General features: G+C 66.6%; 417 protein-coding genes, 1 tRNA gene and 3 pseudogenes (2 of these 421 only partly in view). 233 read left to right on the top strand and 188 right to left on the bottom strand.

All coding sequences use genetic code 11. The features are described from left to right. The 3 genes from ACJJV6_RS04775 to ACJJV6_RS04765 all read left to right on the top strand — a co-directional run. On the top strand, positions 1-1,062 hold the 3' portion of the coding sequence (locus tag ACJJV6_RS04775) for a glycoside hydrolase family 15 protein (protein WP_133348150.1). Its footprint begins 792 nt before the window's first position; 1,062 of the gene's 1,854 nt are visible here — the last part of the coding sequence; its start codon lies off the left edge, out of view; it ends in the stop codon at positions 1,060-1,062. Between the two features lie 72 nt (positions 1,063-1,134). Beyond that, positions 1,135-1,425, top strand: a complete 291-nt coding sequence (locus tag ACJJV6_RS04770) for a DUF1508 domain-containing protein (RefSeq protein ID WP_133348152.1) — start codon at positions 1,135-1,137, stop codon at positions 1,423-1,425. Continuing rightward, positions 1,425-2,135 carry an HAD family hydrolase gene (locus ACJJV6_RS04765; RefSeq protein WP_407710069.1) on the top strand — a complete coding sequence of 237 codons (711 nt, stop codon included), beginning with the start codon at positions 1,425-1,427 and terminating at the stop codon, positions 2,133-2,135. Before ACJJV6_RS04770 ends, ACJJV6_RS04765 begins: the two co-directional genes overlap by 1 nt. Positions 2,136-2,140: 5 nt before the next feature. On the opposite strand, the gene ACJJV6_RS04760 is transcribed toward ACJJV6_RS04765, so the two are convergent. Further along, a complete protein-coding gene (locus tag ACJJV6_RS04760; protein ID WP_133348155.1) occupies positions 2,141-2,389 on the bottom strand; it encodes a hypothetical protein in 249 nt (82 codons plus the stop codon). A gap of 168 nt (positions 2,390-2,557) precedes the next feature. On the opposite strand from ACJJV6_RS04760, the gene ACJJV6_RS04755 reads away from it, so the two are divergent. After that, positions 2,558-3,739 (top strand): zinc-dependent alcohol dehydrogenase, encoded by a 1,182-nt coding sequence (locus tag ACJJV6_RS04755; RefSeq protein WP_407710068.1) that lies wholly within the window; start codon positions 2,558-2,560, stop codon positions 3,737-3,739. Here the strand turns inward: ACJJV6_RS04755 and ACJJV6_RS04750 are convergent. Genes ACJJV6_RS04750 through ACJJV6_RS04730 form a run of 5 tightly spaced genes read right to left on the bottom strand, consistent with a single transcriptional unit; the run spans position 3,736 to position 10,112 of the window. Beyond that, on the bottom strand, positions 3,736-4,884 hold the full coding sequence (locus ACJJV6_RS04750) for a serine hydrolase domain-containing protein (protein ID WP_407710067.1): 1,149 nt from the start codon (positions 4,882-4,884) through the stop codon (positions 3,736-3,738). The genes ACJJV6_RS04755 and ACJJV6_RS04750 overlap by 4 nt on opposite strands. Positions 4,885-4,924: 40 nt before the next feature. Beyond that, complete coding sequence (locus tag ACJJV6_RS04745) at positions 4,925-5,737, bottom strand: bifunctional allantoicase/(S)-ureidoglycine aminohydrolase (protein ID WP_407710066.1); 813 nt, start codon at positions 5,735-5,737, stop codon at positions 4,925-4,927. A 15-nt stretch (positions 5,738-5,752) separates the two neighbouring features. Then, positions 5,753-7,030 carry a DUF6986 family protein gene (locus tag ACJJV6_RS04740; protein WP_407710065.1) on the bottom strand — a complete coding sequence of 426 codons (1,278 nt, stop codon included), beginning with the start codon at positions 7,028-7,030 and terminating at the stop codon, positions 5,753-5,755. A gap of 3 nt (positions 7,031-7,033) precedes the next feature. After that, the gene (gene aceB / locus ACJJV6_RS04735; protein ID WP_407710064.1) at positions 7,034-8,632 is read right to left on the bottom strand and encodes a malate synthase A; all 1,599 of its coding nucleotides are present in this window, start codon (positions 8,630-8,632) and stop codon (positions 7,034-7,036) included. 34 nt (positions 8,633-8,666) lie between these two features. Continuing rightward, positions 8,667-10,112: an NAD-dependent malic enzyme gene (locus ACJJV6_RS04730; RefSeq protein WP_407710063.1), complete on the bottom strand. Its 1,446-nt coding sequence runs from the start codon at positions 10,110-10,112 to the stop codon at positions 8,667-8,669. A gap of 210 nt (positions 10,113-10,322) precedes the next feature. Between ACJJV6_RS04730 and ACJJV6_RS04725 the strand changes: the two genes are divergently transcribed. Continuing rightward, a complete protein-coding gene (locus ACJJV6_RS04725) occupies positions 10,323-11,078 on the top strand; it encodes an IclR family transcriptional regulator (RefSeq protein WP_407710062.1) in 756 nt (251 codons plus the stop codon). A gap of 130 nt (positions 11,079-11,208) precedes the next feature. On the opposite strand, the gene ACJJV6_RS04720 is transcribed toward ACJJV6_RS04725, so the two are convergent. Both ACJJV6_RS04720 and pucL read right to left on the bottom strand, forming a co-directional pair. Continuing rightward, a complete protein-coding gene (locus ACJJV6_RS04720) occupies positions 11,209-12,714 on the bottom strand; it encodes a nucleobase:cation symporter-2 family protein (RefSeq protein ID WP_407710061.1) in 1,506 nt (501 codons plus the stop codon). Positions 12,715-12,867: 153 nt separating this feature from the next. Further along, positions 12,868-13,782, bottom strand: a complete 915-nt coding sequence (gene pucL / locus ACJJV6_RS04715) for a factor-independent urate hydroxylase (RefSeq protein ID WP_205753942.1) — start codon at positions 13,780-13,782, stop codon at positions 12,868-12,870. Between the two features lie 343 nt (positions 13,783-14,125). Between pucL and ACJJV6_RS04710 the strand changes: the two genes are divergently transcribed. After that, positions 14,126-14,308 (top strand): hypothetical protein, encoded by a 183-nt coding sequence (locus ACJJV6_RS04710; RefSeq protein WP_009358496.1) that lies wholly within the window; start codon positions 14,126-14,128, stop codon positions 14,306-14,308. 5 nt (positions 14,309-14,313) lie between these two features. Here the strand turns inward: ACJJV6_RS04710 and ligD are convergent, their stop codons facing one another. Both ligD and ACJJV6_RS04700 read right to left on the bottom strand, forming a co-directional pair. Further along, on the bottom strand, positions 14,314-15,558 hold the full coding sequence (gene ligD / locus ACJJV6_RS04705) for a non-homologous end-joining DNA ligase (protein WP_009358495.1): 1,245 nt from the start codon (positions 15,556-15,558) through the stop codon (positions 14,314-14,316). A gap of 116 nt (positions 15,559-15,674) precedes the next feature. Next, positions 15,675-17,042 (bottom strand): 8-oxoguanine deaminase, encoded by a 1,368-nt coding sequence (locus tag ACJJV6_RS04700; protein WP_407710060.1) that lies wholly within the window; start codon positions 17,040-17,042, stop codon positions 15,675-15,677. Between the two features lie 412 nt (positions 17,043-17,454). Between ACJJV6_RS04700 and ACJJV6_RS04695 the strand changes: the two genes are divergently transcribed. From ACJJV6_RS04695 to ACJJV6_RS04665, 7 genes are all read left to right on the top strand, one after another. Beyond that, on the top strand, positions 17,455-17,949 hold the full coding sequence (locus tag ACJJV6_RS04695) for a nucleoside deaminase (protein ID WP_009358494.1): 495 nt from the start codon (positions 17,455-17,457) through the stop codon (positions 17,947-17,949). Between the two features lie 15 nt (positions 17,950-17,964). Next, positions 17,965-19,485, top strand: coding sequence for an NCS2 family permease (locus tag ACJJV6_RS04690; protein ID WP_407710059.1), 1,521 nt, complete (start codon positions 17,965-17,967; stop codon positions 19,483-19,485). A gap of 149 nt (positions 19,486-19,634) precedes the next feature. Beyond that, entirely contained in the window at positions 19,635-20,843 is a 1,209-nt protein-coding gene (locus ACJJV6_RS04685; protein WP_407710058.1) for an XdhC family protein, read from the top strand. Next, positions 20,834-21,766 carry an FAD binding domain-containing protein gene (locus ACJJV6_RS04680; protein ID WP_407710057.1) on the top strand — a complete coding sequence of 311 codons (933 nt, stop codon included), beginning with the start codon at positions 20,834-20,836 and terminating at the stop codon, positions 21,764-21,766. Before ACJJV6_RS04685 ends, ACJJV6_RS04680 begins: the two co-directional genes overlap by 10 nt. Before the next feature lie 2 nt (positions 21,767-21,768). Next, a complete protein-coding gene (locus ACJJV6_RS04675; protein WP_407710056.1) occupies positions 21,769-24,591 on the top strand; it encodes a molybdopterin-dependent oxidoreductase in 2,823 nt (940 codons plus the stop codon). Between the two features lie 79 nt (positions 24,592-24,670). After that, entirely contained in the window at positions 24,671-25,651 is a 981-nt protein-coding gene (locus ACJJV6_RS04670; RefSeq protein ID WP_407710055.1) for an aldo/keto reductase, read from the top strand. Between the two features lie 10 nt (positions 25,652-25,661). After that, a complete protein-coding gene (locus tag ACJJV6_RS04665) occupies positions 25,662-26,303 on the top strand; it encodes a uracil-DNA glycosylase (protein WP_407710054.1) in 642 nt (213 codons plus the stop codon). On the opposite strand, the gene nboR is transcribed toward ACJJV6_RS04665, so the two are convergent. Both nboR and aceE read right to left on the bottom strand, forming a co-directional pair. Next, positions 26,292-26,936 carry a nicotine blue oxidoreductase gene (nboR, locus tag ACJJV6_RS04660; protein WP_407710053.1) on the bottom strand — a complete coding sequence of 215 codons (645 nt, stop codon included), beginning with the start codon at positions 26,934-26,936 and terminating at the stop codon, positions 26,292-26,294. The two genes, ACJJV6_RS04665 and nboR, sit on opposite strands and share 12 nt — an antisense overlap. Before the next feature lie 77 nt (positions 26,937-27,013). After that, positions 27,014-29,755 (bottom strand): pyruvate dehydrogenase (acetyl-transferring), homodimeric type, encoded by a 2,742-nt coding sequence (gene aceE, locus ACJJV6_RS04655; protein WP_407710052.1) that lies wholly within the window; start codon positions 29,753-29,755, stop codon positions 27,014-27,016. A gap of 298 nt (positions 29,756-30,053) precedes the next feature. On the opposite strand from aceE, the gene ACJJV6_RS04650 reads away from it, so the two are divergent. The 3 genes from ACJJV6_RS04650 to ACJJV6_RS04640 are packed head-to-tail and all read left to right on the top strand — an operon-like array spanning position 30,054 to position 33,156. Continuing rightward, on the top strand, positions 30,054-31,622 hold the full coding sequence (locus tag ACJJV6_RS04650) for an NCS1 family nucleobase:cation symporter-1 (protein ID WP_407710051.1): 1,569 nt from the start codon (positions 30,054-30,056) through the stop codon (positions 31,620-31,622). Between the two features lie 8 nt (positions 31,623-31,630). Then, positions 31,631-32,374 (top strand): aspartate/glutamate racemase family protein, encoded by a 744-nt coding sequence (locus ACJJV6_RS04645; protein WP_407710050.1) that lies wholly within the window; start codon positions 31,631-31,633, stop codon positions 32,372-32,374. A gap of 20 nt (positions 32,375-32,394) precedes the next feature. Then, entirely contained in the window at positions 32,395-33,156 is a 762-nt protein-coding gene (locus ACJJV6_RS04640) for an SDR family oxidoreductase (RefSeq protein WP_407710049.1), read from the top strand. Positions 33,157-33,165: 9 nt separating this feature from the next. On the opposite strand, the gene ACJJV6_RS04635 is transcribed toward ACJJV6_RS04640, so the two are convergent. Genes ACJJV6_RS04635 through ACJJV6_RS04625 form a run of 3 tightly spaced genes read right to left on the bottom strand, consistent with a single transcriptional unit; the run spans position 33,166 to position 36,201 of the window. After that, entirely contained in the window at positions 33,166-33,543 is a 378-nt protein-coding gene (locus ACJJV6_RS04635) for a sterol carrier family protein (RefSeq protein ID WP_407710048.1), read from the bottom strand. Positions 33,544-33,572: 29 nt separating this feature from the next. Further along, a complete protein-coding gene (locus tag ACJJV6_RS04630; protein ID WP_009359206.1) occupies positions 33,573-34,589 on the bottom strand; it encodes an asparaginase in 1,017 nt (338 codons plus the stop codon). 43 nt (positions 34,590-34,632) lie between these two features. Beyond that, positions 34,633-36,201, bottom strand: coding sequence for a molybdopterin-dependent oxidoreductase (locus ACJJV6_RS04625; RefSeq protein ID WP_009359205.1), 1,569 nt, complete (start codon positions 36,199-36,201; stop codon positions 34,633-34,635). A gap of 100 nt (positions 36,202-36,301) precedes the next feature. On the opposite strand from ACJJV6_RS04625, the gene purD reads away from it, so the two are divergent. Both purD and ACJJV6_RS04615 read left to right on the top strand, forming a co-directional pair. After that, on the top strand, positions 36,302-37,618 hold the full coding sequence (purD, locus tag ACJJV6_RS04620) for a phosphoribosylamine--glycine ligase (RefSeq protein WP_133349260.1): 1,317 nt from the start codon (positions 36,302-36,304) through the stop codon (positions 37,616-37,618). Position 37,619: 1 nt separating this feature from the next. Further along, positions 37,620-38,558, top strand: a complete 939-nt coding sequence (locus ACJJV6_RS04615) for a phosphoribosylaminoimidazolesuccinocarboxamide synthase (protein ID WP_009359202.1) — start codon at positions 37,620-37,622, stop codon at positions 38,556-38,558. A gap of 32 nt (positions 38,559-38,590) precedes the next feature. Here ACJJV6_RS04615 and ACJJV6_RS04610 read toward each other — a convergent pair whose 3' ends face one another. Continuing rightward, positions 38,591-39,868, bottom strand: coding sequence for a helix-turn-helix transcriptional regulator (locus tag ACJJV6_RS04610; RefSeq protein WP_133348811.1), 1,278 nt, complete (start codon positions 39,866-39,868; stop codon positions 38,591-38,593). A gap of 130 nt (positions 39,869-39,998) precedes the next feature. Between ACJJV6_RS04610 and ACJJV6_RS04605 the strand changes: the two genes are divergently transcribed. Then, positions 39,999-40,241 (top strand): hypothetical protein, encoded by a 243-nt coding sequence (locus ACJJV6_RS04605; RefSeq protein WP_009359201.1) that lies wholly within the window; start codon positions 39,999-40,001, stop codon positions 40,239-40,241. Positions 40,242-40,426: 185 nt separating this feature from the next. Here the strand turns inward: ACJJV6_RS04605 and ACJJV6_RS04600 are convergent. From ACJJV6_RS04600 to ACJJV6_RS04580, 5 genes are all read right to left on the bottom strand, one after another. Next, positions 40,427-40,503, bottom strand: a tRNA-Pro gene (locus tag ACJJV6_RS04600). Positions 40,504-40,582: 79 nt separating this feature from the next. After that, entirely contained in the window at positions 40,583-42,409 is a 1,827-nt protein-coding gene (locus ACJJV6_RS04595) for an ABC transporter ATP-binding protein (protein ID WP_407710047.1), read from the bottom strand. Further along, positions 42,406-44,214, bottom strand: coding sequence for an ABC transporter ATP-binding protein (locus ACJJV6_RS04590; protein ID WP_407710046.1), 1,809 nt, complete (start codon positions 44,212-44,214; stop codon positions 42,406-42,408). Before ACJJV6_RS04590 ends, ACJJV6_RS04595 begins: the two co-directional genes overlap by 4 nt. Before the next feature lie 159 nt (positions 44,215-44,373). Next, entirely contained in the window at positions 44,374-45,318 is a 945-nt protein-coding gene (locus tag ACJJV6_RS04585) for a metallophosphoesterase (protein ID WP_009359198.1), read from the bottom strand. Continuing rightward, the gene (locus ACJJV6_RS04580) at positions 45,315-47,633 is read right to left on the bottom strand and encodes a transglycosylase domain-containing protein (RefSeq protein ID WP_407710045.1); all 2,319 of its coding nucleotides are present in this window, start codon (positions 47,631-47,633) and stop codon (positions 45,315-45,317) included. Before ACJJV6_RS04580 ends, ACJJV6_RS04585 begins: the two co-directional genes overlap by 4 nt. A 37-nt stretch (positions 47,634-47,670) precedes the next feature. On the opposite strand from ACJJV6_RS04580, the gene ACJJV6_RS04575 reads away from it, so the two are divergent. The 3 genes from ACJJV6_RS04575 to ACJJV6_RS04565 are packed head-to-tail and all read left to right on the top strand — an operon-like array spanning position 47,671 to position 49,288. Further along, a complete protein-coding gene (locus ACJJV6_RS04575; RefSeq protein ID WP_009359196.1) occupies positions 47,671-47,826 on the top strand; it encodes a DUF4177 domain-containing protein in 156 nt (51 codons plus the stop codon). A 1-nt stretch (position 47,827) separates the two neighbouring features. Beyond that, complete coding sequence (locus tag ACJJV6_RS04570; RefSeq protein WP_407710044.1) at positions 47,828-48,361, top strand: RidA family protein; 534 nt, start codon at positions 47,828-47,830, stop codon at positions 48,359-48,361. A gap of 15 nt (positions 48,362-48,376) precedes the next feature. After that, on the top strand, positions 48,377-49,288 hold the full coding sequence (locus ACJJV6_RS04565) for an NUDIX hydrolase (protein ID WP_407710043.1): 912 nt from the start codon (positions 48,377-48,379) through the stop codon (positions 49,286-49,288). A 389-nt stretch (positions 49,289-49,677) separates the two neighbouring features. Here ACJJV6_RS04565 and ACJJV6_RS04560 read toward each other — a convergent pair whose 3' ends face one another. Together ACJJV6_RS04560 and ACJJV6_RS04555 are read right to left on the bottom strand one after the other, a co-directional pair. Further along, the gene (locus ACJJV6_RS04560; RefSeq protein ID WP_407710467.1) at positions 49,678-49,956 is read right to left on the bottom strand and encodes a GIY-YIG nuclease family protein; all 279 of its coding nucleotides are present in this window, start codon (positions 49,954-49,956) and stop codon (positions 49,678-49,680) included. A gap of 209 nt (positions 49,957-50,165) precedes the next feature. Then, positions 50,166-50,843 carry a Crp/Fnr family transcriptional regulator gene (locus ACJJV6_RS04555; protein WP_009359192.1) on the bottom strand — a complete coding sequence of 226 codons (678 nt, stop codon included), beginning with the start codon at positions 50,841-50,843 and terminating at the stop codon, positions 50,166-50,168. 186 nt (positions 50,844-51,029) lie between these two features. Between ACJJV6_RS04555 and ACJJV6_RS04550 the strand changes: the two genes are divergently transcribed. Beyond that, the gene (locus ACJJV6_RS04550) at positions 51,030-52,214 is read left to right on the top strand and encodes a MarP family serine protease (RefSeq protein WP_407710042.1); all 1,185 of its coding nucleotides are present in this window, start codon (positions 51,030-51,032) and stop codon (positions 52,212-52,214) included. A 21-nt stretch (positions 52,215-52,235) separates the two neighbouring features. On the opposite strand, the gene aroQ is transcribed toward ACJJV6_RS04550, so the two are convergent. From aroQ to ACJJV6_RS04520, 6 genes are all read right to left on the bottom strand, one after another. Further along, positions 52,236-52,697: a type II 3-dehydroquinate dehydratase gene (gene aroQ / locus ACJJV6_RS04545; protein ID WP_407710041.1), complete on the bottom strand. Its 462-nt coding sequence runs from the start codon at positions 52,695-52,697 to the stop codon at positions 52,236-52,238. 86 nt (positions 52,698-52,783) lie between these two features. Next, the gene (gene galE / locus ACJJV6_RS04540; protein ID WP_407710040.1) at positions 52,784-53,797 is read right to left on the bottom strand and encodes a UDP-glucose 4-epimerase GalE; all 1,014 of its coding nucleotides are present in this window, start codon (positions 53,795-53,797) and stop codon (positions 52,784-52,786) included. Positions 53,798-53,876: 79 nt separating this feature from the next. Next, on the bottom strand, positions 53,877-56,069 hold the full coding sequence (locus tag ACJJV6_RS04535; protein WP_407710039.1) for an alpha-galactosidase: 2,193 nt from the start codon (positions 56,067-56,069) through the stop codon (positions 53,877-53,879). Positions 56,070-56,220: 151 nt separating this feature from the next. After that, positions 56,221-57,561, bottom strand: a complete 1,341-nt coding sequence (locus ACJJV6_RS04530; RefSeq protein ID WP_009359345.1) for a sugar ABC transporter substrate-binding protein — start codon at positions 57,559-57,561, stop codon at positions 56,221-56,223. A 74-nt stretch (positions 57,562-57,635) separates the two neighbouring features. Continuing rightward, a complete protein-coding gene (locus ACJJV6_RS04525; protein ID WP_009359346.1) occupies positions 57,636-58,562 on the bottom strand; it encodes a carbohydrate ABC transporter permease in 927 nt (308 codons plus the stop codon). 10 nt (positions 58,563-58,572) lie between these two features. Beyond that, positions 58,573-59,508: a carbohydrate ABC transporter permease gene (locus ACJJV6_RS04520; protein WP_009359347.1), complete on the bottom strand. Its 936-nt coding sequence runs from the start codon at positions 59,506-59,508 to the stop codon at positions 58,573-58,575. Positions 59,509-59,751: 243 nt separating this feature from the next. Here ACJJV6_RS04520 and ACJJV6_RS04515 point away from each other — a divergent pair, with 243 nt between their 5' ends. Together ACJJV6_RS04515 and ACJJV6_RS04510 are read left to right on the top strand one after the other, a co-directional pair. After that, positions 59,752-60,957 carry a Gfo/Idh/MocA family protein gene (locus tag ACJJV6_RS04515; protein WP_407710038.1) on the top strand — a complete coding sequence of 402 codons (1,206 nt, stop codon included), beginning with the start codon at positions 59,752-59,754 and terminating at the stop codon, positions 60,955-60,957. A gap of 10 nt (positions 60,958-60,967) precedes the next feature. Beyond that, positions 60,968-61,990, top strand: coding sequence for a LacI family DNA-binding transcriptional regulator (locus ACJJV6_RS04510; RefSeq protein ID WP_009359349.1), 1,023 nt, complete (start codon positions 60,968-60,970; stop codon positions 61,988-61,990). Positions 61,991-62,084: 94 nt separating this feature from the next. Here ACJJV6_RS04510 and ACJJV6_RS04505 read toward each other — a convergent pair whose 3' ends face one another. The 4 genes from ACJJV6_RS04505 to ACJJV6_RS04490 form a co-directional block, all read right to left on the bottom strand. Continuing rightward, positions 62,085-63,416, bottom strand: a complete 1,332-nt coding sequence (locus ACJJV6_RS04505; protein ID WP_009359350.1) for an ABC transporter substrate-binding protein — start codon at positions 63,414-63,416, stop codon at positions 62,085-62,087. A 68-nt stretch (positions 63,417-63,484) separates the two neighbouring features. Further along, on the bottom strand, positions 63,485-64,318 hold the full coding sequence (locus ACJJV6_RS04500; RefSeq protein WP_009359351.1) for a carbohydrate ABC transporter permease: 834 nt from the start codon (positions 64,316-64,318) through the stop codon (positions 63,485-63,487). A gap of 77 nt (positions 64,319-64,395) precedes the next feature. Further along, positions 64,396-65,331, bottom strand: coding sequence for a carbohydrate ABC transporter permease (locus ACJJV6_RS04495; RefSeq protein WP_133348839.1), 936 nt, complete (start codon positions 65,329-65,331; stop codon positions 64,396-64,398). After that, positions 65,328-67,379 carry a beta-galactosidase gene (locus ACJJV6_RS04490; protein ID WP_009359352.1) on the bottom strand — a complete coding sequence of 684 codons (2,052 nt, stop codon included), beginning with the start codon at positions 67,377-67,379 and terminating at the stop codon, positions 65,328-65,330. The genes ACJJV6_RS04495 and ACJJV6_RS04490 overlap by 4 nt, the downstream gene beginning before the upstream one ends. A 212-nt stretch (positions 67,380-67,591) precedes the next feature. Here ACJJV6_RS04490 and ACJJV6_RS04485 point away from each other — a divergent pair, with 212 nt between their 5' ends. Next, on the top strand, positions 67,592-68,608 hold the full coding sequence (locus tag ACJJV6_RS04485; RefSeq protein ID WP_035753784.1) for a LacI family DNA-binding transcriptional regulator: 1,017 nt from the start codon (positions 67,592-67,594) through the stop codon (positions 68,606-68,608). Between the two features lie 35 nt (positions 68,609-68,643). On the opposite strand, the gene ACJJV6_RS04480 is transcribed toward ACJJV6_RS04485, so the two are convergent. Beyond that, complete coding sequence (locus ACJJV6_RS04480) at positions 68,644-69,432, bottom strand: DeoR/GlpR family DNA-binding transcription regulator (protein WP_009359354.1); 789 nt, start codon at positions 69,430-69,432, stop codon at positions 68,644-68,646. A 93-nt stretch (positions 69,433-69,525) separates the two neighbouring features. Then, positions 69,526-71,538 (bottom strand): acetate--CoA ligase, encoded by a 2,013-nt coding sequence (gene acs, locus ACJJV6_RS04475; protein WP_407710037.1) that lies wholly within the window; start codon positions 71,536-71,538, stop codon positions 69,526-69,528. A 402-nt stretch (positions 71,539-71,940) separates the two neighbouring features. On the opposite strand from acs, the gene ACJJV6_RS04470 reads away from it, so the two are divergent. From ACJJV6_RS04470 to ACJJV6_RS04460, 3 genes are all read left to right on the top strand, one after another. Beyond that, entirely contained in the window at positions 71,941-73,338 is a 1,398-nt protein-coding gene (locus ACJJV6_RS04470; RefSeq protein WP_407710036.1) for a hypothetical protein, read from the top strand. Positions 73,339-73,406: 68 nt separating this feature from the next. After that, positions 73,407-74,201, top strand: a complete 795-nt coding sequence (nth, locus tag ACJJV6_RS04465; protein WP_407710466.1) for an endonuclease III — start codon at positions 73,407-73,409, stop codon at positions 74,199-74,201. Next, positions 74,198-74,875, top strand: coding sequence for an NUDIX hydrolase (locus ACJJV6_RS04460; protein ID WP_407710035.1), 678 nt, complete (start codon positions 74,198-74,200; stop codon positions 74,873-74,875). Before nth ends, ACJJV6_RS04460 begins: the two co-directional genes overlap by 4 nt. Before the next feature lie 101 nt (positions 74,876-74,976). Here ACJJV6_RS04460 and ACJJV6_RS04455 read toward each other — a convergent pair whose 3' ends face one another. After that, positions 74,977-75,168, bottom strand: a complete 192-nt coding sequence (locus tag ACJJV6_RS04455; RefSeq protein ID WP_133348851.1) for a DUF1508 domain-containing protein — start codon at positions 75,166-75,168, stop codon at positions 74,977-74,979. A gap of 151 nt (positions 75,169-75,319) precedes the next feature. After that, entirely contained in the window at positions 75,320-77,038 is a 1,719-nt protein-coding gene (locus ACJJV6_RS04450) for a bifunctional 3'-5' exonuclease/DNA polymerase (RefSeq protein ID WP_407710034.1), read from the bottom strand. A gap of 117 nt (positions 77,039-77,155) precedes the next feature. On the opposite strand from ACJJV6_RS04450, the gene ssd reads away from it, so the two are divergent. The 7 genes from ssd (at position 77,156) to ACJJV6_RS04415 (ending at position 82,602) form a co-directional block, all read left to right on the top strand. Next, positions 77,156-78,355: a septum site-determining protein Ssd gene (gene ssd / locus ACJJV6_RS04445; RefSeq protein WP_407710033.1), complete on the top strand. Its 1,200-nt coding sequence runs from the start codon at positions 77,156-77,158 to the stop codon at positions 78,353-78,355. Then, entirely contained in the window at positions 78,352-79,632 is a 1,281-nt protein-coding gene (locus tag ACJJV6_RS04440; protein WP_407710032.1) for a TadA family conjugal transfer-associated ATPase, read from the top strand. Before ssd ends, ACJJV6_RS04440 begins: the two co-directional genes overlap by 4 nt. Further along, complete coding sequence (locus ACJJV6_RS04435) at positions 79,632-80,537, top strand: hypothetical protein (RefSeq protein ID WP_407710465.1); 906 nt, start codon at positions 79,632-79,634, stop codon at positions 80,535-80,537. Before ACJJV6_RS04440 ends, ACJJV6_RS04435 begins: the two co-directional genes overlap by 1 nt. Beyond that, a complete protein-coding gene (locus tag ACJJV6_RS04430; protein ID WP_407710031.1) occupies positions 80,534-81,148 on the top strand; it encodes a type II secretion system F family protein in 615 nt (204 codons plus the stop codon). The genes ACJJV6_RS04435 and ACJJV6_RS04430 overlap by 4 nt, the downstream gene beginning before the upstream one ends. Positions 81,149-81,284: 136 nt before the next feature. Further along, positions 81,285-81,647, top strand: a complete 363-nt coding sequence (locus tag ACJJV6_RS04425; protein ID WP_407710030.1) for a DUF4244 domain-containing protein — start codon at positions 81,285-81,287, stop codon at positions 81,645-81,647. Beyond that, entirely contained in the window at positions 81,644-82,153 is a 510-nt protein-coding gene (locus ACJJV6_RS04420; protein ID WP_407710029.1) for a TadE family type IV pilus minor pilin, read from the top strand. The genes ACJJV6_RS04425 and ACJJV6_RS04420 overlap by 4 nt, the downstream gene beginning before the upstream one ends. Then, positions 82,150-82,602: an Rv3654c family TadE-like protein gene (locus ACJJV6_RS04415; protein ID WP_407710028.1), complete on the top strand. Its 453-nt coding sequence runs from the start codon at positions 82,150-82,152 to the stop codon at positions 82,600-82,602. Before ACJJV6_RS04420 ends, ACJJV6_RS04415 begins: the two co-directional genes overlap by 4 nt. Here ACJJV6_RS04415 and ACJJV6_RS04410 read toward each other — a convergent pair. Both ACJJV6_RS04410 and ACJJV6_RS04405 read right to left on the bottom strand, forming a co-directional pair. Then, complete coding sequence (locus ACJJV6_RS04410) at positions 82,599-85,076, bottom strand: DEAD/DEAH box helicase (RefSeq protein ID WP_407710027.1); 2,478 nt, start codon at positions 85,074-85,076, stop codon at positions 82,599-82,601. The two genes, ACJJV6_RS04415 and ACJJV6_RS04410, sit on opposite strands and share 4 nt — an antisense overlap. Before the next feature lie 84 nt (positions 85,077-85,160). Then, a complete protein-coding gene (locus ACJJV6_RS04405) occupies positions 85,161-85,853 on the bottom strand; it encodes a GNAT family N-acetyltransferase (protein WP_407710026.1) in 693 nt (230 codons plus the stop codon). A 128-nt stretch (positions 85,854-85,981) separates the two neighbouring features. Between ACJJV6_RS04405 and ACJJV6_RS04400 the strand changes: the two genes are divergently transcribed. Further along, on the top strand, positions 85,982-86,875 hold the full coding sequence (locus tag ACJJV6_RS04400) for a rhodanese-related sulfurtransferase (protein ID WP_035753137.1): 894 nt from the start codon (positions 85,982-85,984) through the stop codon (positions 86,873-86,875). A 31-nt stretch (positions 86,876-86,906) separates the two neighbouring features. Here the strand turns inward: ACJJV6_RS04400 and ACJJV6_RS04395 are convergent, their stop codons facing one another. Both ACJJV6_RS04395 and ACJJV6_RS04390 read right to left on the bottom strand, forming a co-directional pair. Next, positions 86,907-87,476 carry a hypothetical protein gene (locus ACJJV6_RS04395; protein ID WP_009358547.1) on the bottom strand — a complete coding sequence of 190 codons (570 nt, stop codon included), beginning with the start codon at positions 87,474-87,476 and terminating at the stop codon, positions 86,907-86,909. A 49-nt stretch (positions 87,477-87,525) separates the two neighbouring features. Then, complete coding sequence (locus ACJJV6_RS04390; protein WP_009358546.1) at positions 87,526-88,014, bottom strand: hypothetical protein; 489 nt, start codon at positions 88,012-88,014, stop codon at positions 87,526-87,528. A gap of 74 nt (positions 88,015-88,088) precedes the next feature. Here ACJJV6_RS04390 and ACJJV6_RS04385 point away from each other — a divergent pair, with 74 nt between their 5' ends. The 5 genes from ACJJV6_RS04385 to proC all read left to right on the top strand — a co-directional run bounded on the left by ACJJV6_RS04385 (position 88,089) and on the right by proC (position 95,296). Beyond that, positions 88,089-89,741 (top strand): methyltransferase, encoded by a 1,653-nt coding sequence (locus ACJJV6_RS04385; protein WP_407710025.1) that lies wholly within the window; start codon positions 88,089-88,091, stop codon positions 89,739-89,741. Positions 89,742-89,864: 123 nt separating this feature from the next. Further along, positions 89,865-92,591, top strand: coding sequence for a type I DNA topoisomerase (topA, locus tag ACJJV6_RS04380; protein WP_133348874.1), 2,727 nt, complete (start codon positions 89,865-89,867; stop codon positions 92,589-92,591). 78 nt (positions 92,592-92,669) lie between these two features. Next, complete coding sequence (locus tag ACJJV6_RS04375) at positions 92,670-93,122, top strand: SseB family protein (RefSeq protein ID WP_407710024.1); 453 nt, start codon at positions 92,670-92,672, stop codon at positions 93,120-93,122. A 62-nt stretch (positions 93,123-93,184) separates the two neighbouring features. Then, positions 93,185-94,180, top strand: a complete 996-nt coding sequence (locus ACJJV6_RS04370) for a Ppx/GppA phosphatase family protein (protein ID WP_407710023.1) — start codon at positions 93,185-93,187, stop codon at positions 94,178-94,180. A 282-nt stretch (positions 94,181-94,462) separates the two neighbouring features. Continuing rightward, positions 94,463-95,296 carry a pyrroline-5-carboxylate reductase gene (gene proC / locus ACJJV6_RS04365; protein WP_407710022.1) on the top strand — a complete coding sequence of 278 codons (834 nt, stop codon included), beginning with the start codon at positions 94,463-94,465 and terminating at the stop codon, positions 95,294-95,296. A gap of 76 nt (positions 95,297-95,372) precedes the next feature. Here the strand turns inward: proC and ACJJV6_RS04360 are convergent, their stop codons facing one another. After that, a complete protein-coding gene (locus tag ACJJV6_RS04360) occupies positions 95,373-96,011 on the bottom strand; it encodes a TrkA family potassium uptake protein (protein WP_009358540.1) in 639 nt (212 codons plus the stop codon). A gap of 40 nt (positions 96,012-96,051) precedes the next feature. Beyond that, a complete protein-coding gene (locus ACJJV6_RS04355; RefSeq protein ID WP_133348882.1) occupies positions 96,052-97,482 on the bottom strand; it encodes a TrkH family potassium uptake protein in 1,431 nt (476 codons plus the stop codon). 104 nt (positions 97,483-97,586) lie between these two features. Here ACJJV6_RS04355 and ACJJV6_RS04350 point away from each other — a divergent pair, with 104 nt between their 5' ends. After that, on the top strand, positions 97,587-98,798 hold the full coding sequence (locus ACJJV6_RS04350; protein WP_407710021.1) for an acetoin utilization protein AcuC: 1,212 nt from the start codon (positions 97,587-97,589) through the stop codon (positions 98,796-98,798). Positions 98,799-98,805: 7 nt separating this feature from the next. Here the strand turns inward: ACJJV6_RS04350 and ACJJV6_RS04345 are convergent, their stop codons facing one another. Continuing rightward, positions 98,806-99,396, bottom strand: coding sequence for a hypothetical protein (locus ACJJV6_RS04345; protein ID WP_407710020.1), 591 nt, complete (start codon positions 99,394-99,396; stop codon positions 98,806-98,808). Here ACJJV6_RS04345 and ACJJV6_RS04340 point away from each other — a divergent pair. Then, entirely contained in the window at positions 99,395-99,949 is a 555-nt protein-coding gene (locus ACJJV6_RS04340; RefSeq protein ID WP_407710019.1) for an ArsR/SmtB family transcription factor, read from the top strand. The genes ACJJV6_RS04345 and ACJJV6_RS04340 overlap by 2 nt on opposite strands. Positions 99,950-100,011: 62 nt before the next feature. Here ACJJV6_RS04340 and ACJJV6_RS04335 read toward each other — a convergent pair whose 3' ends face one another. After that, positions 100,012-101,349 carry an alpha-hydroxy acid oxidase gene (locus tag ACJJV6_RS04335; RefSeq protein ID WP_009358535.1) on the bottom strand — a complete coding sequence of 446 codons (1,338 nt, stop codon included), beginning with the start codon at positions 101,347-101,349 and terminating at the stop codon, positions 100,012-100,014. Positions 101,350-101,448: 99 nt separating this feature from the next. Here ACJJV6_RS04335 and ACJJV6_RS04330 point away from each other — a divergent pair, with 99 nt between their 5' ends. Further along, complete coding sequence (locus tag ACJJV6_RS04330) at positions 101,449-102,135, top strand: FadR/GntR family transcriptional regulator (protein WP_035753132.1); 687 nt, start codon at positions 101,449-101,451, stop codon at positions 102,133-102,135. Between the two features lie 6 nt (positions 102,136-102,141). Here the strand turns inward: ACJJV6_RS04330 and ACJJV6_RS04325 are convergent, their stop codons facing one another. Then, positions 102,142-103,176: a LacI family DNA-binding transcriptional regulator gene (locus tag ACJJV6_RS04325; RefSeq protein ID WP_009358533.1), complete on the bottom strand. Its 1,035-nt coding sequence runs from the start codon at positions 103,174-103,176 to the stop codon at positions 102,142-102,144. A 366-nt stretch (positions 103,177-103,542) separates the two neighbouring features. On the opposite strand from ACJJV6_RS04325, the gene ACJJV6_RS04320 reads away from it, so the two are divergent. From ACJJV6_RS04320 to ACJJV6_RS04300, 5 genes are read left to right on the top strand one after another with little or no spacing between them, the layout of a single operon-like run. After that, positions 103,543-104,997, top strand: coding sequence for a Gfo/Idh/MocA family oxidoreductase (locus tag ACJJV6_RS04320; RefSeq protein WP_354177113.1), 1,455 nt, complete (start codon positions 103,543-103,545; stop codon positions 104,995-104,997). 28 nt (positions 104,998-105,025) lie between these two features. Continuing rightward, positions 105,026-105,991 carry an NAD(P)-dependent oxidoreductase gene (locus ACJJV6_RS04315; RefSeq protein WP_009358532.1) on the top strand — a complete coding sequence of 322 codons (966 nt, stop codon included), beginning with the start codon at positions 105,026-105,028 and terminating at the stop codon, positions 105,989-105,991. Then, the gene (locus ACJJV6_RS04310; RefSeq protein WP_407710018.1) at positions 105,988-106,896 is read left to right on the top strand and encodes a 5-dehydro-4-deoxyglucarate dehydratase; all 909 of its coding nucleotides are present in this window, start codon (positions 105,988-105,990) and stop codon (positions 106,894-106,896) included. Before ACJJV6_RS04315 ends, ACJJV6_RS04310 begins: the two co-directional genes overlap by 4 nt. Then, on the top strand, positions 106,893-107,996 hold the full coding sequence (locus ACJJV6_RS04305) for a mandelate racemase/muconate lactonizing enzyme family protein (RefSeq protein ID WP_407710017.1): 1,104 nt from the start codon (positions 106,893-106,895) through the stop codon (positions 107,994-107,996). The genes ACJJV6_RS04310 and ACJJV6_RS04305 overlap by 4 nt, the downstream gene beginning before the upstream one ends. A 31-nt stretch (positions 107,997-108,027) precedes the next feature. Next, positions 108,028-109,479: an aldehyde dehydrogenase (NADP(+)) gene (locus ACJJV6_RS04300; protein WP_407710016.1), complete on the top strand. Its 1,452-nt coding sequence runs from the start codon at positions 108,028-108,030 to the stop codon at positions 109,477-109,479. Positions 109,480-109,737: 258 nt separating this feature from the next. Here ACJJV6_RS04300 and ACJJV6_RS04295 read toward each other — a convergent pair whose 3' ends face one another. Genes ACJJV6_RS04295 through ACJJV6_RS04280 form a run of 4 tightly spaced genes read right to left on the bottom strand, consistent with a single transcriptional unit; the run spans position 109,738 to position 115,488 of the window. After that, positions 109,738-110,907 carry a M24 family metallopeptidase gene (locus ACJJV6_RS04295; RefSeq protein WP_407710015.1) on the bottom strand — a complete coding sequence of 390 codons (1,170 nt, stop codon included), beginning with the start codon at positions 110,905-110,907 and terminating at the stop codon, positions 109,738-109,740. Continuing rightward, complete coding sequence (locus ACJJV6_RS04290; RefSeq protein WP_407710014.1) at positions 110,904-112,976, bottom strand: DUF6807 family protein; 2,073 nt, start codon at positions 112,974-112,976, stop codon at positions 110,904-110,906. The genes ACJJV6_RS04295 and ACJJV6_RS04290 overlap by 4 nt, the downstream gene beginning before the upstream one ends. A gap of 31 nt (positions 112,977-113,007) precedes the next feature. Beyond that, positions 113,008-114,150, bottom strand: a complete 1,143-nt coding sequence (locus tag ACJJV6_RS04285) for an acetylxylan esterase (RefSeq protein ID WP_407710013.1) — start codon at positions 114,148-114,150, stop codon at positions 113,008-113,010. Positions 114,151-114,192: 42 nt separating this feature from the next. Further along, positions 114,193-115,488 carry a sugar ABC transporter substrate-binding protein gene (locus tag ACJJV6_RS04280; RefSeq protein ID WP_035753123.1) on the bottom strand — a complete coding sequence of 432 codons (1,296 nt, stop codon included), beginning with the start codon at positions 115,486-115,488 and terminating at the stop codon, positions 114,193-114,195. A gap of 363 nt (positions 115,489-115,851) precedes the next feature. Between ACJJV6_RS04280 and ACJJV6_RS04275 the strand changes: the two genes are divergently transcribed. From ACJJV6_RS04275 to ACJJV6_RS04265, 3 genes are all read left to right on the top strand, one after another. Continuing rightward, a complete protein-coding gene (locus ACJJV6_RS04275) occupies positions 115,852-116,796 on the top strand; it encodes a carbohydrate ABC transporter permease (protein ID WP_009358526.1) in 945 nt (314 codons plus the stop codon). Then, on the top strand, positions 116,786-117,727 hold the full coding sequence (locus tag ACJJV6_RS04270; protein ID WP_009358525.1) for a carbohydrate ABC transporter permease: 942 nt from the start codon (positions 116,786-116,788) through the stop codon (positions 117,725-117,727). The genes ACJJV6_RS04275 and ACJJV6_RS04270 overlap by 11 nt, the downstream gene beginning before the upstream one ends. A 275-nt stretch (positions 117,728-118,002) precedes the next feature. Then, positions 118,003-119,358 (top strand): ABC transporter substrate-binding protein, encoded by a 1,356-nt coding sequence (locus ACJJV6_RS04265; protein WP_009358524.1) that lies wholly within the window; start codon positions 118,003-118,005, stop codon positions 119,356-119,358. Between the two features lie 168 nt (positions 119,359-119,526). Here the strand turns inward: ACJJV6_RS04265 and ACJJV6_RS04260 are convergent. From ACJJV6_RS04260 to ACJJV6_RS04245, 4 genes and pseudogenes are all read right to left on the bottom strand, one after another. After that, positions 119,527-120,561 (bottom strand): annotated as a pseudogene (locus ACJJV6_RS04260) (HNH endonuclease); the annotation flags it as partial. A gap of 30 nt (positions 120,562-120,591) precedes the next feature. After that, positions 120,592-121,898: pseudogene (locus tag ACJJV6_RS04255) on the bottom strand (IS256 family transposase). A 128-nt stretch (positions 121,899-122,026) separates the two neighbouring features. Next, positions 122,027-122,314: pseudogene (locus ACJJV6_RS04250) on the bottom strand (HNH endonuclease); the annotation flags it as partial. A gap of 255 nt (positions 122,315-122,569) precedes the next feature. Next, positions 122,570-124,588 carry a beta-galactosidase gene (locus ACJJV6_RS04245; protein ID WP_009356693.1) on the bottom strand — a complete coding sequence of 673 codons (2,019 nt, stop codon included), beginning with the start codon at positions 124,586-124,588 and terminating at the stop codon, positions 122,570-122,572. Between the two features lie 175 nt (positions 124,589-124,763). On the opposite strand from ACJJV6_RS04245, the gene ACJJV6_RS04240 reads away from it, so the two are divergent. The 5 genes from ACJJV6_RS04240 (at position 124,764) to ACJJV6_RS04220 (ending at position 129,962) form a co-directional block, all read left to right on the top strand. Further along, on the top strand, positions 124,764-126,053 hold the full coding sequence (locus tag ACJJV6_RS04240; RefSeq protein WP_009356692.1) for an ABC transporter substrate-binding protein: 1,290 nt from the start codon (positions 124,764-124,766) through the stop codon (positions 126,051-126,053). Between the two features lie 47 nt (positions 126,054-126,100). Then, positions 126,101-127,054 (top strand): carbohydrate ABC transporter permease, encoded by a 954-nt coding sequence (locus tag ACJJV6_RS04235; RefSeq protein ID WP_009356691.1) that lies wholly within the window; start codon positions 126,101-126,103, stop codon positions 127,052-127,054. Continuing rightward, entirely contained in the window at positions 127,051-127,968 is a 918-nt protein-coding gene (locus ACJJV6_RS04230; RefSeq protein WP_009356690.1) for a carbohydrate ABC transporter permease, read from the top strand. Before ACJJV6_RS04235 ends, ACJJV6_RS04230 begins: the two co-directional genes overlap by 4 nt. Before the next feature lie 11 nt (positions 127,969-127,979). Continuing rightward, the gene (locus ACJJV6_RS04225; protein ID WP_009356689.1) at positions 127,980-128,609 is read left to right on the top strand and encodes a hypothetical protein; all 630 of its coding nucleotides are present in this window, start codon (positions 127,980-127,982) and stop codon (positions 128,607-128,609) included. Positions 128,610-128,699: 90 nt separating this feature from the next. Beyond that, the gene (locus ACJJV6_RS04220; protein ID WP_009356688.1) at positions 128,700-129,962 is read left to right on the top strand and encodes an MFS transporter; all 1,263 of its coding nucleotides are present in this window, start codon (positions 128,700-128,702) and stop codon (positions 129,960-129,962) included. Positions 129,963-130,060: 98 nt separating this feature from the next. Here ACJJV6_RS04220 and ACJJV6_RS04215 read toward each other — a convergent pair whose 3' ends face one another. After that, positions 130,061-131,311 (bottom strand): Gfo/Idh/MocA family oxidoreductase, encoded by a 1,251-nt coding sequence (locus ACJJV6_RS04215; protein WP_354175936.1) that lies wholly within the window; start codon positions 131,309-131,311, stop codon positions 130,061-130,063. Positions 131,312-131,587: 276 nt separating this feature from the next. Here ACJJV6_RS04215 and ACJJV6_RS04210 point away from each other — a divergent pair, with 276 nt between their 5' ends. Further along, positions 131,588-131,974, top strand: coding sequence for a GDSL-type esterase/lipase family protein (locus ACJJV6_RS04210; RefSeq protein WP_407710012.1), 387 nt, complete (start codon positions 131,588-131,590; stop codon positions 131,972-131,974). After that, positions 131,910-132,299: a hypothetical protein gene (locus ACJJV6_RS04205; protein ID WP_407710011.1), complete on the top strand. Its 390-nt coding sequence runs from the start codon at positions 131,910-131,912 to the stop codon at positions 132,297-132,299. The genes ACJJV6_RS04210 and ACJJV6_RS04205 overlap by 65 nt, the downstream gene beginning before the upstream one ends. A gap of 62 nt (positions 132,300-132,361) precedes the next feature. Here the strand turns inward: ACJJV6_RS04205 and ACJJV6_RS04200 are convergent, their stop codons facing one another. Continuing rightward, the gene (locus ACJJV6_RS04200) at positions 132,362-133,384 is read right to left on the bottom strand and encodes a LacI family DNA-binding transcriptional regulator (RefSeq protein ID WP_009356686.1); all 1,023 of its coding nucleotides are present in this window, start codon (positions 133,382-133,384) and stop codon (positions 132,362-132,364) included. Positions 133,385-133,530: 146 nt separating this feature from the next. Here ACJJV6_RS04200 and ACJJV6_RS04195 point away from each other — a divergent pair, with 146 nt between their 5' ends. From ACJJV6_RS04195 to ACJJV6_RS04160, 8 genes are all read left to right on the top strand, one after another. Beyond that, positions 133,531-133,878: an L-rhamnose mutarotase gene (locus tag ACJJV6_RS04195; protein WP_009356685.1), complete on the top strand. Its 348-nt coding sequence runs from the start codon at positions 133,531-133,533 to the stop codon at positions 133,876-133,878. Between the two features lie 70 nt (positions 133,879-133,948). Continuing rightward, the gene (rhaI, locus tag ACJJV6_RS04190; protein WP_354175934.1) at positions 133,949-135,115 is read left to right on the top strand and encodes an L-rhamnose isomerase; all 1,167 of its coding nucleotides are present in this window, start codon (positions 133,949-133,951) and stop codon (positions 135,113-135,115) included. A 5-nt stretch (positions 135,116-135,120) separates the two neighbouring features. Next, the gene (locus ACJJV6_RS04185; protein ID WP_354175933.1) at positions 135,121-137,154 is read left to right on the top strand and encodes a bifunctional aldolase/short-chain dehydrogenase; all 2,034 of its coding nucleotides are present in this window, start codon (positions 135,121-135,123) and stop codon (positions 137,152-137,154) included. Continuing rightward, a complete protein-coding gene (locus tag ACJJV6_RS04180; RefSeq protein WP_009356684.1) occupies positions 137,151-138,605 on the top strand; it encodes a rhamnulokinase family protein in 1,455 nt (484 codons plus the stop codon). The genes ACJJV6_RS04185 and ACJJV6_RS04180 overlap by 4 nt, the downstream gene beginning before the upstream one ends. 119 nt (positions 138,606-138,724) lie before the next feature. Next, positions 138,725-140,050, top strand: coding sequence for a glycoside-pentoside-hexuronide (GPH):cation symporter (locus tag ACJJV6_RS04175; protein ID WP_009356683.1), 1,326 nt, complete (start codon positions 138,725-138,727; stop codon positions 140,048-140,050). Between the two features lie 235 nt (positions 140,051-140,285). Beyond that, positions 140,286-141,395 carry a 3-deoxy-7-phosphoheptulonate synthase gene (locus tag ACJJV6_RS04170; RefSeq protein WP_009356682.1) on the top strand — a complete coding sequence of 370 codons (1,110 nt, stop codon included), beginning with the start codon at positions 140,286-140,288 and terminating at the stop codon, positions 141,393-141,395. Positions 141,396-141,536: 141 nt separating this feature from the next. Then, positions 141,537-141,746, top strand: a complete 210-nt coding sequence (locus tag ACJJV6_RS04165) for a helix-turn-helix domain-containing protein (RefSeq protein ID WP_009356681.1) — start codon at positions 141,537-141,539, stop codon at positions 141,744-141,746. Between the two features lie 151 nt (positions 141,747-141,897). After that, positions 141,898-141,996, top strand: coding sequence for a 30S ribosomal protein bS22 (locus tag ACJJV6_RS04160; protein WP_003792170.1), 99 nt, complete (start codon positions 141,898-141,900; stop codon positions 141,994-141,996). A 123-nt stretch (positions 141,997-142,119) separates the two neighbouring features. Here the strand turns inward: ACJJV6_RS04160 and ACJJV6_RS04155 are convergent, their stop codons facing one another. Then, positions 142,120-142,938: an HAD family phosphatase gene (locus ACJJV6_RS04155; protein ID WP_009356680.1), complete on the bottom strand. Its 819-nt coding sequence runs from the start codon at positions 142,936-142,938 to the stop codon at positions 142,120-142,122. Between the two features lie 76 nt (positions 142,939-143,014). On the opposite strand from ACJJV6_RS04155, the gene ACJJV6_RS04150 reads away from it, so the two are divergent. Further along, positions 143,015-143,269, top strand: a complete 255-nt coding sequence (locus ACJJV6_RS04150) for a glutaredoxin family protein (protein WP_009356679.1) — start codon at positions 143,015-143,017, stop codon at positions 143,267-143,269. A 92-nt stretch (positions 143,270-143,361) separates the two neighbouring features. After that, positions 143,362-144,066, top strand: a complete 705-nt coding sequence (locus ACJJV6_RS04145) for a redox-sensing transcriptional repressor Rex (RefSeq protein WP_009356678.1) — start codon at positions 143,362-143,364, stop codon at positions 144,064-144,066. Between the two features lie 233 nt (positions 144,067-144,299). Here the strand turns inward: ACJJV6_RS04145 and ACJJV6_RS04140 are convergent, their stop codons facing one another. The 3 genes from ACJJV6_RS04140 to ACJJV6_RS04130 form a co-directional block, all read right to left on the bottom strand. Then, the gene (locus ACJJV6_RS04140) at positions 144,300-145,088 is read right to left on the bottom strand and encodes a hypothetical protein (protein ID WP_009356677.1); all 789 of its coding nucleotides are present in this window, start codon (positions 145,086-145,088) and stop codon (positions 144,300-144,302) included. 109 nt (positions 145,089-145,197) lie between these two features. After that, positions 145,198-145,665, bottom strand: a complete 468-nt coding sequence (locus tag ACJJV6_RS04135; protein WP_009356676.1) for a hypothetical protein — start codon at positions 145,663-145,665, stop codon at positions 145,198-145,200. 172 nt (positions 145,666-145,837) lie between these two features. Beyond that, complete coding sequence (locus ACJJV6_RS04130) at positions 145,838-146,386, bottom strand: YceI family protein (RefSeq protein ID WP_009356675.1); 549 nt, start codon at positions 146,384-146,386, stop codon at positions 145,838-145,840. Positions 146,387-146,601: 215 nt separating this feature from the next. On the opposite strand from ACJJV6_RS04130, the gene ACJJV6_RS04125 reads away from it, so the two are divergent. From ACJJV6_RS04125 to ACJJV6_RS04080, 10 genes are all read left to right on the top strand, one after another. Further along, on the top strand, positions 146,602-147,282 hold the full coding sequence (locus ACJJV6_RS04125; protein ID WP_035751897.1) for a histidine phosphatase family protein: 681 nt from the start codon (positions 146,602-146,604) through the stop codon (positions 147,280-147,282). Between the two features lie 2 nt (positions 147,283-147,284). Further along, the gene (locus ACJJV6_RS04120) at positions 147,285-147,926 is read left to right on the top strand and encodes a TlpA disulfide reductase family protein (RefSeq protein ID WP_009356673.1); all 642 of its coding nucleotides are present in this window, start codon (positions 147,285-147,287) and stop codon (positions 147,924-147,926) included. A gap of 7 nt (positions 147,927-147,933) precedes the next feature. Next, on the top strand, positions 147,934-148,689 hold the full coding sequence (locus ACJJV6_RS04115; protein WP_009356672.1) for a cytochrome c biogenesis CcdA family protein: 756 nt from the start codon (positions 147,934-147,936) through the stop codon (positions 148,687-148,689). Continuing rightward, complete coding sequence (locus ACJJV6_RS04110; protein WP_009356671.1) at positions 148,689-150,410, top strand: cytochrome c biogenesis protein ResB; 1,722 nt, start codon at positions 148,689-148,691, stop codon at positions 150,408-150,410. Before ACJJV6_RS04115 ends, ACJJV6_RS04110 begins: the two co-directional genes overlap by 1 nt. Further along, positions 150,410-151,507, top strand: coding sequence for a c-type cytochrome biogenesis protein CcsB (gene ccsB, locus ACJJV6_RS04105; protein ID WP_009356670.1), 1,098 nt, complete (start codon positions 150,410-150,412; stop codon positions 151,505-151,507). Before ACJJV6_RS04110 ends, ccsB begins: the two co-directional genes overlap by 1 nt. A gap of 153 nt (positions 151,508-151,660) precedes the next feature. Beyond that, a complete protein-coding gene (locus tag ACJJV6_RS04100; protein ID WP_407710010.1) occupies positions 151,661-153,700 on the top strand; it encodes an Hsp70 family protein in 2,040 nt (679 codons plus the stop codon). Between the two features lies 1 nt (position 153,701). Beyond that, a complete protein-coding gene (locus ACJJV6_RS04095; protein WP_009356668.1) occupies positions 153,702-155,771 on the top strand; it encodes a LuxR C-terminal-related transcriptional regulator in 2,070 nt (689 codons plus the stop codon). Between the two features lie 164 nt (positions 155,772-155,935). Continuing rightward, a complete protein-coding gene (locus tag ACJJV6_RS04090) occupies positions 155,936-157,123 on the top strand; it encodes an IniB N-terminal domain-containing protein (protein WP_009356667.1) in 1,188 nt (395 codons plus the stop codon). Positions 157,124-157,241: 118 nt separating this feature from the next. Further along, positions 157,242-159,128: a dynamin family protein gene (locus ACJJV6_RS04085; protein WP_354175929.1), complete on the top strand. Its 1,887-nt coding sequence runs from the start codon at positions 157,242-157,244 to the stop codon at positions 159,126-159,128. After that, the gene (locus ACJJV6_RS04080; protein ID WP_009356665.1) at positions 159,125-160,624 is read left to right on the top strand and encodes a dynamin family protein; all 1,500 of its coding nucleotides are present in this window, start codon (positions 159,125-159,127) and stop codon (positions 160,622-160,624) included. The genes ACJJV6_RS04085 and ACJJV6_RS04080 overlap by 4 nt, the downstream gene beginning before the upstream one ends. Before the next feature lie 51 nt (positions 160,625-160,675). Here ACJJV6_RS04080 and ACJJV6_RS04075 read toward each other — a convergent pair whose 3' ends face one another. Both ACJJV6_RS04075 and ACJJV6_RS04070 read right to left on the bottom strand, forming a co-directional pair. Further along, complete coding sequence (locus ACJJV6_RS04075) at positions 160,676-161,338, bottom strand: hypothetical protein (protein WP_354175927.1); 663 nt, start codon at positions 161,336-161,338, stop codon at positions 160,676-160,678. A 5-nt stretch (positions 161,339-161,343) separates the two neighbouring features. Beyond that, positions 161,344-161,733 (bottom strand): PLD nuclease N-terminal domain-containing protein, encoded by a 390-nt coding sequence (locus tag ACJJV6_RS04070; protein ID WP_009356663.1) that lies wholly within the window; start codon positions 161,731-161,733, stop codon positions 161,344-161,346. 62 nt (positions 161,734-161,795) lie between these two features. Here ACJJV6_RS04070 and ACJJV6_RS04065 point away from each other — a divergent pair, with 62 nt between their 5' ends. After that, positions 161,796-162,116, top strand: a complete 321-nt coding sequence (locus ACJJV6_RS04065; protein ID WP_009356662.1) for a DUF4229 domain-containing protein — start codon at positions 161,796-161,798, stop codon at positions 162,114-162,116. Here ACJJV6_RS04065 and ACJJV6_RS04060 read toward each other — a convergent pair. The 4 genes from ACJJV6_RS04060 to ACJJV6_RS04045 all read right to left on the bottom strand — a co-directional run bounded on the left by ACJJV6_RS04060 (position 162,113) and on the right by ACJJV6_RS04045 (position 166,080). Further along, entirely contained in the window at positions 162,113-162,994 is an 882-nt protein-coding gene (locus ACJJV6_RS04060) for a 1,4-dihydroxy-2-naphthoate polyprenyltransferase (protein WP_354175925.1), read from the bottom strand. The two genes, ACJJV6_RS04065 and ACJJV6_RS04060, sit on opposite strands and share 4 nt — an antisense overlap. 75 nt (positions 162,995-163,069) lie before the next feature. Beyond that, positions 163,070-164,245, bottom strand: coding sequence for an AMP-binding protein (locus ACJJV6_RS04055; protein ID WP_407710009.1), 1,176 nt, complete (start codon positions 164,243-164,245; stop codon positions 163,070-163,072). A 14-nt stretch (positions 164,246-164,259) separates the two neighbouring features. Continuing rightward, positions 164,260-165,213 carry a 1,4-dihydroxy-2-naphthoyl-CoA synthase gene (locus ACJJV6_RS04050; protein ID WP_407710008.1) on the bottom strand — a complete coding sequence of 318 codons (954 nt, stop codon included), beginning with the start codon at positions 165,211-165,213 and terminating at the stop codon, positions 164,260-164,262. 102 nt (positions 165,214-165,315) lie between these two features. Continuing rightward, a complete protein-coding gene (locus tag ACJJV6_RS04045) occupies positions 165,316-166,080 on the bottom strand; it encodes a lysostaphin resistance A-like protein (protein ID WP_407710007.1) in 765 nt (254 codons plus the stop codon). Positions 166,081-166,151: 71 nt separating this feature from the next. Between ACJJV6_RS04045 and ACJJV6_RS04040 the strand changes: the two genes are divergently transcribed. From ACJJV6_RS04040 to ACJJV6_RS04005, 8 genes are all read left to right on the top strand, one after another. Continuing rightward, positions 166,152-167,126 carry a metal ABC transporter substrate-binding protein gene (locus tag ACJJV6_RS04040; protein ID WP_407710006.1) on the top strand — a complete coding sequence of 325 codons (975 nt, stop codon included), beginning with the start codon at positions 166,152-166,154 and terminating at the stop codon, positions 167,124-167,126. Next, on the top strand, positions 167,123-167,899 hold the full coding sequence (locus tag ACJJV6_RS04035; protein WP_407710005.1) for a metal ABC transporter ATP-binding protein: 777 nt from the start codon (positions 167,123-167,125) through the stop codon (positions 167,897-167,899). The genes ACJJV6_RS04040 and ACJJV6_RS04035 overlap by 4 nt, the downstream gene beginning before the upstream one ends. After that, on the top strand, positions 167,899-168,765 hold the full coding sequence (locus ACJJV6_RS04030; protein WP_009356656.1) for a metal ABC transporter permease: 867 nt from the start codon (positions 167,899-167,901) through the stop codon (positions 168,763-168,765). The genes ACJJV6_RS04035 and ACJJV6_RS04030 overlap by 1 nt, the downstream gene beginning before the upstream one ends. Positions 168,766-169,059: 294 nt before the next feature. Further along, positions 169,060-169,407 (top strand): molybdopterin oxidoreductase, encoded by a 348-nt coding sequence (locus ACJJV6_RS04025; RefSeq protein WP_407710004.1) that lies wholly within the window; start codon positions 169,060-169,062, stop codon positions 169,405-169,407. Further along, positions 169,407-171,923, top strand: a complete 2,517-nt coding sequence (gene nirB / locus ACJJV6_RS04020) for a nitrite reductase large subunit NirB (protein WP_407710003.1) — start codon at positions 169,407-169,409, stop codon at positions 171,921-171,923. The genes ACJJV6_RS04025 and nirB overlap by 1 nt, the downstream gene beginning before the upstream one ends. Then, positions 171,920-172,249 (top strand): Rieske (2Fe-2S) protein, encoded by a 330-nt coding sequence (locus ACJJV6_RS04015; RefSeq protein ID WP_407710002.1) that lies wholly within the window; start codon positions 171,920-171,922, stop codon positions 172,247-172,249. The genes nirB and ACJJV6_RS04015 overlap by 4 nt, the downstream gene beginning before the upstream one ends. Positions 172,250-172,423: 174 nt before the next feature. Next, positions 172,424-173,884, top strand: a complete 1,461-nt coding sequence (locus ACJJV6_RS04010) for an amino acid permease (protein ID WP_407710001.1) — start codon at positions 172,424-172,426, stop codon at positions 173,882-173,884. Between the two features lie 139 nt (positions 173,885-174,023). After that, the gene (locus tag ACJJV6_RS04005) at positions 174,024-175,079 is read left to right on the top strand and encodes a DNA polymerase IV (RefSeq protein WP_407710464.1); all 1,056 of its coding nucleotides are present in this window, start codon (positions 174,024-174,026) and stop codon (positions 175,077-175,079) included. A gap of 106 nt (positions 175,080-175,185) precedes the next feature. Here the strand turns inward: ACJJV6_RS04005 and ACJJV6_RS04000 are convergent, their stop codons facing one another. Beyond that, complete coding sequence (locus ACJJV6_RS04000; RefSeq protein ID WP_009356651.1) at positions 175,186-175,362, bottom strand: CsbD family protein; 177 nt, start codon at positions 175,360-175,362, stop codon at positions 175,186-175,188. 131 nt (positions 175,363-175,493) lie between these two features. Here ACJJV6_RS04000 and ACJJV6_RS03995 point away from each other — a divergent pair, with 131 nt between their 5' ends. The 5 genes from ACJJV6_RS03995 (at position 175,494) to ACJJV6_RS03975 (ending at position 179,747) form a co-directional block, all read left to right on the top strand. Then, complete coding sequence (locus ACJJV6_RS03995) at positions 175,494-175,952, top strand: SRPBCC family protein (RefSeq protein WP_009356650.1); 459 nt, start codon at positions 175,494-175,496, stop codon at positions 175,950-175,952. Continuing rightward, a complete protein-coding gene (locus tag ACJJV6_RS03990; RefSeq protein ID WP_009356649.1) occupies positions 175,952-176,638 on the top strand; it encodes a pentapeptide repeat-containing protein in 687 nt (228 codons plus the stop codon). Before ACJJV6_RS03995 ends, ACJJV6_RS03990 begins: the two co-directional genes overlap by 1 nt. A gap of 186 nt (positions 176,639-176,824) precedes the next feature. Beyond that, positions 176,825-178,051 carry a thiolase family protein gene (locus tag ACJJV6_RS03985; RefSeq protein ID WP_035751888.1) on the top strand — a complete coding sequence of 409 codons (1,227 nt, stop codon included), beginning with the start codon at positions 176,825-176,827 and terminating at the stop codon, positions 178,049-178,051. After that, positions 178,051-178,878 (top strand): enoyl-CoA hydratase/isomerase family protein, encoded by an 828-nt coding sequence (locus ACJJV6_RS03980; protein WP_009356647.1) that lies wholly within the window; start codon positions 178,051-178,053, stop codon positions 178,876-178,878. Before ACJJV6_RS03985 ends, ACJJV6_RS03980 begins: the two co-directional genes overlap by 1 nt. After that, the gene (locus tag ACJJV6_RS03975; protein WP_133349021.1) at positions 178,875-179,747 is read left to right on the top strand and encodes a 3-hydroxyacyl-CoA dehydrogenase family protein; all 873 of its coding nucleotides are present in this window, start codon (positions 178,875-178,877) and stop codon (positions 179,745-179,747) included. Before ACJJV6_RS03980 ends, ACJJV6_RS03975 begins: the two co-directional genes overlap by 4 nt. Before the next feature lie 21 nt (positions 179,748-179,768). Here the strand turns inward: ACJJV6_RS03975 and ACJJV6_RS03970 are convergent, their stop codons facing one another. After that, a complete protein-coding gene (locus ACJJV6_RS03970; RefSeq protein ID WP_009356646.1) occupies positions 179,769-180,002 on the bottom strand; it encodes a DUF6480 family protein in 234 nt (77 codons plus the stop codon). Between the two features lie 74 nt (positions 180,003-180,076). On the opposite strand from ACJJV6_RS03970, the gene ACJJV6_RS03965 reads away from it, so the two are divergent. The 5 genes from ACJJV6_RS03965 (at position 180,077) to ACJJV6_RS03945 (ending at position 185,978) form a co-directional block, all read left to right on the top strand. Further along, positions 180,077-180,685, top strand: coding sequence for a GNAT family N-acetyltransferase (locus ACJJV6_RS03965; RefSeq protein WP_009356645.1), 609 nt, complete (start codon positions 180,077-180,079; stop codon positions 180,683-180,685). A gap of 140 nt (positions 180,686-180,825) precedes the next feature. After that, positions 180,826-182,244 (top strand): MFS transporter, encoded by a 1,419-nt coding sequence (locus ACJJV6_RS03960; protein WP_009356644.1) that lies wholly within the window; start codon positions 180,826-180,828, stop codon positions 182,242-182,244. A gap of 1 nt (position 182,245) precedes the next feature. Then, the gene (locus tag ACJJV6_RS03955) at positions 182,246-183,343 is read left to right on the top strand and encodes a LacI family DNA-binding transcriptional regulator (protein ID WP_133349029.1); all 1,098 of its coding nucleotides are present in this window, start codon (positions 182,246-182,248) and stop codon (positions 183,341-183,343) included. Positions 183,344-183,362: 19 nt separating this feature from the next. Continuing rightward, the gene (locus ACJJV6_RS03950) at positions 183,363-184,871 is read left to right on the top strand and encodes a sulfatase (protein ID WP_035751882.1); all 1,509 of its coding nucleotides are present in this window, start codon (positions 183,363-183,365) and stop codon (positions 184,869-184,871) included. A gap of 135 nt (positions 184,872-185,006) precedes the next feature. Next, entirely contained in the window at positions 185,007-185,978 is a 972-nt protein-coding gene (locus tag ACJJV6_RS03945) for a formylglycine-generating enzyme family protein (RefSeq protein ID WP_354175913.1), read from the top strand. Between the two features lie 55 nt (positions 185,979-186,033). Here the strand turns inward: ACJJV6_RS03945 and ACJJV6_RS03940 are convergent, their stop codons facing one another. Continuing rightward, positions 186,034-186,939: an SGNH/GDSL hydrolase family protein gene (locus ACJJV6_RS03940; RefSeq protein WP_009356642.1), complete on the bottom strand. Its 906-nt coding sequence runs from the start codon at positions 186,937-186,939 to the stop codon at positions 186,034-186,036. Positions 186,940-187,113: 174 nt separating this feature from the next. Between ACJJV6_RS03940 and ACJJV6_RS03935 the strand changes: the two genes are divergently transcribed. Continuing rightward, positions 187,114-187,812, top strand: a complete 699-nt coding sequence (locus ACJJV6_RS03935; RefSeq protein ID WP_009356641.1) for a tyrosine-protein phosphatase — start codon at positions 187,114-187,116, stop codon at positions 187,810-187,812. Beyond that, positions 187,809-189,962 carry a S1 family peptidase gene (locus tag ACJJV6_RS03930; protein ID WP_009356640.1) on the top strand — a complete coding sequence of 718 codons (2,154 nt, stop codon included), beginning with the start codon at positions 187,809-187,811 and terminating at the stop codon, positions 189,960-189,962. The genes ACJJV6_RS03935 and ACJJV6_RS03930 overlap by 4 nt, the downstream gene beginning before the upstream one ends. Here the strand turns inward: ACJJV6_RS03930 and ACJJV6_RS03925 are convergent, their stop codons facing one another. Both ACJJV6_RS03925 and ACJJV6_RS03920 read right to left on the bottom strand, forming a co-directional pair. Continuing rightward, on the bottom strand, positions 189,963-190,655 hold the full coding sequence (locus ACJJV6_RS03925; protein ID WP_354175910.1) for a DUF4397 domain-containing protein: 693 nt from the start codon (positions 190,653-190,655) through the stop codon (positions 189,963-189,965). It abuts the gene before it with no gap. 104 nt (positions 190,656-190,759) lie between these two features. After that, a complete protein-coding gene (locus ACJJV6_RS03920) occupies positions 190,760-191,212 on the bottom strand; it encodes a PaaI family thioesterase (RefSeq protein ID WP_009356638.1) in 453 nt (150 codons plus the stop codon). Positions 191,213-191,330: 118 nt separating this feature from the next. Here ACJJV6_RS03920 and paaZ point away from each other — a divergent pair, with 118 nt between their 5' ends. Both paaZ and ACJJV6_RS03910 read left to right on the top strand, forming a co-directional pair. Then, positions 191,331-193,442: a phenylacetic acid degradation bifunctional protein PaaZ gene (paaZ, locus tag ACJJV6_RS03915; RefSeq protein ID WP_009356637.1), complete on the top strand. Its 2,112-nt coding sequence runs from the start codon at positions 191,331-191,333 to the stop codon at positions 193,440-193,442. 120 nt (positions 193,443-193,562) lie between these two features. Continuing rightward, positions 193,563-193,970, top strand: a complete 408-nt coding sequence (locus tag ACJJV6_RS03910) for a VOC family protein (RefSeq protein ID WP_052014008.1) — start codon at positions 193,563-193,565, stop codon at positions 193,968-193,970. 75 nt (positions 193,971-194,045) lie between these two features. Here ACJJV6_RS03910 and ACJJV6_RS03905 read toward each other — a convergent pair whose 3' ends face one another. The 5 genes from ACJJV6_RS03905 to ACJJV6_RS03885 all read right to left on the bottom strand — a co-directional run bounded on the left by ACJJV6_RS03905 (position 194,046) and on the right by ACJJV6_RS03885 (position 198,154). After that, a complete protein-coding gene (locus ACJJV6_RS03905) occupies positions 194,046-194,351 on the bottom strand; it encodes a hypothetical protein (RefSeq protein ID WP_009356635.1) in 306 nt (101 codons plus the stop codon). 12 nt (positions 194,352-194,363) lie between these two features. Continuing rightward, positions 194,364-195,497, bottom strand: a complete 1,134-nt coding sequence (locus ACJJV6_RS03900) for a S1C family serine protease (RefSeq protein ID WP_009356634.1) — start codon at positions 195,495-195,497, stop codon at positions 194,364-194,366. Between the two features lie 113 nt (positions 195,498-195,610). Continuing rightward, entirely contained in the window at positions 195,611-196,243 is a 633-nt protein-coding gene (locus tag ACJJV6_RS03895; protein WP_009356633.1) for a TetR/AcrR family transcriptional regulator, read from the bottom strand. A 75-nt stretch (positions 196,244-196,318) separates the two neighbouring features. Next, a complete protein-coding gene (gene paaK / locus ACJJV6_RS03890) occupies positions 196,319-197,680 on the bottom strand; it encodes a phenylacetate--CoA ligase PaaK (protein ID WP_354175908.1) in 1,362 nt (453 codons plus the stop codon). A 6-nt stretch (positions 197,681-197,686) separates the two neighbouring features. Next, positions 197,687-198,154, bottom strand: coding sequence for a hotdog fold thioesterase (locus ACJJV6_RS03885; RefSeq protein ID WP_009356632.1), 468 nt, complete (start codon positions 198,152-198,154; stop codon positions 197,687-197,689). A gap of 166 nt (positions 198,155-198,320) precedes the next feature. On the opposite strand from ACJJV6_RS03885, the gene pta reads away from it, so the two are divergent. Continuing rightward, a complete protein-coding gene (gene pta / locus ACJJV6_RS03880; protein ID WP_354175906.1) occupies positions 198,321-200,423 on the top strand; it encodes a phosphate acetyltransferase in 2,103 nt (700 codons plus the stop codon). 119 nt (positions 200,424-200,542) lie between these two features. On the opposite strand, the gene ACJJV6_RS03875 is transcribed toward pta, so the two are convergent. Beyond that, the gene (locus ACJJV6_RS03875; protein WP_354175904.1) at positions 200,543-201,874 is read right to left on the bottom strand and encodes an MFS transporter; all 1,332 of its coding nucleotides are present in this window, start codon (positions 201,872-201,874) and stop codon (positions 200,543-200,545) included. 266 nt (positions 201,875-202,140) lie between these two features. Here ACJJV6_RS03875 and ACJJV6_RS03870 point away from each other — a divergent pair, with 266 nt between their 5' ends. From ACJJV6_RS03870 to ACJJV6_RS03855, 4 genes are all read left to right on the top strand, one after another. Next, positions 202,141-202,839 carry a GntR family transcriptional regulator gene (locus tag ACJJV6_RS03870; RefSeq protein WP_009356631.1) on the top strand — a complete coding sequence of 233 codons (699 nt, stop codon included), beginning with the start codon at positions 202,141-202,143 and terminating at the stop codon, positions 202,837-202,839. A gap of 166 nt (positions 202,840-203,005) precedes the next feature. Continuing rightward, positions 203,006-204,352, top strand: coding sequence for an L-fuconate dehydratase (locus ACJJV6_RS03865; RefSeq protein ID WP_009356630.1), 1,347 nt, complete (start codon positions 203,006-203,008; stop codon positions 204,350-204,352). Next, positions 204,349-205,878 carry an aldehyde dehydrogenase (NADP(+)) gene (locus ACJJV6_RS03860; protein ID WP_009356629.1) on the top strand — a complete coding sequence of 510 codons (1,530 nt, stop codon included), beginning with the start codon at positions 204,349-204,351 and terminating at the stop codon, positions 205,876-205,878. The genes ACJJV6_RS03865 and ACJJV6_RS03860 overlap by 4 nt, the downstream gene beginning before the upstream one ends. Next, positions 205,875-207,062, top strand: coding sequence for a fumarylacetoacetate hydrolase family protein (locus ACJJV6_RS03855; RefSeq protein WP_009356628.1), 1,188 nt, complete (start codon positions 205,875-205,877; stop codon positions 207,060-207,062). The genes ACJJV6_RS03860 and ACJJV6_RS03855 overlap by 4 nt, the downstream gene beginning before the upstream one ends. Before the next feature lie 66 nt (positions 207,063-207,128). Here the strand turns inward: ACJJV6_RS03855 and ACJJV6_RS03850 are convergent, their stop codons facing one another. Then, positions 207,129-207,416, bottom strand: coding sequence for a hypothetical protein (locus tag ACJJV6_RS03850; protein WP_009356627.1), 288 nt, complete (start codon positions 207,414-207,416; stop codon positions 207,129-207,131). Positions 207,417-207,556: 140 nt separating this feature from the next. Between ACJJV6_RS03850 and ACJJV6_RS03845 the strand changes: the two genes are divergently transcribed. Then, on the top strand, positions 207,557-208,723 hold the full coding sequence (locus ACJJV6_RS03845; RefSeq protein ID WP_009356626.1) for an acetate kinase: 1,167 nt from the start codon (positions 207,557-207,559) through the stop codon (positions 208,721-208,723). Positions 208,724-208,823: 100 nt separating this feature from the next. Here ACJJV6_RS03845 and ACJJV6_RS03840 read toward each other — a convergent pair whose 3' ends face one another. Both ACJJV6_RS03840 and ACJJV6_RS03835 read right to left on the bottom strand, forming a co-directional pair. Further along, positions 208,824-210,020, bottom strand: a complete 1,197-nt coding sequence (locus tag ACJJV6_RS03840; protein ID WP_354175901.1) for an FAD/NAD(P)-binding oxidoreductase — start codon at positions 210,018-210,020, stop codon at positions 208,824-208,826. A gap of 4 nt (positions 210,021-210,024) precedes the next feature. Beyond that, on the bottom strand, positions 210,025-210,231 hold the full coding sequence (locus ACJJV6_RS03835; RefSeq protein ID WP_009356625.1) for a DUF2945 domain-containing protein: 207 nt from the start codon (positions 210,229-210,231) through the stop codon (positions 210,025-210,027). A gap of 250 nt (positions 210,232-210,481) precedes the next feature. Between ACJJV6_RS03835 and ACJJV6_RS03830 the strand changes: the two genes are divergently transcribed. After that, a complete protein-coding gene (locus tag ACJJV6_RS03830; protein ID WP_152419505.1) occupies positions 210,482-210,931 on the top strand; it encodes an SRPBCC family protein in 450 nt (149 codons plus the stop codon). 71 nt (positions 210,932-211,002) lie between these two features. Here the strand turns inward: ACJJV6_RS03830 and ACJJV6_RS03825 are convergent, their stop codons facing one another. After that, positions 211,003-213,240 carry a S9 family peptidase gene (locus ACJJV6_RS03825; protein WP_009356623.1) on the bottom strand — a complete coding sequence of 746 codons (2,238 nt, stop codon included), beginning with the start codon at positions 213,238-213,240 and terminating at the stop codon, positions 211,003-211,005. 170 nt (positions 213,241-213,410) lie between these two features. Between ACJJV6_RS03825 and ACJJV6_RS03820 the strand changes: the two genes are divergently transcribed. The 3 genes from ACJJV6_RS03820 to ACJJV6_RS03810 all read left to right on the top strand — a co-directional run bounded on the left by ACJJV6_RS03820 (position 213,411) and on the right by ACJJV6_RS03810 (position 216,550). Continuing rightward, complete coding sequence (locus ACJJV6_RS03820; RefSeq protein WP_009356622.1) at positions 213,411-213,974, top strand: hypothetical protein; 564 nt, start codon at positions 213,411-213,413, stop codon at positions 213,972-213,974. Next, positions 213,950-215,563, top strand: a complete 1,614-nt coding sequence (locus ACJJV6_RS03815) for an FAD-dependent monooxygenase (RefSeq protein WP_407710000.1) — start codon at positions 213,950-213,952, stop codon at positions 215,561-215,563. The genes ACJJV6_RS03820 and ACJJV6_RS03815 overlap by 25 nt, the downstream gene beginning before the upstream one ends. Positions 215,564-216,127: 564 nt before the next feature. Further along, positions 216,128-216,550: an Hsp20/alpha crystallin family protein gene (locus tag ACJJV6_RS03810; protein ID WP_009356620.1), complete on the top strand. Its 423-nt coding sequence runs from the start codon at positions 216,128-216,130 to the stop codon at positions 216,548-216,550. Positions 216,551-216,983: 433 nt separating this feature from the next. Here ACJJV6_RS03810 and ACJJV6_RS03805 read toward each other — a convergent pair whose 3' ends face one another. Together ACJJV6_RS03805 and ACJJV6_RS03800 are read right to left on the bottom strand one after the other, a co-directional pair. Continuing rightward, the gene (locus ACJJV6_RS03805) at positions 216,984-217,925 is read right to left on the bottom strand and encodes an NAD(P)H-hydrate dehydratase (RefSeq protein ID WP_052014006.1); all 942 of its coding nucleotides are present in this window, start codon (positions 217,923-217,925) and stop codon (positions 216,984-216,986) included. Next, the gene (locus ACJJV6_RS03800) at positions 217,894-218,679 is read right to left on the bottom strand and encodes a histidine phosphatase family protein (RefSeq protein WP_035751843.1); all 786 of its coding nucleotides are present in this window, start codon (positions 218,677-218,679) and stop codon (positions 217,894-217,896) included. Before ACJJV6_RS03800 ends, ACJJV6_RS03805 begins: the two co-directional genes overlap by 32 nt. 149 nt (positions 218,680-218,828) lie before the next feature. Between ACJJV6_RS03800 and ACJJV6_RS03795 the strand changes: the two genes are divergently transcribed. Beyond that, positions 218,829-219,176: a PadR family transcriptional regulator gene (locus ACJJV6_RS03795; protein WP_009356617.1), complete on the top strand. Its 348-nt coding sequence runs from the start codon at positions 218,829-218,831 to the stop codon at positions 219,174-219,176. Beyond that, positions 219,177-219,563: a hypothetical protein gene (locus ACJJV6_RS03790; RefSeq protein ID WP_354175896.1), complete on the top strand. Its 387-nt coding sequence runs from the start codon at positions 219,177-219,179 to the stop codon at positions 219,561-219,563. A gap of 78 nt (positions 219,564-219,641) precedes the next feature. Here the strand turns inward: ACJJV6_RS03790 and ACJJV6_RS03785 are convergent, their stop codons facing one another. The 3 genes from ACJJV6_RS03785 to ACJJV6_RS03775 form a co-directional block, all read right to left on the bottom strand. Next, positions 219,642-221,324 carry an alkaline phosphatase D family protein gene (locus ACJJV6_RS03785; protein ID WP_407709999.1) on the bottom strand — a complete coding sequence of 561 codons (1,683 nt, stop codon included), beginning with the start codon at positions 221,322-221,324 and terminating at the stop codon, positions 219,642-219,644. Positions 221,325-221,499: 175 nt separating this feature from the next. Beyond that, positions 221,500-222,615 (bottom strand): LCP family protein, encoded by a 1,116-nt coding sequence (locus tag ACJJV6_RS03780; RefSeq protein ID WP_407709998.1) that lies wholly within the window; start codon positions 222,613-222,615, stop codon positions 221,500-221,502. Positions 222,616-222,833: 218 nt separating this feature from the next. After that, complete coding sequence (locus ACJJV6_RS03775) at positions 222,834-223,496, bottom strand: low molecular weight phosphatase family protein (RefSeq protein WP_009356613.1); 663 nt, start codon at positions 223,494-223,496, stop codon at positions 222,834-222,836. A 143-nt stretch (positions 223,497-223,639) separates the two neighbouring features. Between ACJJV6_RS03775 and ACJJV6_RS03770 the strand changes: the two genes are divergently transcribed. Continuing rightward, positions 223,640-224,896, top strand: a complete 1,257-nt coding sequence (locus ACJJV6_RS03770; RefSeq protein ID WP_268743655.1) for an FAD-dependent oxidoreductase — start codon at positions 223,640-223,642, stop codon at positions 224,894-224,896. A 97-nt stretch (positions 224,897-224,993) separates the two neighbouring features. On the opposite strand, the gene ACJJV6_RS03765 is transcribed toward ACJJV6_RS03770, so the two are convergent. The 4 genes from ACJJV6_RS03765 to ACJJV6_RS03750 all read right to left on the bottom strand — a co-directional run bounded on the left by ACJJV6_RS03765 (position 224,994) and on the right by ACJJV6_RS03750 (position 228,745). Then, on the bottom strand, positions 224,994-225,614 hold the full coding sequence (locus ACJJV6_RS03765; protein ID WP_009356611.1) for a DUF305 domain-containing protein: 621 nt from the start codon (positions 225,612-225,614) through the stop codon (positions 224,994-224,996). Between the two features lie 73 nt (positions 225,615-225,687). Continuing rightward, a complete protein-coding gene (locus ACJJV6_RS03760; protein ID WP_009356610.1) occupies positions 225,688-226,176 on the bottom strand; it encodes a hypothetical protein in 489 nt (162 codons plus the stop codon). 49 nt (positions 226,177-226,225) lie between these two features. After that, entirely contained in the window at positions 226,226-228,358 is a 2,133-nt protein-coding gene (locus ACJJV6_RS03755) for a heavy metal translocating P-type ATPase (RefSeq protein WP_354175894.1), read from the bottom strand. Positions 228,359-228,415: 57 nt separating this feature from the next. After that, positions 228,416-228,745 (bottom strand): heavy-metal-associated domain-containing protein, encoded by a 330-nt coding sequence (locus ACJJV6_RS03750; protein ID WP_407709997.1) that lies wholly within the window; start codon positions 228,743-228,745, stop codon positions 228,416-228,418. 275 nt (positions 228,746-229,020) lie between these two features. Here ACJJV6_RS03750 and ACJJV6_RS03745 point away from each other — a divergent pair, with 275 nt between their 5' ends. Further along, a complete protein-coding gene (locus ACJJV6_RS03745) occupies positions 229,021-229,710 on the top strand; it encodes a PAS and ANTAR domain-containing protein (protein ID WP_009356609.1) in 690 nt (229 codons plus the stop codon). Between the two features lie 117 nt (positions 229,711-229,827). Further along, positions 229,828-231,183: a Na+/H+ antiporter NhaA gene (nhaA, locus tag ACJJV6_RS03740; protein WP_009356608.1), complete on the top strand. Its 1,356-nt coding sequence runs from the start codon at positions 229,828-229,830 to the stop codon at positions 231,181-231,183. Between the two features lie 16 nt (positions 231,184-231,199). On the opposite strand, the gene ACJJV6_RS03735 is transcribed toward nhaA, so the two are convergent. From ACJJV6_RS03735 to ACJJV6_RS03700, 8 genes are all read right to left on the bottom strand, one after another. Next, positions 231,200-231,442: a hypothetical protein gene (locus tag ACJJV6_RS03735; RefSeq protein ID WP_009356607.1), complete on the bottom strand. Its 243-nt coding sequence runs from the start codon at positions 231,440-231,442 to the stop codon at positions 231,200-231,202. An 89-nt stretch (positions 231,443-231,531) separates the two neighbouring features. Next, on the bottom strand, positions 231,532-231,756 hold the full coding sequence (locus ACJJV6_RS03730) for a hypothetical protein (RefSeq protein WP_009356606.1): 225 nt from the start codon (positions 231,754-231,756) through the stop codon (positions 231,532-231,534). A 143-nt stretch (positions 231,757-231,899) separates the two neighbouring features. After that, on the bottom strand, positions 231,900-232,391 hold the full coding sequence (locus ACJJV6_RS03725; RefSeq protein WP_354175889.1) for a universal stress protein: 492 nt from the start codon (positions 232,389-232,391) through the stop codon (positions 231,900-231,902). 12 nt (positions 232,392-232,403) lie between these two features. Beyond that, positions 232,404-232,844, bottom strand: a complete 441-nt coding sequence (locus ACJJV6_RS03720; RefSeq protein WP_009356604.1) for a low molecular weight phosphatase family protein — start codon at positions 232,842-232,844, stop codon at positions 232,404-232,406. 25 nt (positions 232,845-232,869) lie between these two features. Beyond that, positions 232,870-234,258 (bottom strand): FAD-dependent oxidoreductase, encoded by a 1,389-nt coding sequence (locus ACJJV6_RS03715; RefSeq protein ID WP_354175887.1) that lies wholly within the window; start codon positions 234,256-234,258, stop codon positions 232,870-232,872. 130 nt (positions 234,259-234,388) lie between these two features. Continuing rightward, positions 234,389-235,366 carry a thioredoxin-disulfide reductase gene (gene trxB / locus ACJJV6_RS03710; RefSeq protein WP_009356602.1) on the bottom strand — a complete coding sequence of 326 codons (978 nt, stop codon included), beginning with the start codon at positions 235,364-235,366 and terminating at the stop codon, positions 234,389-234,391. 15 nt (positions 235,367-235,381) lie between these two features. Further along, positions 235,382-235,816, bottom strand: a complete 435-nt coding sequence (locus ACJJV6_RS03705) for an arsenate reductase ArsC (RefSeq protein WP_009356601.1) — start codon at positions 235,814-235,816, stop codon at positions 235,382-235,384. A 143-nt stretch (positions 235,817-235,959) separates the two neighbouring features. Beyond that, the gene (locus tag ACJJV6_RS03700) at positions 235,960-236,634 is read right to left on the bottom strand and encodes an ArsR family transcriptional regulator (RefSeq protein ID WP_009356600.1); all 675 of its coding nucleotides are present in this window, start codon (positions 236,632-236,634) and stop codon (positions 235,960-235,962) included. A 46-nt stretch (positions 236,635-236,680) separates the two neighbouring features. On the opposite strand from ACJJV6_RS03700, the gene ACJJV6_RS03695 reads away from it, so the two are divergent. From ACJJV6_RS03695 to chrA, 3 genes are all read left to right on the top strand, one after another. Then, entirely contained in the window at positions 236,681-237,421 is a 741-nt protein-coding gene (locus ACJJV6_RS03695; protein WP_407709996.1) for an aquaporin, read from the top strand. A gap of 79 nt (positions 237,422-237,500) precedes the next feature. Further along, entirely contained in the window at positions 237,501-237,860 is a 360-nt protein-coding gene (locus ACJJV6_RS03690) for a helix-turn-helix transcriptional regulator (RefSeq protein ID WP_035751871.1), read from the top strand. After that, the gene (chrA, locus tag ACJJV6_RS03685) at positions 237,857-239,065 is read left to right on the top strand and encodes a chromate efflux transporter (RefSeq protein ID WP_407709995.1); all 1,209 of its coding nucleotides are present in this window, start codon (positions 237,857-237,859) and stop codon (positions 239,063-239,065) included. The genes ACJJV6_RS03690 and chrA overlap by 4 nt, the downstream gene beginning before the upstream one ends. 231 nt (positions 239,066-239,296) lie before the next feature. On the opposite strand, the gene ACJJV6_RS03680 is transcribed toward chrA, so the two are convergent. Further along, positions 239,297-239,581: a DUF1540 domain-containing protein gene (locus ACJJV6_RS03680; RefSeq protein WP_009356596.1), complete on the bottom strand. Its 285-nt coding sequence runs from the start codon at positions 239,579-239,581 to the stop codon at positions 239,297-239,299. A gap of 300 nt (positions 239,582-239,881) precedes the next feature. Between ACJJV6_RS03680 and ACJJV6_RS03675 the strand changes: the two genes are divergently transcribed. The 3 genes from ACJJV6_RS03675 to ACJJV6_RS03665 are packed head-to-tail and all read left to right on the top strand — an operon-like array spanning position 239,882 to position 242,809. After that, positions 239,882-240,094 (top strand): hypothetical protein, encoded by a 213-nt coding sequence (locus ACJJV6_RS03675; RefSeq protein ID WP_009356595.1) that lies wholly within the window; start codon positions 239,882-239,884, stop codon positions 240,092-240,094. A gap of 14 nt (positions 240,095-240,108) precedes the next feature. Next, positions 240,109-241,659 (top strand): M20/M25/M40 family metallo-hydrolase, encoded by a 1,551-nt coding sequence (locus tag ACJJV6_RS03670; protein WP_407709994.1) that lies wholly within the window; start codon positions 240,109-240,111, stop codon positions 241,657-241,659. Beyond that, positions 241,640-242,809 carry a glutamate--cysteine ligase gene (locus ACJJV6_RS03665; RefSeq protein ID WP_009356594.1) on the top strand — a complete coding sequence of 390 codons (1,170 nt, stop codon included), beginning with the start codon at positions 241,640-241,642 and terminating at the stop codon, positions 242,807-242,809. Before ACJJV6_RS03670 ends, ACJJV6_RS03665 begins: the two co-directional genes overlap by 20 nt. On the opposite strand, the gene lepB is transcribed toward ACJJV6_RS03665, so the two are convergent. Next, positions 242,806-243,288: a signal peptidase I gene (gene lepB / locus ACJJV6_RS03660; protein ID WP_407709993.1), complete on the bottom strand. Its 483-nt coding sequence runs from the start codon at positions 243,286-243,288 to the stop codon at positions 242,806-242,808. The genes ACJJV6_RS03665 and lepB overlap by 4 nt on opposite strands. A gap of 348 nt (positions 243,289-243,636) precedes the next feature. On the opposite strand from lepB, the gene ACJJV6_RS03655 reads away from it, so the two are divergent. Genes ACJJV6_RS03655 through ACJJV6_RS03640 form a run of 4 tightly spaced genes read left to right on the top strand, consistent with a single transcriptional unit; the run spans position 243,637 to position 247,930 of the window. Further along, positions 243,637-244,887, top strand: coding sequence for a VIT1/CCC1 transporter family protein (locus tag ACJJV6_RS03655; protein ID WP_407709992.1), 1,251 nt, complete (start codon positions 243,637-243,639; stop codon positions 244,885-244,887). A 17-nt stretch (positions 244,888-244,904) separates the two neighbouring features. After that, positions 244,905-245,243, top strand: a complete 339-nt coding sequence (locus ACJJV6_RS03650; protein ID WP_407709991.1) for a CU044_2847 family protein — start codon at positions 244,905-244,907, stop codon at positions 245,241-245,243. A gap of 12 nt (positions 245,244-245,255) precedes the next feature. Beyond that, complete coding sequence (locus tag ACJJV6_RS03645) at positions 245,256-246,614, top strand: phosphoribosyltransferase family protein (protein ID WP_407709990.1); 1,359 nt, start codon at positions 245,256-245,258, stop codon at positions 246,612-246,614. Next, positions 246,611-247,930: an erythromycin esterase family protein gene (locus ACJJV6_RS03640; protein ID WP_407709989.1), complete on the top strand. Its 1,320-nt coding sequence runs from the start codon at positions 246,611-246,613 to the stop codon at positions 247,928-247,930. Before ACJJV6_RS03645 ends, ACJJV6_RS03640 begins: the two co-directional genes overlap by 4 nt. Positions 247,931-247,958: 28 nt before the next feature. Here ACJJV6_RS03640 and ACJJV6_RS03635 read toward each other — a convergent pair whose 3' ends face one another. From ACJJV6_RS03635 to ACJJV6_RS03590, 10 genes are all read right to left on the bottom strand, one after another. Continuing rightward, the gene (locus ACJJV6_RS03635) at positions 247,959-249,149 is read right to left on the bottom strand and encodes an FAD-dependent oxidoreductase (RefSeq protein WP_407709988.1); all 1,191 of its coding nucleotides are present in this window, start codon (positions 249,147-249,149) and stop codon (positions 247,959-247,961) included. Positions 249,150-249,173: 24 nt separating this feature from the next. Then, positions 249,174-250,640 (bottom strand): multicopper oxidase family protein, encoded by a 1,467-nt coding sequence (locus ACJJV6_RS03630; protein WP_407709987.1) that lies wholly within the window; start codon positions 250,638-250,640, stop codon positions 249,174-249,176. Then, complete coding sequence (locus ACJJV6_RS03625; protein ID WP_009356585.1) at positions 250,640-250,906, bottom strand: SHOCT domain-containing protein; 267 nt, start codon at positions 250,904-250,906, stop codon at positions 250,640-250,642. The genes ACJJV6_RS03630 and ACJJV6_RS03625 overlap by 1 nt, the downstream gene beginning before the upstream one ends. Positions 250,907-251,026: 120 nt before the next feature. Beyond that, complete coding sequence (locus tag ACJJV6_RS03620) at positions 251,027-251,791, bottom strand: ABC transporter permease (protein WP_407709986.1); 765 nt, start codon at positions 251,789-251,791, stop codon at positions 251,027-251,029. Further along, the gene (locus ACJJV6_RS03615) at positions 251,788-252,570 is read right to left on the bottom strand and encodes an ABC transporter ATP-binding protein (RefSeq protein WP_407709985.1); all 783 of its coding nucleotides are present in this window, start codon (positions 252,568-252,570) and stop codon (positions 251,788-251,790) included. Before ACJJV6_RS03615 ends, ACJJV6_RS03620 begins: the two co-directional genes overlap by 4 nt. Further along, complete coding sequence (locus tag ACJJV6_RS03610; protein WP_407709984.1) at positions 252,567-252,938, bottom strand: DUF1048 domain-containing protein; 372 nt, start codon at positions 252,936-252,938, stop codon at positions 252,567-252,569. The genes ACJJV6_RS03615 and ACJJV6_RS03610 overlap by 4 nt, the downstream gene beginning before the upstream one ends. A 1-nt stretch (position 252,939) precedes the next feature. Next, complete coding sequence (locus ACJJV6_RS03605) at positions 252,940-253,269, bottom strand: PadR family transcriptional regulator (RefSeq protein WP_407709983.1); 330 nt, start codon at positions 253,267-253,269, stop codon at positions 252,940-252,942. 105 nt (positions 253,270-253,374) lie between these two features. After that, a complete protein-coding gene (locus tag ACJJV6_RS03600; RefSeq protein ID WP_407709982.1) occupies positions 253,375-254,124 on the bottom strand; it encodes an ABC transporter permease in 750 nt (249 codons plus the stop codon). 22 nt (positions 254,125-254,146) lie between these two features. Continuing rightward, a complete protein-coding gene (locus ACJJV6_RS03595; protein ID WP_052014004.1) occupies positions 254,147-254,827 on the bottom strand; it encodes a TrkA family potassium uptake protein in 681 nt (226 codons plus the stop codon). Positions 254,828-254,831: 4 nt separating this feature from the next. Beyond that, positions 254,832-256,298 carry a TrkH family potassium uptake protein gene (locus ACJJV6_RS03590; RefSeq protein WP_407709981.1) on the bottom strand — a complete coding sequence of 489 codons (1,467 nt, stop codon included), beginning with the start codon at positions 256,296-256,298 and terminating at the stop codon, positions 254,832-254,834. Between the two features lie 204 nt (positions 256,299-256,502). Here ACJJV6_RS03590 and ACJJV6_RS03585 point away from each other — a divergent pair, with 204 nt between their 5' ends. Together ACJJV6_RS03585 and ACJJV6_RS03580 are read left to right on the top strand one after the other, a co-directional pair. Next, a complete protein-coding gene (locus tag ACJJV6_RS03585; RefSeq protein ID WP_354175876.1) occupies positions 256,503-257,501 on the top strand; it encodes an ABC transporter ATP-binding protein in 999 nt (332 codons plus the stop codon). Next, complete coding sequence (locus tag ACJJV6_RS03580; protein WP_354175875.1) at positions 257,501-259,123, top strand: polyketide antibiotic transporter; 1,623 nt, start codon at positions 257,501-257,503, stop codon at positions 259,121-259,123. Before ACJJV6_RS03585 ends, ACJJV6_RS03580 begins: the two co-directional genes overlap by 1 nt. 24 nt (positions 259,124-259,147) lie before the next feature. Here the strand turns inward: ACJJV6_RS03580 and ACJJV6_RS03575 are convergent, their stop codons facing one another. Continuing rightward, positions 259,148-259,462 (bottom strand): DUF3040 domain-containing protein, encoded by a 315-nt coding sequence (locus ACJJV6_RS03575; protein ID WP_083875102.1) that lies wholly within the window; start codon positions 259,460-259,462, stop codon positions 259,148-259,150. Positions 259,463-259,752: 290 nt separating this feature from the next. On the opposite strand from ACJJV6_RS03575, the gene ACJJV6_RS03570 reads away from it, so the two are divergent. The 3 genes from ACJJV6_RS03570 to ACJJV6_RS03560 are packed head-to-tail and all read left to right on the top strand — an operon-like array spanning position 259,753 to position 260,950. After that, positions 259,753-260,268 carry a hypothetical protein gene (locus tag ACJJV6_RS03570; RefSeq protein ID WP_009359213.1) on the top strand — a complete coding sequence of 172 codons (516 nt, stop codon included), beginning with the start codon at positions 259,753-259,755 and terminating at the stop codon, positions 260,266-260,268. Between the two features lie 55 nt (positions 260,269-260,323). Beyond that, on the top strand, positions 260,324-260,731 hold the full coding sequence (locus ACJJV6_RS03565; protein WP_009359214.1) for a four-helix bundle copper-binding protein: 408 nt from the start codon (positions 260,324-260,326) through the stop codon (positions 260,729-260,731). 12 nt (positions 260,732-260,743) lie between these two features. Further along, positions 260,744-260,950: a hypothetical protein gene (locus ACJJV6_RS03560; protein WP_009359215.1), complete on the top strand. Its 207-nt coding sequence runs from the start codon at positions 260,744-260,746 to the stop codon at positions 260,948-260,950. A gap of 92 nt (positions 260,951-261,042) precedes the next feature. Here ACJJV6_RS03560 and ACJJV6_RS03555 read toward each other — a convergent pair whose 3' ends face one another. Beyond that, entirely contained in the window at positions 261,043-262,428 is a 1,386-nt protein-coding gene (locus tag ACJJV6_RS03555) for an MBL fold metallo-hydrolase (protein WP_354175873.1), read from the bottom strand. A gap of 276 nt (positions 262,429-262,704) precedes the next feature. On the opposite strand from ACJJV6_RS03555, the gene ACJJV6_RS03550 reads away from it, so the two are divergent. Next, complete coding sequence (locus ACJJV6_RS03550; protein WP_035753678.1) at positions 262,705-263,172, top strand: DUF4383 domain-containing protein; 468 nt, start codon at positions 262,705-262,707, stop codon at positions 263,170-263,172. Positions 263,173-263,310: 138 nt separating this feature from the next. On the opposite strand, the gene ACJJV6_RS03545 is transcribed toward ACJJV6_RS03550, so the two are convergent. Both ACJJV6_RS03545 and ACJJV6_RS03540 read right to left on the bottom strand, forming a co-directional pair. Further along, entirely contained in the window at positions 263,311-263,463 is a 153-nt protein-coding gene (locus ACJJV6_RS03545) for a hypothetical protein (RefSeq protein ID WP_009359217.1), read from the bottom strand. A 506-nt stretch (positions 263,464-263,969) separates the two neighbouring features. Beyond that, positions 263,970-264,752: an ANTAR domain-containing response regulator gene (locus tag ACJJV6_RS03540; protein WP_407709980.1), complete on the bottom strand. Its 783-nt coding sequence runs from the start codon at positions 264,750-264,752 to the stop codon at positions 263,970-263,972. A gap of 209 nt (positions 264,753-264,961) precedes the next feature. Here ACJJV6_RS03540 and ACJJV6_RS03535 point away from each other — a divergent pair, with 209 nt between their 5' ends. Then, positions 264,962-265,213 carry a hypothetical protein gene (locus ACJJV6_RS03535; RefSeq protein WP_407709979.1) on the top strand — a complete coding sequence of 84 codons (252 nt, stop codon included), beginning with the start codon at positions 264,962-264,964 and terminating at the stop codon, positions 265,211-265,213. Between the two features lie 16 nt (positions 265,214-265,229). Here ACJJV6_RS03535 and ACJJV6_RS03530 read toward each other — a convergent pair whose 3' ends face one another. The 6 genes from ACJJV6_RS03530 to ACJJV6_RS03505 all read right to left on the bottom strand — a co-directional run bounded on the left by ACJJV6_RS03530 (position 265,230) and on the right by ACJJV6_RS03505 (position 271,893). After that, positions 265,230-266,690 (bottom strand): SLC13 family permease, encoded by a 1,461-nt coding sequence (locus tag ACJJV6_RS03530; protein WP_407709978.1) that lies wholly within the window; start codon positions 266,688-266,690, stop codon positions 265,230-265,232. Next, complete coding sequence (locus ACJJV6_RS03525) at positions 266,687-266,956, bottom strand: hypothetical protein (RefSeq protein ID WP_407709977.1); 270 nt, start codon at positions 266,954-266,956, stop codon at positions 266,687-266,689. The genes ACJJV6_RS03530 and ACJJV6_RS03525 overlap by 4 nt, the downstream gene beginning before the upstream one ends. Positions 266,957-267,160: 204 nt before the next feature. Then, on the bottom strand, positions 267,161-267,544 hold the full coding sequence (locus ACJJV6_RS03520) for a universal stress protein (RefSeq protein ID WP_133349179.1): 384 nt from the start codon (positions 267,542-267,544) through the stop codon (positions 267,161-267,163). A 40-nt stretch (positions 267,545-267,584) separates the two neighbouring features. Then, a complete protein-coding gene (locus ACJJV6_RS03515) occupies positions 267,585-269,555 on the bottom strand; it encodes a tripartite tricarboxylate transporter permease (RefSeq protein ID WP_407709976.1) in 1,971 nt (656 codons plus the stop codon). Positions 269,556-269,563: 8 nt separating this feature from the next. Further along, entirely contained in the window at positions 269,564-270,757 is a 1,194-nt protein-coding gene (locus tag ACJJV6_RS03510; RefSeq protein ID WP_407709975.1) for a Bug family tripartite tricarboxylate transporter substrate binding protein, read from the bottom strand. Positions 270,758-270,813: 56 nt separating this feature from the next. After that, positions 270,814-271,893 carry a PrpF domain-containing protein gene (locus ACJJV6_RS03505; protein ID WP_407709974.1) on the bottom strand — a complete coding sequence of 360 codons (1,080 nt, stop codon included), beginning with the start codon at positions 271,891-271,893 and terminating at the stop codon, positions 270,814-270,816. Positions 271,894-272,170: 277 nt separating this feature from the next. Here ACJJV6_RS03505 and ACJJV6_RS03500 point away from each other — a divergent pair, with 277 nt between their 5' ends. Beyond that, entirely contained in the window at positions 272,171-273,085 is a 915-nt protein-coding gene (locus tag ACJJV6_RS03500; protein ID WP_009359226.1) for a LysR family transcriptional regulator, read from the top strand. A 15-nt stretch (positions 273,086-273,100) separates the two neighbouring features. Here the strand turns inward: ACJJV6_RS03500 and ACJJV6_RS03495 are convergent, their stop codons facing one another. Next, positions 273,101-274,297: a type II toxin-antitoxin system HipA family toxin gene (locus ACJJV6_RS03495; RefSeq protein WP_009359227.1), complete on the bottom strand. Its 1,197-nt coding sequence runs from the start codon at positions 274,295-274,297 to the stop codon at positions 273,101-273,103. Next, complete coding sequence (locus tag ACJJV6_RS03490) at positions 274,290-274,493, bottom strand: helix-turn-helix transcriptional regulator (protein WP_009359228.1); 204 nt, start codon at positions 274,491-274,493, stop codon at positions 274,290-274,292. Before ACJJV6_RS03490 ends, ACJJV6_RS03495 begins: the two co-directional genes overlap by 8 nt. A 273-nt stretch (positions 274,494-274,766) precedes the next feature. On the opposite strand from ACJJV6_RS03490, the gene ACJJV6_RS03485 reads away from it, so the two are divergent. After that, positions 274,767-276,104 (top strand): sigma-54-dependent transcriptional regulator, encoded by a 1,338-nt coding sequence (locus ACJJV6_RS03485; protein WP_407709973.1) that lies wholly within the window; start codon positions 274,767-274,769, stop codon positions 276,102-276,104. On the opposite strand, the gene ACJJV6_RS03480 is transcribed toward ACJJV6_RS03485, so the two are convergent. The 8 genes from ACJJV6_RS03480 to ACJJV6_RS03445 all read right to left on the bottom strand — a co-directional run bounded on the left by ACJJV6_RS03480 (position 276,101) and on the right by ACJJV6_RS03445 (position 284,484). Beyond that, a complete protein-coding gene (locus ACJJV6_RS03480) occupies positions 276,101-276,715 on the bottom strand; it encodes a hypothetical protein (RefSeq protein ID WP_407709972.1) in 615 nt (204 codons plus the stop codon). The two genes, ACJJV6_RS03485 and ACJJV6_RS03480, sit on opposite strands and share 4 nt — an antisense overlap. Continuing rightward, positions 276,706-277,488, bottom strand: a complete 783-nt coding sequence (locus tag ACJJV6_RS03475; RefSeq protein WP_354175869.1) for an amidohydrolase family protein — start codon at positions 277,486-277,488, stop codon at positions 276,706-276,708. The genes ACJJV6_RS03480 and ACJJV6_RS03475 overlap by 10 nt, the downstream gene beginning before the upstream one ends. Further along, positions 277,488-278,561: a hypothetical protein gene (locus ACJJV6_RS03470; RefSeq protein ID WP_407709971.1), complete on the bottom strand. Its 1,074-nt coding sequence runs from the start codon at positions 278,559-278,561 to the stop codon at positions 277,488-277,490. Before ACJJV6_RS03470 ends, ACJJV6_RS03475 begins: the two co-directional genes overlap by 1 nt. 2 nt (positions 278,562-278,563) lie before the next feature. Then, positions 278,564-280,144, bottom strand: coding sequence for a hypothetical protein (locus ACJJV6_RS03465; RefSeq protein WP_354175867.1), 1,581 nt, complete (start codon positions 280,142-280,144; stop codon positions 278,564-278,566). Positions 280,145-280,146: 2 nt separating this feature from the next. Continuing rightward, a complete protein-coding gene (locus ACJJV6_RS03460) occupies positions 280,147-281,469 on the bottom strand; it encodes a hypothetical protein (RefSeq protein WP_407709970.1) in 1,323 nt (440 codons plus the stop codon). Positions 281,470-281,504: 35 nt separating this feature from the next. Continuing rightward, positions 281,505-282,254, bottom strand: coding sequence for a hypothetical protein (locus ACJJV6_RS03455; protein WP_407709969.1), 750 nt, complete (start codon positions 282,252-282,254; stop codon positions 281,505-281,507). 30 nt (positions 282,255-282,284) lie between these two features. Beyond that, entirely contained in the window at positions 282,285-282,992 is a 708-nt protein-coding gene (locus ACJJV6_RS03450) for a hypothetical protein (RefSeq protein ID WP_407709968.1), read from the bottom strand. A gap of 202 nt (positions 282,993-283,194) precedes the next feature. After that, on the bottom strand, positions 283,195-284,484 hold the full coding sequence (locus ACJJV6_RS03445) for a hypothetical protein (RefSeq protein ID WP_407709967.1): 1,290 nt from the start codon (positions 284,482-284,484) through the stop codon (positions 283,195-283,197). Positions 284,485-285,077: 593 nt separating this feature from the next. Between ACJJV6_RS03445 and ACJJV6_RS03440 the strand changes: the two genes are divergently transcribed. Together ACJJV6_RS03440 and ACJJV6_RS03435 are read left to right on the top strand one after the other, a co-directional pair. Continuing rightward, positions 285,078-286,055 carry a hypothetical protein gene (locus ACJJV6_RS03440; RefSeq protein ID WP_407709966.1) on the top strand — a complete coding sequence of 326 codons (978 nt, stop codon included), beginning with the start codon at positions 285,078-285,080 and terminating at the stop codon, positions 286,053-286,055. A gap of 4 nt (positions 286,056-286,059) precedes the next feature. Further along, a complete protein-coding gene (locus ACJJV6_RS03435) occupies positions 286,060-286,704 on the top strand; it encodes a hypothetical protein (RefSeq protein WP_407709965.1) in 645 nt (214 codons plus the stop codon). Between the two features lie 506 nt (positions 286,705-287,210). On the opposite strand, the gene ACJJV6_RS03430 is transcribed toward ACJJV6_RS03435, so the two are convergent. After that, the gene (locus ACJJV6_RS03430) at positions 287,211-288,221 is read right to left on the bottom strand and encodes a LacI family DNA-binding transcriptional regulator (protein ID WP_407709964.1); all 1,011 of its coding nucleotides are present in this window, start codon (positions 288,219-288,221) and stop codon (positions 287,211-287,213) included. A gap of 108 nt (positions 288,222-288,329) precedes the next feature. Here ACJJV6_RS03430 and ACJJV6_RS03425 point away from each other — a divergent pair, with 108 nt between their 5' ends. The 6 genes from ACJJV6_RS03425 to ACJJV6_RS03400 all read left to right on the top strand — a co-directional run bounded on the left by ACJJV6_RS03425 (position 288,330) and on the right by ACJJV6_RS03400 (position 295,317). Beyond that, positions 288,330-289,256, top strand: coding sequence for a family 43 glycosylhydrolase (locus tag ACJJV6_RS03425; protein WP_407709963.1), 927 nt, complete (start codon positions 288,330-288,332; stop codon positions 289,254-289,256). A gap of 19 nt (positions 289,257-289,275) precedes the next feature. Further along, positions 289,276-290,547, top strand: coding sequence for an ABC transporter substrate-binding protein (locus ACJJV6_RS03420; protein ID WP_407709962.1), 1,272 nt, complete (start codon positions 289,276-289,278; stop codon positions 290,545-290,547). A gap of 65 nt (positions 290,548-290,612) precedes the next feature. After that, on the top strand, positions 290,613-291,569 hold the full coding sequence (locus ACJJV6_RS03415) for a carbohydrate ABC transporter permease (RefSeq protein ID WP_407709961.1): 957 nt from the start codon (positions 290,613-290,615) through the stop codon (positions 291,567-291,569). Beyond that, the gene (locus tag ACJJV6_RS03410) at positions 291,566-292,384 is read left to right on the top strand and encodes a carbohydrate ABC transporter permease (RefSeq protein WP_009356464.1); all 819 of its coding nucleotides are present in this window, start codon (positions 291,566-291,568) and stop codon (positions 292,382-292,384) included. The genes ACJJV6_RS03415 and ACJJV6_RS03410 overlap by 4 nt, the downstream gene beginning before the upstream one ends. Then, the gene (locus tag ACJJV6_RS03405; RefSeq protein ID WP_407709960.1) at positions 292,381-293,337 is read left to right on the top strand and encodes a glycoside hydrolase family 43 protein; all 957 of its coding nucleotides are present in this window, start codon (positions 292,381-292,383) and stop codon (positions 293,335-293,337) included. Before ACJJV6_RS03410 ends, ACJJV6_RS03405 begins: the two co-directional genes overlap by 4 nt. 360 nt (positions 293,338-293,697) lie before the next feature. Beyond that, positions 293,698-295,317 (top strand): serine/threonine-protein kinase, encoded by a 1,620-nt coding sequence (locus ACJJV6_RS03400; RefSeq protein WP_407709959.1) that lies wholly within the window; start codon positions 293,698-293,700, stop codon positions 295,315-295,317. 72 nt (positions 295,318-295,389) lie between these two features. Here the strand turns inward: ACJJV6_RS03400 and ACJJV6_RS03395 are convergent, their stop codons facing one another. After that, complete coding sequence (locus ACJJV6_RS03395) at positions 295,390-296,310, bottom strand: hypothetical protein (RefSeq protein ID WP_407709958.1); 921 nt, start codon at positions 296,308-296,310, stop codon at positions 295,390-295,392. Between the two features lie 329 nt (positions 296,311-296,639). Between ACJJV6_RS03395 and ACJJV6_RS03390 the strand changes: the two genes are divergently transcribed. The 8 genes from ACJJV6_RS03390 to ACJJV6_RS03355 all read left to right on the top strand — a co-directional run bounded on the left by ACJJV6_RS03390 (position 296,640) and on the right by ACJJV6_RS03355 (position 302,939). Beyond that, a complete protein-coding gene (locus ACJJV6_RS03390; protein ID WP_407709957.1) occupies positions 296,640-297,047 on the top strand; it encodes an MmcQ/YjbR family DNA-binding protein in 408 nt (135 codons plus the stop codon). A 529-nt stretch (positions 297,048-297,576) separates the two neighbouring features. Next, positions 297,577-298,584, top strand: a complete 1,008-nt coding sequence (paaA, locus tag ACJJV6_RS03385) for a 1,2-phenylacetyl-CoA epoxidase subunit PaaA (RefSeq protein ID WP_407709956.1) — start codon at positions 297,577-297,579, stop codon at positions 298,582-298,584. Positions 298,585-298,589: 5 nt separating this feature from the next. Next, complete coding sequence (paaB, locus tag ACJJV6_RS03380; RefSeq protein ID WP_407710463.1) at positions 298,590-299,012, top strand: 1,2-phenylacetyl-CoA epoxidase subunit PaaB; 423 nt, start codon at positions 298,590-298,592, stop codon at positions 299,010-299,012. Next, positions 299,009-299,935 (top strand): 1,2-phenylacetyl-CoA epoxidase subunit PaaC, encoded by a 927-nt coding sequence (gene paaC / locus ACJJV6_RS03375; RefSeq protein ID WP_407709955.1) that lies wholly within the window; start codon positions 299,009-299,011, stop codon positions 299,933-299,935. Before paaB ends, paaC begins: the two co-directional genes overlap by 4 nt. Before the next feature lie 8 nt (positions 299,936-299,943). Continuing rightward, the gene (gene paaD / locus ACJJV6_RS03370; RefSeq protein WP_407710462.1) at positions 299,944-300,486 is read left to right on the top strand and encodes a 1,2-phenylacetyl-CoA epoxidase subunit PaaD; all 543 of its coding nucleotides are present in this window, start codon (positions 299,944-299,946) and stop codon (positions 300,484-300,486) included. Between the two features lie 9 nt (positions 300,487-300,495). Then, positions 300,496-301,722, top strand: coding sequence for a 1,2-phenylacetyl-CoA epoxidase subunit PaaE (gene paaE / locus ACJJV6_RS03365; protein ID WP_407709954.1), 1,227 nt, complete (start codon positions 300,496-300,498; stop codon positions 301,720-301,722). A gap of 172 nt (positions 301,723-301,894) precedes the next feature. Continuing rightward, positions 301,895-302,674 carry an enoyl-CoA hydratase/isomerase family protein gene (locus tag ACJJV6_RS03360; RefSeq protein ID WP_407710461.1) on the top strand — a complete coding sequence of 260 codons (780 nt, stop codon included), beginning with the start codon at positions 301,895-301,897 and terminating at the stop codon, positions 302,672-302,674. A gap of 106 nt (positions 302,675-302,780) precedes the next feature. Then, positions 302,781-302,939 carry a hypothetical protein gene (locus ACJJV6_RS03355; protein WP_407709953.1) on the top strand — a complete coding sequence of 53 codons (159 nt, stop codon included), beginning with the start codon at positions 302,781-302,783 and terminating at the stop codon, positions 302,937-302,939. Between the two features lie 49 nt (positions 302,940-302,988). On the opposite strand, the gene ACJJV6_RS03350 is transcribed toward ACJJV6_RS03355, so the two are convergent. Next, positions 302,989-304,023, bottom strand: a complete 1,035-nt coding sequence (locus ACJJV6_RS03350; protein ID WP_407709952.1) for a serine hydrolase domain-containing protein — start codon at positions 304,021-304,023, stop codon at positions 302,989-302,991. A 1,145-nt stretch (positions 304,024-305,168) separates the two neighbouring features. Between ACJJV6_RS03350 and ACJJV6_RS03345 the strand changes: the two genes are divergently transcribed. The 6 genes from ACJJV6_RS03345 (at position 305,169) to galU (ending at position 310,724) form a co-directional block, all read left to right on the top strand. Next, positions 305,169-305,723, top strand: a complete 555-nt coding sequence (locus ACJJV6_RS03345; RefSeq protein WP_407709951.1) for a hypothetical protein — start codon at positions 305,169-305,171, stop codon at positions 305,721-305,723. After that, positions 305,723-306,004, top strand: a complete 282-nt coding sequence (locus ACJJV6_RS03340) for a PqqD family protein (protein ID WP_407709950.1) — start codon at positions 305,723-305,725, stop codon at positions 306,002-306,004. The genes ACJJV6_RS03345 and ACJJV6_RS03340 overlap by 1 nt, the downstream gene beginning before the upstream one ends. Further along, positions 305,994-307,217: a hypothetical protein gene (locus ACJJV6_RS03335; RefSeq protein WP_407709949.1), complete on the top strand. Its 1,224-nt coding sequence runs from the start codon at positions 305,994-305,996 to the stop codon at positions 307,215-307,217. Before ACJJV6_RS03340 ends, ACJJV6_RS03335 begins: the two co-directional genes overlap by 11 nt. Before the next feature lie 10 nt (positions 307,218-307,227). Then, the gene (locus ACJJV6_RS03330) at positions 307,228-308,805 is read left to right on the top strand and encodes a polysaccharide biosynthesis tyrosine autokinase (protein ID WP_407709948.1); all 1,578 of its coding nucleotides are present in this window, start codon (positions 307,228-307,230) and stop codon (positions 308,803-308,805) included. A 9-nt stretch (positions 308,806-308,814) separates the two neighbouring features. Then, on the top strand, positions 308,815-309,717 hold the full coding sequence (locus ACJJV6_RS03325; protein ID WP_407709947.1) for a nucleotidyltransferase family protein: 903 nt from the start codon (positions 308,815-308,817) through the stop codon (positions 309,715-309,717). Between the two features lie 116 nt (positions 309,718-309,833). Then, on the top strand, positions 309,834-310,724 hold the full coding sequence (gene galU / locus ACJJV6_RS03320; protein ID WP_407709946.1) for a UTP--glucose-1-phosphate uridylyltransferase GalU: 891 nt from the start codon (positions 309,834-309,836) through the stop codon (positions 310,722-310,724). A 17-nt stretch (positions 310,725-310,741) separates the two neighbouring features. Here the strand turns inward: galU and ACJJV6_RS03315 are convergent, their stop codons facing one another. The 8 genes from ACJJV6_RS03315 to ACJJV6_RS03280 form a co-directional block, all read right to left on the bottom strand. Continuing rightward, positions 310,742-311,143, bottom strand: coding sequence for a VanZ family protein (locus ACJJV6_RS03315; protein WP_407709945.1), 402 nt, complete (start codon positions 311,141-311,143; stop codon positions 310,742-310,744). A gap of 201 nt (positions 311,144-311,344) precedes the next feature. Next, positions 311,345-311,950 (bottom strand): LPXTG cell wall anchor domain-containing protein, encoded by a 606-nt coding sequence (locus ACJJV6_RS03310; protein WP_407709944.1) that lies wholly within the window; start codon positions 311,948-311,950, stop codon positions 311,345-311,347. Positions 311,951-312,133: 183 nt separating this feature from the next. Further along, positions 312,134-313,519 carry a DUF4012 domain-containing protein gene (locus ACJJV6_RS03305; RefSeq protein ID WP_407709943.1) on the bottom strand — a complete coding sequence of 462 codons (1,386 nt, stop codon included), beginning with the start codon at positions 313,517-313,519 and terminating at the stop codon, positions 312,134-312,136. Between the two features lie 484 nt (positions 313,520-314,003). Next, complete coding sequence (locus ACJJV6_RS03300) at positions 314,004-315,317, bottom strand: UDP-glucose dehydrogenase family protein (RefSeq protein ID WP_407709942.1); 1,314 nt, start codon at positions 315,315-315,317, stop codon at positions 314,004-314,006. Positions 315,318-315,358: 41 nt separating this feature from the next. Continuing rightward, positions 315,359-316,795 (bottom strand): sugar transferase, encoded by a 1,437-nt coding sequence (locus ACJJV6_RS03295; RefSeq protein WP_407709941.1) that lies wholly within the window; start codon positions 316,793-316,795, stop codon positions 315,359-315,361. 47 nt (positions 316,796-316,842) lie between these two features. Then, on the bottom strand, positions 316,843-317,817 hold the full coding sequence (locus ACJJV6_RS03290) for a GDP-L-fucose synthase family protein (RefSeq protein WP_407709940.1): 975 nt from the start codon (positions 317,815-317,817) through the stop codon (positions 316,843-316,845). Continuing rightward, positions 317,817-318,845, bottom strand: a complete 1,029-nt coding sequence (gmd, locus tag ACJJV6_RS03285) for a GDP-mannose 4,6-dehydratase (protein WP_407709939.1) — start codon at positions 318,843-318,845, stop codon at positions 317,817-317,819. The genes ACJJV6_RS03290 and gmd overlap by 1 nt, the downstream gene beginning before the upstream one ends. A gap of 308 nt (positions 318,846-319,153) precedes the next feature. After that, positions 319,154-320,596: a lipopolysaccharide biosynthesis protein gene (locus ACJJV6_RS03280; RefSeq protein WP_407710460.1), complete on the bottom strand. Its 1,443-nt coding sequence runs from the start codon at positions 320,594-320,596 to the stop codon at positions 319,154-319,156. Between the two features lie 281 nt (positions 320,597-320,877). Here ACJJV6_RS03280 and ACJJV6_RS03275 point away from each other — a divergent pair, with 281 nt between their 5' ends. Further along, positions 320,878-321,537, top strand: coding sequence for an acyltransferase (locus ACJJV6_RS03275; RefSeq protein ID WP_407709938.1), 660 nt, complete (start codon positions 320,878-320,880; stop codon positions 321,535-321,537). Continuing rightward, positions 321,534-322,706, top strand: coding sequence for a glycosyltransferase family 4 protein (locus tag ACJJV6_RS03270; RefSeq protein ID WP_407709937.1), 1,173 nt, complete (start codon positions 321,534-321,536; stop codon positions 322,704-322,706). Before ACJJV6_RS03275 ends, ACJJV6_RS03270 begins: the two co-directional genes overlap by 4 nt. Positions 322,707-323,074: 368 nt before the next feature. Here ACJJV6_RS03270 and ACJJV6_RS03265 read toward each other — a convergent pair whose 3' ends face one another. Beyond that, positions 323,075-324,364: an ISL3 family transposase gene (locus tag ACJJV6_RS03265; protein WP_407709387.1), complete on the bottom strand. Its 1,290-nt coding sequence runs from the start codon at positions 324,362-324,364 to the stop codon at positions 323,075-323,077. Between the two features lie 228 nt (positions 324,365-324,592). On the opposite strand from ACJJV6_RS03265, the gene ACJJV6_RS03260 reads away from it, so the two are divergent. From ACJJV6_RS03260 to ACJJV6_RS03225, 8 genes are all read left to right on the top strand, one after another. After that, positions 324,593-326,086 (top strand): polysaccharide biosynthesis tyrosine autokinase, encoded by a 1,494-nt coding sequence (locus ACJJV6_RS03260; protein WP_407709936.1) that lies wholly within the window; start codon positions 324,593-324,595, stop codon positions 326,084-326,086. Positions 326,087-326,195: 109 nt separating this feature from the next. Beyond that, positions 326,196-326,987, top strand: a complete 792-nt coding sequence (locus ACJJV6_RS03255; protein WP_407709935.1) for a WecB/TagA/CpsF family glycosyltransferase — start codon at positions 326,196-326,198, stop codon at positions 326,985-326,987. Between the two features lie 4 nt (positions 326,988-326,991). Then, positions 326,992-328,134 (top strand): glycosyltransferase family 4 protein, encoded by a 1,143-nt coding sequence (locus ACJJV6_RS03250; RefSeq protein WP_407709934.1) that lies wholly within the window; start codon positions 326,992-326,994, stop codon positions 328,132-328,134. Further along, entirely contained in the window at positions 328,131-329,252 is a 1,122-nt protein-coding gene (locus ACJJV6_RS03245; RefSeq protein ID WP_407709933.1) for a glycosyltransferase family 4 protein, read from the top strand. The genes ACJJV6_RS03250 and ACJJV6_RS03245 overlap by 4 nt, the downstream gene beginning before the upstream one ends. Positions 329,253-329,275: 23 nt before the next feature. Further along, positions 329,276-330,100: a glycosyltransferase gene (locus ACJJV6_RS03240; protein ID WP_407709932.1), complete on the top strand. Its 825-nt coding sequence runs from the start codon at positions 329,276-329,278 to the stop codon at positions 330,098-330,100. Between the two features lie 488 nt (positions 330,101-330,588). After that, complete coding sequence (locus tag ACJJV6_RS03235; protein ID WP_407709931.1) at positions 330,589-331,947, top strand: MinD/ParA family protein; 1,359 nt, start codon at positions 330,589-330,591, stop codon at positions 331,945-331,947. A 57-nt stretch (positions 331,948-332,004) separates the two neighbouring features. Next, positions 332,005-332,436, top strand: a complete 432-nt coding sequence (locus ACJJV6_RS03230; protein WP_407709930.1) for a serine O-acetyltransferase — start codon at positions 332,005-332,007, stop codon at positions 332,434-332,436. 56 nt (positions 332,437-332,492) lie between these two features. Further along, positions 332,493-333,830, top strand: coding sequence for a hypothetical protein (locus ACJJV6_RS03225; RefSeq protein ID WP_407709929.1), 1,338 nt, complete (start codon positions 332,493-332,495; stop codon positions 333,828-333,830). Between the two features lie 526 nt (positions 333,831-334,356). Here ACJJV6_RS03225 and ACJJV6_RS03220 read toward each other — a convergent pair. Continuing rightward, the gene (locus tag ACJJV6_RS03220) at positions 334,357-334,821 is read right to left on the bottom strand and encodes an Lrp/AsnC family transcriptional regulator (RefSeq protein ID WP_407710459.1); all 465 of its coding nucleotides are present in this window, start codon (positions 334,819-334,821) and stop codon (positions 334,357-334,359) included. A gap of 890 nt (positions 334,822-335,711) precedes the next feature. After that, a complete protein-coding gene (locus ACJJV6_RS03215; protein ID WP_407709928.1) occupies positions 335,712-335,933 on the bottom strand; it encodes a hypothetical protein in 222 nt (73 codons plus the stop codon). Between the two features lie 480 nt (positions 335,934-336,413). On the opposite strand from ACJJV6_RS03215, the gene pdhA reads away from it, so the two are divergent. The 9 genes from pdhA to ACJJV6_RS03170 all read left to right on the top strand — a co-directional run bounded on the left by pdhA (position 336,414) and on the right by ACJJV6_RS03170 (position 348,293). After that, complete coding sequence (gene pdhA, locus ACJJV6_RS03210) at positions 336,414-337,649, top strand: pyruvate dehydrogenase (acetyl-transferring) E1 component subunit alpha (RefSeq protein ID WP_407709927.1); 1,236 nt, start codon at positions 336,414-336,416, stop codon at positions 337,647-337,649. Then, positions 337,646-338,758: an alpha-ketoacid dehydrogenase subunit beta gene (locus tag ACJJV6_RS03205; RefSeq protein ID WP_407709926.1), complete on the top strand. Its 1,113-nt coding sequence runs from the start codon at positions 337,646-337,648 to the stop codon at positions 338,756-338,758. The genes pdhA and ACJJV6_RS03205 overlap by 4 nt, the downstream gene beginning before the upstream one ends. 4 nt (positions 338,759-338,762) lie before the next feature. Further along, the gene (locus tag ACJJV6_RS03200) at positions 338,763-340,274 is read left to right on the top strand and encodes a dihydrolipoamide acetyltransferase family protein (RefSeq protein ID WP_407709925.1); all 1,512 of its coding nucleotides are present in this window, start codon (positions 338,763-338,765) and stop codon (positions 340,272-340,274) included. Between the two features lie 275 nt (positions 340,275-340,549). After that, positions 340,550-342,076 carry a DUF4118 domain-containing protein gene (locus ACJJV6_RS03195; protein WP_407709924.1) on the top strand — a complete coding sequence of 509 codons (1,527 nt, stop codon included), beginning with the start codon at positions 340,550-340,552 and terminating at the stop codon, positions 342,074-342,076. Next, the gene (locus ACJJV6_RS03190; protein WP_009356413.1) at positions 342,054-342,725 is read left to right on the top strand and encodes a response regulator; all 672 of its coding nucleotides are present in this window, start codon (positions 342,054-342,056) and stop codon (positions 342,723-342,725) included. Before ACJJV6_RS03195 ends, ACJJV6_RS03190 begins: the two co-directional genes overlap by 23 nt. 168 nt (positions 342,726-342,893) lie before the next feature. Then, positions 342,894-344,876, top strand: coding sequence for an amino acid transporter (locus ACJJV6_RS03185; protein ID WP_407709923.1), 1,983 nt, complete (start codon positions 342,894-342,896; stop codon positions 344,874-344,876). Beyond that, positions 344,873-346,333, top strand: a complete 1,461-nt coding sequence (locus tag ACJJV6_RS03180) for a TrkH family potassium uptake protein (RefSeq protein WP_407709922.1) — start codon at positions 344,873-344,875, stop codon at positions 346,331-346,333. The genes ACJJV6_RS03185 and ACJJV6_RS03180 overlap by 4 nt, the downstream gene beginning before the upstream one ends. 268 nt (positions 346,334-346,601) lie before the next feature. Then, positions 346,602-347,798, top strand: coding sequence for a beta-propeller fold lactonase family protein (locus tag ACJJV6_RS03175; RefSeq protein WP_009356411.1), 1,197 nt, complete (start codon positions 346,602-346,604; stop codon positions 347,796-347,798). A gap of 291 nt (positions 347,799-348,089) precedes the next feature. Then, positions 348,090-348,293: a hypothetical protein gene (locus tag ACJJV6_RS03170; protein ID WP_009356410.1), complete on the top strand. Its 204-nt coding sequence runs from the start codon at positions 348,090-348,092 to the stop codon at positions 348,291-348,293. 45 nt (positions 348,294-348,338) lie between these two features. Here ACJJV6_RS03170 and ACJJV6_RS03165 read toward each other — a convergent pair whose 3' ends face one another. The 3 genes from ACJJV6_RS03165 to ACJJV6_RS03155 all read right to left on the bottom strand — a co-directional run bounded on the left by ACJJV6_RS03165 (position 348,339) and on the right by ACJJV6_RS03155 (position 350,675). Next, positions 348,339-349,256 carry an SGNH/GDSL hydrolase family protein gene (locus ACJJV6_RS03165; protein ID WP_354175833.1) on the bottom strand — a complete coding sequence of 306 codons (918 nt, stop codon included), beginning with the start codon at positions 349,254-349,256 and terminating at the stop codon, positions 348,339-348,341. A 252-nt stretch (positions 349,257-349,508) separates the two neighbouring features. Further along, positions 349,509-350,237, bottom strand: coding sequence for a hemerythrin domain-containing protein (locus ACJJV6_RS03160; protein ID WP_354175832.1), 729 nt, complete (start codon positions 350,235-350,237; stop codon positions 349,509-349,511). Between the two features lie 225 nt (positions 350,238-350,462). Then, on the bottom strand, positions 350,463-350,675 hold the full coding sequence (locus ACJJV6_RS03155; RefSeq protein WP_009356407.1) for a hypothetical protein: 213 nt from the start codon (positions 350,673-350,675) through the stop codon (positions 350,463-350,465). 440 nt (positions 350,676-351,115) lie between these two features. On the opposite strand from ACJJV6_RS03155, the gene ACJJV6_RS03150 reads away from it, so the two are divergent. The 3 genes from ACJJV6_RS03150 to ACJJV6_RS03140 all read left to right on the top strand — a co-directional run bounded on the left by ACJJV6_RS03150 (position 351,116) and on the right by ACJJV6_RS03140 (position 355,499). Continuing rightward, a complete protein-coding gene (locus ACJJV6_RS03150; protein ID WP_354175831.1) occupies positions 351,116-352,288 on the top strand; it encodes a glycoside hydrolase family 16 protein in 1,173 nt (390 codons plus the stop codon). A gap of 150 nt (positions 352,289-352,438) precedes the next feature. Next, on the top strand, positions 352,439-354,595 hold the full coding sequence (locus ACJJV6_RS03145; protein WP_354175830.1) for an Ig-like domain-containing protein: 2,157 nt from the start codon (positions 352,439-352,441) through the stop codon (positions 354,593-354,595). A gap of 88 nt (positions 354,596-354,683) precedes the next feature. Beyond that, a complete protein-coding gene (locus ACJJV6_RS03140; protein WP_133345497.1) occupies positions 354,684-355,499 on the top strand; it encodes an MBL fold metallo-hydrolase in 816 nt (271 codons plus the stop codon). Here the strand turns inward: ACJJV6_RS03140 and ACJJV6_RS03135 are convergent. Then, a complete protein-coding gene (locus ACJJV6_RS03135) occupies positions 355,465-355,710 on the bottom strand; it encodes a three-helix bundle dimerization domain-containing protein (RefSeq protein ID WP_009356403.1) in 246 nt (81 codons plus the stop codon). The two genes, ACJJV6_RS03140 and ACJJV6_RS03135, sit on opposite strands and share 35 nt — an antisense overlap. A gap of 835 nt (positions 355,711-356,545) precedes the next feature. Between ACJJV6_RS03135 and ACJJV6_RS03130 the strand changes: the two genes are divergently transcribed. From ACJJV6_RS03130 to ACJJV6_RS03110, 5 genes are all read left to right on the top strand, one after another. Further along, the gene (locus tag ACJJV6_RS03130; protein ID WP_354175940.1) at positions 356,546-358,837 is read left to right on the top strand and encodes a galactose oxidase early set domain-containing protein; all 2,292 of its coding nucleotides are present in this window, start codon (positions 356,546-356,548) and stop codon (positions 358,835-358,837) included. 44 nt (positions 358,838-358,881) lie between these two features. Beyond that, on the top strand, positions 358,882-359,445 hold the full coding sequence (locus ACJJV6_RS03125; RefSeq protein WP_035751693.1) for a hypothetical protein: 564 nt from the start codon (positions 358,882-358,884) through the stop codon (positions 359,443-359,445). Between the two features lie 127 nt (positions 359,446-359,572). After that, complete coding sequence (locus tag ACJJV6_RS03120; RefSeq protein WP_052013986.1) at positions 359,573-360,853, top strand: glycosyltransferase; 1,281 nt, start codon at positions 359,573-359,575, stop codon at positions 360,851-360,853. Next, the gene (locus ACJJV6_RS03115) at positions 360,850-362,505 is read left to right on the top strand and encodes a glycosyltransferase family 39 protein (protein ID WP_009356400.1); all 1,656 of its coding nucleotides are present in this window, start codon (positions 360,850-360,852) and stop codon (positions 362,503-362,505) included. Before ACJJV6_RS03120 ends, ACJJV6_RS03115 begins: the two co-directional genes overlap by 4 nt. Next, positions 362,502-362,975, top strand: a complete 474-nt coding sequence (locus ACJJV6_RS03110) for a GtrA family protein (protein WP_009356399.1) — start codon at positions 362,502-362,504, stop codon at positions 362,973-362,975. Before ACJJV6_RS03115 ends, ACJJV6_RS03110 begins: the two co-directional genes overlap by 4 nt. A gap of 51 nt (positions 362,976-363,026) precedes the next feature. On the opposite strand, the gene ACJJV6_RS03105 is transcribed toward ACJJV6_RS03110, so the two are convergent. Then, positions 363,027-365,177 carry a matrixin family metalloprotease gene (locus tag ACJJV6_RS03105; protein WP_354175827.1) on the bottom strand — a complete coding sequence of 717 codons (2,151 nt, stop codon included), beginning with the start codon at positions 365,175-365,177 and terminating at the stop codon, positions 363,027-363,029. After that, complete coding sequence (locus ACJJV6_RS03100) at positions 365,170-365,553, bottom strand: hypothetical protein (RefSeq protein WP_009356396.1); 384 nt, start codon at positions 365,551-365,553, stop codon at positions 365,170-365,172. The genes ACJJV6_RS03105 and ACJJV6_RS03100 overlap by 8 nt, the downstream gene beginning before the upstream one ends. A 139-nt stretch (positions 365,554-365,692) precedes the next feature. Between ACJJV6_RS03100 and ACJJV6_RS03095 the strand changes: the two genes are divergently transcribed. The 10 genes from ACJJV6_RS03095 to ACJJV6_RS03050 all read left to right on the top strand — a co-directional run bounded on the left by ACJJV6_RS03095 (position 365,693) and on the right by ACJJV6_RS03050 (position 373,960). After that, positions 365,693-366,538: an SGNH/GDSL hydrolase family protein gene (locus ACJJV6_RS03095; protein ID WP_009356395.1), complete on the top strand. Its 846-nt coding sequence runs from the start codon at positions 365,693-365,695 to the stop codon at positions 366,536-366,538. A 140-nt stretch (positions 366,539-366,678) separates the two neighbouring features. Then, the gene (locus ACJJV6_RS03090) at positions 366,679-367,293 is read left to right on the top strand and encodes a SipW-dependent-type signal peptide-containing protein (protein ID WP_009356394.1); all 615 of its coding nucleotides are present in this window, start codon (positions 366,679-366,681) and stop codon (positions 367,291-367,293) included. Positions 367,294-367,297: 4 nt separating this feature from the next. Then, positions 367,298-367,954: a SipW-dependent-type signal peptide-containing protein gene (locus ACJJV6_RS03085; protein ID WP_083874981.1), complete on the top strand. Its 657-nt coding sequence runs from the start codon at positions 367,298-367,300 to the stop codon at positions 367,952-367,954. Next, positions 367,951-368,463 (top strand): signal peptidase I, encoded by a 513-nt coding sequence (locus ACJJV6_RS03080; protein ID WP_009356392.1) that lies wholly within the window; start codon positions 367,951-367,953, stop codon positions 368,461-368,463. Before ACJJV6_RS03085 ends, ACJJV6_RS03080 begins: the two co-directional genes overlap by 4 nt. A gap of 46 nt (positions 368,464-368,509) precedes the next feature. Then, positions 368,510-369,118, top strand: a complete 609-nt coding sequence (locus ACJJV6_RS03075) for a hypothetical protein (protein WP_152419489.1) — start codon at positions 368,510-368,512, stop codon at positions 369,116-369,118. Further along, the gene (locus ACJJV6_RS03070; RefSeq protein WP_152419488.1) at positions 369,115-369,648 is read left to right on the top strand and encodes a hypothetical protein; all 534 of its coding nucleotides are present in this window, start codon (positions 369,115-369,117) and stop codon (positions 369,646-369,648) included. The genes ACJJV6_RS03075 and ACJJV6_RS03070 overlap by 4 nt, the downstream gene beginning before the upstream one ends. Positions 369,649-369,724: 76 nt before the next feature. Then, complete coding sequence (locus ACJJV6_RS03065) at positions 369,725-370,069, top strand: hypothetical protein (protein WP_009356389.1); 345 nt, start codon at positions 369,725-369,727, stop codon at positions 370,067-370,069. A 185-nt stretch (positions 370,070-370,254) separates the two neighbouring features. Then, positions 370,255-371,427, top strand: coding sequence for an acyltransferase (locus tag ACJJV6_RS03060; RefSeq protein ID WP_052013984.1), 1,173 nt, complete (start codon positions 370,255-370,257; stop codon positions 371,425-371,427). A 458-nt stretch (positions 371,428-371,885) separates the two neighbouring features. Continuing rightward, positions 371,886-372,365, top strand: coding sequence for a hypothetical protein (locus ACJJV6_RS03055; protein WP_009356387.1), 480 nt, complete (start codon positions 371,886-371,888; stop codon positions 372,363-372,365). 464 nt (positions 372,366-372,829) lie between these two features. Further along, a complete protein-coding gene (locus tag ACJJV6_RS03050) occupies positions 372,830-373,960 on the top strand; it encodes a serine hydrolase domain-containing protein (protein ID WP_407709921.1) in 1,131 nt (376 codons plus the stop codon). Here ACJJV6_RS03050 and ACJJV6_RS03045 read toward each other — a convergent pair. From ACJJV6_RS03045 to ACJJV6_RS02990, 12 genes are all read right to left on the bottom strand, one after another. Continuing rightward, positions 373,957-374,682, bottom strand: a complete 726-nt coding sequence (locus tag ACJJV6_RS03045) for a hemerythrin domain-containing protein (protein WP_009356385.1) — start codon at positions 374,680-374,682, stop codon at positions 373,957-373,959. The two genes, ACJJV6_RS03050 and ACJJV6_RS03045, sit on opposite strands and share 4 nt — an antisense overlap. A gap of 163 nt (positions 374,683-374,845) precedes the next feature. Then, on the bottom strand, positions 374,846-375,070 hold the full coding sequence (locus ACJJV6_RS03040) for a three-helix bundle dimerization domain-containing protein (RefSeq protein ID WP_009356384.1): 225 nt from the start codon (positions 375,068-375,070) through the stop codon (positions 374,846-374,848). Positions 375,071-375,407: 337 nt separating this feature from the next. Further along, the gene (locus ACJJV6_RS03035; protein WP_407709920.1) at positions 375,408-376,667 is read right to left on the bottom strand and encodes a glycoside hydrolase family 26 protein; all 1,260 of its coding nucleotides are present in this window, start codon (positions 376,665-376,667) and stop codon (positions 375,408-375,410) included. Positions 376,668-376,856: 189 nt separating this feature from the next. Then, positions 376,857-377,465 carry an NAD(P)H-dependent oxidoreductase gene (locus tag ACJJV6_RS03030; RefSeq protein WP_354175822.1) on the bottom strand — a complete coding sequence of 203 codons (609 nt, stop codon included), beginning with the start codon at positions 377,463-377,465 and terminating at the stop codon, positions 376,857-376,859. A gap of 119 nt (positions 377,466-377,584) precedes the next feature. Continuing rightward, positions 377,585-378,952: a glycoside hydrolase family 32 protein gene (locus ACJJV6_RS03025; protein ID WP_009356382.1), complete on the bottom strand. Its 1,368-nt coding sequence runs from the start codon at positions 378,950-378,952 to the stop codon at positions 377,585-377,587. Continuing rightward, a complete protein-coding gene (locus tag ACJJV6_RS03020; RefSeq protein WP_009356381.1) occupies positions 378,949-380,325 on the bottom strand; it encodes a glycoside hydrolase family 172 protein in 1,377 nt (458 codons plus the stop codon). The genes ACJJV6_RS03025 and ACJJV6_RS03020 overlap by 4 nt, the downstream gene beginning before the upstream one ends. 26 nt (positions 380,326-380,351) lie before the next feature. Then, positions 380,352-381,239 carry a carbohydrate ABC transporter permease gene (locus ACJJV6_RS03015; RefSeq protein ID WP_354175819.1) on the bottom strand — a complete coding sequence of 296 codons (888 nt, stop codon included), beginning with the start codon at positions 381,237-381,239 and terminating at the stop codon, positions 380,352-380,354. Continuing rightward, positions 381,232-382,188, bottom strand: coding sequence for a carbohydrate ABC transporter permease (locus ACJJV6_RS03010; protein WP_009356379.1), 957 nt, complete (start codon positions 382,186-382,188; stop codon positions 381,232-381,234). Before ACJJV6_RS03010 ends, ACJJV6_RS03015 begins: the two co-directional genes overlap by 8 nt. Continuing rightward, positions 382,185-383,489 carry a sugar ABC transporter substrate-binding protein gene (locus tag ACJJV6_RS03005; protein ID WP_009356378.1) on the bottom strand — a complete coding sequence of 435 codons (1,305 nt, stop codon included), beginning with the start codon at positions 383,487-383,489 and terminating at the stop codon, positions 382,185-382,187. Before ACJJV6_RS03005 ends, ACJJV6_RS03010 begins: the two co-directional genes overlap by 4 nt. An 83-nt stretch (positions 383,490-383,572) precedes the next feature. Beyond that, positions 383,573-384,583 (bottom strand): LacI family DNA-binding transcriptional regulator, encoded by a 1,011-nt coding sequence (locus tag ACJJV6_RS03000; protein WP_009356377.1) that lies wholly within the window; start codon positions 384,581-384,583, stop codon positions 383,573-383,575. A gap of 276 nt (positions 384,584-384,859) precedes the next feature. Further along, complete coding sequence (locus ACJJV6_RS02995) at positions 384,860-385,864, bottom strand: LacI family DNA-binding transcriptional regulator (RefSeq protein WP_009356376.1); 1,005 nt, start codon at positions 385,862-385,864, stop codon at positions 384,860-384,862. Between the two features lie 583 nt (positions 385,865-386,447). Beyond that, positions 386,448-387,782: a NosD domain-containing protein gene (locus tag ACJJV6_RS02990; RefSeq protein ID WP_009356375.1), complete on the bottom strand. Its 1,335-nt coding sequence runs from the start codon at positions 387,780-387,782 to the stop codon at positions 386,448-386,450. 373 nt (positions 387,783-388,155) lie between these two features. On the opposite strand from ACJJV6_RS02990, the gene ACJJV6_RS02985 reads away from it, so the two are divergent. From ACJJV6_RS02985 to ACJJV6_RS02950, 8 genes are all read left to right on the top strand, one after another. Beyond that, a complete protein-coding gene (locus tag ACJJV6_RS02985; protein ID WP_354175817.1) occupies positions 388,156-389,433 on the top strand; it encodes a sugar ABC transporter substrate-binding protein in 1,278 nt (425 codons plus the stop codon). Positions 389,434-389,498: 65 nt separating this feature from the next. Beyond that, complete coding sequence (locus tag ACJJV6_RS02980; RefSeq protein ID WP_009356372.1) at positions 389,499-390,386, top strand: carbohydrate ABC transporter permease; 888 nt, start codon at positions 389,499-389,501, stop codon at positions 390,384-390,386. After that, entirely contained in the window at positions 390,386-391,336 is a 951-nt protein-coding gene (locus ACJJV6_RS02975) for a carbohydrate ABC transporter permease (RefSeq protein ID WP_354175814.1), read from the top strand. The genes ACJJV6_RS02980 and ACJJV6_RS02975 overlap by 1 nt, the downstream gene beginning before the upstream one ends. Positions 391,337-391,402: 66 nt before the next feature. Further along, complete coding sequence (locus ACJJV6_RS02970) at positions 391,403-392,446, top strand: LacI family DNA-binding transcriptional regulator (RefSeq protein WP_009356370.1); 1,044 nt, start codon at positions 391,403-391,405, stop codon at positions 392,444-392,446. A 40-nt stretch (positions 392,447-392,486) separates the two neighbouring features. Next, positions 392,487-394,076, top strand: a complete 1,590-nt coding sequence (locus ACJJV6_RS02965) for a glycoside hydrolase family 32 protein (protein ID WP_009356369.1) — start codon at positions 392,487-392,489, stop codon at positions 394,074-394,076. 35 nt (positions 394,077-394,111) lie between these two features. Further along, positions 394,112-395,050 carry a carbohydrate kinase gene (locus ACJJV6_RS02960; protein ID WP_354175812.1) on the top strand — a complete coding sequence of 313 codons (939 nt, stop codon included), beginning with the start codon at positions 394,112-394,114 and terminating at the stop codon, positions 395,048-395,050. A 26-nt stretch (positions 395,051-395,076) separates the two neighbouring features. Then, positions 395,077-396,417, top strand: a complete 1,341-nt coding sequence (locus ACJJV6_RS02955; protein WP_009356367.1) for a right-handed parallel beta-helix repeat-containing protein — start codon at positions 395,077-395,079, stop codon at positions 396,415-396,417. Positions 396,418-396,520: 103 nt separating this feature from the next. Continuing rightward, positions 396,521-396,658, top strand: a complete 138-nt coding sequence (locus ACJJV6_RS02950; protein ID WP_009356366.1) for a hypothetical protein — start codon at positions 396,521-396,523, stop codon at positions 396,656-396,658. A gap of 15 nt (positions 396,659-396,673) precedes the next feature. Here ACJJV6_RS02950 and ACJJV6_RS02945 read toward each other — a convergent pair whose 3' ends face one another. From ACJJV6_RS02945 to ACJJV6_RS02935, 3 genes are all read right to left on the bottom strand, one after another. Then, entirely contained in the window at positions 396,674-397,423 is a 750-nt protein-coding gene (locus tag ACJJV6_RS02945) for an ANTAR domain-containing protein (RefSeq protein ID WP_407709919.1), read from the bottom strand. 96 nt (positions 397,424-397,519) lie between these two features. After that, on the bottom strand, positions 397,520-398,284 hold the full coding sequence (locus ACJJV6_RS02940) for an SDR family oxidoreductase (protein ID WP_407709918.1): 765 nt from the start codon (positions 398,282-398,284) through the stop codon (positions 397,520-397,522). A 42-nt stretch (positions 398,285-398,326) separates the two neighbouring features. Then, entirely contained in the window at positions 398,327-398,716 is a 390-nt protein-coding gene (locus ACJJV6_RS02935) for an Hpt domain-containing protein (RefSeq protein WP_407709917.1), read from the bottom strand. A 312-nt stretch (positions 398,717-399,028) separates the two neighbouring features. Between ACJJV6_RS02935 and ACJJV6_RS02930 the strand changes: the two genes are divergently transcribed. Next, a complete protein-coding gene (locus ACJJV6_RS02930) occupies positions 399,029-400,450 on the top strand; it encodes an MFS transporter (protein ID WP_407710458.1) in 1,422 nt (473 codons plus the stop codon). A 253-nt stretch (positions 400,451-400,703) separates the two neighbouring features. After that, on the top strand, positions 400,704-401,063 hold the full coding sequence (locus tag ACJJV6_RS02925; RefSeq protein WP_407709916.1) for a VOC family protein: 360 nt from the start codon (positions 400,704-400,706) through the stop codon (positions 401,061-401,063). A gap of 39 nt (positions 401,064-401,102) precedes the next feature. Here ACJJV6_RS02925 and ACJJV6_RS02920 read toward each other — a convergent pair whose 3' ends face one another. The 6 genes from ACJJV6_RS02920 to aztA form a co-directional block, all read right to left on the bottom strand. Then, entirely contained in the window at positions 401,103-403,661 is a 2,559-nt protein-coding gene (locus ACJJV6_RS02920) for an AMP-binding protein (RefSeq protein WP_407709915.1), read from the bottom strand. Between the two features lie 41 nt (positions 403,662-403,702). Next, a complete protein-coding gene (locus ACJJV6_RS02915) occupies positions 403,703-404,869 on the bottom strand; it encodes an ABC transporter ATP-binding protein (protein ID WP_407709914.1) in 1,167 nt (388 codons plus the stop codon). Next, complete coding sequence (locus ACJJV6_RS02910; RefSeq protein WP_407709913.1) at positions 404,866-406,557, bottom strand: ABC transporter permease; 1,692 nt, start codon at positions 406,555-406,557, stop codon at positions 404,866-404,868. Before ACJJV6_RS02910 ends, ACJJV6_RS02915 begins: the two co-directional genes overlap by 4 nt. Continuing rightward, positions 406,554-407,576, bottom strand: a complete 1,023-nt coding sequence (locus ACJJV6_RS02905) for an extracellular solute-binding protein (RefSeq protein WP_009358948.1) — start codon at positions 407,574-407,576, stop codon at positions 406,554-406,556. The genes ACJJV6_RS02910 and ACJJV6_RS02905 overlap by 4 nt, the downstream gene beginning before the upstream one ends. A 126-nt stretch (positions 407,577-407,702) precedes the next feature. After that, positions 407,703-410,252: an Ig-like domain-containing protein gene (locus tag ACJJV6_RS02900; RefSeq protein ID WP_407709912.1), complete on the bottom strand. Its 2,550-nt coding sequence runs from the start codon at positions 410,250-410,252 to the stop codon at positions 407,703-407,705. 506 nt (positions 410,253-410,758) lie between these two features. Further along, positions 410,759-411,406: a zinc ABC transporter ATP-binding protein AztA gene (gene aztA / locus ACJJV6_RS02895; protein WP_407709911.1), complete on the bottom strand. Its 648-nt coding sequence runs from the start codon at positions 411,404-411,406 to the stop codon at positions 410,759-410,761. Positions 411,407-411,463: 57 nt separating this feature from the next. Between aztA and aztB the strand changes: the two genes are divergently transcribed. The 4 genes from aztB to aztD are packed head-to-tail and all read left to right on the top strand — an operon-like array spanning position 411,464 to position 415,727. Next, a complete protein-coding gene (gene aztB, locus ACJJV6_RS02890) occupies positions 411,464-412,363 on the top strand; it encodes a zinc ABC transporter permease AztB (RefSeq protein WP_407709910.1) in 900 nt (299 codons plus the stop codon). Beyond that, complete coding sequence (locus ACJJV6_RS02885) at positions 412,344-413,558, top strand: hypothetical protein (protein WP_407709909.1); 1,215 nt, start codon at positions 412,344-412,346, stop codon at positions 413,556-413,558. The genes aztB and ACJJV6_RS02885 overlap by 20 nt, the downstream gene beginning before the upstream one ends. Next, positions 413,555-414,490, top strand: a complete 936-nt coding sequence (gene aztC / locus ACJJV6_RS02880; protein ID WP_407709908.1) for a zinc ABC transporter substrate-binding protein AztC — start codon at positions 413,555-413,557, stop codon at positions 414,488-414,490. Before ACJJV6_RS02885 ends, aztC begins: the two co-directional genes overlap by 4 nt. 34 nt (positions 414,491-414,524) lie before the next feature. Beyond that, the gene (gene aztD / locus ACJJV6_RS02875) at positions 414,525-415,727 is read left to right on the top strand and encodes a zinc metallochaperone AztD (RefSeq protein WP_407709907.1); all 1,203 of its coding nucleotides are present in this window, start codon (positions 414,525-414,527) and stop codon (positions 415,725-415,727) included. Between the two features lie 473 nt (positions 415,728-416,200). Here aztD and ACJJV6_RS02870 read toward each other — a convergent pair whose 3' ends face one another. Next, complete coding sequence (locus tag ACJJV6_RS02870) at positions 416,201-416,833, bottom strand: cation diffusion facilitator family transporter (RefSeq protein ID WP_407709906.1); 633 nt, start codon at positions 416,831-416,833, stop codon at positions 416,201-416,203. Continuing rightward, complete coding sequence (locus tag ACJJV6_RS02865; RefSeq protein WP_407709905.1) at positions 416,830-417,156, bottom strand: ArsR/SmtB family transcription factor; 327 nt, start codon at positions 417,154-417,156, stop codon at positions 416,830-416,832. Before ACJJV6_RS02865 ends, ACJJV6_RS02870 begins: the two co-directional genes overlap by 4 nt. A gap of 155 nt (positions 417,157-417,311) precedes the next feature. Here ACJJV6_RS02865 and ACJJV6_RS02860 point away from each other — a divergent pair, with 155 nt between their 5' ends. Then, positions 417,312-418,148 carry an alpha/beta fold hydrolase gene (locus ACJJV6_RS02860; protein ID WP_407709904.1) on the top strand — a complete coding sequence of 279 codons (837 nt, stop codon included), beginning with the start codon at positions 417,312-417,314 and terminating at the stop codon, positions 418,146-418,148. After that, positions 418,145-419,929, top strand: coding sequence for an EAL domain-containing protein (locus ACJJV6_RS02855; RefSeq protein ID WP_407709903.1), 1,785 nt, complete (start codon positions 418,145-418,147; stop codon positions 419,927-419,929). Before ACJJV6_RS02860 ends, ACJJV6_RS02855 begins: the two co-directional genes overlap by 4 nt. A gap of 203 nt (positions 419,930-420,132) precedes the next feature. On the opposite strand, the gene ACJJV6_RS02850 is transcribed toward ACJJV6_RS02855, so the two are convergent. After that, positions 420,133-420,456 (bottom strand): hypothetical protein, encoded by a 324-nt coding sequence (locus tag ACJJV6_RS02850; RefSeq protein WP_407709902.1) that lies wholly within the window; start codon positions 420,454-420,456, stop codon positions 420,133-420,135. A gap of 213 nt (positions 420,457-420,669) precedes the next feature. Between ACJJV6_RS02850 and ACJJV6_RS02845 the strand changes: the two genes are divergently transcribed. Further along, positions 420,670-422,565 (top strand): hypothetical protein, encoded by a 1,896-nt coding sequence (locus ACJJV6_RS02845; protein WP_407709901.1) that lies wholly within the window; start codon positions 420,670-420,672, stop codon positions 422,563-422,565. Here ACJJV6_RS02845 and ACJJV6_RS02840 read toward each other — a convergent pair. From ACJJV6_RS02840 to ACJJV6_RS02830, 3 genes are all read right to left on the bottom strand, one after another. Next, positions 422,487-422,831, bottom strand: coding sequence for a hypothetical protein (locus tag ACJJV6_RS02840; RefSeq protein WP_133345561.1), 345 nt, complete (start codon positions 422,829-422,831; stop codon positions 422,487-422,489). The two genes, ACJJV6_RS02845 and ACJJV6_RS02840, sit on opposite strands and share 79 nt — an antisense overlap. Positions 422,832-422,954: 123 nt before the next feature. Further along, positions 422,955-423,377 carry a DUF302 domain-containing protein gene (locus ACJJV6_RS02835; protein WP_133345563.1) on the bottom strand — a complete coding sequence of 141 codons (423 nt, stop codon included), beginning with the start codon at positions 423,375-423,377 and terminating at the stop codon, positions 422,955-422,957. A 41-nt stretch (positions 423,378-423,418) separates the two neighbouring features. Further along, positions 423,419-423,676, bottom strand: a complete 258-nt coding sequence (locus ACJJV6_RS02830; RefSeq protein ID WP_009358934.1) for a metal-sensitive transcriptional regulator — start codon at positions 423,674-423,676, stop codon at positions 423,419-423,421. Positions 423,677-423,797: 121 nt separating this feature from the next. Between ACJJV6_RS02830 and ACJJV6_RS02825 the strand changes: the two genes are divergently transcribed. The 13 genes from ACJJV6_RS02825 to ACJJV6_RS02765 all read left to right on the top strand — a co-directional run bounded on the left by ACJJV6_RS02825 (position 423,798) and on the right by ACJJV6_RS02765 (position 434,428). Beyond that, on the top strand, positions 423,798-424,424 hold the full coding sequence (locus ACJJV6_RS02825; protein WP_407709900.1) for a rhodanese-like domain-containing protein: 627 nt from the start codon (positions 423,798-423,800) through the stop codon (positions 424,422-424,424). Beyond that, entirely contained in the window at positions 424,421-425,329 is a 909-nt protein-coding gene (locus ACJJV6_RS02820; RefSeq protein ID WP_407709899.1) for a sulfite exporter TauE/SafE family protein, read from the top strand. Before ACJJV6_RS02825 ends, ACJJV6_RS02820 begins: the two co-directional genes overlap by 4 nt. A 29-nt stretch (positions 425,330-425,358) precedes the next feature. Then, positions 425,359-425,655 carry a rhodanese-like domain-containing protein gene (locus tag ACJJV6_RS02815; RefSeq protein ID WP_407709898.1) on the top strand — a complete coding sequence of 99 codons (297 nt, stop codon included), beginning with the start codon at positions 425,359-425,361 and terminating at the stop codon, positions 425,653-425,655. Positions 425,656-425,742: 87 nt separating this feature from the next. Further along, positions 425,743-426,105, top strand: coding sequence for a thioredoxin family protein (locus tag ACJJV6_RS02810; protein ID WP_407709897.1), 363 nt, complete (start codon positions 425,743-425,745; stop codon positions 426,103-426,105). Between the two features lie 81 nt (positions 426,106-426,186). Further along, positions 426,187-427,599 (top strand): rhodanese-like domain-containing protein, encoded by a 1,413-nt coding sequence (locus ACJJV6_RS02805; protein WP_407709896.1) that lies wholly within the window; start codon positions 426,187-426,189, stop codon positions 427,597-427,599. Positions 427,600-427,716: 117 nt separating this feature from the next. After that, positions 427,717-428,985, top strand: coding sequence for an MFS transporter (locus ACJJV6_RS02800; protein ID WP_407709895.1), 1,269 nt, complete (start codon positions 427,717-427,719; stop codon positions 428,983-428,985). A 35-nt stretch (positions 428,986-429,020) separates the two neighbouring features. After that, a complete protein-coding gene (locus ACJJV6_RS02795) occupies positions 429,021-430,238 on the top strand; it encodes an MFS transporter (RefSeq protein ID WP_407709894.1) in 1,218 nt (405 codons plus the stop codon). An 84-nt stretch (positions 430,239-430,322) separates the two neighbouring features. Continuing rightward, a complete protein-coding gene (locus tag ACJJV6_RS02790) occupies positions 430,323-431,027 on the top strand; it encodes a triacylglycerol lipase (protein WP_133345577.1) in 705 nt (234 codons plus the stop codon). Then, a complete protein-coding gene (locus ACJJV6_RS02785) occupies positions 431,024-431,935 on the top strand; it encodes an LssY C-terminal domain-containing protein (protein ID WP_407709893.1) in 912 nt (303 codons plus the stop codon). The genes ACJJV6_RS02790 and ACJJV6_RS02785 overlap by 4 nt, the downstream gene beginning before the upstream one ends. Positions 431,936-432,075: 140 nt before the next feature. Beyond that, positions 432,076-432,618 (top strand): alternate-type signal peptide domain-containing protein, encoded by a 543-nt coding sequence (locus tag ACJJV6_RS02780; RefSeq protein ID WP_009358927.1) that lies wholly within the window; start codon positions 432,076-432,078, stop codon positions 432,616-432,618. Between the two features lie 67 nt (positions 432,619-432,685). Then, positions 432,686-433,294: a SipW-dependent-type signal peptide-containing protein gene (locus ACJJV6_RS02775; protein ID WP_407709892.1), complete on the top strand. Its 609-nt coding sequence runs from the start codon at positions 432,686-432,688 to the stop codon at positions 433,292-433,294. After that, positions 433,284-433,931 (top strand): signal peptidase I, encoded by a 648-nt coding sequence (locus tag ACJJV6_RS02770; protein WP_407709891.1) that lies wholly within the window; start codon positions 433,284-433,286, stop codon positions 433,929-433,931. Before ACJJV6_RS02775 ends, ACJJV6_RS02770 begins: the two co-directional genes overlap by 11 nt. Continuing rightward, positions 433,931-434,428: a hypothetical protein gene (locus ACJJV6_RS02765; RefSeq protein WP_407709890.1), complete on the top strand. Its 498-nt coding sequence runs from the start codon at positions 433,931-433,933 to the stop codon at positions 434,426-434,428. The genes ACJJV6_RS02770 and ACJJV6_RS02765 overlap by 1 nt, the downstream gene beginning before the upstream one ends. Before the next feature lie 175 nt (positions 434,429-434,603). Here ACJJV6_RS02765 and ACJJV6_RS02760 read toward each other — a convergent pair whose 3' ends face one another. The 5 genes from ACJJV6_RS02760 to ACJJV6_RS02740 all read right to left on the bottom strand — a co-directional run bounded on the left by ACJJV6_RS02760 (position 434,604) and on the right by ACJJV6_RS02740 (position 438,351). Then, on the bottom strand, positions 434,604-435,647 hold the full coding sequence (locus ACJJV6_RS02760; RefSeq protein WP_407709889.1) for an IS3 family transposase: 1,044 nt from the start codon (positions 435,645-435,647) through the stop codon (positions 434,604-434,606). After that, positions 435,611-436,057 carry a hypothetical protein gene (locus tag ACJJV6_RS02755; RefSeq protein ID WP_009359687.1) on the bottom strand — a complete coding sequence of 149 codons (447 nt, stop codon included), beginning with the start codon at positions 436,055-436,057 and terminating at the stop codon, positions 435,611-435,613. Before ACJJV6_RS02755 ends, ACJJV6_RS02760 begins: the two co-directional genes overlap by 37 nt. Before the next feature lie 428 nt (positions 436,058-436,485). Further along, a complete protein-coding gene (locus ACJJV6_RS02750; protein ID WP_354175093.1) occupies positions 436,486-437,391 on the bottom strand; it encodes a phosphatase PAP2 family protein in 906 nt (301 codons plus the stop codon). Positions 437,392-437,493: 102 nt separating this feature from the next. Continuing rightward, positions 437,494-438,000, bottom strand: coding sequence for an SRPBCC family protein (locus ACJJV6_RS02745; RefSeq protein ID WP_009358854.1), 507 nt, complete (start codon positions 437,998-438,000; stop codon positions 437,494-437,496). Positions 438,001-438,015: 15 nt separating this feature from the next. Then, positions 438,016-438,351: a helix-turn-helix transcriptional regulator gene (locus ACJJV6_RS02740; RefSeq protein ID WP_009358855.1), complete on the bottom strand. Its 336-nt coding sequence runs from the start codon at positions 438,349-438,351 to the stop codon at positions 438,016-438,018. Positions 438,352-438,445: 94 nt separating this feature from the next. On the opposite strand from ACJJV6_RS02740, the gene ACJJV6_RS02735 reads away from it, so the two are divergent. The 3 genes from ACJJV6_RS02735 (at position 438,446) to menD (ending at position 443,539) form a co-directional block, all read left to right on the top strand. Continuing rightward, complete coding sequence (locus ACJJV6_RS02735) at positions 438,446-439,456, top strand: o-succinylbenzoate synthase (RefSeq protein ID WP_009358856.1); 1,011 nt, start codon at positions 438,446-438,448, stop codon at positions 439,454-439,456. Positions 439,457-439,623: 167 nt separating this feature from the next. After that, on the top strand, positions 439,624-441,699 hold the full coding sequence (locus ACJJV6_RS02730) for a PhoX family protein (RefSeq protein ID WP_407709888.1): 2,076 nt from the start codon (positions 439,624-439,626) through the stop codon (positions 441,697-441,699). Between the two features lie 97 nt (positions 441,700-441,796). Further along, a complete protein-coding gene (gene menD, locus ACJJV6_RS02725) occupies positions 441,797-443,539 on the top strand; it encodes a 2-succinyl-5-enolpyruvyl-6-hydroxy-3-cyclohexene-1-carboxylic-acid synthase (RefSeq protein WP_407709887.1) in 1,743 nt (580 codons plus the stop codon). Between the two features lie 18 nt (positions 443,540-443,557). Here menD and ACJJV6_RS02720 read toward each other — a convergent pair whose 3' ends face one another. The 6 genes from ACJJV6_RS02720 to ACJJV6_RS02695 all read right to left on the bottom strand — a co-directional run bounded on the left by ACJJV6_RS02720 (position 443,558) and on the right by ACJJV6_RS02695 (position 449,993). Then, entirely contained in the window at positions 443,558-444,406 is an 849-nt protein-coding gene (locus ACJJV6_RS02720) for a VOC family protein (RefSeq protein WP_407709886.1), read from the bottom strand. Further along, complete coding sequence (locus ACJJV6_RS02715; RefSeq protein WP_407709885.1) at positions 444,403-445,617, bottom strand: aminotransferase class I/II-fold pyridoxal phosphate-dependent enzyme; 1,215 nt, start codon at positions 445,615-445,617, stop codon at positions 444,403-444,405. Before ACJJV6_RS02715 ends, ACJJV6_RS02720 begins: the two co-directional genes overlap by 4 nt. Positions 445,618-445,868: 251 nt before the next feature. Next, on the bottom strand, positions 445,869-446,669 hold the full coding sequence (locus ACJJV6_RS02710; RefSeq protein ID WP_407709884.1) for an amino acid ABC transporter ATP-binding protein: 801 nt from the start codon (positions 446,667-446,669) through the stop codon (positions 445,869-445,871). An 11-nt stretch (positions 446,670-446,680) separates the two neighbouring features. Continuing rightward, positions 446,681-447,472, bottom strand: coding sequence for an amino acid ABC transporter permease (locus ACJJV6_RS02705; RefSeq protein WP_035753405.1), 792 nt, complete (start codon positions 447,470-447,472; stop codon positions 446,681-446,683). Between the two features lie 129 nt (positions 447,473-447,601). Beyond that, positions 447,602-448,405, bottom strand: coding sequence for an ABC transporter substrate-binding protein (locus ACJJV6_RS02700; protein WP_133345603.1), 804 nt, complete (start codon positions 448,403-448,405; stop codon positions 447,602-447,604). Between the two features lie 181 nt (positions 448,406-448,586). Further along, the gene (locus ACJJV6_RS02695) at positions 448,587-449,993 is read right to left on the bottom strand and encodes an isochorismate synthase MenF (RefSeq protein WP_009358862.1); all 1,407 of its coding nucleotides are present in this window, start codon (positions 449,991-449,993) and stop codon (positions 448,587-448,589) included. 125 nt (positions 449,994-450,118) lie between these two features. Between ACJJV6_RS02695 and ACJJV6_RS02690 the strand changes: the two genes are divergently transcribed. The 4 genes from ACJJV6_RS02690 to ACJJV6_RS02675 form a co-directional block, all read left to right on the top strand. Continuing rightward, positions 450,119-450,895 (top strand): demethylmenaquinone methyltransferase, encoded by a 777-nt coding sequence (locus ACJJV6_RS02690; RefSeq protein ID WP_235046978.1) that lies wholly within the window; start codon positions 450,119-450,121, stop codon positions 450,893-450,895. Between the two features lie 5 nt (positions 450,896-450,900). Continuing rightward, positions 450,901-452,241 carry a geranylgeranyl reductase family protein gene (locus ACJJV6_RS02685; protein WP_407709883.1) on the top strand — a complete coding sequence of 447 codons (1,341 nt, stop codon included), beginning with the start codon at positions 450,901-450,903 and terminating at the stop codon, positions 452,239-452,241. Beyond that, the gene (locus ACJJV6_RS02680) at positions 452,238-453,338 is read left to right on the top strand and encodes a polyprenyl synthetase family protein (protein ID WP_407709882.1); all 1,101 of its coding nucleotides are present in this window, start codon (positions 452,238-452,240) and stop codon (positions 453,336-453,338) included. Before ACJJV6_RS02685 ends, ACJJV6_RS02680 begins: the two co-directional genes overlap by 4 nt. Positions 453,339-453,765: 427 nt before the next feature. Then, a protein-coding gene (locus ACJJV6_RS02675; protein ID WP_407709881.1) for a type IV toxin-antitoxin system AbiEi family antitoxin domain-containing protein crosses the window boundary here: on the top strand, positions 453,766-454,431 show its 5' portion. Its footprint extends 174 nt past the window's final position; the window shows 666 of its 840 coding nt (coding positions 1-666); the start codon lies at positions 453,766-453,768; its stop codon lies off the right edge, out of view.

Raw genomic sequence — 454,431 nt, 5'->3', positions numbered from 1 at the left:
GCCACCATGACGCTCCAGGCGCTCCTTGCCGCCGGATACAGCGCCGAAGCCGCCGCCTGGCGGGACTGGCTGCTGCGCGCCGTCGCCGGTGATCCCGCGGACCTGCAGATCATGTACGGGATCCACGGCGAGCGGCGGCTGCCAGAGATGGAGCTGTCCTGGCTGAAAGGCTACGAGAACTCATCCCCGGTGCGGATCGGCAATGGTGCCGCGGAACAGCTGCAGCTGGACGTCTGGGGGGAGGTGCTGGACTGCCTGGCGCTGACCCGCAACTCGCTGCTCAAGCACACGGACGAGGCCTGGGACCTGCAGTGCGCCCTGATGGAGCACCTGGAGACCATCTGGGACCAGCCGGACAACGGGCTGTGGGAGATGCGTGGCCCGCGCCGTCACTTCACGCATTCCAAGGTGATGGCCTGGGTGGCCGCGGACCGGATGGTGAAGGGTGTCCGCGAATCCGGGCTGCCGGGTCCCGTGGAACGCTGGGAGACGCTGCGGGACACCATCCACCGCGACGTCATGGCCAACGGGTTCGACGCCGCCCGCAACACGTTCGTCCAGTCCTACGGGAGGCCTGAGTTGGACGCCAGCCTCCTGCTCATCCCGCGCGTAGGGTTCCTGCCGCCGGACGATCCGCGCGTCATCGGAACCATCGAGGCCATCCAGCGCGAGCTGACCGAGGACGGCTTCGTGCTGCGCTACCGCCCGGCCGAGAGCGACGACGGGCTGCCGGGTGACGAGGGCGTCTTCCTGGCCTGCTCCTACTGGCTGGTGGAAGCACTCCTGGGGGCGGGCCGGCACGAGGAGTCCAGGCAGCTTTTCGAACGCCTGCTGGAGCTGCGGAACGATGTGGGGCTGCTGAGCGAGGAGTGGGCGGTCAAGGCCGGCCGCCAGCTGGGGAATACTCCGCAGGCTTTCAGCCACTTCGCCCTTGTGACTAGCGCTTTGGAGCTGCATCAGGATACGGTTCGCCGGAGTGATACCCCCATTCCGCCGGAGTCGGCGGAACGGCGCAGAGGCGGCGCCGGCAGGGGTACGGCTTCTCCTTCGCAGAATAGATAAGTATACTTACTAACACCTCATGGAGTGCTCCCAAAAGCACAGTGCCGTGACTGACGGAGGAGTTGATTTTTTATGGCCGGGTATTTTGAGCTCGTGGACGCGCCCGACGGCGGTTACCGCGTCCGGATGCTGGATGGGGCCGGGAACCTGATGGCGATCTCGGTGACCTTTCCCACCAAGCGGGCTGCCGCGGCGGGTGTTGCGATGGCCCGCGAAATCGCCGGCACCGGCCTGATCAGGGACAAAAGCCACGATGGAGCCGGAACTGTGATCCGGGACCGGGTGCGGCCCGTGAGCACCCCCAAGGAATCCGCGGCCCGGCACAAGAAGGCGCCGGAGGCCAAGCGGGCAGCGGTGGGCTGATGGTCCCGCCACGCACGTCACCCCCTGGCGGGCAGCGCCGGGGGGTTCTCTTTGACGTCGACGGGACGCTGATCGACTCGTCCTACATCCACACCATCTCCTGGTGGGGAGCCTTTCGCCAGCAGGGGTATGACATCCCCATGGCCTCCATCCACCACTTCGTGGGCATGGGCGGGGACCGCCTGGTGGACAACCTCCTGCCGCAGGACCGGGACCGGGAGGCGGACAAGGACGTGATGGCCAGCCACGGCGCGCTGTATGCCTCCCACTGGCCGTCGCTGCGGGCCTTCGACGGCGCCAGGGACCTGCTGGCCCGCTGCCACGAGGACGGGCTTGCTGTTGCGCTCGCCTCCTCGGCGCGGAACAAGGACCTGCAGGTCATGAAGGGCATCCTGGCCGCCGACCCCTTCATCGACGGTGCCACCAGCGCCAACGACGCAAAGAACAGCAAGCCGTCCCCCGACATCCTGGTCGCGGCCCTTGAAACGATCGGCGTGGCGCCCCGGAATGCCGTCTTCGTGGGCGACGCCGTCTGGGACATGAAGGCCGCCGCGGCCCTGGGCATCCCTCCGGTGGGGGTCACCTGCGGCGGCATCAACGCCGCAGAACTGCGTGACGCCGGCGCTGTGGAGGTTTATGAGGGCCCACGGGACCTGCTGGAGAATCTTGGATCAAGCGCCATCGGCCGCCTGCTGCGGCAGGAGTCCTAGGGCGCTCAGACCGTCTGCCCGCCCGTGACCGCATCCTCGTCCCCGGCATCGGCGGGCTTGGCCCAGGACACGTTGACCTTTACTGAACCGTCGTCGTTGCGGTCAATGTCCGTTACGATATCGGCCGCGCTGGCGCCCATCTCCAGGATCCTGGTGCGGTAGGAATCGACCAGCGCCTCAAGGCTCTCTTCCGTCCATTCGCCCGGGCGCATGCGCGTGGAGATCTCGACCGGTTCCGGCTGGTACAGCGACATGGTGTTCCTCTTTCACTCGCACGGGCTTGGGCTGGCCCTTCCTACGCTAGAAGCCCCCGGCCGGGACGACAAGTATTTAATCAGCCTGCTTACTTTTTTCAGCCCAAGCCGTTAGCGTCGAAGGACGGGCTTCCGCCCCTCGGGAAGACCAGGAGAGAAAGGGAAACTGTGAAAGCACTGACCTGGCAAGGAAAACGCTCGGTAAGCGTCGAGGAAGTACCGGACCCGGTGATCCAGGAGCCTACCGATGCGATCGTGCGCATTACCTCGACGGCGATCTGCGGCTCGGACCTGCACCTGTACGAGGTGCTGGGCCCCTATATGCACAAAGGCGATGTGATCGGCCACGAACCGATGGGAATCGTGGAAGAGGTGGGCAGCGCCGTCACCAATCTTCGCCCCGGGGATCGCGTGGTGGTGCCCTTCAATATCTCCTGCGGCCGCTGCTATATGTGCGAACAGGGCCTGCAGTCCCAGTGTGAAACCACCCAGGTGAAGGAGAAGGGTTCAGGAGCGGCCCTCTTCGGCTACTCGGAGCTCTACGGCTCGGTTCCCGGCGGGCAGGCCGAGTACCTGCGCGTCCCGCACGCGGACTACGGCCCCGTGAAGGTGGGAACAGAGCTTCCCGACGAGCGGTACCTGTTCCTCTCCGACATTCTTCCCACGGCCTGGCAGGCCGTTGAGTATGCGGACGTCCGGCCGGGCGGCACCCTGGCTGTGTTCGGCCTGGGGCCGGTGGGCCAGTTCGCCAGCCGGATCGGCGTGCACCACGGCCTCCGCGTGGTGGGCGTGGACCCCGTCCCGGAGCGCCGGGAGATGGCGGCGCGGCACGGGGTGGAGGTGTTCGACTACACGAAGACCATTTCGGACGATCTGCGGGAGATGACCTCCGGCCGTGGCCCTGACGCGGTGGTGGACGCCGTCGGCATGGAAGCACATGGCTCGCCGGTGGCAGGCTTCGCGCACCAGGCGCTGGGCCTGCTGCCGGACAAGCTGGCCCAGAAGGCGATGGAGACAGCCGGCGTGGACCGCCTGGCTGCCCTGCACACGTCGATCGACGCCGTGCGCCGCGGCGGGACCATCTCGCTCAGTGGCGTGTACGGCGGGCAGGCGAGCCCCATGCCGATGCTGACCCTGTTCGACAAGCAGATCCAGGTGCGCATGGGTCAGTGCAACGTCCGGCGCTGGACCGATGACCTGCTGCCGCTCGTGGAGGACGACGCCGATCCGCTGGGCGTCATGGACCTGGTCACCCACCGCTCAGGCCTGGAAGGTGCCCCTGCCCTGTACGAAAAGTTCCAGAAGAAGGAGGACGGCTGCATCAAGGTGGTCCTGAACCCGGGCGCCTAGCAGAGGCTGTTCATGGCCTCCTGCGCCACCTCCTGCATCTCGAACAGCAGCGGGTTCACGCCGAGGGTGGGCGGTCCGGGCGGGTAGGCCACGGTCATGGCCAGCTGCTTGCTGCCGTCCTCGCTGGTCATGGCGACCGTTCCGTAGCCGTCCACATCCCCGGGAAGCCCGTAGTAGAAGCGGTTGTTGCAGGTGTTGTTCCAGCGCCGCAGGGCAAAACCGTAGTACTGCGAGTAGCCGCCCTTCATGGCGGTCACGGTGTCAGGGTCCAGCAGCCTGCCCTGCAGCAGCGCGGCGTAGAACCTGTTCACTTCCTGCACGGTGGACACGGCTCCATTGGAAGGAGCCTCAGCCAGCCAGGCGGGGGCGGCCGCGTCCTGGGGCGTGCCCTCGATAGTGACGTAACCGTGCACCATGCCGGCGGGCGGTGGGCCGCCAAGCGTGGTTGCCGTCAGTCCAAGGGGGCGGGCAATGTCGGCGGCCAGGACCCGCCCGATGTCCTGGCCGCGGAGCCGCTCGACAATCAGGGCAAGCGCCGCGTAGTTGGAGCGGGAGTAGTCGAAGATCCGCGCCAGCCTGCCGTCCCACGGAACGGTGGCGGCGAGGCCCAGCTGCTGTTCGAGGGGAAGCGGCCGGCCCGCCAGTTCCTCCCAGCGTCCGGACGCCAGCAGGGGGAGGGAGAAGTCCGGAAGCCCGGATTCATGTGTCAGCAGCTGCCGGACACTGACGGGGCCGGGCGGCTTCAGGACGGCGCCGAACTCGGGCAGGTAGTCGCTGGCCTGGCCGTCCAGGTCAAGCCTGCCCTCCTCCACCAGCTTGAGCACGGAGACAGCCACCATGGACTCCGTGATGGTGCCGATGTGGACGGGGTCGGCCGCCGTTGCCGCCTCCCGCGCCGCCAAAGTCCGGACCCCGGCGGCGTGGGTCCAGGTGTCCCCGCCGCTGGTGACGTCGAAGAGGACTGCCGGGGCGCCGTCGTCGACCATCCTGGAACTGAAAGCCTCCAGCAGCGCGATGGCGGCGGGCTTGTTCCGGTCCGGCGGCTCCGGCGGGCCGATGCAGCCCGGGACGGCGGCCACGAGCACGGCGGCGCACAGGGCAGCGGCGGTGCGCTGCCACCCCCTGCCGCCCCGGCGCGTACCCATGCCACCAATTTTCCCCCAACTGCCAGTCAGTTAGGCGGGACTAGGTGAGCTTTACCTGGCGGTTCATGTCCTTGTAGAGCAGGTACCGGAACTCGCCCGGGCCGCCGGCGTAGCAGGCCTGGGGGCAGAAGGCCCGGAGCCACATGAAGTCGCCTGCCTCCACCTCCACCCAGTCGTTGTTCAGCAGGTACATGGCCTTGCCCTCGAGGACGAACAGGCCGTGTTCCATGACGTGGGTTTCGGGGAACGGGATCACGCCGCCGGGCTGGAACGTCACGATGTTGACCTGCATGTCGTGCGCCAGGTCGTTGGAATCGGTGAAGCGGGTGGTTTTCCAGACGTCGTTGGTGTCCGGCATCGACGTCGGCTCCACGTCCTTTTCGTTGGTGACGAAGGACTTGGCCTTGTACCCTTCCAGGCGCTCGTAGGCCTTGCGGATCCAGTGGAAGGACACGATGTCGTCCGAGACGTTCTCCAGTCCCCACTGCGCGCCCGCGGCCAGGTAGGCGTAGCCGCCCTCCTCAAGCTGGTGCAGCTCGCCGTCCAGCGTCAGGTTGAGCTTGCCCTTGGTGACAAAGACGACGCCCTCCACGCCTTCCTCGAATTCGGCCCGCGGTGCCCCGCCGCCCGGGCCGATCTCCACGATCAGCTGCGAGAACGTGGTGGCGAACCCGGAGATGGGGCGGGCGATGATCCACGAACGGGTGTTGCTGAAGCCCGGCAGGTTGGAGGTGACGATGTCCGTCAGCACGCCCTTCGGGATCACCGTGTAGGCCTCGGTGACGATGGCGCGCTCGGTGGTGAGGTGGGTCTGCGGCGGCAGCCCGCCGGTGGGTGTGTAGTACTTGCCCATAAGGGATTCCTTTGCTTAGGAGTTGGAGGTGGTGGCGAGCCTCGGGTGGGCCAGCGCGGTGAGCCGGGAAAGTCCGACGCCGGCCAGCGCCTGGACCTCGTCGGCCCCCACGGCGCCGCACTGGACGCCGCGCAGGACAAACGCTGCCAGGGCGCGGGCCGTGGCGGGTTCGTCCATGACCCCGCCTTCGGTCTGCTCCACATAGTTCCGCAGCCGGGCCGCGGCGGCCGGAAGGCCCTGCCGGTAGAAGGCGTACGTCGCGGCAAACCTGCTGGGCAGCTGGGCAGGGTGCAGGTCCCAGCCCTGGTAGTAGCCGCGTTCCAGGGACCGCCGGACCAGCCGGCCGTGCAGCTGCCAGGCGTTTTCCACGTTGTCGCCCACGGGGATGATGTTGGTGGAGCCGTCAGAAAGCCGGATGCCGGTGCCGGCCACCGCGAGCTGCATGACCTCCTTGGCGAAGTCCGCCACGGGGTGCTCCATGGACTGGTACTCCGCGGAGATCTGCAGCGACGCCGAATAGTCGTAGGTGCCGTAGTGCAGGCCGCTGATCCGGCCGGGCACGGCGTGCGGCAGCTGCGCCACCGGCGACGTGCCCTCCGGTCCCAGGATGAGCTGGGGCGTTTCCACCTGGACCTCGAAGCGCAGCCGGCCGGCGGGCAGCGCGTGCACCTGCTCCAGCCGGGACACGGCGTAGTCCATCGCCTGGACCTGCGCCACGGTGGTCACCTTGGGCAGGGTGAGGACCAGCCCCTCGGGCAGCTCGCCGGCGGCGGCCAGGCCGGAGACGAACAGGTCCAGGGTGCGCAGTCCGCGGGCCCGGGTGGGCGCTTCGAAGCACTTGAACCGGATGCCGATGAACGGGGGAGCGGACCCGGCCGCCACTGCGGCGGCCACCGCGGAAGCCGCCGTTACCGCGGCGGCGTCCTCGGCGTCGTCGCCCCTGTCCCCGAACCCGTCCTCGAAGTCGAGCCGCAGGTCCTCGATGGGTTCGGAGGCCAGCTTGGCCTCCACCCGGGAGGCGACGGCCTCGGCGAGGCCGGGCTCCTGGCCCAGCAGGCTCCCCAGCTTTCCGAAGCCGCCGTGGGCCTCAACGGCCGCCTTCGCTTCGGCGCCCCATTCGGCAGCGAGCGACGGCGTGAAGCGGTCCGCGGGCACGTACACCGTGTGCACGGGCTGCCGGGAGCCGTCGTCGCCGGGGTAGTTGTGCTCCAGGAGCCGGTCCGTTGCGGCCAGCTGGCCGTCGATGTGCGCCAGGTCCCCCGGGGTGAGCGAGGGCTTGGGTGTTGCGGGCATGCCTCAGCCCACCAGTTCGTAGGCGGGGGTGGTGAGGAAGTCGGTGTAGTCGTCCGAGAGGCAGATGTCCGCGATGAGTTCGCTGGCCGGCTGGTAGTAGCGCCGGAACGCCTCGTCGCCGAATTCGGTGCGGAGCCGTTCGGTCTCCTCGCCCAGGATCCGCTCCACGAGTTCCTTGGTCACGGTGTTGCCAGTGTCCGCCAGGACCGACTTGTTCCGGATCTGCTGCCACACCTGGGAGCGGGAGATTTCGGCGGTGGCGGCATCCTCCATCAGGTTGTGGATGGCCACTGCGCCGTTGCCGGAGAGCCAGACGGCGGTGTAGGCCACGGCCACGTAGAGGTTCAACCGCAGGCCGGCCTCGGTGACCTGGCCTTCGGCGGAGGAGACGTCCAGCAGTTGCTCTGCGGTGACGTTGACCTCCGGGCGCTGCTTGTCCAGCTGGTTGGGCTTGCTTCTCAGCACCGAGTCGAAGACCTCGCGGCAGGTGGGAACCAGGTCCGGGTGGGCAACCCAGGAGCCGTCGAACCCGTCGTTCGCCTCGCGGGTCTTGTCTGCCCGGACCTTCGCGAAGGCGGCCTCGGTCACCTCCGGGTGGCGGCGGTTCGGAATGACGGCCGCCATCCCGCCCATGGCGAAAGCGCCGCGCTTGTGGCAGGTCTTGACCAGCAGTTCAGTGTAGGCGCGCATGAACGGCGCGGTCATGGCCACCGAGGCGCGGTCCGGCAGGACGAACTCTTCGCCGGCGTCACGGAAGTACTTGATGAGGCTGAACAGATAGTCCCAGCGGCCGGCGTTCAGGCCGGAGGCGTGGTCCCGGAGCTCGTAGAGGATCTCGTCCATCTCGAAGGCGGCCGGAATGGTTTCGATCAGCACAGTGGCGCGGATGGTGCCCTGGTGCAGGCCCAGGAAGTCCTGCGCGAAGACGAACACGTCATTCCAGAGCCGGGCCTCGAGGTGGCTCTCCATCTTGGGCAGGTAGTAGTACGGCCCGTGCCCGTTGAGGACCAGCTGCTTGGCAACGTGGTAGAAGTGCAGGCCGAAGTCCACCAGCGCACCCACCGCGGGTTCGCCGTCGATCAGCAGGTGCTTTTCCTGCATGTGCCAGCCGCGGGGGCGGGCCACCACGACGGCGAGCGGCGCGTCGGTGCGGAGCCGGTACTCCTTGCCCTCATCGGAGGTGTAGCTCAGGGTGCCCTGCGCGGCGTCGCGGAGGTTGAGGATGGCGTCGATGACGTTGCCCCAGGTGGGGGTGCTGGCATCCTCAAGGTCCGCGAGCCACACCTTGGCGCCGGAGTTCAGGGCGTTGATGGCCATCTTTGCCGGCGACGCCGGTCCGGTCATTTCCACCCGGCGGTCCTGCAGGGCTGCCGGTGCCGGCGCGACCTTCCAGTCGCCGTCGCGCACGGTCTGGGTTTCCGGCAGGAAGTCCAGCTTTCCGGTCTCGGCGACGCGCTGCCGCTTGGCGGCGCGGGCGGCCAGCAGCTCGTTGCGGGTTCCGGCAAAGCGCTTGTGAAGCTCCTCCACGAAAGCCAGCGCCTTGGGGGTGAGGATCTCCTCGGCGCGGTTGATCGGCCGGGGATCTGTGACGGTGATGGCCATTTCTGGTCCTTTCCTATGGCTGGAAGTCGGGCGGTCAGGCGTTGGCGAGGGCGGCCACGGGAACCTCTGCGGCATCCGTGCCCTTGGTTGCCACGTTGGCGGAACGGGCGGCCGCTGCCACTGCTGCAGCCACGTCGGCGGCCACATGGGGATCGAAGACGCTGGGGATAATGTAGCTGGCATTGAGCTCGTCGTCAGCAACCCGGTTGGCGATTGCCTCGGCCGCGGCCACCAGCATCTCCGGCGTGATGTCGCTTGCCCCGGCGTCCAGCAGGCCCCGGAAGAAGCCCGGGAAGGCCAGGACGTTGTTGATCTGGTTCGGGAAGTCGCTGCGGCCGGTGGCCACCACGGCGGCGTGCTTCGACGCGATGACGGGGTCGATCTCCGGGGTGGGGTTGGCCATGGCGAAGACGATCGCGTCCTCGGCCATGGAGGCCACCTGCTCCTCGCCAATGACGTGCGGGGCGCTGACGCCGATGAACACGTCGGCTCCCTTGAGGGCGTCGTGGAGGCTGCCGGAGAAGCCGTCCTGGTTGGTGTTCGCGGCAATCCAGGTGCGGTGTTCGTCGTCGTACTTTTCGCCCGCGTGGATGGCGCCCGAGCGGCCGGCGGCAATGATGTGCTGAGCACCCTGGGCCTTCAGGAGCTGGATGATGGCGGAGCCGGCGGCGCCGACGCCCGAGACCACGATTTTCACCTCGGAGAGCTTCTTGCCCACCACGCGCAGGGCGTTGACAAGTGCGGCCTGGGTGACGATCGCGGTGCCGTGCTGGTCGTCGTGGAACACCGGGATGTCCAGTTCCTCGCGGAGCCGGTTCTCGATCTCGAAGCAGCGGGGAGCGGCGATGTCCTCCAGGTTGATGCCGCCGTAGACCGGCGCCATGGCCTTGGCGATCATGATGATTTCCTCGGTGTCCTGGGTGTCCAGGCAAACCGGCCAGGCGTCCACGTTGGCGAACTGCTTGAACAGCGCGGCCTTGCCCTCCATGACGGGAAGGGCGGCGGCGGGGCCGATGTTGCCCAGGCCCAGGACGGCCGAACCGTCCGTGAGGACTGCGATGGTGTTGCGCTTGACGGTCAGGTTGCGGGCCGCTGCCGGGTCCTCGGCGATGGCGAGGCAGACGCGTGCGACGCCGGGGGTGTAGGCGCGGGAAAGATCGTCGCGGTTGCGCAGGGCCACCTTGGGGACGACCTCCAGCTTGCCGCCCAGGTGCATCAGGAAGGTGCGGTCCGAGACGTGCTGGACCGTGACGCCGTCGAGCGCGTTCAGGGCGTCCTTGACCCGCGCGGCATGCGCGTCGTCGGTGGTGTTGCAGGTGACATCCACAACCAGTGTCTCGTGGTGCGACTCGCTGACGTCCAGTGCCGTGATGGCGGCGCCCGCTGCTCCGACGGCTGCGGCCAGTTCGCTGGTGGCGCTGAAGCTTGACGGTGCTTCCACGCGCAGGGTGATCGAATTTCCGGGGCTGGGGTTCGCCATTGAATGTCCTCCTGTTGGGCCGTGTCCGGGCTGCTGATCAACTCGAATGTTTTCGTATTATGGATATTATTATCTACTTTGTGGAAAGACAAGCCCTGTTTGTGACTGATCGCATCCGCGCGGCCCGTGCTGTATCTTGAAACAACTAGGGCAACTCTTTTCACGATGCGGATAAGACTTGTCGGAATCCGAGCCACAGGAGACTTGGTTATGGCTGAGAAAGCCGCCGGAGGCGTGCAGTCCGTTGAGCGCGTCTTCGAACTTCTGGAATTGATCACCGACGCCGGCGGCGACGTCACGCTCAGTGAGCTGTCCTCGTCCACGGACCTGCCGCTGCCCACCATCCACCGGCTCCTGCGCACCCTCGTGTCCCTGAGCTACATCCGGCAGCTGCCCAACCGCCGCTATGCCCTGGGCCCGCGCCTGATCCGGCTGGGCGAGGGGGCCAACAAGCAGCTCGGCGCCCTGGCCCGACCGCAGCTCAAGACCCTGGTTGACCGGCTCGGCGAGACCTCCAACATGGCGGTGCTCGATTCGGACATGGTCATCTACGTGGCGCAGGTGCCGTCCCTGCATTCCATGCGCATGTTCACCGAGGTGGGGCGCCGGGCGCATACCCACGCCACCGGCGTCGGAAAGGCCATCCTTGCCCAGCTCGACGACGACGTGGTCCGCGGCATCGTTGCCCGTGCCGGCATGCCCACGCCCACGTCCAAGAGCATCGGCGATATCGACGACCTCCTCGCTGACCTGAAGCTCATCCGCGAGCGCGGCTACTCCATTGACGAGGAAGAGCAGGAGCTCGGCGTGCGCTGCTTTGCCATGGCCGTGCCCAATGCCCCCACACCCACGGCCATTTCGGTCTCCGGCCCGGTGTCACGCGTGGACGAGCACTTCGCCGACAAGGCTGTTCCCGTCCTGCGCGAGGCGGCCGAAGCGATCTCCGCGGAGCTCAACCGCTCCTGACCATTTGATGGGTCCACGCCCGCAGGGTTCCCTGGCCGAGCTTGCGAGGTTAGGGGGCGGGTGGGGAGCGTTCGACGGCGGCCCGCACCTTTGGCGAAAAGGTGCGGGCCGCCGTCGCTTGCTTGTGGGGTCAGTGGTCGGAGGCCTTGGCGGAGGACTCGATCTTGACTTCCTTGCCGTCGCAGTCGATGAGCTTGCCGCCCTCGAAGCGGTCGCCGTCGGCCAGGCACTTCAGGTCCTCTTCGCGGACCACGCGCTCGGTGCCGGCCACGAACACGGACTGGTTCTCCGAGTTGCCGGCCTTCAGGTGGTTGAACAGCAGGTTCAGCAGGATGGCCATCACGGCGGCGGAGCTGATGCCGGAGTGGAAGATGGTGCCGAACCAGGCCGGGAACTGGTCGTAGAAGGCGGGGGCGGCAATGGGGATCATGCCGAACCCGATGGAAGCCGCCACGATGATCAGGTTCATGTTGTTCTTGTACTCCACCTTGGCCAGGGTGCGGATGCCGCTGGCTGCCACGGTTCCGAAGAGTACGACGCCGGCGCCGCCCAGGACGGGGGTGGGAACCGCTGCGACCACCCGGCCGAGGACGGGCAGCAGGCCGAGGATCACCAGGATCAGGCCGCCGGCGCTGACCACGAAGCGGCTCTTCACTCCCGTGATGGCGACCAGGCCGACGTTCTGGGCGAAGGCGCTCTGGGTGAAGGAGTTGAACAGCGGGGAGATGGCGCTGGAGAGCATGTCCGCCCGGAGGCCGTCGCCGATCCGCTTGGAGTCCACCTTGGTGCCCACGATCTCGCCCACGGCGATGATGTCAGCGGACGTTTCGGTCAGGGTGACCAGAATGACGATCAGCATTGAAATGATGGCAGCGATCTCGAAGACCGGCGGGCCGAAGGCAAACGGGGTGGGGAAGGCGACGATTTCGCCCTGGCCCACCTTGAAGAAGTCGGCCATGCCAAAGACGAAGGCGATGAGGGTGCCCAGGACCATGGCGAGCAGGATGGACAGCCGGGAGATTGCGGCGCTGCCCACCTTGCTGAGGAGCAGGACGATGGCCATGGTGGCTGCCGCGAGGCCGATGTTGGCCATGCTGCCGTAATTCGGGGCGGCCTTGTTGCCGCCCATGGCCCAGTTGGCCGCGACCGGCATCAGCGTGAGGCCGATAGTGGTGATGACCGTGCCCGTGACGACCGGCGGGAAGAACCGGATGATCTTCGAGAACAGCGGCGTGATCAGCAGGCCGATCAGCGACGCGGCGATGACCGATCCGAACACCGCCTGGATCCCGCCGCCGCCGTGGACGATGGCCACCATGGTGGAGACCCCGGCGAAGGAGACGCCCTGGACCAGCGGCAGCTGCGAGCCGAAGAACGGAACACCGACGGTCTGGAGCATGGTGGCGAGGCCGCCGACGAACAGGCAGGCCGCAATGAGCAGGCCAATGTCCTGCGAGCTCATGCCGGCCGCCGCGCCAATGATCAGGGGAGGGGCGATGATGCCGCCGTACATGGTGAGGACGTGCTGGAAGCCGTAGGCGAAGGTGCTTCCGATCGACAGCCGCTGGTCCTCGGGCCGGGCCTGCTGGGCCCCTTTACCGGCGGCCGCGGCGGCCAGTTTCTTCTTGGTGTTCATGGCAGACTTTCTGGGTTCATGGCAGACGTCATCGTCTGGCTAACTGTGTCTGGCTAACGGGGGTAAGTCTTGGGTTTCGACCGGCTCAACCACCGGTGGTTGAGCTTGTCGAAACCGGGTTTCGACCGGCTCAACCACCGGAAAATGCAGGGTCTAGCAGAAGCCGGCGATGCCCGACCAGGCTGCGGGGGCCGGGGCGGCATCCTCGCGCTGGACGGTGGCCTCGATCAGGCCGTACGGGCGGTCCGCCGCGTAGAAGACCTCGTTCGGGTTGTCCAGGCCGAACGGGGTGAGGTCCACCAGGAAGTGGTGCTTGTTGGGCATGGAGAACTTGATCTCGTCGATCTCGCTGTGGGCCTCCAGGACCTTCTGGCCCATGTCGAACAGGGTCTGCTGCAGGGCATGGGAGTACTTCTCGGTGAAGCCTTCGAGCAGGAGCCCCTTGACGTCGTCGTAGCTCTTGTTGAAGTCAAGGGTGCTGAAATCGGTGCCGGTCTTGAAGCGCCAGCGGGCGGAGACGTCCGTGGCGAGGATGCGGTCCGTGGTTTCCGGCAGGGTGGTGTAGCGGTCCCGCGGGTAGCCGACGAAGCCGGACTGGGTGGACTTCAGGACGGTCAGGTCCTTGAGCCCGGAGACCAGGTGGGTGGTGGCGCCGTCGCGGACCAGGACTGCGGTCCGGACTTCCTGGCCGTTGCGGACGAACGAGTGGTCGTGTTCGCTGCCGTGTGCCTGGATGCGGTTCCAGGCGTAGGACTCGGCCTCCCAGCGGCCGCCGGTGACCCAGTCGAAGCTGGACGTGAAGTGCTCGCCAAGGCGCAGCAGGAAGGCCTCGGGGGAGCCGACGCCGTCGCGGGCGAAGGCGTAGATGGTGTTCTTCTGGGTGTCCGTGGCCACCACGTGGGCGTTGTCGCCCTCCAGGTGGGCCGCGGTGAAGTCTCCCCGCAGCTGCGAGGTGACGTTCAGGTCCTCGATCTCGTGGCGGTTGGTGTCGCGGGTGATCTTGACGACGCGGACTTCGGCCTTGCCGTACTGGTTTTCGCCGAGGATGATCTTGCTGCTCATGGTCATTTCCCAATCTCCGGTAAGTGGAACCAAGGTTCCATCACTGAAATTAAGCGCGCGTTTCTGGCGCGTTTCCGGTGGAGCCGACCCAACAAAAAAGAGCCGGCATCCATTGATGCCAGCTCATTACGACCCTGCCTGCTGCTCCCAGGTTACGTGACGTGCGCCACGAGTTGCCTTCCAGCGTACCCCCGCAATCCGGTGGTGTACATCACAACGCCAAAATTCGTTTTGTGACCGGCGGGACTCCCGGCCCGTCGCCGGAGGCATTGACGCCCCGGCGGCAACGCCCGTACTCTTTTCACAGAGCAGAATTTGCTTTCCGCGATACGAAACAGAGGAGGACCGGATGTACCAGCAGGACAAGACCGCAACAGCACCGGCACCCGCGGCCCAACCTTCCGAGCAGGAGTTCTACCTCCCGCGCGGCGGCGGCATCGATCCGGATTTCTACGTGCCCGAGGACCGGGTCCACGAGCCCAGCCGTTTCTCGCGCTGGATCCACGCGCTGCCCGGCTTCAACCGCCGCTGACGCCGTCAGGATTCCGGACGCCCGGGCCATTCCTTCCCGGCCCAGGGGTCGTAATCGGCGATGAGCTTTTCCTGCGGCGGCCGCTCCGCCTCGGGAACGTGCTGCAGGTTCACCCGCACCCGGTACCAGAGCGAGCTTGAGCCGCGCATCCCGTCCACCAGCACGTCGGCCGGGGTGAGGGAAGGGACGACGGCGGCGTGCCGGGTTTTCCATTCGTCCAGCGCCGCCAGGGCCTCCGGCTTGGTCCGGGTCCGGGCCACTTCGATCAGCGGCATTGTTGACTGCCGGCGGCCGGAGCCGTTGGCTCCCCGCGGTGCCTTCTCGGCGGGACCCAGCTCCTTGGCGAGGGCCAGCAGCCCGTCAAGGGAACCAACGGCGTCGTCGATGCCCGCGTGCGGGTCGCCGATGGCCGCGAAGCGCTCCAGGATGGTGGGCACCGTGAACTGTTCCGGCCGTGCCGACCGGACCTCATCCCAGGACAGCGGGGTGGAGACCCGCGCATCCGGCAGTGCCCGGACCGAATAGGCGGAGGCCACCGTCCGGTCCTTGGCGTTCTGGTTGAAATCCACGAACACGCTTTCGCCGCGCTCTTCCTTCCACCACCGCGCCGTGGCCAGCCCCGGCGCGCGGTTCTCGACTTCGCGGGCCAGGGTCTCGGCGGCGAGCCGCACGTCCTTGTAGGACCACTGCGGGGCGATCCGCACCAGGATGTGCAGGCCCCGCGATCCGCTGGTCTTCGGCCATCCCGCCAGCCCGACGTCGTCGAGCACCTCCTGTGCCACATAGGCGACGTCCACGATCTGCGACCAGTCCACGCCCGGCATGGGGTCCAGGTCCACCCGCAGTTCGTCGGGGTGCTCCAGGTCCTCCGCCCGGACCGGATGCGGGTTGAGGTCCAGGCAGCCCAGGTTGATGACCCAGGCCAGGCCGGCCGCGTTCCGGATGACTGCTTCCTCCGCCGACGTCCCCGATGCGTAGTGCAGCGTTGTGGTGTCTATATAAGGAGGGTGGTTTTCCGGCACGCGCTTCTGGAAGAACGGTTCCTCACCGATGCCCTTGGGAAACCGCTTGAGCACCATCGGCCGGCCGCCCGCACCCCGCAGCGCGCCGTCGGCAACCGCCAGGTAGTACCGCACCAGGTCCAGCTTGGTCAGGCCGGGTTGCGGAAACACCACCTTGTCCGGGCTGGAGATGCGGACCTCTTCACCATCGATGTCCAGGATCTCGGCCGGCGTCTTTGACGGAGTCATGCGGCCACGCTAGCAACGATGTGATCCCGCGGGATAGGCCCGTTTCGACGGTTCCCTTCGGAGACGACGTCGCCGATCATCGTGTGCGCAGGGAACCGTCGAAACGGCTGGTCGGGTCAGCCGTTGACGAGGCGCCGGGCGGCAGCCGAGTGCTCCGCGATGAGCCCGGCGATGTCCAGTCCCGGAATCTGCCCGTCCACCACGCGCCACTGCCCGCCCACCATCACGCGGTCGGCCCGGTCCGCGGCGCACAGGAGCAGCGCGGCCACGGGATCGTGGCTGCCGGAGAACCGCAGGTCATCCAGGGTGAACAGGGCCAGGTCCGCCTCCATCCCCGGAGCCAGCTGGCCCAGCCCCGTCCGGCCCAGGACTGCGGCTGAACCGCGCGTCGCCCAGCTTAGGGCCCGCTCCACCGGGACGTCCGCGCCGTACAGGAGCCGCTGGAGGTACAGCGCCTGCCGGGCTTCCAGGATCATGTTCGAGGCATCGTTCGACGCCGAGCCGTCCACACCCAGCCCCACCGGGACACCCGCGTCCTCGAGTTCCAGGACGCGGGCCGTGCCCGAGGCCAGGCGCATGTTGGAGGTGGGGCAGTGCGCGACGGCGGTCCCGGCCGCCCCGAGCCTGCTGATCTCGGCGTCGCTGAAGTGGATGCCGTGGCCCAGCCAGGTGCGGTCCGTCAGCCAGCCGACGCTGTCCAGGTAGTCGACGGTCCGCAGCCCGAACATCTCCCGGCAGAAGTCCTCCTCGTCGAGGGTTTCGGCCAGGTGGGTGTGCAGCCGGACGTCCAGGCGCTCCGCGAGCGCCGCACTTTCGGCCATGATTTCCTTGGTCACCGAGAAGGGCGAGCAAGGGGCCAGTCCGATCTGGATCACCGCGTCCTCCCCCCGCTCGTGGTACCGGCCCACCAGGCGCTCGCTGTCCTCCAGCACCACCTCCGGGGCCTGCACCGTTGACTGCGGCGGCAGGCCGCCGTCGTCCGTCCCCAGGGTCATGGAGCCGCGCGTGAGCGTTGCCCGCATCCCCAGCCGGCGGACTGCCGCCACCTCGATATCGATGGCATCCTCCAGCCCCGCAGGGAAGAGGTAATGGTGGTCGGCGGCGGTGGTGCAGCCGGAGAGCAGCAGCTCCGCGAGGGCCACCGTGGCGGCGAGCTCAAGGTCCCTGGGAGTGAGCCGTGCCCAGACGGGGTACAGGTTCTGCAGCCAGGGGAAGAGCGGGGCGTTGGCCACCGGGCCCCAGGCGCGCGTGAGGGTTTGGTAGAAGTGGTGGTGCGTGTTGATGAGGCCGGGCAGCAGGACGTGCCGGCCGGCGTCGAAGACCTCCTGGACCGGCCCGCACGGCTGCTGGCCCGCGGCCAGCACTTCCTGGATCACGCCGCCGCTGACCACCAGTCCGCCCGAGGCGTCGAGGCTGTTCGCGGTAAAGGCTGCCAGGGGATTCCGGATCCAGAGCCGGGAACTGTGGGCAGGGGGGTGGTTCATGGGCTGTCCTTGTCTGAGCGCAGTTGCAGTAAATCCAGCTCAGTGAAGCCCTGTCTGCTGATCCAGGGGCCGCGCCGGGCTGCTCGAGGCGGACGGTGCGGGTGGGATCAGAGTAGGGTGCCGCCCGAAGCCCGTCAACGCCGCCGGATTGTGACTGCGCCAGGTTCCGCCGCAGTGAACCGCAGGAAACATAGATTTCACATTGCGGAATAAAGTTTTCAGAAAACTATGGCGCGGACCACAAACCGGTGCTAATCTCGATTCTGCCAAAGGCGGGCACCCGGTCTCCGGGAAGCTATCTACCAGGCGCAACTTAACCTTCACAGCACATGCTGAAGCCTGGTAACCGTCGCACCTGGTTCTACTGGTACTGCAAGCGGCACCGGGCTTCCCGGCAAAAGGAAGTCGCATCATGAGTACCACCGTCACGGCCGAGCAGTTCCTGGCCAGATCCATCCGGCTGGCAACGGCCAACGTCCTCAACAGCGGCGGGCCCTTCGGCGCCATGATCGTCACCGCGGACGGCAAAACGTTCGACGGCGTCAACCGCGTCACCGCGGACAACGATCCCACGGCCCACGCCGAAGTCACCGCAATCCGCACGGCCTGCCGCGAGCTCGGCACCTTCGACCTCAGCGGCGCCGTCCTCTACACCAGCTGCGAGCCATGCCCCATGTGCCTGGCATCGGCGCTCTGGGCCCGCGTGGAGCGGGTGGTGTACGCCGCAGACCGGCACGACGCCGCATCCGTCGGCTTCGACGACGCCGTCTTCTACGAATACTTCAACAACCAGGACAGGGATTCCCTGATGCCGGTTTCCAAGCTCGAACTGGGCGACCCCCAGGCACCGGCCCCGCTGGAACCGTTCAATACCTGGAACACGCTCGACTCCAGGATCGACTACTAGGCCCGGCGGCTCACCATGACCATCCTGGATTCCTCCCACGAGGAGCATTCGGCTCCAACACCCCACACCTCCCGGCCGGCACCGCGTTCCCCCAAGCCGCCGGCCTCCACCTCCCTCCTTGACCGCTTCTTCCACATCACGCAGCGCGGCTCAACGCTGGCGCGTGAATTCCGCGGCGGCCTGGTCACGTTCTTCACCATGGCGTACATCGTCATCCTGAACCCCCTCATCCTGGGCGGCTTCAGCGCGGACAACGCCCCAACCGACGTGGCCGGGGGCTGGCTCTCCGCAGCGCAGGTCGGGGCGGTCACCGGCCTCACCGCCGGCGTCATGACCATCCTGTTCGGCCTGGTGGCGAACCTTCCGTTCGGCCTCGCCGCAGGACTCGGCATCAACTCGTTCCTGGCCGTCTCCGTGATCCAGGAAGTCACCTGGGCCGAGGCAATGGGCCTGGTCGTGATCAACGGCATCCTGATCGTGCTCTTCGGCGTCACCGGCGCCCGTACCGCCATCTTCCGGGCCGTCCCCAAGGAACTGAAGGCCGCCATCACCGTGGGCATCGGCCTGTTCATCGCCTTCATCGGCTTCGTGGACTCCGGCTTTGTCCGGCCCACCGCCGGCGGGCCGCCCGTGCAGCTGGGCGACGGCGGCTCCATCACCTCCGTGCCCACGCTCGTGTTCGTCGTCGGCCTGCTCAGCATGGGCATCCTGGTGGCGCGCAAGGTCCAGGGCGGGCTCCTCATCGGCATCGTGGGCACCACCGTGCTCGCCGCCGTCGTCGAAGCCGTCTTCAAGATCGGCCCGGCCAGCGCCACCAACCCCGGCGGCTGGCACCTGAACACCCCGGTCCTCTCCGGGCAGCTGGTATCCGCCCCGGACCTGGGCCTGGTGGGCCAGTTCGACCTCTTCGGCTCGTTCGCCCGGATCGGCGGACTCGCGGCCACCATGCTGGTGTTCACCCTGGTCTTCACCAACTTCTTCGACGCCATGGGCACCATGACCGGCCTGGCCAAGAGCGCCGGGGTGGCCCACAAGGACGGGACGTTCCCGCGGCTCAAGTCGGCCTTCATCGTCGAAGGCTTCGGCGCGGTGGCCGGCGGTGCAACCTCCGGCTCGTCCAACACCGTCTACATCGACTCCGCGGCCGGCATCGGCGAAGGCGCCCGCACCGGCCTGGCATCGGTGGTCACGGGCGTGCTGTTCCTCGGCTCGATGTTCCTCACCCCGCTCACCAGCGTGGTTCCGCTTGAGGTGGCCGCCGCTGCCCTGGTGGTGGTGGGCGCCATGATGATGGCCCAGATCCGCGAGATCAAGTTCAGCAAGTTCAGCGTGGCGCTGCCGGCGTTCCTCACCATCGTGACCATGCCGCTGAGCTACTCCATCGCCAACGGCATCGGCGTCGGCTTCGTCAGCTGGGCCATCATCGGCGCGGCATCCGGCAAGGCCAAGAAGATCCACCCGCTGATGTGGGCGGTCAGCGCCGGGTTCCTGGTGTACTTCGCCCGCGGACCCATCAACGTCCTGCTCGGCGGCTGACCTGCCGCTTTCCCGGCCGTTCGGGACATCCGCACCCGCTACCCGGGTGCGGATGTCCCGGTCCTCAGCTTTTCCGAACCACTGCTTTCAGAACCACCTGACAGGAACGACAATGGACACCACCGCCGCGCGGAAGAAGGAGTGCCGCCATGCTTGACCTGATCCCTTCCCTAAGCGCTTGGCTGCCCAGGCTCGCGCACCAGCCGTTCGCAGTGGCAACCATCGTCTCCGCCACCGGGTCGGTTCCGCGGCCCGTGGGCACCTCCATGATCGTCACGGAGTCCGGGAGCGTGCTGGGCAGCCTGTCCGGCGGCTGCGTGGAGGGCGCCGTGGTGGCGCTCGCCCAGGACGCAATGGACGACGGCGGGACCCGCCGCCAGGCGTTCGGCTTCAGTGCCGCCGACGCCTTCGCCGCCGGACTCACCTGCGGCGGGCGGCTGGACATCCACGTCGAACCGGTGCCCGCGGACGACGACGCGCCGCTGCGGACCGCCCTGCACCTGCTCGCAGGTTTCGGCGCGGACGAACCCGTGGCCCTGGTGCGCCGGCTGGGCAGCCGGGGAGGCGCCGCCGTCGTGGTGCCCGATCCGGCAGCGATTCACGGTTCCGCCCTGGATCCGGCGGGCGTGGACAGCGGGTCCCGCCTCCGCGTCGAGGCCCTCGTCCGCAGCGGCGGGACCGGCGTCGTCACGGTGGACCCGCCCGGCGGTTGCCCGCCGGACTGGAACCCGGACCACGCCCCGGACGGCGACGCAGCCGCCATCCTGGTGGAAGCCCGCCTCGCCCCGCCGCGGATGCTGGTGTTCGGCGCCAACGACTTCGGCGCCGCCCTGGTCCCGGCTGCCAGGCTTCTCGGCTACCACGTGACCCTCGTGGATGCCCGCCCCGCCTTCACCTCCCAGCCGCGGTTCGCGGCGGCCGATGAAGTGGTGACGGACTGGCCGCACCGCTACCTGGCCGAGGAATCGTCGGCCGGACGGCTGGACAACCGCACCGTGGTTGCCGTGCTTTCCCACGACCCCAAATTCGACCTTCCGCTGCTGGAAACGGCGCTGGCCCTGGACCTCGCCTACGTGGGTGCGATGGGTTCCCGCCGCAGCCACCTGCAGCGGGTGGACCACCTGCTTGCCGCCGGCGTCCGGCCCGAACGGATCGCCGAACTTCACTCGCCCATCGGGCTTGACCTCGGCGCGGTCACCCCGGCGGAAGTGGCGGTGTCCATCACCGCCGAGCTTCTCGCATCCCGCAACCGCGCCGCCCGCTGCATCCCGCTGCGGGACAGCTCCGGTCCCATCCACCGGCTGCCCGCACCCGGGCAGCCCCGCACCGCCACCCCACAGGAGATCGCATGGACATGAACACCATTGAGGCGGTGGTTCCCACCACCGACCCCGCAGAATGGCGCGACGGCGACGCCTGGCTGGCCGGCGGAACCGTCCTGTTCTCCTACGGCAGCCTCGCCTTCGGCCCCCGGCCACTGCGCCGCCTCCTCGACCTCGGCACCGCCGGCTGGACGCCCGTCACTGTGTCCGGTGACGGCATCGACCTCGCCGCGACATGCACCGTTGCCGAGCTGTACCGGCTTCCGGAGTCAACAGAAGCCGCGGGCCGCCCCTGGCCCGGGCTGGACCTGGTCCGGCCGTGCTGCGATTCGTTCGTGGCCTCCTTCAAGGTCTGGAACACGTCCACGGTGGGCGGCAACCTCTGCACCTCGTTGCCGGCCGGGCCCATGATCTCGCTCTGCGCAGGACTGGACGGGGTGGCCACCATCCTGGGACCCGGCGGCGCCAGCCGCACCGTTCCCGTGGCGGACTTCGTCACCGGCGACATGAAGAACTGCCTGGCACCCGGCGAACTGCTGCGCAGCATCCACCTCCCGGCGTCGGCCCTTGCGTCCCGGGTGGCGTTCCGCCGCCTCTCGCTGAGCAACCTCGGCAGGTCCGGGGTGCTCCTCATTGGCCGGCTCGACGGCGGGACCTCGCTGGTCCTCACCGTCACGGCCGCCACCAAGCGGCCCGTGCAGCTGCGCTTCGACGGGCTCCCGGAACAGGACCAGCTGGCCGCGGCACTCGATGACGGGATACCGCAGGAGCTCTACCACGACGACATCCACGGATTGCCGGCCTGGCGCCGGGACATGACCTACCGGCTCGCCGAGGAAATCCGTGCCGAACTCGCCGCCCCGGAAGGGGCAGCCGGGCTGCAGGCCTCCGGAGACTTCTGGCCGCCCCGGGCACTTCCACCGCTGGCCGGCCGCGACGCACTTTCGAAAGGGGCCTGAACATGGCCATCGAGATCAACGGAACATCGGCGGACGCCGCACCCCGCCCGGGGCAGTGCCTCCGGACCTTCCTGCGCGAGCAGGGCGCCCTCGGCGTGAAGAAGGGCTGCGACGGCGGCGACTGCGGTGCATGCACCGTCCACGTGGACGGCACCCCGGTGCACAGCTGCATCTATCCCGCCGTGCGGGCAGAAGGACACGCCGTCACCACCATCGAGGGCCTGGCCGCCACGTCCGGCGGCGAACTCCACCCCGTCCAGCAGCAATTCCTTGAACGGCAGGGCTTCCAGTGCGGCTTCTGCACCGCCGGCATGGTGATGACCGCCGCCACGTTCGACGACGAACAACGGGACAACCTGCCCCGGAACCTCAAGGGCAACCTCTGCCGGTGCACCGGATACCGGGCCATTGGAGATGCAGTCTGCGGCCACGCCGGCCACCCCGATCCGCACGGACCGGGCTCCGGCATCGCCGGGGAAGGCCAGCCCGATCCCGAACCCGGACGGCTGGGCGACGACGTCCCGGCCCCCGCCAGCCGGGCCGTAGTCACCGGCGCCGCCCGCTACACCCTGGACATCCCGGCGGACCAGCAGCGGGCCCTGCTGCACATGAAGATCGTCCGCTCGCCGCACGCGCATGCGCGGGTCATCTCCATCAAGAAGGACGCGGCCCTGCAGCTACCGGGTGTCGTGGCAGTCTTAACCTCCGAGGATGCCCCGGCCCAGGCGTTCTCCACCGCGCAGCACGAGCTGTTCACCGACGACCCGGAGGATACCCGCGTGCTGGATGATGTGGTGCGGTTCATCGGGCAGCGGGTGGCCGCCGTCGTCGCCGAATCCGTTGCCGCCGCCGAAGCGGGCGTCCGCGCCCTGCGGGTGGAATACCGGGAACTGCCGGCGGTCTTTTCGCCGCAGGACGCCCTGGAACCCGGCGCGCCGCTGGTGCACGGCGACAAGGACGGCACCGCTGCCCGGATCTCCCGGCCGGACCGCAACGTGGTGGCTGAACTCCACTCCGAACTGGGCAGCGTGGCCGATGGTTTCGCTGCCGCCGACTTCGTCCACGAGCAGACCTACCGCACCCAGCGCGTCCAGCACGTCGCACTGGAAACGCATGCCGCCATCGCCTCGGTGGACGAAGACGGCCGGCTCCAGGTGCGCACGTCCAGCCAGGTCCCCTTCCTGGTCCGCCGCACGCTGTGCCGGGTGTTCGGGCTGGAGGAGGACAAGGTCCACGTGGTGGCCGGCCGCGTTGGCGGCGGGTTCGGCGGCAAGCAGGAGGTGCTGGTGGAAGACCTCGTGGCGCTGGCAGCCCTGAAGCTGCAGCGGCCGGTCCAGCTGGAACTGACCCGCACCGAGCAGTTCACCGCCACCACCACCCGCCACCCCTTCACCATCAAGCTCAAGGCCGGCGCCACCTCGGCGGGCGACCTGACCGCCCTGGAACTGGACGTCCTCACCAACACCGGCGCCTACGGCAACCACGGCCCCGGTGTCATGTTCCACGGGTGCGGCGAGTCCCTGGCCGTGTATAAGTGCGCCAACAAAAAAGTGGACGCGCACGCCATGTACACCAACACCGTGCCGGCCGGCGCGTTCCGCGGATATGGGCTGAGCCAGATGATCTTCGCCATCGAATCCGCCATGGATGAGCTGGCTGCGGGCATCGGGATGGACCCGCTGGAGTTCCGCCGCCGGAACATGGTCCGCGAGGGCGACCACATGCTGTCCACCCAGCCGGAACCGGAGGAGGACGTCCACTACGGCAGCTACGGCCTGGACCAGTGCCTCGACCTGGTCCGCGACGCCCTGGAACGCGGCCGGGAACGCTACCGGGCCGCCGGCCTGGACGAGCTGGGCCCGGATTGGCTGACCGGGGAAGGTGCGGCGCTGTCCATGATCGACACCGTCCCGCCGCGCGGCCACTTTGCCCACTCCAAGCTGCGGCTCCTGCCGGACGGAACGTACCAGGCCGACGTCGGGACCGCCGAATTCGGCAACGGCACCACCACCGTCCACGCCCAGCTCGCCGCCACCGCGCTGTCCACCGTCGCCTCCAGGGTGGCGGTACGGCAGTCGGACACGGACCTGATCGAGCACGATACCGGCGCGTTCGGTTCGGCCGGCACCGTGGTGGCAGGGAAAGCCACTCTTGCAGCGGCCGAGGAACTGGCCGTCCGCATCCGGGCCTTCGCAGCCGGCATCCGGCAGACCCAGGCCGCCGCGTGCGTCCTGGACGGGGACGCGGTGGTGATCGACGGGACGCCCCTGGCGCTGGCGGAACTGGCGCAGGCGGCCGCGGAAGCCGGCGTCGAACTTGCCGCCGAGGGCCGCTGGGGCGGGACCCCGCGTTCCGTGGCCTTCAACGTCCACGGCTTCCGGGTGGCCGTGAACCGCGGGACCGGCGAGCTGAAGATCCTGCAGAGCGTGCAGGCTGCTGACGCCGGCGTGGTGGTCAACCCGCGCCAGTGCCGGGGCCAGATCGAGGGCGGTGTTGCCCAGGCCATCGGTGCCGCGCTGTACGAGGAAGTGGTGGTGGACGACGCCGGCAAGGTCACCACGGACATCCTGCGGCAGTACCATATCCCCACCTTCGCGGACGTGCCGCGCAGCGAGGTGTACTTCGCCGAAACCAACGATTCCCTGGGCCCGCTCGGCGCGAAATCCATGAGCGAAAGCCCCTTCAACCCGGTGGCACCCGCCCTGGCCAACGCCATCCGCAACGCCACCGGCGTGCGGTTCGCGTCCCTGCCCATCGCCCGGGACCGGATCTACCTGGGGCTGAAGGAGGCGGGGCTGGTCCCCGCGGAGCGGGTGCTGTCCTGAGGCGTCGCGGGGTCACAAAATGCCTGCCCGGGCGACGTCTTTGGGCCGGATGTGGCCCCGCGTTGCATATAGTCGAGGGATGGAACAGCGGATTTTAGGCAAGACCGGGCGGAATGTGTCCGTCGTGGGGCTGGGCACGTGGCAGCTTGGGGCTGACTGGGGCAACGTGGACCCGGCCCAGGCGCAGGCCATCCTGGCGGCTTCCGTGGAGGCGGGCGTCACCATCTTCGACACCGCGGACGTCTACGGGGACGGGCGCAGCGAGCAGGCCATCGGCAAGTTCCTGGCGGACAACCCCGGGCTGGACATCACCGTGGCCACCAAGATGGGCCGCCGGGTGGACCAGCGGCCGGAAAACTATACCCTCGCCAACTTCCGCCAGTGGGTGGACCGCTCCCGGACCAACCTCGTCACCGACACCCTGGACCTGGTCCAGCTGCACTGCCCGCCTACTCCCGTCTACAGCAACGCCGAAGTCTACGACGCACTGGACACCCTGAAGGCCGAGGGCGCCATCAGCGACTACGGCGTCAGCGTGGAACGGACGGACGAAGCCCTCGAAGCGATCCGGCACGACGGCACGGCCTCGGTCCAGATCATCCTGAACGCCTTCCGGCTCAAGCCGCTGGACGAAGTACTTCCTGCCGCGAAGGCCGCGAACGTTGGCATCATCGCCCGGGTGCCGCTGGCCTCCGGCCTGCTGTCCGGCAAGTACTCCAAGGAAACCTCGTTCGCCGCGGACGACCACCGGAACTACAACCGCAACGGCGAGTCCTTCGACGTCGGGGAAACCTTCTCCGGCGTGGACTACGAGCTGGGGCTGAAGGCCGTGGCGGAATTCGAGCAGCTGGTCCCCGCGGGCGCCACCACCGCGCAGGCGGCGATCGCCTGGATCGCCGCGCAGGACGGCGTCACCACGGTAATTCCCGGTGCCCGGAACGTGGAGCAGGCGGCGGCGAACGCCGCCGCCGCGTCAGTGGCCATCAGTGAGGAGTTCGACGGCGGCGTCCACTGGATCTACGACCACTACTTCCGCGAGGCCATCCACCCGCGCTGGTAGCCGGTCACCGATGGGTTCCGCTGCAGACCTCGACGCCTTCATCGGCCGGCTGGCTGCGGCGGAACCCGGACCCGCCTGCACCAACTTCTTCGACCACTCCATGCCGGAGAACGCCGTCCGCCGGGCGAACCTGCGGCTGTACCTCTCGGAGATGCTTGACCGGTCGCCGGAGGTGCTGCTGGTAGGCGAGGCGCCCGGCTTCCGGGGCATGCGCATCACCGGGGTCCCGTTCACCAACCGGACCATGTTTGAGGGGCCTCCCAACAGCTTCGGCCTGTTCGGCGCGGGCAGGGGATACGTCCTGCCGCCCGATGCCGCGGGTGTCCCGGCCGAGCCGACGGCAACCGTGATGTGGCAGGTCCTGGCCGAACTCGAGTTCCTTCCCCTGCTGTGGAGCGCCTTCCCCTGGCATCCGCACCTGCCCGGGCAGCCTGGGACCAACCGGACGCCACGACCGGCTGAAACAGCCTTGGGGACGACGTTCTGGCAGGCGCTGGTTGAGCTGTTCGCCATCCGCAGGCTCGTGGCGGTGGGCAATGTGGCGCACCGCAGCCTGCTGCAGGCCGGCCTTGACGTGCCCAAGGTCCGGCATCCGTCCCACGGCGGCCGGACCGGCTTCCGGCAGGGCCTGCAGGAACTGCTAGCGAAGTAGGCCCAGCTGGTCCTGGGTGTCCACGTCCTCGCCGGTGGACTGGTCGCTGCAGTCCACCTCGTCCACCAGTTCAGGATGCGACCCCAGGAAGGCGCGCGCACCGGCGTCGCCGGTCACCGTGGCGCTGACCGCCTTCCGCAGCGAGGCGTCGATGAGCAGGGGATGGCCGCGGCGCAGCGCGGGCGGCAGGACGGCGTCGGGCGCCTGCCTGGGGCGGTAGGCGGCCGCGGTGATCCGGCCGGGCCGGTGGGAGGCGAGAAGCCTGCCCACCGTTGCCGGGGTCAGGCCGGGCTGGTCCACGAGGGCGATGAGCAGGTGGTCCCCGGGGTCCGCTTCCATGTCACCGAGCAGGAACGAGCTGCCCATGCCCGTGCGCCAGTCCTGGTTGACGATGACCCGGTAGCGGTCCAGCTTGGCCGCGGCCGCGACGTCCGGTGCGCCCGCTCCGAGGACCACCACCACCTCGCGGCAGCCGCCGTCGAGGAGGTTTCCGGCGATCGCCTCCAGCAGCGGCCGGCCGCGATAGGGGAGCAATGCCTTGGGGCCCAGGCCGAGCCGGGTCCCCGCCCCGGCGGCCAGGACGATGCCCGTCGCCTGCCGTTCCAGATCGCTGTCTGCCCCCGTATTCTCCATAGGTGAACCCTAACCAAACAAAGGCAGCCGGGTAGTCTCCCCCCGGAAACTGACCCGGCCGCCGGTCTGTGCGGAAATCAGGCCTCGCCGCCGGCCCCGCCGGTGGTTCCGGCGTTCACGTCCAGCAGCTTGTAGCGGTCCATCGCGTACGACGGCGCCGCCTCCTCCACTTCGCCCCTTGCCGCCAGCATCTGCAGGGCTTTGACCACGATGGAGTGGGTGTCGTTCTTGAAGAAGCGGCGGGCTGCGGCGCGGGTGTCCGAGAAGCCGAAGCCGTCGGCGCCGAGGGTGGCGTATTCATTCGGGATGAACTGCCGGATCTGGTCCGGCACGGCTTTCATGTAGTCCGAGACGGCGACCACCGGACCCTGTGCATCCGCCAGTTGCTGCGCCACAAAGGGGATCCTGGCCGGTTCGCCCGGGTTGAGGAAGGCTTCCTCTTCGGCGGCGAGGCCGTCGCGGCGGAGTTCGTTCCAGGAGGTGACGGACCAGACGTCGGCGGAGACTGACCAGTCCTCGGCGAGGATCCGCTGGGCTTCGAGGGCCCAGGGGACGGAGACGCCGGAGGCCAGGAGTTGGGTTTTTGGTCCCTTTACGTCGGAGGAGGACAGGCGGTAGATGCCCTTGATGACGCCCTCGACGTCGAGTTCCTCGGGTTCGGCGGGCTGGACGATGGGCTCGTTGTACACGGTGAGGTAGTACATGAGGTTCTTGTCCGTGCTGTCCGGGCCGTACATCCGCTCGAGGCCGTCACGGATGATGTGGCCCATTTCGTAGCCGTAGGCGGGGTCGTAGGTGACCACTGCCGGGTTGGTGGAGGCGAGCAGGGGGGAGTGGCCGTCGGCGTGCTGGAGGCCTTCGCCGGTGAGGGTGGTCCGGCCTGCGGTGGCGCCGATGATGAAGCCGCGGGTCATTTGGTCCGCGGCTGCCCAGAAGGCGTCGCCGGTGCGCTGGAAGCCGAACATGGAGTAGAACACGTAGACCGGGACCAGGGGTACGCCGTGGGTGGCGTAGGCGGTGCCGGCGGCAGTGAAGGCTGCCACGGCGCCGGCTTCGTTGATGCCGGGGTGGATCAGCTGGCCGGCGGGGGATTCCTTGTAGGCCAGGACCAGGTCACGGTCCACGGACAGGTAGTTCTGGCCGCCCGGGTTGTAGATCTTCGCGGTCGGGAAGAAGGCATCCATGCCGAACGTGCGGGATTCGTCGGGAACGATGGGCACCAGCCGGTGGCCGAACTTCTTGTCGCGGAGCAGGTCCTTCAGGAGCCTGACGAACGCCATGGTGGTGGCTGCCTGCTGCTTGCCCGAGCCGCGCCTGGCCACCTCATAGGACTTGGGATCCGGCAGGTCAACAGCCTGGTGGTGCGAACGCCGTTCCGGAGTGAAGCCGCCCAGTTCCCGGCGGCGGTCCAGCAGGTAGGCGATCTCGGGTGCGTCCGCCCCTGGGTGGAAGTAGGGAGGCCGGTACGGGTCTTCTTCGAGGCGGGCATCGGAGATGGGAATGCGCAGGTAATCCCGGAATTCCTTCAAATCCTGGAGCGTGAGTTTTTTCATCTGGTGGGTGGCGTTGCGGCCTTCGAAGTGGGGTCCGAGTCCGTAGCCCTTGACGGTTTTGGCGAGGATGACGGTGGGTTTGCCCTTGAAATCGGTGGCTGCCTTGTACGCGGCGTAGACCTTGCGGTAGTCGTGGCCGCCGCGTTTGAGGTTCCAGATCTGGTCGTCGGTGAGGTCCGCGACGAGGTCCTTGGTGCGGGGGTCCTTGCCGAAGAAGTGTTCGCGGACGAACCCGCCGGACTCGGCCTTGTAGGTCTGGTAGTCCCCGTCGGGGGTTTCGTTCATGATCTTCACGAGCGACCCGTCGGTGTCGCGGGTGAGCAGGTCGTCCCATTCCCGGCCCCAGACGACCTTGATCACGTTCCAGCCCGCGCCGCGGAAGAACGCTTCGAGTTCCTGCATGATCTTGCCGTTGCCGCGCACCGGCCCGTCCAGGCGCTGGAGGTTGCAGTTGATCACGAAGTTCAGGTTGTCCAGGTTCTCGTTCGCGGCGAGCTGGAGCAGGCCGCGGGACTCGGGCTCGTCCATTTCGCCGTCGCCCAGGAACGCCCAGACCTGCTGGTCGGAGGTGTCTTTCAGGCCCCGGTTGTGCAGGTACCGGTTGGACTGGGCCTGGTAGATCGCGTTCATCGGCCCGATGCCCATGGACACGGTGGGGAATTCCCAGAACTGGGGCATCAACCGCGGGTGCGGGTAGGAGGACAGGGCGTGGCCCTCGCGGGACTTTTCCTGCCGGAACCCGTCCAGGTCCTCCTCGGAGAGCCGGCCTTCCATGAACGCGCGGGCGTACATGCCCGGGGACGCGTGGCCCTGGAAGAAGACCTGGTCCCCGCCGCCGGGGTGGTCCTTGCCGCGGAAGAAGTGGTTGAACCCGACCTCGTACAGGGTGGCCGCGCCGGCGTAGGTGGAAATGTGCCCGCCCACGGCGATGTCCGGCCGCTGCGCCCGGTGCACCATGACCGCTGCGTTCCAGCGCATGTACGCCCGGTACCGGCGCTCGTATTCCTCGTTGCCCGGGAACGGTGCTTCCTGGTCCACCGGGATGGTGTTCACGTAATCGGTGGTGGTCACCATCGGCACCCCGACGCTCTGCGCGCCCGCGCGCTGCAGCAGGCTCCGCATGATGTATTGGGCACGCTCGGTACCCTGTTCCCTGATCAGCGCGTCCAGGGACTCAACCCACTCGGCAGTCTCTTCCGGATCACGATCAGGTAGCTGGTTAGTCAACCCGCTGAGGATATGGGAGGTATCTTCTCCTGCAGCCACGGGAGCCTCATTTCATCGTCGAATGGCTCATGTTTTCGTATTGTGAGAAAACATTCTTGCAGTATGAGATTAGCGGTGCGGTGAAGGAGATATCAACATCGCTCCGTGCGCAGGGCGGGGACAAGGTCCCTGCGGACCGATTGTGACTGGCGGCCCCGCCTGCACACCTTGACCGAAGGTGATCCAAGTCATACCCTTGATTTCACCATTCAATATCTTGATTCCGCAGAGTGGAATAACAGAAACGGCTTCCAAAGCCGGCCTCACCACCGCGGATCCTCCCAGAATTGAGATTCTTATGCAGACCCCTCCACCGGCGGGCGTTGACGCGGCTTCGGACCTGACAGCGCCGTCAGTTGCCTCCGCCCACCCCTCCGTCAGCGTTGAAGCCCTCTGCGAATCGGCCAGTGCAGCGTCCGGGCAGGCCATCAGCCCAACGCTCTACAACATCGATCTCGCCCCCACCAAGCGCGCCGGCCGCAGCTGGTCCGGCTACAGCATCTTTACGCTCTGGGCCAACGACGTGCACAGCCTCGGCAACTACGCCTTTGCCATTGGCCTGTTCGCGCTGGGCCTCGGCGGCTGGCAGATCCTGCTGGCACTGGGCATCGGGGCGGCCCTGTTGTTCGGCCTCCTTAACCTCTCCGGCTTCATGGGGGTCAAGACAGGCGTTCCGTTCCCCGTCATGAGCCGCATCAGCTTCGGGATCAGGGGCGCGCAGATCGCCGCCCTCCTGCGCGGCGCGGTCGCCGTGGCCTGGTTCGGCATCCAGACCTACCTGGCCTCCGTGGTCTTCCGCGTCATGCTCGTGGCCATGTTCCCCGCTCTGGCGGAACTGGATAAGGATTCGGTCCTGGGCCTTTCAACGCTGGGCTGGATGGCGTTCCTGGTTCTGTGGGTGGTCCAGCTGGTGATCGTCAGCTTCGGGATGGAGATGATCCGCAAGTACGAGGCCTTCGCCGGTCCCGTCATCCTGGCCACCATGGCGGCCATCGCCGTCTGGATCTTTGTTGAGGCGGGCGGCGCCATCGCCTGGTCCTCGAACAACGCCCTCGAGGGGCCCGAGATGTGGCTCACCATCTTCGCGGGCGGCTCGCTCTGGGTATCCATCTACGGCACGTTCGTCCTGAACTTCTGCGACTTCACCCGCTCGGCCGTCTCCAAGAAGGCCGTGGTGCGGGGCAACTTCTGGGGCATTCCCATCAACATGCTGGTGTTCGGCGCCATCGTCGTCGTCATGGCCGGCGGGCAGTTCAAGATCAACGGCACCATCATCGAGAGCCCGTCCGACATTGTCCAGACCATCCCCAATACCCTGTTCCTGGTGCTGGCCTGCCTGGCACTGCTGATCCTCACCATCGCGGTGAACCTGATGGCCAATTTCGTGGCGCCCGTCTACGCCCTGACCAACCTGTTTCCCAAGCACCTGAACTTCCGCAAAGCAGCTATCGTCAGCGCCGTGATCGGCCTGGTCATCCTGCCGTGGAACCTCTACAACAACCCGCTGGTCATCGTGTACTTCCTGGGTGGCCTCGGCGCCCTGCTCGGCCCGCTGTTCGGCGTCGTGATGGCGGACTACTGGCTGATCCGCCGCGGCAAAGTCAACGTTCCCGAGCTGTACACGGCCTCGCCGGAGGGGGCCTACTTCTACCGGAACGGCGTCAACCCCCGCGCGATCACCGCCATGGTGCCCGCGGCCGCCGTCGCCCTCCTCATCGCCTTCGTGCCGGCGCTGGCCTCAGCTGCACCCTTCGCCTGGTTCTTCGCCGCAGGGATTGCGGCAGCGGTGTACTTCTTCATCGCCGACCGCTCCCAGCCGCTCGAAGACCGCGACGGCGAGGCCATCGCCGTCGCCAGCACCCACTAAGGAATCCCATGCGCATCCTCGTAGCCAACGTGAACACCACCGCCTCGATGACCGAGTCCATCGCCGCTTCGGCCCGCAGCGTTGCGGCCCCCGGCACCGAGATCGTGGGAATCACTCCGCGGTTCGGCGCCGATTCCTGTGAAGGCAACTTCGAAAGCTACCTTGCAGCGATCGCCGTCATGGACGCCATCACCTCCTACCCGGAACCGTACGACGCCGTCATCCAGGCAGGCTACGGGGAGCACGGGCGGGAAGGACTGCAGGAACTGCTGGACGTCCCGGTGGTGGACATCACCGAAGCCGCCGCCAGCACCGCCATGTTCCTAGGGCACAAGTACTCCGTGGTCACCACGCTGGACCGCACCGTTCCCCTGATCGAGGACCGGCTCAAGCTCGCCGGCCTGGACTCCCGCTGCGCGTCAGTGCGGGCCAGCGGCATGGCCGTCCTGGAACTCGAGGAGGAACCGGAACGGGCGGTGGAAGCCATCATCAACGAGGCACTCCTGGCAGTCACGCAGGATAAGGCGGAGGTGATCGTGCTCGGCTGCGGCGGCATGGCCGGGCTGGACGAGCAGATCCGGCAGCGCGCCGGCGTGCCCGTGGTGGACGGTGTTGCCTCCGCAGTCACCATCGCCGAATCCCTGGTCCGGATGGGACTTTCCACCTCCAAAGTCCGGACCTACGCTGCGCCGCGGCCCAAGACCGTCATAGGCTGGCCGCTGAACAGCAGCGCCGTCCCGGCGTCCCTCTAGCAACATCCCAGGAGAACAGCGTGAACACTGCACGTCCCGCCGGCCGCGTCGCCGTCGTTACGGGTGCCGGATCCGGCATCGGCCGTGAGGTGGCCCGGCAGATGCTGGCGGACGGCTACCGGGTGGCCCTCGCCGGGCGCCGGGAAGCGCAGCTGAAGGAAACGGCGGACGGCAGCCCGGACGCGCTGGTGGTGCCGTGCGACGTCACCCGGCCCGACGACGTCGAGCGCCTTTTCGAGGCCGCGCGGCAGCAATGGGGCCGGGTGGACGTGCTGTTCAACAACGCCGGGGTGTTCGGTCCGGCGGCCAGCGTGGATGAGATCAGCGTGGACGACTGGAACGCCACGGTGGCCGTGAACATCACCGGGTCCATGTTGTGCGCGGCTGCCGCCGTCAGAACCATGAAGGCCCAGGAGCCGCAGGGCGGTCGGATCATCAACAACGGCTCCATCTCCGCCCATTCGCCCCGGCCCCGCACCGTGGCATACACCGTTACCAAGCATGCGATGACGGGCCTGACCAAGAGCATTGAACTGGATGGGCGCGGTTTCGGCATCACCTGCGGCCAGATCGACATCGGCAACACGACCACGGAGATCATGGACACCATCGGTGTCGGTTCGGGGGCCCTCCAGGCGGACGGCAGCCGCCGGGTGGAACCGACGTTTCCGGTGGCGGACGCGGCCCGGGCCGTGCTGATGATGGCCAACATGCCGCCGACGGCCAGCGTAGGTTCAGTGGTGGTCACCGCCGCGGGCATGCCCTTCATCGGCCGCGGCTGACCGACCTTCCTAGAGCGGCAACAGCGCCGAGAGGTCCGCGCGAAGGCCGGATGCCGCCACCTTGCCTGCAGCGACGGCCTCCGCCCAGCCCAACTGTCCCGTGGCCATCGCCAGCCAGGTGGCGGCGTCGCACTCAATGACGTTGGGCGGGGTGCCGCGCGTGTGCCGCGGCCCTTCCACGCACTGGGTAACACCAAACGGGGGCACGCGGACCTCCACCGAGTTCCCGGGGGCGCGCGCCGTCAGCTCCTCCAACGAGTACCTGACTGCCGTGGCGAGGACGGACCGCGGCACGGCGGTGCCCGACGGCGCCTGGCCGGCTTCCAGCCAGGCCTTCAATGCTGCCTTGCCTTCCTGGGCATCAATACGACGACGGGCCACGGCCATGCTTCGGGTCTTCCTTCCGGCGGGTTGGGTCAGTCCAGCAGCGCTGATACGGCGGGTCCGAGCCGGATCTTGCCCACCGGCCGTCCGCCGCCGAGCACCGGGTCCACCACCCGCTCCAGGACACTGGCCACGCCCGGGATATCGACGGCACCGGCCGCGGCAAGGAGCGTCAGGGCCACCAGCGAGGTGGCCCTGACGTTTCCGTCCAGGATCTTGACCGCCACGGACACGCCCTGCGCAGTGGCCATGGCCAGGACCCCTTCGGCCCCGATCTTGGCAATGATCCCCAGCTCGTCCATCACCAGCGTGTTGGCCTCGCCCACGCCCTGGACCGCCCACGGGTAATCCAGCATGGAGGTTGCAATGGTGGCGGCGCGGGCGCTGTATCCCTGGTCGCCGGGAGCCTTGGCCAGCTGCGAGTAGCCCCGGGCCACGCCCGTCAGGGATACCGCCGCCACCGGGGCGCCGCAGCCGTCGATGCCCAGGTGGGCGATCTTCTCGCCTGTGTATTCCTCAATCACAGTGCGGACCCGCTGCTGCAGCGGATGGTTGGGCTCGAGGTAGCTGTGGGTGTCCCAGCCGTTTTCCGTGCAGGCCCAGAGGAACGCGGCGTGCTTGCCCGAACAGTTGTACGCCAGCCGCGACTTGCCCTTTTCCGAGCGCACCAGCCAGTTCCGGGCGGTCTCGTCCTGCGGCCACGCCTCCGGGCACTGGAGCTGGTCCTCGCGGACACCCGCCGCCTTCAGCATTCCGGCCACCACGTCCATGTGGTCCAGCGAACCGGTGTGGCTGCCGCAGGCGATCGCCACCTGGGCTCCGCGCAGCGGGACGCCGGACTGCATGGCCGCCAGGGCCTGGAACGGCTTCAGGGCGGACCTGGCGTAGATGGGCGTGTTGATGTCGCCAAGCTCGGTGACCACCGATCCGTCGGCGGACAGGAGGACGGCTGAGCCGATGTGCCGGGACTCCACGAAGCCGCTGCGTTCGATCACGGCCAGTTCGACGGCGGAGTCCACGGTAAAGGTGGCGTGCGGATTGTGCGGCATGCTGCCAGTCTAGGGGCCGCCCGCACGAATATGGCGGAAGGGGCTACTCCACCGTGACCATCACTGACTGCCAGCCGGATGCCCCGTCGGGCACGGGATCGGCCCGCTGGTCCGTCTGCACCTCGCCGGTGCCGTCCGTGGCCCGGACCTTGATGTAGTGGGCGCCCGGCGCGGCATCCCACTCGTAGGACCACTGGCGCCAGGTCACCAGTGACGCCTCGGTGGACAGCTCCACCTCCACCCAGTCCGCATTGTCGATCTGGATCTCCACCTTGGTGATGCCCCGGGTCTGTGCCCAGGCCGTGCCGCCCACCGCGACCTTTCCGGCCGGAACCTTGGCGAACGACTTGGGCACGTCCACCCGCGCCATTGTCTTGATGGGGCCGCGCTCGGACCAGCCGCGCTCGGTCCAGTACGCCTTGCTGTCAGCGAAGCGGGTCACTTCCAGGTCAACCACCCATTTGGTGGCGGACACGAAGCCGTACAGGCCCGGGACCACCATCCGCACGGGATAGCCGTGCTCCAGCGGCAGCGGCTCGCCGTTCATTCCGATGGCCAGCATGGCGTCACGGTCGTCCTGCAGGACCTCCAGCGGCGTGGAGGCGCTGAAGCCGTCGATGGAGGTGGAAAGCACCATGTCGGCCCCGTCCTTGGGCCGGGCCCGGCGCAGCACCTCCCGGATGGGCAGGCCCAGCCACTTCGCATTGCCCGCCAGGTTGCCGCCCACCGGATTGGACACGCAGGTGAGGGTCACGTGGGACTCGATCAGGTCGGCGTCGAGCAGATCCTGGAAGGTGAGGCGGACTTCCTCCTCCACCAGCCCGTGGACCCGGAGCTCCCAGTCCTCGGCGTTGATCTCCGGCACGCTGAGGGCGGTGTCGATGCGGTAGAACTCGTTGTTGGGGGTTATCCAGGGCGGTACGCCGGCCGCGGCTGACTGTACGCCGGCGGGAACGGCGGGTGCGGCTTTGGCCGGGGCCGGCAGCTGAAGGGCTTCCCGGGCCTTGGCGATGTTGCTGCGGGCGGCACCGAGAAGGCGCCCTCCCGTTGCGGCGATGCCGGCGGCCGCGGCGGTGATGCCCGCCGCCGCGAAGAACCGGCGGCGGCTGGTTGCCGGGTTGCCTGGGGCAGCATCGGCCGGTGCCTCCGGCCACTGTTTCATGCCGTGCAGCGGGGCCAGCAGCCGCCGCAGCACCACCAGGCCAGCGAGCGTTCCGAGCACGCTGGGCACCGCATCGATTGGTTCGACGCCGGCGCGGGTCACCACGCTTGCCACGATCACCGCGCCCATGAACAGGACGCCCAGGACGCCCAGGGCCCACCGCCGGTAGGCCACCACGCCCAGGACGCAGGCGAGCAAAGCGATGGTCAGCCCCATGCCCACGAACAGGGCGGCCTTGTCGTTGGTGCCGAACGTGGCAATGGCGAAATCCTTGAGCCAGGGCGGCGTGAAGTCGATGAATGTTGAGCCCAGGGCGAGCAGCGGTGCTGCCCGGGCGGTGAAGAATGCCCCGACCAGCTCCGCCACGGCAAGGACGACGGCGGCCGCCACCACCCCTGCCAGCGCGGACAGTGCGGGTGGGCCTTTGAGCCAGTTCCGAAGCTTCGTCATGGCAGTTGTTCGGAGCGGCGCAGGCGGCGGACTTGTCGCGGCGTCCGGAACCGGTCACAGCTTAGGAGCGGGCAGGGTCCACAAAGTACCCTTGGTGACTGTGAAGGTACTCGTCATCGGCCCCGGAGGCCGCGAACACGCCATTGTCCGCTCCCTGCTCGCAGACCCCAACGTGTCCGAGGTCCACGCAGCCCCCGGCAACGCAGGCATCAGCAAGCTGGTCCCCACGTACAACATAAACGGCAACGATCCCGACGCCGTGGCCGCGCTCGCAACAAAGCTCGCCGTTGACCTGGTGGTGGTTGGCCCCGAAGCCCCGCTCGCCGCGGGCGTCTCGGATGCCGTGCGCGACGCCGGGATCCCCGTGTTCGGGCCCAGCAAGGCAGCCGCGCAGCTGGAGGCCTCGAAGGCATTCGCCAAAGAGGTCATGGCCGAAGCCGGCGTTCCAACAGCCATGGCCATGGTGGCCTCCAACGCTGAGGAAGCGGCCTCGGCGCTCGATACGTTCGGGGCCCCGTACGTGGTCAAGGACGACGGGCTTGCGGCCGGCAAGGGCGTGGTGGTCACCAGGAACCGCGACGAGGCCCTCGCCCACGCGCAGTCCTGCTTCGACGCCGGCGGGTCGGTGGTTATCGAGGAGTTCCTTGACGGGCCCGAAGTCTCCCTTTTCGTGCTCTGCGACGGCCACAACACCGTGGCGCTGTCCCCGGCCCAGGACTTCAAGCGGATTTTCGACAACGACGAAGGCCCCAACACCGGCGGCATGGGAGCCTACACCCCCTTGGAATGGGCCCCCGAAGGCCTGGTCGAGGAAGTCCTCGAGCGGGTTGCCCAGCCCACGGTCAACGAGATGGCCCGCCGCGGCACCCCCTTCGTCGGCGTCCTGTTCGTGGGACTCGCCCTGACGTCACGCGGCACCCGCGTCATCGAGTTCAACGTCCGGTTCGGCGATCCGGAAACCCAGGCCGTCCTAGCCCGCCTGAAGACGCCGCTCGGTTCCCTGCTCCTGGCAGCCGCCAAGGGCGAACTGGACAAGGCGGAGGAGCTGCGCTGGGCGAAGGAAACCGCCGTCGCCGTCGTCGTGGCCTCGGAAAACTACCCGGACACGCCGCGCACCGGCGACCGCATCCGCGGGCTCAAGAAGGCGGAGGAGCTGGAGGGCGTGCACGTCATCCACGCCGGAACCGCGCTTGACGACCAGGGCAAGGTCATCTCTGCCGGCGGCCGGGTACTCGCCGTCGTCGCACTGGGCAGCGACCTGGTGGAGGCCCGCGAACGGGCGTACGACGGCGTGGAGCTGGTGCAGCTTGAAGGCTCGCAGTACCGCACTGACATTGCAGGGAAAGCAGCCCGCGGGGATATTACCGTCCCCTACGGCGCCACCGGTTCCCTGCCCGTGACGAAAGCGAAGGCCTGACATGACGGACACCCCCGCACCCCGCGGCTTCAACGCCGGCACCCTGGACCTGCCGGGCTGGAAACACGTCTACTCCGGCAAGGTCAGGGACCTCTACGAGCCCGCTGACGAATCCATCATCCAGCAGGTGGGCCAGGAGTGCGTGCTGGTGGTTGCCAGCGACCGCATCAGCGCCTACGACCATGTGCTGTCCAGCGAGATTCCGGACAAGGGCCGCATCCTCACCCAGCTGAGCCTGTGGTGGTTCGACCAGCTGGGCGTGGAGCACCACGTGCTGGCCTCGACCGTTGAGGGCGGCGTGCCGGCGGAGGTCGAGGGCCGCGCCATGATCTGCAAGAAGCTGGACATGTTCCCGGTGGAATGCATCGCGCGCGGCTACCTCACCGGGTCCGGGCTGCAGGAATACCGGGCCGCCGGCACTGTCTGCGGCATTCCGCTGCCCGAGGGGCTGGTGGACGGGTCCAGGCTGAAGCATGCCATCTTCACACCCTCGGCCAAGGCTGAAGTCGGCGAGCATGACGAGAACATCACCTATGACGAGGTGGTGGCCCTGGTGGGTGACGACATCGCGGGCAGGCTCAGCGAGCTGACCCTGAAGATCTACACGACGGCGGAACGGATCGCCCGCGAACGGGGCATCATCCTCGCCGATACCAAGGTGGAGTTCGGGTACGACGCCGTCTCGGGTTCAATCACGTTGGGCGACGAGGTGCTGACGCCGGATTCCTCACGGTTCTGGGATGCCGCCACCTACAAGCCCGGACAGGCGCAGCCGTCCTACGACAAGCAGTACGTCCGGGACTGGCTGACCTCTGCCGAATCCGGATGGGACAAGTCCTCCGACACCCCTCCGCCGGCGCTTCCCGCTGAGGTGGTTGAACGCACCCGCAGCCGCTACGTTGAGGCGTACGAGAAGATCACCGGCAAGACCTTCGCCTGACGCAGCCCCTGCTGCTCCGGCAGACTACGCGGCTAACCGGCCTGCTTTGCAGGTTTGGGGGTTGACCCGGCGCGCTTTTGGGCCAGCCGGATTTCCAGGATCGCGTCCAGCGCCTGCTGGACGCGGTCCCCGGCGCCCGCGGCACTGAAGGCCTTTTGCGCCTCTTCGAGGTGCACCAGGGCTTCGTCGGGCTCGCCGGCAGCCTTGAGGGACTTGCCGAGCAGAAGCGACACCTCGCCGGCGGTGTGCTTGGCCAGGGCAGCGCGTTCGGCATGGATCTCGCGGAGTTTTTCGACGGCGGCAACGATGTCCCCGGTAAGGTACAGCCACCGGGCACGGATGAAGGCGACCTCCAGTGCATCGCTCTTGGTCCCGCTGACGATCGAGAAGGCGAGTTCCGCGCGTTCGATGGAAGACAGCGTCTCCGGCTCGACGATGCCGGCCTGCAGCCTGACGGCGGCGGATGCCTTGTTGAAGCGGGCCCACATCTCGATGTCGTTGGCGGGGGACAGCAGTTTTGCCGCCCGCTCATGGTGCCGGACGCCTTCCACATAGTCGTGGCGCATGAAGGCCACGTTGCCGATGACCCACGCCACTTCGCCGGCAAGCTGCGTCATGGCCTCTTCATCCACCTGCTCGTGAAGCTTCTGGCAGTACTTCCATGCCTCTTCAAGCCTGCCGCTTTCCGCCAGCGCCCCGATCAGGACCCGGAGGGCGCCGGTGATAATGGTGGAGTTCTTCGGCAGCTGCTCGGACAGCTTGACCGCCTCCATTGCTTCCTCGACGGCGGCCGGCAACTGCCCGCGCCGCTGCAGGACTGCCGCGAGCATCTGGTGGGCGCGGACGCCCAGGCCCACCGATTCCCGTGCCATGGGGTGCTCGATGAGCCTTTCCACGATCCGCTGGCACTCGGCGAGGTCGTCATGCCTCATCAGGCACTCGGCCTGCATGTACGTCATGTTCCACCAGGCGCTCGTGTTCCGTCCTTCGAGCGCGAGCTGCGCGGCGGTGGCCGCGTGACTGGCCGCCAGCGGATAGTCCCGGAGGTCCCACGCCTGCCTGGCGTACAAGCCCGCCAGGACGTATTCGGCGTCGCTGGCGGAGATCGGCTGGCTCCAGGCCTCCAGCGCCTTGGGGGCCAGCTCCAGCCGGCGGGCAAGCTCCTCGATGACCTCGGCCGTGGGCTCCCGCCGGCCGGTTTCGAGCAGTGAAATGTAGCTGGGGGAGTAGAGGTCCTTACCCAGCTCGGCTTGCGTGAGGCCACGCTCCAAGCGTTCCGCCCGGAGCTTCTCCCCGAATCCGTTGCCCACGGGACTTCCTCCTTGTTCCGGACAGCTCACAAATAGCGCTTGACAGCGCCTGTGGAAAACATTTTACAATGTATGTCAACAAGGGCAGTGCTGACTTTGTAACGAATCCGACTCGTATTGAGGAACCAACATGTTCAAGAAATTGGTCACGGCCGCCCTTCTGGCGGGCGCCCTCGCATTTTCTGCCGCGGCTCCGGCCGTACTGTCTGCGGGTTCTCTGGCGGATAATTCCGGTACTGCTGTTGCCACCGGCAACTGGCCCAATCCCATGTCCACCAAGGACAAGAAGGGCGACAAGAGCACTGACACCAGCACTGATACCAGCGACACCTCGTACACCACGTACACCGGAAACTGGCCCAACCCCATGTAGGAACCTCCTTCCCAAGGAGGCGAGGTAAAGCCCCGGAGCCCAGGCTCCGGGGCTTTACCTTTGGCGCGAAGTGACGATTCGGTGTCCGCCCGCCGTAGGGGCTGTTTGACTTGCATACCGGGAATATTGTGCTAGGTAACGAAACGAAAAAGAGGGCCTTCTGAGAAGACCCTCTTTTTTCTTTTTGGTCGGGATGACAGGATTTGAACCTGCGACCTCTTCGTCCCGAACGAAGCGCGCTACCAAGCTGCGCTACATCCCGATCCGCTGCAAAAGCAACTTTACAAGGATAGCTGATGCCCGGCCCCGATGTGAAATCCGGGCCGGCGGAACTCCCGTGACTAGACCAATGACTCTTTCCAGGCTCCGTGAAGTTCGGCAAACCTGCCCCCGCCGCCGATCAGGTCGGCGGGGCTGCCGTCCTCCACGATGCGGCCGTCGTGAACCACCAGGACCCGGTCCGCTGTCTCGACGGTGGAGAGCCGGTGCGCAATGATCAGCGCCGTCCTTCCGGCGGATCCGGTACCGGCGAGCAGCCGGGCCAGCCCGTTCTGCACCAGCCGCTCGGAGGGGATGTCCAGTGACGAGGTGGCTTCATCCAGGATCAGCACCGCCGGCTTTGCCAGGAAAGCCCTGGCGAAGCTGATGAGTTGGCGCTGCCCGGAGGACACCCGCCCGCCGCGCTTGTTGACATCGGTGTCGTAGCCCTCGGGAAGGGCCGTGATGAACGCGTGGGCGCCCACCGCCTTGGCCGCTTCCTCGATCTCCGCGCGGGTGGCTTCCGGCCGGCCGAGCGCGATGTTGTCCGCCACGGAACCGCTGAAGAGGAAGGCCTCCTGGGTGACCATCACGATGTTCCGCCGCAGGTCTGTGGTGCTGAGGTTCCGCAGGTCCACGCCGTCGAGGGTCAGCGAGCCCGATGTGACGTCGTAGAAGCGGGCAATCAGCTTGGCCAGGGTGGACTTTCCGGCGCCGGTCTGGCCCACCAGGGCGACGGTCTGCCCGGCAGGAACATGCAGGTTCATCCTGGGGACGATGATTGGGCCGTCGCCGTAGCGGAACTCCACATCCCTGAAGTCGATCTCGCCGGCGGCGTCCTTGAGCGCCACGGGATTTTTGGGCGGCCGGACCGTTGGCACCTCTTCGAGCAGGCCCGAGACTTTCTCGAGGGCAGCCTGGGCGCTCTGGAAGGAGTTGTAGAACATGGCCATCTGGTCCACCGGCTGGAAGAAGCGTTTGGTGGACAGGATCAGGGCAAGCAGCACACCTACGGCGAGGTCGCCGCCGAGGACGCGGAAGCCGCCGAAGAGCAGGACCACGGCTACGCAGACGTTGCCGATCAGTACCAGCCCGGGCTGGAAGATGCCGTTGAGGTTGATGGAGCGGACGGTGGCCTGCCGGTAGTCCTCGGCGAGCTGCCCGTACTGTTCGGCGTTCTCCCGTTCCTTCCGGAACGCCTTGACGGCACGGATGCCGGTCATGGTTTCCACGAAGTGCACGATCAGCCGGGCGGACACCACCCGCGACTGCCGGAATGCGATCTGCGAGTGCTTCTGGTACCAGCGGGCCAGGAAGAACATGGGCACGCCAGCGGCCAACACCAGCAGCCCGCTGCGCCAGTCCAGGGCGAAAACGGTGACGGCGGTGAACACCATGAACAGCAGGCCCGAAGCCAGCGAGCTCACCCCGGAATCGAGGAGTTCGCGGAGGGCCTCAAGGTCGGAGGTCTGCCGCGCGATGATCCGTCCGGAGGTGTACTTCTCGTGGAACTCCAGGCTCAGCCGCTGCGTGTGCCGAAAGACCCTGACGCGCAGGTCCAGCAGCATCGACTGGCTGAGCCTCGCCGTGGAGGTGACGTACAAAGCGGTGAGTCCCGCCGTCGCGATGGCCGCCAGGAGATACGCGACGCCGGTGAGCACCAGGGGAAGGTTGTCCCCGGCGCGCAGCGCGGGCAGCGCGTGGTCAATGCCGAAGGCGATGAGTGCCGGGCCCGCCACGCGGGCCGCCTGCGAGAGGACCACCGTGGCAATGGTCAGCCAGAACCGTGCCCGGACCGGGCGGATCAGGGAGCGCAGCAGGGCGAGCGACCGGCGCCGAACGGCCCTGCTGTCGCTCTTGCTGAGGTTGGCGTTGTCCTCGTTGGCGGTGCCGAAGGTGGCGGTGCTCATCGGATGGCTTCCTCTGCATGGTCCTCGAGGTCCGACAGTCCCGAGTCCAGGTCCCGGGGTTCCTGGTCCAGGCTGGCGATGACGTACCGGTAGTGGTGGTTGTCTGCCAGCAGTTCCGTGTGTGTTCCGACGGCGGTGATGCGGCCCTCCTCCAGCAGCGCCACCCGGTCGGCGAGCGCCACGGTGGACGGCCGGTGCGCCACGATCAGGGTGGTGGTGTCCTTGAGGACCTCCCGCAGGCGCGTTTCCACCAGTTCCTCGGTGTGCACGTCCAGCGCGGACAAGGGGTCGTCCAGGACCAGGATCCGCGGCCGCGCGGCGATGGCGCGGGCCAGTGCTATCCGCTGCCGCTGGCCGCCGGAGAGGCTGAGGCCCTCCTCGCCGATCAGGGTGTCCACGCCCTCCGGGAGGGAGTACGCGAAATGCGCCTGCGCCACGTCCAGCGCTTCGTCAAGGACATCGTCGGTCCGCTCCCGTGCGCCCAGCAGCACGTTGTCCCTGACGGAGCTGGAGAACAGCGTGGTGTCCTCGAACGCCACGCCCACGATGCGCCGGAGTTCCGCGACGTCGAACGCGCGCAGGTCCACGTCGTCGATGGTGATGGCGCCGGCGGTGACGTCGTACAGCCGGGGTACCAGTTGGATCAGGGCGCTCTTGCCGCTGCCCGTGATCCCCACCAGGGCCATGGTTTCGCCGGGCCGGACCTCGAGGTTGATGTCCTTGAGGATGGGCTTGTCCCGGGCGTTGTCGAAGGCGAAAGATGCGTTGTTGAAGCGAAGTGCACCCTCCAGTCTGTCCGGCACGCGCGGTTCGGGCGGACTGGTGATGGTGTTCTCCGAGTCCATCACCTCGTAATGGCGGTCGACGGCGGTCTTGGCCGTGAGTGCCATGGCCAGCAGCATGCCGGAGAACTCCACGGGGGAGGCTATGACGGCAGCGGTTGCGAAGAACGCCACCAGCGCGCCGATGTCCAGCTGCCCGCCGGCGCAGAGCCTCACGCCCACCACCAGTCCGGCGCCCAGGGCGAGCTCCGGCAGCAGCGTGACCACCATGGTGAAGGTCGCCTGGTGCCGGGCCTTCTGGATTTCGGTCTGGCGGAGTTCCTCGGCCTGCTCATTGAAGTTTTCCAATGCTTCGCGGCTCCGGCCGAAGGCCTTGAGCACGCGGATGCCGTGGACCGATTCCTCCACCGTGGTGGCGAGGTCGCCGGCCTGGTCCTGGCTGCGGCGGGCGACTTTGCTGAAGCGGGTCCTGAACCGGAAGCTGTAGGCCATGATGGGCACCGCGGCCGCCAGGAAGATCAGGGCCAGCTGCCAGCTCATGGCGAACATGACGGAAATGCCGATGATGACGGTCAGGGTGGTGACCACCAGCATGATGGCTCCGAATGCCATCCACCGGCGCAGGAAGTTCAGGTCCGTCATGGCGCGGGACAACAACTGGCCCGAGCCCCAGCGGTCATGGAAGGACACGGGCAGGTCCTGCAGGTGGCCGTACAAGGACACGCGCATCCGGGTTTCCACGGTGGTGGCCGGGTTGATGACGAACTGGCGGCGGAGCGCCACCAGACCTGCCTCCGCCACGCCGAGGACCAGGATGAGCCCGGCGGAAACCCAGACTGCTTCCGTGGCGCCACCGGGCTTCAGGGATTCGTTGATCAGGACCCGCAGGACCTGCGGAATGGCCAGGGCAACCACGCTGGCCAGGAGGGCGCAGAGAAGGCCCAGCAGCAGCCGGGGAATGATGGGGCGGACATGGGGGTAGAGACGGCTGATGGATCGAAAGAATGGAGTTTGCCTGGCCATGCCCGCTTCTCAAGCTCTGAATCGAAGGTAGTTTCCCTTAGCAACTACCTTATGCCATGGCCTGAGACGATTCACAGGGTTTTGCGGCCCGATGCCACGCTTGCTTACTTATTACAGTCCGTGATCGATGGCGGCCCGGCAGCCCTCCCGCAACTCGGCTCAGGAAGGGGAAGTAAGCGTCAGCAGGACTGCCTCGGGTTTGCAGGCGATCCGGACCGGGGCGAAGCGGGAGGTGCCGATGCCGCCCGAGACGTTGACCGGCGTCGTGCTTCCGTTGCTGGACCAGTCGTTCAGGCCCTTCGCGCGCCAGGTGGGGAGGTCGCAGTTGGACACCAGCGCCCCGTAGCCGGGGATGCAGATCTGGCCGCCGTGGGTGTGGCCGGCGAGCAGGAGGTCCGCCCCGCTTTCGGTGAAGTGGTCAAGCACGCGCTGGTAGGGGGCATGGATCACGGCGACCTTGAGGTGGTCGTTGGAGTCCTGGTTGATGGTTCCCCGGGGCCAGCCCGCGTAGCGTTCGCGGTTCAGGTGGGGATCGTCCACGCCGGAGAAATCGAAGCGCATGCCGTTGAGGACCACCGACTGGTGGCGGTTGGTCAGGTCGATCCAGCCGGCCATCCCGAAGCCCGACCGCAGCCGCGGCCAGTCCAGGGCGACGGGCTTGGGCTTAACCTTGGACGGGCCCAGCAGGTAGGAGGCCGGGTTCTTCAGGCTGGGCGCGAAGTAGTCGTTGGAGCCGGGCACGAAGACGCCGGGAAACTCAAGCAGCGGGCGCAGGGCCGCCAGGAGCGGATCCACCGCCTTGGCGTGGCTCAGGTTGTCTCCGGTGTTCACCACCAGGTCCGGCTCTAGGCCGGCCAGCGACTCCAGCCAGGCGGCCTTCTTCTTCTGCCCGGGGACGAAATGGATATCGCTGAGGTGGAGGATGCGGAACGGGTTCCGGCCGGGAGGCAGGATCTGCAGCGTCTCTTCCCGCAGCACGAACTGGTTCTTTTCCCACAGCCCGTACCCGGCGGCGGCCAGCCCGGCGGCCGCTCCGGCTCCGGCGGTGACGGCAAAGCCGCGCCCGATAGTACGGGCGCGGCCGGCCAGGTCATTCAGGGTCATGGCTTGCCATTGTCATCGGTGTTCCCATTCCCGTTGCCGGTGGGCTGGGGCGCGGGCTGCTGCGTCGGCTGCGTGGTCGGCGCGGGGGCCGGCGCCTGGCTCGCCTGGGGCGCCGTGGTGGCTGGCGTGGTGCTGCGGGTGGAGCCGTTGAGCAGGTTGCTCGGCGGCGCCGGGAACGGCTCGGTGCCGTAGGCGGGGGCGATGCGGGACATGAAGTTGGAGAACATCGGCCCCGCGATCATGTAGCCGTCAATGCCCTGGTAGAACTTCCCGTTCACAGTGATGTTCTGGCCCGGGCGGTCCTGGGCACCCAGGGCGTCACCGAACCAGGCGGCAGTGGCAAGCCCGGTGGTGTGGCCGACAACCCAGGTGGATCCGTTGTTGTTGGACGTACCGGTCTTGGCGCCGATCGGGAAGCTGGTCCGGGTGGAGATCCGGGGCTGGATCAGCGAACCGGAACCGCGGTTGAGGACTTCCTGCAGCGCGTAGTTCACGCCGCGCGCCACCTCGGGCTTGATCGCATCGCGGCAGCTGGTGGACTGGGCCGGCAGCTGCTTGCCCGTTGCGTCGGTGACGGAGGTGATGGCGATGGCCTCACAGAACTTGCCGTCGTTCGCGAAAGTGGCGAAGGCGCTGGCCATTGTCAGCGGGGAGGTCTGGGTGGAGCCCAGCAGGTTGCCGAGGAGTGACATGTTGATCTTCGGGTTGGGATCCCCCTCAGCCGGGAGGCCGCCGTGCAGGCCGGTGGCGTCCACGATCTTTTGGATGCCGCAGAAGTCCAGCTGGGCGGCCGACGCGAAGGTCACGGTGTTGATGGAGTTGTAGAGGCCCTCAAGGACGGACAGCGGGCGGTACCACTGCGGCTCGGCGTTCTGCAGGTCATCTGCTGTGCCGAGGCCCTGGTTCTTCTGCGCGGTGCTGTAGCCGCCGGTGACCTTGCCGCAGGTGTGGCGCCAGGGGAAGCTCAGCGGGTAGACACGCTGCGCCGAATTCACCACGGTGTTCATCGACTTGCCCTCGTTGAGCCACTCGGCAAATGTGAAGGGCTTCATGGTGGAGCCCGGCTGCGCGCCGCCGAGGCCGTTGAGGTCGTTGCCGTCCTTGTCCAGCTTGTCCACGTTGAAGTTCACCTGCGAGTCGAAAGAGCCCTCGGCAGGCAGGAAGGTGGTGTTCTGCGCCATCGAAATGATCTTGCCGGAGTTGGGCTGCACCGAAACCATGGCAGCACCCCACTTGTCCGGGTTGGCGCCGGCGGACGCGTTGACCTGTTCCTGGGCTGCTGCCTGCGCTGTCGGGTCCAGGGTGGTGGTGATGGTCAGGCCGCCGCCGTAGATGAGGCGCTGGCGCTCCTTGAGGTCCGCGCCGTAGGCCGGGTTGTTCTCCAGCAGGTGCAGGACGTAGTCACAGAAGTACGGGGCCGTGGACGCGTAGGCACAGCCCTGGCGGGCCGGGGTCACCTTGGTTTCCACGGGGGTAGCCACCGCGGCGTCGTAGTCCGCCTGGGTGATCTTGCCCTGGTCCAGCATGAGTCCCAGCACCAGGTCGCGGCGCTGCTTGGAGCTCTCCGGGTTGTTGATGGGATCGAAAGCGGACGGGCTGTTCACGAGCCCGGCCAGCAGTGCGGCCTGGGGGAGCGTGAGGTCCTTGGCGGAGGTGCTGAAGAAGAACCGGGAGGCAGCCTCGATGCCGTAGGCGTCCCGGTTGAAGAACACGATGTTCAGGTAGCCCTCAAGGATCTGTTCCTTGCTGAATTCCTTTTCCAGGGCAATGGCGAGCTTCATTTCGCGGAGCTTGTCGCCCACGCCCTTGTTCACGCCGTTGAGCTTGATCTGGTCCTCGTTGCCCTCGGCCGCGAGGTTCGCGTTCAGGACGTTGTTCACGTACTGCTGCGTGATGGTGGAGGCACCCTGGCGGTTGCCGCGCGCGGTGCTGACCAGCGCGCGAAGGATGCCGGTGGTGTCCACGCCGCCGTGCTCATAAAAACGGCTGTCCTCGACGGCGATGACAGCTTCCTTCACGAACGGTGAAATCTGGTCCAGGGCAACCTTGGTGCGGTTCTCTGTGTAGACGTTGGCGATCTCGCTGCCGTCGGCCGCCAGGATCCTGGTGGTCTGGTTTGGCGGGTCAACCTTGAGCTCCGCCGGAAGGGTGTCGAAGAACTCGATGGAACCGCTTGCTGCGCTGCCCGAAACGGCGGCCGCCGGGACAAGCAGGCCGGCTACCAGGACACCGCAAACCGCACTCACGCCAAGGAAAACTAGGATCTTTCCGAGGGTGGTGGCAGTATCGAATAAGGGGTTCTTACGAGTCGCCATGTTTTCCACTTTACCGGCAAGGACTAGTCTTTCTCTCATGACCAAATGGGAGTACGCGACGATTCCGCTCATTATTCACGCCACAAAGCAGATCCTGGACCAGTGGGGAGAGGACGGCTGGGAGCTCGTCCAGGTTGTCCCCGGCCCCGACGGCAACGGCCTTGTTGCCTACCTGAAGAGGGAGAAGCAGTAGCATGAGCACCCCCGCAGAAGCCCGGTCCGGCGCGGCTACACAGCCCGTTTCCGCCGTGGAGCAGCGCCTCGCAGAACTCGGATTGACCCTTCCCCAGGTGGCCGCCCCCGTGGCCGCCTACGTCCCGGCCGTCATCTCCGGCAACCACGTTTACACCTCCGGGCAGCTGCCCTTTATTAACGGCAAACTCGAAGCTACCGGCAAGGTTTCGGCGGGCACCGAGGGTGCCGCGGATGAGCCCACCGTGTCCCCCGAGGACGCCCAGCGCTACGCCGCCGTGTGTGCCGTGAACGCACTGGCCGCCGTCAAGAGCGTGATCGGCGACCTGGACCGGATCACACGCATCGTCAAAGTTGTGGGCTTCGTCTCCTCGGACCCGTCCTTCACCGGGCAGCCGGCCGTCATCAATGGCGCGTCGGAACTGCTGGGCCGCGTCCTTGGTGACGCCGGCCAGCACGCCCGTTCCGCCGTCGGCGTTGCCGTCCTTCCGCTCGACTCGCCGGTTGAAGTCGAACTGATCGCCGAATTCAGCTAGGACCGGTCGCTTCCCTTGCCACAGCTCGCCCGACGCCTCTTTGCACTACCCCAGGATCTTGAAGGGGCAGCGCAAAGCTGGCTCGAACACGGCGAACGCACCCCGCGCGCAGCGCGCTTTGCCTCCTCCGTGGTCCTGCTGCGGGATTCCCCCACCGGCCTGGAAACCTGGCTGGCCTACCGGCCGGGTTCCTCGCCGCTGGGGGTCCTTGCGTTCCCCGGCGGTTCCCTGGACGCCGCCGACGACGATCCCATCAGCTGGCTGGGCCCGTCACCGCAGTATTGGGCCGAGCAGATGGGGACGGACGACGTCGGGCTGGCCCGCCGGCACGTAGTGGGCGCCATCCGCGAACTTTTCGAGGAGACCGGCGTGCTGCTGGCCGGCCCGGACAATGCGAGCACTGTCGAAGCCACCTCCACCCCGGAATGGATGCGCGCCAGGATCGCCGTGGCCGAGCAGGAAAAGACGCTCGCGCAGGTCCTGGACAAGCGCGGGCTCTCCCTCCGGACGGACCTGCTGAAGTCCCTCGTCAACTGGCGCAGCCCCGACTTCGCCCACCGCAGGTTCGACACCCGCTACTTCGCCGCCACGGTGCCCCTTGGCCAGGAGCCCACGCTGCTGGAAGGCAAGGGCGTATGGGGCCGGTGGGTGAACGCGGCCAAGGCCATCGAGGAGCGGAACAGCACCATCCTCGGTGAAGAAGTGGGCCAGGAAAACACGGTGGGCCGCACCCTCGGCGAACTGATGGTGCCGGGATCCGAGATCATGCTCGAGAAAATGGCCACGGCCAACGGCTGCATCGCCTACCTCAGCTACAAGCGCAAGGCCCACGTGTACCAGCCCACGCTGGTGGTGGAAGACGGCAAAATGCTGCTCGAAGTGGAAGCCGCCAAGACCACACCTGGCGATCCTCAGCGCGAACGCTAGATCTTCCGGAGCAGCGAGTAGGGGACGCTTGGGAGTGTCCCCGCAGTCCACGGTTTGGCTGGGGGTTCCGGCGGAATTTCGCCTCGTCCGTCACGGATAACAAGCGCAAAAGTTCCAGCGATGGCAGCCAAGGCTGCCAGGCCAAGCAGGATCAAAAGGACAACCACAGCCACGGACACCGCCATGCACCTCTAGCCCCCATTTTAATTCGGTGGTTGAGCTTGTCGAAACCCTGTAGCGGTGGGGTTCGGTGGTTGAGCTTGTCGAAACCCTGTAGCGGTGGGGTTCGGTGGTTGAGCTTGTCGAAACCCTCTAGGGGCTGGGTTTCGGTGGTTGAGCTTGTCGAAACCCTGTAGGGGCTGGTTTCGGTGGTTGAGCTTGTCGAAACCCTACCTGGGGCGCCGGCTGCTGGGGCCCTTGGATCGGGTTGGTAAGGCGTGGTGATCTCCGGTGATCAATGCCTCCCGTTTCCTGCGGCTCCAACCCTGCACTTGTTTCTCCCGGGCGAAGGCCTGGTCCACACGGCTGAACTCCTCGAACCAGACAAGCTTCACAGGCCTTCTGCGCCGCGTATAGGCCGCACCGTCCCCTGTTTGGTGTTGCGCGAGTCGGAGTTCCAGATTCGTTGTACTGCCCACGTAGTAAGAACCGTCGGAACAGCGCAGCATGTAAGCGAATGGCATGTGTCGATTCTTCTTCCGGTTTTTTCTTCCCGAAAGTGTTGAGTCGTCATATGTGGAAAGGGCCAACTGCAGGCTCAACCACCGGGCTGTTGGGTTTCGACGAGGCTCAACCAGCGGCTGTTGGGTTTCGACGGGCTCAACCACCGGAAAAGCGAAAAGGCCGCCCCGGAGGGCGGCCTTTTGACTGGTTTTGCCTAGCGGGAGCGCTGGCGGAGGCGCTGCATGTCCAGGATGACGACGGCGCGGGCTTCCAGGCGGAGCCAGCCGCGCTGGACGAATTCTGCGAGGGCCTTGTTGACGGTTTCGCGGGAGGCGCCCACCAGCTGGGCCAGCTCTTCCTGCGTGAGTTCGTGGGCTACCAGGACGCCGTCGGTGGCGGGGCGGCCGAAGCGGTCGGCCAGGTCCAGCAGGGCCTTGGCAACACGGCCCGGAACGTCGGAGAAGACGAGGTCGGAGAGGGAGTCGTTGGTGCGGCGCAGGCGGCGGGCCAGGGCCTGCAACAGCTGGGCCGAAACCTCGGGACGGGTGCGCAGCAGGTTGTTCAGGCTCTCGTTCTTCAGGCCTGCCAGCCGCGTTTCGGAGACGGCGGTGGCCGTGGCGGTGCGCGGGGAGGGGTCAAACAGGGCCATTTCGCCGAACAGTTCGCCCGGGCCCAGGATCGCGAGGAGGGATTCGCGGCCGTCGGGGGAGGTGCGGCCGAGCTTTACCTTGCCGGAGACGATGAAGTAGAGCTGGTCACCCTGGTCGCCCTCGCGGAAGACCGAGGCGCCGCGGGAGAGGTCCACCTCGGTGAGCTCGTCCGTCAGCAGCCGGAATGCGTCGTCGTCAAGCGTGGCGAAAAGTGGTGCTCGGCGCAGTACCTCGATGTCCATGAAATCTCCTGAGTAAAAGTATCGGCTGTGGCGCTTTTGCCATTGTTTCAGAATTTTCAAGGTTCTGTGACGAACTTGGCACCCGATCCGCCGTGATGACGGGCTCATTGCGTCCGCAGCCGCCCCCAGAAGATTGTCAGGGTGCGCCATTAGAATGAGGTTTCAACTGTTTATAAGGAGCCCTTCGTGGTCGGCTTGACTGTCCTGGACCTGATCCTGATCCTGGCGCTGCTGTCCTACCTGGTCTACGGCCTGCGTAACGGCTTCCTGGTCACGGCAGGCGGCATCGCCGGTTTCGCCGCCGGCGCCGTCGCCGCATTCTTCGCCGTACCCCTCGTCAGCGGCTTTGTTGAGGACTCCGGCTGGCGGCTCACAGCCATCGTGGCGGCCGCCGTCGTCCTTGTGGTCCTGGGACACGGCCTGGGAACCATGGTGGGGCGGCAGATCCGGGGTGCCATGCGGATCCGGCCGCTGCGCGCCGTGGACCGGGTGGTTGGCGGCGCCGTGAATGTCGTGGTGTCAGCGCTGGTCATGTCCATGCTGGCGTTCAGCATCAGTTCGCTGGGTGTCCCGCTGGTGTCCCAGCAGCTGGCCGAGTCCAAGGTCATCCGCTTCATCGACGGGCTGACCCCCACGCCGGTCAAGGCCACCATGGCGGAGCTGCGCTCCGCGGTGATCGGCAACGGGATTCCCACCCTCATCGAAGGGCTGGAACAGGGGCCCGTCGTCCCGGTGCCCAACGGGAGCACTGACACGCCTGCCCTCAACCGGGCGGCAGAATCCGTCCTTCGGATCGCCGGGACCGCCTACGAATGCGGCCAGAACCAGACCGGCTCGGGGTTTGTGGTCTCCGAGGACAGGGTGGTCACCAACGCCCACGTGGTGGCGGGCGTGTCGCAGCCCGTGGTGGAAATGCCCGACGGCGGCGCCATGCCGGGGCGGGTTGTCTACTTTGACACCAAGCATGACATCGCCGTGCTGGCCGTGGAGGACCTGCCGGCGCAGCCGCTGCCCCTGAGCGCCGACCTTCCCGGCGGCAGCCCGGCCGCGTTCGCTGGCTACCCCCACGGTGGACCGTTCCAGTCCAAGCCTGCCACCGTGCAGGACATCACCACCGTGCTGGTCCCTGACATCTACGGCGGCAACGCCACGCCTGAGGAGATCTACCGGCTGGCCGGCGACGTGCAGCCGGGCAACTCCGGTGGACCGCTGCTCACTACCGGGGGTGCGGTGGCCGGCGTCATCTTCGCCAAGGCAACGTCGGACACGGACATGGGGTTCGCCATCACCATGGACGACCTCAACCCGGTGGCTGCGCAGGCCCCCGCGCTGACTGCACCCGTTTCGTCGGGGCAGTGCATCCAGAAATGACGGCCCGCCGGAGCCGACCGGCTAGAGGACCTCGGCCAGGTAGTCGATGGCCAGCCGGTACCCGGTGACACCTGCTCCGACAATCACGGCGGAGCACACGGGGGACAGGTAGGAGTGGTGCCGGAATTCCTCGCGCTGGTGCACGTTGGTGATGTGCACCTCGACGGCCGGAAGCTGCACGGCGGCGAGGGCGTCGCGAAGCGCCACGGACGTGTGCGTGAAGGCGCCGGCGTTGATGACGATGCCGGCGGCGTTTCCGCGGGCGGCGTGGATGGTGTCCAGAAGGACGCCCTCATGGTTTGACTGCACGCACTCCACCACGAAGCCGTGGGCCTTTGCTGCCGACGCAGCCAGGTCCTCCACGTCGGTAAGGGTGGAGGTGCCGTACTTTTCCGGCTCCCGCGTGCCCAGCAGGTTGAGGTTGGGGCCGTTGATTACCAGGATGGTGCCGCGGCCGATATCGGCGGAGGAAGCTTCAGTCATGGGTGCCAATCTATCGCCCGCCAAGTACAGGGCGTGCATTCTTACGCAGGAGGGCAGGGCTTCGACGGGCTCAACCACCGGTCCGATCAGTTGTTGTAGCCGTTGGGGTTGTTTTTTTGCCAGCGCCAGTGGTATTCGCACATTTCGTCGATGGTTTTGGTGGTGGACCAGTGGAGGTCGGCGAGGGCGGAGGTGGCGTCTGCCCAGAAGGCGGGCAGGTCTCCGGCGCGGCGGGTGGTGATTTCGTAGGGGATGGGTTTGCCGACTGCTTTTTCGAAGGAGTGCAGGACTTCCAGGACGGAGGTGCCTTTGCCGGAGCCGAGGTTCCAGCGGAAGACGCCGGCGCGGGCTGTGACGTGGTCCAGGGCTGCGACGTGGCCTTGAGCGAGGTCGACGACGTGGATGTAGTCGCGCAGGCAGGTCCCGTCGGGGGTGTCGTAGTCGCCGCCGAAGACCAGAAGTTTTTCTCGTCGGCCGACGGCGACCTGGGCGATGAACGGGACGAGGTTGTTGGGGATGCCCTGGGGGTCTTCGCCGATCCGGCCCGAGGGGTGGGCGCCGACGGGGTTGAAGTAGCGCAGCAGTGCTATGTGCCAGCGGGGGTCTGCGGCGCCGAGGTCGGAGAGGATGTCTTCGATTTGTTCTTTGGTGCGGCCGTAGGGGTTGTTGGCGCCGATTTCCATTTTTTCGACGTAGGGGATGGGGTTGTGTTCGCCGTAGACGGTGGCGGAGGAGCTGAAGACGATGGAGCGGACGTCGTGCCGGTCCATGACGCGGATCAGGTTCAGGGTGCCGACCAGGTTGTTGTAGTAGTACTTCAGCGGTTCCTGGACTGATTCGCCGACGGCTTTGAGGCCGGCGAAGTGGATGACGGCGTCGATGGCGCTGCCGGCGAAGACGCGTTCGACGGCGGCTTCGTCCACCAGGTCCACGTGGTGGAACTCGGTGGCCTTGCCGCTGAGTTCGGCCACCCGGCGCAGGGACTCTTCGCTGGAGTTGGCCAGGTTGTCGATGACCACCACGTCATGGCCGGCTTCCTGCAGGGACAGAACAGTGTGGGAACCGATGTAACCGGTGCCCCCGGTGACCAGAATGCGCATGGACTTTCCTTGGATTGGACGAAGGCTGCCCCTCCGGCCAGTGCTGGAGGGCACCGGACCGGCGGGGCAGCCGCGGAGGCTAGAGCGCCGTGAACTTCAGCAGCAGCGCGTGTTCCGGGTTGAGGATGGGCATCGGGAGTCCCACCTCGGCCAGGAACTTGCCGCCGGCGGTCGCGCCCCCGGCGAGCCAGGCCGGCGGCTGGGTTTGCGTGAACGTGTGGCTGTAGTCGGCGTCGCCAGCGGTGGGGAAGACAGCCTGCACCCGGTAGGTCCGCTCCGGATCCAGGCCGGGAATGCCAATCCGCCCCGGCGCCTCCGCCGCGGAGGTGCGGGTGCTCACCAGGGCGAACACCGCCGCCGTCGTCCCTGCCGCGGCAGGGGAGCCGGCCACCACGCCGTGCAGCAGCAGCGAGTCGTCGGCCACGTCCGCGTGTACGCGGCGGCCGCTGTGGATCAGGTCCCGGTGCTCCTTGTACAGGGCCACCAGGCGCCGGAGTTCCTCGCGGTCCTTGCCCTGCACGCCGCGGACGTCCCACTCCATGCCGAAGTGGCCGAACAGCGCGGTGATGGCGCGGAAGGACAGGTCATGGGTGCGGGCGGTGGTGTGGGATGCGGTGGGCCCGATGTGGCTGCCCACCAGTTCCGGCGGGACCACGGCGCCGGTCCAGCGCTGGATGGTCTGCCGCTCCAGGGCGTCGTTGCAGTCCGACCCCCAGATCCGGTCCGTCCGTTCCAGGATGCCCAGGTCCACGCGCGCCCCACCGGAGGAGCAGGATTCAATTTCGACGCCGGGATGCGCCTTGCGGAGCTCGTCGAACAGCCGGTAGGCGGCCAGGGTCTGTTCGTGGACGGATGAGCGTCCCCCGTGGCCGTGCTCCAGCAGGTCGCGGTTCTGGTCCCACTTCAGGTAGCTGATGTTGTTGCCGGCCAGGAGCGCGTCGATGCGGTCGTAGATGTACTGCCAGGCCTCGGGGTTCACCAGGTCGATGACGTGCTGGTTGCGCCACTCCAGGGGCAGCCGGCCGCCGTCCTTGTGTGCCAGGGCGGACGGGCCCACGATCCAGTCCGGATGTGCCCGGGCGACGTCCGAGTCAAGGTTGACCATCTCCGGTTCCACCCACAGGCCGAATTCCATGCCGCGGGATGTGACGGCATCGATGAGCGGGGTGAGCCCGTTGGGCCACAGGGTTTCGTCCACGTACCAGTCGCCCAGGCCCGCATGGTCGTCGCGGCGGCCGCGGAACCAGCCGTCGTCGAGCACGAAGCGTTCCACGCCCAGGTCCGCCGCGGAATCAGCCAGCTCGATCAGGGTCTCCAGGTTGTGGTCGAAGTACACGGCCTCCCAGGTGTTGAGCACCACGGGGCGCGCCTTTCCGGCAGGCAGGCCGGTGGCGGCGGCAGGCAGCACGTGGTGCGGCCGGGCCCGGAACCAGCTGTAGAACGCCTCGGTGATGCCGTCCAGGCCGCGGTCTGAGTAGGCCGCGAACAGGGCTGGGGTGGTGTAGCTGCCGCCCGGGGCGAGGATGACCTCGGCAGGACCCAGGAGCTCTGAGCCGCCGATCATGGTGCGGCCGTCGCCGAGGGTATCCGCGAACTGTTCGTGGTTGCCGCTCCAGGCCAGGTGCGTTGCCCACACTTTTCCGTGACGGTTGCCGAAGCCGGCGGTTCCGGCGGCAAACAGGAGGGAGGAATCGTGTCCGGTCCGGCCGTGCCGGCCGGTGCGGACCCAGGTGCCCTGCTGGATGGGCCGGCGCTGCGGGTGCCGTTCCCGGCACCAGCGGCCGGTCAGGTCCAGGAGTTCGACGGCGTCCGGCGCCACCGGCAGGACGGTTGCCAGTTCGTCCACCTGGAAGGGGGCAGTGCCGTCATTGATGACGGTGTGGCGCAGTTCCAGCAGGCCGCCGTCGTGAAGCGTCAGCGAGGATTCGACGCTGATGCCTGTGTCGCCGTCGGCCTGGATGATTGTGGCGCTGGTGCCGTCAGCCGTCACCGACGTGGTGCGGAGGCGGGAGGAGAAGTCGAGTCCGGCGGCGCCGTCGGTGATCCGGTGGCCGCGCAGCCCCGGCCGGCCGCGCCAGGATGAGGAGGCCTGGGGCAGCAGGCCGGCGGGGACGCGGGCGTCGATGGCCGAGTGCGGGACGGGTGCGGTGAGGATGGCCAGGTCCGGCAGCGTGGCGCCCAGGTCCGCGCCCCAGTGGATGACCTCAGCCTCCCCGCTGTCGAAGCTGATCACCAGGCTGGTGCCGGCGGAACGGAGGTGCAGGGGATCCATAAGGGAAGTCTCTTTCGTTGCTGTGCTGCGGCGTCCGGGGGACGCCTGGTAAAAGTCTGGAGAGGGGGTCCGGGCGCCGCCGTCGCGAGGAAGGAACGGCGGCACCCGGCGGGGTGGCTGCGACCACATACGCAGCCACGGCTGGGGAGCGTTACTTGAACAGGGCGTTGACCTGCTCATTCGCGGCGGTCAGGGAGCTGGCCGGCGCCTTGCCGGAGACCACGGCGTCCATGGCGGGTTCCATGATGCCCTTGACCTTGGCCGTGTTGTCCGTGATGGGGTACAGGAACGTGGTCTTGTTCTTGACGTGCTCGGTGAACGCGGACACGTCGACGCCCTTTGCAGCGAAGGCTTCGGCGGCCTTGTCGGAGGAGGCCTTCAGGGCCGGGAACACCACGGCCTGGGAGGCCACCACGTCCTGGCACTCGGCGGAGGCGAGGTACTCAACCCACTTGATGGAGGCGTCCTTTTTCTTAGTGCCGGCCCAGATGGAATCGGCCAGGCCGTTGAACATGGAGGCGCGCTCGCCTTCGGGGCCCACGGGGGTGGGGGCGATGCCCACCTCGATGCCCTTGTAGCCGGTGTACTGCCCGATCATCCAGGAACCGTGCGCGTTGATGGCGGACTTGCCGGCAGCGAAGGTGTCGGCCATGCTGGCGCCGACGGTGGTTTCGAGCTTGGGCATGTAGCCCTTGTCCGCGAGTCCGGCGAACCATTCCATGGAGGACTGGAACTTGGGATCGTCGTAGTTGTACTTGGTGCCCCACGGGTTCTTGTCCGTGTGGGACCAGCCGGTGGTGTTGGTGAGGTAGCTCCACTCGGTCTGGCCGGAGGAGTCACCGCCGCCGTTGAGGCCAAGGCCGTAGACGTCAACGTTGTTCTTGTCGAAGCCGGGCTCGTCACCGCGCTTGCCGTTCTTGTCCACGGTCAGGTGCGCGATCACCTTTTCGTAGGTTCCGCCGTCCTCGGGGTTCCAGGTGAGCTCCTTCATCTGCTCCTCGGTGATGCCGGCCGCAGCGAGCATGGCCTTGTTATAGAAGAGTCCGATGGTGTCCCAGTCCTTGGGCAGGCCGTAACGCTTCCCGTCCTGGCCCACCCACAGCTCGGCGAGGCCTTCGTTGTAGGCGCTGAGGTCCACGCCGTCCTTCTCCACGGCCTCATCGATGGCCAGCAGCTGCTTGTTCTCGGCAAGCTCGCCGTAGCGGCCCAGGTGGTTGGTGAAGACGTCAGGTGCGGTGCCGCCCACAAAGCCGTTGGTGAGGGTGGACCAGTAGTCGTCCCAGCCGCGCTGGGTGATCTTGACCGTAATGTCCGGGTTGGCCTTGGTGAAGTCGTCCGCGCACTGCTGGTAGGCCGGAAGCTGGTTGGCGTCCCACAGCCAGTAGCTGATCTCGCCCTTGGCGGATTCGGCGGAGCCGCCGTTTCCGCAGGCGGAGAGGGCCAGGACTGCGGCAGCGGCAGCAGCGAGGGTGCCGAGTGCTTTCTTTTTCATGACAGGTCCTTTCGGGGGTGCTTTGCGGGCAGGCCGCCATGGCGTGCCCTCAAATCGGGGGATGGGTGCGGGGATTACTTGATGCCGGAGAAGCCGATGGAGTTGACGATCTTTTTGCCGAAGGCGGCGAAGAGGATCAGGACGGGCAGCGCCGAGATGAGGGTGGCGGCCATCAGGCCGGACCAGTCGGGGGCGCCCTGCGGGGATTGCGATTTGAAGACGCCCAGTCCCACCTGGAGGACGCGGACGTCGTCCTGGGAGCCCACCAGCAGCGGCCAGAAGTATTCGTTCCACTGTCCGATGAACGTGAGCAGGGCAAGGGTGGCGATGGGGGCTGCGGCGTTCGGCAGCACGATCTGGAAGAAGATGCGAAGGTGCTTGGCGCCGTCGAGCATTGCCGCCTCTTCCACCTCGCGGGACATGTTCAGGAAGAACTGGCGCAGGAAGAAGATGGCAAAGGGAGTCATGAACACGTAGGGCAGGACCATTCCGAGCATGGTGTTGAGCAGGTCCAGGTTCTTGATGAGCAGGAAGTTGGGCAGCGCCGTGAAGATCGGCGGGACCAGCATGGTGCCCAGGAACAGGCTGAAGACGGCGTTCCGGCCTTTCCAGCGGAGCCGGGCGAAGGCGTAGGCGGCCATCGCGCTGAAGAAGACGGCACCGGCTGTGGTGATCGAAGAGAAGATGAGCGAGTTGCGGAGGTAAAGCCAGAAATCGATGGCGGCGCCGGAGCCGCCCTCTGCCACGGCCTCGGCCGGTGTCTGCAGCCCGAAGACCCGCAGGAAGGCGCCGAACGTGAAGTCCGCCGGCAGCAGGCTGGCAGAGGCCGAAGCCAGGGCACTGTTGGTGGACAGTGCGGTGCGCAGGACCCAGAGGAAGGGGAGCACCGAGACGGCGATGGCAAGGATCAGGAGTGCCCAGGCGCCGGCGCGGCGGGGATTGAACGGACGACGGCGGCGGGCCGGCTTGGCCAGCGGGGCGCGGCTTGCGGTGGTGGTCATGCGGGACTCCTTAGTCCAGGTCCGACTCGTTGCCCTTGAGGAACTTCATCTGGATGAAGGCCACGAGGGCGAGGATGAGGAAAAGAATGACGGCGATGGCGGATCCGTAGCCGAAGTCGGATTCCGTGAAGGCGCGCTGGTAGATGTAGTACTGGATGACGCGGGTGGCGTTGACCGGCCCGCCTTGGGTGGTCACGGCCACCGTGTCGAAGACCTGGAAGGAACCGATCACGGTCACCACCAGCACCAGGACCAGCACCGGGCGCAGCAGCGGGATGGTGATCTTGCGGAACGTCTGCCATGCTGACGCGCCGTCCAGTTTGGCCACCTCGTAGACGTGCCCGGGGATGGCCTGGAGGCCGGCGAAGATCAGCAGCGCGGTGTACCCCATGTGGCGCCAGGTGTTGATCAGGGCCTGGGTGGGGATGGCCCACTCCTCGCTGCCGAAGAATGCGATGCGGGACATGCCGGTCCATTCGATGAACTGGTTCACCACGCCGATCTGGTAGTCGAGCATCCAGAACCAGAGCAGGGCCGCGATGACGTTGGACATCAGGTACGGCAGCAGCAGCGCGCCGCGGATCAGCGTGGACTTGGCCACGTTGTGCATCAGCAGTGCCAGGCCGAGGGCCAGCGCCGTCTGCAGGGCGATGTTCAGCAGGACGTACTGGCCGGTGACGGCGAGCGAGTTCCAGAACAGCGGGTCCTTGGCAATGGCCTGGTAGTTCTCCATGCCGATCCATTCCGGATCGCCCAGGATGTTGTATTCGGTGAAGCTGAGGTAGATCCCGCGGATGGTGGGGACCAGGTAGAAGAAAACAAACCCGATCAATGCCGGTGCGATGAAGAACAGGGCGATCTTCACGTCGCTGTGCCCGGTCCTGCGGCGGAGCGTGCGTGTCAGGCCGTGCTCCCGTGAACCGGGGTTCCTGGTAAGGGTGGTCATCGTCGACCCTTCCTGAGATGTGATGTGTGTAACAACCTGGGAGCAAATCTACACGAGTAGATACGAGGTCCGCAAGAGGTGTTTTTCTCTCGCCAGCTTCTCGCTTTCATCCATCGGTTCGATATTGACTCGAGTAGATGGGGGTGAAACACTGCCATGAGGGGCGGGAAACGCTTACGGAGCCGTGCCCGTCCGTGGCGCGGACCTCCCGCCCGGATCCAGGCGCATGGCGAAAGGCTGACAATGACGTTCTCGATAGGCATCGTGGGAGCCGGCCAGTTCGGCGGGCAGTTCGCGCACCTGTTCAACCTGCACCCCGGAGTCAGCAGCGTGTACGTGGTGGACCAGCTGCCCGAGCGGGCGGCCGGGGCAGCGGACCAGCTGGGCCTGGCCGGTGTCCTGCGGGACTTCGATGAGCTGCTGGCTTCCGACGTCGATGCGGTGGGCATCTTCACCCAGCGCTGGACCCATGGGCCGCTGGTGGAACGGGCACTCCGGGCCGGCAAGCATGTCTACTCCGCAGTGCCCATGGCCGTGACCGAAGAGGAGATCAGCCGCATCATCGATGCCGTCCGCGAGACGGGAAACGTCTACATGATGGGGGAGACCAGCTACTACAACCCCGCAACCGTCTACGCCCGCAGCGAGCACGCCGCCGGCAGGTTCGGCCGGATCTTCTACACCGAGGGTGACTATGTCCACGACATGGACCTGGGCTTCTACGACGCCTACCGGTACAGCGGCGGCGAACGCTGGAAGGAAACTGCCAGCTACCCGCCCATGCTCTACCCCACCCATGCGGTGGGCGGAGTGCTGGGAGCCATTGCAGCCCACGCCGTCAGCGTGAGCTGCGTGGGGGTTCAGGACGACAGGAACGACGGCGTCTTTGACAAGGGCGTCAGCATGTTCGGAAACGACTTCTCCAACGCCACCGCCCTGTTCGAAATGAGCGACGGCGGGGTCATGCGCACCAACGAAATGCGGCGCGTCGGGTACCCCTCGCACATCCGCGAATCCCGCTTCCGCTTCTTCGGCACCGAAGCAAGCCTGGAACAGCTGGCCAGGGTAACCGTCTGGCAGGACAAGCAGGACGTCCACGACATTTCGGACCAGATGCAGACCCGGCCCAGCATTCCCCTCGATGACCCCTCGTTGGCGAACGTGGCTCCATTGCTGCGGGACGCGTTCGTCTCGGGCCTGGCTCCGGTCCACGACAGCAGCCGCCTGCCGGCTGAATTCCGCGGCGCCCCCAACGGACACGAGGGCAGCCACCATTTCCTGGTTGACGACTTCGTCACGGCCGTCAACAAGGGAACCCTGCCGCCCGTCAATGCCTGGGTGGCAGCCCGCTTCACCATGCCCGGCATCGTGGCCCACCAGTCGGCCCTGCGGAACGGCGAACGGCTCCCCATCCGTGACTTCGGCGATGCGCCGGGTACCTGTAGTTAGCATGGACAGCATGACTTCCCCGGCAGTACAGGCACCGCGTGGCGGCCCCGTGACGCGCAAGGACGTGGCGCGGTACGCCGGCGTCAGCACCGCCGTCGTCAGTTACGTCGTCAACGGCGGACCCAAAAAAGTGGCCCCCGCAACGGAAGCCAAGGTGCAGGACGCCATCCGGGTCCTTGGCTACCGGCCCAACGCGGCGGCGCGCGCGCTCAAGCTGGGGTCCAGCGAGACGCTTGGCCTGATCATCCCGGACAACACCAACCCGTTCTTCTCGCTCTTTGCCCATGCCGTGGAGGACGCCGCCGCAGCCTTGGGCTATGCCCTGGTTCTTAGCAACTCGGACGGGAACCTGGCCAAGGAACGGAGGAACATCCGTAACCTGGCCGCCAGGCAGGTGGATGGCGTGCTGCTGGCCAGTGTCCTCTTCGACCCGGATCTTGAAGCACTCGAGACGGCTGAGATTCCGGCCGTACTCCTGAACCAGGAACATGATGCGCCGGGCTTCAACAGCATCGGTGTGGATCTTGCAGCGGGCGCCCGGATTGCGGTGGAACACCTCATCGGCCATGGCCATACCAACATCGGCCTGGCAATGGGTACCAACGTGTCCGGCAGCCTCGACGGCCGTGAGGTGGGCTGGCGCCAGGCGTTGCAGGAGGCTGGACTGCAGGAAGGGCCCATTGCCTACAACGGATTCACCTGGCCCGGAGGCTACCTTGCCGGGCAGCGCCTGCTGGCGTCCGTGAACCGGCCGACGGCAATCTTTGCCACCTCCGATACGCAGGCGGTGGGTCTTTTGCGGGCAATCCATGAGGCAGGAGTGGCTGTCCCCGGAGACATTGCCGTGGTGTCCTTTGACGGTTCCATTGAATCGGAATACTCGTGGCCGCCGCTGACTACGGTGGAACAGCCTGTTGCCGCCATGGCGGAGGCGGCCGTTGCGGCGCTCGTGGGCGCCAGGCGCGGCGAAAAGCCCCGGCACCGGATCTTTCCCACGAAGCTTCTGGTGCGGCAGTCCTGCGGCTGCCCCTGAGCGGCGCAGCCCTCGTTAAAGCAATCCACCACCTCCGCAGGCAGCGGAAGTGGTGGATTGCCTTTGTTGGTACCGGCCGGTTACAGGCGGGAAGTTATTCCTTGACCGGGATTGCCTGAGACTTCAGGGATTCGATGGTCTTCTTCTCGCCGTTCTTGAGGGCATCCAGGAGCGTGCCCTCGCCGCCGGACGCCTTGCCGAATCCGTCAGAGACATCCGTGTAGGTCTGGGTCATGGTCGGGCCCCAAGTGAAGTTGGGATCCACATTGGAGGACGCCTCGGCAAACACGTCATAGATCTTCTGGCCGCCGAAGTAGTCAACGCCGCTGGTGAAGGCGTCAAGTTCCGTAGCCGACTTGGCCGCCGGGTAAAGGCCGCCCAATTCGTTGGCCAGGGCCAGGGCTTCAGGATCGGTGTTCAGCCACAAGGCAAACTTCGCTGCCTCGTAGGGGTGTTCGGAGCCCTTAAGGACAGCAGTGGAGGAGCCGCCCCAGTTGCCTGCGGCCTTGCCGCCGTCTTCCCACTGGGGCATGGGGGCAACGGCCCACTTGCCGGCGGTATCCGGGGCGCCGCTGGCCAGGGTTGACGCGCCCCAGACGGCGGAAACCCAGGTCCACTGCTGGCCCTCGTTGAAGGAGGCGTTCCACTCATCCGAGAACGAGGGAAGTGTTGACACCTGGCCCTTGTCCAGCAGGTCCTGCCAGTAGTTGGCCACCTTCTCGGACTCCTGGCCGGTCAGGTTGACGTCCCACTGGTCGTTGTCGGATGAGAACCACTGCCCGCCGGCCTGCCAGACGTTACCGGCGAACCAGTTGACGTCGCTGCGGGGAAAGTTGGTGATGTAGGAGCCGCGGGCTTTGATCTGCTCAGCGGCGGCGGCGTACTCGTCCCAGGTTGTGGGCACCTCGATGCCGGCCTCCTTAAACAGGTCTGCCCGGTAGAACATCGCCATGGGACCGCTGTCCTGCGGGATTGCGTAGACGGAGTCTTCCTCACCGAAGGTGACCTGGCCCCAGGTCCAGTCAACGAACTTGTCCTTGGCATCGGCCACTCCCTCGCAGGCGGCGATGTTTTCCAGGCCGTCCTGAACGCGGAAGTTGGGCAGGGCATCGTATTCAATCTGGCCGAGGTCAGGTGCGTTGCCTGCCTGCAACTGGTTGAAGAAGTTCTGGTAGGTGCCGGAGTTGCCGTTGGGGCCTGTCTGCACCTTGACCTGGATGTTTTCGTTTTCCTTGTTCCACAGGTCGACTACCTTCTCCATGCCGGGAACCCAGGTGGTGAAGGTCAGTTCAACGGGACCGGAAGCCGGTTCGCAGGATCCGGTGGCCTCGGCGTCCGTCGTGCCCCCGCCGCCGGAGCAGCCGGCGAGGGCCAGCGCTGAAACAATGGCAAAGGCTGCAGTGGCTTTTCCGTAATGCGCGCGCATTTCTTTTCCTATCAATGGGGTGGTGTACCGCGGCGGGCGCCGCGGGACGATGTGGATGGGGGGAGTGGCTATTTGACGCTTCCGGCGCCCAGCCCGCTGCTCCAGAAGCGTTGAAGCCCAAGGAACGTGGCGATCAGGGGGAGGATCGAAACGAGTGCGCCGACGATCACCAGGACGCGGAGCTCGGGTATCTGGCTGATCTGGCTGTTCCACGCGTACAGTCCAAGCGTGACCGGGAACAGTGTCTGGTCGCGGAGCATGATCAGGGGCAGGAAGAAGTTATTCCAGATTGCGACGAACTGGAAAAGGAAGATGGTCACGAGCGCCGGAGCCATCAGGCGGGTGGATACGGTGAAAAAGGTCCGGACTTCCGATGAACCATCGAGGCGGGCCGCCTCCAGCAGTTCCGTGGGAACACTCGCCGCGGCATAGATGCGGGCAAGGTAGACGCCGAAGGGGCTGACCAGGCTGGGCAGGAAGACCGCCCACAGGGTATTGGTGAGTTTCACTTCGCTGAAGATCAGGAACAGGGGCAGTGCCAGGGCCGTTGCGGGAACAAGCACCCCGCTGAGGACGATGTTGAAGATCGCCTCCCGGCCGCGGAACTCGTACTTTGCCAGGGCGTACCCGCACATGGCGGCGATGACGGTGCCGACGAGCGCGCCCAGCCCTGCGTAGAGTGCGCTGTTGGCAAGCCAGCGGCCGAAGACGCCGTCACCGTAGGTGAAGAGGCTCCCCAGGTTCGCGAAGAATGTGGGGATGGAGTCCATGGTGAACCACAGCGGTGCCGTGCCGGTGATCTGCCCGCCGGTCTTGGTGGAGGACACCAGCAGCCACCAGATGGGAATCAGGAAGTACAGGGTGAAGACGCCCATGATGAGCATCGCGGCGCTGCGGGACATGATGCTGTGCCGTGGTCCGCGGCCGGTACTTGAAGCCGGGGCGGACCCGCCGGCAGTTGTGATCGCCGTTGTTGCAGTCACTGGGAAACCTTCCGCTGGGTCGCCTTCAGGAAGACGAAGGAAAGAACGAACGTCGCCAGCGCCAGCACCACGGAGAACGCTGCGGCGAGGTTGTAGTTCGGTACCGATGCGGTGGTGTACACCGCGAGGTTCGGGGTGAACGTGCTGCTGATCGCCGAGCTGAAGCTGCGCAGCGTCTGGGGCTCGGCCAGCAGCTGCAGCGTGCCGATGATCGAGAACACGCCGGTGAGGATAATGGCCGGGACCACCAGCGGGATCTTGATCCGCCAGGCGATCTGCAGGTTGCTGGCACCGTCCAGGCGTGCCGCCTCATAGATCTCCGTGGGGATCGCCAGCAGGGACGAATAGATGATCAGCATGTTGTAGCCGACATAGACCCAGGTGACGATGTTCGCCACGGCCCAGAGCACCAGTTCGGCTGACAGGAAGTTCACTCCGGAGGTAATGGCTTCGAAGGGGGAGAGCGAGGGGGAGTACAGGAAGCCCCACATGATGGCGGCGATGACACCGGGGACGGCGTAGGGCGCGAAGAAGGCGAGCCGGAAGAACTTCTTTCCCTTCAGCAGGGGTGAGTCAAGCAGCAGGGCGAAGATCAGGGCGAGCCCGAGCATGATGGGCACCTGGACCACGCCGAAGAGGAGCACGCGTCCTACCGCCTGCCAGAATTCGCTGTTCTGGAATACCTGCTGGTACTGGACGAACCCGCCGAATACCTGCTGCGGAGGGCCGAAGGTCCCTTTGCGCTCCACCGTGAGCAGCGACTGCACCACGGCGAAGATGATGGGAACGGCATAGAAGGCAAGGAACAGGACGCCGAACGGCGCCACGAACAGGAGGATGGCCCGGCGGTGCGGTGATGCGGTCCTGGGTTTCCGGGTCTTCGGCGCCCCCTGGGCCGTTGCCGGAGCAGTGTTTGTACTGGTCACTTTCATTTATCCTTTTGGCCGGTGCTTGGGCCGGTTGGGGGTGTTGGGTTGGAGGTGCGGACAACGCGCACAGCGCCCGCGGGAACGACGACGGCGGACGAGACTTCTTCGCCCACAAGGAGTTCATAGCCGCGCGCCGGATGTTTGTGCTCGTCTGCTGAATGATTGATCAGGAACAGGTAGCTGTGCTTCGTTCCGGACCGGACCACAACCTCAAGGCCTTCGGGACAGGCCAGGGCCTCCATTCCTGCCTCCGCCGCCGCCTCGCTGACCACCTCGCGCAGTGCGGCGGCGGTGAGTACCGTTCCGATGTACCAGGCGTGGCCGGCGCCGTGGCGGTTGCGGGTGACGGCAGGGGAGCCGGCCAGGTGTCCCTCGGCGAAGGACAGCTTTGCTTCGGCGCCTTCAAGGCGCATGGCTTCGGTCCAGAGGGAGGCTGTGGTGCCGTTGTCCAGGGCCCTGGTCTGCCCGGGGGGCAGCGGGTAGAACTCCTCGGCGCGGATGCCGAGCAGGTTCCGGAATGCTCCGGGGTAGCCGCCGGTGAGCACCTTTTCGTTTTCATCGACAATGCCGCTGAAATAGGTGACGACGGCGGTTCCGCCGTTCTTCACGTAGTCGGCCAGTGCGGCGGACTCGGTGTCGCGGACGAGGTAGAGGCCGGGCACGACGGCGAGCTTGTAGCCCGAGAGGTCGGCGCCGGGGGCCACCACGTCCACCGTGATGCCCGCTTCCCGCAGTGCCTTGTGCATGCCGTGGACCTGGTCGAGGTACTTCACGTCCGAGGACGGGTGGGATTCCTGGTCATAGGCCCACCATGCCTCCCAGCTGAACACCAGGGCGGCCTCCGCTTTCACGGTGGTCCCGGCCACCTCAGCCAGTGTTTCGAGGATGCCGCCCAGTTCCACCACCTCACGCCAGATGCGGGAGTCCGTCCCTGCATGGGGAAGCATCGCGGAGTGGAATTTTTCACTGCCCTGCACTGAAGCCCGCCACTGGAAAAAGCAGAGCCCGTCGGCTCCCCGGGCGACATGCGCCAGCGAATTGCGGAGCATTTCCCCGGGTTCCTTGGCAATGTTGCGGGGCTGCCAGTTCACGGCCGAGGTGGAGTGTTCCATCAGCAGCCACGGCTGTCCCTGGCTGAGGCCGCGGGTAGCGTCGGCAGCAAAGGCCAGCTCGGCCGTGGGATCGTCAAGCCGGTGGTCCAGGTAGTGGTCATTCGCGATGACGTCCATATGCGGCGCCCAGGACCAGTAGTCCTGGCTGCGGATGTGCGCGGTGACCATGAAGTTGGTGGTGACCGGAATACTGCTGTGCTGCCTGAGGAGGTCAGCCTCGGCCTGGTAGTAGCCAAGGAGTTCGTCGGAGCTGAAGCGGTGGAAATCGAGCACCTGGGTGGGGTTGTTGGTGGAGACGGTGGTCCGCGGCGGGAGGACCTGTTCCCAGGCCGAGTACCGCTGGGACCAGAACGTGGTGCCCCAGGCACTGTTGAGCGCGTCCAGGCTGCCATAGCGGGCAACGAGCCAACTGCGGAAGGCGGCGGCGGAAACGTCGCAGTAGCAGAGCGCGTTATGGCACCCCAACTCATTTGAGACGTGCCACAGCCGGACGGCAGGATGGGCGCCGTAGCGGCGGACCACTTCGCCCACCAGCCGGAGGGCGTGTTCCCTGTACCGCGGTGAACTGGGGCACCACGCCTGGCGTCCGCCGGGCCATGCGCGGACTCCCGAGGCTGACTCGGGAAGGATTTCCGGGTGGAGGGTGGTCAGCCAGGCGGGGGTGGAGGACGTGCCGGTGCCAAGGTTGACACCGATGCCGCTGGCGTGGAGCAGGCCCAGGATCTCGTCCAGACGCTCAAACGAGTATGTTCCGGGGGAGCTTTCAAGTTCTGCCCAGCCGAAGATATTGACGGCCACCAGGTTCACGCCGGCCTGCTTCATCAGCCGGACGTCTTCCTCCCACACGGTCCTGTCCCACTGCTCCGGGTTGTAATCGCAGCCGTAGACAAATTTTCCGTTGCCGGACAGTTCCGTGACCGGTGTTCTGCTGGGACCCAACCCTGCTCCTTCGACTCGCAGCAGCGTGCAAGCCGAGGATGTGTCTCAGGGTCCTGGACGCTGTTGTCTGTATCTCTGTGAACGTTCCCAGAAGACCGCGCATAACTGTGAGCTGCGCAATCTGGGAACGTTCACAGGCTATCCCGGAGGGTGGCCGGTGTCAATGGCTGAGTTGCGGAACACGGGTGCCTCCGCTCCGCTACAGTACAAATATGTCCTTGACCCGCACCCGTGCCCGCCGTGCCACCATCAACGATGTGGCGCGCGCCGCGGGGCTTTCAAGGGGGACTGTCTCGCGGGTGGTCAACGGCGAAAAGTACGTCTCCGAAGAGGCCCGGCAGGCGGTGGAGGAAGCGATCGCGCAAGTGGGTTACGTCCGCAACAGCGCCGCCCGGAACCTGGTTAAGCAGGAGTCCCGGGCCATTGGCCTGATCATCCACGAGCCGCACTCCCTGCTTTTTGAGGACCCGAATATCGGGTCGATCCTGCTGGGGGCCAATGAGGTTCTTTCCAAGGCTGACTATCAGCTGGTTTCCCTCATCATCGATTCCGACCGGGACAGCCGCCGTGTGGCGGATTACCTCCGCGGCGGACTTGTTGACGGGGCGGTCATCATTTCTGCCCGCGCCTCTGACCCTATCGCTGCCGCGGTTGCCGAGATTGGGCTGCCGGCGGCCTTCGTGGGCCATCCGGACGGGACACCTGACCTGCCGTACGCTGCCATCAACAACGAGGAAGCCGCACGCAACATCACCGGCAGGCTGCTGGGCACGGGGCGGCAGCGGGTGGGCATGATCGCCAGTGCGCTGGACCGCGATTCCGGCCAGGACCGGCTTGCGGGGTTCCGGGCGGCGATGGGCGGGAAGTTCGACCCCGCACTGGTTGTTGAGTACCCGCTGTACACCTATGCCGCCGGGCTGGAGGGCATGCAGGAACTGCTCCGCCGGGAGCCTGCGATTGATGGGGTCTTCGCTGCCTCGGACGCCGTGGCCGCGGGCGCCATGACGGCCCTGCAGGAAGCCGGCAGGCGGGTGCCGGAAGACGTCGGCATTGTCGGGTTCGATGACAGCAGTTGGGCCCTGCGGTGCAGGCCGCAGCTCTCCACGGTCCGCCAACCCGCGGATCTCCTGGGGAGTACGGCTGCAGAACTCGTACTTGCGCAGCTTAACGGGCTTCCGGGCACCCCTCGTGTCCTGGACACCACCATCATGTGGCGTGGCTCGGCCTGACGGCCGGGCGGAGCGCTCGGGTCAAGGACCAGCCGCTAGGCGGGAACGACGACCCGAAGCTTGGTGGTCTCACCCAGGATGCGGCGGGCATCGGCACCCAGGCCCGCATCGCTGATGACCTCATCCACGTCGTCGAGTGCGGCGATGGAGCTGATGCCCAGCATGCCCCACTTGGTGTGGTCGGCCAGGACCACTGTCCTGCGGGCTGCGGCCACGAAAGCGCGGTCCGTCTCCGCTTCGAGAAGGTTGGGCGTGGTGAACCCGGCCTGGGCGTCCATGCCGTGGACGCCCAGAAAAAGGATATCCAGGTGCAGCTGTTTCAGCGCGCCGGTGGCGATGGGACCCACCAGGGCATCCGAGGGCGTGCGCTCGCCGCCGATCAGGATCACCGTGGACGCGTAGCGCGCCGAACCGGAGGAGGCCGCGTGGTGGAACAGGTCGGCGATCCGCACGGAATTGGTCACCACCGTGATCCGGGGGCCGCCGGCGAGTTCCTTGGCCAGCGCCCAGGTGGTGGTACCTGCGCTCAGGCCCACCGCCATGCCTTCCTGCACCAGTCCTGCGGCCTCCACGGCGATGGCCCGCTTCTCAGCGGTCAGCTGCGTGGACTTCTGTTCGAAACCTGGCTCGTACGCGCTGGCATCGCCCGGCAGCTTGGCACCGCCGTGGATGCGCTCCAGCTTGCCGCCCTCCTCCAGCTGCTCAATATCGCGCCGCACGGTCATGAGGGACACGCCAAGCTGCTGGGCAAGGTCCGACACCCGAACCACCCGTTCGCGCTGGACGGCGTCCACGATGGCCTGGTGACGTGCAGCGGGAAGCATCTGGGCGAATCCTTCGGGGGCAGGGGGACTGGTCTGCTCCCAGCATACGGCGGCGGCGCCTCCCCGCTGCGGGGAAGCGCCGCCGCCGTCGTCCTACTTGCGGAGGCTCGCCGCGATCTGCTGCATGATCGTGGGGTCCGAGAGGGTGGTGGCGTCGCCGGGGTCGCGGCCTTCGGCGACGTCCTTAAGGAGCCGGCGCATGATTTTGCCGGAGCGGGTCTTGGGCAGTTCCGGGACCACCAGGATGTTCTTCGGCTTGGCGATGGGCCCGATTTCCTTGCCGACGTGGTTGCGGAGTTCGGTCACGATGTCCTCGCCGGTGTCCACGGCGTCGCCGCGGAGGATGACGAACGCCACCACGGCCTGGCCGGTGGTTTCGTCGGCGGCGCCCACGACGGCGGCTTCGGCCACGGCGGGGTGGGAGACCAAGGCGGACTCGATCTCCGTGGTGGAGAGCCGGTGCCCGGAGACGTTCATGACATCGTCCACGCGGCCGAGGAGCCAGACGTCGCCGTCTTCGTCTTTTTTGGCGCCGTCGCCAGCGAAGTACATGGTCTCGAAGCGGGACCAGTAGGTGTCCTTGAACCGTTCGGGGTCGCCCCAGATGCCGCGGAGCATCGCGGGCCAGGGTTCGCGGATCACAAGGAATCCGCCGTGCCCGTTGGGCACGGATTCGCCCATTTCATCGACGACGTCCACGGCGATGCCGGGCAGCGGGACCTGCGCGGAGCCGGGCTTGGCAGCGGTGACACCGGGCAGCGGGGCGATCATCTGGGCGCCGGTTTCGGTCTGCCACCAGGTGTCCACGATCGGTGCCTTGCCGCCGCCGATGACCTCCCGGTACCACATCCACGCCTCGGGGTTGATGGGTTCACCCACGGAACCGAGGACGCGCAGGGAGCTCAGGTCGTACTTGTCCGGGATCTCCCGGCCCCACTTCATGAAGGTGCGGATCGCGGTGGGGGCGGTGTAGAGGATGGAGACCTTGTACTTTTCCACGATCTCCCACCAGCGGCCCTGGTGCGGGGAGTCCGGGGTGCCCTCGTACATGACCTGCGTGGCGCCGTTGATGAGCGGGGCGTAGGTGACGTAGGAGTGGCCGGTGACCCAGCCGACGTCGGCGGTGCACCAGTACACGTCCGTGTCCGGGTGCAGGTCGAACACGGCCTTGTGCGTGTAGGCGGTCTGGGTGAGGTACCCGCCGGTGGTGTGCAGAATGCCCTTGGGCTTGCCGGTGGTCCCGGAGGTGTAGAGGATGAACAGCGGGTGCTCGGAATCATGCCCGACGGCGGTGTGCTCGTTCGAGGCGGCGTCCACGGTGTCCGCCCACCAGTGGTCCCGGCCCTCGGTCCAGTCCACGTCCTGGCCGTTGCGCTTGACCACCACCACGTTCTGCACGTTGTGCCCGGCCTTGGACAGCGCCTCGTCCACCGCCGGCTTCAACGCGCTGGGCTTGCCCCGGCGGTAAGTACCGTCGGCCGTGACAACGAGCTTGGCCTCCGCGTCATCGATCCGGGAACGCAGCGCGTCGGCGGAGAACCCGCCGAACACCACCGAATGCACGGCCCCGATCCGGGCGCACGCCAGGAGGGTGATGACAGCCTCGGGGATCATCGGCAGGTACACGGCCACCCGGTCGCCCTTGGCCACGCCGAGGGACTCGAACGCGTTCGCTGCCTTCTTGACCTCCTCGGTCAGCTCGGCATAAGTGTAGGAGCGGGTGTCGCCCGGTTCGCCCTCGAAGTGGATGGCAACCCTGTCGCCCCGGCCCGCTTCGACGTGCCGGTCCAGCGCGTTGTACGCGGCGTTGACTTCCCCGCCCACGAACCATTTGGCGAAGGGCGGGTTTGACCAGTCCAGCGCCTGGTCGAAGTCCCTGCTCCAGGTGAGCAGCTCCCGTGCCTGCTTCGCCCAGAAAGCCGGCCGGTCGGCGTCGGCCTCCCGGTACTCCCCAGCGGTCACAACCGCGTTGGCCGCGAACTCCGGCGACGGCGGAAAGGCCCGCGTCTCATGGAGCAGGTTTTCGAACGCGTCACCATGCTGGGCTTCCTGTCCTGCGGGGCCGGCAGGAACGGTGGCCGTGGAGCTTGAAGTGTCCTGGGACATGTGAACCTCATCATTCATCGATCTTCGCTGGCGGCATGACCGCCGGCCGGGCTCCGCCCCGTACACGGCATCGGGCACCGGCCCGTCACGGACATACCGCAAAGAGCTGTTCCGGAATCAAGACTAATGCTTGCCCGCGCCGGTATGTGTGCCGTGTCACAAGCCAGCCCGCGAGCGGCATTTATTAAGCGGTGAATGGTCTGCCGCACGGTCTTTCGAACGTCCCGGGCGTCCCCCCTCAGCTAGTGATCAGCCCGGCTGTTGACTAGGCTGAAATGGAATTGTGACTTCACTTCGGGCCGCTGCGGCCGGGCGCTACCAGTGCCGGGCAGCAGCGGATCCGGTGTTACGACGGGACGGTACCGGGGCCTCGCCCCGGTACCGCCACGCTAAGGAGAACAGATGAACCAGCAGAGCTACGGCCAGAAAACAGGCCCCGACACCGCGGCAGCCGCCGGTGCCGAAGGGCCCGCCACCGGAGCCGGCCCGCAGCCGGCGGCCGCTGGCAAGGGCAGCCGCGCAAGCCTTTCCAAGGATGCCAACCAGGCAGTGCTGGGGCCGTTCACCGTGCGGGACCTGGCCGTCTTCGCCGGCACCCTCATCCTGTTCATCGCCTCCCTGCTGCCCATCTTCGGCGGCCGGTACAACCTGTGGAACCTGAACAACCTGTTCTTCCTGGGGCTCGGGATCATCCTTCCCCTGATCGCCAGTGCCCTCTTCGCCGCGCGCCGGCTCGCGCCCGCCACCAGGATCCGCGTCGGTTCCCTGTCCATCGACCAGTTCGGCTCCGTGGTGGCCTGCTTCGCCGTCGCCTTCTTCTTCCTGTCCGTCGCAGGCGCCTATGTGCCAAGCCTGCTTGTGGGCCTGATCGGCTCCCTGGTCCTCTTCGCGGCAACCGTGCTGGGCCGCTTCCTGCCGTATCTCAAGGGTGATTTCCAGGGCCGCGCCGAAGCGCCGGCCCACGTGGTGGCCCGTGAAGCCGCTGTCCCGGTCCAGAAGCCGCGTGCACCCAAGGAACCCAGGCCGGAGTCCGCTGCCAAGCCCGGCCCGGGGAAGCTGCTCGGTGCCGCCGGCGGCAAGCTCTTCGGCGGCGCGGGTGCCGGATCCTCGGCTGTCCCGCCGCGGTCAACCGACCACGCGCCTGCCACCGACCACGCGCCCGCAACCGCCGCCGTCCCGTCTGTTTCCGCGCACCATTCCCCGGCCACCGCGGCCGTGCCCGCCACCGGTCCCGCGCCGGCAGGCGCCCCCGCGGCAGGCACGCCCGTGTCCACGGCTCCCGAAGTCGCCGACCACGCTCCTGACATCGACGCCGGCCCGCCCACCCAGGCGGCCGACGTCGTGCGTCCCGCTGCGGCATCGGCCGAGGAGACCCGGTTCGGGCAGGTGCCCGCCGGTTCCGGGTCGTCTGTCACCGGCGGTGTGCCCGGCGGACATCACGACGCCGGTGCGCAGCCGGTTGCGTCCGGCGCTGCTGCCTCCGCGGCCCGGAGGACCTGGGAGCCGCCCGCAGCAACGGCTGTGCACCAGCAGATCCGCTCGGAGGAACCGATCGGGGCAACAGTGGACCCGTCGAGCCGGCACGACGAACTGGACGAGCAGCCCATCCACGAGGCGTTCTGGTTCGCCGTCGCCCAGCACCGCACCGCCTACGATCCGCGAACCGGCGCGCCGGCCTTCGTCATTGAGCCAGGCGGCTGGGTCCTTGCCCTTGAAGACCGCGGCCACGAATTCCTGGTCCAGCACACTGACGGGCGGCTGGGCGTCCTGCGGGACCTCACCAACATCGAGCGCGGCTAGGTCCCGTGGCCGTGCCCCGCGCCGCCAAGGCCGGCGGAAAGCCGGCGCCCGCCGGCCAGGCCGCCGGGATGCCGGTGGTTTCGTCGGAGTCGCTGCTCGCGCTGAAGCGGCGGGCACGGCGCATCAACAGGGCACTGGCCGAGAAGTACCCCTACGCGCACGCGGAGCTCGATTTCACCAACCCGTTTGAGCTGCTGGTCGCCACCGTCCTTTCGGCCCAGACCACCGACGTCACGGTCAACCAGATCACGCCGCTGCTTTTCGACCGCTACCCTGACGCGCGGGCCATGGCGGAGGCGGACCCGGCCACGCTCGAGGAAATCATCAAGCCCACCGGCTTCTTCCGGGCGAAGTCACGGAACCTCCTGGCGCTGGCCACCCGGCTGGTGGATGAGTACGACGGCGTTGTGCCCGGCCGGATTGAGGACCTGGTCACCCTGCCCGGCGTGGGCCGGAAGACCGCCAACGTGGTGCTCGGAAACGCGTTCGGCATCCCGGGCATCACGGTAGACACCCACTTCGGCCGGCTGGCCCGCAGGTTCGGCTGGACCCAGTCGGAGGATCCTGTCCAGATCGAGGCCGACGTTGCCGAGCTGTTCGAGCCGAGGGACTGGACCATGCTCTCGCACCGGGTGGTCTTCCACGGCCGCCGGGTGTGCCATTCCCGGAAACCAGCCTGCGGGGCGTGCCCGGTGGCCAACTGGTGTCCCAGTTATGGCCTGGGGGAAACTGACCCGGCCAAGGCGGCCAAGCTCCTGAAATATGAGTTGGCGCCGGGCAGCGAGGCCCTGCTGGCTGAACTGCTGGCCAACACGGAGCGGGCCGCGGAGATCAGGATGGCATCCCGGAAGAGGACGCTGTGAGTGCCCGGGATGACCTGATTCGACTTGTGCGCCGGTCCGAATCCGGATTCGACGCCACCCCGGATCCCCGTTGGGCAGCCCTCACCGTGGACGAGGACCTGGCGCGAAAAGCCGCGGTGCTGATGCTTTTCGGCGCACTGGATGACGTCCCCGCCGCCTCGGGCAAGCCGCTTGCCCCCGCCGACCTCGACGTGCTGCTCCTGGAACGGGCCCACACACTGGGCTCCCACCCGGGGCAGGTCGCTTTTCCCGGCGGCAGCATCGACGCCGGCGAGTCACCGGTGGAGGCAGCCCTCCGCGAAGCCGAGGAGGAAACCGGGCTCGACGCAGGCGGCGTCGAGGTCCTGGGCACGCTCCAGCAGCTCGGCCTGGCCCACAGCAACTTCCTGGTGACCCCGGTGCTGGGCTGGTGGCACTCGCCCTCGCCGGTCCGGGTGGTGGATTACGCCGAGTCAGCCCAGGTCTTCCGGGTGCCCGTGCGGGACCTGTTGGATCCCGACAACCGCGTCATGGCCACGGTGCACCGGGCGGGGCGCACGTTCGACAGCCCAGGATTCACGGTTAACGGTGTCCTGGTATGGGGCTTTACCGGGATTGTCCTGAGCGGACTCTTCGACCAGCTGGGCTGGTCCGTCCCGTGGGACCGCACGCGCCTTCACAGGCTGGCCGTCTAAAAGGGATCTAAAAGAATAGGGAAGCCACGCGCGCCTTTGAGCGCGGCTGCCCGGTCGTGGCGGGTCCCCGGCAGAAGCCGGGGAGCCCGGTGGGTGGTGCTTCAGGCCTGTTGCTGCCTCAGGTCCACCACGATGCCTGTCGCCGCGTTTTCCCGCATCGCCTTGATGCCCTCAAGCAGCATGTTGAGCGACTTGAAGTTGGGTGACACGGCAACGATGTTGCCTTCCGCGTCTGTGAGCCGCAGCCGGTATGACTCGTCTCCTACCCGATGAATTTCGAATCTGCCCGCCATATGTCGGACCTCCCCTGGTATGCGTCGTTGCATCAGCCGTCCCGACCGGTCTGCCTCAGTCGCCGCTATGAACTGTAACGTCCGTCACGCTGCCCGTCGAGCTACTGCCGGGTAGGTTACATTCCCTGACATATGGGTATCTGTGGTTGCCTCACTTGGCGTGGTCGTAGGAGTCCACCACGGCCATGCTGACGGGAAACTCCACCGGGATGCGGCCGAACAGCAGTTCCTTGGCATCGTTGGCAGCGTCCTCGATGGCCTTGGTGCAGGCAGCCACCCGCTCCACCGGAGCATGGACCATCACTTCGTCATGGAGGAAGAAGACCAGTTCGGCACCCGGGGTACCGTCCGCGCGCAGGCCGCGCAGCCGGCGTCGTAATTCCGCGAGCCAGCAGGCCGCCCAGTCAGCGGCAGAGCCCTGGACCACGAAATTCCGGGTGAACCGGCCCCGCGACCTGGCAATGGATTCCGCGCGCCGCTGCTCCTCGGCGGTGGTGGACCGCTGGCTGTGGAACCAGCGCTCCGACGGCGGCGGGCTGCTGCGGCCCAGCCTGGTGGTGACCGTTCCGCCGGTTTCCCCGGTCCGCGCCGCACGTTCCACGAAGTCCACGGCGCGCGGATACGTCCGGGCCAGCTGGGGCATAAGCCTGCCGGCTTCCCCCGAGGTGGCCCCGTACATGGCGCCGAGCAGGGCCATCTTCGCCTTCGCGCGGTCGCCGCCGAAGCCCTTGGCGGCGATGGCTGCGTACAGGTCCTGGTCGCGCGCGGCCTCGGCCATCACGGAGTCCTGCGCCAGCGCCACCAGGACACGGGGCTCCAGCTGGGACGCGTCCGCCACGATCAGTTTGTGGCCTGGATCGGCATGCACGGCGCCGCGGACCTGGCGCGGGATCTGCAGGGCACCGCCGCCGCGCGACGCCCAGCGCCCGGAGACCACGCCGCCCACCACATACTCGGGCCGGAACCTGCCGCCCGCCACCCAGGCATCAAGCCAGGCCCAGCCGTTGGCGGTGTGGAGCCGGGAGAGTTTCTTGTACTCCAGCAGGGGCTCTATGGCCGGATGGCCGGACTCCCGCAGCTCCCACTTTCGTGTGCTTTTCACCTCGATGCCGTTGCGGTGCAGGGCCCGGATCAGGTCCTGCGGGGAGTCCGGGTTCAGGGCGGGCGCGTTCAGCAGGTTGCGCAGTTCAGCGGCCAGGGCCTCCAGCCGGGCCGGGCGGTGGCCTAATGGCGGGCGCGGCCCGAGATGGTCGGCGAGGATCTTTTCGTGCAGGTCCTCGCGCCAGGGAACGCCGGCGTGCTGCATTTCGGCGGCGATCATCGCGGCGGCGGACTCTGCGGCGAGCAGCAGCTGAAGCCGGTTGCGCTGGTTTCCCTCCGGGCCCACCGCGGCGAGGGCAGCCTGCTGCGCGGCGTACTCGGTGCGGAGCTCAGCGGGAGTGTGCCGGGGTGTTGGCGCCGTGTCCGGCTCATCGAACAGGGCGCCCTGGTCCGCCGGCGGGCGGGGCGGCAGGAGTGTTTTGGGCGGGAGGACCGGGTCCTCGGCCGGGGTCCTGTCCGCCGTGCGGGCGTACTCCGTATGGGCGGTGAACTGGGAGAAGGCGAGGATATTTCCGCAGAGAGTGAGGTCGTAGCAGCGCTCCAGTTCCACGCCGGACGCCAGCAGGCCGGGGTACCAGTCCTGCGTGCGGTGCCAGATCCAGCGCGGCGGCTGCCCGCCCTTTCGGTCATTTTCAAGCCGGCGCACGACGGCGGCAAGGTCTTCCCGGGCGATGATGCGCGCTTCGGGGTTGGCCGGCTGGGGCCCGCCCGCCTGGGTCAGTTCCTGAAGGGCCGCGCCGTGGGGGTGGGCGGCGAGCAGCAGGTACATGCTCCAATTGTGCCCTGATCCATGGGCTGGTCCGGTGCGGGCACCATCCGGCCCGGCTTTTCCACATAGCGGCCGCGGTGCCTTACCTGCTTCCCGCCGCCGGTGGAGAGTGGCTCCATGAGCAGGCACCAGTTGACCCCTTCCCACGCGGATCCAGGCAGTGCCGGCGGTTCCGCGCGGTCCTCCGGCGAGGTGGCGGCCGGGGGCGCAGGTACTGGAACCGGCCCGGGAAACGACGCCGCCGGAGCATGGCTGCCGGCCGGTGCCGACGAGGTGCTCCTGGTGACGTCGTCCACGCTCCTCCGGTCCGAGGTGGAGCGTATCGTGGCGGCCGCCGGCGCGCACCTGCGCGTCGTTGCCGACGCCGCCGAAAGCGGCCGGTACTGGGAAGGGGCGGGCGCGGTCCTGGTGGGCAGCGATATCCGCGAACTCCCGCCGCGGCGCCGGGCGCCCGCAGTGCTGGTGGGGCTTGACGGCGAAGGCGACAGCCTGTGGCACCTCGCCGCAGCCCTGGGCGCTGAACGGGTGGCGGTGCTTCCGGACGCCGCGGCGTGGCTGGCCGACCATCTCAGCAGGTCTCGTTCGCCTGCTCCCGGCGGACTGGTGCTCGGCGTGACGGGCGGGTGCGGCGGCGCCGGAGCCACCACGGCCGCCGTCTGGATCGCGCAGGCCGCCGCCGGCCTGGGGGTCCGCGTGCTACTGGTGGACGGAGATCCCTGGGGTGGAGGAGTGGAGCTCGCCCTCGCTGCCGAGGAACACCCGGGCCTGCGCTGGCCGGACCTGTCCGATGCCCGGGGCAGCATCGACCCCGTGCAGCTTTCGGACTCCCTGCCCGTGGCAGGCGGGTTCTCCTTCCTGTCATGGCCCGCCAGCAGGGACCAGCCCGTTCCGGTAGCTGCGTCCACCACGGTGGGTGTACTGGACGCTGCCCGGCGGGGCTACGAACTGGTGGTGGTGGATATCGGCCGGCGGACAGAGCCGCTCCAGGCCTTCACGTGGGATTGCGACCGGATCCTGGTGGTGGTTCCCGCGCAGCTCAAAGCTGCCGTAGCGGCGGCGCGGCTGCTCCAGGAGTTCCCGCCGGTGGAGGCTGCCCTCCTGGTCCGCGGGAAGCCCGGTTCCGCGCTGGACGGTCCACTGCTCGCCGACGCCATCGGGCTTCCCGTCCAGGGGCGGGTGCCGGAACTGCGCGGGGTGGCCGCCGCCGTCGAAGCGGGCAGGCTCCTTGACCTGGGCAAGCGGCGCAGCATCCGGCACTTCGCCGCATCCGTCCTGGACGCACTGGGTGATGACATGTTTGTGGAGGAACTCGTATGAGGCAGCACCCCGGTCCGCTGGTGCCTGGCCCGGTCGTGCCCGGACCGGACCCGGCCGGATATCCGGCAGCCCCGCCGGCCGCGGTGCCTGCCCGGCGGCGCGACAACCGCGGACAGGACAGCCGGCGCCGGGTCGACGCCGGGCTGCTGGAATCCGTGCGCGAATCGATGATGGCCGAGGCAGGTGCGGTCACGCCGTCGCGGGTGGCAGCCGCCGTGCAGGCCACCGGAAAGCTCCTGGGCACCGCCGGCGCCCTGGCCGCGGCCGAACGGATCAGTGCGGAGCTGAACGGCCTGGGTCCGCTTCAGGAACTCACGCGCGATCCCGCCACCACGGACATCTTCGTGAACGCGCCGGATTCCGTGTGGGTGGACCGGGGCCGGGGCATCGAGCGCACGGCCATCGTTTTCGACAGCGAATCCCAGCTGCGGGCACTGGCCTGCAGGCTGGTGGCAGCCGGCGGACGGCGGCTGGACGACGGCTCACCCTGCGTGGATGTGCGCCTGGCCGGGGGCTACCGCGTCCACGCCGTCCTCCCTCCGGTCTCCACGGCAGGGACCCTGATCAGCGTCCGGATCCGCCGGGAACGGGTCTTCACCATGGCCGAACTTGGCGCGGCCGGAATGTTCAGTCCGCGGCTGCAGGATGTCCTCGAAAAAGTGGTGGAGCACAGGTTGAGCTTCCTGGTCAGCGGTGCCACCGGATCGGGCAAGACCACCCTGCTGTCGACCCTGCTGGGGCTGTGCCGGCCGGAGGAGAGGCTGGTCCTGATCGAGGATGCGGCCGAACTCAATCCACGCCATCCGCACGTGGTGTCGCTCGAGTCGCGGCACGGAAACCTGGAAGGCGGTGGCGAGGTGGACCTCGGCGAACTGGTTCGGCAGGCACTGCGCATGCGCCCGGACCGGCTGGTGGTCGGCGAATGCCGCGGGGCGGAGGTACGCGAGCTCCTCACGGCCATGAACACCGGCCACAGCGGCGGGGGCGGCACCATCCATGCGAACACCGCAACCGCAGTGCCTGCAAGGCTGACGGCGCTCGGCGCCCTGGCCGGACTGGGCCCGGATGCAGTGAGGCTCCAGGCAGCAAGCGCCCTTGACGTCGTCATCCACGTTGAGCGGACTTCCCGGGGACGGGAAGTCTCCTGTATCGGCGTCATTGGCGACGGCCCGGACGGGCTGGCGGTCGTTCCCGCGCTCGAAGCCGCCGCCCGCGCACCCGGTCCCGCGTGGCCGGCGCTTGCCGCACGCCTGGGTGTCCAGGCGGGGGATCCGTGATGATCCTGCTCCTGGCCGCCGTCCTCGTCCTTGCAGCCGTCCTGCTGCTGAAGCCGCCACACGGGGCACCGGCCAGGCTGCGCCGCGCGGCAGGACACAGCCGGGCTGTCCCTTTCCCCGGGGCCGGACTGAGACGGCCATGGATTGGGCGGAAGCGGCGGGGTTCGGCAGGAAGAGGAAGCATGCCCGCAGCCGCGGCCCTGACCCTGGTGGTCCAGCAACTCGCAGCCCTGTTGAAAGGCGGCCGGACGCCCGGCCGGCTGTGGGACGAACTGTGGGTGCTGTACGGGGCGGAAGGCGGCGGTCACCCGGGGCACTCTCCGGCCAATCCGTTCCGGCTGCACCCCGCGCGGTCCCCGGACGGGAATTCAGTCGCCAACCGCTCTGCCGCCAGTCGCTCTGCCGCCAGCCGGCAGGAAGGCCCGCCCGGCGCCGGATTGTCGGCGGGTTCCGTGGCAGTGCTTGCCTCTGCCAGGGCTGCAGCAGCAGGCGGGACGCCCGTATCCGAGGCAATCCGCAGGACATTGGATGCGACGCCGGCGGTCCGGAACCGCGAAGCACGGATCTGGTCCGAGCTGGCGGCCTGTCTCGACATCGCGGAAGCCAGCGGATGCCCCCTCGCCGATGTGCTCACCCGATTTGCGGCCCAGCTTGAAGTGGAGGATGACGCCGATGCTGCCCGGCAGACGGCACTGGCAGGGCCGAAGGCCACCGTCACCCTGCTGACATGGCTGCCGCTGATGGGGTTGGGCCTGGGAGTGGCGCTGGGCGTGGATCCAGTTGCCGTTCTGCTGGGAACACCCCTGGGCCTGGCAGCGCTGGCAGCCGGACTAGTGCTCACTGCCGCCGGCCGGGTGTGGTCGGCGCGCCTGGTGTCGGCCGCCGCCGGGGCGGGAGTGCCATGAGCGGAAACGGCCCGCTGGCCGCCGCCGTCTTCCTGGCACTTGCAGGTGCCGCCTGCCTCATCTGCTCCGGCAGGTGGACGGCGAGGAAACGGCTTCGTCACCTGCGCATCACCGGACCGGACCCGGCTGCCCTGTCCGCGGGTCAAGGAGAAACCACACGCACACGGGGTGGGACGGGCCTGCGCGATACCGCCATGATGCTCGAACTGGTGGCGGCGATGCTGGACGCAGGCTCCGGCATCGGGCGGTCACTGGAACTCGTGGCAGCCTCGGCCTCAATCCGGTACCGCGCGGCGCTCCGACCGGTGGTCTCCGCCCTGTCCATCGGCGCCGACTGGGAGACCGCCTGGCACAGCTCAGCCGTCCGGCTCCCCGAGATCCTGGAATTGCGCGACGCCCTCGGCTTCGCGGCCCTGACCGGCGCGCCGTCGTCGGCCATTCTCTATGCCCAGGCCGCAAGGCTGCGCCGGGAGAGATTCCGGGCAGCAGAGAAGCGCGCCGCCTCGTTGGGCGTAAAGCTCGTGGTCCCGCTGGGCCTGTGCTCCCTTCCGGCCTTCATCTGCCTGGGCGTGGTTCCCGTCTTGCTGGCCCTGGTGCCATCCGGCAGTTAGCTACGTCCTTTCCTCCACACCGGCCCGGAAACCGGCCTTTTCCACTTAGGCCGCCCGCGCACTTACCGGTCCTGTTGGGGACCGGAAGAGTCAAGACAGCCGGCAACATCACCGGCCCCACGAAAGGAAACACCACATGTCCATGAACCACCACCGCAGTTACTACGCCGGACCTGCCCGCCCGGCGCTGTCCAGCCCGGCGCTGTCCAGCCCGGCCGCTCCGGGCCGGGAACACAACTGGTCCGGCAAAGCAGGGTCGACCACCGGCAGCACGCTGCCGGCCAACGTTGTGGAGCTCTACCCGGGTGCACGCCTGGCCCAAAAGCACAGCCGCACTGTCCGGCTGATGGGTTCGGAGGCAGGCATGGCCACCGCCGAATACGCCATCGCCACCCTTGCTGCGGTTGGCTTGGCCGGCCTCCTTGTCTTCATCCTCCGCAGCGACGAGGTCCGCGGCTTCCTGCTGACCCTGATCCGCACCGCACTGGCACTGCCGTGACCGCTGCACCGGCCGCGCTTCAGCGCCGTACACCCCGGACCGTTCCCTTCGGCCGGCGAGGCCGGGGTGCCGGCCTGACGGGACGCCGGAATGCTGGACCCGGACGCGGAAGCGGCACGTCGAACGCGGCACGCGGCGCGGTCACCGCCGAGTTCGCCGTGGTGCTTCCCGCGGTGCTTGCCCTGTTGGCCATGCTGCTGGCGGGGGCTGCGGCCGGGGCAACCCAGTTGCGGATCGAGGAGGGGGCGCGGGCCGGTGCGCGGGCCCTGGCGAGGGGCGAGGATCCCGCCAGGGTCGAGAGAACCGTCAGGACACTGGCCGGCGGCACTGCAGCAGCTACGGTCGCAGCGGAAGGCGGCTGGTACAGCATCACGGTCACGGACCGCGTGGGCGGGCCGCTGGGCTCCTCGATTCCTTGGATTCTGACGGCCCGCGCCACCACCCGCAGCGAAGCGCCCGCAGCAGCCACGGCCGTCGGGCTGACGGACGGGAGGGGCAACAGATGATCGGAGTTCACCGGCGCAGCGGACCCGTGCCTGGCTACCGGAGTGCCTCCGGGCGGCGCGGCAGCGGCCTCATTGCTCCGCTGGCTCCGCCACCTGGCGACCAGGCCGAGCGGGGCTCCGGCACGGTTCTTGCCGCTGGCCTGGCGCTGGTGGTCCTGCTCATCGCGGCCATGGTGATGCTGCTGGCCCAATCGGCGGTGCTGGGCAGCAGGGCAGCTTCGGCCGCCGACCTCGCTGCCCTGGCCGGCGCAGATGCGCTCCGCGGCCTCGCCGATGGCCAGCCTTGCGAAGTGGCAGCAACGGTGGCTGCCCGCCACTCGGCGGTGGTGGTCAGCTGCGTGGCGGGGCCTGGCCAGACACTCGAGGTCCGGACACGGCTGGACGGGTCCGTATTGGGTCCGGCCAGCGGCCATGCCCGGGCAGGACCTCCACCCGGTGGAGTTCCCTAGGCCCGCCGTGAGCCGGCGCTTGGTTCGCCGATGCCCTGCTCCCCGGTGGCTTCTTGTTGCCCTGCAGCCGCCCGCCGTCCTGTGACGTCCGACTGTCCTGTGCCGTCCGGCCGCCCGGTGATATCCGGGTGTTCCGTGGCGTCCCTCAGCAGAACGTCCAGCAGGGTGACCGCGGCGTCCTTGTCCAGAGGGTTGTTCTTGTTCCCGCACTTGGGGGACTGCACGCAGGACGGACAGCCGGAGTCGCACTCGCAGGCCTTGATCGCATCCCGGGTGGCCGCCAGCCACACTTTTGCCTTGTCAAAACCCCGTTCGGCAAAGCCGGCCCCGCCGGGGTGACCGTCATAGACAAAAATGGTGGGCACCCCGGTGTCGGCATGCAGGGCAGTGGAGACGCCCCCGATGTCCCACCGGTCGCTCGACGCCACCAGCGGCAGGAGCCCGATCGCGGCGTGCTCGGCGGCGTGCAGCGCGCCGGGGAACTGGGCTTCGATGAGGCCGACGGCGGTGAGCGACCTGTTGTCCACCACGAACCACACGGCCTTGGTGAAGAGGTCCCGGGCTCCGAGGTCCAGTGGTTCCTCGCCCAGGATCTCGTTTGAAATCAGGGCCTTGCGCTGGAAGGACACCACCTGCGTGGTGACCTTGACGTCGCCGAAGTGGACGGTGATGTCACCCCATTGCATGGTGCGCCGGGTCTCCAGCACCTCGATCTGGGTGACGTCCCGGGCAGTGGTGTAGTAGTCCGGGTTGGCCCGGCGCACCACCACGCAGTGGTCCTCCTCGTTCAGGTCCTCCACCACGTAGCTGTCGCCCTGGTGGATGTAGACCGCGCCGTTGTGCGCCTGGTAGTGGGTCTGCGGCGAGTCCATGGTGCCCAGCAGGGAACCGGTGTCCGCGTCCACGATGCTCACCGGCCCGCCGCCGTCGGCCCGCAGGTTGACCATCGCCGCGGCGCTCTGGGCGTGGGTCCAGAACCAGCCCGCGGGCCTGCGGCGGAGGTAGCCCTGCGCCACGAGCTTGTCCAGGAGCGCCTCTGCCGTTCCGCCGAAAAGGTCCAGTTCGCCGGGACCAAGGGGGAGTTCGGCGGCCGCAGCGCACAGGTGCGGGCCCAGCACATAGGGATTGGAGGGATCAAAGACCGTGGCCTCCACGGACACATCGAAGATCGCTTCCGGGTGGTTCACCAGGAAGGTGTCCAGGGGATCGTCGCTGGCCACAAAGGCGGCGATGGCCTCCTGCCCAGCCCTGCCGGCACGCCCGATCTGCTGGAACAGGGAGGCCCGGGTGCCGGGCCAGCCCGCCACCAGGACAGCGTCCAGGCCGGAAATGTCGATCCCCAGTTCCAGGGCGGAGGTGCTGGACACGCCCAGGAGCTGGCCGGAGCGGAGGGCCCGTTCCACGGCGCGGCGTTCCTCCGGGAGGTACCCGGAGCGGTAGGCCGCCACCCGCTGCGGGAGGCTCGGATCCACCTCCTCCAGGAGGCGTTTGGTGATGGTGGAGATGCTTTCCGCGCCGCGGCGCGATTTGATGAAGGCGATGGTCCGCACCTGGGCGGACACCAGGTTGGCGAGCAGGTCAGCTGTTTCGGCCACGGCAGTCCGCCGTTCCTTCGCACCGTTCTCGCCCCTGACGTCGCTCAGCGCCGGCTCCCAGAAGGCGACAGTGGTGGCCCCGTGGGGTGAGCAGTCGCTGGAAACGGCCTGCACCGGGGCGCCGATCAGCCGGGAGAAGGAGGCATCGGGGTCCGAAGCCGTGGCGGAGGCCGCGATGAACACCGGCTCCGGGAAGGAGGTGCCGGCTCCGTAATACGCGCAGATCCGCCGCAGCCGCCGCATCAGGTTTGCCACGTGGGACCCGAACACGCCCCGGTAGCTGTGGGCTTCGTCGACGATCACGTAGCGCAGCCGGCGGAAGAACCCGGCCCACCAGGCATGGTTGGGGAGGATGCCGAAATGGAGCATGTCAGGGTTGGCCAGGATGAAGTTTGCATGGTCGCGGATCCAGCGCCGGGAGGCGGGGTCGGTGTCGCCGTCGTATGTCTCGGCCCGGACGGTGGGAAGCTTCAGGGCACGGATGGCGTTCAGCTGGTCGGCGGCCAGAGCCTTGGTGGGGGAGAGGTACAGGGTGACGGCGCCGTCGTCGTGGATCTTGCCCGGATCAGCGAGGACGCGCAATTCAGACCGGTGGATGGCATCCAGCGCGGGCAGCTGGTACGCGAGTGATTTTCCTGAAGCGGTGCCGGTGGCCACCACCACATGGCCGCCGTCGTGTGCGATGTCGGCAGCCTCCACCTGGTGCCGGTAGGGCTCCCGGATGCCCAGCGAAGCGTAGGCGTCCACCAGGTCCGGATGGACCCAGGCCGGCCACGGTGCGTGGACCGCCGCACGCGCCGGCAGGGTGCGGACATGACGGAGCTGTTCCGGATCCGGGCCACGGCCCAGCATGGGAATCAGGGAGTCATGGGGGTTCACCCCAACATTGTTTCACCCACGTGGAAGGCCGCAGCCCGGTTCCCCCAAGGGCGAACCGGGCTGCGGGACAACGAAAGGGAACGGTCAGCTCAGGGACAGATCGGAACCGTCGTGGGAGGCAGACAGCATCAGCACGCGGGAGACCGTGCTCCAGCCCAAATGCGAATAGAGCTTCTGGCCGTCGACGGAGGCCAGCAGCAGCCCCGCGGTGACGTCATGCTCGAATGCCTGCGCGGCGAGGGCCCGCATGATGAAACTGCCCAGCCCGCGGCGCTGGAACCCCGGTTCCGTGATGATCTTGTCGAACACGGCGGTGTCACCCACCACGTATACCCGGCCGCTCGCGGCCAGGGCTTCGCCGGAGCGTACCTCGGCGTAGTGGACCCCGTTCTGCTCGGATGCGGAGAAGGTCAGGTCGTCGTCGGAAAGCCAGGGGTCCTCGGCGTCCTGCGTCTCCATGTCCACAATCATCATGGTCTGGGTGTCCGAGGTGACGTTCAGCCCGTGCCTGCCGGCCAGGGCTGCGTAGCGGGGGATGTCGTTGGTGAGGATCGTCAGGACACGGGGCGGAACCTCTGCCGTCTTGGCAGCCAGGGCGGCGAATTCGCCGTCAGTGGGGTCGGACGCGAAGTATTCCCATTCGCCGCTCGTGTCCGCCCGGAGTGCAGCGGGGAAACGGCCCTCTTTGGATGTCTGGTACCCGCGGCAGCCGGCCCAGCCCGCCACCCACACTTCAAGAAGGCCAGTGATGTCTTCAATCATGGTTTCCGGACTCATGGCATGAACACTATTCCAGCCGGAACTCCAGCAACAGGGTGCTTACGCAATTGTGATGGAGGAGGTCCGGGTGCATGGGCCAGCCCGGGCGGGCAGGTGCCCGGACCCCAGCCGGTACCCTTAAATACGTGGCTTTGAACCGAATCGTGCTCTTCTACGGCTTTACCCCCATCGCTGACCCGGACGCCGTGCGTCTCTGGCAGCGTGCTCTCTGCGAAAAGCTGGGCCTCACCGGGCGCATCATCATCTCCAAGGACGGCATCAATGCCACCGTGGGCGGCGAGATCGGCGCTGTAAAGCAGTACGTCAAGACAACGCGCGAATACAAGGGCTTTCACGGCATCGACGTTAAATGGTCCGACGGCGGCGCGGAGGACTTTCCGAGGCTCAGCGTCAAGGTCCGCGACGAGATCGTCTCCTTCGGCGCGCCCGGCGAGCTCAAGGTGGACCAGAACGGTGTGGTGGGCGGCGGCAAGCACCTCAAGCCCGAGGAACTGCACCAGCTGGTGGACGCCCGGAAACAGGACGGCGAAGAGGTGGTCTTCTTCGACGGCCGGAACGCCTTTGAAGCCCAGATCGGCCGGTTCAAGGACGCTGTGGTCCCGGACGTCGCCACCACCCATGACTTCATCAAGGAACTGGACTCAGGCAAGTACGACTCCCTGAAGGACAAACCCGTGGTGACCTACTGCACCGGCGGCATCCGCTGCGAGGTGCTTTCTAGCCTGATGGTGAACCGGGGCTTCAAGGAGGTCTACCAGCTGGACGGCGGCATCGTCCGGTACGGCGAAACCTTCAAGGACCAGGGCCTCTGGGAAGGCTCGCTCTACGTCTTCGACAAGCGCATGCACCTCGAGTTCAGCGAGGAGGCCAAGACCATCGGCGAATGCGCGCGCTGCTCGGCGCCCACCAGCAAGTTCGAGAACTGCTCCAACCCCAGCTGCCGCACCCTGACGCTGTATTGCGCGGAGTGCGCCGCGAGCCCCGACACGCTGCGCTGCCCCGAGGGCTGCGCGGCCTAGGCAGCATCCGGTGGCAGCCCGAAAGCCACCCTCAAAGCCGCCGCACCCGGTAGGCAAAGTTGGCTCCGGTCCTGGCCTCCACCGTGATGCTCAACGACGTCTCTGCCGAGAGGTAGATGACGTTCTCCCGGTTGACCCCGCATCTCAGGCCCAGGTCCACCAGCGTCAGCGCGTCACTGCGGACAACGAAATTGACCCGCCGCTGGCTCCGGCAGGCCAGGGCCAGTGCATAGGTGCCGGTTTCCAGCACCGGGGTGGTTTCCGTCCGCACTTCCGCCGCGGCAAGGAGCCCAGCCCCTGCATGGACTACCGGCTGCGGAGTATCGGGCAGGGTCCGCTCCACCCACGTCTCCAGTTCCCCTTCAGGCACGGGGTCGCGCCGCAGCGCGTCGCGGGTGAAAACGGGAGCGGGAGCAGCGGTAGGTTCCGCGGGGACGCCGGACCAGCCCCCGCCGTCGTCGTACGTATATTCACAGCCGCCCAACGCCATCCCGGCTGCCAGCACAAGGCCCAGGACGACGGCGGCCGCCGGCTTCCGCGCCAGCGGTGCCCGTGCTGTCCCTCCGGAAAGGGGCGCGGAGAATCTCCGCACGGTGGGCATAGTCCGACTTTAAGCCCGCAGGGCCCGGCGGGCCATACCGGGAGGACCGCTATTCGGCAGGCACCAGGTGGTAGGCGTAGATGAGGGGTGCATCCACGCTGGAGGTGCTGATCTCCACCTTGCCGGGCCCGGGCAGCGTGATCCTGGTGACTTCCCGGCTGCCGTTGCAGGCCGCCCCGGCGTCCACCACCTGGGTGCCGTTAAGCGACAGCGCGAAGAAGGCTTTCCCGCCGCCTTCGCACGTGGCCGTGAGGGTGTAGCGTCCGGCCGGAACGCTGGACGCTTCCTGCACGATGTGGTCCCGGTTCAGGATCTTCCCGGCGTCCGCCAGCACGGCTTCCGCGGGGGACGGCAGGGCAGTGGCCTGCCATTCCGGCACATCCGCGTTCTCGATTGAGACCACCGGGGAGCAGGCCGCCAGGGCGAGGGCCGCGGCGGGCATGACGGCAGCCAGCAGCTGCCCTGCGGACTTCAGCGGGCGGCGGCGGACGGCAGCCCGGCGGCGGGCACGCGGAAGGAGGGGCAGCGGAGAAGGCATGCTTCAACGCTACCCCGCGGACAGGACAGGCCAGTACGGCGCCCCGTCCAGGACCGCCGGACTAAACTTGACCGGTGCCTAGATCCCCATACGAGTTTTCCGCCGGCAGCATCCCCGACGCCCCCCGCAGCGACCGTCCCCAGCTGCTGTCAGCCCTGGCAGCAGACCTGCGCCGGACCGGCTACACGCTCGACGGCGTCGCGCAGCTCCTCGGGCCAGCAGCCTCTGCCGCGCTCAACAGGGACCAGATCATCCCGGCCCTCCTGGCCACCGAACACGCGGTCCGGCGGGACGAAAGCGCCCGGCCGCTGGCCGCCGTCGTCCGGCTGTGGCTCCTGGCCGAACCGCAGGAACGGGGCGTGCTGGACGCGGCCCTGCCGGGCGTCGGCAGCGAGGGCCTCCTGGAACTGGGGCTGGTGCAGCCCGTGCCCGGCACTACGCTGCTGGCGGCAAAGGCTGACCTGCGGCCCTACGGCTGGGACGCAAATGAGGATGGCAGCGGCGGCGCCGAGCTGTGGGTGGCCAGCGACCTCGCGGCCCACCAGCAGGAGGGGGTCCTCCGGCATGACCACGTCCTGGGCATCGGGCAGGCTTCCACCACCCTGGTGCAGACCACCGTCCGCCGCCACACACGGCGGGCCCTTGATCTTGGTACGGGGTGCGGGATCCAGGCGTTCCACCTGCTGCACCACTGCGAGCACGTGACGGCCACGGACATTTCAGAACGCGCCCTCGCCTTCACCCGCTTCAACATCCTCCTCAACGCCGAGGCCCTTTCCGTGGACCCGGACCGGTTCGAGGACCGCGTGAGCCTCCGCCTGGGATCGCTCCTGGAACCCGTGGCCGGCGAGGAGTTCGACCTGGTGGTCTCCAACCCGCCTTTCGTCATCACGCCCCGCCGCGCCGGCGAGGAAGCCGCGGGACAGTTCACGTACCGCGACGGGGGTCTGCCGGGCGATGACATCGTCTCCTCGCTGGTGGCCGATCTTCCCGGGGTCCTGGCGCCGGGCGGCACCGCACAGATGCTCGGCAACTGGGAGGTGCCCGCCGGGGCGGAGTGGCACGAGCGGCCCCGCAGTTGGGTCAGGCCCGGCACGGACGCGTGGTTCATCCAGCGCGAGCAGGTCGCCCCGGAGCAGTACGCCGAAACCTGGCTGCAGGACGCGTCCGAAGGCCGTGACCGGGAACATTACCGGGATGCCTACGCCGCCTACCTCACCGACTTCGAGTCCCGGAACGTGGAAGGGATCGGCTTCGGCATGGTCTGGCTGCGCCGTCCCCTCCCCGGCGGAGAACCGACCGTGAGCCGCTTCGAGGAAATCACCTACCCCATCGAGCAGCCCATCGGCCCCCACCTGGACGCCGCCGTCGAACGCTGCGACTGGCTCGCCGCCAACACGCTCGAGGACACGCACCTGCTGGTGGCCGAAGACGTCACCGAAGAACGGCACCAGCGGCCCGGCGCGGAGCATCCCGGCGTGATCCTGCTGCGCCAGGGGGCAGGGCTGCGGCGGACCAACCTGCTCAGCACCGAGCTTGCCGGGTTCGTTTCGGCCTGCGACGGCGACCTGACCGCCGGGCAGATCGCCGGCGCCCTGGAGGCGCTCCTCGGCGGCGGCATGGACGGCGACGGCGCGGGATTCGATGCCGGCAGCTTCCGCAGCACGCTGCTGGCAGACGTGGAAAACCTGGTCCGCGACGGCTTCCTGGTTCCGGCCCGCGCCTGAGCCTTCCGCAGCCTTTGTGCGCCACAGGGTTTTCCACACCGAATGCGCACAATTGTCCAAAATATGGTGAACTAGGCCAATATGGGCTCATCTGCCCCAGCAACCTTTTTCTGTAGGAGCACCGTGCCAAGCAAGGCCAAAACCGGCAAGAAACTCGTGATTGTGGAGTCTCCGGCCAAGAGCAAGACCATCGCCAAGTACCTGGGCGAGGGCTTCATTGTCGAGGCCTCCATCGGTCACATCCGCGACCTGCCGCAGCCTTCGGAGCTCCCCGCAGAGCTGAAGAAAACCTCGGTAGGCAAGTTCGCCGTCGACATCGAGCACGACTTCAAGCCCTACTACGTGGTGTCCGCGGACAAGAAGAAAAAGGTCACCGAACTGAAGGCGGCGCTCAAAGACGCCGACGAACTCTACCTCGCAACCGATGGGGACCGCGAGGGCGAAGCCATCGCGTGGCACCTGCTGGAAGTGCTCAAGCCCAAGGTCCCGGTGTACCGGATGACGTTCGGCGAAATCACCAAGGAAGCCATCCAGCGCGCCATGGGGAACCTGCGCGACGTCGACTCCGCACTGGTGGACGCCCAGGAAACCCGGCGCATCCTGGACCGCCTTTACGGCTACGAGATCTCGCCCGTCCTGTGGCGCAAGGTGGCCCGCGGCCTGTCCGCCGGCCGCGTGCAGTCCGTGGTCACCCGCATGGTGGTGGACCGCGAACGCGAACGCATGGCGTTCAAGGCCGCGTCCTACTGGGACCTGACCGGCCAGTTCGGCGCCGACTCCGGCTCCTTCAAGGCCAAGCTCGCCGCCGTGGACGGCGCGAAGGTCGCCACCGGCCGCGACTTCAACGACGACGGCGTCCTCGTCTCCAAGAACGTCGCCCACCTCAACGAGGAACTGGCGGCGTCCCTGGCCGCCGGCCTGCAGGACGCGGACTTCCGCGTCCGGTCGGTGGACACCAAGCCGTACACCCGGCGCCCCGCCGCACCGTTCACCACCTCCACGCTGCAGCAGGAAGCGGGCCGCAAGCTGCGGTTCTCCTCCAAAAGCACCATGCAGATCGCGCAGCGGCTGTATGAAAACGGCTACATCACCTATATGCGTACGGACTCCTCCGCGCTGAGCGACGAGGCCATCACGGCCGCCCGCCGGCAGGCGTCGGAGCTGTACGGCCCCGAATACATTCCGGGCTCGCCCCGGGTCTACTCCAACAAGGCCGCGAACGCGCAGGAAGCCCACGAGGCCATCCGTCCCGCCGGCGACTCGTTCCGAACCCCGGCCCAGGTGGCCAAGCAGTTGTCCGGCGACGAATTCCGGCTCTACGAACTGATCTGGAAGCGGACCGTCGCCTCCCAGATGGCCGACGCCAAGGGCTCGACCGCCACCATCCGCCTCGGTGCGGTGGCTTCGGACGGCCGGGACGCAGAATTTTCCGCTTCCGGCACCGTCATCACCTTCCCCGGCTTCCTGGCCGCCTATGAAGAGGGCAAGGACGAGACCCGCGGCGACGACGACTCCGACGAAGGCCGTCGGCTGCCCAACGTGGCCAAGGACGACGCCCTCACGGCCTCGGAGATCGTGGCCGTGGGCCACGAGACATCCCCGCCGCCGCGGTACACCGAAGCGTCCCTGACCGCCGAGCTGGAAAAAAAGGGCATCGGCCGGCCGTCCACCTACGCGTCCACCATCTCCACCATCCAGGACCGCGGCTACGTCCGGAAGCAGGGCTCCGCCCTGGTGCCCAGTTGGATCGCGTTCTCCGTCATCCGCCTGCTGGAGCAGCACTTCAGCGACTACGTGGACTACGAATTCACGGCCGACATGGAAGGCGACCTGGACAAGATCGCAAACGGCCAGGCCGTGGGCGCCTCCTGGCTGCGCCATTTCTACTTCGGCGAGGATTCGGACCCCGGCCTGCTGAGCATCGTCAACAACCTGGGCGAGATCGACGCCCGGGAAATCAACTCCATTCCCATTACCGACGAGATCACCCTTCGGGTGGGCAAGTTCGGACCCTACCTGGAGAGCTCCGCCGCTACCGTCGACCCCAAGACGGGAGAGATCGTGGAATCGGCGCGCGCGAACGTGCCGGAGGACCTTGCCCCGGATGAACTTACCGCGGCCAAGGCCATCGAGCTGATGGAGACCGCCGCCCCCGAGGAACGCGTGCTCGGCACCGATCCGCACACCGGTCACACCATCGTGGCCAAGAACGGCCGCTACGGCGCGTATGTCACCGAGATCATCCCCGAGATGACCGAGGAACAGATCGCCGCACAGCCCGTCGAGTACTACAAGAACGGCAAGCCCAAGCCGCCCAAGAAGCCGGTCAAGGCCAAGCCGCGCACCGGTTCGCTCTTCAAGTCCATGACGGTGGAGTCGGTGACTTTGGACGAAGCCCTGCAGCTCATGAGCCTGCCGCGGGTGCTGGGCGAGGACGCTGAGGGCAACCCCATCACCGTGCAGAACGGCCGTTTCGGCCCGTACCTGAAGAAGGGCACGGACTCCCGGTCCATCGGCTCGGAAGAGGAAATTTTCACCATCACGCTGGAGCAGGCACTGGAGATCTACTCCCAGCCGAAGCAGCGCGGTGCCCGTGCGGCCGTGCCGCCGCTTGCGGAGTTCGGCCCGGACCCGGTGTCCGAGAAGAACATTGTGGTGAAAGAGGGCCGCTTCGGCCCGTACATCACCGACGGCATCACCAACATCACTGTTCCGCGCGCCACCTCCCTGGAGGAACTGACGCGGGAACAGGCGGTGGAGCTCCTCGCCGAGAAACGTGCCAAGGGGCCGGTCAAGCGCACCGCCACGCGCAAGGCACCGGCCAAGAAGAAGGCCACAGCCAAGAAGTAGGTCACGCTGGTGGTTGGGCCGTGGTCCAACCACCAGCGGGAATTGCGCGGGCCCACCCGAACGTGATCGGGTAGGGGGATGACTGAACAGCCTGCAATTGCCGATCCCACTCCGCTGAACGACCTCGAGGAGCAGCTCGCCAAAGGCGGACAGCCGGACGCAAGCCCCGTGGACGTCATCCTGTCCTTCCTTAACAGCGAGGTCTACATCATCAGCTCGGACACGGTGGAGGGCGAAGACTCCCAGGTGGAGCCGCTGGTCCTGGCCAACGCCGAGGGTGACCCCGTACTGGCTGTCTTCTCGCACCCGAGCCGGGTGGACCGGCCGTACCTGGACGCCGCGCCGAACGTGCTGGGCACCCAGGGGGCAGCGATCATCGCCAACATCGGTGAGGAGCTGGGCATGGTGATAAATCCCGGCGCTGCCTACGGCTTCGAAATCAACCCGGAGGGCGTGGCCAACATCAAGCGCGACTTCAAGCGTGCGGATGAACTTCCGGACGGCGCTCCGGAGAACCCCGCAGGCAACTAAGCAGGTCAACGGGCTGCGCGCCGAGTTGGAATACGGCGCCTGCGCCGGTGAATAATGTCACCATGCGGCTAGGCGTCCTCGATATCGGGTCCAACACTGTCCATCTTCTGCTGGTGGATGCCCACCCTGGCGCGCGGCCGGTTCCTTTTGCCTCGCACAAGCGACCCCTGTCCCTGGTCCAGTACCTTGAACCGGACGGCAGCATCAGCGACGCCGGGCAGCACGAACTCACGGAGTTTGTCCTGGAAGCCTGGGAGTTCGCAGCCCGGCATAAGGCCGAGGACCTGCTGGCGTTCTGTACCTCGGCCATCCGTGAAGCCACCAACGGGCCGGACGTGCTGGCCCGGGTCAAGCATGAAACAACGGTGACGCTGCAGGAGCTCAGCGGCAGCGAAGAGGCGTCCATGACGTTCTTCGCCGTCCGGCGCTGGCACGGCTGGGGCGCCGGGCCCATCCTGAACCTGGATATCGGCGGCGGGTCCTTTGAAATGGCCTTCGGCCAGGATGAGCTGCCCGAGCTGGCCACTTCGGTGCCGCTCGGCGCCAGCAGGCTCACCCGGGATTGGCTCCCCGATGATCCGCCCACTGCCAAAAGCGTCAAGGAACTCCGGCGCTATATCCGGGCCACGCTGAAGCCGGCTGTCCGTGAGTTCGACGGGCTGGGCAGGGCCAACGTGGTTGCCGGCACGTCGAAAACTTTCCGGTCCCTTGCCCGGATTGCCGGGGCAGCCCCCAGCGACGCCGGTCCTTACGTCAAACGCGAGCTCAACGCCACGGACCTGGGCATCTGGGCCCAGCGCATCTCCGCTATGAAGGCCGAGGACCGTCTGCACCTGCCGGGCGTCTCGGAAGCGCGTGCCCACCAGCTGCTGGCCGGCGCGCTGGTTGCCGAGGCCGCACTGGAACTGTTTAAGTTCAAGAAGCTGCGGATCTGTCCCTGGGCCCTGCGCGAGGGCCTCATCCTCCGGCGGCTCGACCAGCTGGTGTTTGACGGGCCGCTCGAGCCTGCGCCGCACATTACGCCGCCCCAGGCTGCTGGGGTCGCCGCCATCCAGTGACCCGGCTCGGGGGAGCCGGCACCAAAGGCTGCTGCTTAAAAGCGGAAACACCGGGGCCGGCAACAGGAAAAATGGGGGAAAACCTGTTGCCGGCCGCCGGTGTCCTGGCAGGCATCCCCATGCCTGCCGCATCACTCGCACCCTCAATGAGGTAATTACTACAGTAGGGGTGCCAGATGTGAGCTACCTGCAGTGAACATGGGAGCAACCTGTGAATAGTGCGTTGCAATGCGGGTGCGTAAGGAATCGGCACGCACCATGCCTAACTGCAATGATGGAGCCATGAGCAACCGAATCGCCTTCCTTGGCTGTGGGTCCATGAACGAAGCCATCCTGAGTGGTTTGCTGGAAGCGGGGACGGATCCGGCGGACATCGTCGCCACCGTCCGGCGCGCCGAGCGGGCCGCGGAACTGGCCGAGCGGTACCACGGGATCACGGCCATCGCCGGCGACGAGGAGCCGGACAACAACAAGCAGGCCACCAAGGGGTCCGGAGTGGTGATCCTCGGGGTAAAGCCGGTCGGAATTACCGACCTTGCCCGGGAAATCAGCGGTGCCCTGGCCCCGGACACCGTGGTGGTGAGCGTAGCGGCGGCCGTGTCCATCGCCCAGCTCGAGGCCGCCCTCCCTGCAGGCCAGCCGGTCATCCGGACCATGCCCAACACCCCGGCCAAGCTGGGCCGCGGCGTGGTGTCCGTGTCCCCGGGAACCAACTGCAGCCCGGAACAGCTGCAAAAGGTGAAGGACATCCTGCAGTGCGCCGGAACCGTCGTCGAGGTCCCTGAAGAGCAGGTGGACGCCCTTTCGGCCATTAGCGGCTCAGGTCCCGCCTACGCGTTCTACCTTGCTGAGGCGATGGCCGCGGCCGGCGAGGAACTGGGCCTGGACCGCGAACTGTCCCTGCTCCTGGCCCGCGAAACGGTCGCCGGGGCCGGGCTCATGCTCGCAGAGCCGGGCGCCGATCCGTCCGCCCTCCGCAAAGCCGTCACCAGTCCCAAGGGCACCACGGAACGGGCCATCGCCACGTTCGACGAGCGGGGCATGCCCTCCATCATCGCCGCAGGCGCCCGCGCGGCGGCTGACCGGGCAGCGGAGATCACCCGCCAGCTCGGCTAGCCAGTAGTTTTTGTCCAGATATGGCGGCTTTCCCGGCCCGGAAGTCACCGTATCTGGACGAAAACTCTCGGCAGGGCTAGGGGCGGGCGGCGAACCGTTCCAGCAGGTCCACATGCCCGGACACGATCAGCATGTCGCGGGAGGACACCTTGGTTTCCGGGCGTGCATAGGTGAAGTCCTCGCCCGGGGACTTCACCCCCACGATCGTCACACCGTACTTGGACCGCACCTTGGACTCGTCCAGGGTGAAGCCGACGGTCTCGCGCGGCGGGTACATCTTCACGATGGCGAAGTCGTCGTCGAACTCGATGAAGTCCAGCATGCGCCCCGAAACCAGGTGTGCGGCACGGACGCCGGCGTCGGCCTCGGGGTAAATCACGTGGTTGGCACCGATGCGGGTGAGGATCTTGCCGTGCGACGGCGTGATCGCCTTGACCCACAGGTGCTCGATGCCCAGGTCCACCAGGTTAACGGTGATCAGTACCGAGGACTCGATGGACGTGCCGACGCCCACCACCGCGGAGCTGAATTCCTGCGCGCCGAGCTGGCGGAGGGCGTCGATGTTCGTGGCGTCTGCTTCCACCACGTGGGTGAGGAGGGGCGCGAACTTCTGCACCAGGGTCCTGTCCCGCTCGATCGCGAGCACTTCCCTGCCCTGCTTGACCAGCTGCTCTGCCGTGGATGAACCAAACCGGCCCAGTCCGATCACCAGCACGGGGGCATTGTGGGCGGGGCGCCGTGGGGCGTCTGGGGAACTAGCCAATGATCGGCCTCTCTTCGGGATAGTGGTACAGCTGGCTGCGCTGGCGCAGCGCCAGGGCGGCGGCGAGGGTCACGGTGCCCACACGGCCGGCGAACATGAGGGCCGTCAGGACGTAGACGCCCTCCGGCGCCACTTCGGCGCTGAGGTTTGTACTCAGCCCCACGGTGGCGAAGGCGGAGATCGTTTCGAACAGCACCCGGTCCAGGGAGGCACCGCTGATGTGGAGCAGCAGGAACGCCGAAACCGACACCAGGGTTGCCCCGGCGACAATCACGGAGATGGCCACCCGCATGCTGCCCTCAGGGATGGTCCTGCCATAGACTTTGACATCCCTGTCACCGCGGGCTTCTGCGACGATGGCCAGGAACATCACGGCAATGGTGGTCACCTTGATGCCGCCGGCCGTTGACGCGGAGCCGCCGCCGGCAAACATGAGTGCGTCCGTGAGCAGCATGGTGGTGGATTCCATCTGGTTCTGGTCCACCAGGTTGAAGCCCCCGGACCGCATCATGACGGACGCGAATAAAGAATGCGTGACCTTGTCGCCCATGTCCATCGTCCCGATGGTCCGCAGGTTGTCCCATTCCATCACGGCCCACAGGACGGTGCCCGCCACCAAGAGGATGAATGAGACCTGGATGGTGAGTTTGGTGTGCAGGTTCCACTTTTTCCAGTTCAGCCCGTTCTGCTGCAGGACCATGACCACGGGAAAGCCCAGGCTGCCCAGGAAGACACCGAGCATCAGGGGAACCAGGATCCACAGGTCGGTTTCGTAGGGCACGATGCCGTCCGAGTGCGGAGTGAAGCCTGCATTGTTGAAGGAGGAGATGGCGTAAAAAATCCCGTGCCAGACAGCCTGCCAGAACGGCTCCCCCAGGACCAGGAACCGGGGGATCAGGACCAGGGCCAGGATTCCTTCAATCACCACGGACGTTGTGATGACGATCCGCAGCAGGGTACCTACCTCACCCAGTCGCCCTGCGTTGTTCATGGATTCCGCTGCAATGATCTTGCCCCGGACCCCAAGGCGCTTGCTCACCATCAACGCCAGGAGCGAGGCCAGGGTCAGGGTTCCCAAACCGCCAATAAACACACCGATGAGGATGACCAGCTGGCCGAAGAAGGACCAGTGGACAGCCGTTGAGACCACGGTGAGGCCGGTGACGCACACCGCAGAGACGGCTGTGAACATCGCCTGGTGGAGCGGGGTGGCTGTTCCGGAGGCAGAGGAGACCGGCAGGGAGAGAATGAAAGTGAACACCAGGCACACGGCAGCGAATACCGTCAGGGCAAGCCGGGCCGGGGAGGTGTTGGCGATGTCGTCGACGAAGTCGCGCAGCCGCGTCAGTATCCAGAGGCCCTCCCGCTCCTGCGCGGGGTGCCAGCTGGCCGGGTTCCGCGGCCTCGACTGGCTTTGCGTCATGTGTGGCTTTTCCTCGGTTGAATCTGCTTCCCCCAGTAGTAAACCACTAATGCCCGCGTAATGGCCGGGCTGGACGGGCCCCGTGCTCGGGTAGCCTGTGATTGATGACATACCTGCCCGGTCTCAGCAAGCCCGCCCCGCCAACGGTGGTGGCGTGGGGTCCTGACATGACCGCCTACAACTTCGGCCCGGGCCACCCGATGGCGCCGGAGCGAATGGATCTCACCGCCCGCCTGGCGCAGAGCCTTGGCCTGTTCGACTTGGACCACGTTTCGGTGGAAGCTCCCGAGGTGGCCAGCGACCCCGAACTTGAGCTGGTGCACTCGCCCGAATTCGTGGCGGCCGTGCGGCGGGTCAGCGCCAACCCTTCGGAACCGGACGAGGCGCGGGGCCTGGGCACCGAGGACGATCCGGCGTTCGCGGGCATGCATGAGGCGGCCGCCCGGCTGGCCGGCGGCTCCCTGCTGTGTGCCGCCCAGATCCTGGACGGTTCAGCGCTGCACGCCGTCAACTTCGGCGGGGGCATGCACCATGCCGCCCGCGACCGTGCCAGCGGCTTCTGCATCTACAACGATGCCGCGCTCGCCGTGCAAAGGCTGCTCGACGGCGGCATCCGCAAGGTGGCATATATCGACGTCGATGCGCACCACGGAGACGGGACGGAAAGCATCTTCTGGAATGACCCCCGGGTGCTGACGCTCTCACTGCACGAGTCCGGCCTCACCCTGTTTCCGGGAACCGGGTTCGCCAACGAAATCGGCGGGCCCCAGGCGGAGGGGACAGCGGTAAACCTCTCCCTGCCCGCGGGAACCGGCGACGCCGGCTGGCTCCGGGCCTTCTACGCGGTGGTTCCGCAGCTCGTGGCCGCCTTCGGGCCGGAGGTGATCGTCAGCCAGCACGGCTGCGACTCCCACCGCACGGATCCGCTGACGCACCTCAATCTCAGCGTGGACGGCCAGCGGGAGGCGGCCAGCGCCGTCGGGCAACTCGCCGAACGCTTCTGCGGAGGCCGCTGGATTGCCACCGGCGGCGGCGGGTACAACGTCCTGGATGTGGTTCCCCGGTCGTGGAGCCACCTGGTGGCCATCGCGGCGGGGCGGCCCGTCCCCCTGCGAGCCGCCGTACCCCAGGATTGGCGGGACTACGTGGAGGACAAGTTCGGGGCAGCGACCCCCGCGCTGATGGGCGACGACGTGGAGCTCTGGTGGCGGTCCTGGGAGGTGGGTTTCGACCCCAACGACGCCGTGGACCGCACCGTGATGGCCACCCGCAAGGCAGTGTTTCCGCTGCACGGCCTGGATCCCTGGTTCGACTAGGCCTGCATCAGGCGGTGGTCTTTTCGGTCTGGAAGACCACTCCCGCCGCGCCGATCAGCCATCCCAGCAGGGACAAGGCGAACGCACCGATCAGGTCCGTGGAGGCCGTTCCCTTGCCCAGCCACAGAAGCAGGACCAGCAGCCCCACCGCCAGGTAGACGACTATGGCCGCGATGATCCGGCCGGAGAGCCTGGCTGCCACTTCTGCAGGGTCGAACGGCATGGTGCGTTGCGCCGCGGCACGGCCGGCGGGTCCGGACGCCTCGGCCTGGCGGACCTCGGCGATGGTGAACCCCAGCGCGGATGCGGTCAATGAACTCAGCGACGTCGCCAGGACACCCGCCGCCGTCACCAAGGCGCCGTTCAGGGGCGGAGCCACTGTCCGCCCGTCCGGCACCCAGAACCCGACGCGGAGCAGAACGGTGCCCCAGACCGCCACGAAGAGGGCCAGGAACACGAAGGCGATGATGTTGAACAGGTGCCGGCGCAGGACGTCCATGCTGTGTTCTAGCACCGGCAGGGGCTGCGGGCAATAGGCCGCTGCGGGGCCGAAATAGTTGATGCCTTTCGGCGTATATGTCGCTAGGGTGGGAGGCATGGTGACAGACGACGTATTTGCCGTCATTGCGGAATCGACCCGGCGGGACATTCTGGTGTCCCTTCGTTCCGGGGACAAGGCCGTGGGGGAACTGGTGGAGGAACTGGCAGCAAGCCAGCCCACCATTTCCAAGCACCTGAAGGTCCTGCGCGAAGCCCAGCTGGTCAGCATGCGCGCCCAGGGCCAAAAGCGGTACTACGCGCTGAACCGCAAGCCCCTCGAGGGTATCGCCAGCTGGCTTGAAACGTTCGACGTCGGGTCCCCGGCAGCGGCCGGCACGTCCGGAAAGGCCGCGGCGCAGCCCGCCGCTCCCCGCGAAGCAGCAGCCGCCGGCGGGGAAACGCCCGAAGCCGTCGCCGCGGGCGCCGTCTCCGAAGGCGTTCTGGCGCCCGACGGCGCGGAACTGAGTCCCGCCGTCGTCATCCCTGGCGGTACCGCCACCCCGCTCAGCGATGACAGCGTTCCCCAGCAGATCGGACGCACCGTGGGCCGTGCGGCCACCCGCGCGGCCGACCTGCTGGCAAACCTCCCCAAGTTCGGGCGGAAGAAGTAGTTAACCGGTGGTTGAGCCTGTCGAAACCCGGGTTTCGACAGGCTCAACCACCGGCTCGGCCCCTACTTCCCCAGCAGCCGCACGTGGTCCGGCGTGAGCTCGGAGATCCGGCTGACACCCAGCAGCGCCATGGTGCGGGCCATGTCCTTCTCGAGGATCTGCAGGGTGCGGTCAACGCCGGCACGGCCGCCGGCCATCAGGCCATAGAGGTAGGCGCGGCCGATCAGGGTGAAGTCGGCGCCCAGAGCCAGGGCGGCGACGATGTCCGCGCCGCTCATGATGCCGGTGTCCAGCATGATGGCCGCGTCCGTGTTGTCAGCCGTGAAGGCCTGCTTGACCTCCGGGAGCAGGTGGAAAGGAATGGGCGCGCGGTCCAGCTGGCGGCCGCCGTGGTTGGACAGGACAATGCCGTCGGCGCCGTGGTCCACCACGCGCCGGGCGTCCTCAACGGTCTGGATGCCCTTGACCACCAGCTTGCCCTTCCAGGTTTCGCGCAGCCAGTCAAGGTCCTCGAACGTCAGGGTGGGGTCGAACATCGAGTTGATCAGGTCGGCCACCGTGCCGGTGTAGCGGGACAGCGAGGCGAAGGTCAGCGGCTCGTGGGTCAGGAAGTTGAACCACCAGGCCGGGCGGTAGGACGCATCCAGGACGGTCTTGAGGGTCAGCGCCGGCGGAATGGTCATGCCGTTGCGGACGTCGCGGAGGCGGGCGCCGGCCACGGCGGTGTCGACCGTGACCATCAGGGTGTCGTTGCCGGCCCTGGCGGCGCGTTCGATCAGTTCCAGGGAGCGGTCACGGTCCGTCCACAGGTACAGCTGGAACCAGTTGCGGCCGTTCGGGGCGGCGGCTGCCACGTCCTCGATGGAGGCCGTGCCCATGGTGGAGAGGGTGTAGGGGATGCCTGCCGCTTCGGCTGCCTGCGAACCGGCGTACTCGCCCTCGGACTGCATCATGCGGGTGAAGCCGGTGGGGGCGATGCCCACGGGCAGCCGCGACGGCTTGCCCAGGATCCCGGTGCTGAGGTCGATGGCGGAAACGTTGCGGAGGATGCCGGGGCGGAACTCGATGTCCAGGAACGCCTGGCGGGCGCGGCGCAGCGTGATTTCTTCTTCGGCCGCGCCGTCCGTGTAGTCGAACGGTGCCTGCGGCGTGCGGCGCTTGGCGATGTCCCGGAGTTCCCAGATGGTGCTGGCGCGCTTGAGCCGGGCTTCCTTGCTGAACTCCGGCTTCTTGAACTGCATGAGGGGCGCGAGGTCCGCGTACTTGGGGATGCGGCGCTTCAGGGCAGCGGGAATGGCGGACGACGGCGCCGGGGAAGTCTGTGCCGGCGCGGCGGGGACGTCCGTGGCATCCGGCGCGGGCGTTGTCTCCGGGTTGTTGGGCTGGATGGTGTGGGTCATGGCGTCCTCCATTGGGCCGGCAGGTCCGGTTCCGGAACCTTCTGTGGTCTAACCACACTGTAGGCCATGTGGTCCAACCACATCAACTACCATGGGTGCATGCGTACCCACCAGCTTGTCCTGTCCTGGATCGAGAATGAGCTCTCCGCGGGCAGGCTGGCCGTCGGCGGCCGGCTGCCGGCCGAGCGCAGCCTTGCCGAACAGCTTCGGGTGTCGCGGACCTCCGTCCGGGAAGCCATCAGGATCCTGGAAGCGTTGGGAGTGGTGCGGGCAGGCGTCGGCTCCGGGCCGGAGGCCGGGACGGTGGTCATTTCCGATCCGACGGCGGCACTCGGCTCCGCACTGCGGCTCCACGTGGCCACCCAGCACCTGCCGGTGGCGGATATCGTGGAGACCCGCGTGCTGCTGGAGTCCTGGGCGGTGGCGAAGGCGCGGCCGGACGCGCCCGAACTGGACGAGGCCGCGGCGCTGCTTGAGGGCATGGCCGCAGAAGACCTTCCGGTGGCGGACTTCCTGGCACTTGACGTGCGTTTCCACCTCGCCCTTGCGGATGCGGCGGGCAACGCGGTGGTCAGCGCCATGATGGGTTCGCTCCGGGAGTCAATCCAGGGGTACGCGGCAGAACTGACGTCCAACCTTCCGGATTGGGCCGCCACGGTGTCCCGGCTTAGGGACGAGCACCACGGCATCCTGGCGGCCATCCGGAACAACGACGGCGCGCTGGCGGCCAAGCTGGTGGCAGCACATATCGAGGGGTACTACAAGGAGGCCGGGCTGCGCCCGTAGGGTCGCTTAGCCGTGGACCGCGCTGCGGGCGGCCTTGGCCGGGCCGGTGCTGGCGCGCACTTCGAGCCGGGGCTGGTACCGGCTGCCAGGGGTGTCGCTCTGCTCCTTGCGGATGAGCGCGCGCAGCTGCTGCCAGGCCTGCTCGCCCAGTTCGGTGATGGGGACCGCGGCGGTGGTGAGGGCCGGCGTCGTGTATTTGGCGAAGGGGATATCGTCGAAGCCGGTGACGGAGATATCGTTCGGAACGTCGAGCCCGCGTTCATGCAGGCCGCTCATCAGGCCCATGGCAACGAGGTCGTTGAAGGCCAGGATTCCGGTGGCGCCGCTGTCCAGGACGGCGTCCACGGCCCCGTGTCCCGTATCGAAGTCCGAGCCGCCCTCGAGCATGATCACTTCCACGTCCGGATGGGCGGCCTTGAAGGACTCCAGGCCCTGGAGCCGCAGGCCGTTCGACGCACTGCGGGGCGGCCCGGCAAGGAACGCCAGGCGGGTGTGTCCCAGTTCCACCAGGTGTTCGGCGATGTCCTGCACCCCCTGGCCGTAGTCGACCACCAGGCTGGGAACCCCGGCCGTTGCGGTGGTGCGGTTGATGAGGACCAGGGGATGCAGCGACGGGGCGATCTCCTCCAGTTCGGCGTCCGTCATACGGGGTGCGCAGAGGACCAGGCCGTCACAACGACGGCGGGCCTCACCGGCCAGGATGGCCTCCTCGCTGGAGACCTCGAAGGAATCGGCGATGAGGACGCGGTATCCGTCCTGGGCGGCGGCCCGGCTGAGTCCGCGCAGGATGGCCTGGAAGGTGGGGTTGGCGAGGTCCGGAACCACGATCCCGATGGTGTCGGTCTTGCCCAGGGCCAGGCTTCGGCCGACCGGGTTGGGCTGGTACTTCAGCTCGGCGGCAGCGGCCCGGACGCGGGCCGCGATGTCCGGATCCACCGTGAAGTTGCCGTTCATGACGCGGGACACCGTGGCATGCGAAACCCCCGCCTTCGCGGCGACATCCGCGATGCCGATCCTGCCGGATGCAGACTTCCTGACCATAGCGACCCTTCCTTAGCGCCACAGGCCTGTTGGCCCTGGGCCGTTCCGCGGCGAATGGCCGCAGTGCCCGGCCGTCTGGTGGCGGTGTCCTGAATGACAGCATATAACGCGGCGGGAAACCGATTTCTATCCTTTTCCCGTGTTTTCCCGCCGATTTTCCCGGCGGTCACGGGCTGCCGCGCGGTACTGCAACAGAAAACGCTTTCTTCCAGCAGCCAGAATGGTTGACGGATACCGGCTGCTGTTGATACAAATCATATAGCGAACCGAGAAAACGCTTTCTCAGGCCGGTGCAGCAGTCCGCCGGCCACCTCCACGGAACGGCCGCCAGAACGGCCGCGTCTTGAGCCTTCGAAAGGGACCCCCATGGTCAACACAGCCGAGTCGAGTTCAGCAGCCACGGTCTCCAGTGCCGGTGCTGCCGCCGGCACCGCCACCTCCGCAGCCGCTGCTCCGGGCAACGGCGGCAGGGCCCGCATCGCCCTGATCGGCACCGGTGGGCGTTCGGAAATGTACATCCGCGCCATCTTTGGCAACTACGCCTCGACGGCGGAGCTGGTGGCATTCTCGGACGTGAACCCCGGCCGCGTGGAGTTCTACCAGAAGCTCATCCAGGAACTGGGCGCGCCGGGTCCGGTCGCATCGTTCGATCCCGCCGACCTCACCGCCTTCATCCAGGCCAACGCCATCGACCGCGTAGTGGTGACAACGCCGGACTACACCCACGCCGACTACATCGTGGAGGCCCTCCGGGCAGGCGCCGACGTCGTCGTCGAAAAGCCCCTCACGATCGACGCCGAGGGCTGCCGCCGCATCACCCAGGCCGTGCAGGAGGCCGGCCGCAACGTGGTGGTCACCTTCAACTACCGCTACTCGCCGCGCAACAGCGCCCTCAAGGAGATCATCCAGAGCGGCGTGATCGGCAAGGTCACCTCCATCGACTTCAGCTGGGTCCTGGACACCGTCCACGGGGCGGACTACTTCCGCCGCTGGCACCGCGAGAAGAAAAACTCCGGCGGCCTGCTGATCCACAAAGCCTCGCACCACTTCGACCTCGTCAACTGGTGGATCGACGACGTTCCCCAGCGGGTCTTCGCCTCGGGCGGCCTGAAGTTCTATGGCGACAAGAACGCGGCGGAGCGCGGCCTGGGCCCCCGCCCGGAACGAGGCACTCCCGCCGCCGACGCACCGGCCGCCGCCGAGAAGGACCCGTTCACGCTTGACCTGCGCGAGGACGAGCGGCTGAAGGCCCTCTTCCTGGACAACGAGCACTACGACGGCTACCGCCGCGACCAGGACGTCTTCACCGGCGGCATCACCATCGAGGACAACCTCGCTCTGGTGGTCGAGTACCAGGGCGGTCCGCGCCTGAGCTACTCGCTGAACGCCCACAGCCCCTGGGAGGGCTACCGGGTGGCAGTCAACGGCACCGAGGGCCGCGCGGAACTGGAAGTGGTGGAACGCGCCGCCGTCACGTCCAGCACGGACAAGAAGACGGTGGTGGATCCCAGCGCGACCCCCATCGAGGAAGACGACGCCATCCGCCGCAACGGTGAACGCCTGGTGGTCCAGCGCCACTGGGAAGCAGCCTACGAGGTGCCGATCGTCAACGGTGAAGGCGGCCACGGCGGCGGCGACGAGCTCCTGCTCTCGGACCTCTTCAACGGCCCGGGCGAGGACCCGCTGGGCCGGCCCTCGGGCTACCTGGACGGTCTGCGCTCCGTGTCGGTGGGCATCGCCGGCAACCGGTCCCTTGAGTCATCCCTGCCCGTACGCATCGAGGACCTGGACCTCGGCGTCGACCTCCGCCGCGGCGCCTAGCCCCTGCCCTGAACGTTAGGAAACAACCATGAGCAGGATCTTTGTGACCGGCGGCTCCGGCCGGCTGGGACGCAGCGTGGTGGCGGGGCTCGCCGAAGCCGGCCACCACGTCATCTCGGTGGACCGCGACGCCGTGCCCGCCGGCCAGCTGCCGGCCGGCGCCGTCCAGGAAACCGCGGACCTCCTGGCACCCGGTGAGGCCCAGCGCCTGCTCCGGGAGACCAAGCCCGACGCCGTCATCCATCTGGCAGCCATCGCCGTACCTTTCAGCGCGCCGGAGGACGTCATTTTCAGCACGAACACCCGGCTCGCCTTCGCCGTCATCAGCGCGGCGACGGAAATCGGGGTGCCGAAGATCGTCACCGCCAGCAGCCCCACCGTCCTGGGCTACGGCTCACCCGCCGGCTGGCTTCCGCCGTCGTTCCCGCTCGACGAACGGACACCGGCGAAACCGTGGAACGCCTACGCGCTGTCCAAGCTGATCGCGGAACAGACGGCGCAGATGTTCGCCGCGGCGCAGGGGGAGAGGATCCGCTACGCGGCCTTCCGTCCCTGCTTCGTGATTTCACCCGAGGAATGGGAGGGAGCGCCCACGCAGCAGGGCCACACGCTGGCTGAACGGCTGGCCGATCCCGCCCTGTCCGCCCCGGCCCTGTTCAACTACGTGGACGCCCGCGACGTGGCGGACTTCCTGGACCTGCTGCTGCAGAAGATGGAGTCCATTCCCAACGGGGAAACCTTCTTCGTGGGGGCCGCGGATGCACTGGCAACGGCGCCCCTGGCGGACCTCATGCCGCGCTTCCTGCCCGGCAGCGAGGCGCTCAGTGCGGGCCTCACCGGAACCAGCCCCGCCTTCTCCATCGCCAAGGCCCAGGCGCTCCTGGGCTGGCAGCCCAAGCGGAGCTGGCGCTCAGAACTCAAGTCCCATCCCACCCTCAACGACGAGACCTCCACGCTGGTGACTGCCGGCACTGGAGCCAAGGAGACATCATGAATTTCGACGGCGTACTCTTCTTCCCCGTCACCCCGTTCACGCCCGAAGGCGCCGTGGACACGGAACTGCTCAAGGAGCACATCAGCTCCCGGCTGCCCTATGGCCCCGGCGGCGTGTTCCCCGCCTGCGGCACCGGGGAGTTCCATGCCCTCAGCATCGACGAGGTCCGCACCGTGGTGGCGGCCGCCGTCGAGGTTGTGGCCGGTCAGGTTCCGGTTGTCGCCGGAGCCGGCGGACCGCTGGGCCACGCCCTCGCCGCCGCCCGCGCGGCCGAGGAAGCCGGGGCCGATGCCCTCCTGGTGCTGCCGCCCTACCTGGTGACCGGTCCTACCGACGGGCTCGTTGCCTACATCGAGGCCGTGGCGGCGGCCAGCAGCCTGCCCGTCATCGTCTACCACCGCGGCAACGCCAAGTTCACCGCCGCCTCCATGGCACGGCTGGCAGCAAACCCCAAGGTCATCGGCTTCAAGGACGGCCTGGGCGACGTTGGCCTGGCGCAGGAGATCGTCTCCGCCGTCAAGGCCGCCGGCCGGGAAGATTTCGCCTTCTTCAACGGCCTGCTCACCGCCGAACTGACCCAGGGCGCCTACCGCGGCCTCGGCATCCCGCTGTACTCCTCCGCTGCCTTCGCCATGGCCCCGGAAATCGCCAAGGCCTACTACGACGCCTATGTTTCCGGGGACGAGGAACGCCGCAACGCCCTGCTCGAAGGTTTCTACGCGCCCCTGGTCCGCCTCCGCGACCAGACCCCTGGCTTCGGCGTGTCACTGATCAAGGCGGGGCTGCGGCTGGGCGGCCTTCCTGTCGGCTCCGTCCGCCCGCCGCTGGTGGACCCCACCGAGGACCAGGAACTGGAGCTCAAGGCCATCCTCGCCAGGGGCTACGAGCTGGCCGGACGCCGATGAGTGCCCCCGCAACCGAGGCCGTCCGTACAATTCCGCGGATCACCGGGCTCAGCAGCAGGCTCCTCACGGTGCCCCTGCGGCGGCACTGGGGTGCCGAGGCGCCCGAAAACCACGTGATCGTCACCGAGATCCAGACGGACGACGGCGGTGCGGGGCATGGTTTTTCCTGGACGCCCACCATTGGGCCGCAGGCGGTCAAGGCGCTGCTGGAGTACGACATCGCCCCGTTCGTCACAGGGCTGCCCGCGCAGCCGGAGGCCGTCTGGGATGCACTCTGGAAGCGCCTGCACGAAGCCGGCGGGGGAGGGCTCACCACCATCGCCATGGCCGGCGCCGACCTGGCCCTGTGGGACCTGCAGGCCCGGCAGGCGGGAACCACCGTCACCGGACTGATCGGCCAGCGGCAGGAATCCGCCGAGGTCTACGGGTCCGGGGTGAACCTGCACTACACGCTCGACGAGCTGGTTGCCCAGGCTGAACGCTGGGTGGCTGCCGGGCACCAGGCAGTCAAGATCAAGGTGGGCAAGCCGGACCTCCGCGAAGACTACGAACGGGTGCAGGCTGTCCGCGCCGTCCTGGGCCCGCACCGCAAACTCATGATCGACGCGAACCAGCGCTGGGACCTGCCCACCACCTTCCGGGCCCTGGATGTCCTGTCCGAATTCGGCCTCGAATGGCTGGAGGAGCCCATTCGCGCCGACGACCTCTGGGCCTACCGCCGGCTCCGGAAGCATTCCCCGGTTCCGATTGCCCTCGGCGAAAACCTGCACACCATCTACCGCTTCCGCGATTTCATAGAGGCGGAGGCGGTGGACATCATCCAGCCCAACATCATCCGGGTCGGCGGGATCACCCCGTTCCGCCGGATTGTTGAACTGGCCCGGACCAACAGCATCCGGGTGATGCCCCACCTGCTTCCGGAGCTCTCCGGGCAGTTGGCGCTCACCCTGGCCGAACCCACCCTGGTGGAGGACGTCGAGGAAGCATCATTCGAGCAACTGGGCATCCTGGACGGGCCCTCGCCGGTGCGCTTCCGCGACAGCCGCGTGGCGCTTTCCGGCCAGCCGGGGCTCGGCTTCCGGTTCCGGGACGGGCTGTAACCATGAACCATACGACGAACAGGTATCCGACGTGACAACTGCAACGCTTTCCCTGTCCGAACTCACCACGGCTGCCACGGCAGCAGCCAAGATCTCCGCCGCGGCCTCCGATGCCGAACGGGCAAGCTGGCTCACCGCCGTCGCTGATGCGCTGGACGCCAACGCCGCCGAACTGGTGGAGATCGCAGACGAGGAGACCAGCCTGGGCAGCACCCGCCTGACCGGCGAGGTCGCCCGGACCACCGGGCAGCTGCGGCTCTTCGCCCGGGTCATCACGGAGGGCTCCTACCTGGAAGCCGTCATCGACCACGCCGACCCGGCTGCCACCCCGCCGAGGCCGGACCTTCGCCGCATCCTGCGTCCCATCGGGCCGGTGGCCGTCTTCTCGGCCTCCAACTTCCCGTTCGCCTTCTCGGTGGCCGGCGGCGACACCGCCTCCGCGCTGGCCGTGGGCTGCTCCGTCATCGTCAAGGCCCACTCGGGCCACCTGCGGCTGTCGGAGCGCACAGCGGAGATCGTGGCCGGGGCGCTGCGTGCCGCGGGTGCGCCCGAAGGCCTGTTCGCGCTGGTCAGCGGCCGGGAAGTGGGCACCGCCCTGGTCCAGGACCCGGCCATCAAGGCGGTGGGCTTCACCGGGTCCATCCCGGGCGGACGCGCCCTCTTCGACCTGGCCACCTCCCGCCCCGACCCGATCCCGTTCTACGGGGAACTGGGGAGCCTCAACCCGGTGGTGATCACCCCGGCAGCACTGGCCGAACGCAGCGGCCGGCTCGCCGCCGGACTGGCCGCCTCCTTCACCCTTGGGGCCGGCCAGTTCTGCACCAAGCCCGGCCTCGTCTTCATCCCGGCGGGTTCAACCTTTGCGCAGGAAGTGGCCGAGGCGAGCAAGGACAAGCCCGCCGCCGGCATGCTGACCAGCAGGATCGCCGAGGCCTACCCCGACGGTCTGCGCAGCTTCGCGTCCGTGCCCGGGGTTGAAGTGGTCAGCGGCAGCGTGGACCAGGACGCCGCCGCCAACGGTGCCGCGCCCGTGGTCTTCTCCACCTCCGCGGCCGCGGTGCTGGAACGGCCCGAACAGCTCCTGGAGGAGTGCTTCGGCCCCACCACCATGCTGATCGAATACACGGACCAGGCCGAGCTGTCCGCGGTGCTGGCCAAGGTGCCCGGCAGCCTCACGGCTACCCTGCATGCCCAGCCGGGCGAGGACATCGACGCGCTGGTGGAGCAGCTCTCCGAACGTGCCGGCAGGGTCCTGTTCGACGGCTGGCCCACCGGCGTAGCAGTGAACTGGGCCCAGCAGCACGGCGGCCCGTACCCGGCCACCACGTCGCTGTTCACCTCGGTAGGTGCGACGGCGGTCCGCCGGTTCCAGCGCCCTGTCGCCTACCAGGATGCTCCGGAATCCGTGCTGCACCCCGCCCTGCACGAGGAGAACCCGCTGCGCATCCCGCGCCGCGTGGACGGGGAGCTGGTGCTTCCGTAAAACGCTCTCTCACCTAATACGGGACGAGCACAAACGCTCCCTCAGTTGTTACCGCGGCTCCGGTAACAACTGAGGGAGCGTTTTTCGCTGGCGACGCGCAAATTTTCCTCCGATGCGGAGATTCCCTGACGCGCCCAAATATGGGGTGCGCCAGAATACGCGCGGGTCGACAGTGGGTTTGCGCGTCGATAGCGGCCGTCAGGCAGAGAAAAACCCCGGAGTCGTTCGGCTCCGGGGTTTCTTGCCTGCCACCTTGTGTCAGAGCTGGAGCGTCACGGGGCGCTGCAGCCCGTTGACCGCCGTCGAAGGCCAGCGGGGGTCGACCGTCAGGACCTGCAGCCCGGATTCGGTGAGCTGCACGGTGTCCTCGATCTTCACCCGGGGACCGGACGGGTTCCAGGTGAAGGTCTGGCCCAGGACCACGGTGTCGGTGGCGGACGACGTGACGCGGGGGTCACGTCCGGCGTACCCGGCCGGTCCGCCCTGGTGGTGCTGTTCCCACTGGTCCATTCCGAAGCCGTGGTGGACGTACGCGGCCTTGATTTCGGTGAAGATCCGGTCCAGCCGCGCGCCGGGGACCGTGGCATCGAAGATGTCCGCCTCCACCGCGGCGATCCGGGCCTCTGCGTCGCGCTCTTCGGCGGTGCCGGCGTCGAACCGCACCCAGCGGGTGATGTTGGCTACCAGCCCGTCGCGGCGGGCGCAGACCACGGCCATGGCGCGCCGGCCGAGGGGGGAGTGCGTGGCCAGCGGGTGGCGGAAATCGCTCCGGGAACTGCCGTTGCACAGCAGGACCAGCGGCTCGGCCCCCGCGGCCACCACACGCTCCGCCAGTTGTGAAACCAGCCCGAATTCGGTGGTGTCCGGCCGGGCTGCGGACAGCACATCGGTCATGATCGCCGCCAGCTCAGCGCTGAGCCGGGCATACCGGGCACTTTCGCCCGGCAGCAGCTTCTGGCGCGCGGCCCGCAGTTCGGCCGCGACCTCAGCCTCGGCCAGTGGCTGCTGCCCGGCTGCTGCGGACGTTCCGACGGCGGCGGCAGCCTCGTGCAGGTTCCCGTACCAGGGGACGGTGTGCAGGGAGACGCCCGCCGGGAGTTCCTCGGCCGCAATGCGCGCGGCCTCGTTGTTGAAGGTCACCAGGTGGTCGCCCGTCCGGTCCACCAGCACCGCGGCGATGGGGTCGCCGGCAAGGCTGATGTGGACGCGGCTGCCGTCCAGGTACCAGGTAAGGGCCGTGTGCGTGGTCAGCAGCAGCGAATCCCGGCCGGCGGCATCCAGGATGTCCAGCACCCGGCGGCGCTTGACCTCCCGGTCTGCGGCGGAGGCGGGCGCAACCCGGGCGTCGCGGGCGCCCGTGAAACCGGCCTGGCCGGTGGCGGATGCCGGGACTGCCGGCGGGGCGGCTGCGGCGGTTGTCTGGGTCATGCGGGGTCCCCCTGGTTGATCAAAGCGTCGATATCGGATGTGGCCAGGATGCCGTCGGCCACAAAGACGGTGATTTTCCGGCGTACCGGTTTGCCGGGTTCAGCGATGACAGGTGCGTCCCAGGCCAGTGACTGGCCCACGCCCGGGTAGCCGTCCACGCGGACGAACCATGGGTCCGTGGCGTCGTGGGGCGCCACGAAAACCAGGGTGGCGTCCTTCCCGCCGTCGAACTTTCCTGCCCAGGCGAGCCAGCGGGTCACGCTGCCATGCACTCCGGCTTCGCCGCTGCCGGCGGGCGTCCATACAGTGGCGTCCCGGCATTCCGGCAGCCGCCAGAAGAAGCCGCCGTAGCCGCCCTCGTGGCGGCCGTTGGATCCGGGGCTGCCCAGGCTGACCGGCTTGCTCCCGGCGGGGGACAGGGCGAACTCAAGGGAAAGGCTCCAGACGGAGGCGCCGACGCCGGCCCAGGTCCACGTGCGGTCCTCGGCCAGGACCGGGGCGCCGTCCGGGCCGTTCCAGCTGAGGCGTTCCCGCAGCCTGCCCGGGCTGCCGGAAACAGCGGCGGTCTCTTCAACCGGCGTTTCGGTGACGGCGATGCTGCCATGGTCCGGCCGCCAGATGTACTGGCCCGTCTCCCGGGTATAGGTGCGGCCGCCCCAGAAGTTGACGCCGTCCACATCCTGCAGCGCCACCCCGACGCCCAGGTGCCACACGTGGTCCTGCGGCTGGTGGTCCGTCACCGCGGTGCCGCCGAGCGTGCGGACCGGGTGTAGGTAGGGGCGGGGGGAGGACACCGCGCGGAGGTGGCTGCCGTCCTGGTAATCCGCCACGGCCGTGCCGTCGACGGTCAGGCTCCGGACCGGCGGAAGCCGGCGGGCCCAGGGGACCCCGAGCTCGGCAAACGTGGCCTGCGCCTTGGATGCACGCTCGATAAGGTCCGCGATGCCGTGCACCACGGGGTGCGCGTCGTCGCCCGCACCCTCCCAGGTGATGTGGTCCGGCCCGATGGCCTGCGGCGCGGGGGAGGTGCGGATGGCTTCCAGGACAGTGGTGAACGCACCGGTATCCTGCACCGAGCAGAGCAGCGGCGCGCCCGTGGACCGGGCCTCGAGGAGGTTTTCCAGCAGGTCCGTGCGGCCGTAGGCCTCCCGGCGCTCGCCGTCGGGGGTGCTGATGACCACCTCGTCCCGCGTGTAGAACAGGGTCACCTCGCCCAGGGTGCCGTGCACGGTCACCGAGGGATCCAGCTGTTCCGGTGCGCAGAGGGTCAGGCCGCAGAGGAGGGTGGCTCCCTGCGCGGTGCGGACGCGGATCACCGAGGTGTCATCGCTCTCGGTGTCGTGGGCCCGGTACAGGTCTGTTTCCACGGCGGCGACATCCGCCATCGTGTGTGCGCCGGCCAGGTGCAGTGCCGTGGCGACGGCATGGGCGAGTGCGTTGGTGGCCACGCCGTCCACCACGTCGGTGCCGTCCAGGCTCCGCTTTCCTGCCCAGCGGGAGCGCCTGAAGTATGCCTTGGTCCGAACCCACTGGCCCTTGGCGCTCAAGCCCAGGACGTCGCCGATGCCACCAGACTCCACCAGGCTGCGGATGGCAGAAAGGGCCTGCGAGCCGAGGCTCTGGAAACCCACCTGGACCAGCCGCCCTGCGGCGTCCGCTGCGGCGACTACCTCCTGGAACTGGGCCAGCGAGGAAACCGGCGGCTTTTCCACGTAGACGTCCATGCCTGCGCCCAAGGCGGCAAGTGCCAGCGGCGCGTGCGTCTGGATGGGGGTGGCAAGGATGACGACGTCGGCAGGCGCGTTGGCAGCGGATTGGGCGGCGAGCAGCCTGTCCAAATCGGGAAAGACGGCTACCGAGTCCTTGAGCCGGCCAGGTGCCGGAGGGTTGGGATCAGCCACCGCCACAAGTTCCAGGACGCCGGCCTCTTCCAGCCGGGCGAGGTTGGCCAGGTGCCGCTCGCCAAAGCCGTGGACGCCCACCAGGGCGATGCGCGGAACGGCAGCCGGAACAGGCGCGGCACCCGGAATGCTGTGGCCGTGTTCGGCAGTGGCGGAGTGTTGAGTCATCAAGGATCCTTGCAGGCTGGGTGTTGAGGGATTAGGCGTATGTCTTGAGGGCGAGAGTCGAGGCCAGGAACTCTGTGGCTTCTTCCTGCATGGCGGCAGAAAACACATGCCCGCCGGGCCAGAAGCTGCCCGTGTATGGGGTTGCGGTGCCCTCGCTTGCAGCGTGCAGCCGCTCCAATATCCGGTGGGCTTCGCGCATTCCCTCTTCGGGGAAGAGTTCGTCGGCCAGGGCGTACTGCACCAGGAACGAGGCGTCCGAGCGGGCTGTGAGTTCGGGCCAGTCGCCAAGCTTCCACAGTCCGGGCGTCTGCAGCAGCCAGGAGTGGGCGTCCAGGTAGGCCGGCAGGAGCGACTCGAACGTCGTCATCATGCAGGTCACCACCGACGCCTTGATTCTGGGGCTGAGTGCGGCGAGGGCCAGGGACCGTCCGCCGCCGCCGGAGAAACCGAGGCAGCCCAACCGATGCGGGTCCACGCCGGGAAGGTCCGCGAGGACGTCCAGCGCAGCGAGGTCATCGTGGGCCACCATGCCAGCCAGGCTGGTACCGAGCAACCCTGCGGTCTTGGCCACCGTTTCCTCGTGGAATCCCGCCGCGGCGTTGTAATCATCCGCTGCCGAAGGCACGACGCCGTCCTGCCGCCGTTGCGCCCGCCACGCCTCGAGCGCGGCGGCGGTCCGCCAGGGCGGGGTGGAGAGGTTAAAGCGGCGGCTGCCCCAGGCGAAGGTGTCGTGCGCCAGGACGGCGAATCCCTTCCGGGCGGTCTCTGTTGCCAGGGCACGGCCGTCATAATGCCCCGCCCGGGCAGCGGCAGCGGACGGGTGGTTGTCCGGCAGTTCGACCAGCCGGTCGGCCCCGCCGAATTTGTTGCCGCCATGGCAATGGAGCGCCAGGACTCCGGGCAGTTCGCTGGGTTCGCCGGCAGGCCTCACCAGCCAGCCCGTGGTTCTCGGCCCGAACCCCAACTGCCAGCTGAGCTGGGAGGTGGTGACGCCGTCGTACGTTTTCTCCCACTCCACCGTCACACGGGGCGTGCCGGACGTGCCTGGAACTCCCAACGCGTCAGCAAGCTCCTGGCGGCCGGGCGTCGCAGCGGCGAAGCGTGGCTGTTCGCGGATGTAGGCAGGCCAGTCCTCGAACCCGCCGATGGCGCTGGGGCGTGCAGCGGTCTCCACTGGCCTGCCTCCTTCCTGATTGTGCCGGTGCTGCCGGGATGGTCAGCCCAGGTTCGAGTTGACCTCGTTGATAACGCCCTTGGCGGCGTCCCGCGCGGAAACCTTCCCGAAAAGGACATCGGTGTTGTAACGGTTCAATACTTCCATGGTGGCGGAGGATCCCGCAGGGAACGGCTTCGGCGGATCGATCTTCATCTCGGCGATCCGGTCCAGGTAGGCGGCTTCCTTCTGCTGGGTTTCCTTCAGCAGGGGCGTGATGCCGGCCTTCAGCTCGGTGTTGGCGGGCATGCCGCGGTCACTCTTGATCTTGCTGGCAGCGTCCATGTTGTTGACCAGGTAGTTGATGAAGAGCGCGGCTTCCTTGGACTGCGGCGACTTCGCGGAGATGGCGTATTCCATGGAAGAGCGGAGCCAGGTGCCGGGAGCCTTGCTTTCGCCGGGAAGCTTCACCATCATCAGCGGAGCGCCGGAGTAGGAGGTCATCTGGTTGCTCCAGGAAATCTTCATGGCCTGCTTGCCCTGGCCCATGAGGGTCATCTCGGGTTGGGCCGAGCCGTCCTCCACCGTCTGCGAAGCCGAGGGCGCTCCGCCGGTGTCCATCAGCTTCTTATTGAGCTCGAACCATTTGGTGAGCGTGTCCTCACTGATGCCCATCTTCTTTCCGTCCTCCGTGTAGAGCTCCTCGCCGTTTTGGCGGGCCCAGACGGCAACGAAGGAGTCGTTGGACATCGGCGTGGTGCCGAACGTGCCGGCGGGAGACTTTGCGGTGATCTCCGCAGCGATGTCGACGTAATCGTCCCAGGTCCAGGTTTCATCATCCGGCAGGGGGACGCCGGCTGCCTCGAAAACAGTGGGGTCCAGCACCATGGACATGGCATTCACGCCCGCGGTGATGGTGTACTGCTTGCCGTCGATTTTGCCCAGGTCCACCGTTCCTTCAGCGAACTTCGACGTGTCGAGCTGGTCCTTTACTGTGTCCAGGTCAAGCAGCACGCCGCGGGAGGCGTACTCGCTCGGGTAGGAACCGCTCATGGCGAAGACGTCAGGAGTGGTTCCCCCGGCAATCTGGGTGGCCATCTTGTCCCAGTAGGAGCTGAACTCGGTGTTCTCGCCCTGGACTTTGATGGTGGGATTGGCGGCCTCGAAGTCCTTGATGACCTCGAGTGTCGTTTTGGCACGGGAGTCGTTGCCCCACCAGGCGAAGCGGATGGTCACCGGGTCCTCTTCGGTGCCCACCTTTCCGGCCTGGGGGCTGCTGCCGCAGCCGGTCAGGGCCAGGGCCAGGCTGGCGGTGGCTGCCGCCACTCCTAGTACTGACCTTTTGCGAACGAACTTCATGGTCCTGCCCCCTTGCTGGTGTTCCATAGCTACTGTTCTAGAGTTGAGTGATGCCGGTTACAGAAAACGCTTTCTCAAAAATTAGCAAAGGGCTATACATCAGTCAAGAAACCGTTTACTTTGGTAGCGAGCCGCTTTTCATCCAGCACCGCGGGCGGCGCTCGGCAAGCGCATTCCGCAGATTCTGCGGATTCGCCCTCACAACCGGCGCCACAGGTGCCCGCAACCATCGCACCGCGATGACAAAAACGTGGAGGCCACGATGACCAAAGGAGACCACATGGCCGCGAAGCACATACCCAGGGCCCTGCGTCCGGCACTTCAGCCGGCCGCAGCCGGCCCGTACCCGACGGGGCACCTGCAGTGAGCGCCATCAGTGAACTGAGTACTCTGTCCCGGCGGAAGGGCAAAGCCACTGCCGAGGAGAAGAAGGCGAACGGCCGCGACAACAAAGCCGCGTACATCTTCCTGCTGCCGTGGCTGGTTGGCCTGGTAGCCATCACCATCGGCCCCATGCTGATGTCCCTCTACCTGTCCTTCACGGACTACAACCTGCTTCAGCCGCCGGAATGGACCGGGCTGGACAACTTCACCCGGATGCTGACCGATGCCCGGCTGCACAACTCGCTCGGTGTGACGTTCACCTACGTCTTTATCGGCGTTCCGCTGCAGCTCGCCGTCGCACTGCTGATCGCCCTGGTCCTGGACAAGGGCCTGCGCGGACTGCCGTTCTACCGCTCGGTGTTCTACCTGCCGTCCCTGCTGGGCGGTTCGGTGGCTGTGGCCATCCTTTGGAAGCAGATCTTCGGCACCACCGGCCTGGTGAACCAGGTCCTGGCGATGTTCGGCATCCAGGGCCCGGGCTGGATCTCGGACCCCAGCACCGCCCTGGGCTCCATCATCCTGCTCCACGTCTGGACGTTCGGCGCCCCCATGATCATCTTCCTGGCAGGCTTGAGGCAGATTCCGCACATGTACTACGAGGCCGCCAGGGTGGACGGGGCCACCACGCTCCAGCAGTTCTGGCGGATCACCATGCCGATGCTGAGCCCCATCATCTTCTTCAACCTGGTTTTGCAGATCATCGGTTCGTTCCAGTCGTTTACGCAGGCGTTCATCGTCTCCGGCGGCAACGGCGGTCCTTCGGACTCCACGATGTTCTTCACGCTGTACCTCTACCAAAAGGGCTTCGGCCAGTTCGATATGGGCTACGCGTCGGCCATGGCATGGTTCCTGCTGGTCATCATCGGTGTTTTCACCGCCATCAACTTCATCGCTTCTAAGTATTGGGTTTTCTATGACGACTAACCTGGAGACGCTGCCCGCCTCGGACAAGAAGTCCGGGAACGCCGGTAAGCCTACGAACCACCGCAAGCCCCGTGAATCCCGCGGGACCCTGGCCTTCAGCCGGGCCCAGCGCGGCAAGTCGCTGATGAAGCACGGCATCCTGATCCTCGCCGGCGGCCTGATGATCTACCCACTCCTCTGGATGGTGGTCTCCTCGCTCCGTCCCAACGAGATGATCTTCCGGGAGCCGGGCCTGTGGCTGAACAGCCTGGAAATGAGCAACTACACGGACGGCTGGTCCGCCCTGACCCACCCGTTCGGGCATTACATGATCAACTCGGCCATCGTGGTGATCGGCTCGATCCTGGGCAACCTGATTTCCTGCTCCATGGCCGCCTACGCCTTTGCCCGGCTGCAGTTCACGGGGAAGAAGCTGTTCTTCGGCATCATGCTGCTGACCATCATGCTTCCCTTCCACGTGGTGATCGTTCCGCAGTACATCCTGTTCTCGCAGATTGGCTGGGTGAACACTTTCTGGCCGCTGCTGGTGCCCAAGCTGCTCGCCACGGACGCGTTCTTCGTCTTCCTGATGGTCCAGTTCATCCGCGGTATTCCCCGCGAACTCGATGAGGCCGCCCGGATCGACGGTGCCGGCCACCCGCGTATCTTCCTGCGGGTCATCCTGCCGCTGATGGTGCCCGCCCTGGCCACCACCACCATCTTCACGTTCATCTGGACCTGGAACGACTTCTTCGGCGCCCTGATCTACCTCACGGACCCGGATATGTTCACGGTGCCGGTGGCCCTGCGTGCGTTCGTGGACTCCCAGTCCGCCACCAGCTGGGGATCGCTGTTCGCCATGTCCATCGTCTCCCTCCTGCCTGTCTTCCTGGTCTTCCTGTTTGGCCAGCGGTTCCTCATCAAGGGCATCGCCACCACCGGCATCAAGTAGGCCCAGCCCTGCCGCAGAACCCCATAACCCGTGGTTCTGCACCCGGCGCCGGCATCACATTTGAACGGCCCGTCCCCGTGGCGGGCCGTTCGGCCGTCCCGGCGGACTTTCGAAAACTCCCCATCCAATGTCTTGTATTACAAGTCGTACACTTGTAGCATTAGATGCAGAAAGCGTTTTCCCGGCGCCGGATGCAGTTCCCTCGTATCCTGCAGAGCGGAACCGATTCCCACACAAATCCCCAGCATCAAGATCAACGAAGATCGGAGTACCAAGTGCCGTTTTTCCCCCGTTCTGCATCTGCTGAGAGGCAGGCAGAAAATTCATCCTCCGGCGCAGCCCGCCGCATCCGCAAGACCGGCGTGGTGGCCGCGGCCGCCGCCGTCGTCATGGCCCTCAGTGCATGTGGCGGCGGAGGAAGTGCGCAAAGTGACGACGGCCCTGTTGAGCTGCGCTTCTCGTGGTGGGGTGGCGACAAGCGCGCCCAGCTGACCCAGGAAGCCATCAAGAAGTTCGAGGCCGAGAACCCGAACATCAAGATCAAGCCGGAGTTCGGCGACTGGAGCGGCTACTGGGACAAGCTGGCTACCCAGGTGGCCGCCAATGACGCCCCGGACATCATCCAGATGGACGAGAAGTACATCACCGAGTACTCAAGCCGCGGCGCCCTCCTGGACCTGTCGAAGTACGACATTGACACCTCCAAGCTAGATGAAGCCGCCCTGAACGCCGGCAAGAGCGAAGACGGACTGACGGGCATTGCCGCCGGCATCAATGCCGCCACCATCCTGGCCAACCCGGCTGTCTTCGAGGCCGCCGGCGTTCCGCTGCCGGATGACTCCACCTGGACCTGGGAGGACTTCGGCCGCATCGCCGCCGAAATCACGGAGAAGTCGCCCAAGGGCACCTACGGTGCTGCAGCCTACGGCACCGACGAGGCCTCGCTGGGTGTCTGGCTCCGCCAGGACGGAAAGTCCCTCTACACATCTGATGGAAAGCTGGGCTTTGAGCCCGCCGATATCGCCGGCTGGTGGGCCAACCTGAAGCAGTTGAGCGAGAACAAGGCGGTGCCGACCGCATCCGAGGTGGTTGAGGCCGAAGCCGCGCCGCTTGACCAGAGCGGACTGGCAACGGGCAAGAACGCCCTGGCCTTCTGGTGGTCCAACCAGGCACCCGCACTGGAGAAGGCTTCCGGTGGCGACCTGAAGATCCTCCGGTTCCCCACCAAGACCGGTGACGCCGCCGATGCCGGGCTCTGGTACAAGGCATCCCAGTTCTGGTCAGCCTCCTCACGCACCAAGCACCCTGAGGAAGTGGCCAAGTTCATCAACTTCCTGGCAAACGATGTCAAGGCCGGCGAAACCCTCCTGGCCGACCGCGGTGTCTACCCGAACTCCGAAGTCCGGGCAGCCATCGAGCCCAAGCTGACCCCCGCCGACGTCAAGGTGGTCAAGTTCATCGACCAGATCAAGGATGAACTTGGCGAGGCTCCGGCACCGCCGCCGAAGGGCGCAGGCTCCATCCAGGAGATCATCAAGCGGTACACCTCGGAAGTCCTCTTCGAACGGCTGTCCCCGCAAGAAGCAGGCAAGAAGGCCCATGACGAAATGAAGTCGGCCATCAGCAGCTAGACCCCACACCGCCAACACGGCTCCGGACAGTTGGGTGGAAGCCTCCTCCGCCCACAGCGTCCGACGGCGGGTGGCAGCACCGTCCCGGCAGGAACCACGGGTTCCTTCCGGGACGGAGCTGTTTAAGACGGAGCTGTTTGTGGGTGAGTGATGCTCGATAGGTCAAGGTCATGCCGGCTGGATGACCCGTCCCAGCACCTGGACCCCGTTCTTCACCGCCGCAGGAGGCGGTAGTGATCCAGGGCTGCGAGTATGGATGGCCCACAGATCCACAGCTGACCAGGGTGTTCCCGGCAAGGGCGGTGCGGTGGAGTGGTAGGTGTGGCCGGTGGGGGTGCGCATTTCGACTGTGTGCCGGAGGCCGGGCAGCGGGAGTGGTTTTGCCGACCAGCCGGGGGTTTCCTTGGTGTGGTTGCAGGCCTCGCAAAGCCCCTGGCCGTTGCCTGCGGTGGTGGTTCCGCCGTTGGCCCAGCTGAGAATGTGGTCGTGGTGGCGGATCGGCGCGTCGCAGTAGGGCGTGCGGCAGGTGTCGTCCCGGACCTGGAGGAACCGTTTGAGCCCGGCCGGGAAGAGCCGCGCCCGGGAGTCCATCGCGACAAGCTCGCCCGTTCCGGGTGCGGTGTAGAGCCGGCGGATCCAGAGGGCCAGGTCCTGCCTGTCATGGACTTCGGTACCGATGCGTTCGGTGTTGAAGAGGAGGGTGCGGGCGGTTTCGGCGGGGATGATGCCGTAGCCGGGGATCCTGGCCGGTTCGCTGTCGCCCTGGAACAGGGCCCGGTCCGTCATCACGACCTGGAGGTCGATACCCGTGATCCCGGCCCGGGTGCCGGTGACGCGTTCGACCAGGGTGTCGGCCATGACCTGCCCCCGGGACCGTTCATCCCCTCCCGCCCGGGCGCCATCGGCCTCCCGGACCAGCACGGCGTAGGCGGCCACACCCTGGGCGACGGGCAGCAGCGCGGTCAGGTACGTCATCGCATCCGGCGCCGGCCGCAACGACACCGTCCGCTCCGTCACCGCATGCGCCGCCCGTCGCGCGACAGACCGGGGGTCACGCCGGTACGCTGCCGCGCGGACGGCGTTGATGATGGCGCGGTCCCCGGCCCCGTCCAGGGCGCCGGTGTCCGCGGCGAGTTCCTCGTCCACCGCCATGCGGTCCTCCACGGTCAGGCAGGCTGTCTCCTTCACGACCAAAGGAGCCTGTCAAGTTGTTTGTGTAAGTGAGGTTGAGTCTTATCGGTTGAGGTAGGGTCCGAGTCTGTCGGGGTAGTTCAGGACGAGGACGCCAAGGGCCTCGCTCCATCCTTGCGTGGCGGTTCCTTCGATGAGTTTGTTGACCGTCTTGGAACGGTTCTCCCGGGCCTTGCCTTCGAGCTTGGCGCGGTCGCTGGCGCGTTTGTCTTCGATGTTGCAAATGGCCAGCCAGAGCAGCTTCACGGCCGCCTGATCGTTGGGAAAATGCCCTCGGTTCTTGATGATCTTGCGCAGCTGGTAGTTCAGCGACTCGATCGCGTTCGTGGTGTAGATGATGCGCCGCACCGGCGGCGGAAAGGCCAGAAAAGGGATGAATTTCTCCCAGCCGTTGCGCCAGGTCCGGACAGTCGCAGGATATTTCCTGCCAAGGTCCGAGGCCTCGAACGCGTCCAGGGCGTCCTGCGCGGCCTCGGCCGTCGGTGCGGTGTAAACCGGCCGCAGCGCGGACGCGACCTTCCTGCGGTCCTGATAGCCGATGAAGCGCTCGAGGCCCGGATCAGGTGCACGACGCAGGTCTGGACGGTCGCGGCCGGCCACGTTACGGCTATGGCCTCGGGGAAACCGGTGAGACCGTCACAGCAGACAATCAGCACGTCCTTCACTCCGCGGTTGGCCAGTTCGGCGCAGACCCCCGCCCAGAACTTCGCACCCTCGGTCGCCTCGACCCAGATGCCCAGGACGTGCTTGATGCCCTCCATGTCCACGCCCACGGCGATGTGCGCGGCACGGTTCTGCACCTGGTGGCCGTCCCGGACCTTGATGACGATCGCGTCCAGATACAGGATCGGATACAGCGGCTCCAGAGGCCGCTTCTGCCATTCCATGACCTCATCCAGAACCGCGTCGGTGATCTTGGAGATCGTCTCGTGTGAAAGCTCGGTCCCAAGCGTCGATTCCAGGTGATGGGCAATATCCCGCACCGTCATTCCGCCGGCGTAAAGGCTGATGATCATGTCATCCAGGCCTCCGGTGCGGCGGGCGCCTTTCGGGACCAGTCGCGGGGTGAACGACCCGTCGCGGTCCCTCGGGACGGCCAGATCCACATCCCCGGCGGAAGTCCCAAGCGTCTTCGGGTATGACCCGTTACGGGAGTTGGGCAGGAAGCGGCCGACCGGATCGCCCTTGTCATAGCCCAGATGCCCGGAGAGCTCGGCCTGCAATCCGCGTTCCAGAGAAACCTTGATCAGCTGTTGGATGAAGCCATCCTTGCCATCGAGCTCCAGCTGGCCTGAATCGATCTGCGCCATCAGCTCATCGAACGCACCAGAAGCCTTCAACGCGTCCATGCTGCCGGCCTCGGCGGCACGACGGGCCAGATCCTCCGCGAGCTCTTCACGGGGTTTCGTCATAGCCACAATGATTCTCCAATCATCCAGCGACTACAGCTCTCCTACACAAACAATCTGACACCCCCGACCAAAGTGGTGCGCCACTCGTTCAGCTGCCCGGACCGGAACGCGGCGAACGTCCGCGGCATCCCCGTCAAGGCTTTCGCCGTACCCAAAAGCCGTCCGCCCTTGGCGGGGGATTCCCGCCGCGCCAGCGCAATCTGGGCAGCCACCCCGGCGCCCTGCTCCTCGGCCGGGACACCGGCCGCGGCCTGGACCCGCCGCTGGAACCCATCAAAGGCGACAGTGATCTCGGCCTGCCGGGCAGCGGCCAGGGACTTCACATCCTCCAGCTGCCGCAACTGGTCAATCATCCCCGGCCCCTCAGGGGCGACAGGCACAGCAGCCAGAACCGCCAAGGCATCGGCGATCGTCGGGACACCACCGCGCCCCGACCACATCCCTGCCAACGCTCCAACCGCTTCCATGAACAAAGTCTTCCAGCAGGGTGTGACAAAAGAGAGGCGCCAGCTTGCTATGTGGAAACCGGGAAGTACCCCTGGATATGGTGCGACGACGGCGCCAGATAGGCGCCGCCGTCGCGGTCTGCCGGACCGGTAGAAGAAGCCTTAGGCCTCCTCGGCGATCACAGCCACTCCGCCGGCAGGCACAATTCCCGAGAAGGCGTCACCTGTCAGCAGGTCCCTTCCCGAAGCCTGCACAGACGCGCCGGAGCGGGTGTGGTTGATGGCGAACAGGAAGCTCCCGCCACCGGCAGCGCGGCGCCGCACCACTTCAACGCCGGGGTCGGCCACGGCGGCGGGTGCGACGCCCGAATCGGCAAGGAGCCGGTCCACCACAGCCTCGATGCCGTCCGGGTCGGGGAAGGTTGCCAGGTACCAGGCAGCGCCCCTGCCCACCGCCCGCCGGGTCAGGGACGGGACGCCCTCCAGGGGGTATTCGGTAAAGGTCTGGATCGTTTCGGCGTCCACCGCGTGCACGTGCTCGCTCCACACTAAGGAGACGGACCCGTCGCTCAGCTTGAGCCGGGAACCCTCGAGCAGGGGATGGAACTCCTCCACCCGCACTCCCAACAGTTCCCGGAAGGCGCTCGGGTAGCCGCCCAGCCGCACGTGGTCCTTCTCGTCCACGATCCCGCTGAAGTAGCTGACCAAAACCGTGGCACCGGACTCAGCCGCCGCGGCTATATTGGCGGCGGCCTCATCGGTCACCGAGTACAGCGTGCAGACGAGCACCAGGTCGTAATCCTCCAGAGGCGCCGATGGGTGCGCCATGTCAACAGCGACGCCCCGCAGGTACAGCGAGCGGTGGAAGGCGCGCAGCAGGTCCAGGTACCGGACGTCGATGCTGGGCTTCGAATCGATCTCGCTGGCCCACCAGGCCTCGTAGTCGAAGACAATGGCGGCCCGGGACTCCACCCGTGAACCGCGGACCGGCTCAAGGAGCTTGAGGGCGGCGCCCAGGTCCACCACCTCGCGCCAGACGCGCGTGTCCCGCCCGCCGTGCGGCACCATGGCGGAGTGGAACTTCTCCGATCCGGCGAAGCTCTGCCGCCACTGGAAGAACATCACGGCATCCGCGCCGCGGGCCACGTGGGCGAGGGAGTTGCGCAGCATTTCGCCGGGCATCTTCGGCTGGTTGCGCGGCTGCCAGTTGACGGCCGACGTCGAATGTTCCATCAGGATCCACGGGTCGCCGCCTGCGATTCCACGGGTGAGGTCCGCGCTGAACGCGAGTTCGACGTGGCGTTCCGGATCCGCGGCCACCAGGTAGTGGTCGTTGGCAATGACGTCCAGGTCCTTGGCCCAGTCAAAGTAGTCCATGGCCTTGGTGGCGCTCGAAGCCATCAGGTTGGTGGTGCACGGAACGTGGGGGGTGACGTCGCGCAGGACGGCCATGAGGCCGCGGTAGTAGTCCATCAGGGCCCAGGAGTTGAACCGCTGGAAGTCCAGCTGCTGGCCGGGGTTCAGTGTGCTGGGTGCGACGCCGGGAGGCAGGATCTCCTCAAACGATGCGTAGTTCTGGCTCCAGAATGCCGTGCCCCACGCCGCGTTCAGCGCCTCGATGCTGCCGTAACGGCGCTCCAGCCAGCCGCGGAATGCTGCCGCGTCCTCCTCGCCGTGGAACTCGGAGACGTGGCAGCCCAGCTCGTTGTCCACGTGCCAGAGTGCCAGTGCCGGGTGGTCTTTGTACCGCTCTGCCAGCGCCAGGGTGATGCCCTTGGCGTAGCGGCGGTAAACGGCCGACGACGGCGTGTAGTGCCGCCGCGAGCCCGGTCCCAGCACCGTTCCGTCAGCCGTGACCGGCAGGATCTCCGGATGCTTGCGGACCAGCCACGCGGGCGGTGCAGCGGTGGCGGTGGCCAGGGCCACCTTGACCCCGATGCCGGCGAGGTTGTCCAGCACCTCGTCGAGCCAGCCGAAATCGTACTGTCCTTCAACAGGCTCCAGCAGTGCCCAGGAGAAAATCCCGACGCTGAGGAAATTCACGCCGGCTTCCTGCATCAGTTCCAGATCCTCCAGCCGGACGCTGACGGGCCACTGCTCCGGGTTGTAGTCGCCGCCGAAGGCGATGCCTTCGATGTTGTTCCAAACGCTGGCCGGGCTGGAAATAGCCGGGATTGTCATGGGACTCCTATGTCTGCTGCGGGGATGGAACCGGGAGGAACATCAGATGTTTGGAAAACGCTTGCCCAAACTCGGGAATGGCTATATTGTATCGTTTCAGAAGCCGTGTAAGCCAGCTCACTACTCACGTTGTAGATGAGATCAGGGATTGCACACATTGAGCAAGGAGGCTCCCGTGATCAACAGAAGGCATTTCCTCACCACCGTCGCAGTCGGCACTGCATCTGCCGGCGTTCTGGCCGCGTGCGGTACCGGGTCCAGCACCTCGGGACAGACCGGTTCCGCCGAAAACCCCGTCACCATCAACTACACCTGGTGGGGCAACGATGACCGCGCCGAGCGCACCCGCAAGGCCATCGCCCTGTTCGAGGAGAAGAACCCGGACATCAAGGTTAACGGCAACTTCACCGACTTCGCCGGCTACTGGCAGAAGCGCGCCACCGAAGCTGCCGGCGGCGGCCTGCCGGACGTCATGCAGTGGGACCTGTCCTACCTGCGCGACTACGGCCAGCGCAACCAGCTCCTTGACCTGAGCACCGTCAACATCAACACGGACGCCTTCGAGAAGTCCCTCCTGCCCTCGGGCCAGATCAAGGGCAAGACCTACGGCATCCCCACCAGCACCAATGCCTTCGCCGTCTACTACGACCCCGCCAAGCTCGCCTCCCTGGGCATCGCCGAGCCGGACGGCAGCTGGACCTACAAGGAGTTCAACGAGTTCCTCACTGAAGTGGGCACCAAGAGCAACGGTGCGATCTTCGGCGGCACCGACTACACCGGCGTCTGGTGGATGTTCAACATCTGGCTGCGCCAGAACAACATCCAGGCCTTCACCGAAGACGGCAAGCTCGGCTTCACCAAGGACGACCTAAAGAAATGGTGGAACCTCACCGCCGACCTTCGCGGCACCGGCGCCATCGTTTCGGAAGAGCGCGTCACCCAGCTGGCACCGAAGTCGCCGTTCGGCTCCAACGTCACCGCCACAGAGGTCACCTGGGACAACTTCATGGCAGGCTACCTCGCGGACAGCGGCGCCAAGGAGCTCAAGCTTGCCCCGGTCCCCTCCGACGACCCGGACAACCTGGGCCTGTTCCTCAAGCCCTCCATGCTGATGGTGGCCAGCGCCAAGACCAAGTTCAAGGACGCCGCTGCCCGCTTCATCGACTTCATGGTCAACGACCCCGAGGTCGGCCAGATCTTCAAAACCTCCCGCGGCGTGCCCGCATCCAAGACCCAGCGCGACGGCACCACCTTCGAGGGCACCGATAAGCTGGTTGTCGATTACGAAAAGTCCATCGAGAAGTACCTCAAGGACGCTCCCGAGCCGCCCATCGTCGGCTTCGGCACGCTTGAAGCCTCCTTCAAGCGCATCGCCTCCGACCTGAACTACGGCAAGCTGGACATCAACGGGGCCACCGACGCCTGGTTCAAGGAAGCCGAAGACCTTATCAAGCAGAACGCCTGATCCAGGCACCCGCCTGATTCTCGCTTCATGACTGACGGATTGAACTCGTGACTCAAAGCCCAACCCTGAGCAGGCGTTCGACGACGTCCGCCCCCGCGCAGCTTCGCAAGTCGAAGCAGCGCGGGGCGGACGCCCGCGCCGGCTACACCTTCCTGCTGCCCTGGCTGCTGGGGTTCATTGCCCTCACCGTTGGGCCGATGATCTCCTCGTTGTACCTGTCCTTCACCAACTACAACCTGTTCGAGCCGCCCAAGTGGATCGGCCTGGACAACTACACCACCCTGTTCCAGGACGAACGGTTCCTGCAGTCGGTGGGCGTGACCGTGGGTTACGTGGTCTTCGGTACCCCGCTGAAGCTCGCGGCCGCGCTGGCGGTGGCCATGCTGCTGAACAGCAAGCGCCGCGGCCAGGGCTTCTACCGTTCCGCGTTCTACGCACCCTCCCTGATCGGCGCGTCCGTGTCCATCGCCATCGTCTGGAAGGCCATGTTCGGCGACTCCGGTCCGGTGGACCAGGGCCTGTCGTTCTTCGGCATCAACCTCGGCGGCTGGGTGGGCAACCCGTCCATGACCATGCCGATGTTCATCCTCCTGACCGTCTGGCAGTTCGGCGCCCCGATGGTGATCTTCCTGGCCGGCCTGAAGCAGATCCCGAACGAACTCTACGAAGCGGCGTCGATGGACGGCGCGGGTCCGGTGCGGAAGTTCTTCAACATCACCTGGCCCATGCTCTCCCCGGTGATCTTCTTCAACCTCCTGATGGAAACCATCCACGCGTTCCAGATCTTCGCCTCGGCCTACATCATTTCCAACGGTGAAGGCGGCCCCGCCGGCTCCACCCTCTTCTACACCCTCTACCTGTACCTGCGCGGCTTCAGCGACTTCCGGATGGGCTACGCCTCGGCAATGGCCTGGCTCCTGGTGATCGTGGTGGGCATCATTACCCTGATCTTCTTCCGCACGTCCAAGTCCTGGGTCCACTACAGCGGTGATGCAAAATGACAACCATGGCAACCCCCACGCAGTCCGCCCCGGACGCCTCCGCCCCGGTCTACAACCCGAAATCGGAGTCAGCGGGCGCGAAGCGGGCCAAGAGCCTGGCCTTCCATGCGGTCGCGCTGCTCCTCACGGCGGTGGTGCTCTACCCCGGCCTGTGGATGATCGCCTCCTCGTTCAAGCCGAACTCCGAGATCGGCGGCGCGAACACGTCGCTGTGGTCCAGCAACTTCAGCTTCGACAACTTCGTCACGGCCATGGACGGCATCGGCGGTGTGTCCACCCTCCAGTTCTTCACCAACTCCCTGGTCCTGGCACTGGGCGCCGTGGTGGGCACCATCCTGTCCGCATCGGTCTCGGCCTACGCATTCGCCCGGATCAAGTTCCCCGGCCGCGGCATCTTCTTCGGCATGATGATCGCCACCCTGCTGCTGCCGTTCCACGTGGTGATCATTCCGCAGTACATCATCTTCCAGCAGCTGGGCCTGGTGGACACCTACATCCCGCTGCTGATCGGCAAGTTCCTGGCCGCGGACGCGTTCTTCGTCTTCCTGATGGTCCAGTTCATGCGGAACCTGCCCGCCGAACTGGACGAGGCGGCACGGATCGACGGCGCCGGGCACGTCCGGATCTTCACCTCCATCATGCTCCCGCTGATGAAGCCGGCCCTGATCTCCACCTCGATCTTCTCCTTCATCTGGAGCTGGAACGACTTCCTGGGGCCGCTGCTCTACCTGAACACCCCGGAAAAGTACCCGTTGCCGCTGGCCCTGCGGCTCTTCGTGGACCAGACCCAGTCCTCGGACTACGGTGCCATGATCGCGATGTCCGTCCTGGCCCTACTCCCGGTCCTGATCTTCTTCCTGATCTTCCAGCGGTACATTGTTGAAGGCGTTTCCACCCAGGGCCTCAAGGGCTGACGGAGACAGGAATGAGCATCATGGACAGCACCACCCCCGCATCCAGCCACCACCAGCCCATTCCGGTGAACCGGTTCGCCCTGTTCTCCGAGACCCTCCTGGCAGGGCTGCTGGTGCTGGCGCTGTCCCTTCCGCTGGTCACCATCCCCGCCGCCTACGCGGCGGGGATCGCCCACCTGGAACGGCACCTCGCCGGCCGCGACGATTCCGTCCGCGGCCTCTGGGGCACCTTCCGCGCTGCCCTGCCCGGCAGCTGGAAGCTCGGCCTGCTCACCGCGGCGGCCGCCGTCGTGATTGTCCTTAACCTGCTGCTGGCCTGGGTGGGCCAGCTGCCCGGCCGGGAAGTGGTCCTGCCGGCAACGCTGCTCCTGGCCGGCTGCGGTGCCATCCTGCTGCTGCGCACCACCGCCGCCTGGTCGGACACTGCCGGTACGGGCACCGACGCGGGAGGCGCCTGGCGCTCCGCGCTGGAAACCGGAAAAGCGCTGTCCCTCCAGGACTGGACCGGCTCGCTCCTGCTGGCCGCGGCCCTCTTCGGCGCCGTGGTCTTCGTCTGGATGCTGGTGGCACTGTTCGTCGTGGTTCCCGGCACACTGATCCTCGCCGCCGCCGCAGTGAAACTCCGCTCACACCGGGCCTGACGGCCCCCTCCAACGCCCTTCCGGCGCCGGCCTCCCGCCGGCGCCGGAACTATTTCCCCGTCTTCCCAGATATTGAGTTGAGTCCCCGACGTGCCTTCCGAGCGCCAGCGTTCCGAACAGTCCACCCGCCCGCCTGAAAGTGCCGCCCGCTGGTACCACCCGCTGAAGCAGCACAACTACCGGCTCTTCCTGGGCATGCAGCTGGCGGGAAGCGTCGGCGTCTGGATGCAGCGGCTGGCCCAGGACTGGCTGGTGCTCCAGCTGACCGCGAGCCCCGCGGCCGTGGGCGTCGCCGTCGCCCTGCAGTTCCTGCCCATGCTGGTGGTGGGACCCCTCGCCGGGCTGGTTGTGGACCTCTTCCCCAAGCGCCGGATCATGATGGTCTGCCAGTCCGTGATCGTGCTGCTCGCCCTGGGCCTGGCAGCCTGGGTGGCCAGCGGAGCCATCACCGTCTGGGCTGTATACGCAAGCTGCGTTGCGCTGGGGATCACCGCCGCCATCGACCAGCCCGCGCGGCAGGTGTTCGTGAACGAGGTGGTGGGCGACGCCGCCCTCCGGCCTGCCATCGGCCTGAACAACGCGCTGGCGCAGCTTGGCGCCATGGCCGGACCTGCCCTTAGCGGCGTGCTCATCGCCCAGGCCGGCCCGGCCGCTGCCTTCGCTGCCAACGCCCTGACCGGCGTGCTGGTGCTGGGGCTGATCATCGGCATGCGGGCCTCGGAACTTCATCCCGGCACTCCCGCCCAACGGGGCCGCGGGCAGCTGCTCGCGGGCTTCCGCTACGTCCGGGACCGGCCGCGCCTGCTGCTCCTGATCCTGCTGGCCGGGCTCCTGGGTGCCTTCGGCATGAACGGGCCCGTGGTCCTGGCAGCCTTCGCGGACCGGGTCTGGCACAACGGCGTGGAGGGCTTTGGCCTGTTCAATACCGTCAGCGCCGTCGGTGCCCTCGCCGGTGCCCTGCTCGCTGCCCGGCTGAAGAACATGGGACGCAAGGGCATTGTGGCGTCGGCCGGCCTTTTCGGGCTGTCCCAGCTGCTGGCTGCCCTGATGCCCAACCTGCTGCTCTTCACGGCCATGCTGGTGGTGGTGGGCCTCATGACGCTCCTCTTCCTCACCAGCGCCGCCACCGCGGTCCAGCTCGAGGCCGGCCCGGCCATCCGCGGCCGGGTCATGGCGCTGTACCTGCCGCTGCTCCTCGGCGGGCATGCCCTGGGCGGGCTCCTCGCCGGCTGGCTGACGGAACAGTTCGGAGTGCGCGCCGGTCTGGTGGTGACGGGCGGGCTGGGCATGCTGTCCGCCGCCGTCGTGGGCCTGCTGCTGTGGCTTCATGCCAGGCGCTCCCGCACGGCGTAAGACTGCACCCCAGGCCTTCCGCCGGTGCTGGCTCCGGGGTTATCGGGCGGGCTGCGTCCTGATGGTCCCGGCGGTTTTAGCCCGCCGGGAGGGAACCATTAGGACGCAGGAAGGGCGAATGGGGTGGGGGAGGACCCGGCCCACGGCAGGCCGAGTTCGCTGAAGGTGGCATGCTGCCGGCCGGCGCGTTCCAGCGCGTCTTCGATGCCCGTCACTACCGCGTGGGCTGCTTCGCCGTTACCCTCCCACCGGACGTAGGCGCCGTCGATGGGGGCCGGTTCCGGTGCGGTGCGGATGGCTTCCAGGACCAGCATGAAGGCGCCGCTGTCCACGGCCGAGCTGAGCAGGGGAACGCCGCGGTTACGGTGCGCCAGCAGGTTCTCGGTGAGGTCGTCCCGGCCGTAGGTTTCCTCTGTGCGCCCGGACACCGTTTCGATGGCGAGGCGGTCCTCGGTGTAGTGGAAAACCGCGGTTCCTTCGGATCCCTGGAGCGTCACGTACGGCTCCACGGACTCGGTGGCACAAATGGTGAGGACGCAGGTGATGGGCAGGCCGAATGCGGTGCGGATCCGGATCACCGAGGTGTCGTCCGATTCGATGTCGTTGGCTCGGTACAGTTCAGTTTCCACGGACGCCACATCCGCCGTGGTGCGGGCCCCGGCAATCCGCAGGGCGGTTGCCACGGCATGGGCCAGGGGATTTGTGGCCACGCCGTCCACCACGTCCACGCCGTTGATGCTGCGCTTACCCGCCCAGCGCGACCGCTTGTAGTAGGCCCTGTCGCGCACCCAGCGGCCGGTGGCCGAGATGCCCTGCAGGGTGCCGATCGTGCCGGCCGCCACCAACTCTTCGATGGCACGCAGGGCGTGTGAGCCGAGGCTTTGGAACCCTATCTGGACGCTCCTGCCCGAGGAGGCGGCGGCGTCAAGGAGGGTGTAGTAGTCGGCGAGCGAGGCCACCGGCGGCTTTTCCAGGTAGAGGTCGGCTTCCGTGGCCAGGGCGGCGAGTGCCAGCGGGGCATGGGTCTGGATGGGCGTTGCAACGATGATCACGTCCAGGTTCCGGGTGTCCGCCAGCAGTTCACTGAGCCCGGGAAAGACAACGGCCGACGCCGGCACGGACCCGGGTGCCGGCGGTTGCGGGTCCGCCACGGCCACGAGGTCGACGGCGCCCGCCGCCTGGAGGCGTTCAAGGTTGCGGAGGTGGTGGGTGCCAAAGCCGTGGACACCTACCAGGGCAACACGGGCGGGTGCACTGTTCTCGCCGGCAGCGGCGGTGGAAGGCAGTACTCCGGGGGCCGGCGTTCCTTCCAATGCGTCCGGCGCGCGGGTGCCAGCTGGCGTTCCCATGGTTCTCCATTCCGCCCGAGGGCATGGCTCGTTGGCTTTCGATGGTGGGATTGCGGCAAGCGCTTTCCACCTTCAAGTGTGCGGCATCCCTCCCGCCGGCGTCCAGTAATGTAACGATTCAAAATATTGATTGACCGACCTCCACCGGCTGGTCTAGTTTCTGCAGAAACCGATTACCTGCACCAACCGCGCACTTGCGCTATCACTTTTGGTCCCCAAAGAGGGGATATAGGAACCAGTACTGATAGGGCAACGGGGTCAGACCAGAAAGACACCATGAAAATCCTGCTCGCCGGAGACTCAACCGTCGCCAACTGCCCCACGCAAGAATTCCCCATGAGCGGATGGGGAGGGCGCCTTGCGCCACTCACGCACACCTGGGCAGCCGTGCACAACTTCGCCAAGGGCGGGGCCAGCACCGAGTCCTTCCGGGACGAGGGATTGTGGGACAGCCTGTTGGCCGAGGCCGGCGAAGGCGACCTGGTGCTCATCCAGTTCGGCCACAACGACCAGAAAAAGCCGCACCTGGCGGCCCGCACCGGCTACGCCGCCAACCTGCGCACCATGGTCCGAGGTGCGGGAAAGGGGCGCGGCTCCGGTGCTGTGCACCTCCGTGGAGCGGCGGCACTTCCTGGACGGGCCGGCGTCGGACGCTGTCCTTGAGGAAAGCCTGGAGGACTATCCGGAGGTGGTCCGGGAGATTGCCCGGGATCTGGGAGTCGCCCTGATCGACCTCAACAGCTGGACGCGAAGCCTGTACGTGGGGCTGGGCCGCGGCGCATCCATCAGCCTGTTCTGCCACTTCGGCCCGGGCGAGCACGCCCACTGGCCGGACGGCCTCACGGACAACACCCACTTTTCACAGAAGGGCGCCTCCCTGGTGGCTGGGGAAGTTGCCCGGCAGCTGGCGCGCCTGGGCTTTGGCCCCGGTGCCGCCTCTCCGGCGCGGCCGCACGGCGCACGGCTTACGACGGCGGCCCGGGCCTGAGCGCCTTGTGATGCCCGCTTCCGAAGGTTCCTGCTGCCCGGCCCCTTCGGACGTGCGGCGCCTTACCCGGCGGCGGGTGACGCTGTGCTTTGCCGCACCACCAGCTCCGGGGTGAACACCACGGAGCGGTGTATGGGGTTCTGCGACTCCACCTCTTCGGTCAGCAGCTCAATGGCGGTACGCCCCAGCGCCTCGGTGGGCTGCCGGATGGAGGAGAGCGGAACCACGGCGGAGACGGCGAAGTCGATGTCGTCATAGCCGATCAGCGCAACGTCCTCGGGAATCCGGAACGTGTGGGTCATGGTCAGCGACTGCATGACACCCAGGGCCAGGAGGTCGTTCGCGCAGAAGATGCCCTCCGGCAGAGCGTCCCTGCCGCGTTCAATCAGCATGTTGCCCACGCTCCGGCCCGCCAGGACGGTCATGCCCTCCGAGGTCAGCACCTCAAGCGTCGCGCCCGGCTCCTCCTTCACCGCTCGCTCGGCACCCTGCAGGCGGTCGGCCACCTGGCGGATGGAGGTGGCACCACCCACGAAGGCCAGGCGACGGCGGCCGGTGTCCAGCAGGTGCCGTGCTGCCAGGTACCCGCCGGCGTCGTCGTCCACCGCAACGGAACTGAACTTTGACTCGTCGGCGAGGCGGTCCACCAGAACGGTGGGCACGCCGCGCTCCCGCAGCAGGTCCAGCCGCTCGGTCACATCGCCCACGGGGGAGATCAGCAGGCCCTGGACCCGCTGCTCCTGGAACAGGTCGATGTAGTTGGCCTCCCGGCCGGCGTCGTGGCCGCTGTCGCCCAGGAGTACCGCGCTGCCGTGGAGGGCCGCGGCGTCCTCGGCCGCCCTGACCACCGAGGTGAAGAAGGGGTTGCCGACGTCCAGGACAATGAGGCCCACGGTGCGGCTGTGGCCGGCCCGGAGCTGCCGTGCGGCGTCATTCCGGATGAACCCAAGCTCGTCAATGGCCTTCAGTACGCGTTCCTTGGTGCGCTGCGACACCCGGTCCGGGTAGTTCAGCACATTCGAGACGGTTCCTACCGCCACGCTGGCGTGCGTGGCGACGTCCTTGATGCTGGCTGAGCGGTTCATGATTCTCCGTGCTGGTGGTCCGCGTGCGCTGCCTTCCGGTCCACGAATGGCCGAACCGGAATGCTTGACACCTACTCAGAATCAAGAGTACTTTGAATCGTAACAATGAAACGATTCAAAGTTGTGCGAGTTCAGGAGAGTTCCAGATGAGGGTGTGCTTCCGCTCTTCGATCAAGCCGGAATTGATCGACGAATACAAGCGGCGCCACGCCGCCGTGTGGCCGGAGATGCTCCGTGCCCTGAAGGATGCGGGCTGGAACAACTACTCCCTGTTCCTGGGGGAGGATGGGCTCCTGGTGGGCTACGTGGAGTGCGACGACTTCGAGGCCGCCCGGGCACGCATGGCCCTCACCGACATCAACGCCCGCTGGCAGGCGGAAATGGCAACGCTGTTCGAAAACTCCGGCCAGGCGCCCGATGAGGGGTTCCAGGTCCTGGAGGAAGTCTTCAACCTTGACAGCCAGCTCGGGGCAGCAGGAACACCCGCTTCCTGAACCGCCGCAACCGGCAGCCCCACAGCTGCACCCCAACAGACCACAGAACAAGACACCGGAAAGAACCATCATGAATGACGTAGCAACGGCGCTGGGCAGGCTCGGGGAGCTTGCCATCGAGGTCCCCTCGTGGGCCTATGGAAACTCGGGCACGCGGTTCAAGGTGTTCGGCACGCCCGGCACGCCGCGGACCGTACAGGAGAAGCTGGCTGATGCCGCGAAGGTCCACGAGCTGACGGGCCTGGCGCCCACGGTGGCACTGCACATCCCGTGGGACAAGGTGGACGACTACGCCGCCCTGAAGGAATACGCGGCCGGCCTGGGCGTGGGCCTGGGCACGATCAACTCCAATACGTTCCAGGACGACGAGTACAAGTTCGGGTCGCTGACCTCATCCAACGAGGCAGTCCGCCGCCGGGCCATCGAGCACCACCTGGACTGCATCGAGATCATGCACGCCACCGGGTCGAAGGACCTGAAGATCTGGCTGGCGGACGGCACCAATTACCCGGGCCAGGACGACATGCGCGGCCGCCAGGACCGTCTCGCCGAGTCGCTGCAGGAAATCTACGCAGCCCTGGGCGATGAGCAGCGCCTGGTGCTGGAGTACAAGTTCTTCGAGCCGGCTTTCTACCACACCGACGTTCCCGACTGGGGCACTTCCTACGCCCAGACCCTGGCCCTTGGCGAGAAGGCGTTCGTCTGCCTGGACACCGGCCACCACGCCCCGGGCACCAACATCGAGTTCATCGTGATGCAGCTGCTGCGCCTGGGCAAGCTGGGTTCCTTCGACTTCAACTCCCGCTTCTACGCCGACGACGACCTGATCGTCGGTGCCGCGGACCCGTTCCAGCTCTTCCGCATCATGCACGAGGTGATCCGTGGCGGCGGTTACGGCAAGGACTCCGGTGTGGCTCTGATGCTGGACCAGTGCCACAACCTGGAGGAGAAGATTCCTGGCCAGATCCGCTCGGTGCTGAACGTCCAGGAAATGACCGCCCGTGCATTGCTGGTGGACACCGCAGCCCTGACGGAGGCCCAGCGCGCCGGGGATGTCCTGGCAGCGAACGCTGTGTTCAACGACGCGTTCTACACCGACGTCCGCCCGGTCCTGGCCGAGTGGCGTGAATCCCGCGGCCTGCCCGCGGACCCGCTGGCCGCGTTCAAGGCCAGCGGCTACCAGAAAAAGATCAACGAGGACCGCGTGGGCGGCCAGCAAGCCGGATGGGGCGCATAAGAAGCATGAACAAGACTGTTGAAGACCTGATTTCACGCTCCAACCGCCTGGGCGCGGACAAGCGGAACACCAACTTTGCCGGCGGCAACACCTCCGCCAAGGGCACTGAGAAGGACCCGGTCACGGGCGAGGACGTCCAGCTGCTCTGGGTCAAGGGCTCCGGCGGGGACCTGGGCACGCTGAAGGCCGAAAACCTCGCGGTGCTGAGGCTGGACCGGCTGAACGCCCTGAAGAACGTCTACCCCGGTGTTGACCGCGAGGACGAGATGGTGGCGGCCTTCGATTACTGCCTGCACGGCAAGGGCGGCGCCGCCCCCTCAATCGATACCGCCATGCACGGGCTGGTGGACGCCGCGCACGTGGACCACCTGCACCCGGACTCCGGCATTGCCATTGCGACGGCGGTGGACGGCGAAGCGCTGACCACCAAGATCTTCGGCAACAAGGTGGTGTGGGTGCCCTGGCGCCGCCCCGGATTCCAGCTGGGCCTGGACATTGCAGCCATCAAGGACGCCAACCCGCAGGCCATCGGCACCATCCTGGGCGGCCATGGCATCACGGCCTGGGGCGCCACCAGCGAGGAAGCCGAGCAGAATTCGCTCTGGATCATCGAGCAGGCCGAGAAGTACATCAAAGAGAACGGCAAGGCCGAGCCCTTCGGGCCCAAGTTGCCCGGCTACGGGGCGCTCCCGGAGGCGGAGCGCCGTGCCAAGGCCGCGGCCCTGGCACCCGTGATCCGCGGCCTGGCCTCCACGGACAAGCCGCAGCTGGGGCACTTCAGCGATGACGCCGTCGTCCTGGACTTCCTCGAAGCTGCCGAGCACCCGCGCCTGGGCGCTCTGGGCACCTCCTGCCCGGACCACTTCCTGCGCACCAAGGTCAAGCCGCTGATCCTGGACCTGCCCGCCGACGCCTCCATCGAGGACTCCATCGCCCGGCTGCACGAGCTGCACGCCGACTACCGCGAGGACTACCAGGCCTACTACGACCGCCACGCGGACCAGGACAGCCCGGCCCTGCGCGGCGCCGACCCGGCCATCGTGCTGGTCCCCGGCGTGGGCATGTTCTCCTTCGGGGCGAACAAGCAGACCGCCCGCGTGGCCGGCGAGTTCTATATCAATGCCATCAACGTGATGCGCAGCGCCGAAGCCATCTCCACCTACGCTCCGATCGAGGAATCCGAGAAGTTCCGGATCGAGTACTGGGCGCTGGAGGAAGCCAAGCTGGCCCGGATGCCCAAGCCCAAGTCGCACGCCACCCGCATCGCTTTGGTGACAGGTGCGGCGTCGGGCATCGGCAAGGCCATCGCCACCCGCCTCGCCGCGGAAGGCGCCTGCGTGGTCATCGCCGACCTCAACCTTGAGAACGCGCAGAAGGTGGCCGAGGAACTCGGCGGCCCGGATGTCGCCGTCGGCGTCCAGGCCGACGTGACCGACGAAGCCCAGGTTGCGGCAGCCATCGACGCCGCCGTCCTGGCCTTCGGCGGCGTGGACCTGGTGGTCAACAATGCCGGCCTGTCCATTTCCAAGCCGCTGCTGGAAACCACCGTAAAGGACTGGGACCTGCAGCACAACGTCATGGCCAAGGGCTCCTTCCTGGTGGCCAAGGCCGCCGCCAAGGTCATGATCGCGCAGGGGCTGGGCGGGGACATCATCTACATCTCCTCCAAGAACTCCGTGTTCGCCGGTCCCAACAACATCGCCTACTCCGCCACCAAGGCAGACCAGGCCCACCAGGTGCGCCTGCTCGCCGCCGAACTGGGCGAGCACGGCATCCGCGTCAACGGCATCAACCCCGACGGCGTGGTCCGCGGCTCAGGGATCTTCGCCGGCGGCTGGGGCGCCAAGCGCGCCGCGGTCTATGGCGTGGACGAGGAGAAACTGGGCGAGTACTACGCCCAGCGCACCCTGCTCAAGCGCGAGGTCCTGCCCGAGCACGTGGCCAACGCCGCCGCAGTGCTCACCAGCAACGAACTGTCCCACACCACCGGCCTGCACATCCCCGTGGACGCCGGAGTGGCGGCAGCCTTCCTGCGATGAACGGGCACGCTTCGACGGTCGACGGCGGCGTGTTCGCCGCCGTCGACATCGGCGCCTCCTCCGGCCGGGTCATCCTGGGCCGGGTGGGCAGCGACGGGGTGCAGCTCGAGGTGGTCCACCGCTTCCCCAACGGCGTGGTGGAGATCGACGGCGGCCTCCGCTGGAACTTCGACGCCCTCTTCGCGGAGGTGCTTGAGGGGCTCCGGGCAGCGGCGACCGTCGCTGCGGTGCAGGGCGAAAGAATCGCCAGCATCGGCATCGACACCTGGGCCGTGGACTACGGGCTGGTCAACACGGCCGGGGAACTCACGGCCCAGCCGTTCAGCTACCGCGACGACCGCAGCCGCGCCGCCGTCGAGCCGGTCCACCGGAAACTCGACCCCGCCCGGCTCTACGCCACCACCGGGCTGCAGTTCCTGCAGTTCAACACCATCTACCAGCTCGCCGCCGAGAAGGACCTGGACGGGCTGCAGGCGCTGCTCATCCCGGACCTGATCGCCTTCCTCCTCACCGGGGTCCGGCGGACCGAGGCCACCAACGCCTCCACCACCGGGCTGTTCGACGCGGTGGCGGGGGAGTGGGCCACGGAATTCCTCTCCGCCCTGGGCCTGCGGCGGGACCTCTTCCCGCCGCTGATCCAGCCTGGAGAGACGTTCGGAGCACTGCTCCCGGACGTCGCGTCCGCCGTCGGGCTGCCTCGAGACACGAAGGTGGTGGCGGTCGGCTCGCACGACACCGCGTCCGCCGTCGCCGCGGTCCCGGCCCGGGAAGACGATTTCGCTTACATCTCCTCGGGCACCTGGTCCCTGGTGGGCCTCGAGCTCAAGCATCCGGTGCTCACCGAAGCCAGCCGCGAGGCGAACTTCACCAACGAACGCGGCGTGGACGGCACCATCCGCTACCTCCGCAACATGGGCGGCCTCTGGCTGCTCAGCGAATGCCAGCGGACATGGGCCGCGGAAGGATTCCGTCCAGAGCTTCCCGCGCTGCTCCAGGCTGCCGCGGCGCTGCCGCCGGGCGGGCCTCAGATCAACCCGGACGATCCCTACTTCATCGCCCCGGACAACATGCCCGAGCGCATCCGGGCCGCTGTCCGCCTGACCGGCGACGTGCTGATCGACGATCCGGCAGCCATCACCCGCTGCATCATGGACAGCCTCGCCACCGGCTATGCCAGGACCATCCGCGACGCCGAGAAGCTCGCGGACCGTTCCGTGGAGATGGTGCACGTGGTGGGCGGCGGCTCGCAGAACCAGTTGCTCTGCCAGCTCACGGCCGATGTGACGGGCCGGAAAGTGGTGGCCGGACCGGTGGAGGCCACTGCCCTGGGCAACGTCCTGGTCCAAGCGCGGGCGGCCGGCGCTGTGACCGGCGGCCTGGCCGAACTGCGCGCCCTGGTGGCGGCCGGCAGCCCGCTCCAGGTCTTCACCCCGCAGCTCACCAGGCTGTAGCGATCCCTCCAGCAAACAGGAGCCACGGATTCGTGGCTCCTGTTTTTGCGCTCGTTTTTCGGGTAAGTTCCTTTTTGCGGCTGTGAGAAAACGGTTTCTGGCCGCAGGGACAGGGACACATGAAACAACTCAGCAGGCTCGGCATTGTGGGCTACGGGGCCGGCGATGCCGCCAACAGCATGATCATCAGCACCTCAAACATGTTCCTGCTGGTCTACTACACGGATGTCGCGGGCATCGGGGCGGCTGCGGCAGGGACCTTGCTGGTGGTGGCGCGGGTGTTCAACGCCTTCACGGACATTGCGGCCGGACGCATCGTGGACCGCGTGCACAGCAGGCGGTGGGGCAAATTCCGGCCCTACCTGATGTTCGGCTTCATCCCGCTCCTGCTCAGTGCGGCCGTGTTCCACGTCCCTGACGCGGATCCTTCGGTGAAGCTGCTGTATGCCTACTGCACGTACGGCCTGGTGTGCCTGGCCTACAGCCTGGTGAACGTGCCCTACGGCTGCCTCGTGGGGGCAATGACCCAGGATCCGAGGGAACGGGCCCGGCTGGCGGGTGCCCGGACCATCGGCGGGCTGTCGGTGGGGGCAACCCTCGGCTTCTTCATCGCCCCGCTGCTCGGCGCCGGCGGTGACATGCAACAGATCTTCACGGTCATGACGCTGGTTTTCGCGGCCGTGGGGTCAGGGCTGTACGTGTTCACCGGGATCGCCTGCCGGGAACGGATCGCCGGCAGTGTCCCTACCATTACGCTGCGCCAAAGTGTGGATGCGCTGAAAGCCAACTCCCCGCTGGTGGTCCTCTGCATCAGCTCGGTCCTGTTCGTCACCGGCGCCAGCGCCACCGGTGCCGCCCAGTTCTTCTACCTCCGCGATGTCCTGTCCAGGGTGGACCTGTTTCCGGTCATGGCGGCCGCGCAGGTGGCCATCACCCTGGTGCTCGCCGTCGTGATGCCGCGCATCGTGGCGCGGTGGGGCAAGAGGGCGGTCTACACAGCGGGCGGCTGCACCGGGGCGCTGGGCGGCGTGCTGGTCTTCCTGGTTCCGGCCACCCTGCCATGGCTGGCCGTCGCCGGCATGGTGCTGGCCATGCTGTCGTCGGCGTCGGTGGGCATCGTGACCTGGGCGCTGATCGCGGACACCGTGGAGTACGGCGAATGGAAGACCGGCGTGCGCGTGCAGGGCATCAACTATGCGCTCCTGGCGGCAACCCGCAAGCTGGGCATGGGCTTCGGCGGAGGAGTGGTGGCCTTCTCGCTGGCCTGGGGCGGCTATGCATCAGCGGCCGCGGTGCAGTCGGACACCGCCCTCCTGGCCATCCGGGCCGCCGCCGGCCTGCTGCCCGGATCCCTGACCCTGGCAGCTGCGGCAGCAATGTACTGGTACCGGCTGACGGACAAAAGGCACGCGGAACTGGTGGCCGGCCTGCAGGAATCGCGATAGCCGCCGGAGAATGTGACGCAACCGATTTTGCACTCCTGTCCGGCGGGGTTATGGTCTTTCCCATGACTAACCGTTGGTATGCGTATTTTTCGTTGGCTCTGGAGGGGCCCGCGTCTAACTGACACGCATCCAACAACCTTCAGAGCCAACAGGGCAGAGATTATTCTCTGCCCTTCGCCGTTTCTCCGGCGGGTTCTGAACTGGGCCCGCTTCCCATCTGGAACAGGACCCGAACATGAGCACCGCAACAGCAGCAGCCGCAAAATCCACCTCGAACCTGCGGGTCAGCGAATTCACTGCGCTGCCCACCCCGTCCGAACTCATCGCAGAACTGCCCCTGGACGCCCGGGTGGCGGACGTCGTCGAACGCGGACGCGATGAAGTCCGCGCCATCATGGACGGCGTGGACGACCGCCTGCTGGTCATCGTCGGCCCCTGCTCCATCCACGACCCCAAGGCCGGGCTCGAGTACGCCCGCCGGCTGGTCAGCCAGGCCGAGAAGCACAAGGAAGACCTGCTGATCGTCATGCGGACCTACTTCGAAAAGCCCCGCACCACCGTGGGCTGGAAGGGCCTGATCAACGATCCCCGGCTGGACGGCAGCCACGACATGGTCACCGGCCTGCGGACCGCCCGGCACTTCCTGCAGCAGGTCACTGCCCTGGGGCTGCCCACCGCCACCGAATTCCTCGAGCCCATCAGCCCGCAATACATGGCGGACCTGATTTCCTGGGGCGCCATCGGTGCGCGGACCACGGAAAGCCAGATCCACCGCCAGCTCGCGTCCGGCCTGTCCATGCCCATCGGCTTCAAGAACGGGACCGACGGCGACCTCCAGGTGGCCATCGATGCCTGCGGTGCGTCCGCGGCGGCGCAGGCCTTCCTGGGGATCGACGGCGAAGGCCGGGCGGCGCTGGTGGCCACGGCCGGGAACCCGGACACGCATGTGATCCTGCGCGGCGGCCGGAAGGGCCCCAACTACTCCGCAGCCGACGTCGAAGCCGCCTCGGCGAAGCTGGCCGGCAAGCAGCTGAACCCGCGGCTGATCGTGGATGCCAGCCACGCCAACAGCGGCAAGAGCCACCACCGGCAGGCGGAGGTGGCGTTCGAAATCGGTGCCCAGCTCGAGGACGGCGGCACCTCCGCCCAGGCCATCGCGGGCGTCATGCTGGAAAGCTTCCTGGTGGGCGGAGCCCAGAACCTGGACGTTGCCGAACACGCGGCCGGCCGGGACGAGCTGGTCTACGGCCAGAGCGTCACCGACGCCTGCATGGAGTGGGACGTCACAGCCTCGGTCCTGGACCAGCTGGCAGCGTCTGCCCGGAAGCGCCGGGCGGTGAAATAGGGGAGCGCACTACTTTCACATCGGCCACATGAGCATCTAGAGTATCTAGGTAGGTGGTTGGTGGATGGCTCAGCATCGGAACACCGCATTGGCATGTACCTGGGGTCACTGTTGTCCATCCGTCAGCAAAGGAATAGGGAAATGTCGGAACAGAACTTCTCCAACGCGAAGTTCCTCACCGTGGCTGAAGTAGCCCAGGTCATGCGCGTCTCCAAAATGACTGTGTACCGCCTGGTGCACTCCGGTGAAATGCCCGCGGTGCGCTTTGGCCGCTCCTACCGGGTCCCCGAGAACGCCGTCGAACAGTACCTCAAAGGTGCCGTGGTGGAGGGCCACACCGAGACCGCCTGAGGAGGCCTGTCAAAGGCCGCCCCCGATAGGCGGTACCCTGTTAAGGAACGATTTACGTCATTGTAAGAATCTGTCAGTTGTTCAGTTCGTAGCTTCGTCCACGGACCCGTTCCAGCAGACAGGTACTGCATCTAGTTTGTAAGGAACTTTCGTGGGTTCAGTAATCAAGAAGCGTCGCAAGCGTATGGCCAAGAAGAAGCACCGCAAGCTGCTTCGCAAGACCCGTCACCAGCGCCGCAACAAGAAGTAGCAATACTTCGCACAGCGTGAAAATGCCCGTCGCCTTCCAGGCGGCGGGCATTTCTTTTGTCCGGAGCACAACCAGGTGGCAGTAACTGTCGTTTTGAGGGCCCAAAACGACAGTTACTGCTACCTAGACGCGCGGGCCGCGGATCCGGGCGAAGCCCTTCCACAGGCCGTAGACCGCCCCGCCGGCCGTGGCTGCCTTGAGTCCGAATGTTGCCGCGCGGCGGCCGGCCCGGAAATCATAGACCGGCCAGTTGTGGTCCCGGGCATGCCGGCGGAGCCGGGCGTCCGGGTTGATCGCAACGGGGTGGCCCACCAGCGAGAGCAGCGGGATGTCGTTGTAGGAGTCGCTGTAGGCCCAGCAGCGCTTGAGGTCCAGGTCCTCGGCGTCGGCGATGGCCTGGACGGCAACGGCCTTGGCGGACCCGTGCAGGATGTCGCCCACCAGTCGGCCGGTGTACAGGCCCTCCGAAATTTCCCCCACGGTGCCCAGCGCGCCGGTGAGGCCCAGGCGGGTGGATATGACCGTTGCCACCTCAATGGGGGTGGCGGTGACCAGCCAGACGCGGCGGCCCACCCGCAGGTGCTGCTCAGCCAAAGCCTTTGCGCCGGGCCAGATCCGCGAGGCGATCATCTCGTCATAGACCTCTTCGCCCAATGCCTTGATGTCGTCGACGCTGATGCCCACCGCCAGATTGAGGGCCGAATCGCGGACGGCATGGACGTCGTCCATGTTCTCCCCGCGCGCCAGGAACATAAACTGCTTCCACGCCATCCCCGCTGCCTGCCGCAGCGTGAAGGCGCCGCGCTGATGCATCTTCCGCGCCACATGGAACAGGCTGGCGCCGCGCATGAGCGTATTGTCGACGTCGAAGAAGGCCGCCTCGCCCGGCTGCGGCGCAGCAACCGGTTTGGTGACTACGGCGACGTACTTCTCCTCGGGCATGGACTCGAGTCTAGTCAATCCAGTGGGACGAAGGCTTCGGCGTGCCCGGCACCGCGAACGGGGCTACGGTTAAGCCATGGCCATCCCCCGCGTCGTCCTCCTCACCAAAGCCAACTGCCACCTCTGTGAAGATGCGCGCGACGCCGTTGCGCGGGTTACTGCCTCCCTGGGCCTTGAGTGGACGGAAGAGCTGGTTGACGAGCAGCCTGAACTGCGGGAACGCTACGCGGAGGAGATTCCGGTGGTGCTGGTGGACGGGGTGCAGCGCGACTTCTGGAAGATCAACGAGGCTCACCTGGAACGCGTGCTCCAGCGCGCGATGGCACAGTAACGGGGATGCATTGCGGTTGATTGCACCTGCTTTGTGGGCACCGGCGGGAGGGCTCTAGAGTGGAGTCACAACGCGACTCAAGGGAGGGGCTGGTGACTTCGCTGGACTCGACTCCCCAGGCTGTCCCGGATCTTCCGGACGCCACGGGCACCCCGGCCAAACAGATTCCGCCCGCGGCCGTAGCCCGGCTGACGCTCTACCTGCGCGCCCTCAACACCCTGCTTGCCGACGGGGTGGAGCGCGTCTCCTCCGAGTCGCTCGCCGAAGCCTCAGGAGTAAGCTCCTCCACGCTGCGCAAGGACCTGTCCCATGTGGGGTCCTACGGCACCCGCGGAGTGGGATACGAGGTGCAGTACCTCAGCCGCCACATTGCCGCCGCCCTGGGGCTTACCCACGACTGGAAAGTGGCCATTGTGGGCGCGGGCAACCTGGGCAAGGCCCTGGCCCGGTACGGCGGATTCGAGTCCCGCGGCTTCGACGTCGTGGCCATCTTTGACGCCGACCAGATGGTGGTGGGCAACGAGGTGGGGTGGCTGCGCGTCAGCGATGTTGCGGACCTGGAAACCGTCCTGCACCGCACCGGAGCCAACATGGTGGTGCTGGCGCTCCCGGCGGCCGTGGCCCAGGGCGTGTGCGACCGGGTGGTGGCCGCCGGTGTCCACAGCGTGCTCAGCTTCGCCCCCGTGATGCTCCAGGTTCCGGAAGGGGTCAACCTGCGCAAGGTGGACATGGCCACCGAGCTGCAGATCCTGGCCTATCACGCACAGCGGGCGCAGGCCCCGGGGCAGACTGCCTGAGGCCGGCCCCCGGGCCTGCCCTTAGGACGCGCACGTTCCACGGTGACGCTCAGATGTCCGGGCGACACCCAAATTTGGGCCGCGAAAATGAGCACCCGCGTCGACGGTGAGCACCCGCGTCGCCGGCACGCCACCGGGCGGAAAATGAGTTCCCGCTTCGATGTTTGTAGCCGGGACCAAGAAAAGCGGCCCGGGATGCAGTGCGCATCCCGGGCCGCTTTCGTCAGCGGGTATTACCGGCCGTAGGGGTTGCCGAAGCCGCCGCCGTACGGGTTGGCGAACGGCTGCTGCTTCCGGAAATAGGGTGCGGCAGCCGGCAGGTAGAGCAGCACGATGGCGGCGATTCCCAGCAGGGTGCCCAGGGTGCCGATGGTGGGCGGACCGAACAGCCCGAAGATGGACAGGGCCGCGAACACCGTGCCCAGGATGCGTGCCCAGTTCTTGCCCTTGCGGACGAAGAAGGCCACCAGCAGGTACAAGCCTGCGCCGATGATGGCGAACACCACCAGAGTGCCGGCGATGATGCCCTTGATGTCCTCGTATGTAACGCCCGTGGCGCCGCCGGCTTCCATCTGGTCCTCGAAGGTCTGGCGGAACATCGGGTCATCCAGCTGCGTCAGGCCCGTCAGCAGGGAGACCACGAAAATCACGGCGGAGGCGATCAGCAGCCAGAAGGAGATGTTGACGAGCTGGGGGACGCCGTTGGCGCCGGCAGGCTGGGGCTGCTCGGACGGGTACTGCGCGTACGGGGACTGGCCGTAGGAGGACTGGCCGAAAGGCTGCTGGCCGTAGCCGGGAGCCTGCGGCGGGTTCTGCCCGTACTGCGGTGCGTTTTGTCCGTACTGCGGGGCCGACGGCGGCTGGGAACCATACTGCGGCGCGTTCTGCCCGTACTGCGGCGGGTTCTGCGCGTACGGCTGGCCGTACTGCGGAGCGTTTTCGCCGTAGCGGGGCTGGCTGCCGGGCTGGTTTCCGGACTGGTCATCGTTGGGTACGGGCGGCGGGACTGGAGGAGTGCTCATGAGCGGTCCTTCTGCAGGTCGGATTCCAGGGAGGCTGCCGGGAGCGGTCCTGCGCCGAACCCCCAGCAAGGCTTAAGTCCACCGTACCCCCGGGCTGCCGCCTTGTGGGTCATTCTGCGGAGGTATTCCGCGCCGGGGCGGCGGCAAACCAGGCCTGGGCATTCGGCAGCCACATCAGCACCGTTGCCGCCAGGCTGACCAGGAAGGCCGTCCAGTTTCCGGCACTTTGCCCCATGCCCGACGACGTATTAACTCCGGCAAGGACCAGGGTGATCCCGGCAAGCACCGTCAGGGCCACCCGCGCCCACTTGCGGCCGGCCTTCATCTTGACCGCGAAGACCATTTGCGCGGCCCCGACGGCGGCGGCCAGCAGCATCAGTGCGACGACGGCTGCGGCGGCCGCGGGCGCGGCCGCAAAAAGCACCAGGGACGCCAGCATCCCCAGGAGTCCGCCCATCAGGGCAAGGATCCCGCCAATGAACCAGATCCAGAACGAGACCTTTATTTCAGTGGGCCGGCCGGCAACAGAAAACAGCGCGCCCAGGCCGTTCTGCGGCAGGCGGGAAGAGTTGCTCATGGCGTTCACTGTAGTCCCGCCCGGCGGTGTCACGGCGAGGCCCGGTGCGCAGGGACTGCTCCCGCGCAACGGGCGAGGGTTTCACTGCGCGGTCCGGTACGACCAACACCATTAAGACGGAAAACCTCCAGCACCGGGCTGCATGCCGGTGCCGGAGGTTTCCAAGGGCTGCTTACGCTGCGGGAGCGATGAACGCCAGTTCCAGGTTGATGGCAACCTTGTCGCTGACCAGGACGCCGCCGGTTTCCAGGACGGCGTTCCAGGTGAGGCCGAAATCCTTGCGGCTGATGGTGGTCTCGGCGGAAACGCCGGCGCGTGTGTTGCCGAACGGGTCAACGGCCACGCCGTTGAACTCGGTCTCCAGGGTGACGGGGCGGGTAACGCCCTTGATGGTGAGGTCGCCGTTCAGTTCGTAGCTGTTGCCCTTGGCCACCAGGCCGTTGGAGACGAAGGAGATTTCCGGGAACTTCTCCACGTCGAAGAAATCCTCGCCCTTGACGTGGCCGTCGCGGTTGGCATCGCCGGAGTCGAAGCTGGCGGTGTTGATGGTGGCCTGGATCTTGGAGTCGGCCACATCCTCTGCCAACTCCAGGGTGGCAGCGGCGTCGGTGAACTGGCCGCGGACCTTGCTGATGCCTGCGTGGCGGACAGTGAAGCCGATCTCGCTGTGGGAGTTGTCGAGGGTCCAGGTGCCGGTGGTGATGTCTGCGGGAAGTGCCATGGTGATGCTCCTTGATTCGTGCGTGCCGGATAACGGTTGCGTTGAACCTTCATCTGTTGAAGCCTCAACTATCTTGCTGCATCCAGTATAAACATGCATTTGCATCTTTTGTTCCCGGTCTCGGAACATTTCTTCAAAAACTTCAGTTCTACTCTTTGTAGAAAGCACCTGTGGAAGATTTCGGATCGCACGCCATCTTTGAGAAACTGGTAAACATGCCCCAAGCCACTGTCCATCTGCTCCGCCATGGCGAAGTCCATAATCCGGACGGCGTCCTGTATGGAAGGCTGCCCGAATTCCACCTCTCCGAACTGGGGCGGGAGATGGCCCGCATGCTCGCCGAGCACTTCCGGCAGCGCGCGGAAAACGGTGCCCGGATCACCTACCTTGCCGCTTCGCCGCTTGACCGGGCCCAGGAAACCGCAGCCCCCACGGCCGAGGCGCTGCGCCTGCAGATCCACACCGATGAACGGATCATCGAGGCAGAGAACTACTTCGAGGGCATGAAGGTCACCAAGGCCGAGCTGCGCCGTCCCAAGCACTGGCCCCGGCTGGTCAACCCGTTGCGCCCCTCGTGGGGCGAGCCGTACAAGCAGCAGGCCTCGCGGGTGATGGCGGCGGTCCAGGATGCCCGCCTTCGCGCCATTGAACTGGCGGACGGCAATTTTGGCTCGGCCGGACCCGAGGCAATCATGGTCAGCCACCAGCTTCCCATCTGGGCAACCCGCCTCAACGCCGAGGGCAAGCCGCTGTGGCATGACCCGCGGAAACGCGAATGCACTTTGACTTCCATCACGTCGCTGGTGTTCGACGACGACGGCACGCTCCTGCGCGTGCAGTACAGCGAACCAGCGGCGTCCCTTCTTCCCGGTGCCGCCAGCACCCCTGGAGCCTAGTAGTGACTGACAGCAATTTCCGGAACACCCCGGCAGGCAAAGGACCCGTCAGCTCCCGCCGCAGTGTCCTCGCTGCCGGCGGCCTGGCGCTGACCGCGCTGACCGTGGGCCTGTCCGGGTGCGCCCAGGAGGACGCGCTGGCGCAGCAGGCGAAGGCCGGGGACAACAAGAACTATGTTGCCGGGGACGGTTCCGTCACGGAGTTCGCCGCGGCGGACCGCAAGGCGGCCGTCCAGATCAACGGCACGCTCTTCAACGGCACGGCAGTAGCCCCGGCTGACTTCCAGGGCAAGGTGACCGTGCTGAACTTCTGGTTCGCCGCCTGCGCCCCGTGCCGGGTTGAAGCGCCGATCCTGGAGGAGCTCCACCAGGAGTTCAAGGACCAGGGCGTGCAGTTCTTCGGCGTCAACCTCCGCGACGAGAAGGCCACCGCCGAGGCGTTCGACAAGACGTTCAACCTGACCTACCCGAGCTTCGACGACAAGGACGGCGGCGTCCTGCTCGCCGTGTCCGGGCTGGTCCCGCCGGGGGCCGTACCCACAACGCTGGTGCTGGACAAGGAGGGGCGCGTGGCCTCCCGCGTCCTGGGGGAGATCCAGAAGGGCACCCTCAAGGCCCTCATCACCGCAGCCGTGGCAGAGTAGCGGACCCGTGAACAGTCCCTTCGCCGAAGCCATCCTGAGCGGTTCGCTGCTCCTGGCTATTCCCGTGGCCCTGCTCGCGGGACTGGTTTCCTTCCTTTCGCCCTGCGTCCTGCCCCTGGTCCCCGGCTACCTGGGCTACGTCACGGGGCTCAGCGGCGTGGACCTGCAGAAGCAGAAGCGCGGCCGCATGCTGGTGGGCATCGGGCTGTTCGTCCTGGGCTTCTCAGTGATCTTTGTGCTCCTGGGCGGTGCCTTCGGCCAGCTGGGAACCCTCATCACGGGCTCCCAGAACGCCTGGATCACCCAGCTGCTCGGGCTCCTGGTGATCGTCATGGGCGTGGTGTTCATGGGCGGTTTCAGCTGGCTGCAGCGCGATGCGAAGATCCATGCCAAGCCGCCGGCAGGCCTGTGGGGCGCGCCACTGCTGGGCCTGACCTTCGGGCTGGGCTGGGCGCCCTGCATCGGCCCCACCTACTCGGCCGTGCAGCTGTTGAGCCTCTCCGGCGGTTCCTCCGCCGCCAAGGGCGCGTTCCTCGCCTTCGTCTACAGCCTGGGGCTTGGCATCCCGTTCCTGCTGATCGCCCTTGCCCTGCGCCGCGGGATGGGCGTGATGGCGTTCTTCCGCAAGCACCGCCTGGCCATCCAGCGCATCGGCGGCGGCATCCTGGTGGTCCTGGGCCTGCTGATGGCCACCGGGGTGTGGGGAGCCTGGGTGACCGAGCTGCAGTACTGGTTCCAAACCGACGTGAAGTTGCCAATCTGATGAGCGAGCGTGTGAACGTAGAGAAGAAGTCCCCAGCCGAGGCCGGCGGCAACGAGCCCGGCGGCAAAGTGCTGGAGGCCAAGGCCGTCGCCGCGCTGCCTGCCCTGGGCCCCAAGGAAATGCTGCGCTGGGCGTGGACCCAGCTGACCAGCATGCGGACGGCCCTGTTCCTGCTGCTGCTCCTGGCCGTGGCCGCGGTCCCGGGCTCGCTCTTCCCGCAGCGCCCGGCCAACCCGGCCGTGGTGACCCAGTACATCAAGGACAACCCGGATTACGGCAAGCTGCTGGACTCCCTGCAGCTCTATGACGTGTATTCCTCGGCATGGTTCTCGGCCATCTACCTGCTGCTGTTCATCTCCCTCATCGGCTGCGTGGTGCCCCGCGCCATCGCCCACTACAAGGCAATGCGCTCCCAGCCGCCGCGCACCCCCAAGCGCCTCTCCCGCCTGCCCGAGTACGGCACACTGGTCATTCCCGCCGCCGCGGGGATCCCGGCGTCGGACGCCATCCATGGTGCCGCCGGGCTGCTGCGCAAGCGCGGCTACCGCGTTGAAGTGAGGGACGACGACGGCGCGCGGCCGTCTTTGGGTGCCGAACGCGGCTTCCTGAAGGAAGTGGGCAACCTCGTCTTCCACACCTCCCTGATCGGCGTGCTGGTTTCGGTGGCAATTGGAGGACTGTTCGGCTACAGCGGCCAGCGGATCCTCGTGGAGGGCGACACCTTCGTCAACACCCTGGTGGGCTACGACCAGTTCAATCCGGGCACCAACTTCCAGTCCAGCCAGCTGCAGCCGTACTCCATCCAGCTGGACAAGTTCGACATCACTTTCGACCGGGAGTCCCAGGGCAAGTTCGGCCAGCCCATCGACTTCGCCGCCGCCGTGACCACCAGGGAAAACCCGGACGCGCCCGCCAAGCAGGAGACCCTGAAGGTGAACGACCCCGTCACCCTGGGCGGCACCAGCATCTACCTCACCGGCAACGGCTACGCGCCCGTGGTGACCATCCGCGACGGGGAGGGCAACATCGCCATGCAGGGGCCCGTGGTGGCCAAGCTGCAGGGGGACAACTACTACTCGTCCGTGGTCATCAAGGTCCCCGACGCCAAGCCGGACCAGCTGGGCTTCGCAGGCTTCTTCCTCCCCACCGCGTTCGTCACGGACGAGGGCGTGTCCTTCAGCGGCGACCCGGAGCTCTTCAACCCGCAGCTGACCCTGAACTCCTACTTCGGAGACCTTGGCCTGGACGACGGCGCTCCGCAGAACGTCTTCGAGCTGGACGTGGAGGACCTGACGCCGCTGAACGCCCGGAACCTTGACGCCGGCGGCATCACCCTGGCGCCCGGCACGTCCTACACCCTGCCCGACGGCAAAGGCAGCATCAGCTTCGACGGCGTGAAGCGCTACATCGGCGTGGACATCCACCACAACCCCGGCCAGCTGTACGCCCTGATCTTTGCGCTGCTCGCCGTTGCCGGCCTGATCCTCTCCCTGTACGTCAACCGCCGCCGGGCCTGGGTCCGTACCGGAACCCATGAAGACGGCCGGACCATGGTTGAGTACGGCCTCCTGGCCCGCGGCGAGGACCACCGCCTGGCCGCCGAGGCCGCCACCCTCCGCAAGTTGTTCTCCACCGAATGGCGGCTGCCAGGGGACGCAGCCGCAGAAACCTCCTCCGTAACCACCCCAGCAGGCCCCTCCGGGCCCGAAAAGGACCAGTAATGCCGTTCGGAATCAACGAGACCATGGGCCAGTACAGCGAGCTCTTCATGCTGCTGGCGGCGGGCACCTACACGGTTGCCTTCATTGCCTTCGCCTGGGACCTTGCCAAGAGCAGCAAGGCGCTGCGGGCCATCGACCTCAAGGCCGCCCAGGCTGAAGAAACCGCCAAGGTCCCGGTGGCAGCCGGGGCAGGGTCCGCAGCTGCCGGATCCCGCCCTGATGAGGCCCGCCTGGGCGGACCGGCGGGCCGGGCCGAGCGGCCGTCGTCGTCCACGGCCAAAGCCGCCGGTGCCGGGGGAGTGGTCACGGCCGACGCCGACATGAAGTACGCAGCGGAGCGCCGTGCACCCGCGCGGGTCGCCGTGGCCCTGACCGTCCTGGGTGCGCTGATCCACGGCGCGGGCGTGGTGACCCGTGCGCTCGGCGCCGGGCGCGTGCCGTGGGGCAACATGTACGAGTTCCTGACCACCGGCGCGTTCGTGGCCATTGCCGTGTTCCTCCTGGTGCTGGTCCGGCGGGACCTCCGGTTCCTGGGGACCTTCGTGGTGGGCCTGGCCATCATCATGCTGGTGGCTGCCTCCGTGGCCTACTGGACCCCGGTGGGGCACCTGGTTCCCGCCCTCCAGAGCTACTGGCTGATCATCCACGTCTCCATCGCAGTGCTCTCCTCCGCGCTGTTCACGCTGACCTTCGCCATGTCCGCCCTGCAGCTGGTGCAGTCCCACCGGCAGAAGACGGTGGCTGCAGGCGGGGCTGACAAGCTCGGCTTCATGCGCCTGGTGCCCTCGGCGCTCAGCCTGGAGAACCTGTCCTACCGGATCAACGCCATCGCCTTCATCGGCTGGACCTTCACGCTGATGTTCGGTGCAATCTGGGCCGAAAAGGCCTGGGGACGGTTCTGGGGCTGGGATACCAAGGAAGTCTGGACCTTCGTCATCTGGGTGGTCTATGCGGGCTACCTGCACGCCCGGGCCACCCGCGGCTGGACCGGCAACAGGGCAGCCTGGCTCTCGATCGTGGGCTACCTGTGCGTGATCTTCAACTTCACCATCGTGAACCAGTTCTTCAACGGACTCCACTCCTACTCGGGCCTCTGAGCAGGGGATACTCCGGAACGCCCGAAGCGGCCCGGGAAAATAACAAATCGATGTAGCAATAGGGGTGTTCCCGGTCCGCCGGTGATGCTACGTTGGTGACGTTCGCCCGTGATGAAGTTTGCAGGCGAAACGCAAGTTTGCCTGAGGTACCCCATGAGCTACGTTCTCGCCATTGATGTCGGGACCAGTTTCACGGCAGCCGCCGTTGTCCGTTTCCAGCAGGGGATCAAGCCCGTTCCGGAGTGCCTTCCGCTGGGTCTTCGCGGCTCTGCCGTGCCCTCCGTGGTGTACTACCCGGAGGAAGGCCCCATCCTGGTGGGCGAGGCTGCGGAGCGCCGGGGCCTCGATTCCCCCGGCCGCGTGGTGCGGGAGTTCAAGCGCCGGATCGGCGATTCCGTGCCGATCTCCGTGGGCACCTTGTCCCTGCCGCCCGAAGACGTCTTCGCCACCATGGCCCGCTGGGTGGCGGACCGCGCAGCGGAGCGGGAGGGGGAACCGCCGTCGGAAACCATCCTGACCCACCCCGCCGCCTGGGGCAGCCACCGCACGTCGGTGGTCCGGGACGCCCTTGCCGCCCACGGCCTGCCAAACGTCACCCTGCTGACCGAGCCCGAGGCGGCTGCGCTGCACTACGCCTCGCAGGTGCGGGTGGAGGACGGCAGCACGGTGGCCGTCTACGACCTCGGCGGCGGGACCTTCGATACCGCCGTCCTCCGCAAGACCGGCAGCAACCGGTTCGAGGTGCTGGGACGGCCCGAAGGCATTGAGGACCTGGGCGGCGCCGACTTCGACGCCGCTGTGTTCCGCTTCGTTGCCGCGAACACCGGCGAAACCCTGGCCCGACTCGACACCGACGATCCCAACGTGCTCGCGGCGCTGGCCCGGCTGCGGCGCGAATGCGTGGAAGCCAAGGAAGCCCTCTCCTCGGACAGTGAGGCCAGCATCTCCGTGCTCCTGCCCGGCCACCAGCAGCAGGTCCGCCTGGTCCGCTCCGAGTTCGAGGCCCTGATCGAGGAACCGGTCCGCGATACCGTGGACGCCCTGGAGCAGTCACTGGCGCAGCTGGAGCTTGAACCTGCAGACCTCACCGCCGTCCTGCTGATCGGCGGGTCCTCCCGGATCCCGCTCGTGGCGCAGCTGATCTCCGAACAGCTTGACCGGCCCATCGCCGTCGATGCCGATCCCAAATCCTCCATCTGCCTCGGGGCCGCCGTGTCCGCCGTGCTCGCGCAGCCCGAGGCTGCTCCCGCGGCCGCGGAGCAGGACGCCGAAGCCGCTGCCGCGGATCCTGCCGCCGAAGGCGGCCATATGCCCGTCAGGCCAGCCAGCTGGTCCCGGAAGGGTCCGGCGGCCGGTGCCGCTGCCGCCCACGGTCCCGGGCACGTACACCATGGCGGGGCGCATGCTCCGAAACCGACCGTACGGCTGACCGCCATCGCGGCCGCCGCCGCCATGCTCACCGTCCTGACGGCCACCGCCGCCCAAAGCCCGGAGGGACTGAACAGTCTGGCATCCGTCTTCCAGCCAGGCGCAGAAGCCGCACCCGAGGCGAAATCCGACGGCGGGTCCGGCGCCGGTGTCGGAACCGGCGGAGCAGCGGCGGGGGCCGCCGGCGATGCTGCGGAACCACTGGCGGGCATTGAGGCGGGAGTAAAGAAGCCGGCACCCGCGCAAAGTGCCGGCCTCGACGTCGAGGCATCACCCACCAGCCGTCCGTCGGCCAGCGCCACCGCCGAGAAGAGCGCATCCTCCACTGGAAGCGCCGCGGGCTCCGAGGCCGGCACCAGTGCCGCCGCTGCAGGCACGGGCTCCGGGACCGGAAGCACGACGCCGGGCGGCACCACCGAGCCCACCGGCACCCCAACGACAGGTTCGGGGTCGAATGAACCGGCGCCAGGCAAAACAGAGCCGACCGCGCCCGGCACCACCACCCCGCCGCCCGTGATCGTGGACCCAACGCCGGATCCGGTGCCTGTCGAGCCGACGCCGGAGCCCACACCGGTGGATCCGGTGCCCGTGGAGCCGACGCCGGAGCCCACACCGGTGGATCCGGTGCCCGTGGAGCCGACGCCGGAGCCCACACCGGTGGATCCGGTGCCCGTCGAGCCGACGCCTTCTGAAACAGTTGCCCCGCCACCGCCCTCCGAGCCCGCTCCGTCAGAGCCGGCCACAAGCACGGAACCGGTGGCCTAGCATGATGGGCGAACACACTGGAGTCGAAGAACCGGCATACCTTCCTGCGGAGCCGAACCACCAGGGACAGCCGGCCCACGCCGCGGAACAAATGGCCAGGCAGCTCAAGGGCGAGACCGCGGCCGTGCGGGAGCTGCTGCTGGCGTTGTCTGTTGGCTTCACCCTGCCGGGGCCGCTGCCGGTCGCCCTGCAGCGCAGGATCGACGGCGGCGAGGTGGACAGCCTGGACGTCCTGGTGCAACGGGCCGAGTCCGCAGGCCTGCTCACAGCCGATGGCACTGTTGTGGGACCGGCGCAGCACGCGTTGCTGACGGTCGCTCCCACCGCGAAAGTCCACGCGCTTCAGCGCGAACTGGTCTCCGCCTACGCCGCTGCCGGGCAGCCGCTGGGTGACGTGGCGCGGGAACTGGCCCGGGGCGGCCTTGCCGATACCCGGGTGGCACTGGAGTTGGAGCACGCCGCCAACAAGGCCTTGGACCACGATCCAGGACTGGCATACCAGCTGTACGGTGAAGCGCTGCTGGCAGGGGCCGACGAGATTGCCACTGCGGCCAGGCGAGCCCAGGCCGCAGCGGGCGACGGCGACCTGGACACCGCCACCCGGATTATCGACACCCTCCTGGTCGAGGAGGACCCGCCGGACGTGCGACGTGGGGCCGATGTCGCCGCCGCTGTCTGGGCGCAGCGCGGGATGCTGGCCCGCGGCGCAGATATCTACAGCTGGCTGGGAGCCTCCCGGGTGGGGCAATCGGCGCCCCTCGCCGCCGTCGCACTGCTCGGCTGCGGCAACCGTGCCGGTGCCGAGGCATTGTTCCGTGCGGACGCGCCGCCGGCCTCGCCCACGCTCCTGGCAACCACGCTCGCCCAGACCGGCAAGGGCCTCCTGGAGTCCCTGGCGGCTGATCCGCACCGGGGACTTCCCCTCCTGATCCATGCCTCGGACATGCTCAACGCTGCCGGCGCGGCGCTTCCCATGCCGGAGACACCCGCCGCGCTGGCCGCGCTGGTGGCCATGCACAGCGGCGAGCCGCACCTCGCCGAAACCGTCTGCCGCTCCGCGGCTGCGGCGGGCCAGGGCGGCAACGCGGCAAAACCCCGGCTCTTCCTGTTGCAGGCCTGGTCGGCGATGATGCAGGACAAACTCGAGGACGCCCGGCTCGCCATCAACGAGGCCTCCAAAACGAACCACTGGCCGCTGGTGCCGCGGGACGAATTCCTGTGTTCGGCACTGGAAGTTGGCCTCGCACGCCGCAACGGCGACGTTCCCGAACTCCTCAAGGCCTGGGAACGGGCCCGCGAGGCAATGCTGCACACATCCGTGGATCTTTACAGCCTGCTGCCGTGGGGCGAACTGATGATCGCCGCTGCCCGGATCCGGGAAACCCGCCGGGTGGTGCATTATTTCGACGAGGCGAACCGGCTGCTCGGCCGCCTGGGGGATCCGCCCCTGTGGGCAGTGCCGTTCCACTGGGCCGCCGTCCAGGCGGCCATGCTCAGTGAGAGCCCATCGGACCTGGCCCCCCACGCGGCAGCATTGGCCCGGGCGGCGAACCACAGCCATCTGGCGGCAGTGCTGGCCACCGCTGGCAAGGCCTGGGTGTCCGTGCTGGCCAACAGGTTCAGTCCCGCCGAGGTCGAGGCGGCGGCCCGGAGCCTGGGCAGGGTGGGAATGCCCTGGGAAGGTGCCCGGCTGGCCGGGCACGCCGCCGCGAAGGCGGACGACCGCAGGGACATGGTGCGGCTGCTGTCCTGCGCCCGCGACCTTCACCCGCAGGGCAGTTCCAACGGCGGCGGCGCTCCCGGTTCGGTCGACTCCGGTACCGGTACTGCCGAGACGGGCAACGGCATGCATCCGGACGGAACGGGGCTCAGCGAGCGGGAAAAGGAAGTGGCGCGGCTGGTGCTCGAGGGCAAGACCTACCGGGAGATCGGTGAAGCGATCTACATCTCCCCGCGCACGGCCGAACACCATATTGCCCGCATGCGCCGGCGCCTGGGAGCGGAGAACCGGTCAGACCTGCTGGCCCGGCTGCGCGTTGCCCTGAACTCGGAGAATCCCCCTCTGGAGTAAGCCCCTAATGCCCCTAACGGGGGCGGCGGCGGTTCCCCAGCCGGGGGACCGCCGGGAGGGGGAAACAGCCGGATGCCCGGTCCTGTACCCGGACCCTACGTTTGATCCAAGCCCGGCAACGACGCCAGGCGAACCTCAACTCAGAGAAACCAGGGGACCATCAAATGACACTCGCAAACGACCTCGTACAGTTCCTGATGCACCTCTTCGGCGACCGCCAGGCCGCGCAGGACTTCCTGGATGATCCGGAGAAGGTCCTGGAAGACCATGGCCTGGGCCATGTTTGCTCGGCAGATGTTGACGCCGCGATGCCGGTGGTCCTGGACTACGCACCCATTACGGTCAACTCCCGGTTCGACCGCGATTACAACACCGGCGGAAACACCTCCTGGACCGGCCACAACGACGGCGGCAACCACGGCGGCGGCGGCAACCACGGTGGCGGTGGACACGGCGGTGGCGGTGGACACGGCGGCGGGCACGGTGGCGGCGGCAACCACGGCGGCGACGACCACGCACACGCTGTCCAGCAGCTGCACCACGTGGTGAACAACTACTCGTACACCTCAACCGTGGATGACCGGGACAACATTGTTGACCAGTCCGTCAACCAGAACATCTGGGCCGACGGCGACGTCAAGCAGTGGTTCGACAACGATTCCGTCATCGCCTCCGGCGACCGCGCCGTTGCTGCCGGCGACGACGCCTACGTGAAGGATTCGAACAACATCGAGGATTCCTACAACACGGACAACTCGACCGACAACTCCACGGACAACTCGATCCACGCCGGCGGCGACGTCAACATCGGCAACGAGGAGACGGACATCGACGACTCCTTCAACACCGACCTGGACGTCGATGTTGACGACTCGTTCAACGACAACTCGGACAACTCCGACCACTCCACGAACGACTCCTACAACGACTCGACGGAGGACTCGTACAACGACAACTCCGATAATTCCGACAACTCCACGGACAACTCGGTTGACATCGACGATTCCTTCAACGACGAGAGCGTAGAGGTCGAGGACTCCTTCAACGAGGACCACTCCACCAACACCGACATCGACGTGGAGCTGGAGGATTCCTTCAACGACAACTCCACCACGGAAACCAACACCACCGAGGTGGATATCGAGGACTCGTTCCAGGACAACTCCACCGATGTTGACGTCGAGGTCGAGGACTCCTTCCAGGACAACTCGCAGACTGCGGTCCTTGAGGACAACATCATTGTCGCCGACAACGAACTCAGCTACTCGGAGGAGACCACCAACACCACCGAGATCGACACTGACATCGACGTCGAGGACGTGAACGTGGCAGGAGACGACGTAACGCTCTAGGAGGCAACGCTGTAGCAAAAACGCGGGATGCAGCCCGGCAGGTGAACCCAGAACACCTGCCGGGCTCTTCCCACCCCATCCCACATTCCAAATCGGGGCTCGAGGAAAAGGACACGCTGTGGCAGAAGCAGGACCGGCAAAACCCACTACCCCGGCGACGGCGGCGCAGCTCATTAAACTGGTGGAGCACGGCCTCCAACTGGTCGGCACCGGTGACCGGGCGGACCTCCGGAAGCGCCTGGACCAGACCCTGGGCAGGCTCAAGGACCCGAGCATCCGCGTCATCGTTGTGGGCGAGTTCAAGCAGGGCAAGAGCAAACTCATCAATGCACTGGTCAATGCCCCCGCTTGTCCCGTGGACGATGATATTGCCACCTCCGTCCCCACCGTGGTCCGGTACGGCGACCCTGCATCGGCCTCCATCCTGGTACCCAAGGCCGACAACGACGGTGCTGACGAGGCCAGCATGGAACGGCAGCCGATCCCGCTCGCAGACCTGCCGGCGTATGTCTCCGAGCAGGGCAACCCGGGAAACAGCAAGAAGCTCGTGGCCGCGGAGGTCTGCCTGCCCCGCAAGATCCTGACCGGCGGACTCACCGTCATTGACTCTCCAGGCGTCGGCGGGATGGGCTCTTCCCACACCCTCACAACCCTGACCGCATTGCCCACCGCCGATGCCATGCTCCTGGTGTCCGATGCGTCCCAGGAGTACACCGAACCTGAGCTGCGCTTCCTCCGCCAGGCGATGCGGATCACCCCCAGCGTTGTGGGTGTCCTGTCCAAGACGGATCTCTACCCGGACTGGCGGCGGGTGGAGGAAACGGACCGGGCCCATCTGGCCAGGGTGGCCCCGGATATCCCGTTGTTTCCAGTGTCCTCGGACCTGCGGCTGGAGGCCGCGCGGCTGCAGGACAGCGAGCTGAACACCGAATCCGGCTTTCCCGTCCTCATCACGCACCTCCGGAACGAGATTGTGGGCAAGGCCCAGCGCCTGCAGCGCCGTTCCGTCAGCCAGGACCTGCTCTCCGTGACGGAAAACCTGCGGCTCTCACTGCAGTCGGAGCTTGAAGCACTCGAAAACCCCGAGGGCACGCCCCGGATGATCGCCGAACTGGAACTGGCCAGGACCGAGGCGGACGAACTCCGCAAACGCTCGGCGCGCTGGCAGATCACCCTCAATGACGGCATCAGCGACCTCATCGCGGACATGGAATACGACCTGAGGGACCGGCTCCGCCGCATCCAGCGGGAAGCAGAGGCTGCCATCGACCAGGGGGACCCGGGGCCGAGCTGGAACGAGTTTTCCAGGTGGCTGGAGGAATGCGCCGCCGCCGCCATTTCAGACACCTTTGTCTGGACCAGCGAGCGGGCCCAGTGGCTGGCAGCACAGGTTGCCGAGCACTTCGCCGCCGAGGAAGTGTCGCTGCCGGTCATGCGTGTGTCCGACTCAGGCGATGCCCTGGATCCCGTGGACGCGATGCCGGACATGGAGGACGGCCGCATCAACCCGATGCAAAAAGTGCTGATCGGCATGCGCGGCTCCTACGGCGGCGTGCTGATGTTCGGCCTCCTGACCGGCATCTTCGGGATGGCCCTGATCAATCCGCTCTCCGTTGGCGCCGGCCTGCTGCTGGGCCGCAAAGCGTACCGGGAGGACAAGGAAGCGCGGCTCAAGCGACGGCAGGGCGAAGCGAAGGCGCTGGTCAGGCGGCAGATCGACGACGTCACCTTCCAGGTGGGCAAGCAGCTCAAGGACCGGCTTCGGCTGGTGCAGCGGTCCATCCGCGACCACTTCACCGAGATCGCCGAAGAACACCACCGCTCCCTGACCGATTCCGTGAGCGCGGCGCAGAAGGCTGCCACCACCTACGCGCTGGAGAAGGACGTCCGCATCAGGGACATCAAGGCCGAACTCAAGAAGGTGGATGCCCTCCACCGGGCGGCCGAGGTGGTGGCCGCCGAAGTGGCAGGAGTCCAGAAACTCACGTCTGTTGGCGCAGTATGACCGGTTCAACCATCGACGGAGCTGCCGGCCTGGTCCAGGAGGCCCTGAAAGTCTACGATGATGACCCGGTGGCGGCCGGGGCGCTGCACAACTACGCCCGCAGGCTGGCGGAGCCCCTGCGCATAGCCATCGCCGGCATGGTGAAGGCGGGCAAGTCCACGCTCCTGAACGCCATCATCGGCGAGGAAATCGCGCCCACGGACACGGGCGAGTGCACCCGGATCGTCACGTGGTACCGGTACGGCCACACGCCCCGCATCACCCTCCACCCCCGGGATGGGGAACCCCGCATCCTGCCGCTCAAGCGCGTGGACGGCCGCCTGGTGTTCGTCCTCGGAGACGTGCAGGCTAAGGATGTGGAACGGCTGGACGTGGAGTGGCCGTCGCCCACGCTGCGGAGCATGACCCTGATCGACACTCCGGGCATCGCCTCCCTTTCCGAGGACGTGTCTGCCCGGTCCACGAGCTTCCTGACCCCGGGGGACACGCCGTCGGAAGCGGACGCCATCATCTACCTGATGCGCCACATGCACGCCTCCGACCTCCGGTTCCTCGAATCCTTCCGCGACACCGAGGCAGGCCGCTCCGGCACCGTCAATGCGCTCGCGGTCCTGTCCCGCGCGGATGAAGTAGGCGCAGGGCGCATCGATTCGCTGCTCTCGGCCGGGGAAATCGCCGAGCGCTACCGGCGGGACCACAACCTGCGGAAGCTGGCCCTGGGCGTTGTCCCGGTGGCCGGCCTCCTTGCCCAGAGCGCCCGCACCATGCGCCAGCAGGACTTTGCCGCCCTGCAGCTGCTGGCCGGCCTGGAGCGTGCCGACCGCGAAAAGATGCTGCTCTCTGCCGACAGGTTCGCCAGGTCCGTCGGACCGGACGGCCTGACACCGGAGGCCCGGGCGTCCCTGCTGTCCAGGTACGGCCTGTTCGGCATCCGGCTGGCAGTGGTCCTGCTCCGCAACGGGTTCGACGAACCCACCCCGCTGGCCCACGAACTCGCCCGGCGCAGCGGCCTGGATCCGCTGCTGGAGCTGCTCAACCGGCAGTTCCAGGCGCGCGCGGAGGCGTTGAAGGCCCGGACCGCCCTGGTGGGGGTGGAGTCCCTGCTGCGCTCTTCACCCCGCCCGGACGCCGGACAGCTGGCTGCAGCGCTGGAACGCCTGCAGGCCAATGCCCACGAATTCCGGGAACTGCGGCTGCTTGCCACGCTGCGGACCACGGGAGTGCCCCTCCGCCCGGAACTGGCAGCGGAGGCGGAAAGCCTGATCGGGGGGTGGGGCGCCGCGCCACACGTCCGGCTGGGGCTGGGCGAGGACGCCAGCCCGGACGACCTGGCGGACGAGGCCCGCCGGTTCCTGCTCCGGTGGCGCTCGGTGGCCGAGAACCCGCTGACGGACCGTGCCGCGCTGGAGGCCTGCAGGGTTGTCATCCGCAGCTGTGAAGGAGTGCTGGCGGAAGCATCGGCCCTGCAGCGCCAGCGGCTCCGGCCCTCCGCCTGAGCGGGCAGCGGTCCACCTGAGCGGGCGGCCGTCCGCCTGAGCGGCCGGCGGTCAGCCGGCGCGGCTCGACTTCAGCCAGGCGTTCGCCGAGGGCAGGAAGAACATCACCAGCCCGGCCAGTGCCAGGAGCAGTTCGGCGCCCCAGAGGAGCAGCACGTAGCTGGCGCCGTCGCCGTCGGGAACGAGGAACGCGACGGCCACGATCATCACCAGCGCGTGGCCGGCGAGCAGCGGGATCAGGGCCCACCTGGCCCAGCCCTGCCGGCCCAGCACCACGCCCAGCATGGCCGCCTCAAGGAGGATCGCCAGCAGCAGGGCTCCTCCGCTTCCCCAAAAAACGATCCCGGTAGCGGTGGTGACGGCCTCGGCGTCACCGCCCGGCGCCATCTGCTCCACCACTCCGCGCAGCCGTTCCAGGTGCCCGTCGCGGGTGAGGAACGAGCCCACCAGGACGGCGAGGCCCGCCAGGAAACTGGCAAGCCACAGCGTGCGGCCATGCCTGATGGTGCCCGGGGCCGGCGGGATGACGGCGATCGGAGCAGGCGCGGAATAGGACAGCCCCGGCCGCGGCGGCGGCGCATGGGGAGTGGGAGGCGGTGCCGGGGGCTGGCCGGCGGGTGCAGCGGACGGTGGAGTGGCTGGCCCTTCTGGCGGATAAGCGGTCCCGGATGTGTTGATCCCGGGCCGTTCTTCTCCGTCAGATTGGCGAGCCATAGGTCCTACTTCCGTCCGTCGGTATCGCGTTCGTCGGTTTCGTGTTTGTCCTTGCCGCCGTCGTCCTTCGCCTTGGCATCCAGCTCGTCCTTGAGCTTCTTCAGCCGGGCAGCCTCGGCCTCGTTGCGGCGGCGGACCTCAAGGTTGCGAAGGAAATCGGGATCATCGTCCGGGGCGGTGGGGTGGCGGTAGTTCTGCTGCTGCGGGGCAGACCCGCGCGGACGCCCGATGAGCAGCCAGAGGATGGCGCCCAGGACGGGAAGGACGATCATCACCACGATCCATGCGGGTTTGGAGATTCCACGCGTGAGCCGGCCATCCGTGCGGATCACGTCCACGAGGCCATACACGAAGATGACGAGGACTGCCACGGCCAAAGCCACACGGAGGAGCATGCCTCCAAGTCTATCGCCCGCAGGGCCGCGGGAGCCCGGGCGGGAGACGGCTAAACTTGAATGTGGCCTTTTTGAAATATTCCCTGATCCGACTCGCCCTCTTCGCACCGCTGTTCGTGCTCTTCACGCTCCTGCAGCTGGGTGCCCTGATGTCCGTGATCTGTGCCGCCCTGATCGCCTTCGCCGTCAGCTACCTGTTCTTCCAGAAGCAGCGTGATGAGGCTGCCGCCGCCCTGCAGCGGCGGTTCTCCGGCAAGGCCAAGCCGCTCCGTTCGGCCAGTGAAGTCCAGGACGCCAACGCCGAGGACGCGCTCCTGGACGCCAACCCGGACATTGCCATCAGCAATGACGCCAAGGACCACAAGCCCCGCAGCCAGGGCTAGAACCCGTGGCTGAGTACCAGGCCCAGTGAGAACAGCAGGCTATAGCCGAGGTTGATGAGGCCGGTCTGCTTCAGCACCGGGATCAGGCTCTTGCGCTTGCGGCCGTTGATCATCAGCCAGGACGGCATCAGGCAGGCCGGGATCAGCAGCAGCACAATCAGCATCCATGGCCGCGCCGGAGCCAGGATGACCACCAACAGGATGGCCACGGCCAGCATCAGCACGTAGCTTTCCCGGGCATGCTTGTCGCCCAGCCGCACGGCCAGGGTCTTCTTTCCCACCTGCATGTCAGTGGGGATGTCCCGGACGTTGTTGGCCATCAGCAGGGCGGTGGCGATGAGCCCGGTGCCGATGGCGCCGATGATGGCGGGCAGGTTGATCTGCCCCGCCTGGGTGTAGGTGGTGCCGAGCGTGGCCACCAGGCCGAAGAACACGAACACGAACACGTCGCCCAGGCCCATGTAGCCGTAGGGGTTCTTGCCGCCCGTGTAGCCCCAGGCAGCCATGACGCAGCCCAGGCCCACCAGGATCAGCCACCAGCTCTGGGTGATGACCACCAGCACCAGCCCGAACACCATCGCCGCGGCAAAGGTCCCGAACGCGGCGCGCTTGACGTGCTCCGGCTTGGCCGCGCCGGAGCCGACCAGCCGCAGCGGGCCCACCCGGTCATCGTCCGTCCCGCGGATGCCGTCGGAGTAGTCGTTGGCGAAGTTCACGCCCACCTGCAGCAGCAGGGCCACCAGCGCGGCGAGGATGGCGTTGAACAGGAGGAACGAATCCATCTCGTAGGCTGCGGCGGAACCGATGAGTACCGGCGCTATCGCGGCAGGCAGGGTTCGCAGTCGCGCGCCTTGGATCCATTGTGCGGCTGTGGCCACGTTTAGTACCTCGTATTGAATCGGGAGACCGGCGGGGCGGAAAGCACGCGCTCGCCGCTTTGGTGCAGGTCCACTCTACTTTCCCTGGTGCAGGGCGCTGAGTTCGGCGGTCATGGCCAGCCGGTCGGGCTTGCCGTTGGGCAGCATCCTCAGGGCGGAGGCGGCCAGGACCGTTTTGGGCGCCAGCACCCCCAGCCTGCGGTGCCATTCCTGTTCAAGCACGACGGCGTGTTCCCCCGGTGCGGCGGAGCCGGCGGCGCCCGGGGCGGCAGCGTCGCCCGCCAGCGCAACATACGCGGCCACGGCCTGGCCCCACTCTGCGGAAGGGACGCCGGCCACGAACGCGGCCGTCACGCCGTCGGACTTTTCCAGTTCCTCCTGCACGTGCAGCGCGGACACTTTCACGCCGCCGGTGATGATCACGTCGTCCATCCTGCCCAGCACGGTGAGCCGGCCGTCGTCGTCGATGCTGCCGAGGTCATTGGTGCGGTACCAGCGCACGCCGTCCTCCTCGAAGAACGTGCCGGACTCCTGGTCCGGGGCCTCGAGGTAGCCGGCGGCGATGGTGTCGCCGCCCAGCAGGATCCGGCCGTCCCCGTCCACCCGGACCGAGACGCCTTCCAGGGGATAGCCGTTGTAGATGCAGCCGCCGGAGGATTCCGCGGAGCCGTAGGTGGTGACAACGCGCACGCCGGCGTCCCGGGCAGCGTCCAGCAGCGAGTCGGGCGCCGGGGCCCCGCCCAGGAGGACGGCGTTGAACCGGCGGAGCACCGCGAGGGTTTCGGCTGACGGGTCGTCAAGGAGCCGCTGCAGCTGGGTGGGGACCAGTGAGGTGAAGCGGATTTTGTCCGTCAGTTCCTGTGCCGCGGCGGTGAAAGCCTCCGGCGTGAACCCGCCGGACATGTCCATGACCCACGGGCGGGTGCCGGCGAACAGCGACCGTACAAGGACCTGGATGCCTGCCACGTACTGCACCGGGAGGGCCAGCAGCCACTGCCCTTCACCCTTCAGTGCCAGTGCCGTGGCCATGGAGGATGCGGCAAGGGATTCCACGGTGAGGACCGTGGCCTTGGGCGTTCCGGTGGATCCGGAGGTGCGGACCACGGCCACGGCATCGTCGCAGCCGGGCGTTTCAATGTGGCCGACCACCAGGGAGCCGTCCCCGGCGAGGGAAAGTTCGACGGCGGGGCCCTCGCCATGGAGGGCGGCCGCGAGGGCCTTCAGGGCCGGCTCAATGCTGAGCGCGTTCATGTGCCGCTCCTGCCTTAGAAGTAGTGCGGGAAGGAGGACCAGTCGGGGTCGCGTTTTTGCAGGAAGGCTTCCTTGCCCTCCACCGCCTCGTCCGTCATGTAGGCCAGCCGGGTGGCTTCACCGGCGAAGACCTGCTGGCCGGCCAGGCCGTCGTCGGCAAGGTTGAAGGCGAACTTCAGCATCCGGATGGCCTGCGGCGATTGGCGGGCGATGTCCGCGGCGTACTCCAGGGCCACCTCCTCGAGGCGTTCGTGGTCCACGGCCTCGTTCACGGCGCCCATCCGGACCATGTCCTCAGCGGAATATTCGCGGGCCAGGAAGAAGATCTCCCGGGCAGCCTTCTGCCCGATCTGGCGGGCCAGCAGCGCCGAGCCGTAGCCGGCGTCGAAGCTTCCCACGGTGGCGTCGGTCTGCTTGAACTTGCCGTGCTGGCGCGACGCGATGGTGAGGTCAGCCACCACGTGCAGCGAGTGCCCGCCGCCGGCAGCCCAGCCGTTGACGACGGCGATGACCACCTTGGGCATGGTCCGCATCAGCCGCTGGACTTCCAGGATGTGGAGCCGGCCGGCCCTGGCGGGGTCGATGGTTTCCTGGGTCTCGCCGTCGGCGTATCTATAACCGTCCCGGCCCCTGATCCGCTGGTCCCCGCCGGAGCAGAACGAGTGGCCGCCGTCCTTGGGGGAGGGGCCGTTGCCGGTGAGCAGCACGGTGGCCACGTCCGGGGTCATCCGTGCGTGGTCCATGGCCCGGTAGAGCTCATCGACGGTGCCGGGCCGGAACGCGTTGCGGACCTCGGGCCGGTTGAAAGCGATCCGGACCGTGGGCAGGTCACGCACCCAGCCGCCGTCGGAATCCCGCTCCACCTGGCGGTGGTAGGTCATGTCCTGGAAGTCCTCAAAACCGGACACCACGCGCCAGCGGGTGGGATCGAAGACGTCGGACACCGGGGCAGGGATCTGGTTGCTCACCGTCCAAGTCTAGTAATCAGGCCTGGCGGATGCAGAACCCGGTTGCCCGCCGGGTCCGCAATGGGGTGCCAGGAGCGCGGTCCTGGCGGTCAGTACCGGCGCCTAGGCCGGAACTCCCTGCTGGAGCTGTTCATACAGTTCCGGCGGGATGGCGTAGATGAAGACGACGGCGAGCAGGTTCTTGGCGGCGTGGACGAAGTAGGAGAACATCAGGTTCTTCCCGGTCCAGACGTAGACGAACACCAGGGTGGCGCCCATCGCCAGGTAGGGCAGCAGCGCCGTCAGGGTGATCGCCTCCTGCCCCACGATGTGCAGCGCGGCGAACAGGACCACGGACAGTGCGCAGCAGATCCAGATGTTAACGCGCCTGCTGAGCTTGCCGATCAGCAGGTGGCGGAAGATGTACTCCTCCACGAACGGTCCGGCCACCACGATGACCGGCACCATCAGCCAGGCCGGCACCTGCTGCATGAGCTCCTGCAGCCCTGCCTGGTTCGCCGAGGTCTGCACGTCGCCGCCGGCCGCCACCACGATGGCCGTCAGGATCATCATGGCGATCACCGCTGCGGGGATCATCAGCAGCGTGAACCAGGGCCGGGTGCCGAGCACCAGCAGGTCCCGGGCCACCACCTTCCGGGCAGCGAGCAGCGCGAGGATCCCCACGGAGCCGTAGAACAGCAGGTTCACCGCGTACGACGCTGCCGCCGGGCTGGGGGCCACCTGCCGCAGGAAGGGCGCCAGGAGTTCACCGGCCACGGCAAAGAACCCCGCGATGGCCACGTACATGGCCAGCGTGGTGAAGTCCAGGGGAGTGAACCGGTAGAGCTGGGGCTGCGGAGCGGGCGGGATGCGGTGGGCGGTTGCCATGGTTTCAGCCTAGTCCGGGGAAGGCGAAGCTGCGTTGCCCGCGCAAACCCGCTTCGCGTAAAATGTTCGGTATGCCTAAATTTACGTTTCGGTGCGCCAAAGTAGCCGCCCGGACCAGTGCCCAGCAGCGGACCCGCCTTCGCGCCGCGGCGCTTGCCGCCGTCGTGCTTTCCCTCCTGCTCACGGCCTGCGGAGGCGGCGCCGCCGGCAACGGCGACGACGGCAAGAAGGTGGTCCTGACCACCTTCACCGTGCTGGCCGACGTCGCCCGGAACGTTGCGGGGGACAAGCTCACCGTGGAATCCATCACCAAGGCGGGCGCCGAGATCCACGGCTACGAGCCGACTCCGGGGGACATCCGGAAAGCGTCCAAAGCCGACCTCATCCTGGACAACGGGCTGAACCTGGAAGCGTGGTTCGCCCAGTTCGTGGAGGGGCTGGACGTGCCGCACGCCGTGGTCAGCGAGGGCGTGGAACCGATGAACATCAGCGAGGACGCCTACCAGGGCAAACCGAACCCGCATGCGTGGATGTCGCCGTTGAACGTCCAGGTCTACGTGGACAACATGGTGAAGGCCTTCTCGGAACTGGACCCGGACAACGCCGAGGCCTTCAAAGCCAACGGTGACGCCTACAAGGCCGAACTCCAGGCCGTGCAGGACCAGATGACCACCCGCCTGGCCGGAGTGCCGGAAGCGCAGCGCGCCCTGGTCACCTGCGAGGGCGCCTTCTCCTACCTGGCCCGCGATGCCGGGCTGAAGGAGCTCTATATCTGGGCCGTCAACGCCGAGCAGCAGGCCACCCCGCAGCAGATCACCCGGGCCATCGAGTACGTCAAGGTCAACAACGTTCCCGCGGTGTTCTGCGAATCCACCGTCTCGGACGCCCCCATGCAGCAGGTGGTCGGTGCCACCGGCGCGAAGTTCGGCGGCACCCTCTACGTGGACTCGCTCTCCGAAGCGGACGGTCCCGTGCCCACCTACCTGGACCTCATCAGGCACGACGCCGACGTCATCACCAAGGCCCTCACCGGAGCCGGGTCATGAGCACGCCCGCCATCCTCGTTGACAACGTGACCGTCCACTACGGCGAGGTCCTGGCGCTCGATGCCGCCTCCCTCACCCTGGATCCCGCCCGGATCTGCGGCCTGGTGGGCATGAACGGCTCCGGCAAGTCCACGCTGTTCAAGGCGATCATGGGCATGATCAAGCCCGATGCCGGCACGGTCCGGATCAACGGGCAGTCCCCCGGGCGGGCCCGCCGGGAAGGCGGGATCGGGTATGTGCCGCAGAGCGAGGACGTGGACTGGCAGTTTCCGCTGTCAGTCCGCGACGTGGTGATGATGGGCCGGTACGGGCACCAGGGCTTCACTCGCCGCGCGTCCAAAGCCGACCGCGCCGCCGTCGACGAGGCACTGGACCGGGTGGAACTGGGCGAGTACGCCGGGCGGCAGATCGGCCAGCTGTCCGGCGGCCAGAAGAAACGCGCGTTTGTGGCCCGCGGGATAGCGCAGGGGGCCACCACCATGCTCCTGGACGAACCCTTCGCCGGCGTGGACAAGCGCTCCGAGGCCACCATCACCCGGCTCCTTCGCGAGCTCGCCTCCGACGGCTGCACCATCCTGATCTCCACCCACGACCTGCACGCCCTGCCCCAGCTGTGCGACGAGGCCGTGCTGCTGATGCACCGGGTGCTCATGCACGGGCCGCCGGAGCAGGTGCTGCAGCCGGAAAACCTGGCAATGGCCTTCGGACTGGACGTGCTGAACCGCGACCTGCCGGACCAGGACGTGCGTGCACGGAAGGAATGGACCGCCTGATGGAACTCCTCCTCGAACCCCTGTCCTATGACTTCATGGTCCGGGCCATCATCACCACCGCGCTCGCCGCCGTCGTCTGCGCCGTGCTCAGCTGCTGGCTGGTCCTGATCGGCTGGTCCCTCATGGGCGACGCCGTCTCGCACGCGGTGCTTCCCGGCGTCGTGCTCGCCTACATCGTGGGTGCGCCGTTTGCACTGGGTGCGCTGGTGTTCGCGCTGGTGGCGGTCACCCTGATCGGGGTGGTCCGCAACACCAGCCGGGTGAAGGAAGATGCCGCAATCGGCATTGTTTTCTCCTCGCTGTTCGCGCTGGGCCTGGTGCTGATCTCCGTCACCCCCAGCCAGACCGACCTCAACCACATCATCTTCGGCAACCTCCTCGGCGTCAGCATCCCGGACCTCATCCAGGTGCTGGTGCTCGGCGTGGTGGCCTTCGCCATCCTCATCCTCAAGCGCCGCGACCTCACCCTGTACGCCTTTGACCCCACCCACGCGCATGCCATCGGGCTCTCGCCCCGCCGGCTCGGCGCGCTGCTGCTCGGCCTGCTGGCCCTGACGTCCGTGGTGGCGCTGCAGACCGTGGGCGTGGTGCTGGTGGTGGCCATGCTCATCATCCCCGGAGCCACGGCCTACCTGCTGACGGACCGGTTCTCCCGGATGCTGGTTATCGCGCCCACCATCTCGGCGCTCTGCTCCGTGGCGGGCATCTACATCAGCTACTACCTGGACACCGCGTCCGGGGCCATGGTGGTGCTGACCCAGGGCGTGGTGTTCGGCGCCGTCTACCTTTTCAGCCCGCGGCAGGGCCTGATCGGGACCCGGCTGGCTAAGGCCCGGCGCCGGAAAGCGGCTGCACTGGCGGTGTGATTCCCGCGTCCTGCGGTGCTTGCCCGCCGCCTTTCCGCCGTTGCCCTCGCCGTTTCGACGGTTCCCTGCCCGCTCGACGTTTCCCGCCATCGAGTGTGCAGGGAACCGTCTAAAGGGCTTACGACGGCGGCACGCAGCCCGGTGCCGTCGGACCACTCGGCGGTCCTGAGGCGGGCACCCCCGGAAACGGTGAGGTTGGCGTAAAGGGATCTTTACGGCGGAACCGGTGAGCTGAAACATCGGCGGCGCAGGATGGGCAGTGCCAGTTGTTGTGCTGCCGAAAGGATCCCGCCCGTGCTGACCCAGAATCTCTTCCTGCAGGGCATCTACTCCTTCCACGGCGCCGGAATGGAAAAGCCCGTGCCCATCCACAGCGAGCTCCTGCACTACGTCCCGGATGGGGTGGTCAACCAGACGCTGTACTTCCGCGGCGGCAATTCCAGTCCGGAACTGATCGCCGTGGTGCTCATCCGCAACGGGGTCCCCATGCGCTACTTCCCCATCGGCGCGAAGAGCGATGTCCACGTTCCCCTGCGGGTGGTGGAGGACATCGAAGGCGGCACTGCCATTGAACTGCACGTGGCCGCGCCGGAGGGTGTGTCCGGAACCGTGGTGGTGGACCTGGGTATGGTGGAGCACTGATGGCCACGGTCCTGGTCAACCCCCGGACCCTGCGGTCCGCCCGGAAGCAGCGCCGGCAGTTGGTGGTCATCGGCAACGGGATGGCAGGGGCCCGGGCCGTGGAGGAGATCCTGGCGCGCGGCGGCGCTGACATGTTCACCATCACCATGTTCGGGGACGAGCCCTACGGGAACTACAACCGCATCATGCTCAGCAACGTCCTCTCCGGGGACGAGACCGACGCCGGGATCCTCCTGAACCCCCTGTCCTGGTACCAGGAGAACGGCATCACGCTGCACGCCGGGGTCCGGGTGGACAGGATTGACCGCTTTGCCAAGAACGTGCACTCCAGCGACGGGAGGGTAACCCCGTACGACACGCTGGTAATCGCCACCGGGAGCCGTTCGCACCTGCCGCCGATGGACGGGTTGTACACACCCGCCGGGTCCCTCAAACAGGGCATTTTCGGGTTCCGCACCATCGATGACACACGGAACATGCTGGCCCACGCGCGGGCCGGCCATACCCGGCATGCCGTGGTGATCGGCGGGGGGCTGCTGGGGCTTGAGGCGGCGTCCGGGCTCCGCCGCCACGGGGTGTCCGTGGACGTGGTCCATTCCGGCGGGCACCTCATGAGCGCCCAGATGGGGCCCGACGGCGGGGCGGTGCTCCGCCGCAGCGTGGAGGCCCTGGGCATCGGCGTGCTTACCGGCTGCCGGACCACCGCCGTGCTGGGAACCGACAGGGTCACCGGGGTCCGGCTGCGCGACAGGCCCGATCTTGAGTGCGACATGGTGGTGATGGCTGCCGGAATCCGCCCCAACGTGGACCTGGCGGTGCTCAGCGGGCTGCCGGTGGAGCGGGCCATCGTGGTGGACGATTCGCTCCGGGTCCAGGACGAGGACGATATCTACGCCGTGGGGGAATGCGTCCAGCACCGCGGCGAGGTGTACGGCCTGGTGGCACCGCTCTGGGAGCAGGCGGTGGTGCTGGCCAACCACGTGACGGGCGCGGACACGTCGTCGGCGTACCTGGGCACCCGGACGGCCACCAAGCTGAAGGTGGCGGGGGTGGAGGTGGCCTCGATGGGCCTGCACGGGCCGGAACTGGACACGGATGAACACATCGTCTTCTCCGAGCCCAGCCGCGGGGTGTTCAAGTCGATTGTGGTCCGGGACAACAAGATGGTGGGTGCCACGCTCCTGGGCGACAGCCGCAAGGTGGCCTACCTCGCGCAGGCGTACGGCAGCGGGCTGCCGCTGCCGGAGGAACGGCTGGGCCTGATGTTCGACCTTGGAACGCCGGGCGGGGAGACTGGTGTGGAGGAGCTCGACGGCGGCGCCCAGGTCTGCAACTGCAACGGCGTCAGCAAGGACGCGCTGGTGCAAGCCGTGAAGGGCGGCTGCACCACGGTGGCCGGAGCCATGGAAGCCACACGCGCCGGCAAGGGCTGCGGCTCCTGCAAGCTGCTGGTGGGCCAGGTGGTGGAATGGGCTGCCGGGGGAGCCGTGGAGGAGGACCCCGCCGCCAACTACTACGTTCCCGGCATCCCACTGGACAAGGCCGCGCTCATGGCCGAAATCAGGAGGCTGGGGCTGCGGTCCGTCTCCCAGGTGTTCCAGGCCCTGGCGCCGGACGGCCAGGAGGACGCGAAGTCCAAAATGGGCCTGGCCTCGCTGCTCAAGATGATGTGGGCCGGCGCGTACATCGATGAACGTGATGCCCGGTTCATCAACGACCGGGTCCATGCCAACATCCAGCGCGACGGAACTTTCTCCGTGGTGCCGCAGATGAAGGGCGGCGTGACCAGCGTCGAGCAGTTGCGGCGTATCGCCGACGTTGCGGAGAAACACAACGTGCCGCTCATCAAGCTCACGGGCGGGCAGCGGATCGACCTGCTGGGCATCCGCAAGGAGGACCTGCCGCAGGTCTGGGCCGACCTGGACATGCCGTCCGGGTACGCCTACGGCAAGAGCTTCCGCACCGTGAAGACCTGTGTTGGGAAGGACTTCTGCCGCTACGGCACCGGGGATTCCACGGCCCTGGGCATCAGGATAGAGTCCCGGTTCCAGGGGCTGGAGTCGCCGGCGAAGCTGAAGCTGGCTGTCTCCGGCTGCCCCCGCAACTGCGCGGAATCCCTGGTGAAAGACGTGGGCGTCGTGGCCGTGGAAGGCGGCCGCTGGGAAATCTACATCGGAGGAGCGGCGGGAGCCCACATCCGCAAGGGGGACCTACTGGCCACCGTTGACAGCCAGGACGAGGTCATGGTCCTGGCGGGCCGGTTCATGCAGTACTACCGCGAGCACGCCAACTGGCTGGAGCGGACGTACTCGTTCGTGCCGCGTGTCGGCATCGAGCACCTGCGGGCCGTGATCGTCGAGGACTCGGAGGGGATCGCCGGCAGCCTGGACGAGGCCATGCAGGCTTCGGTGGAGGGCTACGCGGATCCGTGGCGGGAACGCGACGACCCCCAGACGCCGGGCCAGTTCCGGACTTCTCTGCCGCTGACGGTCCTGCCGCAGGTGCCGGTCCGATGAGCGGCACGCAGGCGCGCAGCCACAACCTCGGCCCCGTGGACCAGATCCCGGTCGGGGAGGGCCGGGCCTTCGGCGTCGACGGAATGCAGGTGGCGGTCTTCCGGCTGCGGGACGGTTCCGTGCGCGCGGTCTCGGCCGTCTGCCCGCACCGGGGAGGACCCATCGCGGACGGCACCATCGACCGGCATGTGGTGATGTGCCCCCTGCACCAGCACGCCTTCGACCTCGCCACCGGCTGCTCCACCACGGGCATGGACCCGCTGCAGAGCTACCGGGTCAGCCTGGACGGGCAGCAGAATCTGGTCCTGGAGACGGAGCCTGTGTAGCCCACATCACGTAGCACCCCCTGGCATCTTGTAGGATGGACAAGTCGCGCGAAGCTTCGGCCTTACGAGGATTTGGGCTCATAAAAAGTTGCTGCAGGAGCAGAACGCCGAATTTGTGAGCTGGATTACTTCGTATTCCGGATGCGGCCAACCCCCAACCCACAAGGAACAGTTGTGCCTCAAAGTACCCCCACAGATCTCCAGAACCGCACGGCACCATCCGCCGCCGTCGATCCCTCCCTCAGCGCCGAGGGCTACAGCAAAACGCTGGGCAGGCGCCACGTCACCATGATCGCCATGGGCGGCGCCATCGGCGTCGGCCTCTTCATGGGTGCCGGCGGCCGCCTCGCCTCCACCGGCCCGGCCCTGATCTTCTCGTACGCCATTGCCGGCGTCATCGCCTACCTGCTGATGCGGGCCCTGGGCGAGCTCATCATGTACCGCCAGACCTCCGGCTCGTTCGTCAGCTACGCCGGTGAGATGTTCGGCAAAAAGGGCGCGTTCCTGTCCGGCTGGATGTACTTCATCAACTGGGGCATGACCGGCATCGCCGAACTCATCGCCATCGGCCTCTACTTCCAGTTCTTCTTCCCCAACGTTCCGGTGGAGGCCTCCGCCATTGCCGCGCTGGCGCTCCTGGTGGCAGTGAACCTGCTCAGCGTCAAGGCGTTCGGCGAATTCGAATTCTGGGCCTCCTGCCTCAAAGTGGGCGCCATCCTGATCTTCCTGGTGGTCGGCACCTTCATGGTGGTCACCAACGCGCAGGTGGGCGACGGCAACGCCTCCGTGGCCAACCTCTTCGCTGCCGAAGGCGGCATGTTCCCCAAGGGCGCCCTGGTGATGGTCCTGGTCCTGAACGCCGTGATCTTCGCCTACAACGGCATCGAGCTGGTCGGCATCACCGCCGGCGAGATGCAGAACCCGGAACGTGAAGTGCCCAAGGCGATCCGCGCCGTCGTGCTCCGCATCGTGGTGTTCTACGTCGGTTCCGTGACCCTGCTGGCCATGCTGCTGCCCTCGGACCAGTACAAAGCCGGCACCTCCCCGTTCGTGACCGTCTTCGGCCAGATGGGCCTGGGCTGGGTGGGTGACGTGATGAACATGATCGTCATCACCGCCGCCCTGTCCTCCTGCAACTCCGGCCTGTACTCGATCGGCCGCGTCTTCCGCACCATGGCCAACAACGGGCACGCCCCGCAGTGGCTCACCCGGATGTCCAAGCGGCACGTCCCGTACGCAGCCATCCTGGCCATCGCCGCGTTCTACCTGGTGGGCATCCTGCTGAACATCTGGCTGGGCGGCTCGCACGCCTTCGACCTGGCCCTGAACACCGCCTCGATCGGCGTGATCTTCACCTGGGGTGCCATCTTCGCCAGCCAGATCGTGCTCCGGCGCCGCAAGGGCGTCACCTCCAGCCTGCCGATGCCCGGTTCGCCGTGGACCAGCTGGGCGGGCCTTCTCGGCCTGCTGGCCATCACCGTGCTGATCGGCTTCGACACCATGACCAGCAAGACCGGCGAGGTGTTCTACCTGGGCCTGTGGACCCTGGCCACCATCCCGTTCTTCGCGGTGGTCCTCTGGCTCGGCTGGCAGAAGGTCAAAAACAACGAGCCGAAGAACGCGCTCTACAGCTAAACGTTCTTTCGCAACGCACGACGGCGGGACGCCCCTGGGGAGGGCGGGCCCGCCGTCGGCGTTTTCCGGCTGGGCTGTGGGAAATGGTGGTGCCGGACGCCGGGCGGGGGGCAGACTGTGGCGTGTGGGAGAACCCTGGGTGCTGCACGTTGACCTCGACCAGTTCATCGCCGCCGTGGAGGTGCTCCGCCGGCCGGAGCTGGCGGGCAAGCCGCTCATCGTGGGAGGCCGCGGCGATCCCACGGAACGGGCGGTGGTGTCCACGGCGTCCTATGAGGCCAGGGAGTACGGCGTCGGATCCGGAATGCCGCTGCGCATTGCCGCCCGGAAAGTCCCCGACGCCGTCATCCTGCCCGTGGACCAGGACGCCTACCTTGAAGCGTCCGGGAAAGTCATGGCGGTGCTGCGCGCACAGCCGGACGCTACTGTCCAGGTGCTGGGTTGGGATGAAGCGTTTGTGGGTGTGCGCACCGGGGACCCGGACAGCTATGCCCGGCAGCTGCAGCAGGCGGTCCTGGCGGAGACCCGGCTGCACTGCAGCGTGGGCATCGGTGACACGCTGGTCCGCGCCAAGGTGGCCACGACCTTCGGCAAGCCCGCCGGGATCTTCCGCCTCACCGAGGACAACTGGCTCGAGGTCATGGGCAGCCGGCCCACCATCGACCTATGGGGTGTGGGCACCAAGGTCTCGCGCCGTCTGGCCAAGCTCGGGATCGAAACGGTCGCCCAACTGGCCGCATCAAACCCCGATGATCTGGTCCCCGAGTTCGGCCCGAAGATGGGCCCCTGGTACGCGCAGCTGGGCCGCGGCGACGGCGCCCGCGAAGTCGACGATACGCCCTGGGTGGCGCGCGGGCACAGCCGGGAAACCACCTTCCAGCAGGACCTCACCGGGCCCGGGCAGGTTGACGCCGCCATCCGTGAACTGGCCGGGCATGTCCTCGAGGACGTGGCGGCCGAGGGCCGGCCGGTGGTCGGGCTGACGCTCAAGGTCCGCTATGCCCCGTTCATCACCAAGACGTATGCCCGGAAGATCCCGGAGACCTCCGATCCCGCGGAAGTGCTCGCCCGGGCGCTGGACCTGGTGGCCAAGATCGAACCGGACCGCCCCATCCGGCTGCTCGGGCTGCGGGCCGAGATGACCATGCCCGGGGACTCCCGGCAGGGGCACACCCCCACCCGCAGCGGCTGGTGACAATGCGGTTTCCCGGACAAGCAGAACGGCGGCGGATCCGTAGGGGATCCGCCGCCGTTTCTGGCTGTTGCAGCACGCCGTTCGCTGCGGCTGCGCCAGCAAGGAACTAGTCGCGCTTGAACTCGTCCTTGACGCTTTCGCCAACCTTCTTGGCGTCAGCCTTGACCTGGTCCTTCTGGCCTTCGGCCCTCAGGCGGTCATTGTCAGTTGCGTTGCCCGCAGCTTCCTTGGCCTTGCCGCCCATGTCTTCTGCTGCATTACCGATCTTGTCTCCGAGGCCCATGATGGACTCCTTTCGTTTCGCCGATCAACCTGACCTCCTCACCCTAACACGAAGCATGCTTACTATTTCAAGCCCTGCGTGCACGAGCGGGTGCCTGTTGATTGTCAGTGCCCGGGGCTAGGCTCGGAACCATGGAACAAACCACCACCCTCACCCAGCACATCCAGGCCGCTCCGGAGAAGGTGTGGTCCGTCATCACGGACATCCCCGGCTCGGCGGCAACGCTGTCCGGCGTGGAGGCGGTCCAGCTCCTCACGGACGGTCCGTACGGCGAGGGAACCCGATGGAAGGAAACCCGCAAGATGTTCGGCCGGTCGGAAACCGTGGAGATGTGGGTGGACCAGGTGGACCCGCCGCGCAGCACCACGGTGAAGGCCGTCCAGGGCGGGGCCGACTACAGCACGCGCTTCAACCTTGCCCCGCGGGATGGCGGAACTGACCTCACGGTCACGTTCGGGGCAGAGGTTGCCAAACCCACTGCCGCGAGCCGCATCATGATGGCGCTTTTCGGAAAAATGGGCCTGGCGGCCACGCGCAAGGCCTTCGCCAAGGACCTGGCGGAGATCGCGGCGAAGGCAGAGTCCCTGTAGTGGCGGACGCCCGGCCCGCGGCCCGGAAAAAACCGGGCCAGGCGGTTTCTCCGCCCCGGCTTTCGGGGGTGGTGCTGGCGGACCTGGTCGACGAGGCTGCGCCGGAGTTCGTGCGGGGCGGCAAGTACGACGGCGTCCGGTACAGTCGTGCAGTGGCGGACGGCCTGGACCTGACCGGGGCGGACTTTGCCGAGTGCGAGTTCCAGGGCGCGTCGTTCAACGACGCGCAGCTGCGCGGCGCCGGCTTCCGCGACTGCACCCTGCACGAGCTGTACGCCCCCGTGTTCCGGGCGGCGCGGAGCACCTGGCGCGACGTCGAACTCCACAATCCCCGGCTGGGCTCCGCGGAACTGTACGAAAGCGGCTGGCAGTCGGTCCGCATCGACGGCGGCAAGCTGGACTTCCTCAACCTGCGGGGCGCAAAACTCACGGACGTCCTCATCACCGGCTGCATCATCAACGAGCTGGACCTCGGCTCGGCCACCGCCGCCCGGGTGGCCCTGAAGGACTGCACCATCGGCACCCTCGATGTCACCGGCGCCAGGCTCCAGGACTTCGACCTCCGGGGCACCGACTTCAGGGGCATCAGTGGACTCGGCAGCGTGGCCGGCCTGGTCGTCGACGACTACCAGCTGGCGCTCCTGGCACCGCTTCTCGCCGCGCACCTGGGCATCATTGTCCTCTAGCTCAAGTTTTTGTCCACGCATGGCGACCTGCGCGCCGTTGAAGTCGCCAGATGTGGACAAAAACTCCGGAGGTACGCAACCGCAGCCCTCCCGTGTACTATTTACAGAACGAACGGTCGGTAAGTGGTGAATTCCGCGATGCCGGATGCCGATGACAGTGCTGTTTATCGCATGAAGGGTGTTTCCATGGCTGCAACCGCAGGTCCGCAGGCTTTCCTTGTTGGCGGGGTCAGAACGCCGGTGGGCAAATACGGCGGCGCGCTCTCGTCCGTCCGCCCCGATGACCTTGCCGCCCTCGTAGTCCGGGAAGCCGTCCACCGGGCGGGCCTGGACCCGGACAGCATTGACGAGGTCATCCTGGGCAACGCAAACGGCGCGGGCGAAGAAAACCGGAACGTGGCCCGGATGGCCACGCTGCTGGCGGGGCTGCCCCTCCATATTCCCGGAATCACAGTCAACAGGCTGTGCGCCTCCGGCCTGAGTGCCATCATCCAGGCCAGCCACATGATCAAGGCCGGTGCCGCGGACATCGTCATCGCCGGCGGCGTGGAATCCATGAGCCGGGCACCGTGGGTGCAGGAGAAGCCCACCGCCGCCTTCGCCAAGCCGGGCCAGATCTTCGACACCTCCATCGGCTGGCGCTTCACGAACCCGCATTTCCAGCACGGTGCCCTGTCCCGCGACGGCAAGATGACGTACTCCATGCCGGAAACCGCGGAAGAGGTGGCCAGGGTGGACAGCATCTCCCGCGAGGACGCCGACGCCTTCGCCGTCCGCTCGCACGAACGGTCCCTCGCCGCCATTGAAGCCGGCCGGTTCAAGGACGAGATTGTCCCCGTCACTGTCAAGACCCGTAAATCCGAGACCGTGGTGGACACCGATGAAGGACCGCGGCGGGGAACCACCATGGATGTCCTCGCCGGGTTGAAGCCGGTGGCACACGGCGGCACGGTGGTCACCGCCGGCAACTCCTCATCCCTCAACGACGGCGCCTCCGCGATCATCGTGGCCTCGGAGGCCGCCATCGAACGGCTGGGACTGACACCCCGGGCACGCATCATCGACGGCGCCTCGGCCGGCTGCGAGCCGGAGATCATGGGCATCGGCCCGGTCCCCGCCACCCAGAAAGTCCTGAAGCGCAGCGGCCTCAGCGTCGGCGACCTTGCCGCCGTCGAACTCAACGAAGCCTTTGCCACCCAGTCCCTTGCCTGCATCCGCCGGCTGGGCCTCGATCCGGACATCGTCAACAACGACGGCGGCGCGATAGCCCTCGGGCACCCGCTCGGTTCCAGCGGGGCCAGGATTGCGATCACCCTGCTGGGCCGGATGGAACGCGAGGATGCGAGGGTTGGCCTCGCCACAATGTGCATCGGCGTGGGCCAGGGCACGGCAATGCTGCTGGAGAAAGTCTGATGCCGGGCGCCGTGGACCTGGCTGCTGAAAAGTTCCACGCCCTCCTGGTGGAGGAACGCAGTGACCGGGTAGTGGTGCTGCTCAACAGGCCCGAGGTGCGGAACGCCATCGACCAGCAGATGGTGGACGAACTGCACACCGTCTGCACCGCGCTGGAACAGAACCCGAAAATCCTGATCATTGCCGGCACGGACGGCGTCTTCGCCTCCGGGGCGGACATCGCACAGCTGCGGGAGCGCCGGCGGGACGACGCCCTGCAGGGCATCAACTCCACCATCTTCGTCCGGATCGCGAAGCTGCCCATGCCGGTGATCGCGGCCCTGGACGGATACTGCCTTGGCGGCGGGGCCGAACTCGCGTACGCAGCCGATTTCCGGATCGGCACGCCTGCGGTGCGGATCGGCAATCCCGAGACCGGCCTGGGGATCCTCGCCGCTGCCGGCGCCAGCTGGCGGCTTAAAGAGCTGGTGGGGGAGCCGGTGGCCAAGCAGATCCTGCTGGCCGGCCGGGTCCTTGGCGCCGAGGAGGCGCTGGCGGTCAACCTCATCACCGGAATCCATGAGCCGGACGGCCTGCTGGACGCTGCCCACCAGCTTGCGGACGGCATCGGGCGGCAGGATCCGCTGGCGGTCCGCATCACCAAGTCCGTGTTCCATGCCCCGGCCGAGGCCCACCCCCTGATCGACCAGCTGGCCCAGGGGATCCTGTTCGAGTCCGAGGCGAAGTTCGAGCGGATGCAGAAGTTCCTGGACAGGAACGCCGCCAGGAAGGCCGGCAGGGAATCCGGCCTGGAAGCGGGCAGCGAAACCGGAAAGAAGGACCAATGACCAACCCCAAACTTGCTCCCGGACTCCCCGCACACGTCGGTGTCCTGGGCGGCGGCCGCATGGGCGCCGGGATCGCGCACGCCTTCCTGGTCAAGGGCGCCGACGTGCTGGTGATCGAGCGCGACGAGCCGTCCGCCGAGGCAGCCCGCGAGCGGATCGAGGCGGCCGCGGCCAAAAGCATTGAACGCGGCGCCACTGACGCCAACCTGGACGAGATGGTGTCCCGGCTGGCTGTGGGCGTGGACTACGACGCCTTCACCGGCCGGCAGCTCGTGGTGGAGGCCGTGCCGGAGGACTGGGACCTGAAGGTCACTGCCCTGCGCGGCATCGAGGAGCGGCTGGCCGACGACGCGTACCTCGCCTCGAACACCTCGTCCCTGTCCGTCAACGGGCTTGCCGGCGAGCTGAAGCGGCCGGAGAACTTCCTGGGCCTGCATTTCTTCAACCCGGTCCCGGCGTCCACCCTCATTGAAGTGGTGCTGGGGGAGCGCACGTCACCCGGACTCGCGCAGGCGGCGAAGGGGTGGGTGGAGGCACTCGGCAAAACCGCCGTCGTCGTCAATGACGCCCCTGGCTTCGCATCGTCCCGGCTGGGGGTCGCGATCGCACTGGAGGCGATGCGCATGGTGGAAGAGGGCGTTGCTTCGCCAGAGGACATCGATGCCGCGATGGTCCTTGGCTACAAACACCCCACCGGGCCGCTTCGGACCACCGACATTGTGGGGCTGGATGTCCGGCTGGGGATTGCCGAATACCTGCACTCGACTTTGGGGGAGCGCTTCGCGCCGCCGCAGATCCTCAAGGACAAGGTGGCCCGCGGCGAACTGGGGCGTAAGGCAGGCAAGGGCTTCTTCGACTGGCCCAGCTAGGACCGCGCCTTAAGCGGCCGCCTAGTCGAAGAACCCGACGATGTAGCCGATGAAGTAGAGCAACGACAGCAGGACCACGATCCCGATGATCGCGATCCACAGGAACTGTGTGCTCTTCCTGGTCCCGTGCTCGTCGTGCCCCTGCGGGCCGGCGGTGGAGGCTTCACCGGGCGGGGTTTCTCCCGGGGGCACGCCGCCGCCGGGCTCCAGGCCTGTGATCTTGTCGTCCTCCGGGTCCGGATTTGTTCCTGACACGTCAACTCCCTTGCTCGCCGTCCTGGTGCTGTCCCAGCGTAACCGGCCCCGGTGGCGGGGCCTAGGCTGGTGCAGTGACTTTCCTAGAACCCCTTACCCTGACCGGCCGCCATGTAATCCTGGAGCCGCTGGCCGGGGAGCACCACGACGGCCTGGTTGCTGCGGCAGCCGACGGTGAGCTGTGGAAGCTCTGGTACACCTCGGTGCCGGCGCCGGATGAAATGGCCGCAGAGATTCAGCGCCGCCTGGCGCTGCAGGACGAGGGCTCGATGCTGCCGTTCACCACGCGGCTGATCGACCCCGCCACCGGAGGCCCCGGCCGGATCATCGGGATGACCACCTATATGAATATCGACGCCGGCACGCCCCGGGTGGAGATCGGCTCCACCTGGAACGCGGCGTCAGTCCAGGGCACGGGCACCAACCCGGACTCCAAGCTGCTGCTGCTCCGGCACGCGTTCGAGACCATCGGCTGCCCGGCCGTCGAGTTCCGCACGCACTGGCTCAACCACCAGTCGCGCGAGGCGATCGCCCGGCTGGGGGCCAAGCAGGACGGCGTGCTGCGGAACCACTCCCGCACCCGCGACGGCATCCTGCGGGACACCGTGGTCTTCTCGATCCTTGAGCACGAATGGCCCATGGTCCGCGCCGGGCTGGAGCACAGGCTCGCCCGGCGGGGGTAGCCGCAAAGGTTGATGGGGGGCAGTCCTTCGATGCCCAGCTGTTGGGTTTGGGCAGGGTGAAATATTCAAACGATTGAAGGGTGGCTTCAATCGTTTGAACTCCTTAAGGTACTTTTATCCCGCACTCAACGAGGAGTCTCATGAGCGAATCAATCGGCACCGCCGCCGCACCCGTTTCATTCCAATCCGTGATGCGCCCCTTCGGGTGGCGCGACAAAATCGGCTACCTTTTCGGCGACCTTGGGAATGACTTCACCTTCCTGCTCGCATCCTCCTACCTGCTCGTGTTCTACACGAACGTGGCAGGACTCCAACCCGCGCACGTCGGCATCCTGTTCCTCGCGGCCAGGCTCATCGATGCTTTCACGGATGTGGGTTGGGGGCGTTTCCTGGACCGGCACCGCCCGTCGCCTGCCGGCCGCTTCCGTGCCTGGATCGGCAGGGCTGCCTTGCCCCTCGTCGTTGTAAGTGCGCTCCTTTATGCACCCTTCATTGCTGACTGGGACTACGGCCTGAAACTTACGTACGCTGCTGTCACCTACCTGCTGTGGGGTTCCGTCTTCTACACGATGGTCAACATTTCCTACGGTTCGCTGGCATCCGTCATGAGTCCGAACCCGGGGGAGCGGGCTTCCCTCTCAGTGTTCCGCGCTTTCGGAGCAAACGTCGCGGGCCTGTTCGTGGCCCTTGTTCCCCCACTTCTGATCTACGCGACCGTTGACGGGGTTTCGCAGGTCCTTCCCGGTTCCTTCTTCATGACAGGTGTGGGGTTCTCCATCGCCGCGCTCGCGTTCTATGCCATTTGCTACACCCAGGTGCGTGAACGCGTGCAGGCAGTACCCGTGCAGGAAAAGCGCAGCTTCCTGAAACTCCTGCGTTCCCTGGCCGGAAACAGGGCGCTGCTGGGGCTCATGGCCGGAAACCTGATCCTCATGCTTGCGTCGCTGCTCACGATGTCCATGGCGGCGTACCTGTGGCTGAACTACTTCAACAACGGTGCGCTTTCCGGTCCTGCCCAACTGGCGAACTACCTGCCAGGCCTTGTGCTGGCGCCGGTCGCGGCGTGGCTCGCCCGCCGTTTCGGCAAGAAGGAAATCATCGTCACGGGCATGCTCTTCTCTGCCGCTGTTTACATGTTCCTGGCCCTTACGCACGTCACCTCGCCATGGGTCTTCATCGTCCTGACAGTGCTTGCCGGTTTCGGTATGGGTACCTACTCGCTGCTCGTTTGGGCGCTAATCGGCGATGTCATCGATCACGAGGAGGTGCGCAGCGGTGAGCGTGACGACGGCACCGTCTATGCGGTCAACACCTGGGCGCGCAAGGTAGGACTGGCCCTGGCCGGTGGCCTCGCGGGCGTGGCACTGACGGCGGTCGGCTTCCAGGCCGGCTCGCCCACTCAGACCGAGGAGACCATCAACGGGATCTACCTCGTATCCACACTCGTGCCCGGCGTCCTCTACGCCGTTGCCGCTCTCCTGCTGCTCTTCATCTACCCGCTCAACCGCAAACGGGTGGCTGCCAACGTGGAAGAGCTGAAAGCACGGCGGGGCCAATAGCATGACTGCCGGAGCCCGACCAACGCTCAAGGACATCGCCCGCCGTGCAGGCGTGTCCGTGTCAACGGTGTCCTACGCCCTGAATGAGCAGAGCACCCTTCCCCTGAGCGGCACCACGAAGGCGAAAATCCGGCAGATCGCCAGGGACATCGGCTACGTTCCCAACGGCCTCGCCCGATCACTGCAGGCCGGCACCAGCCGTACCATCGGCGTGCTCCTGGACAAACCGGTCACCACGCCGCGGTACGCGGCCATTGTGCAGGGGCTCGTCGAGGGACTGACCGAGCAAGGCCTTCACCTTGCCCTCCTTCATAAGGGCCCGGCGTCACAGTGGGTGGCCGCGGTCCGGGGTTACCAACTCGACGGCCTCATCTTCGTGGGCCACGACGACCATGAGGTGCCAGGCGAGCTTGCGGAGCTCGTTGCCAAGCACAGCGTCCCCTTCGTGGCACTCGACTGCGGGGCCTTCGGAGAGGAGCGCCCATACTCGACGGTCGATTTTGACTACCGGGCCGGCGTCGAACTGCTCATGGCGGAACTTGAACGGAGGGGGACGCGCACCGTCTACTACCTTCGCCCGGATCTGGTGTCCCGTGCGGAGAGGATCCGCGAGCAGGCCGTGTTCTCGGCGCTGGGTCAACGCCCCGAGGTCGCACTGCGGGTGGTTTCCACCGGAATCACGGCAGAACACCTCAAACGCCTCGAGGAGAACCCGGACCAGCAGGCTTCGTACGTGCACGAACTCGCCGGCCGGGTGGAGCAGGCCCTCGGGACCGACGGAGCCGACCCCGGGCACACCACCCTTCTGTGCTCCTGGGGCGCGGATGTGGAGGCCGTATACCGGGTGGCGCAGCGCCGGGACCCGCGCTATACGGTGGCGGGACTTGCCGCCGGCACGCTCACCACAGGGCTCTGGCCGAACCTGGTCTACTCGCGGCTTCCTCTTGAAGGCGCCGGCCGGGAATGCGCACGCCTGATCATGGGCGAGACCAGCACGTCCCCCGTCCACGAACACCTTCTCCTGCCACCGGTGATCGACGCCGGGCAGTCCACGAATTCCGAGACATCGGCGCCGGCAACAGCAGCCGATGAGAAATAAAAGCAAGGAAGCAGGCACCATGCCACGCACCAACGTCATTTTCATCATGTCCGACGACCATGCCGCCCATGCCATTTCGGCGTATGGCAGCAGGGTCAACAAGACGCCGCACCTCGACCGGATCGCCGAGGGTGGCATGCGGATGGACGCCGTCTTCTGCACGAACTCCATCTGCTCCCCGTCACGGGCTTCGATCCTTACCGGCACCTACTCCCACGTCAACGGCGTGTCGTCCATCTGGACGGAGATGGATTACCGCGTTCCAACGTTCATCGATGTGCTGCGCAACAACGGTTACCGCACGGCATTGTTCGGCAAATGGCACCTCGGTGAGCAGGAAGTCTCGGAGCCGCGCGGCTTCGATGCGTGGAAGGTCTTTCCCGGCCAGGGCGATTATATGGACCCCGAAATGATTGATCCGTCCGGCCGCACCATCGAAAAGGGCTACGCGACCGACATTGTCACCGATCTGTCGCTGGACTGGATCGACGAGCGGGGCGAGGATGAGCCGTTCTGCCTCCTGGTGCACCACAAGGCCCCGCACCGCCCCTGGGTGCCTGACGAGAAACACAAGCACCTCTACGCTGACGGGACGATTCCCGAGCCTGAGACCTTCTTCGACGACTATGAGTCACGGAGCAAGGCCGTACGCGGCGTGCACATGACCATCGCTGACGACATGGGTGCCGACGACATCAAAATGGAGGTGCCGGAGCACCTGCGGGGCGAGGAAAACCGTGAAGAACGGATGCGGTGGAAATACCAGATCTACATGCGCGACTACCTTCAGTGCATCCAGTCAATCGACGACAACGTGGGGCGGATGCTCGACCACCTGGAGGCCAAGGGGCTCGCAGAGAACACGCTGGTGGTCTACACCTCCGACCAGGGATTCTTCCTCGGGGACCACGGCTGGTTCGACAAGCGGCTCATGTTCGACCAATCCCTGCAGATGCCCATGCTCATCCGCTGGCCGGCCCAGATCGAAGCCGGCAGCCGCAGCGAAGCGATCATCACCAACGTGGACTTCGCCGCGACGTTCCTGGATGCCTGCGGCATCGACGCAACGAACGAGCTCCCCACCTCGCAGGGGCGGAGTTTTCTGCCGCTGCTGCGCGGGGAGAGCATCGAGGATTGGCCCGACGCCGCCTACTACCGGTATTGGGAACACGATGATCCCATCCACGCAGCGCCCGCCCACTACGGCATTCGCACCCGGGATTACAAGCTCATCTACTACTACGGCGCCGGCCTTGGAGTGCCCGGGGCGTCGGAACGGCAGTTCGAGCCTGAATGGGAGCTCTACGACCTGCGGAACGACCCCACCGAGGTGCGCAACGTTGCCGACGATCCCGCATATGCCGGGATCAAGAGCGATATGGAGCAGAAGCTCGCTGAGTACCAGAAGCGGTACGCGGACGAACCGTACCGCGGAGAGGACACCCCGCGCCCGGTGTGGGGGCCGTATGATGCAGAACTCTTCGCGCAGGTCGAGGCATACGTCGCCGGTATCCGGGCATCCAGCTGACGCAGCAGAATTACCCGGGCATCACCGGCTGCAGCCGGTGATGCCCGGGAGCGATGTGGGAAAGTGAAAAGGATGAACGAGGAGAACCCAGGTGCCGGGTGTTGCGCGCCGGCAGGCCGCGCAGTGTTCACGGGCATGTCGGACAAACCCCTGCCGGAGCCTGCCCTGGCCGATGCAGGGCAAGGCCGCCACCGGATTGAGCAGGCAATTGTCCCCGCCCTGACATTCGGGATGGGGGACTCGCAAGGGGACGAGAACCGGGGCGACGGCGAAACGCCCGTCCACCAGGTAACCCTGGAGTCATTTTCAATCGACGCGACGAGCGTGACGAACAACGACTTTGCGCGGTTCGTCGAGGCGACCGGCTACCGCACCGAAGCCGAGGCTTGGGGCTTCTCCGCGGTCTTCCATCTTGCTGTGGCGGCACCGGAGGAAGACATTATGGGCTCTCCGCCCGGGACGCCCTGGTGGCGGGGCGTGAAGGGTGCGGACTGGCGACATCCGGGGGGACGCCACTCCGGTATCGACGGGCTCGGGGACCACCCGGTGGTCCATGTCAGCTGGAATGACGCGGTGGCGTACTGCCAGTGGGCTGGCCGGGCTCTTCCGACGGAAGCGCAGTGGGAGGCTGCATCGCGTGGCGGGCTCGATGGTGCAAGGTTCCCCTGGGGAGATGACCCGCACGGTGACGCGTCTTTCCCGATGCCCACCACCAAGCCGCGGGCCGGCGAATCCTGGCGGATGAACATCTGGCAGGGGCCGTTTCCGGCCGAGAACACCTGCCAGGATGGATTCCTCACCACAGCACCCGTGCGCAGCTTTGAACCGAACGCTTATGGGCTCTGGCAGACCATCGGGAATGTCTGGGAATGGTGTGCCGACTGGTGGAGCCCCGGCTACTACCGCATTTCTCCTGCCATCGACCCGCGCGGACCGGACAGCGGCCAGGTCCGGGTCATGCGGGGAGGCTCGTACCTGTGCCACGACTCCTACTGCAACCGGTACAGGAACTCTGCCCGGTCCTCGAACACGCCGGACTCGTCAATGGGCAACGCGGGGTTCCGCACCGTGGGCAGGACGTCCGGGGCGGCGCACACCGGTGAATGACGTCGATCCCCGCCGGGCAGGGGCATAGGCTCGCCCGGCGGGGATGAGGTCTTGGCTACTGCCGGACCAGTTGACCCAGCTTTACTGAAGCCAGCAAGGCTGACGCGTAGGCGCGGTGCCCTTCGAGGTTGGGATGGAAGCTGCGGGGGTCCAGTTGCGGCCTACCACTTGAATCGAGATACGTTCCGAAGAAGATCCAGGGATCCGTGGAATTAACCTCGTGTCCGGCAAAGCGCTTTGTCACATCAACATAGACGGCGTTCGTGTCGTACTCATCGTTCGCGAGGTCCACGGCGTCTTCGATGGCACCGTTGATAGCCAGGGTTCCGAGGTTGATTAGTTCCTGACTCGTTAGAGGGATGGGGAGGGCAACAGGCGGGTCGGTTGTATCGAAGAGCAGCGGGTAACCGAGGACGATGATCGTCGCATCCGGCGCGGCTGCCTGGATTGCCTGATATGTCTCAGCCAGCGCCAAAGTGAGCGCAAAGAGGCTTTCCTCTGAAGTCGCCGCGTTGACGGCGTTGCGGCAATCCGTTGGGCTGAGTGTTGCGCAGATCCCGATGATTTGTGCAAATCCCAGATCGTTTGCACCTGCGGTGATGCTCACCAGCTCCGCTTCCGCTAGCGCGGCCAAGGTTGCTGGATCGCTGAGCTGGGAGGCTACGCTCGTTGGCCCCCCAGTAAGCTCGGCACCGCTACAAGCGGCGTTAACGAGCAGGTTGACGCGGCCAGTCTTCGCCGTTAGGTCCACGTAGCCGCCCGAAGTCCGGATGCACGTCTCGGTGTCGTCGTAGGGTCCGGCTCCAATGCCGGCGGTATATGAATCGCCGAGCGCAACATAATCGACGTTAGGCGGGGGCGCAGCGTCAGCGGGGATGGCCGTGAAGCCCAGGGCCATGGCCAGGGTGGCAAGGCCGGCCGCAAAAGCTGATTGACGCCGTCGTACTGGTGCAATTCCCATTGCGTTCTCCTTTGAACAGCCTAAGGCACAAGCGTGTAGGTGTACGTTACGCCTGGCGGGGGCAGCCGTCATTAGGGTCCGGCCCCGCAATTCCCCCAAATCTCCCCCAATCGTGACGTGCGTCTCCTGTGACTGGTGTGATTAGCTGGCCGGGTGACGAAAACGGGCAGGTCCATGGACTGGGATGGTGCCGTCAACGCGTGGCACGTGGCCGGCGGCGTTTACCGGATGGGACGCCGCGAATGGCTGACGGAAGCCGGCTGGCAGCAGGCGTTCGACGACGGCATCCGCACCGTCGTCGACGTTCGCAATGCCGCGGAGGCGCGCCGGCGGGACACCGATCCTGTGGTGTCCGACGCCGCGTGGCACGGCATGGCAGTCCTCTCGGCACCCACCGAGGAGCCAGGCCACCCCCGCTTCACCGAAATCTGCGGCCCCTACCTGAACGATCCCGCCTTCTACGCGGACAACGCCCGCATCTTCCCGGAGAAACTGGTGGGCGTCTTTCGGGCGCTCGCCGCGGGGGCGGACCGCGGCGACGTGATCCTGCACTGCGCCGCCGGACGGGACCGCAGCGGCATGGTGGCCGCCATGGTCCAGGACCTGGCAGGTGACTCCGACCAGGACATCGCCGAGGGCTACCGCCGCGCCGCCCGCGGCATCAATGAGCGCTACCGGACCCACGGTCCGCCGCATGACCGGGAATGCTACCTGGACGACGCCGAACTGGCGCCGCTGCTCGAGCGGCGCGGTGCCGCCGTGGTGGAGTTCGTCCGCGCCCTGGACACCCGGGGCTACCTTCTCCGGCACGGTCTCAGCACCGGCGAACTCGACGCCGTGCTGTCCCTGTGCGGGGCGGGGGTGGCCCGATGAGGCCGGTCCATCTGCGCCGGTTCCTGTCCCTTGGCGCCGTCGCCGGGATGCTGGCGTCCTCCGCATACGCCGCCGCCCCCGCCTGGGCCGGGGACCAGGCCGCTGATGCCCCCAGCGTCGAAATATCCGACGGCGGAAAGGGCCTTTCAGAGGCGGCGCTCGCCGAAGCGGTGCAGCGCGACCTCGGACTCACGCAGGAGCAGTTCGCCGCGGCCGGTGAGCTTGGTTCCCGGGCTGCTGCTGCCGCCGTTCAGCTCCGCGACGTCCCGGGCTATCAGGGCATCAGGCTGGAAGACGGCCGGATCGTGGTGACCGGGTCCGGCGCGGAGCTGCTGGCACAAGTGGCGGGGCTCGCGGCGTCAGTCCCGGAACTGGTGCTGGAGGCGCCAGTACCGGAGGCCCGGCTTGCGGATCCTGGTGCTTCCACTGCCCCAAGCGAAGGGGCGGAACTGGCGGTCAGCACCGAACAGCTTTTCCAGGCCTACGTGCGCGAGGTCGGCCCGGAAGGGCTGCAGGCTGTGCTGGCGTCCGGCGGAAAATTCGTGATCCGGAGCGGCGGCGTCAACACGCCCGAGTCCACCGCGAAGACCGGCATGGCATCCGTTTCGGCCGGTAGTGGAAAGGTGTCGCCCGCCGAGTTCGTAGCCAAGTATGCCAACGTGGAGCTCGACGGCGGTGCCTCCCTTGCTCCCGAAGCCGACGTTCCCGGGGGTGTCGGCTACATTGCCGACACCGGCTGGATCTGCTCCACGGGCTTCTCCGCCTTCAACCCAGCAGGCCTGCCTGCTGTCCTCTCCGCCGGACACTGCGCGTCCGACGGTGCGGCAAGGACCGCCACCCTGCAGTTCCTCGGTGAGCCAGCCGGCCCGCTGGGCGACTTTGGCTTCAGCCAGTACGGCGGTCCGGGCAACTCGAGGGTCCTGGACCCCGCCACCCCCACTGGTCCGGGCGGCACGGCTCTGACCAACCCAGGGAATGTGGGCACCGACATCTCCGTCATCGAGTCCCTGCGCACCGATGTGGACCCGCTGCCGGCAGCCAGCACCTGGGGGGACCCCTCCCAGCCCGAGCCGGACGTCAAGATCATCGGCAGCGCGGACCCGGTGCTGGGAATGCCGGTGTGCCGCTCGGGGCGGACGTCATTCTGGTCCTGCGGCACTATCGACGCGGTGGGGATCTTCGTAGTCCCCGGTCACGCCTACGCGATGGACCCGACCGACTTGCGGGCCTTCCGCGGTTTCCTGTCCTACGCCGTGCAGTCCAGCGGAGGTGACTCCGGCGGCCCCTACGTCAGCGGCAACTACGCCGTGGGGACGCACGCTGCCGGCGACACCCCGGATGGAAACGGCAACGTCGTCCAGAACATGGCCATCGCCGCGACCCTCAGCGAGGGCCTGGCTGTCCTGCCCGGCTACCAGCTGGAACTCTTCCTCAACAAGCCTGCCGTCACCAGCCCCGCGCCTGGGGGCACCTTCGAACCGGGGCAGCAGGTCACAGGCACTGTTCCGGCGGCACCGGCCTCCGCGGTGGCCGCCGGGTCAACAGTCCGGATCACCCTGGACGGCGGAGATCCCTTCGAGGTCCCGGTGGACGACGCCGGGAACTGGAGCTTCACGGCTCCTGAAAGCACCCCCGGGGGCAGCGGAAAGCTGCAGTTCACGGCCGAGACGGTCAACGGGTTCAGCGTTTCCGGCACCAGCAGTTTCGAGTTTGGACGTGCCCCGGCTGAACCGCCCGCGCCTCCGGCTCCGGCTGAACCGCCCGCGCCTCTGGTGCCGGCTGAACCGCCCGCGCCACCGGCTCCGGCTGAGCCGCCCGCGCCTCCGGTGCCGGCCGAACCGGCAGCAACGGTGCCTGCCCCCGCGCCTACCGGATCTGTCCCCGCCAGCCCGGCCCCGGCTGACCCGGCCGCTGTCCCGCCGGCGGATCCCTCGGATGGAGGCGCCGCCGTCGTACCTTCCCCGGTCGGGACACCACCCGCCGGCCTGGCCGATACATCGGGCCCGTACACCGCCGGTTCCACCGGCGGGCTCGCCTACACCGGCGCCAGCGCACTCCTGCCGGCGGCAGGCGCGGCGTTCGCGGCGCTTGCCGCCGGCATCCTCCTGACAGTCCTGGTCCGCAGGCGGAACCGGCGCCGGGTCCCCTAACTACGACCCGTCGCCGTCGACCACCTGAACGGCAACGCCCAGGGTGCCGTCGGCGAGGCTTCCCCAGGCGTAGACGATGGTGTTCGTCCCGCCTGCAACGGTGATGTCAGCCGGGCCGATCACCGGGGTTGTGGTTCCTGCCGCGGCTACCGCAGCTGAAATCGTGCCGGCCCTGAGCTTCAGCACCGCTTCGTTGGGGTTGGTGAGGCCCTGGATGACGGGTTCGCCGTTCGCCAGCACGTCGACGGCGGGAGCCGCGGCCACGTGCCTGACCGTCAGCTTGCCTTTCCGGTCATTGCGGAGGCCCTTGGTGCTGTTTTCGAACAGCGAGGCCGTGGGGGTGCCCGCGGCGCTGAGGTGGGCCACGGCCGTGTAGTTGCCGCCCTCGTCGAGCTGCACATCCACAGGTCCGATCACCGGGTTCGCGGCGGACGTGGCGTCAGCGGCAGTCACGGCGATCTGGTAATCGCCGGCGGGCAGCTCGAGTGGCCCGGCCAGGGTGCCGGGAGTGAAGTTATCAAGCGTGAGGTTCCCGTTCACCCACACGTCCACCGTCAGGCCGGGAACACCATGGAGGACGGACAACAGGGCGTCGTCGTCATCGTGGTGCCATCCGTTGGCCTGGGCGGGGGCGGCGAAGGCCAGCGAGGCGGCCAGGGAAAGTGCCCCGGCGGCGTAACCCATTTTGCGCATATCAAACTCCTTCAAGGATGCCCGGTGGCCGGGCTGTTTGTGCTTACGCGCTTAATACCCGGGAAGTACCGTCTTTGGATGCACTGCAGGAGATTTTTTCCTGGCTACTGCTTGTGCCGCCGCATCAGCAGGTTGGTGATGCGCAGCGTGCAGAGCCGCTGGCCGATCTCGTTGGTGATCAGCACCTCGTGCGTGGTGAGCGTGCCGCCCAGGTGGATGGGTGTGGCCGTGATGGTGACCAGCCCTTCCCGGGCGGACCGGTGGTGCGTGGCGGACACGTCGACGCCCACCGCCGTCTTGCCCATCGTGCTGGCGTGGATCACGGCGGCCCAGGAGCCCACCGCCTCGCCCACGGCCAGCGAAGCGCCGCCATGCAGCAGGCCGAACGACTGCCTGTTGCCCTCCACCGGCATGGTGGCCACCACGCGCTCAACCGACTCCTCCACGATCTTGACCCCCATCTTCTCGTCCAGCTCGCCGAGGGTGATCTTCCACAGCTCGTGCTCTGTGGGGGAGTGGTCCTGCATCTCGGCGGAATTCGGAACGGGGGCGCTCATGGGAGTCTCCTTCGGTGTTGCCGGGCGGCACATTCATGTATGGTTCTTATATTACCGAACGGACGGTCAGTAATCATTGGCCGCCTTTCTGCCCCTTTGTTGGAAGGACCCGTCAACGATGACCACCACAGCCACAGCTCCCCAGGCCACGGTTGACACCGTGGAGACAGTGCCCAGCTTCATCCAGGATGCCTGGTGGACCCCCGACGCCGGCACCTCGGCCTCCGCAGTCCCCGTCCGTGATGCGAGCACCGGGGAGGTCCTGGCCAAGGTGAGCACCGAGGGGCTGGACCTGCAGGCCGTGGTGGACTACGGCCGCAGCACCGGCCAGGAGGAACTGGGCAAGCTCACCTTCCACCAGCGCGCCCTGAAGCTCAAGGAGCTCGCGCAGTACCTGCACGCCCGGCGCGAGCACTTCTACAACTTCTCCTTCCAGACCGGCGCCACCAAGATCGACTCCATGGTGGACATCGACGGCGGCATCGGCGTCCTCTTCACCTTCGGCTCCAAGGGCCGGCGCGAGCTGCCCAACTCACAGGTGGTGGTGGACGGGCCCATGGAGGTGCTCTCCAAGGACGGCTCCTTCGCCGGCGAGCACATCTACACCCGCATTCCCGGCGTCGCGGTCCAGATCAACGCCTTCAACTTCCCCGTCTGGGGCATGCTCGAAAAGTTCGCCCCCGCTTTCATCGCCGGGGTTCCCACCATCGTCAAGCCCGCCACCCCCACCGGCTATGTTGCCGCAGCGGTGGTCAAGGCCATTGTGGAATCCAACATCCTGCCCAAGGGCTCGCTGCAGCTGATCTCCGGCTCGGTCCGCGGCCTGCTGGACGTGCTGGATTACCGCGACTACGTCTCCTTCACTGGCTCGGCCTCCACCGCCCTGTCCCTGAAGTCCCACCCGAAGGTGGTCCAGGGCGGGGTCCGCTTCACGTCCGAGACCGACTCCCTGAACGCGGCCATCCTCGGGCCCGACGCCGTCGAGGGCACCCCGGAATTCGATGCCTTCGTGAAGTCCGTGGTCACCGAGATGACCGTCAAGGCGGGCCAGAAGTGCACGGCCATCCGCCGGACCATCGTCCCGGAGGCGCTGGTGCCCGCCGTTGTGTCCGCCATCGGCAAGCGGGTCCAGGAGCGCGTGGTGCTCGGCGATCCGCGGGGCAAGGGCGTCACTATGGGTGCCCTGGCCTCCGTGGAGCAGCTTCAGGACGTGCGTGCGGCCGTGCAGGCCATGCTCGACGCCGGCGGCGAGCTTGCGTACGGAACGCTGGATTCGCCGTCGGTCACCACCGCCGACGGCACCTCCGCGGTGGTGGAGGAAGGCGCCTTCATGTCTCCCGTCGTGCTCAGCTGGAACGATGCGGACGCGGAGGCGCTGCACTCCCTGGAGGCCTTCGGCCCCGTTTCGTCGGTGATCGGCTACAAGGACCTGGCCGACGCCGTCCGCCTCGCCGCCCGGGGCAGCGGCTCCCTGGTGGCCACTGTCTGCACCAATGATCCCGCCGTGGCGCGGGAACTGGTGACCGGCATCGCCGCGCACCACGGCCGCGTGCTGATGCTCAACCGCGAGGACGCACGGTCGTCCACCGGCCACGGCTCTCCAGTGCCGCACCTGGTCCACGGCGGACCCGGCCGTGCCGGCGGCGGCGAGGAACTGGGCGGCATCCGGTCGGTAATGCACCACATGCAGCGTACCGCCATCCAGGGCTCACCGAACATGCTGACCGCGGTCACCGGCATCTGGCATGCCGGGGCGGACCGCAACTTCACGGTGGAAACCGAAGGGACCCACCCGTTCCGGAAGCGGCTGGAGACGCTGCGGATCGGCGACGCCGTCCGGTCCGACCTGCGGCAGGTCACCCTGGAGGACATCACCGCCTTCGCCAACAGCACCGGCGACACCTTCTACGCCCACACCAACCAGGAAGCCGCCGAAGCCAACCCGTTCTTCCCGGGGATCGTGGCCCACGGCTACCTGCTGCTCAGCTGGGCCGCGGGACTGTTCGTGGAGCCCGCCCCGGGTCCGGTGCTGGCCAACTACGGCCTGGAGAACCTGCGCTTCATCACCCCGGTGGCGGCCGGCGACTCCATCCGGGTCACCCTCACCGCCAAGAAGATCACCCCGCGCGAGACCGACGAGTACGGCGAGGTGGCCTGGGACGCTGTCCTGACCAACCAGAACGACGAGATCGTGGCCACCTACGACGTCCTCACCCTCGTCGAAAAGTAACCCCCGGTTGCTCTATCACTTGTGGTCCCCAATTAGCCCGTTTGGGGACCATAAGTGATAGCGCATCGAGGGCTTTTATTGGGGTGGGGGCGTAAAATTCTGCCCGTAGGAGGTGGCCACATGACCCTAAGAATGAAATCAGCCACAACCATCCTGCCAGTCGATGATGCAGCCCGCGCCCACAGTTTCTACACCGAGAAACTTGGACTCCCGCACCGCGGTATGACAGACGATGGAAGCGAAATACTCGGCATTGACGGCGGCGCCATGCTGCAGCTGATGCCGGTCAGGGACGGCAAGCACTCAGAACACACGGCCCTCAGCTTCGAGGTCACGGACATCGAGCAGACAGTCCGCGAGATGGAGTCCATGGGCGTGCAGTTCCAGGACTACGACCTGCCCAACCTGAAGACCGAGAACCACATCTGCACCACGGGCTCGGAGAAGAGCGCCTGGTTCATGGACACCGAGCACAACATCCTCTGCGTCCACGAGAACCTGGGCAACAGGATGGAGTACCAGCTCTAAAACAACAGCAGGGTTTCGACAGGCTCAACCACCGGGTGGTTGAGCCTGTCGAACCCTACATGTGCGGCCGAAACGTCAGGACTCGGCGCCGCCGTGCAGGGCGTCGTCGCTGCTGTCGTCCTCCCGGCCCGTGCCGTGCCCGCTTTCGCTCTGGTCGGAGAGGTCCATGTTGCCGCGGGCCTCCTCCATGGTGGGGCCGCCGGAGGGAACGCTGTACGTGTCCGGGCGGATCCCGTGGGACTGCTCCTCGATGAGCGCCTGCTCCTCGCTGAAGCGGATCACGTTCGCCTCGTCGCCGGCGTCGCCGGGAATGTCCTCACGGACCTTCGAGGGGTCGGGAACGATGAAGCCTGCCTCGGGTTCTTCTTTGGAGTTGCTCATTTCCATTCCTTCCTATCGGGTGGTGCTATCTCTGGGACGTTCGGCGAGGTCCACCTTGACGTCCCGGGTCTCGTCGCCGCGCTTGACGGAGAAATTCACGGTGTCGCCCGGATTGCGGCCGCGCAGTTCGGACAGGAGCTTCTCCGGCGCGGTCAGTTCCACGCCCTCCATCGACTCCAGGACATCCCCGGGTCGGATCCCGGCGCGTCCGGCCGGGCCGTCCTCGGACACGGCCAGCACCAGCACGCCGGAGACCTGCTCGATGCCCAGCTGCTCGGCGATCTGTGCCGTCAGCTCGCCGGGGGTGAGGCCCACGTAGGCGTGTTCGGCGGTGCCGTCAGCCAGGAGTTCCTCGGCCACTTCCACGGCGGTGGCGGCAGGGATGGCGAAACCGAGGGCCACGGCGCCTGCGGACGGCGGGATGTAGGCCTCGCTGATGCCGATGATTTCGCCGCGCATGTTGATCACGGCGCCACCGGAGTTGCCGGGGCTGATGGGGGCATCCGTCTGGATCAGGTCCACCAGGGACAGGCTGTTGGACGCGGACCCGGGAATCGAGCGGTGGAGCCCGGAGATGATGCCGGCGGTGGCGGTGTTCTCGAAGCCGAGCGGAGAGCCGAGCACTACGGCGCCCTCGCCCACCTTGGGCAGCGTGGTCTGGTACACCGGCTTGGGCAGGCCCGTGCGGTCCGCCTGGACCAGCGCCAAGTCTGTGACGGGGTCCGTGGCCCGGACGGTGCCCTCCACCCGCTGGCCGTCCGCGAAGGCCACCTCAACCCTCGTATTGCCGCGGATCACGTGCTCGTTGGTCAGGACCAGGCCGTCCTCGGAGTACACCACGCCGCTGCCCAGTCCGCCCTCGGTGAAGATAGTCACCACCGACGGCGCCAAATTCTCGACGAGCTGCGGGATGCCGCCCGCCGCGTCCGCCCCGGCGGGAGCGGGCGCGGAACCGGCCGGGCTGGCCGCCGGAGTGTTCACGGAGTCGGCGGTTGGCGCCGGGGGAGGAGGCGAGCCTCCTGTGCAGGCGGAAAGCACGACGGCGGCACTCAGGGCGAGTGCGGCGGCGGCGGTCCTGAGCGGGCCGGGACGCCCTGGAGTGCCCGGGCCCCGGTGGCGGGGCTCCGGATGGATGGCCGGGCTCATTGACTACCTCCCCTGCGGACGGCGGCTTTCTACCACCGTAGCCGGGGAGCAACGGAAATACCAAGCACGCTTAGTATTTCCCCGTCCTCACTGCGGGAGGAGTGCGAGGCCGGCTAGGAGTGGCCGTGCAGCCCGTCGAACGCCATGGTGATGACGTCGTCGGCCAGGCGCTCCGGCGACAGCGAACCGCCGGGCTTGTACCACTCCACGATGGAGTTAATCATGCCGAACAGGAGGCGGGTGACGGTCCGGGGGTCGATGTCGGTGCGGAGCGAGCCTTCGTCCCGGGCCGCTGAAATAAGGGCCGCCACCTTGTGGTCGAAGGTGCGCCGCCGTTCCAGCGCGTCCCGCTCAATCTCGGTGTTGCCGCGCAGGCGCAGCAGCAGCGTCACGAACGGCAGCCGGTCCACCAGTACGGCCACGGTCTGGCGCAGGACGAATTCCAGCCGCGCGTCGGCCGCGCCGGATGTCGCTTCCGGCTCCTCGAGGATCGACTCCAGTCCGCCCAGGGCGTGGTCCAGGGCGAGCTTGAGGAGGTCGCCCTTGGACGGCACGTGGTGGTAGATAGCCGACTTCGAGATGCCCAGGTTCTCGGCCAGGATGCCCATGGAGGTCGCGTCGTAGCCGTGCCGGTTGAAGACATCCACGGCGATGCGCAGCACTGACTGCTGGTCGTAGCCGGGCCGGCCGCGTTTGGTGCCGGCGGGGCTGGAGGTGTCGGCGGTGCTGGTTGTCTGGCTGGGCATAGGTGCTAGTTTCTCACGAACGGTCGGTTGGTCCGGGCAGGCCACGGGCCGGCCGGCCCGGCACCGCCAGTGTTGCTATCCCTTCGGGCGCAGGTCGTAGATGCGGCGGAGCTTGCCGTTGGACCGCTCCAGCGAGCCCGGCTCCACTACGGCCACCGTGCAGGAAGAACCCACGTGGATCTTGATCTGCTCCTTCAAGGTGCGTGCCGCCGTCGTACTCTGCTCGGTGGTGACGTTGTCCCGCCGCTCGATCTTCACGGTCAGCTGGTCCATCCGCTGCCCCTCGGGCCGGGTGAGCTCGAGCTGGAAGTGCGGGCTGAGCTCGGGGATGCGCAGCGCGATCTCTTCGATCTGGGACGGGAAGAGGTTCACGCCGCGGAGGATGATCATGTCGTCGCTGCGGCCGGTGATGCGTCCCATCCGGCGGTGCGCGGGGCGGGCGGTGCCGGGCAGGAGGCGGGTGAGGTCCTTCGTGCGGTACCGGATGATGGGCAGCGCCTCCTTGGTGAGCGAGGTGAAGACCAGTTCGCCGTGCTCGCCGTCGCCCAGCACGTTCTCCTTGCCGGGGACGGGATTAAAGGGGTCGATGATCTCCGGGCGGAAGTGGTCCTCCCAGATGTGGCTTCCGTCCTGGGTCTCCACGGCCTCGCCGGCCACGCCCGGGCCCATCACTTCGGACAGGCCGTAGATGTCGCAGGCCTTGATGTCCATGGTGACTTCGAGTTCGTGCCGCATCTCCTGGGTCCACGGCTCGGCGCCGAGCACGGCGTACTTCAGGGACGTGGAGGTGGGGTCGATGCCCATGTGCGCCATGGCGTCGGCGATGGTCAGCAGGTAGGTGGGGGTGCAGAGGATGGCGTCCGGCTTGAAGTCCTGGATGAGCTGGATCTGCCGTTCGGTCTGGCCGCCGGACATGGGGATGACGGTGCAGCCCAGCGCCTCGGCGCCGGCGTGCGCGCCCAGGCCGCCGGTGAACAGGCCGTAGCCGTAGGCGTTGTGGACCTTCATGCCGGGGCGGATGCCGGAGGCGCGGAAGCAGCGGGCCACCAGCTTGGCCCAGTCGGCCAGGTCCTGCTTGGTGTAGCCCACCACGGTGGGCCGGCCGGTGGTACCGGAGCTGGCGTGCACGCGGGCCACCTCGTGCTGCGGCACGGCGAACATCCCGAACGGGTACTCCTGGCGCAGGTCCTCCTTGGTGGTGAAGGGGAAGTTGCCCAGGTCGGCGAGTTCACGGAGGTCTGACGGGTGGATTCCGGCGTCGTCGAACTTGCGCTTGTAGAGCGGTACCCGCTCGTAGGCGTAGGCGACGGTATGCTGCAGGCGGCTGAGCTGGAGGGCCTCAAGTTCATCGCGGGAGATGGTTTCCTCGCGGTCAAGGACGGCATCCGCCGGCTGGGCGGTTGCTGCGGCGGGCGTTTCGGGGGCATGCAGGGTCATTGTTTCCTACTTCTTGGGGATGGTGCGGCTGCGTCCGCGGAACTCTGCAACGAGCTCGCCGGGGGTGCCGGAGGTGGGGGATTCGGGCTGGTCCGCGTCGGCGGCGAAGATCTGGATGTCGTACAGGCCGCTGCGGCCGGCGCTGGAACGGCGGTCCGCGACGGCGGTCAGCACCTGGCCGCGGAACGCGGGCTTGAGGAAATTGATGTCCACGCCGGAGGCCACGGTAATGGTGTTCTCCTCGCCGGGCGCCGGGTTGATCGGGTTGCAGGCGAGCGCGAAGGCGGTGTCACCGAAGGCGAAGATCATTCCGCCGTGGGCCATGCCGAAGCCGTTGAGCATTTCCTGCCGGAGGGTCATCCGGATGGTGGCGTGGCCGTCGCTGAGCGAGAGGACCTCGATGCCCATCCACTCGGAGGCATAGTCGTTTTCCAGGATGGGGTGGGGTGGCCCGGAAAGTGTTGTTTCAGCCATGCGTCATTGCCTCCAGCTTTATTTACCGAATGTTCATTAGGTAATCCCATGAGGGGGTCCGGTGTCAAGGGCGGGAGCGGACGACGGCGGGCCGGGGTGCCCTGTGCGTGGCCGCGAGGTGCAAGGATGGAGGGACCGGCAGAAGCAGACCAGCAAAGGGCGGACCATGGCCAAAGGCATCTACGTCAGCGCAACCACTCCAGGATCGGGCAAGTCCCTCGTGGCCCTGGGCCTGGCGGACACCCTGCACCGGCACGCGGACAGGATCGGTTTCTTCAAGCCCGTGGTCACCGGCCCTTCCGCCGCGGACGATCCCATGGTGGCCCTGATGAAGTCCCGGTTCGCGCTGGAGGACGAGCGCTGCCGCGGCGGCCTGACGTTCCAGGAAGTCCGCAGCCTGCTGGCTGAGGGCAACCGCGAGGAGATCGACTCACGGTGCGTGGAGATCTTCGCCGACATCTCGCGGCACTGCGACGTGGTGATCGTGGAGGGAACGGACCTCACAGGCCAGGACGCCGCCGTCGAGTTCGACCTCAACGCCCGCCTGGCCAACAACCTTGCCGCCCCGGTGGTGGCCGTGGTGGGCGCCAAGGGGCGGACCGTGGCGGAGGCGGCGGCCGCCGTCGAGGTTGCCCGGAAGGAGCTGTCCGCGGAAAAGTGCGCGCTGCTGGCCATCCTGGTGAACCGCGCGGACCCGGACCTGGTGGACGCCATTGCCGCGGAGGTGAAGGTGGGCGCGTCCGGCCGTCCCGTGTACGTCCTGCCAGAGCTGGAGCAGATCGCGCGGCCCACCACCGGCGAAGTGGCCACGGCGCTCGGAGTGCGCCAGATCGCCGGCCGCCCGGACATGGAGCGTGACGTTAAGGACATCAAGGTGGCGGCCATGAACGTGGGCAACTTCCTCAACGTCCTGGATGAGGGCGCCCTGGTGATCGTGCCGGGGGACCGGGCGGACGTGATGGTGGCATGCCTGGCTTCGTCCTTCTCGCCAGAATTCCCGGTGGCATCCGCGTTGATCCTCACCGGCGGCCTGGCACCGGATGCCAACATCTATCCGCTCCTGGCGCAGGCGCCCTTCCCGGTGTTCGCCTCCCGGGAGGACACCTACACCACCGCGAAGCGGGTCTCTGAGGTCCGGAGCGAGATCTGGTCCGGGCACCGGCGCAAGGTGGCCTCGGCCGTGGGCCTGTGGTCGCGCCGGGTGGACGAGACCGAACTGGTGGAGCGCCTGCACCTGCCGCGGCCTGAACGGATGACCCCGCTGCGGTTCCTGCATGACCTCATCGAGCGGGCCCGTTCGCAGCGCCGGCACGTGGTGCTGCCGGAGGGCACGGATGTGCGGATCCTGCGCGCCGCCGAGATCCTGCACCGCCGCGACGTCTGCGACCTGACCGTCCTGGGCCCGGAGTCGGACGTCCGTGAGCTGGCCGCGGCCCGGGGCATCGACCTTTCAGGGATCAGCGTGGTGGACCCGGCAACCTCGGACCTGCGCCAGAAGTTCGCCGAAAAGTACGCCGAGCTCCGTGCGCATAAGGGCGTGGACCTTGCCAAGGCCCTGGAGATCATGCAGGACGTGAGCTACTTCGGCACCATGATGGTCCAGCTGGGCGTGGTGGACGGCATGGTGTCCGGCGCGGCGCACACCACGGCACACACCATCCGGCCGGCGCTGGAGTTCGTGAAGACGCGCCCCGGTGTGAAGATCGTGTCCTCGGTGTTCCTGATGCTCATGCCGGACCGCGTGCTGGTGTACGGCGACTGTGCCGTGAACCCGGACCCCAACGTGGAGCAGCTGGCGGACATAGCGCTGGCCTCGGCGGAAACCGCGGCGCAGTTCGGGGTGGAGCCCCGGGTGGCGATGCTCTCCTACTCCACCGGCGGATCGGGCTCCGGCGAGGCGGTGGACGAGGTGCGGCAGGCCACCGAACTGGTGCGCCAGCGCAGGCCGGACCTCGCCGTCGAGGGGCCCATCCAGTACGACGCCGCCGTGGACGCCTCGATCGCCGAGTCCAAGATGCCTGGCTCCTCCGTGGCCGGGCAGGCTACCGTGTTCATTTTCCCGGACCTCAACACCGGCAACAACACGTACAAGGCGGTGCAGCAGAGCTCCGGGGCCGTCGCCGTCGGGCCGGTCCTGCAGGGGCTGCGGAAGCCGGTCAACGACCTCTCCCGCGGCTGCACCGTGGAGGACATCGTGAACACGGTGGCCATCACCGCCATCCAGGCGCAGGCGCCGCTTGCCCAGGACCCCGTCAGCAACAGCCATTGACAGCAACGCGGGGTCACTTTCGGCCTCTTCCGGCCCCTGGATTGGGCGTGCAGTGACCCCGCGATGACGGACGACGGCGGCACCCGGGTGGGTGCCGCCGTCGCAGTCTGAGTGAGGGGCTAGGCCTCGGCCTTGACCTTCAGGGGCTCGATCTTGCCGATGACGAACAGGTAGTTCGCTGCACCAATCAGCGAGACGAAGCCGATCACTGCCAGCGGTGCCACGAAGGATCCGGTCTGGTCCACCAGGACGCCGATCAGGATCGGGGTGAAGATGCCGGCGAGGTTGGACGCAAAGTTTTGCAGCCCGCCGATGGAACCGACGTGGCGCGAGCTTGGCGCGACGTCGGCCGGCAGCGACCAGATGCCGGTGGCGGCGACGGTGAGGCTGGAGTAGGCGAGGGACAGCAGTGCCAGGGCCATCCAGGCCTCCGGCACCAGGGCGGCGAACATGATGACCGAGCCGCCGGCGAGGCCTCCGGCGATGGCGATCTTGCGGACCTTGCTGACCGGGGCTCCGGCCCGGACGGCACGGTCTGCCAGGTAGCCGCCCAGCCAGCCGAACAGGACAGCGCAAATGCCAGGAATGGCGCCAAAGAAGCCCAGCTTGAGGAGGTCGAAGCCGCGTTCCTTCACCAGGTAGCTCGGGAAGAACGTGATGAAGAAGTAGATGGCGCTGTTCAGGCAGAAGAAGCCGAACATCATGCTCAGGATAGTGCGGTACTTGAACAGGGAGCGCCACGGGAGCTTGGCTGCACCTTCGTCATCGCTGGCCGCACCGCGGGCGCCGCCTTCCTGGATGTAGCTGACCTCGGCAGCGTTTGCGCCCGGGTGCTCCTCCGGGCTGCGGTAGACCTTCCACCACACCGCGGCCCAGATGATTCCCGCAAGGCCGATGATGATGAACACCGCGTGCCATGAGGTGAAGGCAACGATGAGGGTGACGATTGGCAGGGCAATGACGGCACCCACGCGTGAGCCCGAGTCCCAGATGCTGGTGGCGAAGGCGCGTTCGCGGACGGGGAACCAGGTGGCAACTACCTTCGCTGCAGTGCTGGGGGCGGGGCTTTCGCCCACGCCCAGCAGGAAACGGGCGGCGAAGAGGGACCAGAAGTTGGAGGCGGCGGCGGTCACCATGGTGAAGACGGACCACCACAGCGCGGCCAGCGAGAAGGACCGGCGCGGTCCCACCTTGTCCACGTACCAGCCGGCAGCAAGCTGGCAGAAGTCGTAGGCCCAGAAGAACGCGGCGAAGATCAGGCCCTGCTGGGTGGCGGTGAGTTCGAAGTCCTCGCCCATGAAAGGCAGGGCGACGCTGAGGCTGGAGCGATCCAGGTAGTTGATGCTGAGGCCCACGAAGGCAAGCCAGATGATGGCCCAGCGCTTCCGGGTCATCAGGCGGGAGGGGGGTGTGGAGGTGTTGATGGACGATTTACTTCCGAGCGTAGTCATGCGGTCTCCTTCGACGTATACATGGCTTCGGTGCATTACGCACAGGGGGATGGGGAGGGTGCCGATCTGCTCAGCGAAATCGTATAGGAATCTGGTTAATCATATAGAAATTGTGATGGGGATCAAGTCCTGATGGGAATTTGTTCTTCGCGCCGGTCCGCCCCGGCGCGTGGCTTATGATTCCCCAAGTGGCTCCCGCCCGTCCGGGTGCCAAGTCCACAGCGAATTCAAGAGGTAATTGCGTGCCCCCACGTCCAGCGTCCGACATGCCCCGCGGCAAGGCTGCCGTCTCCGACGTCTACTCGGCCATGCGGGCCTCCATCCTGGAAGGCGACCTCGCCCCGGGGGCGCGCATCAACATCGACGCCGTGGCGCGCAGCCTGGGAGTGTCCCAGACTCCGGTCCGCGAGGTCCTGCAGCGACTGGAGGGCGACAACCTGGTGGTCTACAACCCCGGGCGGGGATACAGCACCACGCCCCTGCTGGATCTGCCCGAATTGCGCTCGCTGTTTGAGTTCCGACTCCTCGTCGAGCCCTGGGCGGCCCGGGCTGCTGCGGTGGACAGGCTGGCCAATCCGGCTCCTGCCCTGAAGAAGGAGCTTGAGGCTTTCCGGGATGTCATGGAATCCAGCGGGGACCTGCGCCAGGACCTGGTGGCCCATGACACCCGGTTCCATGACACCATCCTCGCCGCGTCCGGAAATCCCGTGGTCCGGCATGCCTTCGCCCAGACCCATTGCCACCTGCACACCTTCCGCCTGTACCCCGCCGATGTGGACGGCGCCATCACGGTAGCCGAACACACGGCCGTCCGGGAGGCAATCGAAGCCTGCGATCCGGAGCAGGCCGAGGCCGCAATGACCACCCATATCCGCAACTCCTTCGACAGGTTCGCCAAGGCTTTCGAGGGCGAGCTTGCGCCGCTCGAAGACAGTGGCCCGCCCCGGAAGCGCATCATCACGTAGGTCCAACCCTTCGCCCCGGCCCGCAGTGGCCGGGGCTTTTTGGTGCCTCCGGAAGCCGGCCGGGCAGGTGGGGGCTTGACCTGCGTCACCTGTCCTATATGATTTTCATAATTCGTATAGGAATCAAATCTTTCCCTCTCCAGTTCTTCCATGAAAGTTGAGATCCATGCCTTCCATCACCTCCATCAAGACCCAGGACGTCCGTTTCCCCACGTCCCTGGAGCTTGACGGGTCCGACGCGGTCAACGTGGACCCCGACTACTCTGCCGCCTACGTGGTCATCCGCACCGATGCGGGCGACGAGGGCCACGGCTTCGTCTTCAGCTGCGGCCGGGGCAACGAAATCCTCACGGCAGCCATCGACGCCTACGCCCGCCTGCTCCTGGGCCGCGACATCGACGAACTCATCTACGATCTTGGCGGCGCCTCCAAGCTCCTCATCCACGACTCCCAGCTCCGCTGGCTGGGCCCGGAAAAGGGCGTCACCCAGATGGCGTGCGGCGCCCTGGTCAGTGCGCTGTGGGACATCCGTGCCCGCCGCGAAAACAAGCCGCTGTGGCTCCTGCTCAGCGAAATGACCCCTGAAGAGCTCGTCAGCGTGGTCGACTTCACCCATATCCGGGACGCCCTAAGCCCGGAGGAGGCGCTGGACATCCTGCGCGCCGGCCAGGCTGGCAAAGAGGAGCGGATTGCCGCGCTTAAGGCTGACGGCTTCCCCGCCTACACCACCTCGCCGGGCTGGCTCGGCTACAGCGACGAAAAGCTCGTGCGGCTGAGCAAGGAGGCCGCGGCCGACGGCTTCTCGATGATCAAGCTCAAGGTGGGCGGGGACATCAACGACGACCGCCGCCGCATGGCGCTTGCCCGGGAAGCGGTGGGAGACCTCCCCATCGCCATCGACGCCAACCAGCGCTGGGAAGTATCCGAAGCCATTGAATGGGTCAACCAGCTGGCTGAGTTCAACCCGTACTGGATCGAGGAGCCCACCAGCACCGACGACATCCTCGGCCACGCCGACATCCGCAAGGGCGTTGCCCCGGTGCGGGTGGCCACGGGCGAGGCGGTTGCCAGCCGCATCATCTTCAAGCAGCTGTTGCAGGCCGGCGCCATCGATGTGCTCCAGCTCGACTCGACCCGCGTGGGCGGCGTCAGCGAGAACATCGCCATCCTGCTGCTGGCAGCCAAGTTCGGCGTACCGGTGTGCCCGCACGCCGGCGGTGTTGGCCTGTGCGAGCTGGTCCAGCACTTCTCCTTCTTCGACTACGCCGTGGTGGGGCGCAGCCAGGAAAACCGGATGATTGAATTTGTGGACCACCTGCACGAGCATTTCGCCGAACCGGTCCGGATCGTCGGCGGGCGCTACGCCGCCCCGGTTCTGCCCGGCACCGGAGCTGAAATGTATGCCGCCTCCCGGGCCCGCTGGGAATTCCCGGACGGGGCCGGCTGGCAGGAAGTGGGCAACCGCGCCGCCGTTACCGGCGCGTCCCTGGCCGCTGCGGGAACCGGGCGATGAGCGCCGCCGGACTGTCCGCCGGCACGCTGCAGCCGGCAACCGCCGTGGCCCAGTTGAACGAGGCGGTGGAGGCGGCCCATCGCGCCTTCGAGCTGGGCCGGCAGGCGGACCCGGACCGGCGCGCCGGCTGGCTGGAAGCCATTGCCGCGGGCCTCGAGCAGGACAGCGCCGGGCTGGTTGAAATCGCCGCCCGGGAAACCCACCTGGCTGTTGCCCGGCTGGAGGGTGAACTGAAGCGCGCTGTCTTCCAGCTGCGCCTCTTTGCAGCTGAAATCCGGCTCGGCGAGCACTTTGACGCCACCATTGACCACGCCGATCCCGCCTGGGGCATGGGACCGCGGCCGGACCTGCGGCGGTACAACGTGCCGCTCGGCGTCGTGGGCGTGTTTGGGGCCTCGAACTTCCCCTTCGCCTTCAGCGTGATGGGCGGCGACAGCGCTTCGGCCCTGGCGGCCGGCTGCGCCGTCGTCCACAAGGCGCATGACGCCCATGCGGAGCTGGCAGCGCGCACCGCCCGGACAGTGACCGACGCGCTGGATGGTGCCGGCGCGCCGTCGGGCCTGTTCGCCCTGGTGACGGGCCGCCAGGCGGGGGAGGCACTTGTGGACGACCCGCTGGTCAAGGCTGTCGGCTTCACCGGTTCCACAGCGGGCGGCCGGGCGCTGCTCAACCGCATCGCCGCGCGGCCCGAGCCCATTCCGTTCTTCGGTGAGCTGGGCGGCATCAACGCAGTCTTCGCCATGCCAAAGGCCTGGGCGTCGCGGCGGGCTGAGATCCTTGCCGGCTACGCCGCGTCCTTCACGCTGGGCATGGGCCAGTTCTGCACCAAGCCCGGCCTGCTGTTCGTTCCTGCCCGGCACGCGGCGGAGATCCGCGGCCAGCTGGAACAGGAGCTCTCGGCCTTCACACCCGCCCGGCTGCTCAGCGAGCGGCTGCACGCAGGCTACGCCGACGCGGTTGCCGGACTTCGGGGCAGTGGGGGTGTTGACGTCCTGCTGGCGGGCGACTTCGCCGAGGAGCCGTCCCCCACGGTCCTGCTCACCACCGCCGCGGAGGTCCGGAAGAATCCCGGCCTGCTCCGGCAGGAGATGTTCGGTCCGGCCAGCCTGGTGGTGGAGTACCAGGACCAGGCGGAGCTTCCCGGACTGGCCGGGCTGCTGGAAGGGCAGCTGACCACCACGCTGCAGGCCGAGGAGGACGACGACGTCGCGGCGCTGGCTGCCCGGCTGGTGGACATCAGCGGCCGGGTCCTCTGGAACGGCTGGCCCACGGGCGTCACCGTCAGCTACGCCCAGCACCACGGCGGGCCGTACCCGGCCACCACGTCCGCCACCACATCGGTGGGGACGGCGGCCATCCGCCGCTTCCTCCGGCCCGTGGCGTACCAGTCCTTCCCGGCGGCGCGGCTGCCCGAACCGCTGCAGGACGGCAATCCGTGGCGCGTCCCGCAAAGGGTCGACGGCGTCTGGCACCACCCGTCCGGCGGGTCCGGTTCCCGCACGTCGAGCGGGGAGGGCCTGCAGTGAATATTTCCGCCGCCTCCGTCCTGCCTGAGGATGCCGCGCAGGCACTCCTGATCGGCCGGGTCTGGGACGTTGAATCCGGCGGGCCGCGCCCGGTTGCCGTCAGCGGCGGCACGGTCTACGACCTGCACCGCCTGGCCGGAACCGTCTCGGAACTGCTGGAACTGCCGGATCCCGCCGCAGCCGTCCGTGCTGCGCTGCCGGACCCGGACCTGGCCGAACCGCGCTGGTCGACGGACGACGTCGTCGGCGCTTCCCTCGCCGGGGACACCGCCCGGCCGCACCTGCTGGCGCCCGTTGACCTGCAGGTCATCAAAGCCTGCGGCGTGACGTTCGTGGACAGCATGATCGAGCGGGTGATCGAAGAACGCTGCGCGGGTGATGCCGGCCGCGCAGCCGGCATGCGGGAACTCGTCGGGAAGGCCCTCGGCGGAAGCATCCACGGGATCCGGCCGGGCTCCCCGGAAGCGGCCGAGGCCAAACGCATCCTGATGGCCGAGGGGCTGTGGTCCCAGTACCTGGAGGTGGGCATCGGGCCGGACCCGGAGGTCTTCACCAAGGCGCCGGTCCTCTCATCCGTGGGGCTCGGCGCCGGAATCGGCATCCCGGCCTTCTCCGCCTGGAACAATCCCGAGCCCGAACTGGTGCTGATTGCCACGTCCCGTGGCCAGGTGGTGGGGGCGACGCTCGGCAACGACGTAAACCTCCGCGACGTCGAAGGCCGCAGCGCCCTGCTGCTGGGCAAGGCCAAGGACAACAACGGCTCCAGCGCACTCGGCCCGCTGATCCGGCTGTTTGATGGGACGTTCACCCTGGAGACGCTGCGCGCGGAGGAGATCCTGCTGCGGGTGGAGGGCCCGGACGGCTTCCGGCTCGAAGGACGGAACAGTGTTGCCCGGATCAGCCGCCCCTTCGAGGAACTCGTCTCGGCGACCTACGGACGGCATCACCAGTATCCGGACGGCTTCGCACTGTTCACCGGCACCCTGTTCGCGCCCACGCAGGACCGGGACGAACCGGGGCAGGGCTTCACCCACAAGCACGGCGACGTGGTGAGCATCAGCTGCAGGCACCTCGGCACCCTGGTCAACCGGGTTGGAGCCTGCGAGGAGCTGCCGGAATGGTCCTTCGGCCTCCGCCAGCTGTTCGACTACCTGGCCGGACAGCGGCAGCCCCAGCGGACGTAGGCGTTTATTAACGAAGGACGACGCCGGCACCCACCATGGGTGCCGACGTCGTCCTTTCCGCTGTGGTCAGCTGTTGTCCGGCTTGGCCAGGCTTTCCTTGTCCTCTTCCTTGGCGGGCTCATCCGACAGGCCCTGCGGCGTCAGGTCCAGGCTCTCCGGGTTCTCGGGCGGCTGCGGCGCCTCGCCCGTCTCGCCGGCCTTGGGGTTGCCAGTATCGTCCAGTGCGGGATTGGCGCCCTCGACGCCGGTGGGGTCCTTGGTGCCGGAACCGGCGCCGGTGTGGAGCGGCGCGGTGCTGCTGGATCCGGTGTTGGTGGGGTCGTTCTCGTCGATCGAAGTGGGCTCGTTCGTCATTGGAATGTCCTCTCGGCGTGGTCCAGCCTGTCCGCCGACTGTAGGCACAGCCAGGCCCGATCCGCAAGGAATCCGCTCCCGGAACCGGCCCACATATAGTGGGGACTGAACCGCTGGCGCAAAGGCTCAGGAGGCCCCGCATGCTCGTCCTCGTCATCAACTCCGGCTCGTCCTCGCTCAAGTACCAGGTGCGTGACGTCGCGGCCGGAACCGTCCTCACGGAGGGCCTGATCGAAAAGATCGGGATGGGCAACGGGGGAGAGGGCGACGGCGAGATCGTGGGCCCGCGGGACCATGCAGCAGCCCTAGAGCAGGTGGACGCCGCCATCCACCAGGAACTGGGCGACCTGCAGCTGGGGGCCGTGGGCCACCGGGTGGTCCACGGCGGCGAGCGGTTCGCCGAGCCGGTGCTGATCGACAACGAGATCACCCGCGCCATCGAGCGGCTCAACCCGCTGGCGCCGCTGCACAACCCCGCCAACGTCCTGGGCATCCGGGCCATCACCAAGAAGTGGCCGGACATGCCTCAGGTGGCCGTATTCGATACTGCCTTCCACCGCACCCTTCCCGAGCACGCCTGGCGGTACGCCGTCCCGGACGAGCTCTACACCAACCACGGCATCCGCCGCTACGGCTTCCACGGCACCTCGCACGAGTACGTCACGCGCCGCGCCGCTGCTTTGCTGGACATCCCGGTGGAGGAGTTCGACGGCGTCATCGCCCACCTGGGCAACGGCGCCTCCGTCACGGCCATCCAGGGCGGCCGGTCCGTGGACACCTCCATGGGCTTCACCCCGCTGGAGGGCCTGGTGATGGGCACCCGCTCCGGCGACCTGGACCCCTCCATCCTGGTGTTCCTGGGCCGGGCCGGCTGGACCCCGGAGGACATCGACACCATGCTGAACCGCGAATCCGGGCTCAAGGGCCTGGCAGGCAACAACGACATGCGCTCCGTCGTTGAGGCCTCGGAAGACGGTGACGCGCGGGCAACGACGGCGCTCGCGGTCACCTCCTACCGGCTGGCCAAGTACATCGGCGGCTACCATGTGGCGGTGGGCGGAGCCAAGGCCCTCGTGTTCACGGCCGGCATCGGCGAGAACTCCCACCAGTTCCGCGCGCTGGTGGCGGACAGGCTGGGAGCCCTGGGAGTGGAGCTCGACGGCGGCCTGAACGCCGAGCGGTCCAAGGAACCGCGCGTCATTTCCACGCCGCAGTCGGCCATCCCCGTCCTGGTGGTTCCCACGGACGAGGAGCGCGCCATCGCGGAGGCGACGGCCGCCGTCGTCTCCTCATCGGTTGCTTCGTAAGTGCCGTTTTCGGCGCCCAAAACGGCATTATTGGAGCACTCGATGGGGTTCCCGGGACGCTCTCTCACTTATCGTGGGTTTTCCCGGGACGCTCTCTCACCTACGCCCGGCCCTTGAGGATCAGGTTCCAGTAGATCTGCGGGAACATGTCCCGGTCCACCACCCAGGACAGCTTGCTTTCGTTCCACGTGGGCACCCGGGGGATGGTGGGCATGGGCCGGTACCGGTCGTCGAACTCGGCGAACACCACAGTGTCGCGTGAGACGGTGAACGGGCATACCGAGTAGCCGTTGTACTTCCGGGTCAGCGGCTTCCCCTTCCGCGCCGCCACCAGGTTCTTCGCCAGCACCTTGGTCTGCTTGCGCAGCGAACCTCCGGACTTGGAGTTGGTGGTGCCGGCGGCGTCCCCCAGCGCCCACACGTTGGGGTACCGGATGTGCCGCAACGTCTGCCGGTCCACCTCCACGAATCCGCCCTTGTCCCCGGCCGCCGGCAGGTCGGTGGCTTTCAACCAGTCGGGCGCCGACTGCGGCGGAACGGCGTTGAGGACGTCGTAGTGCAGGGACTCCTGCTCACCGGTCTCGATATTGCGGATGTTGGCCGTCTGGCCGGCGGCGTCCACCGAGACCAGTTCGCTGTTGGTCCAGAGCTCGATCCCGTACTCGGCGATCTTGCGGTCCAGCTCCCGGTCCACCTCCGGCACGCCGAAGACGGTGGGGTAGGGCTGGACCATCACCACGCGGATCTTGTCCAGGACGCCCTGCTCCTGCCAGTAGTCGCAGGCCAGGTACATGGGCTTCTGGCTGGCACCGCCGCACTTGATGGGCCCCGCCGGCATGGTGAACACCGCGGTCCCGGAGGTCAGCCCGCTGAGGAGCGTCCAGGCCTTGGGCGCCAGTTCGAACTCGTAGTGCGAGGCGCCGTGCGGGGAGTGGACGGCCTCGGCCAGTCCGGGCACCGCGTCCCAGTCGTACTGCAGGCCCGGGCACACCACCAGCTGCCCGTAGGCCACGGTTGACCCGTTCGCCAGCGTGACGGTGTTGGCGTTGGCGTCCACGTCCACGGCGCTGTCCCGGATCCAGGTGACACCGTTCGGGGTCACAGACTCCTGGGTGCGGACCGCCTCCTTGGCCGACGCCCGGCCCCCGGCGATGTGCGAGAACAGCGGCTGGTAAAGGTGGTGGTCCTTCGGCTCGATGAGTGCCACGTCCTTGACGCCGTAGCGCTCCAGGCGCGCCGCCAGGGACACGCCGGCGTTGCCGCCGCCGATGATCACTACCTCGTGCTGCCCGGCCACGGCGCTACTTCTTCTCCGTCAGGGCGGAGGCCTTGTGTGCAGCCCGGGCACCTGTCTTGGCCGATTCCACCACGTACTGCGGCTCGTCCTCGCTGGCGCGGTGCGTGTGGCCGTCCAGCTCGAAGTCGCTGGTTTTCTTCTCGATGATCTTGCCGTGCGTCTTGCCCTGCGATGTGTTCCACTCCACGGATGTTCCCTTGCTCAATGACATGTGTTCTCCTTCGGTGGATCTGGCGGAGGCTGGCGCTCCAGGGCGCCGGTGGCCGGACGCTAATGGTAAGCACGGTTACCTTCATAAGGTAGCGTTCCGGCCGGGCCGCCGCCACAGGGCGGTGCATGCATCCGACAGACCGCCCTGCAGCGGCCGTTGACAGGAACTGGAGGCAGGTCCAAGCTGTCGCTGTGCCTGCATTCCTACCGGCCGGGCCGCCGGCAACAGGCGTCCCTCAGAGGAGAACCCCGTGCCTGTAGTGGAAGAAAACATCGTCGTTGCCCGGCCTCCACAGGAGGTCTTTGATTTCCTGTCGAAGTTCGAGAACCTCGCGGCCTATGACCGGTTCGTTACCGCGTCCGGGCAGGTGGGCGACGGCCCCGTGGGGCTGGGAACGCGGGGGTGGGGCTCGAACAGTTATATGGGCATGCGGTCCGACTGGACCGTCGAGTACACGGAATTCGACCCGCCCCGGCGGCTGGTGTCCCGCTCGCTGGAAGGGAAGCGCGACCTCACTGTGGCATTCAACCTGGAACCGGCCGACGGCGGCACGCGCCTTAGTGAACGTATCGAGGTCAGATCAGGGCTGGGATTCCTCGACAAGCTGCCCGACCCGCTGGTGAGCAGGATCCTGGGCTGGTCACTCCGTGGCAACCTCAAGAACCTTGCCCGGTGGCTGGCGGAGCACCCGCAGACCTGATCGCAGCCCCATCGAGTGCTCCGTAACTGCCCTTTTGGTCCTCCCAAACGGCAGTTACGGAGCAGTCGATGCTACTTCAGGCCCGCCCCGGGCAGCAGTTCGGTGGCGCCGAGGGAATCGGCGATGAACGCGTAGTCCCACGCCCGCTCGCGCCACTGCACGTACCGGCCGGAGGCGCCGCCGTGGCCGCCATCCATCTCGATCTTCATGAGGATGGGCTCGGATCCGGCGGTCCGGTTTCGCAGCTCCTGCACCCACTTGGCCGGCTCCACGTACAGCACCCGGGTGTCGTTGAAGGACGTCACCGCGGCGATTTTCGGGTAGGCCACCTCCCGCACGTTCTCGTACGGGGAGTAGGACTTCATGTACTCGTACGCCTGCGGGTCCGTGATCGGGTTGCCCCACTCCTCCCACTCAAGGGCGGACAGCGGCAGGTCCGGATCCAGGATGCTGGTGAGCGGGTCCACGAACGGCACCTGCGCCACGATGGCGGCGTACTTTTCCGGCGCCATGTTTGCCACCGCGCCCATCAGCAGGCCGCCGGCGGATCCGCCCAGCGCCGCGATCCGCGCCGGGTCCACCCAGCCCGAGCCGGCCAGCCAGTCGGTGGCGGCGATGAAGTCGGTGAAGGTGTTCTTCTTGGTGAGCTTCTTCCCGTCCTCGTACCAGTGCCGGCCCAGCTCGCCGCCGCCGCGGATGTGCGCGATCACGAACACCACGCCGCGGTCCAACAGCGAAAGGCGCGCAATGCCGAAGCCCGGGTCCATGCTCAGCTCGTAGGACCCGTACCCGTACACCAGGCCCGCCGCCGTCGAATCCTGCTTGATGCTCTTGTGCCGCAGCACGGAGAGCGGGATCCGGGTGCCGTCCGCCGCCGTCGCCCATTCCCGGGTGGCCACGTAGTTGCTGCCGTCGTAGCCGCCCAGCACCGGGCTTTCCTTCCGCAGCAGCAGCTCGCCGGCGGGCCGCTCCGGGGTGGGCAGCACGAAGTCGTAGACGCGCGACGGCGTGAAGTAGGAGGTGTAACCCAGCCGGATGACGGGGGCCTCATAGTCCGATCCGCTGACGCCCGCTGTGTAGAGCTCCTCGTCGAAGGCCGGCTCCACCGGGGCCTGCTGCGCCGGCGTGCCCAGCCCGGCCAGGCCCATCACCTGCACCCGCTCAATAGTGTCTTTCCGGATGGATACGATCAGGTGCGTGGCGGTGACGCCCGCGCCGTTGACCCGGACGTCGTCGGAATGTTCGACGACGGTCTGCCACTGCTGCTGGGCCAGCGGCTTCTCCAGCTCGGCCGGGTCCGCCAGCGAGACCATGGAGTTGATGGCACCGCGGTTGTGGGTGAGGAGGATCCGCTCGGTCTTTTGCCCGTCCGGGCCGTCCAGCAGGAACGGCTCGGCCTCGTAGAGGACCCGCTCGTTGCGTGAGATCACTGTCCGGACGGTTTCGGAGGGGTCGTCGAAGCGGAGCAGCCGGGTCTCGCTGTATTCGGAGCAGCCGATGCCGAGCACCAGGTAGCGCCGGTCTGCGGAGAGCTCAAAGCCCAGCCACATGGCGGCGTCGTCCTCCTGGTAGATCACCACGTCCTCGGTGACGGGCGTGCCCAGCACGTGCGCCTTCACCTGGTGCGGGCGCCAGGAATCGTCCACCACGGTGTAGAAGATGCGCGCGCCGTCGGGGGAGAACGAGACGCCGTAGAAGACGTTCTCGATGACGTCAGGCAGGAGTTCGCCCGTGCGGAGGTCCTTGATCCGAAGGGTGAAGCGCTCGTCGCCGGAGTTGTCCACGGCGTAGGCGTAGAGGTTGCCGTCCACGGTCACGGCCGAGCCGCCCACGGAGAAGAACGGCTTGCCCTCGGCCTCGACGTTGCCGTCCAGCAGGACTTCCTCGCCGGGGATCGCGACGCCGGGCTCTACGGCAGGCGGGGTCCAGTCGGCGGTCCTGTCCCCGGTGTCGGCGGCCTTGACCCGGCACTGGATGCCGTATTCCTTGCCCTCCACGGAGCGGCTGTAGTACCACCAGCCGTCCTTGCGGTGCGGAACGGAGAGGTCGGTTTCCTGCGTGCGGCCCTTGATCTCCTGGAAGATGGCCTCGCGCAGCGGCTCCTGGTGCGCCGTCACCGCTTCCTGGTAGGCGTTCTCGGCCTTCAGGTGCTCCACCACCTCGGCGGACTCCTTGTCCCGCAGCCACTCGTAGTTGTCCACGAAGGTGTCCCCGTGGTGTGTCCGCTCCAGGGGGACCTTCTTGGCCACGGGCGGGGTGGCGGCGGACGCGGGCGTGGTGGCGGAATCCTGCAGCGGAGTGGAGGTCATGCCTTCAATATAGCCACCGTCCCCGCCAAGGGCAGGGCGCGTTCGCTACCGGGGGAGAACCGCCGTCGTGCCTTCCCAAGCCGGCTGGAAGGGGCCAAAGACTCTGGGATCGGGCGTGCGTTTCCCGGCAGGGTGGAAGGACAGCGCCAGTCCGCGAAAGGGAGACAACCATGTCCTTTGATTCAGGGCCCGCACCGCGGGCCGCAGCGTGGCGGGCGGTGGCCCGCTGCGTGGGAAAAACCTGCGTGATGCTGGCCCGGAGCCAGGTGCATCTGCCCAGGAACAACGTGGGCCGGGTGCTCCGCTTCGCGGACGGCAGCACGGCACGGGTCTACCGGGAGACCGCCGTCGACCGGATCTCACCCGCCGAGCCCTGCGTCCTGGTGGTCGCCTTCAAGCTCCGGCTGGTGCGGGGCAAGGCGCACCGGTTCTTCGAGGCTGAAAGCCTGCTCAACACCCCGCTCTTCGTCGGGTTCCCGGGGTTCGTGTCCAAGCTGTGGTGCGCGCACGATACCAATGGCGCCTACCGCGGCCTCTATGAATGGGACGGTGCGGCGCGGGCCCACGACTATGCGGCTGCCCTGTGGCGCGTCCTCGAGCTTGTGAGTGTTCCCGGGTCCATCAGCTACAAGGTGCTGCCCGGCCTGCGCCGGGACGAGGTGCTCGCCGATCCTGCCCGGATGGCGGCGGCGGAAGGTGACCGGGCCTGGTGGCGGCTTCTCAGCCAGGCGTGACAGCGGGGGCAGGTACGACGGCGGCCACCGACGTCTTGGTGGTAGGGGCCGGTCCCGCCGGCCTCACCGCAGCCCTGCAGGCCCACGCGCATGGCGCCACGGTCCGCGTGGTTGACCGCCGCGCGGATCGGATCCGCCCGTCCCGGGCGATGATGCTCCATGCCCGGGCGCTTGAAGGCCTCCGCCCCCTGGGCGTCACCGACGAGCTGCTGGACCGGGCGGATACGGCTCCGGAAGCCCGCATCCACCTGGGCCGCAAGGTGGTGGCCGCCAGGCTCGGCCGCGCCGACCTTCCGGACACCGCCTTTCCGCACCTGACCCTGGTCCGGCAGGCCGACGTCGAGGACGTGCTCTGGCAGGCGCTTCGGAAACGTGGGGTCCCCGTGGACTGGGGCGTCGAGTTCCGCAGGCTGGAACCGGAAGCTGCGGACGGACTTCTCCGTGCGGAGCTCCACACCGCCCGCGGGCTGGAGCAGCACCGGTGCCGGTTCCTGGCCGGGTGTGACGGGCAGTCCAGCACCGTCCGCGGCGTCCTGGGGGCCCGCTGGCGGGGCGGGCCGTACCCGGTGGAGGCGGTCCTGGCCGACCTGGAGCTGGACGGGTCCCTGGACCCGGGGCTGCTGCACGCCGCCGTCGGGACGGCCGGGCTGGCCTTCCTGTTTGCGCTGGGCGAGGGCGCCTCGTGGCGGATGCTGGCCACAAGGCCGGCAGCACCGCAGCCGGGCGCGCACTACGGGCAGCTCGGACCGCCCGTTCCGGCGGAGGAGGTGGTGCGCCTGGTCCGTGCGTCCGGACTGGAGGCCGCGGTGAGGGAGGTGCGCTGGTCCGCCCAGGTCCCGCTGCAGCACCGCATTGCCGGCACGTTCGGCAGCACCACCGTCTTCCTGGCCGGCGACGCCGCGCACGCGCATTCTCCCGCCGGCGGCCAGGGCATGAACAACGGAATCCTGGACGCGCTCAGCCTCGGCTGGCGGCTGGGGTTCGTCGCCCAGGCCGGACGGCAACTGCCCGAGCTGCTCGGGTCCTATGGGCAGGAACGCCGGCTCGCCGCGAGGCGGGTGCTTGCCCTGACGCACGTCATCTTCTTCGGGGAGGCGTCACCGCATCCTGCCGCCCGGGCCATCCGCGCACTGCTGCCGCTCTGTGCGCCGCTACTTCCGCTGGTGCTCCGCCGGCGCTGGCTCACCTCGAAAGGGATCAGGCTGCTGGCGCAGCCCTTCGTCCGGTACCGGCGCAGTCCCATTTCCGTGGACGGCACACCGCGGGCCGGCAGCTGGCCGAGGCCGGGGGACCGGCTGCCGGACGGGCCCGCGACAGTGGACGGCCGGAAGGTCCGCCTGCACGGGCTGACCGCCGTGCCCGGCATCCATATCTTCCTGGAGCGCGACGCCGGCCCGGACGTTGCGGCCGCAGTCACCGCTGCGGACGCCCGGCAGGCCCCGCTGCTCCACGTGCACCGGCTCACCAGCCACCCCGGTTCAGGGCTGGTGGCCGTACGGCCGGACGGACACATCGGCTTCCGGTGCGCGGCAGCGGATGTGCACCAGCTGCGGGACTGGCTGCGGCTGGTGGGCGCGTTGGGGGACTGAACCCGCCATCCGCCGCCGTGATGCCCTGTCACTTATGGTCCCTAAAAGAGGGTATTAGCAGCCGTAGCTGATGGGGCAACTGGCCGTGAGGGGGCCTAGTGACCTTCAGGCGGCAGGCGTATCCTGATCACGCCAGGCACATCAGCCACGCGTGAGAGGGGAAGTTTATGACCATCCCGCCAGTGCACGAACCCGAGCCGTTCCCGCCGGAACCCGGCCCCGAGCCCACACCGCCGGACCCCACCCAGCCCCAGCCCGGACATCCATCTCCCAACCCGTTCCCGGCGCCGCCGTCTCCAGGCCCGCTGCCGGTGCCCGATCCGGGGCCGGCCCCGCTCCGCCCGGACCCCACCCGGAGTTAGCAGGGACCACCCGAAAGGGGCCTTCCGCCCACTGCGGAAGGCCCCTTTTCCATGCCCCGGACAGGCCCCAAAAAGTTTGGAAAATTCCCTTCCGGACCGCTTGCGGATCTCCCTCTGCAGTGCTAAAAAATCTATATCAGCCAATACAGATCGGCTGGTACTCAAGAATAGTGTTGGACCAACTCTTACGAGGAGGGAAGCCATGTTGATGCGAACCGATCCGTTCCGCGAGCTGGACAGGCTGGCCCAGCAGGTCCTCGGAACGGCAGCGCGTCCGGCAGCCATGCCGATGGACGCTTGGCGGGAGGACAAGGAATTTGTCGTGGCCTTCGATCTGCCCGGCGTCGCGGTGGATTCAGTGGATCTGGATGTGGAACGGAATGTCCTGACGGTGCGGGCTGAACGGCCTGACGTTGCGGGCAAGGACACCGAACTGATCGCCTCCGAGAGGCCGCGCGGCGTCTTCAGCCGCCAGCTGATCCTCGGGGACACCCTGGATGTCGACAAGATCAAGGCAAGCTACGATGCCGGTGTCCTGACGCTGCGGATTCCTGTCGCCGAGAAGGCCCAGCCGCGGAAGATCGAGATCGAGACGAAGGGGGCAAAGCAGGAGATCGCGGCCTAGTTCCCTCCAAGGATCGGGACGTCGGGTTCTCTGTTGACTGCCAGGATGGGGCGGGTCGCCAAGTGCACGCCACAGCGCCAGACAGCGCATCGGCAGCGTCAACCCGTACTTCCCGATACGGTGGCCCCCGGCTCCGGCCGGGGGTCGTCCAAAGTTACCGGCGGGGATGCCTTGTCCTGGTCCGCCTGCCGGTGCTAGAACAGGGTTACCGGGAGGATCCGAACGCGTTGTATCTGCCAGTTTTGGGCGGTTTGCCGTTAAGGGACGCCACAGCGCCGGTAGCGCATCGGCAGTTGCGAGTGATCCCCTCCGATACGATGGCCCCCGAGCTTCCAAGCAGGGGGCCATCACTTTGCCCGGGCTATCTGATCCCAACGCGGGGTCATTTAGCGCCCAATAATCAGCTGGAATCGGGCGGGATGTGACCCCGCGTTCAGGTGTTCAGTTCCAGCATCAGCGCGGGCAGTTCGTCGGCGAGTTCCCGGGCCAGGAACCCGAGCGGGCCCATCCTGCTGGCCAGCCGGTCGGCAGCCGCGGCGTGAAGGTGCGTTCCCCAGCAGGCGGCCTGGGCGCCGCTGGTCCCGCGCGCCCTGAGGCCGGCAATCGCCCCGGCCAGCACGTCCCCGCTGCCGGAAGTCCCCAGCCCGCCGTACCCGGTGGTGATCTTCCACAGCTCCGGTTCCCGTTTGCCCCCCGGGCTCGGCGGCTGGGCGACGATGCCCTGGCAGCTCACCACGGCGTCGAACTGCTGGGCAACCGCGGCCACGTCGCTTTCCAGGTCCCCGATGTCGCGGCCCAGCAGGATCTCCGCTTCCTTCGGATTCGGGGTCAGGATCAGCCGTCCCCGCCACGGCTCCAGCTGCTCTTCAATCTTGGTCAGGCCGCCCAGGGCGAAGGCGTCAAGCACGACGGCGGCGCCCTCCCCGTCTTTCGGCCCGCCATCGGCGGACTCCCGCTCCAGCAGGGCCCGCAGCAGCTCTTCAGCCAGGTCCGGATTGTCCAGGCCCGGGCCCACCAGGATGGCGTCCGCCCGGTCAAGGTAGGCCGAGATCCGGTCCAGCCCGTCGGCTTTCACCGATCCTTCGGCAGTCTCGGGCAGGGCGATGGCCCCGCACTCCGGCAGCGCCACCCCCACCTGCACCGCCACGGATTCGGCGACGGCGAGCGTCAGCTTCCCGGCGCCGGCGCGCAGGGCTGCGGTTCCGGCCAGCAGGGCAGCGCCGGGAGTAGCCCGCGCACCGCCGACCACCAGCACCGAGCCGCGCGAATACTTGTCCTCGCCCGGAGCCGGCAGCGGCCAGTCGCGCAGCAGCGACGGCGTGACCAGCACGGGGCCGGCGCCGTCACCGCGGGTGGACACTTGTGTCCCCTGCATGCTCGGTAACTTCCACGCCCTGCTCGGCGAGGTGGTCGGCCACGTTGAAGCTCTCCAGTGTCCATGGCCCCGCGCCGGAGGGACGCACATACCGGGTGATCGACGCGTTCAGGATGGCCGTGTCCGCGGCAAGGTCCAGGAGTTCCTGCTCGGACATGCCCTCAAGCACGTAGCGGAACAGCATGATCACGGCGTCGTGGCAGACCAGCATCACGCGGTGCCCGTTGCCCAGGTTGTTTAGCTCATTGAGGACCGAGCGGAGCCGGAGGGCCACGTCCGCCCAGGACTCACCCCCTGGCGGCCGGTAGTAGAGCTTGCCGAGCCAGGAGCGGCGCTCCACCTCATCCGGGTAGCGCTTCTCCACGCCGAGCCGGGTCAGCCGGTCCAGGATGCCTAGTTCACGGTCGCGCAGCCTTTCATCCGTGCGCACCTCCGCCGGCCAGCCCGCAGCCTCGACGGCGATCTCCGCCGTCTGCCGGGCCCGGGCGTAGGGGGAGGACACCACAGCGTCCGGCCGGAACTCCTGGGCGATCCGGGCCAGCGCGATTCCCAGGGCCTTGGCCTGTTCCTGACCTGTGCCGGACAGGTTCACGTCAGCATCGCGGGCGGGCACGTCAATGACCTCCGCCCCCGCAAGCCGGGCTTCCGTGGCAGCCACGTTGCCTTCGCTCTCGCCGTGCCGGACCAGCAGCAGTTCCACCGCCCCGGCCTCCTGTACTGCCTGTGTCAGTCCGTCGTCGTTCAAAAAGATCACCCCGTCCGCGTGCCGTGCCGAATGCAGGAACACTACCAGCGGCGTACCCACCGGGCAGGGAAAATAACCGGACGACGGCGGCCGGCCGATAGGGAAAGCACAGCTTCCAGACGGTTGTGTGACTACCTAGTCTGTGAGACTATCTAGCTATGAATCCAGAAAAGCGTTGGCCCAGCGACTGGGTCCGGGCCGCGCTTCCTGTCTGCCTCCTTCAGGCCGTGGCCACCAGCGGCGAGGCTTACGGATATCAGGTCATCCAAGTCTTGAAGGGATCCGGCATTGATGGGCTCAGCGGTGGCACGATCTATCCCGCCCTGAATCGCCTCGAACTTGATGGGTTGGTCAGCTCAGAGTGGCGGGAAGGCGAGGCGGGTCCGGGGAAGAAGTTTTATTCACTGACCGATAAGGGGCGGCAACGGCTTCAGGAATCCTCATCGGACTGGGATGCCTTCACCTCAATCATCAACAAACTCCTCCAAGCAAAGAAGGCTCACTAGATGTCATCACAGGAATACCTGAAGGCTCTGGCCTATGAGTTGCGCCAGCGGAAACATAGCGAAGACATGGTCAGCAGCACATTGCAGGAAGTCCACAGCCACCTTGCTGTAAGCGGTGAAAGCGGCGAGGAGGCCTTCGGTCAGCCGCGTGATTATGCGGCCTCCTTCCCTGCGGGAACCTCTATGTCCCTCGGTGCCCGCGTTGGGCGGCTTGCCGCCGGACTCGTGATTGGGCTGCTGGGGCTGTACCTGGTGCTCCGCGGTGTGGCGGGGGTCAGCTTCGGCGTGACAGGCGCGCTCACGTACTTCGCGTCCATCCTCGTGCTGACTGCCGCGCTGGTCTTCACTGGGAAATACCTGGACAGGCGCCTCCCCGACCTCCGCTAAGAATTCCCGGGACGGAGGCGGGATGCGACGGCGGCGGCGGCAGGCTCCCGTGGTTCCCGCCGCCGCTGAAAGACAGACCTACCGCTCCGGCGTCAGCACCTTCGAGAACACCGTGGCACCGTTGGCGTTCCGCAGGCTCACGGTGAAGGCGTCGGTATCCAGCTGGACATGCCCGAAGAACTGGTTCTCGCCGTCGCGCGGTGACTCACCCGGGAAGCGGCCCGCCTTGGAGAACACCACCTCGGGCCCGAACGTGCCGTCCATCGCATTGGGACCGAAAGACCCGGCGGCGATGGGCCCGGCGACGAACTCCCAGAACGGGTCGAAGTCGGTGAATGCCGCCCGCTCGGGGGAGTAGTGGTGCGCGGCACAGTAGTGCACGTCTGCGGTCAGCCACACGGTGTTCTTCACCCGGTTCCGTTTGAACGCGCTAAGGACCCCTGCGATCTCCAGTTCGCGGCCCAGCGGAGCGCCGGCCTCGCGGTTGGCAACGCTTTCCTGGTTGACCGGACCGTCCGGCACGATGACGCCCAGGGGCATGTCCGCCGCGATCACCTTCCAGGTGGCCTTCGACGCCGAGACCTCCCGGATCAGCCAGTCCACCTGCTCCTGGCCCAGGATGCTGGTGGTGTAAGTTTCCTTGCCGTCGGTGTTCGGGGACTTGAAGGTCCGCATGTCCAGGCAGAAGATGTCCAGCTGCGGTCCGCGGGAGATCTTCCGGTAGATGCGCGCGGGCTGGTACTGGCCGCCGTCGTCGAACGTTCCCGGCCGCCACAGCGCGGCACTGTCCGCGATGGGCATGTTCTCCTGCCACGCCTGCCGGCCACGGGCGGCGAGCGTGTTGACGTCGCGCACCGTGTAGCGGGGGTCCTCCAGGATCTCCCCGGGGTACCAGTTGTTGGTGGTCTCGTGGTCGTCCCATTGGGCGATCACGGGCACGTCCGCGAACAGGGCCCGCATGTTCGCGTCCAGCGAGTTGTACCGGTGCCGGCCGCGGAACTCGGTCAGCGTCTCAGCCACCTTGGACACCTCCTCGGTCACCAGGTTCCGCCACACCTGCCCGTCCTTCTCCACCACGGTTTCGGCGATCGGGCCGTCCGCGTACACGGTGTCGCCGGAGTGGATGAAGAAGTCCGGCCGGGTCTGGTGCATGGCCCGGTAGCCGCGCATCCCGCCGATCTCCTCGTTGATGCCCCAGCCCTGCCCGGCCGTGTCGCCGGTCCAGACGAAGCTCTGCGCGGACGACGCCGGGACCTCGCCTCCGTTGCCCGTGCTGCCGGTGCGGCCCGTGCCGTTGTACGTCCCGGCGTCCGGGGCTGTGCGGAAGCTGCCGCGGACCGTCTCACTGGCCGCGCCGCCGTCGTCCTCGAAGCTGATCTCCAGCGCGAACCGCGTGTTGGACGGCAGGTTCCCGGCGTGGATCTTGGCGGTGAAGTCGGACGCCTGGGTGGCCCGTGGCCCGCGGAGGGTGCGCTCAAAGGCGCCGCGCCCGCGCAGGATCTGGCCGGCATCGTCCACTGCGCGCAGGAGTGCCGTCATCCGGCCGGCGCCCGAGGCCCGGGACCACAGGACGGCCGAGTCCGATGTGACGTCGCCGGTGGCGATGCCGCTGGGCAGGGTGAGCCGGTTGCGGACCAGGGCAACGCCGGACCGGGTGGGTGCTGCGCTCGCGGCGGCGGGTACGGAGGCCAGTGCGGCGGCCAGGACGGAGCCCTTGACGATGGTGCGGCGGGAAATCTCAGTGCGGGAAGCGGAAGTCATGCCCTCAGGGTTCCGCCGCCCGGCGCACAGACCTTTTCCCGCGGGTGAACTTCCGGTGAGCCGGGGCTGAACAGCGTGGGCGGATCCTCGTGGTGAAGCCCGGACTCACTGCGCCGGGGCAGTCCCTGCGCGGTGAAACCCGAGTTCACTGCGCAGGGAAGCGGGCGGCTCTGGCCTAGGGCCTGGCGAGCTCGGCGATCCTGCCCTCGCGCAGGGCAGCCCCCACCGCGGCGATGGCCCCGTAGTCCGGGAACAGCACCGACTGGCCGGCCACGAACCCGGACCCGGCGGTGGGCATGGTCATGGTGCCGATCGCGTTGGGGTCCAGGTTGCGGAGGCTGTACGCCAGCATGGCCACCTGTACGGGGTCGAAGCCGCGGTCCACGGTGAGGCAGCAGGCGGCGAAATCCACCAGTCCGCGCACGGCGTTGACGTCATTCAGCGCCCCGCCGCCGGTAAGGCGGGCCAGGATGGCGCGGAGCAGGATCTGCTGGTTGCGGACCCGCTGGAAGTCGCCGTCCGAGAAGGCGTAGCGCTCGCGGGCGAACTCCAGGGCCGACTGCCCGTCCAGGTGGTTCACCCCGGCAGCGAAGACATGCTGGGTGTCGTGGGTGGACTGGAACGCGATGGGCACGTTGACGTCGATCCCGCCCAGCCCGTCGATGAGGCCGCGGAAGCCGTGGAAGTCCAGCATGAGGGTGTGGTCGATGGTGATCCCCAGCAGCGACTGCACGGTGGAGGTCTGCATGTCGATGCCCCCGTACTGGAGCGCGGCGTTGATCTTGGCGCCCCCAAAGCCCGGGATGTCCACCCAGGTATCGCGGTTGATGGACACGATGTAAAGCGTCCGGCGGTCCGCGGGGACATGGACCACCATCAGGGTGTCGGCGCGGTGGTCGATCGCTTCGCCGGTCCTGGCCGTGTGGTCAGCCGCCTCCCGGGCACTGGCGCGGCTGTCGCTGCCGATCACCAGCACGTTCATGGGCGTCGCCGGAAGCTCAGGGATGGGTGGTGGCGGCGGGGGAGGCGGTGGCGCCGCCGGCGTTGTCTCCGTGGGGGTTGGCGTGGGAGTGGGCGTGGGGCTCGGCGACTCGGTTTGGGTCGCCGCGGGCTGCGCTTCCTGGCCGGCGCGGTTCAGGCTGATCACCGCCACCACGGCCGCGGCGACGAGCACCAGCGCCAGCAGCGCCGCGATCCAGCGCCGCCGCCCGTGCGCCACCATGCCGTGGCCTGCCGGATCCGCTCCGGAACCTGCCGCCCCGGAAGGGCCGGAACCGCCTGGAGTGCTCATGCTGCCTCCACCTCATTGTGATTGGTGGGTTTAGTGTCCGCCCGCCAGCCCCCTGCTGGCTACAAACTTGTCCAAACTGTCATCTGCCAGTTCCCGGACCGGGTCCCGCAACGGCACCGTGATCCGGGCACTTTCCATTGCGGGAATCTAGCACCGGGAAGCATGGCGGCACATCGGGGGAATCCACAGGAAAACCGCACAGAGGCACGCAGCTGCGGTTACAGCGTGTTGGCAGCCTTCCGGCGGTCGGGGGCGTGCAGGCGTGCGTGGCGGAGGATGGAGACGATGGCCGGGGCCAGCTCGTCCTCCATCTGCCGGTACACCTCGGGGGCGCGGCGGTAGGGGTCGATGACGTCGTTCTCGGCGGCGTCCGCGGGGAGCGAGAGGTGGCGCACCCCGGCCGCACGGGCCGGCAGGCCGCGCCAGAAGGCGGTGTTGGCAGCCAGGGGATCGCCGCCGTCGGGCATGTCCGAAGCAGCGGCGGGCGGCTGGGAGGAGGCGTCCCGCTCGTCCAGCACGTCGAGCATGCGGGCGAACTCGCGGATGGTGAAGGTCCGCTTCAACAGGGACGCGTCCAGCTGCAGCACCTCCCCGCGATGGCCGGAGGTCATGGTGAGCACCAGGTCGACGCCGCGGAGGATTTTCTGGGTGAGCTGGCGGGCCGCAAAGCCCTCCGGGTCGCCGCCGAAGGTCCGCACGATGTCCGCGGAGAGAGGCTGGATGGGGTCGCCCACCATGGCCCGGGTTCCGGCGCTGGCCACCTCGAAACCGCCGGGCAGCACCTGGTCCAGCCCTGCCTGCAGCAGCCGTTCGGCCACGGGGGAGCGGCAGATGTTGCCGGTGCAGACGGTGAGGATTCGTACTGGTGCGGATGTGTCCAAGGAGATGTCCCTCTTCCCAGCTGGTGGACGGACGTTCAGCCCGTGCCTTTCAACTTAACACGCAACACCCCGGGACCCGCACTACCCATCCCGGCCCGCTGCCGCCACCATGGAAGCAGCCCGGGAAACGGAGAGGGGACGACGTGACTGCAGAGACGTCGGAACATGATTGCGTGATCGCCGGCGGCGGACCGGCCGGCATGGTGCTCGGCTACCTGCTCGCGCGGGCAGGCCTGAAGGTGGCCGTGCTGGAGAAGCACGGCGACTTCTTCCGCGATTTCCGCGGCGACACCGTCCACCCCTCAACCGTGACCCTGCTGGGGGAACTCGGGCTGCGGGAAAAGTTCCTGCAGCTGCCGCTGACCAGGCTGTCCACGATGGACGCGGTGGTGGATGGCAAGCGATTCACCCTCGTCGACTTCCACAGCCTTCGGGGCCCGGACAACTTCCTGGTCCTCGCCCCGCAGTGGGACTTCCTCAACTTCCTGGCCGGCGAGGCTGCGGCGTTCCCCACCTTCGAACTGCACATGGAGACCGAGGCCACCGGACTCATCATGGAGCAGGACCAGGTGCGGGGCGTCCGGGCAACAGGGCCCGACGGCGGACGGGAGTTCCGCGCGACGCTCACCGTCGCTGCCGACGGGCGTGCCTCGGTGCTCCGGGCGGCGGCGGGACTGGTCCCCGACGAGTACGGTGTGCCCATCGATGTGCTCTGGTTCGGCCTGCCCAAGCCGCCCGACCCGCCGCCGGTAACCCTCGCCTACGTCTCGTCACGGGGCATGGTCCTCACGATCGACCGCGGCGACAGGTACCAGTCGGGCATGGTCATCGAAAAGGGCGGGTTCGACGGGCTGGAAAAGGCGGGGCTCGGTGCGCTCCGGGACCGGATCACGTACGCGGCACCCTTCCTCAAGACCGTTGTCGGCACGCTGCAGGACTGGGACCAGGTCAAGCTCCTGTCCGTCCGGATCAATAGGCTGCGGCGCTGGCACCGCCCCGGGTTCATTGCCATCGGCGATGCCGCGCATGCGATGTCCCCGATGTTCGGCGTGGGCGTGAACTTCGCGATCCAGGATGCGGTGGCACTGGCCAACGCCATTGCGGCAGACCTTGCCGTCGGCACCGCACCGCCGGAGAAGCTCGCCGCCGTCCAGCGCCGGCGCGAGATGCCGGTCAAGATCATGCAGCGGCTCCAGCGCGGCGGGCACCGGGTGCTTGCCAGGGCCACCAGCGGCAGCCGGGTTGCGCCCCGCTGGCTGCCTCCTGTCCTCCGGCTCGCCTCACCGGTGCTGCGGCGCGTGACCGCCCGGTTCGTGGGCGTCGGGATCCGCCCCGAGCATGTGAAGCCGGCGGCACCCAAAGCCAGGCGCCGCCGGCCAAACCAACGCTCTCTCACCTAACGCCATTCTCGAAGGCACGCTCTCTCACTTTCCTCAGGAAAGTGAGAGAGCGTCGGCCGATGGGGTGCGGTAAGTGAGAGAGCGTCGCCGGGGAGGGTCAGAGTTTGCCGAGCAGCTCCTTCATCTCGGTGATCTCGGCTTCCTGGGCGGCGATGATGTCGCGGGCCAGCTGGATGGACGCCGCGTTCTTGCCGGCACCGATTTCCTGCTGGGCCATGTCGACGGCGCCCTCGTGGTGCTTAATCATGTGTTCGAGGAAGAGCCGGACGGCGTCGGTCCCCTCGGCGGCCTTGAATTTCTCGATGCCTTCGGCGTCCACCATGCCGCTCATGCCGTGCCCGGAGTGGTCCGACATCATGGTGGGCACGTTCCAGCTTTCCAGCCAGCCGGTCATGGTCTCGATCTCGGGCGCCTGGGCCTCCTTGATCCTGGTGGCCAGGGCCGTGACCTCGGCCGGGACGTCCTGCTTGGCCAGGATGATGTCACTCATCTCCACGGCCTGGGCGTGGTGCGGAATCATCATCTGTGAGAACGCGATGTCCGCCTGGTTATGGTCGGCGCTGGCGTCCGGCATCATGCTGGACATCGGCGCGGAGCTGCCGTGATCCATGGGCATGGTGTTTCCGCCGGAGCTTCCGGAGCCGGCCGCGCAGCCGGCAAGGCCGAGCGAGGCTGCCAGGGCAGCGGCGAGGGAGAGGGTCTTGATCTTGCTGTTCATGAAGATTGTCCTTCAGGTAGGTCAGTGGAACTGGGCCGAAACGGTGCGTGCAGCGGCACGCCGCGGCGCCGGTTTACGTCCGGCTGATGGACAGTTCGCAGGGCGTGGGACCTGAAGGGATGTAGCTGTAGGCGGTGGACCGGGCTCCCGACGCCAGATACAGCGGAGCTGCCGAGGTGGCCGGGGGAGGTGCGACGGCCGGCGATCCCGCCGGCACCAGCGGGACGCAGGCCGCTCCGGCTTCCTCCGCCCCGGGGCAGCCGGAGCTGCAGGAACCCGAGGCGGTGAAGGACTCGTCCGCGGGCTGGGCGCCCTGCCCCTTGTGGCCGTCATGGGAATGTCCGACGGCGGGATCCCCGGCACGTGGGTGGGTGCCGCCGTCGTGCGCGGCACCGGTATGGCCGGCGTGCTCAGCGGCCGTGGAGGCCGGCGTCGCGTGGGCCGAATGGCCTGCGGTCAGCACGTGCATCCCCAGGATGCCGGCCAGCAGGGCCAGGACCGCGGCAGCCAACGCGGCCGGGCGGAGGGCAGCCACGACGGCGGTGCGGATGCCTGCCTGCATGCTGTTCCCTCCCCTCACGCGGACCACACCTTTCAACGTACCCTCAACGTCAACGTACCTCGGACGGGTTCAGTTTCAGGCGCCGCAGCAACTGGGCGTTCAGCGCCACCACAATAGTGGACGCGGACATCAGCACGGCACCCGCCGCGGGCGAGAGGACAACGCCGGCGAACGCCAGGACCCCGGCGGCCAGGGGCACGGACAGGATGTTGTAGCCCGTCGCCCACACCAGGTTCTGCCACATCTTGCGGTAGCTCGCCCGCGAGAGGTCCACCATGGACAGGACGGCCCGGGGATCGTTTCCGGCCAGGACCACCCCGGCGGACTCCATGGCCACGTCGGTGCCGGCGCCGATCGCGATGCCCACCTCGGCACGGGCCAGCGCCGGGGAATCGTTGACGCCGTCGCCCACCATGGCCACCTTCAGCCCGCGGGCCTGGAGCTCGGCCACCTTCTTGTCCTTGTCGGCGGGTAGGACCTCGGCGAACACCTCATCGATCCTGAGGTCCGCCGCCACGGCCCGCGCCACCTGCCGCGCGTCGCCGGTGACCATTGCTACCTTGACGCCCCGGTTCTGCAGCGCCGCCACGGCCTGCCGGGACTCCGGACGCACCGCGTCCTCCAGGCTGACTGCGCCCAGGATGCGGCCGCCGTCGAGCACGTGCAGGACTGCCGCGCCGCGGTCCATCCAGCCGCGGGTCACCGCGGCCAGGGCAGGGGGTTCGACGGCGGCAAGCTCGCGCAGGAGCGCGGGTCCGCCCACGTGCAGCGTCCGTCCGTCCAGGGTGGCCCGCACGCCCCGCCCGGTCAGGGAAGTGAACGAGCCGGCGGCCGGCACCACCAGGTTCCGGTCCCGGGCCGCGCGCACGATGGCCCGCGCCACGGGGTGCTCGCTGTCCGATTCGACGGCCGCGGCCAGGGCCAGCAACTCGTCAGGATCGACGCCCTCGGCCACTGCCACATCCATCAGCTCGGGTTCACCGGTGGTGAGGGTGCCGGTCTTGTCGAAGAGGACAACGTCAACGGTCCGCATGCGTTCCAGGGCCATCCGGTTCTTGATCAGCACGCCGGCCCGGGCGGCCTGCTCGGTGGAAATGGCGATGACCAGCGGAATGGCGAGGCCCAGGGCATGGGGGCAGGCGATCACCAGCACTGTCACGGTCCGGGTGACGGCCTCCGGAACACTGCCCAGCAGCGTCCAGGCGATGAACGTCAGGACGCCGGCCGCGGTGGCGAAGTAGAAGAGGAACGCTGCCGCGCGGTCCGCCAGCGCCTGTGCACGCGAGGACGAAGCCTGGGCTTCGGCCACGAGCCGCTGGATTCCTGCCAGCGCCGTATCGTCGCCCACGGCCGTGACCCGCACGCGGACGCTGCTGTCCGTGGCGACGGTTCCTGCCACCACCGGGGCTCCGGGGCTGCGGGGAACTGTCTTGGACTCGCCCGTGATCATGGATTCGTCGAACTCGGCCTGCCCGTCCACCACGGTGCCGTCGGCGGGCATCCGGGCGCCGGGCCGGACCAGGACCAGGTCGTCAGGGCGGAGTTCGGAGACCGGCACCGTCTCGGTGCCGCCGTCCGTGACGCGCTCGGCCTCGTCGGGCAGCAGGGCCGCAAGGGCATCCAGCGCACCCTGCGCGGAGCCAAGGGCGCGCATCTCGATCCAGTGGCCCAGGAGCATGATGGCCACCAGCAGCGCGAGCTCCCACCAGAAGTCCAGGTCGAAGCCGCCCAGGCCCAGGCTGGTGATCCACGAGGCCGCGAAGGCCACTGTAATGGCCATGGCGATCAGGAGCATCATGCCCGGCCGCCGGTCCTTCAGTTCCTGGAGCCCGCCCTTGAGGAACGGCTGCCCGCCGTACAGGAAAATGACGGTGCCCAGGACGGGCGGGATCCAGGTGGAACCGGGGAACATGGGCGCCATGTAGCCCAGGATGTGGCCCACCATGGGGCTGAAGTAGACCACCGGAACGGACAGCGCCAGGGTAAGCCAGAACCGGTTCTTGAACATGGCGGTGCTGTGCCCGGCGTGCTGGCCGGAGGTGTGGACGGCGTGGTCGTCGTCGCCGTGGTGCTGGTGCGCCGGCTGGTGGTGGCCCGCATGGGGAGCGGTGTGGCGGGTGAGCGTGCCGCCTGCCTGGCTGCCGTCGTCGTGGTGGTGCGTTGGTTGGTGCATGTCCTGCATGGTTTCCTCCTTGGAGGACTGGTACTGCGCCGGGCGGTGCCAGCAGAAGCGCAAAGGTCAGTGTGCGGCCAGGGAATACCCGGCGGTGGTGACGGCCGTGCGGACGGCCTCTTCGGAGGCGGAACCGGCGACCGTGAGGCGGGAACGCCCGCCGGGAACCAGGTCAACGGAGGCCGAATCAACGCCGTCCAGGGCGGCTACCGCCGTTTCAACAGTCTTGACGCAGTGCCCGCAGGTGAGTCCTTCAAGCGCGAACTCGCGCCGGCCCGAGGCCGCAGGGGAATGGGCGACGGCGGCTGCGGTCTTGGGTGCGTGGCCTGCGGGGGAGCAGCAGCTGCAGCCGGCGGCGGATGCCAGGGGGAGCGCTGTGCGGTGTTCGATGTTCATGTCAGTTCCGTTCCTTGACGAAGGATGAATCCTTGGTAAGCAGGGTGCTGGGGTTGAACGGCTGTGAAGGCGCTGGAACCGCCGGGACATACCACTTCACTGACAACACGTTGAGCATACCCCCAGGGGGTATCTTCGTCAAGGGGTGGGAGGGGGCTGCCGGCCCACCCCTCTTCGGGTAGGCGGGACCTATGGCCTACCCGTCGGAGTCCGCCGCGGCCATACTGGTAGTAGTGCCCCGGATGATCTGTTGCGCCGCGGGTGCTGGATGCTACATGGAGGTGGCCCCTGTGATGACGGACCTGACCGGCCCTTACACCTATTCGAGCGCCCTGGGCGACAATGAATGCGTCGCCGGGACCTTCCATGTGGACGTGGCAGGGTGGAAGGTCCAATGGTCCGACAGCATGTTCGAACTGCACGGGTATCGGCGTGGCGACGTGGTGCCCACCCTGGAGCTGCTGTACTCCCACAAGCATCCGGAGGACAGGCCCCGGTGCCAGGCCATCGTGGACCAGGTCCTGCAAACAGGCGGCTACTTCTGCATGTACCACCGGATCATTGACGCCAAGGGGCGGACCCGGCGGGTGCTGACCTCCGGTGAGGGCATCATGGATGACGCCGGCAACGTCTCGGTCATGGAGGGGGTCATGGTGGACCTCACCACCACCCTGCAGCGCGAAACGGAACAGACCGCACGCGACGCCGTCGCCGGTGCCACTTCCACCCGCAGCGTGGTGGACCAGGCCCGAGGCATCCTGATGGGCCAGCTGAAAATGGGTGCCGACGACGCTTTCCAGATGCTGGTCAGCACCAGCAGCCACCGGAACGTCAAACTGGTGGTGGTGGCGGCGGAGCTCGTGAAGCTGGCCAATTCCGCCGAGGCACGGAACTACCTCGACCACGCCGTCAAAGCTATCGCGACCGAAAGCCGGCCGGGGGCGTCCCGGCGCCGGGCGGGATAGCACCGCAGGACACAATACTTTTGGGCGCCGGCGGTAGCGCCCCTAGAATGGGTCGAAGGTGCGCCGGGAAGTCTGGTCGGCAGTAATTTTGTCGAGCCCAAACGTTAGGACTCCTTCATGAACTCCACCCCGCCATCAACACCGCCGCCCGCCGCGCCCCGGGGCACGGTCTTTGCCCGGGGCTCCTACTCCGAGGCCCTGCGGATCGGGGAAATCCTCCGCAAGGAAACCGTCGGCGGCGCCCTGCTGGTCGCAGCGGCAATCATCGCCCTCGTCTGGGCAAACTCGCCGGCTTCCGACAGCTACTTCGCGCTCCGCGACTTCAAGATCGGCTACGAGCCCTGGCACCTGGAGCTGAGCCTCGGCGCCTGGGCTGCCGACGGACTGCTCGCCATCTTCTTCTTCCTGGTGGGCCTGGAACTCAAGCGCGAATTCGTGGCCGGCGACCTGCGCCAGATCAGCAAGTCGATCGTCCCGGTGGCTGCAGCGGCCGGCGGCGTGGTTGTCCCGGCGGTGATCTACGCCGTCGTCAACCTCACCAGCCCGGAGACCCTGCGCGGCTGGGCCATCCCCACCGCCACGGACATCGCCTTCGCCGTTGCCGTGCTGGCCATCATCGGCTCCCACCTGCCCAGCGCGCTGCGGATCTTCCTGCTGACCCTGGCCGTGGTGGATGACCTGATCGCCATCAGCATCATCGCGTTCTTCTACTCCACCGACATCCAGGTGACGCCGCTGCTGCTGGCCCTGGTGCCGCTGGCCCTCTACACCTTCCTGGCGCAGAAGTACCGGCACTTCTTCGGCCGCAAAGCGTCAGCCGCGTGGCTGATCCTGCTGCCCCTGGGCATGGTCACGTGGGCGCTCGTCCATGCCTCGGGCATCCACGCCACCGTGGCCGGTGTCCTGCTGGGCTTCGCCGTGCCGGTCATCCGCTCGCAGGCCGGCGGCGGTCCGGAGGCCGGGCCCGGGCTGGCGGAGATTTTCGAGCACCGCTTCCGGCCCATTTCCGCCGGCATTGCCGTCCCCATTTTCGCGTTCTTCTCAGCCGGCGTCGCGGTGGGCGGCTGGGACGGGCTGGTTTCTGCCCTGGCCGACCCGGTGGCGCTCGGCATCATCCTGGGCCTGGTGCTCGGCAAGCCGATCGGCATCCTGGGCACCACGTGGATCCTGACCAAAGCCACCCGGGCAACCCTGGACAGCTCCTTCAAATGGATCGACATCTTCGGCGTGGCGCTGCTGGCCGGCATCGGTTTCACGGTGTCCCTGCTGGTGGCGGAGCTCAGCTTCGGCCACGGCAGCATCCACGATGACCACGCAAAGGTGGGCATCCTCGGCGCCTCACTGCTCGCCGCCATGCTGGCCACCCTGGTGCTGCGGACCAGGAACCGGCAGTACCGGCAGGCAGAGGAACTGGAGAAAGTGGACGCGGACCAGGACGGCATCCCGGACGTCTACCAGGACCGGGCCCAGTAAACCTGCCACCCGGACGTTATGCGGGTTCCAGCTTGGCCGGCCGGGCCGGCTGCTCCACGGGCTCTTCCACGTGCCTGATCTCCAGGGCCTCGGGGTCCAGCAGCTTGCGCGTGCCGGTCCTCGCGTCCAGGATCCAGAACAGTTCCAGGGCCGGCACCACGCCGGTCACCCGGCCGCGGTGGAACAGCCTGCCCCGGTGCCAGGCCTCGATGTGGTCTCCGATGCGGAGCTGGTCCGTACGTACTCCTTGTGCCTCCATAATGGGCTGCCTCCTGCTGTTGTATCCCCGTAGGCACAGCTTGCCGTGGCGAGGTTGCCGTGGTGTTTCAGCAGGGTGTTTTTTCTGTGTCAGGTGTGATCGGAGCGCTGGATGCTCATCATGTGCATCAGCAGGGCGCGCTGCGGCTGGCCCGGATTGGCGCTGACGTACCATCGCAGCGAGCTGCGGGCATCGGCCTCGCAGGCGGCGGTTCCGCTGAGGATTTCGTCGATGATTTCCAGGACCTGCAGTTGTAGCTCCAGATGGGCGACTTCCTCGCGAATGCTGCGGGGGAGCTTCCGGTTTCCATGCATGGGTGCCGCCTTCGCGCCTTAACAGGCTCCCTCCGGAGGAGCGTCGCTGCTGGTCCCCAGCCCGCCGGATGAATAAGCTAAGTGTACTGACAGGGGCATTGCCCACCAAGCATTTTTCGCAGTGCTGTGCCCGGCTTTTTGGCCTAGTGGCCCACCGCGGGAACCACCAGGACGGGCCGCCGCTGCGAGTGCTCCAGGGCCTCCGCCACTGAGCCCTCCAGGACCCGCTCGAACCGGGACAGGATCCCCGGGCGCCGGCCTCCCACGATGAACATGGAAGCGCCAAGGCTGTCCGCTAGCCGCATCAGGGCCGGGGCAACGGCGCCGTTGAGGACCCGGAAAGACCAGCTCACGTCCTCCGCCCTGGCAAGGATTTCCTGCAGGCGCCCAAGGAGTTCCCGTGAAGGGTAGGCCGCCTCATCGTTAACGGCAGGGTCCAGCGAGGCTCCGGGAAGTTCCGGCGACCCGGCCCACTCCACCAGGTAGCTTGCCGGGTCAACGAAGGCGCAGACGAGGTGGAGGTCCATGGCGGCCGCAAATTCCGCCGCCGTCAGGACCAGGTGTTCCGGGCATTCCCAGGGCACGGCCAGGATGGCGGGCCCCGCTGACCCGCCGGACCGGTCCTGGTGGTCCATCGCGCCGGCCCGTCAGGAAGTGGTGAGGTCCTGGTGCAGCTTCTGGACGCGGGCCCGGACGTCGTCCCTGACCAGGCGCATGCGTTCCATGCCTTCAATGCCGCGTTCAGAGGGCTCGTCGGTTTCCCAGAGTTCGAAGCGGGTGCCCTCGCGCGGTTCAAGCTTTGCCTCGGTGCCCAGGACCACCACCACGTCCGCCGTCTCAAGGACCTCCTCGCTGACGGGCTTCGGGTACTCGCCCTCAACGGGGATGCCGAGCTCGGCCAGTGATTCAACAGCCAGCGGGTTGAGGTCCTTGGCCGGCTTGGTGCCGGCCGAGTAGACGTCCACGCTGCTGCCGGCGAGCTGGCGCATCAGCCCGGCCGCAAGCTGGGACTTGCCGCCGTTCTTGCTGCAGACGAACAGGACGGCGGGCTTCTTGTCCCCGGCGGTGGCGGGAGAGGCGTCAGTCATGGGTTTCCTTTGTGGTTTTCAGGTGTCAGTTGTCGGCGGAGCGGCCGTGGGCCAGGCCGGTGGGAAAGCCGACCAGGACCGGTTCCGGGGCAGCGCAGCAGCCGGACTCGCCGCCGGCCTCACCCGCGCCGGCTGCGGGCCGGGTAGCGGGAACGTCACAGCTGGTGCCGGCGTCGGTGGAGCAGACGCCGGTTTCCGGAAGTTCAAGCTGGACGGTGTCGGCGGCCTCGCGGTCCCCGGCCAGGGCGGCGGCAACGGAGCGGACCTGCTCGTACCCGGTGGCCAGCAGGAAGGTGGGAGCCCTTCCGTAGGACTTCATGCCCACAATGTAGAAGTCCTTGTCCGGGTGGGCCAGCAGCCTGGCACCGTGCGGCGGCACCGTGCCGCAGGAGTGGAATTCGGGATCGATCAGCGGGCCAAGTTCCATGGGCGCCTCGACGGCGGGGTCCAGGTTGAGGCGGAGCTCGCGCAGCATGTCCAGGTCCGGCCGGAAGCCGGTGCAGGGCACCACGACGTCGGCCTCCAGGGTGCGGCCGTCCACGGCGCCGACGGTGACCCCGGAGTCCAGGGATTTGAAGGAGCTGATGCCGAAACCGGTGTGCAGTTCGATCTTTCCCGCCTCCACCAGGCGGCGGAGCCGGGCGCCGAGCTGGCCGCGGGCGGGCAGCCCGTCAGCGTCCCCGCCGCCGTAGGTCTTGGACGGTGAGGCGCCCCGGATGGCCCACAGGATCCGGGTTTCGGGTGCCTCCTTGGCCAGTGCGGCAAGGTTGAGCAGGGTGTTGGCGGCGGAGTGTCCGGCGCCGACCACCAGGACGCGTTTGCCCGCGAAGGCTTCGCGGTCCCGGCCCGCGACGTCGGGCAGCGGGGAGGAGATGCGGGCCGCGGCCGCCTCCTCGCCGATCGCCGGCAGCCCGGACGTGCCCAGCGGGTTGCGGGTGGACCAGGTGCCGGAGGCGTCGATCACCGCAGCCACGGTGTGGTCGCGGGTTTCGCCGTCGGAGTGCAGGACCCGGACAATGAAGGGGGTGGTGTCCCGGTTGCGGACGTGGGTCTTGTCCATGCCCTGCCGGGTCACGGCCAGTACCCGGGCGCCGGTCTCCAGCCGGGAGGCCAGGGCCGGCAGCGCCGCCAGGGGAGCGAGGTAGTTGTCGATGAGCTCGCCGCCGTACGGCAGGGCGGTGGGCCGGGGTGCTTCCCAGCCGGATGCCTCCAGCAGCCGGACGGCGGCGGCGTCGATGTTGAACCGCCAGGGCGAGAACAGGCGGATGTGGCGCCATTCCTCAATGGCCGCGCCCGCCGTCGGACCCGCCTCGAAAACCAGCGGCTCCAGGCCGCGCTCCAGCAGGTGCGCTGCGGCGGCGAGTCCCACCGGCCCGGCGCCGATCACGGCTACCGGAAGGCTGGTCTTTTCCATGGCATGTCCTCTCATCGATGTGTTGGTTGTGCGGAAGGGCTAGCAGCAGTCCTGATCCTCGTCGTCGCAGCAACCGTTGTCGCCGCAGCAATCCGTGTTCATCCAGCCCACCCCCTTCCTGCCCGGGTTGTCAGCTGTGGGTAGGTTCTTCGACCAGCGCCGTGGCGATGCTGTCCGCGTCGTCCAGGGCTGCCAGGTAGCGTTCGGCGTCCAGGGCGGCGGCGCAGCCGGTCCCGGCGGCGGTGATGGCCTGGCGGTAGCGGTGGTCCACGGCGTCGCCGCAGGCGAACACGCCGGACAGGTTGGTGACCGTGGTGGGGGAGTCCACCTTGATGTAGCCGTCCGCGTCCAGGTCCACCTGGCCGGCCACGAGCTCCGTCCGCGGCACGTGGCCGATGGCCACGAAGATGCCGGTGGCCGCCTGGTGCCGGGTTTCGCCGGAGCGGGTGTCCGTGAGCGTCACGCCGGTGACCTTGCCGTTGCCGTGGATGGCGGTGACGGCGGAGTTCCAGGCGAAGCTGATCTTGGGGTTGTCCTTGGCCCGCTGCGCCATGATGCGGGAGGCCCGCAGTTCCTCACGGCGTACGACGACGGTCACGGACTTTCCGAACCGGGTCAGGAACGTGGCTTCCTCCATGGCGGAGTCACCGCCGCCCACCACGATGATGTCCTGGTCACGGAAGAAGAACCCGTCGCAGGTGGCGCACCAGGAGACCCCGTGGCCGCTGAACTTCTTCTCCTCCGGCAGGCCGAGTTCCTTGTACGCCGAGCCGGTGGCCAGGATGACGGCCGGGGCCTGGTGGGTCTCGCCGCCGCCGGTGACCACGGTCTTCAGGTGGCCTTTGAGATCAACCGAGGTGGCGTCGTCGAACACCACTTTGGCGCCGAATTTCTCGGCCTGTTCCTGCAGGCCGTCCATCAGTTCCGGGCCCTGGATGCCGGCGGGGAAGCCCGGGAAGTTCTCCACCTCGGTGGTGTTCATCAGGGCACCGCCCGCGGTGACCGAGCCGGCCAGCACCAGCGGTGCCAGGCCTGCGCGTGCGGCGTAGATGGCTGCGGTGTACCCCGCGGGGCCGGAACCGATGATGATCAGCTGTTCGTTCGTCATGGAGGTCTCCTGGAGTTACTGGGCGTCCGGGTGCTGCGCGGGCACCAGTTCGGTGATCAGGGCTTCGATGCGGGTCCTGATTTCGTCCCGGATGGGGCGGACGGATTCTACGCCCTTGCCGGCCGGATCCTCCAGCACCCAGTCCTCGTAGCGCTTGCCGGGGAAGTACGGGCACTCGTCGCCGCAGCCCATGGTGATCACCACGTCCGAGTCCTTGACAGCTTCGGTGGTGAGGACTTTGGGAACCTCCGCGGACATGTCGATGCCCACCTCGGCCATGGCCTCGACGGCGGCGGGGTTGATCTTCTCCGCGGGCTGGGACCCTGCGGAGCGGACCTCCACGGCACCCTTGGACAGGGACGTCAGGAAGGCTGCGGCCATCTGGGAACGGCCTGCGTTGTGGACGCAGACGAAAAGGACGGAGGGCTTCTTGGCTGTCTCGGTGGTCACGCTGTTCTCCTAATGATGACGTACGGCGGGAGGTGCCGCGGTGGGTGGTGGTGCTCCCGCCCGACCTCTCAGTCCCGAAAGATTGATGATGATCGATATGGGGAGTATGGCGCTAAATATTGATGGTTGTCAATGTATTGGTGTCAGGCGGCGGTGAGGCGGGGTGCGAGGTCGCTGACGCGGTGTGAGATCTGCCCGTAGGCTTCCTCGAAGGCCGCGGCGGTGCCCTGCCTGACGGGGTCGGGGATGGACCAGTGCACCCCCTGCAGGCCCGGAACCTCTTCGTGGGCGTTGTCGCAGACGGTCACCACGAAATCCCCTTCTCCCATGACCTGGTCCAGTTGCTGCGGTACGGCGTCGGCCAGGTCCAGGCCGTGGCGGGCGGCGACTTCCAGGGCGCCGCGGGAAATCCGGTCTGCGGGATGCGTCCCCGCCGATGTCGCGGGAATACCGCTGGCCTGGCGCCAGAGGGCCGCCGCGAGCTGGGAGCGTGCGCTGTTGCGGGTGCACACGAAAAGGACGCGCCGCGCCTGGTGCCCGCTGCCGGGAACCAGGTCCTCAAGCGACCCGGCCACCAGGCGGATGTAGCTCCGCCGCCGGTCCGCCTCCGAGCGGTGCCGCGCCGCCAGTCCGGCGTCCTCAAGGATGCGGAGGTGGTGGGCCAGCAGGTTGGACGGCATTCCCAGCTCCGCCTGCAATTCCGACGGCGAGCGGTCGCCCAGCGTCAGCAGGTCCACGATGCGCAGCCGGCCGGCGTCGGCCAGGGCTGCATGCCTGGCCAGCCGCTGGCGGAACGCGGCGCTTAGTTCAGTTTCCATTGACTCAAGTTTGACTGAGGTATTCCGGGTGGGTCAAGCTGGTTGCATGCATATTTCCCAGCCTCCCCTCTGGCGCCGCGCCCTAGCCGAGCTGCTTGGCACCGGCCTGCTGGTGGCCGTCGTTGTCGGCTCCGGGATCGCCGCCCAGCAGCTTTCCCCCAACGACGTCGGCCTGCAGCTGCTCCAGAACAGCACCGCCACGGTTCTGGGCCTGACGGTGCTCATCCTGGTGCTGGGGCCGGTCAGCGGCGCGCACTTCAACCCTGTGGTGTCCCTGGCCGACTGGGCGCTCGGCCGGCGCAGCGGCACCGGCCTGACGCTGCCGGAAGTCGGCGCATACGTGGCCGCCCAAGTGGTCGGGGCAATCGGGGGAAGCGTCCTGGCCAACGCAATGTTCGACGTCGGGACCTCCATCTCCGGCAAGGACCGCCTCACCGGCGGCCACGTCCTGGGCGAGGTGGTGGCCACCGCCGGGCTCATCCTGCTGATCTTCGCCCTGGCCCGGACCTCGCGGGGAGTGCTGGCCGCTCCGGCCGTGGGCGCGTACATCGGCGCCGCCTACTGGTTCACCTCCTCCACTTCCTTCGCCAACCCGGCCGTAACCGTGGGCCGGATCTTCAGCGACACCTTCGCGGGCATCGCGCCTGGCTCGGTGCCTGGGTTCGTGCTGGCGCAACTGGCGGGCGCCGCCGTCGGACTCGGACTCCTCCTGGCCCTTTTTCCCGCCGCCGGCCAGGCGGCAGACAACGTGGTGATCCCCCACCGCGAGGAACCGGCAGATACGTAACCCCCCGTATCCGGTTCCAGCCCCAAAACCGTTATGCCGCCATATTGATGAATGTCGATATGGCGGCATAATGGTGTCCATGACCGCTGTGCTGCCATTGACCTCGTCCGTCACTGAGACGGATCCTTCCTGCTGCCCGCCGCCCGCGGGTGCAGCCCTCGGAGCGGAGGAGGCCAAGCAGGCCGCGCTGGTTTTCAAAGCGCTTGCGGACCCCAACCGCGTGCGGCTGCTCTCGCTGGTCAAGGCCGGCGAGGCGGGGGAGCGCTGCGTCTGCGACCTGACCGAACCGCTCAGCCTGGGCCAGCCGACTGTCTCGCACCATTTGAAGATCCTGGTGGACGCCGGACTGCTGCACCGCGAAAAGCGCGGCACCTGGGCATACTACTCGGTGGTTCCGGGCGCGCTGGAGCGGGTTGCCGGGCTCGTGGCAGACCTGTGACGGAAACGGTTACCGCACGCGGCTCGGTGGGGGAGGTTTTCCGGGTCTTCCTGAAGCTGGGTTTTACGTCCTTTGGCGGGCCCATCGCGCACCTGGGTTACTTCCGGGACGAGCTGGTGGAACGCCGCCGGTGGGTGGATGACAAGGAATACGCCGATCTTGTGGCCCTCTGCCAGTTCCTCCCCGGCCCCGCGTCCAGCCAGGTGGGATTTGGCCTGGGACTGCACCGGGCCGGGCCGCTCGGCGCCCTCGCCGCGTTCCTTGCTTTCACGCTGCCGTCGGCCGCGCTGCTGGTGGCGTTCGCCGCCGGGGCCTCCCTCTTCCAGGGGGTGCTCGGTTCGGGAATTCTTGACGGGCTGAAAATCGTGGCTGTGGCCATCGTGGCGCAGGCTGTTTGGGGGATGGCGAAGGCCCTGACGCCGGACCGGGAGCGGGCGTCGATTGCGGTGGTGGCTGCCTTGGCCGTGATCCTGCTGGCGGGTCCGCTGGGGCAGGTGCTGGCGATCGGCGTCGGTGCGCTGGCGGGCCTGTTCTTCTGCCGGGCCGGCTCCGGCGTCGTGACGGGTGCCATGCGCTTCCCGGTCAGCAGGGCGGCCGGCGCCGTGTGCCTGGTTCTGTTCCTGGTGCTGCTGGCCGGGCTGCCGCTGCTGTCCCTGGCCACCGGATCGGCCGGCCTGGCCCTCTTTGACGCGTTTTACCGTGCCGGTGCGCTGGTGTTCGGCGGCGGGCACGTGGTCCTGCCCCTGCTCCAGGCCGGCGTGGTCACCCCCGGCTGGGTCACTCCGGAGCAGTTCCTGGCAGGTTACGGCGCGGCGCAGGCCGTGCCGGGTCCGCTGTTCACGTTCGCTGCCTACCTGGGGACCCGGTCCAGTGCAGGACCAGGCGGCGTGGCCGGTGCCGCCGTCGCGCTGGCCGGGATCTTCCTGCCGGGCTTCCTCCTCCTTGTCGGCGTGCTTCCCTTCTGGGACAGGTTCCGGACCCGGCCGCAAGCGCAGGCGCTGATGCGCGGCGCGAACGCTGCAGTGGTGGGGATCCTGGCCGCAGCCCTCTACAACCCTGTGTTCACCACGGCCATCACCGGTTCCGGCCCGTTCTGCCTGGCGTTGGTCTGCTTCGTCCTGCTCATCGCATGGAAGGCCCCGCCCTGGGTGGTGGTGCTCGTGGGCGCCGCCGGGGGAGTGCTGCTGGCTCTCTCCCCCTCCTGATGACGCGCAGATCCGCCCGCGACCCGCGCATGACCTGACGCGCCTGATATTTGGGCAGCGCCAGGGAGCCTGCGCAGCGCCACGGAATTTCGGTAGCGCCAGCGGTTCAGCGCGTACGACGGCGGCAAGGCAGCGCGTGCCCGGTGCGGCGGTGAGGTGCCGGGCCGGGACATAACGGAGCACCCGGGGGCGTTGCCGTCCCGGGTGCTCCGGATCCTTCAGGTGTGCGGGCTATGCGTGCGAGTACGTCAGGCAGTCGGCGTTGTCACGGCCCGGGCCCACGTGCACCTCAGGCGCCTTGCACATCAGGTGGTCGTTGTGGACGCATTCGCTGCGCTGGCAGGCTCCGACATCGGCCAGGACCTTGGGCAGGCCGCCGTGCATTCCGGTTTCAATGAACGTGGCGCAGTGTGCATGGTTTTCGGCGCCGCCCACGGTGATGGCGGCCGCGTTGCAGTTGGTGTGGTCGTTAAAGGAACAGTTCGTTACGCTGCAGTCCGCGACGTGCGTTGTCATGGAAAGTCCTCCCTGGCCGGCCGCCCCGGATAGGCGGCCCTCGTGGGTCCACCGTAAGCCCGTCAGAACCAATCAAAAAGACCCAATAGTGTTCGCTAATTCCCCTTCCGGACGCATCCGGCCCGCGCAGGGCCTCCTGCCGCGGAAACAGGGGGCGGCTGACCCTTTCGGCAGATTGATAAGGGTGCTTATTATGTTGTTCTCTTCGGCGGCAAGCAGAGTCCGTCAGCATTTCCGTCCGCCGCCTGGGGCCGGCAGTCGGGCCGCATACGGGTAACGAGGAGATAGGGAGAAGAGCAGATGAAACGTATTCCCGAGCACAAAGTCCCCGGGCACAGCGTCCCTGAACACAAGGACCTGCAGGGCGGCGCGGAACCGGGCGGGCCGCAGGTACCCAGCCCGGAAGCTGCCACCGGAGCCCCGGCCGCACCGCAGCCCACGTCGGTGCCCGGTCCGCCGGTCAACCCGCCGTCGCAGGGGGTCCCCACCAATCCGGCCCAGCCGCGCACCTGACCTGAGGAGCCTGCATGGAGAGGCAGGACAGCCCCGCCGCCGCTGCCCCAACGGACGACGGCGGCCCGGACCTGCACGCCTATGCCCGCTCCCGCAGGGGGGACCTGAAGCGTCAGTTGGCCGAGTGGGTGCAGGTCCCGGGAATAGTGGGGGAACCCGGGCACGTGAAGGACCTGCTCCGCTCGGCCAACTGGCTGGCCGCCGCGTTCCGAAACATCGGCTTCCCTGTTGTCGAGGTGCAGCCCACGGGGGAGTCGCACGCGGTGTACGCGGAGTGGTGCGCTGCCCCCGGCGCACCCACTGTCCTGGTCTACAGCCATCACGACGTCCGCGCCGTCAAGCAGGAGAACTGGAACCAGACGGCACCGTTCCAGCCGGTGCTGCGCGAGGGCAGGCTGTACGGCCGCGGCAGCTCGGACGCCAAGGGCCAGGTCCTGGCACACCTTGAGGGGATCCGCGCCCACCTCCACCAACGCCCTCCCACTTCCGGCGGTCAGAACCCCAACGCCCGCTCACTTACGGCGGCCAAAACCGGAACGCCCTCCCACTCCACGTCCCCCCAGGCGGGCCCAACGCCCGCCGTCAACCTGAAGTTCCTCGTCGAGGGCGAGGAGGAGGCAAGCTCCCCCCACCTGGCCGCGCTCCTGGAGGAGCAGGCGGAAAGGCTCCGGGCCGACGTCGTCCTTTTCTCCGATACCCAGCTGTGGCGCGAAGACCACCCGGCCCTGTGCGTTGGCCTGCGCGGGATCCTCAAGGCGGACCTGGAGGTGTTCGGCCCGGAGCGCGACGTCCACAGCGGCGCCGTTTCCGGCAACGCCCCCAACCCGGTGTTTGAACTGAGTCGGCTCCTGGCCCGGCTGCATGGCGAGGACGGCCGGATTGCGATCCCGGGGTTCTACGACGACGTCGAGCCGCTCCCCGGGGACCTGCGGCAGGCCATCGCGGACCTTCCCTACACCGACGAGGACTGGCTCAGCCGGTCCGAAACCGGCGCCATCACCGGCGAGGAGGGATACACGGTGCTGGAGCGGCTGTGGCTGCGGCCCGCCGTCGAGGTCACGGCCCTCGTGGCCGGCGATCCCGGCGAAGTCTCCCGCGGCGCGGTGCCGGCTGTTGCCGCCGCTGACCTGACGTTCCGCACTGTCCCGGGCCAGCGGGTGGAGAAGTTGGCGGACCTGCTGCGGCAGTGGGTGGATGCCACCATTAGCGGCGCCTTCCACCACCGGCTGACGGTGGACCTGGACACGGCCCAGGAGCCGTACCGCACCCCGGACCACCCGGCCGTTTCCGCGCTGGAACGGGCCATGGCGCGGGGCTTCCGTGCCGGCGCGGTCGGCCGGATGGGCAACGCGGGCGGCGGACCGGCGGAGCTTCTGGCCCGCGTGCTCCGCGCTCCGGTGCTGTTCTTCGGCACCGGGCTTGTGGAGGACCACTGGCATGACAGCGACGAAAGCGCCAGCCTGGACGTCCTCGAGAACGGCGCCGTGACGCTGGCCTGCTTCTGGGACGAGCTTGCAAGGATGCAACGAGCAAAGGACGACGGCGATGGACACATTCCCGAGTGACGGCACCGGCGGCGCGGGTACAGGCAGCGGTGGGAACGTCAGGACCTTCGGTATCGAGGAGGAACTCCTCCTGGTGGACCCGGGCAGCGGCGACGCCGTGCCGATGGCGGGGGCGCTCCTGGACCTGTACGTGCGGCCGTTCGAGTCCAGTGCCGGCCCGGTGCTCACAGCCGAATTCCAGCAGGAGATGATCGAAGTGGTCACGCCGCCGCATTCCACCATGGCCGCGCTGGAGGCGGACATCGTGGCCGGGCGGGCCATTGCGCACCAGGCGGGGGAGGACGTGGGGGTGCGGGTAGCCGCACTCGGAACGTCCCCGCTGCCCTGCGACCCGCATCCGGTGAAGCTGCGGCGCTTCGCGGCCATGGCGGAGGAGTACGGGCTGACAGCGCGGGAACAGCTCACCTGCGGCTGCCACATCCATGTGGCAATCGAATCGCCGGAGGAGGGCGTGGCGGTCCTGGACCGGATCCGGAACTGGCTGCCGGTGCTGACCGCGCTCAGTGCCAACTCGCCGTTCTGGCACGGGGAGGACACCGGCTACGCCAGCTACCGGTCGCAGGTGTGGAACCGCTGGCCGTCCGCCGGGCCGCTGGAAATCCTGGGGACACCGGACGCCTACTACCAGCTGGTACACGACATGGTGGCCACCGGCGTCGCGATGGACGAGGGGATGGTCTACTTCGATGCCAGGCTCTCGCGGCACTACCCCACGGTGGAGGTCCGGCTCGCCGATGTCTGCCTGCGGCCGGAGAATACTGTGCTGCTCGCCGGGATCGCCCGGGGGCTGGTGGAAACGGCTGCGCGAGAGTGGCGGGACGGCGTCGAGCCCGTCCCGGTGCCGACGGCGCTGCTGCGGCTGGCGGGATGGAAGGCCAGCCGCTGGGGACTGCGCGGGGAACTCCTGGATCCGGTGACCAGCAGGCCGGGGCCCGCGCTCGCCGTCGTCAATTCCCTGCTGAACTTTATCCGCCCGGCGCTGGAGGACAGCGGGGACCTGCAGCGCGTGGAGGAGCTGACGGACAACCTGCTGCATGTGGGCACCGGCGCCATCCGGCAGCTGGAGGTCATGCACCGCACCGGCGACCTCGAGGATGTGGTGGAGGACGCCGCCAACTGCACGGTGGGCGTCGCGGCGGGCGGCGGCTAGGGAACCCTGCGGTGCATGGCTGTTCCACGGACGGCGGCCAAAGGGACGTATGGCTGGTTCCAGTGCCGGCTGTCGGTGGAGCAGGCGCGGTTGTCCCCGAGCAGCAGCACATGTCCCGGCGGGACCTGGAACGTCCCGCCCGGGCCGCCGGGGTATGCCACGTAGGGTTCGGGCACCGGGCTTCCGTTGAGGCGGATGCTGCCGGCGGGTTCGATCACCACCCGCTCCCCGGGCAGCCCCAGGACGCGCTTGACCACGGTCCGGCCCAGTTCCGGCGAGGAGACCACCACGATGTCTCCGCGGCGGATGCGGGCCGGGTTCCGGAGGCGACGGGTGAGCACGCGCTGGCCGGGGTTCAGCGCGGGTGCCATGGACACCGAGTCCACCACCGTCACGAATAGCAGCCACCGGCGGACAGCAAAACCTGCGACGACGGCGGCCGGCAGCGCCGCAGCCGCCGCGAGCAGGTCGGGGTTCATGGCCGGGGCGCCTGTCAGTGCCCGTGCCCGTCAGTGCCCGTGCCCGGAACCTCCGTGCCCGGCGTGCTCATGGTGGTGATGATGCTCCTCGGGGACGCGTCCGGGCGCGGCGCCGGACCGTGCCGCCGGCCCCGCGGTTGCCCTTGGGCGGCCCGGCACTATCAGTGTGCGCCGGAGGGCCGGGCAGGTCCATAACCGCTGCGCCTTTTTCAGGAGCCCGGAGTCCGGGCTTCTGTGCGGAGCAGTCCGCGGGGCTGGGGACCCCAGGGTGTGGATTTCGGGGAACGGGCATGGTGCCATGGGAGGGTCCGGTGCCACCACCGCGCGGCCCTGGCAGGGAGGAGCATCATGTGGATCTCCAGGAAGCAGGATCCAGCGGACGCAGGTGCGGGCGGGAAGTCCCAGAGCGCAGCCATAGCCTCCCGGCTGAACTGGCTGCGGGCCTCGGTGATGGGCGCCAATGACGGGATCGTCTCTACTGCCGGGATGGTGGTGGGGGTGGCTGGAGCCGCCGTGGATACCAGCGCCCTGGTGGCGGCGGGCGTGGCGGCAGTGATCGCCGGCGCGCTGTCCATGGGGGTGGGGGAGTACCTGTCGGTTTCCAGCCAGCGGGATTCGCAGAAGGCCGAGCTGGCGCACGAACAGCGGGAACTTGACACCGATCCCGCCTACGAGACCGCGCACCTGGCCGAGCTGTTCTCCGCCCAGGGTATCGAACCACCCCTCGCCCGCCAGGTGGCGGAGCAACTGATGGCCCAGGGTGCCCTGACGGCGCACGCCCGGTACGAACTGGGGATCGAACCCGGCCGGCTCACCAGCCCCTGGCATGCAGCATGGTCATCAACCGCTTCCTTTGTCCTCGGCGCCCTCATCCCGTTGATCACCATCCTGTCCTCTCCGCGGCCCATTGCGGTGCCGGTCACCATGGGATCCGTCGTGATTGCCCTGGCGATCAGGATCGCTCGCCGCGCGCCTGGGCCGTGCCCCGTGGAAGCGGGCTGCCCTGCGCACCGTCGCCGGCGGAGTTGCCGCGACCGCCATCACCTTTGGCATCGGTTCCCTCATCGGCCAGCAGCTCTGACCCCGGCTCGCGGAACTTGGCATCCAGCATCCCTCCGTAAGCCGGGTCTTTCTGCCCTAGATGGCGGTGCCGCCCAGGAGTTGACTGGAATTGCGGGTCCAGCGCCCGCGGGGCGGGGACAGCATCAGGCTTTCCCCCGTCCCGAACAGAAAGGAAAATCAGTGAAAAAGTGGTATCGGTGGCAGGACTACGTGGCCGTCGCCGCCGGACTCTTCACCGCCGCCGCGGTCCTGTTCACACGGCAGGAAGGCATGTCCACCACCCTGATGCTCGTGCTTGGCGCGCTCCTGGCGGTCAGCGGCATCATCAACCTGGCCATGCCCGGAACCCCGGCAATGGAGTACGTGCAGGCCGTCCTGGCCGCCGTCCTGGTCCTCTCGCCGTGGCTGGGGTCCTACACCTCCGCAACGGGGGCAGCCTGGACGTCATGGATCGCAGGGGCTGTGGCCCTGGTGGTCACTGCGGTTGCCATCCGGCCCAGCATTGAGGTCCATCACAACATGCGCATGTCGCACTAGCAGGAAGGTGATCCGCCATGACTGAAGTGCTGCGGTATGAAGTCGGGTCCGGGACCATCCTCGTCGAGGCTGACGACAACAGCTACGGCGTGGACCACCCGGCCCGCAACGAACAGGGAATCCTGGATGTGGGCCGGCGCCTGGAAGATGCGCTCGCCAGTGTCCGCCCTGCCGCCCATGCCGCGCTGGAGGCCATGGCGGAACTCACCCCTGAGCAGGTGGAGATCGAATTCGGCGTGAAACTTGCCGGGGACGCCGGGGCGATGATTGCCAAAAGCACTGCCGACGCCCACTTTGTCCTCCGCATGTGGTGGACTCCGGAGGCGGCTCCCGTGCACGGGGAAGAGACCCCCTGAGAGGACCATGCGATGTTCGAGTTCCTGGACAGGGCCGACGCCGGCCGGCGGCTTGGGCAGCGGCTGGCCGGCCTGCGGGGCCGGGACGTGGTGGTGCTGGGCCTGCCCCGCGGCGGAGTTCCGGTGGCGTTCGAGGTGGCCAAAGCCCTCGACGCCCCGCTGGATGTGATTATGGTCCGGAAACTGGGCGTTCCGTTCCAGCCGGAAGTGGCCATGGGTGCCATCGGCGAGGGCGGTGCCCGGGTCCTGGATGAACGTGTCCGCTCCCTGGCCCGCGTCACGGAAGAGGACCTGGCCGCCGTCGAAAAGAATGAACGCCAGGTGCTGGAGGACCGCACGGCCCGCTACCGGCAGGGGCGCCCGCCCACGGACCTGCGCGGCCGCACCGCCGTGGTGGTGGACGACGGCATCGCCACCGGCTCCACCGCCCGGGTTGCGTGCCACATTGCCCGGCAGCTCGGGGCGGCCAGGGTGGTCCTGGCCGTCCCCGTGGCCCCGGCGCGTGCCATCCCGTCGCTGAAGGAGGCGGACGACGTCGTCTGCCTGGCCACGCCGCGGAACTTCCAGGCGGTGGGCTACTACTACTACGATTTCTCGGCCACGGAGGACGACGAAGTGGTCCGGCTGCTCAACGACGCCGAACGCCGCCTGCGGCTGATCCGCGAAACCGCCGCCGAGGAGGGCATTCTGCAGGGTGAAGGAGCGGAGGAAGAGGTGGAGATCCCGGCCGGAGCAGTGCGGCTGCCCGGCAACCTGTACCGGCCTCCCGGGTGTGAAGGCATGGTCATTTTCGCCCATGGCAGCGGAAGCAGCCGGCACAGTCCGCGCAACCGGTTCGTGGCGTCAGTCCTCCATGATGCCGGGCTGGGCACGCTGCTGATTGACCTGCTCACCCCGGCCGAGGAAGTGGACCGGAGCAATGTGTTCGATATTGCCCTGCTGGCACGCCGGCTGGGGTCCGCCACCCGCTGGGTGGAATCACGGCAGGACGGCTGGCGCGGCCGGATCGGCTACTTCGGGGCGAGCACGGGAGCCGGCGCGGCGCTCTGGGCAGCCGCCGAACTGGACGCCAACATAGCGGCAGTGGTGTCCAGGGGCGGGCGTCCCGACCTTGCCGGCGCACGGCTCGCCGCCGTGCGGGCCCCCACCCTGCTGATTGTCGGCGGAGCCGATCCCCAGGTGCTTGCCCTCAACCGCGAGGCCCAGTCCCTGATGCGGGCCACCACCCGGCTGGAGATCGTTCCGGGGGCGACGCATCTTTTCGAGGAGCCCGGAACACTGGCCAAGGCGGCCGAGCTGGCTGCCGGATGGTTCAGCCAGTACCTGCTCCCGTCACGGGAAACGAATGTTGCGCGGGAGGTGCAGCGATGAACGCCGTCCACGAGGATTCGGGCAGGGGACCGGAGCTGGCGGAAATCCAAGCCCTGGCGCGGCCGTTGACTGGCATCGGCGATTTGGACGGGCTGGTCAGCCTGTCCGCGTCCGCCCGGTTCGTGTGCCTCGGCGAAGCGTCCCACGGCACCCGCGAGTACTACCGCTGGCGGGCCCTGCTCAGCCGCAGGCTCATCGAGGAACACGGGTTCACCTGGATCGGGGTGGAGGGCGACTGGCCGGACTGCTGGCGCATCAACCGCTGGGTCCGCGGGGAAGCGGACCAGGAGCTCGACGCCCGCCAGTTGCTGGCAGGCTTCGAGCGCTGGCCCACGTGGATGTGGGCCAACCACGAGGTGGCTGGCTTCCTCACCTGGCTCCGCGAATGGAACCTCAACCTGCCCGGGCACCGGCGCACGGGCTTCTACGGGCTCGATGTCTACTCCCTGTGGGATTCCCTCCGCGAAATCTTCAACTGGCTGGACGCGAACGCCGCCGACTCGCTGCCCGCGGCACTGCGGGCCTGGCAATGCTTCATGCCCTTCCGCGAGGACCCGCAGCGGTACGCCTGGAGCAACCGCCTGGTGCCGCAGTCCTGCGAGGCGGACGTGGTGGCGCTCCTCGCTGAGGTGCACCGGCGGACCCTGGGGCGGTTGCATGAAGATCCCTCTGCATTCGACGCCGTACAGAACGCCGTCGTGGCCGCCAACGCCGAACGCTACTACCGGACCATGGTCCGCGGCGACCGCCAGTCCTGGAACATCCGCGACTACCACATGAGCGACACCATCGACCGGCTCGCCCGCCACCACGGCCCTGATTCCAAGGGGTTGGTCTGGGCGCACAACACCCATGTTGGCGATGCCCGAGCCACCGACATGGCCGACGACGGCATGCTCAACGTCGGCCAGCTGGTGCGTGAGCGGCATCCGGGTTCTTCTGTCCTGGTCGGCTTCTCCTCGTTCACGGGGACCGTCACAGCCGCTCGCGAATGGGGGTCACCGGAGCAGGCCATGGACGTCCCGGAAGCGGTGCACGGAAGCCACGAGGAGCTGCTCAACCAAGCGCTGGGAGGGCCGGCAACGCTGGTCTTCGGTTCGCACCGGTCCGGGCCCTGGCTGTCCAACTGGCGGGGGCACCGGGCCATCGGGGCGGTGTACAACCCGCAACGGGAGCGGGGAAACTACGTGCCCACCGTCATGGGACAGAGGTACGACGCGCTGATCTGGTTCCCAAAGACAACCGCGCTGCGCCCGCTCCACCACGAACACCGGCCCAGCGAGCCGGAACTGGAAACCGAGCCCACCGGGTTCTAGCGGCTCCTGTCCCGGCCAAGGCCCGCAGTCACTTCACGGTCTGGCCCAGGATTTGCCGGGCCACGAGCCGGTCGACGCCGGGCAGATGGGTTGCGCGGATGACCCACCGGCGGGCCAGGCGCTGGACCCGGTTCGCCGGGAGGAACGACCGCGCCGCACGGCGCCCCGCCTTTTGGGCCGCCTCCACCTGCGGCCGCCACCGCTCTTCAAACACGCCGAGGGCTGCGCTGACACCATCCGGCGAGGAGGCGGGGCCGAGCAGGTCCCCGAGCAATGCACCGCCGGCAATAGCGAGTGAACCGCCCTGCCCGGCGAGGAGCGAGACCGCCCCGCCGGCGTCACCGACCAGGACCGTGGCGCCCCTGTGCCACACCGGCATGATGGTCTGTGCAACCACGTCGTCGTAGGGATATTCAGGGCAGAGCTCGAGCAGGCGGTCCACAGTGACGCCAAGGCCGGCGAATTCCTCGCAGAGCCGATCGCGTGCATCCGGGGAGCCCGGGCCGGAGCCCGTTCCCCCGGCGTCCCGGTAGACCATGAAGGCAGCCACCTCGCCGGTCCGGAGGCTGTAGATCCCGGCCATCCGGCCGATGCTGTCCGTCAGGACGAACCGGTTCCGGAACCGGCTGGCCAGCTTCGGGTCCTCGGCAATGAACGCCGCCGCGCGCATGCCCAGGGGGCGCAGGTAGTTACGTTCGGGGCCGAAGATACGGGCGCGGACTTCGGAATGGATGCCGTCGGCACCCACCAGTACGTCCCCGGTGAGCACCTCGCCGGTGGGGCCGACGACGGCGGCACGGACGCCGCCGTCGTCGTCATTCCATGCCCCGGCCAGCCTCGCCCGGTAACGGATCCGCACCCTTCCGGCGGGGACGTCCGCCAGGGCAGCCAGTGCTGCCCGCTCCATGTCCGGGCGAAGGAGGCTCAGGACGTTGCCGCCGGCCAGGCGGGAAAACTGCCCGTAGTCCAGGCTGCAGGTGCGGCGTCCCCTCGTGTCCACATACTCCACCGCGTCAGGGCGGTACGCCGCCGCAGCGAGCCGCGGGTAGAGGCCGATCCGCTCCGCCGCGTCCACGCCCGGGCCGAAGAAATCCATCATGTAGCCGTCGGGACGCGGACCATCCGATTTTTCCAGCAGCGCCACGTCCCAGCCGGCTAGCCCCAGCTGCCGGGCTGTGACCAGGCCGGCTATGCCGGCCCCAACGACGATTGCTTTCATGTCGGCTGGACCCCTTCGCAGGCCCTAGCGTACGTCGATCACTCCCATCATGCCGAGGTCCTCGTGGTCAAGGATGTGGCAGTGGTACACGGAGCGGCCTCGGAAATCCTCGAAAGCCACCCTGACCTTCACGCGCCCGTTGGCCGGAACGTTCACCACGTCCCGCCAGCGGGGTGTGCCGGCCTCGCGCCCGCCTTCCTCAATGACCTGCATGGGCCAGACGTGGAGGTGGAAGGGGTGGTCCATGGGGCTTGCGTTGACGATGGTCCATTCCTCCACGCTCCCGGCGGTGACCACCGTGTCTGTCCTGGCTGCATCGAACTCCCTGCCGTTGATGGTGAAACCCCCCATGCCGCCGCCCATGCCCATTCCCATGCCCATGGCCATGGTGAGCTGGCGGTGGGCGGCCACCACGGATTGCCGCAGGTCACCGAGCCCCTGCGGTGCGACGGCGGCAGCTGGCGGGGCAGCTGGCTCCCCGGACACCTGGAGCGTGGCCAGGGCGATGCTGTCCGGCACCTCCTGCGGAGCGCGCTGGCCGAATCCGGGACCCATCATGCCGGGCATGCTGCCCCGGTTGTACCGGTAGGCGCGCAGGACGGCGTTGCCGGGCTGTGCGGTCACCAGGAGGTCGGCCCGGTTTCCGGGTGCCAGCAGCAGCTCTTCCACTGCCTCCGGATCCTGCGGCCCGCCAAAGTCGATGCCCAGGAGTTGCAACTGCTGCCCGTCCAGCCGCAGCCGGAGATAGCGGGCCACGCAGGCGTTGACGATCCGCCACCTTTCCCGTTGTCCGGGACGGGCCGTGAATTGCGGATTGCTTTGGCCGTTGACCAGGACCAGTCCGCCCTCGCGGCCCATCATCCGTTCCATGGGCGACACCGCGCTGATGGTGCCGGCGGAATCCACGGCGGTGTCCGTTACCACCAGGATGCGTTCAGCGCTTGCTTCGACGGGTACGGGGTCCTCGACAATGATTGCCCCGCAGAGGCCGGCGAAGAGCTGGTCCGCCACGGTGCCGTGGTGGTGTGGGTGGTACCAGTACACGCCCGGCGGATGGTCCGCGGGGAGCCGGTATTCGTAGTCGAAGGCGCTGCCGGGTTCCACCGGGACGAAGACGTTGTCCGCGTTGCCTTCGGGGGAGACGTGGAGGCCGTGCAGGTGCAGGTTGGTGACCTGGTCCAGGTTGTTGACGAGCCTGATTTTCAACGTGTCTGCTGCCCGTACGCGCAGTGTGGGCCCGGGGACGCTTCCGTTGTAGGCCAGTGCTGAAACCTGCCGGCCGGCCAGCTGCACCAGCGCGGGAGCGGCTTCCAGCTCCACCTGCAGCTGCCCGGCCGAGCTGGACTCCTGGTTCTGCTGGACCGGGCTGCTTCCCGGAACCGGCGCATCCCTGCCGGCCAAAGTCCAGGCCAGCCCAACGCCGCCGGCGGCAGTGCCCGCAACGCCCAGCCCGCCCAGGAACAGCGCCTGCCGGCGGCTGAGGGGACGCATTAGCGGCCTTCGTTGAGTATCCTGAGCCGTTCGCGGTACTCGTCCGCGGTCAGTTCACCCCTGGCGAAGCGCTCATCCAGGATCTGGCGTGCAGTGTCCCGCCCGGCGGGGAAGTACCGGCCGTCCTGCCCGGGCTGTCCGTGGCGGCTGCGGACTCCTCCGGTGGAGACCAGCACCACCAGCCACACAAGGAGCGCGATTCCGATGAGCAGAAGGAGGCTCCACAGCCACATCCACCCCATGCCTTGTCCGTAGCCCCACATCATGGCCGGTGCCTTTCTTCTCCATCCCTACGCTGATTCTTGGCCCCGTCCGGGCCGGAAGATAGAGTCCGAAGTCCTGCCCCGGCGGGGGCCAGCCCAGGGGGCACCGCGGGCGCCCCCGTATCAGGCGGCCTTGCGCCGGTAGGCGGCGATTGCGAAGGCATAGCCGGCCACCAGGATGCCGGCGAGCCAGGCCATGGCTATCCAGATCCCGGTGCCCACAGGCTCCTGGGCGAACAGGGCCCTGATGGTGTCCACGATGGACGTGACCGGCTGGTTCTCGGCGAACCAGGCCACCGGGCCGGGCATCGAGTCCGTGGGCACGAATGCGGAGCTGATGAACGGCAGGAAGATCAGCGGGTAGCTGAAGGCGCTGGCGCCGTCCACGGTCTTGGCCGAGAGTCCGGCCAGCACCGCGATCCAGGTCAGCGCCAGGGTGAACAGCACCAGGATCCCGGCGACGGCGAGCCAGGCGGCGGGGGAGGCTCCGGTGCGGAACCCCATGGCCAGGGCGACGGCGACGACCACCGCCACGGAGGCCAGGTTGGCCGCCAGCGAGGTCAGCACATGGGCCCACAGGACGCTGGAGCGCGCGATCGGCATGGACTGGAACCGTTCGAAGATCCCGCCCTGCAGGTCCAGGAAGAGCCGGTACGCGGTGTACGCCACCCCCGAGGCGATGGTGATGAGCAGGATGCCCGGAAGCATGTAGTTGACGTACGCGTCCGGGGAACCGGTGCTGATCGCGCCGCCGAACACGTACACGAACAGCAGCATCAGCGCGATGGGGGTGACCGCCGTCGTGATGATCGTGTCCGGGCTGCGCAGTATGTGGCGCAGGGAGCGGCCGGTCAGGACGCCGGTGTCGGCAAGGACGTGGGTGGTCATCGTGGTTCCTTTCGCGTATCACCGACGAGGGCGAGGAAGACGTCCTCAAGGGAGGGCTGCTTCTCCACGTACTCCACCTTCGCGGGCGGGAGGAGCTGCTTGAGCTCGGCCAGGGTGCCGTTCTGGATGATGGTGCCCTGGTGCAGGATGGCGATCCGGTCCGCCAGCTGTTCCGCCTCGTCCAGGTACTGGGTGGTGAGGAGCACTGTGGTGCCCCCGCCGGCGAGCTGCCGGATGGTCTGCCACACCTCGATCCGCGCCTGCGGGTCCAGCCCGGTGGTGGGTTCGTCGAGGAAGATGACCGGCGGATCGCCGATCAGGCTCATGGCAATGTCCAGCCGGCGCCGCATGCCACCGGAGTACGTGGCCGCCCTGCGGTCCCCTGCCTCCGCAAGGTCGAAGCGGGCCAGCAGGCTGTCAGCAACCGCGCCGGGGTCTTCCACGTGCCGCAGCCTGGCCACCAGCACCAGGTTCTCCCGCCCGGTGAGCGCCTCGTCCACCGCGGCAAACTGGCCGGTCAGGCTGATGGAGCCGCGCACCCCGGCCGGCTCCGCGCCGACGTCGAACCCGTTGACCGAGGCGGTGCCGGCGTCGGGCCTGAGCAGCGTGGAAAGGATCCGCACCAGCGTGGTCTTTCCGGCGCCGTTGGAGCCGAGGAGCGCGAAGATGCTCCCGGCTTCCACCTCGAAACCAACGCCGCGCAGCACCTGCAGGTCCTTGAACGACTTCTCGATGCCCTGCACCCGGATGGCGGGGTCCAGGGCCCGCGCGGCGGTCATGGCCTGGCTTCCTTCCTCTTCGCGTCCTCAACTGCCTCGATGAGGCGGGTGCGTTCCTTGTCGATCCAGCGCTTGCCGCCGTAGGCCTGGGCGAACGATTCGGCGAATTCCACGGGGTCGTTTCCCACGATGTCGCCAACGGGCGTGCCGTCCGCAGCGGCGCGCTCCCAGAGGTCGGCGAGGTCGGAGAACATCTGGACAATCGTGTCGCCCTCGGTGACGCCGCCGTAGTACATGAGGTAGCGGTTGTAGGCGTTCGCCGCTGTGAGGTAGGGCTCGGGCAGCGCATCCATACGGGCCTTGGCCTGCTTGTACTGCTTCTTCTGCTCGAGCGGTCCGGTCAGTGCTTCAATCCATTTGGCAGCCATGTCAGTTTCCTCCCTGGTGGAGCTGTTCAATACGTTCCGCGAGGAAGCTCCACGTCCTCCAGAACTCCTCGAGTTCCTGCTTGCCCTGTGCGTTGAGCGAGTAGACCTTGCGCGGCGGGCCCTTCTCGGACGGGACCTTTTCCACGTCCACGAGCTTGCGCTGCTCGATCCTGATCAGCAGCGCGTACACGGTGCCTTCGGCGATGTCGGCAAAGCCCTGCTCGCGCAGACGCGCCGTGATTTCGTAGCCATAGGCCGGTTGCGCGGCCAGGATCGCCAGCACGATGCCCTCCAGGGTGCCCTTCAGCATCTCGGTCATCTGCTTGCCCATTTTTATCGGCCACCTTCGGCTACTCAGTGTTACTAACTACCAGTACATAGTAACGCTGAATACCGACCGCGCAACAGCCCCCCGCAACACCAGCCGGGGGAGGTCTTAGGGGAGCGCCCCGGGGCGGACCTTCACGGCGCGGAGGGAGCGCATCAGCGCGACGGCGGTCACCGATCCGGCGGCCAGGATGGACGCCAGCACCACCACTTGGAAGCGGCCGGCCTCAAGGGGTGAGGCGCCGCCGAAGATGGCGCCCACGAAGGCGCCGGGCAGGGTCACCAGGCCGGTGGTCTTGGTCTGGTCCGTGGAGGGGATCAGTGCCGCGTGCACGGACTCGCGGGCCTGCCTGAGGGTGGCCCGGCCGGGCGTTGCGCCGAGTGCCAGCCAGCCCTCCACCTCGTCCCACTGCTCCCGCACGGCCTCATAGAACCGGCGGCCCGCCAGGACGGCGATGGTCATGCAGTTGCCGATCACGATGCCGCCAACGGCCAGGACGTAGCGCGGCGCGAACTCGATGGCGCCGGTGCCGAACACCACGCCGAGGGTCACCAGGATGCCGGCCGCCATGGTGGCGGACACCACGGCGAACCGCTGCCACGACCATCCCAGCCTGCGGGTGGCAGTCGCCGCGGCCACGGTGAACATGACCAGGAGAGCCGCCGCCACCCACAGCGGATCGGTGATGATGCCGCCCAGGACCAGGCTGATGAGCGCCAGCTGGGCCGCCCCGCGGAGGATGGCGGCGGCGGGAGCAGCGTACGACGGCGTCCGCGAGGCCCACAGGATGCCCGCCGTGAGTGCCACCAGGATGGCGAGGGCCACGAGGGTGGGCACCAGGGCGGCAAGGTCAGGCATGCTGCCAGCTTAGAGGAGGTGCCTAGGCGTGCTGGCTGAACCCCTCCGCCAGGTTCTTGGGACCCTGCACAATGATCTGGTCGTCGTCGTACAGGACCGTCTGCGCAGTGGTGTGCGTCCAGGCCCCGGCGGGCCTCTTCACGGCCACGATGGTGATCCCGTACTGGTCGCGCAGTCCCAGGACGCCCAGCGGCCGGTCCCGGGCCACCAGCGGCGGCTGGGTGCGGATCATCACGAAGTCGTCCTCGAACTCCACGTAGTCCAGGATGGAGCCGCGGACCAGGTGCGCCACCCGCTTACCCATGTCGTGCTCGGGCCGGATCACGTTCTCGACGCCGAGCTGGGCCAGGATTTCGGCGTGCGGTTCGCTGATGGCCTTGGCCCAGATCTGCGGACGCTTGAAGGTGAGCAGCCGGGAAGTGGTCAGGATGCTGGCCTCAAGGTCGGTGCCGATGCCCACCACCACCCGGTCGAACTCATGCACAGACAACTGGCGGAGCACGGCCTCCTTGGTGGAGTCGGCGCGGACCACGTGCGTGAGGAGGCCGTTGTAGGACTGGACGATCTCCTCGTTGCTGTCGATGCCCAGCACCTCCGTGCCCTGCGCCTCCAACTCCAGCGCCAGCGACCCGCCGAACCGGCCTAGCCCGATCACTGCCACGGAGTCGGCCTGTGCGGCGCGTCCGGCTCGCCGGGAAAACATGTCCTTAGCCAATGAGGGGCCTTTCCTTCGGGTATTCGTACATGATGGGGCGGCTGCGGAGAGCCAGGGCGGTGCCGAGCGTGACGGGGCCCAGGCGCCCGATGAACATGAGCAGGATCAGCACCACCTGGCCGGCCGGAGGCATTCCCGCCGTGATGCCGGTGGAGAGCCCCACTGTGGCGAAGGCGGAGACCACCTCGAAGAGGATCTGTTCCTGGCCGAAGTCGGTGATGAGCATCAGGAACATGGTGGACGCCGTGATGAGGGCGATGGCCAGCAGGACCACCGTGATGGCCTGGCGGTGGACGGCCCGGGAGAGGCGCTTGCCGAAGATGTTCACAGCCGTGCCGCCGCGCAGTTCGGTGGCCATGATGAAGAACAGGACGGCGAAGGTGGTGATCTTCAGGCCGCCCGCTGTGCCGGCGGGGCCGCCGCCGATGAACATCAGGATGTCCATGCCCAGCCAGGACACCGGGTGCATCTGGCTGATGTCGATGCTGTTGAAACCTGCGGTGCGGGTGATGGTGGACTGGAAGAACCCGCCCAGGACCCGCTCGCCGGGAGGCAGCGCACCCAGCGTGGCGGGGTTGGTCCACTCCGCGGCCGTCAGGAACACGGTGCCGCCGGCCAGGAGGGTGGCGCTCCCCAGCAGCACCAGCTTGGTGTGCATGCTCCAGAACTTGGGCGTGCGGAACTCGCGGCGAAGTTCGAACAGGACGGGAAAGCCAAGCCCGCCGATGATCACGGCAGCGGCGATGGGCAGGCACACCCAGGGATCGCTGACGAACCCTATGAGGTTGTCCGAGTACAGGGCAAACCCCGCGTTGTTGAAGGCGGAGATCGAGTGGAACACCCCGTGCCACAGTGCCTCGCCGGGGGAGTAGCCGTAGCCCAGCAGGAACCGCAGCATCAGTACCAGGGCCAGCGTGACCTCAACGAGCAGGGTGATGATGAAGACGCCCAGCAGGACCCGGCGGACATCGCCGAAGCCAGTGCTCTTGGTTTCGGCTGCCGCCAGCATTTTGGAGCGCAGGCCCAGCCGCCGGGCGGTCAGGACACCCAGCAAAGTACCGAAGGACATCACGCCGAAGCCGCCCACCTGGATCAGGACCAGGATCACCACCTGCCCGAAGCCGCTCCAGAACACCGGTGTGTCCACGGTGATCAGCCCGGTCACGCAGACGGCCGAGGTGGCGGTGAACAGGGCCTCCAAGAGGGAGGCGCCGCCGTCGCCGTTCCGTGCCACGGGCAGCATCAGAAGCGCTGTCCCAACGCCGATGGCCAGCGCGAATCCCAGGACGATCAGCTGGGCGGGGTGCAGCGGCAGCAGGCGGCGCACGAGCCTCTGGAGGGTGGAGAGCTGCTGGTTCTGGAAGGCTGCGACGGAGCGGCTGTAGCCGGCAAGGACAAGGCTTGGTTTCCGCCTCCGCCGCGGTGGGGTGGGACCGCGCTGGTAGGCCTTCAGATGCATAGGCGTCACGTTAGCACCGGGCGGCGGAAGCCGTCGTATCCAGGCCAATGCCCGTGGTCCAAAGCCTCTACCGCGGCATATCCGCCGCTTGTATGATGTGGACCGGAGAGCCGGGAAGCCTGGTCGGCCCGCAGACGTCCCCGCCTGCGGCACGTGCATGGCAGCCGCCTGTGCGTGAGTGACGAGACCACGGAACGGCCGGCCATGCACACAGAATCAACCCCCGTTGTCCACACTTCCCGCCTGGTGAAGAACTTCGGCAGGACCGCCGCGCTGGCGGGCCTGGACCTGACCGTCATGCCCGGCGAGGTCCACGGCTTCCTGGGGCCGAACGGCGCGGGAAAGTCCACCACCCTGAGGATCCTCCTGGGGCTGATCCGGCCCACTTCGGGAACGGCCAGGGTGTTCGGCATTGACCCCTGGGCCGAGCCGGTCCGGGCACACCGGGAGGTCGCCTACGTTCCCGGGGACGTGACGTTCTGGCCCAACCTGTCCGGCGGCGAGGTGATCGACCTGCTGGCAGGGCTCCGCGGCGGCGCCGACGAAACCCTGCGCCGGCAACTGATCGAGGAATTCGATTTCGATCCGCGGCGGAAGGCCCGCACCTATTCCAAGGGGAACAGGCAGAAAGCGGCCCTGATTGCGGCCTTTTCCCGCCGCGCCAGGCTCTACCTGCTGGATGAGCCAAGTTCGGGGCTGGACCCGGTGATGGATGCTGTCTTCCGCCGGCACGTCCGGCGGGTCACCGGGGAGGGGGCCACCGTGCTGCTGTCCAGCCACATCCTGGCCGAGGTGGAACAGCTGTGTGACCGGGTGACCATCATCAGGTCCGGAATTGCCGTGGAGTCGGGGACCCTGGCCGAGCTCCGGCACCTGACCCGGACCCGCTTCCGGATTACCGCCACCGTGCAGCCGGACGTGCTGGCGGCCCTGCAGGGCTTCCACAACGTCCGCGTTGACGGGGACGCCATCGAGTTCGACGCCGATGCCACCCACCTCGGCGCCGTGCTGGACGCGCTCGCGTCGGCGGGCGTCACCGGCATTACTGCCGCGCCGCCCTCCCTCGAGGAGCTGTTCCTGCGGCACTACAGCGACCAGCCGGACGGGCAGCAGAGCCAGGCCCAGCAGGTTCAGGCCCAGCAGGCCCAAGCCGAACAGACCCCGGCCGAACAGACCCAGGCCCAGCAGGGCCAGGTGCTCTGATGCGCGCCGTCCTGCGCCTGGCACTGCTCCAGGCACGCCGCGACCGCGCAGTCCTTGCGGCGTGGATACTCGGCATCGCCGGGCTGGGGTACGCCGCCGCCACCGCCATCACCACCCAGTTCGCGGCGGATACCGAGCGGGCCGCCCTGGTTGCCGTGGCAGCAGCCAGCCCGGCGTTCCTGTTCCTGCGCGGCCTCCCGGACGGCATCAGCTTCGGCGCGGTCACCTTCTTCCAGGGGTTTTCCTTCACCGCGGTGCTGGCCGGGCTGATGGGCGCGTTCCTGGTAGTCCGGCACACGCGGGCGGATGAGGACCAGGGCCGCTTCGAACTCGTCGGCTCCACGGGCGTAACCCGGTCCGCGCCGCTGCAGGCCACCCTGCTGCTTGGCACCTTCGCCATTGTGGTCCTCGCCCTGGCCGTCGCCGGCGGTTTCATTGGGGCCGGCCTGCCGGTCGACGGTTCCTTCCTGGCCGGGGCGGCGGTGGGCGCCGTGGGTCTGTTATTCGTGGGCACCGCGGCCCTCGTGGCCCAGGTGATGCCGTCCGCCCGCACCGCCAGCGGCACGGCTGCGGCGCTGGTGGGTGCCGCCTATCTGCTCCGGGGCGCCGGCGACGCCCTCGGAACCGCCGAGCTGTCAACCCTGCAGGTCACCGCCGCCTGGCCCTCCCTCCTCTCGCCGATCGGCTGGGGCCAGCGCGTCCGGCCCTTCACCGAGGCCGATCCGCTGCCGCTGCTGGTCCTGGCCGGCGCCGCCGTGATCCTGGGCGGGGCTGCCGTGGCGCTCCGCAGGGGGCGGGACCTGGGCGCCAGCTACGTCGCTGCCAACGAGTCGGGCCCGGAGCGTGCCCGCCGTGGCCTGGTGTCGCTGCCCGGGCTTGCGTGGCGGCTGCAGCGCGGAAGCCTGGCAAGCTGGTGCTTCACCGCCGCCGTGATGGGTGCCGTGGCCGGCGGGCTGGGACCGGTGGTCCGGGACGCGTTGGCCGGGAACCCTGCCCTGATGGAGCTGATGGGCCGCCTGGTTCCGGGCGAGGAAGCAATGGTGGACCTGTTCACCACGGCCATGCTCGGCATCGTCGGGGTACTGGCGGCCGCCGCGGGAATCCAGGCGGTCCTGCGGCTGAGGGCGGAAGAAGCCGAGGGGCGGGCCGAGATGCTCCTGGCCGTGCCGGCGTCGCGCCTGCGCTGGCTGGCCGGGGCGCTCGCCGTCGCGGTCATCACGACGACGGCGGTCGCGGCGGCCGCGGGAGCCGCGGCTGCAGCGGTGCTCACCGTCTCCCAGGCCGGGGGCAGCGGCGCGGGTACCGTCTTTGCGGCGGCGCTGGCCCATGTTCCTGCGGCGCTGGTTTTTCCGGCGGTGACGGTGCTGGTGTTCGCGCTCGCGTCCCGGTGGAGCAGCGCCGTCGGCTGGGGATTCCTGGCCGTGGGACTGGTGCTGGGGCAGTTCGGGGAACTGCTGGGGCTGCCGGTGTGGATGCAGGACCTGAGCCCGTTCCGCCATTCGTCCGCGATGCCTGCCGAGGCGTTCGATCCCGCCGGCGCCGTGCTGATGGCCGCCATCGCGATCGCCCTGGCCGCGGCAGCCGGCCGCCTGATCCGGGAGCGGGACCTGGCCGGGTACTAAGTCAAAGACCGTTTGTTTGGTCAGTCAGTGCTTCGGCTTGAAGAAGCGGGACGGGAACATCGGGCTCCGGGGCTGGGCGGCCTGCGCTTCCAGGAACCAGTATGCTGCTGCGCATTCGAGCAGGAAGCCGGCGGCGCCGATGACGAGAACCTGCGTTGCCACCCCCATGAGGACAAGCACCAGGCCCGCTAAGAAGGCCAGGGTGGCAAAGACCATCCGGCGGGGGACCTGGTTGTCCTGCTTCCCTTCCTGCAGGTTCCGGGCCAGGGAGGGATCCTGGGCGCTGAGAAGGTTTTCCAGCTCTTCGAGCCGCCGGCGCTCTTCATCGGACAATGGCATTGCACTTCGCCTTCTTGGGCCTGCCCTACCACGCAGGCCTTCACTATTCAGGCTAGGCACCGGACAGGTCCTGACAAAGCGAAGTTACGCACTCGTGATGGCCCTGCTGCATTCTTGATGCCCCTGTAACGGCCCGGGCTCCCGGCAGGGGCCAGACAGCGCTACCGGCCGGAGCAAGCCGGGTGTCAAACTGCCGCTGGCCGGGCCGGGGTGGAAAAGTAATGCAGGTGTGACCTGTCCCACGCGGATACGAAGCTAGGCTGTTTAAGGTGTCCACCAGGAAGTGGTCGATGGCCACGCTCAACTGCACTCCGGAGGGGATCCTTCGCTGCCTTGTATCGGCGCGGAGCCTTTTCGTATGCATCCTCCTGGTCCTCCTTGTGGCGGGGGCGGCCTCCTACACGCACGGCACCCGCTACGCCCTTGTGGGGCATGGACCTTTCCTGACTGCGCCCGCCACTTTGCTGGCGGGACCCGCCCAGCCTGCTGATTCCGGCGCGCCGCCCACTGAGGTACCGCCGCTGCAGGCAACCTTTCCCGGCCCTGGTGCCCCGCCGTCGTCGGACTCTCCGGTTGTACCCGTGACGCACTATGCCAGCGCGCTGCTGGACCCCGAGTCCATGGAGCGGGACTGCTGTGAACGCCGGCAGGCCCCGCGCGGCGAGCCGGCGCCGTTGAGGACGGGCGCTGTGGATGGGCCCTCCCTGCTCCTGCGGGAAGAAGGCGGCGAGGTTCTTTCCCCTGTGCCGTCCGAGCCGGATCTGCCGGCGCTTACGGTCATCCAGCTTTCGGTCAGTCGGACATAAACACTGCCGCTGTTGCACCGAAATCACTACCGGCTACACCTGGAAAGACAGACCAATGACTCATGTTCAATCGATGCTGGACGTCCACCCCCAAGGTGCGGGAAACGTCGATAAAGCCAAACTTACCGAATGTATCCAGGCGTGCTTTGAGTGCGCCCAGACGTGCACTGCGTGCGCGGACGCCTGCCTCAGCGAGGAGATGGTGGCCGAGCTGACCAAGTGCATCCGCACCAACCTTGACTGCGTGGATATCTGCGTGGCCACGGGAAAGATCCTGAGCCGGCAGACCGGCACCGCCCCCGAGATCACCCGGGCTGTGCTGGCGGCTTGCCGGACTGCCTGCAAGGCCTGTGCGGAGGAGTGCGGACAGCATGCCGCCAAGCACAAGCACTGCGAGGTATGCGCCGAAGCGTGCCGGCGCTGCGAGCAGGCCTGCGCCGACCTCCTCGCTTCGCTGGGCTGAAAGGAAGCGGTCATGGCACAGCTAAAAACGGCGGGCCAGGCAAGGCATCCGGAAGACCCGCAGGTGCGGCGGATGCTTGCCACGCACATGCACTGCGGGGAGGAGATGCAGATAGTGGGCCACCCGGGTTCCGCCGGTGTACCGGACGGGACGGACGACGGCGGACTGCTCACCTACCGCTGCGTGTGCGGGTTCTGCTTCGACCAGCGGCGGCCCTGACACCCGCCGACCAGTATGGCACCAGGCCCCGGCCGGTGCGGATTGGGGGGCCGGCCGGGGCCTGGGACGGTGGGCCGTGGGGGGTTCCTCCGTCAGCGCGGATTGTCCAGGGAAATGGTCTCCTGATGCTCCGGGACGCGCGCACGCCATCCGAGTTCGTGCTTGAGGCGCAGCCGGAGGGCATCGGAGGCGTCCGGCTCCCCGTGGGTCACGTAAGTCATGGCCGGGGCCTCGGGGGCGGACTTCATCCATTGGACCAGCTCGTTGGAATCCGCGTGGGCTGAGAGCCCTTCCATCTGGATGACCTCTGCCTCGATCCTGACCTCCTGGCCGTAGACGCGGACGTGCCTTTCCCCGGCGGCCAGGGACGCGCCCCTGGTTCCGCCGGCCTGGTATCCGCTGAGAATGATGGCGTTGCGGCGGTCGGGTCCGTAGGCGGCGAGGTGGTGCAGGATCCGTCCTCCGGTCAGCATCCCGCTGGCGGAGATGATGATCATGGGCCCGCCGCGGAGATTGAGGAGCTTGGAGTCGTCGGGGCTGCGGACGGGCTTGGCTACTTTGTACATGGCCTCGAACTCATGCTGCTTGAGCCGGTGTTCCTCCCTGTGGCGCTGGTACATGTCGGACGCGTCGATGGCCATCGGGCTGTTCAGGTACACGGGGATGGAGGGGATGGCGCCTTTGGCCAGCAGGCGGGACAGGTGCAGCAGGACCGTCTCGGCCCGCCCCACTGCAAACGCTGCGATCATGATGACGCCCTGCCGCTTGGCGACCCGGGTGATGATCTCACCCAGCTCGGCTTCCGGGTTTCCCGCCGGGTGGACCCGGTTGCCGTAAGTGGACTCGGTTACCAGGACGTTGGCCGGTTCCAAACCACGGGGCGGATACATGAGGGGGTCACGCGCGCGGCCGAGGTCTCCGGTGAAGTGGATGGTCCGGCTTCCCAGCCGCAGGCGCACCTGGGCGGCGCCAAGGATGTGGCCGGCCGGAACGAAAGTCACTTCGATGCCACCGGCAATCTTGAACGGTGCATCGAAGTCCTGCGCTTTGAAGCTGTTGAGCGACCGGACGGCGTCTTCGGCGGTGTAGAGGGGCACAGCGGGATGGTGCATCGAGGATGCCCGGTGGTCTGCATAACGGGCTTCCTCCTCCTGGAGGTATCCGCTGTCCGGAAGCAGCAGTTTGCACAGTTCCGTTGTCCCGGCCGTCGCGTAGTCCGGGCCGTGGAAGCCGTCCCGCACCAGGGCCGGGATGTAACCGGTGTGGTCCAGGTGGGCATGCGTGAGGACCACTGCATCGAGGCTCCCGGGATTGAGCTGGAGCGGCATGCGGTTGCGGTCGCGGAGCCGTTTGTAGCCCTGGAAAAGCCCGCAGTCCACCAGGATCCGGCTGTTCTGGGAATGGATCAGGTAGCGGGAACCCGTGACGGTATCGGTTGCGCCGAGGAACCTCAGCGTTGGCGGATGCTGTTCCCTCATGCCTGCTCCTTGCACCGGGGTACGGGACGCGGCCCTCGGGGGTGTTGCGGCTGAAGGAACCGCGCGGTGTCTGACAAGTACATACCGTGTCCGGCAGGGGCGACAGGGACAAAAGACCCCTCCGGTGGTTGCAGCAGAAAGAGGGGGACTAAAGCCTCTGAGATCCGGATCTCTACGGGTTGAAGCTTGAACTACACCCTTATGCCGCAGATGCAACGGCGGGGCCGCTTCTGACCTGAAGCCCAATTCAAACGCAATATTTCGAGGGAGCTAAGCATGTCTGCGTCATCAGCACATCCGGGCATAGGTGCCCATCACCATCGCACGGCTATCGAGATCACCGCCCTCACGGCGGGGGCCGTTTTTGCCCTCGTTGGTATCCTCGGGTTCATCCCCGGGATCACAACGAGCTACTCGGAAATGACCTTCGCGGGCCATGAATCCGGGGCCATGCTCCTGGGCGTCTTCCAGGTGTCGATCCTGCACAACATCGTCCACCTCCTGTTCGGTGCAGCCGGCCTGATCATGGGCAGGACTGCAACGCAGTCCAGGTATTTCCTGATCGGTGGCGGCGCCGTCTATCTGGTGCTCTGGCTCTACGGGCTTCTGATCGACCAGGCGTCCACGGCCAACTTCATCCCCGTGAACACCGCGGACAACTGGCTGCATGCGGTACTGGGCCTGGTCATGCTCGCGGCCGGGCTTCTGCTGGGCCGGGGCAGCGCCGAACGCCGGGACGTGTAAAACCGGAGCATTCTTGAGCACCCTGTAGCCGCCCATTGGAGTTTTCGCGGCGGTTGACCCGGTGGAAGGCAGATGCGCCCATAACAAAGGCCCGAAGCCCTGGCCGCTGCAGTTTTCGCAGCCGGCCAGGACCGGGCCTTACGTGCGGGCCCTGCGCTTCACCCAGCCCCAAACGACGGTGGCGGCGAACAGCACCAGGCCGATGAAGGCCAGCCACAGCAGGCCCTCAATGATGAGGCCCAGGATGGACAGAACGAGCCAGATGATAAGCAGTGTGATGATCAGTCCCATGCTGGCATCCTAGCCCCCAAGGCGCGAACTGCCCGGGACCAGCATGCTCCGGGTCCTTTTGCGCAGGCATGTCCCGCTTACGCGCTGGCCGGCTTCTGCTGGTGTGGCGGGCGGTGTTTGGCTGCAAGGTCCGCGAGGTCGTTGATGAGCTGCCGCAACTGGTGTTCGCGGCTGATCGCCTTACGGTTTGGGGCTTGATAGGGCGCGGCTGGCCTGTCCGTGGCGCGCGCTGCTGGCTGCTTCCTTGCGGGCTGCATACTTGGGCTTACCCGGTCCATCAGCTGTTCCTCTTGGCGTACTGGTTGCGGCATGCACTGCCCCTCAGGTCCTCCTGAAGGGGCTTGTGATGGCCACCCTAGAAAGCCGCACGCCAGATGGGAAGGGGTTATCTCCAGCTCCGGGATTTATTGTGCGTTTCTTGAGCTGAGCTGCACTGCCGGGGCCTTTTCCGCTGCGCATATGCCCTGCCGCGGCTTGAATTCCGGTCGCGGCAGGGAGCATGCGCGTCATGAACGCTTATGCGTGCCGGAAACGTTCTGCAGGATGCCTTCCGCCACCAGCCGGACCTTGATGTTCCTGTGGCTTGAGGCCTTGGCCAGGATCTCGAAGGCGGCCTCGTAGGAGCACTTGTTCTGCGCCATGATCACGCCGCAGGCCGCGTCGATGATGGGGCGGCTTTCCAGGGCCGACGTCAACTGGGCGGCGGATGAGCGGGCGGCCCGGAACTCCTCGGCGACCGCATAGCTGTTGCCTGCCCTCTTCCCGAACGCCGTGGCGGCGGCGGTGACGGCTGCCGTGAACACGTTGTCCCGGTCGGAGAGCAGGGTGAGCGCGGCGAATCGTCCGGACCCCAGCGGCACCGGTACGGAGAGCAATGAGCGATAGCCGGCGTTTTCCAGGACGCGCCAGTAGTCAGGCCAGTCGGGATGCGGGAGGTAGCCGTTGGCGATGATTGCCACCCTTCCCTCAAGAGCCCGGGACACGGGACCGTCCCCGTATTCCTGCTCCTCCCAGACTAGTTCCAGCGCGCTCGCGTTGGATCCCACCGCCTGCTGGGTTCCATGTCGCCGCGGCAGGGTCATGGCGCAGTCGAACGGGGAGGCCACCATCTCCTGCAGGGTTGATGACGCCGCCGCGAGGAGCAGGTCCAGGGATGCAGCGGAGCTTTCTGCCCGCAGATCCAGCAGGACTCCGGCCGGCGTAGTATGCCTCTTCCGGTACGGCGCCGCCTGCCAGCGGGGCCTCGCGGCGTCGCCGCCGCCGTCGCCGGGCGCCGCGGGATGGTGCACCCTGTGTTTCCTTAGCTCCAATGCCACATGTGCTCCCTGACAGCCCACAACCCACTCACGGGCTGCTGGCTCAACCCTTTTCCGACGGTACGCGGCAGGCATGGCGGATACACGAGTGGTGGCTACTCGTTTTTCGGTTCGCCCATTCGTGCCCCGGGGGTATGGTTGGGCTGGCGGAGCACCTGTCCAAACCGTCGAACATTCCGAAGATGCGGGGTATCAGCGTGAACGAATACGAAGCCTCACTGGTCATCAAGTCCGGCGCGGAGCTGCTGCTCTCCGCGTCGTCGGACCCCCGCTCCGATGAAGGCTACACGGCGGTCAAAATGAACGTGTCCGAAGCGCTTGACCTCATGGCGCAGGCGCTGGCGAACTTTGAGGCCGGTGTGAGTGGAACCAACCGGTCAACCGGCTGGGTCCAGGATCTGCGCCGCGTGGCGGACGACTTGGCCGAAAAGTAGGGCTCCCCGGCCCGGCCTACATGATGCCCGTAGGCACCAGCAGGGCCCACGCTAGGACAGGCCCGGCCAGCACGACGGCGCCGGCGTAGATCATCAGCTGGCGGTAGACGCGCTGGCGGTCGTCTTCGCGGGCGTTGGCTACCACGAGGGCCCCGTCGGTGGAGAAAGGCGAGACGTCGACGACGGTGGCGGCGACGGCCAGGGCCGCGACCGTGCCCGAGGCGCTGAGCGAACTGGTGGCCAGCAGCGGACCGGCCATCGGGATGAACGCGGTCAGCAGGGCGGTGGAGGACGCAAAGGCGGACCCGATGCCGATGACGAAACAGAGCACCAGGGCGATCAGCAGCGGTGCGCCCAGGGCCAGCGCCATCTCGGCGAGCGTGTCGATGACCCCGACGTGCTGCAGCAGCGAGACGTAGGTGATCATGCCGGCCACCAGCAGGACCGTGGACCAGGAAATCCCGCCGATGAAGGTCTGGTGTTCCTTGATGTTGATCAGTGCCAGCACCAGCCCGGCGGAGAGCGCCACGAAGCCGATGGGCATGTGGAACCCCAGCGTGCAGACGAGCATGGCGGCGATCAGCACGAGGGTCAGGATCTGCTGGCCGTGGGGCCGGATGGGCGCCGAGGTGTCCAGATCGGCGTGCTGCCCGGCGGATCCCTCGCGGAGCCGGCCCAGCAGGGCAAAGGCGACGATGGTGAGCACGGACAGAATCAGGTTGATGGCGAAGCTGGCGGCGAAGAGCGCTCCCTGCGAGATGGGGAAGCCATTCTCTTCGGCGATGTTGTGCACCAGCACGCCTGCCACGGACAGCGGGGAGAAACCGCCGGCGTGGGCGCCGTTGATGATGAACGCGCCCATCACCACGGGGTGGATACGGGACTCGTAGGCGAAGCCGATGGCCGCGGGCGCGAGCAGCGCGACGGCGGCCGGCGAGAAGGTGCCGAGGGCCGTCAGGGCCGCGGCGAGCAGGAAGAACACCCAGGGCAGCACCATGGTCTTGCCCCGGACCAGTCGCACGCAGGACTGAACGACGACGTCGATGGTCCCGTTCCGCTGCGCCATGCTGAAGAAGTAGGTGACGCCGATAATGGTCAGGACGATGCTCGCGGGGAACTCCGCCAGGATTTCCTTGTCGTTCATGCCGAGCAGGAAGTACCCGACGCCGAACGAGGCCACCAGCCCCATGACGCCAATGTTCAGGGGCCACTTGGTGGCGACGACGAACATCACCACGAGGATGGCGAGCGGGATGATTTGTGTGGCGGTCAAGGTCGGCTCCGGTTCGGTAGCGGCGGCCGGGCCGAAGAGATTCCCGCCCAGCACGAGCGCGGCCAGGCCCAAAATCAGGAATCCGGCCACTGCCACCAGTAGCATACGGCGGCGCCGCCCGGTGCCCTGCTCCTTGCTAGCGTCCTTCGCCTGCTCCCGCGTTGCGGGTGCGGTGTCTGTGGTGCGTTCCGCTGTCTTGGTCAAGATTCACTCCTCGTGGCTTGGGGTGTACGCCGGCATACCGTGACGCCGTCGCTGTGCAGGAAGAGGGCCCGGCCCTTTCCCTGGTCCCGGTGGATCCACAGCATGCTGCCGTCGAAAGCGAGCAGGTCGATGCGGCCGGTGGCGATGGTCTGGCCGTTCTGCCGGATCTCCACTTCGTCCTTCCGGGACAGGGTGCACCAGTTGGGGACAGGCTGCGGCCGCGCGGGTTGCCTGGCGGTGCCTGGCTGGAGTCGGGTGGTGGGCAAGGCGATCGTTCCTTTTATTGCTGACGTTGTGGACGTGGGGAAGGAGGCAGGAGGACCATGGGTCCGCCTGCCTCCTTCAGCGGCGCGCCCGTCCCCCCGCGCCCGTCCTTCGGGGTTCCTGTTGCGATGGAATGCGGGGTGGGGACACGCCTGCCGGTGGGGTGCCGGCTGTCGGTGTGGACCGCCGTCGAACGGTCCGGACTGTTAGTTGAGCCGGTCCGCGCGGACGGCGAGGACCGGGCAGGTGGCATCCAGCAGGATCCGCTGGACCGTGCTGCCCAGGATGAGCTTCCCCACCATTGAACGGTGCCGCAGGCCCACGACGATCATGTCCACGTCCCTGTCCTGCGCAATCTGGATGACGGCGTCTCCGGGGTCGGAGAGGACCGAGGATTCAACCGTCAGCTCACGCCCGGCGGCCTGCAGTTGGCTTTCGATGTCTTTCATCTCCTGCGGTTCCAGGCCGTGGTGGCCGCGGCCCACGTTGACGATCAGGAGGTCGGACTTCCGAAGGACTGCTTCGGCGATGCCCTGGGTGAGGGCCTCCCGGCCTTCGGGGGCCGGGGCGTAGGCAACGAGAACCGTCATGGTCATGCTTCTTTCCGGTAGGTGGTGGGGGGGGGTGCCGCTAGATGAGCGTGTTGAGCCAGCCCTGCGGCAGGTCGATGGGGAGCAGTGACGGCAAGGCGAGCAGCACCACGTACAGCGCCACCGTGTAGATGATGGCCACCTTCAGCCGGGCCCTTGCCACGATCAGCAGGAACGCCGGGATGAACACCGTGACGGCCACGAGGTAGCCGAACCCGGCGGTGAGGGCGAGGAACGCCGTCATCCACAGGAAGGTCTTCATCGCGAAGCCGGCGTCGAGCGTCCAGCCTGCCCCGGCGGTCCTGGCCCGGAGCCGGGTCCTCATCTCGGTGAAGAGCAGGATGCCGGAGAAGACCAGCCCGCCGATGCTCACCAGCTGCGGCACCAGGCGCGCCTCCGGTGAGAACGACTGGGAGGCGATCAGCGCCGCGGCAAACGCGGCGGCGAAGAGGCCGGCTGCTGCGAGGGACCAGGTGGAGTTCTTCAGCGGGCTCTCGTCGTCTTCGGGACGCTCGTCGCGGTGGCCGTCGTCGAGGTTGGTGTTGCGGCGGGCGCGGATGAACTTGATGAAGGCCCAGATCATGGGCAGCACCAGGATGGCCAGGAAGACCAGCACACCGGGGCGTGCCATCCAGTCGAGGCCGTTGTAGAGGCTGTCCGTGAGGAAGTAGTAGCGCTCCAGCGGGATGGCAAGGACGAAGCCGATCAGGAACGGTGCCCGCGGGAAGCCGGTGGACTTCAGCAGCCAGCCGAACACGCCGAGGATGATCATGACCCAGAGGTCACCGAGCTGGCCGCCCTCCTGGAAGGAGCCCAGCAGCATCACGGCAACGAGGCCTGCAGCCAGCACGGCGAAGGGCACCTTGGTGAGCTTGGCGAGCTGCTTGACGCTGAGGAAGCAGAACAGGGCGCCGAGGATGGAAGCGATCGCAAAGGACCAGACGATGAGGTACATCAGGTCCAGGTGCTCGGTGATGATGGACGGGCCCGGCTGGATGCCGTAGGTGAGCAGCATGCCCAGAAGCATGGCCGAGGGGACGCCGCCGGGGATGCCGAACAGCAGGGTGGGGATGAGGTCGCCGGCTTCCACCGAGTTGTTGGCGCTTTCGGGGCCGACGATGCCGCGGGGGTCGCCCTTGCCGAACTTGCGCTTGTCCTTGGCGGTGGCGACGGCCTGGCCGTAGGCCAGCCACGTGCCGGCGGTGGCACCGACGCCCGGCAGGACGCCGGCCCAGATGCCGATCAGGGCGCCGCGGATTACCTGGCTCCAGTGGGTCAGCCATTCCTTGATGCCCTTGCCCCAGCCGCCGCCGAGGGTGATGTTTTCCTTCTGGCCGCGCCGCTGGCTGGCGCGGGAGGCGATCTCGGCCAGGCCGAAGATGCCCAGCGCTACAGCCACGAGGGAAAGGCCGTCACCCAGGAACAGGCTGCCGAAGGTAAACCGCTCTTCCGCCGTGGTGGGGGAGGTGCCCACCATGCCGAGGACCAGGCCCAGCAGGCCGGCCGAGATGCCCTTAATGATGTTGCCGCGGGACAGCACGGCGGCGAGGGCGACGCCGAGGACCGTCAGCATGAACAGTTCGGGGCTGGCGAACGAGAGGACCAGGGGCCGGGCCAGCGGAATGGCGAGGGTCAGGCCGATGGCGCCAATGATGCCGCCTGCCATGGAGGACAGGAAAGCCAGCGTCAGTGCCCTGGCGGCCTGGCCCTTCCTCGCCATGGAGTAGCCGTCAAGCATGGTGACGCTGGCGGAGGCCGAGCCCGGCGCGCCGAGCAGCACGGCCGAGACGGTATCGGAGGTATGGACGACGGCGAGGGCGCCGATCAGGAGCGCGAGCGCCTGGGGCGGTTCCATGCCGAAGGTGATGGGCAGGAGGATCGCGACGGCGCCGGTGCCGCCCAGTCCCGGGATGAGGCCCATGACGAGGCCGGCGACAACGCCGATCAGGAGCATCAGCAGCAGGGACGGATCAGCAAGTGATGCCAGCGCTGCCATAGCGGAATCAAGCATGGTGGTCCTTATTCAACGTGGATGTTGTATTTGCTCTCGAGCAGGTCCTTGACGTAGGACCTGACGGAGCTGCTGACGGTGTATGCGGCCCTGACGCGGTCTGCCATGTCGGCATCGGCCACCAGGGGGTATCCGCCGAGGACCTTGGCTGCTTTGGCCTGGAAGTCCTTGTCGGCGCCGAGCTTTTCGCTTGATTCGCGGAGCAGCGTCACGGCTTTTTCGGGAGTCTTTTCAGGGACCCAGAGGCCCTTCTGGTACGTGTAGGTCAGGCCCAGGAGGGTTTTGTAGGCCTCGAACTTTTCACCGGAGGGCTTCTTGCCGTGCAGCTGTTCGTAGGCCTCGGGGACGGTGGGGACGTCCGGGAAGTTGGGGTCCCGGACCACTTCGCCGGACCCGTCCAGCTGGCCGAAGGACATCAGCACGGTGGCCTTGCCCTCCTTGGCGATGCCTTCGACGGCGGAGCCGTAGGCTGACGTGGTCTGGTAGTCCAGATCGATTTCGCCGCGCTGCAGCGCCAGGTTCACCGGGCCGCGGCCCTCGAAGCCGAAGGTGGAGGTGACGTCGGCTTCGAGCAGGTCGAACGCCACCAGGGTGGTGATGTCCAGGCCTGTGGCGCTGATGCCGCCGAACTCCAGGGGTTTGTCCCGGTTGACGAGGTCCTGGACGCCGTTGACGCCGGCTTCGGTCCGCGCGTAGATGACACCGCCGGTGCCGTTGACGACGACGGGCTGCAGGTTCTCGAAGGAGTACTTCACCGCGGTGCGTCCCAGGACCCAGGGCACCACTGTCGAGGCGGTGCCTACCAGGATCTCGGTGCCGTCCGTGTTGGCGGACCGGGCGAACTTGTTGGTGCCGGAGATGCCTTCGCCGCCGGGTTCGTTGACGGGTGCGAAACCGGGGCGGCCCGGCACGTAGTTGGTCAGTTCGGTGCCGATGAAGCGGGCCCAAGTGTCGGTTCCGCCGCCGGAAGCCAGCGGGATAAGGAATTCCAGTGTTTCCCCGTCGAAGTTCCCGTCCTCGGTGCTGGACGGCGGGTTGAGGAGCCCTTCGCCGAGGACTGTGGTGCCCAGGCCGAGGACGGCCAGGGCGCCCACTGCGGAGAGGATGGTGCGCCGGGAGTGCTTCGGCGGGTCGGGGAGTTCTGTGGGCTCAGGTGCCTGCAGGTCCCCGGGGGGTTCCAGGGATGATTTTTGGCTCGTCATTGAGGTGTCCTTTGTTGGGGACGGGCGCCCTGCGGCGTCCGCAATGGTGTGGACTGTTACCAGGTGTCGGGGAGCAGGAGTTCGGCGTCGGCCAGCCGGCGGGCACTGCGGAGTGCGCCCACAACCGGGGTTCCTTCGCGGGTCTCGGCCCAGGTCTGGACCAGGCCGGCAGGGGTCCGCATGGTGACGCCGGCGGAGACGTCGCTGCTGATGAGGTTGGAAGCGACCGTTCCCTCGTGCTGCGCAGCCATGGTCAGGGCAACGCTTCCGGTGATGGCCAGGGCCGGGTGCAGGCGCCCCATGGAGAGCATCCGCACTACCAGGTCCGCCTCGTCGCCGTCGTCGGCCTTGGCCACGAGTGCGAGCTTGGGGATGGCGCGTTCGGCGTCCGCCCGGGTTGCGGCGAGTCCCATCTGCACGGCGGCGTCGCGGCGCGTGTCGTCCAGGTGCACCAGCAGCTCGGTACGGGTGTCGATTTCGGCAGCGGTTTCGTGGCCGGTCAGGCCAACCGCTTCTGCTTCGACGATGACCACCGGGGCGCCGGCGTCGATGAACGTGGCGGGCACCTGGCGGCCGTCGAAGGTGACCTTGTCCAGCGGTTCCCCGGTGGGGAAAAGTTTGCCTGTGGTCCTGCCGGCCGGATCGAAGAAGCCCATGCCCACCGGCATGCCCGGGAACGGAACGCCGGGAATCATCTGGCTGCCTGAGTGCCCCAGTTCGCCGCCCGGTGTGTCCACCTTCTGCAGGATGAGCTGGTTGGTGTTGGTGTTCAGGGTGCGGACCGCCGTCGTTTCCGGGCCTGGCGTGACCCAGCCGCGTTCGATGGCGTAGGGGGCGACGACGGCGGAGCAGTTGCCGCAGTTGCTTCCCCAGTCAACCCGCTGCTCATCGATGCCCACCTGCGCGAAGGTGTAGTCGACGTCGGCGTCCTCGCTGACGGACCGGGACAGGATGACGGCCTTGCTGGTGGTGGAGGTGCCGCCGCCAACGCCGTCGATCTGGCGGTTGTCCGGGCTGCCGAAGAGGCGCAGGAGCACCTCGTCCACGGTCTTGCCCGGAACCTGGAGGCTGTCCCATTCGAAGACCCAGCACTTGCTGGTTCCTCCACGCATCCACGTAGCTGGGATCTTGAACATGTTTGCTTTCACCTTTCCCGCGGCCCCGGATTGGGCCTTCAGCCGTGCTGGCCTAACCCAGTGTGATGCCCGTCCTAGATGAATTACAAACGCCAAAAAGTACACCTGCATTCACTTTTACTTCAATCAAAAGGCGATGTTGAGCGCCTAAAGCGGCGGCGTTTTCCGCTGCGCGGGAAAGTGGGGGCCGAAACCACCGCAGAACGGCGGTCCGAATGAATACTTTGTATAGAATCAGCACGGGGGTGTAACGAATACTTCAAGGAGGAACCGCCGGATGCTGAACATCAGAAGGCTTGAACTGCTGCTGGACGTGGTGGAGCTCGGGTCCATCACCGCAGCCGCAGACAAGCACGTGTACTCTCCGTCTGGAGTCTCCCAGCAGTTGCGCCGGCTGGAGGCGGAAGTGGGCCAGCCGCTTCTGCAGCGCCAGGCCCGGGGGATGGTGCCCACCGACGCCGGCCACGTCCTGACGGCGCACACCCGGAAGATCCTGCGGCAGATGGCGGCTGCGGAAGCGGACCTCGCTGAGATCGCGGGCCTCAACCGGGGCAGCCTCACCATGGGAACCTTCCCCACGCTTGGAGGGTCGTTCCTGCCGCTGGTCATCAGCAGATTCAAGGCGCAGTACCCGGCCATCGACCTGCACGTCCGGAGCAGCCGCTTCAACGAGCTCATCGAGATGCTGGAGAACGGCCAGGTGGGGATGTCGCTGCTGTGGGACTACGAGTGGAACAGGCTCAACCCGGAAAGCTTCGCGCTCACGACTGTCTTCGAGGACGCCACCGCCCTGATCGTCGGCAAGGACCACCGGCTGGCCCGCCGCAAGCAGGTGGACATGGCGGACCTGGCCAAGGAAGAGTGGATCGTCCGGGAAGAGGAGCACCCTGTGCTCGAAGTCCTGCACCGAAGTGCGCAGGCAGCGGGGTTCGTCCCCCGGATCTCCTTCCACGCCAACGACTACCAGGAGGCCCAGGCTATGGTCAGTGTAGGACTGGGCGTAGCCCTTGCCCCGCGGACGGCCGTGGTGAACAAACATCCTGGCGTCAGCATCGTGTCCCTGGGCTCGAGCGCACCGGCCCGGCGGGTGCTTCTGGCGCACCGCCACGACAGGGTGCGTGCCGCCGCTGAAGTCGCGTTCCAGACAACACTGCTGGAGGTTGCCAAGGAAAGCGCCGCCGATTTCCGGTAAAGGGGAGGCGTGGCTTTAGGCGCTCCCGGCCAGCTCTCCCCGGCGGAACCGCAGTTCCCGCAGCGTCCCGCGCAAGGGCGAGCCGGTAAACGGGAGGGCTTCCAGGTCGATCGCCGAAGCTGCGGACAGGGCCACCTTGTTGGCGGCGGCTGCTGCCCTTTCCGGCAGGCCGATGCCGGCGGCGAAGTCCCGCCAATGCCGGGCCTTGAGGTTCTTGACCTTTCCGGCAATGGGCAGGGCCATGGAGTCGTCACCGTAGAGCAGCGTGCAGGGGATGTCGTACATCGGAGCCACCATCCAGCCCCCGTTCCTGCCCTCGAGGATTGCGGCGTTCTTGGCATGCAGGTCACCATTGCCCGTCAGCCAGGCGAAGACGAACTGCAGGTACAGGTTCCTGGCTGCTACAGCCTTTGCCCTGCACAGGCCGCCCAGCGCCAGCGCCACTTCCTCGGAGCTGACCGCGTACTTGGACGCCGGCGGCAGGTTCAGGACCTGGGCTGCGTCCTCCAGGGCAAGGCGGACCAGGCCATTGTCCTGGCCGCGGTCGAAGCGTTCAACAAGCAGCCCGGGAAGGCCGTTCCGGTCGGTGACAACGCTGTGTCTGGCAACGGGGATCTTGAGCCGCTTTGCCCCGGCCAGGTGGGCGGCTTCGTTCACCACCAGGTTCGGGTGCCGGGGTGGATCGAGTTTGAGCAGGTAGCGGTGGTGGGCCAGCGTGAGCGGGGTGGTCAGCATCGAGGCGCTGGCTTTCGCCTGGACCCCGGGCAGCCCGTGGGTATCCACCGCGTGGGCAAGGGCGGCAAAGTCCAGGTCCTCCGGACGGGAGGTGTCCGCCAGGGCCGGAGGATCTGCCGCTGGCGCCCCCTCCGGGACAACCTGGACATCACCGGGTACGTCGGCCCCGACCGCCAGCAGCAGGCTGAGTTCATCGCCGAAGCTCGTCTTCACGGCGTCCTTGAGGGCGGTCAGGCGGTGGCCTTCGGGCAGGAGCCCGGAGAAGAACGCCGGAAGTGCTCCGCTGGGAGCTTCCACCGGTCCGGAGGCGAGGGGGAGTGTGGTGGCCACAGGCTTGCCCTCGGCCTCCAGGTAGCCAGGTGTGTAGGAGAACACCACGCTGCCCCGGTCCGTGCGGTTCAAATGCCCGGCCAGGCGCCCGCCCTTGTACACATCGGCGCTGCGGACGAACTTGAGGTAGCGCAGATCGTCAGGCATCGACTGCCTTGAGGTGAAGCCCCACGGCATTGGCGGCCGCGGCAACCGTGGCCAGGGACGGGTTTCCCCTCCCTGTCTCGATGGCGTGCACCGTCCGCGCGGAGGTGCCAATAAGGTCCGCCAGGGTCTCCTGGGTGATGCCGGCTTCTTTGCGCGCACGCCGGATGCTGGCCCCGATGTCCGCAGCGTCCCCCATCCGTTCACCTTTCCCGCAATATACTGCTGGTTTTACCCCACACCTCTGCCAAGTATGGCCCGGAATCTCATTCTTCGCAATATATTTCCGAAACTACCGTGGACTGGGCCGCGAGGAGACGCGCTGCATCAAACCGGAAATATTCTGCCGATTGCACCCGCGGCTGTTATCACCGTCGGGAGTAACGGGGCAGTAACGCCGCACGTGGTCAGCTTCCTCGGGTTGGACGGAACGCGCAGCCGGACTTTGCGGGGGGATGCTATGCCGTGGGTGATGGACCTGACTGGCCGGCAGGACTGGGTCCAGGAAGCCGTTGCCGCGCTGCGTGCCGGAATGGTGAACCTCGAGGTGGCGGAGACCACCGGCACCGGTCCGGCCGGCATTATTTTTGCGGCATCCGATTCCCATGACGTGAGGGCTGCCCTAGCGGCTGCCGGATACGGCTGCAGCCGGGTGGTGGTGATCGGCCCCCCGGACGGAAGGCTGAAGCCATGGCCCGTGCTGGAGGCAGGCGCCGCGGAGTGCGTGGCATGGCTCGGCCAGGTGGCAGCCGTATCAGCGTGGCTGCAACGTGTGGAGGAGGTTGAAGCGGTTCTGGACTCGGTAGAGGTCCGGGAGCAGTTCGCAGGGCAGAGCCACGCCCTGAAATCGGCCCTCCGGGACCTGGTGGTGGCTGCACGGTTTGGGCGCGGCCCTATCCTGATCCAGGGCGAGACGGGGACGGGCAAGGAGTTGGCTGCCCGGGTTGCCCACGCCGTCAGCCGCCGGCACGGCAACCTGGTGATCTTTGACTGCACCACCATCGTTCCCACGCTGATGGGCAGCGAGCTGTTCGGCCACGAGCGAGGTGCCTTCACCGGTGCCGTGAGCGTGCGGACCGGCGCCTGTTCCGGCGCCGATCAGGGATCCCTGTTCCTTGACGAGGTGGGCGAACTGCCGTTGGACCTGCAGCCCGAGCTCCTGCGCGTGGTGCAGGAAGGAACCTACAAGCGGGTTGGCGGCGACCGGTGGCTGCAGAGCAAGTTCCGCCTGATCTGTGCAACCAACCGTAACCTGGCCATGGAGGTTGCCGGGGGGAACTTCCGCATGGACCTCTACCACCGGATCGCAGCGTCGGTGGTCACCATGCCGCCGCTGCGGGAACGGCTGGAGGACATTCCCTGCCTGTTCGCCCGTTTCTGCCGGGAAGCCACCGCGGCGCGGACGGATCCGGATGTGGACCCTGCCGTCCAGGACGTCCTGCTCCGCCGCAGCTATCCAGGGAACCTCCGCGACCTCAGGCAACTGGCCTTCCGCATCGCGGCCCGCCACGTGGGCCCCGGGGCCATCACCCCCGGTGACCTGCCCCGCGAAGACCGTCCCGCCGTCGTCACGCCCGCTGCAACGGCTGCCGCCGCGATCAGCGCGGCCGACCCGCTCCGGTCAGCGGTGGCCTGGGCCGTGGACATGGGCCTGGGCCTGCGCGAGATCAAGGACCGCGCGGCGGAGGTGGCGGTGGACGTGGCAGTTGAACGCAGCGGGGGAAACGTGCACGCAGCGGCCGCCATGCTCGGGCTCACTGACCGTGCCATCCAGCAGCGGCAGGCCAGGAAGGCCGGCAGCGGCAGCTAGGCCCCGGGCAGCGCGTCCGCTACCTCGCGCCAATAGCCGTCCCCGGTCTCGTCGGCAAGTTCGCGGAAGAGGTCCCCAAGCTCACGCCACAGGACGTCCGGCCCTTTCCTTCGGACCCGCTGGCGCCCGGCCAGGGGCCGCTGGAAGGCGCCGGCGAATCTGTCGCGCACCAGCGGCTCCACCGCCAGCCCGAACAGGCCATGCTTCGATGGGTGAGGAAAGGGCATCACCTTCGGCAGTTCGATTTTGGGAAGTTCACGGCGTGAAACCAGAAGGCGGTCCAGGGCAGGAAGGGGTCCCTTCTTAAGCAGTTCGGTGGCTTTCAGTTCGTGCGCGAATACACGTACGTGGGTGGGCGGGCCCTTCTGCGACCAGGGCGAATATGTCACCAGCCACACGGAGGCCCGTTCAGGCTCGCTGCCAGCAATCCACGCCGGGCGCTTTGCCCCTGCCGACGGCGGCCCGCCGGACGGTTTGCCGGTGCCGCGGGCGGCATTGCTTTGCAGCAGGTAGGCGCGCAGCTGGTACAGGCCCTTCCTGATGGCGGCGTCGTTGTGGGGCTTGATCTCGGCAAGCCCGGCCGCGGTAACGGGTGATCCGGTCAGACCCATGCTGTGTTCCTCCTGGAGATGGAAGGGGTGACGTGGCGGCCGGCCTTCCGCGCCGGGCCGGTCAGCCGGAGCACGTTGCCGGCCAGGACGAGGTCCCGGTCTTCGGGCGCCAGGCCCAGGGCGAGGATCTTGGCGAGCTCCGGCGCCGGATGCAGGTACGGCCCGTCGCTGCCGTACAGCACCTTCCGGGCACCGGCGCGGGCAATGGCTTCTTCCAGCAGGTCGTAGTACCGCACGCCTGACGTGTCCGCGAAGACGTTGGGCTCGCGAACCAGGACATCAATGAGCCGCTGCTGTGCACGCCAGTCGTCCGCGAAGGAGGACAGGTGCGGCACGATCCAGGGCACCCCGGGGTGCCGGGCCGCCAGCCGGGCGACAACCTGGACGTCGCCCCGCGGGTCGAAGAGCACGGGCATCCCGAAACGGGACGCGGCCAGTGCCACTTCGTCCGTGGCCATTCCGTCAGACCAGTGCACTTTGATGCCGCAGGCCCCGTGCGTATGGGCCGCAGCTACCACGGCACCAACATGGCCGCGGTCCGCAACGGCATTGACGAACACGTACCAAAGCCAGTTGGACGGTTCCCGCTGTGCCAGCCGGGCAACGGCCCGGTTGGCAGCCGCGTAGGAACCCACCGGCGCCGCCATCAGGACAGCGCGGGAAATTCCGACGGCGGCGGCCCGGCTCCGCCACACAGCGAAGGAGGTCTCCGGGTCTGCGGGGCCCAGCGGAACACCGGCGGTGCCCACATGGACATGTGAATCCACGATCATCAGGCCGCCCGCCTGTCCCGGGCAACCAGGGCAAGTCCCCGCACCAGCCGGTCCAGGTCCGCCTGCGAGTGGTCCGCCCGCACCACCGCTGACAGCAGTGCGCCCGGCCGGCAGCGCGGCAGCTGGACCAGGACCTGCAGTCCGCGCGCGGCTAGGCCGGCCCTCCACTCGCGTGCCAGCAGCGGCGGGTCAACGTGGACTCCCACAACGGGAAAGGGCAGCCCGTGCGGGATCAGACCGAGGTTGCGGAGGGCCTGCCGCAGCCAGCGCGTCAGCCGCCACAGCCGGTCCCGCAGCCCAGGGATGCGGGCGTTGCGGAGGGCGCTGAGGCCGGCGCCCAGATCCGCTGCCGAGGGTGGGCTGCTGTGCAGCCGGTTCCCGCCCCGGCGGGCCACCCTGCTGATGGCGCCCCGGTCCCCGGTGATCACCGTGACCGGCGTGCCGTACGCCTTGGCCAGCGAACCGAGCCACACCACGCCGTCATGGGTCAGCCCCTGCCATCGTGCCGTGCCCGTCCCGTCCCCGAAACCGCCGTCGGAATCCCGTTGCCCCAGTACCCCGAACGCCAGGGAATCATCCACCACCACCTGCCCGCCCGTCCCTTCAACGGCCGCCCTCATCAGGCCGAGGGGCGCGGGCCGGCCGCACCCCTGGCACCAGCCGTCCGTCACCAGCCAGGTGCGGGTGGAAGGCGAAGACCTCGTGGAAGGCACGACGGCGGGAGGACGGAAATGCGGGAACGTCACCACCCGCACGCCCCGGGCCGCGGCGGCGTTGCACGCCCATTGGGTCAGGGGGTAGGCGCCCCCGTCCACCAAAAGCAGGTCCCCGGGACGCGGGAGAGCCTGCAGGACATCCATCATCCCGTGCAGGGCTGAGCGGGCCACCAGGCCTGCCTCTGCCTGCTGCCGCCTGGCTACGGTTGAGGCAAGTTCTTTGGCGGCCGGGAGTTCCCGCAGCACCGCCGGGACGCCCGTGGTGAACTCGTTCCACGGGCGGAGCCCGGCACTGGGATGGTGCTGGCCCAGGAACAGCGCGGAGGTGAAGTCCGGCCTGCCGGATGCTGCACACATGCTCAGTACCGGACAAGCTTCCGGGCCAGCCGGCGCTGCAGCAACGTGGAGGGCATGGTGGTGTCCACACGCTCGCTGAGATCAACCCCGGTCACTGCCCGGTAGGCGTGGACGTACCGCTGGATCGACGGCTTCCACTTGATGGCCCAGTTCTCTGCGTCATCGCCATCCATGTCGGATTCATTCCAGCGTCCGTGGCGGACGGAAAGCAGCAACTGTTCACCATGGACCGCGAGGTCGTAGAAATGCGTGATGCTCGCGTCGGACCAGCCCTGGAGCTGCTTCATGGCATCCACCCGGTCCATCCAGTCCTCGTCATAGGGCACCATGGTGCGTCCACCCAGGAACTCGCGCATTTCAGGCTGGGCCAGCATCCACTGCACCTCCATGGTTTCGATCCGGGCCGTCACCGACATGTCGGCGTACTGGTTGTTCGCCCCGGTGGCCAGCACCAGGTGAAGCTCCCGCAGGCTGCTGAGCAGCGGGAACGCGTCCGCATCCACGGTCTTGTCGTTGTGCTCCTTGTAGAAGTGATGGCAGTCGTGGAGCAGGCTGTGGAAGGCGCTGAGGAATTGGGTCCTGCGCTCCACCAGCATCTGCGCCGGAGGTATGGCCCGGCCGATCAGCTGCAGGCCGTACTGGTATTCGTACTCGGCAGCCCGGCGCCGCAGGGAGAGCCGGTCCTTTTCGGCTTCCGCGAGTCCCCACAGGATCCCGCGCAACGGCAGGAGCGGGCTGACCGCCAGCCTGGACAGCGGATCCCCGCCGGTCACAACCCGCCGGTTCTGGAAACGGGCAAGGACCCGGTTCAGGCTCTGGAACAGCATGCCCTCTTCAAGCCAGTAGACGTAGATCAGCTCAGCGAAAGGTACCAGCCGCAAGGGATAGTCCTGGCCCTCCGGGAAGTCCGGCGGGAACGGATCCGCCTGGTCTTTCCGTTCCTCGCTGACGTAGGAGCCGTTGATGGCGGCGTCCCGGCCCTTCTCCGGGTCCCAGTCCGGCGGACTGAACGAATTGCCCAGGGACGATTCAGTGACGAACTCCGTTGCCAGCTCGTGCAGCCGCTCGTAGCTCAACGACCCGTAGCCCGGGAACTCCGTCAACCTGCCGGCCCGGTGCCGGGCGAATCCGGCAAAGCGCTCGAACCGGAGGTTCCTGGTGACGTTCTGGATGAAGTTCCACAGGTGCGCATGCTCGCTGCCGGGCCGCGCGTTGGGTTCCAGGGCAACCCGGACAATCGGAGGGGCTTCCTTGCGCCTGGCCGTGAAGGTGTCCAGGACTTCCCAGTTGTCCTTGCCCGCCTCCGCCTTCTTGCCCGCTTCCACCCGGTGGACTGCACGGAACTGGACCTGGTATTCGCCGGGTTCCGGGATGGAGACCATCCGCTCAAACTCCTCACCCGAGCTCAGGTTCCGGGCGACCACGCCGCCCTTGCCGCCATCGATCGGGATGGGCTGCCCGCCACGGGTGTTGATGATCTGAAACTCGAATTGTCCTGCCGGCTCCGAGTCCCGCAGTTCAAAACGCAGGGCAACTTCCTGTCCGGCATACACCGGCGTAACCGGCCGTCGGGTGAATTCCATGGCTATCTCCTTGGTAGTGCTGTTGGGGTGAAGTTGTGCATCGTGCGGCTCCCGGCGGGAGCGGGAGAGTCGAGGACGTCCAGGCTGCCCCGGACGGCCCACGCTGTAAGCAGGGAGGACAGCCGGGAGCTTTCGTCGGCCGGCGAGATGCGCCCGGCCGCCTTGGCCTGGCCCAGGACTGCGAATACCAGGGCCGGCCGCTGGCGGGCCATGACCCCGAAGTCGCCGCCCCAGGTTTCGTAAAGGCGCAGCAGCCTTTCCGGCTGCCGCTCCCGTACCGGCCAGATGGTGCCGAGCTCCCGGCCGCCGGCTAGTGGAACCCGGTGGTGCAGGAGCAGGTCCACGAGGTCCCCGATCCGGGATTCGCAGTTCCTGATCCACGCGGCGTGCCCTGCCGGCAGCCCGGCCAGCGGGTACATCGCCCGCCACACGGCGGCCAGCTCGCGCCACTGCGGGTGGGGGTAAAGCGCGTTGCCGATGGCGGCGGAGATCAGCACCCGCAGGTAGGGCATGGGATGCGGGTCGGTGCCGCCGGGCCGGAACACGAAATACCGGGGAAGGCTGACCACGGCCAGGAGTCCGATGGTGGAGGTGATGCCAACCGTGGCCACGGACCACATGTCGGCCACGATCTCGCTGATCCATTGGGACCAGACGTCCCACCCGCCGTCCGGGTCCCGGGTAGTGCGCCGCTCGATCTCCGCCCGGAGGGACGCCACCAGGTCGAGCTGGGCGGACCCCTGGTGGCCCACCTCGTGGACCAGGCTGGAGGCGATTCCGCTGCCGATCATGCGCTCCCGTGGAAGCCGGATGATCCCCACCGGGTTCGGCTTCCCGCCGGGCAGGCGCGTCTTCGCCCGCCGGATGGCAGCACCGGCACCCCTGGCGAGGTAAACCACCAGGCGGGTGTCGCCGTCGTCGGCCGTTTCAAGCCGCAGCGCATCCTGCGCCACGATGTCCAGCCCGGACAGCCAGACGCCCGTGGCGTGCTCACTGCGCTGGGTAACCACTTCGGTGAACAGGTCGAACTGGGCCAGGACCACGTTGAACTGGAGCCGGATGAGGACAAACCGGCGCTGCTGCTCGGCGGGGGAGGCCTCCCGGCCGTCAGTCTCCAGCCAGTCCAGGAAGTGGGCGAGCTGCCCGCGGAGTTCGTTGCGGCCGGTGTGGAGGAAGCGTTCAATCAGCAGCTGGGCGTCCCGGGGCAGGGCGGCGGCGAGGACCATGGTTTCGTGCATGACGAAGGGCTTGATCTGGTCCAGCCGGGCCAGCAGGCCGGTGGCCTCGCTCTCGATGAGCCCGGTACTGATGGTGTTCGTGTCCACCGGATTCGCCTTCCTTCCGCCTCCCCGCGGGCCGGTCACACGCCCAGGAGGATGACGCGGCCGTCGCGGCGGATCCAGCGGCCCTCGTCGGCGCGGCCGTTCGCGCCACCGTTGCCGCCGTCGGACTGGCTGTCCCAACCCTCGTCGGGTGCACCCCAGACGGCGCCGGCGTACTGGTCGCCGTAGATCCGGGTCCCGCCGCGGTAGCGCCGGCGTGATGCCTGGCGGGCGCGCAGCAGCGAGGGGGCGTACCGGCGGGCCGCTGCGGTGGCCGCGGCGCGGGCCGCGGCTCCCGGCGGGACGGACACGGGGGTGCGGGCGGCGTTGCGGTAGGACGCCCGGGCAAACCGGATATACCGCCGGGCGGCCTCTTCCTCGGCTTCCGCCTCGTCCATGGACTCGGCCTCTTCAACCTCCAGCAGGCCGCCGGCCAGTGAGCCGAGCTTGCTTCCGATGGCAGTCCCGACGCCGGGCGCCACGAAGGAGCCGATGGCACCTCCCACGATCGGCAGCGCCTTCTTGGCCACCGATTTCAGCGCCCCGCCAAGGGCCCTGCCGATCGGTGACTTGACGAATTTTGAGGCGTTCCGCACCACGCTCCGGGCGAGCTTGCCCAGGAACTGGTCCAGTTCCTCCTCCGAGCTGATGCTCAGCAGCTCCATGGCGAGCTCGGACTCGAGGTTCTCCTCATTGTCCTGCTCGCCTTCATAGCCGCTGAACTCTCCTTCTTCTTCCTCCTGCGCCCAGGGGAAGGCGGACTCGGTTTCGTAGTAGTTGGTGCTCATGTCACTGTCCTTTGCTTGGTTTTTCGCGGGTTAGCGGGCGTTGAGGATCACGATGTTGCGGCCCCGGCGGATCCAGCGGCCGCTGTTGGCACCCCCGGGCCCGGATGCACCGGAGTTTTTGAGAAGGCCGGGCAGATGCTGCCGGGCTGCGGCGGTGGCTGCTTTCTGTGCCGCCAGGGGAGCGGGAATGCTCCGGGGCATGGAGGCCGCCCGCTGGGCAGTGGAGGTGGCGAACCGGACGAATGCCCGGGCGGTTTCCAGGTCGCGGTCCTCCGGCGAGAGGCCCTCAAGCTGGAGTCCGGACTCGAACTTGCTGCCCAGCCATTTGCCCACCTGCTGGCCGGCCTGGCCGCCCGCTCCCGGGACAATGTAGTTGCCCACAGCCTGGCCGAGCTGCGGCAGGGCCTTCCGGGCTGCGGACTTCAGGATGTTGCCCACGGCTTTGCCGGCCGCTGATCCGGCGAAGTCCTTTGCCGCGGAGAACGCCCGCTTGGCCAGGCTCCCCAGGAACTGGTCCAGCTCGCCTTCGTCGGTGACGGCCAGCAGCTCGGCGGCGAGGGCGAGTTCTTCAGTCTCTTGGCTGTCAGCCTCGCCCCAGAGCCCGCCGGCCTCGTAGGAGTCCTCGCCCTGGAACGGAGATTGTTCCTCTTCGAAGGCGTAGCCGGACTCTTCATCCATCACCTCGCCCCAGGTGCCCTCGTCCTGCCCCTCGAACAGTGCCCTATCGATGTCGTGCATGAGTTTGTCCTTCCCGGAGTCTTGCGGGTGCCTTGGCGCGGCACCCTCGCGGAACACCGCATACCCTCCTACTGCACAATTCGTGCCAACGGGTTCCGGGGCGTCCGGGAGCGGGAACTGGGGGTTCGGCGAAGCCGGAACCGAATAAGATTTCGCGGCGGCGAACTGCGGTTCGCTGCTCCCGGCCGTGCGGGCGACCTGTTCAGTTGCCCGGCTGCAGCGACCGGCGGTACTTGTTCACGGTCCGCCGGGCAACCGCGAAGCCGTTTCCAGCCAGCGCCTCGCGCAGGTGCTCGTCGGAAGACAAGCCGGGCGCCGCCGTCGTCAGCAAATCCTGCAGCGCGGCCCGTGCAGCCGTGGCCTTGCCGAAGAGGCAGGACAGGTCCGTGACGGCGCCGGTGGGCATGCGCAGCCGTTTGCCGCTGACTGCCCTGCTGACGGTGGAAGGATGCAGCCCGATTTCCTGGGCCACGGCGGTGCGCGTCAGCGGCTGGTGGTGCCCGGCGCCGTGGTCCAGGAAGGCTTTCTGGTGGGCCACCGCGCACTCGGTGATGCGCAGCAGGGCGCTGGCGCGGCGATCGATCTGGTAGAGGTGCCGCTGGGCGGCGAGTTCGTGCTCCGCCAGCCATTGCTTCGCCTGGGCGGACGCAGGCAGGCCCGCGGACAGGTCCACCACGGTGAGGCCGAACCAGGCGCTCGCCGGCACCTCCACCTCCAGCGTGCCGTCCGGCTGGCGATACAGAAAGACGTCCGCCGGCGGAACCGCTGCGGCCTCCGGCTCTGTGTCTGCAGCGGCGAACGGCCGCAGCCGCTCCCGGACCAGTGCCAGCCCGGCCAGGACCTGCGCTTCCGTCAGCCCCATGGCGCGTGCGACGGCGGCGGTGCTTCCCGCGGCCAGGTCGCCCAGGTGCTCACGGACCAGGCGGGGGAGCCAGTAGGGCGCCTGCCCCTGGCCGGCCAGGGCGGCGGCCTGTGCGGCCAGGAGTTCGGTGACGCTGGCAGCCGCGATCCCGGGTGGACCCGCGGCGCGGATGGCCCGGAGCGCCTCCCCGACCTGGCCCGGCTCCAGTCCGTGCAGGCCGGCAATCTCGGCAGGGCCGGCGTCGAGAATTCCGCGCCGGGTCAGGTGCGCCAGCACCAGGTCCAAGGCGTCCCGGCAATCCGCCCGGACCTCCAGCCGCGCAGCGGACTGCAGGGTGCCGAAGGGGTCCACGCCTTGCTCCACGCCGTCGTCGAACCGCGATGTGGTGCTATGTCCCCGGCAGCGGGAGCAGGACCCGGACGCGACGTGCCGGCCGCACCCGGGGCAGGGATGCCCGTCCGCCCGCTCCAATACGGGGTTCTCGGCCAGGAGGTGTTCGGTGGCCTGGTGCACTTCCTCATGCGTCATGGCCAGCATGCCCATGGCCTTCAGCAGCCCGGGCAGCGCGCGCAGTTCAGTCTGAAGCCCCGCCTGCAGCTGCACTGCCTGGCTGGGCCCTCCGCTGGCCATGACTCAGGCTAGCCCGCTGCGCCGTGCGCCGGAAGCAGGGCGCGATCGCGGGATCGCCGGACCGCTACTGCTTCGGGTTTACGCGTCGGGTCCAAAGGCAGAACGTTCGACGGCGTCCCGCGCCACCGTCACTCAGCCATCCAACGCCGTCCTGGCACAGGAGCCGCGGCCGGGCGAAATCGGACGAGACGAACTGGCCGAGATCACCGTCGACGCCTGGGCAGTCCGCACACCGAAAAGCTGGCGGCTGAGTTCTCCCCATCAATGGCAAGCTCCCTGATGTTCCGGGCAACTGGCAGACGTTCGTGTCCGTGGTCGTCGTGGGCTACCTGGCCCGGTTCCTCACGTTGCTGCCCGCCCGAGCACTGCCGCCCCACGCGTGTAGGAGTGCACATTTGCGACTCGCAGATTCCCTGGTGCGCACGGTATATGGACGCGTCAGGGAATATGCGCGCCGAAAATGTGGCTACTCAAGCGGGCCACCGGTAACGCCGGAGTAACGCGTGCTGTGACCTGATGGAAAGGAGCTTTTTGAAAGTGACGCCGGCCGGGAAATCACACGGAATCCGGCTGGCGGGCTGAGGAGGCGGCCTGTGGATCCGGGCAAAGTGCGCAGGGCTGAACTGCGGTCCGGCTTCAGCCGCGGCTTCCGTGTGCCGGCGTCTCGCCGGATCCGTTCCGCTCCGGCGCGGCGTACCGCCGGCACCAGCGGCGCCGATCTGAGCCACTCGGTCCTGCAGTGGTTCGCGATTATCGCGCCGCTGACCACCATTGCCACCGCGCTCGCCTTCTGGTTCGGCTGGACCATGACGTCCACCCGGACGGCCTACTTCGGAATCGACCAAAGCGTCCTTGAATACTCCACCGTCGACTACCTGCTTCGAAGCGCCGACGCCCTGATCGTTCCCGCCATCTTCATCCTGCTCATCACCATCGTCTGCGTTGCCATCCACGCTCTGACGGCGAGCATCATCCGGCGTGGCGCCGGCCTTGGGTTCGTTCAAATCGGTGCGGGCACTGTGCTCCTGGCCGGTATCTCCGTCACGGCCCTCGGGGTCTGGACCATGTTCGAAGAGCTTCCCTTCGCCGTCCCGTTCCTCTTCGAATCGGCCGCGCTGGGCGGTGGCATCGCCGTCAGTGCCTACGCCTTCTGGGTGCTGCGGCGGGTTGCGTTCGCCGGCCAGCGGGGCAGGCGGCTGCCTATGTGGGAGAAGCTCGGCTACGTGTCGGTGGTCCTGCTGGTGGTGCTGGCGTTGTTCTGGGCATGTTCCTCATATGCCGGTGCCCTGGGAACCGGCCGGTCCCGGGACTATGCGCGGGACCTGCACAAGCGCCCGTCGGTGACGGTCTACAGCCTGCACTCGCTGGCCCTCGGAAGTTCGGTGCACGAGGAGAAGGTCACCGCCCCCGGAGCCAAGTACGGCTTCAAGTACACAGGCCTCAAGTTCGTCACGCTCAGTTCCGACAAGTACTTCCTGTTGCCCGCCGACTGGTCGCGCGGCCGGGGTGTGGCCATCGTTCTTGAGGAAAGCCCGGAATACCGGGTGGAGTTTGAACCAGGGGAAGGATAGGCGGATGCGGCACGGTGCTATCCGCGGTCTGGCAGGTGCGGCCATGGCGGTCCTGTGTGCCTGTGGCGGGCCGTCGGAAAATGGGGTCCCCAACGGTGGCTCTTCCGCCGTGGCGGTGACCAACCGGGTCAATATCGGGGAAAACCAGTGGATTGTCGAACCCGACGCAGGCCGCGCGGGTGCGGGTGTCGGCGCCGTTGAGTCCTTCGAGATCGTGAATGACACCGGCGGGGAGATCGTCCCGGACGTGGGATTGAACAAGACGCTGTTCAGGATCATTGAGGATACCTGCATGGCGGGTGTAAAGCCGGGTCAGAAATGCATTGTGCGCGGCGAGTGGCTGGCTGCAGGGGCGAAGGCGGCCACGCTCAATGTTGCGGTTTCCAAGCCCGGCGACACCGGTGCCTCGACCAAACGGATTACGGTCCCGCTCGAACCGGCAACAAGCACGGCCGCGCCCGCCAAGAGAACCGTCGCACCTACACCCGGTCCAACGGCCACGGCCACAACAACTTCAACAGCAACGTCAACGGCCACCGGAAGCGCAACGCCAACCGGCACCTCCACCCCGACGGGATCGGCCACGGCCCGGGACTTACCCACGCGTTCGGCGCCTCCCGCAACCAACAACGTAAAGCTCGGCGATTAGGCCACCGTCTCCCCCTCGCTGGCGACGCGTTCCTTCATTTCCGACTCGCGGATTCCCCTTCGCACCCCATATATGGCCGCGTCACGGAATATGCGGGTCGAGGGCGTATTTGCGTGTCGGCAGGTCATCGGAAGGTGCGACGTCGGCCCGCGCCTTTGCTGCGTACCTCCAGTGAGCGGGGGGCGGGAGAACGGCCATAACTGAGCGTGCGTCGAAGGGGAGGCTGTCCGGAGCGAGCGCTGGCGACGCGTTCCTTCATTTCCGACTCGCAGATTTCCCTTCGCACCCCAGATATGGCCGCGTCACGGAATATGCGGGTCGAGGGCGCATTTGCGTGTCGGCAGGGCATCGGAAGGTGCGCCGTACCGCCCTTGACAGACGTGGCGCGGGTCACGCAATATATGTATCGATACAAGTTTTTCGGGACGCAACGTCAGCGCGGACGGAGGTGAAAGATGCAGCAGCTTCAGGGCATGTGCCGGGACTCGTTCCCGTACGCCCTTGCATCACAATGCGGCGGTGGATTCCCGTTCAACAATGCGGACGGAGCTCACGAACTCCGTCGGCTCCCGCTTGGGCGAGCCGCCGGAAATCCGCTGCACCAGCAGCTTCACCGCCATCCGGGCCATTTCGGCACTGTCCGGGTCAACGGTGGAAAGGGTGGGCGTGCTGTACTGGCCCTCCGTGAGGTTGTCGAAGCCAATGACTTTGACGTCCTCCGGAACGCGGAGCTTGGCCTCGTGGAGGGCACGGAGAGCGCCAAGGGCCACGGTGTCCGTAGCGCAGAACAGGCCGTCGAACCGGACGCCGGAACCGACGAGGCGGCTAGCGGCTTCATGCCCGCCCTTCAATGTCCATTCATTGATGGTGATGTGCAGCGCGGGGTCGGTGTCAATTCCTACGGCTGCCAGGGCCTGTTGGTAGCCGGCGAACCGGAGCGAGGACGCATCCGGGTCGGCTCCCATCGGGCCCATAACGGCGGCGATCCTGCGGCAGCCGCGCTCAATCAGATGCGCGGTGGCTGCCTCCGCCCCCTCCACGTTGGCCATCGCAACGTGGTCCACGGGACCGGAGAAAATGCGTTCGCCGAGGATCACGATGGGGTAGTCAACCCGCAGCATGTTGGCATCGCTGGCGCTCAGGCCCACGGTGCTCAGGATCAGTCCGTCGTACATCCGGTTGCGGGACAGTGCCAGGGCGCTGATTTCGTTTTCCTTGCTGCGGCCAGTCTGCTCGACCAGGACGCGGAGGTTGTGCGCGGCGGCTTCCTCAATGACGCGGGCCGCGAACTGCCCCCAGTAGGGGCGGTCGAATTCGGCGACCGCGAGCCCGATGGTGAAGGTCCGGCCGGAGCGCAGGTTCCGGGCGGCATGGTTGACGCGGTAGTCCAGCTCTTCCATCGCCTTGACCACCTTGGCGCGGGTGCTGCTCTTCACGTGGGGGTGGTCGTTGAGGACATTCGAAACGGTCATCGGCGAAACCCCGGCTGCCTTGGCCACGTCCTGGATGGTTGCCATCGTCTTCCTTCTTCCCATAGCAATCCGGCCTGTCTTCCGATCAGCGTACGTCAAACCCTTGTATCGATCCACAAGTGTTGTATCGATAAATATTTTAAGGAGAATCTTTTGGACCACTCCAACGGGGACCCCGCCGTCCCGGCCCTCATTGAGGGCTACTACGCGGATCCGCACCTCTGCGTCTTCGGCGACAGGTACTTCCTGTACCCCACCACCGACGGCAGCAATGAATGGGGGGCTACGTCCTTCCGGGCGTTTTCGTCCCCGGACCTGATCGAGTGGACCGATCATGGGGTCGTTTTTTCCTTGCCTGAACACACGCGCTGGGCGGAGGCACATGCGTGGGCTCCCGCCGTCGCGGAACGGGACGGGCGCTACTACCTCTACTACACCGCGGAGCGGGAGAACATCGGCGTGGCCGTGGCTTCGTCCCCGACCGGGCCGTTCACGGACCTGGGAAGGCCGCTGGTCGCTGAGGGGGATTTCCCCGGCCGGGCCATCGATCCGAACATTTTTATCAACGACGACGGCGCCGCCTACCTTTGCTGGGGCAACAGTGTGGCCCACACCGTGCCGCTGAACGAGGACATGGTCTCCTTCAACCCTTCCGGCGTGGTGTCCTGGATTCCCACCGGTTTCCGCGAGGCGGTCAACCTCCACCGGCGGGGGGATGTCTACTACCTCTCCTGGTCGGAAAACGACACCCGCGACGAGGACTACCGGGTCCGCTATGCCACCTCCACAAGCCCGTTCGGACCATGGACCGACCGGGGGGTGCTCCTGGAGAAGGATCCCCAGCGGGGCATCAGGGCAACCGGACACCACTCCATCGTCAGGATCCCGCACACCGACGAATGGCTCATCGCCTACCACCGCTTTGCCATCCCCGGCGGGACCGGCTACCGCCGGGAACTGGCAATCGATCCGTTGGTCCACACCGACGACGGCCTGCTCCAAAAGGTCATTCCCTCCCGCGAACCCATCGTGAGGGATCTGGCCGGCTATCGCACTCAATCCGAAAACGCATCAAAATAGCACTAGAAAGGCACCTGCCATGCTTAACCACACAAACAGCCCGCAGCGCCGTCGGAAGACCTCCCTGCGCCTGACAGTCCTCGGCGCCGTGGTCGCAGCCGCGGCCGCACTGACGGGGTGCGGTTCCTCCGGGGGGTCCGGATCCGAAAACACGGTCAGCTTCTACTCCTGGGACAACGAGGCAAGCATGAAGCCGGTCCTGGACGAGTTCAAGAAACAGAACCCCTCGATCGACCTCAAAGTCTCCTACGGCACCCCGGTCCAGGGATATATCTCCACCCTCCAGACCCGCATCAACAGCGGAACCGCGGCCGATGTTTTCATCATCACCGCCGAGAACAAGACGGAAATCATGGAAGGCGGGTTCGCCAAGGACCTCAGCGGCGAGCCCTGGATCGGCAACATTGCTGATGCCGCCAAGGCCACCTACACCAAGGATGGAAAGGTGTACGGCGCGGCAACCGCCTCGTGGGGCGGCGGCATCCTCTACAACAAGGACCTTCTGGCCAAGGTCGGGTTCACGAATCCGCCGGAGACCTGGGACGACTTCCTGGCGCTGTGCAAGAAGCTCAAGGACGCCGGCATCACCCCGTTCTACGAGAGCGGCGACGGCATGCCGGTGAGCCTGGCGGCCCTCGTCGGGCTCCAGAACGAAGCCAGCGGAGGCACGATGGATGCCGATATCTGGGCCGGGAAGACCTCCTTCGCCAAAACCTGGACCGAGCCGCTGAAGGACTGGTCCGAGTTGTTCAAGCAGGATCTCGTCTCGCCGTCCGTGGCCGGCCTGACCGGGGACCAGATCACCTCCGAGTTCCAGCGGGGCTCCGTGGCGATGATCGGCACCGGCTCGTGGGCGCTGGGCAGCATCCAGAAGGCAGCGCCGGACATGAAGCTGGAGTTCATGCCGGTCCCGGGTGACTCCGGCACGTACTGGGCGGGCGCCGTCTCACCCGGATACGCGGTCAACGCCAAGGCCAAGAACCCGGACGCGGCCGAAAAGCTGGTCGAGTTCCTCCAGAGCAAGGCCGGCGTCGAGCTTTACCAGAAGCAGAACGCCGCCATCACCACCACAAAGGATTTCACGCCCGAACTCGATCCTGCCCTGTCCTCGATGGTGCCGGCAGTGCGTGATGGCAAGTTCTACCTTCCCCAGGTGACCTGGCCCACGAACTCGGCAGCCCTGAACAGCGAGGCCGTTTCCCTGCTCCAGCAGCTCATCCAGGGCCAGACCACTCCTGAAAAGGTCGCATCGGCACTCGACGCGAAGCTGGCGTCGCTCCAAGGCAAGTAGCACTCCGAAGGGCCGGCGGCGGCAGCACCGCCGTCGGCCCTCTTCCCCAGAAAGGCAGCTTTACCTTGGCACTCTCCACAACCCCCGAACTGCAGCCACTGCAGCCGCAAACGAGCAGCAGCAGGACGCTTACGCGGAAACGGCCGCACCGGCTCTCCGTCACCTCATGGGTCTTCATGGCCCCCATCGCAGTGGTCTTCGTGGTGCTCTACGTGATCCCGATGTCCCAGTCGCTGTACTACAGCTTCACCGACTTCGACGGCTACGCCAGCAACCCCGAGTTCGTTGGCTTCGACAACTATGCCGGGCTCTTCAAAGACCCGTCCATGCTCTCGGCGCTCGGCTACACCATTTTCTACGCGGTCTCCACCACCATCCTGGTCACCGTGACAGCCATCCCGCTGGCGCTGGCCCTGAACCGGAAGTTCTTCGGCCGCAACTTTGTCCGCTCGGCATTCTTCTTTCCGGCTGTTCCCAGCGTCGCCATCCTGGGCCTGGTCTGGGGCTTCATCCTCAACCCCCTCGGCTCGGGCGTCCTGAACAGCATCATCCGTTCGCTCACGGGACTCGGTCCCATCCCGTGGCTCTCCGACAGCACGCTCGCCCAGCTCTCCACCGTAGCCGTGACCATCTGGGCGCTCACGGGCTGGCACGCGGTGCTGTATCTGGCATACCTGCAGGCCATCCCGGCCGATTACTACGAAGTCTCCAAGATCGACGGCGCCAGCAGCTGGCAGAGCTTCCGCTACATCACGCTTCCCCTGCTGATCCCGGCCATGGCCGTCAGCCAGCTGCTGCTGATGACCAACGGCCTGAAAGTCTTCGACCTGCCGTTCACCCTCACCCGCGGCGGCCCGGGCTTCTCCACCAGGACCCTCACCCAGTCACTGATCGAGGACGGCATCGCCCAGTCACGCGTCGGGGCCGCATCAGCCCTCGCCGTCCTCTTCCTGATCGTCGTCGGCCTCGTCGTGCTGGGCCAGATGGCCCTCTCGAACGCACTGCAAAGGAAATACTCATGACCAAGACCCGGCACGCCCTGACGTCCGTGCTCATGATCGCGCTCGCCGGCCTCATGAGCGTCCCCTTCTATTACATCGTGGTCAACACGTTCAAGACCCAGCAGGAGACCACCAACAGCCCGCTGGCGCTTCCCACAACCTGGGTCCTGGACAACTACATCAAGGTCTTCGAAGGCACCCAGATCCTCCAAAGCCTGATGAACACGGTGTACGTCACGGCCATCTCGATCTTCCTGATGCTTGCCATCGGATCGCTCGCCGCGTTCGGCCAGATCACCGGGCGCAGCCGGACGTCCCAGATCATCGGGGCAGTCCTTATCGCCGCGTTCATCATCCCCGGCCAGGCCACCCTCGTCCCGCTGTACCGGATGCTCGTCGGCGTACGACTGGTGGATTCCCTCGAAGGGCTGATCGTGATCTACAGCTGCGGCTCCATCTTCTGCTACTACCTCATCCTCGGCTACATGCGGACCATCCCGGCAGAGGTCCTTGAGGCTGCCAGGATCGACGGCGCCGGGCCCTTCCGGATCTACTGGATGATCGTCCTGCCCCTCATCCGGCCCATCCTGGTCACCGTCGGGGTGTTCCAGACCATGTGGGTCTGGAACGACTTCATCACCCCGAACGTGTTCATCAGCTCGGAAGAGAAACAAACCCTGGTCCTGCAGGTCTACTCCGCGGTGGGGCAGTTCACCACCGACTGGCCGTCCTTCATGACCCTGACCGTCATCGTCCTGATCCCGATGGTGGTGTTCTTTATCTTCATGCAGCGGCACATCGTCAGCGGGCTCGTCAGCGGAAGCGTCAAGGGATGACCGAAGACCCGGCCGGCTACCTCTTCGCCTACTTCACCTCAGCGGCCGAGTCCGACGGGGAGCAGGTACATTTCGCGTTGAGCGCGGGCCCCCAGCCTCTGGACTGGCAGGTCCTCAACGGCGGCAGGCCGGTCCTGCATTCCACGGTGGGGGAGCAGGGCGTCAGGGACCCGTTCCTGCTCCGCGCGGCCGGCCTCCGTGGCGAGCGCGCCCGGTACTACCTCCTGGCCACGGACCTTTGCATCGCCAGGAGGAACCCGGCAACCGCGTGGGAGGACTGCATCCGGGCCGGCAGCCGTTCCATCGTGGTCTGGGAAAGCGAAGACCTGGTGTCCTGGACCGACCCGCGGCTCGTGGAAGTCGCCCCGCCGGACGCGGGAAACGCCTGGGCACCGGAAGCTGCCTACGACGCCGCAAGCGGGACGTACCTGGTGTACTGGGCGTCCACGCTCACCCCGGGTTCCGGTGACGGAAGCTCGTACCACCGGATGCTCTGCGCCAACACCACCGACTTCAAAAGCTTCACGCCCGCACGCGTCTGGATTGACCGCGGCTGGTCGGTCATCGACTCCACCGTCGTCCAAGCAGACGGCTACTTTTACCGCTTCAGCAAGGACGAACTCTCCGCCGATTCATCCTCCCCGGACGCCAAGTTCATCACCGCCGAGCGTTCGGACACCCTGGACAGTACGCAGTACTCCGTGGTCGCCACCGGGATCGGCAAGAATGAGCTCGTGCACGGCGAGGGCCCCATTATCGTCCGCGGACCGGGACCCGATTCATGGTTCCTGTTCATCGACGAATTCGGCCACCGCCGCTACACCGCCTTCACCAGCGATTCGCCCGCATCGGACACCTGGACCCCGGTGCCGGCGGCCATGCCCCCGGGCGCCAGCCACGGCTCCATCCTCGCGCTGACTGCCGGGGAATACGAACGGCTCGCGGGCAGGTAGCCCGGCAGCCGGGCCGCCGCGATCCCAGGTGGCCCGTCCGGTCTGCGCTGCGCTTGTCACTGGCCGCTGCGCACACTCATTCTCGACGCGCGAATATCCGGTGCGCGGGGGATTTTGTGCGTCACAGACGTGGTTGCCTGTCGAGAACCTCGGACCGCGGACGACGGCGGGGCACGCCGGCTTCCGTGGGCGGTTCCGTCGGCCCTACCCGGCGGTAGTGCTTGCAGCGGCTGTGTGATGTAATGCTAAGCAACCTTACTGTTTCATTAATGCAATGCGCTGCAGGCCGGGCCTTGCCGCATCCCAGCTACCCGGATGGCGTTGAGCGTCAAGCCTCGTGATCTGAAGGGAATATGAGCCATGCCGGAGCAAAGCACAACGGGCCAGCTGCTCGGGGGCCGTTACCGGCTCCAGGAGCTGGTCGGCCGCGGAGCAGCTGCGGGCGTGTACCGGTCGTTCGACGAGTTCCTGGGCAGGGAAGTGGCGGTCAAGATCTTCGTCAAGGAGGCCGGCGAACCCGAACTGCTTGCCCGGCAGGAGGCTGAGATCCGGATTCTTGCCTCCCTGATCCACCCCGGTTTGGTGACGCTGTTTGATGCCGGCACCGATGCGGCGATGGAACGCAGCTTTGTGGTGATGGAGTACGTGTCCGGCCCGGACCTACGCCAGTTCCTCCGCGAGGAGCCTATCGAGGCAGCCAGCATCGCCAGCATGGGCTCGGATCTTGCCTTTGCACTGGACTATGTACACGGCCGCGGCGTGATCCACCGGGACATTAAGCCGGGTAACGTGCTTCTTTACAAGCAGCGGCCCAGCGAGCCGGATTCCCCGTGGCGGGCCAAACTAGCTGACTTTGGCATCGCCCGGGTGATGGAGGAAGAGCATCTGACCGGGACGGGCCGCACGGTGGGCACTGCCGCCTACCTGAGCCCGGAACAGGCCCTCGGGGAGAGTGTGGGTGGGGCCAGCGACGTCTACTCGCTGGGACTGGTGCTTCTGGAATGCTTTACCCGGCACGTTGAGTTCCCGGGAAGCCAAATCGAGTCAGGCGTGGCACGCCTCAACAGGGACGCCGTCATTCCCGACGATATCGGTCCAGAGTGGAAGGCCCTGCTGGCTGCCATGACGGCGAGGACTCCCGCGAACCGGCCCACCGCGGCAGAAGCTGCGGCTGTTCTGCGGCAGTTGGCCGTGAGGCCGAGCCAGCCTGAAGCGGCCGCGGCCCCTGCCGGCGCTGTGCAGGTGCTTTCGCCTGTTCCTGGGCCACAGCCGGACCTGCCGCCGCACCTGCCGAAGGCAGTCCGTCCGCGGCGGAGAATACTGGGCAGGCGTGCCCGGGCAACAGCAGGGGCGTGCGCTGCAGCGGTTATCCTCGGGGTGGCCACCACCGCCACGTTCGGCGGTGCCGGCTCAAACCAGCCTCTTGAACAGACAGAACCGGCTGCCCCAATACAGCCGGTGCACAACAATCCGGTGGACTTTCACCTGGACCAGCTTGAAGCCGCCCTCGCGCCGTCCGCGGTATCCCGGGAGGCCCTCAGCCAGTTGGCCCAGGCAGTGCTCACCAACGACCTGGAGGCCGCCCTTCGTCACCTGGACCGGCTTGAGCGGGATGTGGCTGACGAAGCGGCCGCCGGTGGCCTGACGTTCGCGCAATACAAGGGCATAACCACCGCCATCCGCATGGTCCGGCTCGACCTTGATACCATCGCCGCCGCCACTGGCGGATCAACGGTTCAAGCGGTTCCCGCCGGCGCCGATTCCTCATCTCTCAACAGTCCGGACGCTGTCCCCATCGCAGAACCATTGCCGGTCATCATCGAGCCACAGGCTCCCGCCGCCGAATACGCTGACGACAACAGTGCCGACCAGCAGGAGGAGCAGCCCGCGACGGACGCGGATAACAACGCCGGCTCCTCCCACGTCGTCAAGGCAAAAGACGGTAAGCCGAGCAACCCCGGGAAGGGAAACGGCGACTGAACCCCGCTTACTGGCCGCTGCGCAGGTTCATTGTCGATGCGCGAATATGCGGGGCGCTGGGGATTCTGCGCGTCACAGCCGCGTTTGCGTGTCAAGAACCGCGGACCGCGCACGACGGCGGCGCACGCCGGCCGCCGCGAGCATGCGTTCCAGCTTCCCTGGTTCCATGAGGTCCGCCCAGTCCCACCGCACCACGTTGTTGCCCAGGGCCCGGATCCGGTTCTCCCGGTTCTTCTCCGCCACCACGGCCTGCGACGGCGTCCGGCCCTTGAGGAACTCGGGCTTGACGTACTTCTCCTCGCCATCAAACTCGCCCACCACCCTGGACCTCTTCCAGTAGAAGTCGGTGTAACCCAGCAGTCCGGAGGCATCGGAGAACTGCTGCTGAAGGACAGGGGCCTCGAACCCGGCGGCGTGGATGAAGGCCCGGCTCAACGACTCCCCGGCCGAGCCCGAGGCCGGATCGGCAAACCCGAGAACCGCCCGGATCCTTCGGCACGCAGCAGCGGAGTAGATCGATCCAATCCCAGCCTCCAGTTCAGCCTTGGTCAGGGCCGGCAGCCCGCGGGCTCTGTCCGGCCGGAGTACATGGTCCACTGGGGCCACGGCGTGGGTAAACGGCGTGAATGCTGCCAGATCCAGCACGGTGCGGATCCTGTCGGTAACCAGGAGGCCCTCACGCGTCACCACAATCAGGCCCGTCCGCGCGGCATAGTGGCGGCTGACTCCGGCACGCGACCGGCCGCCGTCGTTCTTCAAAGTGAGCGCCTCCACCGGATGGTCCCCGATGGTGGGCACGTCCCAGATGCTCGCGGCGGAGTGCCGCGCGAAAATCGTGGGCTTCTCGAACGTTTCCCCGGCGGCCTGGACCCGCAGCCGGTACTGCTGCCACGGCTTCATGGCCCGCCACGCTTCCCCGTCCACGTAGACGCCATGCCGGACCCGGACGAGGCCGCCGGACTTCACCCGCTTGGCGATCTCGTTGGAGCTCAAGCCGCGCAGCATGCGATCGCGGGACAGGAAAAGCGGCGGAAGGTCTGGCATATTCCGAACTTGCCAGCCTTGCACCGTGCATCGAAGGGGTTGGCGCCGCTATGTGGAGAACTGCTGGCGACGCGCATCTGCCGTTGCGACGCGCATCTGCCCTGGCGCGACTGGAATTTGGCATGCGAATTGGCAGATCCGCGTCGAAAGTGGATTTGCGCGTCGAGTGTGGGGGGAGCCGGGAGGTCGGAACGTACGACGGCGGCACGCGCCTGCCAGCCGTACCTGCCGGTATTGCCCCTCATCACAAGCGGGGCTACGTTGTCGCCATGGATCGCATGGCCGTACCAGGTGATATTGACGCCATTTGCAGCGGCCTGCCGGAGGTTGAACTCGGGACGTCCTGGGGTGACCGCCCAACGTACAAGGTTCCCCGCGGGCCGAAAGGGCGCGGTTTTGTCATGTACCGGGCGCCGCATAAAACGGCCGTGGACCCGGAGACCGGCGAGCTCTATCAAGACCTGCTGGTCATCGTGGTCCCGGATGACGCCGCGAAGGCAGCCCTGGTGGAGGACCCGTCCGTGCCCTTCTTCACCGTTCCGCATTTCGACGGCTACAACGCTGTCCTCGTGCAGGAGTCACGGCTGGGCGAGATCGCGCGCGACGAACTGGCCGAGATCATCGTCGAAGCCTGGGCTGCGCGGGCACCGAAAAGGCTGGTAGCTCAGTTCTTCGCCGGACGTTGAGCCCGCATTCCCGACTCGCATGTGCCTTGGCGCGACTGGAATATGGCCTGCGAAACGGCAGATGCGCGTCGAAAGTGAATTTACGTGTCGAGTGTGGGGGAGCCGGGATGCCGGAGTGTACGACGGCGGCGCTCGCCATCCTGCCCAGGCCCAACCACGGGAGCGGGTTGCGTCGCCAGTCGGTGAGAAGCTGACGACGCGCATCTGCCGCCACGACTCGCATCTGCCCTGGCGCAGCTGGGATTTGGCGTGCGAATTGGCAGATGCGCGTCGACCCATTGGATTTGCTCGTCGAGGGAGTGGCCGCAGGAGGTGAGAAGGCGTCGCAGGGAAGGCCGCAGGAGGTGAGAGGGCGTCGCCAGGAGAGCCGCGATAGGTGAGAGAGCGTCCCCGGGAGAGCCCACGTAGGTGAGAGAGCGTCGCAGGGGGAGGGGCAGCGCTTGACGGTGCCACGGGCAATTGCATATCCTGAACGAACGGTCGGTAAATAATTCCGCACGTCCCAGAAGGTCATTGCATAGGAGCAACCATGGCAGCGCAGAACCTGCAGTCAGTGCCCGCTGAGCCAACAGCCGGAACCAGCGAAGCGGCAGAAGCGGAGGCCCAGGCCCACTTCGACCGCGTCATGGCCGAGGACTCACGCATCGAGCCCAAGGACTGGATGCCGGCGGCCTACCGCAAGACCCTCCTGCGCCAGATCAGCCAGCACGCGCACTCCGAGATCATCGGCATGCAGCCCGAAGCCAACTGGATCTCCCGTGCCCCCAGCCTCAAGCGCAAGGCCATCCTCATGGCCAAGGTCCAGGACGAGGCCGGCCACGGGCTCTACCTCTACAGCGCCGCGGAAACCCTTGGCCAAACAAGGGACGAGATGATGGACGCCCTCATCGCCGGCAAGGCCCGCTACTCCAGCATCTTCAACTACCCGGCGCTCACGTGGGCGGACATGGGCGCCATCGGCTGGCTGGTGGATGGCGCAGCCATCTGCAACCAGGTCCCGCTGTGCCGCGCCTCGTACGGACCCTACGGCCGCGCCATGGTCCGGATCTGCAAGGAGGAGTCCTTCCACCAGCGCCAGGGCTTCGAGATCCTGCTGGAGCTCTCCAACGGAACGCCGGAGCAGAAACAGATGGCCCAGGACGCAGTGAACCGCTGGTACGCCCCGGCCCTGATGATGTTCGGCCCCCCGGACGACGATTCCCCCAACTCCAAGCAGTCCATGGCCTGGAACATCAAGCGCTTCAGCAACGATGAGCTCCGCAGCCGCTTCGTCGGCATGATGGTCGAACAGGTCAGGGTCCTGGGCCTCACCCTCCCCGATGACCAGATCCGCTTCAACGAGGACACCAAGAAGTGGGAGCACGGACCCCTGGACTGGGACGAGTTCCACGAGGTCCTCGCCGGCCGCGGCCCCTGCAACGCCCAGCGCCTGGAGCGCCGGAGGGCAGCGCACGACGACGGCGCCTGGGTCCGCGAAGCAGCCGCCGCTTATGCGGCAAAACAGTCAGCAAAGATGCAGAAGGAATACGCAGCATGAGCCCGATGGCACCACACGGCAACCCGGAAGAGCCGGCCAGCTCGGCCGCAGAGATCAAGCGCGAAGCCCCGAAGGTTTCGACAAGCTCAACCAACGAGGTTTCGACAGGCTCAACCACCGGGGTTTCGACAAGCTCAACCCATGACCGCTCCGCCTGGGGCCTGTGGGAGGTCTTCGTCCGGTCCAGCCGCGGCCTGAGCCACGTCCACGCCGGGTCCCTGCACGCGCCGGACGCCGCCATGGCCCTCCGCAACGCACGCGACCTCTACACCCGCCGCAACGAGGGCGTCTCCATCTGGGTTGTCCCGGCTGAAGCCATCGCCTCCAGCGACCCCGACTCCAAGGGCGCCTTCTTCGAAAGCCCGCAGGGCAAGGACTACCGGCACGCCACCTACTACACGAAGAGCGAAGGGGTGAAGCACCTGTGAGCAACGCCCAGACAAGCCCCGAGCAAACAACAGGCCACGGCGACATCTCCACCGGCGTCGCAGGCGGCGACTCCAACGCCAGCGCAACCAGGATCACCCCCGGCAACGCCCTCCGCCCCGAGGACATCGCCCTGGAAGTCAGGACCGGCCTGGCCAAGCCCAGCGAGGACATCGCCGAGTACGCCCTGCGGCTCGGTGACGACGCCCTCATCCTCGCCCAGCGCCTGGGCCACTGGATCTCAAGGGCCCCCGAGCTGGAGGAGGACGTGGCCCTGGGCAACATCGCCCTGGACCAGCTGGGGCACGCCCGCAGCTTCCTCAGCTACGCCGGCGGCGGACTGACCAACGAGGACGGCAGCACAAAGTCAGAGGATGACCTGGCCTACTTCCGCCGCGAGCACGAGTTCCGCTCCGTCCAGCTGTTCGAGCAGCCCAACGGCGACTTCGCGGCCACCATCGCCCGCCAGTTCGTGGTGAGCTACTACCAGTTCGAGCTGTACCGCCGCCTGACGGAATCCACAGACGAGACACTGGCCGCCATCGCGGCCAAGGCCGTGAAGGAAGTGGATTACCACCGGGACCACAGCGCCCAGTGGATCCTCCGCCTTGCCGGCGGCACGGACGAATCAAGAACCAGGATGATCCACGGCCTACGCCTGATGTGGCCGTACGTCAACGAACTGTTCCAGGACGACGACCTGACGCGGCGGCTCGCGGAGGCGGGCGCCGCCGTCGCGCCGTCCAGCCTGCGGAAGGACTTCGACCGGCTGACCGGCGAGGTCCTGCGCGAGGCCGAACTGGAGGTGCCGGACGTCCCGGCGGCCCCCGGCGGCGGCCGGCACGGCAAGCACTCGGAGCACCTTGGCTACATCCTTGCGGAGATGCAGGTGCTGGCCCGCGAGCATCCCGGAGCCAGCTGGTGACTGCGGCCATGTACATCTCGGACTTCGAAACCCGGACCCGGACCCCGCGGCAGAAGGCGTGGGAAATCGCCGCCACCGTGGTGGACCCGGAAATCCCGGTGCTCACCATCGAGGACCTGGGCATCCTGCGGGACGTGCAGGTGGAAACGTACGACGCCGGCACCTCCTCCGTAGGCACCGCACCGAAGGTGCGGGTCACCATCACGCCCACGTACTCGGGCTGCCCGGCCATGGACGCCATCCGCGACGACCTCAAGACAGCGTTCGCCAAGGAGGGGTACACCGACGTCGAGGTTGACCTGGTCCTCGCCCCGGCCTGGACCACCGACTGGATGACCGAGGCCGGCAAGGCCAAGCTCCGGGAGTACGGCATCGCGCCCCCAACCGGCAAGGCCCACCACGGCCCCGTCAAGCTGACCATGGCCGTCAAGTGCCCGCAGTGCTCCAGCCTGAACACCAGGGAACTCACCCGCTTCGGTTCCACGTCCTGCAAGGCGCTGTATGTGTGCCAGGACTGCAAGGAACCGTTCGACTACTTCAAAGTCCTGTAAGGAAGCCCCATGCCTGTTGTCCGCCAGACCGCCGCCGAAGAGGCGCAGGCCACCGGCCGCCGTCGTCCGTCCTTCCACACCCTCGCGGTGAAGGAGGTGCGCCGGCTGACCGAGGACGCCATCGAGGTCTCGTTCCACGTGCCGGCGGAGCTCGCCGGCCAGTTCGACTATTTGCCCGGCCAGTACGTGGCCCTGCGCACCACGCTGCCGGACGAGACCGGCGAGCCGAAGGAAATCCGCCGCAGCTACTCCATCTGCGCCGAGCCGCGCAGCTTCGAGGACGGCACCAGCGAGATCCGGGTGGCCATCAAGAAGGACCTGGGCGGGCTGTTCTCCACGTGGGCCAACGCCGACCTGAAGGCGGGGGACACCCTGGACGTGATGAGCCCGATGGGCGCGTTCGTGTCCAAGCACGGCCGGGACGGGGTGGCTGTGGAGCAGAACGTCATGAACTCCATGAACCACCCGGAGGACCTGGCGGGCGAGCCGGGCACGTTCGTTGCCATCGCCGCCGGCTCCGGGATCACCCCGGTGATCGCGATCGCCCGGACGCTGCTGGCCGCCAACCCGGACACCCGGTTCGACCTGATCTACGCCAACAAGGCCGCCATGGACGTGATGTTCCTGGAGGAACTGGCGGACCTGAAGGACAAGTACCCGCAGCGTCTGGCCATCCACCACGTGCTGTCCCGCGAGCAGCGGATCGCGCCGCTGCTGAGCGGCCGGATCGACGCTGAGAAGCTGCAGCAGCTGCTGGGCACCGCCATCCACGCGGACGATGTTGACGAGTGGTTCCTGTGCGGGCCGTTCGAGCTGGTGCAGCTGTGCCGGGACACCCTGGCCGAGCGCGGCGTGAAGCCGGAGAACGTCCGGTTCGAGCTGTTCACGTCCGGCAAGCCGGACCGCCCGGAGGGGCACGCCGGCCGTCCCGTGCTGGTGGACGAGTCCAAGGAGACGTACAAGATCACGTTCAAGCTGGACGGCCTGCAGGGCGAGGTGGCCAGCCCCACGCACGCCCGCGAGTCGATCCTCAATGCGGCGCTGCGGGTCCGGCCGGACGTGCCGTTCGCGTGCGCCGGGGGAGTGTGCGGCACGTGCCGGGCCAAGGTGGTCACCGGCAGCGTGACCATGGACGAAAACTACGCGCTGGAGCAGGATGAGCTGGACAAGGGGTACGTCCTGACCTGCCAGAGCCACCCCACCAGCAAGGAAGTCACCGTCGACTTCGACGTGTAGGCCCAGTCGTTGATTGAGCTTGTCGAAATCGTCGAAACCAGGACCCGGTGGTTGAGCCTGTCGAAACCGAGCCTGTCGAAACCGTCGAACCCCGGTGGTTGAGCCTGTCGAAACCGTTAAAACCCGGTGGTTGAGCCTGTCGAAACCTCCTCCGAGCAGAATCGAGAAATTGATGATCTCCCTTTCCATCAGCAACGGCGTGGCCGAAGTTGTCCTGGACGCCCCGCAGAAGCTGAACTCGCTGGACGAGCATGCGCTCAACGAGCTGCGCCAGGCGTACGACGACGCTGCTGCCGCCGCCGACCGCGGTGAGGTGCGGGCGCTGCTGCTGCGGGGGGAGGGGCGCGCCTTCTGCGCGGGCCGCGACATCCAGCACGTCACGCCGGAGAGCGACGACGCCGCCGCGTACCTGGGCGGGCTGGTGGAGCCGCTGCTGAAGAAGATGGCGGCCTTCCCGGCGCCGACGTTCGCGGCGGTGCAGGGCGCGTGCCTGGGCGTGGGGCTGGGGCTGGTGCTGGCCACGGACGTGGTGTACGTGGCGGAGAACGCGAAGTTCGGGTCCCCGTTCGCGAAGCTGGGCGCCACGCTGGACTCGGGCGGGCACTGGTACTTCACTGAGCGGCTGGGCATGCACCGCACGCTGGACCTGATCTACACGGCGGACCTGATCTCCGGCGCCGAGGCGGTTGCCCAGGGAATGTTCAGCCGGGCGATGCCGGCGGACACACTGCTGGACAGCACCCGGGAGATCGTTGCCCGGGTGGCGTCCGGGGCCACAGGGGCGTTCGTGGCCAGCAAGGAGCTGGTGGCGCACATCCGGGACCAGCGCCTGGGTCTGTGGGAGGCCATGCAGGAGGAAAACAGCGAGCAGGCGCGGCTCTGCAAGACCGAGGATTACGCCGAGGGCTTCCGGGCGTTCCAGGAGAAGCGCGAGCCGGTTTTCAAGGGATAAGCACTAAATTCTGACTCTTCTCCCTGGCCTGCAAGAGGGCCATCATTGGCTTTTATAGCGCTGTTGGTTGTCGGGCTGAGCGGCCGCCGGCGGATGGGAGAGGACCGTGCTCGCTGCAATGCTGTGCAAGTTCAATATCCACCATCAATGGCATGGTGAACATACCGACGACGGCGACCTCTACAAACGATGCCTGCGCTGCGGCAAGGATGCTTATGGCGGGGACGGCGCTTCCGACGGTTGGGCCTTGAAGCGGTGGTGGTAGGGTCCACCGGCAGCCCGGAAAGCCCTCCCGGGCCGGGGCGTGGCGTGGCCTAGGGGCAGAGCCGGTCGAGGGTCTCCTGGAGGGCAGAGACCATCTGGTCATCCCACAGGTTGAGCTTGTCATCCGTCTCCGGGTCCTCAAGCGGTGTGGGCATTGGAGGCGGGACCAGGGTCATGGTGGCCTGGTACTGTCCGTCGGTGCTGGCGACCGAGGCAGTGCGGTACGTCCAGAATCCGCCCGTACCGCCGAACCGGTGGTTGTCGTCGCAGCCCTGGTTCCACTTCCAGAGCCCGAGGCCGTACAGCGGAAAGACCTCGGTTTTGGTCATCTCCTGCAGCGAGCCCTGGGACACCAGGTCTCCGCGGAACAGGGCTGCGTAGAAGTCGTTGATGTCGGACATGGAGGAGATCACTCCGTAGGCAGGTGAGCCGAGAGTGCCCGGGGACTCGGTGACATCGAGGCGTTCGCCGCCGTAGGTGATGTAGCCCCGGATGACGGAGGGGGTGGCGGCTGTGGCCGGATCAACGGACGTGTCCTCCAGCTTGAGCGGATCAATGACCTCCGCGCGCAGGACCTCGGTAAACGGCTGCCCCCGCAGTTTCTCCACGAGTTGGCCGAGCGCCATGTAGCCGGAATCGGAATAGCGAAAGGAGCCTACGTCCCGGGCGTCCCAGGGCAGCTGGGCTGTCAGTTCCAGGGCCCGTTGGGTACTGATGTCTTCTGATACAACCCGAGGGACGTCGTCGGCGGTTTTCTCGGTGACCTCCTGGAAGGTGTGCATGCCTGATGTGTGGCCCAGGAGTTGCCGGACGGTGATGGGTCCGGGCGGCTTGAGGACGGTGGTGAAACTGTCCAGGATTCCGTTCACCGGGTCGTCCAGACCGATCAGGCCGTCCTCCACCAGCTTCATGACCGAGACGGCGGTCATGGACTTGGTGATACTGGCGACGAACACCTGGTCCTCCGGCGTCGCGGCTTCCCTCGACTCCAGGCTACGGACGCCGTAGGCCCGGGACCAGGTTCCTCCCGGCCACCTGACTTCCGCCACCACAGCGACGGAGCCTTGGTCCACAAAGGCGCGCATGGTGTTATCGATCGACCTGGTGGGAGGCGGCGCGCTGCCAAAGGAAACAGGGGCGGGAGCCGGCTCTGAGTAGGTGCACGCGCCCAAGGCCAGCGCCATCGCAGCCAACGCGCTAAGAAGGGGCAACCGAGATGTGGTCAACCGACTGGATGGCCGTGGCTGCAGGTGGTTTCCCCCGGCAAAAGCTCGTGACCCTGAATGCAGGTAGCCGAGGGAGGGGGCGGAGTGTCGTGTGCCAGGAAGAAAAGACTGCTGTGGCCGTGGGCGATGGCGGCGTCCTCGCGCTTCAACCAGGATGTCCGCTGAGGGCCCTCTTTAGCCTCACTTTTGTGGGAGCGGTGGCTGTTCCTGAATGGGTTTCCGACCACGGCTGACCGCGACCTTTCCAACGATCCCGTCCCTGCAATGCAGTGATTTCCGGTACCACGAGTATAGGCTCGGCCCCTTCGCAACGACAGAGACGCTGGCACCTACAGCTACACGTTCACTGCCACAGGAGGCCACGCAGGACGGAAACAGGGAGCAGGCGGCTTAGGTAGATATGCCTTCCTGGCTTTAGGTAGGTACGGTCGGCCTGCTGGAACGGGTATTAAGTACTCGTGATTCGCCCTCCAGTTGGTTGTTCACTGGAAGTACCGGCGAGGATTGGGAGTTTGCCACTACGGCTCTCGCTCCGGAACGTCGCCGGCACCACCATTGCGGCGGCTGAAACAAATGAGTCCCCGGCAGGCCCGGGACCGGCTCAGGAACGGCGGAACCCATGCGAGCCAGATTGTCTACAGGAGACGGCATCAACCTCGCGGCCTGTCCCCACCAATTCGTTGGCCGGTGCGATTACTGTTCCGCGTCGACGGGCCTGGAGGAATCCGACCAGATGGTGACGGATGAAGGCGGAACCACGTTCTCGGTGCAGTCAGGCACTCATCAAGAGCAGCATTGACTCTGCGGGCCACGTTTCCGCAGGTGGAAGCGGGATTGAGATAAAAAGAACCCAATCTTGACTGAAGCTTGAGTCCCACTTGCAGGGATCTTTATCCCCGTTGGAAAGAGTAGAAGAGGCCGGAGTTCGCCGGCCAAAAAGCACAGCGTCGGCTAGAGGCAGCTGACCATGCTCAAAAACTACTCTGGGGGCTTATTTGTCTGAGATGTTGCAGGAAGAAGTCGTTGCCAACGAAAGCGGTGTGAGCCGCCGCAGGGTGGTCGCCGGCGTGGCCTGGTCGCTGCCAGTCATCGCTACCGCCATTGCAGCCCCGGCTGCCGCAGCGTCGGGAACACTTTCACTCGCCTTGGGACAGGTTGGAAGCATCACCTTCACCAAGCAGGGCGTGCAGGGGCAGGGGCAGATTCGACACGGACAAGGTCCTGCCAACCTGGACATCCAAAACACTACCGGCATTGCGCAGACAATCACCGTTGGAATTGTTCCGGCCGTGAACAGCGGATCGGTTAGAGCTGGTATCGCCATCAAGGCCCTTGACGGCGCTACTGTCCTGGCACCGGTATTCGATGCGGCCTATATCTCGACAGCGACCATCACCATTGCCGGAGACCAACTCGTCAGCCGAGGAGTGTCGTTTCAGTATGTAGAAGGGAACGGCCAGTCGGCACCGATTGCCGGGCAGGTTTATACCTTCACGATGACAATCACAGGGCCGTCAATCACTCCGCTTGTGATTCCAAACATCACCATGACTATCTGATGGTCTGGAAACGTGGCGGCCTGGTGGCCGAAGTATGCAGCGAACGCTGGAACCGGGTTGCCCTGCTCCATGTGGATGCAACCCAGCCCGTGGTCCTGGAAGGCCCGGCAGCGGTCATCTGGGACCTGATCGACGGCCAGCGAACAGAGCAGTCCATCCTCGCGGAACTTGAGGCCACCTTCGAGGACAGGACAGGGCAGATGCACTCCCAGGTGGAAGGCTTCCTGGCCAGCCTGGAGGCCCAGCGCCTGATCGAGGCTGCGCCCGGCAGTGACCGCTAGCAGCTTCATCCCAGGGAGCCTGGTGCGGAACGCGCTGGTGTCCTGGGAGAGGCGCCTCTTTGAGGAGCTGGCGAAAGGCAGCGACCTGCTGTGTGTGGACATCCTGGGCGTGCAGTTCGGTGTCCGGTGGGGCCGTGCCGTCACCCGGCAGCAGCGGGAGGGCATGAGCGCGGCGTGGTCACGCTGCGCCAGTGCCCGCCAGCTCATGCTGCCGCCGCTGCCGGAGGAACCTACGGTTGACCTGCCCTTCACGGCGGCGGTGGCCCACCGCTCCGTGACGCACGACGGCGGCACGTTCCACCTGCAGGCCGCCTCCTTTGAGGAGCTGGCCGAGGCCCTCACCACCAGGCTCACACTGGCCGCGATCCTGGCCAACGCGGGCGAGCTCACCATGCTGCACGCCTGCGGCCTCGCGGACCCCCTCACAGGGGCCGTGGTGGCGCTGGTGGCCAGGTCGGGAACGGGCAAGACCACCGCGGCGTCCGTGCTGGCCAAAAGCTACGGGTACGTCACGGACGAGACAGTCGCCATCGCCCACGACGGCTCCGTGGTGCCGTACCCCAAGCCGCTGTCCGTGAAGCACAGCGACAGCCCGTACAAGCGGCAGGCGGGGCCGGACGAGCTGGGGCTCCTGCCGGTCACTGCCATGCCCTTCATCCAGTCCATCGTGCTGCTTGACCGGGTCCAAGGCGGCGCAACCATGGCCCCGGAATTGAAAAAGGTCCCGCTGGCCGACGCCGTGCTCGCACTGCTCCCGGAGACTTCCTCGCAGGCCGAGATCGGGGCACCGCTGCAGTCGCTCTGCCACCTGATCGACGACGTCGGGGGAGTGTGGCAGGTGACCTATGCGGAAGCTGAAGACCTGCCGGGCACCCTGGAACCGTTGTTCGGCGAACAGCCGCGGACGGAGCCGGACTGGGAAGCCAAAGTGACCGAAAGTGCCGGACCAGGAGACATTCCGCAGGGCTGGTTCCAGCGCGCAGCGGCCCGGGATGCCGTGGCCATCGGCGGCGACCTCCTGGTGATGCTGGAGAACCACGTGGTGCGGCTCAGCGGGATCGGCCCGGCTATCTGGGAAGCAGCCGCCGCCCCGGTCCCACTGGAGGACCTGGTGGAGGCCGTTGCAAAACAGCACGGAACCCACGAAGGCTACCGGGCCGCCGTCGAACGGGCCGCACAGCAGCTCGCCGCCGAATCAGTTTTGGAAAAGTAAGGAAACCACCATGACCACACCAGCTGCCGCCGCTGAAGCGCCTCCCGGCCTGGACCTGACGGACTACTTCCGCGTGATCCGGGCGTACTGGAAGGGGATTGTCGCCCTCACCCTGCTGGCCACGCTCTCGGCGCTTGGCTGGACCGTGCTGCAGCCCAAGATCTACTCCTCGGACTCCAGCGGCATCGTGGTGACGCCCGGCTCTGACAACGTCAGCCTTTCGCTCGCCGGCGACAGTCTCGCCAAGGCCAAGGTCAAGAACTATGAGTCCGTGGCGAAGTCGCGGCTCGTGGCGGACCGCGTCATCGCCGCCCTGGGGCTGGACACCACGGCTGACGCCCTCCTCGGCAGCGTCACGGTGAAGGTCCCGCTGGACACCGCCGAGATCCGGGTGACAGCCGAGTCGACTGATCCGGCCACGGCACAGCGCGTGGCGGACGCATGGGTGAATGGCCTCGCCGCCCAGGTGGAAGCGATTGAGACAGTGCCGCCGGCCCAGGCCGCCGTCGAGTCCGGGGCCGCGGCAACGCCCGACGTCGGGACGCCGGCGGGTGCCACGGCTACGGCTGTCCGGGTGCTTCCGCTGGGCAAGGCTGTCCTGCCCACCAGCCCGTCGTCCCCCAACACCAAGCTGAATCTGGCGTTGGGCGCACTCGTGGGACTGGCGCTCGGCATGGCGTACGCCGTGGTCCGGCGGCAGCTCGATCGCCGCATCCGCCAGGCGTCCGAGATCGAGCGGCTGTTCGGGGTCCCCGCCATCGGCACCCTTCCCGCGGACCGCCGCCTCGACGGTAAGAGCAGTGTCCTGGATACGGGCACCGCGGAGCAGATCCACGATGCCGGGGGAGCGATGGCCGAGGCCCTGCGCGAGCTCCGCACCAACCTCAGCTTCCTGGACGTGGACCAGCCGCCGCGGATCATTGTGGTGACCAGCTCAGTCCAGGCAGAAGGCAAGTCCACCGTCACCGCCAATCTCGCCGTCACCATGGCGGCGGCCGGCGAAAACGTGGTGGTGGTCGACGGCGACCTCCGCCGGCCCACGCTGGTGGACGTTTTCAACCTGGTGCCGGGCGCAGGAGTCACAGACGTCCTCACCGGCACCGCGGAGCTTGACGATGTCCTGCAGCCTTGGGGCGCCCTGCCCAACCTGTCAGTCCTCGGCTCGGGCCGCATACCCCCGAATCCCAGCGAGCTGCTCGGATCCCGGGCCATGAAGACCATGCTCACTACCCTCGCCGAAGATGCCGTTGTCCTGATCGATGCCCCGCCGCTGCTTCCGGTGACGGACGCTGCCGTCCTTTCACGCGTGGCGGACGGCGCCATCGTGGTGATCCGGACCGGCAGGACCACGCAGGAGCAGCTGGGCCAGTCCCTGGGGAACCTGGACAAGGTCAAGGGCCGCGTGCTGGGTGCTGTCCTGAACTACGTGCCGACCCGCGGGACGGACGCGTACTCCTACTACGGCACGTACACCTCCACTCCTGCCCAAATGACTGCAGCTGCTCCCCAGCCCGCGCACCCCGTGGTGGCTGCGCCAGAGGAAAGCGCCGTGGAAGCTGCCCTGAGCGGACGCCGGGCAAAGGGCTAGGCGGTGTCTGTGGCAGACCAAACCGACAGCGCCCAACTCAGCATCTCGGAGGGGGTGCTGCTGGCTCATGCCCTGGTGGCGAGGGTAGCCGACAGCGTGGGCGTCCGCGCCTTCTTCATCAAGGGGCCTGCCAGTGTGATGCAAGGGCTTCGCCAGCCCAAGACATCAGCCGATGTGGATGTTTTCGTGGACCCTGACGGCCTTGAGGTCGTGCTTCAGGGCTTGCGGGAGCGCGGCTGGCGCCAACGCCCCGTGGATCCGGACACCACCACGTTTCCCAAACACGCTGTCACCCTTCACCACCTGGAGTGGCCGTGCTGCATCGACGTCCACTTCCGCTTTCCCGGGATGGAGGCTGACCCCGCCGAGTGTTTCGAGGCGATGTGGGCTCACACGGGAGAGTTTGATCTGGCAGGGCAGACAATACGGGTTCCGTCGCCTGCTCTCGCAATCCTGATCCTGGCACTGCATGCGCTCCGGTCACCACACCTGCCTGCCTGCCGGCAAGAACTCGCGTACATGGCTGAACTGGTCCGGCGCCAAGCACAAGCGCCCGGCATCCTGCGTATCGCCGCAGCCACAGGCTCCCTGGCCGCTGTGCGGCCCTTCCTCGAGGACCTCCTTGAGGATCCGCATGCCGTGGCGTGGCCGCCGACGTCGACGGAGTGGCGCAACCGCCTGCTCGCCAAGGAACCGGGCAGCGCCCGGCTCCTCGCGATCTGCCAGGCCCCCTGGCAGGACAAGCCAAGACTTCTGTGGCTGGCCGTCTTCCCGCAGAAGCAGGTCTTCCTGAGCGGAAACATCTATGCGGACATGTCGTGGCGCGGGCAGGTCACGCAGCACCGGGCAAGATGGGCTCGTTTCCTCCGCGCCCTTCCTCAGATCGCGCGGGACTTAGCCTCCGGTGGTTGAGCTTGTCGAAACAAGCCTGTCGAAACCCAGCTTCCGGCGGTTGAGCCTGTCGAAACCAAGGTTGTCGAAACCCCACAAAATTGCCATCGTCCACTGCTGATTTGTAAGGTTCACCTATGACTATGGGGAAAGCTGTTACCAAAGCCGTCATTCCTGCTGCCGGACTGGGAACTCGCTTCCTGCCCGCCACTAAGGCGATGCCGAAGGAAATGTTGCCGGTGGTTGACCGTCCGGCCATCCAGTACGTGGTGGAGGAGGCCGTCAACGCGGGCCTCAACGACGTCCTGATGATCACGGGCCGCAGCAAGCGTGCCCTGGAGGACCACTTCGACCGTGCTCCTGGACTGGAACGTGTGCTGGAGGAGAAGGGCGACAAGGAGCGCCTGGAGTCCATCCAGTACGCCTCGGAACTGGGTCCCATCCACTATGTCCGACAGGGCGAGGCCATGGGCCTGGGCCACGCTGTCCTGTGCGCCAAGCAGCACGTGGGCAACGAGCCATTTGCCGTCCTGCTGGGCGATGACCTCATCGACGAGGCCGAGACCCTGCTGAGCACCATGATGGAGGTGCAGCAGAAGACTGGCGGTTCGGTGATCGCCCTGATCGAGGTGGATCCCTCGCAGATCAGTGCCTACGGCTGTGCGGACATCACCGCCATCGAGGGCGAAGACTACGTCCGCGTGAACAGCCTGGTTGAGAAGCCGGCTGTGGGCGAGGCTCCGTCTAACCTGGCTGTGATTGGCCGCTACGTGCTGCACCCGTCCGTGTTCGGCGTTCTCGAGAACACTCCGCCCGGCCGTGGCAACGAAATCCAGCTGACCGACGCCCTTCAGACCCTCGCTGCCGGTGAGGGCGAGGGCTCCGGAGTCTACGGCGTGGTATTTAAGGGCCGGCGTTTTGATACCGGAGACAAGCTGAGCTACCTCAAGGCAGTCATCACGCTGGCGTCCGAGCGCGTCGAGTTCGGTGAGGACCTGAAGACCTGGATGAAGGGCTTTGTTAACTAGCGGTTAGCTGTTCTTGCCTATTGGAGGTCCGCTGCCGAGAGGCTGCGGACCTCCAAGCGTTTAACCGCTAGAGCGGCCAGCAGGGCACCAATGGCTGCTCCTGAAGTGTTTGTCACCAGGTCCCCGGGGCTTGAAAAGCGGTTGTGGAGAAACAGAAGCTGGCCAAGTTCAATACAGCTAGAGACGAGTAAACCGAAAGCCGCCAACTGCCACCAACGTTTTTCGGGGTATGCAAGAGCAGCGACTACTCCAAAGGGAACAAAGAGTGCCACATTGGCAGAAGCCTCAACGAACTTGTAATTGAACCACCGGGGAATTCCGTGGTTGTGGAGGAACCGCAGAACGTCGGCGAGCTGTCCCTGAACGGGTTGATCTACTGGGCTTGGCCAAAAGGCAATGAAAGCTAGGGGAATGAGCATGACGCCGAGTGTGACTCGCCAGAAGCGACGATTGTGCAGAAGTCTCATATGACCTAGAACGGCGGTGGTTGCGATTGTAGAGAGGGGGTGGTCGAGCGTGTCGAGCCCGGTGGTTGAGCTTGTCGAAACCCTAAACGAAGAAGGTGGGTGGTCTCCTTTCCGGAGACTACCCACCTTCTTCGGTGTTAGCGAGTGATGCTGTTAGGCAGCAGCCTCTGCCTTGGCGCGGCGGCGTACAACCACAACGGAAGTTGCACCGGCAGCCAGGGCGCCAGCACCAACCAGGGTCCAAAGGACCAAGCCGGAGTCGGCACCAGTGTTGGCCAGGCCGGAACCGGTGTTAGCCAGAGGCGCACCGCCAGCGTTGCCGCCGGTGTTGGCCAGGGAAGCGGCAACCGTAACGGTCACGGGACCAACGGTAACGCCGGAGGTGTTACCGGTTGCTGTGATGGAGTAGGAGCCTGCTTCGCTGATCGCGATGGGCAGAGAGAACCGGCCCTGCGCGTCAGCCGTGGTGCTGAGAGTGCTCGGAGCGAGGTAGACGTTGATCTTGGCCGCTACGGCAGCACCACCGGCGATGCTCGCGCCGTCCGAAGCGGGGGCCTGGCCCGGTGTGACGGTGATGGTGAGGGTTTCGCCGGCGAGGAAGCCCTGGCCGCTGAAAATGAAGTCTTCCCCCGGGCCAACAACGCCGTCAGAAACGGCGGCCTGCGGCGGAAGAGCGGGGTAGGTGGCTGCCATTGAAGGAGCTGCGCCTACAAGTGCGATTGAACCGGCAAGTGCTAGTGCTGCAAGTGTTTTCTTCATGTGTCCCCCCGGAGACGTTTAAGTTTTTTTGATGTACCCGATGTTGGGGAGTATTCCCCTCCGCACGAGACCCTGTGCAGAACTACGGACATGTATCCCAATAAAGACCGTACCATCTGCTCTTCGCTGTGAGCAATCTCAATCCAATCGGTTTACATAGTGTTCACGGGAATGGTGAAAGCGCTATCGACATTGCGAGTTTTTCGTGGGCAAGATCACATCTTTTACAGGTTGGACGGTTGGTGTGACAACTAAGTTAGGTTCCGTGTGTTGAACAATCTTGCCGAAAGTGAACTCGGTAGTTCTACTTTCTCCCGGCGCAAGTCTCACGGCCAAAACGCCTACCGGCCTACTGCTATGCACGTGTGACGCAAAGTCCGTCTTTTGTCCGTCAACTTTGGCAGTCTCAATGTAAGCCTGAACCGGCCCGTAAGCAACGACATTGGTTTGTACGGACCCTGGTGGCACGCCGAAGTCGCCGCCTCCGGTTACATAAGCAGGCAGTGATGTGGCTGCGTCGGCAGGGGCAGTATTCGTGCTCGTAACTCGAACCGTTGTCTGTTCGTATCCTTCGACCGGACACTCTTTAACTAGTTGAACGGTCCGCTTCACGTAGTAATCCATTTTTGCACCTGTCCCGTCGTTGAAATAGACAGCAAACTGGGCTGGGGCAACGCTCGGTCCGGTCACCGATCCACTGAGGGGGTATTTGTTCAGGACTGACTGCTGTGTAGGATCCGCCGACCAAACGAGAACGCGACCTTCCTCCGTCCCACGGGTAATACCAGTGATAAGTCCCTTTGCTTCGCCCTTCCCGCTGGAAAGCGCAGAAAAAACTTCCTTGGCTACTCCTGCAAAATAGACATCCTGGAGTTGGGGCTCAGGAATTCTTGTGTAGACGTCGGAGAGTAAGGTCGGCACAACGTTGCCGCCGGTGAGTTGAGTCGGCAGACCAGCTGCTTCGACGGCAGGCAATTCGGGACCACTGATTGACACTGGCCCGGTGGCCTGGAGGATGTAACTCAGTACCACAGGGTCAATGGAGAGTACACCATCCACTCGCTGACCGGTCTTCTTTTCCCACATTGCCTGGGCCGTGGATGCCGCGGTAGGGAAGTCGGGAGTCAAGTTTACATCCTGCATGTACTTGCCTAGACGGGTCGTATAGATCTGCTGCTGTTGCTGATCGATGGTCAAGGAAGGCGACATAGCCCCGACATTGCCGGCAGTACTCTGCGTCCCAAGGGAAAGCCTCCCCTGGTCAAATGTCACAATTGCAAGCGCTCCCGGTATACCACCCGAGGCACGGGCCTCCGCGTTGTTCTGAATCATGAGCAGATAATTCTTAGGGCCATCTGCCCCGAGCATTGCAGGTGCTATGCTCGCCGCGTCCGCCGCGGAGTTGAGTGCGCTGGTGGCTTGGCTCAGCTCTTCTGTCGCGTTACGCAAAGGGTCGGCCACTTGCGGCAGGAGCCGGTCGGTCTCTATTCCTTGTAAGCGTTCGGCGGAAGCTCGTACGCTGTAAGCGGCCGATGCAACACTTGGAGCCGCAGCCTTGAGGAGGTCCAAGTTGCTCCCGGAGCCGCTGGGCATAAGCGCGTCCCAATTGAGAGACCCGTACACATTGACCAGAGGACTGAGACCGAGACTAGCGACGTCGTCAGCTGACCTTGATACTTCGGAAACTGCACTCAGGTTTGGACCCACCAGAGGCAAGCCAGAAGAAAGTGTCCATAAGGGATCCTCTGAGGCTTGCCGGGCCGCCGAAGTGTATGTGCGAAGTTTTGCGACAGTCTCCCTGGCGGATTTTGCATCAGAGATCATTATGTCTTGTTTGAGCTGAGGAATCAGGCTTGCAGCCGCCTCCAAGTCATTCTTGATTGCATGCGCCTTCAACGCCACCCAAACTGCTCCGCCCCCGAACAGCAAAACGAGGACAAAGAGTGAGAGGCCGATCCTAAGGAGCCTCCTTGGTCGCTTTCGCACTATGCCTCGAGTCGCCGCCTTATTTTGTCCCGTTACCTGTATGTTCAGCGGATTCGGAGACTCCATGTCACGGCCGCCCTAGCCCGCGGTAGGTCCATCCGGCAGCACGCCATTTACTGGCGTCCAAGGCATTCCTGCCATCCAGAATCTTGGGCGAGGAGACAAGTGCTGCCGCTTCGTAGGGGTCCAACTCACGATACTGCCTCCACTCGGTCAAAAGGAGGAGGGCGTCAGATCGCTGGAGGGCGACCTCGATGGAGTCTTCGTAATGTAACTCGGGGAAGCGCCGAGCCGCATTTTGAAGTGCCTCCGGGTCTGTGACCGTCACCACTGCGCCCTGAAGCTGCAACTGTGCTGCGATGCTCAGTGCCGGCGAATCCCGCACGTCGTCGCTCTCAGGTTTAAAGGCAGCGCCGAGAACAGTAATCCGCTGCCCTAAGAGAGACCCACCGCACAGCTCTCTAGTTAATTCAACAACACGAGTTCGGCGGCGCATATTGATTGCATCTACCTCACGGAGAAATGTCAACGCTTGGTCGGCCCCAAGCTCACCTGCCCGCGCCATAAAGGCTCGGATGTCTTTGGGAAGGCAACCGCCGCCGAAACCTATTCCTGCATTGAGGAACTTACGGCCGATTCTGTCGTCGAGACCAATGGCGTCAGCCAGTAAGGTCACATCGGCCCCTGCAGCATCGCAGAGTTCTGCCATGGCATTGATGAAGGAAATCTTCGTGGCCAAGAATGAGTTTGCCGCTGTCTTGACTAATTCGGCCGTAGGCAGATCCGCAACTAGGCGAGGTGTACCCGACGCCAAGGGAGCGGCATAGACCTGATCCAACACTTGAACGGCGTCGTGCTCCTCTGAACCACCATCTACGCCGTATACCAGTCTGTCCGGGCGAAGAGTGTCTGCGACTGCATGCCCCTCTCTCAGAAACTCTGGGTTCCAAACCAAATGGGCCGCCGGCTGGGCAGCATTGATCGTTTCGGCCAGACGCGCTGCCGTTCCAACCGGCACGGTCGACTTACCGACCACGACGTCTCCGGGGGAGAGGTGTGCGAGGAGCCCATTCGTCGCATCATCGACGAACGTCAAATCCGCCGCATTCTCTCCTTTCTTCTGCGGAGTTCCAACACAGATGAAGTGGACGGCACTTCCCTTTGCGGCGGCCATATCAGTCGAGAAGGAAAGCCTCCCTGTCTCCTGGACCTCTCGGAGTAAGTCTTCCAATCCGGGCTCATAGAAGGGCGCCCGGGCCGCAGACAAATCCGCGATCTTGCGTTTGTCAATATCTATACCGACTACTTCATGCCCTAATTTTGCCATGCAGGCAGCGTGGACGGCACCAAGATACCCGCAGCCAATAACCGCTATTCGCATCAAATTGTCCTTTCCCTGGGTGGTACTCCAACCGCAGAGAATCAGTAGGCTCCGGCGCCTTGGAAAACGGCCCGGAAGGTCTTCATGAGGATAAGTAGGTCACCGGCCAACGACCAGTTCTCGACGTAGTAAAGGTCGAGGCGTACAGAGTCCTGCCAGGAGAGATTAGAGCGGCCACTTACTTGCCAGAGTCCCGTGAGGCCAGGTTTTACAAGCAGCCTTCGCCTAACGTCCTGCTCGTACGCTTCTACTTCAGAAGGAAGGGGAGGACGGGGGCCAACAAGACTCATTGATCCCATCAAGACATTGATGAGCTGGGGAAGCTCATCAAGACTGAACTTGCGGAGTATACGGCCGATAGGAGTTACCCTCGGGTCCTCCTTCATCTTGAAGAGCACTCCATTCCCGTCGCTGCGGCCTTTGAGAGATTCGAGTTGCTCCTCGGCATCTACAACCATCGACCTAAACTTGTACATCTTAAATTGAGCACCTTCTATGCCCACTCGATCCTGCTTGAACAAAACGGGACCACCATCATGCAACTTGATCAAGGTCCCTATGATCGATATGACAGGTAAGCTCACCAATAGAAGGAAAGCAGATACGACCATGTCAAAGAGCCGTTTTGCCACCCTTTGACCACCGTCCAGAGTCGGCGTGGTGACGTGAATAAGAGGCAGACCAGCAACCTGCTGTGTGTGTATTCTAGGCCCCGCTATGTCGGTAAGTGCCGGAGCCATTATGAGACCGATGTTCCGCGAAGCCAGTTCCCACCCTAAATGCCTGAGAGTTTGCGGGTGTAATTGCACGCCAGCAGAAACAGCAACCGCATCCGCGTCACAAGCTTCTATTGCCTCGACTATGGATTTGGCGTCAGAAGAATTTCCAACTACTGGAAGTCCTGATTCAGGCTCGACAGATGCGAAATCGTAAGAATTCGGTGTGTAAACAGCAACAGGCAGATATCCAGCATGTTTTGCAGTTCGGAGCGAACGAGCCAAGTGGGCTACGGCACCTGGACCACCCAGCAGCAGCAAGCGGGACATGCTCTGCCCCATTTGTCGGTTCACATTCAGATGCTGCCTGATAAGCCAGCGCGCAAGGAGGAGACCGAATAATCCCACGGGCAAAGCCACGCCGACATAACCGCGTGCTGTGTCGAAACGCAGAACATACGAGACGATGGCCACAAGTCCGAATAGCCACAGCGATGCAGCAGCCACTCTCTTGTATTCGTCGGGCCCCGCGCCCAGGATCCGGCTCTGGCGACTATTCCAGGCACCGAGCATGAGCCACCATGTAACGACAAGCGCCACAGAGAGCCACAAGTAGACGCCGTCCTGTCCGTCTCCCATGAAGTCCGAGGCCCAGCCGAAACGGATAACATAAGCGCCGGCAACTGCCCAGACGATCACGAAGGCATCAATAAGTCTCAGTTGGCGACTGCACTGGGACCGCCAATCGCGCGCCTCTTTCAAAAAAATCCCCCACTTTTGAGCATTCGACAACCCGATTACCCGCAGTGCTAACTACGAATGCTCCTAGTATTTCTCCTGTACCAGTCCACGGTAGATCGGATGCCGTCCTCAAGTTTGATGGAGGATTTCCATCCAGCCTCTGCCAGTTTCGAGACATCCAATAGTTTTCTTGGAGTCCCGTCCGGTTTGGTCGTGTCCCACTTGATCTCTCCGGTATACCCGACTGCGGACGCAACGATTGAGGCTAACTCTTTGATGGTCACGTCTGATCCTGTTCCCACGTTAACTTGGGACGGCCCGTCGTAGTGTTCGAGCAGGTGGAGGCACGCATCAGCCATATCGTCTACATGGAGGAATTCCCGCATCGGAGAGCCCGTACCCCAATTGGTGACCGCCATCTCGCCTGCTTTGGCTGCTTCGTCGTAACGCCGAATAAGAGCGGGTAGCACGTGTGATCCCTCAGGGGAGAAATTGTCACCCGGTCCGTACAGATTTGTTGGCATCGCCGAAATCCAAGGCAGACCGTACTGGCGGCGAACAGCCTGCACCTGCATGATGCCTGCAATTTTGGCAATGGCGTACGCATCGTTTGTCGGTTCCAGGTGACCTGTAAGAAGCGAATCCTCCGTGATGGGCTGGTCAGCATACTTGGGATAGATGCACGATGAGCCGAGGAACAGTAAGCGCTCGACTCCGACTTGACGGGCGGCATCCAGAACGTTGACCTGGATTCGCAGATTGTCGCTCAGGAAGTCTACGGGGTAGGTGTTGTTGGCCAAGATGCCGCCCACCTTTGCCGCGGCAAGAACCACGTAGCGAGGTTTGTTTTGCTCGAAAAACTCAACTACAGCGTTACGGTCCTTAAGGTCCAACTCGGATGAAGTGCGCCCGATCAGGTTTATGAAACCTTCATTTTGCAACTTTCGCCAAATGGCGGATCCAACAAGCCCCCGGTGCCCGGCGACATAAAACGTAGCTGTTCTGTCGAGCTGGGCAGGCTCGAACGTGACATCGACTGACACTAGTTTTTCCAGCTTTCGAGATTGACGGTGTCGATCCACTGGTTACCAGCGTGCTTCAGTGCTTCAATATCAGCTTCCACCATGATGCGAGCCAACTCAGGTGTATGGACTGAAGCCTTCCACCCAAGCTTCTCCTGAGCCTTCGACGCATCACCTACCAGTGCATCGACCTCTGTCGGGCGCAGATAGCGCTCATCGAAGCGGACATGGTCTTCCCAATTGAGGCCAGCGTGCTCGAAGGAGATCTGGAGGAAGTCACGCACAGTGTAGTCACCGCCAGTCGCAAGAACGAAGTCGTCAGGTTCATCGGCTTGCAGCATGCGCCACATGCCCTCAACGTATTCAGCTGCGTAACCCCAGTCACGTACAGCATCTAGATTACCCATGTAGAGAAGGTCCTGCTTTCCCGCCTTGATTGCAGCGACGGCACGCGTGATTTTTCTAGTCACAAACGTCTCACCGCGGCGGGGGGACTCATGGTTGAACAGGATGCCGTTTACCGCGAACATCCCATATGCCTCCCGATAGTTCTTTGTGATCCAGTAGCTGTAAACCTTGGCCGCTCCATAAGGAGAGCGCGGGTAAAACGGCGTGTCCTCATTTTGGGGCGGAGGGGTTGCACCAAACATTTCTGACGAGGAGGCTTGATAGAACCTAGTCTCGATCCCGGCCATGCGGACTGCTTCAAGCAGCCTTATGGTGCCTACACCCGTGGTATCCCCAGTGTGCTCTGGCTCATCAAATGAAACACGAACGTGGGATTGGGCTGCTAGGTTGTAGACCTCGTTGGGGCGTATATCAGCCAGAAGGGTAACCAACCGGGCTCCATCGCTCAAATCTCCGTAGTGCAGGAACAACTTGGCGTTGGGATCATGCGGATCGACGTAAAGGTGGTCCACACGAGCCGTATTAAAGGTGGATGCACGACGGATAAGTCCGTGTACTTCGTAGCCCTTGCGCAGTAGCAGTTCTGCTAGATATGAACCATCCTGCCCTGTAATCCCAGTAATTAAGGCACGCTTGGTCATTCTTCCCCCTATTTAGTGCAGGCAGTCCAGATGAGAGTGCCTTTTGGTTGGTTCGCGCTCTGAATCTTAGCCGATTGCTTAGCAACCACAGAGCCGATGACGGTATGTGGATCCGGGACACCGAAACCTTGCCGCTACATTCGACGGCAGTAAAGACCCCTGAGGAGGTAGGAACGACTGCACGCGTGGCGCAACTGCGATCGGTCGTATGGGTGAAACGCAAGATCAAGGTGCCAGCTATGGAGTCCGCCCTCGCCATCACCGGCAAAAGGTTGATGCTTTGCCCAATGCGCCTCCAGCCGAGGCCGTCAGAGAAGCGCTTTGTCAGGGCGCCGGGAGGCGCGCCGGGCCTTTAAGATCGTACGGGCGCCATTCCAACGCCACGTAAGCAAACACGCCAGCGCCCAGGCGAAAGTGGCAAAAACCAACTGTGTTCCGCTGGCGCTCTCGAAGAGGACAAAGTCCCGGGCAATGACAAGTTGCGATACTAAAAGGCCTGTTCCGCCGGCTACCGCAGCCCAGGCGATTTGCTTTCCCAACTCGACAAATGTCGAGAGCATTTGCTTCTTGTCGTGCCATGGCAACTGCCAGATCAACGTCAGTAAGCCGCAGCACTGAGACAATGCCAATGCCCCGGCTGCCCAGAGAGCCTGTCCAGTAAGTAATAGGACAAGAAGTGGAGGACATAGTCCTACGGCCATCGCCAACTGTGCACGCCGGAGGGGCCGAAAAAGCCCCCTCATCTCGGCGCTATTGGCCAGAACCACAAATGGAACGGCTAGACCGAATGAGAACGCTAGTAGGGGAACATAATCCGCGCTTTCGGTCCAATTCGGTCCGAGCCAGAGATAAATCACTTGTTTTCCATTTGCTGCTAGGAGCCCGAACAGTGGAAAAGAGAGTGCGGCCGTTAGAATGCCGGCTTCCTTGATCACGCGATCGGCTTGCTCCGCGTCACCAAGCTTACGCCAGTGCGGTTGGAGTGCTCTGTTGATGCCCGTTGATGCAGCACCTGCGGGCATGCCGGCTAAGGTCGCCGCCCGTGAGAAGTATCCCAGACTCTCCGTACCAGCTCGAGCGCTAGTGAACCAACTGGGCATTTGCTGCAGCATATAAAAGATCACATTCTGAGCGGAGATTTTGCGCGAAAATGACAAAATCTCAGACACAGATCCTTGCGATACTTCTCCAACGGGTAGCGAAGTGTTATTCAAGACGCGGGCCAGAAGGAAGAGCGCGGCAGGGTATACGGCGGTGGCAAGTCCGAGGGTCCAGGGCTCAGCGGTTCGCGCAATGAGGAATGCGCCTGTACCGTTTGCGACGGTGAACGCACCCACGAGGCTAAGAGCGTCGACATGGCTCTTCCCTTCTCGACGCAGTATCGATGACTCCGTGGTAGCTATGGGAGCCAAGAGTTGGCTGACCAAAAGAAGGGGTATAAAGATCGTTCCCTCTGTTGCTCCAAGCACATGAAGCCAAGGGAAAATAAGGGTAAGGAAAAGGCCCGAAGCACACGCTCCTCCTGCAAGGGCCATCCACCTGACGCGGCCTGCGGACCGCCTAGACAGAAGTTTCTGTTTTAGTACGAAGGACGGTAGTCCGGTTGTGGTCATCAAGGTGAGGATGCCTTGAAGACTCAGGGCGGCTGTGAACGCACCAAAAAGCGCAGGCGGGAATGCGCGTGCAGTGAGGGCTGCGTACAACAGTTGCCCGCCACTTGTCAGCAGTTGTGCTAACAACATCCACTTCACGCCGCGAGCGGCCAAGGAGAAGGTACTCAATACGGATATGTCCCTCCAGCTAATCCAGTTGTCTAGAGCGCCGACACGACGGTGAGAGGCAGTTGCTCCCGGCCGGCCAGCTACTGGAAAGTTTGAGTTCAGAATACCGATGATCAGGTGCCAGGACCGACTGTGGTCAACTTCATCGAGTCCACGTCGATGAAAGCTTTCTTGTCCAAAACCACATGCTGTTTCACGTGTCCATGTCGATACGTAACCGTTTGGGCGGGCAAAGTACACTGTTTAGAAACATGCATGCTAATCAGGGGCGCTTCACTATGGTTTTTTCTGTAAAAAGTATTTTGGTTTTCACGTATCGGCGCTTAAGGGATGTTAAGCATACACTCGCAGCCACAAGAGCAAAATCGAGAGGCTTGCAGCTCGGCAAGGGGGTAACTATCCGTGGACCAATCCAAATAGACGTGTTCAGGGGAAGCGAGGTCATACTCGGCGACCAGGTGATAATGAATGCTTTGGCTAGTCATAATACTTTAGAGGCGAGAGGTGCCAATATCATTAAGACCCTCACGCCAAACGCAATTTTGCGGATTGGGCAAAGAACCGGAATTACAAGCTCAACAATCAGCGCGGCTACGAGCATCGAAATTGGTGAGCGTGTTTTGATTGGTGGAGGTGTAGTAATTACTGATTCTGACCATCATGTTGTTTCTCCTTTCAATGTGGAAGAGCGAAGAAATGCCGGACTTCCTCAGTCGCATGCAAGCCACCGGGTGCGAATTGATGATGATGTTTTTATAGGCGCTCGATCAATCATTTTGAAGGGGGTTGCCATCGGGAAGGGTTCTGTAATTGGAGCAGGTTCCGTAGTTACTAAAGATATTCCCCCGGGTGTTATCGCCGCGGGCAACCCGTGTTTGCCTATTCGACTGTTGAAGGCTGAAGGCGAGTGAAGATAGCAGTATGTGCTCCCGCCACGCTGTCGCTGCTTGAGCCGTATATAGATGGCCCGATAAATAGCAATGGGTACCCGTTCCCTGGGACAGCCGAGCTGATATTGGAGTACCTAGGTTTGGGCCATTCTGTGGTCCTGATTACAACCGCTACGGACATTTCTGAGCCTTTGCGCTATATCGGTGAGAAGCTGGAAATACGCATTCTCCCTGCCAGAGTACGCGCACGTTCTCGCGCCTTAGACTTCTTCCGCAAGGAGCGGAGGTGGATTGCGCAGGCACTTCGCTGTACTAACCCTGACGTCATACATGCCCATTGGACCTATGAGTTCGCGATTCCTAGCAGGAACTCCGGCGTTCCAAATCTTGTGACGGTTCATGATTGGGGTCCCAGCATCGCCCTACACAACAAGCACCCCTACTGGTACTTGCGCGCGATGATGCAGATCTGGTGTCTATCGCTCAACGGCGAACTCTCTGCTCCTACGGATTACCTCGCTCAGAAAGTGAGACGGTACTACCGTCGACAATGCTCCGTGATACCAAACGGAGTCGACGTGTGGGCCGCCCCGGCTGAAATCGGTCCCCGTGTACAAAACGGTCGAGTGGGCATGTTAAATGTCGGTTTTAGCGAACGCAAGAACGTTAAGACGGCGTTGAAGGCCTGGAAGATTGTGCTAAAGGAACACCCCGGTTATCAGCTATTTCTTGCGGGTCCAGGATATGAGCCCAATGGGCCTGCTCATTCTTGGGCTATAGAAAACCTGTGTGACAAGGGCGTTATTTTTGAAGGTGAACTCGACCCCAGTGACCGGCGGAAGTGGTATGAAGAAAAGTCCATTTTTCTGCACACCAGTCGTGAGGAATCATTCGGCATGGTCCTCATCGAAGCGATGGCGGCAAAGACTCCAGTAATTGCGGGAAAAGCTTCCGGCGCCGTTCCGGAGATAACTCGAGGGGCCGCGCTTCTCGTAGACATAGATAACCCAGCTGAGGTTGCGCGGACGCTTCTTCAAGTCCTCTCCGACGAAGGGGAACTGCAGTTGCGGTCAGCGTTGGGCAGACAAGTAGCGGAACTCTACGACAAACGTGTCGTTGCACGGCAATACGTTCGTTTGTTGGAACAGCTAGCAAGCGGAGAAAATATTGCTGCTGGTATGGAGACGTAAGGCAAGTTGTCTCGGGCGCCCTCGATGTGTGGCCGGTTAATATACTCAAGGTATTCTGCGAGGGATGAGCCTCTCGTGGCGAACAGTTTGTCTTCGGACCGGTCGCCTCCTTGCTTTCCTAGCTCCCTGGTAGCTTGAAACGCTGCTTGGTCCACGGAACGGGAGGCCCATGAATCGTTTACTCGTTCAAGTGAGGACCCGCTGGCTCTCCCTGTTAACCTAGCAGTCTCAGGGCGTGCTAAATGTGCGGAGGCATTCAATCAGTTTGCAGTCACGACGGACTGAGACGTGTATGCATTTTCCGAGTCGTGGTAGCCAGTTTACTGGCTCTTCGCGGTTCGTGGTGAATGTTCTGCCGTGATGGGTGTTCATGCCGCTGTTCTGGCGGCACTGCGCAACAGGATACGCGTTTTATAGTTGCCTGCGTTCGTGAATCCCCGGCCTGTCCTTTTGATGTGCTTGATCGCGGTGTTATTGGCTTCGACTTTCGCGGTTGTCGCGCCGGTGACAATGAGGACCTCGATCTCTTTCCACCACCGGCAGACCGTGCGCCAGAGCCGGTTCGTCTCCGGCTGAGCGGCCCGTTCGACCAAGACCTGCAGGCGGTCTTTGGCAACGGCCGCGTCTGCAAGGGAACCGGTAATCAGCAGGGCCCGGAGCTGCTCCTTGACCAGCCACGCGGCCTGCAGCTTTCCGGTGGCGTCGTCGGTGGCAAACACGGTGCTGAGCCTGGCGCGTGCCCGGTCCGAGAGCGTGTCGCCAGCACGGAGGAGCAGCCGCCGGTTGGCCCAGACTGGATCGATGGAGCGCCCCCGCCGACCATGAACCTGCTGGGTGAGCCTCTGCCGGACTTCGGTGAGCATGTCATTGCCGAGCTTGACCAAATGGAACGCGTCGACCGAGACAGCGGTCCGCGGAAGCCACATCCGCAGGGCCTTTCTGAACGCCGCCGAGGGGTCAATCGCAACGACCTGCACCCCAAGCCGCCACTCCAGCGGGCGGGCGAACAGCCAGTCTCCAACCCCGCCACTGTCGCGGCCGTCCACGATGCCAAGGACCTGCCCGGTGTCCAGATCGACAATGGTGGTCATCCAGGGTTCGTAGCGTTTCCAGGCCTTGGTGGCTGGGTCGCGAAAGAACCGCACGGACCGGTAGCGGTGTTCATCAATGCCGAGCATCCGCGGGGCCAAGGCATCGACATCAGGCAGGGTGAGGGCTGCGGAGTCCAGGGCTTTCTGGACGAGCCACCATGAAACACCGAAGGCAGCGGCGACCTCCGCCGCTGCCCGCCCTGACCCGATCACCGCGGCCACGAGGGCATCCCGAAGCCGGCTGGTAGACCGTGCCCGGCGAGGGACCTGGGAGGTCTCTTCGGTGAATGTCTGTCGTGAGCACAGGTACTCATCGCAGAAGAACCGTCGCTTTGCCCAGACCACCTCAACCGGCCCGGCGACGGGGATGTCACGCAGCCGCTGGGGCCGGCGGGAATGTACGCGACTGCCGATCACGCCGCAGGACGGGCAGCCCGCCTCTGCGGTTGAACCGACATGGATCCGTCGCTGCCCGAAGGCAAGAATCTCGGTGCCGGTGACCCGGTAGTCGGGCAAGTTGAAGATGGTGGTGGCAGCATCTGGGCGCGGGGAAGTAGGCTCGATCAAGGCTCGTAGCTCCTGACTTGATGAATGCGTAGAGAACATCCATCACAGCAGGGCTGCGGGCCCTTCAGCTTTCAAGACACGGAACGCGTTTCACCATCTACCGCGAAGAGCCAGTTTACTCGCTTCTGTGTCGGGAGCGGTCTGACGGTAGACTAGCCCCGGCGCGAAGCCAGCGGCCAGTCTGGGGGTCCAACCGGAACCCAGCTTTCTATTTAGGGGGATCAGGGTTTGGACCTGAGTGACTACTTGCGTGTCTTGCGTCGTAACTGGGTTTTGATGCTGGCCGTCACACTGGCGGGGCTTTTAGCTGGCGGGGCAGCCGCCTTATTGACAAAGCCGACATACACGGCTGACACTGAAATCTTTGTGGCGACTCAAACTGCTGGTTCCGTTCAGGAACTCCAGCAAGGCAATACCTTCACCCAGGCCCGGGTGCAGTCCTACGCAAAGGTGGTCGAGTCCCCAGTTGTGCTTCAGCCGGTAATCGATTCCTTGGGTCTCGATATTAACGCTGAACAATTGGCCAGGCGGGTTGAAGCCAAAACGGATGTAAATACCGTTCTCCTCAATATCTCTGCTTCTGATAATTCGCCTGTGCAGGCTGCCGCCATCGCGCAATCCATTGCGAATAGTCTGGTGCAGGTCGTGGACGGTTTGGAGAAGCCCCGAACCGGTGGACCCTCACCGGTCAGCCTTTCGATAATCAAACCTGCCAAGGCGCCTTCGTCACCCTCCGAACCAAACACGCGCATGGATCTACTCCTGGGGCTTGTCGTCGGTCTGGTCCTTGGGACAGTTGCAGCAGTCCTTCGTACGATCTTTGATACCCGAATCCGCGGCGAAGCAGAAGTGCGTGCCGTTACCGAAGCACCTCTCCTTGGAGGCATATCGTTCGATCAGGGTGCCGTGCGGAAACCGCTCCTTACTCAGGCTCCGTCTCAAAGCCCAAGAGCAGAGTCATTTCGTCAACTGCGGACCAATCTGCAGTTTGCGAATGTGTCTGGGCATGCCAAGACTGTTTTGGTAACCTCGTCGCTCCCTGGCGAGGGTAAGAGTACTTCAGCAGCTAACTTGGCAATCGCCATGGCACAAGCTGGTAGTTCAGTATGTCTTGTGGACGCCGACCTACGCCGACCAATGATCAGTGAATATTTGGGTCTCGAACGTAATGCGGGGCTTACGACCGCCCTGGTTGGTGCCGCCGACGTGTCCGACCTCCTCCAGGGGTGGGGAGACGACGACTTGTTTGTCTTGACCTCGGGCCAAATACCTCCGAACCCTAGCGAACTCCTCGGCTCCCAGGAGATGCAACAGCTCATCGTTCAGCTCGAAACATCTTTTGACGCTGTAATTATCGATGCACCTCCGTTATTGCCGGTAACAGATGCGGCTGTTCTTTCTCAGTTCGTGGGCGGAGTGATTTTGGTAGTGGGCTCGCAGAAACTTCGAAAGAAAGACATCGAAAAGTCAATTGCTGCGCTGCAGATGGTAGACGCCAACCTGCTTGGGATAGTGCTCAACCGGTTGCCGGCTAAGGGACCGGAAGCTTACACATACACGTACTACAGCAACCATGAGCAGGTTGACGCAACGTCTGGGTCGTCACGGAGAGGCGGTGGCGCTAACCGCTCCATGCAAGACAACGCCAGCGCTACTCTCGCGCAAGAGGATGAGGCAGCCGAAGTTTTCCCGCTTTCCAGTACGCATCGCCGCCGCCAATAAAAGATGAGATGGTAGGCAGCCACATGGACTTATATTGCGGGTTCGACTCGTGCGCCATCTCGAACACCTAATAGTTCGTTTCCATGAAATTAGCAAGGACTAAGACCGCATGAATTATGAGAAACAGCCTCCTGAGGAAATAGTGCAACCGTCTCCGCCCCTCTTTTCGACTGCCCAATTGGGCGGACTGCCGGTAGCGGTGTCGAATCTTGAAAATGCCGCAAAGAAACTTTGTTGGATTGCTTCTAACGGTAGCCGGAACAAGGGTTTGGCTATTCATCTCGTGAATGCTTACACTATTGCTCTCGCCGACCAGGATAAAGACTACGCTGCCGTGTTCAAGGACAGCTCCGCAAATCTTCCGGACGGCAAACCTCTCGTATGCGCCGGAAATATGAAGGGCCACGCGCTCCGCCAGGTACGCGGGCCCTCGTTGTTTCGAGAAGTCGCGAAAGTCGGTCGCTCGACGGACATCAAGCATTTTCTTCTAGGCGCAACTGATGAAACGCTGCGACTACTAAAGGCTGAGTTGCAAGATCAATATCCGGGGATATCAATTGTCGGGGAAATAAGCCCCCCATTCCGCGAAATGACCCATGAAGAAATACTCGCTCAGGACCAAGAAATCTTGAAGTCTGGTGCCCAGATTGTCTGGGTAGGACTTGGTACGCCCAAACAAGACTTTGAAGTGCAGAGGATCGCCGCTTCCCTGCCAGTTATGGCCGTTGCAATAGGCGCCGCATTTGACTTTATAGCCGGAACAAAAAGGGAGGCCCCTGAGTGGATGGCGAAGATTGGTGTCGAGTGGCTCTTTCGCTTTGCGTCTGAGCCGCGAAGGCTCTGGCGGAGGTACCTCTTTGGAAATATTCGTTTCTTACAAGCGATAATGAAGAAGAACTAGCACAATGAAGATTGCCCTTGTGCACAGTTTCTACGCCAGCAAGACACCAAGCGGCGAGAATATTGTAGTTCTATCCCAGATGGCTGCGCTCAGAGATGCTGGTTATGATGTCAAGCTCATCGAGGTAGAAACTGATGAGTTGAACCGGTCTCGGTTATATCCGATCCGTGCGGCGATGAACGTAGCCTCGGGTGGCGGCATTTCGCCTTTGAAGGACCTAAAAGCCTTCCGACCGGACATCGTGCATGTGCACAACCTATTTCCAAACTTCTCAACCAACTGGCTGCAGCAATGGACGGGTCCCGTAATTGCGACGCAGCATAACTATCGACCCATGTGCGCAGCTGGCACTCTTCTTCGCGACTTGGAATTTTGTTCCTTGTGTCCTGATCACGGCTCGAAGCATGCCGTGCTGAATGCCTGTTATAGAGATTCGCGCTTAGCTTCACTTCCCCTTGCTATCAGGAACCGTAATGGCGTAGCTGGTGATGTTCTTCTTTCCAGGGCTGACCGTGTCGTTCTTTTGTCCGAGCGCTCGAAGGACATTTATACGAATGCCGGCCTAAGTCAGGAAAGAACTGCTGTAATTCCCAATTTTGTTTCCGATGAGGGATTTTCCCCGACTTCACCAGCTGGGAAGGATTGGATCTTTATCGGACGCCTGACGGCCGAAAAGGGGGTAGAGCGTCTAATTGAAAGGTGGCCTAATGAAAGGTCCCTGCGTATATATGGGGACGGCCCACTGCGCCAGCGCCTGAGTCGAATGGCCCCTGAAAACGTAGTATTTGAAGGCGGTATTGAGCGGCGGCAAGTCCCTGGCATTCTTTCGAAATCTCGCGGACTGATTTTCCCGAGTCTTTGCGTTGAAGGTGCGGTTCCCTTGACATATGTTGAAGCCCTTGCGGCCGGTCGTCCGGTTGTGGCCTATACCGGAAACGGCGCTTCGGACGATATCAATCAAAGCCAAGCAGGAGAGGTATTTGCTGACTGGTCTGATATCCCGGCAGCCCTACAAAGAATCGAAGACGACGAAAAGAACTATGCCTTACGGGCCAGAGACCGTTATGAAAAAGTTTTCACCAGAGAGTCCTGGCTGGAAGCAACGTCAAGCCTGTATACCAGCGTTCTAGCGAAAAGCAAGCCATGAAGAAAGTAGTCATACTACAAGAATACGTGCCGACTTATCGCGAACCCCTGTTCAGAAGACTTATACAACTCGGAGAAGCTAACGGTATTGCTATCAGCGTTGCCGCCGGTCATCCTGAAGGTAGCCAATCTCGCCGCGGAGATGTCAGCGGCGCGGACTTCGTCCTGCCTCTGAGGCAACGCGAAATACGGATTGCCGGTAAGAGAGTGGTATTCCGTCGTATAAAGCCTATTATTGACGGTGCCGATCTAGTCGTTGTTGAGCAGGCGCGTAGGAACCTAGACGCTTATGGGCTCTTGCTTAGTCGTGAGCGATTCCCACGTGTCGCTTTATGGGGACACGGTAAGGATTACGTGAAGCCTGCAACTGCAGTGGATGCCAGACTTCAGAAATTTCTCACTCTGCGCTCGGATTGGTTTTTTGCCTACACGCGTAGTGGTGCGGACGCCGTAAAGGATTTGGGATTTCCTGCCGATAAAATCACTACGCTAAGCAACAGCGTCGATACGACTTCTTTAGTTCGAGATGCATCAAGTATCACAGAAAATGAACTAGTGGACTTCCGCGCCTCGCTCGGACTCACAGAAAAGGTGGCAGTCTTCGTCGGCGGGCTCGACAGTTCGAAGCGGATACCATTCCTCCTAGAGGCCGCCGCTATCGCGCACTCCTTAGACAGTGAGTTCAGGCTTCTTGTTGTCGGAGACGGAGATCAGAGGGCGCTTGTTGAGGACTTTTCGAAACGAAATAGAGCGATTGTCTACCTTGGTCCTCTTCATGGAAAAGATAAGGCTAAAGCTCTATTATCGGGATCAGTAATCGCTATGCCCGGTCGTGTCGGCTTGGTCGCGGTCGACAGCTTCGCCCTTGGTCGTCCAATCGTCACTACAACGTGGCCCTGGCATGCACCGGAATACGACTATTTGCAGCCTGGTCTGGATAGTTTGGCTATCACTGACGACGTTCGCTCCTATGGCGAGGGCCTCTCGGGTCTAGTTAGTGACAAAGTTCGGCTCCTACAGTTGCAAAGAAACTGCAGGGACAAAGCGAGCGACTACACCATTGAAGCCATGGCGGACCGTTTTTTGGCCGGCATAAAGCGCGCCGTATTTGAGGAGTAGGATATTTTGTGATACACGTGATAATGGCGAGTCATAATCGACGTAATCTCACGTTGGCATGTCTAAGAAGTTTAGAGAACTCTGCTGATAATGGGGCGTACACCATCAGAGTCCACCTTTTTGACGACGGCTCTTCTGATGGCACTGAAGCCGCTGTCAGATCGGAGTTTTCCACTGCAGAGGTGATTAGGGGTTCGGGCTCAGCTTTTTGGGCGGCCGGTATGGCAGCTGCCGAGCGGGCAGTGCTAGCAGACCGCGAGGTTGAAGACGATGATTTTCTTTTATGGCTAAACGACGACGTGGTTCTAGATGTCGATGCCATCCAACGACTCATGCAGTGTGCACTAGAGCGACCCGGCATAGTGGTTGGCGCAGTTCGAGATCCACAATCTGGCTTGCTGACATACTCTGGCCTCAAGCGGCATGGATGGCACCCTCTGCGGTATGAGCGTGTTCATCCTGATCAAAACTTGCCAATTCAAGTTGATTCCCTGAACGGCAATGTCGTTCTTGTAAAAGTCGGGTTGGCACGCAAGCTCGGTGGTATAGAAGGGCGATTTGCGCATGCTTTTGCCGACATTGACTACGGGATCCGGGCAATGCGCTCCAGCGTCATTATTTGGCTGGCGCCGGGGACGGTCGGAACTTGTCCGACAAATGGGGATGCACCTCGTGGCACAATTTCTGCTGACTGGGCTAGTTTTCGTGGCATTAAGGGCGGTGGAAATTTTTCGTCGCTTCGCCTGATACTTGGACGAACTCATCCCATGACTTGGCCCTTTTATATAGGCTTGACCTACTGCTTATGGTGGATAAGGCGCTTGTCAGTCCGCGTTATTAAGACCTAACCAGGTTAGTTGGGAAGCTCGTTCAATCCCACTGGGCTGCGATTATTCTCAGTTCAAAACGCTTCAGCTCGAGGGCCCATAGCCTAGAGTTAGAGATGGAACGAATTTCCCTAGTATAGCTATGTCTCGGGTGCCCTCCGGTTTTGGTGAGGAGAATCTCTTACCAGTACATCGGACATTAGACTACGCAGCGGCGGGAGAAACATTTGCCAAATTATGCGGTTCAAGCGCCGCGCACCGCGGCTCCCCGTCCGGCCAGCTGCCCGAGGAAACCGGCGCTAATGCCGTATGCCGATATCATTCCCCCATAAACGTCATCCCAAGTGGGTGAGCTTACCATCCTCATTGTTTCCACCGTCGCTGTGGTTAGCGGCCCCGCTCACCCATCACTAACTGGACATCCTGGCTGGGCAACCACCTTCCAGCACTTAGACTACTGGTTGAACGAGTGCTGCATAACAATTTGCCGATCGTCCGGGGGGACAGACATGACAGAACCGGCGGATCAGAATGCAGGTGCCCCAGCAGAGGATGCAGGGCAGCCGCAACTGCGCCGACGCCGCGACCTTCGCCGCGCCAACGGCTCAGTGTACGATGCCTGGACAGGAACCATGCCAGAAGTAACACCCAACACGCCCAGCCAAAACGACGTCGGAGAGCCGGTTACAGGCCGCACGTCCTGGGCGGAAGCAGCTGCCGCAGCCGATGCCTCTAGACAGTCCCGCTCGCTGGCTCCAGTACAGCCCGCCATGCAACCAGGCTCGTATCCGGTGCTGCAACTTAATGGGGCTGTACCAGCCTCCCAGACTAGGCAAGATGCCCGTTCCGCTTCCGTGGCGCCCTCGGACACGCCCGTCGAGGGGAGATCTGTCCGCAGCCGTCGGCCCGCAAGGGCAGGTGCCCCCGCCGAAAATGCCCTGCCGGACTTCATCAGCTCGCCGGGCCTTTTCGTCAAGGAACAGAGACCGCGTCCCGTTGGCGGCTTCCGCGGCGCCATTTATAAGCTGACCGGCGGTGCCTGGAACTTCGGCCCTGGCCCAAAACAGCGCAAGGAAGACGAGCTGGCCCGCCGGATCTCGCGCCAGCTGCAGGGCAGCTACAACACCGCCGTCCTCAGTCTGAAAGGCGGAATTGGCAAGACCTCCACTACAGTGGGTGTTGGTTTGACCCTTGCCGAATATCGCGGCGATGCCCCTTGTGCCATCGACGCCAACCCTGACTCCGGGGATCTGGTTGAACGTGCGCTGGGGGAGGGTATTTACCAGCAGTCCAGCCCGCGCACCATCACGGACCTCTTAGAGAACATCGACTCCATCGATTCGCTCACAGCTCTTGCTCGGTACATGCACCATGCCGGCCGCCTTCACCTGATCGCGGGGGAGCAAGACCCGGAGGTCTCGGACTCGCTGACGGCAGAGGAGTATTTGCGTATCCGCAAGCTCATCTCCAGCTACTACGCCGTAGCCCTCACTGACTGCGGCACTGGTGTGACCCACAATGCTATGAGCGGGATCCTTCAGTCCGCCGACAACCTTGTCATTGCCGCGGGCTACGCGGTCTCGGGCGCCAAGCGCGCCCGCAGCACGCTGCATTGGCTCGCCAGCCACGGGTACGAAGACCTGGCCCGGAACGCGATTGTCGTAATCACTGACAAGGACGAGGTATCTTCCAGAGTGGACAAGGACGCCATTGAAGGGCACCTTGCGGGGATATGCCGGGAGCTCATCGCGGTGCCTCACGACCGCGGTGTTGCCGACGGTGACCTAGTGACGCTGGATGTTCTCAAGCCTGAAACTCGACGCGCTTACAAGGAGATTGCCGCTGCCATTGTGGACGGCTATCAGTGATTCCTCACCGCTCCTACGCTTATTTGTTCCTGGTCTTCTACTTCTAGGATGGACCCCATGTCGCTGATCAGCCGCCTTATATATTTGCGCCGTTCGCCGCTAAAGCGATTGGTGAAAGAAGTACTTGCGCTTTACGGAGTGGAGGTTCCTTCGACCGTGGAGGTTGGTCCTGGATTGCGCGTATTGCATCGCGGGTTTGGCACCGTGATACATGGTTCGACCCGCATCGGGTCTAGGGTAACCATTTATCAGGGGGTGACGGTGGGGCGGGGCGACGTCTGGGTTCCTGGTAATGAGTCCAAGATGGATCGGGTAATCGTTGAGGACGGCGCTGTGCTTTGTGCCGGAGCAAAGATCCTAGGCAAGGCTGGAACCCTGACAGTGGGCGCCAATACGGTGGTCGGTGCCAATGCGGTCCTGACTATGAGCACTGGTCCGAACGAAATCTGGGCGGGCGTTCCTGCACGTAAAGTAGGCGTTCGGCCTTAGTGCCGGAGGATCTGTCTGCTAGCTAGAATCGGCCGGAACAAGGTGATGGGGGAGAGATGAGCGCGGTTATTGGCGCCCTGTATGCACTGCTGGTAATCGCGGGAGCGGTGTCTGCACTCGGGCTCGCGGTTGCGTGTCTGCGTAAGTGGCCGGTTTTAGGCCTGTACCTCGTCGGCCTTTTCGTATTAGTCGCATGGGAAATACCTGTGCCCATCAACGTCATCGCAGCGGGTGGTCTGCAAATCAAGGCAGAGGACGTGATCGTCCTAATACTTGCCGTTGACACGGTACTAAGTCCTGAACGCCTGCTCACTGTTACCCGGCGTCGGAATCCACTTATGGTTTGGCTTGCTGTCTGCCTCGGAGTGGTAGTCGTGGGCAGCCTTCTAATTTTTGGTAGCTCAGCTCTCAATGAGGCGCGGCCTCTTATCTGGGGCATTGTGTGCACGTCATGGTTCCTCAATCATGACTGGGAAGACGCAAAGTTACAGCAGCAGTTCCAGAAATGGGTGGCTCTCATCGGCTGGGGCCTAACATCTATTTTTTGCTACCATGCCGCAAAATACGGGCTTGGTAGTGCTGACTCTTTCGTCTCAGTCGGGATCAATAGCGGCATTGAGCAAACGCAGACGGGTCGGCCCCTTGTATCCGGACAAGCCATGACCCTTGCATGCCTGGGCTTCATCCTGTTCACGGGTAAGCCCCGGCAAGGATGGCGTCTGGTAAGCGGTCTCGTCTTCATTCTCACAGCTATGGCATGCCAGCACCGCTCTGTCTGGGCGGCTGTGGCTGTGGCGACGGTTTTTGGTTTAAGCAGGCTCAGAGGCTCGTTTTTGCATCATTCAATTTTCTGGGGTGCGTACTCTTTGATCATTCTTGGGGGGCTTGCGCTTGCGGGTGTCTTCGATCCTCTGGCTGAGAGTCTTTCGTATTCCCTGTCAAGCAGCGGTACGTATCGAGAGCGTGAGGGCAGCTGGCAGCTGCTCGTGGGCCAGGTTCTGGACAAGGGGCCAGGCACGGTGGCTTTCGGCTCTCCCTACGGATCGGGTTACGACCGAGTCGTCGACGGCGTATTTGTGACTTATTCTCCCCACAACTGGTATGTAATCATCTTCTTGCGGATGGGACTCTTTGGCCTGATTGGGTACGTGGCACTACTCTTGTCCATCTCCGTCAACCTTCTTGCGCGGCGGGAGTGGGTCGCTGCGAGCTCGTTTTTTGGTATCGTGATTTATTGCTGGGCCTACGCGCTGCCGTGGTACATCACTCCTGTGTTCGGATGGTGCGCCTTCCGGGCGTGGCGTGGTTTGCCTTCCAGCGGCCGACTACGCCCAAAGTTGAAATACGTTTCCCCGGCCTACAAGCACCTTTCACAGGCCTCAACGAGGAGTTGACCCACAGCGCCGCCCGGCCCTGTGAACTATAGACATCCCATTTCGGAATGAATGTCTGTGCAACTATCCCATCTGTTCATCATTAGCGGACTGAACGTGCTGCCGAGAGAAGCGCCTCTTGCCTCGGTGAAGCTGAGGCGTAACGGGCGAAGACCAGCCACCGCGAGAGGAGCTAATCGGGGGGCGTCGGTCATTTGACGCGACTGCGCGATGGCTCATGGAATCCAGGTACTAGCCTCTAGGTGTCATGAAGGTCGGAACAAATAGGAAGACCGCAGAATACGCGGAGCTACTACGCGTGAACCAAATGCGACTAGGGACGAGCCTGCCGGCATGTGACGGAGGCTTACTCGAGTAGTTGGGCTAGGCCCTGTAGCAGGTTTTGCGCAATACCCCGTCGGCGCCCACTTTCTGCGGTTCTTACTCCAGCGCATGTCTGGAAAGCTAGCGATTTCTCTTTAGGGACTGAAGATCCCGAGCTACCAGGAAGTGTACCGGTTGGTGCTGGAGGGCTAAGGCTTACGACCTACCGCGTATCCACGTCCTCAAACACCAGGAACGTCTGGGTGTCCAGCACGCCGGGCATGGACTGCAGTTGGTCGAAGATGACCCGGCGCAGGTCGATGTTGTCCACGGCGCGGACCAGCAGGATCACGTCGAAGTCGCCGCCGACCAGGGCGATGTGGTGCACCTCGGGGATGGCACCCAGCTGGTCGCGCAGTTCGCGCCAGGCATCCTGCTTCAGCTTTAGGGTCACGTAGGCGGAGGACTTCAGCCCCGCCTTGATGGGGTCCACCACGGCGGTGAAGCGTGACAGCACCCCGTCACCCGTCAGCCGGGCGATGCGGGTGTAGGCGTGTGCCCGGGAGATGTGGACGTTCTCCGCCACCTGGGTCACGGACATCCGGCCGTCCCGGGTGAGCTCGGCAATGATGCTCCGGTCGATGTCGTCCAGCGGCACCGGGTCCGTCCGGGTTTCCTTTGCTGGCATCTTCTCCACGGCCCCTACTCGTCTTCCGGCCCACATTTGCAAATCGTCTCCCAGTTTAGGCAGGCTGGAGCAGCTTCTCTACGATTCCGGTGCGCACCGGATACGAAAAGTCCCTCTGGTGCCCCTGCGCGAGGACAGGCTCACCGGGCGCGGCCACGACCACACACCTGGGCCGCCGGTGGTGCGCACCGGTCCCCGGGCGGCGGGAACAGCGGGGCGGCTTCCGGTCCCTCCGGGCCCTGATAGTTCGTAATATTGGGCGTGACTTGATCAAACCTTGAGGGTGTGTTTTGTAGCATCGCGGCATGGCTAGATATGGGGGAACTTACAGCGTGCGGCAGTCGCGGCGGGAGCTGAGGCAGCGGAAAATAAGGGTACTTTCGTATTTTCTGCTGGCTGCGCTGGCCGTCACGACGGTCGCTGTTGTGGCGATGGCGTTGCGGAGATAACACCTGCCGGCGGTGCGGTGCTGTTGCCGTGACTTGTCATTGCACGTGTCACGTGCTTAGGTCTGGGTGATCGTAGATCACTCTGACCGATGGAGACTGGTGTGGCTATATCCGAGTACGCCTTAGCCCTGAGCCTGCTGCTGGGCACCCTGCTCGTTCCTTTTTTCGCCGTGCACCAGATGCTGAGGCTCAAACGACGCGCCATACGGGCCACTGTTCCCGACGTGCCACGGAAGGACCGCGCCTGACATGCCGTACGTGGACATCAACCCCCATAAGGGCCGCCCCAAATGGCAGGGGTACGCCATGCTGGCCGTCCTCCTGGTCCTCACCGCATCTGCAGTGGTCGCTGCCTTGGTACGGGTCTGACGCAGGAGTAGCCTCCCGGGTTCACGTCGGCGGAGGGCCTTAGCCTGTCCCGGCGTCCCTGCGGCCAGGGACTCAGCGCCGCCGGGCGTCGTGGAGTTCCGCTGCCCTCCGGATGAAGTCGCAGTCGCTGGGGGAAAGAATGCTTTCGCCGTGCCGGTCCTGTTCGAACTCGGCTCCGGTGGCCTTTTTGATCTCTGCCGCAATGGTCCGGGGGAGGATGCAGCACCCCGGATTGTCCACGAGCCAATGCCGCGTCTCTGGTTCGAGCCGGTCCCACAGCTGCTCAATGTCCATTACAGATCCCCGCCCTTTGTAATTTCCCTATGCATGAATGATGTGAGACGGAGGGGACCGCAGTGTCCCCTCCGCGTCTGCGGCCGCACCAGGAGATCCCCATGTAGGGGAGACCAGTCGCCTGTGCGGAATCTTCTCCCTGTGATGAGTGGAAAAGATGCTTCCGACCATTGAGCGATAGACGCTTTTCGTCAACCGGGCTCATCAGAGTGTGCTCCCCGTGCAGGGAGTGGTCAAGGCCTCTTCTGAAACCGTCAAACCCATTCCCCGGCACCGGCGCGCCGGCGCTGCGGGTTGTTCCCACCTGGCTGGCCGGCATTTCGTCCACCGGTTCGGCGCGTAATGCGCGTCACACTTACGATTCGTCTCCGAGACAGGCCTGATTCGTGCAGCTTCTCCATGATTTCCGCAGGTGGTGGATACGAAACCTCCCGCAGGTCAATACTGGGAAGGAATAGTGGCAACAGAAGGAACGGACCAATGACGATCTCCGCAGACCACACGGCACGGGACGCAATAAGCACCGGCCAGGCAGGCATGCCGCACGAGGACGCGCTCACCGAAGCCGTGAAGAAGTTCGGCATCACGGCCGAGGACTACATGCTCCCGGCCCGGCACCAGATACAGATGGTGGACCCGGACGGCCGGCTCATCGCGGAAGGTGAGCAGGGCACCGAACCCGGCCACGAGTACCCCCTGCCCGGCGACGACGAACTGCTGGCAGCGTACGAGCAGCTCGTCGTCGGACGCCGCGTCAACGACCAGAACTCCGCCCTGGTCCGGCAGGGCCGCATGGCCGTCTACCCGTCCAGCCACGGCCAGGAGGCCTGCCAGGTGGCCGCCGCCCTGTGCCTCTCCGAGGGTGACTGGATGTTCCCCACCTACCGCGACGCCGTCGCCGTGATGACCCGCGGCGTGGACCCCGTGCAGGTGATGACCATCTTCCGCGGCGACTGGCACGGCGGGTTCGACCCCCTCAAGCACCACGTGGGCATCCAGTGCACCCCGCTGACCACCCAGCTGCTGCACGCCGTCGGCGTCGCGCACGCCGCCAAGCTCCGCGGCGAGGACACCGTGGTGCTGGCCATGTGCGGCGACGGCGCCACCAGCGAAGGCGACTTCCACGAGGCCCTCAACTTCGCCGCCGTCTTCCACCTGCCCGTCATCTTCTTCGTCCAGAACAACAAGTACGCCATCTCGGTGCCGCTGGCACACCAGTCCGTGGCGCCGTCGCTCGCGCACAAGGCCGTGGGCTACGGCATGGCGGGCGAACGCGTGGACGGGAACGACGTCGTCGCGCTCCTCGCCGTCCTGGACCGCGCCGTGAAACTCGCCCGCGAAGGCTCCGGCCCCCTGCTGGTGGAAGCCAACACCTACCGCATGCAGGCCCACACCAACGCCGACGACGACACCCGCTACCGGGAAAGCGCCGAGGTTGCGGAGTGGCGGGCCAAGGACCCGGTGAACCGGATGCGGACCTACCTGACGGACCGCGGCCTGCTGGACTCCGCGGGCGAGGACCGGATCGCCGCGAAGGCCGAGGCCGTGGCCGCGCAGCTCCGCGAGGGCCTCAGCGAGGACGTGCCCGTGGACCCGCAGGAACTCTTCCGCCACGTGTTCGCTCGGCAAACGCCGCAGCTGAAGGAACAGTCCGCCCTGCTCGCCGACGAACTCGCCCGCGACGTCGCAGCATCATCACAGGAGGCAGCCAAGTGAGCCCCACCGTCACCACCTCGTCCGAGGCCAACGGCAACGTATCCGCCGCCACCGCCCGGGCGGCCGCCTCCGCCGCGGCCACCGCCGAAGCCGCCGGCCCGCAGCCGGTCACCATGGCCAAGGCCCTCAACGCCGCCCTGGTGGACGCCATGTCCGCCGACTCCTCCGTCCTGGTCTTCGGCGAGGACGTGGGCACCCTGGGCGGGGTCTTCCGCATCACCGACGGGCTCACCAGAACGTTCGGCGAGCAGCGCTGCTTCGATACGCCCCTGGCCGAGTCCGGGATCGTGGGCATGGCCGTGGGCATGGCCATCAACGGGATGCGCCCGGTGGTGGAGATGCAGTTCGACGCGTTCGCCTACCCGGCGTTCGAACAGATCGTCAGCCACGTGGCCAAGATGCACAACCGCACCCGCGGGGCCGTGAAGCTGCCCATGGTGATCCGGGTGCCGTACGGCGGCGGCATCGGGGGAGTGGAGCACCACTGCGACTCCTCCGAGTCCTACTACGCCCACACCGCCGGCCTGAAGGTCTACACCCCCGCCACCGTGGCGGACGGGTACCGGATGCTCCGCGAGGCCATCGACTCGGACGATCCCGTCATGTTCATGGAGCCGAAGAAGCTGTACTGGTCCAAAGACCTGGTGGACCTTGCGTCCCTGCGTGCCTCCTATGAGGAAGGCACGACGGCGGGCCGCGCCACCGAGGGGAGGGCCGCCGTCGCGCGTCCCGGCACCGACGCGACGCTGATCGCGTACGGACCATCCGTCCCCACGGCTCTGGCCGCAGCCGAGGCTGCCGCGCTGGAGGGCCGCTCGCTGGAGGTCATCGACGTCCGGACCCTTGTCCCGTTCGACGACGTTACTGTGTGTGAATCCGTCCGGAAGACCGGGCGGGCCGTGGTGATCGCCGAGGCGCACGGCTTCGCGTCCGTGTCCTCCGAGATCGTGGCCAGGGTGCAGGAGCGCTGCTTCCACCATCTGGCCGCCCCCATCCGCCGCGTCACGGGGTTCGACATCCCGTACCCGGCACCCAAACTCGAGAAGTACTACCTGCCCGGCGTGGACCGCATCCTCGACGCCGTCGACGACCTTCAGTGGGAGGACTGATTCCATGAGCACCCCGAAAGTATTTTTGCTGCCGGACCTGGGCGAGGGCCTGACCGAGGCGGAACTGGTGTCCTGGCACGTTGCCGTGGGTGATGTTATTGCGGTGGACCAGCCGATCGCCGAGGTGGAGACGGCCAAGTCCACGGTGGAGGTCCCGTCTCCGTACGCCGGGGTTGTAGCCGAGCTGCACGGGCAGCCGGGGGAGACCATCGACGTCGGCCGCCCCCTCATCTCGGTGGTTGAGCCTGTCGAAACCCCGGAACCTGCCGAGCCCGAAACCAAGCCTGCCGAAACCGAACTCGGCGACCCGGTGGTTGAGCCTGTCGAAACCAAGCCTGTCGAAACCAAAGAAACCGAAGTCGCCCAGTCCTACCGCGAAGAGGAGAAGGCCGGCTCCGGGAATGTCCTGATCGGCTACGGAACGCCGGGCGGCCACGGCACCGCCCGCCGCACCCGCGCCCGGAGGTCCTCAACGGCGTTGGTTGAGCCTGTCGAAACCAAAGAGGACGACCTCTCACTCCTGCGCACCCGCGTGCCCGGGAAGCTCGGCGCTGTGATCTCCCCGCTGGTCCGCCGGATGGCCAAGGAACACGGCGTGGATCTCGGCGAGCTTCATGGCTCCGGCGACAGCGGGCTGATCATGCGCCGCGACGTGGAAAAGGCGATCCATGCCCCGGCGGTTGAGCCTGTCGAAACCAAGCCTGAGGTTTCGACAAGCTCAACCAACGCTCCGGTGGTTGAGCCTGTCGAAACCAAGCCTCGTCCGGTGGTTGAGCCTGTCGAAACCCAGGGCCGTGACGCCCGCACCGGTCTGCCCGTCTCCTCCCGTACACCGGTCCGCGGCGTCCGCAAGGCGGTTGCCGCCAACATGGCCCGCAGCCGCTCGGAGATTCCCGAGGCAACGGTGTGGGTGGATGTGGATGCCACCGCGCTGCTCGAACTGCGCGAGGGAATGAAGGCCGGTGGCTCGGACGTCCCGGGCCTGCTCGCGTTCATCGCCCGTTTTGTCACAGCCGGGCTAAAAAAGTACCCCGAGCTGAACACCCGGATCGAAACCGCGGAGGACGGGTCACAGGAGATCGTCGCGTTCAACGGGATCAACCTCGGCATCGCGGCCCAGACCGACCGGGGCCTGGTGGTCCCCTCCGTCCGTGGCGCCGAAAAGCTGAGTGCGCGCGAACTGGACGCGGAGATCCGCCGGCTGACCGACGTCGCACGCCAAGGCAAGGCGACCCCCACCGAGCTGGGCAGCGGCACCTTCACGCTGAACAACTACGGTGTGTTCGGTGTGGACGGGTCCGCGGCGATCATCAACCATCCGGAAGTGGGCATCCTCGGCGTCGGCCGGATCATCGACAAGCCCTGGGTGGTCAACGGTGAGCTGGCGGTCCGCAAGGTCACCGAGCTGACGCTGACGTTCGACCACCGCGTCTGCGACGGCGGCACGGCTGCCGGCTTCCTCCGCTTCGTGGCGGACGCGATGGAAAACCCCACGTCCCTCCTCGCGGACCTGTAGTTGCGGAAACCGGTGGTTGAGCCTGTCGAAACCTCCGCGGGTTTCGACCGGCTCAACCACCGCCCCTTCCGAACGCTCGCTCACTTTTGGCGGAGATCCTGCCGCTAGCCAGCCGACGCACCAGGCGGGGATACGACGGCGGCACGGACACCAAACCCCCACATCAGGAGTTTTTGGGCAGATAAAGCGACCTCAACAGCCCGCAAGTCGCCATATCTGCCCAAAAACTCAGCGCCGCCGGGGGTTCGAGCTTCCGCGCGGGGAACAATAGAGCCATGGAACCGGGTAATCGGCGCATCGTTGGTGGGGAGCGCAGGGGGCGCAGGCGTCCGCGGCTGGGCCGGCGCCGGGAGATACCGGCATTCATCCTCGCTCTGGGACTCCCGCCGCTCCTGCAGTTCCTCCTGGACCTGCTTCCCCACGACCAGCTGTCGACGGACATGCTGGTACACCTCACCGGCATTGTTGGTGTTGCGCTGCTCGGGGGACTCTGGCCTGCCGTGCTGGCGGCCGTCGTCGCGGGGCTGATCGTGAATTACTTCAGCGTCCACCCTGTGGGGTCCCTGTCGGTGATTGATCCCGAAAACATCCTGGCGCTGCTCATTTTTGTCCTGGTGGCGGTGGCCGTGTCACTGGTCGTGGACCGCTCGGCCAAGCTCAGCAAGGAAGCACACCTGGCAGGGGCGGAAGCAGCGGTCCTCAGCGATTTGAGCCGGAGGGCCGTGGCCGAGGGAAACAGCATCCCTGCTTTCCTGGACAAGGTCCGGGAACATTTCCAGGTGGTGGGAGCCGGCCTGTGGGTCAAACGGGAAACCGGCCCGGGCGGGGCCGCGGTGTGGGAGCTTGCGGAGTCCTCTGGCAAACCGCAGCCGGGTGACGTAGCGGCGTCGGACGTTGTGGAGCAGCTGGACCGGGACCGGATCCTGACACTCACCGGAAGGGATCTCACTGATGATGAACGGCGGCTGCTGACCGCCTTCGGCGCCCACCTGCTGGCCATGGTCCAGCGCGAAGAGCTTACGGCGAGCCAGCGCGAAAACCTTCGCCTTGCCGAAGGCAACACCATGCGGACCTCCATCCTGCGGGCGGTGTCCCACGATCTCCGCACTCCACTGGCCGGCATCAAGCTCGCCTCCAGCAGCCTGCGTGACAAGACCATCACCTTCAGCGCGGAGGAGCAGGAGGAACTTCTGGCCACCGTGGAGTCAGGGGCAGACAGGCTGGACCGGCTGGTGAGCAACCTGTTGGACATGTCCAGGATCACGGCTGACTCGGTGGCACCCCTGATCCGTCCGGTCTATTGGGCAGACGCCGTGGGTGAAGCGCTCCGCGGCACCGACTCCGCGCGGCTCCGCGTGCTGTTGCCGGACAACATGCCCCCTGTCGATGCCGACCCCGGAATGCTGGAGAGGGTGATCGCCAACCTGGTGGAAAACGCCCTGAAGTATGCACCGGGGTCGGATGTGGTGATTTCCGGAACTGTTGGCGGTGCCGGAAGTGCAAGAATTGGGGATGTTCCCGCCAGCGAGCTGACCGTCGTCGATCGCGGCGCGGGCATCCCGGCTGATGAGGTCCTGGCGATGTTCCGGCCCTTCCAGCGCGCTGATGACACGACGCCGGGAACCGGGATCGGTCTTGGCCTTGCCGTGGCGAAGGGGTTCACCGAGGCCATGGGCGGGGTCCTGCTGGCCGAGCCCACCCCTGGCGGGGGCCTTACGATGGTGGTCCGGTTGCCGCTCTCCACCGGCGTAGCGCCTTCATCCGGCACGAAAGGACAGCGTGGCCACAGTTCTGATCGTTGACGACGAGGTTCAGATCCTCCGTGCCCTCCAGATCAACCTGACCGCCCGGGGCTACTCGACGGTGACCGCGTTGACGGGGAACGATGCTCTGGAGCGGGCAGCACAGCATCCGGTGGACGTCATCATCCTTGACCTGGGGCTTCCTGACCTGGACGGGGTTGAAGTGATCCGCAGGCTCCGGCGCTGGAACGACGTCCCGATTGTGGTCCTTTCAGCCCGGCACGGCTCCGATGACAAGATCCAGGCGCTGGACGCCGGCGCCGACGACTACGTCACCAAGCCCTTCGGAATGGATGAACTCCTGGCCCGTCTGCGGGCGGCCCTGCGGAGGGGATCATCCGGGGATGTTCCGGTGATTGAAACCGAGGGCTTCACTGTCGACCTCCCGGCCAAGCAGGTGACGCGGCGCGGAGTTCCCGTCCGTCTGACCCCCACAGAGTGGAACATCCTTGAGCTGCTGGTCAGGAACAGCGGCGCCCTGGTCACGCATGAGGAGATCCTCCGGCAGGTTTGGGGCCCGGCCTACGCCGAGGAGACAGGCTACCTGCGGGTCTACCTCGCACAGTTGCGGCGCAAGCTCGAAGCCGATCCGGCGAATCCCCGGCACCTGCTGACCGAGGCCGGACTGGGATACCGCTTCCGGGAATAGCTGCCGCCAGAGGACGCAGCGGGAGGGCGTTAAGAAAGCATTAAGATCCGCGGAAACGCCCCGAATACGGGATGAACGCGGTGCTACGCTCCGGTGGTTATCAGCACAGCGTCGCGTCTGAAACGGGGCTGTTTGTGCCCGTCGCAGGCAGTATAGAAAGACACGTCCTTGACGGCTTCCGCCCGGTTCTCCATACCCGCCACCGTTCCCAACCCGGAACGGAAATCCGCACCCGGCAGTCCGCTGGTCCGGTGGCTGCTCGAACACCGGGTCAACCAGCCCGTCGGGCCGGAAACCTCTGACACCCACGCATCCCAGCAGAGCTGGTGGAAAGTGATGTGCCTGACCGGGGTGGACTACTTCTCCACCCTGTCCTACCTCCCCGGCATCGCAGCCCTGGCCGCCGGCGCGCTGTCCCCACTGGCTACGCTGCTGATCGTGGCCCTGACGCTGCTCGGGATGCTGCCCATGTACCGGCGGGTGGCCACGGAAAGCCCGCACGGGCAGGGGTCCGTGGCGATGCTGGAACGGCTCCTGCCCTTCTGGCGCGGAAAGATCTTCGTGCTGGTCCTGCTCGGGTTCGTCGCGACGTCGTGGATCGTCACCATCACCCTTTCAGCGGCTGACGCCACGGTGCACCTGCTCGAAAATCCCTACCTGCCGCCCTTCCTGGATGGGCAGGCCGTGGCGATCACCGTTGTCCTGCTCCTGATCCTGGGCGGGGTGTTCCTGCTGGGGTTCTCGGAAGCGGTAGCCATCGCCATCCCCCTCGTGGCCGTCTTCCTCGGCATGAACGCCATCATCATCGGCGCCGGAATCGCGGAAATCCTCGCCACACCCGGTGCGCTCACCGGGTGGACCGACGCGCTCACGTCGTCCGGCGGCGGCTTGAGCGGGGTCGTTGGGCCGGCGCTGATGGCGTTTCCCCTGCTGGTCCTGGGCCTGTCGGGTTTTGAGACCGGCGTCAGCATGATGCCCCTCGTGGCGGCCCAAGGAGCCACACCGGAGGAAAAGCTGGCCAGCCGGGTCAAAAACACCCGCAGGCTTTTGACGACGGCGGCCGTGATCATGAGCGTCTACCTGCTCGGCAGCAGCTTCGTCACCACCGTGCTGATCCCCGCCGGGGAGTTCCAGGCAGGCGGCGAGGCGAACGGCAGGGCCCTGGCCTACCTGGCCCACGAGCACCTCGGCAACGGCTTCGGATCCGTCTACGACGTCAGCTCCATCCTGATCCTCTGGTTCGCCGGTGCTTCCGCAATGGCCGGACTCATCAACATCGTCCCCCGCTACCTGCCGTCCTACGGCATGGCTCCGGACTGGTCCCGCGCCGTCCGCCCGGTGGTGCTCGTGTACACGGCCATCAGCGTCCTGATCACCATCGGCTTCAACGCCGACGTCAACGCCCAGGCCGGCGCCTACGCCACCGGCATCCTGGCCATGATGGTCTCCGGAGCCATCGCCGTCACCATCTCCGCCATCCGCCGCAAACACCGCGCAGCAGCCGTTGCCTTCACGGTCCTGACTCTGGTGATGCTCTACGCCCTGGCAGCAAACGTGGTGGCCAAACCTGACGGCATCACCATCTCCGCTTTCTTCATCCTCGGCATCATCGCCGTCTCCCTTGTCTCCCGCGTCAGCCGCACCACCGAGCTGCGCGTCGACCGCATAGTGTTCGACGGCGTTGCCCGCCGCTTCATCAGCGACACCTTGGATTTCGACGGCCGGATCAACCTCATCGCCCACCGCCCGGAAGCGCGCAGCGCCTCAGAATACGCGGGCAAGGAAGCCGCCCAGCGCGAGATGAATCCGGTGCCCGGGACTGCCGATGTCATCTTCCTCGAAGTGAACATCACAGACCCCTCCGAATTCAGCGACACCCTCGAAGTGCACGGCATGGAAGTGGGAGGCCACCGGGTGCTCCGCGCCCAGAGCCCGGCCGCCCCCAACGCCATCGCCGCGATCCTCCTGGCCCTGCGGGATGCCACCGGTGTCCGGCCGCACGCCTACTTCGAATGGTCGGAAGGAAACCCCCTCGCCCACCTGATGCGGTACCTGCTCCTGGGCCGCGGCGACACCGCCCCGGTGGTCCGCGAAATCATCCGCAAGAACGAGCCGGACCCGGACCGCCGTCCGGGCATCCACGTGGGATGAGCCTGCGCAAAGGCGGCCCCCCGCCGTCGGAAACTCGAAACCCGGGGCTGGACCCTGCCAGTGTGGCCACCGTGCAGAAGATGCTGCGGGAAGCCAGGAACGGCAAGCCCGGGAAGGACAACGTCTTCCGCCGGCTAATGTCCCATCCCGTCAGGGCCGTTCCCGTGGCGTTCCTGCTGGTCATCATCATTGGCGCGGCACTGCTGATGCTCCCGGCGGCCCGGACCGACCAGTCGGCAGATGTGTTCATGGACGCCCTGTTCACCTCTGTCTCGGCGGTCTGCGTAACGGGCCTGATCACCGTGGACACGGCAACGTTCTGGACCCCGCTGGGCCAGGGCATCATCCTCGGGCTCATCCAGGTGGGCGGCTTCGGCATCATGACCCTGGCAACCCTGCTCGCGCTGCTGGTCCGCAAGAACATCGGGCTGCGCGGCCAGCTCGTCGCCCAGTCGGAAACACACACCCTGAACCTCGGCGACGTCAGGGCCGTGCTCACCCGGGTAGCGAAGATCATGCTGACCTTCGAAGCCGCATCGGCCCTGGTCCTGACCATCCGGTTCTGGATCGCCTATGACTCGAATCCCGCTACCGCACTGTGGCACGGTGCGTTCCACGCCGTGTCCGCGTTCAACAACGCCGGCTTCTCCCTCTACAGCAGCAACCTCATCGGCTTCGCCGAAGACCCCTGGATCATCACACCTATCTGCCTGGCCATCATCGCCGGCGGACTTGGGTTCCCGGTGATTATCCAGCTCACCCGCGGTGACGTCCACCCCAGGAACTGGACCATCCACCTGCGCCTCACTATTTACGGAACGCTCTTGCTCCTGCTCGCCGGAACGCTGCTGTTCGGCGCCTTCGAATGGAACAGGAACGAAACCCTTGGCCAGCTGTCCCTCACCGGCAAAATCCTCGGCTCCTTCGCAGGGGGTGTATTTCCCCGCACCGCCGGGTTCAACAGCATCGATTACGGCGTCGCAGCACCGGAAACACTCATGGTCACCAACATCCTGATGTTCATCGGCGGCGGCAGCGCCGGCACCGCAGGCGGCATCAAGATCACAACCTTCCTGGTGCTCGGCTTCGCCATCTGGAACGAAGTCCGCGGCCGCGACCAGGTGACCATCGCACACCGGTCCGTCAGTTCGTCATCCCAGCGCCAGGCCCTGTCCGTGGCTCTCCTCGGGATAGCCGCCGTCGTCGCCGGAACCATGCTGCTGCTGATGTTTACCGACTACAGCCTGGAAAAGGTCCTCTTCGAATCCATCTCCGCCTTCGGCACGGTGGGTCTGAGCACCGGCATCACCTACAACCTCCCGCCGGCCGCCGAGTGGGTTCTCATGGCACTCATGTTCACGGGACGCATCGGCACCGTAGCAGTGGCATCAGCCCTGGCGCTCTCAGCCCGCCCGCGCCTCTACCGCCTCCCCGAAGAACGGCCCATCATCGGCTAGAGCGTCTGCCCACGCCTTCTGCTTAGCCGCCACCGCAACAGGTAGCGCCGTCGCAAAAGACAGGTACCAACCAACGGTGACCGTAGATTTCCCGGTCTATAAACTCCGGCGAAAGCCGTCGTTTCGGCCCGCCGTTAAAAGGGGAAATCTGATGCAGCTACTAAAGACACGGTCCCGGCGACACTCGGTCCGACCTGCGGCTCAAGTTAGGCAAGCCGGCCCGCGCAGGCGGCGTGCGGCCGTCGTCGGAACAATTGTTGCGGCGCTCATGCTGGCCGGCAATCTCCCCGCAACCGCTGCAACAACGGTGACCTCGACCATCCCGGTTGGGTCGAGCCCTCGAGACGTCGCCTTCACGCCGGACGGGTCGAAGGCCTACGTCACCAACGCCGAATCCGACACGGTGTCCGTCATCGACGTTGCCTCAGGCGCGGCGGCCTCCACGATCCCGGTCGCGCCGTTTCCCATCGGTGTTGCGGTAACCCCGAACGGGTCGAAGGCCTATGTGACCAGCACCGGTTCTGACACGGTGTCGGTCATTGATGTGGCGTCGGGCACGGTGACCTCCTCGATTTCGATGGGAGAGACTCCGACTGCCGTTGCATTCACGCCGGATGGGTCGAAGGCTTATGTCACCAGCGCTGGTACCTACACGCTGTCGGTCATCGATGTAGCCCTGGGAACGATGACCTCCGCCATCCCGGTTGGGCCGCTTCCGAACGCCGTTGCGTTCACCCCGGACGGTTCAACGGCCTACGTCACCAACGGGCAGGATTCCAACATGGTGTCGGTGGTCGATGTGGGCACGAGCCAGATGACCTCCAGCATTCCCGTCGGGTCTTCTCCGACCGGCGTTGCGTTCACGCCGGACGGGTCCAAAGCCTACGTCGCCAACAACGAGGGCGACACGGTGTCGGTCATCGACGTGGCAACCAGAACTGTGTCCTCCACCATCCCGGTCGGGTGGGCCCCGGACAGTGTGGCGATTGCCCCGGACGGGTTGACAGCCTACGTCACCAACTCCGGTTCCAACACGGTGTCTGTCATCGACGTGGTCTCCGGCGCGGTGACTTCCACCATCACGGTCGGGGCGTCTCCGACCAGCGTTGCTGTTGCCCCGAACGGGTCGAGGGTTTATGTCGTCAACACGGCTTCCAACACGGTGTCGGTCATCACTGTGGATGCAGCTCCCGTGTTCACCGCGGCCACACCGCCGACCAAGTCGAACACGCGTGCCGCCTACAGCTACACATTCGCCGCTACAGGTGCCCCGGCCCCGACCTTCCATGTTGCCTCCGGTGCCTTGCCCCCAGGCCTAACCCTGGATACCACCACAGGAGTCTTGTCCGGAACACCGACCAAGGCCGGCAGGTTCACGTTCAGTGTGACCGCCACGAACGGGCTCAGCCCCGACGCGGTCACGGACCCGATCACGATCACCGTGACCAAGGCGAAGGTTCGCTGATCAAAGCCTCGGGCACGCCATGTTATCCAGCGGTCCGGTCGATTTCGCTGCGCAAAATTTATGCCGCTATTAAAATTGCTGGCGCTACCCGTATTTCGGCCGCGCTGGATAGTTTGCGTAGCGAAAATCAGAACTGAGTGCTGCATTCCGAAAAATTCTTGTCCGCGAATTTGCGTGTCATTGTCCGGGCATTTCCCGGGCGCCTTGTAATATCCGAACATTCTGGAGTGGGCTGGGGAGCCCTGGGATGCAGGCCTGATAAGGGCCTGCTCGGACATGACAAGGCTGAATATGAATAACAGCACGGTGTTTTCTGAAGCTGATCAGGAAGTGGTCCTCCTGGAGCAACAGGCACAGGAAATTATTGATGAGATCCTCTCAGACACGGCCAGCGGCGAAGCGGAGGCCCGCCGCCAACTGGAATTCCATGTCCTCGACAATCCGGGCAACCCGCGGCGGGCCTTGCTGATGCATTTGTTAAGCGTCGAACGCTAAGCGGAGGCTTCCTGACTTTTCAGGGGAAGGGTTTGCCCTGACCCGTCAGTGCGCCAACTCGCCGATCTCCACTTCCTCCACGACTGCTGCGGCATATCCCTTGGCATAGCCTTCGGCAGTTGGGTGGAAGTTGCTGCCGAACAGGGGGTCTGCTGGATTGAAGTTGATCCAGGGATCCTCTGCACCAATGCCGTGACCAGCGAAGTCGTCAGTAACTTCGACGTAGACGGCGCCGGAGGACTTGGCTGCGTCCCTGATGATCTTGTTGAGGGTGTCAGTACCGGCGTTGAAGATTTCGATGTTCTCGACGAGTGCGCCACCGGCAAACTCCGGAGCGAACAAATGCGGATATCCCAGTGCCGCGATCGTGGCGTTGGGTGCCTTGGTCTGAATTGCTCCGTAATCCTGGGCCAGCACAGCTGGCAACACGCTTTGGGCAAGGGCCTCGGCGGCATCAACTGCAGTCCTGCATTCCGCCTCGCTGCGCGTCAAGCAGGCCAGGAGTGCGTTGATGAAATTGACGTCATTGGCGCCGGCAGTGATGGTGACGAGGTCTGTTTCTGAATCCAGATCACCGGCGTCGGACGCCACTGTAATCTGCTCCGGCACCGTGGGTGCCACAGCCGTGGTCGCAGCAGCGGTAGCGCCGGCACAGGCCGCGTTGACGGCCAGGTCAATGTCGTCCAGTGCGTCCAGCACATCCACATAACCCGGTGACGCCTGGTAACACGGCTTAGGGTCCGCAGGATCAATGGGGTAAAGCAACGATAAGCGAGGAACTCCCGCGCCTATACCTGCCGTGTATGAATCCCCGAAGGCCACGTAGTCCAGCGGCCCGTCGTCGTAGGCCGCCGCCGGAATGGCCGCCGGGCCGGCCAGTAGGCCAATGACCGCGGCGGCCACTGCCCCGATGCGCCCTGCAGGAGAGCCCGCCGATGCCTGCGGGGTCTGTAATGTCCTCATAATTCCTACCCCTTACCTTCCCGACGGCGGCCGCGTGCCGCCGTCGAACATTTGGTTCCTACAGTGCGTCCTCAACCGCCCGCAGGTTCACCTAGGTTGAACCAGCCGCTCCAGCCCATGCCTGTACTCCGCCCCCTCGACAGCTTTTCCGGAAGACCCAGTGGACCGGACGACGCGTTACCCCGGCGTTACGGCGGTCCGTCCCGCCGGCCGCGGAAGGTACGACGGCGGGGGCGGGCCGCCGTCGTCGGCCTACAGTGTCTCGGGGATCGGGCGGCCCGGGAAGAGCGTGGCGTATTGCTTGCGGTACATCCTTCGTCCCACCAGCCAGTAGGCAAGGCGGACCGGGGCGGGGATCTCGTCAAAGAAGATCCTCCTCCGGTCTTCCGGCGGGTTCGTGGCCAGGACCATGCCGAGGAAGGAGACCAGGAACTTCCTGTCGTACTGCTCCACCCCATGCTTGGGGAGTGCCATCAGTTCCTTTTCGGTCATCACCCGGTCGACGACGGGCATCACCTCGGTGACCTCGCGGCGCAGGTGCTCCTTGAGGACGGGCTGCAGGTCTTCGTAGCGCTGGATGAGTTCGGTTCTGATTTCTGCATCCGCCGTCTGCATCCACCGCCTCAGTATGGGATCGATGGCCTCCAGGTGGTCCCTGATCTGTTTGTGGTGGCTGAGCATCTGCCCTACGTGCGGTGCGCTCGCCGGTGCCCGCTCGCCCAGCTTTGGGTACATCAGCAGGTCCTCACCCTCCTGGTGGACGAGGAGCACCTTGTGGAAGTTGCTGAGCATTTTTCCCACGTAGGCGGCGCGGGCGGTGTCTCCGGGGCCGGTGGAACGCACCAGGTCGGGCGCCTCGTCGTAGGCCCAGAGCAGGAAGCGGTGGACCCGCTGCATGCCGGTGGACGCAGTGGACAGGACCGGCCCCGGCGGCAGGGGCGCCGCGGTTTCGCCGGGATGCATGGTGAAGAAATCGGTCATGGCTGGCCTCCGTGGGGGAAATCTGGCAGGACCCGCCGGCGCCGGGGGCCGGCGCTTCCGGACTGGATCCCGATGAGTGTGTGGCCACGGGGCCAGATTACTATTTATGTAGTGGAGTGTCACTACATTTATAGTGGTTCGACGTCATGGGAGCGGGACAGGTTCGCAGGCACGCGTCCCTGTCCCGCCAAGAGACCAGACCCCTATGGCCTGGATCGTCGGTTGTCACCGGTAGGCGTTGCCCGAGGCGTAGCGGTCAGCAGTGATCCGTGAGTTGGCGCCCAGGAAGTCGCCAAGCTCCTGCAGGGCGCTGATCTCTGCAGCGGTGAACGGCAGCACAACCGAGACGGCCTGGGAGTCAACCCAGCCATGCGCGGAAATGGCCTGGGCAGGTCCGGCGGCCAGCACCGCCGTCGACAGCGAAGCGGCGGCGGCCATTGCAAGGGCAACGGCCCGCGTTCCCCTGTGTTTCCGGGCGAACCGCACGTCGTGCGCAGACAGTGGCCCGGTCTCGTGCCCGGTTGCTCGATGATCTCCAATTAGTGCGGACAACGTACTGCTCCTTTCGTGCGGTGCCGCCTGTTGAGGGCGGCATTCTCCTTGGACGTAAGCCGGCTTCCGAGTGACTTCCGGCTGGCTTTTCCTTTGCGTTCTAAGCGTCCTGCTGACCGCTTAACTGCGCCTTAACCGGTTCGCCATGGCTGTTGCTGCCTGCACGCGGGAAGACCAAGTACCTGCACGAGAGGTGAATCCCAAATATGAGTACTCGGTACTCGTGACCTGCTGCGGTGCCCCTCTTACGCTGAACCAAAGGGGATAAGGCCGGGGCGCTCCGTTCTTGCCCGCAGTCCCCGGCCGGACCATGCTGGGAGGACACCATGGCAGACAGCCCGCGCAACTCCCGCTTTGCCTGGATGGGCGGGCAGGGGACACCGCGGCACCTCGTGCCTGAGGAAGAAGCGCTGCCCGCGAAACCGGTCAAGAACCGTGCCCGGACCGGCGGCGTCGTCCTCATGGTCGTTTCCCTGGCGCTGACCATCGGCACGCTCAGCGTTGCGGCCAATGCCCCGCGGGCACAGACCGCGGAAGGGCAGGGCGGCGAGCCCGTGACCCTGGTGACTGAATCTGCCCAGCCCACCACGGATGCTCCTTCCCCGGAGTCAACGTCCGAGCCAAGTTCCCCGCAGCCAAGTGCCGAGCCAAGTGTGGAGGCAAGCACCCCGGCGGCCACGATCGAAACCAACTCTCCGGCGCCAGCCAACGGCAGCGGCTCCGAGCCGGCTCCGAAGCCCGAATTTCCGGCCTTCTACCAGTCCGTCCCGGTGGGAGACCTGGATGGGTGGCGGCAGGTCTTCGTGGAGGATTTCACGGACGGGGATGTGCCCCTTGGCGGTTTTCCCGGCATCTACGGCTCGAGATGGCACGAGACCTACAAAGACGGCACACCGGACACGCATGGCAAAACGCAGCCCAAGGATGCGCGGACGTCCGGGTATTACCCGTCGAAGGTCCTGAGTGTCCACGACGGCGTCCTGGACATGTTCCTGCACTCCGAAAACGGTGTTTCCATGGGCGCGGCCCCCTCGCCGGTAGTTGGCGGAGCCACCCAGCCGCCCTACAACAGCCAGCTGTACGGGCGCTACTCCGTGCGCTTCAAGGCCGATTCCCTCCCCGGTTTCAAGGTGGCCTGGCTGCTCTGGCCGGTCAGCAAGCAGTGGCCGCAGGACGGCGAAGTCGACTTCCCGGAAGGGGACCTGTCCAAGGTCATCTACGCCGCCCTGCACGGCATCGGCCCGGACGGCAACCACACGTTCGACGTCTTCCGTCCCAGCGTTCCGTTCACCGACTGGCATGTGGCAACCACCGAGTGGACTCCCGGCCGCATCGAATTCTTCCTGGACGGCAAATCCATCGGCGTAGCAACGTCCATGGTCCCGGACACGCCCATGCGCTACATCCTGCAGACCGAGTCCTGCCTGACCGGCTGCCCGGCACCCGAAACCGCCGGCCACGTCTACGTTGACTGGGTGGCCATCTGGGCCAGGAACTAGCAGCGGTCCACCCGGGTATCAGACCCTGCCTGGCAGGTAGCCGCTGTCCTGTAAGCGAGTAGGCGCTACTGGTGATCGGCCGGAAGCCCCGTTGGTACCGTGGGGCATCGCTGTGGGCAGGGGGCACGCTCTAGCTGAAGAGGGTGGATTGTGTTTGATGTGAACCTGGACGGCCGCCGGTACCTGCGGATCCATGCACTCTTGGCAGCGCTGCTGCTTGCCATCACCGGTGTCCTCGCGGTGCCGGTGGGGGCCTCCGCGGCCGACGGCGACATTGGGGTTGAGGGCCCGTCGCACCTTGGGACGGGGACGCCCACGGGCACCAAGAGGGCCACGAGCTCACTGTGGTTCAACGACGGCACCTGGTGGGGAAACCTCTGGGACACCGCCACGTCCGATTTCCACATCTTCCGGTTCGATTCCGCCACGAGCACCTGGGTGGACACGGGTGTGGCCACCGATCCGCGGTCGAACACGCACCATGACGTGCTGTGGGACGGGACCACGCTCTACGTGGCGAGCTACCGGTTCGTCAACGACGGCGTCCCGGCCGAACCGAACTATCCCACCACCATGCGGCGCTACAGCTATGACGCAGGCGCCAAGAAGTACACCCTTCTGGGTGCCACGCAGATCAACAACCAGCGCGTGGAGACGTTGACCATCGACAAGGACTCCACCGGCCGGGTCTGGGCCACCTGGCAGCAGGGGAACCGGATCTACCTGAACGCCACCGCAACGGACGGCGCCACCTGGGGCACCCCGTTCGCGCATCCTTCGACGCTGGGCGACGTGTCTGTCGATGACAACTCGGCCCTGATCGCGTTCGACGGGAAGATCGGTGTCATGTGGAGCCGGCAGAAGGACGACGCTACCGACGGCATGTACTGGAGCTTCCACGTGGACGGCGCGCCGGAAACTGACTGGTCGGCTCCTCAAGCGGCGGTCTCGGGCCTGCGCAGCGGTGACGACCACATGAACCTGAAGTGGCTGGACTCCTCCGGCGGCCGCGTGTTCGCCGCCATCAAGACCTCGTTCACGTCATCCACGCAGCCGCTGATCCAGCTGCTGGCGCTGAACGGCATCAACTGGACAGCCCACACGATCGCCACCGTGGCCGAGTGCCCCAACCGGGTGATGGTCCTGATCGATGAGAGCGCCCAGCTGCTGCGGACGTTCGCCACCTATCCGAAGCCGTCCGGCACCACGAACGCCGGCACCTGCACCAGCTCGGGCGGCGCCATCTACGAGAAGTCCACACCGCTGAACAACATCAGCTTCACCACCACGAAGACCAACCGCATCATGGATGCCGACCAGTATGCCCACGACGTGACCTCCACCAAGCAGAACCTCAACAGCGAGGCGCGGGGCACGGCCAACAGCGGCCTGCTGGTGCTCGCCGGCGTCAACGCCACCAGCCGGTACTGGCACTTCTACGATCCACCCGCCGGCACGGGCGGCGGCGGTGGCACCGGCGATACCACCGCCCCGGCCGTGACGGCGACGTCCCCTGCCGCCGGCGCTGCCGATGTGGCAGTGACGGCGAACGTGACCGGACAGTTCTCGGAAACGCTGGATGCGTCCACGGTCAGCGAGGACACATTCACGTTGACAGCGGGGACGACGGCGGTGCCCGCGTCCGTGACGTACAGCGGCACCGGCAGCGTTGCCACGCTGGACCCGGACTCGGACCTGGCGCCGGACACGGCCTACACGGCAACCATCAGGGGCGGCTCCGACGGGGTGAAGGATGCCGCCGGCAACGCGCTGGCGTCGGACCACACCTGGACCTTCACCACGGCCCCTGCGGCCGGCCCCGGCCCGGACACCGTCACGCTTACCGCCACCGCCGACAGCTACGTGTCCAGCCGCGGCACGGGGACGAACTATGGCAAGAAATCCGTCATGTGGGTGGACAACAGCCCCGTGGAGGTTGTGTACCTGAAGTTCGACCTGTCAGCCTACGCGGGCAGGACGCTGGAGAGCGCGGCGCTGCAGCTGAGCGTTGGTGACAATGCATCGGGCGGCAAGCAGAACGTCAAGCTGGTGGCGGACGACAGCTGGACCGAAACCGGGGTCACCTACACCAACCGCCCCGCGCTCGGCGCCGGCAGCCTTGGCACCCTCGGCCCCACGGCGGCGAACACCGGCTACAGCATTTCGTTGACGGCCGCAGACCTGGCCGGCGAGCTCGGCCAGCAGCTCACACTTGGTGTTGACACCGGCAGCACCGACGGCCTGGCAGTGAACTCGAAGGAGGCGGGCAGCACAACCGCACCCAAGCTTGTCCTCACCTTCCGGTAGGTGCCGCTTCCCGGGATCTCCAAGAAGTGCTGGGTACAATCGGGAGCCAGACGAACGAACACTGCTTTGCCGGAGGTACGGAGAAACAATGTCGGAATGGCTCGAAGTCGGCGCGGACAACTATGTGCTGGTCACCGAAGGATCGCTGCTGAACACCGGACTGATCGTGGGATCCGAACGGGCCATGGTGATCGACACCGGCTGCGGCCCCCGGCAGGGCAGGGAGATCCTGGACGCGGTGCGGGAAAAGACCCAGCTGCCGCTCGTCGTCGTCAATACCCACGCGCATTACGACCATTTCTTCGGCAACGCGGTGTTCGCCGAGGCCGGTGTCACTGAGTTCTGGGCGCACCAGAACTGCGCAGCCGAGATCGATGAGCGCGGGGACGTGCAGCGCCGCTTCGTGGGGACCCTGGAACCGGAGATGTCCACCGGTGAGGGCGAGAACGTGGAACTGGTGGTCCCCAACGCCATCGTGAAGGACCAGCCCGTGCTGGTGGACCTGGGCGGCCTCACCGCCACGCTCTTCTACCTGGGCCGCGGCCACACCGACGGCGACCTCCTGGTGGGCACCCCCACCACCCTGTTCGTGGGCGACCTGGTGGAGCAGGGCGCGCACCCGTCCTTCGAGGACTCCTATCCGGAGGAGTGGGCGGACGCGCTGCGGCACATTTCAGCGCTGCGCCACCGCTACGAGTTCCTGATTCCCGGGCACGGGAAGCCGTGCAGCGACCAGTTCGTGAAGACCATGGCGGATACCATGACCACCGCCGTCCGCCAGGCGCGCCAGTCCATCCGCGACACCCCCAGCGACGCCACCAAGGCGATCCCCGTCCTGCCTTACGGCCCGGAGCAGTCGCGCTGGTTCATCAAGCGGCTCCAGGAGACCCGCCGGGAACACTAGCGAAGTCTGCGCTGAGCTGCCGGCGGACCAGCCGGCGCCTGGCGCCGCGTTCCACCAGGATCGCGACGTAGTCCCGCACCCGGCAGCCGTCCAGGAGGCTGTATTCCTCGGCCACCACGTCCTCGACGACGGAGCGGGGCTCATCGGGGAACCGCTCGGCGAGCCGGTCCACCGCGGCCGCGATGGCCTGGGCTTCGGTCCTTTTGAGCATTACCAGTCCTCCCCTCGGGGGAGAGCCAACGACAACCTGTGCGATGCTGAGCCGGGCTGCATCCTTGAATGATACGGACGGGCGGCGCCGGGAAAAGGGCCTCCAGACGAAGTCTGCGGAAACCCGCAAGGCAAGCGTACGACGGCGGCCGCGCGCCGTCGTCGTACGAGGTCACCCTAGTGCTTTGGGAGCCTCGCATAGCTACCCTCCCGTCCCCTAGCCACCGTTCCGGCTCTGGGGGATCCCATTAGGGAAGTAACCCCAAAAACTACATCGAGTACCCGGTACTCAGGACGACGTACCGGCCAGTTTCTATAGTCGATGTAGCAGGTGCGGTTACGGCCAAGAACCTGCTGGTGACACGGGGTCCTGCTGAATGACGGGACCTGCAGCAACCTTTTCACCACAGTAATCCGGCGCATGACGACGCTGGCAAAGCAAGCCGTGCGGCTGGAATTCCGGGAATCGAACCCGCCTTTCTGTGGTCGCTGACAGCGGCAACCCTTCAAAGGACCGGTGCCACGTGCAGCTGTTCCATCTTCCACGCACCCCCTACGTATTGACCATTCCTGGTTCTGGGCGCCATAGAAGCAGGAAAGTCTCCCGCCCCGGCCTGCGCCGGGTTACAGCCGGACTCCTGGTAGCTGGGCTGACCGTGGCGGGGTTGTCCTCCGCCAGCATCTCCGCCGCCGCTGAAAGCGTGGGACCTAACTTGGTAGTGAACCCCTCCCTGGAGTCAGGTACAACGTTTCCGGACTGCTTCCAGGCATCAGGCTGGGGAACCCCTGGAACCTGGAGCTTTTCGCCGGGACGGACTGGCGGACGCGCGTTGAGCGTGACGATTGCCGGCTATTCGAGCGGTGACAGAAAGGCCATCCAGAAGGAATCCGCGGCGTGCGCACCCAAAGTCACGGCCGGCGAAACCTACAACCTGGGCATCTGGTACCAGTCAACGGTCAAGGTCTCTATCACCACGTTCCGGCACACCGCCAGTGGCTGGTCATACTGGGGCGACTTGGGCCAAGCAGCCGCGTCAGCAGCATGGACGCAAGCCCAGGTTGCCACCCCGACCGTTCCGGCCGGAACCGACCAGATCGCCTTTGGCCTTTCCATCAGCGCCGACGGGACACTTACCACTGACGACTACTCGATGTTCGCCACCAGCACGTCAACGCCCGCACCACCGGCTGCGGGCAGCGAACTGGTGGTCAACGGCACCCTCGCCACCGGCAATCCCGTGCCAGCCTGCTTCACTGCAACCGGGTGGGGTACGCGGACCGTGTCGCAGGGTATCTCGTCAGATGTCCCCGCCACGGCGGCCGCCGGTTCGCGTTCCTGGTCCATCACGGTCAGCAATTATGCAAGCGGTGACGTCAAGCTCTTGCAGGCCGAAACGCCCGCCTGCGCGCCCTCCGTAAAAGTTGGCAGCAAATACAACGTGTCCATCGATTACACCTCCACGTCAGCCCGCAACTCGATCACAGTCTTCACCCACACGGCGGCGGGATGGGGCTACTGGACAGACCTCAAACAGCCCGCCGCCACCGCCAGCTGGGCCACCGCCGCGGCCACAACCCCGGCCATTCCGGCCGGCGTGGACGCCATCTCGTTCGGGCTGTCCATCTCGGCCAACGGCACGCTGACGACCACCAACTACTCCCTGAAAGAAGTGGTGGTAACGCCTCCGACTGCAGACCCCGGCCCCGCGACCGGTGGGTCCTGGCAGGTACACGAGTCCCCGTTGCCCCTCCGTTCCATACACTCCACGCTGCTCAGCGACGGCAGGGTGCTGCTGATCGCCGGATCCGGAAATGATGGAGCCGCCTTTGACGCCGGGTCCTTCAAAGCATCCGTATGGAATCCGACCACGGGAGCATTCACGGACGTCCCCGTCCCGTATGACATGTTCTGCGCTGGACACGTGACGCTGCCAGATGGAAAAGTCCTGATCGGCGGCGGGACACTGGCTTTCCCCACAGCGGGGGACGGGCCCACAACCTTCCAAGGGTCCAAGAAGAGCTACTACTTCGACCCGGCGGACAACACCTTTCACCCGCTCAACGACATGGCGGGCGGGCACTGGTACCCCACGTTGACCAAACTGGGTAACGGTGACGTGTGGGCGGCCGGCGGCCTGAACGAAAAGGCTGAGGGAACAGTACTGACGGAGATGTTCAAGACCTCCACAATGAGTTGGCTTCCGTCCGGCAGCGTCCCGCAGACCTGGAGTTTCTGGGGCACCTACCCGCATATGTATTTGATGCAGGACGGCCGGATGTTCTATTCGGGCGGCCACACCTTCGGCAACGGCCTGCCCGGTACCGGAGCCTCCCTATACAACTGGCAGACAGCGCAAATCTGGGATGTGCCTGGCCTGCGGCAAAAGGACATGCGGGACCAAGCGGGCTCCGTGCTGCTGGGCCCCGCACAGGACCAAAAGGTCATGATCGTGGGCGGCGGAAATACCGACGGAAACGTGGCCGCCATCAACCTGGTGGACATCATCGATCTCAAGCAGCCCAACCCGGGGTATGTGCCCGGCCCAGACCTTCCAGGGCCCGGAAAGACTTACGTCAACCTCCTGAACCTTCCGGACAGGACCGTACTCGCCGCCAACGGCGCCCGATACAACCGCTCGGACAACGTCATGACGGCGGCGATTTACCAGCCCGCCACCAACTCGTGGACGAGCATCGGTGCAGACCCGGTGGGCCGGAACTACCATTCCTCGGCCATCCTCCTCCCGGACGGCAGGGTGGCGGTCCTGGGATCGAACCCGCTGGACAACTCCTACGACACACGGATCTCCGTCTACTCACCCAGGTACATGTTCAACGGAACGCGGCCCACCATCACGGCAGCACCCGGCAGTGCAAAATACGGGCAGCAGATGACGTTGCAGACCACCGGCACCATCAAAGCGGCCCAGCTCATGTCCCCGATGTCTGCCACACACCAGACAGACACCAACGCCCGCCTGGTCGACCTGCCAATGACCACCAGCGGCGGCACTGTCAGCGCCACTGTCCCGGGAAACCCGAACCTGCTGCCGCCCGGCCCTTACATGCTCACCGTCCTTGACACCAATAACCTTCCAAGCATCGCGAAATGGGTGTGGATATCATGACCGACCCCCGGAAAAACGGACCCCTCCGCACGGCAGGAAGGTGGGTGCGCAACAGCATCATCACGCTGGGCCTGGCGGCCTTGCTGGCACTCTCCTACTATTCGGCAGGCAGCTCAAGCCCAAGCGCTCTTCCGGCCCACGCCAGCAACCACACCAACCCGTCGCCCACAGCCGCCGGCGGCAGAATACAGCCGGGCCCGGCAGATACGGCTGATCCGGCCAACAGACAGCAGACCTCGCTGGAAGCAGCAGCGGGACGGGAACACCCCACAGGGTCCGCCCCGGAAACCCAGGGACCACCTCCTCAGCTGCGGGAGAAAGTCACACCGTCCCAAGTATTCGGTGGAGCTGCCCCGGGCACCGGAGGGTGCCTGCCCGAGTACGGCGAGGACGGCCAGTGCCTCCCGGCCGTACCACCAAGCTTGGCCCGGCACGTTAGCGAGATGCGGGCAGCAGGCCAGGACCCATCCGCTATGGACCACCGCTGGTCCTGCAGCGAGGTCCGTAAGTACTTCCGTGACGGCCTGGCGGTGCGCCAGCCGGGGATCGATCCCCAAGGCCTGGATACCAACAGCGATGGGAAGGCCTGCGCCGCTGGTGACCGGTAAGCCCTAAGGGCAACCCAGGATCCTGCTCACCCACCCAATTGAGGCCGCCGTCCCGCGGCTCTGCTTCAGCCCGCCCAAAAACCGGCGCCCCGAGGGGAGCCAGTCCCCGCTACCGAACAGGCCCACCATGTCCCCAGAAGTCCCTGTCCTCATTCTCGGAGCCGTCATCACGGGTATATCGGCTGTGCTGTTCGTGATTGCCCTGTCTACCCTCTACGTCTCTACACACGCCTGGTGGGACCCGCAAACCCAGGCGGCGACGTCGTACACGCCATTGTTGCCCGTCCCCGGCGTCTCGTTCTCCCTCATCATGCCGTGCAGGCACGAAAGCGAAACGGTCATGCGCAGCACCCTGGACCACCTCTGCGGCCAGAACCATCCGGATATCGAGGTGATCATCTCCGTGGGCCACGACGATCCGCACACAGTGGCGGTGGCCCGCATGCTGGCCTCAGAGCGTCCGGAACTCGTTCGGGTCAGTGTTGACAAAGGGGCGGTCAAGAACAAGCCCCGGCAGCTCAACACGGCGTTGGCAATGTGCCGGAAGGACGTTGTGGGGATCTTCGATGCGGAATCCATTGCGGCCCCGGACCTGCTCCTGCATGTAGACACCTGCTTCGTTGCCCGGAACGCCGACGTTGTCCAAGGGGCAGTCCAGCTGGTCAACTACCGGGACTCCTGGTACGCCCTGCGTAACTGCCTGGAGTACTTCATGTGGTTCCGCTCCCGCCTCCACGCCTACGCCGGCCAGGGGTTCATCCCCCTGGGCGGCAACACGGTTTTTGTCCGGAGGGAGGTCCTCAGCTCCATCAACGGATGGGATGGCAACTGTCTGGCCGAGGACTGTGACTTGGGCGTGCGCCTGTCAGTCCTGAACCGAAGGATCGTCATTGCCTACGCTCCGCATTTGGTGACCAAGGAGGAAACCCCGGATTCGATCCGCGCACTGGTGAAACAGCGGACGCGGTGGTCGCTGGGCTTCATGCAGGTCATCGCCAAACGGGACTGGCGGGCATTACCCACCCTGAGGCAGCGCTGCGTCGCCTGGTGGACGCTCATGCAGCAGCACTTTATGGCCTTCGCCGGGCTGTGCATCCCGTTGTCCATCCTTACCGCAATCTTTGGAAAATTTCCCATCCCTATCACTTTGCTGACGTTCGTCCCGCTGGTTCCGGCCGTTGCCGCGGTGGCCTTCGACGTGTGCATGCTTCGGGAATTCGGGCGGGACCACGGCTACAGAATCCGTTTCTACGACCATCTGCGGCTGGTCCTGGGAACCCCGTTCTACCAGGTCCTGCTTGCGTATTCGGCTCTTCGGGCCTTGGTCAAATTCCGGCAAAGCGACTTCGCCTGGGAGAAGACCATGCACGCCGGTTCACACCTCGGGTACCTGGCGGCGCGGCCATGAATGCCCTGCTGCAACCGGTCCCCAAGAGGTGGTCATCTCCCGTTCCTGCCGTCGAAGCCAGCCGTTTTCTTGCCACAGTCCTGCACTTCTTCCGGTACCGGAGCCCTGACCAGATGGCCGCGTTCCTGATTGCCGTGGCCGCGCTCAGTCTTTCCTGGTGGAACATCCTGGACGCGCCCGGCTACCAGGATGATGAGGGCACCTATACGGCTCAGGCCCTGTCCACGCTCCACGGCAGCCTGGCCCCCTATACCTACTGGTATGACCACCCGCCGCTGGGATGGGTGCAACTGGCAGCCCTGGCATGGCTCCCCGGGATCCTTGGCCTGGGCGGCGAAGTGGCCGTCGGGCAAATGCGCTATGTTGTGGCCTTGTACTTCGTGGCGAGTACGGTCCTGGTCTTCCTGATCGCACGGCGCCTGAATCTCCGCCTGCCGTTCGCGGTACTGGCCGCACTGCTCTACTGCATATCGCCGCTGTCTCTGGTGCTGGGTAGGCAGGTGTTCATCGATAACGTGGGCCTGCCTTGGCTGCTGCTGGCGTTCTACCTGGTGCTGTCGCCGCAGCTGAAGCTGTGGGATCACGTGGGCGCGGCCGCCTGTTTTGCCGTCGCCGTACTGTCCAAGGAGACACTGGCCATTTTTGGCCCGGCCCTGCTGGTGGCCCTGCTGCACCGCCCCAAGTGGGAGACCCGATCCTTCTCGCTCATCGGGTTCCTCTCCGTGGGAGGCCTGATACTCGGCTTCTTCCCGCTCCTGGCAATCCTGCAGGGAGAGCTTGTTTCGGGCCCGGGCCACGTCTCGTTGCAGGACGCGCTGGCTTACCAGTTTGTTTCACGGCCGGGATCGGGCAGCATCCTTGACGCCGGCTCAGGCAGGCAGGAACTTGTTCTGGGCTGGATGTATTACGACAACCTCCTGCTTCTCCTCGGTGCGGCCGCAGCGGCGGTGTGCCTGGCACAGCGGGAGGCCCGCTGGATTCCTGCCGCCTTGCTCCTATTCGCGGCTCCCGTTCTGATTGGCCACGGCTATCTACCTGGCATGTACATCATTGCGGCCATCCCGTTCCTGGCCCTGGCCACCTCCGTTGCCGCGGATTTTGCCAGCCGCATCTTGTCGAAGATCTTCGGGCTGGTCCGTTTGCCGGGCCGGCAGCAGTCCCCGCTGGCCGCACCGGGGCAAGGTCCGGCCGCCCTGGTGGCCGCAAACGCGGTCTTGATCTTGAGCCTGGCACTGGTGGTGGTCCCACCATGGTCCGCGACGAACCAGCGGCTGATGGCCGGCAACGAAAACGCCGACTGGAACAAGGCCCTGGAATGGTCCAAAGAAAACCTGCCCAAGGACGATGTTGCGCTTGTCCCTTACTCCATGTGGCAGGACCTCAACGCAGACGGCCGGCACGATCCCTGGAAAGTGATCGCCATCGAGAAGATGGACCTGGACTCCGACTTTGCGGAGCGTCACCCGGACGGCTGGCGCAGCGTTGACTGGATTGTCGAAGGCCCGCCCACCAGGCGCAACGTCACCAACCTGGGCCTGGAAAACGCCGGTCAGGCCTTGGAGAACTCCAGCGTGGTGGCAGCATTCGGCGACTGGAAGGTACGAAAAGTCCTGCCGGGCGGGACTCCGTCCGCTACCGGGGAGGGATCATGATCCGCCTGGCCGGGCTCGTCCTGGGGATGAGGGTTTTCCGCTTTGCCATGATCGGGGCATTCGGCACCGTACTGAACATCCTCATCATGATGGCCCTGGTGGCTGCGGGCGTTGACTACATCCTTGCCGCCATCGTCGCGGGGGAAACCACCATCGTCACCAATTTCCTGCTCCAGGAGAAGATCGCCTTCGCGGACCTGGGCAAACGCCGGAGGCCGTTTCTGCACCGGTTCCTCCATTCGTTCACCTTCAACACGTTCGAGGCCGTGGCGCGGATTCCTCTCCTATGGATGCTGGTGGAGTACGTCCACATGCCCAGCCCGGTGGCACAGGCGGGGACGCTGTGCGCGTCCTTCTTTGTCCGCTACGCCTACCACCTGAAGATGGTCTACGCCCTCGAAAAGGTCCCGATGGTGGCCGGGTCCCGGCGACCTGCCGTCATTACGGACGCGGCCGGAGACCCGGAATAACGTACGACGGCGGCCGCGCGCCGCCGTCGTACCTCCCGCCTTGGTGCCAGGTCAGACGCCTGCCGGCATGCCTCCAGCCGGCATCTTCCCGGACGAGGCCTCCTGATCTGACTTCTCCTGATCCGGCTTGCCCTGATCCGGCTTGTCCTGATTCGACGGGCCCTGATCCGCATGGCCCTCGCCTGCGGTCTCCTGGCCGCCTCCGGAATCCTCGGCAGTCGCGGGCTCCTTCTCCGCGCCGTCCATCGTCCCCGCGGGCATCTCCTGCGCCGCACCACCCTTGTGGCCGTTGGTTGTCACGCTGCCGGCCATGGCGCCAAGCGGCATCTCGATGCTCTGGGGAGCGCCACCGTCGGACGATATGTCCGTGCCGCCTGCCATCGCCGCGGCCGCGGTGGTCTCTTCCGTGAGGAACGGCATGTTCTGCCACCTGTGCCACATGGCGTTGTCCGTGCCGCGGACAAAGACCTCCAGGCGGCCGTCGGCGTTGCTGCCCACAGTGATGTTCGAGGTGAGGATGCCGCCCAGGGAATGCCAGCCGGACCAGCCGCTGTTGGGCGCGGTCTGCCACATGTGCCAGAGCGCGTTGTCGGTGCCGCGGACGAAGGCCTCCAGCCGGCCGCTCGCGTTCTTGCCCACCGCGATATCGGAGGTCAGGATGCCGCCCAGGGACTGCCAGCCGGACCAGCCGCTGTTCGGCGCCGTCTGCCACATGTGCCAGAGCGCGTTGTCCGTGCCGCGGACAAACGCCTCCAGCCGGCCGTCCTTGTTGCTGCCGATGGTGATGTTGGACGTGAGGATGCCGCCGAGCGAATGCCAGCCGGACCAGTTGCCGTTGGGTGCGGTCTGCCAGCGGTGCCACAGGGCGTTGTCCGTGCCCCGGGCGAAGACCTCGAGCCGGCCATCCTTGTTCTTGCCCACCGCGATCTCCGAGGTGATGACGCCGCCCAGGGAGTTCCAGCCGGACCAGTTGCCGTTCGGGGCGGTCTGCCAGCGGTGCCAGACGGCGCCGTCGGTCCCGCGGGCGAAGACCTCCAGCCGGCCGTCCGCGTTGCGTCCGGTGGCCGGCGGCCCGGTGATGACGCCGCCAAGGGAATTCCAGCCCGCCCAGTTGCCGTTGGGGGTTGTCTGCCAGCGGTGCCAGAGGGCGTTGTCCGTGCCGCGGGCGAAGATTTCCAGCCGGCCGTCCTGGTTGCTGCCCACGGCGATCTCGGTGGTGATGACCCCGCCCAGGGAGTTCCATCCGGCCCAGTTGCCGTTGGGCGCGACCTGCCACCGGTGCCAGACGGCGCCGTCGGTCCCGCGGGCGAAGGCCTCCAGCCGGCCGTCCTTGTTGTTGCCCACCGAGATGTCCGAGGTGATCACGCCGCCCAGGGAGTCCCAGCCGGACCACGCCTGCGGGGCTGCCGGGTAAAGGGCCCGGAACCCGTCGATGTCGTCCTGGGTGAGGGCCCGTTTGGTGAAATTGGAGGACACGGTGGGGGCCATCACGGCGTTCGCCACGCTGGAGTGCGCCAGCCCCACGATGTGGCCGAACTCGTGCAGCGCCACCGTCTCGATGTCGAAGGCGCTCGCCGCGGCACCCACGCTCCAGACGTGCTCGCTGTCATCGAAGTGGACCGGTTTGGGCAGGGTGTTGGTGACCACGCTGCAGCCGGGCGGGAAGTCGGCGTGCGCCAGGACCCCGCCCACCATCGAGTGGTCCGGGTCCGCCGCAGGCCGCCAGCCGATGCGGATGTCCGGGCTGGAGCCGAGGGCCACCTCGGTGAAGGTCAGGCCGCCCACGTTCTGCCAGGTCTGGATGGCGCGCCGGATGGCGTCGAAATCGGCGGTGCCCGCAACGTCGTCGGTCCCGGTGTCGAAAGCGTAGGTCAGGGTCCGGTCGTTCCACGCGCACTGGGTGGCGAAGGCGAGTTCGCCGCCGCGCATGTCCGGAAGGCCGCAGCGGGCCTGCATCATGACGTCGCGGGTGGCGTCGTCGAAAACGCCGGTGACGGGCAGGTGGAAGAACTCCTGGAATTTCTTGAGGGCCCCTTCGGTGGGGTCGTCCAGGACGCCGAGCTCCCGGGGCGTTGCTTCGCCCAGGTAGCCGAACCGCTCAAGGTAGCTTTGCACCTTGCTGAATCCCGGACTGCGTTCCCCCGGGGCGGTGTTTTCGACGGCGGCCAGGTACGGGGCCGCGCGGTACTGCTCTTCAGTCATTGGACTCTCCTTGATCTGTTCGAATACTTCGCAGGATCTGCAGTGCGGTGTCCCGTTCCGCGCCGGGGGACAGATGGACGACGGCGGTGGCGCGGCCGGGGAAGTTGGCGGCAAGGGTGCGGATTCCCTCCTCCTCGAACGAGACGAAGTCCGCGGTGGCGCTGCCCACGTTTTCCTGCCAGTGCTCGTAACCGGGCTTGGCCGTGTAGCGGGTGAGGGGGTCAGCGAAGGGGCTCGCGTCGACGGTCAGCCTGATGCCCGCGCCTTCGAGCACGGCGGCGCCGCCCTCGATGGCGCGTTCCTGGGAGGGGGCCAGCTGTTCCGGGACGTCCAGTGCCACGCCTGCCACCCGGAGGGAACTCCACGGCTGCCCCATCAATCACCCTCCTCACACGCGAGGGAACACAGGAACCAGTCGATCAGACGGGCGTTACTCCACCGTTACTGCTCCGTTACTGTCCCGGCGGCCGCCCTCACGGGGGCGGCGGCGCCGGACCGGTAGGATGTGCCGCGTGATGAGAAACGGCGGGCGCATGCAGGACTGGATGAAGTACGCTGCACTCGCGGTGCTGGCGGTCCTTGCCTTCGGGGTGGCGGCGCTCGCGCTGATGAACCCGGGTGGACTGGGCGGGGCCGCGGAGCCCCTTCCTGCCAGCGTCCAGGTGGCCACACCCGCAGCCACTGCTTCCCCGAGCGCTCCGGCGGTTCCCACCGCCACCGCCACCCCCGCTTCCACGGCAACTGCAACCGCCCCGCCAGCTGGAATCGAGCTGCCGGCCGAACCTGTGGTCCTGATCCTGGGCGACTCCTACACGGCCGGTGACGGCGCCGATTCGCCGGACCAGGGGTGGGCCTACCTGGTTGCCAATGCGCTGGGGTACCCCACCAACATCGACGGCGTGGGCGGCACCGGGTTCGCCTGGGGCGGCGGCGCGCAGGATGAACTGGGCGGCGAGTACGAACTCCGGCTGCAGCAGATCGCCGCCACCCCGTCCTTCGTCCCCAACGTCCTTATCCTGCAGGGCGGCCAGAACGACGCGCAGCTCCCCAACGCCGAGGAGGTCAAGGCCGCCACCACCCAGACCGTTTTGGCGGCGCGCCGGTTCTGGCCCGGGGTCCAGGTGGTGGTGCTGGGACCGTCGGCACCCCAGCCGCTGGGGGAGGAGCTCCGCGCCACGAACACCGCAGTCCGCGCCGGAGCCGAGGCCGCCGGCGCCCCGTTTGTGGACGCCATCGACGCCGGCTGGTTCACTCCTGCCAACAGCCCGGGGTTCGACTTCGACGGCGCCCACCCGAACTCCGCCGGCCATGCCCACATTGCCGAAAAGTTCCTCGAGTCCTGGGCCGCCCTCACCCAATAACCCCACCGAATTGACATTTCCGCAGGTCAAATGATGGATTAGTAAGTACTGATGCTTTTGGGGGAAAGCATCATGCTTCCCCCTGTTTCTTCTGCGCCGGTCATCTCGGACCGGCAATCACAACTACTTTGGGGGAAGTCATGACCGCAGTCGCCGAATCGCCACAGAAATCAGAACAGCATCCGCGCAAAGCACCGAAGATCCGCGCTGTCCTGGCAGGTGGCTTGGTTCTCGGAATCGGCGCCGCCGTCACGCTGGCCGCCTGGAACGACTCCGAATTCGCGCAGGGAACATTCACCGCCGGCGCCTTCAACCTGGAAGGCAGCACAGACGGAACTGCGTACTCAAGTAACAACGATCCTGCTTCGCCCAAGCAGCTCGCCTTCATTCCCAGCACCGACAACATGTCCCCGGGGAATGTTGTTTCAACGCCTTTTGCTGTCCGGTTGAACGCAGCGACCAGCTATGACACCACCGTCACACTTTCCACCCCAACGCCCGCTCCCGTTGCCGGCCTGACCTACTCGGTGACCAGGACCAACACCTTCGGATGCGGTGGAACTGTCCTCGACACCCTTGTGCTTCCTGGGCAGGACGTGGGGACGACACCTGCTGGCATCACCTTCCCGTTGACGCAGGGAACCGGGACCGATGCTGGCACCCCTTTCTACCTCTGCTTCCAGGTGACGGCGGACACGGACCTGGTGCAAGGGGCGACAAATACGGCACTGTGGGAATTCTCCGCCCAGTCGTAAAACAATGCATGAACGAGAGGCCATGACGGAGCGCCGGACGGCACTACTGCGCGTCCGGGCCCTGCTGGCAGGGGCGCTGGTCCTGGGGCTGGGCAGTTCGGTAACGCTGGCGTCATGGACGGACACCGAGTACGCAGCCGGCTCGTTCGGGGCAAGTTCCTTCCAGACCGAATCCAACGTCACCAAGCCTTACGACGCCTCGGGTCCGTGGAGCAGCAACGAGCAGTCACCCGGCACGCTGGTGTTTGAAGCGGCTTCCATGAGTCCGGGAGCGGTGGTGTACGCGCCGTTCGCCATCAGGACCAAGCCGGGCTCTGTGGCGGGTGAGGTGGTCCTGGGTGCTCCATCTGTCAGCAGCAGCGGAACGGGGGAGTCGGACCTGGGGGCGGCCCTTCGCTACCGGGTGGTCCGTGCTGCCACATGTGGGGCGTCGTCGTTTACGGGGGCACCTGCTTTCGTGGTGGGCAGCGACGGAGCCAAGCCGTTCACGGCGGGCCAGGCTGCCGGCGTCGTAAATCCCCTGGCGGCCGCGTCAGCCGCGCTGCCGGGGGAGCCCACCCAATTCTGCTTTGAGGTCACGCTGCCCGAAGGCGCAAGTAACGCCCTGCAGGGCCAGACGGCGACGGCGACCTGGCAGTTCACTGCCACCTCCAGCTCATGACCCGGCAATCGTTTGCGGGCCGCGTCCGGGAAACACTGCTGAATGTCGCCGCCGCCGGGGGCGCTGTGTGCATCATCGTGGTGCTCTGCGCCGTGCTTTTCAACATTTCCCTGGTCCTGTTCAAGACGGGGTCCATGGCTCCCGGCATCCCCGCGGGGTCGCTGGCGGTGGTACGGGAGATACCGGCCGGGGAGATCAGGATCGGGGATGTTGTGACGGTGGACCGGCCGGGCAGGCTGCCCACCACGCACCGGGTCCAGTCAGTGGAGCCGGGGGAGGGCACTGCACGGGTGATCACCATGAAGGGCGACGCCAACCTGGCCGCGGACCCGGCGCCGTATCAGGTGGACCGGGTGCGGCTGGTCTTGTGGTCCGTGCCGGGGCTCGCCTATCCGGTTGCGGCAGCCGCGAATCCGTTGGTCCTGGGTGGCACGACGCTTGGCGTATCCGCCTTGGTGACGTGGGTTCTGTGGCCGCGGGAGAAAGCGGGCGGGCATGTGGCGGCGTAGCCGGGGCATAGTGCCGGGGCTGCTCCTGGCTTCCGCATTGCTGGGTTTGAGCGCGCCAGCGTCTGCGTCAGAGCCGTCCGGGTGGCTGGAACTCAACGCAGGCGCCGCCAGCTCCGTCCACCGCCTGACGCCGGGCGGAAGTGCGCACTGGCCGGTGGACGTCGTCGTCCGGGGCGAGCCGGCCACCGCCCTGGACGTGGAGTTGCAGCCGGAGCCCGGCGCTCCTGACGTGCTGCGGGGGTTCCTGACCGTGGAACTCCGGGCCTGCGCCCAGCCGTGGGTGCTGGACGTTTGTGAATCCGGGCCCAGGGTGCTGGTGCCCCGCACGGCGTTGAACGCTGCCGAGGGATTGCGGGCGGACCTGATGGAGCCGGGCAATGCGCTGTCTGACGGGGCTCATGTTCTCTTGACAGCAACGCTGGCAGAGGACGTGCCGCGGGAAGTCCAGGGAACCAGGACCCGGATCCTGGTTGGTGTCTACGGTTCGGGGGACGACGCCGGCACCGGGCCCGCCGGCGACCCCGACCAGCAGCCGGGCGGGACGCCGCCGGGCAGCCTTGCCGACACCGGGGCGAGGCTGGGCGGTTATGCGTTGCTGGGACTCCTGGCTGTGGCTGTTGGCGTTAGCCTGTCCCGACTCCGGGCTGCAGCATGAAAAAGTTCTCGACGATGCGGCTGGCGGTGCTGGGCGCCCTGGTGCCCGCACTGCTGCTGCAGGCATCGACTCCTCCTGCTGTCACCGACGCCGCATGGCAGGACGCCGAGCGGTCATCGGGGAGCTTTGCCGCCACGACCATCCCGGCTCCCACCCTGAACGGGCAGTGCAGCTACGAACCAAACCTTCTCGGGCTGGGAGCCTATGTCCGGATTCTCTGGAAAGCACCTGAGGGATACTCGGTGGCCGACGCCGAACTGCAGGCTTCCACGAGCGGCCTGGGTTCTGCGCTGGCGCCCCTGACAGGCTTCTCCCTTACCGCGGAGACCACGGGGACCGCAGCAGGCGGATACGTGACTGATGTTCCGGTCAACCTGTTGGGTGGACTGCTGGGCCTCGGCACGGAACTTCAACTTTCCATCGTGATGAAGCGTTTCGGGTGGACATCCAAAGCAGCGTCGGTGGCCACGAACGCCGGGCTGGTAGCAGGGCTCGGAGGCTCATGCAGGAACCTGCCGCCGGACGCCTGACCAGCCGGGCGGTTGCCCATTGACGGGCGGGTCTCCTGTGGCCACGATGGTGCCTGTCACGTCGAAAGGAATGGCCATGAAAACCACCAGGACACTCGGTACGGTAGGGGCGGCGTCAGCTGCGGCAGCGCTGCTGCTTCTTGCTTCCTCCGGCGCCGCGGTCGCGGACCACACCCACGCCAAGGTAGTCGGCAACGGCGAATGCGTGGTGATGGCGGAAGGCGCAGGGGAGGAGAGAGTCGACCTCCCGGACGCCGTCTTCGACCACAACCCGAATGTGGACATCGCGCAAGCGGCGAACCGGACGCATCCGCTCCACGTGCTGGTGCACCAGGGCCGGGCGGGCGAAAACATTGCGCTCTACGTTTACGGCACCCCGGCCGCGGACGCAGCCTGCGCGGCAGGTTACGTCAACCGTTAAGGCACGGGAACCGGCCGCGGAAATCACCCCGGCCCACGGAGCAGCGACGGCGGCCAGACGCGCCGCCGTCGTGCGTTCGGGGGTCTATTCCCAGCCTGCGCCCAGACTTCATTCAGCGCGGTTACCGAAACGTTATATATGCTTGCTTAGTGGTTTTTAGGTCTAGCAGCGGAAATTCGTCAGTTTTGGAACGTCCCTCGAGCCCGGAAGGCGGGCTGATTTCGGGGCGCAAGCATGCCTTGGACGGGCTCCGCACCATCGCGGTGGCGGGCGTCTTCTTCTTTCATACAGCGACCGAACAGATGCCCGGGGGATTCATCGGGGTGGACGTCTTCTTCACCCTGAGCGGCTTCGTGATCACCCTGCTGATCATGAAGGAGTGGCAGGCAACGGGCGGGCTGCGGCTGGGTGTCTTCTACGCCAAGCGGCTGGCCCGGCTCTGGCCGGCGCTGCTGGCCCTGTGCGCAGTGATCCTCACGGTGGGCTTCGTCTTTCCCGACTCGGGCTGGGGCGGGCAGGCGGAGTTCGTCCTGCCGGCGGCCGGCTACGTCATGAACCTGGCGCACTTCGGCATGTTCGGCAACTCCATTACCGGTGAAACCCTCGGCCCCACCTGGACCCTCGCGGTGGAGGAACAGTTCTACCTGGTGTGGCCGCTGCTCCTGCTGGTGATGCTGCGGTTCTGGCGGGTCCGCACCGTTGCGTGGGCCACCGCCGGCCTGGCCGCGGCCTTCCTGCTGGAGCGGTTCGTCCTGGTCATGGCCGGTGCGCCGCTGGGCCGGCTGTACAACGGGCCGGACACCCGGGCCGATGAACTCCTGATCGGGTGCGCGCTGGCCCTGCTGCTGACCTGCATCAGGCCGGGTTCGCGGGCCCACGGTTCCCTGCAGGCGGTGTCCCGCCGGGCCGCACTGCCGGCCGCCCTCATCCTGCTGGCCGCCCTGTTCCTGCTGGAGGAACCGCACACGCCGGGCCTGTGGTTCAGCGCCTTCTGGACCCTTGGCCCCACGGTGCTCTCCCTGCTGACAGCTGTGCTGCTCGGCGCCCTTGTCCTGCAGCCCGCCGGGTCCATGTCCCGGTTCCTCAGCCACCCCTGGCTTGCCGGACCCGGCCGGGACCTCTCCTACGGCATGTACCTCTGGCACATTCCCGTGTACCTGCTGCTGATGCCGCTGGTCCAGGACCTGCCGCTCCGCATCACGCTCTCGGCGGCCCTGACCGTGCTGTTCGCCTGGGCGTCCTTCCGCCTGGTGGAGCGCCCGCTCCGGCGCTGGGCCAACGAGAAGCTGGAACCCGCCGTCGTACCTTCCCCGTACCCGCTCCGCACAGAACGCGCGCCCGCGGTGGTCAGCAGGTGACAGGCAGCTGCTCCGGCAGCCGGACCGGGAATGACCGCCGCCAGCATCCTTGCGGCTCGCGGACGACGCAGCCTCAGCGCCCCGGCTGGCGGACCGCGGGACTGGCGGAAAGCGGCGGGAATGAAGCTGGAGGCGGATAATGAGGTTAGGTGCCCCCTACTTTTTTCCCTGCCTCCCCTATTTGCCAGTTCTTGCTTCACAACCCTGGAACCAGGGAGTTAATATCCTGCCACCACTAATCGCGAACAGCGATACAGCAGCCGCACTTACTCACTGGTAAGAAATAATGCGGGCAAAAGGACGGTCTGCGCCTTTTCCGCAATACGTCGGCGGACTCACCGATTGCGGTGATCCCGCCGATGCTGAACATTCAATGCCGAGCATCCAGCGTTCTCCGTTGTGCGCATCTCCGCGGCTATGCGCCGTGCGCCCAACTGATTTATTGAATGGAGTTTCTGATGAAGAAACTGTTAGTTTTCTGTGCCTTCTTTTTTGCGGTAATCGCCGGTGCGGGTCCCGTGGCCGCTGCACCAGTTGATGATGTCCTCCTGGAACTCACCTATAAACCCAACCAGCTTTGCAGCTACCCGGTCCAATTGGTGGTGACGGGCAAGTCCAAATTGATTGAACTTCCCGGGGACCGGATCTTCATCGCCTCACCGGGGCAGGAAGTAACCATCACAAACCTGAGGACCGGGGAATCGGAAACGTTCCTCATTACTGGTTCCACCCATGCCCAGGTTGAGGATGATGGTACAACCGAAGTCACCGTCACCGGATTGAATATCGTCCTCAATCCGCGCGAATCACAATCTGACGAGCCGGGCATCTTCCTGCTGGAGGGCAACTTTAACTTTGCCCTTAAGGCTGATGGAACCGAAGAAAGGGTATTCAGCGGGACGGGAGAAGTGACGGACATCTGTGCTTTGCTCGAATAGCACGTGTCCGGACCGAGTGGTCTAAAGATGAGGGGACCGGTGACTTTTTTGCGGATCCACGCTGATCCGCCGCCTCCGTCACCGGCCCCGAGTCTGTTTCAGTCATCGAAAGGGCTGTTGGCCCCGCAGGCAGCCCTTCACGCATCACTGTGCACTCCACAACTCAAGAACCGGCCCAGAAACCGTCAAGAATTCATCAAGATTCAAAGCCCTGGGTTGGAGGAGTGGCGGGAGAACATGATTGAAAGTGGTTGGACGGCGCGTTCTCGGAGAGGAGCAGCGGTGATCCAGGCCTTGTTGTGCAGGTTGAATGTAGGTCACCACTGGCTGGCTGAGAGGCAGCCCGACGGCGGCTACCGCCGGCGCTGCACCAGGTGCGGCAAGTACGATCGCCGCAGCCAAGACTGGTCCGGGCATCTCGACGCACGCGACCGTCCGGGCAACCCCTACGGCACCGCACCCGAATGAAAAGCCGTGCTGCGATCCTGGCCCTGTCACTCACGCTAGCCGGATGCACCTTCGGTACCCCGGATGAAAACGCCACCACGCCAGCAATGAAGCTTGCCCCGCAGCTGGAGGCCTTTACCGAGGATGCCCTCGCCAATGGAGCGCCTGCCGTGGTCTTCCATGTGCGGGACGGCGACCGTGAGGAGCTGAGGGCAACCGGCGTCAACGACCTGGAGACCAACAGGAAAGCCGTCGCAACGGACAAGATATGGATCATCGGCGCCGGGACACCAATGGTGGCCGTGTCCATGATGAAGCTGGTGGGGGCCGGCACGGTGCGCCTGGACGACCCCGTTTCCACCCACCTGCCTGAGTTCACCACCATTTTCCCGGCCTGGGACCGTGTCACGGTGCGGGACCTGCTGGGCAGCACCTCCGGGCTGCCCGACTACTTTCCGCCCCTGATTGAGGCAAGGACTCTCGATGACCTCCAGACGCGTGCCTTGACCTTCGAGGAAAGGCTCCGCATTGCCGCGGGGGTCGACCTGCCGCCCGGGCCGGTGTCCTACTTCGTGTGGTCCGCCACGGACTGGGAGGTGCTGGGCTGGCTGCTGGAACGCAAACACAATCGGCCGCTTGCGGAGATCCTCGCCGGGGACGTCTTTGAACCTGCAGGAATGGGCAGCACTAGGCTTGCCTCCCCGGGACAACCTCCGGAGCCGATGCTTCACGGGTATGTGCTGGAGGAGGATGGAAACAGGCGCGACTTCACCCGGGTTGACGCCGTTGCGGGGTCAGCCGATTCCGGAGTCATCTCAACAGTGGAGGACCTCGCCAAGTTCCTGGCGGCCCTCACCACCGGGCAACTCCTCAGCGAGGCGACGTGGACCAGCATGATAGAGGCTGAGCCGTCCTCCTTGGGCGGCATCCGGCCGAGCGATGACATCTGCCCCGGCAGCCGCCACGTCATCATGTCCGGCGGGGGCGGACCGTACAGTGTCCAGTCCATTGTCTCCGAGGACGGCCGGCAGCAGGTAACGATGGCCACGGTGCTCCCGCCCCGGGAACTGAAAGTCGCAGATGCGCCTCCGCTTGTCCCCGAAATGGAGGACGCCATCCTTCAGACGGCCAGGAGCCTGTGCGGCTAAAGCGTCTCGGGGATCGGCCGTCCCGGGAAGAGCGTTGCGTACTGCTTCCGGTACATTCGGCGCCCCACGAGTTTGTACGCGAGGCGGACCGGTGCGGGGATTTCGTTGAACAGTTCCTTGCGGTCCGCGGGCGGATTTGTGGCCAGCACCATTCCCAAATAGGCAACCATGAACTTCTTGTCGAACTGCTTGACCCCGTGCTGCCCGATGGCCTTGCTCTCTTCCTCGGTCATCACCCGGTCGGCAACGGGCATCACCTCGGTGACCTCGCGTCGCAGGTGCACATTCAGGACGGCGGCTAGGTCCTCATAGAGCGAAGCGAGCTCGTTGCCCGCTGCAGCGTCCGCCGTCTCCATCCAGCGCAGGCGCAGCGGCTCGATGGCCTCTAGCCGCTGGGTGACCTGCCGGTGCTGCTCGAGCATCTGCGCCACATGCAGCACGCACGCCGGGGCCCGTTGCTCCAGCTGCGGATACATCAGCAGGTCCTCGCCCTCGTGGTGGATGTGCAGCACCTTGTCGAAGTTGCCCAGGACCTCGCCCACATACGCTGCACGGGCGGTGTCTCCGGCGTTGACGGAGCGGACCAGGCCCGGCGCCTCGCTGTACGCCCACAGGAAGAACCGGTGGATCCGCCGCATCGCCGCTGACCCGCCGCACAGGACCGGCCCCGGGGGAAGGGGAGCGGCGGTCTCGCCGGGCTGCATGGTAAAAAAGTCGGTCATGGTGGGCCCCTAACTCGTCGTGAGACCAGGCCCTCTCCCCGCGAGCATGCTATCGCTTGGCTTCCCACCGGACAACGGTGACCGAAATGCGTCACTTACAGGCGGCGGGGTGGCGGCGGCTGCCCGAAGTTCGGGGGCGTGACGGGAAGTGCTGGCCTAAAAGTCACGCATTCTGGTTTTCGCGGCTTCCCAAGGGAGGCCCAGCATGGCTGAGGCGCAGCTTGGCGGCCCGTTCCACCAGGACGGGCACGTAGTCACGGATGGGGCCGTCGTCGAACCGCGCATGCTCCTCGGCAACCACCTGCTCGATAATTGAGCGCTGGTGTTCAGGAAAGCGCTCGGCGAGCCGGTCTGTCAGGGCCAGGAGCGCTTCGGGTTCTCGCGGCATCCCCAAAGCTTCAACCTGTCCGGCAGGGGGAGTCAACACTCACTTATTTGCGGGAGCCTCCGGCGGGAATTCGCTTGGCGGTGCTGGTTACTCAACACCGCCAAGCGCTGAAACCGTCGGTTTCCCGACTCAAGGCTGCGGTACGACTGGACCCAGCTCCAGCTGCACCCCCATGCGCCGCCGCCTTTCAAGGATTACTTTGGACCGTCATCCTCAAGGAGCGGCGCACTTGCCATCAAGAAACGGTCAAGGCTTGATCAGGTTTTCACAAGCCGGCCGACGGGGAAGGTGACGTACGACGGCGGGCGCGTCCCGCCGTCGTAGGTCACCGCGCATGCTACCTGGGCCGGGCGGCGAGGGCCGCGGCGAAGGCCTGCGCGGACGCCGTGCTGCTGTTGATCCGCCAGTCGGTTTCCTTGTTGAAGTGGAACCAGGTGATGGCGGTGATGTCCGGCTGGGCCGCGAGGTAGCTGATGAGCGCGGTGTTCCAGTCGGACTTGGAGCCGCCCTGCTCGGCGGAGGCAGTCTCGGCGATCAGGATCTGCTTGCCGGGGGCCAGGGTCCGCAGCTGGGCGAGGCCGTCGCCGAAGAGCTGGGACGGCGACTGCCAGTTGCTCCAGGACGCGGAGGTGCCCCAGTTGTAGCCGTCCAGGGCCACCGCATCCACGTACGCATTCCCCGGGTAGAGGCCGGACAGCGGGATGGAGCCCCAGTAGGGGACGTTGGGGTTCCACACCCAGGTGATGTTGGTGGCGCCCGTGGACGCGACCACGTCGTGGACATGGCGCCAGGCCGCAACATAGTCGCCGCTGCCGTTGCCGTTGATCTGCTCAGACCACGGGTACCAGTTGCCGTTCATTTCATGCCCGAACCGGAGCATCACCGGATGCCCCCAGCCGGCCAGGGCCTGGCCCCACTGCCGGAGGTAGGGGTCGAAGTCGCCGGCGGCAATCCGGTCCAGCGAGTAGGCGGGCTGCTCGGTGCCGCCGCCCCACGTCCACGGTTCCCAGGTGAGCAGCGTCTGCGCGCCGCGGCCGCGGACGGCCTCGAGCTCGCTGATCGGCGCGGCCTGGTTGAAGTCCTTGTAGGACAGGATGATCGACGGCGCCTCGCCCGCCAGGGCTGTCACGGCGTCGAGATCCGCGGAGGCGAGCGGGCCTCCCGGGGTGCCCACGCCGAACCGCAGGACGGCCGGCGCCGGGGCCGCGGGAGCCGGGGCGGGGGCCGGCGCCAGGTTCGGGTCCTCCTCGGTGACGGAGGGGGAGCTGTAGGTGTAGGTGAACGTGGCGGCGGCGCTCGCCGTGCCCGAGGTGGCGCGGACCGCAAGCGCAGGTCCGTCCGCCGGCGGCATGACCAGCTCCGCGGTGAAGTAGCCGGACGCGCTGGTTTTGAACGCGGCCGTGGCCGTGCCTGCGCTGATGGTTCCCGAACTCTTCTTCGGGAAGCCCGTGCCGGTCACGGTGACGGACGTGCCGGCGGGGCCGGCGTCCGGGCTCAGGGTGACGATGGCGGTGGCGGCGTGGACCGGCGTGGCAATCCACGCCGTGCCGCCCGCCAGCAGGGCCAGCACGGAGACCAGTGTTCTGAGTAGCTTCATAAACCCTCCAACGGGATCCGGCAGCGGCCGGCCCGGGGGAAGGGAAAATGCGGCCGCTGCAGAGGACAAGGGCCGGACGGAAAGACCCCCTTGTTAAGTGTCCGGATCCCCGGGGGCTCTCCGGACCAAATCGGCGCAGGATCTGCGCAGCTTTGGCCGAAGAAACACCCGGTCCCCGCGTCCGGACCCCTATTTGGCCGGATACTCCTGCCGCCGCAGCAGCCAGGCAAGGTGCGCGGCGTTGCGGGCGAGGGCTGCATTGGCGGTGGCGACGGCGTCCGGCACCTCGTCCAGGTCCTTGAAGTCCACCGTCTGCATGGCTTCGCCCACCCAGTAGGTGCCGCCCTGCGCCGGGATGCTGAAGCCGACGTCGTTCAGGCCCTGCATCATGTCCGCCACGCTCTTATGCGCGCCGTCCTCGTTTCCAACGACGGCGACCGTCGCCACCTTCCCGTACATGACCGGGCGGCCCTGGTCATCCATTTCGGACAGGTCCGCGTCCAGCCGTTCCAGGACCTGCTGCGCCACGCTGGCCGGATGGCCCATCCAGATCGGTGTGGCCAGCAGGATGATGTCCGAGGCGAGGATCCGCTCCCGCAGCTGCGGCCACTCGTCGCCCTCGCCCATGTCCACCTGGACCCCGCGCTTCACGTTGTGGTCCACCACCCGGACCGAGGACACCTGGACGCCCTGGTGCTCGAATTCGTCCAGGATGTGCCGGGCCATCACTTCACTGCTGGACGGCTCCGGCGATGGGGTGAGGGTGCAGACGAGGGCGAGGGCTTGCAGGTCAGGCATCACGGTGTCCTTTCACAGCTGCTGGGAGCGGCACCCCTGGAACCGGTGCTCCGAAGGGATTCGTGGACACACCCCGTTCCGGATGGGATGGGGAGCCCCCTTTCACTCGGACCGGGATGTCACGGCAGGGCGTGGCCAATCCCGGCAGCTTCCGCCGCCACGGCTGCCGACGGGCCCAGCCACCGGAGGGCAGGGGCTTCGGTTGCGCCGGTAACAGTGACCGTAACCGGGGCACCGGTGACTGGAAGCGGGACGGCCATGATGCCCTGGCGACCGGAAATTTCCAGCACGCCGGCGTCGATGACCAGCCGCAGTTCCGAGCCCTGCGCCGCAGGCAGCAACGCGTCCGGAAAGTCCCTGTTCCCGGGGGCGCTCGCAAGGAGTCCGTCCCCGCCGTGGCGGAGCGTGGCCAGGGTGCCGTCCAGGGTTGCCACCGTGATAACCGTCCCGGAGGCGGCGGACAGGCGCAGGTCCGCGCCGCCGTCGAGCACTGCCTCAAAGGTGCCCGCGCCGGTCTGCTCAAGCAGCCCGGGCCGCGCGTAGGCGTCCAGGTCGGCGTGCGGCGTGGCCACAAGGGTGTCACCGTCCAGCGTGAGCGTATGCGGGATACTGAGCGCGCTGGCCCACGACCCGTCGGGGTCCAGCACGCCGCGGACCCAGAAGACCAGCGACGGCGTCCCGTCCTTGTCCCGGAAGAAGGACGGTGCGTAGTAGCTCTTGCCGTGGCTGAGCTGCCCCCAGGAGCGGGCCGTGAACTTTCCGTCGGCGTAGCTGCCCACCCCGTAGGCCACGTAGTGGAGCACGTCGTCCTCCCAGATGGAGGTGACCAGTACGTGCGAGCCATCAATCTCGAACAGCTGGGGGCATTCCCACATGGTGCCCGTCCACACGGGACCGGTTTCGGTGCCGGAACGCTGCGCGGCGATCCCGTCCAGCGTCCACTCCGCGAGGTCCGGGGAACTGTAGGACACGGCGGCAGCCGTGCCGCCCTCCAAACCGGCGCCGACAAACATCCGCCACCGCCCGCCGTCGCGGAACACGAACGGGTCGCGGTAGGCCACAACGCCCGCGTCCGGCGCGGTCATCAGCTTGCCGCCCTTGGTCCAGGTGTTCCAAGAGGAGTCGTCCGGGGTAGCGGTGCGGACGGTCCCGATGCCGATGTCCGGCTGTGTAACCGAGGTGTAGAACATGGTGGCCGCGCCGCCGGCGTCCGTGACGATGGACCCCGACCACACGCCGTCGTCCCCGTCACCGGGTGCGACCGCGACGCCCTGCTCGGTCCAGGCAATCATGTCCGGGGAGGTGGCGTGGCCCCAGTGGCAGTTGGGCCCCCACGTGGTGCGGCCGGGGACGTACTGGTAGAAGAGGTGGTACTGGCCGTCCCTCCATGTGACGCCGAGCGGATCGTTGATCCAGCCTTCGGCGGCAGTGAAGTGGAGGGCGGGCCGCGGGGTTCCTACAGGCTCAGTTTCGACAGGCTCGATCACCGGACTCCACCTCCGACCGGGACGCTGCTGGCGGCGAGGAACCGCTGCCGCACGTCCCGGGCCTGCTCTGCGTTGGCCTTTTCCCATGCGTCGATTTCGGCGCGGCGCTCGTTGCGGACGGCATCCCGGGCCTCGGTGAACTTCTTCATCCGCTCGGCGGAGGCAGCCCGGGCGGCCTGCTGGGCAGGACTGAGCTCCGGCAGCGGAAGCTCCTCCACCTGGTCGCGGGGACGCAGCGGCAGCCGCTCCTCCACGGGGTCGATGTCCAGGACGGGGGAGGGCAGCGTCTGGTACCAGTAGGCGGTGGAGGACCAGTCGTCCGAGAGGTGGTTGGCGTGGCCGTGCTCGAAGGTGACCTTGATCCGCTTCTGGAACCGGATGGGGTCCGTCATGTGGAACCGGTAGCTGTGGTGGAACCCGGGCACGTTCTCCTCGTGGACCATGGTGCCGTTCATCAGGAAGGCGTTGTGCTGCATGCCCCAGGCGTGGCCGAAGTAGTCCTCCATGCCGGTGCCGTGCAGGCTGGGCGGCCAGGTGTCGTCGTCGATGAAGATCATGTCGTCACCCTCACCCCACCAGGAGCCCTGGAAGTGCCGGACCGCCAGGTTGCAGCCCACGTAGTGGCCCTGCCCCTCTGTTTCCAGGACCACGTAGTTGTCCTCGCCGGTGAGGTTGGGGATGGCCACCTCGATGCTGTTGGTCTGCAGGTCCGGTCCCCAGCCGGCGTTGGGCTTCTGCCGCCGCCAGTGCGCGTGGAAGTAGGCCGTGTCCTCCGGCAGCGGCTCGGTGTAGAGCTCGTAGTCGATGTAGAAGTACTGCAGGTAGGGGATGTCGTTCTGGTTTTCGACGACGATCCGGGCGCGGGAGTTGAACGGCATCTCGAAGTAGCTGTTGAACGCCGCGCTGCCGCCGAAGGTGTTCAGCTCCGGCTCCTTGGCGGAGACGGACAGCGGCAGGGAATCGTAGGAGCCGGACAGCGAGTTCAGCAGGCCGAAGAAGTCGCCCAGCGGGGCGACGACGCTGGGCGTGTCCTGGTCATCCCAGTACATTTTCAGGACGATCTTGCGGTAATAGTCCGGGTCCACCACCTCCCAGCTGACGCCCAGGGCGTTGTGGATCTCCAGCATGGGCACGCCCACCAGTTCGGGGGAGATCTGGCCGGGGCCGGGCTGGATCCGGCAGGACTGTGTCATCCAGATGTGGGTGATGGCGCCGGGGCCTTCGAGGTCAGCGAGGACGCGTTCCTCGCCGGGCATGATGATCCAGTTGTCCCGGTTGCGGCCGGTCTGGTCCCAGCTGGACGCGCGGGCGGTGCGGGCGGTGGAGAGCTTGGTGAGGCTGGAGAGCAGGCCGGAGCGCGGCGATGGTGCCATGGTGGTGCCTTTCAGGAGGTTGGTGGTTAGCCCTTGACGGCCGACTGGGTGAGGCTGGCGATGATCCAGCGCTGGGCCACAAGGAAGACGATCAGTGCGGGGGCGATGGCGATGGTGGTTGCCGCCATCACCTGGGCCACGTTCCCGGCGCCGTAGGGGCCGAGCATGAGCACCAGGCCCAGCGGGAGGGTGGCGGTGTCCGTGCTGTTGAGGAAGATGGACGGGGCGAAGTAGGCGTTCCAGCTGCCCAGGAACGTGATGACGCCCAGGGTGCTGACGGCGTTCTTGGCCAGCGGCAGCGCGATCAGCCGGTAGGTCTGCCATGCCGTGGCGCCGTCCATCCGGGCGGCGTCGATGATCTCCTGGGGCAGGCCCAGGAAGAACTGGCGGAGCAGGAAGACACCCAGCGCGCCGGTGATGCCGGGCAGGATCAGGCTCAGCGGGTTGTCCAGCAGGCCGAACGTCCGCATCAGCAGGAACAGCGGGATGATGGTCACCTGCGCCGGCACCATCAGGGAGGACAGCAGCCCCACGAAGATGGAGTTGCGGCCGGGAAACTGCAGTTTGGCGAACGCGTAGCCGGCCATCGGCGCGGTGATGATCATGCCCACGCTCACGGCGATAGCGATGACGGCGCTGTTGAGCATGTTCCGCAAAATGGGGACGGGCCCGCTGACCGCGCCGGCGTAGTTGGACCAGTCCCATTCGGTGGGCAGCCACTGCGGGGGCAGGTCGTACGCGTGGCTGGCGTCCCGCAGGGACGTGGTGAACATCCACAGGAACGGCGCAATCATGCCCACGGCTCCGATGACCAGCAGCGCAACGGACACGGACTTCCCGACGCCGGGCCGCCGTCGTACGCCTTTTCCGGCGCCCTGGCGGGGCGGCAGGACCGGGACGTTTAGGTTACTCATTGTTGACCCATGACTTTCGGAGGCGGAACTGGACGATCGTCACCAGCATGATGATCAGGAACAGGGTGACCGCGATGGCTGAGGCGTATCCCATGTCGAACTTGTTGAACGCCACCTCGGCGATGTACATCACCACGCTGCGGCTGGCGTCGCCGGGGCCGCCGCGGGTGAGGACGATGATGGATTCGTAGATCTGGAACGCGCCGATGATGGTGATGGTGATGTTGAAGAACGTGGCCTGGCTGATCATCGGCAGCACGATCCGGCGGAAGACCTGCCACTCGTTGGCGCCGTCCATCCGGGCGGCCTCCACCATGTCCTTGGGCACTTCCTGCAGGGCGGCGACGAAGATCAGCATGGCGAACCCGACGTTCCGCCAGGTGTCCACGATGATCACGGAGACCTTGGAGAACTCGGAGCTGTTGAGCCAGTCGATGCGCTCGCCGCCCATGGCCGTCAGGTAGTAGTTCAGGATGCCCGTGTCCTTCTGGAACAGCGCCTGCCAGATGATGGACACGTATACCAGCGCCACCAGGTAGGGGAAGAAGTAGGCGGAGCGGAACACGTAGGTCAGTGCCCGGGGGAGCCGCTGGTTGATCAGGACGGCGAACAGGAGGGCGAAGCCGTTGATGAGGACGACGGCGGCCGCGACGTAGAGGACGGTGTTGCCGTACGTCGTGGCCAGGCGTTCGTCCCGGAACATCCGGGCGTAGTTGTCCAGGCCAACGAACTTGGGTGCGGTGAGGATGTTGTACTTGGTGAGGCTGAGGTACAGGGCGGCGATGAGCGGGCCGAGGACGAAGACCAGGAAGCCGATCACGGTGGGCGCCGTGAACAGGTAACCCGTGAGGGCTTCCCGACGGCGGGCCGCGCCCTGGTGCCCGGGGCGGCCCCCGCGCCCCTTCAGGGGCGCGGGCGGCTGCTTTACTGCGGGGGCTGTGAGGGTCACTGCTGCAACGCCTCCTCAACATCCTTTTGCGCCTTCTCCAGCGACGCGCCGATGTCCTGGCCGGACATGATCTCGTCCATGGCCCGCATGAAGGCCGGGTCCAGCACGTTGTACACGCCCGGTGCGGCCACCGGCTTGGCGTAGGACAGCGAGTTGTAGAACTCTTCGGCGTGCTCGGGGTGCTTCAGGAACTCCGGAGCGGAGGCGGCGGTCTTGGTGGACGGGACGGCCGCACCTGCATCGGCCCACTGCTTCTGGGTCTGCTGGTCCGTGAGCATCTTGATGAACTCCCAGGACAGTTCCGGGTTCTTGGAGGCCTTTGACACAGCGAATGCGCCGGCGCCGAACACGGTGGACTTGGTGGACTGCTGCGGCCAGGGCAGGATGTCGTAGTCGCTGAAGCCGGCTTTTTCGAAGCCGCCGGTGACGAAGTGGCCGGCGCCGGTCATGGCCGCCTTCCCGGCGGGGAAGAGCTGGTACGGGTCCGCTCCCTTGGGCTGCGGGGAGACGCCGTGCTCGGTGACCAGGTCGCGGACCCAGCCCACGGTTTCCTTGACCTTTTCGTCGGTGAGCTGCGCCGTCTTCAGGTCCTCGCTCATCACGGACGTTCCGTTGGAGTACAGCCACGGGGTAATGCCGAAGGAGTAGTACGGCATGGCGAACCCGTACACCTTGTCCGCCCCCTCGCCGGTGGTGAGTTTCTTGGAGACCTCCAGGAACTCGTCCCAGGTCCAGTCGTCGCTGGGCCGTTCAATGCCGGCGGCTTCGAACATCTTGGTGTTGTAGTAGATCACCATGGTGTTGAAGGTGTTCGGCATCAGGTACGTGGAGCCGTCCTTGCTGAAGCCTTCAAGCAGTTTGGGGTCGATATCCTCGCGGAGCTCCTTTGCCTCGGGATCGTTCTTCAGGAAACCGTCCAGCGGGGTGAAGAGCTCGTTGGCCAGGCCCAGTTCCACACCCTCGGTGGCGATGTTGATGACGTCCGGTGCCTGGCCTGCCGCGGCCTGGGTGGCGAGCTTGTTGACGTACTCGGTCCAGGTGGTGATGGGGGTGAAGTTGTTGTTCACCGTGACGTTCGGGTACTTCTCCTTGAAGCGTTCGGCCACGCTGTCGTACACGGCCTTGTCTCCGGGATCGCCCCAGTTGGACACCGAGATGGTGGCGGTGACGTCCTTGGCCGGGGCGGTGTAGGGGCCGTCGGCGGCGGGGGCTGTCGATTCGGCGCCGCCCGCGCAGCCGGTGATGGCCAGCAGGGCCGCGGCGGCTGCCGAGGCGAGGGTGGTGCGGACTGTTTTTCTCATGTGATGCTCCTTTGCATGGCGTCGCCCTGGGGAGGGGCATGGTGTGGGATGCGAAAACGGGTGATGCCGGGTTGGGTGGCGTTCTAGCCGGTGGATCTTCGGAACTCGAGCTCGGAATCGAGCCGGATGATGGTGGTGGGTGCGCCTGGGTGCTCGATCCTTTTCAGCAGGAGTCCGACGGCGCTTTCGCCCAGCCGGAAGGCGGGCTGGCGGACGGTGGTGATCTGCGGGTGGAACAGGTCCGAGTAGGTGAAGCCGTCGAACGCGGCGAAGGCCATGTCATCAGGAACCCGCAGCCCTTCCTTCTGGACTGCCCGCAGCGCACCCGCCGCCAGCAGCGTGCTGCAGGCGAGGACCGCCGTCGGACGTTCCGCGGAACCCTTGATCAGGGGCCGGACCTTCTGGAAGGTCTCTGCCGCCGTGACCGTGCCCTCGCAGAGCAGCGACGGCGGGACGTCCAGGCCGCGGTTGGCCATCGCCTTCCGGAAGCCGTCCTGGCGCTCCCGGAGGGAGGAGACCCGAAGGTCGCCGGAGACCAGCAGGATCCGTTCATGGCCGCGGCCTGCCAGGTGGCCGACGAGGGCCTCCATGGCGGCGTGGTTGTTGACCCCCACCTGGTCCACGTTGCCGTGTTCCCCGCCCAGTTCCTCCAGCCGGTCCAGCAGGACCAGGGGCTTCTGTTCCTCCCTGATGCGGTCCAGCAGTTTCCCGTCTGACCCGGCGGCCCGGGCGATGATCAGACCGTCCACCCTGCGGTCCAGCAGCGCTTCGACTGCCGAGGTTTCCCGGGCGGGATCTTCCGCCGAGTTGGCCAGCAGCAGGGACACCCCGTTCTGCGCGGCAGCCTCTTCCACGCCGTGGACCATGTCCGCGAAGGCCGGCTCACCGGCGTCTGAGACCACCAGGCCGATGGAATCGGTCCGGGCCCGGCGCATGGAACGGGCCAGAACGTCCCGCCGATAACCCGTGGCCTGCACGGCCTGCATGACGCGGGCCTTGGTCTCGGGTTCGACGTGCCGGGTTTCGTTGAGGACGTGCGACACAGTGGACGTCGAGACGCCTGCCAGCGTTGCGACATCGACGATGGTGGCCACTGCGACTCCTTCAGCAAAACGTTTGCGCGAACGTTTCGATAGTAGAGACAAACGTTTCGATGTGCAATGGGTCACGTAAGATTCTTTTTCCACCTGCGACGCCCGGTCACTTATTACGGTCTTTTCCCCGCCGCCCGTTCACTGGTTACGGCTGTAATCCCGGCGCATGTTTTCCTCGCCGAGCCAGTGTTGAGGGAGAGGCCGCCACAGGTGAGCTGGGGTCGCCTTGAGAGCAACCACAAGTGAGCGCGCGTCAGGAAATGGTTGCGTTCTCGGTCAGGCGGTTGGTGTTGTCCCGGTGGAAGCGCGGTATTCGATGGTCGGCGCGAGGCGAACCACGGAAGGTTCGGCACCCTTGTCCGCGATCCGCTTGGCTAACAGCTCCGCCGCCGTGGCACCGACCTGGAACGCCGGCTGGCGGACGGTGGTGAGCTGGGGCTCGAACAGGTCCGCATAAGCGAAGCCGTCGAAGGCGGCGAAGGCGAGGTCGTCCGGCAGCCGGAGCCCGCGCTGCTGGATCTGCCGGAGGGCTGCGGCCGCGAGGACCGTGCTGCAGGCAATGACGGCGGTGGGCGGCGTGGACCTGGACAGCGCTGCCCGGATGCCGGCGTCAGTCTTCTTGGCGCTTTCGGCGATGACTACCAGCTGCTTGGCCGCCGGGACGCCTGCCGACTCCATGGCGTCGGTGAACGCCTCGTGCCGTTCCCGCAGGGTGGCCACGCGGGTGTCGCCGGCCACCAGCAGGATCCGTTCGTGCCCCTGCCCGGTCAGATGCTGCACCAGTTCCTTGACGGGCGCCCGGTTTTCGACGCCCACCTGGTCGAACGGATCCTCGGAAAGCCGGTCCATGAGCACCAGGGGAGTGCCCTGTCCCGCGAAGTCGGCAAGGGCTTCTGGGCCTGACCCGGCGGCGCGTGCCAGGATGATTCCGTCCACCCGGCGTTCCAGGAGGGCCTGAACGGCGCGGGCCTCACGCCGTGGATCCTCTGCCGAGTTGGCGAGAAGCAGCGTGACGCCCTGCTTGGCGGCTGTCTCCTCAACCCCGCGGATCATTTCCGCGAAAGCCGGCTCGCCGCCGTCGGACACTATCAGTCCGATGCTGTCTGTGCGGTTGCGGCGCATGGCGCGGGCGAGCGCGTCCTGGCGGTAGGAGGTCTCCTCGATGGCCTTGAGGACCTTCTGCCGTGTCTCGTCGTTGACGTGGCGGGTGCCGTTGAGGACGTGTGAAACGGTGGAGATGGAAACGCCGGCAAGCTTGGCCACTTTTACCATCGTCGTCATCGTCGCCGTCCTCAGGGAATCGTTTACGCGAACGTTTCGCGCAGCCTTCGCCAGTTTACAGTTGGGCTGATCCCTCCTCGGTCCTCTTCCGTTGCAGAGATCTTGACCCAAGCCTCGGCGATCCTTCGGGCTTCCTTGACGTGCCCGGCGTAGCTTGGGCCCATCAGGCAGTTCGGGTTCGAAGGGGAGTGGAAGCAATGACGCTTACTGAATACGTTGTAGCCCTTGGCAGCATGCTGGCCTCACTCGGGGCTGCCGGTCTCCTGGCAGCCGGAGTGATCCGTGCAAAGGCCCGCCACTGACCGGTTCCTTCACGGGACCCCGCGCGCCCGCCGGGTAACGGAAGAAATCGCGAGGGCGAACTTCCGGTGAAGTTTCTCTCCCAAACCCCTTTACGCGCCCGGTCCGGTGTCATTAACATCGTTCGTGTCATAGTCCGGATGGGCGCCGGGGGCGTCCGGGAAGGGGGAGTGCATCACCGCTGATGATTACCGAATGACAATTGACCACTACGTTGAAAGCCCCTCCTAGGAGGGGCTTTCCCCTTGCCCGGCATGCGGCCTTCTGGCAAGGTGTTTCCCTCCTAGGGCGTAGGCCGGATGGCGGTATCCGCGCTGTAGGACGTGACCCTGGACGCGGGGCCGCTGTCGAGTACCTTCGAGCGGACCGTGGAAGTGTCCAAAACGACGTGCTGCGCCTCGACGTTGCTCACAACATGGTTCGTGGCCACCACGTTGCTGTCGCCCCCGGCGATGAGGACCATCGTGGGCTGGGCGTTCGGCGGTACGATCCTGTCCGGCGCGACGTCGTAGGCGATGAGGTTGTTGGAGAAGAGGTTGTTGTCTCCCGCGATGTGAACCACGCCGTACAGATCGTCCAGGCCGTTGGATACTCCAAGGAACGGCGGGAAGCCTTCCATCCCGCGCCGGAAGTGGTTGCCTGTGACCAGGTTTTCCTTGCAGTTGTTGGTGAGCCGCATCATTCCGGGGAAGAAGCCCTGAAACCTGTTCGCGGTCACCGAGCACCTGTTGCAGCCGGTCAGCTCGACCAGGCTCCTGCCCCGGGGGAACAGGTTGTTGCCGGTGATGAGCAGGCCCTCGTGGTTCTCCGCCAGCAGGGTGGCCCCCTCCGGACCGGCCCCCATGAGGTTGTCGCTGACGATCGTCGCCTGCCCGGCGCCGGTAAGTTCAACGCAGTTGCCGCATTCGGCAATCATGTTGTCGTGGACACGCAGGGCGTCGGCCCCACGGACTATGAGTGCGTGCTCAAGGTAAACAAAGCCCATGCCAGTGATGTGGAAGGAGTCGTTGTCCGAGGCGACTTCAATGCCGGTCCTGCCGTTCCGGTAGCTGTTGCCGTCCGGCGGGAACCCCACGCCATCAAGGCAGAAGTCGCGGAAAACAACTCCTGACAGGCGCGGACTCCCCGCCCGGCGGACCAGGAACGCCTGCGGTGCCGTTGGCGGGGTGAGCACACGGATGTGGCTGCCGCCGGGCTGCAGCTCGAGCCAGCCGGACGTGTCCGCATTGTCCTTGATGCTGCGGGAGAAAAACCCGTGCCCAAAGCCGGCAATGGTCAGGTAGCTGATGTCCACCACCACCTGCGTCCGAAGATCGTAGTCGCCCGGGGGAATGGTGATGACGGCACCCGGCCTGGTGTCGGCGGTGGTCTGGCGCCTCTTGATGTCCGCGATGATGTCATTGATCACCGCACCGATGTCCACCTTCGCCGTCACCCCGGGCCGGCCCTTGATCTTCCAGGACGTGACGTCGTAGATATTCGTTTCTTCCGGGCTGTCCGCGGCGTGTGCCGGTGCTGTAGCGCCGAAGGCCAGCGCTCCGGTAAGGGTGGCAACAGCGCCAGCGCCCAACAGCCTGCGCCGGCTTGGATCCACCACTGCCGAATTTTTGTCAGTCAACGCTTTTCTCCTCAATGCACAGTGGAACGTGTGGTCTATCCGGCACCGCAAGGCATGGCTCTTTACAGCACAGGGCTGCGGGATCTTGGGGGCCGCCAAGTATGCGCCGATACGTAGAAGAGGTCCCTGCTCCCCATAGAGCGGAAATCTTCAGACGCAAGCCAAAACGATTTGGTTGGCCGGATGCCTCGAGGCTAGGAGGGCGGGGCTGCGGCTGTCAACGCCAAAATTTCTTTCGCTTTTTGGCACAGCGGTGACCCTTGACACTCGATCGCAAGCAGGCCTATGGTGAATGCCAAGTCGTTTTGGCAAAACGATTTTTCAGACCGAGTCACTCTCACCATTCCGTTCAAGAGAAAGTGAGTCGACAGCGATGTCCACTCGTACATTCATCAGCAGGCTCGCCGTCGGCGGCATCTGCACCGCCGTCGCACTGTCCGCCTCGGCGTGCGGCGCAGGAGGCCCGGCCACGTCTACCGGAAGCGCCGGCACCAACACCGTCAACGTCCTGGTCGAAGCCGGCGGCCACGCCGAGCTGACCGGCGTTGCCGAACAGTGCAAGACCGAAACAGGCGTCAGCGCCAACTTCGTCGAACTGCCCTACGACGGCATGTTCAACCGCCTTTCCAGCGAATTCTCCTCCGGCAATGTCTCCTTCGACGTGGCCGCCCTGGACTCCGTGTGGCTGCCCAGCTTCAAGGACGCCCTCCAGCCCATTGACGAGATCTTCACGGACGAGGCCAAGAAGGACATCTTCCCGGCCCTGGTCAAGGAAGCCAACGTGGACGGGCACTTCGTGGGCCTGCCCGCCTGGACCAACGCCGAAATCATCCTGTACCGCAAGGACCTGTTCGAGGACGCCAAGAACAAGGCCGACTTCCAGGCCAAGTACGGCTATGAACTGGCTGCCCCCACCACCTGGGAGCAGTACCAGGACATCTCCGAGTTCTTCACCAAGGACGGCATGTACGGCACGGACGTCAAGGGCGGCGTGGAAACCGAATGGCTGGCCCACGTCCTGCAGGCCGGCTCGCCCATGGTCCTGGACGGCGACAAGGTGGTCATCGACAACGCCGCGCACAAGGAAGCCCTGGACTTCTACGTGGGCCTGGCCAAGTACGCTCCCTCCGGCGCAGCCCAGGTGGACTGGGCCGCAGCGCAGAACCTGTTCAACCAGGGCCAGACCGCCATGACCCGGTTCTGGGCCCACGCCTACCGGCAGATCCCCAAGGACTCCCCGGTGGCGGGCAAGGTGGGCACAGCCCCCATGATCGCCGGATCCGCCGGCGTCGGCGGCGTTCCCGGCCCCTGGTACCTCACGGTGCCGAAGGCCACCAAGAACACCGAGGCGGCCAAGAAGTTCGTGAAGTGCGCCTACGACTACAACGACAAGGGCATCGAATCCAGCCTGGGCCTGGCCTCCCGCATCTCCGCGTTCGAGAAGTACCAGGACAAGGAAGGCTACGAGAGCTTCAAGCCGCTGATCGAAACCCTCAACGGGGAAGCCACCGCCACCCGCCCTGCCACCGAGAAGTGGCAGCAGATTGTGGACACCGTCCTGGTGCCCATGCTGCAGAAGGCCGTTGCCGGCGGTGACTCCGCCACCCTCCTCGCCGACGCCAAGAAGCAGATCGAGGACCTCCTCAAGTAAGACCACCGCGGCCGGCACCTGTGTACCGGTGCCGGCCGCGGCCCCAACCAGCGGAAGAGAAAACCGTGCGCATCTCCGACCGCCGCTTCGCATTGTTCCTGATGACACCAGCGGCGCTGTTCCTGGCAATATTCGTGGCCTTCCCGCTGTTCCGCCTGGTGGCGGACAGCTTCTACAAAATCTCCCCGATCGCCGGCGGCCCCCGCGACTTCGTGGGCCTGGACAACTACTTCCGCGCCTTCGCATCAGAGGCCTTTACGGGAGCGGGCTGGCGGACCCTGGCCTACACCCTGGTGGTGGTGACCCTCGAGTTCGCCCTCGGCCTGGGCATGGCACTGCTGTTCACCATGCTGGGCCGCAGCTCCCAGATCTGGCGGACCGTGTTCATGTACCCGCTTATGATCGCCCCGATCGTTGCAGGCCTGCTCTGGAAGTTCCTGATGATCGACAACTTCGGCCTCATCGGAACCCTCCTGCACCAGGCCGGCATCCTGGGCAACCCCAACCAGATCGGCTGGCTGTCAGACCCCGGCATCGTGCTGTACTCGGTGGCCATCCCCGACATCTGGCTGACCACCTCGTTCATGTGCCTGGTGCTTTTCGCCGGACTGCAGAACATCCCCGGCGACCTCATCGAAGCCGCGCGGCTGGACGGTGCCCGCGCCCCGGCCCTGCTGTTCCGGATCATCCTTCCGCTGCTCCGCCCCGTCATCGCCGTCGCGCTGGTGGTGCGCGGCATCGACGCGGCCAGGGCCTTTGACACCATCCTCATCCAGACCAACGGCGGCCCGCAGTCCGCCTCGGAAACCATGAGCCTGCTGATTTACCGGACCATGATCCGCTTCGGCGATCCCGGCCTGGCCAGCGCCATGGGCACCATCTACCTGCTGGCGATGCTGGCCGTCGCGTTCGTCGCGGTGTCCACCATCTGGCGGCCAGGAAAGGACACCTGATGCGCCTCGCTGAACGAACAAAGCACGACGGCGGGACCCCGGCAACGGCATCCGCGGCACCTTCCGCGGCAGCCGCCGTCGTCCCTCCCCGCAAGCGCCGCAGCGTCAACCGGGAAGGGCTGGAGGCCGGCCGGCGGAGCACCCGCACGCTGCTGTGGATCCTCCTCGCGGCAGCCATGGTGCTCTACGGATTCCCGTTCCTGTACCTGCTGTTCACGTCCTTCAAGACCCCGATCGACACCATCGCCGTGCCGCCCACCATCCTTCCGCGGGAGTGGACGCTGGAGAACTACGTCAACGCGCTGGGCCGCAGCGGTGTGCCGGCGTCGTTCATCAATAGCATCCAGACGGCGATCATCAGCACCGTGCTCTCCCTGGTCCTGGCGGTGCCCGCCGCCTACGGCATCACCCGGTACAAGACGCTGAGCGGCCGGATCTTCATCATGGCCGCCCTGGTGACGCGTATGGTCCCGCCGGTGGCGATCGGCATTCCGCTGGCCTCCATGATGGGGTCCGTGGGCCTGGCCGATACCCCCATCGCACTCTCCATCGCGCACACCACCATCTCCCTGCCGCTCTCCATCTGGCTGATGTCCAGCTTCTTCGAAGCGGTCCCGAAAGACCTGGAGGAGGCGGCAACCGTGGACGGGTGCAGCAGGCTCGGCGCCCTCTGGCGGGTTGTTATCCCGGTGGTCTCCGGCGGCATCGCCGTCACGGCGATCTTCGCCTTCCTGGCGTCCTGGAACGAGTTCCTCTTCGCCCTCCTGATGACCGCCATCCGCTCGCAGACAACGCCCGTGGTGATCGCGAACTTCCAGACCCAGTTCGGCCTGGACTGGGGATCCATGACGGCGCTGGCCGCGGTCTACTCCATCCCGGTCATCCTGCTGACCCTTCTCCTGCAGCGCAAGATCGTGGCGGGCATGACGCTCGGCGCGGTCAAGGGCTAGCCAGGGCCGCCGGCATTCGTCGGTAGCCTACTCATACCGGACAATCCATAAGGACGTGGGACACAGATGACCAACAAGAACATCGGCATCAAGGACGTGGCCGTCGCCGCCGGCGTTTCCGTGACAACTGTCTCCCACGTGCTCAACGAGGTTTCCTACGCCCGGATCAGCCCCGAGACCAGGGACAAGGTCAAGTCCGCCGCCGAGCAGCTCGGCTACGGTCCCAACCGCCTGGCCCAGGCGCTGCGCACGCAGCGGACCGGCATGCTGGGCCTGGTGAGCGAGGATATCGCCACCACGCCCCACGCCGGCCGCATTATCCTGGGCGCCGACGAGGCCGCAAAGGCCCGGGGGTACGGCCTTATGATCATCAACACCTCCGGCTCGGCCAGCCTCGAATCCCGGCGGGCCGACGTCGACGCCCTCCTGGAACGCCGGGTGGACGGCATCCTCTACGCCACCATGTACCACCGCAACGTGGAGCTGCCGGCCAACCTGGGCAGTGTGCCCTCCGTGCTGGTGGACTCGGTGGCCAAAGGCGGAAACATCACCGCCGTGATCCCGGACGAAGACGGCGGTGCACGGGCCGCCGTCGGCGCGCTCCTCGAAGCGGGCCACACCCGGGTGGGCTTCATCAACAACACCGACGACGTCCCGGCCACCCGCGAGCGGCTCCAAGCCTTCCGAACCATGCTGACCGAAGCAGGGCTCGACGGCGACGCGGCACCTGTCGAGTCCGAGGTCTCCGAAGTGCATGGCGGCTACGAGGCGGCCCGGCGGATCCTGGCACGCGAGGACCGGCCCACCGGCCTGTTCTGCTACAACGACCGGATGGCGATGGGAGCCTACCGCGCCGCCGCCGAGCTGGGCCTCAGCATTCCCGGCGACCTGTCAGTGGTCGGCTTCGATGACCAGGAACTGATTGCCGCCAATCTCCACCCGGGCCTCACCACCGTGGCCCTGCCCCACTACGAGATGGGTGCCTGGGCCACAGAGCACCTGATTGACGCCGTCGAAGGGAAGACAGACCTGACCCTCATGGCACTCCACCCGACCATCCTGGGCTGCCCGCTGGTGCGCCGCGATTCCATCGCGGCTCCCCGGCCCTAGCAGCCAGCCCCTTCCACTTTCCCAGAGGACCGCACCAAACATGTCCACCTTCCTTGATGCCGCACGCCCGGAAACGCCTCCGGCCGGTACCGCCAGGTTCCGTCCCGCCGTCCACTTCACGGCCCGGGACACCTGGCTGAACGACCCCAACGGCCTGGTCTTCCACGACGGGCTCTACCACCTCTTCTTCCAGAACAACCCCTACGGCAACGTGTGGGGCAACATGTCCTGGGGCCACGCCACCTCCCGGGACCTGCTCCACTGGACCGAACACCCCGTCGCCATTGCCTGCGACGAAACCGAGGACATCTTCTCCGGTTCCGTGGTGGTGGACCACGGAAACACGTCCGGCTTCGGTACCGCGGACGCACCGGCCCTCGTGGCCATCTACACCAGCGCCTACAAGGCAGCGTCCGAGCACCACGGCACGCAGGCGCAGTCCCTGGCCTACAGCACCGACGCGGGAATGACCTGGCACAAGTACCGCAACAACCCTGTCCTAGCCCGGAACTCTGCGCACTTCCGCGACCCCAAAGTCTTCCGCTACGAGGGCGGGCGGGGCACCTGCTGGATTATGGTGGCCGTCGAAGCGCAGCACCAGAAGGTGGTCTTCTACCGGTCGGACGACCTCAAGACCTGGGACTTCCTCAGCGAGTTCGGCCCCGTGAACGCAGACCAGGGCGAATGGGAGTGCCCCGATCTCTTCCCCCTGGCCGTTGACGGGGACCCGGACAACGTCAAATGGGTCCTGATCGTCAACGTCAATCCGGGCGCGGTGGCCGGAGGTTCCGGCGGCCAGTACTTCGTGGGCCAGTTCGACGGCGCGCGGTTCGTCCCGGACGCCTCTTCAGTTGCAGCGCCGGCCGGGGTGAGCACCCTGGGTGACCCCGTGGCGGCCGCTGCCGCCCTGCAGCAATGCCTGTGGCTGGACTGGGGACGCGACTGCTACGCCTCCGTCTCCTTCAGCAACGTCCCCGGTGGGCGGCGGATCATCATCGGCTGGATGAACAACTGGGACTACGCCAACCAGCTGCCCACCGCCCCCTGGCGGTCCTCCATGACCCTCGCCCGCGAAGTGCGCCTCACCGCAGCCAACGGCTCGGCGCGCCTGGTCCAGCAGCCCGTCCTGCCCGGCCACCCTTCCGGACAGGAGCCGCCTGCCCTTGCTCCCGTGGAGCAGATCATCACGGAACCGTCCGACCTGCAGGACTCGGTCCTCCTGCTGCCGGCTGCGGCACCGGGCAGCGCGCAGGTCATCGAGGCGGAGATCCTGCCCGGGAGCGCCGAACACGTGGCCTTCCACCTCTTCGCCAGCGAGGACGGAAGCACGGGCACGGTGCTGGGCTACAACGCCGCCACCGGCCGGCTCGTCCTTGACCGCAGCAGGTCAGGGGACACGGGTTTCCACGAAAAGTTTTCCTCCGCGGAGTCAGCCCCGCTGGTCCTTGAGGACGGCGTGCTCAAGCTGCAGATCGTCGTCGACCATTGCTCGGTGGAGGTCTTCGCGCAGGGCGGCGCGGTGGTCCTGACAGACCTCGTCTTCCCCGGCGCGGAAAGCCAGGCGAACTGGCTGGCGGCCGCGGGAGGCCCGGCAACAATCCAGAAACTCACGGTCTCAACCCTCACCTGACCGCAGGTTGGGCAAGTCAAGAAAGGTCCCGAAAAATGCACACGAACGATGACCCCCAGCCGGGCCCTGACGTCGTAGTAGTCGGTGAAGCCCTCGTGGACATCGTTGTCACGTCCGCGGGCACTGTGGAGCACCCCGGCGGGTCACCGGCCAACGTGGCCTACGGGCTCGGGCGGCTGGGCGCGGCCACCGCGTTGCTGACCTCGATCGGCGACGACCCGCGCGGCGCGGCCATCGAGCAGCACCTGCGCAGCGCCGGCGTCGAACTCCTGCCCGGTTCCAAAGGGCCTGGCCGGACCGCCACGGCGACGGCGACCCTGGCGTCCGACGGGTCCGCGCACTATGACTTCGACATCCGCTGGGATCTGCCGCGGATCGCCCCGGCCACGCTGCCCAAAGTCCTGCACACCGGCTCCATCGCCACTTTCCTGGCGCCGGGGGCAGCTGCGGTAAGGGAGCTTCTGGAGCAGTCGCACCGGCGGTGCATGGTCACCTACGACCCCAACATCCGCCCTGCCCTGCTCGGCAGCCACTTCGAGGCGAAGACCATCTTCGAGGAACTCGTCCCCTTCACCGAGGTGGTCAAACTCAGCGACGAGGATGCCCTGTGGCTGTACCCGAAGCTGTCCCTGGCGGACATCTCACAGCGCATCCTGGACCTCGGGGCCGGGCTCGTCGCCGTCACCAGGGGAGCGGAAGGATCGTTGCTCACCACGGCGGGCGCGCAGGTGGAGGTCCCCCCGGTCACGGCCGAAGTGGCGGACACCATCGGCGCCGGCGACTCCTACATGTCCGCCCTGGTCTACGGACTCCTCATGCGCGGGGCCGACGGCTTGGCGCCCTCCGTGCTGGAGTCGCTGGGCCGGATGGCCTCCCGGGCAGCGGCCATCACGGTCAGCCGGCCCGGCGCCAACCCGCCGACGGCGGAGGAGCTGCAGGCCGAGCTCCCGGAGCAGCAAACAGTGGCACCATGAGAACCAGGACACAAAGGGAAGAGCCCATGCCAAGCAACAACTATTACGACGTGACCATGTGGCCGGTCGGCAATCCGGCCAAGGACGTGGGCGAAGTGATCAACAGCATCATCGCCGACATCAAGGAACGGCAGGCTGCCACAGATGTGAACGACGGCGGCAAGCCCGGCGCGGTGATCTACCTTCCGCCGGGGGATTACCACCTTCGCACCCAGGTACTGATCGACGTCAGCTTCCTCCGGATCGAGGGCTCCGGGCACGGCTTCACGTCGTCGAGCATCCGCTTCAACGTGCCCGAAGACGAATGGCCGGACCTGCACGAGCTGTGGCCGGGCGGAAGCCGGGTCATCGTGGACCTTCCCGCTGCCGGGGACGGGGAGGAAGCCAAGGGCGCCGCCTTCTATGTCGAGCGGAACGGAAGCCCGCGGATCAGTTCCGTGGAGTTCTCCAACTTCTGCATCGACGGGCTGCACTTCGTTCCGGACGGCTCCGGACTGCGGGCGGAAAACACGTACGTCAACGGCAAGACCGGCATCTACGCCGCGACTGCCAACGACTCGTTCCGCGTCACCGGCATGGGATTCGTCTACCTGGAGCACGCCCTCACCATCTATCACGCGGACGCGCTGTCCATCCACGACAACTTCATTGCCGAGTGCGGAAGCTGCATCGAACTGCGGGGCTGGGGACAGGCCTCCAAGATCACCGACAACCTGGTGGGCGCCGGCTTCAAGGGCCACTCGATCTACGCCGAGAACCACGGCGGGCTCCTGGTCACCGCGAACAACGTCTTCCCCCGGGGCGCGAGCAGCGTCCACTTCAAAGGCGTCACCCGGTCCAGCGTCACCAACAACCGGCTGCATTCGTTCTACCCGGGGATGGTGCTCCTCGAGGACAACAGCTCCGAAAACCTGGTGGCCACCAACCACTTCCTCCGCGACCATGAGCCCTGGACGCCCTTCCTGGGAGTGGACAACGGGCTGGACGACCTGACCGGGCTCCTCAGCATCAGCGGCAGCAACAACTCCGTGGTGGGCAACCACTTCTCAGAGGTCATCGACTCGGAGAGCATCCGGCCGGCGGGCGGCACGCCTGTCATCATCCGGCTGGCTGCGGGGGCGGGCAACTTTGTCTCCAACAACCATGTAGTGGCATTGGACGTCTCCGCCAAGTCGAGCGATTCCTGCTTCGCGGCCCAGGTTGACGCCCTGCTCACCACCGAGGCCACGGAAGGCCTCGCCGTCACCACCGTCATGGTCGACTCCGCATCAGCCCGGAACACGGTCCTTGATTCCGGAAGCGACACCCAGGTTGTCCTGGACAAGGCCGTGAACGCCTTTCGGGCCACCCCGACGATCGGTATGTAGCAGAGGAAAACCCTGCAGGGCGCGGGAAGCACGTAGTGGGGTTTAGTAAAACGAGTAGGGATTACGCGGGTGCCGGCGCCGGGGGCTTGCATAGATTCGGGGCATGGCTGAAGTAATCAATCGCAAGCACGGGCGCCGCAGGATGGCCACAGAGGCCAAGCGCGGCGTCCAACCCTACGTCGTGGTGAACGCTGTTTTGGTGGTCGGCCTGGCCATCGCCATTTTCGTGCTGACCCGCTAGCCCTGGGCAGTATCCCTAGGCCAGCGCCGGGGGCTCGAACCGAGCTGCCGGGGTGCCGCCGGCCAGGGCTTTGAGGATGTTCTCGGCGACGGTCCGGACCTTCAGGTTCCGCTGCCGGGACACTCCTGCGAGCTTGCTGAACGCCTCCGTGTAGGAGCAGCGCGTCTGCGCCATGACAACCCCGCACGCCACGTCGATGGAGGTGCGACTTTCCAGTACCGTTTTCAGGTTGTCCCCGGCGGACCGGATGCTGCGTACTTCCAGTGCCAGCTGCATGCTCTGCGAGGCCACCCCGGCAAACCAGGTGGCCTCGCTGACCAGCTCCGGCGTGAAGTCGAAACCCTCCGGCCCCAGGAACACCAGGGTGCAGGAAATGCGCGTCCCCACATCAAGCGGCACCGCCAGTGCCGCGCCGTAGCCGGAAGCAACCAGCCGCCGTCGGTATGCGTCCCACCGCTGGGAGGAACCGTCCGCCGCCACCTGCACCGGCCCGGCGTCGGCCTGCATCATGGGCCCGTCACCGTACCGCTCCTCGGAGGCTGCCAGGCACTCCGCCGGGGCCGTGCTCCCGGCCGTCACCGGCGGCGTCCCCGCCCGGTGCAGGGTGGCCCCGCATGCCATGCCGGCCGGACCGCTGAGCGCCGCCGCCGCGGACTCGACCAGCCGCTGTACTGAGTCAAGGTCCGTCTCGGCGCCGGTCACCAGGTCCAACAGCAGGCCGGCGTGTCCCGTCCGCTTGCCTCCGGATACCGGCTGTACGGCCATTCTTCTTCCCCCATCGACGTCAGGTCATGCCCGCCGCAGCAGGCTTTAGTCGAATCTAGGGGGATGCCCCGGGAGGGGGCACGAGTAGTGGGTACTCTACTTTTCCTGCCGGTACTTGCCGCTACTTGCTTCCAGCCATTCCAGGAAGGTCTGGCGTCCGACGGCGGCACCCGGCGCCGGGATCAGCGCACCGCTGCGCATGGCCTTTCCCATTGGGCCGGGGAACGGGACCTCCACCACCTTCTTGCGTTGTCCCGTCCTGTCCAGGTAAGCGCGGACCAGTCCGTCGAGCTCCTCCAGCCGCGGGCCGCCCAGGTCCGTGATGCGTCCCTGCGGCCCGGCCTCCGCCGCCGCCACAAGGGCCTCGGCCACCTCGCGGGCGGCCACCGGCTGGGTGAACATCTTGGGCACCAGAACCACAGGACCGGCGGACGCCGTCTTCACCACGAGCGGCACGAACTCGTGGAACTGGGTGGACCTCAGCAGGGTCCACGGCACGCCGCCGTGCCGGACGGTGTCCTCCTGGACCAGCTTGCCCGCGTACAGGCCGGAGGTGGCCTTGTCGATGCCCACGATCGAGAGCACTACGTGGTGCTTCACGCCGGCCCGCTTTTCCGCGGCCAGCAGGTTCTGTGTGGCGTTGGTGAAAAAGTCCACGGCCTTCTTGGTGGCCGTGCTGTTGATCCCGGAGACGTCGATCACCGTGTCCACGCCCCGAAGGGCGTCATCCAGCCCCCGGCCGCTGACCAGGTCCACGCCCTCCGCGCGGCTCAGGCTGGCCACGTCATGGCCTCGCTCCCTGGCAAGCTCCACCACGTGGCGCCCAACGGTACCGGTTCCCCCTGCAACGGCAATCCTCATAGGAAAAATCCTATGCCCGCCGGGTGCCTCCTGCCGTCCATGTCACAACTGCGCACGGAGGGCATACCGGGTCTGTTTGCTGCACTGCATGATCCGGCGCAGATGGGCTGCCGCCAGGTGGGGGAGTTCAACACCGGGATCGGCCCGGGAGGAGTCCTCCCGCAGCTCCCCTTCCAGGTTCAGCGCCAGGCCGGCCAGGCGTTCGGCGCCCACCATCTGGCTGGACGTCTTCAGGCTGAGTACTGCATCCACCGCTCCCCGAAGGTCACCGGTGGTTAGCGTCAGGCGCAGGCGCTCGGTCCTGACGGGCAGTTCCTTGATGTAGTTCTCCACGAAGACCCGCCAGATGCTCTCGTCGTCGTCCAGTTCGGCGCGCAGCCGTTCGAGCACGGACGGATCAAGGAGGGGCCGGGGGAGGTTTTCGTCCTGCATTGGCAGTTGTCCCTTCGCCAGGAGCGAGTGGCCCTCCTCCCCGTCACGAAGAAGAACCGCTGACTGCCCCCAGGCCTAGGAAGGACGCTACGGGCCCGCGGTACGCAGGACACGAGTAGTGGGTACTCGAGTTTTCCGCCGGGCCTGGGGCTCCACCTCTTGGACGGCGTGCCCGGATTAATGAGGGGGCTTTCACCCGTGTGCCGCCGGACGCTTCTCATTACACTGGAACGCATGACTGAGCAGGAGCCGGCCGGGGGCCGTGCTGCAGTTACTCCCGGCGGCGGGGCAAGCTTTTCGAACGACCCGGCCATGGCACAGGCGGTGGACGAGGAAGGCGAGGCGGCACGCCACGCCGATCCCGGCGCCGTCGACACCTCCGTGCGGACTCCGAAGCAGCGGTCCCGCACCTTCATGGGGATCCTGGTCAACACCGGGGTCGCCAACATCACCACCAGCTACCTCTGGTTCGCCCTGACGTTCTGGGTGTACCTGGAGACCCGCAACGTGATCGCTACCGGTGTGGTGGGCGGCGCCTACATGCTGCTGATCGCGCTCTCCAGCATCAGCTTCGGCACGTTCGTGGACCGGTACCGCAAGCTGGCCGTGATGCGCTTCGCCGCCGTCTTCACACTGCTGATGTTCATGCTGTCCGGCGTGATGTTCCTGCTGACACCCGAAGCGCAGCTGCTGGACCTGACACAGCCGTGGTTCTGGCTCTTCACCATGATCATCCTGGTGGGCGCCGTGGTGGAGAACCTGCGGAACATCGCCCTGTCCACAACTGTCACCATCCTCATCGAACCGGACCGGCGGGCCAACGCGAACGGGCTGGTGGGCATGGTGCAGGGACTGATGTTCCTGGTCACCTCGGTGCTCTCCGGGCTGTCGGTGGGGCTGCTGGGCATGGGCTGGACCATCGCCGTCGCCATCGTCCTCACGGCGCTCGCTTTCGCGCACCTGCTCACCCTGCACATGCCCGAAGAAGTGCGGGCGGCTGCCACGGATGCCCAGGGCGGCTTCGACCTTCGGGGTGCGCTCGCCGCCGTCCTGGCCATCGGCGGGCTGTTCGCGCTGATCCTGTTCTCCACGTTCAACAACTTCATCGGCGGCGTGTACATGGCCCTGATGGACCCGTACGGCCTGGAGATGTTCCCGGTGGAGCTGTGGGGCATCTTCCTGGCGGTGGGTTCCAGCGGGTTCCTGATCGGCGGGGCCCTGATCGGGAAGTTCGGGCTCGGCGCCAACCCGCTGCGGACCCTGCTGTTCGCCGTCGTGGCGATGGGGTTCCTCGGCGCGGTGTTCACCCTGCGCGAGTGGGCCTGGCTCTACGTTGTGGGCATCTGGCTGTACCTGACCCTGGTGCCCGTGGTGGAGGCCGCCGAGCAGACGGTCATCCAGCAGGTGGTGCCGCTGCCCAAACAGGGGCGGGTGTTCGGCTTTGCCATGGCGTTTGAGTCGGCGGCCGCGCCCATCACGTCGTTCCTGATCGCGCCGATCGCCCAGTTCTGGATCATCCCGTATGCCCGGTCCACGGAAGGCGCCGCCCAGCTGGCGCCGCTGCTGGGCGAGGGCACGTCCCGCGGCATCGCCCTGGTGTTCCTGGTGGCCGGGATCATCATGGTCATCGCGGCGGTGCTGGCGTTCCTCACCCCCGTCTACCGGCGGGTCTCGGCCGAGTATGCAGAGGCAGCCGCGGAGGCGAAGGCGTCCAGCGAACCCGCCGAGGGCTGAGGCTCCATCTTTCCGGCGAGGTTACGACGCAGGGCCCCGGCCGCCGTCGTACTCCCTTGGTTCTCCGCCGTCGTAGTCCCTTGATGCTCCGTCGTGGGGCAGATTGGCGGCCTGCCGCGGTGTTCGGCAACTCTAAATCCGGCGTGTCCGTGTCGATGTGCCCCGCGTCCGCCCGGAAAGTCTCCCCAGCGCTGTCCGGCCACCAGGAAAAGGACTAGGGTTCTTGCTCCAGCACGTCAACAGAGGAGGCAGCATGTCCGGTGAACCTGTATTTTTTGAACTCGGCGTGGAGGACGCCGAACGGGGGAAGCGCTTCTACGGTGAACTCTTTGGCTGGACCCTGAGCCCGGGACCGTCCGGCGCCGGCTTCTCCATCGGAACGGCCGGAATCCCAGGGGGCATCCATGGCGGTGACCGGGGCGCCTCGCCCTACCTGTTCTTCAGGGTGGACAACCTGGATGAGGCGCTGGCACGGGTGCGGGACCTTGGCGGCTCCGTGGACGAGACGGACCTGGGCGAGAGCGAGAGCACCGTCGCCGAGTACGGCAGGTTCAAGCTGTGCAGGGACGATCAGGGGTCGGCCTTTGGCCTGCACGAACCGCCGGCAAAGTGAGAGCGGGATGGCGCGGAACCCGCAAGATGTGAGCTGGCGTCAGGGGCCGGTCCGGGCGAGGGCTGGTCTGGCCCGATTCCGCCGGGTCTTCACCGCGGTCCAGGCCCCGGGTACCCACCGGCACAGCGCCCAGTAGCCCACCCCGAATACCAGGGAGCCAGCCACCGCCAGCACCTGGCTGACCGGAAGCAGCACGGGGTAGACCAGCCAGTGGGTGAGGTAGATGTAGAGCGACGCCGCGGCCAGCCACCCGGTCACCCGGCGGAGCAGGGCCGGCACCGGCAGCGCCGGAACCCATGCGAGCAGCAGGATCCCGGCGGCAACGGTGACCTCCCGCACCGTGCTGTTGAAGAACCCGGGCAGGGTGAGCACGGTGATCAGGGAAACCGTCAGCCGGTGGAGGTTGGTGCGGGCGCGTGCCAGGGCCCAGCCCAGCGCGAAGATCCAGAACACGGGCGGGGGCTTGGGCAGGCCGGGATCCACCAGGTCGTACCGGCTCAGCAGCGCAACGCCCACCAGGCCCAGGGCGAAGAGGAACGGCGCCCGGCGCTCCCACCGGTCCACCCAGGGGATGGCCATGAGAGCTCCCACCGCCAGCAGGATGTACACCAGCAGTTCCACGAACCAGAAGTGCCACTGGGTGGTCACCTGCTCCGGGCCCACTATGGCGTTGAGCAGGAAGATGTTCGCCACGGTGTAGTGGTCCGTCAGCAGGTACGCCACGGCGATGAACAGCACGGACGGTACCACGATCCGGGCCAGCCCGCGGAACTGGCGCCGCAGCCGCGGAACGCGCTCCTCGGCCAGCTGGAACCGGGCGAAGTTGTACCCTGCCACAGCGAACAGCAGGTGCGCGGTCTGGAAGGTGAACAGCTCCACATGCGTGGCCACCACGCACACGATCGCCGCCGCGCGCACCACCAGGGAGGTCTCCAGGAACGAGACGAAGCGCTTCTTCCGGGCCGGGCGCCGGCGTTCCAGCTCCTTGACGGGCAGCAGGTGCCAGTCGGAGGGCAGCTTCCCCAGCACGCCTTCCAGCCGGACGGAGACCGCCACGTAGGAGAGCGAATCGCCGTCGAGGGAGACGAACGTGTCGTCATCCGCCACGCTGTCGCACTCCAGGGCGTCCATGAAAATCTGCCGGATGCCAGCCTGGCCCTCGGGCGCAGTCCCGGGAACAGCCGCGGCGCCGGAGTCGCTGTCCGGGACAGGGGTAACCTCCGGGGCGGCCAGGGAGCGGACCGCCGGGTAGTCGATCTTGCCGGTTGCCAGGCGCGGGAGCTGCTCCACGGCGTGGACCACGACGGCGGCGCGCGGCAGCCCCAGGCTGCCAGCCAGGACTTTGGCGAGCATGCCGCCGTCGTGCCCGCCTTCGACGGCGGCGACGAGCAGGTCATCGGTGCCGGCCGCGGCCGCGGTGATGCCCATGCCGGCGAGGATCCGCTCCACCTGCCCCAGGTCCACGCGCAGGCCCACGATCTTCACGAACCGGCTGCGCCGGCCCACCACCTGGTAGAGGCCGTTCTCCTGCTGGCGGGCCAGGTCGCCGGTCCGCAGCTCGGAGATTTCCCTGCCCAAAGCCAGGTCCGCAGGGGACTCGGCGTAGCCGAGCATGACGTTGGGGCCGGTGTACACCAGTTCCCCGTCCGCCAGGTCCTCCACGGGGTCGATCCGGAACGTGCCGCCCGGCACCGGGACGCCGATGGTCTCTGCGTGGTCTGCCGCCAGGTCCGGTGGCAGGTACGCCATCCGGGCGGTGGCCTCGGTGGCCCCGTACATGACGAACAGGTCCCAGCCGCGGCGCTGCCCGGTCTCGGCCCAGGACCGGACCTTCTCGGGCGCCAGCCGGCCGCCGGCCTGGGTGACGTACCGCAGCCGCGGCAGGTCCTTGTCCGCGAACCCCACCCGCTCCAGCAGGTCGAAGGTGTAGGGGACCGCCGCGAAGGAGGTGGCGCCCTGGTCCCGGAAGAGGTCCCAGAAACAGGGATCCACCACGGAAAGGTCGGTGAGGACCAGCCCGGCCCCGCGGACCAGGTGGCTGTTGACCACGGACAGGCCGTAGCAGTAGTGCAGGGGGAGCGTGGTGGCGGCACGGTCGTCCGGGCCGATGTGCAGGTACTCGGCGATCGCCTCAGCGTTCGCCGAAAGGTTGGTGTGCGAGAGCCGGACGAGTTTCGGCGAGCCCGTCGACCCCGAGGTGCTGAGCAGCAGCGCCAGGTCCGGGTGCAGGTCATGCCGGGTGCCTGGCCGCCGCTCCTGCAGCATGGGGGTGCCGTCACCGCCGCCCGGCCACAGCAGGGCATCGGGGTCGTAGGCGCTCACCAGGGAGGCCAGGGCTTCGGGTTTGTCCGCCGGGGCGAGCAGGAGCGGATGTCCGCCGGAGAGCGCGGCAAGGTAACCCACCAGTGAGTCCAGGCTGTTGCCGGCTGCCAGCACCACCAGCCGGCGTTCGGTTCCCAGCCTGGCGGCAGTCCGGTCCACCAAGGCTGCGAGCTCGCGGTACGTGACGGTGCCGTCAGCGGTGAGGACCGCCGGGCGGTCGCCGTGCCGGGCGAGGTCGGTGAACGCGACCCGGGCGAGTTCGGGCTGCGTGGTCATCGCGCAGCCCGGCTGGGGTGAAGGGACATGGAGGGGCCTAACTAAGCTGCAGGCTCGGAGGAGCGCTGCTTGAGGGAACTGCCGGGAGGCGGGGAGGTGATGGCTTTGTCACCGAGCAGCAGCGTGGGCGTGGTACCCGGCGCCACTGAGACGGCGACCGCCGTGCCCACCGGATGGCGGACGCTGTGCGGCTGCCAGGACCGCAGGGTCCGCCCGGACGCCAGCGTGACGTAGTGCAGCACGAACGCGCCGTGGTATTCGACGGCGGACACCCTGGCGGAGGACGCCGGGTCGGGGAGCAGCGCCACCTCGTGCGGCCGCAGCACCACATTAACGTCGACATCGCTGTCCGCCCAGCCGGGGACGGTCGATACGACGCCGATCTCGCAGGTCAGCAGGGCCCGGTGCACGTGGGCCGGGAGGAAGTCGGCGTCGCCCATGAACGAGGCGACGAAGCGGGTTGCCGGCTGCTCGAAGACTTTCTCCGGCGTGTCCGCCTGCTCGATGACGCCGCTGCGCATGACCACCACCCGGGTCCCCACGGACAGGGCCTCGGTCTGGTCGTGGGTCACCAGGACGCCGGTGGTGCCGGCCTCCTTCAGCGTTGCCACGGTGTCCCGCCGCACCTGCGCGCGGAGGGATTCGTCCAGGCTGGAGAAGGGCTCGTCGAGGAGTACGACGGCGGGCCGCGGGGCCAGGGCGCGGGCCAGCGCCACACGCTGCTGCTCGCCGCCGGAAAGTTCATGCGGGTAGCGGTCCGCCAGGTGGGAGAGGCGGACCAGGTCCAGTACTTCACCCGTCCGGGCCCGGCGCTCGCCACGGCCCAGCCGGTCCAGGCCGAACTCGACGTTCCCGGCCACCGTCATGTGCGGGAACAGGGCGTAGTCCTGGAACACTAGGCCCACCCGGCGCTGCTCCGGGTAGACAAACCGGCGCCGGTCCGCCACCACGTCACCGGCAACCCGGATGATGCCCGCGTTGGGGCGCTCGAGTCCGGCGGCGAGGCGGAGCGTGGTGGACTTGCCGCAGCCGGACGGGCCGATCAGGGTCACCAGTTCGCCGGCCGGGATTGCCAGGTCCAGGGACTCCACGCCCACAGCCGAGCCGTAGTGCTTGGTGACGCCTTCAAACACCAGGGCGGCGGGAGCACCGCCGTCGTGCTCCGGACGCGGTGCCCGGTGCGCCCTGATACTCGCACGGATGGTCATGGACGGGCCTTTCGGTCGGTCTCAGCCCGGCGGGCCTGCCTGACAAGGACGAGGACGGGGAGGACGGCGGCCGCGACAATGACCAGAGCGGGCAGCGAGGCCTTCTCCCAGAAGTTTTCCCGCGCCAGCTCATAGACCCAGACGGAGGCCGTGGTGAAGCCGAAGGGACGCAGGAGCAGCACGATGGGAAGTTCTTTGACGGCGTCGATCGCCACCAGCATCAGGGCCACGGCGATTCCTGACCGGGCCAGCGGGAAGTGCACGCGCGCCAGGATGCGGCGGGGGCCGGCGCCGAGGCTGAGCGCGGAGGCGGTGATGGTTGCCGGGATCTTCGTGAAGCTGGCGTCCACGGCCTGGTAGGCGGGGGCGAGGAAACGGATCACGTAGGCGTAGAGGATTCCGAGGACCGAGCCGGTGACGAGCAGGCCGGTGCCGCCGGGAACCCCGGCGCGCTCCAGGGCCGTGTCCAGCGCGGCGAACGAGATGAGGACGCCGATGCCCACCACGGCGCCGGGGACGGCGTAGCCGAACGTGGTTACCTGTGCCGCGGCGGAGGCGAAGCGTCCGCCGTTCAGGCGCACCCCGTGTCCCACGGTCATGGCCAGGAGAACGCAGGCTGCGGCTGTGACCGCGGCTACCAGGAGCGTGTTGATGATGTATTCGCCGAAACGGGGATCGGCCAGGAAGCCCGGGTTTTTGGCCGCTCCGCCCACGGCCCAGGCCAGGAGCTGGATGACGGGGATCAGGAAACCGGTGCTGACTGCCACCGTGCAGACGGCAGTGGCTGCCCAGCCGCGTCCGCCCTGGAGCCGCCTGGGCTGCAGGCCCTGCCCGCGGCCACCCTGCCGGTGGTAGCGCGCCCGGCCGCGCAGCGCCCGCTCGGCCGCCAGGACCGCGACGGCGAACAGCAGGACCAGGACCGCCAGCTGCGTGGCGGCATGGAAGTTGAAGGTGCCCTTCCAGACCAGGTAGACGCCCACGGAGACGGTCTGGACGTTGAAGTACTGCACTGTGGCGAAGTCCGTCAGCGTCTCCATCATCACCAGGGACATGCCGGCGGCCAGCGATGGCCGGGCCAGCGGGAGCAGGACCTTGCGCAGGGTCCGGCCCTGTCCGGCGCCGAGGGTGCGGGCCGCGTCATAGGTGCCGGGGGAGTGCTCGAGGAGCGCCGTGCGGGCCAGCAGGTAGACGTAGGGGTAGAGGGACAGGGACATCACCAGCACCGCGCCCGGAAGGGAGCGGACTTCAGGCACCCAGATGTCCGCGCCCAGGAAACCGCGCAGGGCCGACTGCACCGGTCCGGATACGTCGAAGACGGAGAGGAACACGAAGCCCAGGATGTAGGCGGGAACGGCCAGCGGCAGGACCAGCAACGAGACAAAGACATTCCGCAGCGGGAAACGGTAGGCGGTCACCAGCCAAGCCAGGCCGCCACCCACCAGCAGCGATCCCGCAGCCACGCCGCCCATCAGGAGCAGGGTGGTGGCCACCATGCCGGCAAGCCCGCGCGGGGGCGCTGTGCTGCCCAGGCTGCCCAGGCCGTCGAAGACCACCGCCAGGACGGGCGTGGCCACGACGGCGGCCACAACGGCAACCAGGGCGGACCACGCCGGGCGCCCGGCACCGGCCGTCCGGCCGGGACGGCGCTTCGGCGTCCCCGCCTGCGCGAGGACCGCCGTTTCGGTCATTTGTATCCGGCCTCGGCGAGCAGGTCCACGGCCTCGGCGTTGAGGTCGCCATAGGCTTCGGCATTCAGCGGCATCCGTTTGAACTCGCCGAATCCTGCAATGACCGGTTCGGGCTTGGCCGCCGGGTTGACCGGGAACTCGTGGTTGGCATCCACGAACGCGTTCTGTCCCTTGGTGGCGAGCCATTCGATGAGACGCTGCGCGTCCCCGGCGTTGTCGGAGCCGGCGACGAGTCCGGCGCCGGAGATGTTCACGTGGGTGCCTGCGCCCTGCTGGCTGGCCCAGTAGAGGTCCACCTTGAAGTCGGGCTTCTCCTCCAGCGTGCGGGCCAGGTAGTAGTGGTTGTTGATGCCCACGTCGCAGGTGCCGGCGTCGATGGCTTCCAGCAGCAGGACATCGTTGCTCATGATCTGCACCTCGTTGGCCACCCAGCCCTTGGCGATCTCCAAGGCCTTTTCGCGGCCGTGCAGGTCGATCAGGCTGGCCACCAGCGACTGGGTGTAGGAAGAGGTGGCGTCGCGCATGCACAGCCGTCCCTTCCACTTGGGGTCGGCCAGTCCGGCGTAGGTGTCCACGGCGTCAAACTCGGCGGGATCCACGTTGCCGGGGTTGTACGTGACGGTGCGGGCGCGCATGGCCAGGCCGAACCACCGGCCCTGCGGATCGCGCAGGTCCTCGGGGACGGCCTCATTGAGCGCGGCGGAGTCGACGGCGGCGAGTTCGTCCTGGCGGGCGGCGTTCCACAGGTTGCCCGCGTCCACGGTCATGAATACGTCCGCCGGGCTGTCCTCGCCCTCGGCCTTGAGGCGTTCCAGGAGCTCTGCGTCGTCGCCGGTGATGAACTCCACGGAAATGCCGGTCTCGTCGGTAAACTCACCGAACGCGCCCTCAAGGTCGTAGTGGCGGGCGGAGTAAATTTGGAGATCGGCCGGCTGCCCTCCGATGATGCCGCAGCCCGTCAGGGCGGCCGCGACGGCGGCAAGGCTTGCGGTGGCTGCGATCAGGCGTCGAATGGGCACGGAGGGGAGCTCTACTTTCAGGGGGGCGGGTTTCCCGCAAGATAATTTAGCAAGGTAAGGCTATCTTAATTCGGCGTGCCACCTTGAAATTATTAACTTGCGGGACCCCTCCGTGCCCCCGGCGGGTTACCGCCAGGTGATGTAGTAACCGTTCGGGCCGACGTGAATGACGCCTCCCTGGTAGTCCTGGGCAACGCTTCCGTCATTGCCTGTGGCGTACTCGCCGCTTGTGGGGTAACCGAGGCGGCCTGACTCGTACCCTGTGGACGCCCAGATGGTGCGGATGGCCCCTACGGAGATCTGGGCCCCAGTCGCAGCAGACCAGATGATGGCGCCGCCCTGGTAGTTCTGGAAGACCCCGCCGTTCTTGAGCCCACCAATATCGTCGGTGACCGGGTAGCCGAGCCTGCCGTTTTCGAAGCCCGTGGCCGCCCACCGGTCGCGGATTGCCCCGATGGAGATGTGGGCACCGGTTGCCGGCGAGTAGATGATGGCGCCCCGTTCGTAGTTCTGGAAGACCCCGCCGTCCTTGAGACCGCCAATTTCGTCGGTGAGGGGGTAGCCGAGCCTGCCGTTTTCGTACCCTGTGGACGCCCACTTCTCGCGGATCGCCCCGATGGAGATGTGGGCCCCTGTTGCCGGCGAGTAGATGATGGCGCCGCGCTGGTAGTTCTGGAAGGCCCCGCCGTCCCTGAGGCCGCCCACGACGTCGCTGACCGGGTAGCCCAGCGCACCGTTCTCGTACCCTGTGGACGCCCACTTCTCACGGATTGGCCCCATGGTGATGTTGGCACCGGTTGCCGGCGAGAAGATGATCGCACCGCCCTGGTAGTTCTGGAAGACTCCACCGTCCTTGAGGCCGCCGATTTCGTCGGTGACCGGGTAGCCGAGCGGGCCGTTTTCGAATCCTGTGGACGCCCACTTCGCGCGGATCGCGCCCAGGGTGACATGGGCCCCTGATGCCGGCGAGTACATGATGCAGCCGCGTTCAAAACACTGGTACCCGCCGTTGTCCTTGAGGCCGTACACCTCTGGCGTGGTGGCTGCTCCGAGGGCGCCGTTCAGTGACTCCGCCTTGGCTGCGATGGGGGACTGCACGGGCTGGGCTGCTGCCGTGGTGAAGGTCCACGTCCTGTCAGCTGCCAGCGCGTTGCCGGCGGCGTCCTTCACCCCGCTGGTGCCACCCTTGATCGTCGCCGTATACACCGTTCCCGCCGCCAGATCCGCACCCGGGTCCAAGGTCGCGGACCTGGCCGTGCTGTTGTACGTCACGGTGGCAGGCACCGGCGTCGTGCCCGCGGCCAAGGTGAACGTGCCCGACGTAATCGTCGCCGTGTCCATGGCTTCCGAGAACGTCCCCGTCACGTTCGCCGTCACCGCCACTCCGGTGGCACCGGCAACGGGAGCCGTCGCCGTCACGGTCGGGGGGGCGGTGTCGGTGGTGCCGCCGCCGCCCCCGGTGGGGTCATAGTAGTGCCAGTACTGGCTTGTGGCATTGCCATCGGCGAGCACCAGCAGGCCGCTGTTGGCCGTGCCCCAGGCCGCACTGTTGACGTTCTGCTTGGTTGACGTCACGTTGTGCACATACTGGTCTGCATCCACGATGCGGGCCGTCTTCTCAGTAGTGAAGCTGATGGTGTCCAGCGGCGTGGACTTCTCGTAGATCGCGCCGCCCGTCGTGGAGCACACCCCGGCGTTCAGGGTGCCGGCGGGCTTCGGGTAGGTGGCGAAGGTGCGGATCTTCTGTGCGTATTCATCGATCAGCACGATCACCCGGTTGGGACATTCGGATACCGTCGCTATGGTGTGCGCGCTCCACGTCGTGCCGGTCAACGACAGCAGCTGGATCAACGGCTGAGACGCGGACGTGTTGGACGTCTTGATGGCTGCAAACACTTTTCCGCCCGCGGAGGCATCCAGCCATTTCAGGTAGATGTGGTCGTCACCGCTGCGCAGCCCGGAAACGGCTGCGACCGGATCCGTCCAGGCTGAATTTGCCGCTCCATCCACGTGGTAGCTCCAGTAGACGCCGTCGGTGGCGTCCCCCACCTGGCGGCTCCACATGAGGCCCATCTTGTTTCCGTCGAACGCGATCAGGGCTGACGTGTCGTCCACGGAGACGTTGCTTAGCGCCGCCGGGTGCGCGAAGGGGGTCCCCCATGTGGCGCCGTCTGTGCCCGTGACGTTGAGGTAGATCCGGTTTCCCTCCTGCCAGGTGGCCCATACCCGTCCGGTCGAATCCTTGTCGATGGTCAGGAGTTCAACTTTGGAGTTGTTGATTTGGGTGGAGCCCAGCAGCGTGTACTTATCTGCGCCCGGGTCGTAGCTGTAACGGCGCATGTTCGTGGGAAAGCCCGGCTCGGCCGGCAGCCCGTCGTTGACGAACCGGTAGCTGGCCACGTACAGGGTTGTCCCGTCCCACAGCACGTCATGGTGCGTATTTGCCCGCGTTTCTGTCATCACTCCGGTACTGGCCCACGAGTTCGTCGCCGGGTTGAACCGGAAGATCTCGAAGTCCGACGTGGCAGTGTTCCACAGGTTCCCCCACCAGGTGCCGTCGTTGAACCACAAGGAACTGCTGGCCCGTTTGGTACCGGTGGGCGTTCCTGTTCCCGCATGGGAGGGGCCTTCAACCCCCACATCCCCCGGTTCAGCGGTCGCCGGCAGGGGTGCCAACAGGACGCTGCCCAAGACAACCAGGAGCGCTGCCAGCAATGCGTTGAACCGCAGATCCGGTACCCGGCGCCGGCGATGACCAGCCAAACGATGGGCTCCCGGCCTCACCTGTCGCCAGGGAGTCCTGGAGCCACTGCCGCGCATGTTCTGACGAAAAAATTGAAAGTCCATCAATTTTGCTCCCGGGCCTACTACTGACACCGCCGATTTCCAATTCGTACAGTGTCATTGCACAAGGCGGCCGAAACAATCCCGGGCTCCCCCTAATCGATGCCCCTAAACCGCCCTGAACAGGTAAAACACGGGCGGGCGGTTCAGAAGACTCGCAAAACCTTGCGCCCACCTTGACCGTTTCTTGAGGAGCGGGGGCGACAGTATTTTCACGCCGTGCAGCAGGATGCGGCACTGCCCGGCCAGCCGGGCTGGGGGGACAGTCAACGGGAAAGCATCCCGAGGTCTCGAAACGTCCGCCGGTGCCTCCCCCGGGGCGCCGGCGGATGCTTTCGTTAATGCCGTTGGTCCGCCTGCGAGGCTGCGGTGACCCGGCCGCCGTCGAGCATCACCACCCGGTCCGCCCGGCTGATGTCCCCGGCGTCATGGCTCGATTCCAGCACGGTCACCCCGCGCCGCAGCTCATCCTGCACGGCCGCGCGGATCAGCCCGTGCGCCCTGCTGTCCAGGCCGGCGGTCGGCTCATCCAGGATCAGGATGCCGGACTCCTGCGCCAGCCCCTGTGCAATGAGGGTCCGCTGCCGCTGCCCGCCGGAGAGCTCCTGCAATTGCCGGCCTGCCAGGTCCGCGATCCCCATCCGTTCCATGGCCCCGGAAACCTTCAGCCGGTCCGTCCGCCGCAGGGGGAGCAGTCCGCCCCGGTGCGGCCACCGCCCCATCTCCACGGCCTGGCGGACGGTGCACGGCATGGTCTCCGGCGTCCGGGTGTGTTGGATGACGAAGGCCGGACGGGCGGTGGCCTGCACCGTCCCCCGCGCAGGCTTGAGGACCCCCGCCGCCAGGGCCAGCAGGGTGGACTTCCCGGACCCGTTCCGGCCGGTCAGAACCGTGTGGGTCCCCGGCGCGAGGGCCAGCGACACGTCCTCCAGCACCTGCCTGTCGGGGTATGCGAACCCCACCCCGCTGAGCGTCAGCGTCTGCACGGCGCCGCCTTTCCTTGTTGCGAATGAGTCTCATTTAATACTGTACGATGAACCGCGATGGAATGGTTACTTGATCCCCTGAATGCCTCATTCGTGCAGCGCGCCCTGCTGGGCGGGGCCCTGGTGGCGGTGGTGTGCGCCGTCGTCGGAACCTGGGTGGTGGTGCGCGGCATGGCGTTCCTGGGCGATGCGATGTCCCACGGACTGCTGCCCGGCATCGCCATCGCGGCGCTGGTCGGCGGGAACCTGATTGTGGGTGCTGCCCTGAGCGCGGCGGCGACGGCGGCCGGCGTCTCCGCGATCACCCGGAACCGGCGCGTCTCACAGGACACCGCCATCGGCCTGCTGTTCGTCATCATGCTCTCCGCCGGGGTGATCATCGTGTCCGCCTCCGGCTCGTTCGCCGTGGACCTCACCGGCACTTTGTTCGGCGACGTCCTGGCCGTAGAGACAGACGACATCCTGGTGCTCGCCGCCGTCGGACTCGTGGTCCTGGCCCTCGCGGCCGTGTTCCACCGTGCCTTCCTGGCGGCGGCGTTCAATCCGCAGAAGGCCGCGAGCCTGGGGCTGCGGCCCCGGCTGACCCACTTCGTGCTGTTGTGCCTGGTCACCCTGGCCGTCGCGTCATCCTTCCAGGTGGTGGGAACGCTCCTGGTGTTCGGGCTGCTCATCGCCCCGCCCGCCGCCGCGCTGGTCTGGGCAAGGTCCATCAGCACCGCGATGATCCTCGCCTCCGTCATTGGCGCCGCCAGTGTGGCGGCCGGCCTCTGGATCTCCTGGTACGCATCCACAGCCGCCGGGGCCACCATCGCCCTGGTGGCCGCCCTGTCCTACTTCGTCTCCGCCCTTGCCCGCGGCGCAGTCCGCCGCAAGCCCGGCACCGGGCCCGCCCCCGCCGTCGAACCCGTCCCCTCGCTAGAAATGGAACCGCTTCCCCGTGCCCCGCACCACGCCTAGACTGCCCGCCCTGCTGCTCGGCTTTCCACTGCTCCTCTCCGCCTGCGCCGCGCCCGCCGCCGAACCGCAACGGGACGAAACCGCCGCACCGCACGGCTACGTCGCCGGAGCCCAGGAGAACCCAGAGCCGCAGACCGGCCTGCTCACCTTCAACAAAGTGACGGGGGAGGGGCAGCTGCTCTCCCTCCTCACCGGTGACACGTCCGACGCCGGCACCTCCGGCCCCATCGGCGCCGCCTACCAGGACGGCCGCTATGCCCTGCTCACCACCGCTGGTGGCGTCCGGGTGTTCGATGCCGGTGCCTGGACCGTGGACCACGGCGAGCACAAGCACTACTACAGTGCCGAGCCCGGCCTGGTGGGGACGGCGGCGGTGCCGGCCGCCGGTGCTGTGGCCGGGGACGGGAAGGCCATCGCTGTCTTCTCCACCTCCGGCGGCTACGCGTCCGTGTTCAGGCACAAGGACCTCGACGCCGGCAACGTGCAGGAGTCCGTGCGGATCACCAGCACCCCGCATGAGGGACTGGTGGTGCCGTACGAGGGGCACTTCCTGGCATCCGTCGCGTCCGCCGCCGTGCCTGCCGCGGCCGGCGGGGTGGAGGTCCGCGACGCGGAGGAGCATACAGTCCTGGCCGCCCGGGATTGCCCCGGCCTGTCCGGCCACGCCACCACCCGGGTGGGCGTGGTGTTCGCCTGCACCGACGGCGCCCTCCTGGTCACCGAGGACGACGGTGCCTTCGCCGCCGAAAAGATCCCCTACCCCGACGCCGGCGCGGGCCATCCGTCGGCAGCAGGACTAGCGCACCGTCCCGGCTCGAACGAACTTGCCGGGCCCGCGGGGGAGGACGGCGCCTGGCACCTGGACGTGTCCAAGCGGACCTGGACCCACCTTCCCACCCCGGTCCCCGTGATTGCGGCGTCGGCCGTGGGCGACGGGAAGCGGGTGCTGGCCGCCGGCGCCGACGGGACCCTCCTTGCGCTGAACCCCGCCACCGGAGAAGTGGGAGTCCACGTTCCGCTGCTCGGGGCGCCGGCCGAAGACGCGGTTCCGCAGCTGCGGATCGACGCCTCGCGCGCCTACGTCAGCGACCCCGCCCGCCGCGTTGTCCATGAGATTGATTACGCGGACGGGCTCCGGGTTGCGCGGACCTTCGAGGTGCCCGCCGCGGACCTGATGCTGGAGACCGGGCTGTGAGGCGCGGCGTCCCGGCACGGCTGGCACGGCTGGCCGGCGCACTGGTGGTGCTGGGCCTTGCGCTCAGCGGATGCTCCGCCGTCGCCGCCGAACGGCCCACCGTGGTGGTCACCACCAACATTTTGGGCGACATCACCCGGAACCTGGTGGGGGACCAGGCCGAGGTGGTGGTGCTCATGGAATCCAACGCCGACCCGCACTCCTTCGGCATCTCGGCCAGGCAGGCCGCGGTGATCGAGAACGCGGACCTGATCGTCCACAACGGCGGCGGGCTGGAGGAAGGGATCCTCAACCACGTGGAGGCAGCCGCCGCGGAAGGCGTCCCGGCGGTGGCGGCGATGGACGCTGTCGAACCCCTGGCGTTCACGCACGGCGGCGACGACGGCGGCGGGGACGCGGAGGACCCGCACTTCTGGACCGATCCCGCCCGGGTGGCGGAGGCCGCCGACGCCATCGCCAACAGCGTGCTGGAACATGTCGACGGCGTGGACCCGGACGCCGTGCGGGCCCAGGCGGGCTCCTATGTACAGCAGCTCGGCGAACTGGAGGCGTCCATGGAGGCCAGCTTCGCCGCAATCGAGCCTGCCAGGCGGAAGCTCATCACCAACCACCACGTGTTCGGCTACCTGGCCGCGCGCTTCGGGTTCGAAGTGATCGGCGCGGTCATCCCCAGCGGCACCACGCTCGCCTCGCCCAGCTCCGCGGACCTCAACGACCTCACCTCCAAAATCCGCTCAGCCGGGGTGGTGGCCATCTTCGCCGACTCCTCCCAGCCCGAGCGGCTGGCCCAGGTGCTCGCCGCCGAAGCGGGCCAGGACATCGCCGTGGTCCCGCTGTTCACCGAATCGCTGGGGGCCGAAGGGTCCGCCGGCGCCACCTACCTGGACATGATGCGCGCCAATACCGAAAGCATCACCGAAGCACTGTCGTAAGTTCCACCCGCACCCCTGACAAGAAGGAAACTCCATGCAACACCGCACCCCGCCCGTCCGCCTGCTTGCTGCACTCGCCGCTGCCGGCCTGATGCTCACCGGCTGCGCCGGCGCCACCCCGGCAGGAAACGTCGCCTCCACCGCCTCCGTTGATGCGGCCACCCCGCGGATTGTCACCACGTACGACGGCGGGGTCCAGGTCCTGGACCCCGAAACCTTCGAGGTGCTTGGCGACTTCCCCCTCGAGGGCTTCAACCGGATCAACCCGGCCGGGGACGGGCGCCACGTCATCATCTCCACCGCCAAGGGCTTCGAGGTCCTCGACACCGGCGTCTGGTCCGACGGCGGAAAGCACTACGCCCAGGACCCGGCCATGACGGACACCGCGTTCCCCACCAGCAAGCCCGGCCACGTGGTCCGGCACGAGGGCAAGACCATCCTGTTCAGCGACGGCACGGGCGAGGTGACCGTCTTCGAATCCGACGATCTTGCCGAGGGGCAGCCCGAGGTGGAAACCCACCGGGCGGAAGAAGCCCACCACGGGGTCGCCGTCGAACTCTCCAACGGCGAGCTGGTCCTCACGCTCGGGAATGACGAGGAACGTCCCGGCATCGTGGTGCTGGACGAGGACGGCAAGGAAATCGCACGGAACGAGGACTGCCCGGGCGTGCACGGCGAGGCCACCGCGGCGGGCGAGGCCGTGGTCATCGGCTGCCAGACCGGCGTCCTGATCTACGCCGACGGCGCCATCACCAAGCTGGACAGCCCCACCGAATACGGCCGGATCGGCAACCAGGCAGGCTCTGACGAGTCCGTTGTGACCCTCGGCGACTACAAGCAGGACAAGGACGCCGAGCTGGAACGGCCGGAGCAGATCTCGCTGATCAACACCGAAACCAAGTCCCTGACGCTGGTTGACCTCGGCACCAGCTACAGCTTCCGTTCCCTGGCACGCGGCCCGCACGGCGAGGCCCTGGTGCTCGGCACCGATGGCGCCCTGCACGTAATTGACCCGGACACCGCCAAGGTCACCAACAGCTTCCCGGTGATCCCCGCCTGGGAGGAGCCGCTGGAGTGGCAGGACCCGCGGCCCACCGTCTACGTGAACGGCCACACCGCTTTCATCTCGGACCCGGCCACCAACACCATCCACGCCGTGGATGTCGAGTCCGGCAAGGTCACGGGCACGGGCACGCTGGAGGACACCCCGAACGAGCTGACCGGCGTCACCGGCTGACCCCTCTCACCTTTGGCGCGTAAATCCGGGACGCCCCCTCACCTTTGGCGCGTAAATCCGGGACGCCCTCTCACCTTTGGCGCCTGAACCCGGGACGCCCGCTCACCTTCATTCCAGTCGCAGGGATGAAGGGAGCGCGCTTCCCTGAAGGGCGCCGCAATGTTTGTCCTCCGCCAGTGGGGACCTGTCCTGGCTGAATGACGCTATGTCGAAGGCTGAGGACTACGGCTTCGCGGCCACGGAGCAGCGGGCGTGCCGTTCTTCGCGGCATTGGGCGATGGACAAGGCTGGAACTTGTGGAGTGCCGGCCCTATCCCTCCGGCATCGTGCTGCTGAACTACCGGGTGCGGGCCGGCTCCGCCTAGGCTAACGGCGCCAAAAATGAGCGGGCGTAGGTCCGGAAGGCGCGATATGTGAGACAGCGTCGGTCCGGAAGGCGCGGTAAGTGAGCGGGCGTGCGATGGGGAATGGCATCAGGCGCAGCCGGCGCAGCAGGCATCGCCCCGCCAGGCATTGATGCCCTCCCGGACGGCGATGCCCGCGATGGCCAGGGCCGCAACGGAATCGGCCCACCACCAGCCCAGGGTGCTGTTAACAACCAGGCCCACCAGGAGGACGGCCGAGAGGTAGGTGCACAGCAGCGTCTGCTTGGAATCGGCAACAGCCGTCCTGGATCCCAGTTCGCGGCCGGCCCGGCGCTGCAGCCACGACAGCACCGGCATCACGGCTAGGCTCAGCGCGGCGATGACGAGCCCCGGCGTCGAATGTTCGGCCGGTTCGCCGCTGAGCAGGGCCCGGACGGCGTCAAAGGAGACGAAGGCGGCGAGGGCGAAGAAGGAGAGGGCGATGATCCGCAGGGTCAGGTGCTCGCGGCGTTCCGGGTCCTTCGAGGCGAACTGCCAGGACAGCGCGACGGCGGATGCCACCTCGATCACGGAGTCCAGCCCGAACCCGATCAGCGCCGCCGAGCCCGCGACCCCGCCGGCCCAGAGCGCAACGGCGGCTTCGATGACGTTGTAGGTGATGGTGCCCGCCGCGAGGAACCGGATGCGCCGGGTGAGGGCCGCCCGCCGGGCGGGAGCCGGTGACAGCTGGAGGCCGCTCATGCCGTGCACGTCCCGTCCGGGGTGCAGCAGGCCGGATCAACCGCCAGTACCACGCCCAGCAGGTCGTGGATGGCATGGCCCAGCCGCCCGTCTGCCAGTTCATACCTTGTCCGTCGCCCGTCCGGGACCGCCACCACCAGGCCGCAGCCGCGCAGGCAGGTCAAGTGGTTGGACATGCTCTGGCGGGAGACACCCAAAGATTCGGCAAGGTGGGAGGGGTAGCCCGGGCCGTCGGCCAGGGCCAGCAGGATCCGGGCCCGGGTGGGATCGGACACCGCATAGCCGAAGCGCGCCAGGACCGGTGCATGGGTCAGGGTTTCCACGGAAGTGACTATACAGCCTGCAATGTATTCACGTCCAGCTGTATCCCGGGCGGGGGCCGCAACCTTTCCGCAATTGTGAGCGTTTCGCTTTCCCCCGCCGCTACTATCTGAGGTAGGAAAATCACCCTGCTTACTAACCCCGGGGGTCGGTACAGATGGTCACAGCAGCAACGGAGGCAGCTTCGCTGGTGGTCCGCCGGAACAACGTCACAGAGGCCGGCCGCGCGGACGGGCCCGTGATGATGTTCGCCCACGGGTACGGCTGCGACCAGGACATGTGGCGGCGGCTGCTGCCCTACTTTGCGGATGATTACCGGCTGGTGCTCTTCGACCACGTGGGTGCGGGCCGTTCCGATGTGGACGCCTATGACCGCGAGAAGTACGGGACCCTGGACGGCTACGCCGAGGACCTGCTGGAAATCTGTGCCGTCCTGGACCTGAAGGACGTCATCCTCGTTGCCCACAGCGTGAGCGCCATGATCGCGCTGATCGCCGCCGTGCGGGAACCGGACCGGTTCGCCCGGCTGGTCCTGGTGGCCCCGTCACCCCGCTACACCAATGACGCCGCAGACGGTTACGTGGGCGGGTTCTCGGAGGAGGACATCGAGGGCCTGCTCGCCTCGCTGGACAGCAACTACGTGGCCTGGGCCGAAGCCCTCGCGCCGATGGCCATGGGCAACCCGGACGCACCCGAGCTTGCGGAGGAACTCCGGAGCAGCTTCTGCCGCACCAACCCCTCGATCGCGAGGCACTTCGCCCGGGTCACCTTCCTCTCCGACAGCCGGCCCGTGCTGGACAAGGCGGGCTGTGAGTGCCTGATCCTCCAGTGTTCCGATGATCTGCTCGCGCCGCAGGAGGTGGGCGACTATGTGCACCGGCACCTTGAACAGAGCACCCTGGTGCAACTGCAGGCAACGGGCCACTGCCCGCACGTCAGCGCGCCCGGGGACACCGCCCGGGCCATCCTGAACTACCTGGATTCCCGCCCGTGACCGACGCCCCCGGCCCGCCCGCGGGCCATGACAAACCGCCGGATGACTTTGAAGCCCTGTTCCATCAGGCCCCGTGCGGATACCTGGTAACGGACGACGGCGGCAGCATCACAGCGGTCAATGACACCTTTGTGCGGTGGACAGGTTTCGCGCGGCCCGAGCTTCTCGGCCGCAGGCTGCAGGACCTCATGCCGGTCGGTGACCAGATCCTCTACTCAACCCACTGCATTCCCCAGCTCGGCATCAACGGCTCGGTCTCGGAGATCGCAGTGGAGATCATCGACGCCGGCGGGGAACGCCGCGCCGCGCTGCTCTCGGCGCAGCGGGTCCCCGGCTCCGGGCAGGAACCCGGCAGTGTCCGCGTCATCATCTTCAGCGCCCATGAACGCAGGATGTTCGAAAAGGAGCTGGTCGCCGCCCTCCGGGCCGCAGAGGAATCCGAAGTCCGGCGGGGCCAGGCGGAGAAGGAACTGCAGCGGCTCGCCCTGCATGACTCCCTGACCGGGCTGCCCAACCGCGCAGGGCTGAGGATGGCGCTCGAGCCGCTCCTGGACGGCAGCGGCAAGGTGACACTGGCCGTCCTGTTCCTCGATCTGGACCACTTCAAGGCCGTCAACGACAGTCTGGGGCACTCGGCAGGGGACGAGCTCTTGATGGCCGTGGCGGACCGGCTGCGGGCCGCGGTCCCGGGAACGGGCACCGTTGCCCGGCTCTCCGGTGACGAATTCCTGGTGGCGCGGGCCGCCGTCGACACTCCGGAGGCCGTGGCATTGGCCGCCGGCCTGCTGGATGTCCTGCGCGCGCCGATGCAGATTGAGGGCCTGGAAATCGTGACCTCCGCGAGCATCGGGATTGCGGTGGCGGACAACGCGGATGAAACGCTGGAAGACCTGATCCGCCGGGCGGACATCGCCATGTACCGGGCCAAGGAGCGCGGGCGCGGCCGGTGGGAGCTGCACGAGCCCGCTGAAACGGATCCCACCGTGGACAGGCTCCGCGCGCTGGGCGAACTGCGCCGCGGGATCAGGGACGGCGCCCTCCGAGTCCATTATCAGCCGCAGATCGACCTGCGGACCGGCACCGCCAGCGGCGTGGAGGCCCTGGTCCGGTGGCAGCACCCCACGCGCGGCCTGCTGCCGCCGTCGGAATTCATCACGATGGCTGAGGAATCGGGGCTGGTGCGCCCCCTGGGTGCCTGGGTGCTGAACGAGACGCTGAAGCAGGCGGCGGCCCTGCGGCAGGACCCCCGGAACGAGGGCCTGGAATTCGCCGTCAACCTTTCCGCCCGGCAGCTGAACGATCCGGAACTGGTGGACACGGTGAAGGGTGCCCTTCAGCTGTGGACGCTGGATCCGGCGCTCCTGCAGCTGGAAATTACGGAAACGGCCCTCATGTCCGATCCCGCGGCCGCGCTTGAGTCGCTGACCGCATTGAAAAACCTGGGCGTCGGCCTTGCTGTTGACGACTTTGGAACCGGATATTCGAGCCTGACGTACCTGAAGAAGTTCCCCATCAACGAACTGAAGATCGACAGGTCCTTTATCACGGGACTGGGCTCGGATTCCGGGGACGTCGCCATCGTGGGCAGCTGCATCGACCTGGCCCACGCCGTGGGCATCCGTGCCGTTGCCGAAGGTGTGGAAACGTCCGGGCAGGAGCAGGCGCTGAGGGCCATGGGCTGCGACTTGGCCCAGGGGTTTCTTTTCGCCCGCCCGCTGCCGGCGCCGCTCCTGGAGGAATGGCTGCAGGCCAACCTGGGCGGCCGGCCGGTCAGTGCCTGACCGTTAGTGCCTGACCGACGGCGGCCGATCGACGGCGGCCGGACATCACGAGAGGAAAAGACTATTCCGCCCTGCCCGGTACGGCTACCCGGATAGGCGGGTACAACCGTGCTGGAGGGCAGGGCGAAAGACTGTAAATCGAAGGTTATGGTGGCAGGCTCTGGGGCCCCGTACTGGGCGCTGGGAGTTGCCGTGGAGTTGGCCTATGCGGCCATTGCGGCTGCCGGAACGGCGGCCTTCCTGCGCGGCGCCAGCACACTGATGGTGCACGGTGCCTGCTGCGGATCGATCATGGTTGGAAGATGATGTGTTTCCGATGAGGTCCGGAGCATCTCCAGTGCCGCATCATCTACGCGGGCGTGTGAGATATCCAGTTCCAGATCCAGGCCTTCCCGCAGGGAGTTGGCCCGTTTTGCCACTACATAGAGGGCGTTGACGCTATGGACGGTGATATGCCCCTTTGCAATCACCTTGGCTCGTGCGTGGTCGAGATCGATACGGACAACAATGTTGAGCTTTGAGTTCAAAATGTAAAGCCTTCCCCGGCATTGGCTGCGACGCTGCAGCTTCTTGCTATGGCCGTTTGCATCAGCCTCAACCAGAGTAGGGGCAGGATGTGACGCACGCAACATGGAGATGTTTATTACATCGTCTGTTCTTTCGTGACGGGGCTCCTGGAGCGCCGCCACGCCAGCCCCTCGAAGCTTCCTTCCGGCCGGGAGCAGGTCCATCATTAGCCCATGGGCAAGCGCGCAAGCGACGGCCTGGGGGACGCGACAACAGAAAACGGCAGCTTGGGTAGTCCGCGCAGCCGCCCGGACCACGCGGTGGTGTTTGTCCACGGCATGGGCCGGGCCTTGAAAGGCGGGACGCTGCAGGAGTGGGCCCAGCCGCTGATGCTCAGCCTTCACGACCTTTCCCTGGACATGGTGCCGGACGCCCCGCACCCGCACCTGGTGATCACCAAGGCCAACGCCGTAGGCGATGCACCCGAGGTCTGGGTGAAGGTGCTGCGCGGCTGTGCAGGCACCAAGCCGGACTACCTCACGGTACTCATGACCGAGGCGTCCTGGGGCAGGGACTTCGAGCCGGCGTCGGCCGCGTCCACGTACTCCTGGGCGCTGCGCACCGCACTGCGGGTCTACAAGAGGTCCCTGCAGCTGATCAGGTGGAACCTCTATCCCGGCAGGCGGCGCGCCAGCCTCGCCTGGCTGGGTGCCCGGCTGCGGCAGGCGCTCCTGACCGCGCTGGCAGCGCTTGCCGGGTTCTTCATCCTGCTGGCCGTGCTGGTGGTGCTGCTGCTGACCATCGTCCTGGCCTGGATTCCCGGGCCCGGCCGGTGGATCGGCAAGATCGTCTCCCTGTTCGCCGAATTCCTGGGCGACCCGCAGGTGTGGAAGCGCAAGCCCCTCCAGGCCGCCGCGATGCGGCAGCGGGTGGTGGACACCCTGCAGCGCTGGGACCACGACGGCGGCACGCAGGTGACGGTGGTGGCGCACAGCCAGGGTGCAGCGATCACCGGGCAGGTCCTGTTCCAGAACCAGGCACGGGCCACGAACTTCGTCAGTGTGGGCAGCGGGCTCGACCTGCTGGGGTACGCGCAGTGGGGCGGCGGAACGGGGGAGGACCCGGTAACCGACTGGCTGGCGAACCCGGACCGGCCCCGCTGGATCAACGTGTGGGGCAAGTTCGACTTCGTGCCGGCTGGCCCCATTTCAACGCACGCCAACGGCCCGCTGCCCGTTTTCGGCAAGATCTACGCCCGGGACACCGCGGGCGACGGCGGCCCCGGCCCCGAGGAGCACCCGGTCTACAACCGGTCCGCGCTGATCTACGACCACATCGTCTACTCCAGCAACAGGGTGGAGGTGCTGGATCCGCTGGCCCGGCTGATCCTGGACCCGCCCTCCGACCCGCACGGCCTCGCCTTGCGGGGGCTCGACGGCGACCGGCGCCTCCGTCCGCACCGCGTCATGGTCAAGAGCCTGGGGGTGACGCGGCTTCTCTCGGTGCTCACCGCAGCGCTCAGCGCCCCGGCTGCCTTGGCCTGGCTGGGCTCGCAGGGGTGGGCGCGGAACCTGGTGCAGTGCGGCCCGCCCGGGGCCGGCCAGGACCCGTGGTGGTCCTCCTGGGTGTGCTCCGGCCCTTCCTACCACTGGGGGCACTGGCAGAGCTGGGGCGTGCTGGCGCTGACCACGGCCGTGTTCGCCGGCGTGCTGGTGGGGCTGTTGAACGGGCCGGTGTGGGGCGTGCTGCACAACCGGCTCCAACGCAGGCGGAAGCCGTCCGTCCGGCAATCAAGCGACCCCGCCCGCAACGGTCCGGCCAGCCCGTGGTGGTCCGTGGCGTGGTACCTGCTGATCGTGACGGTGGTGGCAGTGGCCGTGCCGTTCATGCTCGCGTGGCCGGACCTGCCGTGGGTCCTGGTGGTGGTGCTGGTTGCTGCGCTCTGGGCGCTGTGCTTCACGCGCACCAGCATCAGCGGACTGCCGGCGCGGACGGCAGTCCAGGATGTCCAGATGCCGGCAGTTCCGGCGTTGCGGGAGCCCGCGCCGGGTCAGACGACCACTTGGGGAAGGCTGCCGGTTAATTCGGAGACGGCAGCCGACGACCAGCGCTCGCGTTCGGGCTCATAGGAGATCACCACGGAGGCGTCACTGTCGCGGGCTTCATCGATGGCGAGCAGCAGGGCGTCCTCCATGTGCCGGGCGTACTCCAGCCGCTCGGCCATGCTGCCCTGCAGGTCGGCGTCGTCGATCAGGACGTGGCCCTTGCCGTCCACGATGACCTTCAAGGAATACCCCTGGTCCTCATGCAACGACCCGCGCGTGGATGAAATTTCGGTGACTCTGTCTGCCCGGACCAGCCCGTTGCCGAGCGTTCGGATCCACACTTCACCCATCGAATGACCTCCCCTTGGCTATGGGCGCGGATCAGCGCCCCATAAGGCGAACGCTACTCCTGTGCGGGCCGTTTGTGACCCCCGAATTTGAGCGATTTCGCGTGGTTTTCGGGGCGCGGCCGGTCAGCCTGCCGGGGCAGTGGCGGAGAGCTCTGCCAGGGCCGCCCGGAGCCTGGCATCGGCATCGTTGGCAACGTCGCGCACGGCGGCGCTGTCACTGAGCCGGACCATGGTTTGCGGATCGATTGCCTGGACTGTGGTCACGGTGTCATTCGTGCCGCGGCGGACCACGACATTACAGGGCAGCAGCGCACCGAGGTCTGGTTCCGCCGCAAGGGCCTTGCTGGCCAACTGCGGGTTGCAGGCGCCCAGGATGACGTAGGGGCCCAGGGCCTCGGCGGCTTCGGTGCCAAGTTTCGCCTCGAAAGTGTTGCGGACGTTGATCTCGGACAGAATTCCGAAACCCTGGCCGGCAAGGGCCGTGCGCGTGCGCTCCACGGCCTCTTCCCAGGAGAACGGGACGGTCACGGTGTGGGTATAGGTCATTGCTCCTCCTCAGTCTGGTGGGCAGGAAAGATGGCGGGAGATCAGGCAAGCGACAGGAAGAGTTTTTCCAGATCCTTGGTGTCCATGCTGGCATCCTTGCGGACGATGCACTGCTCCAGCCCGCTGGCGATGATCGCGAAACCGGCCCGGTCCAGTGCCTTGGACACCGCCGCCAGCTGCGTGACGATGTCCTTGCAGTCCCGACCTTCCTCAAGCATCCGAGTGACGGCTGCGAGCTGGCCTTGGGCCCGCTTCAGGCGGTTGACCACGGGCGTCAGTTCAGTGGCATCAAGTTGCATGGGGATCTCCAATCCGGGAAGTGTCCGCACCAGCTTATACCCCCAGGGGTGTGTTTGACTACCCCCGGGGGTATCCGTAATACTCGGTGGGGTATTCACTTCCGCTGCCGAAAGGACTCCCATGACCTCCTCTTCCAACCGTTCAACCGCCGTCACCTCCCTGGCGCCCGAGACACTCCGCAGCTGGCTTGCCGGGCACCAGGACCTGACGGTGCTCGACGTCCGCTCCGCCGCGGAGTTCGAGTCGATGCACATCCGCGGCTCCTACAACGTGCCGCTGCCGTTGCTCTCGGAGCACACCGCTGAACTGGCGCAACGGCTCGGCAGCCGCGTCGTGCTGGTTTGCCAGTCCGGCGTAAGGGCCGAGCAGGCGCGCCAGCGGCTTGGTGAAGCGGGTATCGGCACGGCTTTTGTGCTCACGGGCGGAGTCCCGGGTTTTGCTGCCGCCGGTGGCGACGTTGTCCGCGGCAGGGCACGGTGGGACCTGGAGCGGCAGGTCCGCCTGGTTGCCGGCTCCCTCGTTGTCCTGGGCCTGGCCGGCGGCAGGTTCGTTTCCCCTAAAGTCCGGATGCTCGCCGGGGCGATCGGGGCCGGACTGACGTTCTCCGCAGCCACCAACACCTGTGCCATGGGCACGGCGCTCTCCGCGATGCCGTGGAACAGGGCCGCCAAGGAGCCCACCCGTGAGAGCGCCATCCTGCAGCTGCCCGTCAGTTCCGAAGCCGGAGCTGAGGCCAAGGCGTCGTGAGTTCCGCCGTGATCCTTGTCCTGGCGCTGTCCCTGGTCATCGGCCTGTCGCTCGGCGTCCTGGGCGGCGGCGGTTCCATCCTGACGGTCCCCATCCTGGTCTATGTGGCCGGGTTCGGGCCCAAGGAGGCAATCGCAGCCTCCCTGTTCGTCGTCGGTGTCACCTCGGCGGTCAGTGTGGTCAGCCATGCGCGCAGGGGCCGGGTACGGTGGCGGACCGGCCTGCTCTTCGGCGCGGCCGGCATGGCGGGTGCCTTTGTCGGGGGTCTGCTCGGGGGCCACATCCCGGGCCAGATCCTGCTTATTGCCTTCGCCGTGATGATGGTGGCCACATCCATCGCCATGCTCCGGGGGAGGAAGAAGAAGGACGACGGCGGCGCGGCGCCTGCTAAGCACGAACTGCCGCTTGGCAGGGTCCTGCTGGACGGCGCGGTGGTCGGGCTCATCACGGGACTGGTGGGCGCCGGTGGCGGGTTCCTGGTGGTCCCGGCCCTGGCGCTGCTGGGCGGCCTGCCCATGGCTGCCGCCGTCGGCACGTCGCTGGTGGTCATCGCCATGAAGTCCTTCGCCGGGCTGGCCGGCTACCTCACCTCGGTCCAGCTGGATTGGGGCCTGGTCCTGGCTGTTACCGCAGCCGCAATCGGGGGAACCCTTGTCGGTTCACGGATTGCGGGCCGCATTCCGGAGGATGCGCTCCGCAAGGCGTTCGGCTGGTTCGTCCTGGCGATGGGCACATTCGTCCTCACCCAGCAGGCTCCCGGGGAACTGCGCCCGATCATCATCGCTGCCGTCGTCGCCCTGACGCTTGCGGGTGCGGGCATTTGCTGGCTTTTCGTCAACTCCTGCCCGCTCCGCACCATCGGCAGGAACAGGCGGCGAAGCAGCAGCCGGCCTTCGCCGGCCTGACATTCAACAACAAGAGAAGGAGAAGAACCATGGCTGAGATCACCGTTGCCGAGACGAACCGGCGCCGAAACCAGGCCCGGATCCTCGATGTCCGCGAGGACTTCGAAGTCACCGAAGGCATGGTGCCGGGAGCCCTGCACATTCCCATGGGCCAGCTTCAAGCCCGCCTGCCTGAACTCGACCCGGCCGTACCCGTCATCGTGGTGTGCCGCAGCGGAAACCGCAGTGCCGCAGTGGCCGACGCCCTCAACCGCGCCGGCTTCAACGCCGACACCATGGCCGGCGGCATGATTGCGTGGACCCGCGCCGGGCTTCCCACCGCCTGACCGCGCCAGTTGGCTCCTCCCTGCCGGAGGAACCCGTCCTGTCCCATCCAGCTTTACTCGATACCCCGGGGGGTATAAAATCTAGTCATGGCAACCATCGATATCACTCAAGAGACCTTCGCTGGGACCCTGGAGAACAACAACATCGTGTTCGTTGACTTCTGGGCCGGCTGGTGCGGCCCCTGCCGCATGTTCGCCCCTACCTATGCCGCGGCCGCCGCACGGCACCCGGAGATCACCTTCGCCAAGGTGGATACCGAAGCGGAACAATCCCTGGCAGCGGCAGCGCGGATCACCTCAATCCCCACGCTGATGGCCTTCAAGGACAAGACCCTCGTCTTCTCCCAGCCGGGGGCGCTCAACGCAGCAGGCCTGGAAGAGGTCATCCAGGCCGTGAAGAACCTGGACCTGGATGCCCTGCGTGCCAAAGCCGCCAAGCAGGCCAGCTGACCGGATCCGGTCCTGCCGCTGCCGGCGCCCACCCGAACCTGGCCACATGGCCCCCAGTCACAACGTCCCCAGGAGGACCCCATGCTTTTTGAACGTATCTACGACGACGACCTCGCCCAGGCCAGCTACCTGATCGGCTGCCAGGCCAACGGCACCGCCGTGGTCATTGATGGCCGGCGGGACATTGCCGTCTACCAGGACCTCGCCGAGAAGAACGGCATGAAGATCGTGGCCGTCACCGAGACCCACATCCACGCCGACTACCTCTCCGGCACCCGTGAGCTTGCCGCCGCGACCGGCGCTAAGATCTACGTCTCCGGCGAGGGCGGGCCTGACTGGCAGTACGGATTCGATGCGCAGCGGCTCTACGACGGGGACAAAATCAGCATCGGCAACATCACCATCGAGGCAGTGCACACCCCCGGCCACACCCCTGAGCACCTCTCGTTCCTGGTCACCGACGGCGCGTTCAGCGACCAGCCGGGCTACCTGCTCTCCGGAGACTTTGTCTTCTCCGGCGACCTGGGCCGTCCGGACCTGCTGGATGAAGCCGCCGGGGGAGTGGACACCCGCTTCGAGGGAGCGCGGCAACTCTTCGCCAGCCTGCGGGACAGGTTCCTGACCCTGCCGGACTACGTCCAGGTCCACCCGGCCCACGGTTCGGGCAGTGCCTGCGGCAAGGCGCTCGGTGCCATCCCGTCCTCCACGGTGGGCTATGAACGCCTCTATTCGTGGTGGGGTCCCTACCTTGCCGCCAACGACGAGGACGGTTTCATTGCCGAACTCCTGGACGGCCAGCCCGACGCGCACGCCTACTTTGGCCGCATGAAGCGTGAGAACCGTGAAGGTCCCGCCGTGCTGGGCGAACGCGCCCCGCTCCAGCAGCTGGAGACGTCGGACGTCGCCCGGGACCTCGACCAGGACCTCGTCACCTTTATCGACACCCGCCCCAACCAGGAGGTCCACAAGGGAACTGTGGTCCGGTCACTGAACGTTCCGGCAGGCAAATCCGTGGCGAGCTACGGCGCCTGGGTGGTTAACCCCGAAACCGACAAGAATCCGCTGGTGCTCCTGGCCCCGGACCAGGAAGCGGCGCAGGACATGTGGGACCACCTGGTTCGCGTGGGCATCGACACGGTGGCCGGGTACGTCACGGGCATCGAGGGCCTGCCCACCTTCGTTCCAAAACTGGTCCGGCCTGAAGACCTGGGCAACGTCGACGCCGCCATGGTGCTCGATGTCCGCAACCGCAGCGAACACATCGCCGGCAACATCCCCGGGTCCTACCAACTCAGCGGCGGCCGTGTCATGTGGCACCTGGACAAGCTCCCGGCCGAAGGCACCATCGTGACGTTCTGCCAAAGCGGTGTGCGGAATTCCGTAGCCGCAAGCGCGCTGCGCAGGGCCGGCTACGACGTCGCCGAACTGGATGGCAGCTATGCCGCGTGGAGCGCCTGGCAGCAGGAAGAGCAGAACGCCGTCACGGCGAACTGACCCGAAAACTGCCCGGCGGGTCCCCCCTCCCGCACGGGCTTCCCGCCCGGGCAGGTCCCCGCCTGCCCGGGCACCTTCCATCCAGGGACGTTCGCCAACAACCGAATGGAGCGTGACATGCGGGGCACCCCACCCGGCTCCGACGCGGCAGGAGGTCCCGGCGTCGTACTTGGCCTGCGCCAGAACCTTGCCCAATTCCTGCTCCTCGTCGCCGTCAACGCCCTGGTGGGCGGGACCCTGGGCCAGGAACGGACCGTCCTGCCCCTGCTGGCAAGCCAGGTCTTCAACGTGGGCCTGTACTCGTCGGCACTGACCTACATCCTTGCGTTCGGGGTGGCGAAAGCCGCCACGAACTACCTCGCCGGCACCCTGTCCGACCGGTTCGGACGCAAGCCTGTCCTCGTGGCAGGCTGGCTCATAGCCCTGCCGGTTCCCCTGCTGCTGATCTTCGGTGATTCATGGGGGTGGATTGTTGCTGCCAACGTCATCCTGGGCATCAGCCAGGGCCTGACCTGGTCCACCACCGTCATGATGAAGATGGATCTCGTCGGGCCCGAACGCCGCGGCCTGGCCATGGGCCTCAACGAAGCGGCCGGCTATCTTGGCGTGGCCGGCACCGCCCTGGCCACCGGCTACATCGCCGCAACCCACGGCCTGCGCCCGGGGCCTTTCCTCCTCGGTGCCGCCTTCATCGCCGTCGGCCTGGGCCTCTCCGTCCTGGCAGTCCGCGAAACCCACCACCACGCCGCCGCCGAAGCCGCAACCCACCGGCCGCGGGACGCCCGCCATGCCGGGCTGGGCAGCCGGGAGGTCTTCATCCTCACCAGTTTCCGTGACAGGTCGCTGTCCGCTGTCAGCCAGGCGGGGATGGTCAACAACCTCAACGACGGGCTGGCCTGGGGCCTCTTCCCCGTCTTCTTCTTCGCCGGGGGCCTCAGCGTGGACAAAGTGGGCCTGCTAGCGGCTGCCTACCCGGCCGTGTGGGGAGCCGCGCAGCTCGTCACCGGCGCACTGTCCGACAGGTACGGGCGAAAGCCGCTGATCACGGGCGGCATGCTGGTGCAGGCCGCGGCCCTGGCCATGGTGGCTGCAGGGACGGGTTTCGAAACCTGGCTCGCCGCTGCCGTCCTGCTCGGAATCGGTACTGCCATGGTCTATCCCACGCTGCTCGCGGCCATCGGCGATGTGGCCCATCCATCGTGGCGGGCGCGCTCCATAGGGGTGTACCGGCTGTGGCGGGACAGCGGCTTTGCCGCCGGCGCGCTGCTCTCCGGCATTGTTGCTGACGCCCTTGGCATCCCGGCCGCCATCGCCGTGGTGGCCGGCCTCACCGCTGCCTCAGGAGTGGTGGTGGCCGTCCGCATGAGGGGCGCCGACCACCGCTGACAACCCGTCCGGGGCGCGGCCATAGGATAAATCTGATGACTTCCCCGGACGACCCCCAGCCCTTCAGCCTTCGCAGCATTGCAGTTGCCGCCTTCGGGCCCACGCTGCTCTTCGGGATCGGGCAGGGCGCCATCCTTCCGGTGGTGGCGTTGACGGCCCGGGACCTCGGCGCCTCTGTTGCCGTCGCGGCCCTCATCGTCACCCTGATGGGGCTCGGTTCGTGGCTCTTCAACCTGCCCGCATCCCTGGTGACCCTCAAGTTCGGTGAGCGGTGGTCCATCGTGGGCGCCGCCGTCGCCGCCGGCCTGGCCATGGCCGCGGGCGGGCTGTCCTACGTGGTTCCCAACGGGCTGTGGCTGCTCGCAGCGGCGATGGCCGTCGTCGGAATGGCCGGCAGCGTCTTTGGCCTGGCACGGCAGAAGTACCTCACCGAGGCGGTGCCCGTGGAGTTCCGCGCCCGGGCGCTGTCCACCCTGGGCGGGGTCAACCGGATCGGCGTGTTCATCGGCCCGTTCCTGGGTGCGGCCGTGATGCAGTTCGCCGGCATCGGCGGCGCGTACTGGGTGGGTCTGGTGGCGATGGCGGCCGCGGCGCTGCTGTCCCTCACCATTCCGGACCTGGCCGCGGCGGACATGCCCGACGGCGGGACGGCCGGCCCCCAGCCCACGCTGCGCAGCGTGGCGGTGTCCCATGCCGGGGTCTTCCTGTCGCTGGGCGTCGGGATCCTGCTGCTGAGCGCGCTGCGTTCCTCCCGGCAGGTGGTCATCCCGCTGTGGGCGGACCACCTGGGCCTGGACGCCACCTCCGCCTCGCTGATCTACGGATTGTCCGGGGCCATCGACATGCTGGTGTTCTACCCGGCGGGCAAGCTCATGGACCGCAGGGGCCGGCAGTTCGTTGCCGTCCCGTCCACCCTGCTGATGGGCACGGCGCTGCTGCTGATCCCGCTCACCGGATCCTTCGTGGGGCTGCTGCTGGCGGCGCTGCTGATCGGGTTCGGCAACGGCATCAGCTCCGGGCTGGTGATGACCCTCGGTGCCGACTTCTCGCCCGACCGCGGCCGGGGCCAGTTCCTGGGGCTCTGGCGGTTCATGGCGGACGCTGGCTCCACCGGCGGGCCGGTGCTCCTGTCCGGGGTGACGGCCCTGGCCTCGCTGGGCGCGGGGATCTCGGCCACCGGCGTCCTGGGGTTCGCAGCGGCGGCCGTGTTCGCCGTCGTGATTCCCCGCCTGAAGCACCGCCGCAACTACTGACATGCTCTATCACTTCTGGTCGCTAAAACGCTGGTTTAGGGACCATAAGTGATAGAGCAACGGGTGGGCGGTTATCCTCGACAGATGGGTGAAACGGGGATTCCCACTCGGATCAGTGCGCTGCAGAAGGGCCTGTGGTGGCTGCAGGACTACGCGTACGCAGCCATATGCCAGGTCGAAGGGATGCTGTCCCGCGTGCAGCCGGGCTCGTTCCACCAGGGGCACCGCAGTCCTGTGGTCATCATCCCGGGCGTATACGAGAACTGGCAGTTCATGCTGCCCCTCATCCAGTCCATCCACGACGCCGGCCATCCCGTCCACGTGGTCACAGTGCTGCAGCGAAACAAGCTGAAGGTGCCGGCGGCGGCCAGGATGGTGGCGCAGCACATCGAGGAGGCCGGGCTGCGGGACGCGGCCATCGTGGCGCACAGCAAGGGCGGGCTGATCGGGAAGTACGCCATGCTCAACCTGGACCCGGAGCAGCGGATCTCCCGGATGATCGCGGTGTGCACGCCCTTTTCCGGCTCCACCTACGCGCGGTACATGCTGCTGCCGAGCCTGCGGATCTTCTCGCCGCGCAACGCGCTGACCCTGGAACTGGCCCGCGAGGAAACCATCAACAGCCGGATCACGTCCATCTACGGCCCGTTCGACCCCCACATCCCGGAGGGCAGCATCCTGCCGGGTGCCACCAACATCGAACTGCCCACGGCCGGGCACTTCCGCATCCTGGGGGATCCGGAGACGGCCCGCATCATCGTGGAGCAGTTGACCCCCGACGAGCCGTGAGCTCTTTGGAGAGGAATTACGACGCCGGGCGGCCGGCCCCGCAGGAGCCTGACCATTCGCGTCCGGAGAGTTCCAGCGAGCGGCGGCAGAGCCGGTGGGCCACCGCGCTGGCGGTGCTGCAGCGGCTCCTGTACCTGCTGGTGACAGTCGCCGTCGGATGGGCCGTGTGGTTCTTCCTGCTGTCGCGGCTGTCCCGCGGCCCGGAGCAGGCGTGGGTGTTCCTGCCGGTGTGGCTGATCCTGGCGTACGCCCTGCTGCCGCGCATCCACAAGATCCTTAGCAGCCTCTACATTCCGGACTACTTCATCGGCCGGACCAGGACCGGCGACGGCGTGCTGGGCGACCCCGTGAACCTGGCGGTGGTGGGGACCGGGGACGAACTGCGCCGGGCGATGCTGTCCGCAGGATGGGTGGAGGCGGACCCCATCACGCCGGCCACGGCCTGGCGCACCCTGACGTCCACGGTTCTGGGGCGGAGCTACCCGCAAGCGCCGGTCAGTTCTTTGTATGTGTTCGGCAACCGGCAGGACCTGGCGTTCCAGCGCGAGATCGACGGCAACCCGCGCAAGCGCCACCACGTCCGGTTCTGGAAATGCCCCGAGGGGTGGATGCTGCCCGGCGGAATCCCGGTGGATTTCGTGGGTGCCGGCACCTACGACCGGAGCGTTGGACTGTCCCTCTTCACGTTCCAGATCACGCACAAGATCGCCGACCGCACGGACGAGGAACGGGACTTCATCATCGGGACGCTCCGGGCCGCCCGTGCCGTGGAGTCGGTCCACGTCATCCTCAACTACTCCACCGGCTACCACCACCGCAACGGCGGCGGCGACGCCATCCGCACGGACGGGCACCTGCCGATCATCGACCTTTATGAACCGGGCCATCCAGGACCGGCCAAGGGATAAAAGCGCAGGTCAGGGGCCATTTCAATTTTTCAGATAACTTGAGCCTTCTTTGACGCTTTCACCCCTTAGTTCCTGAGTTTGGCCGTGCAAAGTGGTCCCCAGCTAGACAACACGCACATCAAAGTCTGAGGGGACATGTCATGAAGAACAGCACTCTGATTAAGGGCACTGCAGCCATCGCCGTAGGTGCAGCACTGCTGCTGGGCGGCGGCGGAACACTGGCCAACTGGAACGCTTCGGCTAGTCAGGCACCTGGCACTATCGCAGCCGGCGACCTAAACGTCGTCAACGCTACCAGCAACGGAACCTGGACTGACCGCAACGGCCAACCGGTCACCATCGGCACCTACAAGGTAGTACCAGGCGACAAGCTCACCTACACGCAGGACCTGACGGTTACTTTGGTGGGCGACAAGATGGCTGCGAATATCGCCACAACCGGCATCAGCGCGACTAATGGTTTCACTCCCGCCAACGTTTCCGTATCCGCACCCGTGCTCACCGTGGGTGAAGACCCTGTCTCCAACCCGCTGAAGCCCACGGGATCGGCACAGACGGTGACCGCTACCATCACGTTTGAATTCCTGTCCAGCACCGCGGCCCGGTCAGACGTAAACGCCACATACAACTTCAACAACGTTGGATTCACGCTGACCCAGGTCACTCAGTCCGGCCTTTCCTGATCATTAGGCGGGTGGCTGAACGGCCACCCGCCCGTCGGACCAAGGAACAGGACCAGGAGGAAGACCGATGCGCACCAAGCGCTCACTGCAGGCGGCGGCACTCATCGCCGCGGCAGTGCTCCTGGGACTGTTGACGGTGCAGGGCACGTACGCCCTCTGGAGCGCCAGCGCGTCGGCCGCCCCCGGGACTGTTGCCTCGGCGTCGTTCGATGTGGCGCTCAGCGCGGTTCCGTCCGGGCAGGTCACGAACATGACGCTGGCCAACGGGCAGTCGGCAAACCTGGCCATCAACCCGGCGGCCACCCTCTCGCCCGGAACGTCGGTGTACGGGGGAGTGACAGTCACCAACAACACCAACGCCGGCGGGACCTTCAACACCACCGTCACGGCGGGGCAGCCGGCAGTGGCGAATGTGTCCGGCGGAAGCCTTGCCCAGTACGTGACAGTCAGCGCCAAGGCGGCAGCCACCGCCGCGGAATGCAACGCCACCGGCAGTTACGCGCCGGTGGGTTCTGCCGGACTCGTTTCGCAGCCCGTCGCCAAAGGCGGATCCACCGTCTTCTGCTTCCAGGCCAGCCTCAGCCCGGCCGCCCCCACCACCGTGAAAGGACAAGCAGTGAACATCACCCTTCCGCTCACCGCCCGTCAGTTGTGCGGGGTGCCCGGTGGCTGCTGACCTGACAGAACGCCCCGTCGTCGGCCACACCCCGCACGGGCAGGACGCGCCCCAGACGGAACAGCCGCCGTCGAAAACGGCCACCGGCCGGGGCGGGCGCTCCGGTGCCTGGGCCGCCGTCGGACGTATCGCCAGCATGTCCGCCATGATGATCACGTTGTTCGCCGCGCTGGTCCTAATCGTGCTGCCGGTGGCAACGGGTTCGCAGACGTATACCGTGCTCACCAACTCCATGGCGCCCAAGTTCCCGCCGGGCACGTTCCTGGTGATGAAGCCGGTCGACTTTGACCAGATCCAGTACGGCGACGTGGTGACGTTCCAGCTGTACTCGGGACGGCCTGAGGTGGAGACGCACCGGGTGGTCGGTTTCGGAGCCACGCAGCAGGGGGAGAAGACGCTCATCACCCGGGGCGACAACAACGGCGCCAACGATCCTGAACCCGTCCGGGAAATCCAGGTCAAGGGCAAGCTGTTCTACGCAGTCCCGTACGTCGGCTTTGTGGCCAACGCGCTGGGCAACTCCGACCGCGGCACCTGGACCGTCGTCGCAGCGATCGGACTCATCGGCTACGGCGCCGTCACGGTCTTCACGTCAGTACGCAAGTCACGCAAGTCCCGCATGGCTGGGGCGTCCTGATGGGCAAGTTCCGGGACCTCCCGGGTGCCGGGGCCGCCGTCGGCGCCTTCGCACTGACGGTGACGCTGGGCGTGGGCGGCGCGTCGGCGTCGGCTTTGTGGCAGCAAAGCGCGACGGCGACCATGACCGTGAGTGCCGCAACCATCTGGCCGGGCGATGTCCTCACCGGGTTCACCTGCACCAACAACAACAACCGGACCCACGCCACCCTGACCGCCACCGGGACCAGAACTCCTGCCTCCCTTACCTACGCGGCCCTGCAAGCGGACGGAAGTTACGGTCCCTCGTACAACCAGGCCGTGGCGCTGGGGGCGTCCAGCACCGTCACCCTGGACATCACGTCGCCGATCGTGGTCGCGAACCGGTCCACGGCACGGCTGACCATCCGCGTGACTGCCACCTACAGCGACCAGTCGACGGGTATTGCCACGGCGGTGGTCGACCTGGAACAAGGCAACAACAGCAACAAGGTCACCTGCGTCTCGACGTCGCTGTAGGCACCGCGCCAGCTCGGCGGAAGCAGGCGCCGCTATGTCCCCCCCACATAGCGGCGCCAGCTCCTGCCGAGCTGGTTTGCGTTAAGGGGTCCGCGTTGAAATGGGGACCAGCTGCGTAAGGGGGCCGCCGCCAATTCGACGGTTCCCTGCAGGATCGCTGTTCCGACGGTACATATCAAGCTGTTTGTGACAGCTGGGTGGGTTTTTTGTGGTTGATTCCTGCGACGGGAGGGATTCCCGGTGCGGTGGGCTTACGACGGTATCGGTGTGGGTTGCGGGCGTAGCAGGCATCGAGAGTTTGTTGTCGTTGCCTGCGCGCCTGCTCGATCAGTCCGTGATGGACGGTATCGGGCGTGTAGTAGTTCAGGCCACTGTGACGATGATGGCTGTTATAGCCTGCGAAAAACTCGCCCATGTATTCCCGGGCGTGCTGCAGGTCTTGGAACCGTCGCGGGAAATCCAGGTCATATTTCACGGTCTTGAACAGTGACTCTGAGTACGGATTGTCATCAGAAACCCTCGGGCGCGAGTAGGACAGTGTGATGCCCAGGGCCCGGGCGAGGTCCAGCGTTGTGCCGGCCCGCATTGGTGCGCCGTTATCGGCATGCAGCACCGCTGGGCACTGTTTGTTCCTGGCCACGGCCTCGCGGATCAGGGCCGAGGCGAAGGCCGCGGCTTCGGTGGTTTCGACGCGATGCCCGACGACCTTGCGGGAGAAGACATCCAGGATGGTGTAGAGCCGGTAGGTGTGTTTGCCAGGCCCGTGGAGCATCGTGATGTCCCAGCTCCAGAGCTGGTTGGGAGCCGTGGCTTCCAGGACGGGCTTGATCCTTTTAGGGCCGGTGCTGCTGCGTTGCGCGCGGCGGTCACCGTTCTGCCCGTAGCTGGCCACGATACGGTGGGCGGCGGCGATCGAGAACGAGCAGAGACCCGCGTCCAGCATCCGGTAATAGGCCTGGGTAACGGAGAGATTCCCGTATTCTTCGGAGTTCAGTGTCGCCATGAACTCCTCGGCTTCGGTCTGGGTGATCCGGTTCGGGTAGGCCCGTTGGGCATGGGGCACCGTGATCCCTGCCGCGACGGACGGGCTCAGATGCCGATACCAGGCAGTGCGGTGAAGGCCCACCAATGCGCAGGCCTTCACCGCTGACCAGCCGGCCGTCACCAGCTTCCCGACGAAGGTCAGGGCGATGTCTTTCCAGACTTTGGGATCAACCACTCCGGCCGCTGCGGCTCCGCTTCCTTCAGCACGGGGTCCGTCGCCGCCGCGCTCTTGGCCATGGCGTCCAAGAGCGCGGAAGCTTTTCCCAGGATGTCCACCGCAGCCTCGGACCTGGCCAGCTTGGCCTTGAGGATCTCGTTCTCCTTCAAGACCTGTTTAAGTAGCCTCTTATCGCCTTGCCTCAACCGCTGGTCCTCACTCCCTGTCTTGAATCTGGATCTCAGCTCGCCCGATTCACGCTGCCGGACCCAAAGCCGGATAGTGCCATCGGTGATGCCCACCGCACGGCTGAACGCGATCTTGGACCCACGCTCAAGGCACTTGTCGTACTCATCAAGAATCTCGTGCTTCTGCGCGAGAGTGAAGTGCTTCCGGTTCGAGGCACGAGGAGGGATAACAAAATCCATGACGGACCTTTCCTCGCCCTGTGTGTCAGGCAGCGTCGGCAGCAAACCTGTCGCACAACAGCCTGACACACAGGGCCGATACAGCGAGTGCGCAGCGTTCCAGCGAAATGGGGGTCACGGCGGAGCTGCATGGCGGCGCGCTGTGAGGAAAACGGGGTCCGGGGCGCAAAAGGTGCGGGCCGGAGGTCGGGTACCTGGCGGCGCCCACTTCAAGACGCCGCCAGGAGAGTGATGGCTTGCAGGAGAGCCATCCGGCCGGGCCTTTCGGCCTGGCAACAGCAACTATCCAATGGGCGGATCAATAAAGAGCCCCCAAGGTCATCAAGAAACGGTCAAATTCCCTGCAGGAGTGTCCGATGCCGCGTGGCACCGTCGCATCGGCCGGGCGGCCAGCCTGGACCGCGGCCTGGTGCTCTAAACGGTTCCGTCTAGCGGGTTGGGGAGCCCCGCCGTCGTGCCGCGAAGGCGAACAGCGAGGTGGTGGCCACCGTGGCCAGGTACCCGGCAATCACAATCAGCGAGATCCCGGCCCAGAAGTAGTTGGTGGTGCTGGCCTCCTGCCAGGGGCTCGGCGCGATGCGGATCAGCGAGTAGACGGCCACGGCGGCGGATGCCAGTCCCAGCAGCACCGGCAGCGTCAGCCAGATCCGGGCCGAACCGATGTGTTCGCCGAAGCCGTCCCAGGCGTTCCAGGCGCCCCGCCGGACGATCAGCCACCCGGCAGGGATCATGAACGCGCCCACCAGCAGGAACGCCGCCACCACGTCAGCGGGCCGGTGCCACTGGTTGATCAGCGTCGACACCCCGGAGGCGATGGCGAACGTGCCGCCAACAAAGCCCGCCATCGGCCGCCACCGCGGGGACGCCATCAGGAACACCGCGGCCGCCGCCGACGCCGCCAGCGTGGTGTGCCCGGACGGCAGCGAGTTGATGTCCAGCGTCACGACGCCCTTATCCGGCCGCGCCGGCAGCAGGGCCTTGAGCACCTGGGTGGCCACGTTGGCGCCGACGCAGGCCGCCACGGCAATCCCGGCCTCTGCCCAGCGCTTGCGGATCACCGTCACGAACAGCACCACGACGGCGGCCATCACCAGCGAGATGGTGGGCAGCAGGTCCAGGAACCTGGTGCTCGCCTTGCCTGCCGGGCCATGGATCTCCACGGCCTCCACCAGCGCTGACTCGTCAATGAACTGTCCAGTGGTGGTCTGGACGAAGTAGTAGTAGGTGGCGAGCAGTCCGGCGACGCAGGCCAGGGTGGCCAGCATGAACAGGAAACCCGAGCCCGGAGCTGGTCGGGATGCGGTCCTGGTGCCTGCCTGCCGTGAAATTGTCATCGGCTTAAGGGTGTCACAGAAAGCTGGGAGAGTGCTTGGGCTCCGGGGCGTGCCGCCGCGCTGGAGCAGGCGCGATCCACTGCCACCGATGGGCAGCCGGGATCAGGCGGGAGCGGCTGCCAGTTCCTCGATGATCTCGAACTGTTCGCGGACGCCGCCCTCCATGCCGGACTGGGCAATCATGTCGCGGACCTCCCTGCTGCCCGCGTTGGTGCGGATGCTGACCGTGGTGCCGCCGCCGTCGGCCTCCTCGAAGGTGACCGTGTTCACCACGGTGCCCTCCTCGCCGTCCGTCGACGTCTCGGGCATCTCCATCACCTCGGTGTGCACGATCCGCTCGTTGGGGACGATCTCCCGGTACGTGCCGTGGAAGGCCACCTCGAACCCGCCGTGGGCCACCATGACATACCGCCAGGTACCGCCCACCCGGAAGTCCATGTCCGCCACCGTCATCTCGCCCCGGCGGCCCGGCCACCAGCGCCGGACGAGCTCGGGCGTGGTCCAGGCGCGGTAGACCAGGTGCCTGGGTGCGTTGACCGTGCGGGTGATCAGGATTTCCTCGTCGCTGGGGAACGTGACGTCCATGGTGCTGCTGCCTGTCTGTGCCACTGCCCTGCTCCTCTTCTAGCTGTCCTGCTGTTTCATTTCGTCGAGCACGTCCTCGAGCAGGTCGAACCGCTCCGCCCAGAGGTGCTCATAGCCGGCCACCCACGCGTAGATGGGCTTCAGGGCCTCTGCGTTGAGCGAGTAGATGCGCTGCCTGCCTTCGTCCCGCACGTGCACGGCGCCCACTTCGCGGAGGACCCGGAGGTGCCGGGAAACGTGCGGCTGGGCAAGGTCAAGCCGGTCCACGAGTTCGCCCACCGTGCGCTCGCCGGCAGCCAGGGCGTCAAGGATCTCGCGGCGCCGGGGTTCGGCCACCGCATTGAAGGCGTCCTCTGTGGTAGCTGCGCGTGCCATACTGCAATCATATATCCATATTGATATGTTTTGAAGACCTCTCACCTGGCCGCCGTCCTGCGTCAGGGTCCGCAGCGCCGGTAGGGTAAATGCCATGCCTGCCACCGCCCCGCCCCTGCCGGACCTGCCCCCGCTGGAGGACCTTGTGGCCGGCGCACACGTGGTCAGCCTGCCCATGCGGGTAAAGTTCCGGGGCATCCTGGAGCGTGAATCGCTGCTGCTGCAGGGCCCGGCCGGGTGGGGTGAGTTCTGTCCGTTCCCCGAGTACGGCGACGCCGAGGCCTCCCGCTGGCTTGCCTCCGCCATCGAAGCCGCCTGGCTCGGGTTCCCCGCGCCGCTGCGGACGTCCATCCCGGTGAACGCCACCGTACCTGCTGTTCCGGCGGACCGGGTGCCGGAGGTGCTGGCCCGGTTCGGGCGGGTGGACGCCGTCAAGGTCAAGGTGGCCGAGCAGGGCCATACCCTCGACGACGACGTTGCCCGCCTCGCCGCCGTCCGGGCCGCCCTGCCGGATGCGGCCCTGCGCGTGGACGCCAACGGCGGATGGGACGTGCCCACGGCCGTCGAGGCACTCACCCGGCTGTCCGCCGTCGGGCTCGAATACGCGGAACAGCCGGTGCCCACCATCGAGGGCCTCGCGGAAGTGCGCGCGCAGTTGCGGGCCGCCGGCACCCCTGTGCTGATCGCCGCCGACGAAAGCGTCCGCAAGGAGGACGACCCGCTCCGCGTGGCCCGTGCCGGCGCCGCCGACCTCGTGGTGGTCAAAGTGGCGCCGCTCGGGGGAGTGCGGCGCGCCCTGGACATCGTGGCGCAGGCCGGCCTGCCCGCCGTCGTCAGCTCCGCACTGGACACCTCGGTGGGCATCCGCGCCGGCCTCGCTCTGGCCGCCGCACTGCCCGAACTGCCGTATGCGTGCGGACTCGGGACGGTGTCCCTGTTCGAGTCCGACGTCACCCTGGACCCCCTGACGGCCGACGACGGCGCCATCCGCGTGCGCGACGTTGCGGCCGATCCCGGGCTGCTGGAGCGGTACGCGGCCTCCGCGGAGCGGCGGGAGTGGTGGCTGGCCCGGCTGCGCCGGGTCCACGCCGTCCTCGCCGCCTGAGACGCTCTCCCACTACCCGCGGCTTCCCCCGGGACGCTCTCCCACTCGAGCAACATTCCTGCAGGTCACATGCGGTTAACCCTGGCTTCACCTGTCTGACGTTTCCCCGTAGAAAGCACCTGACAGGGTGGCACGGACCCCAGAGGAACATTTTGGAAGGCACCCTCATGTCTGAAACGCCCACCCGCAAATTCACGCTGCTGCCGATGCTCGGCCATACCAAGGGCAAGCGTAGTGCCGTCACCTGCGCCCTGAAGTGCGACAACGCCTGCGCCGGCGACGTCTGCAACACCAGCTCCAACAGCTACTTCCGCGACATTGCCTCCGCCACCATGTCCCGCCGCGCCGCCCTGGGCTTCGGCGCCGCCGGTGCGCTCGCTGTCGTCCTCGGTTCAGCGGTAACCTCCGCCGATTCCGCCTCCGCGGCCGGACTGTCCAAGGCAGCCAAGGAAGGCTTCGGCAAGTCCAAGCTCCAGTTCACCGCCATCCCGTCCATCGACGCGATGGTTGACGCCGTCACCGTTCCGGACGGCTTCACCTGGCAGCCGGTCATCCGCTGGGGCGACCCCATGTTCAACGAGGCCCCGGAGTTCGACCTGGCCAACCAGACGGCGGCGGCGCAGGAGAAGCAGTTCGGCTACAACAACGACTACACGGACATCCTGGAAATCCCGGGCAGCAAGGGCCGCCGCGCCGTGCTGTTCTCGAACCACGAGTACACCAACGACGCCATCATGTTCCCGCCCACCATGCCGGCAGACCAGGTGCGCGCTGTGGGGGCAGCCGCACACGGCCTGTCCGTGGTGGAGCTGGAGCGCCAGAACAAGAACAAGCCGTGGACCTACGTCAAGGGTGCGGAACTGAACCGCCGCTTCCTGAACTCGACGGTGTACGAGCTCACGGGTCCCGCCGCCGGCTCCGCCCTGGTCAAAACCGTGGAAGACCCCGCCGGCCGCTTCATCAAGGGCACCCTGGGCAACTGCGCCGGCGGCACCACCCCGTGGGGCACCATCCTGTCCGGTGAGGAAAACTTCCAGGGCTACTTCGTGGGCAACGGCACGTCCGCCGGCGACAAGCGCTACGGCATCACGTCCAAGCCCACCGCCCGCCAATGGGAACTGGACGAACCGCGCTGGGACACCCGCAACCCCGGCTACGAGAACGAAGCCAACCGCTTCGGCTGGATCGTGGAGGTGGACCCGTTCGACCCCACCTCCACCCCGAAGAAGCACTCCATGCTGGGCCGCTTCAAGCACGAGGGCGCCAACGTCATCATCGCCAAGTCCGGGCACGTGGTGGCCTACTCCGGCGATGACGAGCGCTTCGACTACCTGTACAAGTTCGTGTCCAAGGACAAGTACCGCGAGGGCGACCGCAAGCACAACATGACCCTCCTGTCCGCCGGCAGCCTCTACGTGGCGAAGTTCACCGGCAACTCGCCCGCCGCCGAAATCACCGGCACCGGCGCAGTCCCCTCCGACGGCGCCTTCGACGGCACCGGCGAGTGGCTCCCGCTGGTGCTTGACGGCAAGTCCGCCGTGCCGGGCATGTCCGTGGAAGAGGTCCTGGTGTACACCCGCCTGGCCGCCGACAAAGTGGGCCCCACCAAGATGGACCGCGCCGAGGACGTGCAGCCGAGCCTGCACACGGGCAAGGTCTACGTGGCCTGCACCAACAACTCCAACCGCGGCACCGGCACGAACGAGGGCGCCAACGAGGTCAACCCGCGCAACCAGAACCGCGACGGCCACATTGTGGAGATCACCGAAACCGGCGACCAGACCTCCACAGCCTTCACCTGGAACCTGCTGATGGTCTGCGGCGATCCGGCCCAGGGCGACGTCACCTACTTCTCCGGCTTCCCGGTGGACAAGGTCTCGCCCATCTCCTGCCCGGACAACCTGGCGTTCGACTCCGTCGGCAACCTCTGGATCTCGACCGACGGCGCCCCCTCCGGCATCGGCCGGGCGGACGGCCTGTTCAAGGTCACGCTGGAGGGCGCCGAGCGCGGCAAGGTCGAGCAGTTCCTCGCCGTCCCGCGCGACGCCGAGACCTGCGGCCCCATCATCCATGACGAGGAGCGCAGCGTGTTCGTCGCCGTGCAGCACCCGGGCGAGGACGGCACCTTCGAGAACCAGGTGTCCTTCTTCCCGGACTACGTTGCGGCAGGCACGACGCCGGCTCCCGGCCAGGCGCGCGCCCCGCGTCCGTCCGTGATCCAGGTCTTCCCCATCCGCGCCTAGCCCCACCCGTTGCCCTATCACTATTGGTCCTCAAAACCTCTGTTTGGGAACCATAAGTGATAGGGCAACGCAGGGAGGGAGGGGGTGGCAGACTGGTTTGGTGACTTCGCTGAACGATTCTGCCCCCGACGCTACGGACACCGCCCCTGAGCTCACCGCCCTCGCGGCGGCGCGGGTCGCCGTCGGAACGCTGCTCGACGGCGGGGTGCGGCACGTGGTGGTTTCGCCCGGTTCCCGGTCGGCCCCCATGGCGTATGCGCTGGCTGAGGCGTCCGCAGCGGGCCGGGTGGAACTGCTGGTCAGGATCGACGAGCGCGTCGCCGGCTTCACGGCCCTGGGCCTTGCCCTGTCCACCGGTTCCCCTGCCGCCGTCCTGACCACGTCCGGGACCGCCGTCGGAAACCTGCTGCCTGCGGTGATGGAAGCCAACCACGCCGCCGTCCCGCTGATCGTCCTGTCCGCTGACAGACCGGACGAACTCCGTGGAACGGGCGCCAACCAGACCACCGTCCAGCCGGACCTCTTCGGCGAACAGGTCCGGTTCGCGGCGGACGTCCCCGCGGGCAGCGATCCCGAACGTGCCATCCAGACCGGGCTTTCCGCGGCCACCGGCGCCTTCGCCGAGATCCCGCCCGGGCCGGTGCAGCTCAACCTCGCGTTCCGGGATCCGCTGGTGCCATCCCCGGACGAAGGGCTCCCGACGGCGGTGGAGCGGCAGCGCTACCGGATCGGGACAGAGCCGCTGGTCATGAACCTGCCCCCGGTGGCTGATGAGTTGCCGGAACGGCGCACAGTGGTCCTGGCCGGGCACGACGCCGGTCCCGTGGCCGAAGCCTTCGCCCGCGCCCACAACCTCCCGCTGCTCGCCGAGCCGTCGTCCAACTCCCGGTTTGGCCCTAACGCCGTAGGCCCGTACCGGCTGCTGCTGGAACATTTCGGGCCGGATTCCACGCAGCCCATTGAACGCGTGGTGCTGTTCGGCCGGCCCACCCTTTCCCGCCCGGTGGCTGCCCTGCTGGCCCGGCCCGAGGTCCAGTCCGCCCTGTACCAGCCCGTCCCGGTGGCCTGGTACGAGCCCGGCCGGCGCACCGAACTGCCGCTGGAGAACCTGTCCGACCTCGCCGACTTCGCCGGCCGCGGCACCTCCGCGTGGCTTGATACCTGGCTGCTCGCCGGATCCGCCGCGCAGCACGCCCTGGACGGTGTCCTGGCCGCGGAGGCAGCAGCTACCGGTCCTTCGGTGGGTGCGCTGGTGTGGCGGCACGCGCGCGGGCAGTTGCTGCTGGGCTCGTCGAATGGCATCCGCGACGTAGACCTGGCCGGCCTGCCAGCGCCGGAGCCGTCCGCCACCGTGTACGCCAACCGTGGCCTTGCCGGGATCGACGGCACCATCTCCACCGCCACGGGCATCGCGCTGGGCGGAAGGCAGGAAACCACTGTCCTGCTGGGCGACGTCACCTTCCTGCACGACGCCGGCGGCCTCCTCCTCGGGGCCGGGGAGGAGCAGCCGGACCTGCGGATGGTGGTGCTCAACGATGCCGGCGGCGCCATCTTCGGGCTGCTCGAGCACGGCGCGGTGGAGGAAGGCGGAAAGTACGGAGACGCCGTCGAACGCCTCTTCGCAACCCCGCACTCGGTGGACATCGCGGCACTCGCCGCGGCGTACGGCGTCGGGCATTCGGTGGTGGGCACGACGGCGGGACTCGCCGAGGCGCTCGCCCGGCCCGTGTCCGGACGCACCATCGTGGAAGTCCGCACCGACCGTCATTCCCTGCGGCAGCTGCACGCGCGGATCAAGGACGCCGTGGCTGCCGCTGTGGTGGGAGTACTGGTCCCTTAGGTTTTCCTGCCGGGCCTATCAGCCCGTTGGCGGCGTGAACTGGCTTGCGGTGAAGACAGCCCCCTGCGGGTCCCGGATCAGGGCCTCGCGCGTCCACCCCGTATCGTCCTGCCGGAGCACCTGGGCGCCGAGCCGTTCGGCGTCGAGGGCCGTCCGGTCCCGGTCGGCCACAGCAAACGTGACGTGCCAGTGCGGCGTCCGGCCGGCTGCAATGGGCACGATCCAGGCGACGGCGTCCGCGAAGCCGGGTGGAGCCGCGAATTCGGACTGCCGTGCCCTGATGTCCGGGTCGACTGTCTTTTCAAGGAACTCGCCGTATCCGGGCACGCGGACCATCAGCCCGAAGTCGGCGTTGTCCGCGCCGAAGCCCACCTTGTCCACCTGCCAGCCGAACGCGCCCTGGTAGAAGCCGATAGCCGCCTCCGGGTTGCGTGTGTGGAGGTCGCTGAAGTTCCACGTCCCGGGCTGGTTGACGGACTGCGCCCCGCCCTGCCGCTTCGGCTGCCAGAGGCGGAATTCCACGCCCTCCGGGTCTGCCAGCGCCGCACTGCGTCCGTCCTCGCCCGCATCCGTTGCCGGCGCCCGCAGTACAGCACCGGCAGCGACCAGCCGGTCCACCGCGGCGTCCGCGTCCCCGACCGCGATGTAGGTGCTCCACGCCGTTGGATCCTCGCGGCCGCTGGCGATCCCTGCGACCTCCGCGCCGTCCAGCTGGGCCACCAGGTAGCGGTCCGTTCCGCCGCCCGGAGCTGCCTCCCTGAACGTCCAGCCGAAGAGCCCGGCATAGAAGGTTGCTGCCGCGTCGATTTCCGGCTGGGTGGTGTCGATCAAGCACGGCACCCCCGGAGGGTACGTCCGTCCGCTCATGTTCCGCTCCTGCTTTCCTTGATCGCTGCCTCGAATGTGGGCAGGCTCCGCTCGATCATGTCCTCGTTGGCTGTCAGGGACATCCGGAAAAACCCGGGCGTCTCGAACAGGGTGCCCGGGAAAACGAAGACGTCGCGGCGGGCGAGGGACTCGGTGAAGGCTTCGTCGTCCGGACCTGGGGTAGTCACGAACAGGTAGAACGTGCCCTCCGGCGGCTGCATGCGGTAGCCCATGCTGCCGAGTGCGTCCACCAGGCGGTCCCTGCGCCGTTCCAGCTGGCCGACGTCGATGGAGAACTTCTCCAGCTCGGGAAGCGCGTGCTGCAGCAGCGCATTGGGGTAGACCCAGCCCATCGCCACCTGCAGCCCGCTGATGGCCGGTGCCATCTCCTCCCGGTGCGGCATGGCCGGCGGCAGGGCAAGGTACCCCACCCGCTGGCCGGGGGAGAGGTGGGTCTTGCCGTAGGAATAGGCCAGCAGCGTGTACGGGTAGTACTCCGCAGGGCTGTGGAAGCGCGCGCCGTCGAACACAATGCGGTTGTAGGCCTCGTCCGAGATGAGGTAGATGCGCCGCCCGATCCTTGCCGACGCACTCTCGAGCAGATCGGCGAGCCGGCGCAGCAGCTCCGGGGGATAGATCCGGCCGGTGGGATTGTTGGGCGAATTGACGATGACCACCCGCGTCCGCTCCGTGATGGCCGCTTCGACGGCAGCGAGGTCCAGGTCGAACGTGGCGGTGCTGACCTTCACCTTCACAGGCACCAGGCCGGCTTCGAGGATCAGCGGCTCGTACAGGAACCATGGCGGCAGGCTGTAGACCACCTCGTCGCCGGGGTCCGCCACGGTCTTCAGGGCCAGGGCGATTGCCGCGAAGCCGCCGGTGGTGAGGAAGATGTCCTCTGTCCTGAAGGGCACGTCGAGCAGGCGTCCAAGGGACTGCGCGGCGGCCTCCTGCGCCGACTCCACGTTCGTTTTGTAGGCGAACCACTGGTCATCGCGGGGAACCAGGGCATCCCGCAGGGTGTTGACGTAGCGGTCCGGCGGCATCTGGTGGGGGTTGCCGAACGTGAAGTCGCAGACGGTGCGCTGGTCCTTCCCCGGGTTGAGGTACCGCCGGATGAAGGAGTCGACCCGCTGGAACGAGGGCACCGATGCCAGCCGCGCGGCACGCTCGGAGACTGCCGCCGGAGGTCGTGGGGACTGAAAATTCATGTCTGCGCTCCTGGATGCGCCGCCGGGTGGGGACGGCGGCCGGACGGGCAGCGCGCTGCTGAGCCAGGGCTGTGGTGGGACCTATTGTGTGCCCGGGCACCGCGGAAGTAAATGGCCCCACGAAAGGCGCGTGCCGCCGTCGTACGTATCGCCCAAAAGCGAGGCGCAGCGTGCCCCGTGACGCTCAAAATCCCCGGCGCTGCGGAAATCCGTAGCGCCGGGGACTGTGCGTGGCGAAAAGCGGGGAGGGCCTACTCTTCGATCTCGATGTGCGTGGGATCGAGCACGCGGCGCAGGAACTCCTTGGTGCGCGGCTGGGTGGGGGCGCTGATGACATGCTCGGCCGCACCTTCCTCCACCACCACGCCGCCGTCCATGAAGACCACGCGGTCGGCCACTTCGCGGGCAAAGCCCATCTCGTGCGTGACCACCAGCATGGTCATGCCCTCCTTGGCCAGGTTCCGCATGACGGAGAGGACATCGCCCACCGTCTCGGGGTCCAGGGCGGACGTGGGCTCGTCGAAGAGCATCAGCTCCGGGTTCATGCTCAGGGCACGGGCGATCGCCACGCGCTGCTGCTGGCCGCCGGAGAGCTGGTCAGGGAAACGGTCGGCCAGGTGCCCCAGGCCCACGCGCTCCAGGTTGTGCATGGACACCTTGTCCGCCTCCGCCTGGGAGCGCTTGAGGACCTTGGTCTGGGCGATGGAGCAGTTTTTCTTGGCGTCCAGGTGCGGGAACAGGTTGAACTGCTGGAACACCATGCCCACCTTGCGGCGCATCTTGTCGATGTCCACGTCCGGATCGGTGGCCTCGAAGCCGCCCACGTGGATGCTCCCCTGGTTGGGCTGCTCCAGCAGGTTGACGCAGCGGAGCAGGGTGGACTTGCCCGACCCAGAGGGGCCGATCAGGCACACCACCTCGCCCGGTGCCACGTCCAGGCTGATCCCCTTCAGGACCTCGTTGGAGCCGTAGGCCTTGCGCAGGTCCTTGATGGATACGCCTGCCGCGTGGATGGTGCCGGTGCTGCCGGCGGGATGTACGACGTCGTTCATGGCTTCCCTGCCTATCGCTTGGTCCGCGCGGAGCGGCTTTCGAACTTCCGGGCCAGGAGGCTCAGGGGGATGGTGATGACCAGGTAGAAGGCGCCGGCGACCAGGAGCGGCGTCAGGCCGGCGCCCAGGCTGGAGATGCCGTCGCGGCCGAACTTGGTGAGCTCGTACTGCGAGGCGGTCAGGCCCAGGACGTAGATCAGCGAGGAGTCCTTGGTCAGCAGGATGATTTCGTTGGTCAGCGGCGGCAGGACGATCTTGAACGCCTGCGGGATCACGATGGTCACCATGGCCCGCCACTGCGGCATGCCCAGCGACCGGGCGGCTTCCATCTGGCCCTTGGGCACAGCCTGCAGGCCGGCGCGCAGGGTCTCGGCGATGTAGGCCGAGGCCACCATGCCCAGCGAGATCATCACGATCACGGTGACGTTCCACGAGACGCCGAAGGCCAGGGGGACACCGTAGCCGAAGGCGATGAACACCAGCAGGGCCGGGATGCCGCGGAAGAATTCGATGTAGCCGGTGGCGATCCAGCGGTAGAGGGGGAAGCTGGACAGCTTCATCAGGGCCAGCAGCAAGCCGCCGGATAGGCCCACGATGAAGCCCAGGAACGTATAGATCAGGGTGTTGACCAGGCCGGTGACGAAGATGCCCGGGAACATCGGGCCGATTTTGGCGAAGTTGAAGACGCTGTTGCCGATGGTTTCCCAGTCGGTGGCCAGGATCAGGGCGGCGATGGCCACTACAAAGATTCCGGCCTGGACGTACAGGCTTACTCTGGCGCGTTGACGTGCGGTCATTGCCATGGGGTGCTCACATTCATTATGCGTGGCTGGGGCCCCGGACTGCAGAACAGCGTGTCCGGGGCCCCAACTGCGTGGTTCTCAGGGCCGCGAGGGCGTGGAGGCCAGGGATGCCTCAGGCCCGCGCTCTGGCTACTTGGCGGTTTCGCCGAACCAGGTGGTCTTGAACTTCTCCAGCGAGCCGTCCTCTTCCAGGCGCTCAAGCGTGCCGTTGACCTTCTCCAGCATCGCGGTGTTGCCCTTCTTCACGGAGATGCCCAGCTGCTCGCCGGTGGCAAAATCCTCAACGCTCTTGAACTTGGGGTCGTCCTTGATGGCGTAGCCAAGGACTGACTGGTTGCCCAAGGCGGCATCGATGGTGCCGGCCTGGAGGGCCTGGACCAGGAGGCCGGTGTCCTCGAACTGCTGCGCCTCAAGGCCCTGTTCCTGCGCGTAGTCGGCGCCGGTGGTGGCCTGCTGCACGCCCACCTTCTTGCCCTTGGCATCGTCCAGGCTGCTGATGCCCGAGTCCTCGCTGGCAACCAGGGCCAGGTCGTCGTCGAGGTACGGGGTGGAGAAGTCCATGACGGACTTGCGGGTGTCCGTGATGGAGATCGAGGAGATGCCCAGGTCGCACTGGGTCAGGGCGGTGCCGGTTTCGATTGCTTCGAAGGAGCTGTCCACGATGCTGAGTTCTGCGCCGAGGTCCTTGGCAACTTCCTTGGCAATGTCGATGTCGTAGCCGACCGTCTGGCCGTCCTTTTCGAACTCGAACGGCTCGTAGGGGATGTCGGAGCAGACCGTGAGCTTGCCTGCGTTGATCAGCTGGATGCCGCCTTCGGACGCGGCCGGCGTGGAACTGCCGCCACCGCACGCCGTGAGGGTAAGGGCGCCGACGGCGAAGACTGCTGCTGCCTTGGCGGTGATCTTGGCCGTGGCCAGGGACTTGAGCTGCATATTTCTTTACCTTTTGTTGCAGGGGTATGCGGTTCTAAATCGGTTCATAGTGTAGCGCCGATTATGAGATGTGCATCACAGGAAACTTAGTTTCACTATTGGATAACTAAACCACACAAGAAATCAAGCGTATCGGGCACGAAGTTGTCTGCTATTCCCGACTCGGGCTCGGATGGCCAGCTCAGCTGCTGATGCCGAGCGACTCCAGCATCGGGCGGAACTTGGCCCACGTTTCAGCCAGCTCCGCCTCAGGCTGGGAACCGTCCACGATGCCGCAGCCGGCGTACAGCCGGACTGTCTCCGGCCCCTCGATCACGGCGCCGCGGAGGGCAATGCCCCACTCGCCGTTCCCCGCCGCATCCAGCCAGCCCACCGGACCTGCGTACGGGCCGCGGTCCAGGTGCTCCAGCTTGCGGATCAGCGCGCCGGCCACCTGCGTGGGTGTTCCGCACACGGCCGCGGTGGGGTGCAGTGCGTTGATCAGCGCCAGGCAGGTGGGGACGTGGCCTTCCACTTCGGTGAGTTCGGCCTTGACGTCGGAGGCCAGGTGCCAGACGTTGGGCAGCTCAAGGATGAAGGGCTCATCGTGCGCGTTCATGGCCTCCGAGAACGGCGCCAGCTGCTTGGTGAGCGACTGGATGGCAATCTCGTGCTCGTGCCGCTGCTTCTCGGATCCGGCCAGCACCCGCGTGGCGTAGTCCATCGGCAGCCCGTCCTCGCCGTGCGCGTCGCGCCGGTCCAGCGTTCCGGCCAGCACGCGCGCCTGGGCTGTCCGGCCCTCCACCTGGATGAGCATCTCCGGTGTGGCGCCCACCAGCCCGTCCACCCCGTAGGTCCAGCATTCGCGGTACCGCGCGGCCAGTTCGCGCAGCACCTTCGCCGCGTTCACGCCGGTGGGGATGGTGGCCACCACGTCGCGGGCAAGCACCAGTTTCTCCAGCGCCCCGGTGCGGATTTCGGCAACCCCTGCGGTTACCGCCTCCATCCAGGCTTCCTCGCTGAGGGACCCGGTGTGGAGTGTTGCGCCTGCTGCCAGGGGGAGGGGACGGACGACGGCGGCGCCCGCCCGGCCGGGAACGGCGCCCTGCTGCGCTTCCGTGGCGGAGTCCGCTGCCGCCGTCGTGACGGTAGCGAAGGCTGCCGGGGTGTCCGCGGAGCCGCTGCCGAGCCAGCGGTCCAGGGCGGCGAGGGCGCTCTGTTCGGTGAGCTCGCCGTCGCCGAGCGTCAGCTGGGTGACCCAGACCTGGCTGTCCCGGACGCCCACCACGACTTCCGGCACGATCAGCCGGGACTCGTGCGCGGAGGTCTTGGAGAAGGCGAAGGACCCGAAGGCCACCGGGCCGGTGCCGGGCAACTCCACGTGGTCGGTGACGTCGGCTTCGATCACCAGGTGCCGCCACCAGATGTCGGCCTCGAGGAACCGTTCCGGGCCGGTGGCCGTGAAGCGGGCGATCTCGCCGAAGCCTGCCAGGCCGGCCTCGCGGCGGGTCCAGCAAAGGACATCGTCCCGCACCAGAAACGAAGGCAGCCCCCCGGGGAATGCGGTGCCATCCAGGGGGACTGTCAGGGTGCGGATCGTGCTCGTCATGATGAGACAACACTACTCCCGACCGCAAAGCCGGCTTGGGGAGGGATCATAGGGCATCGGGGGAAGGGCCGGGAGTCACAGGGCCGGTGGTCCGGGGCCAGCCGAACATTTGAGACAATGACATGGTGAACCGAGCATCCTTGGATAAGCGTCCGGACGAAGTAGCCACCATGTTTGACGACGTCGCACCGAAGTACGACGTTGTCAACGATGTCCTGTCCATGGGGCAGACCCGCCGCTGGCGCAAGGTTGTGGTGGAAGCGATGGAAGTGTCCAAGGGCCAGCGCGTCCTGGACCTGGCCGCCGGAACCGGCACCTCCAGCGAGCCATATGCCGATGCAGGCATAGACGTCGTCGCGTGCGACTTCTCCCTCGGAATGCTCAAGGTGGGCAAGCGCCGCCGCCCGGACATCAACTTCATCGCCGGCGACGCCACCAACCTGCCGTTCGCTGACAACACGTTTGACGCCACCACCATTTCGTTTGGTCTCCGCAACGTGAACGAACCCAAGAAGGCACTTCAGGAGATGCTCCGCGTCACCAAGCCCGGCGGCCGCCTGGTCATCGCCGAGTTCTCCCAGCCCGTGGTTCCGCTCTGGCGCACCATGTACACCGAGTACCTTATGCGCGCGCTTCCGGCCATCGCGGTGAAGGTTGCCTCCAACCCTGACGCCTACGTCTACCTTGCCGAGTCCATCCGCGCCTGGCCGGACCAGGACCACCTGGCAGCGTGGCTGCAGGACGCCGGCTGGGAAAACGTTACCTACCGCAACCTCACGGGCGGGATCGTGGCGGTGCACCGCGCCTTCAAGGCGGCCGACAGGACGCCCGACGGCGCTGCTGCCGCCATCGCAGCGCACAAGGGCCCGGTGGCCAAGCTCCGCCGCAACATCACCCGCTGACCGGCGTGAAGGTACTGATTGTCGGTGCGGGTCCGGCCGGATCCACCGCTGCGTATTACCTCGCCAGGGCCGGGCTCGAGGTCACGGTCCTGGAAAAGACGTCGTTTCCACGGGAGAAGGTCTGCGGCGACGGGCTGACCCCGCGCGCCGTCCGGGAGATCCAAAAGCTTGGCCTGCCGCACCCAGAGAACGACGGCTGGCGCCGGAACAAGGGCCTGCGGTTGATCGCCGGCGGCCGGACCATCGAGCTGCCGTGGCCGGAGGTGTCCGACTTCCCGCAGTACGGCCTGATCCGCACCCGGCTGGGCTTCGACGAGGAACTGGCCCGCCACGCCCAGGCCGCGGGTGCCACCATCCTCGAGCGGCACAGCGTCACTGATGCCCTGCATGCGGAAGACGGCCGCGTGACCGGTGTCCGCGCAGCGCTTTTGGACGAGTCCGGACGCAAGACGGGGGAGACGCGCGACTTTCCTGCCGACGTCGTACTCGCTGCGGACGGCAACTCCACGCGCACCGCTGTGTCCCTCGGCATCCGGAAGCGTGACGACCGGCCGCTTGGCGTGGCGGTCCGCACCTACTTCACCTCCCCGCGCACGGACGACGACTGGATGGAAGGCTGGCTGGAGCTTCCCGGCCGGGACGGCAAGCTGCTGCCCGGCTACGGCTGGGTGTTCGGCGTCGGCGACGGGACCTCCAACGTGGGCCTCGGCATCCTGAACTCCTCGAAGGAATTCGGCAAGCTCGACTACAAGCAGGTCCTGCGCGAATGGACCGCCGGCATGCCCGCCGACTGGGGCTTCACGCCCGAAAACCAAGTGGGCGAGATCCGCGGCGCCGCCCTGCCCATGGGCTTCAACCGCACCCCGCATTACTCACCCGGCCTGCTCCTCCTGGGCGACGCCGGCGGCATGGTCTCGCCGTTCAACGGCGAGGGCATCTCCTACGCGATGGAGTCCGCACGCTTCGCCGCCGAGTTCATCATCGACGCCTCCGCCCGCCTTGCCTCCTCGGGCGGAACGTACGACGCCGACGCGCACCTGGCGCGCTACGCGGACTACGTGCGGGGCCAGTGGGGCTCCCACTTCACCCTGGGCCGGGTGTTCGCCGCGCTGATCGGCAAGCCTGTGGTCATGAAGCTCGCACTGCGTACCGGCATGCCCATCCCGGTGCTGATGCGGTTCGTGGTGCGGCTGCTGGCCAACCTGACGGACCCGTCCGCGAAGGGCTTCGAGGACCGGGTGATCCGGGTCCTCGAGTCGCTTGTCCCGGCCACATCCAATACATCGCCCACCCCGGCAGCATCCAATCAGCGGTATCCGCAACAAAAAGTTAGGGTTAACCCGTGACCAAACCCGCAGAGCACAGCTGGACCCACGCCGGACACGGCATGACCGACGCTGAACCAAGCCTCAACACCAGCGCCATTGCCACCGGACTCCAGCTCCCCGCGGGATTCGCCGCCATCGCCGAAGATGCAGAACTGGGCCCGGCCATCACCAACAACCTGGCCAAGGTGGAGAAGAAGCTCCGCGAGGCCATTGCCAACTCGGACCCGCTGGCTGACGCGACGTCGCGCCACCTGGTGGAGGCCGGCGGCAAGCGCATCCGGCCGCTGCTCACCCTGCTGTGCGCCCACTTGGGCGACGCCTCCCTGCCTGCGGTGGTGCAGGCCGCCGTCGTGGTGGAACTGACCCACCTGGCAACGCTGTACCACGACGACGTCATGGACTCCGCGCCGTTCCGCCGCGGTGCCCCCACGGCCCACGAGGTGTGGGGCAACTCCGTGGCGGTCCTCACCGGCGACCTGATCTTCGCCCGCGCCTCCATCCTGGTGTCCGAGCTGGGCTCGCGCGCACTGGGTATCCAGGCCCGCACCTTCGAGCGGCTCTGCCTGGGGCAGCTGCATGAAACCGTGGGCCCGCGGCCGGACGAGGACCCGGTGGAGCACTACCTCTCGGTGATCGCTGACAAGACCGGTTCGCTGGTTGCGGCGTCCGGCCAGCTCGGCGCCATCTTTGCCCAGGCCGATCCCGCCTACGAAGCCGTGCTGGTGGAATACGGCGAGAAGGTGGGCGTGGCCTTCCAGCTCGCCGACGATGTCATCGACGTCACCGGGGTCAAGGTCAAGTCCGGCAAATCGCCCGGAACGGACCTCCGCGAAGGTGTTCCCACCCTCCCCGTGCTGCTCCTGCGCAAGGCTGCCGCGGACGGCGACCAGTCCGCCGTCGAACTTCTCAAGCTGGTGGACGGGGACCTGAGCTCGGACGAGGCGCTGGCCGAAGCCGTGGCCGGGCTGCGCGCGCACCCCGTGACGGCCGAGTCCTGGGTCGTGGCCCGGAAATGGGCCAACGAGGCGATCGCCGCGCTGGCGCCGCTGCCTGAGGGCGTGGTCAAGGAGTCGCTGAGCAACTTTGCGCTGGCCGTGGTGGACCGCGCCAGCTAGATCCCGCACCAGCCAGTTTCCATGGCAGAAGCCCGGCTCCCCCCAGGCGCCGGGCTTCTGCTTTTCCGGCGCTGCCGACCCACAATCCGGTAGCGCCGGTTAAACGGGATAGCCCCGGTCCGCGGCAACTTGCATTGCTGTGAACCGGGACTATCTCTCCGTTCGCATCAGATCCGCCGGAGGCGTTTAGCGGATCCGGAAACAGTCTATGACAGATCTGTCACAAAAGGCAAGCGATAATTTACTGGCGGTGTCACAGTGTTTTCGGCGCCTCCCGCCGACCGTCATGGGGCACATTCAGCCCGTGATTTGGACCCGGGATCCAATATCCCGGTGTGTCCGTGTCAATGTGCCCCGCGACCGGTGCTTGTCCACTTACGGCAGCTCCGGACTGCCCGAGAGCCGGTGGTCCGGCCACCGTGGCTTCATGGACATTGACACTTTCCTCCGCCGGCGGGGTGGCGCCGCCCGCACAGCCGCCCTTGCCAAAGCCGGATATTCCAGGACACGGGTGGCGAAAGCACTCGAGGCCAACCAGATAACGCGGGTCCGCCGCGGCATCTACAGCCTGCCGGATGAAGGAGGGGCACTGGGATTGGCGCTGCGGCATAATGCACGGCTGACCTGTCTGTCGGCGGCGCCAATCTATGGGCTGTGGGCCCTGCGGGAGGCTGAGGTGGCGCATCTGAGCCCGGGCCACAAGAAGACGGTTCCGGGAACACTGACCCACGGCCGCCTCCTTCACCGGGTCCACCCGCTGCTGCCGGTTGCGGGTTTGGCCGATGTCCTGATCCATGCCCTGCACTGCTTGCCTGAGATCGAGGCGCTGGTCTTGGTGCAAACCCCACTTCAGCAGGGCGATGTCACCCTGGACTTCCTGCGGCGCAAGCTTCCTGGCAACCGCAACGCGCGCGCCAGGGCCGTCCTGGACTACGTGATTCCTCGCGCGGACTCGCTTCTGGAGATGCTGGCCAACTACCACTTCCGGAGGGCTGGCCTGCATGTCCGGCGGCATGTCCAGGTTCCCGGCGTGGGCGAAGTGGACTTCCTGATTGAGGAGTGCCTGGTGGTGGAGACGGACGGCGTCACGCAC

The organism is Arthrobacter nitrophenolicus, from assembly GCF_045833485.1.
Classification (GTDB): Bacteria; Actinomycetota; Actinomycetes; order Actinomycetales; family Micrococcaceae; genus Arthrobacter; species Arthrobacter nitrophenolicus.
Note: the sequence above shows the minus strand (reverse complement) of the source record. Positions and strands in the feature narration are given on the sequence as shown.

Bases quoted from the DNA above. Each gene is read 5' to 3' on its own strand.
- ACJJV6_RS04170 (WP_009356682.1), top strand. From the start codon at position 140,286: ATGAGCACCGCAACAGCAGCAGCCGCAAAATCCACCTCGAACCTGCGG.
- ACJJV6_RS03080 (WP_009356392.1), top strand. From the start codon at position 367,951: ATGACCCGGCAATCGTTTGCGGGCCGCGTCCGGGAAACACTGCTGAAT.
- ACJJV6_RS03240 (WP_407709932.1), top strand. From the start codon at position 329,276: ATGGCGAGTCATAATCGACGTAATCTCACGTTGGCATGTCTAAGAAGT.
- ACJJV6_RS04155 (WP_009356680.1), bottom strand. From the start codon at position 142,938: ATGCCCGAGGAGAAGTACGTCGCCGTAGTCACCAAACCGGTTGCTGCG.
- ACJJV6_RS03020 (WP_009356381.1), bottom strand. From the start codon at position 380,325: ATGGCACCATCGCCGCGCTCCGGCCTGCTCTCCAGCCTCACCAAGCTC.
- ACJJV6_RS03825 (WP_009356623.1), bottom strand. From the start codon at position 213,240: ATGACCTCCACTCCGCTGCAGGATTCCGCCACCACGCCCGCGTCCGCC.
- ACJJV6_RS04165 (WP_009356681.1), top strand. From the start codon at position 141,537: ATGTCGGAACAGAACTTCTCCAACGCGAAGTTCCTCACCGTGGCTGAA.
- ssd (WP_407710033.1), top strand. From the start codon at position 77,156: ATGAGCAGGCACCAGTTGACCCCTTCCCACGCGGATCCAGGCAGTGCC.
- ACJJV6_RS04520 (WP_009359347.1), bottom strand. From the start codon at position 59,508: ATGACCACCCTTACCAGGAACCCCGGTTCACGGGAGCACGGCCTGACA.
- ACJJV6_RS04070 (WP_009356663.1), bottom strand. From the start codon at position 161,733: ATGCTCCTCCGTGTGGCTTTGGCCGTGGCAGTCCTCGTCATCTTCGTG.
- ACJJV6_RS03985 (WP_035751888.1), top strand. From the start codon at position 176,825: ATGGCTGCAACCGCAGGTCCGCAGGCTTTCCTTGTTGGCGGGGTCAGA.
- ACJJV6_RS03960 (WP_009356644.1), top strand. From the start codon at position 180,826: ATGAGCGAATCAATCGGCACCGCCGCCGCACCCGTTTCATTCCAATCC.
- ACJJV6_RS02795 (WP_407709894.1), top strand. From the start codon at position 429,021: ATGACTTCCCCGGACGACCCCCAGCCCTTCAGCCTTCGCAGCATTGCA.
- ACJJV6_RS02740 (WP_009358855.1), bottom strand. From the start codon at position 438,351: ATGGCACGCGCAGCTACCACAGAGGACGCCTTCAATGCGGTGGCCGAA.
- ACJJV6_RS04080 (WP_009356665.1), top strand. From the start codon at position 159,125: ATGACCGGTTCAACCATCGACGGAGCTGCCGGCCTGGTCCAGGAGGCC.
- ACJJV6_RS03615 (WP_407709985.1), bottom strand. From the start codon at position 252,570: ATGACCGCCGCGCGGGCCCTGGACCCCGCCATCCGGGTGCAGGGCATC.
- ACJJV6_RS04525 (WP_009359346.1), bottom strand. From the start codon at position 58,562: ATGACCACCACCGCAAGCCGCGCCCCGCTGGCCAAGCCGGCCCGCCGC.
- galE (WP_407710040.1), bottom strand. From the start codon at position 53,797: ATGCGCATTCTGGTCACCGGGGGCACCGGTTACATCGGTTCCCACACT.
- ACJJV6_RS03495 (WP_009359227.1), bottom strand. From the start codon at position 274,297: ATGCCTGACGATCTGCGCTACCTCAAGTTCGTCCGCAGCGCCGATGTG.
- ACJJV6_RS02945 (WP_407709919.1), bottom strand. From the start codon at position 397,423: ATGGCCGTACAGCCGGTATCCGGAGGCAAGCGGACGGGACACGCCGGC.
- ACJJV6_RS03975 (WP_133349021.1), top strand. From the start codon at position 178,875: ATGACCAACCCCAAACTTGCTCCCGGACTCCCCGCACACGTCGGTGTC.
- ACJJV6_RS04625 (WP_009359205.1), bottom strand. From the start codon at position 36,201: ATGACGAAGCTTCGGAACTGGCTCAAAGGCCCACCCGCACTGTCCGCG.
- ACJJV6_RS04485 (WP_035753784.1), top strand. From the start codon at position 67,592: ATGTCCTTGACCCGCACCCGTGCCCGCCGTGCCACCATCAACGATGTG.
- ACJJV6_RS02830 (WP_009358934.1), bottom strand. From the start codon at position 423,676: ATGCAACTTGATGCCACTGAACTGACGCCCGTGGTCAACCGCCTGAAG.
- ACJJV6_RS04510 (WP_009359349.1), top strand. From the start codon at position 60,968: ATGACTTCCCCGGCAGTACAGGCACCGCGTGGCGGCCCCGTGACGCGC.
- ACJJV6_RS03735 (WP_009356607.1), bottom strand. From the start codon at position 231,442: ATGGAGGCACAAGGAGTACGTACGGACCAGCTCCGCATCGGAGACCAC.
- ACJJV6_RS03555 (WP_354175873.1), bottom strand. From the start codon at position 262,428: ATGAGGGAACAGCATCCGCCAACGCTGAGGTTCCTCGGCGCAACCGAT.
- ACJJV6_RS03195 (WP_407709924.1), top strand. From the start codon at position 340,550: ATGGAACCGGGTAATCGGCGCATCGTTGGTGGGGAGCGCAGGGGGCGC.
- ACJJV6_RS04290 (WP_407710014.1), bottom strand. From the start codon at position 112,976: ATGACTCAACACTCCGCCACTGCCGAACACGGCCACAGCATTCCGGGT.
- ACJJV6_RS03345 (WP_407709951.1), top strand. From the start codon at position 305,169: ATGTTGCAGGAAGAAGTCGTTGCCAACGAAAGCGGTGTGAGCCGCCGC.
- ACJJV6_RS04440 (WP_407710032.1), top strand. From the start codon at position 78,352: ATGAGGCAGCACCCCGGTCCGCTGGTGCCTGGCCCGGTCGTGCCCGGA.
- ACJJV6_RS03865 (WP_009356630.1), top strand. From the start codon at position 203,006: ATGCCTTCCATCACCTCCATCAAGACCCAGGACGTCCGTTTCCCCACG.
- ACJJV6_RS04095 (WP_009356668.1), top strand. From the start codon at position 153,702: ATGATGGGCGAACACACTGGAGTCGAAGAACCGGCATACCTTCCTGCG.
- ACJJV6_RS03625 (WP_009356585.1), bottom strand. From the start codon at position 250,906: ATGATGTGGGGCTACGGACAAGGCATGGGGTGGATGTGGCTGTGGAGC.
- ACJJV6_RS04740 (WP_407710065.1), bottom strand. From the start codon at position 7,030: ATGCCCGCAACACCCAAGCCCTCGCTCACCCCGGGGGACCTGGCGCAC.
- ACJJV6_RS04750 (WP_407710067.1), bottom strand. From the start codon at position 4,884: ATGGGTACGCGCCGGGGCGGCAGGGGGTGGCAGCGCACCGCCGCTGCC.
- ACJJV6_RS04615 (WP_009359202.1), top strand. From the start codon at position 37,620: ATGACGGACACCCCCGCACCCCGCGGCTTCAACGCCGGCACCCTGGAC.
- ACJJV6_RS04650 (WP_407710051.1), top strand. From the start codon at position 30,054: ATGCAGACCCCTCCACCGGCGGGCGTTGACGCGGCTTCGGACCTGACA.
- ACJJV6_RS04690 (WP_407710059.1), top strand. From the start codon at position 17,965: ATGACCATCCTGGATTCCTCCCACGAGGAGCATTCGGCTCCAACACCC.
- ACJJV6_RS03905 (WP_009356635.1), bottom strand. From the start codon at position 194,351: ATGAGCAACTCCAAAGAAGAACCCGAGGCAGGCTTCATCGTTCCCGAC.
- ACJJV6_RS03645 (WP_407709990.1), top strand. From the start codon at position 245,256: ATGTTCGAGTTCCTGGACAGGGCCGACGCCGGCCGGCGGCTTGGGCAG.
- aztB (WP_407709910.1), top strand. From the start codon at position 411,464: ATGGAATGGTTACTTGATCCCCTGAATGCCTCATTCGTGCAGCGCGCC.
- ACJJV6_RS04435 (WP_407710465.1), top strand. From the start codon at position 79,632: ATGATCCTGCTCCTGGCCGCCGTCCTCGTCCTTGCAGCCGTCCTGCTG.
- ACJJV6_RS04035 (WP_407710005.1), top strand. From the start codon at position 167,123: ATGAGCACGCCCGCCATCCTCGTTGACAACGTGACCGTCCACTACGGC.
- ACJJV6_RS03630 (WP_407709987.1), bottom strand. From the start codon at position 250,640: ATGCGTCCCCTCAGCCGCCGGCAGGCGCTGTTCCTGGGCGGGCTGGGC.
- ACJJV6_RS03795 (WP_009356617.1), top strand. From the start codon at position 218,829: ATGAATCCAGAAAAGCGTTGGCCCAGCGACTGGGTCCGGGCCGCGCTT.
- ACJJV6_RS04505 (WP_009359350.1), bottom strand. From the start codon at position 63,416: ATGCGCGCGCATTACGGAAAAGCCACTGCAGCCTTTGCCATTGTTTCA.
- ACJJV6_RS03405 (WP_407709960.1), top strand. From the start codon at position 292,381: ATGACCGAAGACCCGGCCGGCTACCTCTTCGCCTACTTCACCTCAGCG.
- ACJJV6_RS04325 (WP_009358533.1), bottom strand. From the start codon at position 103,176: ATGGTCAGGAAGTCTGCATCCGGCAGGATCGGCATCGCGGATGTCGCC.
- ACJJV6_RS03225 (WP_407709929.1), top strand. From the start codon at position 332,493: ATGAGCGCGGTTATTGGCGCCCTGTATGCACTGCTGGTAATCGCGGGA.
- ACJJV6_RS03180 (WP_407709922.1), top strand. From the start codon at position 344,873: ATGAGCCTGCGCAAAGGCGGCCCCCCGCCGTCGGAAACTCGAAACCCG.
- ACJJV6_RS03070 (WP_152419488.1), top strand. From the start codon at position 369,115: ATGAAAAAGTTCTCGACGATGCGGCTGGCGGTGCTGGGCGCCCTGGTG.
- ACJJV6_RS03200 (WP_407709925.1), top strand. From the start codon at position 338,763: ATGAGCACCCCGAAAGTATTTTTGCTGCCGGACCTGGGCGAGGGCCTG.
- ACJJV6_RS03955 (WP_133349029.1), top strand. From the start codon at position 182,246: ATGACTGCCGGAGCCCGACCAACGCTCAAGGACATCGCCCGCCGTGCA.
- ACJJV6_RS03920 (WP_009356638.1), bottom strand. From the start codon at position 191,212: ATGAGCGCCCCCGTTCCGAATTCCGCCGAGATGCAGGACCACTCCCCC.
- ACJJV6_RS04195 (WP_009356685.1), top strand. From the start codon at position 133,531: ATGAGGGTGTGCTTCCGCTCTTCGATCAAGCCGGAATTGATCGACGAA.
- ACJJV6_RS03845 (WP_009356626.1), top strand. From the start codon at position 207,557: ATGCTCGTCCTCGTCATCAACTCCGGCTCGTCCTCGCTCAAGTACCAG.
- ACJJV6_RS03895 (WP_009356633.1), bottom strand. From the start codon at position 196,243: ATGCCCAGCCAGACAACCAGCACCGCCGACACCTCCAGCCCCGCCGGC.
- paaD (WP_407710462.1), top strand. From the start codon at position 299,944: ATGTACATCTCGGACTTCGAAACCCGGACCCGGACCCCGCGGCAGAAG.
- ACJJV6_RS03040 (WP_009356384.1), bottom strand. From the start codon at position 375,070: ATGCCGCGAGAACCCGAAGCGCTCCTGGCCCTGACAGACCGGCTCGCC.
- ACJJV6_RS03435 (WP_407709965.1), top strand. From the start codon at position 286,060: ATGCGGCACGGTGCTATCCGCGGTCTGGCAGGTGCGGCCATGGCGGTC.
- ACJJV6_RS03730 (WP_009356606.1), bottom strand. From the start codon at position 231,756: ATGCATGGAAACCGGAAGCTCCCCCGCAGCATTCGCGAGGAAGTCGCC.
- ACJJV6_RS03585 (WP_354175876.1), top strand. From the start codon at position 256,503: ATGCACACAGAATCAACCCCCGTTGTCCACACTTCCCGCCTGGTGAAG.
- ACJJV6_RS04330 (WP_035753132.1), top strand. From the start codon at position 101,449: ATGCGTACCCACCAGCTTGTCCTGTCCTGGATCGAGAATGAGCTCTCC.
- ACJJV6_RS04150 (WP_009356679.1), top strand. From the start codon at position 143,015: ATGGCCATCCCCCGCGTCGTCCTCCTCACCAAAGCCAACTGCCACCTC.
- ACJJV6_RS04455 (WP_133348851.1), bottom strand. From the start codon at position 75,168: ATGGCGGGCAGATTCGAAATTCATCGGGTAGGAGACGAGTCATACCGG.
- ACJJV6_RS03475 (WP_354175869.1), bottom strand. From the start codon at position 277,488: ATGATCGTGGATTCACATGTCCATGTGGGCACCGCCGGTGTTCCGCTG.
- ACJJV6_RS03155 (WP_009356407.1), bottom strand. From the start codon at position 350,675: ATGGCCGCCGCCGCTTCGCTGTCGACGGCGGTGCTGGCCGCCGGACCT.
- ACJJV6_RS02965 (WP_009356369.1), top strand. From the start codon at position 392,487: ATGTCCACCTTCCTTGATGCCGCACGCCCGGAAACGCCTCCGGCCGGT.
- ACJJV6_RS02935 (WP_407709917.1), bottom strand. From the start codon at position 398,716: ATGCAGGACGAAAACCTCCCCCGGCCCCTCCTTGATCCGTCCGTGCTC.
- ACJJV6_RS04430 (WP_407710031.1), top strand. From the start codon at position 80,534: ATGAGCGGAAACGGCCCGCTGGCCGCCGCCGTCTTCCTGGCACTTGCA.
- ACJJV6_RS04310 (WP_407710018.1), top strand. From the start codon at position 105,988: ATGAATTTCGACGGCGTACTCTTCTTCCCCGTCACCCCGTTCACGCCC.
- ACJJV6_RS04605 (WP_009359201.1), top strand. From the start codon at position 39,999: ATGTTCAAGAAATTGGTCACGGCCGCCCTTCTGGCGGGCGCCCTCGCA.
- ACJJV6_RS04585 (WP_009359198.1), bottom strand. From the start codon at position 45,318: ATGACCCTGAATGACCTGGCCGGCCGCGCCCGTACTATCGGGCGCGGC.
- ACJJV6_RS04480 (WP_009359354.1), bottom strand. From the start codon at position 69,432: ATGCTTCCCGCTGCACGTCACCAGGCCATCGTGGACGCCGTCCAGCGC.
- ACJJV6_RS03745 (WP_009356609.1), top strand. From the start codon at position 229,021: ATGGAGGTGGCCCCTGTGATGACGGACCTGACCGGCCCTTACACCTAT.
- ACJJV6_RS04045 (WP_407710007.1), bottom strand. From the start codon at position 166,080: ATGGCAACCGCCCACCGCATCCCGCCCGCTCCGCAGCCCCAGCTCTAC.
- ACJJV6_RS03620 (WP_407709986.1), bottom strand. From the start codon at position 251,791: ATGACCACCCACGTCCTTGCCGACACCGGCGTCCTGACCGGCCGCTCC.
- ACJJV6_RS03350 (WP_407709952.1), bottom strand. From the start codon at position 304,023: ATGCGCGCCTTTGTGGACCAAGGCTCCGTCGCTGTGGTGGCGGAAGTC.
- ACJJV6_RS03480 (WP_407709972.1), bottom strand. From the start codon at position 276,715: ATGGGTCTGACCGGATCACCCGTTACCGCGGCCGGGCTTGCCGAGATC.
- ACJJV6_RS03110 (WP_009356399.1), top strand. From the start codon at position 362,502: ATGATCCGCCTGGCCGGGCTCGTCCTGGGGATGAGGGTTTTCCGCTTT.
- ACJJV6_RS04215 (WP_354175936.1), bottom strand. From the start codon at position 131,311: ATGGGAACGCCAGCTGGCACCCGCGCGCCGGACGCATTGGAAGGAACG.
- ACJJV6_RS04570 (WP_407710044.1), top strand. From the start codon at position 47,828: ATGAGCACCCCCGCAGAAGCCCGGTCCGGCGCGGCTACACAGCCCGTT.
- ACJJV6_RS02950 (WP_009356366.1), top strand. From the start codon at position 396,521: ATGGCTGAAGTAATCAATCGCAAGCACGGGCGCCGCAGGATGGCCACA.
- ACJJV6_RS03670 (WP_407709994.1), top strand. From the start codon at position 240,109: ATGGAGAGGCAGGACAGCCCCGCCGCCGCTGCCCCAACGGACGACGGC.
- aroQ (WP_407710041.1), bottom strand. From the start codon at position 52,697: ATGACTGAAGCTTCCTCCGCCGATATCGGCCGCGGCACCATCCTGGTA.
- ACJJV6_RS03515 (WP_407709976.1), bottom strand. From the start codon at position 269,555: ATGCTTGATTCCGCTATGGCAGCGCTGGCATCACTTGCTGATCCGTCC.
- ACJJV6_RS04560 (WP_407710467.1), bottom strand. From the start codon at position 49,956: ATGCTGCGCTGTTCCGACGGTTCTTACTACGTGGGCAGTACAACGAAT.
- ACJJV6_RS03520 (WP_133349179.1), bottom strand. From the start codon at position 267,544: ATGACGGTTCTCGTTGCCTACGCCCCGGCCCCCGAAGGCCGGGAGGCC.
- ACJJV6_RS03835 (WP_009356625.1), bottom strand. From the start codon at position 210,231: ATGTCATTGAGCAAGGGAACATCCGTGGAGTGGAACACATCGCAGGGC.
- ACJJV6_RS03115 (WP_009356400.1), top strand. From the start codon at position 360,850: ATGAATGCCCTGCTGCAACCGGTCCCCAAGAGGTGGTCATCTCCCGTT.
- ACJJV6_RS03690 (WP_035751871.1), top strand. From the start codon at position 237,501: ATGACCGCTGTGCTGCCATTGACCTCGTCCGTCACTGAGACGGATCCT.
- ACJJV6_RS02825 (WP_407709900.1), top strand. From the start codon at position 423,798: ATGACCTCCTCTTCCAACCGTTCAACCGCCGTCACCTCCCTGGCGCCC.
- ACJJV6_RS04515 (WP_407710038.1), top strand. From the start codon at position 59,752: ATGACGTTCTCGATAGGCATCGTGGGAGCCGGCCAGTTCGGCGGGCAG.
- ACJJV6_RS04415 (WP_407710028.1), top strand. From the start codon at position 82,150: ATGATCGGAGTTCACCGGCGCAGCGGACCCGTGCCTGGCTACCGGAGT.
- nirB (WP_407710003.1), top strand. From the start codon at position 169,407: ATGGCCACGGTCCTGGTCAACCCCCGGACCCTGCGGTCCGCCCGGAAG.
- ACJJV6_RS04295 (WP_407710015.1), bottom strand. From the start codon at position 110,907: ATGACCCAGACAACCGCCGCAGCCGCCCCGCCGGCAGTCCCGGCATCC.
- ACJJV6_RS03300 (WP_407709942.1), bottom strand. From the start codon at position 315,317: ATGCGAATAGCGGTTATTGGCTGCGGGTATCTTGGTGCCGTCCACGCT.
- ACJJV6_RS04015 (WP_407710002.1), top strand. From the start codon at position 171,920: ATGAGCGGCACGCAGGCGCGCAGCCACAACCTCGGCCCCGTGGACCAG.
- ACJJV6_RS04700 (WP_407710060.1), bottom strand. From the start codon at position 17,042: ATGAACCACCCCCCTGCCCACAGTTCCCGGCTCTGGATCCGGAATCCC.
- ACJJV6_RS03470 (WP_407709971.1), bottom strand. From the start codon at position 278,561: ATGTGTGCAGCATCCGGCAGGCCGGACTTCACCTCCGCGCTGTTCCTG.
- ACJJV6_RS03665 (WP_009356594.1), top strand. From the start codon at position 241,640: ATGGACACATTCCCGAGTGACGGCACCGGCGGCGCGGGTACAGGCAGC.
- ACJJV6_RS02720 (WP_407709886.1), bottom strand. From the start codon at position 444,406: ATGAGCGGACGGACGTACCCTCCGGGGGTGCCGTGCTTGATCGACACC.
- ACJJV6_RS03150 (WP_354175831.1), top strand. From the start codon at position 351,116: ATGGCAGACAGCCCGCGCAACTCCCGCTTTGCCTGGATGGGCGGGCAG.
- ACJJV6_RS03030 (WP_354175822.1), bottom strand. From the start codon at position 377,465: ATGCCTGACCTGCAAGCCCTCGCCCTCGTCTGCACCCTCACCCCATCG.
- ACJJV6_RS02780 (WP_009358927.1), top strand. From the start codon at position 432,076: ATGAAGAACAGCACTCTGATTAAGGGCACTGCAGCCATCGCCGTAGGT.
- ACJJV6_RS02925 (WP_407709916.1), top strand. From the start codon at position 400,704: ATGTCCGGTGAACCTGTATTTTTTGAACTCGGCGTGGAGGACGCCGAA.
- ACJJV6_RS03310 (WP_407709944.1), bottom strand. From the start codon at position 311,950: ATGAAGAAAACACTTGCAGCACTAGCACTTGCCGGTTCAATCGCACTT.
- ACJJV6_RS04495 (WP_133348839.1), bottom strand. From the start codon at position 65,331: ATGAAAGTGACCAGTACAAACACTGCTCCGGCAACGGCCCAGGGGGCG.
- ACJJV6_RS02790 (WP_133345577.1), top strand. From the start codon at position 430,323: ATGGGTGAAACGGGGATTCCCACTCGGATCAGTGCGCTGCAGAAGGGC.
- ACJJV6_RS04770 (WP_133348152.1), top strand. From the start codon at position 1,135: ATGGCCGGGTATTTTGAGCTCGTGGACGCGCCCGACGGCGGTTACCGC.
- ACJJV6_RS03005 (WP_009356378.1), bottom strand. From the start codon at position 383,489: ATGAGAAAAACAGTCCGCACCACCCTCGCCTCGGCAGCCGCCGCGGCC.
- ACJJV6_RS04470 (WP_407710036.1), top strand. From the start codon at position 71,941: ATGAACCAGCAGAGCTACGGCCAGAAAACAGGCCCCGACACCGCGGCA.
- ACJJV6_RS03050 (WP_407709921.1), top strand. From the start codon at position 372,830: ATGAAAAGCCGTGCTGCGATCCTGGCCCTGTCACTCACGCTAGCCGGA.
- gmd (WP_407709939.1), bottom strand. From the start codon at position 318,845: ATGACCAAGCGTGCCTTAATTACTGGGATTACAGGGCAGGATGGTTCA.
- ACJJV6_RS04590 (WP_407710046.1), bottom strand. From the start codon at position 44,214: ATGGCCAGGCAAACTCCATTCTTTCGATCCATCAGCCGTCTCTACCCC.
- ACJJV6_RS03340 (WP_407709950.1), top strand. From the start codon at position 305,723: ATGGTCTGGAAACGTGGCGGCCTGGTGGCCGAAGTATGCAGCGAACGC.
- ACJJV6_RS03940 (WP_009356642.1), bottom strand. From the start codon at position 186,939: ATGGGAATTGCACCAGTACGACGGCGTCAATCAGCTTTTGCGGCCGGC.
- ACJJV6_RS02985 (WP_354175817.1), top strand. From the start codon at position 388,156: ATGTCCACTCGTACATTCATCAGCAGGCTCGCCGTCGGCGGCATCTGC.
- ACJJV6_RS02915 (WP_407709914.1), bottom strand. From the start codon at position 404,869: ATGACCATCCGTGCGAGTATCAGGGCGCACCGGGCACCGCGTCCGGAG.
- ACJJV6_RS04425 (WP_407710030.1), top strand. From the start codon at position 81,285: ATGTCCATGAACCACCACCGCAGTTACTACGCCGGACCTGCCCGCCCG.
- ACJJV6_RS02695 (WP_009358862.1), bottom strand. From the start codon at position 449,993: ATGACGAGCACGATCCGCACCCTGACAGTCCCCCTGGATGGCACCGCA.
- ACJJV6_RS04530 (WP_009359345.1), bottom strand. From the start codon at position 57,561: ATGAAAAAGAAAGCACTCGGCACCCTCGCTGCTGCCGCTGCCGCAGTC.
- ACJJV6_RS02755 (WP_009359687.1), bottom strand. From the start codon at position 436,057: ATGGATTTTGTTATCCCTCCTCGTGCCTCGAACCGGAAGCACTTCACT.
- ACJJV6_RS03575 (WP_083875102.1), bottom strand. From the start codon at position 259,462: ATGCCATTGTCCGATGAAGAGCGCCGGCGGCTCGAAGAGCTGGAAAAC.
- ACJJV6_RS03785 (WP_407709999.1), bottom strand. From the start codon at position 221,324: ATGACTTCCGCTTCCCGCACTGAGATTTCCCGCCGCACCATCGTCAAG.
- ACJJV6_RS04345 (WP_407710020.1), bottom strand. From the start codon at position 99,396: ATGCCTCCCACCCTAGCGACATATACGCCGAAAGGCATCAACTATTTC.
- ACJJV6_RS04645 (WP_407710050.1), top strand. From the start codon at position 31,631: ATGCGCATCCTCGTAGCCAACGTGAACACCACCGCCTCGATGACCGAG.
- ACJJV6_RS04665 (WP_407710054.1), top strand. From the start codon at position 25,662: ATGGGTTCCGCTGCAGACCTCGACGCCTTCATCGGCCGGCTGGCTGCG.
- ACJJV6_RS03635 (WP_407709988.1), bottom strand. From the start codon at position 249,149: ATGAAAGCAATCGTCGTTGGGGCCGGCATAGCCGGCCTGGTCACAGCC.
- ACJJV6_RS03215 (WP_407709928.1), bottom strand. From the start codon at position 335,933: ATGGACATTGAGCAGCTGTGGGACCGGCTCGAACCAGAGACGCGGCAT.
- ACJJV6_RS02995 (WP_009356376.1), bottom strand. From the start codon at position 385,864: ATGACGACGATGGTAAAAGTGGCCAAGCTTGCCGGCGTTTCCATCTCC.
- ACJJV6_RS03105 (WP_354175827.1), bottom strand. From the start codon at position 365,177: ATGACTGAAGAGCAGTACCGCGCGGCCCCGTACCTGGCCGCCGTCGAA.
- ACJJV6_RS04765 (WP_407710069.1), top strand. From the start codon at position 1,425: ATGGTCCCGCCACGCACGTCACCCCCTGGCGGGCAGCGCCGGGGGGTT.
- ACJJV6_RS04695 (WP_009358494.1), top strand. From the start codon at position 17,455: ATGAGTACCACCGTCACGGCCGAGCAGTTCCTGGCCAGATCCATCCGG.
- ligD (WP_009358495.1), bottom strand. From the start codon at position 15,558: ATGACTCCGTCAAAGACGCCGGCCGAGATCCTGGACATCGATGGTGAA.
- trxB (WP_009356602.1), bottom strand. From the start codon at position 235,366: ATGACGAACGAACAGCTGATCATCATCGGTTCCGGCCCCGCGGGGTAC.
- ACJJV6_RS02710 (WP_407709884.1), bottom strand. From the start codon at position 446,669: ATGAACGACGTCGTACATCCCGCCGGCAGCACCGGCACCATCCACGCG.
- ACJJV6_RS02930 (WP_407710458.1), top strand. From the start codon at position 399,029: ATGGCACAGGCGGTGGACGAGGAAGGCGAGGCGGCACGCCACGCCGAT.
- ACJJV6_RS03490 (WP_009359228.1), bottom strand. From the start codon at position 274,493: ATGGGGGACGCTGCGGACATCGGGGCCAGCATCCGGCGTGCGCGCAAA.
- ACJJV6_RS02845 (WP_407709901.1), top strand. From the start codon at position 420,670: ATGGGCAAGCGCGCAAGCGACGGCCTGGGGGACGCGACAACAGAAAAC.
- ACJJV6_RS04500 (WP_009359351.1), bottom strand. From the start codon at position 64,318: ATGTCCCGCAGCGCCGCGATGCTCATCATGGGCGTCTTCACCCTGTAC.
- ACJJV6_RS03085 (WP_083874981.1), top strand. From the start codon at position 367,298: ATGCATGAACGAGAGGCCATGACGGAGCGCCGGACGGCACTACTGCGC.
- ACJJV6_RS04000 (WP_009356651.1), bottom strand. From the start codon at position 175,362: ATGGGCCTCGGAGACAAGATCGGTAATGCAGCAGAAGACATGGGCGGC.
- ACJJV6_RS02705 (WP_035753405.1), bottom strand. From the start codon at position 447,472: ATGGCAATGACCGCACGTCAACGCGCCAGAGTAAGCCTGTACGTCCAG.
- paaB (WP_407710463.1), top strand. From the start codon at position 298,590: ATGGCACCACACGGCAACCCGGAAGAGCCGGCCAGCTCGGCCGCAGAG.
- ACJJV6_RS03580 (WP_354175875.1), top strand. From the start codon at position 257,501: ATGCGCGCCGTCCTGCGCCTGGCACTGCTCCAGGCACGCCGCGACCGC.
- ACJJV6_RS04725 (WP_407710062.1), top strand. From the start codon at position 10,323: ATGGCTGAGAAAGCCGCCGGAGGCGTGCAGTCCGTTGAGCGCGTCTTC.
- ACJJV6_RS03165 (WP_354175833.1), bottom strand. From the start codon at position 349,256: ATGAGGACATTACAGACCCCGCAGGCATCGGCGGGCTCTCCTGCAGGG.
- ACJJV6_RS04340 (WP_407710019.1), top strand. From the start codon at position 99,395: ATGGTGACAGACGACGTATTTGCCGTCATTGCGGAATCGACCCGGCGG.
- ACJJV6_RS03755 (WP_354175894.1), bottom strand. From the start codon at position 228,358: ATGCAGGACATGCACCAACCAACGCACCACCACGACGACGGCAGCCAG.
- ACJJV6_RS03605 (WP_407709983.1), bottom strand. From the start codon at position 253,269: ATGGGCAAGCAGATGACCGAGATGCTGAAGGGCACCCTGGAGGGCATC.
- ACJJV6_RS02840 (WP_133345561.1), bottom strand. From the start codon at position 422,831: ATGGGTGAAGTGTGGATCCGAACGCTCGGCAACGGGCTGGTCCGGGCA.
- ACJJV6_RS03980 (WP_009356647.1), top strand. From the start codon at position 178,051: ATGCCGGGCGCCGTGGACCTGGCTGCTGAAAAGTTCCACGCCCTCCTG.
- ACJJV6_RS03655 (WP_407709992.1), top strand. From the start codon at position 243,637: ATGTGGATCTCCAGGAAGCAGGATCCAGCGGACGCAGGTGCGGGCGGG.
- ACJJV6_RS03565 (WP_009359214.1), top strand. From the start codon at position 260,324: ATGACTCATGTTCAATCGATGCTGGACGTCCACCCCCAAGGTGCGGGA.
- ACJJV6_RS03720 (WP_009356604.1), bottom strand. From the start codon at position 232,844: ATGACTGACGCCTCTCCCGCCACCGCCGGGGACAAGAAGCCCGCCGTC.
- ACJJV6_RS04555 (WP_009359192.1), bottom strand. From the start codon at position 50,843: ATGGACATCGAGGTACTGCGCCGAGCACCACTTTTCGCCACGCTTGAC.
- ACJJV6_RS04180 (WP_009356684.1), top strand. From the start codon at position 137,151: ATGAACGGGCACGCTTCGACGGTCGACGGCGGCGTGTTCGCCGCCGTC.
- ACJJV6_RS03045 (WP_009356385.1), bottom strand. From the start codon at position 374,682: ATGACCGACTTTTTTACCATGCAGCCCGGCGAGACCGCCGCTCCCCTT.
- ACJJV6_RS03600 (WP_407709982.1), bottom strand. From the start codon at position 254,124: ATGCCTGACCTTGCCGCCCTGGTGCCCACCCTCGTGGCCCTCGCCATC.
- ACJJV6_RS03420 (WP_407709962.1), top strand. From the start codon at position 289,276: ATGCTTAACCACACAAACAGCCCGCAGCGCCGTCGGAAGACCTCCCTG.
- ACJJV6_RS03590 (WP_407709981.1), bottom strand. From the start codon at position 256,298: ATGCATCTGAAGGCCTACCAGCGCGGTCCCACCCCACCGCGGCGGAGG.
- ACJJV6_RS03430 (WP_407709964.1), bottom strand. From the start codon at position 288,221: ATGGCAACCATCCAGGACGTGGCCAAGGCAGCCGGGGTTTCGCCGATG.
- ACJJV6_RS03505 (WP_407709974.1), bottom strand. From the start codon at position 271,893: ATGTTCAAGATCCCAGCTACGTGGATGCGTGGAGGAACCAGCAAGTGC.
- ccsB (WP_009356670.1), top strand. From the start codon at position 150,410: ATGCCGTTCGGAATCAACGAGACCATGGGCCAGTACAGCGAGCTCTTC.
- nth (WP_407710466.1), top strand. From the start codon at position 73,407: ATGCCGGTGGTTTCGTCGGAGTCGCTGCTCGCGCTGAAGCGGCGGGCA.
- ACJJV6_RS03410 (WP_009356464.1), top strand. From the start codon at position 291,566: ATGACCAAGACCCGGCACGCCCTGACGTCCGTGCTCATGATCGCGCTC.
- ACJJV6_RS03700 (WP_009356600.1), bottom strand. From the start codon at position 236,634: ATGGAAACTGAACTAAGCGCCGCGTTCCGCCAGCGGCTGGCCAGGCAT.
- ACJJV6_RS03810 (WP_009356620.1), top strand. From the start codon at position 216,128: ATGTTGATGCGAACCGATCCGTTCCGCGAGCTGGACAGGCTGGCCCAG.
- ACJJV6_RS04670 (WP_407710055.1), top strand. From the start codon at position 24,671: ATGGAACAGCGGATTTTAGGCAAGACCGGGCGGAATGTGTCCGTCGTG.
- ACJJV6_RS04175 (WP_009356683.1), top strand. From the start codon at position 138,725: ATGAAACAACTCAGCAGGCTCGGCATTGTGGGCTACGGGGCCGGCGAT.
- ACJJV6_RS04075 (WP_354175927.1), bottom strand. From the start codon at position 161,338: ATGGCTCGCCAATCTGACGGAGAAGAACGGCCCGGGATCAACACATCC.
- ACJJV6_RS02970 (WP_009356370.1), top strand. From the start codon at position 391,403: ATGACCAACAAGAACATCGGCATCAAGGACGTGGCCGTCGCCGCCGGC.
- ACJJV6_RS02735 (WP_009358856.1), top strand. From the start codon at position 438,446: ATGCCTGCCACCGCCCCGCCCCTGCCGGACCTGCCCCCGCTGGAGGAC.
- aceB (WP_407710064.1), bottom strand. From the start codon at position 8,632: ATGGCCATCACCGTCACAGATCCCCGGCCGATCAACCGCGCCGAGGAG.
- ACJJV6_RS04185 (WP_354175933.1), top strand. From the start codon at position 135,121: ATGAACAAGACTGTTGAAGACCTGATTTCACGCTCCAACCGCCTGGGC.
- ACJJV6_RS03945 (WP_354175913.1), top strand. From the start codon at position 185,007: ATGTCGGACAAACCCCTGCCGGAGCCTGCCCTGGCCGATGCAGGGCAA.
- ACJJV6_RS03995 (WP_009356650.1), top strand. From the start codon at position 175,494: ATGGAACAAACCACCACCCTCACCCAGCACATCCAGGCCGCTCCGGAG.
- ACJJV6_RS04580 (WP_407710045.1), bottom strand. From the start codon at position 47,633: ATGGCGACTCGTAAGAACCCCTTATTCGATACTGCCACCACCCTCGGA.
- ACJJV6_RS03445 (WP_407709967.1), bottom strand. From the start codon at position 284,484: ATGGCCAGCGGAGGGCCCAGCCAGGCAGTGCAGCTGCAGGCGGGGCTT.
- ACJJV6_RS04720 (WP_407710061.1), bottom strand. From the start codon at position 12,714: ATGAACACCAAGAAGAAACTGGCCGCCGCGGCCGCCGGTAAAGGGGCC.
- ACJJV6_RS02960 (WP_354175812.1), top strand. From the start codon at position 394,112: ATGCACACGAACGATGACCCCCAGCCGGGCCCTGACGTCGTAGTAGTC.
- ACJJV6_RS04630 (WP_009359206.1), bottom strand. From the start codon at position 34,589: ATGCCGCACAATCCGCACGCCACCTTTACCGTGGACTCCGCCGTCGAA.
- ACJJV6_RS03680 (WP_009356596.1), bottom strand. From the start codon at position 239,581: ATGACAACGCACGTCGCGGACTGCAGCGTAACGAACTGTTCCTTTAAC.
- ACJJV6_RS04315 (WP_009358532.1), top strand. From the start codon at position 105,026: ATGAGCAGGATCTTTGTGACCGGCGGCTCCGGCCGGCTGGGACGCAGC.
- paaA (WP_407709956.1), top strand. From the start codon at position 297,577: ATGGCAGCGCAGAACCTGCAGTCAGTGCCCGCTGAGCCAACAGCCGGA.
- ACJJV6_RS03055 (WP_009356387.1), top strand. From the start codon at position 371,886: ATGAAGAAACTGTTAGTTTTCTGTGCCTTCTTTTTTGCGGTAATCGCC.
- ACJJV6_RS03160 (WP_354175832.1), bottom strand. From the start codon at position 350,237: ATGACCGATTTCTTCACCATGCATCCCGGCGAAACCGCGGCGCCCCTG.
- ACJJV6_RS04535 (WP_407710039.1), bottom strand. From the start codon at position 56,069: ATGGATCCCCTGCACCTCCGTTCCGCCGGCACCAGCCTGGTGATCAGC.
- ACJJV6_RS04405 (WP_407710026.1), bottom strand. From the start codon at position 85,853: ATGAGTCCGGAAACCATGATTGAAGACATCACTGGCCTTCTTGAAGTG.
- ACJJV6_RS03850 (WP_009356627.1), bottom strand. From the start codon at position 207,416: ATGACGAACGAGCCCACTTCGATCGACGAGAACGACCCCACCAACACC.
- ACJJV6_RS03235 (WP_407709931.1), top strand. From the start codon at position 330,589: ATGACAGAACCGGCGGATCAGAATGCAGGTGCCCCAGCAGAGGATGCA.
- ACJJV6_RS03675 (WP_009356595.1), top strand. From the start codon at position 239,882: ATGAAACGTATTCCCGAGCACAAAGTCCCCGGGCACAGCGTCCCTGAA.
- ACJJV6_RS02955 (WP_009356367.1), top strand. From the start codon at position 395,077: ATGCCAAGCAACAACTATTACGACGTGACCATGTGGCCGGTCGGCAAT.
- rhaI (WP_354175934.1), top strand. From the start codon at position 133,949: ATGAATGACGTAGCAACGGCGCTGGGCAGGCTCGGGGAGCTTGCCATC.
- ACJJV6_RS03860 (WP_009356629.1), top strand. From the start codon at position 204,349: ATGAGCGCCGCCGGACTGTCCGCCGGCACGCTGCAGCCGGCAACCGCC.
- ACJJV6_RS03885 (WP_009356632.1), bottom strand. From the start codon at position 198,154: ATGGCTGAAACAACACTTTCCGGGCCACCCCACCCCATCCTGGAAAAC.
- ACJJV6_RS02800 (WP_407709895.1), top strand. From the start codon at position 427,717: ATGCGGGGCACCCCACCCGGCTCCGACGCGGCAGGAGGTCCCGGCGTC.
- ACJJV6_RS04710 (WP_009358496.1), top strand. From the start codon at position 14,126: ATGTACCAGCAGGACAAGACCGCAACAGCACCGGCACCCGCGGCCCAA.
- ACJJV6_RS04675 (WP_407710056.1), top strand. From the start codon at position 21,769: ATGGCCATCGAGATCAACGGAACATCGGCGGACGCCGCACCCCGCCCG.
- ACJJV6_RS04390 (WP_009358546.1), bottom strand. From the start codon at position 88,014: ATGCCTTCTCCGCTGCCCCTCCTTCCGCGTGCCCGCCGCCGGGCTGCC.
- ACJJV6_RS04595 (WP_407710047.1), bottom strand. From the start codon at position 42,409: ATGAGCACCGCCACCTTCGGCACCGCCAACGAGGACAACGCCAACCTC.
- ACJJV6_RS04130 (WP_009356675.1), bottom strand. From the start codon at position 146,386: ATGGCACTTCCCGCAGACATCACCACCGGCACCTGGACCCTCGACAAC.
- ACJJV6_RS04055 (WP_407710009.1), bottom strand. From the start codon at position 164,245: ATGAACGCGCTCAGCATTGAGCCGGCCCTGAAGGCCCTCGCGGCCGCC.
- ACJJV6_RS03760 (WP_009356610.1), bottom strand. From the start codon at position 226,176: ATGCAGGCAGGCATCCGCACCGCCGTCGTGGCTGCCCTCCGCCCGGCC.
- ACJJV6_RS04040 (WP_407710006.1), top strand. From the start codon at position 166,152: ATGCCTAAATTTACGTTTCGGTGCGCCAAAGTAGCCGCCCGGACCAGT.
- ACJJV6_RS04090 (WP_009356667.1), top strand. From the start codon at position 155,936: ATGACACTCGCAAACGACCTCGTACAGTTCCTGATGCACCTCTTCGGC.
- ACJJV6_RS03610 (WP_407709984.1), bottom strand. From the start codon at position 252,938: ATGGCTGCCAAATGGATTGAAGCACTGACCGGACCGCTCGAGCAGAAG.
- ACJJV6_RS03360 (WP_407710461.1), top strand. From the start codon at position 301,895: ATGATCTCCCTTTCCATCAGCAACGGCGTGGCCGAAGTTGTCCTGGAC.
- ACJJV6_RS03065 (WP_009356389.1), top strand. From the start codon at position 369,725: ATGAAAACCACCAGGACACTCGGTACGGTAGGGGCGGCGTCAGCTGCG.
- ACJJV6_RS03120 (WP_052013986.1), top strand. From the start codon at position 359,573: ATGTCCCCAGAAGTCCCTGTCCTCATTCTCGGAGCCGTCATCACGGGT.
- paaZ (WP_009356637.1), top strand. From the start codon at position 191,331: ATGACCACCACAGCCACAGCTCCCCAGGCCACGGTTGACACCGTGGAG.
- ACJJV6_RS03485 (WP_407709973.1), top strand. From the start codon at position 274,767: ATGGACCTGACTGGCCGGCAGGACTGGGTCCAGGAAGCCGTTGCCGCG.
- lepB (WP_407709993.1), bottom strand. From the start codon at position 243,288: ATGAACCCCGACCTGCTCGCGGCGGCTGCGGCGCTGCCGGCCGCCGTC.
- ACJJV6_RS04350 (WP_407710021.1), top strand. From the start codon at position 97,587: ATGACATACCTGCCCGGTCTCAGCAAGCCCGCCCCGCCAACGGTGGTG.
- ACJJV6_RS03950 (WP_035751882.1), top strand. From the start codon at position 183,363: ATGCCACGCACCAACGTCATTTTCATCATGTCCGACGACCATGCCGCC.
- ACJJV6_RS04210 (WP_407710012.1), top strand. From the start codon at position 131,588: ATGAAAATCCTGCTCGCCGGAGACTCAACCGTCGCCAACTGCCCCACG.
- ACJJV6_RS04030 (WP_009356656.1), top strand. From the start codon at position 167,899: ATGGAACTCCTCCTCGAACCCCTGTCCTATGACTTCATGGTCCGGGCC.
- ACJJV6_RS02815 (WP_407709898.1), top strand. From the start codon at position 425,359: ATGGCTGAGATCACCGTTGCCGAGACGAACCGGCGCCGAAACCAGGCC.
- ACJJV6_RS04745 (WP_407710066.1), bottom strand. From the start codon at position 5,737: ATGGGCAAGTACTACACACCCACCGGCGGGCTGCCGCCGCAGACCCAC.
- ACJJV6_RS02910 (WP_407709913.1), bottom strand. From the start codon at position 406,557: ATGACCGAAACGGCGGTCCTCGCGCAGGCGGGGACGCCGAAGCGCCGT.
- ACJJV6_RS03135 (WP_009356403.1), bottom strand. From the start codon at position 355,710: ATGCTCAAAAGGACCGAAGCCCAGGCCATCGCGGCCGCGGTGGACCGG.
- ACJJV6_RS04230 (WP_009356690.1), top strand. From the start codon at position 127,051: ATGACAACCATGGCAACCCCCACGCAGTCCGCCCCGGACGCCTCCGCC.
- ACJJV6_RS03095 (WP_009356395.1), top strand. From the start codon at position 365,693: ATGAGAAACGGCGGGCGCATGCAGGACTGGATGAAGTACGCTGCACTC.
- ACJJV6_RS03220 (WP_407710459.1), bottom strand. From the start codon at position 334,821: ATGCCAGCAAAGGAAACCCGGACGGACCCGGTGCCGCTGGACGACATC.
- ACJJV6_RS04760 (WP_133348155.1), bottom strand. From the start codon at position 2,389: ATGTCGCTGTACCAGCCGGAACCGGTCGAGATCTCCACGCGCATGCGC.
- ACJJV6_RS03230 (WP_407709930.1), top strand. From the start codon at position 332,005: ATGTCGCTGATCAGCCGCCTTATATATTTGCGCCGTTCGCCGCTAAAG.
- ACJJV6_RS02860 (WP_407709904.1), top strand. From the start codon at position 417,312: ATGGTCACAGCAGCAACGGAGGCAGCTTCGCTGGTGGTCCGCCGGAAC.
- nboR (WP_407710053.1), bottom strand. From the start codon at position 26,936: ATGGAGAATACGGGGGCAGACAGCGATCTGGAACGGCAGGCGACGGGC.
- ACJJV6_RS02775 (WP_407709892.1), top strand. From the start codon at position 432,686: ATGCGCACCAAGCGCTCACTGCAGGCGGCGGCACTCATCGCCGCGGCA.
- ACJJV6_RS04225 (WP_009356689.1), top strand. From the start codon at position 127,980: ATGAGCATCATGGACAGCACCACCCCCGCATCCAGCCACCACCAGCCC.
- ACJJV6_RS03640 (WP_407709989.1), top strand. From the start codon at position 246,611: ATGAACGCCGTCCACGAGGATTCGGGCAGGGGACCGGAGCTGGCGGAA.
- ACJJV6_RS03820 (WP_009356622.1), top strand. From the start codon at position 213,411: ATGTCCTTTGATTCAGGGCCCGCACCGCGGGCCGCAGCGTGGCGGGCG.
- pta (WP_354175906.1), top strand. From the start codon at position 198,321: ATGGCCAAAGGCATCTACGTCAGCGCAACCACTCCAGGATCGGGCAAG.
- ACJJV6_RS03330 (WP_407709948.1), top strand. From the start codon at position 307,228: ATGACCACACCAGCTGCCGCCGCTGAAGCGCCTCCCGGCCTGGACCTG.
- ACJJV6_RS03550 (WP_035753678.1), top strand. From the start codon at position 262,705: ATGTCTGCGTCATCAGCACATCCGGGCATAGGTGCCCATCACCATCGC.
- ACJJV6_RS03390 (WP_407709957.1), top strand. From the start codon at position 296,640: ATGGCCGTACCAGGTGATATTGACGCCATTTGCAGCGGCCTGCCGGAG.
- ACJJV6_RS03715 (WP_354175887.1), bottom strand. From the start codon at position 234,258: ATGGAAAAGACCAGCCTTCCGGTAGCCGTGATCGGCGCCGGGCCGGTG.
- ACJJV6_RS02715 (WP_407709885.1), bottom strand. From the start codon at position 445,617: ATGAATTTTCAGTCCCCACGACCTCCGGCGGCAGTCTCCGAGCGTGCC.
- ACJJV6_RS04270 (WP_009358525.1), top strand. From the start codon at position 116,786: ATGACGACTAACCTGGAGACGCTGCCCGCCTCGGACAAGAAGTCCGGG.
- ACJJV6_RS03765 (WP_009356611.1), bottom strand. From the start codon at position 225,614: ATGAACAGCAAGATCAAGACCCTCTCCCTCGCCGCTGCCCTGGCAGCC.
- ACJJV6_RS03170 (WP_009356410.1), top strand. From the start codon at position 348,090: ATGAATAACAGCACGGTGTTTTCTGAAGCTGATCAGGAAGTGGTCCTC.
- ACJJV6_RS04140 (WP_009356677.1), bottom strand. From the start codon at position 145,088: ATGAGCACTCCTCCAGTCCCGCCGCCCGTACCCAACGATGACCAGTCC.
- ACJJV6_RS03250 (WP_407709934.1), top strand. From the start codon at position 326,992: ATGAAGATTGCCCTTGTGCACAGTTTCTACGCCAGCAAGACACCAAGC.
- paaK (WP_354175908.1), bottom strand. From the start codon at position 197,680: ATGACCCTGCATGCCCCCGAAACGCCCGCCGCAGCAACCGCCCAGCCG.
- ACJJV6_RS03315 (WP_407709945.1), bottom strand. From the start codon at position 311,143: ATGCTCATTCCCCTAGCTTTCATTGCCTTTTGGCCAAGCCCAGTAGAT.
- ACJJV6_RS03450 (WP_407709968.1), bottom strand. From the start codon at position 282,992: ATGCACGACATCGATAGGGCACTGTTCGAGGGGCAGGACGAGGGCACC.
- ACJJV6_RS03650 (WP_407709991.1), top strand. From the start codon at position 244,905: ATGACTGAAGTGCTGCGGTATGAAGTCGGGTCCGGGACCATCCTCGTC.
- ACJJV6_RS03925 (WP_354175910.1), bottom strand. From the start codon at position 190,655: ATGCGCAAAATGGGTTACGCCGCCGGGGCACTTTCCCTGGCCGCCTCG.
- ACJJV6_RS04730 (WP_407710063.1), bottom strand. From the start codon at position 10,112: ATGGCGAACCCCAGCCCCGGAAATTCGATCACCCTGCGCGTGGAAGCA.
- ACJJV6_RS03900 (WP_009356634.1), bottom strand. From the start codon at position 195,497: ATGAGCCCGGCCATCCATCCGGAGCCCCGCCACCGGGGCCCGGGCACT.
- ACJJV6_RS03805 (WP_052014006.1), bottom strand. From the start codon at position 217,925: ATGCAGGGGACACAAGTGTCCACCCGCGGTGACGGCGCCGGCCCCGTG.
- ACJJV6_RS03140 (WP_133345497.1), top strand. From the start codon at position 354,684: ATGTCGGAATGGCTCGAAGTCGGCGCGGACAACTATGTGCTGGTCACC.
- proC (WP_407710022.1), top strand. From the start codon at position 94,463: ATGAGCAACCGAATCGCCTTCCTTGGCTGTGGGTCCATGAACGAAGCC.
- ACJJV6_RS03255 (WP_407709935.1), top strand. From the start codon at position 326,196: ATGAATTATGAGAAACAGCCTCCTGAGGAAATAGTGCAACCGTCTCCG.
- ACJJV6_RS03935 (WP_009356641.1), top strand. From the start codon at position 187,114: ATGGACTGGGATGGTGCCGTCAACGCGTGGCACGTGGCCGGCGGCGTT.
- ACJJV6_RS02940 (WP_407709918.1), bottom strand. From the start codon at position 398,284: ATGAGGATTGCCGTTGCAGGGGGAACCGGTACCGTTGGGCGCCACGTG.
- pucL (WP_205753942.1), bottom strand. From the start codon at position 13,782: ATGACCATGAGCAGCAAGATCATCCTCGGCGAAAACCAGTACGGCAAG.
- ACJJV6_RS03875 (WP_354175904.1), bottom strand. From the start codon at position 201,874: ATGACTACGCTCGGAAGTAAATCGTCCATCAACACCTCCACACCCCCC.
- ACJJV6_RS03930 (WP_009356640.1), top strand. From the start codon at position 187,809: ATGAGGCCGGTCCATCTGCGCCGGTTCCTGTCCCTTGGCGCCGTCGCC.
- pdhA (WP_407709927.1), top strand. From the start codon at position 336,414: ATGACGATCTCCGCAGACCACACGGCACGGGACGCAATAAGCACCGGC.
- ACJJV6_RS03870 (WP_009356631.1), top strand. From the start codon at position 202,141: ATGCCCCGCGGCAAGGCTGCCGTCTCCGACGTCTACTCGGCCATGCGG.
- ACJJV6_RS02870 (WP_407709906.1), bottom strand. From the start codon at position 416,833: ATGAGCGGCCTCCAGCTGTCACCGGCTCCCGCCCGGCGGGCGGCCCTC.
- ACJJV6_RS04200 (WP_009356686.1), bottom strand. From the start codon at position 133,384: ATGAACCGCTCAGCCAGCATCAAGGACGTCGCCACGCACGCCAGCGTG.
- ACJJV6_RS04280 (WP_035753123.1), bottom strand. From the start codon at position 115,488: ATGAAGTTCGTTCGCAAAAGGTCAGTACTAGGAGTGGCGGCAGCCACC.
- ACJJV6_RS03725 (WP_354175889.1), bottom strand. From the start codon at position 232,391: ATGGACCACCAGGACCGGTCCGGCGGGTCAGCGGGGCCCGCCATCCTG.
- ACJJV6_RS03275 (WP_407709938.1), top strand. From the start codon at position 320,878: ATGCATGCTAATCAGGGGCGCTTCACTATGGTTTTTTCTGTAAAAAGT.
- ACJJV6_RS03535 (WP_407709979.1), top strand. From the start codon at position 264,962: ATGCGGGGTATCAGCGTGAACGAATACGAAGCCTCACTGGTCATCAAG.
- ACJJV6_RS03015 (WP_354175819.1), bottom strand. From the start codon at position 381,239: ATGAGTAACCTAAACGTCCCGGTCCTGCCGCCCCGCCAGGGCGCCGGA.
- ACJJV6_RS04355 (WP_133348882.1), bottom strand. From the start codon at position 97,482: ATGACGCAAAGCCAGTCGAGGCCGCGGAACCCGGCCAGCTGGCACCCC.
- ACJJV6_RS03780 (WP_407709998.1), bottom strand. From the start codon at position 222,615: ATGAGCACTCCAGGCGGTTCCGGCCCTTCCGGGGCGGCAGGTTCCGGA.
- ACJJV6_RS02975 (WP_354175814.1), top strand. From the start codon at position 390,386: ATGCGCCTCGCTGAACGAACAAAGCACGACGGCGGGACCCCGGCAACG.
- ACJJV6_RS03100 (WP_009356396.1), bottom strand. From the start codon at position 365,553: ATGGGGCAGCCGTGGAGTTCCCTCCGGGTGGCAGGCGTGGCACTGGAC.
- ACJJV6_RS03035 (WP_407709920.1), bottom strand. From the start codon at position 376,667: ATGAAGCTACTCAGAACACTGGTCTCCGTGCTGGCCCTGCTGGCGGGC.
- ACJJV6_RS03595 (WP_052014004.1), bottom strand. From the start codon at position 254,827: ATGTTTTCCCGGCGAGCCGGACGCGCCGCACAGGCCGACTCCGTGGCA.
- ACJJV6_RS04450 (WP_407710034.1), bottom strand. From the start codon at position 77,038: ATGTACCTGCTGCTCGCCGCCCACCCCCACGGCGCGGCCCTTCAGGAA.
- ACJJV6_RS03790 (WP_354175896.1), top strand. From the start codon at position 219,177: ATGTCATCACAGGAATACCTGAAGGCTCTGGCCTATGAGTTGCGCCAG.
- ACJJV6_RS03500 (WP_009359226.1), top strand. From the start codon at position 272,171: ATGCTGAACATCAGAAGGCTTGAACTGCTGCTGGACGTGGTGGAGCTC.
- ACJJV6_RS03695 (WP_407709996.1), top strand. From the start codon at position 236,681: ATGCATATTTCCCAGCCTCCCCTCTGGCGCCGCGCCCTAGCCGAGCTG.
- ACJJV6_RS03570 (WP_009359213.1), top strand. From the start codon at position 259,753: ATGGCCACGCTCAACTGCACTCCGGAGGGGATCCTTCGCTGCCTTGTA.
- galU (WP_407709946.1), top strand. From the start codon at position 309,834: ATGACTATGGGGAAAGCTGTTACCAAAGCCGTCATTCCTGCTGCCGGA.
- ACJJV6_RS03400 (WP_407709959.1), top strand. From the start codon at position 293,698: ATGCCGGAGCAAAGCACAACGGGCCAGCTGCTCGGGGGCCGTTACCGG.
- ACJJV6_RS04245 (WP_009356693.1), bottom strand. From the start codon at position 124,588: ATGACAATCCCGGCTATTTCCAGCCCGGCCAGCGTTTGGAACAACATC.
- ACJJV6_RS03245 (WP_407709933.1), top strand. From the start codon at position 328,131: ATGAAGAAAGTAGTCATACTACAAGAATACGTGCCGACTTATCGCGAA.
- ACJJV6_RS04110 (WP_009356671.1), top strand. From the start codon at position 148,689: ATGAGCGAGCGTGTGAACGTAGAGAAGAAGTCCCCAGCCGAGGCCGGC.
- ACJJV6_RS04635 (WP_407710048.1), bottom strand. From the start codon at position 33,543: ATGGCCGTGGCCCGTCGTCGTATTGATGCCCAGGAAGGCAAGGCAGCA.
- ACJJV6_RS02730 (WP_407709888.1), top strand. From the start codon at position 439,624: ATGTCTGAAACGCCCACCCGCAAATTCACGCTGCTGCCGATGCTCGGC.
- ACJJV6_RS04320 (WP_354177113.1), top strand. From the start codon at position 103,543: ATGGTCAACACAGCCGAGTCGAGTTCAGCAGCCACGGTCTCCAGTGCC.
- ACJJV6_RS04575 (WP_009359196.1), top strand. From the start codon at position 47,671: ATGACCAAATGGGAGTACGCGACGATTCCGCTCATTATTCACGCCACA.
- nhaA (WP_009356608.1), top strand. From the start codon at position 229,828: ATGAACTCCACCCCGCCATCAACACCGCCGCCCGCCGCGCCCCGGGGC.
- ACJJV6_RS02835 (WP_133345563.1), bottom strand. From the start codon at position 423,377: ATGACCTATACCCACACCGTGACCGTCCCGTTCTCCTGGGAAGAGGCC.
- aztD (WP_407709907.1), top strand. From the start codon at position 414,525: ATGCAACACCGCACCCCGCCCGTCCGCCTGCTTGCTGCACTCGCCGCT.
- ACJJV6_RS04335 (WP_009358535.1), bottom strand. From the start codon at position 101,349: ATGACCCACACCATCCAGCCCAACAACCCGGAGACAACGCCCGCGCCG.
- ACJJV6_RS03465 (WP_354175867.1), bottom strand. From the start codon at position 280,144: ATGGAATTCACCCGACGGCCGGTTACGCCGGTGTATGCCGGACAGGAA.
- ACJJV6_RS02765 (WP_407709890.1), top strand. From the start codon at position 433,931: ATGGGCAAGTTCCGGGACCTCCCGGGTGCCGGGGCCGCCGTCGGCGCC.
- ACJJV6_RS04135 (WP_009356676.1), bottom strand. From the start codon at position 145,665: ATGAGCAACTCTTCCCGCCTGCCGCAGAACGGCCTGGGCGCGCTGTTT.
- ACJJV6_RS04680 (WP_407710057.1), top strand. From the start codon at position 20,834: ATGGACATGAACACCATTGAGGCGGTGGTTCCCACCACCGACCCCGCA.
- ACJJV6_RS03090 (WP_009356394.1), top strand. From the start codon at position 366,679: ATGACCGCAGTCGCCGAATCGCCACAGAAATCAGAACAGCATCCGCGC.
- ACJJV6_RS03750 (WP_407709997.1), bottom strand. From the start codon at position 228,745: ATGAACATCGAACACCGCACAGCGCTCCCCCTGGCATCCGCCGCCGGC.
- ACJJV6_RS02920 (WP_407709915.1), bottom strand. From the start codon at position 403,661: ATGACCACGCAGCCCGAACTCGCCCGGGTCGCGTTCACCGACCTCGCC.
- ACJJV6_RS04375 (WP_407710024.1), top strand. From the start codon at position 92,670: ATGACTGAACAGCCTGCAATTGCCGATCCCACTCCGCTGAACGACCTC.
- ACJJV6_RS02750 (WP_354175093.1), bottom strand. From the start codon at position 437,391: ATGACAATTTCACGGCAGGCAGGCACCAGGACCGCATCCCGACCAGCT.
- ACJJV6_RS02810 (WP_407709897.1), top strand. From the start codon at position 425,743: ATGGCAACCATCGATATCACTCAAGAGACCTTCGCTGGGACCCTGGAG.
- ACJJV6_RS04395 (WP_009358547.1), bottom strand. From the start codon at position 87,476: ATGCCCACCGTGCGGAGATTCTCCGCGCCCCTTTCCGGAGGGACAGCA.
- ACJJV6_RS03175 (WP_009356411.1), top strand. From the start codon at position 346,602: ATGCTGGCCGGCAATCTCCCCGCAACCGCTGCAACAACGGTGACCTCG.
- ACJJV6_RS02805 (WP_407709896.1), top strand. From the start codon at position 426,187: ATGCTTTTTGAACGTATCTACGACGACGACCTCGCCCAGGCCAGCTAC.
- ACJJV6_RS03545 (WP_009359217.1), bottom strand. From the start codon at position 263,463: ATGGGACTGATCATCACACTGCTTATCATCTGGCTCGTTCTGTCCATC.
- ACJJV6_RS04685 (WP_407710058.1), top strand. From the start codon at position 19,635: ATGCTTGACCTGATCCCTTCCCTAAGCGCTTGGCTGCCCAGGCTCGCG.
- paaE (WP_407709954.1), top strand. From the start codon at position 300,496: ATGCCTGTTGTCCGCCAGACCGCCGCCGAAGAGGCGCAGGCCACCGGC.
- ACJJV6_RS03455 (WP_407709969.1), bottom strand. From the start codon at position 282,254: ATGAGCACCAACTACTACGAAACCGAGTCCGCCTTCCCCTGGGCGCAG.
- ACJJV6_RS04370 (WP_407710023.1), top strand. From the start codon at position 93,185: ATGCGGCTAGGCGTCCTCGATATCGGGTCCAACACTGTCCATCTTCTG.
- ACJJV6_RS02700 (WP_133345603.1), bottom strand. From the start codon at position 448,405: ATGCAGCTCAAGTCCCTGGCCACGGCCAAGATCACCGCCAAGGCAGCA.
- ACJJV6_RS04100 (WP_407710010.1), top strand. From the start codon at position 151,661: ATGAGCTACGTTCTCGCCATTGATGTCGGGACCAGTTTCACGGCAGCC.
- acs (WP_407710037.1), bottom strand. From the start codon at position 71,538: ATGTCCCAGGACACTTCAAGCTCCACGGCCACCGTTCCTGCCGGCCCC.
- ACJJV6_RS04125 (WP_035751897.1), top strand. From the start codon at position 146,602: ATGCCCCAAGCCACTGTCCATCTGCTCCGCCATGGCGAAGTCCATAAT.
- ACJJV6_RS03910 (WP_052014008.1), top strand. From the start codon at position 193,563: ATGACCCTAAGAATGAAATCAGCCACAACCATCCTGCCAGTCGATGAT.
- ACJJV6_RS03510 (WP_407709975.1), bottom strand. From the start codon at position 270,757: ATGACGAGCCAAAAATCATCCCTGGAACCCCCCGGGGACCTGCAGGCA.
- ACJJV6_RS04305 (WP_407710017.1), top strand. From the start codon at position 106,893: ATGAGTGCCCCCGCAACCGAGGCCGTCCGTACAATTCCGCGGATCACC.
- ACJJV6_RS03560 (WP_009359215.1), top strand. From the start codon at position 260,744: ATGGCACAGCTAAAAACGGCGGGCCAGGCAAGGCATCCGGAAGACCCG.